Annotated in this window: 375 protein-coding genes, 9 pseudogenes, 1 riboswitch and 1 other annotated feature (2 of these 386 cut by a window edge); of the genes and pseudogenes, 75 read left to right on the top strand and 309 right to left on the bottom strand. The window is 42.1% G+C overall.

All coding sequences use genetic code 11. The features are described from left to right. The 3 genes from MKX41_RS08805 to MKX41_RS08795 all read right to left on the bottom strand — a co-directional run. Positions 1-263, bottom strand: partial view of a cytochrome ubiquinol oxidase subunit I gene (locus tag MKX41_RS08805; RefSeq protein WP_076283693.1) — the start only. Its footprint begins 1,102 nt before the window's first position; only the first 263 of its 1,365 coding nucleotides appear in the window; it begins with the start codon at positions 261-263; its stop codon lies beyond the left edge, outside the window. Between the two features lie 540 nt (positions 264-803). Next, on the bottom strand, positions 804-1,655 hold the full coding sequence (locus tag MKX41_RS08800; protein ID WP_076283694.1) for a GNAT family N-acetyltransferase: 852 nt from the start codon (positions 1,653-1,655) through the stop codon (positions 804-806). Positions 1,656-1,717: 62 nt separating this feature from the next. Then, positions 1,718-3,565 carry a hypothetical protein gene (locus tag MKX41_RS08795; protein WP_340969680.1) on the bottom strand — a complete coding sequence of 616 codons (1,848 nt, stop codon included), beginning with the start codon at positions 3,563-3,565 and terminating at the stop codon, positions 1,718-1,720. 196 nt (positions 3,566-3,761) lie between these two features. Here MKX41_RS08795 and MKX41_RS08790 point away from each other — a divergent pair, with 196 nt between their 5' ends. Further along, positions 3,762-4,280: a TetR/AcrR family transcriptional regulator gene (locus MKX41_RS08790; protein ID WP_179086711.1), complete on the top strand. Its 519-nt coding sequence runs from the start codon at positions 3,762-3,764 to the stop codon at positions 4,278-4,280. Between the two features lie 165 nt (positions 4,281-4,445). Here MKX41_RS08790 and MKX41_RS32295 read toward each other — a convergent pair. The 13 genes and pseudogenes from MKX41_RS32295 to MKX41_RS08730 form a co-directional block, all read right to left on the bottom strand. Continuing rightward, positions 4,446-5,006 (bottom strand): annotated as a pseudogene (locus MKX41_RS32295) (chitinase N-terminal domain-containing protein); the annotation flags it as partial. 255 nt (positions 5,007-5,261) lie between these two features. Continuing rightward, positions 5,262-8,990, bottom strand: a pseudogene (locus MKX41_RS08785) (CBM96 family carbohydrate-binding protein); the annotation flags it as partial. Positions 8,991-9,168: 178 nt separating this feature from the next. Then, positions 9,169-10,902 (bottom strand): hypothetical protein, encoded by a 1,734-nt coding sequence (locus MKX41_RS08780; protein ID WP_340969676.1) that lies wholly within the window; start codon positions 10,900-10,902, stop codon positions 9,169-9,171. 89 nt (positions 10,903-10,991) lie between these two features. Continuing rightward, positions 10,992-12,578, bottom strand: a complete 1,587-nt coding sequence (locus tag MKX41_RS08775) for an extracellular solute-binding protein (protein WP_340969675.1) — start codon at positions 12,576-12,578, stop codon at positions 10,992-10,994. A 62-nt stretch (positions 12,579-12,640) separates the two neighbouring features. Then, entirely contained in the window at positions 12,641-13,531 is an 891-nt protein-coding gene (locus tag MKX41_RS08770; protein ID WP_076283707.1) for a carbohydrate ABC transporter permease, read from the bottom strand. 4 nt (positions 13,532-13,535) lie between these two features. Then, complete coding sequence (locus MKX41_RS08765; protein WP_340969671.1) at positions 13,536-14,510, bottom strand: ABC transporter permease; 975 nt, start codon at positions 14,508-14,510, stop codon at positions 13,536-13,538. A 201-nt stretch (positions 14,511-14,711) separates the two neighbouring features. Then, complete coding sequence (locus tag MKX41_RS08760) at positions 14,712-17,024, bottom strand: helix-turn-helix domain-containing protein (protein ID WP_340969667.1); 2,313 nt, start codon at positions 17,022-17,024, stop codon at positions 14,712-14,714. A 183-nt stretch (positions 17,025-17,207) separates the two neighbouring features. Continuing rightward, entirely contained in the window at positions 17,208-18,011 is an 804-nt protein-coding gene (locus MKX41_RS08755; RefSeq protein ID WP_076283710.1) for a polysaccharide deacetylase family protein, read from the bottom strand. Continuing rightward, entirely contained in the window at positions 18,004-19,062 is a 1,059-nt protein-coding gene (locus MKX41_RS08750) for a glycoside hydrolase family 88/105 protein (protein ID WP_339241129.1), read from the bottom strand. Before MKX41_RS08750 ends, MKX41_RS08755 begins: the two co-directional genes overlap by 8 nt. A gap of 338 nt (positions 19,063-19,400) precedes the next feature. After that, positions 19,401-20,315, bottom strand: a complete 915-nt coding sequence (locus MKX41_RS08745; RefSeq protein ID WP_076283712.1) for an N-acetylneuraminate lyase — start codon at positions 20,313-20,315, stop codon at positions 19,401-19,403. Between the two features lie 29 nt (positions 20,316-20,344). Beyond that, the gene (locus MKX41_RS08740; RefSeq protein WP_340974848.1) at positions 20,345-21,130 is read right to left on the bottom strand and encodes a carbohydrate ABC transporter permease; all 786 of its coding nucleotides are present in this window, start codon (positions 21,128-21,130) and stop codon (positions 20,345-20,347) included. Positions 21,131-21,299: 169 nt separating this feature from the next. Then, positions 21,300-22,244 (bottom strand): carbohydrate ABC transporter permease, encoded by a 945-nt coding sequence (locus MKX41_RS08735; protein ID WP_076283714.1) that lies wholly within the window; start codon positions 22,242-22,244, stop codon positions 21,300-21,302. An 84-nt stretch (positions 22,245-22,328) separates the two neighbouring features. Continuing rightward, positions 22,329-23,702 carry an ABC transporter substrate-binding protein gene (locus MKX41_RS08730; RefSeq protein ID WP_076283715.1) on the bottom strand — a complete coding sequence of 458 codons (1,374 nt, stop codon included), beginning with the start codon at positions 23,700-23,702 and terminating at the stop codon, positions 22,329-22,331. Between the two features lie 239 nt (positions 23,703-23,941). Between MKX41_RS08730 and MKX41_RS08725 the strand changes: the two genes are divergently transcribed. The 3 genes from MKX41_RS08725 to MKX41_RS08715 all read left to right on the top strand — a co-directional run bounded on the left by MKX41_RS08725 (position 23,942) and on the right by MKX41_RS08715 (position 29,859). Further along, positions 23,942-25,741 (top strand): sensor histidine kinase, encoded by a 1,800-nt coding sequence (locus MKX41_RS08725; RefSeq protein ID WP_340969659.1) that lies wholly within the window; start codon positions 23,942-23,944, stop codon positions 25,739-25,741. Beyond that, on the top strand, positions 25,722-27,317 hold the full coding sequence (locus tag MKX41_RS08720) for a response regulator (protein WP_340969657.1): 1,596 nt from the start codon (positions 25,722-25,724) through the stop codon (positions 27,315-27,317). The genes MKX41_RS08725 and MKX41_RS08720 overlap by 20 nt, the downstream gene beginning before the upstream one ends. A 79-nt stretch (positions 27,318-27,396) precedes the next feature. Then, positions 27,397-29,859, top strand: coding sequence for a LamG domain-containing protein (locus tag MKX41_RS08715; protein WP_340969654.1), 2,463 nt, complete (start codon positions 27,397-27,399; stop codon positions 29,857-29,859). 216 nt (positions 29,860-30,075) lie between these two features. Here MKX41_RS08715 and MKX41_RS08710 read toward each other — a convergent pair whose 3' ends face one another. From MKX41_RS08710 to MKX41_RS08685, 6 genes are all read right to left on the bottom strand, one after another. Beyond that, entirely contained in the window at positions 30,076-31,062 is a 987-nt protein-coding gene (locus tag MKX41_RS08710; RefSeq protein ID WP_076283719.1) for an alpha/beta fold hydrolase, read from the bottom strand. 232 nt (positions 31,063-31,294) lie between these two features. Next, positions 31,295-34,591 (bottom strand): chitinase N-terminal domain-containing protein, encoded by a 3,297-nt coding sequence (locus MKX41_RS08705; RefSeq protein ID WP_445671308.1) that lies wholly within the window; start codon positions 34,589-34,591, stop codon positions 31,295-31,297. A 420-nt stretch (positions 34,592-35,011) separates the two neighbouring features. Then, on the bottom strand, positions 35,012-35,500 hold the full coding sequence (locus MKX41_RS08700; RefSeq protein WP_076299813.1) for a YfbM family protein: 489 nt from the start codon (positions 35,498-35,500) through the stop codon (positions 35,012-35,014). Positions 35,501-35,833: 333 nt separating this feature from the next. Beyond that, positions 35,834-37,102, bottom strand: a complete 1,269-nt coding sequence (locus tag MKX41_RS08695; protein ID WP_340969650.1) for a cytosine deaminase — start codon at positions 37,100-37,102, stop codon at positions 35,834-35,836. Beyond that, on the bottom strand, positions 37,071-38,348 hold the full coding sequence (gene codB, locus MKX41_RS08690; protein ID WP_042188419.1) for a cytosine permease: 1,278 nt from the start codon (positions 38,346-38,348) through the stop codon (positions 37,071-37,073). The genes MKX41_RS08695 and codB overlap by 32 nt, the downstream gene beginning before the upstream one ends. 498 nt (positions 38,349-38,846) lie before the next feature. Next, complete coding sequence (locus MKX41_RS08685; RefSeq protein WP_340969646.1) at positions 38,847-40,769, bottom strand: AraC family transcriptional regulator; 1,923 nt, start codon at positions 40,767-40,769, stop codon at positions 38,847-38,849. Between the two features lie 159 nt (positions 40,770-40,928). On the opposite strand from MKX41_RS08685, the gene MKX41_RS08680 reads away from it, so the two are divergent. After that, positions 40,929-41,504 carry a dihydrofolate reductase family protein gene (locus MKX41_RS08680; RefSeq protein WP_076283724.1) on the top strand — a complete coding sequence of 192 codons (576 nt, stop codon included), beginning with the start codon at positions 40,929-40,931 and terminating at the stop codon, positions 41,502-41,504. Between the two features lie 160 nt (positions 41,505-41,664). Here MKX41_RS08680 and MKX41_RS08675 read toward each other — a convergent pair whose 3' ends face one another. The 6 genes from MKX41_RS08675 to MKX41_RS08650 all read right to left on the bottom strand — a co-directional run bounded on the left by MKX41_RS08675 (position 41,665) and on the right by MKX41_RS08650 (position 46,836). Further along, entirely contained in the window at positions 41,665-42,612 is a 948-nt protein-coding gene (locus tag MKX41_RS08675; RefSeq protein WP_340969644.1) for an ABC transporter substrate-binding protein, read from the bottom strand. A 28-nt stretch (positions 42,613-42,640) separates the two neighbouring features. Continuing rightward, on the bottom strand, positions 42,641-43,687 hold the full coding sequence (locus tag MKX41_RS08670; RefSeq protein ID WP_076299807.1) for an NAD(P)/FAD-dependent oxidoreductase: 1,047 nt from the start codon (positions 43,685-43,687) through the stop codon (positions 42,641-42,643). Positions 43,688-43,712: 25 nt separating this feature from the next. After that, on the bottom strand, positions 43,713-45,017 hold the full coding sequence (locus tag MKX41_RS08665; RefSeq protein ID WP_340969641.1) for an NtaA/DmoA family FMN-dependent monooxygenase: 1,305 nt from the start codon (positions 45,015-45,017) through the stop codon (positions 43,713-43,715). A gap of 215 nt (positions 45,018-45,232) precedes the next feature. Then, positions 45,233-46,039 carry a helix-turn-helix domain-containing protein gene (locus MKX41_RS08660; RefSeq protein ID WP_340969639.1) on the bottom strand — a complete coding sequence of 269 codons (807 nt, stop codon included), beginning with the start codon at positions 46,037-46,039 and terminating at the stop codon, positions 45,233-45,235. Positions 46,040-46,168: 129 nt separating this feature from the next. Then, a complete protein-coding gene (locus tag MKX41_RS08655; protein ID WP_340969637.1) occupies positions 46,169-46,453 on the bottom strand; it encodes a HesB/YadR/YfhF family protein in 285 nt (94 codons plus the stop codon). A 23-nt stretch (positions 46,454-46,476) separates the two neighbouring features. Further along, positions 46,477-46,836 (bottom strand): HesB/IscA family protein, encoded by a 360-nt coding sequence (locus MKX41_RS08650; RefSeq protein ID WP_370510539.1) that lies wholly within the window; start codon positions 46,834-46,836, stop codon positions 46,477-46,479. Between the two features lie 294 nt (positions 46,837-47,130). On the opposite strand from MKX41_RS08650, the gene MKX41_RS08645 reads away from it, so the two are divergent. Beyond that, on the top strand, positions 47,131-47,796 hold the full coding sequence (locus MKX41_RS08645) for a helix-turn-helix transcriptional regulator (RefSeq protein WP_340969635.1): 666 nt from the start codon (positions 47,131-47,133) through the stop codon (positions 47,794-47,796). 233 nt (positions 47,797-48,029) lie between these two features. Here MKX41_RS08645 and MKX41_RS08640 read toward each other — a convergent pair whose 3' ends face one another. From MKX41_RS08640 to MKX41_RS08625, 4 genes and pseudogenes are all read right to left on the bottom strand, one after another. After that, a complete protein-coding gene (locus MKX41_RS08640) occupies positions 48,030-48,221 on the bottom strand; it encodes a hypothetical protein (RefSeq protein ID WP_076299803.1) in 192 nt (63 codons plus the stop codon). A gap of 72 nt (positions 48,222-48,293) precedes the next feature. Next, the gene (locus tag MKX41_RS08635) at positions 48,294-48,602 is read right to left on the bottom strand and encodes a YncE family protein (RefSeq protein ID WP_340974846.1); all 309 of its coding nucleotides are present in this window, start codon (positions 48,600-48,602) and stop codon (positions 48,294-48,296) included. Between the two features lie 3 nt (positions 48,603-48,605). Beyond that, positions 48,606-48,734, bottom strand: a pseudogene (locus MKX41_RS08630) (hypothetical protein); the annotation flags it as partial. Next, a complete protein-coding gene (locus MKX41_RS08625) occupies positions 48,679-49,545 on the bottom strand; it encodes a YncE family protein (RefSeq protein ID WP_340969630.1) in 867 nt (288 codons plus the stop codon). The pseudogene MKX41_RS08630 and the gene MKX41_RS08625, both read right to left, overlap by 56 nt. Before the next feature lie 248 nt (positions 49,546-49,793). Between MKX41_RS08625 and MKX41_RS08620 the strand changes: the two genes are divergently transcribed. Beyond that, positions 49,794-49,961 (top strand): hypothetical protein, encoded by a 168-nt coding sequence (locus MKX41_RS08620; protein ID WP_340969627.1) that lies wholly within the window; start codon positions 49,794-49,796, stop codon positions 49,959-49,961. A 378-nt stretch (positions 49,962-50,339) separates the two neighbouring features. Here MKX41_RS08620 and MKX41_RS08615 read toward each other — a convergent pair whose 3' ends face one another. Both MKX41_RS08615 and MKX41_RS08610 read right to left on the bottom strand, forming a co-directional pair. Beyond that, entirely contained in the window at positions 50,340-50,528 is a 189-nt protein-coding gene (locus MKX41_RS08615; protein ID WP_339264768.1) for a hypothetical protein, read from the bottom strand. A 71-nt stretch (positions 50,529-50,599) separates the two neighbouring features. After that, entirely contained in the window at positions 50,600-50,869 is a 270-nt protein-coding gene (locus tag MKX41_RS08610; protein ID WP_149645694.1) for a hypothetical protein, read from the bottom strand. A gap of 238 nt (positions 50,870-51,107) precedes the next feature. Here MKX41_RS08610 and MKX41_RS08605 point away from each other — a divergent pair, with 238 nt between their 5' ends. The 3 genes from MKX41_RS08605 (at position 51,108) to MKX41_RS08595 (ending at position 53,784) form a co-directional block, all read left to right on the top strand. Beyond that, positions 51,108-52,301, top strand: coding sequence for an MFS transporter (locus MKX41_RS08605; RefSeq protein ID WP_340969624.1), 1,194 nt, complete (start codon positions 51,108-51,110; stop codon positions 52,299-52,301). Next, positions 52,302-52,760 (top strand): heme-binding protein, encoded by a 459-nt coding sequence (locus MKX41_RS08600; RefSeq protein WP_339795820.1) that lies wholly within the window; start codon positions 52,302-52,304, stop codon positions 52,758-52,760. A gap of 289 nt (positions 52,761-53,049) precedes the next feature. Continuing rightward, positions 53,050-53,784: an IclR family transcriptional regulator gene (locus MKX41_RS08595; protein ID WP_340969620.1), complete on the top strand. Its 735-nt coding sequence runs from the start codon at positions 53,050-53,052 to the stop codon at positions 53,782-53,784. A 100-nt stretch (positions 53,785-53,884) separates the two neighbouring features. Here MKX41_RS08595 and treR read toward each other — a convergent pair whose 3' ends face one another. From treR to MKX41_RS08555, 8 genes are all read right to left on the bottom strand, one after another. Beyond that, entirely contained in the window at positions 53,885-54,604 is a 720-nt protein-coding gene (gene treR, locus MKX41_RS08590; protein ID WP_042188406.1) for a trehalose operon repressor, read from the bottom strand. A gap of 161 nt (positions 54,605-54,765) precedes the next feature. After that, the gene (treP, locus tag MKX41_RS08585) at positions 54,766-56,736 is read right to left on the bottom strand and encodes a PTS system trehalose-specific EIIBC component (RefSeq protein ID WP_340969617.1); all 1,971 of its coding nucleotides are present in this window, start codon (positions 56,734-56,736) and stop codon (positions 54,766-54,768) included. 50 nt (positions 56,737-56,786) lie between these two features. Further along, positions 56,787-58,490, bottom strand: coding sequence for an alpha,alpha-phosphotrehalase (treC, locus tag MKX41_RS08580; protein ID WP_340969614.1), 1,704 nt, complete (start codon positions 58,488-58,490; stop codon positions 56,787-56,789). Positions 58,491-58,800: 310 nt separating this feature from the next. Then, positions 58,801-59,982, bottom strand: a complete 1,182-nt coding sequence (locus MKX41_RS08575) for a NupC/NupG family nucleoside CNT transporter (protein WP_042188403.1) — start codon at positions 59,980-59,982, stop codon at positions 58,801-58,803. Between the two features lie 15 nt (positions 59,983-59,997). After that, positions 59,998-61,344, bottom strand: a complete 1,347-nt coding sequence (locus MKX41_RS08570; RefSeq protein WP_262495603.1) for a purine/pyrimidine permease — start codon at positions 61,342-61,344, stop codon at positions 59,998-60,000. A 3-nt stretch (positions 61,345-61,347) separates the two neighbouring features. Then, the gene (gene deoD / locus MKX41_RS08565; RefSeq protein ID WP_042188402.1) at positions 61,348-62,055 is read right to left on the bottom strand and encodes a purine-nucleoside phosphorylase; all 708 of its coding nucleotides are present in this window, start codon (positions 62,053-62,055) and stop codon (positions 61,348-61,350) included. 161 nt (positions 62,056-62,216) lie between these two features. Further along, positions 62,217-63,650 carry a helix-turn-helix domain-containing protein gene (locus MKX41_RS08560; RefSeq protein ID WP_340969607.1) on the bottom strand — a complete coding sequence of 478 codons (1,434 nt, stop codon included), beginning with the start codon at positions 63,648-63,650 and terminating at the stop codon, positions 62,217-62,219. A 120-nt stretch (positions 63,651-63,770) separates the two neighbouring features. After that, on the bottom strand, positions 63,771-64,322 hold the full coding sequence (locus tag MKX41_RS08555) for a biotin transporter BioY (RefSeq protein ID WP_076283743.1): 552 nt from the start codon (positions 64,320-64,322) through the stop codon (positions 63,771-63,773). Between the two features lie 247 nt (positions 64,323-64,569). On the opposite strand from MKX41_RS08555, the gene MKX41_RS08550 reads away from it, so the two are divergent. After that, complete coding sequence (locus MKX41_RS08550) at positions 64,570-65,547, top strand: biotin--[acetyl-CoA-carboxylase] ligase (RefSeq protein WP_076283744.1); 978 nt, start codon at positions 64,570-64,572, stop codon at positions 65,545-65,547. Positions 65,548-65,685: 138 nt separating this feature from the next. Here the strand turns inward: MKX41_RS08550 and MKX41_RS08545 are convergent, their stop codons facing one another. The 4 genes from MKX41_RS08545 to MKX41_RS08530 form a co-directional block, all read right to left on the bottom strand. Next, the gene (locus MKX41_RS08545) at positions 65,686-66,585 is read right to left on the bottom strand and encodes an NAD-dependent epimerase/dehydratase family protein (protein WP_076283745.1); all 900 of its coding nucleotides are present in this window, start codon (positions 66,583-66,585) and stop codon (positions 65,686-65,688) included. A 172-nt stretch (positions 66,586-66,757) separates the two neighbouring features. Next, positions 66,758-67,636, bottom strand: a complete 879-nt coding sequence (locus tag MKX41_RS08540; protein WP_340969601.1) for a LysR family transcriptional regulator — start codon at positions 67,634-67,636, stop codon at positions 66,758-66,760. 76 nt (positions 67,637-67,712) lie between these two features. Beyond that, positions 67,713-69,065, bottom strand: coding sequence for an MATE family efflux transporter (locus MKX41_RS08535; protein ID WP_340969599.1), 1,353 nt, complete (start codon positions 69,063-69,065; stop codon positions 67,713-67,715). Positions 69,066-69,308: 243 nt separating this feature from the next. Further along, the gene (locus tag MKX41_RS08530; protein WP_340969597.1) at positions 69,309-69,992 is read right to left on the bottom strand and encodes a MarR family winged helix-turn-helix transcriptional regulator; all 684 of its coding nucleotides are present in this window, start codon (positions 69,990-69,992) and stop codon (positions 69,309-69,311) included. A gap of 285 nt (positions 69,993-70,277) precedes the next feature. Between MKX41_RS08530 and MKX41_RS08525 the strand changes: the two genes are divergently transcribed. Continuing rightward, positions 70,278-71,120 (top strand): copper amine oxidase N-terminal domain-containing protein, encoded by an 843-nt coding sequence (locus MKX41_RS08525; protein WP_340969595.1) that lies wholly within the window; start codon positions 70,278-70,280, stop codon positions 71,118-71,120. A gap of 89 nt (positions 71,121-71,209) precedes the next feature. Further along, positions 71,210-71,530: a YfjL-like protein gene (locus MKX41_RS32290; RefSeq protein ID WP_445671307.1), complete on the top strand. Its 321-nt coding sequence runs from the start codon at positions 71,210-71,212 to the stop codon at positions 71,528-71,530. Between the two features lie 27 nt (positions 71,531-71,557). Here the strand turns inward: MKX41_RS32290 and MKX41_RS08520 are convergent, their stop codons facing one another. The 3 genes from MKX41_RS08520 to MKX41_RS08510 all read right to left on the bottom strand — a co-directional run bounded on the left by MKX41_RS08520 (position 71,558) and on the right by MKX41_RS08510 (position 74,650). Continuing rightward, complete coding sequence (locus MKX41_RS08520) at positions 71,558-72,079, bottom strand: PadR family transcriptional regulator (RefSeq protein ID WP_339795797.1); 522 nt, start codon at positions 72,077-72,079, stop codon at positions 71,558-71,560. A gap of 30 nt (positions 72,080-72,109) precedes the next feature. Further along, positions 72,110-72,958 (bottom strand): sialate O-acetylesterase, encoded by an 849-nt coding sequence (locus tag MKX41_RS08515; RefSeq protein ID WP_340969593.1) that lies wholly within the window; start codon positions 72,956-72,958, stop codon positions 72,110-72,112. A gap of 177 nt (positions 72,959-73,135) precedes the next feature. Further along, entirely contained in the window at positions 73,136-74,650 is a 1,515-nt protein-coding gene (locus MKX41_RS08510) for an NAD-dependent epimerase/dehydratase family protein (RefSeq protein ID WP_340969591.1), read from the bottom strand. Positions 74,651-74,820: 170 nt separating this feature from the next. Here MKX41_RS08510 and MKX41_RS08505 point away from each other — a divergent pair, with 170 nt between their 5' ends. After that, positions 74,821-75,378, top strand: a complete 558-nt coding sequence (locus MKX41_RS08505) for a TetR/AcrR family transcriptional regulator (RefSeq protein WP_076283751.1) — start codon at positions 74,821-74,823, stop codon at positions 75,376-75,378. Here the strand turns inward: MKX41_RS08505 and MKX41_RS08500 are convergent. Beyond that, positions 75,359-78,019: a family 78 glycoside hydrolase catalytic domain gene (locus MKX41_RS08500; RefSeq protein WP_340969588.1), complete on the bottom strand. Its 2,661-nt coding sequence runs from the start codon at positions 78,017-78,019 to the stop codon at positions 75,359-75,361. The genes MKX41_RS08505 and MKX41_RS08500 overlap by 20 nt on opposite strands. 210 nt (positions 78,020-78,229) lie before the next feature. On the opposite strand from MKX41_RS08500, the gene MKX41_RS08495 reads away from it, so the two are divergent. Beyond that, on the top strand, positions 78,230-79,108 hold the full coding sequence (locus MKX41_RS08495) for an AraC family transcriptional regulator (RefSeq protein WP_340969586.1): 879 nt from the start codon (positions 78,230-78,232) through the stop codon (positions 79,106-79,108). 53 nt (positions 79,109-79,161) lie between these two features. Here MKX41_RS08495 and MKX41_RS08490 read toward each other — a convergent pair whose 3' ends face one another. The 8 genes from MKX41_RS08490 to MKX41_RS08455 form a co-directional block, all read right to left on the bottom strand. Continuing rightward, positions 79,162-79,944 (bottom strand): ABC transporter ATP-binding protein, encoded by a 783-nt coding sequence (locus tag MKX41_RS08490; RefSeq protein WP_149645671.1) that lies wholly within the window; start codon positions 79,942-79,944, stop codon positions 79,162-79,164. Between the two features lie 38 nt (positions 79,945-79,982). Further along, complete coding sequence (locus MKX41_RS08485) at positions 79,983-80,669, bottom strand: FadR/GntR family transcriptional regulator (protein ID WP_340969583.1); 687 nt, start codon at positions 80,667-80,669, stop codon at positions 79,983-79,985. A 164-nt stretch (positions 80,670-80,833) separates the two neighbouring features. Continuing rightward, positions 80,834-81,211 carry a VOC family protein gene (locus MKX41_RS08480; RefSeq protein ID WP_042188380.1) on the bottom strand — a complete coding sequence of 126 codons (378 nt, stop codon included), beginning with the start codon at positions 81,209-81,211 and terminating at the stop codon, positions 80,834-80,836. A gap of 231 nt (positions 81,212-81,442) precedes the next feature. Further along, positions 81,443-84,055, bottom strand: a complete 2,613-nt coding sequence (gene ppsA, locus MKX41_RS08475) for a phosphoenolpyruvate synthase (RefSeq protein WP_340969579.1) — start codon at positions 84,053-84,055, stop codon at positions 81,443-81,445. Between the two features lie 231 nt (positions 84,056-84,286). Continuing rightward, positions 84,287-86,938: an endo-beta-N-acetylglucosaminidase gene (locus MKX41_RS08470; RefSeq protein WP_340969576.1), complete on the bottom strand. Its 2,652-nt coding sequence runs from the start codon at positions 86,936-86,938 to the stop codon at positions 84,287-84,289. Positions 86,939-87,185: 247 nt separating this feature from the next. Further along, the gene (locus MKX41_RS08465) at positions 87,186-88,112 is read right to left on the bottom strand and encodes an aminoglycoside phosphotransferase family protein (RefSeq protein ID WP_340969574.1); all 927 of its coding nucleotides are present in this window, start codon (positions 88,110-88,112) and stop codon (positions 87,186-87,188) included. A 243-nt stretch (positions 88,113-88,355) separates the two neighbouring features. Continuing rightward, positions 88,356-88,688, bottom strand: coding sequence for a chaperone CsaA (gene csaA / locus MKX41_RS08460; RefSeq protein WP_340969572.1), 333 nt, complete (start codon positions 88,686-88,688; stop codon positions 88,356-88,358). A 42-nt stretch (positions 88,689-88,730) separates the two neighbouring features. Further along, positions 88,731-89,639 carry a DMT family transporter gene (locus MKX41_RS08455; protein ID WP_340969569.1) on the bottom strand — a complete coding sequence of 303 codons (909 nt, stop codon included), beginning with the start codon at positions 89,637-89,639 and terminating at the stop codon, positions 88,731-88,733. 151 nt (positions 89,640-89,790) lie between these two features. Between MKX41_RS08455 and MKX41_RS08450 the strand changes: the two genes are divergently transcribed. Continuing rightward, the gene (locus tag MKX41_RS08450) at positions 89,791-90,732 is read left to right on the top strand and encodes an AraC family transcriptional regulator (RefSeq protein ID WP_042188375.1); all 942 of its coding nucleotides are present in this window, start codon (positions 89,791-89,793) and stop codon (positions 90,730-90,732) included. A 64-nt stretch (positions 90,733-90,796) separates the two neighbouring features. On the opposite strand, the gene MKX41_RS08445 is transcribed toward MKX41_RS08450, so the two are convergent. The 5 genes from MKX41_RS08445 to MKX41_RS08425 all read right to left on the bottom strand — a co-directional run bounded on the left by MKX41_RS08445 (position 90,797) and on the right by MKX41_RS08425 (position 94,476). Next, positions 90,797-91,276 (bottom strand): DUF6530 family protein, encoded by a 480-nt coding sequence (locus MKX41_RS08445; protein ID WP_042188373.1) that lies wholly within the window; start codon positions 91,274-91,276, stop codon positions 90,797-90,799. A gap of 75 nt (positions 91,277-91,351) precedes the next feature. Further along, positions 91,352-91,711 carry a GIY-YIG nuclease family protein gene (locus MKX41_RS08440; protein WP_042188371.1) on the bottom strand — a complete coding sequence of 120 codons (360 nt, stop codon included), beginning with the start codon at positions 91,709-91,711 and terminating at the stop codon, positions 91,352-91,354. Positions 91,712-91,764: 53 nt separating this feature from the next. Then, entirely contained in the window at positions 91,765-92,976 is a 1,212-nt protein-coding gene (locus MKX41_RS08435) for an MFS transporter (RefSeq protein WP_340969565.1), read from the bottom strand. Between the two features lie 307 nt (positions 92,977-93,283). Then, a complete protein-coding gene (locus MKX41_RS08430) occupies positions 93,284-93,808 on the bottom strand; it encodes a GNAT family N-acetyltransferase (RefSeq protein ID WP_340969562.1) in 525 nt (174 codons plus the stop codon). Beyond that, on the bottom strand, positions 93,808-94,476 hold the full coding sequence (locus tag MKX41_RS08425; RefSeq protein WP_340969560.1) for an epimerase: 669 nt from the start codon (positions 94,474-94,476) through the stop codon (positions 93,808-93,810). Before MKX41_RS08425 ends, MKX41_RS08430 begins: the two co-directional genes overlap by 1 nt. Positions 94,477-94,845: 369 nt before the next feature. On the opposite strand from MKX41_RS08425, the gene MKX41_RS08420 reads away from it, so the two are divergent. Next, entirely contained in the window at positions 94,846-95,703 is an 858-nt protein-coding gene (locus MKX41_RS08420) for a class I SAM-dependent methyltransferase (protein ID WP_340969557.1), read from the top strand. Positions 95,704-95,768: 65 nt separating this feature from the next. On the opposite strand, the gene MKX41_RS08415 is transcribed toward MKX41_RS08420, so the two are convergent. The 4 genes from MKX41_RS08415 to MKX41_RS08400 form a co-directional block, all read right to left on the bottom strand. After that, entirely contained in the window at positions 95,769-100,691 is a 4,923-nt protein-coding gene (locus MKX41_RS08415) for an S-layer homology domain-containing protein (RefSeq protein WP_340969554.1), read from the bottom strand. Between the two features lie 25 nt (positions 100,692-100,716). Then, positions 100,717-101,808, bottom strand: a complete 1,092-nt coding sequence (locus tag MKX41_RS08410) for a peptidyl-prolyl cis-trans isomerase (RefSeq protein ID WP_340969551.1) — start codon at positions 101,806-101,808, stop codon at positions 100,717-100,719. Between the two features lie 193 nt (positions 101,809-102,001). After that, a complete protein-coding gene (locus tag MKX41_RS08405) occupies positions 102,002-104,176 on the bottom strand; it encodes a GH92 family glycosyl hydrolase (RefSeq protein WP_340974844.1) in 2,175 nt (724 codons plus the stop codon). Between the two features lie 57 nt (positions 104,177-104,233). Next, the gene (locus MKX41_RS08400) at positions 104,234-106,411 is read right to left on the bottom strand and encodes a beta-galactosidase (protein WP_340969550.1); all 2,178 of its coding nucleotides are present in this window, start codon (positions 106,409-106,411) and stop codon (positions 104,234-104,236) included. A 307-nt stretch (positions 106,412-106,718) separates the two neighbouring features. On the opposite strand from MKX41_RS08400, the gene MKX41_RS08395 reads away from it, so the two are divergent. Together MKX41_RS08395 and MKX41_RS08390 are read left to right on the top strand one after the other, a co-directional pair. Next, the gene (locus MKX41_RS08395) at positions 106,719-107,960 is read left to right on the top strand and encodes a response regulator (protein WP_340969547.1); all 1,242 of its coding nucleotides are present in this window, start codon (positions 106,719-106,721) and stop codon (positions 107,958-107,960) included. Beyond that, positions 107,941-109,719: a cache domain-containing sensor histidine kinase gene (locus MKX41_RS08390; protein ID WP_340969544.1), complete on the top strand. Its 1,779-nt coding sequence runs from the start codon at positions 107,941-107,943 to the stop codon at positions 109,717-109,719. The genes MKX41_RS08395 and MKX41_RS08390 overlap by 20 nt, the downstream gene beginning before the upstream one ends. A 218-nt stretch (positions 109,720-109,937) precedes the next feature. Here MKX41_RS08390 and MKX41_RS08385 read toward each other — a convergent pair whose 3' ends face one another. The 10 genes and pseudogenes from MKX41_RS08385 to MKX41_RS08340 form a co-directional block, all read right to left on the bottom strand. After that, positions 109,938-110,186: a hypothetical protein gene (locus tag MKX41_RS08385; RefSeq protein WP_340969542.1), complete on the bottom strand. Its 249-nt coding sequence runs from the start codon at positions 110,184-110,186 to the stop codon at positions 109,938-109,940. 42 nt (positions 110,187-110,228) lie between these two features. Further along, a pseudogene (locus tag MKX41_RS08380) lies at positions 110,229-110,333 on the bottom strand (DinB family protein); the annotation flags it as partial. A 119-nt stretch (positions 110,334-110,452) separates the two neighbouring features. Next, positions 110,453-112,261 carry a hypothetical protein gene (locus MKX41_RS08375; RefSeq protein ID WP_340969539.1) on the bottom strand — a complete coding sequence of 603 codons (1,809 nt, stop codon included), beginning with the start codon at positions 112,259-112,261 and terminating at the stop codon, positions 110,453-110,455. Between the two features lie 359 nt (positions 112,262-112,620). Beyond that, positions 112,621-113,649: a reverse transcriptase family protein gene (locus MKX41_RS08370; RefSeq protein WP_340969537.1), complete on the bottom strand. Its 1,029-nt coding sequence runs from the start codon at positions 113,647-113,649 to the stop codon at positions 112,621-112,623. Between the two features lie 218 nt (positions 113,650-113,867). Beyond that, entirely contained in the window at positions 113,868-115,844 is a 1,977-nt protein-coding gene (locus MKX41_RS08365; protein ID WP_340969534.1) for a retron Eco8 family effector endonuclease, read from the bottom strand. A 104-nt stretch (positions 115,845-115,948) separates the two neighbouring features. Next, the gene (locus MKX41_RS08360) at positions 115,949-117,931 is read right to left on the bottom strand and encodes a DUF3732 domain-containing protein (RefSeq protein WP_340969531.1); all 1,983 of its coding nucleotides are present in this window, start codon (positions 117,929-117,931) and stop codon (positions 115,949-115,951) included. Continuing rightward, entirely contained in the window at positions 117,931-118,434 is a 504-nt protein-coding gene (locus MKX41_RS08355) for a three component ABC system middle component (RefSeq protein WP_340969529.1), read from the bottom strand. The genes MKX41_RS08360 and MKX41_RS08355 overlap by 1 nt, the downstream gene beginning before the upstream one ends. A gap of 2 nt (positions 118,435-118,436) precedes the next feature. Then, positions 118,437-119,606, bottom strand: coding sequence for an ABC-three component system protein (locus MKX41_RS08350; RefSeq protein ID WP_340969526.1), 1,170 nt, complete (start codon positions 119,604-119,606; stop codon positions 118,437-118,439). A 145-nt stretch (positions 119,607-119,751) separates the two neighbouring features. Further along, on the bottom strand, positions 119,752-120,735 hold the full coding sequence (locus tag MKX41_RS08345; RefSeq protein ID WP_340969523.1) for a recombinase family protein: 984 nt from the start codon (positions 120,733-120,735) through the stop codon (positions 119,752-119,754). Further along, on the bottom strand, positions 120,684-121,208 hold the full coding sequence (locus MKX41_RS08340; RefSeq protein WP_340969521.1) for a recombinase family protein: 525 nt from the start codon (positions 121,206-121,208) through the stop codon (positions 120,684-120,686). The genes MKX41_RS08345 and MKX41_RS08340 overlap by 52 nt, the downstream gene beginning before the upstream one ends. 274 nt (positions 121,209-121,482) lie before the next feature. Here MKX41_RS08340 and MKX41_RS08335 point away from each other — a divergent pair, with 274 nt between their 5' ends. Continuing rightward, positions 121,483-122,157 (top strand): CerR family C-terminal domain-containing protein, encoded by a 675-nt coding sequence (locus MKX41_RS08335; protein WP_340969519.1) that lies wholly within the window; start codon positions 121,483-121,485, stop codon positions 122,155-122,157. Between the two features lie 56 nt (positions 122,158-122,213). On the opposite strand, the gene MKX41_RS08330 is transcribed toward MKX41_RS08335, so the two are convergent. The 15 genes and pseudogenes from MKX41_RS08330 to MKX41_RS08260 form a co-directional block, all read right to left on the bottom strand. Beyond that, positions 122,214-123,473 carry a M24 family metallopeptidase gene (locus tag MKX41_RS08330; RefSeq protein ID WP_340969517.1) on the bottom strand — a complete coding sequence of 420 codons (1,260 nt, stop codon included), beginning with the start codon at positions 123,471-123,473 and terminating at the stop codon, positions 122,214-122,216. Between the two features lie 197 nt (positions 123,474-123,670). Continuing rightward, positions 123,671-124,036: pseudogene (locus tag MKX41_RS08325) on the bottom strand (DinB family protein); the annotation flags it as partial. Positions 124,037-124,568: 532 nt separating this feature from the next. Next, positions 124,569-125,597 carry a cache domain-containing protein gene (locus tag MKX41_RS08320; protein ID WP_340969515.1) on the bottom strand — a complete coding sequence of 343 codons (1,029 nt, stop codon included), beginning with the start codon at positions 125,595-125,597 and terminating at the stop codon, positions 124,569-124,571. Positions 125,598-125,662: 65 nt separating this feature from the next. Then, entirely contained in the window at positions 125,663-128,110 is a 2,448-nt protein-coding gene (locus MKX41_RS08315) for an alpha-L-rhamnosidase-related protein (RefSeq protein WP_340969512.1), read from the bottom strand. 99 nt (positions 128,111-128,209) lie between these two features. Further along, the gene (locus tag MKX41_RS08310) at positions 128,210-129,637 is read right to left on the bottom strand and encodes an ABC transporter substrate-binding protein (protein ID WP_156113113.1); all 1,428 of its coding nucleotides are present in this window, start codon (positions 129,635-129,637) and stop codon (positions 128,210-128,212) included. Positions 129,638-129,778: 141 nt separating this feature from the next. After that, positions 129,779-130,663 (bottom strand): carbohydrate ABC transporter permease, encoded by an 885-nt coding sequence (locus MKX41_RS08305; RefSeq protein ID WP_340969510.1) that lies wholly within the window; start codon positions 130,661-130,663, stop codon positions 129,779-129,781. A 5-nt stretch (positions 130,664-130,668) separates the two neighbouring features. Beyond that, entirely contained in the window at positions 130,669-131,601 is a 933-nt protein-coding gene (locus MKX41_RS08300; RefSeq protein WP_218640913.1) for a carbohydrate ABC transporter permease, read from the bottom strand. A gap of 239 nt (positions 131,602-131,840) precedes the next feature. Then, positions 131,841-133,946 carry a hypothetical protein gene (locus MKX41_RS08295; protein ID WP_340969508.1) on the bottom strand — a complete coding sequence of 702 codons (2,106 nt, stop codon included), beginning with the start codon at positions 133,944-133,946 and terminating at the stop codon, positions 131,841-131,843. Continuing rightward, complete coding sequence (locus tag MKX41_RS08290) at positions 133,939-136,581, bottom strand: glycoside hydrolase family 2 protein (protein ID WP_340969506.1); 2,643 nt, start codon at positions 136,579-136,581, stop codon at positions 133,939-133,941. The genes MKX41_RS08295 and MKX41_RS08290 overlap by 8 nt, the downstream gene beginning before the upstream one ends. Before the next feature lie 654 nt (positions 136,582-137,235). Continuing rightward, on the bottom strand, positions 137,236-140,040 hold the full coding sequence (locus MKX41_RS08285) for a glycoside hydrolase family 2 TIM barrel-domain containing protein (RefSeq protein ID WP_340969504.1): 2,805 nt from the start codon (positions 140,038-140,040) through the stop codon (positions 137,236-137,238). Between the two features lie 230 nt (positions 140,041-140,270). Next, positions 140,271-141,383 (bottom strand): alpha/beta hydrolase, encoded by a 1,113-nt coding sequence (locus tag MKX41_RS08280; RefSeq protein ID WP_340969503.1) that lies wholly within the window; start codon positions 141,381-141,383, stop codon positions 140,271-140,273. A gap of 239 nt (positions 141,384-141,622) precedes the next feature. Continuing rightward, positions 141,623-144,082, bottom strand: coding sequence for a GH39 family glycosyl hydrolase (locus MKX41_RS08275; protein WP_042188335.1), 2,460 nt, complete (start codon positions 144,080-144,082; stop codon positions 141,623-141,625). Positions 144,083-144,184: 102 nt separating this feature from the next. Further along, entirely contained in the window at positions 144,185-145,321 is a 1,137-nt protein-coding gene (locus MKX41_RS08270) for an MFS transporter (protein ID WP_340969502.1), read from the bottom strand. Positions 145,322-145,452: 131 nt separating this feature from the next. Further along, entirely contained in the window at positions 145,453-146,079 is a 627-nt protein-coding gene (locus MKX41_RS08265) for an FMN-dependent NADH-azoreductase (RefSeq protein WP_340969500.1), read from the bottom strand. 34 nt (positions 146,080-146,113) lie between these two features. Further along, a complete protein-coding gene (locus MKX41_RS08260; protein ID WP_042188329.1) occupies positions 146,114-146,698 on the bottom strand; it encodes a DUF3238 domain-containing protein in 585 nt (194 codons plus the stop codon). 152 nt (positions 146,699-146,850) lie between these two features. On the opposite strand from MKX41_RS08260, the gene MKX41_RS08255 reads away from it, so the two are divergent. Beyond that, positions 146,851-147,324 (top strand): MarR family winged helix-turn-helix transcriptional regulator, encoded by a 474-nt coding sequence (locus tag MKX41_RS08255; RefSeq protein WP_340969498.1) that lies wholly within the window; start codon positions 146,851-146,853, stop codon positions 147,322-147,324. Between the two features lie 133 nt (positions 147,325-147,457). On the opposite strand, the gene MKX41_RS08250 is transcribed toward MKX41_RS08255, so the two are convergent. Next, positions 147,458-148,561 carry a Gfo/Idh/MocA family protein gene (locus MKX41_RS08250; protein ID WP_340969497.1) on the bottom strand — a complete coding sequence of 368 codons (1,104 nt, stop codon included), beginning with the start codon at positions 148,559-148,561 and terminating at the stop codon, positions 147,458-147,460. 24 nt (positions 148,562-148,585) lie between these two features. After that, entirely contained in the window at positions 148,586-149,245 is a 660-nt protein-coding gene (locus MKX41_RS08245) for a ThuA domain-containing protein (RefSeq protein ID WP_340969496.1), read from the bottom strand. A gap of 167 nt (positions 149,246-149,412) precedes the next feature. Here MKX41_RS08245 and MKX41_RS08240 point away from each other — a divergent pair, with 167 nt between their 5' ends. Next, positions 149,413-150,246, top strand: a complete 834-nt coding sequence (locus tag MKX41_RS08240; RefSeq protein WP_340969494.1) for an AraC family transcriptional regulator — start codon at positions 149,413-149,415, stop codon at positions 150,244-150,246. A 141-nt stretch (positions 150,247-150,387) separates the two neighbouring features. On the opposite strand, the gene MKX41_RS08235 is transcribed toward MKX41_RS08240, so the two are convergent. The 3 genes from MKX41_RS08235 to MKX41_RS08225 are packed head-to-tail and all read right to left on the bottom strand — an operon-like array spanning position 150,388 to position 152,703. Next, positions 150,388-151,368, bottom strand: coding sequence for an aldo/keto reductase (locus MKX41_RS08235; RefSeq protein ID WP_339271403.1), 981 nt, complete (start codon positions 151,366-151,368; stop codon positions 150,388-150,390). A 41-nt stretch (positions 151,369-151,409) separates the two neighbouring features. After that, the gene (locus MKX41_RS08230) at positions 151,410-151,805 is read right to left on the bottom strand and encodes a cupin domain-containing protein (RefSeq protein WP_340969493.1); all 396 of its coding nucleotides are present in this window, start codon (positions 151,803-151,805) and stop codon (positions 151,410-151,412) included. Positions 151,806-151,860: 55 nt separating this feature from the next. Then, entirely contained in the window at positions 151,861-152,703 is an 843-nt protein-coding gene (locus tag MKX41_RS08225; protein WP_340969492.1) for an SDR family oxidoreductase, read from the bottom strand. Between the two features lie 327 nt (positions 152,704-153,030). On the opposite strand from MKX41_RS08225, the gene MKX41_RS08220 reads away from it, so the two are divergent. Continuing rightward, a complete protein-coding gene (locus tag MKX41_RS08220; RefSeq protein WP_340969491.1) occupies positions 153,031-153,594 on the top strand; it encodes a TetR/AcrR family transcriptional regulator in 564 nt (187 codons plus the stop codon). Positions 153,595-153,658: 64 nt separating this feature from the next. Here MKX41_RS08220 and MKX41_RS08215 read toward each other — a convergent pair whose 3' ends face one another. Next, positions 153,659-154,225, bottom strand: a complete 567-nt coding sequence (locus tag MKX41_RS08215; protein WP_340969490.1) for an NADPH-dependent FMN reductase — start codon at positions 154,223-154,225, stop codon at positions 153,659-153,661. A gap of 19 nt (positions 154,226-154,244) precedes the next feature. Next, on the bottom strand, positions 154,245-155,300 hold the full coding sequence (locus MKX41_RS08210; RefSeq protein WP_076299756.1) for an LLM class flavin-dependent oxidoreductase: 1,056 nt from the start codon (positions 155,298-155,300) through the stop codon (positions 154,245-154,247). Between the two features lie 271 nt (positions 155,301-155,571). Here MKX41_RS08210 and MKX41_RS08205 point away from each other — a divergent pair, with 271 nt between their 5' ends. Next, a complete protein-coding gene (locus tag MKX41_RS08205) occupies positions 155,572-156,618 on the top strand; it encodes a stalk domain-containing protein (protein ID WP_340969489.1) in 1,047 nt (348 codons plus the stop codon). A 47-nt stretch (positions 156,619-156,665) separates the two neighbouring features. Here the strand turns inward: MKX41_RS08205 and MKX41_RS08200 are convergent, their stop codons facing one another. The 13 genes from MKX41_RS08200 to MKX41_RS08140 all read right to left on the bottom strand — a co-directional run bounded on the left by MKX41_RS08200 (position 156,666) and on the right by MKX41_RS08140 (position 167,925). Next, a complete protein-coding gene (locus MKX41_RS08200; RefSeq protein WP_340969488.1) occupies positions 156,666-157,946 on the bottom strand; it encodes a M20 metallopeptidase family protein in 1,281 nt (426 codons plus the stop codon). Next, positions 157,943-159,280: an LLM class flavin-dependent oxidoreductase gene (locus MKX41_RS08195; RefSeq protein ID WP_340969486.1), complete on the bottom strand. Its 1,338-nt coding sequence runs from the start codon at positions 159,278-159,280 to the stop codon at positions 157,943-157,945. Before MKX41_RS08195 ends, MKX41_RS08200 begins: the two co-directional genes overlap by 4 nt. Positions 159,281-159,355: 75 nt before the next feature. Next, positions 159,356-159,835: a DinB family protein gene (locus MKX41_RS08190; RefSeq protein ID WP_042188306.1), complete on the bottom strand. Its 480-nt coding sequence runs from the start codon at positions 159,833-159,835 to the stop codon at positions 159,356-159,358. Continuing rightward, a complete protein-coding gene (solA, locus tag MKX41_RS08185; RefSeq protein WP_340974842.1) occupies positions 159,835-160,860 on the bottom strand; it encodes an N-methyl-L-tryptophan oxidase in 1,026 nt (341 codons plus the stop codon). The genes MKX41_RS08190 and solA overlap by 1 nt, the downstream gene beginning before the upstream one ends. Then, complete coding sequence (locus tag MKX41_RS08180) at positions 160,809-160,961, bottom strand: hypothetical protein (RefSeq protein ID WP_340969483.1); 153 nt, start codon at positions 160,959-160,961, stop codon at positions 160,809-160,811. The genes solA and MKX41_RS08180 overlap by 52 nt, the downstream gene beginning before the upstream one ends. A 44-nt stretch (positions 160,962-161,005) precedes the next feature. Further along, complete coding sequence (locus MKX41_RS08175; RefSeq protein ID WP_340969481.1) at positions 161,006-162,187, bottom strand: amidohydrolase; 1,182 nt, start codon at positions 162,185-162,187, stop codon at positions 161,006-161,008. 51 nt (positions 162,188-162,238) lie between these two features. Next, the gene (locus MKX41_RS08170) at positions 162,239-163,255 is read right to left on the bottom strand and encodes an LLM class flavin-dependent oxidoreductase (RefSeq protein WP_340969479.1); all 1,017 of its coding nucleotides are present in this window, start codon (positions 163,253-163,255) and stop codon (positions 162,239-162,241) included. An 11-nt stretch (positions 163,256-163,266) separates the two neighbouring features. Next, positions 163,267-164,019, bottom strand: coding sequence for an amino acid ABC transporter ATP-binding protein (locus MKX41_RS08165; protein WP_076286779.1), 753 nt, complete (start codon positions 164,017-164,019; stop codon positions 163,267-163,269). Beyond that, positions 164,016-164,726: an amino acid ABC transporter permease gene (locus MKX41_RS08160; RefSeq protein WP_340969477.1), complete on the bottom strand. Its 711-nt coding sequence runs from the start codon at positions 164,724-164,726 to the stop codon at positions 164,016-164,018. Before MKX41_RS08160 ends, MKX41_RS08165 begins: the two co-directional genes overlap by 4 nt. Next, positions 164,723-165,508: an amino acid ABC transporter permease gene (locus MKX41_RS08155; protein ID WP_042188294.1), complete on the bottom strand. Its 786-nt coding sequence runs from the start codon at positions 165,506-165,508 to the stop codon at positions 164,723-164,725. The genes MKX41_RS08160 and MKX41_RS08155 overlap by 4 nt, the downstream gene beginning before the upstream one ends. 33 nt (positions 165,509-165,541) lie before the next feature. Continuing rightward, the gene (locus tag MKX41_RS08150; protein ID WP_340969476.1) at positions 165,542-166,393 is read right to left on the bottom strand and encodes a transporter substrate-binding domain-containing protein; all 852 of its coding nucleotides are present in this window, start codon (positions 166,391-166,393) and stop codon (positions 165,542-165,544) included. Positions 166,394-166,397: 4 nt separating this feature from the next. Beyond that, positions 166,398-166,913, bottom strand: a complete 516-nt coding sequence (locus MKX41_RS08145) for a GNAT family N-acetyltransferase (protein ID WP_339271382.1) — start codon at positions 166,911-166,913, stop codon at positions 166,398-166,400. A gap of 118 nt (positions 166,914-167,031) precedes the next feature. Then, the gene (locus MKX41_RS08140) at positions 167,032-167,925 is read right to left on the bottom strand and encodes a LysR family transcriptional regulator (protein ID WP_340969475.1); all 894 of its coding nucleotides are present in this window, start codon (positions 167,923-167,925) and stop codon (positions 167,032-167,034) included. Between the two features lie 363 nt (positions 167,926-168,288). Here MKX41_RS08140 and MKX41_RS08135 point away from each other — a divergent pair, with 363 nt between their 5' ends. Next, positions 168,289-168,822, top strand: a complete 534-nt coding sequence (locus tag MKX41_RS08135; protein WP_340969474.1) for a GNAT family N-acetyltransferase — start codon at positions 168,289-168,291, stop codon at positions 168,820-168,822. 133 nt (positions 168,823-168,955) lie between these two features. Here the strand turns inward: MKX41_RS08135 and MKX41_RS08130 are convergent, their stop codons facing one another. The 4 genes from MKX41_RS08130 to MKX41_RS08115 all read right to left on the bottom strand — a co-directional run bounded on the left by MKX41_RS08130 (position 168,956) and on the right by MKX41_RS08115 (position 173,941). Further along, a complete protein-coding gene (locus MKX41_RS08130) occupies positions 168,956-170,893 on the bottom strand; it encodes a hypothetical protein (RefSeq protein WP_340969472.1) in 1,938 nt (645 codons plus the stop codon). Between the two features lie 216 nt (positions 170,894-171,109). Then, positions 171,110-172,003: a sugar phosphate isomerase/epimerase family protein gene (locus MKX41_RS08125; RefSeq protein WP_076299742.1), complete on the bottom strand. Its 894-nt coding sequence runs from the start codon at positions 172,001-172,003 to the stop codon at positions 171,110-171,112. Between the two features lie 25 nt (positions 172,004-172,028). After that, positions 172,029-172,886 (bottom strand): sugar phosphate isomerase/epimerase family protein, encoded by an 858-nt coding sequence (locus MKX41_RS08120; RefSeq protein WP_339271373.1) that lies wholly within the window; start codon positions 172,884-172,886, stop codon positions 172,029-172,031. Then, complete coding sequence (locus tag MKX41_RS08115) at positions 172,883-173,941, bottom strand: Gfo/Idh/MocA family protein (protein ID WP_339271371.1); 1,059 nt, start codon at positions 173,939-173,941, stop codon at positions 172,883-172,885. The genes MKX41_RS08120 and MKX41_RS08115 overlap by 4 nt, the downstream gene beginning before the upstream one ends. A 123-nt stretch (positions 173,942-174,064) precedes the next feature. Between MKX41_RS08115 and MKX41_RS08110 the strand changes: the two genes are divergently transcribed. Both MKX41_RS08110 and MKX41_RS08105 read left to right on the top strand, forming a co-directional pair. Then, positions 174,065-174,934, top strand: coding sequence for a helix-turn-helix domain-containing protein (locus tag MKX41_RS08110; protein WP_042188277.1), 870 nt, complete (start codon positions 174,065-174,067; stop codon positions 174,932-174,934). Positions 174,935-175,068: 134 nt separating this feature from the next. Continuing rightward, the gene (locus tag MKX41_RS08105) at positions 175,069-175,638 is read left to right on the top strand and encodes a hypothetical protein (protein WP_076299739.1); all 570 of its coding nucleotides are present in this window, start codon (positions 175,069-175,071) and stop codon (positions 175,636-175,638) included. A gap of 35 nt (positions 175,639-175,673) precedes the next feature. Here the strand turns inward: MKX41_RS08105 and MKX41_RS08100 are convergent, their stop codons facing one another. From MKX41_RS08100 to MKX41_RS08075, 6 genes are all read right to left on the bottom strand, one after another. Further along, entirely contained in the window at positions 175,674-176,573 is a 900-nt protein-coding gene (locus MKX41_RS08100; protein ID WP_081382910.1) for a glycerophosphodiester phosphodiesterase, read from the bottom strand. A 141-nt stretch (positions 176,574-176,714) separates the two neighbouring features. Further along, on the bottom strand, positions 176,715-176,918 hold the full coding sequence (locus tag MKX41_RS08095) for a biotin transporter BioY (RefSeq protein ID WP_340969468.1): 204 nt from the start codon (positions 176,916-176,918) through the stop codon (positions 176,715-176,717). A gap of 152 nt (positions 176,919-177,070) precedes the next feature. After that, positions 177,071-178,060, bottom strand: a complete 990-nt coding sequence (locus MKX41_RS08090; RefSeq protein ID WP_340969466.1) for an ABC transporter substrate-binding protein — start codon at positions 178,058-178,060, stop codon at positions 177,071-177,073. A 130-nt stretch (positions 178,061-178,190) separates the two neighbouring features. Then, positions 178,191-179,165 (bottom strand): helix-turn-helix domain-containing protein, encoded by a 975-nt coding sequence (locus MKX41_RS08085; protein WP_340969464.1) that lies wholly within the window; start codon positions 179,163-179,165, stop codon positions 178,191-178,193. Between the two features lie 284 nt (positions 179,166-179,449). Further along, positions 179,450-181,210 carry a dihydroxyacetone kinase subunit DhaK gene (dhaK, locus tag MKX41_RS08080; RefSeq protein WP_340969462.1) on the bottom strand — a complete coding sequence of 587 codons (1,761 nt, stop codon included), beginning with the start codon at positions 181,208-181,210 and terminating at the stop codon, positions 179,450-179,452. 1 nt (position 181,211) lies between these two features. Continuing rightward, entirely contained in the window at positions 181,212-182,348 is a 1,137-nt protein-coding gene (locus MKX41_RS08075; RefSeq protein WP_340969460.1) for a glycerol dehydrogenase, read from the bottom strand. Positions 182,349-182,550: 202 nt separating this feature from the next. Between MKX41_RS08075 and MKX41_RS08070 the strand changes: the two genes are divergently transcribed. Continuing rightward, the gene (locus MKX41_RS08070) at positions 182,551-183,585 is read left to right on the top strand and encodes a PocR ligand-binding domain-containing protein (protein WP_340969459.1); all 1,035 of its coding nucleotides are present in this window, start codon (positions 182,551-182,553) and stop codon (positions 183,583-183,585) included. On the opposite strand, the gene MKX41_RS08065 is transcribed toward MKX41_RS08070, so the two are convergent. From MKX41_RS08065 to MKX41_RS07995, 15 genes are all read right to left on the bottom strand, one after another. Next, positions 183,548-184,084, bottom strand: a complete 537-nt coding sequence (locus tag MKX41_RS08065) for a redoxin domain-containing protein (RefSeq protein WP_340969458.1) — start codon at positions 184,082-184,084, stop codon at positions 183,548-183,550. The genes MKX41_RS08070 and MKX41_RS08065 overlap by 38 nt on opposite strands. Then, positions 184,081-184,800 carry an ABC transporter ATP-binding protein gene (locus tag MKX41_RS08060; RefSeq protein WP_340969456.1) on the bottom strand — a complete coding sequence of 240 codons (720 nt, stop codon included), beginning with the start codon at positions 184,798-184,800 and terminating at the stop codon, positions 184,081-184,083. Before MKX41_RS08060 ends, MKX41_RS08065 begins: the two co-directional genes overlap by 4 nt. Continuing rightward, positions 184,793-185,614, bottom strand: a complete 822-nt coding sequence (locus MKX41_RS08055; protein WP_076299730.1) for an ABC transporter permease — start codon at positions 185,612-185,614, stop codon at positions 184,793-184,795. The genes MKX41_RS08060 and MKX41_RS08055 overlap by 8 nt, the downstream gene beginning before the upstream one ends. Further along, positions 185,614-186,171, bottom strand: a complete 558-nt coding sequence (locus tag MKX41_RS08050; protein WP_340969454.1) for a nitrous oxide reductase accessory protein NosL — start codon at positions 186,169-186,171, stop codon at positions 185,614-185,616. Before MKX41_RS08050 ends, MKX41_RS08055 begins: the two co-directional genes overlap by 1 nt. Beyond that, the gene (locus MKX41_RS08045) at positions 186,168-187,526 is read right to left on the bottom strand and encodes a right-handed parallel beta-helix repeat-containing protein (RefSeq protein WP_340969453.1); all 1,359 of its coding nucleotides are present in this window, start codon (positions 187,524-187,526) and stop codon (positions 186,168-186,170) included. Before MKX41_RS08045 ends, MKX41_RS08050 begins: the two co-directional genes overlap by 4 nt. A gap of 202 nt (positions 187,527-187,728) precedes the next feature. Further along, positions 187,729-190,896: an ATP-binding cassette domain-containing protein gene (locus MKX41_RS08040; protein WP_340969452.1), complete on the bottom strand. Its 3,168-nt coding sequence runs from the start codon at positions 190,894-190,896 to the stop codon at positions 187,729-187,731. Between the two features lie 102 nt (positions 190,897-190,998). Next, entirely contained in the window at positions 190,999-191,415 is a 417-nt protein-coding gene (locus MKX41_RS08035) for an SRPBCC family protein (RefSeq protein ID WP_340969450.1), read from the bottom strand. Further along, positions 191,415-191,744, bottom strand: coding sequence for an ArsR/SmtB family transcription factor (locus MKX41_RS08030; protein WP_081951121.1), 330 nt, complete (start codon positions 191,742-191,744; stop codon positions 191,415-191,417). Before MKX41_RS08030 ends, MKX41_RS08035 begins: the two co-directional genes overlap by 1 nt. A 175-nt stretch (positions 191,745-191,919) precedes the next feature. Beyond that, on the bottom strand, positions 191,920-193,011 hold the full coding sequence (locus MKX41_RS08025) for a Ger(x)C family spore germination protein (protein ID WP_339248262.1): 1,092 nt from the start codon (positions 193,009-193,011) through the stop codon (positions 191,920-191,922). After that, positions 193,008-194,105, bottom strand: a complete 1,098-nt coding sequence (locus MKX41_RS08020; RefSeq protein ID WP_339271344.1) for a hypothetical protein — start codon at positions 194,103-194,105, stop codon at positions 193,008-193,010. Before MKX41_RS08020 ends, MKX41_RS08025 begins: the two co-directional genes overlap by 4 nt. Positions 194,106-194,126: 21 nt before the next feature. Next, positions 194,127-195,455, bottom strand: a complete 1,329-nt coding sequence (locus tag MKX41_RS08015) for a spore germination protein (protein ID WP_339248256.1) — start codon at positions 195,453-195,455, stop codon at positions 194,127-194,129. A gap of 192 nt (positions 195,456-195,647) precedes the next feature. Next, complete coding sequence (locus MKX41_RS08010) at positions 195,648-196,556, bottom strand: hypothetical protein (RefSeq protein WP_340969447.1); 909 nt, start codon at positions 196,554-196,556, stop codon at positions 195,648-195,650. Then, positions 196,553-197,110: an RNA polymerase sigma factor gene (locus MKX41_RS08005; protein WP_340969446.1), complete on the bottom strand. Its 558-nt coding sequence runs from the start codon at positions 197,108-197,110 to the stop codon at positions 196,553-196,555. The genes MKX41_RS08010 and MKX41_RS08005 overlap by 4 nt, the downstream gene beginning before the upstream one ends. Before the next feature lie 320 nt (positions 197,111-197,430). Beyond that, on the bottom strand, positions 197,431-198,120 hold the full coding sequence (locus MKX41_RS08000; RefSeq protein ID WP_340969445.1) for a hypothetical protein: 690 nt from the start codon (positions 198,118-198,120) through the stop codon (positions 197,431-197,433). A gap of 81 nt (positions 198,121-198,201) precedes the next feature. After that, positions 198,202-199,068 (bottom strand): alpha/beta fold hydrolase, encoded by an 867-nt coding sequence (locus MKX41_RS07995; protein ID WP_340969443.1) that lies wholly within the window; start codon positions 199,066-199,068, stop codon positions 198,202-198,204. 157 nt (positions 199,069-199,225) lie between these two features. On the opposite strand from MKX41_RS07995, the gene MKX41_RS07990 reads away from it, so the two are divergent. Further along, positions 199,226-199,924: a MerR family DNA-binding transcriptional regulator gene (locus MKX41_RS07990; protein WP_340969441.1), complete on the top strand. Its 699-nt coding sequence runs from the start codon at positions 199,226-199,228 to the stop codon at positions 199,922-199,924. Positions 199,925-200,309: 385 nt separating this feature from the next. Here MKX41_RS07990 and MKX41_RS07985 read toward each other — a convergent pair whose 3' ends face one another. The 3 genes from MKX41_RS07985 to MKX41_RS07975 all read right to left on the bottom strand — a co-directional run bounded on the left by MKX41_RS07985 (position 200,310) and on the right by MKX41_RS07975 (position 202,411). Continuing rightward, the gene (locus MKX41_RS07985) at positions 200,310-200,768 is read right to left on the bottom strand and encodes an NUDIX domain-containing protein (RefSeq protein ID WP_076286185.1); all 459 of its coding nucleotides are present in this window, start codon (positions 200,766-200,768) and stop codon (positions 200,310-200,312) included. A gap of 146 nt (positions 200,769-200,914) precedes the next feature. Next, positions 200,915-201,367, bottom strand: a complete 453-nt coding sequence (locus MKX41_RS07980) for a DUF6678 family protein (RefSeq protein WP_340969440.1) — start codon at positions 201,365-201,367, stop codon at positions 200,915-200,917. Positions 201,368-201,496: 129 nt separating this feature from the next. Then, positions 201,497-202,411: a phosphotransferase gene (locus tag MKX41_RS07975; protein ID WP_340969438.1), complete on the bottom strand. Its 915-nt coding sequence runs from the start codon at positions 202,409-202,411 to the stop codon at positions 201,497-201,499. Positions 202,412-202,706: 295 nt separating this feature from the next. Here MKX41_RS07975 and MKX41_RS07970 point away from each other — a divergent pair, with 295 nt between their 5' ends. Both MKX41_RS07970 and MKX41_RS07965 read left to right on the top strand, forming a co-directional pair. Further along, positions 202,707-203,462, top strand: coding sequence for a VCBS repeat-containing protein (locus MKX41_RS07970; RefSeq protein ID WP_340969437.1), 756 nt, complete (start codon positions 202,707-202,709; stop codon positions 203,460-203,462). A 424-nt stretch (positions 203,463-203,886) separates the two neighbouring features. After that, a complete protein-coding gene (locus tag MKX41_RS07965) occupies positions 203,887-204,258 on the top strand; it encodes a DUF3888 domain-containing protein (protein WP_340974840.1) in 372 nt (123 codons plus the stop codon). Positions 204,259-204,387: 129 nt separating this feature from the next. Here MKX41_RS07965 and MKX41_RS07960 read toward each other — a convergent pair. The 6 genes and pseudogenes from MKX41_RS07960 to MKX41_RS07935 all read right to left on the bottom strand — a co-directional run bounded on the left by MKX41_RS07960 (position 204,388) and on the right by MKX41_RS07935 (position 208,793). After that, a pseudogene (locus MKX41_RS07960) lies at positions 204,388-204,915 on the bottom strand (tyrosine-type recombinase/integrase). A gap of 239 nt (positions 204,916-205,154) precedes the next feature. Beyond that, complete coding sequence (locus MKX41_RS07955) at positions 205,155-205,727, bottom strand: NUDIX domain-containing protein (protein WP_340969436.1); 573 nt, start codon at positions 205,725-205,727, stop codon at positions 205,155-205,157. Between the two features lie 349 nt (positions 205,728-206,076). Further along, positions 206,077-206,700 (bottom strand): HXXEE domain-containing protein, encoded by a 624-nt coding sequence (locus MKX41_RS07950; RefSeq protein WP_340969435.1) that lies wholly within the window; start codon positions 206,698-206,700, stop codon positions 206,077-206,079. Between the two features lie 23 nt (positions 206,701-206,723). Continuing rightward, positions 206,724-207,305 carry a TetR/AcrR family transcriptional regulator gene (locus tag MKX41_RS07945; protein WP_076286965.1) on the bottom strand — a complete coding sequence of 194 codons (582 nt, stop codon included), beginning with the start codon at positions 207,303-207,305 and terminating at the stop codon, positions 206,724-206,726. Between the two features lie 257 nt (positions 207,306-207,562). After that, positions 207,563-207,916 carry a VOC family protein gene (locus tag MKX41_RS07940; protein ID WP_340969434.1) on the bottom strand — a complete coding sequence of 118 codons (354 nt, stop codon included), beginning with the start codon at positions 207,914-207,916 and terminating at the stop codon, positions 207,563-207,565. A gap of 76 nt (positions 207,917-207,992) precedes the next feature. After that, entirely contained in the window at positions 207,993-208,793 is an 801-nt protein-coding gene (locus MKX41_RS07935) for a phosphotransferase (protein ID WP_340969433.1), read from the bottom strand. 334 nt (positions 208,794-209,127) lie between these two features. On the opposite strand from MKX41_RS07935, the gene MKX41_RS07930 reads away from it, so the two are divergent. Then, positions 209,128-212,124, top strand: a complete 2,997-nt coding sequence (locus tag MKX41_RS07930; protein WP_340969431.1) for an ATP-binding protein — start codon at positions 209,128-209,130, stop codon at positions 212,122-212,124. Positions 212,125-212,179: 55 nt separating this feature from the next. On the opposite strand, the gene MKX41_RS07925 is transcribed toward MKX41_RS07930, so the two are convergent. The 5 genes from MKX41_RS07925 to MKX41_RS07905 form a co-directional block, all read right to left on the bottom strand. After that, positions 212,180-212,974 (bottom strand): SDR family NAD(P)-dependent oxidoreductase, encoded by a 795-nt coding sequence (locus tag MKX41_RS07925; protein ID WP_340969430.1) that lies wholly within the window; start codon positions 212,972-212,974, stop codon positions 212,180-212,182. Between the two features lie 92 nt (positions 212,975-213,066). Further along, entirely contained in the window at positions 213,067-214,095 is a 1,029-nt protein-coding gene (locus MKX41_RS07920) for an AraC family transcriptional regulator (RefSeq protein WP_340969428.1), read from the bottom strand. Positions 214,096-214,135: 40 nt separating this feature from the next. Then, positions 214,136-215,086 carry an LLM class flavin-dependent oxidoreductase gene (locus tag MKX41_RS07915; RefSeq protein ID WP_340969427.1) on the bottom strand — a complete coding sequence of 317 codons (951 nt, stop codon included), beginning with the start codon at positions 215,084-215,086 and terminating at the stop codon, positions 214,136-214,138. After that, the gene (locus MKX41_RS07910; RefSeq protein WP_340969425.1) at positions 215,067-215,429 is read right to left on the bottom strand and encodes a hypothetical protein; all 363 of its coding nucleotides are present in this window, start codon (positions 215,427-215,429) and stop codon (positions 215,067-215,069) included. The genes MKX41_RS07915 and MKX41_RS07910 overlap by 20 nt, the downstream gene beginning before the upstream one ends. Positions 215,430-215,481: 52 nt before the next feature. Then, positions 215,482-215,931 carry an OsmC family protein gene (locus MKX41_RS07905; RefSeq protein WP_340969424.1) on the bottom strand — a complete coding sequence of 150 codons (450 nt, stop codon included), beginning with the start codon at positions 215,929-215,931 and terminating at the stop codon, positions 215,482-215,484. Between the two features lie 151 nt (positions 215,932-216,082). Here MKX41_RS07905 and MKX41_RS07900 point away from each other — a divergent pair, with 151 nt between their 5' ends. The 3 genes from MKX41_RS07900 to MKX41_RS07890 all read left to right on the top strand — a co-directional run bounded on the left by MKX41_RS07900 (position 216,083) and on the right by MKX41_RS07890 (position 218,874). After that, entirely contained in the window at positions 216,083-216,565 is a 483-nt protein-coding gene (locus MKX41_RS07900; protein WP_042188217.1) for a nucleoside deaminase, read from the top strand. 142 nt (positions 216,566-216,707) lie between these two features. Then, entirely contained in the window at positions 216,708-217,682 is a 975-nt protein-coding gene (locus MKX41_RS07895; RefSeq protein WP_340969423.1) for a glycoside hydrolase family 43 protein, read from the top strand. 49 nt (positions 217,683-217,731) lie between these two features. Next, entirely contained in the window at positions 217,732-218,874 is a 1,143-nt protein-coding gene (locus MKX41_RS07890) for a glycosyl hydrolase family 8 (RefSeq protein WP_340969421.1), read from the top strand. A gap of 83 nt (positions 218,875-218,957) precedes the next feature. On the opposite strand, the gene araA is transcribed toward MKX41_RS07890, so the two are convergent. From araA to MKX41_RS07875, 3 genes are read right to left on the bottom strand one after another with little or no spacing between them, the layout of a single operon-like run. Further along, on the bottom strand, positions 218,958-220,382 hold the full coding sequence (gene araA, locus MKX41_RS07885) for an L-arabinose isomerase (protein ID WP_340969420.1): 1,425 nt from the start codon (positions 220,380-220,382) through the stop codon (positions 218,958-218,960). Positions 220,383-220,414: 32 nt separating this feature from the next. Next, positions 220,415-221,110 carry an L-ribulose-5-phosphate 4-epimerase gene (locus MKX41_RS07880; protein WP_042188210.1) on the bottom strand — a complete coding sequence of 232 codons (696 nt, stop codon included), beginning with the start codon at positions 221,108-221,110 and terminating at the stop codon, positions 220,415-220,417. 16 nt (positions 221,111-221,126) lie between these two features. Continuing rightward, complete coding sequence (locus tag MKX41_RS07875; RefSeq protein ID WP_340969419.1) at positions 221,127-222,734, bottom strand: xylulokinase; 1,608 nt, start codon at positions 222,732-222,734, stop codon at positions 221,127-221,129. Positions 222,735-222,996: 262 nt separating this feature from the next. On the opposite strand from MKX41_RS07875, the gene MKX41_RS07870 reads away from it, so the two are divergent. Further along, complete coding sequence (locus tag MKX41_RS07870; RefSeq protein WP_340969418.1) at positions 222,997-224,079, top strand: GntR family transcriptional regulator; 1,083 nt, start codon at positions 222,997-222,999, stop codon at positions 224,077-224,079. A gap of 134 nt (positions 224,080-224,213) precedes the next feature. Here MKX41_RS07870 and MKX41_RS07865 read toward each other — a convergent pair whose 3' ends face one another. From MKX41_RS07865 to MKX41_RS07850, 4 genes are all read right to left on the bottom strand, one after another. Further along, entirely contained in the window at positions 224,214-225,341 is a 1,128-nt protein-coding gene (locus MKX41_RS07865) for a glycoside hydrolase family 11 protein (protein WP_340969416.1), read from the bottom strand. Positions 225,342-225,653: 312 nt separating this feature from the next. After that, on the bottom strand, positions 225,654-226,487 hold the full coding sequence (locus MKX41_RS07860; protein WP_340969415.1) for a formylglycine-generating enzyme family protein: 834 nt from the start codon (positions 226,485-226,487) through the stop codon (positions 225,654-225,656). 151 nt (positions 226,488-226,638) lie between these two features. Then, the gene (locus MKX41_RS07855; protein ID WP_042188200.1) at positions 226,639-227,274 is read right to left on the bottom strand and encodes a glycoside hydrolase family 11 protein; all 636 of its coding nucleotides are present in this window, start codon (positions 227,272-227,274) and stop codon (positions 226,639-226,641) included. Between the two features lie 357 nt (positions 227,275-227,631). After that, positions 227,632-228,555 (bottom strand): ketopantoate reductase family protein, encoded by a 924-nt coding sequence (locus tag MKX41_RS07850; RefSeq protein WP_340969413.1) that lies wholly within the window; start codon positions 228,553-228,555, stop codon positions 227,632-227,634. A 148-nt stretch (positions 228,556-228,703) separates the two neighbouring features. Between MKX41_RS07850 and MKX41_RS07845 the strand changes: the two genes are divergently transcribed. The 10 genes from MKX41_RS07845 (at position 228,704) to MKX41_RS07800 (ending at position 242,010) form a co-directional block, all read left to right on the top strand. Next, positions 228,704-229,255 (top strand): TetR/AcrR family transcriptional regulator, encoded by a 552-nt coding sequence (locus MKX41_RS07845; RefSeq protein WP_076301174.1) that lies wholly within the window; start codon positions 228,704-228,706, stop codon positions 229,253-229,255. Between the two features lie 287 nt (positions 229,256-229,542). Further along, complete coding sequence (locus MKX41_RS07840; RefSeq protein ID WP_340969411.1) at positions 229,543-231,330, top strand: cache domain-containing sensor histidine kinase; 1,788 nt, start codon at positions 229,543-229,545, stop codon at positions 231,328-231,330. Beyond that, positions 231,323-232,876 carry a response regulator transcription factor gene (locus MKX41_RS07835; protein WP_340969410.1) on the top strand — a complete coding sequence of 518 codons (1,554 nt, stop codon included), beginning with the start codon at positions 231,323-231,325 and terminating at the stop codon, positions 232,874-232,876. The genes MKX41_RS07840 and MKX41_RS07835 overlap by 8 nt, the downstream gene beginning before the upstream one ends. 131 nt (positions 232,877-233,007) lie before the next feature. Continuing rightward, positions 233,008-233,964 (top strand): ABC transporter permease, encoded by a 957-nt coding sequence (locus MKX41_RS07830; RefSeq protein ID WP_340969408.1) that lies wholly within the window; start codon positions 233,008-233,010, stop codon positions 233,962-233,964. A gap of 9 nt (positions 233,965-233,973) precedes the next feature. Then, positions 233,974-234,876 (top strand): carbohydrate ABC transporter permease, encoded by a 903-nt coding sequence (locus MKX41_RS07825; protein ID WP_149644533.1) that lies wholly within the window; start codon positions 233,974-233,976, stop codon positions 234,874-234,876. Between the two features lie 76 nt (positions 234,877-234,952). Next, on the top strand, positions 234,953-236,704 hold the full coding sequence (locus MKX41_RS07820; RefSeq protein WP_340969406.1) for an ABC transporter substrate-binding protein: 1,752 nt from the start codon (positions 234,953-234,955) through the stop codon (positions 236,702-236,704). 124 nt (positions 236,705-236,828) lie between these two features. Further along, positions 236,829-237,923 (top strand): GerAB/ArcD/ProY family transporter, encoded by a 1,095-nt coding sequence (locus MKX41_RS07815; RefSeq protein ID WP_340969405.1) that lies wholly within the window; start codon positions 236,829-236,831, stop codon positions 237,921-237,923. Continuing rightward, positions 237,920-239,371 carry a spore germination protein gene (locus MKX41_RS07810; RefSeq protein WP_340969403.1) on the top strand — a complete coding sequence of 484 codons (1,452 nt, stop codon included), beginning with the start codon at positions 237,920-237,922 and terminating at the stop codon, positions 239,369-239,371. Before MKX41_RS07815 ends, MKX41_RS07810 begins: the two co-directional genes overlap by 4 nt. After that, a complete protein-coding gene (locus tag MKX41_RS07805) occupies positions 239,368-240,507 on the top strand; it encodes a Ger(x)C family spore germination protein (protein ID WP_340969401.1) in 1,140 nt (379 codons plus the stop codon). Before MKX41_RS07810 ends, MKX41_RS07805 begins: the two co-directional genes overlap by 4 nt. A 249-nt stretch (positions 240,508-240,756) precedes the next feature. Next, entirely contained in the window at positions 240,757-242,010 is a 1,254-nt protein-coding gene (locus MKX41_RS07800) for a HAMP domain-containing sensor histidine kinase (RefSeq protein WP_340969399.1), read from the top strand. 74 nt (positions 242,011-242,084) lie between these two features. Here the strand turns inward: MKX41_RS07800 and MKX41_RS07795 are convergent, their stop codons facing one another. From MKX41_RS07795 to MKX41_RS07760, 8 genes are all read right to left on the bottom strand, one after another. Further along, positions 242,085-255,068 (bottom strand): glycosyl hydrolase family 95 catalytic domain-containing protein, encoded by a 12,984-nt coding sequence (locus MKX41_RS07795; RefSeq protein ID WP_340969398.1) that lies wholly within the window; start codon positions 255,066-255,068, stop codon positions 242,085-242,087. 83 nt (positions 255,069-255,151) lie between these two features. Continuing rightward, the gene (locus tag MKX41_RS07790) at positions 255,152-262,165 is read right to left on the bottom strand and encodes a discoidin domain-containing protein (RefSeq protein WP_340969397.1); all 7,014 of its coding nucleotides are present in this window, start codon (positions 262,163-262,165) and stop codon (positions 255,152-255,154) included. A gap of 209 nt (positions 262,166-262,374) precedes the next feature. Continuing rightward, positions 262,375-265,443 carry a glycoside hydrolase family 2 TIM barrel-domain containing protein gene (locus tag MKX41_RS07785; RefSeq protein ID WP_340969396.1) on the bottom strand — a complete coding sequence of 1,023 codons (3,069 nt, stop codon included), beginning with the start codon at positions 265,441-265,443 and terminating at the stop codon, positions 262,375-262,377. Positions 265,444-265,481: 38 nt separating this feature from the next. Continuing rightward, the gene (locus tag MKX41_RS07780; RefSeq protein WP_042188171.1) at positions 265,482-266,303 is read right to left on the bottom strand and encodes a carbohydrate ABC transporter permease; all 822 of its coding nucleotides are present in this window, start codon (positions 266,301-266,303) and stop codon (positions 265,482-265,484) included. Further along, positions 266,303-267,115 (bottom strand): carbohydrate ABC transporter permease, encoded by an 813-nt coding sequence (locus MKX41_RS07775; protein WP_379423446.1) that lies wholly within the window; start codon positions 267,113-267,115, stop codon positions 266,303-266,305. Before MKX41_RS07775 ends, MKX41_RS07780 begins: the two co-directional genes overlap by 1 nt. A gap of 228 nt (positions 267,116-267,343) precedes the next feature. Then, on the bottom strand, positions 267,344-268,654 hold the full coding sequence (locus MKX41_RS07770; RefSeq protein WP_340969394.1) for an ABC transporter substrate-binding protein: 1,311 nt from the start codon (positions 268,652-268,654) through the stop codon (positions 267,344-267,346). 185 nt (positions 268,655-268,839) lie between these two features. Further along, a complete protein-coding gene (locus MKX41_RS07765) occupies positions 268,840-270,618 on the bottom strand; it encodes a sensor histidine kinase (RefSeq protein ID WP_149644523.1) in 1,779 nt (592 codons plus the stop codon). Continuing rightward, positions 270,615-272,174 (bottom strand): response regulator transcription factor, encoded by a 1,560-nt coding sequence (locus MKX41_RS07760; protein WP_076299054.1) that lies wholly within the window; start codon positions 272,172-272,174, stop codon positions 270,615-270,617. The genes MKX41_RS07765 and MKX41_RS07760 overlap by 4 nt, the downstream gene beginning before the upstream one ends. A 389-nt stretch (positions 272,175-272,563) precedes the next feature. On the opposite strand from MKX41_RS07760, the gene MKX41_RS07755 reads away from it, so the two are divergent. Continuing rightward, the gene (locus MKX41_RS07755; protein ID WP_076299053.1) at positions 272,564-272,785 is read left to right on the top strand and encodes a DUF3955 domain-containing protein; all 222 of its coding nucleotides are present in this window, start codon (positions 272,564-272,566) and stop codon (positions 272,783-272,785) included. Between the two features lie 103 nt (positions 272,786-272,888). Here MKX41_RS07755 and MKX41_RS07750 read toward each other — a convergent pair whose 3' ends face one another. Beyond that, positions 272,889-273,782 (bottom strand): hypothetical protein, encoded by an 894-nt coding sequence (locus tag MKX41_RS07750; RefSeq protein WP_340969392.1) that lies wholly within the window; start codon positions 273,780-273,782, stop codon positions 272,889-272,891. A gap of 472 nt (positions 273,783-274,254) precedes the next feature. Between MKX41_RS07750 and MKX41_RS07745 the strand changes: the two genes are divergently transcribed. Further along, entirely contained in the window at positions 274,255-274,797 is a 543-nt protein-coding gene (locus tag MKX41_RS07745; protein ID WP_076285732.1) for an RICIN domain-containing protein, read from the top strand. An 82-nt stretch (positions 274,798-274,879) separates the two neighbouring features. Here MKX41_RS07745 and MKX41_RS07740 read toward each other — a convergent pair whose 3' ends face one another. Next, positions 274,880-276,376: a glycoside hydrolase family 43 protein gene (locus tag MKX41_RS07740; protein ID WP_340969389.1), complete on the bottom strand. Its 1,497-nt coding sequence runs from the start codon at positions 276,374-276,376 to the stop codon at positions 274,880-274,882. A gap of 139 nt (positions 276,377-276,515) precedes the next feature. On the opposite strand from MKX41_RS07740, the gene MKX41_RS07735 reads away from it, so the two are divergent. The 3 genes from MKX41_RS07735 to MKX41_RS07725 all read left to right on the top strand — a co-directional run bounded on the left by MKX41_RS07735 (position 276,516) and on the right by MKX41_RS07725 (position 279,314). Continuing rightward, on the top strand, positions 276,516-277,379 hold the full coding sequence (locus tag MKX41_RS07735; protein ID WP_340969387.1) for a helix-turn-helix domain-containing protein: 864 nt from the start codon (positions 276,516-276,518) through the stop codon (positions 277,377-277,379). Between the two features lie 111 nt (positions 277,380-277,490). Further along, complete coding sequence (locus MKX41_RS07730) at positions 277,491-278,627, top strand: glycosyltransferase family 61 protein (protein WP_340969385.1); 1,137 nt, start codon at positions 277,491-277,493, stop codon at positions 278,625-278,627. A 141-nt stretch (positions 278,628-278,768) separates the two neighbouring features. Then, positions 278,769-279,314 (top strand): TetR/AcrR family transcriptional regulator, encoded by a 546-nt coding sequence (locus MKX41_RS07725; RefSeq protein ID WP_339271263.1) that lies wholly within the window; start codon positions 278,769-278,771, stop codon positions 279,312-279,314. A 92-nt stretch (positions 279,315-279,406) separates the two neighbouring features. Here the strand turns inward: MKX41_RS07725 and MKX41_RS07720 are convergent, their stop codons facing one another. The 9 genes from MKX41_RS07720 to MKX41_RS07685 form a co-directional block, all read right to left on the bottom strand. Then, positions 279,407-281,680 (bottom strand): glycoside hydrolase family 3 protein, encoded by a 2,274-nt coding sequence (locus MKX41_RS07720; protein ID WP_340969384.1) that lies wholly within the window; start codon positions 281,678-281,680, stop codon positions 279,407-279,409. Between the two features lie 36 nt (positions 281,681-281,716). Next, complete coding sequence (locus MKX41_RS07715) at positions 281,717-283,030, bottom strand: MFS transporter (protein WP_340969382.1); 1,314 nt, start codon at positions 283,028-283,030, stop codon at positions 281,717-281,719. A gap of 167 nt (positions 283,031-283,197) precedes the next feature. After that, positions 283,198-285,729: a GH39 family glycosyl hydrolase gene (locus MKX41_RS07710; RefSeq protein ID WP_340969381.1), complete on the bottom strand. Its 2,532-nt coding sequence runs from the start codon at positions 285,727-285,729 to the stop codon at positions 283,198-283,200. A 143-nt stretch (positions 285,730-285,872) separates the two neighbouring features. Continuing rightward, entirely contained in the window at positions 285,873-287,726 is a 1,854-nt protein-coding gene (locus MKX41_RS07705; protein WP_340969380.1) for an ABC transporter ATP-binding protein, read from the bottom strand. Further along, positions 287,713-289,452 (bottom strand): ABC transporter ATP-binding protein, encoded by a 1,740-nt coding sequence (locus MKX41_RS07700; RefSeq protein ID WP_340969379.1) that lies wholly within the window; start codon positions 289,450-289,452, stop codon positions 287,713-287,715. Before MKX41_RS07700 ends, MKX41_RS07705 begins: the two co-directional genes overlap by 14 nt. A gap of 11 nt (positions 289,453-289,463) precedes the next feature. Next, positions 289,464-289,949, bottom strand: coding sequence for a nitroreductase family protein (locus tag MKX41_RS07695; protein ID WP_076285740.1), 486 nt, complete (start codon positions 289,947-289,949; stop codon positions 289,464-289,466). Then, a complete protein-coding gene (locus MKX41_RS07690) occupies positions 289,936-290,319 on the bottom strand; it encodes a hypothetical protein (RefSeq protein ID WP_339248126.1) in 384 nt (127 codons plus the stop codon). Before MKX41_RS07690 ends, MKX41_RS07695 begins: the two co-directional genes overlap by 14 nt. Before the next feature lie 191 nt (positions 290,320-290,510). Beyond that, a complete protein-coding gene (locus MKX41_RS32285; protein ID WP_405176747.1) occupies positions 290,511-290,801 on the bottom strand; it encodes a hypothetical protein in 291 nt (96 codons plus the stop codon). A 106-nt stretch (positions 290,802-290,907) separates the two neighbouring features. Beyond that, positions 290,908-291,603 carry a formylglycine-generating enzyme family protein gene (locus MKX41_RS07685; RefSeq protein ID WP_340969377.1) on the bottom strand — a complete coding sequence of 232 codons (696 nt, stop codon included), beginning with the start codon at positions 291,601-291,603 and terminating at the stop codon, positions 290,908-290,910. 178 nt (positions 291,604-291,781) lie between these two features. Here MKX41_RS07685 and MKX41_RS07680 point away from each other — a divergent pair, with 178 nt between their 5' ends. After that, on the top strand, positions 291,782-292,228 hold the full coding sequence (locus tag MKX41_RS07680; protein WP_042188137.1) for an OsmC family protein: 447 nt from the start codon (positions 291,782-291,784) through the stop codon (positions 292,226-292,228). Between the two features lie 128 nt (positions 292,229-292,356). Further along, entirely contained in the window at positions 292,357-294,249 is a 1,893-nt protein-coding gene (gene shc, locus MKX41_RS07675) for a squalene--hopene cyclase (protein ID WP_340969376.1), read from the top strand. A 388-nt stretch (positions 294,250-294,637) separates the two neighbouring features. On the opposite strand, the gene spoVB is transcribed toward shc, so the two are convergent. Both spoVB and MKX41_RS07665 read right to left on the bottom strand, forming a co-directional pair. After that, positions 294,638-296,194: a stage V sporulation protein B gene (spoVB, locus tag MKX41_RS07670; RefSeq protein WP_340969374.1), complete on the bottom strand. Its 1,557-nt coding sequence runs from the start codon at positions 296,192-296,194 to the stop codon at positions 294,638-294,640. Positions 296,195-296,514: 320 nt separating this feature from the next. Then, positions 296,515-299,304 (bottom strand): glycoside hydrolase family 3 C-terminal domain-containing protein, encoded by a 2,790-nt coding sequence (locus MKX41_RS07665; RefSeq protein ID WP_340969373.1) that lies wholly within the window; start codon positions 299,302-299,304, stop codon positions 296,515-296,517. Positions 299,305-299,484: 180 nt separating this feature from the next. On the opposite strand from MKX41_RS07665, the pseudogene MKX41_RS07660 reads away from it, so the two are divergent. Beyond that, a pseudogene (locus tag MKX41_RS07660) lies at positions 299,485-299,661 on the top strand (rhodanese-like domain-containing protein); the annotation flags it as partial. 92 nt (positions 299,662-299,753) lie between these two features. After that, a pseudogene (locus MKX41_RS07655) lies at positions 299,754-300,956 on the top strand (MFS transporter); the annotation flags it as partial. 68 nt (positions 300,957-301,024) lie between these two features. Here the strand turns inward: MKX41_RS07655 and MKX41_RS07650 are convergent. From MKX41_RS07650 to MKX41_RS07620, 7 genes are all read right to left on the bottom strand, one after another. Then, positions 301,025-302,353 (bottom strand): family 43 glycosylhydrolase, encoded by a 1,329-nt coding sequence (locus MKX41_RS07650; RefSeq protein WP_340969372.1) that lies wholly within the window; start codon positions 302,351-302,353, stop codon positions 301,025-301,027. 42 nt (positions 302,354-302,395) lie between these two features. Continuing rightward, the gene (locus MKX41_RS07645; protein ID WP_339271240.1) at positions 302,396-303,232 is read right to left on the bottom strand and encodes an NAD-dependent epimerase/dehydratase family protein; all 837 of its coding nucleotides are present in this window, start codon (positions 303,230-303,232) and stop codon (positions 302,396-302,398) included. A 43-nt stretch (positions 303,233-303,275) separates the two neighbouring features. Further along, the gene (locus MKX41_RS07640; protein ID WP_340969370.1) at positions 303,276-304,499 is read right to left on the bottom strand and encodes an enolase C-terminal domain-like protein; all 1,224 of its coding nucleotides are present in this window, start codon (positions 304,497-304,499) and stop codon (positions 303,276-303,278) included. Positions 304,500-304,798: 299 nt separating this feature from the next. Beyond that, positions 304,799-306,358: an extracellular solute-binding protein gene (locus MKX41_RS07635; RefSeq protein WP_340969369.1), complete on the bottom strand. Its 1,560-nt coding sequence runs from the start codon at positions 306,356-306,358 to the stop codon at positions 304,799-304,801. Between the two features lie 53 nt (positions 306,359-306,411). Further along, positions 306,412-307,296, bottom strand: a complete 885-nt coding sequence (locus tag MKX41_RS07630) for a carbohydrate ABC transporter permease (protein ID WP_340969367.1) — start codon at positions 307,294-307,296, stop codon at positions 306,412-306,414. 39 nt (positions 307,297-307,335) lie between these two features. Beyond that, the gene (locus MKX41_RS07625; RefSeq protein WP_042188121.1) at positions 307,336-308,262 is read right to left on the bottom strand and encodes an ABC transporter permease; all 927 of its coding nucleotides are present in this window, start codon (positions 308,260-308,262) and stop codon (positions 307,336-307,338) included. Between the two features lie 206 nt (positions 308,263-308,468). Then, entirely contained in the window at positions 308,469-310,274 is a 1,806-nt protein-coding gene (locus MKX41_RS07620; RefSeq protein ID WP_340969365.1) for a cache domain-containing sensor histidine kinase, read from the bottom strand. 131 nt (positions 310,275-310,405) lie between these two features. Between MKX41_RS07620 and MKX41_RS07615 the strand changes: the two genes are divergently transcribed. Continuing rightward, a complete protein-coding gene (locus MKX41_RS07615; protein ID WP_340969364.1) occupies positions 310,406-313,135 on the top strand; it encodes an alpha-mannosidase in 2,730 nt (909 codons plus the stop codon). A 56-nt stretch (positions 313,136-313,191) separates the two neighbouring features. On the opposite strand, the gene MKX41_RS07610 is transcribed toward MKX41_RS07615, so the two are convergent. The 7 genes from MKX41_RS07610 to MKX41_RS07580 all read right to left on the bottom strand — a co-directional run bounded on the left by MKX41_RS07610 (position 313,192) and on the right by MKX41_RS07580 (position 321,901). Further along, on the bottom strand, positions 313,192-314,820 hold the full coding sequence (locus MKX41_RS07610; RefSeq protein WP_340969363.1) for a response regulator transcription factor: 1,629 nt from the start codon (positions 314,818-314,820) through the stop codon (positions 313,192-313,194). 219 nt (positions 314,821-315,039) lie between these two features. Next, positions 315,040-316,518 (bottom strand): Lsa family ABC-F type ribosomal protection protein, encoded by a 1,479-nt coding sequence (locus MKX41_RS07605; protein WP_340969361.1) that lies wholly within the window; start codon positions 316,516-316,518, stop codon positions 315,040-315,042. Between the two features lie 317 nt (positions 316,519-316,835). Continuing rightward, entirely contained in the window at positions 316,836-317,336 is a 501-nt protein-coding gene (locus MKX41_RS07600; RefSeq protein ID WP_076285748.1) for a DinB family protein, read from the bottom strand. Between the two features lie 283 nt (positions 317,337-317,619). Beyond that, complete coding sequence (locus tag MKX41_RS07595) at positions 317,620-318,168, bottom strand: CueP family metal-binding protein (protein WP_340969360.1); 549 nt, start codon at positions 318,166-318,168, stop codon at positions 317,620-317,622. Between the two features lie 179 nt (positions 318,169-318,347). After that, complete coding sequence (locus MKX41_RS07590) at positions 318,348-319,214, bottom strand: SDR family oxidoreductase (protein WP_340969359.1); 867 nt, start codon at positions 319,212-319,214, stop codon at positions 318,348-318,350. A gap of 183 nt (positions 319,215-319,397) precedes the next feature. Continuing rightward, positions 319,398-321,149, bottom strand: a complete 1,752-nt coding sequence (locus MKX41_RS07585) for a sensor histidine kinase (protein WP_340969358.1) — start codon at positions 321,147-321,149, stop codon at positions 319,398-319,400. After that, complete coding sequence (locus tag MKX41_RS07580) at positions 321,146-321,901, bottom strand: response regulator transcription factor (RefSeq protein WP_042188104.1); 756 nt, start codon at positions 321,899-321,901, stop codon at positions 321,146-321,148. The genes MKX41_RS07585 and MKX41_RS07580 overlap by 4 nt, the downstream gene beginning before the upstream one ends. 308 nt (positions 321,902-322,209) lie before the next feature. On the opposite strand from MKX41_RS07580, the gene MKX41_RS07575 reads away from it, so the two are divergent. Both MKX41_RS07575 and MKX41_RS07570 read left to right on the top strand, forming a co-directional pair. Beyond that, positions 322,210-323,127 (top strand): M23 family metallopeptidase, encoded by a 918-nt coding sequence (locus MKX41_RS07575; protein ID WP_340969357.1) that lies wholly within the window; start codon positions 322,210-322,212, stop codon positions 323,125-323,127. Between the two features lie 163 nt (positions 323,128-323,290). Next, positions 323,291-324,169, top strand: a complete 879-nt coding sequence (locus MKX41_RS07570) for a deoxyribonuclease IV (RefSeq protein ID WP_076285752.1) — start codon at positions 323,291-323,293, stop codon at positions 324,167-324,169. 57 nt (positions 324,170-324,226) lie between these two features. On the opposite strand, the gene MKX41_RS07565 is transcribed toward MKX41_RS07570, so the two are convergent. The 10 genes from MKX41_RS07565 to MKX41_RS07520 form a co-directional block, all read right to left on the bottom strand. Further along, on the bottom strand, positions 324,227-324,550 hold the full coding sequence (locus MKX41_RS07565; RefSeq protein WP_042188099.1) for a hypothetical protein: 324 nt from the start codon (positions 324,548-324,550) through the stop codon (positions 324,227-324,229). Positions 324,551-324,650: 100 nt separating this feature from the next. After that, positions 324,651-325,871, bottom strand: a complete 1,221-nt coding sequence (locus MKX41_RS07560) for a GNAT family N-acetyltransferase (RefSeq protein ID WP_340969356.1) — start codon at positions 325,869-325,871, stop codon at positions 324,651-324,653. A gap of 128 nt (positions 325,872-325,999) precedes the next feature. Next, a complete protein-coding gene (gene nhaC, locus MKX41_RS07555) occupies positions 326,000-327,373 on the bottom strand; it encodes a Na+/H+ antiporter NhaC (protein ID WP_340969355.1) in 1,374 nt (457 codons plus the stop codon). Between the two features lie 252 nt (positions 327,374-327,625). Next, positions 327,626-330,133, bottom strand: coding sequence for a hypothetical protein (locus MKX41_RS07550; RefSeq protein ID WP_340969354.1), 2,508 nt, complete (start codon positions 330,131-330,133; stop codon positions 327,626-327,628). A 37-nt stretch (positions 330,134-330,170) separates the two neighbouring features. Beyond that, a complete protein-coding gene (locus MKX41_RS07545; RefSeq protein WP_340969352.1) occupies positions 330,171-331,511 on the bottom strand; it encodes an ABC transporter substrate-binding protein in 1,341 nt (446 codons plus the stop codon). Between the two features lie 38 nt (positions 331,512-331,549). Then, on the bottom strand, positions 331,550-332,710 hold the full coding sequence (locus MKX41_RS07540) for an efflux RND transporter periplasmic adaptor subunit (protein ID WP_340969350.1): 1,161 nt from the start codon (positions 332,708-332,710) through the stop codon (positions 331,550-331,552). 20 nt (positions 332,711-332,730) lie between these two features. Then, complete coding sequence (locus tag MKX41_RS07535) at positions 332,731-333,564, bottom strand: carbohydrate ABC transporter permease (RefSeq protein ID WP_179086678.1); 834 nt, start codon at positions 333,562-333,564, stop codon at positions 332,731-332,733. Between the two features lie 58 nt (positions 333,565-333,622). Beyond that, the gene (locus MKX41_RS07530) at positions 333,623-334,489 is read right to left on the bottom strand and encodes a carbohydrate ABC transporter permease (protein WP_076299069.1); all 867 of its coding nucleotides are present in this window, start codon (positions 334,487-334,489) and stop codon (positions 333,623-333,625) included. A gap of 204 nt (positions 334,490-334,693) precedes the next feature. Then, positions 334,694-336,160, bottom strand: a complete 1,467-nt coding sequence (locus tag MKX41_RS07525) for a DUF4179 domain-containing protein (protein ID WP_340969347.1) — start codon at positions 336,158-336,160, stop codon at positions 334,694-334,696. A 20-nt stretch (positions 336,161-336,180) separates the two neighbouring features. Beyond that, a complete protein-coding gene (locus MKX41_RS07520; protein WP_445671341.1) occupies positions 336,181-336,642 on the bottom strand; it encodes an RNA polymerase sigma factor in 462 nt (153 codons plus the stop codon). A gap of 217 nt (positions 336,643-336,859) precedes the next feature. On the opposite strand from MKX41_RS07520, the gene MKX41_RS07515 reads away from it, so the two are divergent. Next, complete coding sequence (locus tag MKX41_RS07515) at positions 336,860-337,615, top strand: DeoR/GlpR family DNA-binding transcription regulator (RefSeq protein ID WP_076299016.1); 756 nt, start codon at positions 336,860-336,862, stop codon at positions 337,613-337,615. Between the two features lie 50 nt (positions 337,616-337,665). Here the strand turns inward: MKX41_RS07515 and MKX41_RS07510 are convergent, their stop codons facing one another. The 5 genes from MKX41_RS07510 to MKX41_RS07490 all read right to left on the bottom strand — a co-directional run bounded on the left by MKX41_RS07510 (position 337,666) and on the right by MKX41_RS07490 (position 344,193). Continuing rightward, entirely contained in the window at positions 337,666-338,472 is an 807-nt protein-coding gene (locus tag MKX41_RS07510) for an alpha/beta fold hydrolase (protein ID WP_340969346.1), read from the bottom strand. A 13-nt stretch (positions 338,473-338,485) separates the two neighbouring features. Further along, positions 338,486-339,559, bottom strand: a complete 1,074-nt coding sequence (locus MKX41_RS07505; RefSeq protein WP_340969345.1) for a Gfo/Idh/MocA family protein — start codon at positions 339,557-339,559, stop codon at positions 338,486-338,488. A 17-nt stretch (positions 339,560-339,576) separates the two neighbouring features. Beyond that, positions 339,577-340,392: a sugar phosphate isomerase/epimerase family protein gene (locus MKX41_RS07500; protein WP_340969343.1), complete on the bottom strand. Its 816-nt coding sequence runs from the start codon at positions 340,390-340,392 to the stop codon at positions 339,577-339,579. A gap of 145 nt (positions 340,393-340,537) precedes the next feature. Next, on the bottom strand, positions 340,538-342,922 hold the full coding sequence (locus MKX41_RS07495) for a polyprenyl synthetase family protein (protein ID WP_340969342.1): 2,385 nt from the start codon (positions 342,920-342,922) through the stop codon (positions 340,538-340,540). Between the two features lie 176 nt (positions 342,923-343,098). Then, entirely contained in the window at positions 343,099-344,193 is a 1,095-nt protein-coding gene (locus MKX41_RS07490) for a saccharopine dehydrogenase family protein (RefSeq protein WP_340969340.1), read from the bottom strand. A gap of 129 nt (positions 344,194-344,322) precedes the next feature. On the opposite strand from MKX41_RS07490, the gene MKX41_RS07485 reads away from it, so the two are divergent. Continuing rightward, complete coding sequence (locus MKX41_RS07485; RefSeq protein WP_340969339.1) at positions 344,323-345,408, top strand: helix-turn-helix transcriptional regulator; 1,086 nt, start codon at positions 344,323-344,325, stop codon at positions 345,406-345,408. Here the strand turns inward: MKX41_RS07485 and MKX41_RS07480 are convergent. Both MKX41_RS07480 and MKX41_RS07475 read right to left on the bottom strand, forming a co-directional pair. After that, positions 345,399-346,052, bottom strand: a complete 654-nt coding sequence (locus MKX41_RS07480) for a hypothetical protein (protein ID WP_339248053.1) — start codon at positions 346,050-346,052, stop codon at positions 345,399-345,401. The genes MKX41_RS07485 and MKX41_RS07480 overlap by 10 nt on opposite strands. A 196-nt stretch (positions 346,053-346,248) precedes the next feature. Then, positions 346,249-347,784 (bottom strand): MDR family MFS transporter, encoded by a 1,536-nt coding sequence (locus tag MKX41_RS07475; protein WP_340969337.1) that lies wholly within the window; start codon positions 347,782-347,784, stop codon positions 346,249-346,251. Positions 347,785-348,059: 275 nt separating this feature from the next. On the opposite strand from MKX41_RS07475, the gene MKX41_RS07470 reads away from it, so the two are divergent. Next, entirely contained in the window at positions 348,060-348,494 is a 435-nt protein-coding gene (locus MKX41_RS07470) for a MarR family winged helix-turn-helix transcriptional regulator (RefSeq protein WP_340974838.1), read from the top strand. 84 nt (positions 348,495-348,578) lie between these two features. Here the strand turns inward: MKX41_RS07470 and MKX41_RS07465 are convergent, their stop codons facing one another. From MKX41_RS07465 to MKX41_RS07420, 10 genes are all read right to left on the bottom strand, one after another. After that, positions 348,579-349,115: a hypothetical protein gene (locus MKX41_RS07465; RefSeq protein ID WP_339248051.1), complete on the bottom strand. Its 537-nt coding sequence runs from the start codon at positions 349,113-349,115 to the stop codon at positions 348,579-348,581. Between the two features lie 151 nt (positions 349,116-349,266). Further along, a complete protein-coding gene (locus tag MKX41_RS07460; protein ID WP_076285765.1) occupies positions 349,267-349,608 on the bottom strand; it encodes a DUF1801 domain-containing protein in 342 nt (113 codons plus the stop codon). 50 nt (positions 349,609-349,658) lie between these two features. Further along, positions 349,659-350,921: an RNA polymerase sigma factor gene (locus MKX41_RS07455; RefSeq protein WP_340969336.1), complete on the bottom strand. Its 1,263-nt coding sequence runs from the start codon at positions 350,919-350,921 to the stop codon at positions 349,659-349,661. After that, entirely contained in the window at positions 350,918-351,352 is a 435-nt protein-coding gene (locus MKX41_RS07450) for a YciI family protein (protein WP_076285767.1), read from the bottom strand. The genes MKX41_RS07455 and MKX41_RS07450 overlap by 4 nt, the downstream gene beginning before the upstream one ends. 19 nt (positions 351,353-351,371) lie before the next feature. Beyond that, entirely contained in the window at positions 351,372-352,181 is an 810-nt protein-coding gene (locus tag MKX41_RS07445) for an alpha/beta fold hydrolase (RefSeq protein ID WP_340969334.1), read from the bottom strand. A gap of 233 nt (positions 352,182-352,414) precedes the next feature. Next, positions 352,415-356,278, bottom strand: coding sequence for a discoidin domain-containing protein (locus tag MKX41_RS07440; protein WP_340969332.1), 3,864 nt, complete (start codon positions 356,276-356,278; stop codon positions 352,415-352,417). A gap of 275 nt (positions 356,279-356,553) precedes the next feature. Next, complete coding sequence (locus tag MKX41_RS07435) at positions 356,554-356,904, bottom strand: DMT family transporter (protein ID WP_340969331.1); 351 nt, start codon at positions 356,902-356,904, stop codon at positions 356,554-356,556. 17 nt (positions 356,905-356,921) lie between these two features. Then, positions 356,922-357,248 carry a DMT family transporter gene (locus MKX41_RS07430; RefSeq protein WP_042188043.1) on the bottom strand — a complete coding sequence of 109 codons (327 nt, stop codon included), beginning with the start codon at positions 357,246-357,248 and terminating at the stop codon, positions 356,922-356,924. A gap of 13 nt (positions 357,249-357,261) precedes the next feature. Continuing rightward, positions 357,262-357,795: a TetR/AcrR family transcriptional regulator gene (locus tag MKX41_RS07425; protein WP_052404282.1), complete on the bottom strand. Its 534-nt coding sequence runs from the start codon at positions 357,793-357,795 to the stop codon at positions 357,262-357,264. Positions 357,796-357,886: 91 nt separating this feature from the next. Continuing rightward, positions 357,887-358,363, bottom strand: coding sequence for a GNAT family N-acetyltransferase (locus tag MKX41_RS07420; protein ID WP_339248038.1), 477 nt, complete (start codon positions 358,361-358,363; stop codon positions 357,887-357,889). 125 nt (positions 358,364-358,488) lie between these two features. Here MKX41_RS07420 and MKX41_RS07415 point away from each other — a divergent pair, with 125 nt between their 5' ends. Next, positions 358,489-360,156 (top strand): ribonuclease J, encoded by a 1,668-nt coding sequence (locus tag MKX41_RS07415; RefSeq protein WP_339803751.1) that lies wholly within the window; start codon positions 358,489-358,491, stop codon positions 360,154-360,156. Positions 360,157-360,212: 56 nt separating this feature from the next. Here MKX41_RS07415 and MKX41_RS07410 read toward each other — a convergent pair whose 3' ends face one another. Next, positions 360,213-361,310 (bottom strand): phosphotransferase, encoded by a 1,098-nt coding sequence (locus MKX41_RS07410; protein WP_340969330.1) that lies wholly within the window; start codon positions 361,308-361,310, stop codon positions 360,213-360,215. 89 nt (positions 361,311-361,399) lie between these two features. Further along, complete coding sequence (locus MKX41_RS07405) at positions 361,400-362,956, bottom strand: ABC-F family ATP-binding cassette domain-containing protein (protein WP_042188035.1); 1,557 nt, start codon at positions 362,954-362,956, stop codon at positions 361,400-361,402. Between the two features lie 232 nt (positions 362,957-363,188). On the opposite strand from MKX41_RS07405, the gene MKX41_RS07400 reads away from it, so the two are divergent. Further along, on the top strand, positions 363,189-363,773 hold the full coding sequence (locus MKX41_RS07400) for an AAA family ATPase (RefSeq protein WP_339804305.1): 585 nt from the start codon (positions 363,189-363,191) through the stop codon (positions 363,771-363,773). A gap of 117 nt (positions 363,774-363,890) precedes the next feature. Here the strand turns inward: MKX41_RS07400 and MKX41_RS07395 are convergent, their stop codons facing one another. The 6 genes from MKX41_RS07395 to MKX41_RS07370 all read right to left on the bottom strand — a co-directional run bounded on the left by MKX41_RS07395 (position 363,891) and on the right by MKX41_RS07370 (position 371,265). Further along, positions 363,891-365,924 (bottom strand): acyltransferase family protein, encoded by a 2,034-nt coding sequence (locus tag MKX41_RS07395; RefSeq protein WP_340969328.1) that lies wholly within the window; start codon positions 365,922-365,924, stop codon positions 363,891-363,893. A 184-nt stretch (positions 365,925-366,108) separates the two neighbouring features. Next, positions 366,109-366,570, bottom strand: a complete 462-nt coding sequence (locus MKX41_RS07390) for an NUDIX hydrolase (RefSeq protein WP_340974837.1) — start codon at positions 366,568-366,570, stop codon at positions 366,109-366,111. A gap of 36 nt (positions 366,571-366,606) precedes the next feature. After that, entirely contained in the window at positions 366,607-368,406 is a 1,800-nt protein-coding gene (locus MKX41_RS07385; RefSeq protein WP_340969327.1) for a vWA domain-containing protein, read from the bottom strand. Positions 368,407-368,408: 2 nt separating this feature from the next. Continuing rightward, positions 368,409-369,470 (bottom strand): MoxR family ATPase, encoded by a 1,062-nt coding sequence (locus MKX41_RS07380; protein ID WP_340969325.1) that lies wholly within the window; start codon positions 369,468-369,470, stop codon positions 368,409-368,411. A gap of 75 nt (positions 369,471-369,545) precedes the next feature. Further along, on the bottom strand, positions 369,546-370,529 hold the full coding sequence (locus MKX41_RS07375; RefSeq protein WP_340969323.1) for a phosphotransferase enzyme family protein: 984 nt from the start codon (positions 370,527-370,529) through the stop codon (positions 369,546-369,548). Between the two features lie 202 nt (positions 370,530-370,731). Further along, positions 370,732-371,265, bottom strand: coding sequence for a YdhK family protein (locus MKX41_RS07370; protein WP_076285773.1), 534 nt, complete (start codon positions 371,263-371,265; stop codon positions 370,732-370,734). A gap of 176 nt (positions 371,266-371,441) precedes the next feature. Here MKX41_RS07370 and sleB point away from each other — a divergent pair, with 176 nt between their 5' ends. After that, the gene (gene sleB / locus MKX41_RS07365; protein ID WP_076298994.1) at positions 371,442-372,083 is read left to right on the top strand and encodes a spore cortex-lytic enzyme; all 642 of its coding nucleotides are present in this window, start codon (positions 371,442-371,444) and stop codon (positions 372,081-372,083) included. A 105-nt stretch (positions 372,084-372,188) separates the two neighbouring features. Further along, positions 372,189-372,429: a binding site (T-box leader), on the bottom strand. 86 nt (positions 372,430-372,515) lie between these two features. Here the strand turns inward: sleB and MKX41_RS07360 are convergent. The 4 genes from MKX41_RS07360 to MKX41_RS07345 form a co-directional block, all read right to left on the bottom strand. Next, positions 372,516-373,049 carry a GNAT family N-acetyltransferase gene (locus MKX41_RS07360; protein WP_339803739.1) on the bottom strand — a complete coding sequence of 178 codons (534 nt, stop codon included), beginning with the start codon at positions 373,047-373,049 and terminating at the stop codon, positions 372,516-372,518. Then, entirely contained in the window at positions 373,046-373,579 is a 534-nt protein-coding gene (locus MKX41_RS07355) for a GNAT family N-acetyltransferase (protein WP_340969322.1), read from the bottom strand. Before MKX41_RS07355 ends, MKX41_RS07360 begins: the two co-directional genes overlap by 4 nt. A 149-nt stretch (positions 373,580-373,728) precedes the next feature. Further along, positions 373,729-374,745, bottom strand: a complete 1,017-nt coding sequence (locus tag MKX41_RS07350) for a zinc-dependent alcohol dehydrogenase (RefSeq protein WP_340969320.1) — start codon at positions 374,743-374,745, stop codon at positions 373,729-373,731. Between the two features lie 144 nt (positions 374,746-374,889). Continuing rightward, positions 374,890-375,495 carry a TetR/AcrR family transcriptional regulator gene (locus tag MKX41_RS07345; RefSeq protein ID WP_340969319.1) on the bottom strand — a complete coding sequence of 202 codons (606 nt, stop codon included), beginning with the start codon at positions 375,493-375,495 and terminating at the stop codon, positions 374,890-374,892. A gap of 165 nt (positions 375,496-375,660) precedes the next feature. Here MKX41_RS07345 and MKX41_RS07340 point away from each other — a divergent pair, with 165 nt between their 5' ends. After that, the gene (locus MKX41_RS07340; protein WP_149644458.1) at positions 375,661-376,464 is read left to right on the top strand and encodes a DUF2935 domain-containing protein; all 804 of its coding nucleotides are present in this window, start codon (positions 375,661-375,663) and stop codon (positions 376,462-376,464) included. Positions 376,465-376,700: 236 nt separating this feature from the next. Further along, positions 376,701-377,492, top strand: coding sequence for a hypothetical protein (locus MKX41_RS07335; protein WP_340969318.1), 792 nt, complete (start codon positions 376,701-376,703; stop codon positions 377,490-377,492). 70 nt (positions 377,493-377,562) lie between these two features. On the opposite strand, the gene MKX41_RS07330 is transcribed toward MKX41_RS07335, so the two are convergent. The 15 genes from MKX41_RS07330 to MKX41_RS07260 all read right to left on the bottom strand — a co-directional run bounded on the left by MKX41_RS07330 (position 377,563) and on the right by MKX41_RS07260 (position 391,416). Continuing rightward, positions 377,563-377,829 carry a CD3324 family protein gene (locus MKX41_RS07330; protein ID WP_042127555.1) on the bottom strand — a complete coding sequence of 89 codons (267 nt, stop codon included), beginning with the start codon at positions 377,827-377,829 and terminating at the stop codon, positions 377,563-377,565. Between the two features lie 189 nt (positions 377,830-378,018). Next, entirely contained in the window at positions 378,019-379,413 is a 1,395-nt protein-coding gene (locus MKX41_RS07325) for a protoporphyrinogen oxidase (protein WP_340969316.1), read from the bottom strand. A gap of 171 nt (positions 379,414-379,584) precedes the next feature. Then, a complete protein-coding gene (locus tag MKX41_RS07320) occupies positions 379,585-382,188 on the bottom strand; it encodes an ABC transporter permease (protein ID WP_340969315.1) in 2,604 nt (867 codons plus the stop codon). Further along, on the bottom strand, positions 382,185-382,868 hold the full coding sequence (locus tag MKX41_RS07315) for an ABC transporter ATP-binding protein (protein WP_042127549.1): 684 nt from the start codon (positions 382,866-382,868) through the stop codon (positions 382,185-382,187). Before MKX41_RS07315 ends, MKX41_RS07320 begins: the two co-directional genes overlap by 4 nt. A 95-nt stretch (positions 382,869-382,963) precedes the next feature. Further along, on the bottom strand, positions 382,964-383,965 hold the full coding sequence (locus tag MKX41_RS07310) for a sensor histidine kinase (protein ID WP_340969312.1): 1,002 nt from the start codon (positions 383,963-383,965) through the stop codon (positions 382,964-382,966). Position 383,966: 1 nt separating this feature from the next. Then, on the bottom strand, positions 383,967-384,650 hold the full coding sequence (locus tag MKX41_RS07305; protein WP_340969311.1) for a response regulator transcription factor: 684 nt from the start codon (positions 384,648-384,650) through the stop codon (positions 383,967-383,969). A gap of 169 nt (positions 384,651-384,819) precedes the next feature. Next, complete coding sequence (locus tag MKX41_RS07300) at positions 384,820-385,620, bottom strand: GNAT family N-acetyltransferase (RefSeq protein ID WP_340969309.1); 801 nt, start codon at positions 385,618-385,620, stop codon at positions 384,820-384,822. Positions 385,621-385,716: 96 nt separating this feature from the next. Beyond that, positions 385,717-386,463: a class I SAM-dependent methyltransferase gene (locus MKX41_RS07295; RefSeq protein ID WP_340969308.1), complete on the bottom strand. Its 747-nt coding sequence runs from the start codon at positions 386,461-386,463 to the stop codon at positions 385,717-385,719. A gap of 14 nt (positions 386,464-386,477) precedes the next feature. Beyond that, positions 386,478-387,689, bottom strand: a complete 1,212-nt coding sequence (locus MKX41_RS07290) for a DUF2812 domain-containing protein (RefSeq protein WP_340969307.1) — start codon at positions 387,687-387,689, stop codon at positions 386,478-386,480. After that, positions 387,670-388,017, bottom strand: a complete 348-nt coding sequence (locus MKX41_RS07285) for a PadR family transcriptional regulator (protein ID WP_371916540.1) — start codon at positions 388,015-388,017, stop codon at positions 387,670-387,672. The genes MKX41_RS07290 and MKX41_RS07285 overlap by 20 nt, the downstream gene beginning before the upstream one ends. Positions 388,018-388,181: 164 nt before the next feature. Next, positions 388,182-388,499 carry an iron-sulfur cluster biosynthesis family protein gene (locus MKX41_RS07280; protein ID WP_339803708.1) on the bottom strand — a complete coding sequence of 106 codons (318 nt, stop codon included), beginning with the start codon at positions 388,497-388,499 and terminating at the stop codon, positions 388,182-388,184. Positions 388,500-388,620: 121 nt separating this feature from the next. After that, positions 388,621-389,079, bottom strand: a complete 459-nt coding sequence (locus MKX41_RS07275; RefSeq protein WP_042187996.1) for a DMT family transporter — start codon at positions 389,077-389,079, stop codon at positions 388,621-388,623. 38 nt (positions 389,080-389,117) lie between these two features. After that, positions 389,118-389,543: a DMT family transporter gene (locus tag MKX41_RS07270; protein ID WP_076285787.1), complete on the bottom strand. Its 426-nt coding sequence runs from the start codon at positions 389,541-389,543 to the stop codon at positions 389,118-389,120. A gap of 190 nt (positions 389,544-389,733) precedes the next feature. Continuing rightward, positions 389,734-390,135, bottom strand: a complete 402-nt coding sequence (locus MKX41_RS07265) for an NUDIX hydrolase (RefSeq protein WP_340969306.1) — start codon at positions 390,133-390,135, stop codon at positions 389,734-389,736. A 57-nt stretch (positions 390,136-390,192) separates the two neighbouring features. Beyond that, entirely contained in the window at positions 390,193-391,416 is a 1,224-nt protein-coding gene (locus MKX41_RS07260) for an MFS transporter (RefSeq protein WP_339271134.1), read from the bottom strand. Between the two features lie 133 nt (positions 391,417-391,549). On the opposite strand from MKX41_RS07260, the gene MKX41_RS07255 reads away from it, so the two are divergent. Next, complete coding sequence (locus tag MKX41_RS07255; RefSeq protein ID WP_340969305.1) at positions 391,550-392,446, top strand: LysR family transcriptional regulator; 897 nt, start codon at positions 391,550-391,552, stop codon at positions 392,444-392,446. Positions 392,447-392,490: 44 nt separating this feature from the next. Here the strand turns inward: MKX41_RS07255 and MKX41_RS07250 are convergent, their stop codons facing one another. Beyond that, a complete protein-coding gene (locus MKX41_RS07250) occupies positions 392,491-394,233 on the bottom strand; it encodes an ABC transporter ATP-binding protein (protein ID WP_340969304.1) in 1,743 nt (580 codons plus the stop codon). A 14-nt stretch (positions 394,234-394,247) separates the two neighbouring features. Further along, positions 394,248-395,690: an ABC transporter ATP-binding protein gene (locus MKX41_RS07245; RefSeq protein ID WP_340969302.1), complete on the bottom strand. Its 1,443-nt coding sequence runs from the start codon at positions 395,688-395,690 to the stop codon at positions 394,248-394,250. A gap of 431 nt (positions 395,691-396,121) precedes the next feature. On the opposite strand from MKX41_RS07245, the gene MKX41_RS07240 reads away from it, so the two are divergent. Further along, on the top strand, positions 396,122-396,922 hold the full coding sequence (locus MKX41_RS07240; protein ID WP_340969301.1) for a polysaccharide deacetylase family protein: 801 nt from the start codon (positions 396,122-396,124) through the stop codon (positions 396,920-396,922). 69 nt (positions 396,923-396,991) lie between these two features. Here MKX41_RS07240 and MKX41_RS07235 read toward each other — a convergent pair whose 3' ends face one another. From MKX41_RS07235 to MKX41_RS07125, 23 genes and pseudogenes are all read right to left on the bottom strand, one after another. Next, entirely contained in the window at positions 396,992-398,134 is a 1,143-nt protein-coding gene (locus MKX41_RS07235; RefSeq protein ID WP_340969300.1) for a copper amine oxidase N-terminal domain-containing protein, read from the bottom strand. 146 nt (positions 398,135-398,280) lie between these two features. Beyond that, on the bottom strand, positions 398,281-399,441 hold the full coding sequence (locus MKX41_RS07230) for an alanyl-tRNA editing protein (protein WP_340969299.1): 1,161 nt from the start codon (positions 399,439-399,441) through the stop codon (positions 398,281-398,283). A 234-nt stretch (positions 399,442-399,675) separates the two neighbouring features. Next, positions 399,676-399,774: pseudogene (locus MKX41_RS07225) on the bottom strand (SDR family NAD(P)-dependent oxidoreductase); the annotation flags it as partial. 48 nt (positions 399,775-399,822) lie between these two features. After that, positions 399,823-400,434 carry a suppressor of fused domain protein gene (locus MKX41_RS07220; protein ID WP_076298977.1) on the bottom strand — a complete coding sequence of 204 codons (612 nt, stop codon included), beginning with the start codon at positions 400,432-400,434 and terminating at the stop codon, positions 399,823-399,825. A gap of 127 nt (positions 400,435-400,561) precedes the next feature. Further along, a complete protein-coding gene (locus MKX41_RS07215; RefSeq protein WP_042187979.1) occupies positions 400,562-401,143 on the bottom strand; it encodes a hypothetical protein in 582 nt (193 codons plus the stop codon). A gap of 137 nt (positions 401,144-401,280) precedes the next feature. Next, a complete protein-coding gene (locus tag MKX41_RS07210) occupies positions 401,281-401,760 on the bottom strand; it encodes a DUF4265 domain-containing protein (protein ID WP_339803671.1) in 480 nt (159 codons plus the stop codon). Between the two features lie 575 nt (positions 401,761-402,335). Further along, entirely contained in the window at positions 402,336-403,787 is a 1,452-nt protein-coding gene (locus tag MKX41_RS07205; protein ID WP_340969298.1) for a serine hydrolase domain-containing protein, read from the bottom strand. Between the two features lie 114 nt (positions 403,788-403,901). Then, complete coding sequence (locus MKX41_RS07200; RefSeq protein WP_340969297.1) at positions 403,902-405,395, bottom strand: SMI1/KNR4 family protein; 1,494 nt, start codon at positions 405,393-405,395, stop codon at positions 403,902-403,904. Between the two features lie 447 nt (positions 405,396-405,842). Beyond that, positions 405,843-406,070, bottom strand: a complete 228-nt coding sequence (locus MKX41_RS07195) for a hypothetical protein (protein ID WP_042187971.1) — start codon at positions 406,068-406,070, stop codon at positions 405,843-405,845. A gap of 89 nt (positions 406,071-406,159) precedes the next feature. Beyond that, the gene (locus tag MKX41_RS07190) at positions 406,160-407,785 is read right to left on the bottom strand and encodes a DUF4179 domain-containing protein (RefSeq protein WP_340969296.1); all 1,626 of its coding nucleotides are present in this window, start codon (positions 407,783-407,785) and stop codon (positions 406,160-406,162) included. Further along, positions 407,763-408,353, bottom strand: a complete 591-nt coding sequence (locus tag MKX41_RS07185) for an RNA polymerase sigma factor (RefSeq protein ID WP_340969295.1) — start codon at positions 408,351-408,353, stop codon at positions 407,763-407,765. Before MKX41_RS07185 ends, MKX41_RS07190 begins: the two co-directional genes overlap by 23 nt. Positions 408,354-408,501: 148 nt before the next feature. Further along, the gene (locus MKX41_RS07180; RefSeq protein ID WP_340969294.1) at positions 408,502-409,788 is read right to left on the bottom strand and encodes an amidase; all 1,287 of its coding nucleotides are present in this window, start codon (positions 409,786-409,788) and stop codon (positions 408,502-408,504) included. A 1,023-nt stretch (positions 409,789-410,811) separates the two neighbouring features. Continuing rightward, on the bottom strand, positions 410,812-411,201 hold the full coding sequence (locus tag MKX41_RS07175) for a hypothetical protein (protein WP_340969292.1): 390 nt from the start codon (positions 411,199-411,201) through the stop codon (positions 410,812-410,814). A 355-nt stretch (positions 411,202-411,556) separates the two neighbouring features. After that, the gene (locus tag MKX41_RS07170; RefSeq protein WP_340969291.1) at positions 411,557-413,113 is read right to left on the bottom strand and encodes an ABC-F family ATP-binding cassette domain-containing protein; all 1,557 of its coding nucleotides are present in this window, start codon (positions 413,111-413,113) and stop codon (positions 411,557-411,559) included. A gap of 444 nt (positions 413,114-413,557) precedes the next feature. Next, entirely contained in the window at positions 413,558-414,868 is a 1,311-nt protein-coding gene (locus tag MKX41_RS07165) for a voltage-gated chloride channel family protein (RefSeq protein WP_042187964.1), read from the bottom strand. 68 nt (positions 414,869-414,936) lie between these two features. Next, a riboswitch (Fluoride riboswitch) is annotated at positions 414,937-414,998 on the bottom strand. A 7-nt stretch (positions 414,999-415,005) separates the two neighbouring features. Then, positions 415,006-415,725, bottom strand: a complete 720-nt coding sequence (locus MKX41_RS07160; RefSeq protein WP_042187963.1) for a YebC/PmpR family DNA-binding transcriptional regulator — start codon at positions 415,723-415,725, stop codon at positions 415,006-415,008. Between the two features lie 168 nt (positions 415,726-415,893). After that, the gene (locus MKX41_RS07155; protein WP_340969289.1) at positions 415,894-417,003 is read right to left on the bottom strand and encodes a 5-methyltetrahydropteroyltriglutamate--homocysteine S-methyltransferase; all 1,110 of its coding nucleotides are present in this window, start codon (positions 417,001-417,003) and stop codon (positions 415,894-415,896) included. A gap of 16 nt (positions 417,004-417,019) precedes the next feature. After that, positions 417,020-417,952: a LysR family transcriptional regulator gene (locus MKX41_RS07150; RefSeq protein ID WP_042187960.1), complete on the bottom strand. Its 933-nt coding sequence runs from the start codon at positions 417,950-417,952 to the stop codon at positions 417,020-417,022. A 122-nt stretch (positions 417,953-418,074) separates the two neighbouring features. Beyond that, the gene (locus MKX41_RS07145; RefSeq protein WP_340969287.1) at positions 418,075-419,190 is read right to left on the bottom strand and encodes a phosphodiester glycosidase family protein; all 1,116 of its coding nucleotides are present in this window, start codon (positions 419,188-419,190) and stop codon (positions 418,075-418,077) included. Between the two features lie 175 nt (positions 419,191-419,365). After that, complete coding sequence (locus tag MKX41_RS07140) at positions 419,366-420,898, bottom strand: TPM domain-containing protein (RefSeq protein WP_340969285.1); 1,533 nt, start codon at positions 420,896-420,898, stop codon at positions 419,366-419,368. Between the two features lie 208 nt (positions 420,899-421,106). After that, positions 421,107-421,469 carry an acylphosphatase gene (locus MKX41_RS07135; protein ID WP_340969284.1) on the bottom strand — a complete coding sequence of 121 codons (363 nt, stop codon included), beginning with the start codon at positions 421,467-421,469 and terminating at the stop codon, positions 421,107-421,109. A gap of 164 nt (positions 421,470-421,633) precedes the next feature. Then, positions 421,634-422,572, bottom strand: a complete 939-nt coding sequence (gene cysK, locus MKX41_RS07130) for a cysteine synthase A (RefSeq protein ID WP_340969282.1) — start codon at positions 422,570-422,572, stop codon at positions 421,634-421,636. 70 nt (positions 422,573-422,642) lie between these two features. Continuing rightward, positions 422,643-423,668, bottom strand: a complete 1,026-nt coding sequence (locus MKX41_RS07125) for a LacI family DNA-binding transcriptional regulator (protein ID WP_340969281.1) — start codon at positions 423,666-423,668, stop codon at positions 422,643-422,645. A gap of 326 nt (positions 423,669-423,994) precedes the next feature. Between MKX41_RS07125 and MKX41_RS07120 the strand changes: the two genes are divergently transcribed. After that, positions 423,995-425,047 (top strand): 2,3-butanediol dehydrogenase, encoded by a 1,053-nt coding sequence (locus tag MKX41_RS07120; RefSeq protein ID WP_042187954.1) that lies wholly within the window; start codon positions 423,995-423,997, stop codon positions 425,045-425,047. Positions 425,048-425,126: 79 nt separating this feature from the next. Here the strand turns inward: MKX41_RS07120 and MKX41_RS07115 are convergent, their stop codons facing one another. From MKX41_RS07115 to MKX41_RS07105, 3 genes are all read right to left on the bottom strand, one after another. Continuing rightward, positions 425,127-425,723 (bottom strand): GNAT family N-acetyltransferase, encoded by a 597-nt coding sequence (locus tag MKX41_RS07115; RefSeq protein ID WP_339271085.1) that lies wholly within the window; start codon positions 425,721-425,723, stop codon positions 425,127-425,129. Then, complete coding sequence (locus MKX41_RS07110) at positions 425,720-426,400, bottom strand: HAD family hydrolase (protein WP_340969279.1); 681 nt, start codon at positions 426,398-426,400, stop codon at positions 425,720-425,722. Before MKX41_RS07110 ends, MKX41_RS07115 begins: the two co-directional genes overlap by 4 nt. Before the next feature lie 150 nt (positions 426,401-426,550). Then, positions 426,551-427,999 carry an MDR family MFS transporter gene (locus tag MKX41_RS07105; protein ID WP_339803623.1) on the bottom strand — a complete coding sequence of 483 codons (1,449 nt, stop codon included), beginning with the start codon at positions 427,997-427,999 and terminating at the stop codon, positions 426,551-426,553. A 152-nt stretch (positions 428,000-428,151) separates the two neighbouring features. Between MKX41_RS07105 and MKX41_RS07100 the strand changes: the two genes are divergently transcribed. Beyond that, on the top strand, positions 428,152-428,700 hold the full coding sequence (locus tag MKX41_RS07100) for a PadR family transcriptional regulator (RefSeq protein ID WP_076285812.1): 549 nt from the start codon (positions 428,152-428,154) through the stop codon (positions 428,698-428,700). A 60-nt stretch (positions 428,701-428,760) separates the two neighbouring features. Here the strand turns inward: MKX41_RS07100 and MKX41_RS07095 are convergent, their stop codons facing one another. The 4 genes from MKX41_RS07095 to msrA form a co-directional block, all read right to left on the bottom strand. Further along, positions 428,761-430,167 carry a sensor histidine kinase gene (locus tag MKX41_RS07095; protein WP_340969277.1) on the bottom strand — a complete coding sequence of 469 codons (1,407 nt, stop codon included), beginning with the start codon at positions 430,165-430,167 and terminating at the stop codon, positions 428,761-428,763. Then, positions 430,164-430,871 (bottom strand): response regulator transcription factor, encoded by a 708-nt coding sequence (locus tag MKX41_RS07090; RefSeq protein ID WP_340969275.1) that lies wholly within the window; start codon positions 430,869-430,871, stop codon positions 430,164-430,166. Before MKX41_RS07090 ends, MKX41_RS07095 begins: the two co-directional genes overlap by 4 nt. A 21-nt stretch (positions 430,872-430,892) precedes the next feature. Further along, complete coding sequence (locus MKX41_RS07085) at positions 430,893-432,083, bottom strand: cell wall-binding repeat-containing protein (protein ID WP_340969274.1); 1,191 nt, start codon at positions 432,081-432,083, stop codon at positions 430,893-430,895. Positions 432,084-432,255: 172 nt separating this feature from the next. Next, positions 432,256-432,768, bottom strand: coding sequence for a peptide-methionine (S)-S-oxide reductase MsrA (gene msrA, locus MKX41_RS07080; RefSeq protein WP_340969273.1), 513 nt, complete (start codon positions 432,766-432,768; stop codon positions 432,256-432,258). Positions 432,769-432,931: 163 nt separating this feature from the next. Between msrA and MKX41_RS07075 the strand changes: the two genes are divergently transcribed. Continuing rightward, positions 432,932-433,840 carry an aldo/keto reductase gene (locus MKX41_RS07075; RefSeq protein ID WP_340969272.1) on the top strand — a complete coding sequence of 303 codons (909 nt, stop codon included), beginning with the start codon at positions 432,932-432,934 and terminating at the stop codon, positions 433,838-433,840. A gap of 54 nt (positions 433,841-433,894) precedes the next feature. Here the strand turns inward: MKX41_RS07075 and MKX41_RS07070 are convergent, their stop codons facing one another. The 24 genes from MKX41_RS07070 to MKX41_RS06955 form a co-directional block, all read right to left on the bottom strand. Next, positions 433,895-434,701, bottom strand: coding sequence for a class I SAM-dependent methyltransferase (locus MKX41_RS07070; RefSeq protein ID WP_340974835.1), 807 nt, complete (start codon positions 434,699-434,701; stop codon positions 433,895-433,897). 56 nt (positions 434,702-434,757) lie between these two features. Then, positions 434,758-435,387 (bottom strand): class I SAM-dependent methyltransferase, encoded by a 630-nt coding sequence (locus tag MKX41_RS07065; protein ID WP_042187938.1) that lies wholly within the window; start codon positions 435,385-435,387, stop codon positions 434,758-434,760. A 74-nt stretch (positions 435,388-435,461) separates the two neighbouring features. Then, entirely contained in the window at positions 435,462-435,860 is a 399-nt protein-coding gene (locus MKX41_RS07060) for an RrF2 family transcriptional regulator (RefSeq protein ID WP_042127470.1), read from the bottom strand. 109 nt (positions 435,861-435,969) lie between these two features. After that, positions 435,970-436,374 carry a hypothetical protein gene (locus MKX41_RS07055; protein ID WP_340969271.1) on the bottom strand — a complete coding sequence of 135 codons (405 nt, stop codon included), beginning with the start codon at positions 436,372-436,374 and terminating at the stop codon, positions 435,970-435,972. Positions 436,375-436,441: 67 nt separating this feature from the next. After that, entirely contained in the window at positions 436,442-437,215 is a 774-nt protein-coding gene (locus MKX41_RS07050) for a DUF817 domain-containing protein (RefSeq protein WP_340969269.1), read from the bottom strand. 26 nt (positions 437,216-437,241) lie between these two features. Next, entirely contained in the window at positions 437,242-437,448 is a 207-nt protein-coding gene (locus tag MKX41_RS07045) for a helix-turn-helix domain-containing protein (protein ID WP_042127462.1), read from the bottom strand. Positions 437,449-437,458: 10 nt separating this feature from the next. Beyond that, positions 437,459-437,932: a DUF2975 domain-containing protein gene (locus tag MKX41_RS07040; RefSeq protein WP_339271072.1), complete on the bottom strand. Its 474-nt coding sequence runs from the start codon at positions 437,930-437,932 to the stop codon at positions 437,459-437,461. Between the two features lie 204 nt (positions 437,933-438,136). Beyond that, positions 438,137-438,352 (bottom strand): helix-turn-helix domain-containing protein, encoded by a 216-nt coding sequence (locus MKX41_RS07035; RefSeq protein WP_340969267.1) that lies wholly within the window; start codon positions 438,350-438,352, stop codon positions 438,137-438,139. 10 nt (positions 438,353-438,362) lie between these two features. Then, complete coding sequence (locus tag MKX41_RS07030) at positions 438,363-438,845, bottom strand: DUF2975 domain-containing protein (RefSeq protein ID WP_076298949.1); 483 nt, start codon at positions 438,843-438,845, stop codon at positions 438,363-438,365. 229 nt (positions 438,846-439,074) lie between these two features. Next, complete coding sequence (locus tag MKX41_RS07025; protein WP_340969266.1) at positions 439,075-440,274, bottom strand: hypothetical protein; 1,200 nt, start codon at positions 440,272-440,274, stop codon at positions 439,075-439,077. 24 nt (positions 440,275-440,298) lie between these two features. Next, positions 440,299-441,144, bottom strand: coding sequence for a hypothetical protein (locus MKX41_RS07020; RefSeq protein WP_076285824.1), 846 nt, complete (start codon positions 441,142-441,144; stop codon positions 440,299-440,301). Continuing rightward, positions 441,141-441,827, bottom strand: a complete 687-nt coding sequence (locus MKX41_RS07015; protein ID WP_339803592.1) for an ABC transporter ATP-binding protein — start codon at positions 441,825-441,827, stop codon at positions 441,141-441,143. The genes MKX41_RS07020 and MKX41_RS07015 overlap by 4 nt, the downstream gene beginning before the upstream one ends. Next, a complete protein-coding gene (locus MKX41_RS07010; protein WP_042187923.1) occupies positions 441,824-442,234 on the bottom strand; it encodes a GntR family transcriptional regulator in 411 nt (136 codons plus the stop codon). The genes MKX41_RS07015 and MKX41_RS07010 overlap by 4 nt, the downstream gene beginning before the upstream one ends. A 282-nt stretch (positions 442,235-442,516) precedes the next feature. Then, positions 442,517-443,068 carry a CDP-diacylglycerol--glycerol-3-phosphate 3-phosphatidyltransferase gene (gene pgsA, locus MKX41_RS07005; RefSeq protein WP_339803589.1) on the bottom strand — a complete coding sequence of 184 codons (552 nt, stop codon included), beginning with the start codon at positions 443,066-443,068 and terminating at the stop codon, positions 442,517-442,519. Beyond that, complete coding sequence (locus tag MKX41_RS07000; RefSeq protein WP_340969264.1) at positions 443,065-443,715, bottom strand: uridine kinase family protein; 651 nt, start codon at positions 443,713-443,715, stop codon at positions 443,065-443,067. Before MKX41_RS07000 ends, pgsA begins: the two co-directional genes overlap by 4 nt. 40 nt (positions 443,716-443,755) lie before the next feature. Continuing rightward, on the bottom strand, positions 443,756-443,992 hold the full coding sequence (locus MKX41_RS06995; RefSeq protein WP_076285828.1) for a DUF3977 family protein: 237 nt from the start codon (positions 443,990-443,992) through the stop codon (positions 443,756-443,758). A gap of 154 nt (positions 443,993-444,146) precedes the next feature. Next, on the bottom strand, positions 444,147-444,803 hold the full coding sequence (locus MKX41_RS06990; protein ID WP_340969261.1) for a CatB-related O-acetyltransferase: 657 nt from the start codon (positions 444,801-444,803) through the stop codon (positions 444,147-444,149). 174 nt (positions 444,804-444,977) lie between these two features. Continuing rightward, positions 444,978-445,445, bottom strand: a complete 468-nt coding sequence (locus tag MKX41_RS06985) for a DUF2691 family protein (RefSeq protein ID WP_340969259.1) — start codon at positions 445,443-445,445, stop codon at positions 444,978-444,980. A gap of 116 nt (positions 445,446-445,561) precedes the next feature. After that, positions 445,562-447,058, bottom strand: a complete 1,497-nt coding sequence (locus tag MKX41_RS06980) for a malate:quinone oxidoreductase (protein ID WP_340969258.1) — start codon at positions 447,056-447,058, stop codon at positions 445,562-445,564. A gap of 246 nt (positions 447,059-447,304) precedes the next feature. Next, positions 447,305-447,565 carry a hypothetical protein gene (locus MKX41_RS06975; protein WP_339271060.1) on the bottom strand — a complete coding sequence of 87 codons (261 nt, stop codon included), beginning with the start codon at positions 447,563-447,565 and terminating at the stop codon, positions 447,305-447,307. A gap of 207 nt (positions 447,566-447,772) precedes the next feature. After that, entirely contained in the window at positions 447,773-448,774 is a 1,002-nt protein-coding gene (locus tag MKX41_RS06970; RefSeq protein WP_340969256.1) for a Gfo/Idh/MocA family protein, read from the bottom strand. A gap of 30 nt (positions 448,775-448,804) precedes the next feature. Further along, positions 448,805-449,893, bottom strand: coding sequence for a Gfo/Idh/MocA family protein (locus MKX41_RS06965; RefSeq protein ID WP_340969255.1), 1,089 nt, complete (start codon positions 449,891-449,893; stop codon positions 448,805-448,807). Positions 449,894-449,923: 30 nt separating this feature from the next. Continuing rightward, the gene (locus MKX41_RS06960; RefSeq protein ID WP_340969253.1) at positions 449,924-450,685 is read right to left on the bottom strand and encodes a sugar phosphate isomerase/epimerase family protein; all 762 of its coding nucleotides are present in this window, start codon (positions 450,683-450,685) and stop codon (positions 449,924-449,926) included. Positions 450,686-450,709: 24 nt separating this feature from the next. Further along, positions 450,710-451,873 (bottom strand): Gfo/Idh/MocA family protein, encoded by a 1,164-nt coding sequence (locus MKX41_RS06955; RefSeq protein ID WP_339271052.1) that lies wholly within the window; start codon positions 451,871-451,873, stop codon positions 450,710-450,712. Positions 451,874-452,028: 155 nt separating this feature from the next. Here MKX41_RS06955 and MKX41_RS06950 point away from each other — a divergent pair, with 155 nt between their 5' ends. The 3 genes from MKX41_RS06950 (at position 452,029) to MKX41_RS06940 (ending at position 455,460) form a co-directional block, all read left to right on the top strand. Next, on the top strand, positions 452,029-452,865 hold the full coding sequence (locus MKX41_RS06950) for a helix-turn-helix domain-containing protein (protein ID WP_339247883.1): 837 nt from the start codon (positions 452,029-452,031) through the stop codon (positions 452,863-452,865). Between the two features lie 225 nt (positions 452,866-453,090). Beyond that, a complete protein-coding gene (locus MKX41_RS06945; protein WP_340969252.1) occupies positions 453,091-453,981 on the top strand; it encodes a LysR family transcriptional regulator in 891 nt (296 codons plus the stop codon). A gap of 318 nt (positions 453,982-454,299) precedes the next feature. Then, the gene (locus tag MKX41_RS06940) at positions 454,300-455,460 is read left to right on the top strand and encodes an asparaginase (protein ID WP_076286350.1); all 1,161 of its coding nucleotides are present in this window, start codon (positions 454,300-454,302) and stop codon (positions 455,458-455,460) included. A 66-nt stretch (positions 455,461-455,526) separates the two neighbouring features. Here MKX41_RS06940 and MKX41_RS06935 read toward each other — a convergent pair whose 3' ends face one another. The 4 genes from MKX41_RS06935 to MKX41_RS06920 form a co-directional block, all read right to left on the bottom strand. After that, positions 455,527-456,219 (bottom strand): ABC transporter ATP-binding protein, encoded by a 693-nt coding sequence (locus tag MKX41_RS06935; protein ID WP_042187892.1) that lies wholly within the window; start codon positions 456,217-456,219, stop codon positions 455,527-455,529. Further along, a complete protein-coding gene (locus MKX41_RS06930) occupies positions 456,216-457,334 on the bottom strand; it encodes an ABC transporter permease (protein ID WP_076286351.1) in 1,119 nt (372 codons plus the stop codon). The genes MKX41_RS06935 and MKX41_RS06930 overlap by 4 nt, the downstream gene beginning before the upstream one ends. A 69-nt stretch (positions 457,335-457,403) precedes the next feature. Further along, positions 457,404-458,780: a sensor histidine kinase gene (locus tag MKX41_RS06925; protein ID WP_340969250.1), complete on the bottom strand. Its 1,377-nt coding sequence runs from the start codon at positions 458,778-458,780 to the stop codon at positions 457,404-457,406. After that, complete coding sequence (locus tag MKX41_RS06920) at positions 458,777-459,454, bottom strand: response regulator transcription factor (RefSeq protein ID WP_042187886.1); 678 nt, start codon at positions 459,452-459,454, stop codon at positions 458,777-458,779. Before MKX41_RS06920 ends, MKX41_RS06925 begins: the two co-directional genes overlap by 4 nt. 144 nt (positions 459,455-459,598) lie before the next feature. On the opposite strand from MKX41_RS06920, the gene MKX41_RS06915 reads away from it, so the two are divergent. Next, a complete protein-coding gene (locus MKX41_RS06915; protein WP_042187885.1) occupies positions 459,599-460,072 on the top strand; it encodes a ferritin family protein in 474 nt (157 codons plus the stop codon). Between the two features lie 22 nt (positions 460,073-460,094). Here MKX41_RS06915 and MKX41_RS06910 read toward each other — a convergent pair whose 3' ends face one another. Further along, positions 460,095-460,907 carry an SDR family oxidoreductase gene (locus MKX41_RS06910; protein ID WP_340969249.1) on the bottom strand — a complete coding sequence of 271 codons (813 nt, stop codon included), beginning with the start codon at positions 460,905-460,907 and terminating at the stop codon, positions 460,095-460,097. Positions 460,908-460,959: 52 nt separating this feature from the next. Continuing rightward, positions 460,960-461,373, bottom strand: partial view of a MarR family winged helix-turn-helix transcriptional regulator gene (locus tag MKX41_RS06905; protein WP_340969248.1) — the 3' portion only. Its footprint extends 33 nt past the window's final position; only the last 414 of its 447 coding nucleotides appear in the window; its start codon lies off the right edge, out of view; the stop codon is at positions 460,960-460,962.

Here is a 461,373-nt window from a genome sequence, read left to right as displayed (position 1 = left end):
AGTTTCATAAAATTCGGCCATACCAGGGCTAATTGTAGTGATATGGCTGTACCGGTCACGACACCAACCGCTACAGAAATGACAAATCCCCGAGACCATCTCTTTGCCATAAGTGTATAATGGGGATCCTTTTTGCGGATCCCGATGAACTCTGCAATAGCGATCATTAGCGGTATACCGACGCCAATCGTCGCAAAAATAACGTGGAACCCGAGAGTCAAGCCTGTCACCAGCCTGCTCCATAGCACCGTATCAATTGCCATTCTTTACTGCTCCCTTCAAACGCTGTTCATTTTTCGTCATAACTTGATGCTTATGATTAGGCCGGCTAATTCTGGGGCTGCATTCAATATCAGGTTTAGCAGGGCTCAGCGACATCGTTGCCTGTTCGTTTTAGTATGACGTTCCTCGTTCTTTGCTATGTAAAAAGAGAAAAATTTCACAAAGCAAGAGTTGGCGAGCCTGATTTACCTGATACTGAGCAGTCAAATTAATAACGTGACCTAATGATTAAAATCATCTTATCTTAAATTGCAAGTAATTCAATCACAGATATCTCTTAATCCCTAAATGTTCAAGAAAGGGTCAAATCTTTCTGACAACTCAGTGAATAACATAAAAAGAACCCAAAAGAGCTATTGATTCAATAGCGTATATATGATTTCACAAGTCTCCTCCTACTTCGATGTTAGAAAAAAACAATATTTCCTCATTTTAACCTCTAATATATACCCCCTTCTGCAACAAAAAAAACACTGACTCAAATCATCAGTGTTTTTGAATTAAAGCTAATGTCATCTTCGTCATGACAAATCTTTCTCCATTTCATATTGCTCGATGTATACGTCAAGACCAACACTTTGAAGGAAACGTATAGAATTTGTATCTCTTTTGTCTACATTATTGACGGTGATGATAGAATGTCTCTCTCCCATCCAATGAAATAAGGAACGCCCAAATCCCTGGTTTCTTTCTTCTCGCAAAATACCGAACTGTACAACTGCTCCGTTGGCCGATTTTATTACCGCGTATCCACAAATCTTATTCTCTTCCCTTATCGTGACCACATCGTATAAATGCGGATTTCGTAAAATTGCATGAACAGATTGTTCCCAAGAAGGTTCAAAATTCCAATAAGAATGTACCGATGTCCAATCGAATTCTTCCAGTCGAACCATAGTAATGAATGTATGTCTATGATCGTCCGGAAGGGTGACATCAATACGCCCCTTGAAACAAGCCAATTCTCTATGAATTTGAAATCCTATGGCGGTATACGCTTTTATAGCTTTATCATTCGTTTGAATCACTTCAAGCAAACACTTTTGAATATGAGCTTCTTTAAGGATGGGAAGAGCATGACGATAAATTTGTTCGACTAGCCGTCTCCCTCTATATAAAGGAACGACTCCTGTACCAGTATTAAATGCAGTACTTTCGCCGTTACGATCCCCGATGCCATGCATAACAAATGCAACCAGCTTCTCTTGATCAAAAGCACCAAACGACATCTGATAATTTACTCCCGCACCTGCAAATTTATCAGCTAAATACTCCGAAGAAACATGAAATGGAATTACATAATCGGAGAAGGCTTCGTTAAAGCAAGTTGTAAACTCTTGTAATTCAAGATCCTTAACACTTTTGATCAACATGTAGTTTTTTTCTCCTTTTCTTTTGGTACTAAGTTCTTAATCATCAGCCAATCTCCAATTCATCATTTAGTACGGCCATAGAAAAAAGAATACCCATCTGACTTTCCAAGCTTAGTCGTCTCCGTTCCGTCCACTATCTTGACCGCCTTCAGTAACGATATAATTTGTGTATTCATGAGCTTTGCATCAAATTTGCCCATCTCTCTATCTTCACTATCCACGAGCAGATAGTCGGGCATTGGAATGAAGCCAATCACCGGTATCCCTGCTTCAAATAAAGGCTGACTCTCTCCAAACTCAAACTTGTTATGTCCACGTAATAATACAGTACGTGTGCCGTCGGTGTTTTCAATAGCCTTCAGCCAAATGGCCGCCATCATTTCATTGCCCGCATAGGTATATTCTGTACTTATTTTTCCAGTTGGTCTATAGTGACCCGTATCATCGTCCTTCCACTCCATACTGCCTAAATGCTCAACCGTAATTCCAGCTACAGCTTTTATATGGCCTTTCTTGCCATCCCAGAGCTCTCGATGCCCCTCCATCCAAGTGGAAGTCGCCTGAGAAGATCCTTTGAAATCAGGTAATCTAAAATGGCCTGTCACAAAAGCGAAAATCATCGTACGTTCCGGCTGCTCCTGCTGTAAGTAACGAATCATGGACAGCATGCCCACAGCACCATTTTCCTCCACCACATTTATCCCATCCGTATGGGTATTTATGATAATCGCTTCATCTTTATTTTTCCCGTCAATTTTCACATAAAAGGATTCTGTTGGAGCATTTTTTTGTATTTCCGCTTCTAAAATAACCGTACCTTCTTTGTGCTCCTGGGCTGCACTGATCACCTTTTTCCCTTCCGTTTCATTGACCCAGATCGCAGGAATTCCAGCATAAGCTGTAGTAAAAGGCACATACTGCTTTTCAACCTTATCGTCGGATACCCCTTTCCAGACAACAACAACAGCTTTCACACCCATTTCCTTCGCTTGCTCCAATTTAGCTTCTTTTAAAGCTGTAGTGAGGACTAGATCGCCTTCATTTGGGGCAATTTGGCTTTCCATTGGAGAGGAATCCCGCATGTTCATAACGATCCCACTTGGGAAATTTCTGAAATTCTCAATTTCAATGACAGCAATTTTTCCGCTGGCCTGGTCATACTCACCACGCTTCGTATATACCAGCTCCCCTGTTACCCCATTTTCGTCAGTTTCCCCGGAATAAGGAAAAGCTGAAGAGATATGAATTGACTGCTGATCAATCATTAAAGAGCTGCTCTTTTCTTCCCATCGGTCAAAAGTATAGTGATCACGATAAACTTTCAGCCCCATATCTGTTACCTGTTGCTCCAGCCATGAAATAAATTGATTATGACCCTCAGATCCGGTTGTACGGCTTCCAAAAGAATTCATTACTTCAATATCCTTCAGCATCACTGCTGCAGAATCCAATTTACGTTCATCGATCGTCACAGCCGCATCAGCTGCTAATGCCACAGGTGTTGTAATAGGTTTTGAATAGATTCCAATACCCCAAAGTGCAGTAACGATAAGAGCAGCAATGCTGAATAACACTTTACGAACCACTATCAATGGAGTGACTCTTCTGCGCACCTTTTGTCCAAAGAGTCCTCTCCATATGCCCGCTACGATCAGCAGCAAGATAGAAAGCGCAAGCAGCCAAAATTCTCTTGTCAGTAAGTACAACCCTTCTGCCACCATCGCACTAATTAACACCACATGTAACTTTTCACGCTTCTTTAAAAGTAAAAAAGAGATGCCTAATTCCGCTAACAAAAGGGTAATGGTCACTATCGAGATTACCGTTTCTTTGCCAATGAATACCGTAGCACAAAGTGCTAGGATCAAAAGCAGCCCCGCTGACAATCGTCTATATAAGTTTTCTAACATGACGCCCTCCCATTTTATCTACTACTATTTTGACATTACATTTGTAATGCCTTATGGTTTTAGCATATTGAAAAGACTCATGTAAAACAATAAAACGAACACCAGAATGTACAAACGGAGGGGATATGTCATCTCAAATCATGAATTATACAGTCCGAATACCTCTCAGCATCGTTCCAATAAAGAAACCAACCGTTTGACAAGAGAAGCCATCTGCACGGCATTAGTATACTTGATCCAGGAACAGCCTTTTAACAAAATCACCATCACCGATATTGTGAAGCGTGCAGGGGTCTCTCGAACGGCCTATTACAACAACTATTCCTCCAAGCAAGAGATCCTGGTGGATTTGGTCGATTCGCTTATTTTCGAAATTAATCAAAAACTCTTACCTTACACCAATGAATTAACAGGCAAAGCTAAAGAACCTCAAAAATTTATCAGAGTGCTTTTTGAAGTTGTTTTTCAGCAGCGGAACATCTACAAAGCACTTCAAAGCGCAAAATTTGATGATGTGATTCTGCATTGCTTGAATGAAATGATGCTCTCTACTGCTCACGACAAAAGCGATGAAAATGTGTACCGAATATACTTTAAAGCGGGGGCCCTCTATAATGTTCTCCTCAAATGGATACAATCCGACTTTGCAAAATCCATTGATGAGATGACCAAGATTTGTCTCGATGTATACCAAACACCAATGTCCCAGGAATAAGGGGTATTATCAGCAAAAAAACGTTCACTCATCAATCGATGGGTGAACGTTTCAAGCCTAATCATCTAGCAATATGCAGCTGCGGCAGAAGCCCGAATGCTCAACATGTTGAAGACGCCAATACCACGTGATGTATTGGCGTCTTTGTGATTTAGCGGCTAAGGATTATTGCACGTGTACGGTGATCGTATTACTCGATGTCACGCCAGCTTCGTTCACAAGCTCGCATCGATATTCATACATGCCCGCCGGTAGATCACGGATCTCCGTTACTGCCGATTGCGCTTGAGGTGTCTTATTGGTGAGCGTCTGGGTATCGATGAGCACGCCGTTCTCATAAAGCCGGTACGACGACCCATTTGTTCCCCACCACATGTTCATGCTCACTTTGAAGGTTCCATCCCCATTCCAGTTATCATGTGAGAGAACTGGTTGGCCTGGATCAGCATCGGTCACGCGCACAGTTAGTATGTTGCTTCGCGTGGTACCGAATGCATTTGTCAGTTCAGCGATATAGCGGTACGTACCGTTTGCCTTGTACGTCACGGAGGTGACTGTGGATTGGGCTTGAGGTGATACGTCTTTGAGTGTTTGTGTATCGATGAGTGCATCATTCTCATATAATTTGTAAGTTGTACCGTTGTTTCCCCACCACATGTTCATCTTTACGTCATAAGTTCCGTCCATTAAGCCTGTATCATGGCCGTTATTGCTTGATAGTTCGGGTTTACCGGGACCCCCAGAAGCATTCGCCACGATGTTGCTTACCTCCGCTTTCGCCGTACCCGTGTTCCCTGCTGCATCAACGAATTCGAATGTGAAGATGCCATTCTCCTTAAACGTATAGCTATCTGCTCCCTCATTGTTCGTTATCGTAACCGGCTCACTTGCCGTCATTGTAGCGATGACCTCTTGTTTGGTCGGTTCCGTAGTGCTGTATACAATTGATGCCGTTGGTGTAGTCTTGTCTATGCGGAAGGTGATTTTCTGGTTTGCCTCCACATTTCCTGCTCGATCCATCGATCGATACAGTAGGGTATACATACCGTCTTGTTCAAAAGTCAGAGGAATCGTGTACGGTAGCCATATTTTCCCGCCATCTAAACTGTATACCACGGATGCTACACCGGACTTGTCATCGGTTGCGCTCAGTGTCGCTTGTACGCTGCTCATATACCAACCGTTACGTTCCGTCCCTTCGAGTGAAGCGATCGTCGTCGGAGGGGTCATGTCAGTAACAATCCACTGCATGGAACGAAACTTGGAAGATAACTTCCCGTCGCCGATTCCTCCTCCCCATTCAATGAACCCTTTTCTGCCGGATCCGTCATTGTCATTAACAAGCAACGAGAAGCTGAAGTTCCCGTTCTTCTCCGGCTTAATCGGTGCGACTTCCGACCAAGGGAGAGATAGTTCGTAGATCGTATTCTGCTCTTGATCTCTTGTAATAGCTAGCTGACCATTGGTGATGGGTCCTTTAATCACGCCCGGAGGGGCATTCCAACTGTATATTTGCGGACCATCAGGTGTTTGAGAAATTCCGATTTCGTACCAATACGGTTCTTCACCCGGAAGGCCATTCGCAATGGCAAACTGAATGCTGTCGTTGTTCCAAATATCGGCACCCAGGAAAGAAGAATAATGCACATTGTCCTTTACTTTCGCAGATAGATAGAGTTGGTTTGTATCGTAACTGATCCAGACATTTCCGCTTAAATCTCCTGCACCTTGATAGCCTGTCATTTTGACCGTACCCTTCGACAGATCGATCGGAGATGCGCTGGCTGCCGTGTCCGGATCTAGCACTCCATCTACTGCAACAGACCTAAGGGGCACAGGATTAAATTCGGCAGATCCCGTGTAGGTATACGGATCAAAACCATCGACATTAACTGTCACTTTAATTGTACTACTAACACCAAGGCTAATGGCAGATAGGGGGAATTTCACGGAGGTAGATGCATCAGCTGGAATCGAAACATTCAGAACCTCCGATCCGGATTGGGTTCCGAATCTCCATTCCACTTTATTAATCTGAATCGGCTTGGTTGTGGATTCGTTCTTAATTGTAACCATAAGTGCTTTGCTGCTATCCGATTCATTAAGAGTAGGTCGTACCTGAACGTTATACGATGGAAGTGTCGATGCCGAACTTCTCAACAGGCCGACTCTCTCGCTCCCATTCATCAATACGCCTGTAATAAGACGAGTACCCGGTTCGTTACCACTCGGCACGCTGATTGTTTCCGTCGTTTTCTGACCGCTAGGTGTAGACACCGAATAGTGCTGTCCTTCTACAACTAGATTGAAATCAAAGTCATCGGACATCTTGTTATCCGTCTCAAGGGCGAGTGACATCGAATCACCTACGTGTGATGACTTACTTGTTAACGTAAATGTGGAATCCTTCTCAATACCTCTAACTTCTCCTGCCACATAAAAGGGTTCATTGCTTAATGTCACAAATACGTTGCCATTATACGGCGTGTATGTGTGCGTATTTCCCATCATATCCGTGATCTGAATCGGACTCGGCGTACGTATGACGACTGGCGTCGATGTGCTTGTTGTCCATAAGACACGAACCGGTTCACCATTTTTATCGAACGTATAGCTTCGAATATCTTCTTCCGTGACATCCCGCGCAACGAACTGTACGTTGTTCAGTATCCTTGTCATAGTCGCAAAACTCGTATAGGCGGGCTTTGGTGTAAGGCTCCCTAACGGATCGTTCGGATTTCGCAAAAGGCCGAAGTTATCTTCATTAATATTTTGGATCCCGTCATTGATCAGGTCGTACCATACAACCTGATCCACACCATTCGCGATTGCAACGACATAAGCGCGAAGCAAATAATTGGCTTGGGTCTTCTCATCCACGCCGCGGGCATCAAGCTGGGTTGGCCATCCGGTCTCATTAATCCAGATCGGCTTCAGATTTCCGTTGTTGTACTTCAGAATCAAATTTTTCAAATCAGCAATCTGGGTTTCATACCCTTCCGGCGCACCGGGATATAGATAGGGATGAATCGAGAACCCATCCATATATGACATGCCGCCCAGCTTAAGCACATCTTCAATCCATTTGAGATTACCCACTGTCGATGTTCCAAGAACAGGCAGTTCAGGGTACATAGGTTTGATCGTCTCATACGTTTTCTTCAAGAGTGGATAATAGAATTCTGGTTTGGAATCGGCTGGCCCATTGCCGCGATCTCCGAAGCTGCCATAAAATTCGTTGTATACTTCAACGGCATCCATCTGGCCTTGGTAATGATCGACGTAAGCCTTCATATAATTGGCGAATCCTGTCCGCCCGGCATCTGTATAAGGGGTACTGTTATTGTCGTAATTGGGGTTAGTGTATCCGGATACATAAAGGAAATCAAAATCGTCTGAATCTAGCATATTCATGTAATAGTCCGGCTGAGGGGTAAAGGTGTAGTTCCCCTGCTGTCGCTCGATGCCAGGCCACTCATAGCCGCCCCGCACCATGCGGATGCCGGCATCCTTCATCAGCTTCACGATATCAGGAGTCATGGCCTGTGGAAAACGATGCAAATGAGTCGATACTCCGAACGGAGCATGTTCATTTCCCGTTGCATCACGAGTGGCAAGTACAGTGAATGGTGTTTTAATTAATACAGGATCGCTCCCTGCAAGATCGGCTCTGACATGCAGTGTGAAATATCCATACGTGGAATGTGGAACAGTCCATATGGCTTCGTTATGAACCGTTGGTGCCACGCCTTCCGATACAAATGCTCCTTGATAATCGTAAACAGACCATGCGACAGATGGCCTCGCCGTTCGGACTTTGAACTGAATCGGCTCACTGTTCGTATAGACATTCCCTGGACGGGTCTGGATCAGCTTCGTCGTTGGTGTCGCTGCTGTAACATACGGACCATCATTGCTCCATTTATTCTGGGCGTTTCCGGCTTCCACTTTGAACGTATAATTCTGACCTAGCTGCAATCCCGATACGGTGTAAGAAGTCGTTGTTCCATTCACCGTCCCTAAGATGCTGCCATTTCGATACACCGTATAACCGGTCACGCCAACTGGGTCGGTTGCTGTGGACCATTCGAGCTGTAGACCAGACTCCGTTATATTGGTGACGCTCAGTGCTCCACCACCTTGCCAACTCGGTGCATTTGCATTCGTCCTATTGGAAGAAATGTCCAGGTAGGGCTGGTTGACGATGTTCTCCCTGCTGTTGATAGAGACCGAATGGCCTTGCGCCGCCTGCTGTATCAATGCTAGGCTTGCTATACCGTCTGCAGCCTTTTGCTGTTTGACAAAGGCCGTTACATCCCATTCTTGCCAGCTTGCCGTCTTACCGACATTAGCGGAGGACAAATAATGATTGATGTCAGGTTTATTATTCCAGGTCACTGACTGCTCTTCCCAGGTGTCGTCCTCCATGCCATACGCTTGAACGCCGATCGTCGAATTCTCTGTATCAATGGCATATACCTTTATTTTGGCCGTGCCAATCTCTCCGGTAATGGAGCTAAGATCGAATTTTAAATACGTTTGCCGATTTAAATTAATATCCGCGTTATAATTTTTGACAATGAGCTGATTAGAGGTCCCATAATTTTTACTCGCATTCCCTCCAGCATTGACATAGGTATCTTCGAGCGGATTCAACTGGACAACCGTGGGAGCAGTATTAGCAGAGGCGATAGATGACGTTACGAACATCGGTGCAGGCCATGGCAGTACAAGACTATGAAGCAAGGCTAACGACAATGTTAATCCCAAGATACGATTGGAGGCTTTCGTTGAGCTCTTATTGAACACCCTTCTCACCTCAATTATTTATTGTTAATCTACTTGATTTCACGTTCTTAAACTTAAGAACTTACGTCCTCCTTATTTGTTAATTATGAAATAATACGACCCGTTCGGATGGCTTCTTCGCTAGCTTCAATGTTAGCGATTGGTCAGGCGACTCCAACGATGTTTGAACTTCATGTTCCGAGATAGAGAGCGACGACCTTCTGTCGGAATCCTCGTCCGGTCCGCAAAGCGTCAATGCAAACATGAACAACGCTTCCTTCATCGCATGGAAGTCAATCATCGAAGGTTCTCCTTTGTAGAGGACGTAATCCAAGCTAACAATCGGACCCTCTTCGACCAATTCCCAATGAAACACACTGAATTCATCCATCGCGCCATATAAAGCCTTGACCGATAACGTCATCTCTCCAAGATACGTTTGGAATGCATCTTTGCCGATCTGTTTCCATGCAGGTACATCACCAGTACTGCCAATTTCAAGCCGGATTCGCAGATCTGACGCCGTCATTCGACCGTGGATAGGATCCAAATTCACATGTGTATCTCCGCCGTCCAGAGCGAATTGGATGCCATATAGTACGGAAGCTTGCTCCTGTACACTTGTATACACCGCCGAACAGAAGTCGTAACCGTCATGCAGCACCCGAAGCTGGATATAACTTCGCCCCTGATTTCCGGTGTGAACGTAACCCAGCAGATTTCGGCACTGCTTCCACATCACATTATGATTGAACGTGCCAAGCGTGAACTCAGAAGTCATGTACGTATAAGCCTTCCGCGTCCGGAACTCGTGATAAGGAGGCAAATCCTGCCTCAGTTCCCGCTCAACAATACTGGTGAACAGTCCATACAGCCGCTCCGGACAGACGATGCCTTGCGCATACCATTCCAGTCCATATACGAATTCGTCATTGCTTACAAATGACACGTCACCTTTACAGGCCATCTGAAGGAATGAGAGATGCGAATTACTTAGGAATGTCTGGTATGAACGGGCGTGGGGTCCGGACCATTGCTTCAGCATCGGGTGGAAATGCTCGGCAACCATCAGCCAGGTCGCCTCTAACATCTCGTTCGCCAACCGCTTGGCCTCTGCTGTATTCGAATACATCACAAGTGCGGATAGTTCCAGAATGGCTACCGTACTGTACGCCGGGCTATTATATTCGAGGAATGCGCCGGTCTGCATAGAATAATCGTATAGGCGCGTGAGTCGTTCCAAGCCATACTCGAAATAGGTGCGGTTCTTTAAGCGTTCGCCTGCAATCAATGTAACGAATGCCCCCATAATCGCAATATTCGTGTAATCAGGTCCGACATTTCTTTTGATGATGGCTTCGCAGCTATGGGAGATCGCCTGGCTTGTTAATTGCTCAAGATCGCCCGGAAGTCGGTTGCTATGACGTATCAACACTTGCAGTAGTCGCCTCCCGATGAAATCAGCCCAGTTCCAATCCGGCGGTGACATCATGGACAGAGGCTCCTCAAAGTACCATGACCATATTCCGAAGGTAGGCGAATCCGGCTGCTGATCCTGAAGGGATAGAATCGTTCGCAGTATTTCGAACGCCCGATCTTTATAAGCATCTTCATGGCAATCCAGAATGGCCAGGGCATAATCCAGAGACTCCCGGATGGGGTGAACATTTTCTACATTTCTAAGCTTCGTATGATACCCTGGACTCGTAAACGGTGTGCGAAGCAACTTGATCTCATCATTGTAATTCACATGTTTGGGTTCCAATGCTTTCTTGAGGAAGGGAAGCCACTGGGTTTCCTCTTCGTGTATTCTGCTGAATTTCGTGCTCGACATGTTTTTCCTCCTTAGCTTTACCTGGTTACGGTATACTTCTGATCCTTTAGGCAATCAGAAGTATACCTACCGAGTGTTTCAACAGCGTTCTAATTCAGATTATCTTTGTTTGCGTCATACCACGCTTGCGCGAGCCTCTCCACATTGTCGCCGCCAAGACGCTTCCATTCTTTCTGTAACTCGTTCAGACCTTGTGCAGGCGTCATCGAGTTTCCGCCGGTCACAACCTTCGCTTCAATCTGTTGTGCGATCGGATTAAATGTCGCGATTAATTGGGTCAATTCCGGGAAATCAGGATTAAAAGGGATATCTCTGCGGTATTTATTTTTCATGACCAGTTCAAGCGACTTACCCTTCTCTTTGGCATAATTTTGTGACTGCTCATCCTTGGCCGCCATAGCGAGGAACGTCTCTGGACGTAACACATTATCGAGCATGATCGCATATTCAGAAGCATAGGCAACTTCATTCTTGAATTTATCCGGGTCGGTTTTCTGCCGGACGCCGTCGACTATGTTAAAGTGGACGCCTTCTTCGCCATACCTGAGCGGTTCCCAACCATCCTGCAGCATCCAATCGATAAATTGAATTGCTGATTTAATCTGATCTTCATTCATTTTGCTATTGAACGCGGTGAATACGCTCGGCGGTGCCTCTTGATACAATCCGTTTTTGCCATATTTGCTGCTGATCGACTCCAATGGAACTAGCTTTGCTGTGGGATCATTTTTTATTAAGTTATTATTCAACTCTTCGATATCCCAGTTGGCAAGGTAGATGCCAGCTTTGCCTGTCGTCAGCAGTTGACCTGAGCGCTGGAAATTCGTATCCGTGATATATTCCTTGTCGATTAATCCTTCGTCGAAGAGCTGCTTCTGGAAGGTTAACGTATCCACATACCGATCTAGCGTTCTGCCGAATTGCAGTTTGTCATCCTCGACGTACCATTGGTTCTCGCTAGTAAAAAAGAAAGCTTGATCAATCGAGTTGGAACTCACGCTTAATGCGATCGGTACGGTGTCTGCTTGACCATTACCATCCGGATCCCCCTCCTTGAATTTTCGGGCAACATCGATGAACTCTTCCACGTTTGTCGGCGCTTTCAGTCCAAGCTTATCCAACCAGTCTTGACGGATCCACATCCCGTGGTTGGCAAGCGTTTCCCGTGCGAACGACACCGCATAAATTTTTCCGTTAAAATTCAAGTAGGGCTGTAGCTCAGGATGCTTCTCTAGATACGCCTTGTACGTCGTACTGTATTTGTCGATATATTCGCCAATCGGTTGGATTGCGCCTTGATTTGCCAACTGACTGATGTAATTCCGATCGTATTCCCAGATTAGATCAGGTGCTTCCCCAGCGGCGATGAGTGCGTTCAACTTCGGCTGTGCTTGATTCCGCGCAATAGGAACCCATTTCACATGGACGGGTGATTTCTCATTGATCCACTTCGTCCAGCGATTATTCTCATACGTCCCTTCCTCTGTCGGCACTTTCCCACGATCAAACATCGAAATGCTGATTTCTTTCTTGTTTTCCTCATTTACTGTGGTAGCTGTGCCCGATGAATTAACCGGTTTCTCTGATACAGTTTTGTTCGAGCTGCATGCGGACAGCATCGTCACGGACATCGTGATCACCATCATAGTCATCATGGCTTGTTTCAGCTTCTTCATCGTTTCATCCCCTTTTTCCTATTGAACTATATCAAGAGCCTTCAGCCCTGTGATATCAGTCGTCAACCCTTGACCGACCCAATAAGTACACCTTTAACGAAATGCTTTTGTAGGAATGGATACATACATAAGATCGGCGTGACAACGATGACGACGGCAGCCGCCTTCAGCGCCTCTGGTGTCAGGAGTACCTGCTCCAACGCCTCATTTCCCCCCATGTTGTTCAATAAGTTACTGTCCACCAGACTAATCATCTGATATAGCTTGACCATAACGGTCAGCTTCGTTGATTCTGTGATATACAGCATCACGTTGAAATAACTGTTCCACCAGCTGACAGCGTAGAACAGAGACAACGCCGCCAAGATCGGCTTGCACAGCGGCAAATAGATTTGTAAAAGGATCCGCCAGTCGCCCGCGCCATCGATGGATGCCGACTCCTCAATTTCCTCCGGCAAGCCTTCCATAAACGTCTTCATCACGAACATGTTATACGTACTGATCAAGCCTGGAAGCCATACCGACCAATATGAATTCATAAGCCCAAGCGACTTAATCAAAATAAAGTTTGGAATCAACCCAGCCACAAAGAGCATGGAAATTGTAATGAACATCAGCAATACGCTTCTTCCCACCAATCTCTTCCTTGAGAGCGGGTATGCTGCCATAATCGTCATTACTACGTTTAATAGTGTTCCGATGATCGTAACGACGACGGTATTTCCCAGCGCTTTGATGAGCTGTCCATCATCGAATAGCCGACCATAAGCAACGGTATTGAATTCAATTGGCCACAAGAACACTTCACCGGACGTAATTGCCCTGCTGCTGCTGAAAGAAGCCACGATTTCGTACCAGAAGGGGAATAAGGTTAACAACGAAATAACACCTAGGATTGCGTAAGCGCTTACCATTGCGAGTTTATTTAAGAGTCTTTTTTCGGTTCGTATCATTGGATCACCACAACCCCCGTTCCCCGAAAAGTCGGATCAGTCGATTGACGCTGAGAATAAGAATGACACCAATGATGGATTGAAACAAACCGATGGCCGTCGTGTAGCTGTAGTTCATGTTCTGAAGCCCTACCCTATACACATACGTACTAATGACATCGGCCACATCCAGTACGGAATTATTCTGGAGAACAAGGGTCTGCTCCAATCCGACATCCATCATTTGTCCCATTCGAAGAACGAGCAAAATGGCTATAGTACCGCGAATACCAGGCAATGTGATATGCCAGATTTGCCGCAGTTTGGCGGCGCCGTCGATTTTAGCTGCTTCATAGAGCTGAGGATCAATCGAAGCCATGGCCGCCAGATAAAGAATGGTTCCCCAACCAGCTTCTCGCCAAATCCCTGCAAGGGTATAGGCAATAGGCCACCAGAACGAATCTGCCATAAAATAGATGCTTTCCCCGCCGGTTATTTTCTTCAATAGAAGGTTCACGATTCCCGTACTCGGCGATAACGCAGCAATAACAATGCTCCCTAGCACTGCCCACGACATAAAGTGGGGAATGTACAGCATATTTTGCACGATCCGCTTATACCAGTTACGACGTACTTCATTTAATAAGAGAGCTAGTAGTATCGGAACAGGAAAGCCGAACACCAGACTATACAAGTTAAGAACAAGCGTGTTTCTTAGAATCCTCCAAAAATCTGAGCTTGCGAAAATCATTTGAAAATGTTTGAATCCAACCCAAGCGCTGCCGAATACACCGTCCGAGAATCTGTAATTTTTAAAAGCAATGACCTCTCCGACAATGGGCACGTATTTAAACAGAAAATAAAATCCGATGACAGGCACAAGCATAAGATATAAATGTTTGTCCTGCAGCATTCTACTCCAGATCGACCGCCTGTGTGTTCCGCTTCGTACTACATGCGATCCGGCCTGCGATTTCGCTGTCGCTAACCTCCCCTTCATATGTTCTCATCCTTTCACATCATCTCGCCTCACCCTTTCGCATGAAGACATGCGACTGATGAGTGCTACGATTCAAATTGTAGGATAAGAAGCCTTAACCCGGAAAGAGACGCCTTATGCTATGAGTGACTTTTCTTACAAGATGTCGGGTCGCATTTTTTATGCTTCGTTCATTTTTTTGTGATGAGTTTCGTAAAAATCTTATTCCACGGTGATTTCGGCATTCGTATCTAGCATCCAATCCCGATGCTCCGAAGGCGTCATGCCTGTATATTTCTTAAATGCCCGTAAAAAGCTTCGAGTATTGTTATACCCAACCTCTTCGGCAATATCGTTGATTTTGCGATTCTTATCTATGAGCAAGCCAACAGCAGCTTTAATCCGTGTCTCAATCAAGTAATCAATGAAGTTCTTCTCGGTATGCTCTTTGAACAATTTGCTGATGTACGTAGGAGTGAGCTCAAACTGATCAGCCAACTGTGCAAGTGAAAATTCGCTTTCTCTAAAATGCTCCTCGATATAGATCAACATGGCTTCGATCAATTTATTACTGCCCCGCTGCTCCCGCTTCTCTTTTACTTTGCTTGCTATCTGCGTAAGCACGTCCAGTACGATCTGCTCCAGTACCTTCCAATCATGACAACGGTTCATTCGTTCATGAAGATTGCCCATGCTATCTAGTACTTCGTCTGTTTCAATGCCTGTCGCAGCAATGGCCTGCAACGATTTTATCACCAGCTCATAGGATAAATGCCGGATGAGCTCCGGGGACAGACCGTTCCCTATCGCCTCCTGGTATAAGAGTGCAACATTTTTCTTGATTTTCTCGATCTCCGTGTGCCTAAGCGCTTCAATAATTCGCTCTGTCATTTTAATGAGCCGGTAATAATATTGATTATCCGAGCCGATCAAATCTTCAAATGAGATAACGGCATGGCTGCCGAACACCATGCGATATTGCAGTGCTTTTTGTGATTGCTCATACGATGTCGGAATATCCTTCATATCGGAATAACATCTACCTACCCCGGCCGTTACGCGTAGTCCGAACTGATGCTTCATAATGTCCAGGATGAGTTCAAGAATCGTTAGGGCTTGCAAATGGTTCTGTTCCACATCTCCTTCTGCGAAGCTAAAAATAATAGCAGATCTACCTGAACCTAAGTCGATTGCAATGCCGGCAGTCTCCATATTGATCAACTCTTCGGCGACATTACAGAACACATAGGTATATAGCGTCTCATCCTTGGAGCTCATACTGCCTTCTTTCTCAATCTCAGCTGTACAGACGACAAACATGCTCGGATGCAATGGAAACCCAGTAAATTCTAACTGGATGCTTACGGACGAATACTCAGTTCGATAACCCGCTAACATATCCATCACGATTCTCCATTTCAGGATCGGCTTGGAGTCCCGAACTCGCTGCTCCAACTGCTCGCGATCCATGAACATTTGATCAAATACCGTCTCTAAATAATCAAGTCTGGCGGCGTGCTCCGGCTTCATTGGTTTGAATGCGCCAGTCATTTTATTTGCCAAGCGATCCAGCGGTCTAAAGGTTCGACGGTTCACGTAGAACAGCACGGATAATGCGAGTACGACCATCAAGACAACAATCCCGATCATAAGATTTCGAATCGATGCTAATGGATGGTACAACTGAGTCTCAGGAATAACGCTTACAATTCTCCAACCCGTATAATTGGACTTCGTATAGAAGATGGACTGCTTGCCTCCATTCCATTCGACTGCGAATTGCCCACTCCCCTTCTCACCTAGTATCCGGTTGATGTAAGGAATGTCTGTCATATTCTTATATAATTGTGATTTGTCATCATGCGTCACGATGTTCCCTTTGTCATCGATGATGAACGTATGTATTCCTTCTTGATTGCCATCGAACACATCGCTAATCATGCGGTAGAGTACCTCTTCATTAATATTGACAGCTACAAGACCTTTCCGGTAAGCCGGACTACTAATTAGCGGATAGGGTCGGATTAATGTGACGACATCCTGCATTTTCTCCCCATCCCATATCTTGTGCGTCGCGATCCACTTCGTATAACCATCCATATATAGATAACTTCCTAACCAATGATCTTCTGACTCGTTTTTGTTGATATAAGCTTTATCCGTTAATACATCACCGCTCGTATTCGAGTAAATAAAGACGGAGGAAAATTGATTGTTGGCATGAACCATCGTTTTCAATTTGTTCGATAAACCGAAGAAATTCGCATACTTCTGTGAGACATCATCGTAACTGTCATACATGAAATACACGTATTCAAGTTGTTCAGATAAATTCAGCAAATCTTTCTCTGTTGAGCGAAACACGAGTTCGATCTTATCGTCGATCTGCTTGAGTAGCGCAATATGTGTATCTTTCAAATCGCTACGCAGACGTCCTACCATCCCGAAATAAGACAAGCTAAAGGTAAGGATAATAACGATGATAAAGATCGATCCATAAATCATCATAACTTTCCCCGAAATACTTAAGCGCATAACATATCCCTCCCTCAGCAGATGATTGGATGTCATTCATTTCGTCGTGAATTCCTATATCACTCTTTAAAATTCTAGAAATAGAAAAACTCCCTCCTGTTCCATCGTTTCTCTCTAGTTAAGAGCCTTGATGTACAAAAGGGAATCTATCTTGATTACGAATTCGTTGTTTGCGTGGTCAGATTACCGTACCAGTATTATTTGACTTCCGCCTTTCACTTCAATGACTTCACCATTCACTTCCAGCCATATCGAATGATAAGAGGGATTGTATACAAGATCCATCGCAGCAGAAAATCGTAGGCTCTGATAGATTCGCATGTAATCTACGATTTCGATGTTCGTCGCGTACCATATATCCTCACGACCACTAACCGATTCACAAAAGCTCTCGATTAGTTCCCAATTACTGTCTTGATCGAACTCGTAGCTGTGTCCCCAGATATACATCAAATAAAGATGCTGTCTTCGACCAAGCTGCTTGAATGTCTCGGTCAACGCAAGAAGGTTTTGGTTGTGGTGACAGGTCGGGTTCCACGCGAAGTAATCATCTGGCAGGTGAAAATTCCCATGACTTAGGACGTTTCTGGCATATTCGATCCCGAGGTGTGGGAGCATCTCTTGGATCTGGCGGTTGAATGAACCGTTGGGATAGGAAAACCCTCTGATCGGGTAGCCTGTGACTCGTTCTATAGACTTCCTGTCTTCAATTATCTCACCAACGATTTGCTCCCTTGAACATCGTGTTAGTGTCGGATGCGTAACCGTATGCACCGCGATTTCATGGCCTTTGTACAGATCCTTGACTTCTTCCAAAGGAATTCGTTCGTGATGTCCGGCCAGGCCTGAATTTAAATGGAAAGTTCCTTTAATGCCATATTGATTGAATAAGTGCAACAATCGTCTATCGGCTGATCTTCCGTCATCATAACTCATCGTGAGTACCTTATGTTTCCCCTCAGGGAACGTCAGTTGTACATTAGGCATAGAATTTTCCACAGTCTGCGTGTGCGAGTGATAACAGAATAAGAGTTAGCCCTTGGCCATACAGGGTCGGAATGCACGGAATTTCATCATAGGCCGCAATGCTCGGCATAACTGGCGTTCCTCCAGATACCCCTTGTACTGTACCGTCAGGGTCAATCCGATCTATAACGCCATGCAATGCCAGATTAATGGCTTTCTTGTATGAATCATCCAGCCAACCTAATCGCATACCAGCTAACCAACCCGCCGCGATGCCTGCGCTCCCGGATGTCTCCTTATAAAATTCGGATTGATCCATGACGGTACTCCACATGCCAGATACCCCTTGGAAATGCCGTAGTCCTGCTGCAAGCCGCTGGTATCGTTCTACAATCTCATCTGAAAATGGCGTCGTGGTACCAATCTCCTCCGCAATCCAAGGAATTGCGAGGATGACCCATGCATTCGCACGCGTCCAACGAGCGGAGGACATATGATTCTTCTCCTCACAATTCCAGCCATGGAACAATACACCCGTTGACGGATCCTGAAGCACACGTAAATGGCTAAGTAGTTGGAATTCCGCTTCTATCGCGTATTTGCGATCACCAGTTAGCTTTGCAAGTCGAGCCAGAAAGAGTACGGTCATAAATAAGCTGTCCGCCCACACTTGTTCGGAAAACTGAACATTCTCCGTGACTGTATGCTCAAAAGTACCTTCCCGCGTGCGTGGTGCTTCCGTTAGCATCCAATCCCCGACATTGAGCGCGGTATCCAAGTACCAATGTTCGCCCCCCAGCCGATACAAATCAGGGAAGATCGCATACGGCGCCATGGAATTGATGACATTTACTTGCTCACTCAATTGTTTATTTCGAGCCGTCCATTGAAGCAAATATTCGATGGCTTCATGATTGTTCATTAATTTGCCGTAAGCCAGAATTGAAATGACGCCGACGCCCGGAACCCAATCCCAGCTATCGATACCCATTCCCCAATCATTCGTCGTCTTATCGATCATCCGATGATAGACGCGATCCGCTAGTTCAGCTAGTTCATCTTTTCCCAACATCTAGATCCTCTCCCCTGAACAAGAATCATACTTTTGTTGTTCCCTTTCAAAAGGCTCTATTGTAAATGTAAAGGATATCCCCCTCAAAACTTGAGTAAATGTTCAGGTTTTATGGGGAATTTCCAAATTAGCAAGAAAGCATTGGAATAACACATGGTAATATTCACTTACTGCTCATCATTCCTTTTGGAACAGAAGCGCATATCATGGGTTTGTTTTTCCGTGACGGGTTTATTGGACAAAACAAGATATTTTTGCCTGGAAGGTGAGGGCAAGCTGCTAGTTGCGCCGATCGCATGTATTCTTTACATCCTGGCTCCATTGTCATCATCAATTTATTACACTTGATAAGCCGATACCTTCAAAACAGCACTTTTTTCATAAAACGTTCGGATTGCCGCTGTCTCTACCTCCGTCAGTTGCTTTAACGGCTGCCTTGCTCTGTACGAGCGGATAATGCCCTGTGCATAGCAAATATACTTCTCATAAGGGATCACATCGAAAGACACCATATTCGCAATGACCTCATTCGCCTCGCCCTGCAGTTTTGAAAGACTTGACCAGTTCCCATGTTCCGCTTCTTGATACATCTGAACGAATAACGGAGCCATCATATTATAGGTGCTGCCTATAGCGCCGTCGGCTCCAGTGAGCGCGCCAGCCGCATACACCTCATCATGTCCGTTAAAGATTAGAAAGCGGTCTCCGCAGCGGGCACGAATTTGCTGCATCTCGAACAGGTTGAGGGATGTGAATTTGACGCCGATGCATTGGGGATACTGGGCCATCTCTTCGTAGAAATCCATCGATAATTGGACGCCTGTCGCTCCCGGGTAATGATAGATAAGCATCGGCAGCGGGACAGCGGCCATAATTGCAATATAGTGTTCCTTGATCTGTTCAACTGTCGTCTTGTAATAAAACGGCACCACTGCCGACATCGCATCGACGCCCTGCCGTTCGGCATGACGCGCCAACTCGATTGAAGCTTCCGTACCTATGGCTCCGACGTGGGCAATGATCGTTGACTTCCCCTCCGCCGCGCGGACGACTGTCTCCAGCACCTCTTGCCTCTCCACCGTATTCAGGATGAAGCCCTCACCAGTACTTCCTCCTACATAAAACCCTTTAACGCGCTGGCTTTGCAAATGTCGAACTAGACGGGCAAGTGACTCATGATCAATACTACCGTCATCGTGCATCGGCGTAATAAGCGCGGTATACACGCCTTTGAAATCATAAGAATTAGTCATCTCTATCGGCTCCTTTTTTAAAAAAACTATCAACCCTTTACGCTCCCTGCGGTCATTCCCTCGATCAAATATTTCTGAATAAATGCGAAAATGACGATAATCGGTAAAATAACGATAACCCCGCTTGCGAGCAATCCGCCCCAGTTGGTCGAACCCATGCTTTCCATCAATTCGGCGATGCCGACCTGAACGGTCTTTGCGTCGATAGAGCTGGTTAAAATGAGCGAGTACTGGTAGTCGTTCCATCCGAGAATAAATGCATATAGTGTGATTGACACCAACCCCGGCAAACTAAGCGGAATAATGACTGTGAACAGCGTCCGCCACTTGCCTGATCCGTCAATCGCCGCTGCTTCCTCCAGCTCGGGCGGTATGGTACGGAAAAACCCGCTCATAATCCACACACCAACAGGTATCGTCAGTGTCCCGTAAATTAAGACCAAAATCGCTTTCGTATTCAGCAGTGAAAACGCTGCCGCTATTTTGTACCAGGGAATCATGATCAACGGACCCTGAATCATCTGGGCCAGCACGATTAGCACGACGACCAGGCTAACGCCGGGTACCTTATAACGGGCCAGACCATAGCCGCTAATGCAGGCGATGGCTCCTGTAACCAGTGCGGTGATACCGCATACGATAATTGAATTGAGCAGCAGTCGGGGCAGCTGAAATCCTACATCGCCAAGCGCCCATCTGTAATGATCCCAAGTCAAATTGTCCACGATCCAGGTCGGAATCGTTGAGAACATTTCCGTGTCCGACTTCAGCGTCGTGACGATCAACCAAGCGAACGGCAGCAGCGTGAATACCATCAACAGCGCCAGCCAGACATAATTTGCCGTTCTTTGAGCAAAAGACTCTTTCATAAGTCGCACCTCGAATCATGCATCGTTGTTAGTGGTACTATCCTGCATAGTACAAGCAGGACCAAGACTCGTTAGAACATCGTTTTAATCGGGTATAATATCGTTCCTCTGATGCCTATTCTAGGTTTCGGCCGAACAGACGCGAGTAGATACCGACGAGAATCAATACTATCGCCATCGACAGCGTAGCGATGGCCGAACCTTTGCCGAGATCGAAGTAAACGAATGAATTCGTATATAAATACGTCGGCAAAATACTGGTCGAATAGCCCGGTCCACCGTTCGTCAGCGCCCATATCATTTCGAATTTGGTCCAGGAGGAGACAATACTGACAAGCCCGGTCACGTACATGATCGGCTTGAGCATTGGCAGCGTAATCCGGGTAAACCTCTGCCACGCGGAAGCCCCATCCATATGCGCCGCCTCAATCATTTCTTGGGAGATGCCCGTGAGTCCAGATAGCATCATCAGCGTAATATAGGGGAATCCCTTCCACGCCGACGTTAGCAGCAGTGCGGGCCAGACCAGTTGTTCATCTCCAAGCCAGACGATATTTTCCGAAATCAAGTGAAACATTTTTAAATAATGATTGAATAGTCCGTAATGACCGTCGTAAATCCACTTCCAGACAATGCCGATAATGACGACCGGCGATACCCATGGAACCATCATCAATCCACGCCACAACCCTCTGAACCGTATCTTGCTGAACAGAATAATTGCGGCGGGTATTGCAATCGCGAATTGAAGGGCAGTGGAACCCAGAACCCAGATGAAGCTGTTCCAGAAAATTTGCCAGAAAGCTCCGTCATTCACGAGCAGCTCCTTGTAATTGCCGAAGCCGTTGAATGACATGCCACGTCCGGAGATGAGCGAATAGTCGTACAAGCTCAGCCGGATCGTTTCCACAAGCGGATAAAATTGAAATACCACAATATAAAGGACGACGGGCGCCAGCAAAAAATACCCGAAGCCGAATTCCCGAAAAAACGCCGAAACGCGTCCCCGCTGTCGGTTGAGCGGCGGATCCTGCCTATCTAGCCTCAGTATGTCGGACATTTCTTACGCTTCCTTTCCTTCACCGGTCCCATAACATCCTGTGAAGCTGCAATGGCTCGGCATGCAGCTCCAACGGAGTCTGGCCTATTCCAGTTTTGCCTTGATTTTGTCAATGCCGTCTTTGATGGAGGCATATGCCTCTTCTACCGTCACTTTGTTGTTAAGCAGCTTGGCCATCTGTTCCTGAACGATGACTTCCATCTCGCTTTGTCCCGGAATTTTGTCCATCGGAACGCCGGATTCATCCAGCAGCTTGCTGAAGTCGTTCAGCATCGTCTTGTGTCCCTCTATCGCTTTTGGATAAATTTTTTCTGACTTCTTGATAATTTCATCGAGGCTTGTACTCTTGATCGCCGTCACGTTGACGACGGACGCTGCCGTGCTGTTGAATTCCTGGGATGACCATTCCTGAATGAGTCTCCAGGCGACTTCCTTGTTTTTACTGTCCTTGAACATCGCGATACCGACGTTCGATACCGGCGCTTTGGCTGATGTGCCTGAAGGCCCCTTCGGATACGCAATCGTACGGGAGACATTGACGATGTCTGGGTTAATGCTGTATACATTGGCTGTAAAGAACGTTCCCGCCGCAATCATGCCAACCTCGCCATTGCTATATGCGCGAAACATTTCCGGGTACCCCCAGGTCAGATGCGCTTTCGGCTGATAAGGCTCCAGATTTTTGAAATGCTGAAGCGTTTCCAGGTATTTGTTTTTGCTCTCAGCTGACGTATCGCTCAGCAGCAGATTATTGCTATATGCGGCCGTGAACGGCACACGGAATGCGAACCGGGCTGTTCCAAGCGGATAGCCGAAACCGTACTTGCCGTCTTTCGTCATCGCCTTGGCTGCTTTCTCAACATCCTCCCACGTTTGCAAGTCCTCCAGCTTCATGCCTGCTTCGTTCAGCATTTTCTCATTGACGATCATCGTGAAGGAGTTCGCTAGATTCGGTACAGCGTACAGTTTGCCATCCTCTTGGGCATATTCCATCGTACCCGGCAGAAAATCGTCCTTCTTCAAATGCTCGCCTTCTTGCTCAAAATAGGGGGTCAAGTCTTCCAAGCCGTTCAATCGAACCAAATTGGTGATGTCTTGCGTTTGTGTGAGATCCGGGACGTCCCCCGAATTTAACATGACGGATAGTTTTTTCTCCATATCGGCCCACGACAGATACATGTACTCGATATTGACGTTCGGATATTTTTCCTTCATTCTCGCCTTGAACTGTTCAGCCAGCTCTTTCTCCGCCTCTGAAGTTCCCGGATAGACGAACCGGATGTCAGCCTTGACTGTGTTCCAGTCGATGGCCTCTCCGCTTGCCGCCGTCGATGGCGGCTGGCTGTTCTTTCCATTCTCTGCCGCGTTATTCCCGCCAGATGTTCCGCATCCGCTCGCTAACAGCGACAGTGCAACAACCACCGCGCCGAACCCAAATCTCTTTTTCCCCCTGCGCATATCTGATCATCCTCCCGTTTGGACTTGTCTTGCTTGTGCACAATCCCATCTTACCCGCAGATTCGATACGCAACAATGCGGCAATTTCAAGGTTTAGTGGACTTCGTCAAGTAACTGGTTTCGATCTTCTACCTCCATATTGAATGTAGAGAAAGGATTTGCTAATGTAACAGTATCAATTGCTTATAACATTATTTTCCTATGCGGATGATCAAGCGCCGCCTGTTGGGAGGCTTTCCATGTTCGTATTCAGACATCTGCAAACGAAACTGTTCGTATCCTTTGTATTACTCGTCCTCATTCCGCTGCTGACGCTCGGCTTCTTTTCGTTTCGGACCGCCACCTCCTCTCTAGAGAAGGAAACGGAGCAAAATCAAGCCCAGACGGTACGTTTGATCGGCAATAACATCAAGCTGATGCTAGACGACGCCGGAGACATTACTTCCTACATTATGAATAACGTTAGCTTACAAAGCTTGCTCAGCCGGGATTATAACGGACCGGTCAACACTGAACAGGCTGCCGCACTTGCTTATCTCGACAACATCAAAGCCGCCAAAAAATACGTTAGCTTCCTTGTTATCTACGGCCAAAACGGCTTTTTGTACCGCGATTTCAGCGAGTTTTTCCGGCAGGTCATCCCTTATTCAGACTTCGCTGAGATGCCGCTATACACCGCTGTTGCTTCCCGGGACGGCGAGGCATTCTGGACGTATTACAGCACCCCCCTATTTACATTCGGGCACAGCTACAATGAAATTATGATTGGACGGCGGATCGTCGATTTATATGACCCGGACAACAAGCTCGGCTTGCTTTTTATGGGTGTTAATCGTGACGCTATCGGCAATATCATTCAGGATATTGAGATTGTGCGCTCCTCTAACATCTTTATTTTTGATGACAACTACAATCTTGTATCGAGCAAAAGTCAGGACAATGGATTAAAAAAAACACTGATGGACGATCTGAAACTCAAGCAGCAGCTTTCACTTAAGTCGCATTCGGAGATCTATGATATTAACGGAAAGCGTTATTCCGTCGCCAGTACGGTCGTGGAACCATATCTTTGGAACATTGTGAGCCTCACACCGCTGGAAATTATCCGTAGCCAACACCGAATCATGCTAAATGTAACTCTCGCCCTATCGGTATCGCTGCTCGCTCTTGTCGGGTTCTGCTCGGTATTCCTATCGCGCAGTATTACAAAACCGATTAAGAAGTTACTCCGTTCCATGAACAACTTCAAACGGGGCGACTTCAACCAGAATGTCGAGGTCACCTCACGAGATGAGATTGGATTGCTTACCCAAAAGTACAATGATATGGTCATGGAAACGAACAGTCTCATTCAGAAAGTGTACATTAGTCAAACAAAACAAAAGATGATTGAACTTAAGACGCTTCAGACTCAGATCGAACCGCACTTTCTGTACAATACGCTGGACTATATTTTCCTTAAATCGAAAATGAACGGTGATGATAATACAGCCCAGGTAACGCAATCCCTGACTGAGCTCTTCCGTCTTTCTCTTAACAAGGGTAAAGATTATTATACGATTCGTCAGGAGCTGAGCCAGGTCAAGGCCTATATTCATATCCAATATGCCCGCTTTCCGAACCGATTCATTCCTTGTTATGAGATCGATCCTGACATCATTCACTTCTATATGATGAAGCTACTGCTGCAGCCATTGGTGGAAAACGTGATTCTACACGCCTTTAGTACAAAGCGGGCACAGCCCGGCACGCTCTCGATCAGAGGAAGAAAACTGGACGAGCAGCGGGTTGAATTCGTCGTCGAAGATGATGGATGCGGCATGAGCCCGGAGATGGCGAGTTCTCTGCTTGAAAGTTATACCAGCGGCACCGGTTATGGCATCCGTAACGTCAATGAAAGACTGACGATGATGTTCGGGCCGGAATACGCACTACGTATTGAGAGTGAACTGGGGCATGGCACGCGTGTTATGCTGGTTATCCCGCTCATATCAGACGAAAACCAATGGAGGCTGCTTTATGAAAATCATGGTCATTGACGACGAACCCATCGTACCCCAAGCCCTTCGTGCCCTTATTCCATGGGAGGAGCATGGTTTTACTTGGCTTCCGCCTGCCGATAACGGAGATGAAGCGCTGGAGCTTATCGAGCGAGATAAGCCCGATCTGCTGTTACTGGATTGCCGGATGCCGGGCAAAACTGGCCTGGAGCTGTTGCAGGAAATCCATGCGCGGGAGCTGCCGGTTAAATCGATCATCTTGAGCGGACACGACGAGTTCACGTACGCACAGCAGGCGCTCAAGCTAGGCGCACTGGATTATTTACTAAAGCCACCGGATCTCGACCAGCTGCTGAATGTTGTCCTATCCATCCAACAGCAATGGAAAGATGAGCAAAAGCTCAAAAGTCAACTTAAGGACCATCTGCCACTGATCCGTTTCCGTTTTCTTACTTCTTTGCTGGAGGGCGCCTGCTTCAACGACGATCTGTTCGTGGAAAAAACGGAGTTCCTACACATCCCTCTACGGATCGGTCCCGTATATCTAGCAATCATCGAGTTGGACGAAGATCCAGACTTTCCGAAAAACTACTCTTACGAAGATCAGCAGTTGATGAACTTTGCTGTTATGAATATAGCTGAGGAGACGCTTGCGGCATGGCCTGACAAATTCTTAATTTGTCCTGAGCACAACCGATTCATTCTGCAGGCCAATGTCACACCGTCGCAGAAGGCTCAGTTTCGGGAGGATTTGTGCAGACTGGTAAGTAATCTGCGCGAGGCGCTTCACTATATGGTGATGATCGGGGTATCGATGCAAGGGATGAGCCTCAATACGGAGGGCAAACATCTCTATCAATCGGCTCGGACGGCGTTGGAGTACAAATACTATACCGGTCAAAACCAGGTCGTGTTCGTTGAGGATCTGGAATGGGAAAATACCGTCTCACCGAATCAGAAGTTTCCAGCTTCCACTCCAGTTGACGAAGCGCTTCAACTTGCGCTCAAAGTCGGTAATCCCGATCAGCTCACCCGATGGCTAGAGGACTTTATCCAACATTTGAAGAGCCGCGACTATCCTGTACAAGTGACCAAATCCATTGCACTCCAGCACATGGTGGCAGCTGCGGACTCGCTGATGGGCATGCACCCGAAGCTGGCACTCGACGAACTGCTTCCCGCAGGTCAAATTACGATGTTCTTCGAGACGTCTACGTTGGAGCAGTTAGTGGAAGAAATGCGACGCTATCTGGACGTACTTCTGCGGCGGACCCTCGATTTTCGCAAAGTCGGTAAAAACGCTATCGTGGAAAAGACAAAGCGATTTATTGAGGATAATTTCAGGGAGTATGTGACGCTGGAGACAGCAGCACAGGCAGTCTACTTGTCGCCCGTCTATCTAAGCTTTTTGTTCAAGCAGGTCCAAGGCATCAACCTGTCGGATTACTTGACCGAAATACGGCTTGCCGAAGCGAGACGATTACTTGCGGAAACCTCTCTGAAAACCTATGAGGTGGCACTCCGCTCCGGCTACCAAGACGAGAAATATTTCTGCCGTCTGTTCAAAAAAAGGACTGGCCTGACACCGACCGAATACCGCAATCGCCAAAATTGATCAGCCATACCGCTCAAAAGATTAATATAATCTACCAAATCTAGACTCTATCCAATAGGTTAGAAAGAGTTGATTTGGTATGATTCTTAATGTAAGCGCTTTATATTTTATGTCCAAGGAGCTGATGATTCTTTTGAAACAAGCTGTTTCCTGTTTGCTGCTCGTTTGTCTTATGGCGGCTTTGGCTGTGCCAGCAGCCGCTACTGGTTACCGTGTCGATCCGAAACGGATCTATGCAAATGATGGCACCAATGATTTCTGGTGGTCTCATACGCGTTGTGCCACCCTGCCGGGACAAGGTCAAAATGGCACTCCGGCGATATTGTGCACGGCATCCAAAGATTTGAACGACAACCACTCTGACGTGTTTTATGACATCGCCTACACGGTCAGCACTAATCTTGGTGACAACTGGACGCCTTACAACGTTATCCCGCAATACGATTGGAAGACACTTCCGAATGGCTACAGGGGCATGCTCATCGATCCCGTTCCTGTCTATCATGCTGCAACCGGCAAGATCATACTGCTTGGCATGGCGCAGTCGTACGAAGCCAATTTCGGAAAAAAGCAAACCTATCCGGCATACGCCGTATTCGACCCAACTATCGAAGCCTGGAGTGCAGATTGGCAACTCTTTGATTGGCCACAAGTATTCGGTCATGCGGGAAGCTCTTATCCACACATAGACGAGCAGACGGGCAAGGTGTTATGGCCGATCCATTCGACCTCCGGCTCTGGCGCGCTGCAAGTTGTGACCGCCTCCTTCGACGGGACCTCGTTGATATACGAAAGCATGAGCGGTACGGTCCCGAACACCGGCGTACACGGCAATCGTTCAGGTATCGAGGCTTCGCTGACCATGTTCGGCGGCGAATACTTCCTGACGAGCCGTGATGACACGAATAATCGTTTGACCAAGAGCGTCAACGGTATCGACTGGCAGCCCGCCGTTGATCTACAGTGGGAAGACGGCACTCCCATCGTCGGTAGCATGAATACGCAGATGCATTGGATTACGCGACCGGACGGCTTGTATCTCGTTTATACTCGGCAAGATTCCGTCAATTCGGATGTGTTCCGATATCGGGCGCCTCTATGGATGGCCAAGATGAATCCGGAAACGCTTAGGCTTAAGAAGGAAACAGAGCACAACGTGATGCCGAACACGACCGACCGTGCGCAGCTCGGGAACTTTGGCACGCTGGATGTTACGCCAGAGCTGAGTATTGTGACCAGCAATGAGTGGAATTCGCTCCAGCCTAACAGTACCATCGTGTCGCGTATCTGGTGGAACCGTTCATTGCTCGGGAGCTGGCCGCTGAACGAAACAGCCGGGATGACGGCCGTCGATACATCAAGTGCAGGAAACGACGGCTCGATCTCAGGTGCAGTACCGGGCGCGGAAGGGCACTTTGGTCCAGCACTGAGCTTCTCCCAAGCTGGCGATCACGTCAACCTTGGCCATTCTGCGGACGGCTCGTTTGACTTCGGCTCGACGCAAGACTTTACTGTCTCGGCATGGGTCAAGACAAGCCATACCGGATCGATCCAATATATCGTGAACAAAGGCGATACCAACGGCTCCTTCTGGCTTCGCTTCGAAGCGGACGGCTCACTCCGATTCTTGCTCGATTACGGGAATACGTTCGATGCAGTACAGTCCGCCGTTTCCTTAGCGGACGGTAAGTGGCATCATGTCGCTGGCGCGGCAGACCGCGATGCCGGACTACGGCTGTACGTCGACGGATTGATTGTCGCGCAATCGTCTGCGTTCCTGGGAGGCGACATAGCTAGCAACCTCCCCCTGACGATTGGTTCTAATTCAGCTTTGACGTTAAAGGGGCTGATTTCTGAGGTTAAATTATTCAATTATGTCTTAGAAGAACATGAGATGCTTGCTCTTGGTGGTGTCGCTGGCAGCTGGAGCTTTGACGAACCGACGGTGGGAAGCGGCATTATCACAGCCAACGATATAAGCGATTACGAATACGGGATGCTTTTGAACGGCGTGGCTCGCAGCTCATCAGGTAAATCAGGTGGAGCTGTCCAATTCTCGGGAAGTGGACAATTCGTCAAGCTTGGTGATCCGGATTCCGGCTTGTACGACTTCGGCACAGATCAAGACTTTAGCCTGACCGCTTGGTTTAGAACCAATGTTGTCGGCACGCCGAAATACATCGTAAATAAAGGGGATACTAACGCTTCCTACGCCCTGCGAATCGAGAGCAACAATACAATTCGATTCTGGCTCGATTACGGTAGCACCGCCGATGTCGTACAATCGACGCAGACGTATACAGACGGCAACTGGCATCATGTCGCGGCTGTAGCGGATCGGGACACGGGACTGAGACTGTATGTAGACGGTATATTAGTTGGAGAAAATAATTCGCTGCTCGGAGGTAACATCTCGAACAAACTGTCGTTGACCGCCGGACATAACTCGTCCTCCACAATGAACGGCCTAATCGACGAGGTTCGGCTGTACCGCTATGCGTTAACGGAAGAACTTTTACTGAACGAAATTGTAGGTGATTAAATCGGTGTACAGTTCCTTGTAGGACAAGTACTTGGACCTTAGCGCTGATTCTCTCTTGATCGGCAGATGTGACACAAGAATTGGAATCAAACAAAAACACCCTAATGCATTATGAAGTGCACCCCTTAGAATAGACATCGGATAACCCCCCTGGTTTATCCGATGAAATTCTAGAGGGTGCACTTCAATTTCGGCTCCGCAGTTCAATTATCAACCCTACAATTGGATTTGTTTCATGTAAGCTTTGAATTCCTCAGCGATTTCTTTGTATTTTGTATGATGCAGGTAATGAGAACCTTCCATCGGAATCATTTTTCCCTGTGCGGATTGTTTGACTTGCTCTTCATGAAGCGGAATCCACTGTTTATTGTGCTCATTATTCGATTGAACGAAGAGAAGCAACGGCAAGTCTTTTGGCATTGTGAGTTTTTCTCCATTTTTAAAATTGGAACCGAGGTGGCTCAGTTCATTCATCAACGTTGGATTGGTCGCGACTTGATTCGAAATCAAACGCATCTGTTCTTTGGTATGCTCATCGAATGCAAGCGATTTATACGCATCTCCGCTCACTTTTTGGAACAATCTCATCAGACCTGATTTTTGAAGAAATTGCATGGATTTCAAAGGTAATTTGACATCCATCCCGGGTTGATTGGGAACGCTGCTATCGATGCCGACAAAAGCAAGAACTTCATCCGGATAAGTGTTCACATAGGTCGCTCCGTAAAGTCCCGCGATGGAATGTCCCATTAGAATGTAACTGTCAACACCCAGTTGCTGCAGAGCTTCGTGAACCTCACTTACTATATTCTCCGTCGTTCTTTCCTTCTCGGTTTCATCGCTCAAACCATAACCGAAAGGCTCGACCAACACGACTTTATAATTAGGGGTAATTTCATCGATCAGCAATTTGAAATCAAGTGCAGGTGACGGGGTTCCTTGTCCCGGTAGGAGTACAACGGTTTGTTCTCCGCTGCCTTGTATGAGCACATTCATCTTTTTCCCATCCACATTGACATACTGGCCATAGGATTCGATTTTCTTTTTCTCTACCCCATCGCTGATTGCATCAACGATAAAAACGATGCCCATGAACAGCACGAGCGCCCCTACAATACCTCCGATTATTTTTAACCATAGGTTCCGTTTCTTGTGGCTCTTAGTCCCAGTTGTTTTTATTTCTACCTTATTTGCCACGTTCATCTCTTCCCTTCCTTGTCTCTGTATCTGAAGTGCCGCCTTGACGACATATTCAAAGTGTAATCAACTAAAATGTACTCATCGTGACGACAATATGAACGGAATATGAACAAGTCAAAAAGGAGGCGTTATATCTGAAAGATATAAGCACCTCCTGGAGACATATTTAGATCAACAGCAAATCGGAATGCAACACCTTGGAATACTTCTTACAAGATTTAAAACGCTCATCGTATTATTTGTTGACGGTTACCTTGATGATATCACTTAGGGTCTCTCCCGCTGCATTAACCAGCTCCGCCCGGTATTCATAATTGCCGGAAGCGCGACCAGTGACGTCAGTTGTAGCGCTCTGCGCCGAAGGCGTGTTGGCGTTTAGCGCTTGCGTGTCGATCAGTTGCCCGTTCTCATAAAGGCGGTACTCTGTGGCATTAGTGCCCCACCACAGATTCATCGTTACTTTATAAGAGCCATCTCCGTCCCAGTTGTCATGGGCCAGGACCGGCTTGCCCGGTGCGGCATCGCGGATCGTCACCGTGAGCGGCTGGCTCTTGCTTGTGCCGTATTTGTTGGTAAGCTCCACTGTGTATATATAGGTGCCATTCGGCTTACCGTGAAGCGCTGTGCTTGCCGTCTGCGCGGACGGAGATACATCCTTCAGAGACTTGGAATCGATCAGTGTGCCATTCTCATAAAGCTTGTAGCTGGTAGCGTTATTGCCCCACCAGAGGTTCATGGTGACGGTAAAGTTGCCGTCACTGAGTCCATAACCGTAGCCGCTGTTCGAAGACAACACTGGCTGTCCAGGTTTGTCAGTTGCAAGCGCCGCTCCGCCAGTAATTTGGAACGTGTAGCTCTTTTCGGCAGTGTTGCCTGCGGCGTCGGTCACGACGTAGTTTACAGTATGGGACCCGGCACCCAGCTCCGCAGCATTCAGGGTCTGTCCGTCAGCTACGGGCTGTCCATCCAGCAGAAGCTGCTTGGAGGTGACGCCAGACAGATTATCTTCGGCAGCCAATACAAACTTAAGCTGGGCCTCCTCCTCCACATCTCCGACCGCATGACCGGACTCCGTCAGCTCGGCTGTCGGTGAAACCGTGTCGATATTAAGGCTCAGTGTCTTAGTTTCTTCCGCCTTTCCCTTGCCCGAAACCGCATGATAAGACAGCGTATGCCGTCCATCTTTGCTTACGACCAACGGAGTGCTGTATACGGCTTCCGCACCGCCGTTCAGCGAGTAATAAACCTTAGCTGTATCAGAGTCGGCCTTCAGGGTTACTTCGGTGGGCTGGTTCAACCAGCCGGCAGCGTTCGGATTTGCCGACAGGGTTGCCGTCGTTACCGGAGCCCCCACTTCTTCCACAATGCTGAAGTCTCCGAGACTTCTAGGTTTTAGTTGGTATACGTCTTTGAAGATCGCGGCTACGCCCGTAATATCGAGCTTCTGTCCTTCCGCATAAGGGAAGCTGTCTTTCGTGATGCCCGTCCGGGCATCCACGCGAATGTGATTGCTTGTCCCGCCATCGGCGATGACGTCAAATTCAAAGGAACCGCTTGGAGTGGCTGTGATAATATTCGTCACTTTCACGTCTTTAAGCTTGAGCAGCTGACCTTGATTGGTATCGTTCACAGCCGGTACGTTAACGGACTCGGGCAGCTTCGCAGTGCCGGTCTTCTCGATCTGCACAACTTCGGTCAACTCTAGCTCCGTATTGTACAGCGCCGTGGACGCTGTTACCTTGACCGTGTCGCCGGCATGGAAGCCACTTTGGCTCTGGTAGACATAAAGTCCGCCGGTCTCATCCTGCAGATAAAAGGTTTGCCCCCCGAAAATACCCGGCTCAGTCGTTACGATCCCCTCAACCGTCACCAAGGATCCAACAATCTTGGTCCGGGCTTCGCCGATGGAAACGGTCGCCGGAATCGGATCTTCCTCGTCCGGCAGCGGCTCTGCTGGGACGTTACCGAGCGTTACTGATTCGGTCTTCAGGTTCGTTCCGTTCTGGCGCAGACGCAGGTTGGATGCAGCCGTGGTGCCCGGTTTGATCTGCACGGTCAGATCTTTGTAGGCATGGCCGTTCAAGTCTGATGTCAGGCTAAAGTTGGCGCTGTAAGCATAGCTACTCGGCCAAGTGCCGTCACTGTTCTGGATCTTGGCGATCTGGGCACCGCTACTCACCTGGTAGATACCCAATTGGAAGCCTGATACGCTCGTATTGGCAGGGAGATTATCTGCGCTGACACGAATCTGGAAATCCTGCGCGTTCGGCAGCACCGTTTGGTGCGTGAAATTGTACACCGCACTTGCAGTAGCCGCCGGTCCGCCGTAAGAGCCCGCCTTGTAGCTGGTGCGGTCAAACCATTTGTAGCCGGCATTCGGAGCGGCCCATGGCTCTGGCTGCGGCTCGGTGGAAAGCGTCGGCTCTTCGAACGGCAGCAGTTGCGTCGGCTGATCCAGCGTCAGGCCACTTACCTTGGTGAAATCCGTATAGCTCTCTTGTTCGGCGAGCCAGTTAACGGTGTTCACCAGGAGCTCAGCATCGTCAGCCTCCTTGAAGCCATCGTAAGTCGTTTTTTTGGCACCGGTATCCTCGCGCAAATACTTCGGTGTGGCATCCTCGACTGGGGAGGAGTCGCCGAGAAAGGCGGCTTTGCCGGCACCTTTTTTCGCCACGGCCACATAAGGACCTTCCGCTACGCCGCCGCCATTGTAGACACCTTGGTCCACCGCGTTGCCCCAAGCATTGTTGGTTTTCGGCAGATAGACGATGCCCTTCGCCCGGGTCGGGTCGAGGATTGCCAGCGTGGAGCCGGCATGCATGGCTACACTTGATACTCCTGATGTAATACCGAAGGCCTGATCGGGAGCCACGATGTTGGTGGCGTTAATGTCACCGAGCGCATTGAAGCGGAACCGGACACCGAACTCTTCCGCCAGCCAGTCGGAGCTGACCACGCCTTGCATTGCCGCGGAACCGGCCTCTTCAGTGCTCATGCCTTTGGCCGGGTTGTCCCAAGCTCCGCGGCGGTAACCGTTGAATGCCTCATTGCCGTCCCAGCGGTTCTTATTGCGGTCCGCATTGTAATGATCTCCGATGAAGAAGATGCTGCCGCCGTTCTCCACGTATTCTGCCATAGCTGCCTGCTCGCTGGATTTATATGGAATGTTAGATTCGGCCACGACGAAGACGTCATAGCTGGAAAGATCGCCTAGCGTAATCGGAGTGGTCTTACGAAGCTCTTTTACGTAATAGCCTTCTTGCGCAAGCGCATTGCCAAAATCGGAAAAAGCGCCATCAATAACCCAGTCGGCCGCTCCGGCCGTCTGCGCGTGGGTATTGTCAAACAGAATTTTCTGGCCTGCATGCTCGTTGACCACTTTGGCTTCAATGAATGGGGCGGGGTCGCTTGGTCCCTCAGCGTATATCGCCGAGCCGGCTCCGAATGCGAATAAATGCAGGGGTACGGCAACAGATGCAACCAGCATGCTTTTTAGCAGCTTCTTATTCCAACCTGAACGCTTCTCCTTCATATTCTTCCTCCTTAAGATATAGATCGGTGGATTTTTCCATAATTGTCCACCGCTTTCGTCTAATATGCTATCTCATAAGGATTAGGAAAAACATAGATTTTTGTAAAGTGTTGTAAATTTATACTTTCGGCCTATACAGTGGGTGAAAACAAGGTCGAATCTTGGAAATAAGCTATGAAAAAAGTCTTAGTGATACTGGAGTTTGGGTCCGGAATGTCCTAAGTGATTCTACAAAAATATAACAACTTTCAGCGGCAAGTAAAGTAATAGACTGACCCTAGAATTAAAACAGCGACAAAACAGCGACAGCAAAGGACGAAAAATATAGTCCTAGACTGTCGCTGTTTAATTGAACTAACGTTTCATGTTAGTTTAGCACTATTTGATATATTAGCCCCTGAATGATTCAAATTATTGGAATCAGAAAATATAGAAGATGAGACCTTTGCCCTTCGCTACAGTTTGACTGTAGAAACGCCGGATTTCGTTAAAATGCTGAAGCATGTAAGCAAAGAACTCGTCCTTATCCTCGTCTGAAACAGTATCAGGATCTAGAGGATATACCTCGTTCTTGACCATGGCCGGGAAATTATACCGCAAACGGAGCTGTGCTTCAACCAGCGTAGACATAGCCTGAAGCGCTTCTGCAACTTGCTCGGCACGTAAGGAAAAAGCCCCGTATGAGCCAAAATCGATGGCTCTTTCTGACGTCAGTGGAACAACATAGCCAAGAGGCGCATCTCCATCGGAGATATCTCCACAAAGCAAGTAGTGAATCGCCTCCCAGGATCTATCAATGTCCAGTCCGGGATAATCGTCTATTTTCAAACTCTTCAATGCAATGTCTCCTACTGCGATTTTCTGCACCAGATTGTCATCCATTGCAAAGTAATAACCACGCATTCCCATGTTCTCAACCTTCTTTCCATTTTTAACCCCATAAATTTCCATGCACTGTTATTGTAAACTGCCTGTTAGCTGAGTGAAACATCGTCTATTGAAAAACGGTTATCACAACCAATATATAAAATCCCACTTTTTTCTCTTTTGAATGTACTTATAACAAATTTTACTGTGCTGAAGTACTGATTCATGAACTGTGTCCTACACTAGACACTAAAAAATCCCCCCATGTATACAGGAAGAGTTCACAATCACGTGATCTCATATATTCCTGACTATCATGAAGGGATTTTTGGCTAAAAAGTAGGCTCTGCTTGATGGAGCACATACTTCATTCGATTATTTATTGAAAGTAATCTTCTCCGAACCGTTCTCAAGAATGATCGAAGTGTCCCGCGGCTTTGTTTCCGCGATTTTGCGGCCGGCTTTGAACGAATAAAGTACTCCGGCCTGTTTACGAATGGTCTCATACTCGTTCTCTGCTTCAAGAACGATGAAGTTGGCAGGTTTACCTACTTCAATGCCGTACATATCCTCGATATTCAACGTTCTTGCACTATTTTTCGTAATAAGATCGATTGAATTTACGATTTGATCGTATCCGAGCAACTGAGAAGCATGAATACCCATGTGCAGCACCTGAAGCATATTGCCTGTGCCAAGCGGATACCATGGATCAAAAATGTCATCGTGACCGAAGCATACATTAAGTCCCGCTTCCAGCAGTTCTTTGACGCGAGTTAATCCTCTTCTTTTCGGATAAGTGTCAAAGCGTCCTTGCAGATGGATGTTAACCAGAGGATTGGAGACGAAATTTAGGTCAGCCATCTTCAGTAATCTAAACAATTTGTACGTATATGCATCATTGTATGACCCCATCGCCGTCGTGTGGCTTGCTGTCGTACGGGAGCCAAGCCCGCGTTCGTAAGCTTCTTTGGCTACAACTTCCAAGAAACGGGATTGCTCGTCATCGATTTCGTCGCAATGTATATCGATCAGACGGTCGTATTTTTCAGCGAGGTCAAACGCAACCTTCATCGAATCAACGCCATATTCTCTTGTGAATTCGAAGTGTGGAATACCACCCACCACGTCAACACCCATTTTCAGCGACTCTTCTAGTAATTCCACGCCGTTCGGGAAGGAGTGAATACCTTCCTGTGGAAAAGCGACAAGCTGGATGTCAATGAACGGTGCCATTTCTTCTTTTACTTCAAGCATCGCTTTTACGGCGGTCAAGCTTGGATCAGTAACGTCTACATGTGTTCGTACATGCTGGATACCCTGCGCGATCTGCCACTTCAATGCAGTTTTGGAACGCGTTTTGACGTCTTCATGCGTCAGGAAGGCCTTGCGTTCTGACCAACGCTGGATGCCTTCAAACAGTGTTCCGCTCAAATTCCATTCCGGCTCACCTGCTGTTAACGTTGTATCCAAGTGAATATGAGGTTCAATGAACGGCGGCAGCACAAGTGAGCCGTTAACATCAATTACTTCCTCATTCGCAGTTAGTTCCATTGATTGCGTGATAAGCTCAAACTTCCCATCTTTCACAACAATATTCCATAAACCTTCTTTACCCCGCAATTTTGCGTTCTGTATAATCATTTTTATTCCCCATTTCTTTGGATTCTTTCTTAGCAACGATCAGCATTATCACGGTGTATACAACCGCTGTTCCAATCAGTGCATTAAGTGGTGTTATTCCTGGAGCCAGCTGGGCGAAGGCCACGCCGATAACCCAAGCTACCATCGCGATCCAGTTTACATTTTTGAAGGTCATGTCGGCAAATGGTTTATAGTTTCTGCGCTTCACAATAAAATAGTCTGCGATGATGATGGCGCCGATGGACGGGATCGCCGCGCCCAGCACATTCAGGAAACCAACGAAATTGTTGTACATCCACATGGCAAATACGGTACCCACGATGCCGTTAACGATAACGAAAAACTTTTTCGAAATTTTAGTGATATTGGCAAAGCCCAGCCCGGAAGCGTAAAGTGCGTTATCGTTAGTTGTCCAGATGTTCAGCCCCAGTACGATGATCGCAGGAATGAGCAATCCTTGCAAGAACATGACCTCCGAGATATCTGCCAAATTATAAGCCATTGCGCCGACTGCACCGAAGAGAAACATAAGTGAGTTCCCTAGAAAGAACGAAATGACCGTTGCAGTAACCGCCTGCCGGGAGGTTCTGGCAAACCGGGCAAAATCGGGCGTCAACGTTCCGCCGCTAATGAATGACCCGATACAAATGGTCAATGCTGCTGCTGCGGTGAGCGACTCTGTTGGTGTGTAATCGAGCAACCCTTGCAGACCACCCAGCGTGTTTACTCCTTCGAACACTGAGTAACCACCGAGAATAGCAATGGCCGGAACTGCTATATAACCCAGAATGACGAGCGACTTCATGCCGAAGATGGCTGATGCCGTCATTGCGAGACCAAACACGAAGATCAAAAGGTACACATTCCAGTCCATCGCTCTGGCGACCGGTACCGCGAACATGGCTACACCGACACCGAACCATCCGACCTGTGTGAAGCCAAGCAGGAAAGAAGGAAGGTACGAGCCTTTTTCACCGAACGCATATTTTGCAAGCAAATGCGTGGAAAGACCTGTTTTGGCAGCGATATGTGCCAGTGCTCCGGTATAGATGCCGAGTGCCAGATTACCGGCAAGCACGATTCCAATGAACTCCATGAATGTCAAACTGACCCCTAACGTTCCCCCTGCCAACATGCTTGCGGAAAAGAAAGTGAATGCTAACATGACGGAGAACGTCTTTCCAAAATGATTTCTCTGCGTTTTCGGCACCGCTTGCCACGAAAACTCTTGATCCTGTTTACTCATCAGAATACCCCCAGTATAAAGTGTCCTGATACCAAAAAAGCAGAAACAAAAGAGGCTACTCGTCAGATCAAACTGACAAGTAGCCTCTTTTGTTCATCATAATCCGCGCTAAGACACAGAGCATCCCTTGACGGAATATGCCCTGCTTCTCACGTGATTATAAAAATCCGCTGTCCTTGTCAGCCTCTCTGGACTGAATTAAAGGTACCAGTATTCAATTACATTCTATTATTTTAGAAAAACCTATAGATGTCAATGTCATTAATATCCATTGATATAAATCCTCTTTTGAATGCTGCGCTTGGAATTATTATGTGGATGAGGTCGACCAAGGCACTTGCTCATAGTACAAAGCCTTATGTGGTACCGGACAACCTCACTCTCGGAGTTCCTCCACTTCCTATCAGGAACGGCCTGATCCACAGTCCAAACGGAGCGGTTATTTAATTTATTCAGGAGGTGGATTCCGTTTCGCTCAGATGTGCCATATCTATTAAATTATTTAGTAGTGCCAAGTAATAGATTAACAATCGTATCCAGCTGAAGCTCTAATGAAAAAGGGTCCTCCATAACGAATTCATCATGATAGTTATCACCATACAAATAAACTTTGCCATTTTTCACTGCAGGGATGCCTTTCCATATGTTACTTTCCATTGCTTTATTTGTTGCATCAGCATCGCCATTATAAACAAAAACATAATCCCCTAAGTATTCTGGGAGCACTTCAAGTGAAATCGATTCAAACCCCTCAGCCATATTTTTTGCACTTTCTGTTGGAGGCAGCTGCAGCATATTGTATATAGTGGAAGAACCATAGTTTCCTCCCTTTGCCGCTAAGACGTATACCGCTTTTTCTGAAAATGAAACAACCGAAACGGTTTCCCCTTCCTTAATAACACCGGCGAGTTTCGACTTTGCTTCAGCTACTTTCTGTTCGTATTCCGTAATCCATTCTTCTGCTTCTTTTTCTTTTCCGAATATCTTGCTTACACCCCTGAATTTATCAAGCGGCCCTGCGGTTGATAACCCCTCCCAATAAGGCAGAAAAACAGTCGTTCCAATCTTCTCATATTGTTCTATGTTCTCATCGATTGAACCGATAATTAAGTCCGGATCTAGCATCGTTAATTTTTCCAGGTTTAAAGGAAAATCTCCTAGATCTTCAATTTTCTCGATCGTTTCTTTCGGAATGTCCGCCTTCTCCATCCAGCCTTCATCCAGCATAAACGTTCTTGCTCCGATGGGTACAATTCCTAATTTCAATAAATGCCCCATATATTGGTCAGCCGCTACTCTTTTCGGCTCTGTTGGTACTTCCACATCTCCCTTAGGCGTTGATACTATTCGAGTGTTCGTACTTTCTTCTGATGTTGCTTGATTTACGGTTCCATTCCCATTACTTTGTTCCTTCGTAGCAGTACCCGTCCCACTTGAGCAAGCACCTAATAATAGAGAACTGCAAAGCAGTAAAGCTGCCGTCGTCTGAGATTTTGTCATTTTAAACATATGTAATTCCCCTTTTTCCGTATTATGATAATGATTATCATTATTAATATACTGTTGAACGATGTGTTCAAAAATAAAGGATGTGGGGAAGTTTGATGGACTTTCAGCAACTTTATGTGCCTGTATCTCTCTTGTTCTAAAATGTGCAGGGGATACACCTTTTCTTTTCTTAAAAATTCGGCTGAAATAATAAACGTCTCTATAACCAACGCTTGCTGCAATTTCCCCGACAGAAGCCTCTGTTGTCATTAAAAGCTCTGTTGCACGTTCAAGCCGAAAACGAATTAAGTAATCAATCGGACTCATACCTGTGTACTCTTTAAACAATGATGACAAATGATAAGCACTGAAATTAAATACTTCCACAAGAGAATCTAATGTAATTGGCTCCGCATAGTATTCCTGGATATAGGTAATTACTTGGACTGCAACACTTGTTTGTTTCACCTCAGTCTCTTTTCTATGTATTTCTTTTAAAACCTGATCAATGAATTGATAAAACAGTGATTTAACATGGAGCCTCTCTTCTTGCTTGTTCCATTTTTGGTGCATCATTTGAATTTTGTTATAAAGTAAAATGGGTGCATCAGGGGAAAAACAATATTGTATTTGGAAGGGATCCTCTTCATGAATCCATGCACGGTAGTAAATGATATAGTAAACAAATTTTTTGCTTGTCGGAACAATATTGAGGGTCGCCCCTTTCCCGCTATGGAGAATTTGAAATCCTGTAAAAGAAAATTCGGCCTGATCTAACTGAACTTGAGCGCTCCCATGTACCGAAAGTAAAAATATACTGGCAGGAATCTTATATTTTTGACGAATTTCGCCTTGAACCATTTCAATTTGGCGTACATCCAATAACTTGACGGTCGCTTGATCCCATAGAAATATTTGATTGTTGATGTGCATAATGACTACCCCTCCGTTATCTGTCTAATGATCATCATAAATGATAACCATTATCAATAACAGTTGTCTAAAGATAATAAAGGTCTAGACTGAAGAAAACTGCTAAAATGTAGTTAATGTATAATGTAAATATCCCTCATAAACAAAGGAGAACTGAAAATGAGAAAACTCGTTCTATTTCTTCACGCATCGCTTGACGGTTTTGTAGAAGGGCCGAATGGTGAAATGGACATTGGCTGGGTTTCCTACGATGCTGATTTGGAGAAACATGCGAAAGAAATTCTGAGTACTGCCGACACTGTCCTTTGGGGACGTGGGACTTATCAGATGATGCATAATTACTGGCCATCTGTGCCTTCGAACCCATCAGCTTCGCAGCATGAACGGAATCATGCCGAGTGGATCGAAAAGACAGCCAAAATCGTTTTTTCCACGAAGCTGGAGGAAGTCGAATGGAATAATTCCAGACTCGTGAAAGAAGATGTCGAGAAAGAGATCAATAACCTCAAACAGCAGCCAGGCAAGGATATGGTCATCCTCGGCAGTCCTAGGTTCGCACACCACCTCATGCAGCTTGATTTAATTGATGAGTATAAAATTACGGTTTCTCCCGTTCTGATCGGTAAGGGATTGCCGTTATTCCAAGGTCTCAAGGAGAAGATCAATCTTAAGCTAATCGAAAACAAAACCTTTGATTCTGGAGCCATAGGCCTCGTTTACCAGACGGTAAGATGATCTTGTCACTTAAGGTGATTATGCTAACGGGGAACGTTATTGGAACGACAACAGCTGCAGTCTAATACTTTATTTTCACCAAACAACAGGTCAAGATATTTAGCTAAATAACAAAAATCCGATCACCCTACAGGGAGCGATCGGATTTTTGTATAATAAATTATTGTTCAGCCGCCAATTGCAGAAAATGATCTGCAGCCAAACGGACAGCCAGGATACTTGCACTGTTTAGTGAATTATCAAAGATAAGAACATGATTGTTTTTTACTGCTTCAAGTGAGTTCCACGCTTTTGAAGTTTCCTTCTCCTTGATGGCCGCCTTTGCGATATCCATATCATGCTGGATAATAATATAATCGGGATTCATGCTGTATAGACCCTCCAGAGAAAGAGCCCCGCCCTCCTCGGGATATCCCTTTGGTGGCAACAACCCAAAGCCCACTGTTTGATTGTAGTACATCGTGTTTTTAGAGCCTTGAGCATTAAAATTGGCTTTTCCATCGACCCGTAGCAAGGCAAAGGTCTTATTTTCAAGACTATTTAACTGTTTTTTCGTATTGGCTATCATTTCTTGTGTTTCCTTAATGGCTTGTTCCGCTAACGTCTCTTTTCCAACAATCTGAGCACACAGCATCGTCGTTTTTTCCCAGGTATCGGTGTAGTCAATTAAGATGACAGGTGCAATCTTATTCAACTCATCATAATTGCTATCAACAGAACCCTTGAAGGTTACAATCACATCAGGCTTTGCATCCATGATCATTTCCAGATTCGCATTGCTATTGCCCAAATCAATAATCTCAGCAGTTCCGGCATAAGGCTGTAAAGTAGCGAAATCTTTCATTGCTTCAGCTGCGTTAGTTGATGCGCTTGGAGGCGTATCTAGAGCAAAAAAGTAGTCCAAATACAAAGGATGAAGAACCGCTATCCGCTCAGGTCGTGTCTTGAGCACCACTCCATTGTCGCTGGCATCTGCAATTGTTCTTGGCCATCCCGCTTCCTCGATCTTGCCGACTTCAGGTGCAGATGTGACTGAAGTTTCGGAACATCCAGCCAGTAATCCTGCTATTATAATTAAGGATGCAATCCATCCAAATAGTCTATTCATTTGGCTCCCCCTTGAGTTGTTATCATTACTATCTGTATAAATGCTTCATTAAATCACGATTTTTCTGTATGAACAGGTCATTGTGCGAAGACACCATCCCGGTCGAATTTGCCTCCGGCGTGATGTATTGTTTGGCCTGGTTTACTGCATTGGCAGAATCCTGGAACGCTCCCGCTATCAGGTGCAGCTTTCCTTCATGATGCAGAACATCACCTGCCGCATAAATGCCCGGCACGGATGTCCCGCTCATTGCTGATCCTGAAATCCGATGTTCCCACAGATCAATTTTAATTTCACTGTTCACCAGCAGTTCTTTGTCGCGTTCATAACCGTGATTAATGATGACCTCATCAACGGACAGCTCAAATGCTTCTCCGTTGTCATTGCTTTTTAGCAGTACTGTCCCTATTTTTTCGTGATCCGGTGTGGCAATCAATTTTTCGATTGAAGTATTTAACAAGCACACTACGCCATTGTTCGCCAAGCGTGAAATATCGGCTTCATGCCCCTTTAAGTTCTCTTTCCGGTACGTTAAATACACCTTCTTGGCAATCAGGGCCAGTTCGTTCGCCCAGTCAACAGCAGAATGTCCGCCACCCGATATTAGAATAGTCTTCTCTTTGAAGCGGGCAAGTGACTTCACCGTATAATGCAAATTTGTAATTTCAAATCTTTCGGCACCCTCGATTTCAAGCTTGATCGGCTTCAGAATGCCTCCTCCAATGGCCAATATTACAGTTCTAGTGAAATGCTTCCGGTTTGCGGCCGTGTGCAATATAAAGTAACCTGCTTCATCTTCCGAGATGGATGTGACCTTTTCATTAAAAGCAACCTCCGGCTGGAACGTCATCCCTTGCGCAACCATTTGTTCAATAAGCTGCGAGCCAAGAATAGGTTGTAAGCCTCCCACATCCCAGATCATCTTTTCCGGATAGACATGCACCTTGCCGCCAAGTACAGGCTGAAATTCAATGATTTTGGTCTTCATTTCGCGGAGTCCACTATAAAATGCAGCAAATAATCCGGCCGGACCGCCGCCAATAATCGTAACATCAAACATTTCCTCTTCATGCATCGTTCAATCGCCTCAACTCTCTTTTTTATATCCCTAGATGCTCACGAAAAGTGCACCCCGTATATTCACTTCGGAACAAGCCTCTCTCAACCAGCTTCGGAACCAGCTTCTCAAAAAACAGTTCCATAGATTGTTCTGAACCGCCCGGCAAGGCGATGAAGCCATCCATAGCCCCCGCTTCAAACCGCTCAATAATATCGTTCAGTACATCCTCGACTGTCCCGACAGATACCCAATGAGCAGATCCGACAACCTCCGGCCTGTCCAGGATCTCTTTCACTGTAGGCTGGTTTTTGATAATATACCGCCGCAATAGTTCGGCATGTGTCCGGCTGCGGACGGCCTGATTTGGATCGGGTAACATATCAGCAGTTACACGCCTATCTATGGAATAACCGGTTAAATCAAGACCTAACACCGATTTAAGCGAAGCATGTCTGCGCTCAAGACTTAAATTTGCATGTGCGGTCTTATGTAATTCAAGCGCTTCTTCGCGTGTATCAGCCAGGAAAAAATATAAGCCCGGCAAAACTCTGATGGCATCCGGATCACGTCCCTGCTCTGCCGCTCTTTTTCTCAGATCATTTCTTAGCTCCACTCCTGATTCGATATCCGGCATTGCTGCAAAAATAGCATCTGCAACGGAAGAAGCGAAATTCCGTCCAATATCCGAAGCGCCGGCTTGAAATAGCGGAGGCGTTCCTGACCTGTGAGCAGGCAAAGTAAGTGGTCCTTTTACACTGAAAAATTCACCGGAATGATTAATAGCAGTTACTTTATCCTTATCCGAGAACATACCCGACTGACGATCGATAACAATCGCTTCATTCGGAAAACTCTCCCACAGCTTGCATACAACATCCGTGAACTCTTTTGCCTTGGCATATCTCTCTTCCGGTGAAGGCATAGGTGAATCGCTGAAATTATCGGCGCCTTCAATAGAAGTGACAATATTCCAGCCAGCACGTCCATTGCTCAGCCAGTGTAAAGACTGAAGCTGTCTTGCTACAACATAAGGCGGATTAAAAGTGGTAGAAATCGTCGTCACTAGTCCGATCCGCTCGGTTTCACGGGCTATCGCTGCAAAAAACAATGCAGGGTCCGGACTGCCGAAATTAGAGGAATCCCCTAACATCTGCGGGCTAACATACAGATAATCAGCCCTGAATAGAAAATCGAGCTTAGAATTCTCCGCCATTTTTGCCAAATCAATATAATATTCGATAGACCCCATCTTTTCGACTCCGCTATCCGGGTGCCGCCAGCCGTCTCCTTTCATCCAGGTTGCATTTAAGGACAACCCAATACATAATTTTCTGTTTCCTGTCATATCTACCAGCCTTTCATTTATAAATCAATTTACTGATAATGATTCTCAGTTACAAGGGTGAGTTTATCAAAAATTTAAATAAATTCAAATGTACAAATCTCAAATTCTACATGCATCATTATTTAATCTAAATAAAAAAGTCTGCACTTCTGGTTCATCACCAGTAGCTGCAGACTTAATTCAAGTATAAGAAACTCGATATGTATATTATCTAATTATCTATAGGCAGATGGAGCAACACCGAATTTCTTTTTAAATAATCGGCTGAAATAGAGCGGATTGTCATAACCGACACGGTCCGCAATCTCGTGAATAGGAAAATTGCCTGCTTTGAGTAAGTCACAGGCTCGTTCCATACGATAATTAACGACATAGTCGATTGGACGCAGCCCCGTGTATTTGTGAAAGAAGTAAGAAAAGCGGTTCGTACTCATTGCATGCCGTTCCGCTAACTCACCGAGTGTAAGTGAATTCATATAATGGAGTTTAATGTATGCAAGGGCTTCATCAACCATCTTTTGATTCGGTGAACTGTCGTTCTCTCTGTAACTGCAAGCAATCAGAACCTGATGCATTAGGCTTAAGAACAGCTCTTTGATACGCAGCTTTCCAATTTCTCCGGATGGATGGGTATTCTGATGAAGCATGATTAGTAATTCAATAATTTTTAGATTGGCTCCTGGCTCCAGCTTGAAATGAGAGTCAAATTCGGTAGTACAATTCATTTCTTCTGGCATATCCAATTTATAAAAAAGGGAGTAATACTCAAGTTCTGATTGTCCTATAACCTGCGAATCCATTTGCATACCTGGAGCCGCATGAAAAACTGACCCTGGCCGTAATTCATATACGGTTCCATTCACACGTATTCTGGCTCCTCCGCGAATGATAAACAGAAATCCATGCTTAACGGTGGTAAATTCACTTAATAAACTTTTGGGCTGGATGACTAATCTGCTTCTATCTTCTATATCATAGACACCTTTAGTAAATGCCTTTGCTAATTTGTCCAAATTTATCAATGTTCTGCACCTGCTTCTGTTAAAATCAGATCCCATTCTGATATTTATTTAAAATAGTATAGACAAAAGCGTGCGAAATTGCTAGAAGTGTAGTAGATATTCTACTGTACATTGCACTCAAGAAGATGCTCAGGAGATTTTGGTTGAAAATATGCCGTCTTCATTACAATCAATTTGAAGAAGTTCATCCTGTAAAATCCAAACATCAGTGTTTTCAACAAAGAAATGAAATCCGCCAATGGATTGAACCCATGCGGGATCGATCGGTGTAGCACTTGCATTAATTCCAACAGTGAAGGCATCTAAGCCTCCACCGGAATATTTTGCATAAATTCTTACATATTGGCCCTCTTCCAAATCCCATTCATTCTTAAATGAATCCAATGCTTTTTCGGATACTGCAAATGATATCATTCCTCTTCTCTCCTTTCTGCTGTTTAATCACATTTTTTTATTTCGCCACGATAATTGGCCATTCTGAAACTGGCTCCGCATCCACATGAAGCTTTTGCATTAGGGTTATTCATAGTGAATCCGCCTACCATTCCACTCTCTTCATAGTCAATTTCAAGCCCGTCAATATATGGGATACTATTCGGGTGAACCAATATACTAAAATCCTTTTTATTTAATACAATGTCCTCTTCTGCCTGCTGTTCATCTACGACTAGGGTGTAGGATAATCCACTGCATCCCCCTTCATCAACACCCACTCTAAGGAATGGATTTCGGATATTCGCACTTAATAAGATTTCGGCGATTTTTTCTGATGCCTTATCACTGACCTCGATGATCATTGTAAACTCCTCCTTCGGTTATTTGTTTTTCAAACCTAAAGATTGGATACCCTTTCCTATCTTGATATACGTCCTATGGATAGTACAAAATAACGTGGGCTGAAAATGCTTTGATGATTAGACGGCATGAAATGTGACTTCCAAGAAAATTGGTATGTATACATCGTATCCGGACACTTAGTAAACATTTTTGTTTATAATGTCTAAGCTACAGTTCAGCTTTGACTTTGTCAACATTTTTGTTTAAAATGTAGTCTGTGATGTAGATTTAGTAGCTTCAAAAGGAGGTGCACCTTGAGCCGAAATCATACCAAAAAGGATGTCTCAACCAAGACCCGAAGAGCGATCATTGATTTGTTAAAGCAGCAAGGGGGCATGGATGTTGTGACACTCTCCTCCCAATTTTTGCTATCTGGAATGGCTATTCGTCAACATTTGAATGCGCTGAAAGAAGAAGGGTTGGTAACTAACAAAGAAGAGTCCCGTCCCATGGGTCGCCCCACCAAGCTATGGATCTTAACACCCGCGGCCGATCGGTTTTTTCCAAGCGGATATTCGGATTTATCCGTCAGTTTGATCAATTCCATGAAAGAAGCTTTCGGAAATGAGGGGCTGGACAAGCTGCTGGCTGTTCGAAATAAGAATATGCAAGAACAATATCTTCAGCATCTTGGTGATACAACAGACGTTAGAGAGAAACTGGAGAAACTGGCTGAGATTCGAACAAATGAAGGTTATATGGCCGAGGTTAAGGAGCAGGATGATGGCAGTCTTTTATTCATTGAGAAACATTGCCCGATCTGTGAAGCTGCTGCTGTATGTACCGGGTTATGCAAGAATGAGTTACATCTATTTAAAACTGTTCTAGGAAATAATGTTCATATTGAACGGGGGGAGTACATTTTAGCGGGAGGAAGAAACTGTGTATATACGGTTAGGCAAAATAAGCTGCTGTTTTAGCGACTTTTAAAGGGACTATGTTCTTGTCCCTCGATCTTAAAACCAGCGGTACGACGGATGAAAGAACCAGCCGCCTATGAGATTTATGGGAAGTATCTCATTTTTTCAGATTATCGAATACACTACCCCAATGTCCCAGGAATAAGGTGTATAATCAGCAATCACGACCCTCAGATACAAACCCCAAAATCAGCTTCTTCATTACCGGAAGAAAGCTGATTTACTGGCAATCTCTAAAGATAAGGGTTCCTTGTTAACCCTGCTACCGGTATGCGTTCTTCTGCTGCTGCCCCGCTGTTGCCTTCTTTCTTCTGCAGTACAATCGTGAATTCACCTATGCCCGGAACGTAGATACGTGCTACAGAATGCTCTTTGTCCATGCTCGACAACAGAATCATGATTTCTTCTGCCGATGTTATTTCCATCGTATAATTCACCCCCCTGCGGTAAGATGAAGAACAGAATTTAGAGTGTACTAAATTCTTTGTCCTTGCCTCCTACGGATTGACACCGATTGAGAACGGACGTGCACCTACAGGAATAACACTAATCACAGCCTGGGTAACCCCATCAATGACCGATACCGTGTTATCATCCTGATTGGTGATATAGATGCGGTTGGTCAATGGATTAACTCCTGCACCATTTGGGTTATTCCCGACCGGAATGGTAGTAATCACCGTATTCGTTAATCCGCCAATCACCGACACATTGTCGTCATCCCGGTTTGGCACATAGATGGCATTGGTTGATATGTTCACTCCCAATTCAGCCGGAGTCGTTCCTACAGGCAAGTTAGTTATCACTGTATTGGTGGCTCCATCAATGACTGAAACGGTGTTACTGGTGAAGTTCGAGACATAAATTCGGTTCGTTAAGGGATCAACACCGACCCGGAACGGGAATCTGTGTAATAACCATATTCGTAGCCCCGTCAATGACGGTAACAATATCCGAGTTGAAATCAGCTACATAAATAGTATTGGTTAAGGAATTCACGCCGATCCCCGTTGGAAAAGGAGAACCGCCGGCGGGAATAATGGTAGTCACGACAGTGTTGGTTAATCCGTCAATGACAGTAACAGTATTATCATTAAAATTGGCAACATAGATAGCATTGGTAGAGGTATTGACCGCGACTGCACCTGCTCCATCCCCGGCAGGAACGGTGGCCAGCACCTTATTGGTCTCTCCGTCGATAACGGATACGTTGTCGCTGTTCAAATTAGCAACATAAATACGATTGGTTAACGGGTTTATGGCTACTCCCGCAGGATTCACGCCTACAGGGATGACTACTATCACCGCACCTGTTACTCCGTTGATCACAGAAACATCATTGCTATTGAAATTGGAAACATAAATGCGGTTAACGGAGCCTGTGGCTCCCCTATTTTCAGCTCCTAGCAGCTCGGATGAGACAAGACGGTGGGCGGTAACCAGCTCCCCGGCTGAGTTTTTGCCCCACACGGAGATTTCCGTTTGCAATTCAGCGAGACCTTCCGTTGTAAAGACAAACTCAAAGGCATCCAGATTGGCAAAGTAATTTCTTGTGATCACCTCGTCTGGAGAAGCCGTAATAAGCTCGCTTACATACAAAGTCCTTGTGAGGGTTAAATTGTACCCTTGGATCAGAATAGCGGACTGATTCAGCGCATCCCGGTTATCGATCTTGACCGTCACCTGCTCAGTAGGCCTGACACCGCTCACAGCACTATTATCAATAGGTCCTGATGATAAAATTGCCATTCTAACGAATCCTCCCTTAATTCCCATAATTAAAGATTTAAAAAAACTAGCAGTCTCTCTTTAACGTATGTAAGAACTGTAGTTGGGACTGGACTATACTATAGCTAGAATTTGCTTATGCCTCCTATAGGACCAAATCCGAATATTAAGCAAGTCAGATTCATCAAAAATGCGCTCACCCGCCCATATTACTCGAGTCTGATTGTCCTATAATCTGCGAATCCATCTGCATACCTGGAGCATCATGAATGTTCGAACGGGTTTATCAGAAAACCAAATCGAATGAACAAGGCAACTTTTCACAGCGCACGGTTATCAGCAAAATTGATCTGTTCACCCATGGAAGAAAACTACCAGAGGATTATTTTGACTCTGTTTATTCGATTTATGCTATAAGCTGGACAACCGACCTTTAGCTGGAGTGCTTCTTACCTTAAAAAAAGATGGTCTCACCCTATACACAAATGTGTTTATAAAGAAAATGATATGCTAGTTTTTAAAAATTGTTATTTCGATGAACCTTGGTGTTCAGTATCTCTTGACGAAAGTACGTTAACATTATCGGATCCATTTGTCATTGAGCAAATGATTGAGCAATCTGATGATAACTTATGCAGTCGCGGGACGATAAAAGCGATTTTTCAAAAAAAGCAAAGATGCTTCCTGTAACTTCTGTAATTAAAGCAAGAAAACTCTAGCATCCGATACCTATTGAAACAACACCTTACAACGTATTAATTATATAAAATAAGCCGATCCAGAAAAGATCGGCTTATTTTATAATTTTTTCATGGTCAATCTTGTCTGTTCTCAACAGATTTCATGCGGTTTTGATCGTCAGGCACTCGATCATTACTGAATTCCTGGCCTGCTTCTACTTCACCATGACCGGAAACACTTCGGGCAAAATTTGTGAACTGCCTTTTTTGCTCATCTAGCTTGTGTTTACTCTTAAGAAGCTCCTGCGGATCCTGATTTGTCATAATGCTATCCTCCCAAAATGGAATCATGCAGTTTATTCGCACTACAGAAGTTTTCCATAATAGAGCGGAGCTTATGCAAGAATTTCAAATACTTTATTCAAAACAAGGTATTCTAAAACAATGATCCCAACGCAAAGAATAATAAAAAACTGAAGTCTTGCCGTATTCATTCTATCCTTCCAATACTCTCCTCGGAATAATGAAACGATGTTAGGTGTAAAAGTATGTCTAATCGTTTCGTTATAATCATCATTATCCACAAAGAACACGCGAAACAATACTTTATATACTGGAATATTTAAGAACAGTAGAAAAATGATCATCACAAGATCGAGACTCAATTTACTCGCCTCCCAAGATTCACTTATCCTAATTTTACCACATAAATAACTCTAGACATTGTAGGTCGATGACATTTTTATAATTGCTCTATTCAATAAAAAGACCACCATTCGATACTCTAATTGGTAATATCATTGTATCCACCGAGAGAAAGTTTCTTTTATAGAAACTTTCTCTCTTTATTTGAGCTTATTCAAGTTCTCTCTTAATATTGACCTACATAAAGGAGGTGAAAGTATGAATTCAAAAATCCTAATAGCACTAATGTCACTTGCACTAAGTGCTTTTGCCATTGGAACAACAGAATTTGTTATTGTTGGTATTCTGCAAGAGGTAGCTTCTGATCTTGGCATATCGGTTACGCAAGCTGGGACTCTGGTGTCTGGGTATGCAATTGCCCTTGCTATTGGAACCCCGATTATCGTTGTTATTACAGGTAAATTCCCTAAAAAAGGATATCTACTGTTCCTCATGATCGTATTCACTGCAGGGAACGCTCTGGCAGCATTAGCTTCTACCTATTCCATTTTGCTCTTAGCAAGGATAATAACAGCTGTTGCACATGGTGTGTTTTTCGCTGTTGCAGCTACAGTGGCCGCAGATATGGTCCCTACTAACAAAAAAGGCACCGCCATCTCCATCATGTTCACCGGGTTAACCGTCGCTACCATTCTAGGTGTTCCCCTTGGGACATATATCGGTCAGGAATTTGGATGGCGGATGTCATTTGCGGTGGTTGCAGTATTAGGACTAATAGCTTTGTTTGTCACTATTATTGCCGTGGAAAAAATTCCGCGTTCAATTCACTCACCGAGCCTTAGAGATGTTGGTAGTCTGATTGCCAACCCACGTATCATCGCTGCACTGCTAATGACAGTACTGGGTTTCGGCGGAACCTTCGCCTTATTTACGTATATCTCTCCTATCCTTAAAGAGATAAGTGGATATTCAGCCTCGTCTATTTCATGGCTGCTGTTGGTTTACGGAGTTGCTGTGGCAATTGGGAATATTATTGGGGGGAAATTAGCAAATGGACATCCTGTAAAGTCGCTCCGATTTGTATTCCTGTTTCAGGGCATTGCTCTGCTGTTGCAAATATGGCTGCTACCCATCAAGACGCTCACCATTTTATCCCTTATATTAATGGGGTTCTTCGCTTTTATGATGTCTTCCGGCGTACAGGCTTACATTCTAATGCTTGCAGAAAAGCTGGTACCTTCTGCTAAGGATGTCGCTTCTGCATTAAACATCTCTGCATTTAATATTGGGATAGCTGCTGGTTCTACATTAGGTGGGCTTGCAGTAGACCATTTGTATATTATGGATACTGCCTGGATCGGTTCAATTATGGCTGGATTGGCTTTTTTACTCGCAGCTATAAACTACAAAATGGATAAGAAACAGAATCTTTATGTTGAGGAGAGAGGATAAATGGATTTAAAAGCATTAGACCTATTAGAGAAGGAATTGGAATTCACAAGTTTTAGCCATCAAGATGCACTCGCTATTGGCAACCGGATTGTGCAGTGTGCCCAAGATAACAAAGTAGCGGTGGCCGTGCATATTGAACGTAACCGAGTTCCCGTGTTTACGCATCTAATGGATGGTACTTCGGAAGAAAACTACGAATGGTTATTTCGCAAAAAACGGATCGTTGATCATTATAACCGAAGTTCTGCCTACATTGAGCAACGCTTTATCCAAAGTGGTGCTTCTCACACAGAACACTCCCTGCTTTCCACGTCAGAGTATCAAGCTGTGGGTGGTTCTATTCCCATCCGTGTCAAAGGTGTTGGCGTTGTCGGGTCCGTAACAGTCGGAGGTTTGACCGGCGAGTTAGATCATGCTTATGCAGTTGAGGGCCTTCACCTGTTTTTAAAAGGCGAATAAGTGTCATAGTTATGGTCATGACCATAACTACTTTAATATAAATGAGAGGGTTAGGCGTAAAGCTCAAGCCCTCTCATTTTCATTCAAAATAGTTCATCAAGAGCCATTTTCGATGTAATCTTTATGTTTCCCAAATAACCCCTTTGTAGAACAGACTAATTCATTGAAATGCGTTGAGGTTCTCTGGCGAAAGAACTAACCAGTATAATGTTACTTTATATAAGCTAAAATGGAATTAAATGTTTTTATTTGTATGCCAATAATTCAACTATAGTTTTGAGGTGAATCAATGGATCAATATGAGGTTGCAACCCTAAAAAAAGGTCTACTCATTCTAGACGCTCTGCAGCAAGGTGAACCCATGAGATTGACTGAGATTATGCACCGATTTAACCTTAATAAGTCAACAACTTTTCGTCTGCTTTATACGCTGGAATTGACAGGTTTTATTCAAAAAGAAGGTCACACGTACAAAGCTTCTGAATTAAAGGGGCACCATTCATCATCTGCTAACACTCGACTTAATTGGTTAGTTGTTCCATCCCTGCATCAATTAGCGAATGAACTTGGCGAAACCGCATATATTGGGATTTTAGATGGTATGAAAGTCATGACAGTACAAGTGGTGGAGAGCAATCATGCCATCCGTAGCCATACACACGTAGGTGATTCTGCTTATGCCCATCTTAGTGCCTTTGGAAAAGTAATCCTGGCGCATCTAAGTAATGAACAACTAAAAGAAATGCTTACACATCTTACCCAGTACAAAGCAACAAAGCATACTTTTGACGACAACCATTTATTAAAAGAGCATCTTAATGTAATCCGTCAACAAGGATACGCCATTGATGATGAAGAAACAGAAGTGGGTTTACGCTGCGTTGCTGCACCTATATTTTATAATAGTAAAGTGATCGCTGCATTGGCTATATCCGGCCCTGCTGCACGATTGAACCGAAAGAGAGACCGTGCGGTAAGTAAAATATTGAAGGAATGCAGTGCACAGATTTCCAGTCAACTTTGACACGCTCAACTATTCAAATTTCAATAATTCACACCAATAACACCATCTGACGCGAAAAAAAGGCGTATCCCAAACTGGGACACCCCTCTTTAAGCTTAGCTTAACGTTTCACTCTTCGAGCAAAATCCACGAACTGAAATTTATCCAGTCGATGCCTGGACTCGGTATATTGGAAAAGCACCGTGTTCTCCAAATAAACATAGTTTCGTACTACTACAATATGCGTGTAACTCTTCAAATCAAGCAGTCTATGATCCTCCTCAGTAGAAGGCTCAACGGATATCAGCTTCTTCGCATAACTAATTTTAAGACCCAACTCCTGCTCCAGATAATCATAGAGTGAGCCTTCCGCGATTTCCTCGCTTAGGAATGGAACAATATCCGCCCGGAAATAATCCTTATCCAAAATGATCCGATCGCCTTCAATCTCTCTGGCACGAATAACTTTCCAAACCAGGGTTTCAGGCGGAATCTGTAGGTGTCTGGCGAGCGCGGAGCCTGCCGGCTCACTTATCGTCCGCTCTACCAGTGTCCGCGAGGCAGTACCCAATGTATCGGCCATCTCTTTAAATGAAATCAGACCGGTAACGGGGAAATCCATTCTCGTCATATCAAGCACAAAGGAGCCTCTGCCCTTAATTTTGTGAATGTATCCTTCACGGAACAGCAGGTTCAGCGCTTTGCGAACGGTCTCTCGTGAAGTGCTGTAAGCTTCAGCAAGTTCACTTTCAGAGGGCAGTTTGGTTCCCGGCAGCAGTTGTCCAGAAAGAATTTGGTTGCTGTACTCATTATAAATTTGCAAATATTTATTTTCTCTCAATTTTGATCACCGCCCTTTATTGTATCACGTCATGCCTATGGAAGCATCGATTCAATTGGAGGGAAATTTATAGCGTGGAACATATGAATTCTTATATTACAGAAAACAGCCCCCAGGGGCTGTCTTTCTGTAATATAAAGTCTTTGCCAATCTAGCCTGTATCAACCCTTGAGATGAATAGTCAAGATGCTAGATTGTCTAGCTGCAGCTGGTCCAGTCTTCTCCTCAATCTTCTCCACCATATCCTGACCTGCAGGAATGATGATAGGAGTAATCAAAGGGTAACCTGCTGCGCGGATAGCTTCCATATCAAATTCTAGCAGAAGCTCGCCTGCCTGCACCTTGTCGCCAATATTCTTATGGGTGGTAAAACCACTGCCTTTAAGCGACACCGTATTAATCCCAACGTGGATGAGTACTTGTACACCACTGGCATGCTCCAATATAAGCGCATGTTTGCTCTTGATCACATGAGCTACTGTAGCATCAAAGGGTGCATATACTTTACCCTCAGAAGGTTCGATTGCAATGCCTTCACCCATCTGCTTCTCGGCAAAGGCAGGATCAGGCACCTGTTCTAGAGATACTGCAGTTCCACTGAGCGGAGAGATAAGCTCCAGAATATTCACGGAGTCCTGTGACTCTTGAACTATAGGGCGGCTGTTCAAATTGTCTGTCTCGCTCACAGTAGTAGTAGCCTTTGTAGCTGTGTTCTTTTCGGAACGCCCCACCACAGATCGGCCGTAGAGTACAGTAGCGACAAATGGCACTATGAGAACAATAAGCATGCCAATGAAGAACACGCCCCACTGGTTCGGGAATATCGAAAGGAAGCCGGGAATCCCGCCTACGCCAATGGAAGAAGCGCGAACCTGATTAACGGTAAGAAGCATACCGGCAATCCCTGAGCCGATCATCCCGAAGATGAAAGGATAACGATAGCGGATATTCACTCCGAAGATCGCCGGCTCCGTCACGCCGAGGAATGCAGAGACGGAAGATGTAGCTGCTAAGCCTTTTGCCTTCTGTTCTCTGACTACGAACATCATTGCAAGTGCCGCGGCACCTTGTGCAATATTGGATAATGCTAACATCGGCCAGAGGAAAGTGCCGCCCTCGCTGCCGATGAGCTGCACATCAACCGCCAAGAAGGTATGATGCATACCAGTGATGACTAGAAGCGCATAGAATCCGCCGTAAATCAAGCCACCAAGAAGCGCAAAATGATCAAATACAAAGATCAGGCCGGAGGTGATGGCATTGGCAATGCCAAACGTAACCGGACCGATAACGGTGAAGGCCAGAAAACCGGTAATCAGTAGAGTCACTGGCGCAACAACCAGCAGTTTAATGGAGTCATGCACCCGGCGGTTGAGGAACTTCTCCAGCCTTGCCAGAATATAGGCCGAAACCAGCACTGGCAATACTTGTCCCTGATAACCGATCTTCTCCAAATGCCAGCCGAACAAATTCCAGGTTGGAACAGTACCCTCAGTGGAAGCACTTGCATAGTTATAGGCACTTAATAGATCTGGGTGCACGAGAATGAGACCCAAAACGATCCCGAGCAGAGGACTGCCGCCGAAACGTGTAACAGCTGCCCAACCGATAAGTGCTGGTAAAAAGGTAAAAGCTGTGCTGGCAATCGTATTAATAATCGCAGCAATGTCTTTCCATGCGGGATAGACATCCACCAGCGACTGATTATCAAAGAAGATACCAGGCCCGGTCAAAATATTATTGATCCCAAGCAGCAAACCTGCGGTTACGATAGCTGGAAGAATAGGAATAAATATATCAGCCAGCGTCTTGATCGCACGCTGCAGCGGATTCTGTTTTCGGGCAGCAGCGGATTTCACTTCATCTTTGGAAGAACGAGAACCGCCAGTGATCTGAATCATTTCATCGTATACTTTATCTACAGTTCCCGGTCCGATAACGATCTGAAACTGCCCTTGGCTAGAAAATTGTCCCTTTACTAGTTCGTTGCGGTCCAAGGCTTCCGAATCCACCTTGCTCTCATCATACAGCGAGAATCTCAGCCGGGTTACACAATGTGTCGCAACCTCTATATTCTCCTTGCCCCCAACTGCCCGTACAATATCCTCAACATTTTTGCGGTCTATAGCCATATTTTCACTCCTTACATAATTGATTTGTTCTCCTTCTCAAGTACACCTCGTTAGCGGATTAACCACATGTAGGAAGCATAAGGACTAAGCTGAAGCTCTTGTGTTAATGCAGGTGTTTCTGTTGTATTTCCAATCAGAAGCTCGTCTTTACCACTTGATGATAACTCTGCCCAGTGACTATCTTCAAAGCGGAAGGTAATCTCTTTACTGCTGAAGTTCGAGACCACTACAAGCGCCTCTCCATCACCTGTTCTGGCGTAAGCGAACACTTCAGGATGACCATCATCGAGTCTCTTGAATACACCTTCAATGAATATCCCATAATCCTTGCGTAGCGCAATCAGCTTGCGGTAATGATGGAAGATGGAATAGGGATTGGCTAGCTCCTTCTGCACATTGATGTCCGAATACCGCTCATCAACTTTCAGCCATGGAGTACCTGTGGTGAATCCGGCATTTCGGCTGTCATCCCACTGCATCGGCGTACGGGAATTGTCCCGTGAACGTTCCTGAAGAATACTCAGGGCAGTCTTAGGGCTTTTCCCCTGTTCACACAAAATACGGTACATATTCAGTGACTCAATGTCACGGAACTCATCGATGCTCTTCCATACCGGATTTGGCATCCCGATTTCTTCCCCCTGATACACATAAGGTGTTCCCTGAAGGCCATGCAGAGTTGTTGCAAGCAGCTTGGCACTCTCTACACGGTAGACCTTATCATCAGTGAATCTGGAGAGGGCACGCGGTTGATCGTGATTGTTAAAAAATAATGCGTTCCAGCCCTGACCTTTCTGCATTCCGGTCTGCCACTCTGTGAACAAGCTTTTCATCGCCTCAAAATCATAGGGCATTAGCTCCCACTTCTGTCCATTCGGATAATCGACTTTTAAATGATGAAAATTGAAAGTCATGGAAAATTCCCGCTCTTTAGGACTCGAGTATCGGATGCAATGCTCCAATGTAGTTGAGGACATCTCTCCGATCGTCACCATCTCATACGGACCAAATACCTCTTCGTACATCGCTTTGATGTATTCATGAACCCGTGGACCGTCAGTATAGAACTTGCGTCCATCCCCCGGTGGAACACTCCCGTCATCGTTAGGGAAGCGTTGATCCTTGGAGATTAAATTAATTACATCCATGCGGAAGCCGTCGACACCCTTTTTAGCCCAGAATAGCATCATATCATTCACTGCTCTACGTACCTTCTCGTTCTCCCAATTCAGATCCGCCTGGGTTTTATCGAAGAGAGTAAGATAATATTGTCCCGAAGCTTCATCAAACTGCCAGGCAGGACCTCCGAACTTCGACTGCCAATTGTTGGGTAAGCCACCGTCCGGAGCGGGGTCCTTCCAGATGTAGTAATCACGATAGGGATTGTTCCTGCTTGAAATGGACTGTTTGAACCACTCATGTTCTGTTGAAGTATGGTTAACCACGATATCGATCATTAGCTTCATTTCACGTCTGTGCAGTTCCTGTACTAACTCGTCGAAATCCTCCATCGTACCAAAATCCGGATTGATATTTTCATAATCTGCAACATCGTAACCGTTATCATGTTGTGGCGAGACATAGACCGGCTGTAACCAGACAATATCAATTCCAAGCTTCTGCAAATAATCTAATTTTTCAATAAGTCCTTTAATATCTCCTGTTCCGTTGCCTGTAGTGTCCTTAAAGCTCTTCGGGTACACCTGATACACCGTGGACCGGCGCCACCACTCCGAATACTGGGACTGACTCAAGTTGAACACCTCCAAAAGAATTACTTTATGTCAAACATTAAACCTGTATATACAAGTTCAAACACTTCACACAGTTTAAACCTGTATATACAGGTTGTCAATACTTTTGCTATCTGACTCGGAAAAAGAGTAAAAACTGGCGGTTCTTCTTTAATTAACCCATTTGATAATCAATTATTCTTATTCCTATTTCCTATCTTAATAATTGTTCTATAATCACAACAAAAAAAGCCGCTAAGAAAGCGGCTTTTTATATACAAAGATGTCTTGTGCAGAATTCATAACGATGACGAAAATCCGCTAAGTTTAACTAAAAAATGATACCGATGATCAGAGCGGATAAAACGCTTACAAGTGTGGCGCCAAATAACAGTTTTAATCCAAATCGAGCCACAATATTCCCTTGTTTTTCATTTAAGCCTTTCACTGCACCCACAATGGTACCAATGGACCCAAAGTTAGCAAATGAGATTAGAAAAACCGAGACAATGGCTGTAGTACGCCCACTTAAACCATCTTGGATTTTAACAAAGTCAAGCATAGCAACGAATTCATTCGCAACAAGCTTTGTCGCCATGATACTGCCTGCATCAACAGCTTCATGCCATGGGACACCGATAAGAAAGGCAATGGGTGCAAAGACATACCCTAAAATTCCTTGAAACGAGATACCGAATACTCCGCTGAAGACCCCGTTAATTAATGCAATGATCCCAACGAAACCAACCAACATTACACCAACTACTATGGCTACTTTAAAGCCATCCATAATATATTCGCCCAGCATTTCAAAAAACGTTTGTTTTTCTTCTACCTGAACTTCAACAATATCTTCTTCAGGTGTAACTTCATACGGATTAATGATGGATGAAATGATAAATCCGCCAAATAGGTTCAATATCAATGCAGCTACTACATACCGAGGTTCTAGCATCGTCATATATGAACCAACAATTGACATGGATACCGTCGACATTGCAGACGCACATAATGTATACAAGCGATGTTTTGGTAATAATCCAAGCTGGTTTTTCACCGAAATAAACACTTCATTTTGTCCTACAATTGCGGCTGCAACTGCATTATAAGACTCCAATTTGCCCATGCCATTTATTTTACTTAGTACCAAACCAATATACTTGATAATGAACGGGAGAATTTTGTAATGCTGCAATATCCCAATTAATGCCGACATAAAAACAATTGGCATCAAAACATAAAGGAAAAATGTATGGGCCCCTTCATTTGCAATCCCACCAAAAACAAAGTCAGTCCCTTCATTGGCGTATCCAAGTAATTTTGCAAAACTATCGGCAAACCCTTTAATTAAGAATTCACCTATACTTGTTTTTAGTATAATTAATCCCAAACCGATCTGAATAGCAATCATTACAATGATTGGTCGATATTTAATCTTTTTCTTATTGTTACTTCCTAGCCATGCCAGTAAAAGAACAATAACCAAACCAGCAATAGAAATTAGATAATGCATTTTTAGCCCTCCAAATTATCGGTTAATTTTCTTGGAATCCTCATATCGAAATGCATCTTTCCACATTAACCCTTGTTCCAAAATAATCGCCAACAGACTTCCGCATATTAATCCATTATTTAAAATGGCTATCACGATCGGAGATAAATGGGCCGTAGCTGATGAAGGGATAAACATTAAACCCACACCCACTAAAAGGGAAATTCCACTAACGATAAATGTTCGTTCTTCATGAATGACCTTCTTCAATTCCTTTAGCGCTAATCCGACCATCTTCACAAAAATGACGAAGGTAACGGAATAGCCTATGGGAGCTGGAATCGCTGATATAACATTCATCATTGGCGGAAATAAGGATATTGAGATCACAAAGCAACATCCAATTAAAAATGATCTGCGCTCCTTCATCCCTGTTTGTTCAACATATCCCGCCGCTCCCGAGATAGGGACAGAACCGACCGCTCCTAAACCGCCACTAATAAGATGCGTAATTCCAGAAGTAAACCCGGCGCGCAAATAACGACGGTGATCCACTTGCTTTTGTTTCATAACGGTCTCCATCAAACGGATCGATGCAACTGCATTGGTTATTAATAACAGCGTTAATAAAAATGCAGTAGTGATTGTCCCTGCATCGAATTGAGGTCTGCCAAATGGGAATATTTTCGGTAGCTTAAATAGAGTATCCGCATGAGAAAACACTGGTATATTACCGCAGATAATAAATAATAGGCAGCCTATCAATATACTGAAAATTATTGAAAACTGGCTGAGTACTACAAAGCGACTTTTTCCTAACCAAAAGGTAATGCAAACCACAATCACACTAAGGATGAATACTTTAACATCTAACGTGGTGTGGGCTATGGTAATCCCCATCATCCCTTTCATAAAAGATCCACTTAATTGAAAGATCAATAAAAGTAAATAAATAAAAGTGATGGTGGGAGTAAATAGACGAGCGATTTTATCCATTAGCTTAAATGCTGAAATTAGGATAAATAACACACCGCTAATGATCATTGCCCCACTTAAAGCTTGTAAAGCACCATTGTTAGAAGAATAAAGCCCCCCCACTAAACTTGCGTAAATCGTAAAAATGCTCCACCATAACCCTGCCGGACCTTCATGGATAGGGAATTTATGACCCATCAGGCCTTGTAAAAATCCAGCTATCCCTAAAGTAATCATTGTGCTCTGGATAAGCCCGGAAGTCTCTATGGGTGTTAAGTTATATAAATCTGCGATAGCAATGGGTGCAGCAATTGCACCAGCGATCATAAAAATCATCCACTGCAATCCTGACAGTATTACCTTCATTTCTTTCTCACTCTCTTTTCTAACAACACTGCTCTTATCCATAAATCAGCCATCAATGACTGTGTTAAGGGCTATTTCGACCATTTCATAAAAAGATTGTTCACTTTCTTTATGAGTCAGGTGTTCCTGTCTTAGCAATTGACTGCCGACTGTTAAAATCGATAACGCTTTTACACCATATTTAGCGGCTAAAGTGTATAGGGCTGTACTTTCCATTTCTACTGCTAATACACCAAAATCCATAAACTTGTGAAGTCGATCTAAATTTTCACGATAAAATTCATCAGAATTATAAATGTTACCAACAAAAACATTTGCATTTTTAGCTTGTGCTTGTTGATACGCTTTCATTAACAATGAAAAATCTGCTGTAGGTGCAAAATTACAACCATGAAAGATCTTCTCCGTCATATTACTGTCTGAAGACACCGCTTGGGCTATTATAATATCGCGGATATTAATTTCACTTTGCATCGCACCACATGTACCAATGCGAATCAATTTCTTAACTTCATAATCGACGATCAATTCTGTAGCATAGATACTCATCGATGGATTTCCCATCCCTGTCCCCTGAACCGACACCGGTACACCCTTGTATAATCCAGTGTATCCATACATCCCTCTTACTTCGTTATAACAATTAGCCCCCTCTAAAAAGTGTTCTGCTACAAATTTTGCACGTAAAGGATCTCCTGGGAGCAAAACGCGCTCTGCTATTTCTCCCTTATTTGCACCTAAATGCCTACTCATAGTTCTTCCTCCAACTTTTAATAGTAAACTGAGGTTTACCGAAATCGCTTTCCACTTGGCCTCAAGTAAAATCAGTTTCGAAACTAGATTGAGCATAAGGTTTTTTAACATTACAAACTAGACCAAAAACTTACGTAGGTAACGGAAAATAATTGGTCAAATTATAAAAGCAATTCTTTACGGATATTGTCCAAATCTCTTTTAGAAGGGATCGTAGAAATAATAACAACAGGCACGGTCTTTAGTGCAACCGGGATATTACTAATGACAAGATCAATATTATTTTGCTGCATGATCTCGTCGGTTAGCCCTTTCATAATGGAGGTATTAAGGATCAACTGATCCCCTATTTCCTTCTTTATCAAATCTGCTATGTAATGACGAATTGAAAATTCCTCCCCGATCACTAAGAAAGCCCTCTTACTCTTATAACGTAAACTCGAGCGGACAATTAAGGTTAGTTTTGTTAAATGAAAATTATTGAAGAGAACGGAAGGGTAAGTTTTATTCCACGTTTGCATACAGGTTTGCATTTCTTGATAAATCTGCTGGCACTCCTGCTCTACATATGTTGTTAAATGACTTTTCGAAATCATCATCCATTCCGGAATGGCATTTTCGATTAATAACTTGTCAAAGAACCCGTAAATCTCCAAGATAAATCGTTCATGCATATCCAAGTTCGGGTATACCTTTGCCAACAACATTAGAAGCAGATTCCCCATTTGATATTCTTCTTTATTCTTGTGTAATTCGACTTCTTTAATCGGAGTGATCTCTGACCCTTCATAATAATGATATTGGCTGAGACTAACCATGGATTGCATAAAGAATATTTCACTCTTTGGAAATTCGATGGACAGCTTTTCTTCAAGACGCTCTGCTATGGCTCTCACTGGTATATAAAACATTCCCTTTTCCCAGGGGTATGCATTTTCGTCGATGGTTACACAATTTCCTTTCCCAGCTCTTTCTATTACAATTGCCAACAAAAAGGACAATTTCCTTTTGGAATTGATAAAATATACAATGTTATTCTCAATCTCTATATTTGTGATCAACTGATTTATATAAGCAAAATCGATATTCGCAAAGGGCCATCCTGTAAACTCATACGCATCACAATATAAATTCCAATAAAAATATCGAATATTCATTTCATTCCCTTTGATCACAGGTGTAGAGTAACTAATGCGTAACTTATACGCTTTTAGATCATTATTATTTAATTCTACAATCAGCTTCTTCAAAGACGAGGTACTCATAAACATGGCTTCAGAAAGCTCCTCCACAGACATTTGACCAGCATTCGTAAACAATAAATGCATCAGCCGATAAAAAATGGTTTGTCTGAACATAGAAGAAATCACTTCACTTATCGTACTTTGCCCATCACGTAGAAGAACGATTCCCTTACCTCTAAAAACTTCAATGGTTACAGTAGAGGGTAGTTGCTTGCTGATTTCCTCCACCATCTTCCGTATTGTCTTATCTGAGATCCCTAAACTTTTTTCCACTTCGGCTAAGGTAAACCATCTTTGTTCCGTATCAAGCAGCGTTAATAGTTGGCTAGCTAAATTAAATCCCTTATCCATTGTTATCCACCCTATTTCAATTTCATTTTAATTTTTATAGTATAAACAAATTCACATCTATAACCATATTATTTTTCAATAAAAAAACCCGGGTTTCATTTACCCGAGTTTCACATCACTTTATATTTGTGTTTTTTCTTCAATAGGGCTAATTGCTTTCAGCTGCATCGTTATGACGGCTGCTATAACGGCTTTGATGATGTCCCCCGGAAGAAAGGCTAACGCTCCGACAAGTCCAGCCCAGATCGACGTATTGGTTATTAATGCCATGACTGGTGCACCAATCAGACTCACTAGTAATACACCAAAGATTATGTTGATCGCTATCAGCTTCCAAGTTCGGACCTTCGGCCAGATTTTTTCAGAATACCAGCCGATAAGGCCGGCCGCGATAGGGAAGCTAAATATGTATCCTGCAGAAGGACCAATGAGCACTGCGATTCCGCCGCGGCCACCAGTCAGTACAGGCAGTCCAATGGCTACTAGAATGATGAAAATGACTAGACTGAGGGCGCCCATCCGTTTCCCCAGAAAACATCCAGCTAACATGACGCCAAGCGTCTGGGCAGTGATCGGAACGGGGATGAAGCCGAGGGGGATGGGTGGAATCATGCCCAGCACCGCGATAAGTGCTGCGAATAATGCAGCATAAATAAGTTCTTTTGTCTTCAAAAAATTGACCTCCATTGGATATAAATAATTGTATTCTGGTTAGTAAATACGTCCAGTAAGCTGAATTATAATGGAGATATTCATGATTGTAAACCAAAAATTAATTTATAGTTCACAATAGAATGAAATACCAAGCTTGAGTTTTTCCAATTGTTATATAGAATTAGAGTATTCAGTCGCAATCGTTGGATGTTATTATATTCAATGGGTTTTGGTCGGAGAGTTATACTTTTGGAGGTTTAAGTTCATGACAGTAAAAGAACATATTCTTGCCTTGCTCGACAGTAATAAGGGTGAATACTTTTCCGGCGAAGAAATAGCCGTTCAGTTATCCGTGACGCGCAGCGCTGTCTGGAAAGCCATAAAATCGTTACAGACAGACGGATATTCCATACAAGCTGTAACTAATAAAGGATATTCCATGTCACCTCAAACAGATATCCTATCTGCAAGTGCAATTTCAAAATATCTGGATACCCAGGAGCAAAAGTTACGTTTAGAAGTCTTTAAGACACTATCTTCAACGAATGAAGCCGTAAAAAGCCTTGCCTCAAATGGAGAAGCTGAGGGTAAGGTGATCCTTTCCGAAGAACAGACCGCTGGACGCGGGAGAATGGGCCGAAAATTCTTTTCTCCACCGGGAACGGGTATCTATATGAGTATCCTGCTGCGTCCCAAGCTATCAGCAACAGATTCCGCTCTGCTGACCACTTGCGCCGCTGTTGCAGTCGCCCTTTCCATCGAGAGCGTATCCGGTAAAGAAACGCAGATTAAATGGGTGAATGATGTCTTCATGGAAGGTAAAAAGGTGTGTGGGATTCTTACTGAAGCATCCGTGTCACTGGAAAACGGCTGGCTTGATTATGCCGTTCTTGGTATTGGTATCAATGTAGCGCTACCGTTCGACGGCTTTCCTAACGACCTTACCGAGATTGCAACAACTGTAATTTCTGAAAACAATTCTTATGGTGATCTCCGCAACCGACTGGTAGCAGAAGTACTGAACAATTTCATGAGATATTATGAGCAATTAACGGACAGATTGTTTCTTACCGAATATAGAAAACGGTTAATTTCACTTGGAAAACCCGTAACAGTGATAAAGAATAATGAACAGCTTAAGGCAACAGCCATTGATATCGATAACGATTGCCATCTGAAAGTCAGATATGAAAATGGTGACGAGGAATATCTTTCAAATGGAGAAGTCAGTGTTAAAATTTAGCTATTGTTCTTTTTAAGATAGGCTAGCTTATGACGTTTTTCGCAAAAGAAGCCACCTTGTAGGCGGCTTCTTTTGCGTATATGTTATTCGTGGTAATCGTCAAATTTAAACATGGAGGAATCATTTTTCAGTGGTTTATTATTGCAAATTATTTTTTATCCAGCTAAGCAGCGACTCTTCCTTCGGAGCCCAAGCAAGTAGATTTCTTGCATGGGTGGCACGCACACGGCTGTTCGAGGCGATAGCAAAACGCGCCCAGTCTCCAAGTTCTGCTATCGCTTCGTCTGCGGGCCAGCTTATGGTCTTGCCCCCAAAGCCTAACGCCTCGCTGACAGATTTGGCGATGTCCCCATAAGATTCCTCCCCATTTTCGGCAAAGAAATACGATGCAGACGGTGCTTTTTCAAGTGCCAATACATACAGTTGTACCAAATCTTTGATGTGGACATTAGACCAGCGATTTACGCCTTTACCTACGTGAACGCCTGCCTGCAGCTCTCTCGACTTGCGAATAATCTGCGGCAATTGATCGCTTTCCACAGGCAACGCTAGTGCATCACCATAAATCATAGATGGGACTATCACGATGCTTCTCACCCAATCCTCAATTCCAGCCTTGCGTACGAGGTTGTTTATCGCTACGCGGTTTTCCCTAATATCCATAGGTACAAATGGTGTTTCCTCGTCAAAAATTTGTTCGCTCGCCGTTTCGCCACGGGCATCATCTCCAACCACACTTGAACCCGATGTATGCAAAAATGGCTTTCCACTTCCACGTAGAGCAGCTATAAAAGTTTCAACTGCCAGCAAATGATCAGAATCGGCTGTGTGAATTACTGCGTCGCTGAGCTTAGCATATTTCGTTAGCGTATCCGTATCTTCCAACGTGCCGAGTATAGGCTCTATACCAATATCCCTTAATGCTTCCACCTTATCGGGATTGCGAACCAGACCGAAGACAGTATGCCCGGCATCAAGTAAACCTTTAGCCACCGACCCGCCGATATAGCCTGAAGCTCCTGTGATAAACACTTTCATAATAATATTTCCTCCTCATCTATGCTGTTGATGCTTGTCCATTCGACAAAGTGTAGTGCCAGTCTCAATTATTTATTAATTTTGCTGCTTCTTTATTGTAAGCTCCAAAACATAAATAAAACAAATTATGAAATAGCCACTTATTAATAAATAATTTTATAAATAATACTAGCTAATCCATCTTCTTTTCTCTTAGGATAGATATGATCTCATGAATCAGAGGCAAATGCTTATTCTTTAACTGATAAGCGATATATAACTCGTTTTTTACTTTTAAATGCTTAAAAACAACTTTTGATTTGCCTTCTTTTAACGAGTTTCGCAAGAGGTATGTAGGTATGACACTCAAGCCCACCCCGAGCTCAACTGCCTTCAGGATCATGTGTAAATTAGGAATGATATGAATAGGTCTAATTTCAGGACGTTTCTTAAAATGTTCTCTCCAAATTCTTCTTATTATCGGCAATTCCAAGCCATAGCTGATCCATTTCTGTTCAGAGAGCCATTGCTCTTCAAGCTTCAGATTATCAAATTCAAGGATTTCATAATTGCTTGGAGCTACTATAACAAACTCTTCATCCATTAATTTCAAATACTCGATACCGGGAGTTTGGAACCTTTTTGACATAATGAGAATGTCTAGCTTGTCTTCCTTCAGGAGCTCTAGCAATTGCTCGGAGGTTCCAAAATGCGAAATGGTGCAAGTATTAAAATCAGTAAGTTGTGGCAGTATTTTTTCACTAAAAAACTCATGCGCCGCTCCCAGCTTGATTACACTCAGCGTAGGCAAAGAAGCGGATTTAAAGCTCATTGTCGTATTCTCTAATGACTCTATAAGTGGAGCGAGCTGGGAATATAACTCCTTTCCCCGCTCTGTTGGAGTGATTTTTCTAGTCGACCGAATAAATAAAGTTTCTCCCACCTCCGCCTCCAAGGCGGCTAAGTGCTGACTCATGGCTGGCTGCGTCATCATGCGGGTTTTTGCGGCTTCAGAAATCGATTGATACTTATATATTGTGCAAAAGCTTCTATACCATTCAAAATCAACCATACTCTAGGCTCCACCTTTATACTGTAAAATTTATATTAGAAGATGAACTTAATATATCAACTTAAGACGCTGTATTCTACTGCGGTAAAGCATCTAAATCCGGCTGCATCTTGTTCCGCAGAACATACAGCATGATGGCACCAACAAGGAACGCAACGGCATCCGAAATGACGAGCGACCAGACCACACCATGAAAACCATTCATTCGATTGGCTATATACAACACAGGAATCAGAGTAACTCCTTGAATAATTGACATTATAAATGCAGCAGTTCCTTGCGCTGTAGCTTGGAAGATCCCGGTAAACAACGAAGTCATTCCTGTAATGAACAAGGATAAGAATGTCACATGCAGAATGTAGCTGCCCATTTCAATTAATTGCGGGTCATTCGTAAATAAGCCAATTAAGTGGTCGGAAATCAGATAGACGATAACGCCGAACACGACAGCTAAAGCTATTATCGCTTTGATCGTGAATCCGATGGTATGCTTCATGCGTAATTTATTCGCTGAAAAAGAGAAGGCAATGAGCGGCACGACTCCCTCGCATAAACCCATCAGAATACACTCAGGTAATTGCAATAAACGGGATGAAATTCCGAACCCCGCTATGGCTTGATCTCCATATTCGACTAGAAAATGGTTCAATATGAGTGACATTACACCCAAGAAGATGCTCATTATAAAGACGGGAACTCCGATTTTGAATACATTGCTCAGTATATCCTTGGTAGCTTTGAACCATTTAAAAGAGACAGTTAAGAATTGGCTTTTATAACCCAAATGGTAGGCGTAGAATGCGCTCGCAACCAAGTTAGAGATGACCGTAGCAGTCGCAACGCCAATCACGTCCCAATGGAAGACGAAGATAACTAGCGCATCGAGAATAATATTCACGACAACACTTAGAATCATCCCAATCATCGATGTGATTGCTGAACCTTCCGAGCGCACGATATTCTCCAATGTGAAGCATAATACAACGAATGGTGAGCCAATAAGCATAATCGTTACATAGTCCTTTGTAAATCCGAAGGAGTCGGGCGTCGCTCCCAGACCATGAACAATTGGATCAATCAACGGGAGGCCAACAGCCATCACGATAAGACCGATAACTAAACTGCTGTAAAAAGCGAATGAAGATACATGCTTAACATCATCATATTTTTTCTCCCCTAGCAAGCGGGAGATGAATGTACCACTGCCCATGCCAATCAAGTTTCCTAGCGCCATAATGATCGCGAATAACGGCAAGGTTAGTGCAAGTGCGGTTAACATAGCCGTATTGCCCAGTGTGCCAAGGAAATAGGCATTCAAGATGGAATATATGACACTCATTGACATGCCTAACATCATCGGTATACCGAAGTGAGCTACGGCTTTTGAGATGGGTGCTTTTTCAAAGTAATGAAGGTTTTCTGCATCCATGTGGGTCACCACTTTCTTCATCTATTTGGTATTCAAATTACTTAGAGTTCTAACTATTTATAGAATATGAACCATGACGCAGCAACAAACAACCCCGTACCGTAACATCGACTTTACGGGGTTGGTGTGCGAAATTTAACTGTTCTTCAGTTTCCAAGAAAGTACGTCATTGCGCCGCCTTTGCCGTTCATCTTTCTTTTGTAAAAGGCTCGCCACTGCTACTGTTTGACGAAAAGACTCTGCTTACTTATCGTCCGGATCATGTGACTGGTCTGGTGACGAATTCCTTCCATCTCTGGAAGGCCAGCCGAATCCGCGCATGTCACGATGCCCTTCCCCGCCAAAGCCAGGGAACCTTCCGCTAAAGCGTTCGTCCCTAGAATTCCCCCACATTTTTTGCATTTGTCCACGCATGGCCATTAGTTTTTCGAATTCCTCTGTTCCCATACGCTCCTTTGCAGCCTCCATCCACATAGCCATTACATCACGTTCTCCGTCCGTTCCAAGCTCTTCTTCTAAAGCCATAATTACGCGGGTTAAGTAATCCCCGAAAGCAACCTGCTCTTCTGAAGATAGGCTAGAAAATATGTTGACGTTGTCTATCTCTTGCCCCTCTTCCTCTTGTCCTTTTTGGGTTAAGTAAATCAACATGATGCGTTTGTCTGTTTCTGATGGCTTACGGGTGATATATTCGGCTTTTTCCAATTTTGCAAGCAATTCATTGAGGGATGATACACGGATGTCCAGCATATAGGATAAATCTTTGGTGCTGATACCATCTTTCATCCGGAGAAATGCCAGTATCCTGCCTTGCCCGCGGGATGTGTCGGCCATAGGGCCAACAGCAGCATGTGTTTTTAAGTGTTGTCGTTGCAGCAGCCATTGCAGTTTCGCGAGTTTTTCATATAATTCAGTATTCATGTCCATATTGGATCCTCCATAAAGTTTGTATGGTACCTGTTAATCTTTGTGACGGTACCTGTTGGTTTTTATTATAACGGTACCTGTTAGATATGTCAAAATATTTTTTACAGGTACCGTTAGTATGTTGTTGATTGTTACCGCAACAATGTAGCGGGCAAAATTACTTACATCCTTATTACATTTTTTATCATATACTTACTGTAAGTTCGCTTGCACGATATTATAATTGGTGTTTATGACAGTAACACTTATTCGGGTTTATTTAAAAAATATCTGGAGGTGACTTGATTGAAATTACTAAAGCTCAGTTTAGCTGTTACTTTAGCGAGTACCCTATTATTTGGTCCTTCGTATCCATCTTTTGCAGCGTCTACTACAATAAACTCCCCTGTTCTATTGCAAATCAATGAGTACAATATTCTCTACACTTATCCAAAGCAACCTTATATTGATAGCAAACAAAGATTAATAGTTCCCCTTCGTGCAGTAAGTGAACTACTAGGAGCTTCAGTGTCGTATAATGCCGAATTAAAACAAGCAATAATTGAAAAGAATGGTAAGAAAATTATTTTAACAGAGAATTCGAATAAGATAATAGTAGATGGTGTAGTGAAAACAATGGATACTGTTCCAGTAGTATACAAACAATCTTTTATGTTACCTATTCGTGTACTGTTGGATAATATGAATTTAAGGGGAACTCACGATAGCCAAACGGGTATTTTGCACTTGGAAGATGAAGCGATCAACGGATTTAATATGGTAAAGTCTATTAAGGAATCGGACATTCCTCCTGATAGAATTGCTAATCAGAACGGAATTTTACCAACCACTTTTGATTTGACGCTGAGTGAACTAAGTGAAAATAAGCTTCAACAGGGAAATATCAATTTAAGCGCAAAAAATATTAGTGGAATTTCTATGCCTAAAGGTAAAGAAGATCTACATGTTTTGGTTATATTTAATAATACCTTTCAAATGGAAGCTGATCTTAACCCAACAACAGAACAACTACGTCCTCGTCCAGCCCTCACAAAAGATCAAGTATTTCAGCAGAAAACGGAGTTTACAGCAGGCAATTATGGCGACTATTTAAAATATATTCTAGTAGTGGGCAGGATTCTAAAATAAGTAAATACAATTCACGAAACGCAAAACGAGCCTAAAAGTGATTTTAGAGGCTCGCTTTTGTCTTATTTTACAAGGAGGGTTATTAATATATGAAACACCCTATTCTAAGTAAAAAATCGCTCATTCTAATAATTTTTTTGATATTCCTTATAGGAATATACTTTTTATTCTTCGGATTACCATGGAAGTCCATAGCCCATAAAAAACAATTCGAAGTCTATTTAGAAGATAAGTATCAAATTGACTTCAAGTTAAAAAAGATGGACTATGATTTTATGCACCGAACATACCTTACTTATGCATATCCCGCGAGTGACCCAACTTTAGTTTTTTTTGTAGGTCAAGATATTGAAAACAAAGAAATTCATGATCTTTATCTATATGAACTAGAAAAACGTATGTTCAAATAGGTTACTAGAATAACCGTTGAGCTGTGATCAGTTTTCTTTTTTTATATCTTCAAGCAAACCTTCAAACCATTGAACATTTACTATATGGTGGGAAAGTGAATTTTCTAACATTTTTTTAAAATAAGCAGTGATATTTTCATCGTTCTCAAGAGATAGCTGTATTAAAGAAATCTTATGTTTAGTTTGTTCGATTTGTATTTCTATTAATTTAGTTAGCTCTTCTTTTTTATATTCATCTGAAAATAACATTGCTACATAAAAAGATAGGTTTATATAGTCTGTCTTAGACCCATATTTGAACATCAACTTTTCAAACTCTTTTTCCCCTAATTCCGTGATGTTATAATTATGTGTCTCTCTGGTGCTGTCTCTTTGGTCAACTTTTACAATATACTTTTTCTCTACTAATTGCCCAAGATTATAATAAAAGGACCCTTTGGTGAAATTCACTATATATTTATAGTGTTTTTCTTCCATTAAGGATAACAATTCATAACCGTGAGCCCCTGGATTTTGTTTTAATAATCCTAAAATTAGTAATATTATCAACTCAACGCCTCCGTCAAAATGCAACTAGGTTTAATCATTGTTGATTTGTATGAACTTGGCTTGAAATTCGTTAAATGATATTTTTCCCAAAGCAAAATCCATACTCAATATATACATTTTTTCCGCTTTAGTGTGAGTTCTTGCATTATGGAGACTTAACAACTCCTGTTCATTAATTAGCGGCTCAAGTACATGCTGCTTATTAATAAAAGCTTCAAAATATCGTAACCCAAATTTTCTTTGAGATATTGCATCGATATGAATACCATCCGGATTAGAAGTTAAACCTGAAGCTGTAACAAAGTAACAATCATCTTGTTCAAAAGCAAATTTTTGTAACTCTTGATTCATCAACTCGTATTCAGTGCAATGTTTCCCAAATCCTTCTTTGCCTAAAAAATCCCCTAAGCCACCAATTATAAATGGAATATTTGGAGCATCTAACTCTTTTCTAAGCGCCGTAACCATTAAAAGTAATTTCTGATAATAGACTTTGTAGCTGCCATTACTACTATCACTTTCTCCTTGATGCCATAAAATCCCCGATAATTCACTATTTTGCATAGCAAATTTAGTTTCTTGCAATGCATGTTTAAAAAGTGCCCCATCTACAGCCCATTCATCAATGGTGCTCCCACCCTCAGCACAAGGAATTAAGCCAATGATGTCTTCTTCATTTTCACGACACCATGCATCCGTAAATGATCCTGCCAGACTTATTCCAGAAACAGGACGGTCATAATTAATAGGTTCAGCCATCATTTGCCATCTGCCATTACGTAGCATTTGGATTCTCTCGTTATTAATTGGGGGTACTTCATGTATAAATCCTCGTCCAGCCATATTTGACTGTCCAATCATTAGAAATGATTTGATCATTATTCTCATCCTCTCTTCAATAGTCTAATTAGACTGTTTATATTATTAGTCTAATTAGACTATTTGTCAACAAATACGCTTTTATTCTCTCCCTCTTTATGAAATCAAAAAAGCTGATCTTCAAAAAGATCAACCTTTGTATGAAGTATTAACATATCAGAAGTGAGGTAATACCATCTAATTCTGATACGATTTCATATACTCGCGTCCGTCTGCCTTACTTTGAATAGGGTTCCAAACCTGAGCAAAGAACGGTTCACGCTTCGCACGTTCTTTGTAATTCCAGCTTTCGAGCTCACACTGCGGGCAGAAATGTCCACCTTCTAGCATAAGCTTGGGGCTAGCCGTAAAGGTATGGTCGAACGCACATTTGAAATCAAGTTTGCCTGTCCAATTCCCCGTTTCCATATCTGTTGAAAGACATTCACCACCACGAAATTTCGCAGCACCCTTGATATCTTCAAGATTTAATTGCGATGTTGGCTTATTCTCATCATACCCGTGGTCAAGTTTGATGACTTTATCCCAATCCGCGAATTTCTTCATTTCAGATACCTTTGTAGGAATCGCCTCCCAGTTGTTCTTGCTGCCCCAATAAGCGTCTATTTTCTCAATGTCATTTTCCTCGATAAAACGTATCGTTCCTCGCTCTTTTACTGCTTGCTTTTTCATCGTCCGCTTAATCATCGCACCCATCAATTTTTGACCTCCGGGCAATTTAGTGATGACTTTCACAACAGGCACAAGTGCGCCTAGATTATCGAGGTAGCTTTGATAGAAATAATCTATTGAATCTCGGCGAAAGTGAAAATAGTCCTCCAGCTTATCAGAGTCCAGATAATATTGTCCGTGAAAATTCCGTGTTGCATACCATTTAGGATCTATCACATAATCAAGATTTGTTAAACCTAACTTACCATAAAGCACCTGATACATCTCAAGCGTGCTGACTCGACAGCTCTCGCCCCCGCCAATGTTGTAAATATGTTGCCAAAATCCTTCATTTAGTTCTCCGTCTATATCCGAGATGCAAAGGTTTCGCATTAAACGTCCTGAATCCCGATCTGATACGTATTCAAGCACATTTTCTAGACAGTTATGGAACATAATAGGGTCTTCTATCTTGCTCATCGCTGGCCCCATAATACCTGTTTGGCGGAGGCTCACCCAATAGCTTAGTCCTGATTCAATTACCATACGCTCGGCGGCAATTTTCGAAACGGCATAGTAGTCATAAACACTTGGTTTGAGAGGGTCGCCCACACGTCCCCAATGGATTGGCGGCATACGGTCACCCGTTTCCGCAATTGTACCGATATTTACGAAACGCGTTACATGGGCACGATCGCTTTTCTTGATGGAATCGACGATGTTCTTCGCTGAACCATAATTAATCTGCATCGTTCGTTCGGGAAACTCATCTGCAGCAGGAGATACAAAGGCTGCTATATGGAGCACAATGTCGGCATCTTTCACACATTCATAGACAAGGTCGCAGTCTAGTAGATCGCCATAGACTACTTTAACGCCACTTAGTCTCTCATATTCTTTCAGCTTTTGGCGGCTGGTTGAATTGTCTAAATCAAAGAGTAACAGCTCGCATTTCGCTAAATCGTTTCTAAGAAATTTCAATGTTTCGCCACCCATATTGCCCGCTGCACCTGTTATCATGACTCGTTTTTTCTTTACCATATTCTTCACCTGCATTATAAGATTATTGACAAGTCATTCGTCTCCCTTCAGAATACAGACACAGTGTCTATTTCACAACCACCAGTTGATTATCAAACTGATGTAATATAGACAGTCGAAGATATTCTGTCCATTAGTTTTTTAAAATTTTTATAGGGGGTGAATCAACAATGAATCAACGTGAACGGTTAACCAAATTGCTGCTGAAGCAAAGCTTGATTCGTCTGCTCAAAGAAAAAAACATAAGCCAAATCAGCGTAAAAGAATTATGCGCTTCAGCAGGCATCAATCGCTCTACCTTTTATTTGCATTATGCAAATGCATACGATCTGCTTGAACATGTTGAGCAGGAGATTATTGATAACACAAATGCATATCTAGAAAAAATCGAAGCTAATGACAATGGCATCACTTATATATTGACCTTCTTAGACTACATCAAAAAGAATGATGATTTATTTGCCATCATGCTACTCAAATCAAATGAAAACGAGTTGTTTTCAAAACGTTTGCTTAATGAAGTACTGATGAATATTGACACTTTCCTTCAGCTTGACGTTCCCGAAAATATGAAGCGTTTTACTTACGCTTATTTGGTTAATGGAAGCTTAGCAATTATACAGGAATGGATATTAGAAAATTTCATTATATCAAGCGATGAATTGGCTCAACTTATTTTCTCTTTGGCGGATCATTCCTTATTAACGTTTAAGTCATCGGAAACTTGAAGTAATAGTCACCAGATCCAACTAGTAGTTTAAGGCCTTCTGACATTTGTTCCACACTGGATAGACCTATGACTTGTTCTATTGGTGTCCCAGACTCCAAGATACTGTCCTGATTCATCGTTGGAATAATAATCTCAGCAGTTGTATTGGATGGAATCAGCACTTGCATTTCTACTGAATCTTCGTTCTGTTTTTTCCAAGTTACCTTGATCGTTCCATGGACAGATTCAAGCGAAGCATCAACCCACGTCAAATGTTCCCTGATCTGCGGCTGGATCCGTATTTTTTTATAGCCTGCTTCTAATAGTTCGATGCCACCGGCAGTGCGATAGAGCCAATCTCCAATAGCACCGTAAGCATAATGGTTATAGGAGTTCATATCATCGCTCCAGAACGAACCGTCCTGTTTTATTCCATCCCAATGTTCCCAAATGGTTGTAGCCCCTCGGATTACAGAATATAACCAGGAAGGATACTCTTTCTGCAGTACCAATTGGTAGGCTACATCCGTATAACCAAATCTAGAGAGAACTAGACACAGATAGGGAGTTCCTACAAAGCCGGTCGTTAGGTGCACTCCATTTTCTTCGATATGGTCGGCTAGCATCTTGGCCGTCCGATGACGATCCTTTTCCTCTAATAAGTCAAACATAAGGGCAAGTGTATACGCAGTTTGTGTCGGTGAGGCCACCCGACCATTTGGCGTTACGAACTCTTGACGGAATGCCAGAACAATCTTCTCATGCAATGCTTCATATTTTAAGGCATCTTCGGGTTTTCCAATGACAGCCGCTGTCTTAGCTAGCAATTCCGTTGAATAAGCATAGAACGCGGTAGCGATCAACTCTTTTGGTGTTGCTCCGACGTAGCTGTTTTCTTTGGCATCCAGACCTAACCAATCTCCGAAGTGAAAACCTGTATTCCATAGATATTCGTCTTCACCTTGCGCCCGAATATACTCGACCCATGCTTTCATACTTGGATATTGCGTTTTCAGCACACGAATGTCCCCATAACATTGATAAAGCGTCCAAGGACAAATCACCGCGGCGTCTCCCCAAGCAGCAGAGCCGTATCCTGCCGCTGGAACATCGGGAATAACATGCGGAACTCTTCCGTCTCCTTCTTGATCTGCGGCCAAATCCTTTAGCCACTTTTCAAAGAACGGAACTACATTCATGTTGTAGGCAGATGTGCGAATAAAAACTTGAGCATCCCCCGTCCATCCCAATCTTTCGTCTCGTTGAGGGCAATCTGTCGGGATATCTAGAAAATTCCCCTTTTGTCCCCATAAGATGTTGTGCTGAAGCTGATTCAAGAGTACATCTGAACAGTTGAAGTTTCCCGTTTGCTCCAAGTCCGTATGGATGACGCAGCCGATGAATTGTTCCAATAATTGATCTAGCGGTATGCCAGTCACTTTTACATAACGGAATCCTTGGAAGGATAAATACGGTTCAAACGTTTCTGCCTCCCCGCCATGGCATATATAAGTAACAGTCTGCTTTGCAGATCGTAAATTTCCGATGTAGAAATTCCCCTCGCGGTCCAACACCTCAGCATGTTCTAAAGTAATTATCGTTCCAGCTTCAGCATGAACCGTAAATCTTACCCATCCAACCATATTTTGTCCCATATCCAGCACGTGTTCGCCTTTGGGTGTAGTAATGACTGCGATAGGCTTGATGGTTTCTATAACCCTGGTCGGTTCGTTTTCCTGAGCAACCAATGAAGTCTCTGGACGGTCCTTGAGAATAGTCTTTTGCCACTTTACATCCTCAAAACCGGGAGAAGACCAACCTTCTACCTCGAGCCTCGCATCATACGTTTCGCCATGATACAATTCTGACATCAAGAGTGGACCTGTAGAAGCACGCCAGTTGTCATCCGATACAATGATTTGTTCAGAACCATCAGATAATGTGACGTGTAGCTGGATAAGCACAGCACGATCCTCACCAAAGATGTCTTTCTTTCCTTCCCAAGCTAAATATCCTTTATACCACCCGTTTCCCACCATGCAACCAAGAGCGTTATTGCCAGCAGCAATCAAAGAAGTCACGTCAGAGGTCTGATATTGAAGCCGTTTATTATAACTGGTCCAGCCAGGGTTAAATAACGTGTTATCTGCTGGTTTACCGTTTATATATAAGCGGTACATCCCAAGAGACGTTGCATACACACGAGCTGATACAACATTATCAGGGATTGAAAATTCCGTACGAATATAGTCGCAAGGATCAGCCCCATTCTCTTGGTGATTCGGAGGTGCTGCTATCCATTTTGCCTGCCACTCATCTACCGATAACAATGCCGTTTCCCAGAACACAGGTTCACTCCATTCTGAAACTATCCCATGATCGTCCCAAGCTCGAACCCTAAAGTAATACCGAGTGCGGGATTGTAAGGCGGGACCTTCGTATTCAATATGCACATTGCTATCCGACTCTACCTTTTCAGAATCCCATATGATTTTTGAAAAGAATTTGTGATCATTTGCGACTTGAACTTGATAGGCTGATTGGATAAATCCCCGTATTTCTGTGCTGATCCACCAACTAAGCCGCGGATGTAAATCATCAATCCCCAACGGATTCTTTCTATAGTTCACTTTAAGATTTGTAACTTCAAAATTAGACATTTGTATCAACCTCCTATATTCATCCAGTAACCTGCCGGAACACTTTGAACTGTATTCATAGATCTTTGATCCGGCAGCTATTTCTATTGTATGAGTTGAGAGAATTTAGAATTGGGGGTATTTCAGACATTTTTATAGGTGGATCTAGACATTCATTCATTAGTTTCGTACGATATGTCTAGCCTTAGCAATTTGAAAGGGGGCACGATTATGAGTATCAGACGCAGCACTTTTGTCATGTCTGGAGATAGCTTTTTCGAGCCTGGTGTGCAAATTTATGTGAACAGGGCTTACGAAACGTTCGAATTGAATGCGCATTCCCATGAGTTTATCGAAATTACTTATATCAGTGAAGGAGCAGGCGTTCACTACATTGACGATGAGGCTGTTCCTGTCGAGCACGGTACGTTATTTTTTATCCCCATTGGACGCAGTCATGTATTTCGACCTAAGACCCCGATGAAAGACCGCCCGCTCATCGTTTATAACTGTTTATTTCCAGTAGAGTATTTATCAGAACTTCAGGCTACCTTTCCTCACGCTACAGATATTTGTGAATTTTTCACAGACATGAATTTGCTATGGTTCTCTATGAAAGATGTCAATGGCGCATACCATATAATGTTTCGTGAACTGTTTCGTGAATTCTCGGCAAAACCGCCAGGATATTTAGCTGTCCTCGATGCTCTTGTCGTACAAATATTAACAGGCTTGTTTAGACATCGATTGCAGATTGTTGCGCCATCAGGGGATAAGCCGCAATGGATGGCAGTGGATGATGCGATTGCATTTATAAATTACAACTATGCCAATGGGCTTAAACTTAGCGATCTCGCCAGTAAAGCGAACCTTAGCGAACGGCAATTCAGTCGCCTTTTTCGGCATCAGACTGGAATGAGCTTTACAGATTATACGCAAAGTATTCGAATGGATGCTGCATGTCGTATGCTATCAGGAGGTCATAGGAGTGTAAGCGAAATTGCCGCTGCAGTTGGATATGCTGACCTCAAATTTTTTCATCAAATATTTAAAAAAAAGATAGGAATGAGTCCCCGACAATATAGTAATTCTATTCGAAGTGAGCACTAGCTTCTAACATTCAAGATTACAAAAGCTGCCTAGCAATTGCTAGGCAGCTTATCCTACTTATCACCGGCAAGTGTAAGCCACTTACGATTGTGATGCTCCTGAACTTCAACGGGGGTATCAAAGAAATCGCTCAACACATCCGACTGCAAGCAGTTTTCTGTCTCATCCCCTTTGTAGATTTCTCCGTTCTTCACCAGCAAAGTATGTGTAAAGCATGGTGTTATCTCCTCGATATGATGCGTTACATACAGCAAAGTTGGTCCGTTCGGTTGCTTCGTAATCTTCTCAATCATTTGTAACAGCTGTTCTCGGGCAAAAATATCGAGTCCTGTGCAAGGCTCATCAAGGATCAATAGATCTGGATTGGCCATAAGTGCGCGTGCAATGAGGACTTTCTGACGCTGACCTTGCGACAAGGTATCGTATGTACGAGCGGCTAAGGAAGAGCAGTCTAGAAATTCCATCAGCTCCTCGGCTTGCTTTTGATCCTCTTCATTCGTCTTGTCATATAAACCGATAGTTGCGAATTTTCCGCTGAGGACGATGGTCAGCGCAGTCTGATGGCCGTATAGCTTCTGTTGCAGCGAGGTGCTGACCCAACCGATTCGCTTCCGTAACTCTCTAAGATCCACATCGCCAAAGCGGTGGTCTAGCACTTCGACTTGCCCAGTCGTCGGCCATATATAGCCGTTTACTACGTTCAGCATCGTCGTCTTGCCTGAACCGTTTAGTCCGACGATACACCAGTGTTGCCCTTGTTTCACTTCCCAATTCATATCGCGTAGGATCATTGTTGTATCACGTTGCCATGATACATTTTTGAGTGATATAATCATGCCCAAATTCCTCCTCTACATGAATGTCTATATTGAACTTAAAGCTCAGAAAGTGTTCCATTTAAAATTTTGAGCGTCGATTGTACTGCTTGATCTGAATCCCCATTTTTAATAGATTCATATACTTGTTCATGGTAATCGGATTGAGGATCATGGGAACTATAATTACGGTTTAATTTACTCATTGCATCTGACAAAATATGAGTAAACGTTCTATATAAGTCAATGATTACAGCGTTTTTACTTGCCATTGCTACAGCCATGTGGAATTCTATATCCGATTTGGCATACAGTTCACGATCATTCTGCTTTAGAGCCATATCTCTTGTATCCAAATGTTTTCGCATGTTGAATAAGTCAGTGTCATCATGCCGTAGAGCTGCTAATCTTGCGATTTCTAATTCAATCATTTTTCGAGCTTCAAAGACCTCAATCAATTCTGCACGAAGTAAACGATGGGTAAGTGGTTCTTGAATAATAGGACTGGATTTTAAGTAAGTTCCAAAACCCTGCTTTTTCTCCAATAGACCAGCATGAACTAACACACGGACTGCTTCTCTTATCGTTGATCGCCCTACATTAAATAATTTCATTAATTCAGGTTCTGGAGGTAATTTGTCTCCTGGCAGGATTGTTCCTGTTGAAATTTTTTGTTGTATTTGATTAACAACATCGTCCACTATCTTAGTGGCTTGAACGGGTTGGAACGACCCCTTTTCAAACATCTGATCATCTCCTCTTTTTGCAGAATAACATGATATTCTTTACTTAACAAGTAAGATTTTGAAGTTTATAACGGTCATAATGGGAATAAAAAAGCAGCTAATCATTTTGATTAGCTGCTGACGTAATTTATTTAACTATCCCCTTATTGCATGTTCACTCAATTTTATTGCCCTTTTTCCATTACCGCAAAGTAGTTATTTTCACCGTCTGCGAAATTGAATACTCTTCCACCGGGAATTTCTACAATATCTCCAACCGTAACATTTTTGTCCTTCAACTCTCGATTCAATTGATCAAAATTATCCGAAAAGAACATTAAAGAAGGTGTTCCGAGATTCATTTCAGGATTCATTTGGGCAACCAACTCTTTATTATGAAGAACAATACTAGTCGCTGCACCTTTCGGAGCAAGCTCGATAAATCTCATAGGGCCATTTGTTTCGTCTAAAATCACCTCAAATCCTAGCTTTTCTGTCCAGAATTTTTTGGATTCCTCTTGGTTATTTACATATAACATAATTTGTCCAATTTTATTAATCATAAGTTATACTCTCCTTCTTAGTCGGGATAATTTATTGCTTTTACAATATACCTCATGAAGAATATTCACGTCAAGGAATATTAATTCGAACTCCCCTTTTGCAAATATAAGTTGGCTTTGTTTCCGGAGGTTGTCCATATCCCCATATTATTTACTTTCTTTTCCTACATTAAACCGAATTTCAGACCAGCGAAAGAGAACATCGATAATTATTTTTATTTTTAAATACCTCTACAATATTTCAATATAACCTTCTGTTCCATTCACACGAATTCGTTGCCCGTCTTTTATCAGCTTGGTGGCATTTTCCACTCCGACAACTGCTGGCAAGCCATATTCACGAGCGATAACGGCTCCATGGGTCATCAGTCCGCCAACTTCGGTGACCAGGCCTTTAATAGATACAAACAATGATGTCCAGCCAGGGTCAGTAAAGGCGGTGACTAATATATCGCCATCTTCCAGATCTGCCTCTTCCATGTTTAAGATGACACGAGCTCGTCCCTCTATTACTCCGGTAGAAACAGGGAGACCTATAATCGCGTTGTCTGGCAGATTTTCTCGTTTGTATTCACCTGTAATAATTTCACCATCAGATGTGATTACACGTGGCGGAGTAAGTTTTTCAAAAAAATTGTAATCGTCTTTTCTTTTACTGATGATCTGATCATCCAGTTTATTTGTGCGTACGACTTCGTGAAGTTCTTCAAAAGTGAGATAGAATATATCTTCTTTTTCATGAATAACGCTAGCTTGTACAAGTTGTTCGGCTTCTTTCAGTAAAGCCTGCTTATAAATGAAGTAGCGGTTAATCATTCCGTATTTTGGATATTCACGGTAACCGATATAATTCCGGATAAAACTGATTACTCGTTTTGTCTCTTCAACTTTTAGTTCTCCATCCGGTAATTGCTTCAATCGATCTAATAACTCTTGTTCTTTTTCTAAAGCCTCCTGTCGGCCTTGCTCAAATTTTCGATTGCCAGCATTAGGCTCAAAGTTTTTGATATTACTGAGAATCATGCGGACAAGTGTAATCGGCTTTTCACTCCAACGAGTTCTCGAAATATCGATTTCACCGGCACATCGCATTCCGAATTTGTTGAGATAAGCATAGATTGCATCTTGAGTTGCCTGTCCACCATCAAACTTAACCAGTTTATCCAAAAAACCATCATCTTTTACATGTTGTAAATAATCAACTATTTCCGGGTAAGGACGAATCACATCTGCAACATCCAAAAGCGCCAGACCCATTTCTGAGGTAATGTTGTTTGGTACAGATTGAGAAAGCATATCTGCTGCGTTTTTTTCACCTAACCACTCGTACATTTTTTCATTAATCCATGACGAAGCGTTCATAGCAGTCATAAAAACCTTTGTACTTTGTGGGTCAGATAAGAACTTCTTTAATTCCTGGAGATCTTCAAGAATAAAATCAAATAGATCTGCTCCTGATTTCGTTCGGATGTTTTGTCTTAATTCTTCTATCGACGTTTGACTGTTCTTAATCAAATCAGAAACGATTGCCGGATCATTTTCGATTAATGCTTGAAAACCTTCTGACGAACTATCTTTACTGCTATTAACGGGACTCTGTTCTTTTCTATCGTCTGGTAACGATTTTATATATTCTCGTTCTATTAGGGTCATAAATGCGTCTTTTATGAGCGGATCGGATTTCCCAAGGGTATTTATGAAATTTTCTCTGCTGACAGGTGAAGCCAGCATATGTGTAACATCAACAAACAACCTTCCACCGGCCTTACGCATGGGTGCAGGAGTGATTAACAGGTAAAAAGACAATCCTAGTGGTTTCATGGGATCGGTCATCATTTGTTGATGACCGACAGATACGTAAACGTGATTTTCTTGATCATTTACTTCAGGGATCGGGTATAAAGTAGTGATTGGCCGACTCTGAACAATATAAAAAGTATCATGATCCAAACACCATTCGATATCTTGTGGACAACCAAAATAAGCTTCAATCTCTCTACCTAAACGTGCCAGTTGTAAAATTTGTTGTTCGGAAAGGGTTTGAGTCTTTTGCTGATCGAGATCGATTTTCAGGGTCTCTGTTCCACCTTCATTTAATCCATAGATAGCCAATTTTTTGGTTGCTATCATCATATCGACGATTTCCTCTTCCTGTACTTTATAACAATCGGCAGATACCAAGCCAGAGACCAGAGCTTCGCCAAGCCCAAAACTGGCATTAATAGATAGCAGCTTTCGATTAGAAGTCATCGGATCCGCTGTGAATAAAATCCCTGAAGCCTGAGGGAAAACCATCTTTTGCACGATAACAGATAAATATATCTGTCTGTGGTTAAATCCATTTTGCATGCGGTAGATTACCGCGCGATCCGTAAATAGAGATGCCCAACATTTGCTGATATGCTGCATGATTGCTTCTCTTCCGATGATATTTAAATAGGTGTCCTGTTGACCGGCAAATGAGGCATGTGGTAAATCTTCAGCAGTTGCACTAGAGCGTACTGCATAAGCCTGTTCTTCACCAAGTTGGGAGAGATAGTGAGTAACTGCTGTCACAACATCGGAAGGAATTTCTACTTCCATGAGGAGTTGTCGAAGCTTCTTACTGATTTCACCAATTTGCTCTCGATCGTCTACGTTTAATATGGATAGTTGATCCAATAAAATATGATACTTTTCGTTCTTTTCGATGGCTTTTTGGTAGCCCACTGTTGTAACACAAAATCCTTCTGGTACTTTTATTCCTTCGATAGTTGATAATCGCCCTAAATTCAACCCTTTTCCGCCCACGAGCAAAAGCTGTGTGGTTTCTATTTCCTGAAAACCAAGAACCAATGAATGCATACAAAATCTCTCCTAACCATTAAAATGAGAAGAAATTTGACAAGAGTTTAGCTGCATGATATATTATAAATATAAGATGCATTATCTATGCCTTTATATTTTTTAAAGTCGTGATCCGATTATATCATCGTGTCTTTTTATATGCAATATAAAAGAACCTGAAAGCTATTCAGGTTCTTTTTTGTGTTTCCCGCTATTATTTGTTATTCAAAAACCATGGTTCGAACCGAACTACAACCCATAGACTTCAAACTCATAAATTCGTGCTGCTGTATCGGCTCCTTGGGTTGGCTTAAGAGTTATTAATTTTACATAGCGAGCTTTCACCAAAGCAATCGCGTCTGTCGACTCAGCTGCCGAGTTTCCTTGCACGTTTACAACATCCGTCCAGTTCGTTCCGTCGTTACTCACCTGAATGGTATAATTGCTTGTATTAAACCCGGACCATTCTCCTCCACTCTGAGCATGCTTGATGATAAAAGTGCTGATTTGATGCTCGGCTCCTAGATCGACTTGTAGCCAATGAGGCAGATTTCCAAGTGCACACCATTTGCTATTATCCGTCACTTTACCGTCAACTGCGTTTGGTGCGCCTTCTTTGTCTCCACATGCATGATCGGCTGTTGCAGGTTTTCCAAGTGCTAAATTCTTCACCGCACCAGCTTCCTTACTCACTGTAATTAGCGCCTTTTTCATAATTGTGTCTTGGCCCGAACTGTTGGTTGCAGTTAGTGATACGTTATATATGCCCTCCTGATTGAACGTTACAACCGGGTTTTTCGATGTGCTGACAGCTGGGCTACCGCTTTCGAAGCTCCATGACCATTCTTCTGTCACTTCGGTCGACAGGTCGGTGAAGTTTACGCTCTCACCTGGAGCTACCAAGGTCCGATCTGCCTTGAACTCTGCAATCGGCTTCGGATAAGCTGGCCAGCTGATCTTCGCGCTGGAGGCCTGACCTTGCTCGTATCTTCCATTGATTGCAACGACCTTTAATGCTGTTAGTGTTTCTTTGTCTATTCTTCTCATCTCAGGAACGTAAAACACATGATTTGGCGTTGCGCCCAATAAAACCTCACTACCATCTGGAAGTACTCGATAGATTTCGTATTGCTTCACCTGCTGATCAAGTGCTTTCCACTCCAATCTAGCATCTCCATAAATTCCATCGCGGAAATCGGATTGAGTAACCTTCAGATCGCGAACCGCCGGCAGCGTTTTGATCGGGTCGTTGGCATTTTGGATGGAGAGCTGGCCAATTTGAATACTATAATTACTAATCGTATCCTTGGAATCAAAATAAAGTGATACTGCTACGATTCGTTTCCCTTTGTATGGGGTCAAATTCAAAGTTTCGGTAGTCCAGCCTGGTGCTGTCTTATCCTTCACATTAAGAAAGATAAATTGGTCTGGTTGGTCTGCAAAAGCAAGACCTACCTTCAAGCTAGGCTTGTTCAGCGTTTTATAAGTAACCGATAGCTTTGTGCTTGCTTCGATTTTAAGGTCTGTCTTGTAGAGCTTCAGATGCGTTGCATTGTTATGGCTCAGATCACCTGAAACCTTCAGCGAACTGCCACCGTAATACGCATCGGACCAATCGAGCTCTGGAGTAAGTGAAGTTCCTTTGCTGTCTGCGATCCAGCGCCATGTTGGCAGGATATCCTGCAGGCTCCGGTTATTCCATCCCTTATCTCGTACCTGCTGCCCTCGGACATAATATTTCTGCCCGCTTCCTGTATTGAAATTGGTGATGAAAGGTAGCTTGTTTACAGGGGATGATTCTGCCACATTGTTCGCGATTCCTTTCCAGGCCTGATCGCTCACGGTGTTACCCGGATTCCCGTTTGGCCCCACCCAGAATTTGTTCTCGCGTGCGAAGAAATCCTCCATGCTTTCTGCGCTGTTGAAAGACCAGTCTGGACGGTAGATACCAAGGGAAGTGACGGCAGGTTGACCATCCGGAAACAGCAGATTCCAGTTCACATTCGTATCGTAGCCCTTGGCTTCAACATCTATCCCTGCATACAGGTCATACGGACTTCTATCTAAACTTTTGGCCTTCTCTGCCGAGCTTTTAAGATCTTTCCACCAGAAGTTCAGGAACATATTGTCTGTTATTTTCTTATTATTGTCTTGCAGGAACATTGCATTCTTGTCATTTAGCGCATTTTGCCAACTGATACTGCCCTCCTTGGTCATGGAGTCGTACCATACGATTTGCATAGATGCAGATTTGTGCGATTCTAGATAACTTAAGAAAGCTTTCATTTTCTGGGCATCAGCTGGTGTTCCACCTTCAGTCTCCTGGTTAATAAACCAGCCGTCAAATCCGTAATACTTCGCAACCTGGATCAGCTTATCTGCGGCAGGAAAGGAACCGTCGCTGTTCTGCTGAAGCATTTGCTTCACCCATTCAAATTTCCCTCCATAAACAGTTGGCGGGAAGAACACCGTTCCGACGATCGGTACCCCATTTTTATGTGCTGCGTCGATCGTATCAGCGCTTGGTGGTACGATAATTCCTTCACCGGCAGATCCGCCCCAATAGACCAGCTTGTCAACATATTGCCAATAAGTAAACGTATTAGCTCCAAATTTGTCTGATCCCTGTGATGGCACACCACTTGTTCCCGAGTTCAGTGCTGATAAAGCCATAACTTTTGGCGCTTTTGTCGCATGAGCATTGACTCCATCTGTCACAAAGCGGTCTTGCAGCGGAATTGTACTTCGGTTGAATACCGCATCCGGGTCGGATGCAGGACTCCACTGAAGCAATTGCTCTGGAAACCAGTAGGATGAATAAGGCTGTTTAGCGAACGCAGTAGTGGATAATGCTACGCACATCACAAATAAGAATATAAAACCTGTACCAATCTTTTTCATGCCGTACTCCTCCAATCGATTATTTTATGATTGCGCTTACATTTTATCAAGTTGGACAAAGCTCTAGATAGTGGATTAATGACAAGTCCAGGTGCAAATATTACAGATTGTAAGTCTGAAGCTAGTATCAGACAGCACTCCATAAATAAAAGAGCCCTCATTTAAACAAATGAGGGCTCTCAATCTTTTTATGTCATTTAGAATCAATACTGGACTTGTTTGGGATTTCAAGTTATGTATCCTGACGTTAAGCATTCAGATTTAAAAGAAATTGCCGTGTGTTCTGATAAGCATCGTTCCATCCCATTTTAGCATAGAAGCGTAGTCCGTCGAGCCCCTTGAAATAATAAGCTCCCATTAGCCGCTCTTTAAAATAAGGTATCTTTATGCTGGCTTTCTCTTGATTGATTTGATATGTCTTAATGACATCACTCCACGGCATATGCCGATCGAGAATCGCAAGGTCTATGAGAGAATCACCGTACATGCAATTCCCATCGATGATGCCGGTAATTCGTGTTCCATCGGACAAAATATTCCACTGTTGAAAATCTCCGTGTATAAAGCTTCTGTACGATTCATTATAGGGTACGTAGTCCATCAACCGACCGTATATTTCTTCATATACATCTCTCTCCAAGCAAGAAGTACGGAAGAGATCATGCCAGTTCTCCCAGAACGTTCCGCTTTGATCCTCTGCATTTACGGCAACGACGAAGTCTTTCCATGATACATAGGATCCGTTGCCGTCAGCAGCGATCCACCCATAGCCGTTAGTTGACCCAATATCTGCTTCAGCCATTTTTTTCAAAATACTAATAATCTCAGGCAACTGATGAGTTTGTTCCTCTGCTGTGAAATCGGATAGATTCCGTCCTTCCATTCGTTCCATGATTATATAGGTTAACTGGTTAATTCTCCCTATCGCCAAACATTTGGGGAAAGGGATGTTTTGACCTGAGAGCAAATGGGATACATAGTGTTCCGTTTCATATGCTCCTTCCAGATCACTGAATTTCACAACATACCCCTTCCCTTCGTGGTTGAATGAAAACACATTACTTATGTTGCCGCCAGAAAGCGGTTTAATCTCAGTTGAACCAGGCCCAAGATGATTCTCTAATACTTTTTCAATTTCACTTATGGCCAATTTGGGTTTCTCATACATCACCATTGCTTCAACTCCTATAAATCGAATAGTCTCAGATCTGTATCCTTTGAGGACTACTTCAAAATTTTCTTAGCCTTTCGTTTCCTAATACGATCAATTTACGTACAGCTTACCAGATAGTATTGATAAACTGGATAGTAAAAACAATTATAATTGAATTATCCGCAACTGAGCATTATTGAACAGAGGGGACATTTTTAGGGGACCAACTAGTTAAGTATTGGACTTAATTATATTTCTGAAAAATCATCCTATGGGTGTTCCATTAGGCAGTTTCATATCTGGCTTCAATAGAATTACATCACCCTTTTCAGGTACACCTCCAAGGACTAATACCTCTGACTTAAAGCCTGCAATTCGTCGAGGAGGAAAATTGACTACCGCAATTACTTGTTCTCCGGTAATATCTTCAGCCACATATCTTCTAGTAATTTGTGCACTAGATTTCTTTATTCCGATCTCATCTCCAAAATCAATCTCAAGCTTGATCGCAGGAACTTTTGCTTCGGCGAAGAATTCAGATTTAATTATTGTTCCAACTCGAATATCCAGTTTCAAAAAATCATCAATAGTAGCCATATAGCATTCTCCCTTTAAATGATATTTTCTTAATTTATTTGCTTATCTACTTTGATTCTGATATTTAACAGTAGTGTAATTGACGGCTTTTACCCAGAAATACATCCCCATGCCGAGTAGAGTCATCATCCCTCCTATAAATTGAAAGCTAGTGATTGTTTCTCCCAAGAATAGATAAGCAAGTATTATGGCGAGAACAGGCTCACCAATAATCCCTACAGAAATAGTAGTTGCACCTAAAGATTTCAATAACATATTAATAATAGATTGTCCCAAAATAGTTGGGATTAATGCGAGTAAAAAGAAATAGATCCAGTCCGAAGAGTTATAATCTATCAAAGAGAAATGGTTTGACAAATTGTAGATTAACAAGACGCTTCCGCCAAGGAAAAAAACAATAACACTGTATAAACTTGCTCCTATTTTATGACTTACTTTTTGTCCTGCCAGCATATACGCTGATACAAAAACGGTTCCTAATAATGATAAGCCATCCCCTATTAACGCCACTTTAGAAACTCCAAAGTCTCCCCAAGCGATAACTATTGAACCCAGAAGTGCAATCACTAAACAAAGAATGTTTACCACATTTACCCGTTCTCTGAAGATGAAGTATGAACCAATCATTACAAATAAAGGCTGCAATGATAATATCACCATAGAGCTTGCAACTGAAGTATAAACTAAAGACTCCATCCAAAATAAGAAGTGTAACCCGAGAAAGAGACCCGCTAAGAAAACAATACTCCAGTCTTTTTTACTCATCTCCAGACAGCGAAGCTTTTTCCATGATACAAAAGGAAGCAATAAAATTACAGAAGCAAACAATCTATACATGCCGGCTACAGAGGTGGGAGTATTTGAAAATTTTATCATGATAGAAGAGATCGAAATAGATAAAATACTAATAAAAAGCAAAATGTACGGATATGACGGTTTATTTGATTTCACATATAATCCTCCAAAATGTTCTATCTACTTCCTGTGCACAGAGTGATAAAATCAAGATTGGATATAATAATATCATCATCATTGTTTAAATTGTGTCATTATATCGTTGTATTATATATAAATATCATCATTTTAGAAGGGACGTCATTAGATGTCAAAACTGCTGCACGAGAACATTCTTTTTCCTGATGCTTCATTTCCATACATTATGTACACAGCTAACTCTCGGAAAATTATCCCTGAAGGACGAGGATTTAATGACTTACATTGGCACGAAGAACTTCAGATCACTTTGGTTACTCAAGGTAAACTAGTTATACAAGTGAATGGTATTGATTATGAATTGAAAAATGGCCAAGCCATTTTCATCAATAAAGGTGCCCTTCATGTTACGACGCACCTGACTCCTGACGGTCAGTATGTGAGTTTCAATTTTCCTGAAAAGCTGTTGGTCTTTTATGCAGATAGTGCTATGGAAAAAAATTATGTATCACCTTATACGAACTCTTCCTTACTGTCTCTAGTAATTAAAGGAGATGCTGAATGGCAAAGAGATGTACTAAACATGCTTTTGGAGCTGAAGAATAGATTTGATATGCCAAAGAAATGGGGATGGGAATATGAGGTTTCTATCAGAACCGTACAACTCTGGTTAACCTTGATATCTAATATTTCTCTCTCCTTTGAGGACACAGCTAAATACGTAAAAAGGCAGCAAGAACGACTTCAACTCATGCTTTCTTTCATCCATCAGCACTACGCAACTAATATAACTTTGCAAGATATTTCTGATGCTGCTCATTTAAGTGTTTCAGAATGTACCCGTAGTTTCAAAAAGACCCTTCATATCACACCGTATGAATATTTAATAAAGTACCGGATTAAGAAAAGTATGGAGCTATTAATTTCAACTGATTATACAGTAACTGAAATTGCCCATAGAGTTGGTTTTAATCATGTTAACAACTTCATTCAGTCCTTTAAAAAACATCAAACAAGAACACCTAAAGATTTCCGGAAATTAAGAAATGAAATCAAAATCCAAGATACTTTGCCAATAGATACTCCTGGACGGGGGCCGGAATTGTTTTAAACTATATAAAAAAAAGTGGCAGTCACGAAGGCTTCTTTTGCCCTGTTTGACTACCACTCACTGTTTAATATCCCATATCCTTTAATATTTTGGATAACGTGCTCAGACGCTCACCGATCATTTCATCGTCATCGCTAAGAGCTTGATTAAATAGCTTAATATCTTCATTAATTCGCTCATTATCTGTACATACCGCTACAGTCATCGCATCCCCTTGCAAGCCAACTCTGTCGATGACGGGCTGCTCCGGGTCATATAAATTCTCATATCGATACGCTTCGCGGAAATGTTCTAACGACCGGCAAATTAGAATGGACAAATCAAGCACGCGATGAAGAGGCAGTTCCTCTGATTGTCTGGACCATTTTTCCCCGGTATATCTCCATACCTTAGCAGAAATATCGACCTTTCCTCGATCATTCCACTGCGCCAATCCTAAGGAAAGACCTTTCGCATCTGTGTTTCCAGCCATTCGGCCGTCAACCTTCTCATAATTCTCCGATACGACAACAGGCTTATGTTTTAAAGTTGTAGGTATTTTCATGTTTTTTTTCTTCCTTCCAGTTACTATTTTACTAATTTACTAAACGACGGTTTCATCTTATCTTGGATTTCATCGTTAGTCAATTCGTGGTTTGTTATAACCTTTATCTCCGTAGGGCTGTAACTTCTCTAACCATGGCTTTAAGATTTTCTTCCGTTCCCAGCGCATATCAGTTACCTTATCTATCTCCTTCTGTTCTAGTACCTCATAGGTAAACGCATCCGCACCGAATTCTTTCCAATCCTTCTGGAGCTGGGCATTTGCAAATCTCCCTGAATCCAACTGCATTTGCAGAGTAAGCCATTTGTTTTTCAAATTAGGATAGCTGTCGATAAATATTTTGCCGTTGATTTGGTTTTTGATTTGAGCAACACCCATATAAATCTTAATTTGTTTGTACTCCTCGATCAGCTCTTTGCGTTTATTCATATCCATATCTTTCTCTCCTTATCGTAGATAATAAATTCATGGAAATTGTAGTTGGATTTTCATTTTCCCAGCGATTTCAGCTCCACTTTACTTCTTTTCTTAACCACAATAGGAAGCAGAAAAAGCGCACCAATAATCACAAATACACCACTCGCCATAAATACGCCCATCAAGGAGAACGTATCCTTTAGGTAGCCGGAAATGAACATGCCAACCACCATCATTCCCATAAAAATAGGCATGATTGCTCCTGAAACTCGGCCAATAAAGGCCCCTTCGGTATTTCGCACAAGAAGTGTCTGAATCCCTCCTTGAATGCAAGGGTAAAACAAACCACTGATCACCAAGAAAATAATCGTCAGCCAAATTTGCTTAGAAGCTCCCATTCCAACCGTACAGACGGCATTGACGAGTAAGCCTATCAAAAGCAATACCTGTGGCCTTACTTTTTTGGCTATCCCGATTATTGCAGCTCCGCCTACTAACATGGCTGCCCCACTAGCCATCACAAGCCACTGAAGAAATTGTTTGTCCTTACCTAAATTTTCGATGACAAGAAAAATCTGAAGCGGCTGAGTTAGTCCTGATGCCAATCCCACCGCCGAGAAAGTTAAACTAAGTGTTCGTAAGGGTTTACTCGATCCGATGTAACGCAAGCCAGCCGTTAACTCTTTGATGAAGCCGCTGGCTTTACCTGACTTCGGTTCTTCTTCATCCCGAGGAAGGGAAGACAATATAAGCGAAGAGCCCAGAAACATAACGGCTGTCAGGATCAGAGATACGTGAATTCCAAACTTAATAAAAATAAACGTACCGATAACAGGTCCCAAAACCATAAAGACAGCGACAAGGGTTTGGGACATCGCCATAACGCCTTGCAGCTGTTCAGCTTGCACATGTCTCTTGTACAGTTTCATCGCCGAAGGCTGAGAAAATTGAGATAAGCTGGCAGATACAAAAGATCCGATAAGAAGCGCAATCCATCCGCCATTCATGACCGCAATCAGCACCACCCCAACGGACAAGCCAGATAACAAATCGCTCCATACCATGGTTCTCTTCGGCCGCCATCGGTCGGCAAAGGTCCCACCAATAAGACCAAAAAGAAAGATCGGTGCAAATTCGGCAACCGATATCAGAGATACATCTACCGGATTATTATTCGTCAATTCAGATACATAAAGAAGGACGGCATAATTCCGGATCCATATTCCGAGCTGCAATAACACACGGGAGAGGATAATTGTTCGAACATAACGATTAGAAAACATTTTAATTCCCCATATCCTTTACTATTTTTTGCACCTTCTCAAAACTCTCCAACATGACAACAGGATTATGTTTAAACGTTGTTGATATTTTCATTGCACCACTCCTATTTACTAATTTACTCATTTACTAATTTACTAAATCACTAAATCACTAAATCACTGCTTCATTTTATACAGGATAGTGTCGTTCGTCAAGCCGTTTTCAGTCTCGATATTCCACAATCCTTTTTTTAAAGGTGTTAATTGATTCTGTAAACAAATAAAAAAGTGGAGCAACTGCCGTAGCATTTGCTCCACTTTTTTACGTTTATCTAATATCAAAAAATTCTTTAGCGTATTCGACAACGCCATGGACATCTGAGAGACCGTCATCTATAAGCTCAACGGCCATAAAATTATCGTCTGAAACTTCGAAAGGTGCATCTATACCAAATTGACTAGCTTTTTTATAACCAAACTTCGGATAATACTTATCATGACCCAAAACGACAGAGCCTTTATATCCAAGCTGTGTTGCGATTTTGTGGCCTTCAGTAATCAGTAGCGTCCCTATACCCTTGCTTTGCATTTCTGGTAGTACTGCAACAGGTGCAAGCGCAACCAGAGTTTGATCACCCACTAGAATTTCTGTAAAAAGGATATGACCGACGATCTTATTCTCATATTCAGCTACAAGAGATAACTCCGGAATAAACTTTGTCGAGCTCCTTAGTCTATTTACCAAATTGTGCTCATCATGATCTGAATGTTCCGCATTTTCAAATGATTTTTGGACTACATGGTAGACTTCGTTAATATCTTGAGCTTTTTCTTGTCTAATGATAATGTTCATTAAATTAACCTCCTGATCATGGATTTGAGCTCATTGCTTTCTATTCTGGGTCTTGGATAACCGTTAATCGTTACCTGAATCATAGCTCGTCCCAATTGTTCCGATGTAATGACACTGTTTAACTTCTTTAGCATGGGATAAAGTGGCTTCATCACATCATAAAAAATCTGATACACTTTTGTTTTGGATTGTATGCCATATAGGGGTAGAATTACACCTGGTCTGAACATATAAGCGTCCTTAAAAGGTAGCTTCAACAGATCGTTTTCTGTCTTCCCTTTCACTCTTGCCCACATAGAGCGTCCTTTTTCCGAACTATCTGTCCCACTTCCAGAAACATATACAAAGGTCATTTGAGGGTTCAATCTTGCTAATGTTGTTCCGGCGGATAGTGCGATATCATATGTTACTCTTTTATATTCATCTTCCTTCATACCAGCAGAGGAAACCCCAAGGCAGAAAAAGCATGCATCATAACCTGTGATTTCATGTTCTATACTTGATAATTCAGCTACATTGGATAGTTGAATTTGTCTTAGTTTTGTATGTTGATGCTCTGTCTTTTTACGCCCAATCGTAAGTATTTCTTGAACTCTATCATCCATCAAACATTCACGTAACGCGCTTTGACCAACCATACCTGTAGCTCCAAAAATAATGACCTTCATATCATTGACTCTCCAATCTAAAAGATGATTCTATTTCCAATATTAACAGGCATTTTCGAAGCCAACAATCTTTTGGCGTAATCATGGCTTGTAACAATGTGCTTGCTTCTTCATCCTTTATAATCATGCAACAACAGAAGGATTCCCAATTTCCGCTTCACCTAATATAAAGTCCTAGAAAGCTATACTATAAATCTATTAAAGTTTGACCTTGTTTAGGATCAGTGAGACGAGCATATTCTATCGAGATTGATAATAGAATGAATGAAATGAAACCCACTCCAAGCCCTTCAACTTAACTATGATGCCCTAACCCCAGCTAGTAGCCTGGGAGGAATAAGTGAAACGATTAACGGAGGTGTTTTTTATATGCAATGTATTTTGTGTGGTCCTTCTCCAGCCATCAACGTATTCCATGAGTATAGTTCGTTTACACTGATGCGGTGTAGCAACTGTGGTCTTATCTTTAGAGCGAATATTGCGGAGGTTGATACAACCGGCTTAATCGCAGATATTTATAATACAGAATGGATTGCAATGCGTGAAAAATATGCTCAAGCTACCTATTCTGATCATGCTCTGTTTAATTTAATGCTGCTGGAAATGTTCAGTCCAGAAAAAGGAGCATTGCTAGAGTTTGGTTCTGGAACAGGTGAATTTTTACATGCAGCTGAAAATGGCGGCTGGAGAGCGGTTGGCATTGAACCCTCACAAATGTCACGAGCCTATGCCAAATATAAATACGGTGTGGATCTGGTTAAAGATGAATGGAAAAGCACCCAAGACGATGACTCGGCTGAAAATCCTGATCTTCCTCGTTATGATGCGGTAGTGTTCTGGCATGTGCTTGAGCATATTTCCGATCCATTTGCATTTTTGAAGGATATTCGTAATCTTTTGACAACGCAAGGGAAAATTTATTTCAGTATACCCAATAGCCATTCATTAACCAACGAAGTCTACGGACCTGAATCACCGTTATTTATTGAACCCGATCACCTGTATCATTACACGGACGCTAATGTGCGTGAATTACTCAATCAGGCTGGATTTGAGATCATTTCGATATTCACGCGGCAACTGGTCTCTGTTTCGGATGGATTGATCGATGCACATCCTCACTATGGGCCGAATACTCCATTTGTTGAACGAATGGCTCTTTTGGCCAGATGGCAAGGTGAACGTCGCGGACATGAGATATGTTGTGTGGCCAGTCTGAAGGAATAATTTATTATACTTGCAAGAAAAAAAGCTGGAGCCAAATACACTTGGCTCCAGCTCTTTTGTGATGATTACAATCCCATAATTCTATAAATCAAAGCAGCAGCCTCCGCACGGGTGGTCAGATTCAGTGGTCTGAAGGTTCCGTCGGAATAACCATTGATTATTCCTGACTGCTGCAGGTGTTTAACTGCTTCCCTGGCATAAGCTCCGATTTGCTTCTGATCAGCAAATACTAAGGTTTTGCTGGAATAATCCAGCTGAAGAGAAACTAAGCTCAGAGCGCGGAATAAGATAACAGCTATTTCTTGGCGAGTAATCGGTTCTTTTGCGCTAAATAAGCCTTCGCTGCGTCCGTTAACAATCTTAAGCGCCTGAGCTGTTGAGACAGCTTCGTAATACCAAGCGTCTGGACTCACATCTTCGAAAATATTGCTGTTCTCAGCCTGAAGGTCCAGTGCCGATACCAGCAGTTGAACAAACTCTGCTCTGGTGATTTGGCGGGCAGGCTCATATTTGCCATCGCCTGTGCCGTGAACCAAATCACGAGATGCCAATGCTTCTAGGATAGCAGCGAAGTCCGAATTGACATCAGAGAAGTGTATATCTCCATTCGCTGCAGCGTATAATCCGAAGTTCCGTGTTGTGAAGGTGATGCTCTCTGTACCTGAAACGTATTTGGAGTTCTTGACCACTTCCGCCAGCCCCTCGCGGGTAATAGAATAGACGATGGCTTGATTCGGCGCTTCACTTGGATTCAATTTATATCCAAACGATATCTTCATTGCCGCAGATTGACTTAATGTTTCTATTTGCTTTCCATCTACCATCAAGGAGATCCGGTACACGGCATGCGTTTTCCATTTCTCTTTTAATGCAACAGAAAGGGTTGAAGGATCAACAAAATGAATGGACAGCTCCAACTGCTTGGAACCCTCCGGAATATTGCTACCCCTCTTGTCAATTGGGAACGTTACGGTGGTTTCACCTGCTTTTATTGTAAGAGAGGTAACATTATCTTTCAGTTCGGTAACGGGCAATTGAAAGGTTACTCCCTTAGCTGTGGCATCTAATTTAGTAAGCTCAAGTGCCAATGCACCATCTTGCACACCCTTCATGGCTTTTTGAATTTCTCCAGTAGGAAGCTGTGCAAGGCGCATTCCTTCAGCATCAGGTGAAGCCTGAATCTGAATACGGCCGGCTGAGATTATATTCACTGGATTAACTATTTTCCCTCCACTGTTACTAGTGTTACTGCCATTATTGCTGCCGGACGAACTGCCAAGCGTTTCTGTTCCCCCGCGGTCTTCACTCCGTACCACTTTCAAAGTGTAGGTCTTTGTTGTTGTTCCATTTGCGGCGGTAACTTTGATGCTGACGCTATTTTCTCCTACTTTTAGTTCACTTCCGCCAGTTACTGTTAATTTGGCTTTCGGATCTAAAGGTATCCCTGTAACAGTCACGGCTGTTTTAGAAAAGGGTACATTTATTGTATAGGTCAATGTATTACGGTCAAACCCGGGAATTTCTGAACCCTCTATACTCAAGAAGCTCAAATCAGCATTATCACTCGGTTGTGTCTCCTCCTCATCTTCGACATTCATAAACTGGAAGGTGCGGAAAAGTGTCGCATCTTTCGCAGCGCCTATGCCTGATCCCCACTCAATATACCCTTTTCGGCCCGCACCATCATTATCGTTAACCAACATCGAGAAGCTCAAGACATTGCCTCCCGCTCCTCGAATTGGACTTACTTCACTCCAAGGTAGTGCCAGTGCATATGAGGTAATCTTAGTCGCTTCATCTCGGGTTACACTTAGAGTTCCTTTGGTCAACACTCCAGTAGCAGCACCTTTCATGGACAGCCAGCGGTATATTTGCGGCCCCTCCGGCGTCTGTGAAATTCCGTATTCATACCAGGATTGGCTATCGCCCGGTACACCGGGAGCAAGGCTGAATTGAATACTGTCATTTTGCCAAATATTAATCCCGAAAGCGTTATGGCTGAATACATCATCACGGATATCGGCGGTCAAATAAATGTTATCCGCGTCCCAGCGTAATTGCGCTGTTCCGCTAAGATCATCCGCACCGTTATACCCGCTCAACAAAGGGGTTCCGTCTGCAAGATCAATCAGCGCGGGAGTTCCTGTGTCTGATTGATGCTTCATCCGGTTAATATCTATGTTTTGCTTGAGGTGAACTGTCTCATAGCCTTCAAGGTCAACGGTCAAGTCAAGAGGATATTTGACACCTTCAGAGAATCCCGGCAAGGGTATTGGATAAGTAAATTTGTTATTCGGAGCGATTTCGGCTAGTTGCGACTCGCTACCGCTGAGTTGGCCACTTCCTTCCCCTATTTTCCAGGAAATTTTGTTAATTTTCAGAGGGTCTACTCCAGAACTGTTTGTAAACTGAAGTTGAAGGGATATGCCTCCGTTTCTACCATCTGTAATATGAGGAGCAATTTTTAAGCCTTGAAAATATAATCGCAGATCATCTACAGGTGCTTCAGGCAGTGTGGCAGGATCAAGTCCGGGTCCATTATAGGCTCCGATATTCGGTGGATTTTCTGCTGAAACAGCATTTCCCCAATAGTCCCGACCGCCATTATCTGCAATAATAGCACCAGCACCAAGTGCAGGGGAGCCTTCTCTTAACTTGTAACCGCCCACTGTATTCCAGCCAATTCCACCGCTGCCCTGAGCAACCAAGAGCGGATTCGCTGTGACGGGATTCATATTTTCCGGCTCGCTTACCGGATGATTTCCATACAACAGGTTGTGGTCGAAGCTGCCATTTACCCCAGGCAGATTATAGCCTCCCTGTCCAAGGTTGTAGACCAGATTGTTCCTGAACGTATAGGGAGCGTTAATATTTCCTGCGTCGTCCCATTCATGGTCGATTATTTTGGTGTTTTGCCCAGTGCCGATATAGATCGTATTGTTATAGATTTGCGTATCCGGCGTAACCCCGCCTGCAAAATTAAACGTATGCGTCAGATCATTCTGGCTGATGTTGTATCTGACTACATTGTTAGATGAGCCGGTCAGCACTCCTGGAGTTAAACGGGCATCGACAAAAAGCATGAATCCGCCCTTATTGCCATGGCTGTAATTATATTGAACTACACTGTCCATAGTATCGATATCCAGATTGAAGCCCTGTCCATCTCCCTCTGGTTTATTTGTGTTAAAGGACTCATTAAACTGCACGATATTATTCTTGCCCCGGGTCGGCCAGATTGCGGCTGAGCCGTTAAACTCGCCTTCTTCGGAGTAGTTCCCAACTTCTTCTGCTATGTTATGCTCAATTAACGCTCCGTCCGCACCGAAGGTGAGGATGCCGTCGCTGTCTGCTTGTTTGACATAATTTCCGCGGATCGTAACATTGACCGTAGCATAGTCGGCTCCGTTGAAACGCTGATCCCATACCACAATTCCTGTCCGTCCAATTCGTTCGACCGTGTTGCCTTCGATCCATACCCCATCAAATTTGTCCGTGCCCGTCGTTCCACCCACATATACGGAGATTCCACCGAACGCATGCGGACCCCCTTCTGCACCGGAAACTGTCGGATAACGGAAGCTGCTTGATACATCATGAACATAGTTATCCTGGATGAGAATATTTCTTAATATCCCTCCGTTTGCGTTCTCCACCATTATGCCTTCCCGGTAAACCGTTCCTCTCTCGGAAGCATAATTAGTAACCTCAAGATCCCGAATTACCCAGTTTGAGGCATTACGCAGGTATACAGCTGCTCCGGCCATGCCTCCACCATTGATAGTCGGTTTACTTCCGCTGCCATAGGCAGTGATTGTTATCGGTTTATCGTCTGTTCCGCTACCCTTAGGATATAATTGTTCATTCCAGATTCCGCCCTTCTTTAACAAAATTCGGTCTCCAGCCTCAAAGGTGGTCTCGTTCACTACAGAGAAGGTCTTCCAGGCTGTCTCAGGTGTTTTTCCATCATTGCTGTCGCTGCCTGCAAATGAATCGACGTAATAATCTCCGTCTCCACCGCTGTTCCCTCCATCTCCAGGCAAGCGGTTGGACAAGGAGACCGATCCTAGCTGCATCAGCCAAGGGGCGGAATCGCCGCTGAGCTCGATTTTTAAATAATGAATGCCTGAAGGAATCCCTTGTGCTGGGGTATAATTCGTCCCGGTCCAAGCTGCATCTCCTGTAGATTGTGGAGCTTCATGTATTGCTGAAATCTCTGTCCAGGTGGATGCATCCGCCGATCCATAGAACTTTATGCTTCCGCTAGACCCGGCAAAAGAATGCAGACGGACGATGAAATGCTGCAAATTATGCAAATGGTACACAAGTGATTCTGCCGAATCTGCTGTTCTCACAGCACGAGAATGATCTCCACCAAAAAAAGTGGGATTTCTTGTATCTAAAGACCAATTTGTACTAAATGCATACAGCTGTGAAACATCATCAAGCTCATCATTAATCGTTTGGGGTGCAAGTGATACATTGGAGAGCGTAAGGTGTCCAAGCTGCATCAACCAGCTGTCGAGGTCGCCGCTGATCTCGATTTTGAGATAATTGATATCATTCGGAAGTGCACCTGCGGGCGTGTATATTGTTCCATACCAACCAGAACCGGTTGCTGTAGGACTGTCATTAATGGACGGAAGCTCCGTCCACGCTGTCGCATCGCCCGATCCGTAGAACTTGATTACGGCTGTTGAGCCAGAGAAATAATAGGCCTGAAGCGTAAACGACTGAATTCCTGTTAATGAATAAACGGCATAACCGGTATCCGTGGATGTCCTGACCAACCGCGTAGCATCTCCGCCGAAGAATTGAGGATTGCTGCTGTCAATCAACCAATTCTCCGAACGCAGCTCCGCTGCTGGCAGAGCAGAGAAATCATCGGCATACGTCTCTTCAGCATGGGCAGAAGCACCCATTACAGGGAACACTGTCGTGAAGATCAGCATTATCATTAGCAGTGATTTTGCGAGTTTTTTTAACATTGTTGTAGGATTCCCCCTTGAATATTTATTGATTGGCTTGGTTTGCGAGTCTTTCGGCCATCGGGTAATTCCATTCTGCGATAGCTTTGCCTAACTTATCGTCCACCATGGATCTAAACTTCTGTTGCGCCAAATGAAGTGTGATAGCATCCTTCACTTGATCGAAAGGTTCAACTCCTGCATCCTCTATCGATAGACAGTAAAGTAGATGAATGGCCGCATTTTCAGCAAACAAGCCACTAATCTGTCCAGGTGCAAGCTGATCTGCAGCAAGCAATACCTTAGGATTTTCCAGCGCTGCTGTTCGTCGGGAAGCACTTGTTATTTTGACTTCGCCCACGTTTATACCCAGCTCTTTTGCCTGCTGATGGATGCCTGTGTCTGATCTTATTTCTGCTGCTATTACTGCTGCCCGGAGCAATTCCATTTTCTCCAAGGCCTTCTGCTGATCCTTGTATTCTGTTTCCGGACCAAAGGGCAGTGATGCCCATTCAAGATGTATAGCTCCCGGCCGAGAATATTTAGCAGCTTGCTTTGCTTCATATTCCAGCCTTACCTGTTCATCTGAAATCACGATGCCTCCGTTGCTGCGCATTGCTTCAATCGTGGCATCCTCAAGGTTGCTCATGTAATAACTGTAATAGGCCTGCGCTTCCAGATGAAGAGGACCATACACCACTTCCTTATTCGCTGCCGCCTGACTCCGCCGTTGATTCTCACGCCCCATTCCTTTTAGAAAACCTTCATAGCTGATATCCGATACCACACCTGCTTCTTGAGCAAGCTGCAACTCCATCCGCTTCGTCAGTAGCTGCGTCTGGGATTCTTTTATCCACCTGTGGATTGGTTTTTCGCCGGAATAGTCGGTAGACCAGAATTTCTCTGAGTAGTCGGCATCGTAGGTCTGTTTGAAGTAATCAGCAGTCAGTGCCCGATTCATTTGAAGATGCCAGTTGAACTCCGCTGCAGTGACCTCCTGTCCGTTAAGGGTCAGAAGTGGTGCTTCTGCTTGTGGAGCCTGCATATTCATCGCGCCAATCAGCAGCAGGCTTCCCGCAATGAGAGCGAATAGAATAGTGATAAGTCGATTTCTTTTGGAATGAAGCCTAAAAGTCATAAGTTGATTCCTCCTCTCCGCATTCTTATTAAGCGCTTTCATTCTCTTCGATATTAGACATGTTACCCTTGAAAAAACAGGCGGGAATGCTGCGAAATGGTTTGCCATTTCACGATTTGACCAAAAAGAGCAATTTCGTTCCATCTAAAAAACAAAAACAGCCCGAAATATTCCGGACTGCCTTGCATTGCTTTTAGGACGGGACTACCCCCGGACACATACTGAAGTTCAGGACGCCGCCTTTAATAATCTCTTCATGAGGCAAAGAGTGGTGCTCCCAAAGCGTATGGTTCCAGTGGATTGATTTACTGTACACATTGGCGGGGCTGTTGTTTTGCGCTTCAATGACCCATTGCCGCCCATTTTCAAGCCGAATCGTTACTTTATCAAATAGTGGGCTGCCCAGTACATATTCAGAAATCCCGGGACTTAACGGATACAGTCCGATGGCGCTCCAAATATACCAGGCACCCATGCTGCCATTATCCTCGTCACCGGGCAACCCATCCATTCCACTGTTGAACAGTTTAGCCATGGTTTTGCGAACCCAGTACTGTGTTTTGGACAATGCCCCGAGTCTGGCGAAAATATAAGGAATATGGAAGCTGGGCTGATTGCTGATGGCAAACTGCCCTAGATCGGCCGCAGCCATTTCCGACATTTCATGAATTTCCAAGCCATAAGACCCCACTTTGAATATCGGTTCCTCGGCCATTAACTGGTCCAGACGCCGAACAAAAGCTTCCTCGCCACCCATCAGACTGGCTAATCCCGGGAAGTCATGGGGAACCGCCCAGCTCCCTTGCCAAGCTCCACCTTCACAGAACGGATCACCCCACGCTAAAGGATCAAATCCTTCCTGCCAAGTACCGTCCTCGTTACGGCCTCTCATAAAACCAACCTCGGCATCAAACAGCAGTTTGTAATTCTGCGCCCGGACCATAAAACGCTCATAATCATCCATTTTGCCGAGTGCTTTGGCTATCTGGGCTATACAGAAGTCCCCGTATATATAATCCAGCGTGTTACTTACACTTTCATGAAAACGATCATGCGGCAGATAGCCGTGCTGCAAATACAATTCTAGCCCCCGTCTACCCAGCTTCTCGTCTGTAGCCGGACGATCTGCATGTTTCAGCAAACCTTCATATATTAGCTCTACGTCGAAGCCGCCGATGCCCTTAACCACGGCATCCGCAGCTGCCGCATCGATCAGTGTGCCGGGCATGGCACTGCGTTCGCCTGGTGACAGCCATTTTGGCAGCCAACCACTTTCACCGTAAGCTAATGTCCAAGCCTGCATGATCTCACCGAGCAAGGATGGAAACAGGATACTGTATAACGGGAAGCTAGTCCGGTATACATCCCACAGTCCGATATCTGAATACATTGGACCCTGGCAAATGCTGCCGTTAAAAGGACTGTAATGAATTTGCTCGTCCTGCTCGTTATATTCATGCCATGTTCTAGGAAACAGGCAGATCCGGTACATACAGCTGTAAAAGGTACGGAGGTTCTCTTCATCCGCGCTTTCGACAACGATGCGGCTCAGCCGTTCCTCCCAGCCTGCCTCTGCTTTGCTCAAGATCTCTCCGAAGCTGTTCCCACCAACTTCCCGATCGAGATTCAATTGCGCTTGCCCCCCACTAATAAAGGAAGTGCCGCATTTCACTTCTATTACACCGGATTCCGGTAGGTTTAATTCTACGTATGCGCCCAGCTTATCGCCGGTTCCTTCATACGTTCCTAAAGGTTGGTACTCCCCGTCAAAGATTCCCGAATCCTCCATGAGAATGTCTGTGTCGAATTGGAAGACGAAATACATCGCGAAATTATCGGGTACCCCGGCGGTATGGCCTCTTGTAAAGCCAATGATCCTGCGTTTCTCCGGTTGAAAGGTGAGTTGAGACTCGCCTTTTAGCGGTGCTATTATGAGCCTGTTCTGCTGTCCTTTAGCGTATGATGTTATTCTAATCACTGCACAGCGCTCTGTAGGGGTCAGCTCCAGTCGGGTACGATATCGCCGAAGAGACACATCGAAGTAGTGTGGGGACACTTGCATCTCTTCCGGTTTAAAGGAAGATGAGCGCGAATCAGGACTGAGCAATAACGGTCCAGTCTGCGGCAACAGTGTTAGATGTCCATAATCTCCGATCCAAGGACTGGGCTGGTGAGTTAGTCGTATGCCCTCCAGGTGGCGATGGTGCGGATGGAAGAACCAGGTCCCCCCTGCTTCGTGGGTTTGCGGGCTCCAAGCCGCCATGCCAAATGGCATCGCTGTAAGCGGCAGCGTATTGCCGTGTGAGTAGCGGAAATCCGACTTAGTCCCCTGTAATGGATTAACATAATCTAACAAACCCAAATGGATACACTCCTTTGGCTGGCTTACACCAGCTCTATAATCTCCGACCTTAACTGCTGCCGGCTAAGATAATCGAAATACTTGAACATCTCCAGCTTCTACCCGTATAGACAGGTGAGTTGTTGAAGGTTCAAACGGATTTATTGGCTGAATTTTGGCATTCCCATCGTCAAACCATGGCTCTGCTGAAGTATAATTGGCAGGCAGCGTAACTTTGGCTTCTGCCAACGTCTTCCCTTCATTATGCACATAGAGGAACGCACCTCTGTCTTCTTCAACTTCCCACTCGGAAAGATCAGCGCGGACACCTCCGCTTACTTGCACATTCGGCTGTAGCTTCAATTCCTGCTGTAAAAGATCGCGCACCAACTGGAGCGTTCCGGTATGTCCATCCTGCCAGTAGGCAGCCGCAAGTAAGGTACCGAACCACACAGCACGCCCATTGCCATAAGCGGCGGCCGTCAACACAGGCATGTTGTCCTCGGCAAATTCGGCTAGGACCTTCACATGACTTTGCAGCGAAATATCTGATTTGTAATAGGAGCCGTGTGCCTTATCATCTGCGGCTGCTTCCCCTTCCTTGCTGTGCTCCATTACATTAAGGAGTGGGATCGCCGTCCGTGATTCGAATGCTACCTGATGATAGCTATGATCCAGATTCTCGGCAGAATGAATCCAAGTCTCCCGAACCCCAAAGACTTCATCAAATCCGTAACCAGGAACTGTATAGCTGTGACAGCCATTCTCTGCCTGAAGGGCGCCGAAGGAGCATTCCGAAATCAATATGCCTCCCTTTTCTACCCACTCACGCAGGAGGTCACACAGTTTACGGTTCAGATACAGTGGATAAGGCATCCACAGGCAGCGGTATTGGTCCAATGTCTTTTCCGTAACATCCGACTCATGCAGAAATTCCACTTTATAATTAAGATCATGTAGCAGTTTATGGACGCCTTGAAGGGAATCGTTATAGGTGTCCAAATGATCATGGGCAGCAAAGTTTGCGATTTGGTTCTGTGGGCTGAATAGAATAGCAATCCCGTCCCCACGCCGTTTTGCCTGTAAAAGCTCATGCTTATTGTATTGCACAAGCTTATTTAGTTGGGCCATATCCTTGTACCATGGGGTTGGACTGCCGTCCAAATACACACTACCCCAAGCCGGAGCCTCCTGTCCTAATACCTCTGGTCTATACTGCCAGAACAGATATCCCGTGATGCCACGGGCGAGCGGGGTCAGAATATGCCGCTTCATTTCTCGCAGCTCCGGCTGGCGCGGTTTCATCGCCGTATTGCCAGGCAGCGCATGAATCTCTGAGTTGATGATCGGTTTGCCTTTGGCGGCAGAGATCAGTAGATCAGCCGACCAAGCTGAGGACCCTAGGCTATTGCCTGTCAGGTCACAGGGCTCAGCCAGCTTAAAGTCGTCTGAACCTGCTGTAATCATATTAAAAATAGGAGCTGGCACAGTATGTGCCATAACAGGATGAAGCAGATCCAGTGACTTCACAGTATCTACCCGGCTCCGCAGCTCATCTGTTAAAGTACCGGACATGAACAGCCGCCAGTCCACCAAATCATTGAATACGCCTTGCCCACGCGGTGCCTCTACTTCCTCCCAGTTTCCGTAAGTCCGCTGCCATGATTCGTTCATAGCTTTCAGAGTAATATATTTATTTTTCAGCCATTCTTGGAATGCCAGCACTGAGTGCTCGCAATAGCATACCTGGTTGTCAAATGACAGCTTGCGCTTAATCCCTGTCGTCAGCTCAGGCTCATTCCATAAATCCCACACCCAGAGTGCAGGATGATCTTTGAAAGTCTTCACTGTTTCCGCCAGAAATTTCGCCTTCTCCGTGGCTGCAGCTGCATGGTGATAACAAGGTCCAGGAGCTCCGCCAATCTGGCGGCAGTTAATTGCCCTTGGTTCCAGAACGGAACCGTCTGCTGTGATCATTTTGGAATCAGGATGTTTTTTATAAAACCAGGCTGGCGCCACATCGAAAATCACGTTCAAAATGACCTTTAAGCCATTCTGTTCAGCAATATCCATCAGCTCCTGAATATCATCGAACTGGTAGATCCCTTCTTTGGACACGCTGGCGCGCCACTGCACCCAATACTTCACACAATTGAAGCCCTGCCCGGCAATATTGCTTAGATCTTTCTCCCATTGATCCCGGAATGGGGTTGGGGAACGGTAATATTGAAACCCGAATGGAATAAATGAATTTTGTATCAAGGGTACTCCTCCTACAGCGTTCAATTTCGATGTCATGTATTTATAAAAGCGCTTACCGCTCTTTTACGGTTAAAGTCTATCACAGTACATTTTGCAAAAGTTAGGATGGAATCCTATGAAACGGTTTGTTAAGCTGTTGAAATGTTTAGAACTTCGGCTATGCGGACATTTTTGTACTTAGCCACCGGTGAACATACTGCGAAATCGTTTGTGATCCTGACAACTGAGAAATTACCGCTCCTCTAAAAGAGGTTTCATGTTTATAATGACTGTAAGACATATTAGAAACTACTTCGAGGTGAGGCCAATGTTGAAAGCGCTTATAGTAGATGATGAATATCTCGTCCGTATGGGCATCACCCAAACCATAGACTGGGCAGAATACAACGTCGAGATCATAGGAGAAGCCAGCAATGGTGAAGAGGGTTTGGAGCTTGCACTACAGCACCGCCCGGATGTGATTATTACCGATATCCGTATGCCGTATATGAACGGTCTTGAACTTATCGAGAAAATACGGGAGCAGGACATGCTCGTAGGCATTGTCGTACTTAGCGGTTATGACGAATTTCAATATGCGCAGGCTGCATTACGTTATGGTGCCTCCACCTATTTGCTGAAGCCCATTAATATAGAAGAACTCGCAGATACAGTACGAAGCGTTGGCGATGAAATCCTGGGGAAAAAGCAACTCTCCAAGCGATATTCACAGCTTAATGAGGAAATTGCCGCGATATCCAAACAATTCTGGCAGGATTTACTGCATGGCCAGCTGCATAGTGAGGAATTCATTACCAGCAAAATAAAGCTGCTGGAGCTGCAATTGGAACCAGGAAAAGCTATGCTGCCGCTGTCCATAGCCTTCCCTGCTGATAATGGTCTTCAAGGAACTGATGTAGGCAAAGCGTTGGAGGATGAAGCAGCGGTTATTCTGGAAGCGTATTCTTTTGAACAGCTCTGTCTATTCCGCGATAGTCATCTGGAGTGGGTTATGATTCTCCGAACCGATGAACCTGAGCTTGCTGGTGATTCTGCCCGCAGATTAGGTAAGCAGCTATCGGAATGGAGCCAGCAGCACTTCGGCCAGGCTCTTAGCGTTGGCATCGGCAAACCAACTGAAGAATGGAACGGAATCGTAGATTCATACAAACAGGCTGTGCTTGCTGCGCAGCGTGCCTTGTCTGGTATTGAACGCGTGTTGTACGCTGAGGAAGAGGCCGGAGCTCGATGCCGGCGTGAAATCAGAGACGCCCTCGCTTTTATCCGGGAGCATTATGCTGGGAACATTACCGTGGAGATGGTTGCTGCTGCGGTGTTCGTCAGTCCAACCCATTTAATGCATCTATTCCGCAAAGATTTGAACAAGACTTTCTATGAATGTCTGACGGAATATCGGATTGAAGAAGCCAAACGTATGCTACGCAATCCGATGTACCGGGTCTATGAGGTAGGCAATCAGGTTGGTTTCACCGACTCCAAATACTTTAGCCAGATTTTCAAAAAGATGACGGGCATCCCGCCGAGCGAATATGCAAAAACCTATGGTTAAGCTAACGATGGCCAACCGGATGGATTCTTGGATGCGGAGGTTCAAGATCAAAAGTCGGATTGTTGTTGTCCTGTTAGTGGGATTGTCTCTGCATCTGGTGCTGATGCTTGTTATTTTTAACTTCTATTCCTATACCTATCTGCAGAAGGATCTGTATCGCCATGTGGTCCAGACTCAGCGCCAAATTGGGCTCAGTGTGGAGTTGATGGTCGATGACATTCAGATGTTGTTTCTGCGATTTCTGGTGAACAGCGACATTTACCAGATCATTAATAACGATTCCCTGCCGGCAGCTGACAAGGAATCACGGATCGGAGCTATCATCGACGGTATGCTGGCACAGAATGATCTGGTCGGCAATGTAATTATCAACACCAATGATAATATGCTTTATTCTTATCAGTCCAAGGAGCAAATGCTCGAGGTTCCCGAAGCTTTATTCATCAAACGCATTCAAGAGAGCAGCATGCCTGTTGTCGGAGAAATCAAACGGGATGGTGACGGCAATGCCTATATTCCCTTCGGACAGCAATTCCGTAACTTCAATACGGGGCAAAATATCGGGGTCGTTATCATCTATGTCAGAGAAGCCGCCTTGGCAGATCTTTATTCCTCCAGTTTCACTGGCATTGGCTACTCCTTCCTGACTTCCAGCGACCGGATTATATCTCACCCCGACAAGCGGCTCTTGGGCAATTTTTTGGAGGAGAATGCCCCTCTTCGTCCGGGTCAGAAAGAAGGCTACCGCACCTGGTCAGATAACGGGAATTCCTATATCATTGCTACTTATCCTTTGAATCCTAGGTTGGAAACGCTTGGTGTTAGCTGGGAGTTCACCAGTGTGATTTCTAGCCACAAGTTGCTGGAGGGAATTGCCAAGGGTAACCGAAATGCCCTTCTTTTCGCCAGTGTTACCTTCATTGTCCTACTGATTCTTTCCTTTTATCTGGCGGCCAAAATCACCCGACCACTACTGAACTTGAAGAAGAAGCTGAGTCTGTTTGGCAAAAAAGACTTAGCAGCTGTCTATGAGCAGCGGGCACAGGTCGATGAGATTTTCCAGCTAGAGAACAGCTACTATCAGATGGTAGAACGGATCAGCCAATTAATGCTTGAAAAAGATGAGGAAAAAGAGAAGCAGCGCAAGGCGGAGCTGACTGCGCTGCAATCGCAGATCAATCCTCATTTCCTCTACAACACGTTAGATGCGATTGCCTGGATTGCCCGGCTGAAGAAGCAGCCCGACATTGAGCGGCTGATTTCTTCTCTGGCGACCTTTTTTCGGATTAGCCTGCATAAAGGCGATAAATACGTTACTGTCGAAGAAGAAATCCGTTTGGTGGAGAGTTTTGTGACGGTCGAGCAAATGCGTTTCCCGAATAAATTCGAGATTGAATACGATATTGAGGAATCGCTGCGCAAAGTCCGCATTCTAAAGCTGATTCTTCAGCCTATCGCAGAGAATGCGATCAAACACGGCATCAGCGAGAAACGTGGCATGGGCCGGATCTGGATTAAAGGCGAGCTGCTGGAGGATGAGATTCGCTTTACAGTGACGGATGATGGAGTCGGCTTTGCCAACGGCGCGACACTTAGCCAAGCTAAGGAAGATGTGCTGTTCCAGAGCGGATATGGGTTGCGAAATGTGGACGAACGGATCAAGCTGGAATACGGTCCTCAATATGGGCTAAGCATCTCCAGCACTCCGGGGCAAGGCACCACGGTTACGATTAGCTTGAAGAAGGAGCTGCCCAATTAACTAAGATTGTTAATGAATGCGGACATTACAAAGAAATCGTTCCTTTTTTGAGAGGTAGGTGGTACTTCCACTTTTCTCACAAAGAACGATTTCTTTTTTTGACGTGTGAGCAGTGTGGGTAGATATTCTGCTCAATGTCGCGGGGAAAATGAAGCCCTAGACTGTCGCTATTACGTTTCAGTAACGTTTCCTGTTTGCTCAATGCTGTTAATACTGGTTTAATAAATAATATCGTGTTGTTCCCCGTCTTTGGGATCGTTAATAATAACCCACTGTTCCTCAACTATGTTTAGTTCCTCATTGCAGAATTCCATTGCTTCTTCTAATGTTTCATAACAATAGTCAGCATTTGCACCCTTATTTTCATGAGTTTCAAATAGAAATAAATAAACACGATACTTTGATTCATAAATCATTACCTTACTGATGTCCCCTATTGGTTCTGTAAGAAGAGCATACATTCTCATTTTTTCACCCCATATGTTCTATTGCATTATCTTACCATAACGTTATCCAGCCCAATAGTTGAACAAAACCCTACGAAGTAGATTCGCTGTGATCGGTTCCCGCCCAATTTCTCTCGCCCATACAGACAACTGACCAATGACATGTACGTGTGGGTCAATAAATAGCTATGCACAATAGAAAGGAAGACAGGCTTGTTCTCGCGCTTAGCAATTTCAAAAGCCTCTTCCTACCAAGAGAACCAGTTTACCGGATTATGGGCGTGTAGTTATTCTGACATCCATCTATCGAATAGCATTTGAATATTTATTTTTTCTTTTACCGGTTCTATATCTTTCACTATTTTTTGCAGATCAAGTCGAGTAAGGTACTTTCCAAAATCCTGTTCTAGACCCTCTACAATGCATCCAAACAATAATTGGAGCGAACGATTAGTCATTTTTTTATCTATATGTTCACATTGATCGATGAACATAATTATGTCTTCACGTTCTTTTAAATGACGGCATCCAAGTTCACTTGCAATGTATTCATAACTATAATCTTTCAAAGGAATTCTTTTTAAACAAATACTTATCGAATTATATATTTGCCCTATCTCTGAGTTAACTAAAAAGAAGGAATTTGAATTAGAAAGATAGGATTGCATACTTTTGAGGACTTGAATAAGATCACTAACCCCAGATATGTGATCATTATTTAACTCCAAGCTACTTGGGTAAAACAAGTGCTCCTTTTTTAGCGAATTCTTGTAGTCATCAAACGAAGGCTTCTTTAAGCTCCACTTGTTCCTTTTTACAAATCTATAATTATAATGTGTAATGACATATGGAATAAATTCATCTGCAAGCCATTCAAAAGCAGTTACCGCATCCCAATGTCCATTCCGCTGGATAAGATCCGGGTCATTTTCAAAATGTCCAATATCCCATACAATCCATACTTTACTGTTGCCTTGATTAAAATGGAGAAGGTTATCATCACATCGCTCCGCAACGAGACGCAAATGTAAGCCTATGTATTTTTCAAGTCGCTGCTCTTGAACTTGAACTTGTATAAACATATTATTCCTATTAAAGACATGCCATTCCGTTTCACCATTCTGATAATCAAATTCGTTACTAAAGCGTAATAAAGTATTCCATAAAGTACGATCGACTTTCATCAAACGGTACCCTTTTGTCCAGTATTTTGCTTTTTCAAAAGTTTTTATTCCAAGCATACCCTCAAGTCTTTGTAAGGCATTAATATAATCCAAAACAAAATCATCAATTATTTCGCATAATTGTTGAACCTCATTAATTGAAAGAAAGAAACGATTATTGGGAAATTGAAGACATACCATCTCATTTTGAATTCCAACTATAAACCTTCTCATTCCTAAAGAAATATTCGTATGCAATCCTTGAAATAGTATATTGATAATCTGATTGTGACTAAATGTGATCATGCAATCTCTAATTTTCAAACTTTTGAATGTGATTAAACAAGTGCCATCAATTTGCTTTAGTGTTGGCATAAAAGAATAAATATGGGCATTTGGAGTAGCGTTCTTGTATATAAATGCATCTTCTCCATACCTTATTACCTGTTTTCCCACTTCAAAATACGAATCTTCTTCAGTTATTAAATCAAACACCTGTTTTGCATATTGTTCACGGTTGCTATTCTCATTTGCATGTGCAAGCAATTCCAATAAGGCCTTTTCTTCATCTTTTTTCTTTTTGAATTTATCTATTTCTTTTAGAATATAGGGGATTTTACTTTCTGCTCTCTTTAGATATGACCAAGCAACACCAGCTGGTAATAAATCATCTCTTTTAACTCTAGTATTGAATAAACGATCAGCTGGTACCAAGTTTTCTAAACTATTAACATGAAAAGGTTTTGTGTATCCTAGTTCTCCTAGGTATTGGGCCAACACTTCCGGTTGTTTTTTGTATTTTTCTGGAATGATATGATCCAGTGTATAAAAATTTTTATCTAATGATCGATGATCCAGATAAAAACATTTTTCTCCGTATGCCTTAAAAATAGCATATCTTACTGCTGGATCATCTGGATTAGCTTCGTGCATATAATTTACCACCTTATAAACTTAGTTGACCTGTAAATAAGAGATTTATTTAATTATTTAGTTGTAATATGTTCCCACAAAAAAATCTTAGTTTCGTCAAATGTTTCTTCCGACGAAGAGAACCTTTCACCTGGCTAATGTGTGCAGCAAACACGGCAATCTTTCCTTGGCTAATCTATTTGGTAATTTCTGAGTTGTCATGGGGCATTACCTCTTTTCGATGGGATTTAGGTAAAATATCAATCTGGGTTAGTTTATCCAAAAAGCTGGGGGAGAGCGCAAGAATAGAAAAAAGGTAACTCCATAGTATTGGGGTCACCTTTCATGTTTACCATCAGGCCTACCTTAAATGGTTTTAATTAATTCAGCTTATCCACACTTAGAATTAAATTCTCTATTCTACCTATCATATTGCAGATGACTTCATAATATTCTTCATCATTTTCTGGAATCCAATCTATTAAAAATGATCTGTAACCAGTAAGATAGTTAATTACACTCGATTTATTATCAAATTTACTCACTCTATAATTTAAATTAGCCAAGTTCAATCTATCTATGTATTGTTTAATGTTTTTTGGTTGTCCCCCAGATTGAAATAGAAATAGCGCATTAGAAATGTCACTTTTTTTCTTCCTTGAAATCCTTATATTTTCACCTACTACAAAACCATTTAAAGAAATTTCATTAATACTTTTTCTAATCTTGCTATAATTAATCTTAAAATTTTTTGATTTTAAAATCCAGTAGATTTTTTTCATAAAATAATCTTCATTCAAAAACTTACTTTCAGAAGAAAAGAGCATGTCGTCTGCATATCTTGTATATGTGATATTTAGTTTATCGCAATATCTTTTAATCCTCAAATCCAGTTGCCTAAACACTATATTGGATACTACCGGAGATGTCACTGCACCCTGTGGTAAAGCATCATTAAGAGTTAATAGGTCAACTGTATTTTTTAATAAAGTGCTATTTGAAACTTCATCCGTTGTTTTAAAATAATAAGACAATGTTTCATTAAGTAATTTTGTTGTTATTGAATCAAAAAAAGAATCAATATCTATCCTCAAATAATATCTATCTGATTTCCCAGTATTTCTATGAGGCAATAAAAAATCCCTATATGAGGCTCCTTTTACAAATCCATAAATCCCATCAGGTATTGGAATGTTTTGAAAAAAATATTTTGATAGTCTTGATTGAAGTCTGTATAATTCACTTTCTTTGGCAAGGCAATTTAAAATTCTTATTCCACTCTTCTTAGGAATAGAGCGTTGAGTATAAAATTTTGATTTTTCTTCTATGATTTCAGCTAATAGATCTTTTTCTGCATGAAGAATTACATCATAAAAAAAAGATTCTTTATAAATGTTAATAACAGTCACCTCGTAAAATGATGTGGAGTGAGTACTATCCCAAAACTTCGCCTTGGCGTTATAACAGAGCGAGGGAGACAACTATATGCCGAGACAACAGCGCGCAAATTGTAGCACTATTTCCTTGGTTTTTGAGATTTCTATGTAACTTTTTCAAGGCTACTTAGCTCAATATCAACAAGGAGGCAGTTTTGTATACAAAACTGACCATTTCTACTCACTCCACATTATTTTCGAAACATTTTCTGTACAAATTTTATTATATCGTATAATTCAGGAAAATGGGACTTGAATTTGTTAATTTTTTCATCTTCCGACATGTCATTGATATTAATATAATTATTGAAATAATATTCTAGAAATTCTGATACCCAACCATCGGTTTTTTTGGTTTTATTTTCGGCAATTGTATTATATATTTTTCGAACTGAAACATCTTTAATTTCATTCACTTTACTTTCTTCCGGGACATTTAGTGTGTCATATTTGCCACTATGAAGAAGTCTCAAAGTTGTGGTTCTATAATTATCGTCCACCTTAAATTTATATATCTCTTTGATTTTCTTATTTCCTTTGACATCAACTAACCATTTATATACTAAAGAATAATTTTTAGAATTAATTAATGTACCTTCAATGGTTGTTTGGACAGGATATACATTATTGTAGCAGCAATAGGATTTAATTAAGCTCTTTAACAATGAGAAATAGTCATCTGAAATGAAACTCCAATGCGCATCTGGATTGAAAGTAGTGTTTTTTGTAAGGCCCTTAATTCTCGATCGCAAATTCTTCGTTGCCATTCTTTTATGTCCGTAATAAAATTGTTCTTTTCTTTCTAATTCCTCATTTTTCAAAGGATTATAACTATCACCTTTGAGTGAGAACTTTTGAGTTTTTTCATCATATCTTATTATCTTATCGAGATCTAATAAGAGCAAATAAGGAATACTTGTGTTTTTTTCAATAGGATTAGTCAATTTTAACTTTACATTATCAGAATCATATGAATAAGTATCAATTTCAGTTAGAACTGGGAATAGGCTTCTAAGGTGTTTATTAGTAAAAAGTTCAAGTTCTGTTGGCCCTTCGACAAATAATATACCTCTTGAAAAATAAAAACTCGCCTCCTTCTCAGACATAATATTATTTTCTCTTAGATTAGTGAATCCTTTCATTTTTTTCACAAGTGTATACTTTTGTTTTAATGAAAAATGATATAAAGAGGCATCCGAAGAACTCATTACCCCTTTTATCATTCTTGGCGAGTGTGTTGCAATAAGCACCTTAACCGCTTTCGAATGTCTAATAAAACTATGTACTAATTCGTCTGTATACTTAGGATGCAATCCAATTTCTGGCTCATCTACTATTATCAATGGCTCCTTAAGTTTAGCTTGCGTCATCTTTCCTACTATGTTAACCAAAAGCTTCAGATAATTGTATGCATTCATTCCATCTGAAAAATAGTCAAGATGCTCTTCTCTATGTTTAAACTGTTTACCTCCCAACTGCATTTGATAAATTTGAGCAAATTTTTGATTAGGGTTAAACGGAATTAATTCCACCTCGGATTTTATAAATTCAGTCTGAATATACCCTAAATCTTTTAAAAATTTGTCTCCATACGTTTTCTTAAGTAAACTTTTTATTTCTTCTTCAAAATGAACATCATCAATAGCCTTAAACTTACTCATATCTCCTATTATATCCCACAAATTTTCCCAGTCATTCAACTTGATTTGGCGTGCATCTATTAAATAAATCGGAAAGTTGTTCTTCAAGAAGTTTCTCACTTCGTATGGAACATTCCACTTCACTATATTATTTCTGTATTGTCTTAGTTCAACTCTTAAATGATTATCATTAGAAACATAATGAAAAATCAGATCTAATACCCTTTTAAAAAATGGATGAATTTCCTCAAGTAATTGTCTGTCTACATTATTTTGAGTTATCTTTATAAGCCTATTTAAATTATAAGTAACTTTAATTTCTATAAAATTGTTAAAAGGATTGTTTTTATCAAATAAACTGAAATTGAGATTGTTTTCTGTTAAGTTATTATAAAAATAAGCCAATGCCTTTAGAACATTAGATTTTCCAGAACCATTTTCACCTATTAAACAATTAAAATCAGTAAGTGATAAATCTATATTTTTTAAAGATTTTAAATTTCTAAATTGGATTTTAGAAATAGACATCGTATTACCTCTATTCGAATTAATAACTACTTTAACTGTTTTTAAAACTTAGTTCAAAGAGATTTACCAAACTTTCAACCTGCGTTATTGAACTATGCTCTAAATTAAGAATACCATTCCTCCGGTATCAATTTTTTTCCATTTCTCCACTCAACCACTTCATGGACTCCATCAATATCACCATATATATCACTATCAGCATGATCAAGAACAATACATTGCCAAGCTCCCTTTTTAGCTACGACTGATTTAGCAATTGTCTTGAACATACTTTTCACAGCACTAATATCTTCATTATCATATTCCGGGTCTTCTTCAACATAAGAGTCAGTTCTCTTTATCTTTGGAAAATAGACTTGACTTGGTTGATCAAATATCACAAAACTAGGTACACAAGAAGACTCAAGTTCTAAGAAATATTCTTGCAATGAACACATCAGGGCAATATGAAATGAAACCCAGTTCGATGCGCTTCCCACTTCAGCAAGAAAATGCCAATTATTATCATTACTTAAAACTGAGATATTGAGATCCCTAACACTGAACTTTGGAGCAATCTTTCTGTATTTATCTTCTACATCCAAGGTTTTTAAGTGTTCTAAAATACCTTGAGATATAACAGCTGCAGCATTTTCCAGTCTCTTTTTAACTTTCCCCTGATCTGCCTTATCTAGCAAGTCATTGTACTCTAGTTCAAGTAGAGCAATTTCTTTTTGAAATTCACCACCATCAACAAGTTTTTCAAAAGTTTCAATTGATGCTTTTAGATGACCAAGAAATAAAAACATTTCCTTTTTTCGTTGAAAATCGGCTTGTGCATCCTTATCTCGGGCTATTAATAGATCAAATCGTTTTTGAAGTTTTTCTTTTTCATCTAAAAGCTCTTGTAATTCCACTTTAATCAGTTCTTCTTCTCTCGAAAAGGAGGTGGGAATTTCCGCAACGCTTCTAGATTGGTCTTCGTATTTCTTAAATGCGGAAATTACTTTTGACATCTCCGATTTAGATTTAGGATGTTCAGAACTCCCACATGCTGGACATTCACTAGATTCCAAAGTGATATTTTCCAACCATTGAGAAATATGTAATCTATCCGCTCTTTTTCTTTGAGAGACTCCATAATCAATAAACCCCGATTTTAAACGTTTTACATCACTTAGCCTTTTTTTGGTTAATCCAATTTGAATGCTGATTCGTTCTTCATCCATTTCAAGTTCAGTTATTTCTTTATTAGCATACACGATATTATCAAGGCTGGTCTTTGAATATTCAGGGATATTCACAAATATTTGCTTTGCAGCTGCTAACAGATTTTCAGGTCTCGTCTCATCCGAAACATCATCATTAAAAATCCCATACTCATGCGCTATTTTTAAATGACCGATCATATTGCCCATCCACGCTGCTGATACACTATTGACTCTTCCATATTCTTTTCTCAATTGATTAAGTCTTTTTTCTACAAACTGAAGTCTTTGTCTTGCGGTCAAAACTTCAATGTTTTCTGCTCCTAATATATAAGGAAACCAGTTTCTGAGCCTTTCTCTGTGTTCATGAGCATGAGTTTTATAAAACAATATGTTTTGATTCGCTACAATGTCCTGGTTTTGAAAAACTAATGCCATCAGATCTCGAAACCCTAATCTTGCTTTGTATTTCTCCTCGTCCTCGCTACCATTCAAACTGAAATACGGAACAGTCGCTATTACGTTTAAGATATGTTTTATCCCATCAGTTTTTTCGTTAGGTTCTTCAATAAAAGGTGGAATACTTACAATTAAACCACGAGAAAAACAAAACTCATTTGAGACTTTGTTCCCCACTGGTACTTTTCTTGCTATTAGAATCTGTTCATTATCCGTTTTAATAACAACCCCGTACCAAGATACATAATCGCGTATGGTATCTATAGGAATAAAACAATCACTAGAAGCCAGGCAATAATCAATAATCGGAATTATTGCCGATTTCCCTGTACGCGATGCTCCTGTGATAACATTCACCTTTCCTAATGCGAAAGGTATTATTTGGGGAGCGAATCCTTCGGATTTAGGCCAAATAATTAACTTTAGTATTTGAAATTTCATTAGAATACCACCTTAAGATAAGCTTCAATAGCAGGTAGATCGTGTTGTGACAGCCATCTACCCAAGATCTCAGCTTTATCCCCTTCCCTCTTTATTGTACTTTTTAAAGCTTTACCGCGGCCAACAGTACTTGTCAGATTGCGAGGGTATATCTTACCACTCTCCAAATCCCATACTAGTAAACCTTCTGAAATAGCAATGTCAATTGCATTTAACGTATATTCACATTTATCTTTTACACGTTGTTGAATAGATAATAGTATGTCGGAAGTTTTTGACATTTCAAAACTTCTAATATACGACTGTAGATCATCTCTTTGATTATTAATAGGTTTCAATAACTCTTTATTAGTCAAAATAGCTGTTGCAATGAAATGTAAGAGAGCAACTGGCGCATCTCCGTGCGGATGTCCTTTACAATAACCATGGGTGAATTTCCATAGCAAATAAGCTCCTATAATTGGAGTATTCCAAAGCCTAACTTCTTCAACCAATTTACCCAAAATTAAACACCTTCTTCTTTAGGAAATAACATTTCCCAATTCGGGTGCCATCCGATAGTTGAATCATCAGCTAAAGCATGATATGTACCTGGAATTGTTGAGGGAGGAGGAGTCATATCTCTGATTGTTTCCAATCTTGATTTACAGTCAATTAAGAGTAGTTGACCTAATTCTAATTCCCCTAAGTTTTTTTCTGTGATTTTCAATCTTTTTCTTTGATTCCCCCAAAATTCAGTCAATCTTTTTTCAAATTCAAAAGCAATTTCATCGTTAATAATTTCATTCTCCATCCATTTTTCAAGATTAATATCCGCTCTTAAATAATTTGAGACTTCCTCTAATATCTCGTTTTCATTTAGTTCTATTACTTCTAGTTGCTTTAAATATAACGGACGTTTCATAGCATGTTTTTTAACACTTTTTTGAATTTTATCGTTTTCTTTCGAGTACTGCATTGTAAAATCAATAAGTTCTCTACAACGAGAGCGATCATATACCACCTTAAACTGATGATCAAAATCTTCCCAGCTAATACTAGCTCCCTTACGAGAAGCAATACTTTCATTAATCACTTTTTGTAACCATCCAGTAAGATACTCTATTAAAAATTCTATTTGACCTTCAGGGACATGTTTGCGTTGGATTTCTATTTTCAATTCCTCATAACCAGCTCCATTTCCGATCTGCAGTTCAAATTTTTGAATTATTTTAATTAATAATGCCTCATTTCTGTTAACAACGAAATCATAATAAGGCCATATTTCATGATCTTGTTTTGTTGCACTAAGTTTTTTCTTTGCATATTCTATTGCACTAACAGTGTCTGCTTGTGATTGAGCTGAATTAAATCTGTTTACAATTCCCTCTCTACCTGATTGATTAGAGTAGAGAAGAAATTTAGTTTTATCTACATCAATAAATCCAGAATTTATTGCTTCTATCCAGTTTGAAAATGTCTTCCATAAATCAGTTGACTTATCTGTTAATGGGTTTCCTACAATTGAAGATTTATCCTCCTCTGCAAGTAGTTCGCCATTCGACTTCAAGGTTGCTACATCTCCTAATACTTCAACACAAACAACATCTTTTGGACCGCTCCTTAGCAGATGGTAGAGTGCACGTGGAAACTGCATAGAGAAGCCTAGTAACTGACCCGGTGCATTCGACTTCATATTATATCTCCCCCTCATCTGACAACTATTAGATTAACCTAATTTTTCCCACATATTACATTCTACAAAATAAGACTATTTCCTCTATATTTTTTTCGTTCTCGTATTAAAGGCCTTTAGTCCTACTCTCAAAAGTTTTTTCTCATTATTTATAACAAACCGACAACTCCACCCGATTCCCTTCTCTATCATAAACAATCCTCTCCACTATCTTCTTCAACGCTCGATTCTTCTCTTCACTTGTCACCACAGCGCTCCACAACTCCCTAAACTCACCTATCCGCTCATATATCTGCTCCACAGTCGGATAATTCCCTTCATCTACTACAACCTTCCGCAAATCCTTCAACTCTTCCTCCAGCTTCTGTATCTGCCTTGACCGGATAGCTTTACGCTCCAAAAATACTTGCTTCGTTATCATGTCCTCTTCATACGATTCATGCAGCTTGTCCAATGCCCGCTTCTGCTTCTTCAACTCCTGCTCTTTGACCTCGATAATGACCTGTGTATCATTGTACCTACTTCCATGCAATTCAATCTCCCGTAAAATGTTTGGGTCTACATGAATAATCCGGTCATATAGCGCATTGAAAAAGTCAACATCCATTACCTTGCCACGCTGCTCACATTTGCTTCCGTCTTTGTTCTGGTGATAGCACAATGCACTCCAGTGCTGCCCTTGCTTTTTATTCTCACCTACTCGGAATCTCATCCGTGAACCGCACTTTTCACAATACAGCAAGCCGGACAATGGAAAAATGGTACGTCTTGAATTGGGGTTCAACATACGATTTTTAAGCAGCCGCTCCATAATCGCTTCATGTTCTTCCGGCGTTTTCAGATTTTCATGTGTTCCCATGACTTTAATCCGCTCTTCTTCGGGAACCAATTCAACCTGCCCACGCTTGGAACGGGTTTTGCCGTATGTGATGAAACCCAAATGGATTTCGCTTGCCAGTAAACGTTGCACCGTAATGTTCGACCAGCCCTTGTTCTTTCCATCCGGCTTAATATTGTATGGCGTGGGTATCTTGTTTTCCGTCAACCAAATGGCGATATGACTAAGGTTTATTCCATTCAAATACTTTTCAACAATCGCTCGATAAATCGGACGCTTTGTTTCATCCACCAAACCGACCTTGTGTTCTTATCATAATAGTATGGAAACGGTGGCTTTCCATTTGTCCACATGCCTTTCTTGGCTCCTGCCTCTTTCCCCTGCTTCATTCTTCGCTTAATCGTTTTGTACTCTATTCGGGCAAAAATAGACATGAAATCAAATGATACATCGTCATTGTCTATTTCTAGATCGTATATCTTGTTTGGTGTGATAATGACCGTTTCTGAGTTTAAGAATGTATCTTTAATGAGTGCCCAATCCTTGTTTTCTCCACGCCCTAAACGGTCAATATCCATGACCACTACTCCATCATAGAGCTGGTCTTCAACATGCCGAAGTAACTTCTGCATTTCTTTCCGAGACTCGATCTTTTCCCCAGAGGCCACTTCTTCATATAGCCTATAGGTCCAATTTCGATTCTCTACCAAGGTCAGAAGGGTATCCCTATGCTTCGAGAGAACGTCTTCAAACTCACTCACCATCGCCCCGTGATTTTCTTAAATAGACAGCTACGTGCTTAATACTGTGCATAGATATACGTAGAATCACCATTTAACACATTCTTCCAATCATTGAGGATATTGACTGGCCACCACACCAAAAGCAACTTCCAGGAATGGGCGGTTCTGCCTGGCATTTTCACAGCCATGTACACCAGCATGGGCCTTTTTGTTTTACGTGTCGCACTTCATAACGGAAGTTAGTTTGATTAATTCATTTGAATTAATTATACTCAACAGTATGGAGGAATGGACATTGAATACAAACCTAAGCAGCGATATGAATAAAGGAAATGAAGACTCCACCCAAACTCGTTTATTAGAAGCAGGGCTACGGATCTTTGGATTAAATGGCTATGAAGGCGTACGTACGCGGACTCTTGCACATGAAGCTGGTGTGAACCAATCGGCGATTCCGTATTATTTCGGTGGAAAAAAAGGATTGTACTTAGCGGTTGCCCGTCGCTTGACAGAAGCCGTTCAAGATGATTTTTTGAAGCAAGCTCTAATTGAGACAGAAGAGATTGAGAAACGGTCAAAAGAAGAAGCCACAGAAGCTCTTAAAAAAGTCATGACGCAATTTTCCAAGACGATGATTGGCAATCATGAAGCCAATGCAAGAAGTGTATTTATCGCAAGAGAGCAGTTGCAGCCTACAGAGGCTTATGACATTTTGTATGAACAATTCTTCCAGCCACTACATCAGATGATTGCCGTCTTGGTGAGTAAATTAATGGATCTAGACGCAAAAGATCCAAAAACGATATTAATCGCACATGCAATTATTGGACAATCGGTTGCGTTCTCTGTGGCGAAGGAAACCTATTTCAGACGCCAAGGGATTCAAGACTTGGATGAAGCACACGTTGCTTTGATCGCCAAGGAGCTTGGCGAAATGTCGATTCGTACATGCAGCGGCTATTCTCATTAAAAAGAGGGTACGTAACAAAGACATAAACACTCTTCTATACGTACCCTTTTGCTATTTTACCAAGTTGCCCTCATCAGATGAGTAGAATTTTTATTTAGTTCAATCCCCCCAGCTTCACCCACGATCACCGTTCCGCCAAGATTAATGACCTTCTTACCAATCGCACAATTCGGCTCAAATGCAAACACCATTCCTGTCTTGAGTTCGGTCTCTAACCCTATGGATGGGATCGGCAGCACTTTCCCGTACTCTCTCGCCTCAGGCAACCGTGCAATCTCATCGCCAACCCCAATAAGACCAAATGGACTAATGGAATGAATAAGCGGATGAACGTGCCAGCCTCCTGCTTCACGCATTGGCTCATTCATCGCTTTGACCACGTCTCCGAAAGTAGCCCCATGCCGCAGTTCTTTTACTCCGTTCTCATACGATTGTCTCGCTGCCGCTGCCGCCCGCTCAAAATCCGGATGCACAGCTCCTACAGCGATTGAAGGCTGATGCTGCGTCTCCAGCATTCCGAATGATGAAAATACCTCGGCCAAAATAATATCTCCTTCTTGGATCACCCGCGGCCGCTCTGGTCGATATGTCCATGCGGGCAATCCCCATCCTACGAACTCTGGTCCTGATCCCATTAATATCGTTGTCGTGAACCCGACATGGGTCGCACAAGCATTCATCGCTGCCGCATAGATCTCATTTTCTCTCACGCCTGGCTTCGTTGCCTCAAGCATCGCCTGACACATTTTTTCCCCAACGTTCGCTGACCATTTTAATACCACGATCTCCTCCTGACTTTTCACAGAAGACAGTGCGAAAAATTTGTGTCCCACAGACTTAAAGGTCCCATTCGGTAATCCCTTTAGGATCGTTTGCCAAGTATTATAGGGCATGGCTCCATCAAAGTAATAGGGAGGATAAGGCTCTAAGCCAATCACACCAAATGCTTTATTTGTAAGTCCTCTCTCTTCCATAATCTTGACAATGTGCGCACCCATTTTTCCGACATACATATTTTCCGGGCGTATCCAGCCTTGCGTATTCGTATATCCAGCTTGAATATGATCTTCCACAGCAGTGGCTAAAAAGACAACTGAGATCGGCTCTTCATTCTTAGGGAAAATGACAATAGAACCTGGACGCTCATTCGTAAAGTAGGTGTCCGGATTAAATACAGCAGGGAACGCACCTTCTCGATCTCCATACACAATCAATACATCCACATGCTCTTCTTCCATTAGCTGATTTGCAATATTCCATCTACGATCTCTTTCCTCAAGTGAGTAGGTAGGGATTCTAGTATCTTGATTGTTCATACCTCTTTCTCCTCCTAACATTTATTTCTTTCCAGAGTTCATTGCTGATCGTTGCCTTTTGTCATCATCCAACCGTATACATGCGAATGGCTCCCTTCCAATAGATGTCATGAATGAACCTGTTACATTGCAAGTATAATTCATTCATTTGATTAATTCAATTGAATTAAATTTACGGAAGCTTCTTAACAATGTTTTCATACGAACATCTCATCAATGTGATGTATTTCGTGAGCGATGACGTGACGCATGATTTCTCCATGCTTATATGTTATCCATTCACCATTATCACGTAGAAGTGTCAGCTCTTTACATTCCATCTCCGGTGTCCATGACGTAACAAATGGCTCCACTTCTGCGTGAAACTGTATTGATAAATCTCGTATCTGCTTCAGACTTCTGTAAGCCTCGAAGGACTCTTGCTCAAATTTTGCCTTTCCTTGCAATACGCTGTGAATCCAACTATATTCCCAATAAACGATGTGAAACAGCGTTTTTAAGATTCCTCCAACACCGCCAATACGAACTTTAAGCAATTCATCTTCAGATAGATCTTCACAACAATAGAACCAGTCATTTTCCTAATTTATATCATCGAAATATTAAAATTCTAACTATTCAGACAAACTAATTCGATATCAACCTGCTATTTCTTCTTGTGACATTAACTGCTCGTAAGTGTAATGCCTCGTCAGTCTATTGATTTATTTTCCCGGTCTGATACTTTATTTTTCAGTCCCCGTAAGTTAAACGTTCTAGAGTGAATCAGATGAGTCAGACGAATTAGAGACTTTCAAAACACCCTATTTTACTAAGAGCAGACGATTAAGTGTATTTGGACACTAGTTTAATCTGCCAGAGCGAGATATGTTGAAGCATAGGTTAGTTTGTGCATCGCATTCTCTACTCTATTAAAAACACCAAAAGGCGTCCCAAGCACAAGCAATCAATTCATTGCTTTTGGGGACACCTCTTTGTCTGAGTACATATAAGCACTGCTGGCCAGTGACCTTTTGCAGATTTTAGCGGGTAGCCTGAAATTCCAATACTTCATAGATTCTGACTGCCATTCTGCTGCCATTCCGACTGCCAATCTTAGTCTTTCATCGTGGAGTTAATTTTTAAATACAACTGTTTCAGCGGATTAACAATACTGCCACTAAGCATTGAAATTAGCAACCAGAACACTATGAACACGACGATGTTTAAAACGATCATTAAATACTTAAATGTCCGCAGCTCTGCATTCATGCCGTCTGCAGAGATATAGGTGACAATTCGCTCGTCCGATTCGGGCAGTGGATAGAGCAAAATCAAGCCGTCGGCCGTTTCACGCTCGAGCAGATCTGCATCACCGCTGGCGGTATCCTCTTGACCTTCCGGCTTAGCCGGACGATTCTTTTCTGGTGTGGCCAGCGCAGTTCTAATTTTTTGCAATCGCTTCATAGGAACATCCGCCGCACTCAGTAGCTTTCCGTTACTTGTCAGCAGATAAACTTCATTCTCTCCGTAGATCGTATTTTTGCCTGACAGGTAGAAGCTGTACAGCTTGTCAATCTCAACTTCGAGTGAGAGCAGACCTAAAATTTGCCCCTCCCCATTCTGAATTTTCACCTCAAGCAGCAGACGGTCGCGCAGATCAGAAGGTGCGTTCATTAGATGTTCCCGGTTCAGCACCGTCCAGCGCAAAGTCTGTTCCCGGTTATCCAGAAATTGTTCCATCCCCGGAACCTTCTTGATCTCTGCAAAGGGGAGAAGCCCCGACACATTGCTCGAGGAGTAAGTCCCTCCTGCTTCACCCCAAATATAAATGCCGAGAATGTCACTGCTAGAGGAGCGAATGCCCTCAAGTATCGGAGAAATCGCTCCGTCGTACGCTGGTTTTTTCAGAGCGTTTTGTACCACCTGATTGTTGGAGATAAGCTTGGAGGTCTCCTCCAGCCAGTTCATGAACAAAAGAGTATTCTTATGCTGCTGGCCAGTGTATTGAACAGATAACTGCCGCAACATATCCAAGCTTCTATGCTCCATAGTACGGTACAAAATGAAACTTGAAGCAGCAATGTAAACGGTAATAAACAGCACCAGGACAAGGCGGATGTTGCGGCCGAATGATCTGAACATATAACTCCCCCATCCCCCTCCGGTGTATGAATCAACAAAAACGAAAATCAATTGAAATCAGACTATCAGCTAAAGTGACTAATGTCGATCTCCTTATAAAAAGAACCTGCATCTGTCAAAAGCACTTCAGTATTCGGCAGGATAATTGTAATCTCCGAACCGGCTGGCCAGTTAGCTTCAAAATGGAAGTTTTTATGCTCCGCTTCTGAATGGATTTTCCATTTTACATGTATTGGACCCAGACTTGTGCTTACGGTTCCACTGGCCTGTTGCAGTTCTCCGCAATGTGGCTTTATGGTTATTCCCTCTATCCCTTGCCGGACACCCAATATCCCTCTGGTGAACTCAGTGATCGGCAGCGCACTCCAGGCGTGACAGTCACTTCTGGTTCCAACAGAGTCCATTTCTGGGAGAGTAGTGAGGTTCAAATCCAGCTGCTTCATCCAGCGTACCCATAGTCCGAAGGAGCGGTCATACAATCCGCAATGCTCCAGCGCGCGGAATAAATAGTAGCTCATCGGCAGTGAAAGCTTAGCCAGCGATGTATCTGTCAACGTTGCTTTTAGCAATACCGCCCCCTCTACAGGATCTACCGTACCAGCTAAAACCGCCCAGACCTGCGTATGCTGGCTAAGCTGTGTTTCTGTAGTCGCCTCCGGGCTGTCGCGGAACATCATACTGTTCGTTTGGCGGCAGCAATCCAGTACCGCAGCATTGACCACGGCTTTGCGCTGACGTAATTCTATTGCAATCTGCGTCCACCCGCTGGCGGCAAGCAATTCAGCCGCTTGCTCCAACGCGGCCGCATACATCAAGCTAAGCACGGTTGCAGGTGCACCTTCCGTACAGTCTGGTGCACCGAGTGGCCATTCTTCTACCCAGTCGAAATAATTCCAATATTGGCGAGGCGTTCTGTCCACCAGACCCTGTGGTGTCAGTCGCTGATCGAACCAGTCCAATACGGATAACAGTGGCAGTCGATACCGTTTTACGATATCCAAATCCCCAAAGGATCTGTAGTGGTCATGAATCATCCCGATCCAATACAAGGAGAAGGAGGGGATGACCTGTGGCAGTACGGAGGGGAAGCGGCTTTGCAACATGCCGTTTGGCAGCTGCGAAGCCCTATAATCTTCCATTGCCCTCCGTGCCAATCGGTCGTCTCCTGATAACAGGTACGTAAACTCCATCATCAGTTTGGTATCCATGGTATATTGCAGCTGTTCATAATACGGCGTATCTTCGTAGGTCTCATGCATGCAGCGCTGTAATGTCCGCACACTTAGATCCCAGAGCTGGTTATATCGTTCATCGTTGGAGTGAAAACTTCCTTCCGGCAGCAAAGGATATCCGGTCTCCCGATAACTGAAGCCGGATATCGTCAAAGGTTCGGCTCCAGTATGCACCTCCAGCCGGACATACCGGAAGGTACGAAACCAGAACGGCTCATAGCTTTCCATCTGCACCGAGGTGCCATAACCGGCTGGATGGTAGCTGTCATATCCGCCTCTTAGTACATGCTCCCGCATATCATCGCGGACAGCTTTGCGGCGGATCTCGTCATCCCCAGTCTCTTCTTCGTAGCACTCGGCGTAAAGCAGGGTGATCCGGCTACCTTTACCCCCAAGGAGCTTAAGCTGCGGATAACCTGTGATTAGCTCACCTGCATCCAGCTCCAGCCAAAGCTGCTGCCCCGCTTCCACATGTATTCCTGCTAATGGCAGGGCAACCTCACTAGCTTCATTCCGCAGCTCCAGACAATGCCCGTTTTCAAATAGGGCATCTCCTTCACCACTGCTGCTCCGCATCAGCTTTAGGAAGAGCTGCTCCCGCTCATACAGCAGCGGAATCGGACGTTTGTCCAGTTGCCATGGGGTCAATTGGCCATAATCATCCCGCACCGGCTGTACAATCCTTGCGGCTAACCAGGCGCTGTCGTCATATTCCGGCAGTGTCCAATCCAGCAGCGCTACGTCCCCCTCCACCTCTTCCAATCCGCCCATCCAGCGCATAATCGGAAACGGCTGGAGTCTGTAGCTGTGGTCCCTAATGCTTTTCCATGAGGTATCTGTATTCAGTTCCTGCACAAGCTGCCCATTGTTCATAACTTCCGCTTCTACAAGCAAGCCGCCTTTTTGCGAACGCCAGATGGATAGAGGTCCGTCTTCCCCCAGCTCAAAGGGAGATGTCCCTGCATAATGAACTACCATAACAGCAATCACATTTATACCTGGTTGCAAAACGTCGTCTAAACTGAATTCCTCATAATATTGTACATGTCCATGACCCTTACAAGGACCGGCCCATAAACGCTGCCCGTTAACAAAGAGTCTGTAGCGGCTGTCAGCAGTAATGGCCAAATTTAGACTATAAGCCTTCCCGGCTCCAGCTGGCAGCTCAAACACTTTGCGAAAATATACTCGCTCGTGTTGCTGTTCCCAACTAGCTGTTCCTTTCTCAACCAAAGGCCAGATCCAGCGTGCGTTCCAGTCTCCCCATTCTTTTGCTGCCATGTAATGCACATCTCCTTTATCAATTAGAGTAGATTTCGCAATCTACGCAGAAACGGCATCGCCGCCCTTCAGAAGGACGACGCCGCCGTTTGACTGTGCTTATTTCACCTTGTCGAGATAATCACGTTGGAATTCTTCAGCAGCCTTAGTCAAAATCTCCAGTGGGTCTGCGTTTTTGTCCGTAAGGACAGTTTGCAGTACAATATCCAGCTTCTGGTACAATTCCTGAGCGTTGACCGGCTCTTCTGCCCGCATGCCTTTGCTGCCGTTGTCCATATAATCACGGAACAAATCCAGGTTCACATTGTTGTATTTGTCGAGAATCTTCTGTTCTTCACCAATCCGTTTCTCATCTGTCCAAATCCGCAGGCCGTAAGGGCCTACGATCAGCCCCTGATCACTCAGTGTCTTTTTCTCGATATCCCAACCAGTTAATGCCTCTTCTGAGGACTCCGGTGTGAAGCCGTAGGTTTTTAGCCATTTGAATCCAGCATCAATCTGCTCAGGGGTTACATTAGGCGAGAACATATATAGACCACCGCCGAGCAGAGTTACAGGTTTCCCGATCGGTCCAACTGGAAGAGCGGACATTGCTACATTATCTTTAGACATTTTGGTCTGCTGCTGGATGACTGGAGGCCAGTCATTCATGCCGAAGCTCATAGCGACTTGATCGGTTCCGAACATGCGGAACATGTCATTCGTAACATCCACCAGATTATTGTCCGGCAGGACATCATATTTCCATTTCAAGTCCTTCACATATTGCAGGGCCGCCGCTGCCTCTGGAGAATTGAACACCGCTTGCCATTTTCCATCTACCTGTTTCTCGAATTCCGCGCCGTAAGCCCAAGCAATGTTCATGAACATCCAGCCGCCCTGGCCGCTTTTGGTTGGCAGGAATATTCCCGCCTTACCGGTCTTTTGCTTGATGATCTGCGCAGTTTGTGCCAGCTCTTCATATGTTTTAGGGAACTTTGGTATGCCCTTATCGTCCAGCAGTCCAGCTTCCTTGAAGAGATTCATATTGTACAACATCCCCATCACGTAGCCGTCCTTCGGAATCCCGTAATATTTGCCGTCCTTGGTCACCATCTTCAGCAGATCTGGATTGATCGCTTTGTCATAGCCATATTTTTTCATCGTATCCGTGATATCTGCCGCGTAATTTGCCTTAATGATTTTGCTAGTTTCTGTAAAAAAGGTTTCGTACACCGTAGGAAGCTGACCGCTAGCCGCTTTAGGCAAGAAAGAGCTGACATCATAACCCCATTCATCCTTGTCCACAATGATATCTGGATAATTAGCTTTCATCTTCGCCATGAGCTGCTCATACTGGGCAATTTTGGCTTCCTCATTCGGCTTCGGCCAGTTGCTGACCTTGATCGTCACCTGTTTGTTGCTCGCTTCCTCCGTATTCCCTCCGGCGTTCTCTTCTTTGGAGCCTCCGCAGCCAGCCAGACCGGCCGTAAGAAGCAGCGTTAGCGCCAGTGTAGCTGTAATTTTTTTGGTGTGTTCGATTCTCAATGTAATTCCCCCTAGTCTTATTGTTAAAGCATTCTTCACAACATGTAAAGCGCTTTCTTTTAAATCTGAAATCATCTTACCACGCACCTTCTACAGCACCCTACGGGGCAAAACTGTGAAATGGTTTGTGATCGGGTGATGTTACCCTTTAATGCTGCCGCCCATGGATTGTCCGTTCATAATGTACTTTTGGAAAAAAACAAACAGAATAATCGGCGGCAGAATCGCAAACGTCAGCGCAATAAACTGAATGTCCTGCGGCAAAGTCGCTTTCAGATTATAGATGGCCACAATGACCGACCAGGTCGATTTATCCTTCAGCACCATAAAAGGCCAGAAGAAGTCCTGCCAGACACTGTTCATCGTTAGTATTGTAATTGTGGCCATAACTGGTCCGCTAAGCGGGAGGATTATCCTGATAAAAATGCCGATGGTGCTCGCTCCGTCAATTTTGGCCGCTTCCAGCAGCGCCAGTGGGATGGTATCAAAAAAGTTCTTGAAGATCAGAATTACCACTGGATTCACGGCAGCCATAAACCACATCGGCCAGTAGGTATTGGTCAGATTCAAGTGCAGCAGTGGAAAATCAATCAGGTTTTTGAAAAGCGGCACCATACCGACTGTATTCGGAACCATCATGGTCCACACGATCAGAGCAAACAGCAGTGCACTCCCTCGAGGCTTCAGCTTGGAAAAAAAATATCCTGCCAGCCCGTTAAACGTAAGACAGAACAGTACAGAACCGACGGCTAAGTAAGCCGTATTCAGATAATAACTGAAAAAGTTAAATTCCTGCCAGGTCTCCCATAGCTTGCCAACATTGAATGAGCGAGGGATCAGGGTGGGCGGGGTCGCATAGAACTCTTTGATGTCTTTAAGACTCGAAACCATAATCCAGACCGGAGGCAGAATACAGACGGCGGCAAGCACAATCATCAGAATGAACATGCACCAATACAGCACGCGTACCCAAGGTGACCTGTATTCTATATTGCCGATAATGCCAAATGCTTCTTTTGTTTTCATAGCTTCTACTCCCTGTTCAATTTCTTATCCAGCCGGAAATATATAATAGTTAGCACCATCAGGACAAGGAAAGTAATAACCCCCAGCGCCATGGAATGGCCTGCTTCAAAACTCCGGAACGCATAGTAATAGCTTTGGAGCATTAACGTCATAGAGGCGTTGTTCGGCCCACCTTCGGTCATAACCAGAGGCTCGTTGAAAATCTGGAATACACCGCTGATCTGCAAAATCATCATCAATCCGATCATGCTGGAAATTTGCGGAATGGTGATGCTTTTAAATCTCCGCCATACATTCGCACCGTCGATGGAAGCCGCTTCGTACAGATCATGATTAATGCTTTGCAGACTGGCTAGATAGAGCAGCACCGTTCCCCCGAAATTCCGCCAGGTAATCGTGAAAATAATCAGCATAATCGTCATGTCCGGGTCCTGAAGCCACTGCTGCACCGGGAACCCCAGAGCACTCAGCATAATATTCAGCACGCCGCCCTTCCCAGGCTCAAATAGAAACATCCATAACATCGAGGCAGCAATGCCGGGAACCATGCTCGGAAAAAAGACTGAAAAGCGGAAAAACGATTTCCCATGCCTGAGCTCATTGATCACAACTGCGACTATAATGGGTACAGCAAAACCGATCAGCAGCGACCAGAACACATACACGAAAGAGTTGGTCAGTGTCTGCTGAAACGCTGAGTTCTGTATCACATCCTTGTAATTCTGCAGTCCGGCAAAGCTTACGGCATTATAACCCTCTGTATTGAAAAAAGAGAGTACAATGCCCTTGACCAGCGGCTGCCAGGAAAAAAAGAAAAAGGCAAACAGCGTAGGGACAATTAATATCCAAGATGACCAATCTCTAAATAGACGCCGCACAGGATAACCTTTCTTTTTCTTAGTCATTAAAGGATTTAGTTCAGTGGTTTTTCCAATCATGCTCCTGTCCTTCCTTCCTCCCGAAGCCAAAAATTCACTCCGGTCAGGCGTTGTATAGTTGTTATATTTAAATGATAGCGCTTCCTACAAAACCTCGAAATCCGGTAACCCTGCGAAAGCGTTTGTAAAGCTACTTATTTTGCTGGTAAGCAATCATGCGAGAAATATAAGAGATTAAAAAAGCGATGTACGCACCGGAATGGTCGTACACCGCTCATGTTCATGGTATGACGTTTTGTTTAGGCCTCACTTAGCCCTGAGCTAATGCATAGGACTGCTGCTTCCGCTCGAAATGCTTCGCTCGCCGGATTGGGCTGATCCTCCAAAATGCGGAGTACCGCCTGCGGCTCCACGCCGGGCTGCGGCACACGGGATGGAGATACTATGTTCCAGTCCTGTTCACCCTTGAGCCTGTAAGATAACTCATAGAGATAATAACCCGTATGCTGCCCGTCAGCGAGTTGACTTACCCCATCCTGCCACGAGCAGAGTTCAAGAGGATGCTGTTTGTCAGCTAAAACACCGGACGCGAGGGTAATGCACTCATTACGGACTACCAGCTGCTTCTGTTCCCAAGCCTGCTGATCTAGGATTCCCAGCTCTAGGCGGTATTCCATTCCCGGCTCTCCATAAAGAGTCCAAGCCACTGGACTACCCACCGCTACGAACTTCGGTGCCTCCAGAAAAACTGGCTGATGAACCGGAACAAAACGTTCCGTCTGCTCCCACTCGCCCGCTTCTGGACTGCGTCTGCGATAATGCACCGTCCCCGTGAATTCAAGCTCCTGATCCTGTAGTATAGCTTTTAGACACAGAGCAGCCTGCTCGTAAAGGTCCGTGCAGTTGTTATGCCCGAAGCGGTAGCCGATCTCATGGCGAAGTGGAATACCGCGACTCCGGACCAAGGCCGCGAAGGTAAAGCTGAATCGACTGAGGGTAAAGGCATCATGCGTGCCGTGGTTTATCAGTAGCTTAGTGCCGCTCGCTTTAAGGCCGTCTAAGAAGAAATCGGATTCCAGTCCGGTCGTTTCCCGCAGACTTGCAGAGTCACCAGCTCCCGTTAGTGTCTGTAGCAGAGTCTCGATACCTGATCTTCCGGTCTGAGGATGCCGCCAGTCCTTCTTCCAGATATCCCGGTAACCGGTGTCCACCTCTGCCACATGCCAGATCAACGGGCATGCCCCTTCCGCAAACTCACGGGTAAGCCCATTCAGAATTAGCGGAGGTGCATAACACAATGTGTACCGCACCCGGTACGGCAGCCTTAGAGGATTGCCTCCCGCCAGCAACGCGGTCAGCCCACCGCGTGAGCCACCCACGGCCACAATCTGCTCCGCATCACCACCATAGCTATCTTGGCCTCTGGCAATTGCCGCCCCAATGCCGGCGTAAATGGAGCTTTGCAGGGAGCGGCTGCCGATGTAACCTCCACCGTTCCAGAGAACACCAACAATACCTTTGCCTGTGCTGGCCAGAGTCTTTCCGATGATTTCCAGAAATGAGGGACCTACAGTGCTGAAGGTATTTTCATTGGCATCATAATAACCGTTGAATAACAGCGGATAGCCCTTAACACTTTTCGCACTCCAATTGGGCGGCAAAATATAGGACGCAAGGCTATGCTGACCGTTCTTCGTAACTAACAGACTGCCGCTGATGAGCTGAAACACAGGCGCATTGCTTAAAAGAGCCCCTTCGTCAGCGGATTCATTACGGTAGACCACCGGATACCCGAAGGTCTTAAGGATACGGTCGCTTAAGGAGATGGCAACTAAATCATCTACTGCATAGAGACTGTAGCGGTCACCAATATAGCGTTCAAATTGCGGGGTTTTAAGTGCTTTATACCCTTCTTTACTGCCGAACAACTGATAATCTTCGGTATTGTATACATAAGGGCTATCTGGATCGTTATTATAGAGCCGTACATGCTCAGCTACAACCTTCTCTCCAGCTTCGTCCATCCGCAGGGTCCCGATGCCGTCGGTCCCACCATAATGGAAGCCGCCTTTCCCCTCAGCAGCACTGTTATCCCAGTGTGACACTACTGGAAGCGTATTGATCAGTAACGGACTGACCAATACGAACACTCCTTCCTCTGAATTCTGGGTTCCTTCCGCGTTTTCAGCCTCGACTGTATCCTCTCGCAGGGTTGACCAACCGGCTTTGTGATAAGTTACTTCACCGCTCCGCAAGCAGGCCAGTAGTAGTTCTGCATCGTGCATTTTTAAGTAATCGGCTACAGCCCTAGTAATGGGTAGAGCAATGGGTTCAGATCCACCACTCAGAATAAAACGACTTAGCGGAACGTAGTTCCCCGGTACAAAACACAATGATTTACTCATAAATTCCTTCTCCTTCATCTGGTATCGTATCGCCATGTGCTGTCAGAAACGAGCAAAATTTAATTTCTGGCAGACCGTCGGTACTACAGTAATTCTCCCCAGCCAGAAATCCTCCCGACAGTTTTGGTGTGCAAGTAACCGTCACCGTCCTTTTTTCTCCTGGAAAAAGGGTGAGGAACTGTTCTTCTGCTTCCATCCAGTAGCGGTCCCCCTTCTCCTCTGCATGTACATGTAACAGTACTTCACTACCAGTATTATGGAGAGTGAAGTGAGCTTGGTGACTTATCTTTCCTACACCAGTAGGTTGCCATAAGCTTTCCTGCCGCACCTGAAGGTTGCCACCTGTAAGATCAAGTGCTGGGGCATAAAGATGTTGGTTAGCGGTAGAGAACACATATAAATTTTGCTGCGATTCTTCTTCAATGTTCCGGAATGACAATCTGACAAAATATAATAGATCCTCAGGCTCAGGCACGCTGAAATTCAACTCCCCAACACAGACAGCACGATCTTTGTCTCCTTCTGCCTCGAAGGTTTGCCGATATAGGCTTCTGCCCGTTGCATCTAGCACTTCTGCATCAACCTTTACCTTGCCTCCATCCACACCATGCACGAATACATTTCCATGAAATCTAGTACCAGGCGTTAAAAGTAGGCTGCGATAATCTAGCGAAGCATGCTGCGGACGGAAGGCTTGTTTCACCCAGTGGTAGGCCATTTTAGTTTCACCATAATAATCTACAAGATTGGTGCAAGACACATTCGGCCATGGCTCGTTGAACTGCCAGACAATGCTGCCGCTGTTCCGGAATTTGCGGCGACGGTTAGCCTCAAGCACGAAGCGGATTCCTTCTGCCTGCATCCATTGGCTGCAAGCAGAGAACTGCTTCAAATCATTCATGCTACCGAACATTTCTTCTTCACGGCTTAGCGTATCCCACCACTCCCCGTGATGTCTCCATACGGCGCTGTTCTCCATCGAGACAGGCTGCTGGTTGGCTTCATTCAGAAATTTCTCTAGGCTTTTGAGAGAACTCAGACCGTCCACTCCAAATTCGCTATGCAGCAGATTATCGTTACTGCCATATAATTCGTAGTGATAGGGGTTGCCCATATACTTCCAGTAGCCATGAACATCATGCCCCTGGCCCTTGGCTTCTGTAATATATTCCACTGGACCGGACGCCGAGGTCGGCAGAAAGAGCCGCTGCGGATCATACTGCTCTACCAGCCCCTTTAGCATCGCCAGATTGGAATCACTGAGGTCTGAAGGCTTGTTCGGTTCACTCATTAATTCATTACCACCGCTCCATACCGTCAGCGATACATGATTGCGTTTGTCACGGAGTGCGGTGCAAGCCGTTGTGTGTAGCAGTTCCAGGAACTCAGGCTGCTTTGACGGAATATTATCTATGCCGGAGCTCGATTGAATGAACTCCTGCCAGATCATAATGCCGTTCAAATCACATAAATCGTAAAAGGCTTTTTTCTCAATGATTCCGCCGCCCCAAACCCGAACAAGATTGATATGTGCCGCTTTCATTAAATAGATCATCTGCTGATACTGTTCGATCGTCACATTTCCGTAGAGATGATCCAAGGGTGTCATATTTACCCCTTTTATATAAATCTTGCACCCGTTGATCACAACCGTATAAGGTAGCGCGTTGTCAGGGCTTCCTTCATTAAGGATATAATTAAGTTTGCGGATGCCTGTCTGTAAGCTTCGTGTATCGAGCTCTATATCGTCTTCGTCCATTAGCTTCAACTCAAGGCTGTAGAGCGGTTGTTCTCCGTAACCGTTTGGATACCATAGCTGAGGTTCAGGTATTTCGAGCTCCGCGTTCACAACTCCTCCCGCAAGAACAGAGTACGTCTGAACCAGCAGCGGATTCCCCTTCGGATCAGAACAAGTAATGCTCGCTGTCAGCCTCCCTGTACGTTCAGGACCAGCCATCTGTTTGATGCTTGCCTGAATAGAAATTCGACCAGACACCTGCCCGTCATTTTCACCAAACTCCGCATCTGTAGTGATCGACACGTCTTGCCAAGAACAATCCCGGTGAACCCTCAGTACCACATCATCCCAGATTCCGACGTTAACTAACCTGGTGGAGAAATCCCATTTATAATTAAAACGGCTCTTCTGCGTGAAGGTGGCCGAGGTTTTGCCGATTTGCCCCATTTCATCCGGTGCCTGCTTCAGTAGCACTGAGATTTCCAGACTCTCCCGCTCCGAGAGGAGATCTGTAACATCAAATACAGCCGGCTCGAACATTCCCTTATGTTCACCCAACAGGATATTGTCGGCGTAAACAGCTGCTTCATAGTCTAGCCCCTGAAAGACCAGTTCAACTCGGGATGCCTTCAGCTCAGGATGTTTCAAAGTCGTGCGGTAAACCCACCAACGGTTCTCTACCCATTCACAGCTTAAGCTGTTCAACTCTTCATAAGGATTGCTAATCCAGCCCTGTCTGTAGAGATCATAATGAACTCCACCCGGCACAGTAGCTGGCATCCAGTCTGTAACTCCCATCAATTCCTGCCCCAGCTCCATGCTGGTGCCCTTTAACGGCACCCAAGGCCAGTACCCTTTGACTTCCCACTTTAGATCGTTCAATAAAATTTGTTTCATGTCTGCTCCCGTTCCCCCAAATCCTGCTTAATTTGGCGCTGTTCATGACTAAGAACGGCGCTGGCGCCATCGGTTAATGCGCTTACAATTCTATTCATCCAGCTTCATTACCAATGATAGCATCGGGTTATCATTTTCGAAGGCCCCTAACCCTGTGAAATCGTTTGTTAATCTGCGCAGTTGCAGATAAATACAAACAACTATTCTAGAACCAAGCCGTTTGTAGAACGCGAAAAAGGAGTTCCCTCAAGCCGTGAAAGGCCACTGGGGATCTCCTTTGCTTTTTGTTTGGTTTGAGATTCAAGAACTCTTGCAACGACGTAGCACCTATCGGACTGAGATGACCCTAAGCGCAGTATTATTACACTTTTGGAATGCTAACGGACCCTATAGTCGCTATTCGCATAAAAAACTCTGTAAATGAGCCTCTCTCTGAGCAATAGGTTCACTGGAGTCTGAAACTCTCACAAGCTAGAGGATGATTACACTGTTGAAGTTGAAGTCTGCCTCCTGACTAGCACAAAAAGAGCAGCGGTTCTCTCGTGACTTAGAGAATCGCTGCTCTGCTGTTAAACGGTCCATCGTATATAAAGAAGCACTGTCCCTGTGTTCTGTTCATCCATATGAAATACAATGAAGAGCCTTAGCAAACCCCTACTTGATTAACTCAAGAAGCTCGTTAACAGTTGCTTTGTATTGTGGTTTGAACGCTGCGGATTTCATGTAACCTGCAAGGCTTGATAAGAACTGTCTTCCTTCAGGCGTATCGCTTACCTTGTCTGCATCTAAAGCGCACACTAGTAAGTTGCCTGCTCCTACGCTGCATTCCACGAGGAAACTAAGCTTATGATTTCTTTCAAAATTGTCGATGGTCTGCACAACGGGATTCCAACTGCGATCAGCTTCATCCATGATAATGGATTTTGAGTGCTGAACGATATTCCACCATGGATATGTTGAATACTCCTCGCTAGGGAACTCGTGGAATACAGGATGGCTGTTATCAATTAACAGCCCCATGGTACCCACAGGAACTGGCCGGTTCATGCTCTCTGAGATAGAGCGGAACATTGGGTAACACCAGAAATCTGTGCAGTAATAACCCTCGACAGCATTTTGGAGAGTTTCCGGTTTCGGCATCAGCAGCACGTTCTCACCTTGCTCCAGCAGTGCAAGCGCATCACTAGACAGCTTGTCGAATACATGGATGCCTTCCAGCATATTGCCGCTCTTGTTTGGGTAAATCCATAGATCGTAGCTCTTACGAATATCTGTCCCCTGTATCGAGAGAGACAATACGATTGTACTCATCCGGTCAACTACAGGCAGCGTTATTTCCAAATCGCAGATATTGATGTAATTCGTTCCTGCAGGAACGTTCACCTCGCTTGTCCCTTCTGCCAAAATACCATTATCCACAGTCAGTTCCCAACGTAATTCAAGTGTATCTGGCAAACCGCTGCGGAAGCAGCTTAGCTCTACATGAGCATCGAACGGTTCACCGGAGACATAGTTATACTTAGGAAATCTCGCCAGCAGAACGGCATCATTACAGAAGGTTCGCCATTCCTCAGGGCTAATCATTCCTTTGGAATCCATAAAGGCGTCGAGGACACCTACTAATGCTGTTCCCTGACCGCTGAAATCCTGGAGATCCAGGAGCTGGAAGCCGGCAAGCCGCCGGGAGCGGAATGCCGCCTCGAGTTCCTCTTTGTAACAGGCTACGGCCAGCTGCCCTGAACATTCGAAGTATTTAGCGGCTAAATGCCCCAGTCCCTTACTTTCCAAGCGTTCACGGAAAATTTTGAAATTCTCGGCCTTGAGTGGTCCGTTATATTTTTCGATCTCTTCAAAATTTGGATAGGTTGCGTATTGTCCAATCTCATGCGAAACAACAGGAATATGCGGTATCCATTCTCCGGATGCCTCATCTGCCTTCACGGTCTTGGCTTCGGTACCATACTGAATCTGGATCTCACCGCCAGCTGTATCTTCCATCTTCTCTCCATTCAAGAGATCCAAAGGTACGATCTGATCATCATAATCCTTTAATGTACTCGGCAAGGCAGTCTGTACATGTCCTAGTGGTGCATCACACATGGCATAAGAGCCTCTAAATAGTCGTTCTCTGGAAAAGCGTACCCCACTGAAGAAATCGTCATGTTCCAGAATTTCCGGTACCCATTGGTGGTTATTGGAGCCCTGTGTATAGAGAATCCGTTTATCGAACGCTTTATAGTCCTTCAGGAAAGAATCAATTTTAGCTTTACTGCCCCATAACTCATTACCAAGGGACATCATCACGAAGGAGGGATGATTGCCGAAGGCCTGGAGAATGGCATAACCCTCACTGATCAGATAATCCTGCTCTGCTTGATTATGGCCATCATCGGTTTTTTCCGTGATTGTACCCCAGAATGGAAGTTCTGGTTGCATATAGATCCCAAGCATATCCGCAGCGGTAAATGCAGCCTCCGGTGGACAGCAGGTATGGAAGCGATAATGATTGATACCGTAGGACTTGGAAATGCCAAGGATTCTTACCCATTCCTCGACATCAGTTGGGGCATAGCCGGTGAGCGGGAAGATCAGGCCGTCATGTTTGCCGCGGAGAAAGGTTTTCTCTCCGTTGATTGTAAACTTGTCGCCCTCCGCTCGGAATTCCTTCAAACCAAAGATGAGCTCCTGTTGGTCAGTAATATGTCCATCCCTGTCTTTCAAAACAAGGGTTATATTATAAAGATTGGGAGCTCCTTCACTCCAGAGCAACGCGTTTTGGCCCAGCACATAATCGACGGAAAAAAGCCCCGGTGAAACAGGAAACTCACGCTCGTCCACCGCGTGTGTCTCTTCACTATTGAAGCTTTGAGCAGACACCGCAAGCGTAGTTTCACTGTTGCTGTCCAAGGTTGCTATAATACGAACCGTACGTGCAGCCAGATTCGACTCCAGTCGGATATTAGTAAGCTGCGATTCCCCATAGAACTGAAGCTCCATACGACCGGTAATTCCATTCCAGTTGGTCTGGGTATCCTGTGAAGTCAAATGTCCGCCTTTGGTTGGGTAATCGGTATTGTCCACACGGACGGTGATTGTATGAATTCCAGCTTGTAGCTTCGGCAATTCATATATATGCGGGGTGTTCAGACTGTTACGGCTACCGATCTCCGTATTGTCCAGCCAAAGCGTCGTAAGTCTCGTCCGTTCCAAAAATAGATAACAGAACTTTCCTGCCAGCTCATCCGGAATGAATACCTCTCTTGCGAACCAGACTTGCCCTTCAAACAAATATTCATCGGTTAGAGCGCTTACTAAAACTTCCTCGTTCTTTGGTCCTTTACGTGAGTATGACGTTGTTCCCGGCAGTGTGATAACATCTGTAAAAGGCAAGGTTAGTCCCTGTTTTGTCTCATCCAATTGCAACTTCCATTCGCCTTCAAGGTTGATCTTTGTCTGCAAAATATCACTCCTATTATGGTAATCACTGATCTCTAGCAGTATAATGCTCTACTATATAAAGCTTAGCATATTAAGCCAGATAATTCAGTAGAGTGGTTAACACTCATTTGAATGACGACAGGTCTAATCTTACAATATAGCCGGAGCATGAATGTGCCTGATGACAAGATTTAATAGTGATTTCAGAACAATAAAAAAAGCCGCAATGAGCGGCTTTTAAATATTATTTATTACACATTCTCCAGCATGAAATTCCCAATTTCAATCAAACTATCTTCCGCTTGCGGTGTGACCCCCACCTGATCGGCAAAGCCGTGAGAAAGTCCTTTGTACCGTACCGTTTTCACTTTGACGCCCGACTCCTTCAGCTTTAAGGCATATGCATCATCCTCAATCCGCAGAAAGTCATATTCGCCAAACAAAATAATGACAGGCGGCATCCCTTTCAGATCTCCTCGCAGCGGGCTCACATAAGGGATTGTATCATCGGGCACGCCCAGATATTCACCTAAGCCGACAGTTCCTAAACCACCGCTCAACAGATCCAATATAGATCTAATTTCTTTTTCCTGAGAAGGGGATATTTCATAAACATCTCTGCGCTGCATATGTTCCTGCATACCTGCTGCGTCCACGCTTGGATATAGTAGTGCCTGTGCCTTTACCATCTGCGTTCCTTCATCCCGATCTTTCATTGCGCATACCGTGGCTAGATTCCCACCTGCAGAATCACCGGAAATACAGATGCGATTCGGATCACCATTAAATTCTTCGGCGTGAGCATATATCCATTTCAACACGGTATAACAGTCGTCGAGCCCAGCGGGGTATGGGTTCTCCGGAGCTAAGCGGTAATCAACCTGAATCGATACACAGCCCGTATTTGCAACCACAAGCTTGCACATCTCCTCTACTACTTCGGGTCCTCCTGCTACGAAACCGCCTCCGTGGATGTAATAGAACACTGGCTGCAACTCTCCACTCTTCTTCTGCGAAGTGTAAATTCGCACCGGGACAGCAACATCACCGTTTTGAACGGTAGCATGCCTCACATCAACACCTTCAGTAATCGGAATGCTGTTCACGCCATTCATCATCTTGCGCATTTGAGCTGCACTTTTTTGGATATTTTTCTTTCGGCTACCTTTCAACATCATCTTAACCAGCATTCCCTTGAAGCCTTTTAAGATTGACTCCATACTTTGATAAAAGCGAGGATCCAGCACGCCAGGCTCATCGGTTTCAGGAATAGGCTTAATCAGGATATCCAGTCCATTTTCATTAATTACATGTTGCCTTTCTAGCATCGATGTAAGAAGCTGTTGCGAATATTTCCGTTCCATGATGATTACTCCTTTTCAAATGTTGTATGGTAAAATGATTTGCGGCGATTTGTATTGGTTGCCATAACTCAATTATAGGTTTGGGTTTGCAGAAAAAATATCGCATTATTTCTTTTGTTATATCCTTCTTTTATCATTATTATTGAAAGCGATTTCAAAAATGATGTCGAGAGCAAAAATACAATATAAAAAACAAAAAAGGACAACACTAAAGTCATCCTTGTTATACTATTCTCTATTTAACGTGTTAATCTAATCACTTGTACCTCATGTGGTTGTACAACAGCATTTACCACAAAATTTGCTGTCACTTGCAGCGAACGTATTTGAAATAACGGCAGGGACCGACCTTCAAGATAAGACCATTCTTCTGGACGCATGTCCTTAGGTGCCCCCATATTCAACCATTCATCAAAGGCGCTTCCCCCAGCCGGACCTACTGAATACCTTCGCTCTGTATAAACACCCGGCGTTAAGCCGTCTAGACGAATGTGATACTGACGGGTATTGCGTATATTGAACACGTTGTAACGTTCGGTTTGAGTCAAGTGAGTGGTATGACGGTAGCGATATAGAGTATCATAATGACAATAATTATATAGAAATATCTGTATTTCACCTTTCGAGGAAGTTATAAAATACCCATCACCTTCAGCTATCAGACCGCTTCCTGCATAACGCAACAATTGCAGCGCCCGATAACAGCTTTTGGGCAAACCTCCGCGAGTGAATAAACCAAACCCGCCATGAAAAAGATCCGACGAAGGAACAATCTCCTCCATATGGTCACTAAGCGACCAGTATCCCATAGCCTCAAAGTGGTCGTAATTCTCCAGAATATTTTTGAAAAGAAAAGCAGATTTGTAGGAGGTATCATTACACAAATCACGCTGCCATATGTTATTACTCCACTCTTCAAGAATCACAGGCAGACTAGCGAAACCACGTTGACGCAACAGCTTTTTGACCTTATGTAACGCGTGTTTCATAAACTGTTCATCGCCGCTTACCGCAAGTGGAAAAGCTTCATCCTCTGCCATGAGCTGAAGACCAGTGTCTTCCTGACCCGGTAAGATGCTGTGATAAGCACGTAGAGCCAGAGAGTCGGGCAAACAATTCCCCTTACTGCAAGACACTAGGAATTCGCTGATAAAATTACTAGAATCAATGTTGCTTCCTGGACCAACAATATGTAGCTGCGGATCGATAGCACGGATGGCGTGGCTGGTTTCACGGTAAAGCACCCAGTATTCTTCCATGGTAAACACACCATATCCTGAGAACTCTGGACTCACGAAAGGAGCAAACCTCCATTCCCGCACGGACTCAATCCCATACCGATCAATGAAATGCCTAACAAGGGAAGTCACAAGGTCGAGCCATTTGTCAAGATGCTCAGGCATAGAAAGGATGCTTGGCCTCTTAAATGGAAACACGGCTTCCCTCGCTAATGCAGAAGGCATATAACTAAATTCAACATAAGGCTTTAACTCCACTGAAAGCATGAAGTCCAGTACCTCATCTACATAAACAAAGTTATAATCTGCGCTACCAGACATTTTCCTGACATACAGCATCATGTCATCGTCTAACAGACCTTTGCAGCGCATATAGCGAAAGCCAATCTCCTTTTGCAGCTTTCGTATTTGCGCCTGTACCGCGCCATTCAACAGATCCTTGGCGTAACCTGCATTAATCAACGTCCGCCAGTTATGACTCAGCGTCCGAATCTTACGGCCAGTGTCCACATGAAGATCATATCCCTCATTGACCTGAGGTTGGACAATGGAGTGCTCGTTGTGATGCAAATGCCGCATTAGTGAAGTGAAATCGGTCGAAAATCCCGCTGTGACCATTCTGTTCTCCTGTGGATCTGTCGCATCATGCTCATTTACTAGACGGTATTGCCCTGGTGTAACACCAAAGCGCCGTTTGAAGGCGTCGATCAAAGCGTTGGTACTTGGAAATCCAACTTCTGAGGCGATGTCCGTGATCGTTCTTTCACTACGAAGAAGTGCCACTGCCTGACTCAGTCTGACATTTGTAAGGTAGGCAGTAAAAGTAAGGCCAAGCTGTTTCTGAAATAAATGGGACAGGTAGGAGCTACTTAAATAGATAGTGGAGGCTAGTCCACTCAGAGTAATATTTTCCCGATAATGTCGGTGGAGATAGTCGGTTGCTTTGCGCAATCTTTCCTTACTTGAGGATTTGGAGGGATCCTTCTGCTTGTTCTGCTCAAGAAAAGTATGCACTAGACTGTTCAGCAGTACACCTACACGACTACGCATTAGTATAGGTAAACGAGATTCGTTTTTGTAATAGGCCTGGAATACACTGGCGAACTCACTTCGGATTACATTAAAGCGAGCTTGTTCGTCCTTAGGGTATAGAAAAGACTTACACTCTATAATTATACTTTCAATCTCAGGACAAAAAGCTGCCAAAAATGCCGGCGAGATAAACAGCGATAGCGCCTTGCCCGAACCTTTCATATTTAAAGCGTGCAGTTGGTAGCTATTCAATACAATAATGTCATCCTGCTGAACTTCATAGGTAAACTGATTGTCATCCAACTGTAGTACCCCAGTTCCCTGCAAGATGTACATTACCTCAAGTTCTTGATGCCAGGAAGCGATAGCGTCTTCAGGGAGATTAATTGAAAACCTGAAATCCGAGGCTATCAATGTATTTTCTTGCATACCTAACCTCCTATTCTTTATCTTAATAGAGCCTTGCCTCATCCAAAATCCTATCATATAAACCCATGAAATCAAGTTTACTGTCTTATTGATAACGAAGGTTCAGGTTGTTTTTAGTGTCTTTTTTACAATCAATATAAAAAGCACCAGACTAATAAACCCAGATATAGCACAAGTAATAAATACCATCTGATATCCCATAAGCTGTGAAACAAATCCAAGTAGTATAGCTCCTAAACCAATTCCTAAATCAAAAGCAGTAAAGAATGTAGCGTTCGCTACACCTCTTTTCGCTGGTGGGGCTAATCGAATCATCGCTACTTGAAGCGCTGGTTGAGCTGATCCGAATCCAATTCCGTACAAAATAGCTGTAATAACCACTCCAGCAATTCCTTTAGTCATTGTTAGGACGAATAGTGCGACTATCAATATGAAAAGAGCAGGTACAATAATGACCCCTTCCCCATACTTATCGGATATCTTCCCTGTAAGTGGTCTAATTACTGTAAGTGTGACTGCATACACTAAGAAAAAAGTACCCGTGTTAACTTCAATATTTGCCGCAAACAGTGGTAAAAAAGTTGTAATACCACCAAAAGTAAATGATAAGAAAAATGTAACGATAGCGATAGGTAAAACTGTTTTTTCATAAAATGATATTGTTTTTTTTGATGTGTTTTGTACTGTTGGAATTTTTGCACCAAATCCAAGTATGAATGCAATCAAAGCTAATGCTGTACATAGAAGAAATAGGTAATGAAATGAATAAGATTTTGTTACCCAAAGACCAATGATTGGTCCTAACGCCATACCTAATGTCATTGCTAGTCCATACCATCCCATTCCTTCTCCACGACGAGATTGTGGAATAACATCAGTCACAGCCGTTCCTATCGAAGTTGTAGCAACTGCCCAGCTGACTCCATGAAGGATACGTAATATTACTAAAAATATAATGCCTGTTACCCAATCATAAAAATACATGGTTATAGCAAAAAAAAGTAATCCGCTTATTATAAATGCACGTCGACCAAACCGATCCATTAATCCTCCAATAATAGGACGAAAAATTACTGCCGATATTGTAAACACTCCAATTATTAATCCAACTTGAGATTCACTTCCACCTAGTTGTTTGATAAACATAGGCAATGTTGGCATTAGTAAATAAAATCCACTAAATAGTAATAAAGCTGTAAGGGTCAGCATGATATAGTTTTTTGTCCATAAACATTCCATTGTAATGTAATCCTTCTTTCTATCGACTTTACGTACTCCCCAAAAATAGTGAAATAGGCGAATAAAAAAGCAGCACCACCGCTATAAAAGTGTTGGTACTGCCCTATATAGACTGATACACGCTTGGTTAGTTAGAACGTCCTTGATACTTTAACAGCTTTTTCAAGCCCTGCGACAATAATCTCTTCTGCCTTGTCAGGGAATTGGCTGTGCCCTTCAATGATAATAGTCTCTATATTTTTCACACCAAAGAAGTTCATCATACTTGTTACATATTTAACAGCCATCTCTAAATCAACTTTTGGTCCCTCAGAATACACACCACCACTTGCGTTTAATAACACTATTTTTTTATTTCCAATAAGCCCTACTGGACCTTCTGGCGTATATTTAAATGTTTTGCCTGCGCGGTTTAAGTAATCAATATATGTGTGTAGTACAGCTGGGATGGTTAAATTCCATAAAGGGAACCCAAATACGACTTTATCCGCTGCAAGGAATAGATCTAAATACTTATCAGCAACAGCTACTGCTTTTGCTTCTTCTACTGTTAAATCTAATCCTCTACTAGACTTAAATGTTCCGTTAATCATATCTGCACCTACGTAAGGCAATTCCTCATTGTATAAATCCAGTTCTACTACAGTGTCATTTGGATGTGATTCTTTATAGCTCGCTAAAAAAGCCTCAAATAATCTAACACTTACCGACTGATCTGCTGGTCGATTGTTTGCTTTTACAAATAAAACGGTTGTCATTCCTTGTTCCTCCTGATGTGCACTCTTATGTTGTTTATAATATTTTTTTGAAGCTATACTCCATTTCTCCAGCCATAGCTTCTGGTGTATCACCAGTTACTCTGTAATCATGTGTATAAATTTGTTCGAACGTTCCAAAGTTCACTTGTTTATAAAATTCAAAACAAGGAAATCCATCATGTGCTCCTTGCATATTGACAGTACCATCCTTTTGAATATGAACTATTAAAAGATAGTCAACTGGAGGTGCAAATGCATTTAATGGATTGCTAGCACTTGCACTCATTTGAAACCTAACGTCTTCAGAGCCCCACACAATATCAGTGCACAAAATACCTTCTGTAGTAGCTTTTCCTGTTTTTTTATTAACAGAACCATCTGGAGTAGTGACTCTTTCTGTTGTAATACCAGTATTTGCATATGTGAAAATATCTTTTTTGTAAAAATCTACAACTACTTCTTGTTCCACTCTGGAGCGCATAGCGTTGACAGCATAGGGTGTGAATTCACGTGAGTCACCTTCAAAATGGATTACGTTTCCTGTTTCTTCATCCTTCCTAGGATCAGTCCACGGTGTTGGAATAAATACACTTGCTCTAACTTTAACAATATTAGTCATGAGAACCCTCCATAATTTATTAATTCTGTTTCAGTAATTCCTGTTTCTTTCACAACAGAAAATATAGTCAACTTGATTGACTACTTTTCGCATAGTACAATGTATTTCGTACAAAGTCAACTAAGTTGACTTTATTTAAGGAGGTTTTATGTATGACTCAGGAAATCTTTAGTGAATTGGATCTGACAACACTTTTATCATTATCCTTTAGTACATCAATTAATGAACTACATGATAGATTGCGTGAATTAGGATTTGCAGATATTAGACCTGTACATGGTTTTATGTTTAAGTGTATTGCTCCAAACGGAGCAACAGGTATAGAATTAGCCGAATATTTAGGAATTACGAAGCAAGCTGTAAGTAAAATGGTAGACTATCTTGAGAAAAGTGGTTATGTAATTCGCGAAAATCATCCCACTGACAAGAGAGGAAAAATCATTGTTTTGACTGAGCGAGGTTGGTTAGCAGTGAAAGCAAAAGAAGAAATACTAACTGAGATTGAGCAACGTTGGATTGAAATCATAGGTACTGAACGACTGCAGATGCTCAAAGATGATTTAACAACACTTGTATATAAAGCAAATGAAGATAAATCTACTATGAGATCAAGACCTGTCTGGTAAGTGTATGGTGAAGATTTGGTGTATGCTGCGATTCATCAAACCAAAAAGGGTAGAAGACTTAAAGATCTGTCTTCTACCCTTTTTGAAAGCTGATTATCTGCAGCATACATTTAGTATTTGTTCTGGGAAATTACTACTCTAAATACCCTTTGACTAAGCCCAGCGGCAATGGCTTGGGCTGCTCGCAGCTGGTTACCAGTTGAGCATATTGCTTAGAATCGGAACTTGTATGGAATGCATGCATGATCTCAAGTACGTGATTGGCGAGTTCTCCGTTTGCACGAGGAGTCTCCCCCGTGTCGATGCAGTGTGCCATATCTGCTACTCCTATGCCTCTACTATTATCTGCATAATTGTAGATAAGCGGGATCTCTTGGAATTCCGAGCTGTGTGCCGGGCGTAAAAGGATCGGCCCTCCAAAGTTGTTAGGGTCCGGTACGATCAAGGTTCCTTGCGATCCGTAGATTTCGATCCTCGGTAAAGTACTGTGCCAAACATCAAAGCTTGTAATCATGGTTGCCACAGCGCCACTGTCAAACTCAATCGTTCCAGCAACATGTGTGGGCACCTCTACATCAATGACTTTGCCAAACTTTTTGTCGCTCGTGATCGTTCTATGAGCAAAGGAGGTTTTAGTGATGCCGCATACTGTTTTAGCTGGGCCTAGCAAAGATACTAACGCAGTTAGATAGTAGGGTCCCATGTCAAACATGGGTCCTCCACCGGCTTTATAATAAAATTCTGGATCAGGATGCCAGCTTTCATGTCCATGACAAAGCATAAAGGCAGTTGCTGCCACCGGCTCCCCGATATAACCATCCGCAATCAGCTTACTGCAGGTTTGCAGACCGCCTCCAAGGAAAGTATCTGGTGCGCAGCCAAGGTACAGGTTCTTTTCCTTCGCCAGACGAACTAGCTCAGTGCCATTTTCAAGGGAAAGGGATAAGGGCTTCTCTACATACACATGCTTGCCAGCTAGCAAGGCTTGCTTGCACACATCAAAATGAAAATTAGGCGTTGTTAGATTAACGACTATTTCAATCTCTTCCGAAGCAAGTAATTGTTCTGTCGTCCATACATGAGGAACGCCATATTTCTCCGCCGCTTGCTCTGCACGACCTTTATCCAGGTCGGAACAAGCATAAACCTCAGTATTAACGAAAGTCCCGTTCAAATTTTCAAAATAAATGCTGCTGATGTTACCGCAGCCGACTATACCTACCTTCACTTTGCGCAAGATCATTCCCACCTTATCTCAGTTTTAGTTAGCCGCCCACAAAAAGCCTTTTCGCATCAGTTCCTTGGCTTCCGGTATATCGAAAACGTCTGCATGATGGCCAAGTGAATTATAGAAAACCTTCCCTTTTCCCCATTTCTTCGTATATACAACGGGCATCGTGATGACACCATTTGCTGAATGCTCACCCTCACTCATTACAAACGTAGTTGTTGCCAAGACATCCACTGCAGGATCTACATGTAAATAATATTGTTCCGATTTCACCTTGAAGTCTTGGATGCCCTCCACAATGGGACTGGAGCCAGAATGCATGATATTAACTTCGTACTCTACCCCATCGTTAAATGGATGTGCTACCCATTGTGACCCGGTCAAAAATTGCCACTCTGTATTGTTACGGAAAGAGTCGCACATCCCTCCATGACAACCGGCAATTCCTACTCCAGAAGCTACTGCCTTCAGAACTGAGGATACCTGATCATTACTGATTTCTCCCATGGTCCATACTGGTACAATAAGGCTTAAATCCGTAAGCTTATCTACACTGTTGAAGCTATCCAGCGTATCAGACACTTCAACTTCAAAGCCTTCAGCCTCTAGAATGCCAGCAAAAATTGCGGCTACTTCATTTGGTTCATGCCCATCCCATCCACCTTTTACAATCAATGCTTTCTTCGTCATCCTGCAATCTCCTTTTCCTTTATATATGTAATCAACCTTTCGTCCATCTGATGAAATTGTAATCCAGATCAAAGAGGTGTGCTCGCCATTTCACTTGTAGGAATGGTCATTTTTTGCTAAGTTTTAGAGGTGAACCTAAAATTCAAACCACATGAACAGGAGATCTCATGAAAGCCTTTCACGAAAATAGAACTTACCATTCGACTTTCCCCTTCACTGTAATAATGTCTAATGATATTGATTTTCTAGCCCACTGGCATAACGATCTTGAGATAGTCTATGTATTTGAAGGTTCAATTCGGATGGGAATTAACTCCGAAACGAGGATCTTGAAAGCGGGAGATATGGCTATATGCAGCAGCGGAGACATCCACTACTATGACAGTAAAGACAGCAGCTCCAAGATAATGATGGTAATATTCAATCCTTCATTAATCGGCTTTCCTGGTGGATGGCCTTTGAATGTGAGGCTGACTTCCCCATTTATGGAGAAACGAGCTATACGAGAAGAAGAAGTGCGTTTCAACAACCGTCTTTCTCAGATCCTGCAGGAACTTATGGACGAATATAATCAGAAGCTGGAATATCATGAACAGGTAATCATTGGCCTTTTGCACGAGTGGAGCGGACTCATTTTACGGCATGTTCCCTTGGATAAGATTAATCCACAGAAAGATAAAAGGCGCATCACTAACATGAAGATTATGCAAGGGGTTCTTGAATACCTCGACGTCAACTACATGCATCCCATCACACTTGCTGACGCCGCAAGGCAAGCCAATATGAGCCTCTTTTATTTCTCCCGCTTCTTCAAGAGTCTTTCGGGTATGAGCTATATTGCATACCTTAGCAACATCCGAGTCAACCAAGCAGAACAGCTGCTGCTGACCACAGACAAATCCATTTTAGATATCGCACTGGAATGCGGTTTCACTAATATCCGTACCTTTAACAGAGTATTTAAACAGATTAAACAACGGACTCCAAGTGAATTACGTTAAGAGATACATGGTCCGTTATCTTATTAAGCAAACAAAAAACCGATGATCTTTTGGTTTAGATCATCGGCTTTATTTTAATATTCGAATGCACAAAGACGGCGAAAAGGTCTACGTTTAAGTGACAAGCTTAACCAGTCTTCATTACTGAGCTCCAACTATTGGATGTGGAACATACAACTCTTCAAGGAATGAAATTTCTTCAGGTGATAATTTCACCGCCAGAGCATCTACTGAATCTTCGAGCTGAGCAATTTTCGTCGCGCCCACAATTGGAGCAGCTACAGAAGCTTTTTGCAACAGCCATGCAAGTGCGATATGAGTACGTGGTACGCCTCGTTTCTCTGCTAACGACGCTACTCGCTCAACAATTAATCGATCTACATCAGCGGTTGAATCATACTTTGATTTTTGAATGAGATCGGTTTCGGATCTGCGTGTTGTTTCCGACCAATCGCGAATCAATCTTCCTGATGCCAGAGGACTATAAGGAGTTACCGCAATTTTTTGATCCTGACAAAGCGGCATCATTTCCCTTTCCTCTTCTCGGTAGATGAGATTAAGGTGATTTTGCATGGATACAAAGCGAGTCCAGCTATTTTTCTCGGCCACATGTAATGCTTTTTGGAATTGCCAAGCATACATAGCAGACGCACCGATATATCTAGCCTTTCCAGACTTCACTACATCATGCAAGGCCTCCATGGTTTCTTCAATGGGTGTGTTATAATCCCAGCGGTGAATGATGTAGAGATCCACATAATCGGTCCCAAGTCTCTTCAAACTGTTATCTATTTCGCTCATAATAGCTTTTCGAGAAAGCCCACCACCATTAGGACCTGGACGCATCTGGCCCCAGACCTTCGTGGCAAGTACAATTTCATCCCGATTCGCATACTCCTTAAGCGCACGTCCGATAATCTCTTCACTGGAACCACTTGCGTAAATATTAGCTGTATCAAAAAAATTGATGCCGAGCTCAAGCGCTCTTTTAATGATAGGACGACTGTTCTCCTCATCGAGCACCCATTGGTGCCCTCCAGGCAGCACTTTTCCAAAGCTCATACAACCAAGGCAAATCCGAGAGACGTCCATTCCCGTATTTCCAAATTTGATATATTCCATAAAGCAAGCCTCCATTTCTATGTTTAAATGAGTTTTAATTCTTACAGTGCTTCAAACCATTCATCCGCTACAGCTTCAAACCATTCTGTTTCGCCTGGAGTCATAGCCAAATGAACGAACCAACTATCCTTTGTCGCGCCATGCCAATGTCTCACATTAGCTGGAATGTTGACCACATCACCTATTTCGAGCAATTGAGCAGGTTTTCCTTCTTCCTGATACCAGCCATTTCCACCAGTGACTAACAGAACTTGTCCAACCTGATGAGCATGCCAGTTATTGCGTGCGCCTGGAGCAAAGGTTACATTACCAATTGCGGTATTAAGCGGCTTCGGATCTGTAAACACCATTTGCAAATAAGCGTCACCCGTAAAGTTTGCTTTAACCTTTTCCCCTAAAGGAAAAATAGTGCTGCTACTAAGTTGTTCATTTTTCATCGTTGATTCCTACTTTCTGCCTATAGTTAATGATTATTAGTGCACTGCGATCCTCTTACTCTCCCGCTGGAAAATCAGTAGAAGCTGCCAGTTCAGTCTGCTTCTCATAGTCGGCAACACGAGCTTTGAGGGTCGAAATCGTGCTAGCCAGTGCATGAGATCCAAGTATTATTCGTATCGGTGCCGGTTCTAATTCAACACTTTCTATGATTCGGGCAGCCATCCGCACTGGATCTCCAGGAGCTAAACTCTTAGAAGCGTCCAGCATGTTCAAAAAGTTATGTGCTGGGTTGCCATCGTATTCTGTCATGAGTTTCGTTACCTGTGCGTTCCCATAACGGAACTCGGTACGGGCTCCTCCCGGCTCCACCAATGTAATACCGATGTTAAAAGCTTCAACCTCCTGAGCAACGGACTCACAAAAGCCCTCTATCCCAAACTTGGTCGCATGGTACATCGAATTTCCTGGGAAGGCGACCTGCCCGCCATAGGAGGAGATCTGAATAATACGTCCACCACCCTGAGTGCGTAAATGCGGGAGAGCTGAACGAATAAGCTGGATGGACCCCGTTAAATTCGTGGCAATGATATGATTAACCTCGTCGTCAGAGAGTTCTTCTGCAGCCCCAAAAAGGCCATAACCAGCATTGCTTATGATAACGTCGATACGTCCAAACTTTTCAAAAGATCTATCGACAAGATTTCGAATGGCTGGAAAATCGGTCACATCTAGAATCTCGCAACTGAAGGTTTCGGGATACTTCTCAATGAGGTCAGCGACCTTGCTTTTGTTACGAACAGTACCGATAACCTTATTGCCCTTCTGAAGAAGCTGTTTCGTCATCTCATAACCAAAACCACTGCTCACACCGGTGATAAGCCATGTGCGATTGTTCATAATCATTTCCTCCTAAACTTCTTATTCCGATTTTGCTGCTGGAATACTTAGCACATGAGTAGTTGTAACCAATATTTAATACGCATAATTACAATAATGATCACATGTCTATTATTATAATCGGATTAAATTTGGTGCCAATTGTTAATTTGATGCGATTTGTACATTAATAAACAAAACCATCGAAATTGTTTATTTCCTACTGCGTATTCGCGATTCTTTTATATAAATTTATAAACAGATGTCCCATTGATGAGCTCGTTATAGTATGTTATATAATGAATTCTTACTCTTTTGTTGATGAATAAAGAAAGTTCGGTGAGTAAATTGTCTAAAGTCGATAGAAGAATCTTAAAAACACAAGAAGCCTTGAAGACAGCAGTCATTGAACTAATGACTGTGAAAAATTTTGATGATATAACCCTTCAGGAACTCTCTGATAAAGCAAACGTGAGCCGTGGTACTATTTACCTTCACTATATGGATAAGTATGATCTTCTTGATAAGCTTATCGAGAAGCATATCAATGAACTTCGTGAAAGATGTGAAGCAGCCTCTGATTTGGATTTTGTAACGGGGTCTGTGATTTGGACGGAATACTTTGAGAGTAACTATGCCTTTTTCTCCATGATGTTAGCTAGCAAAGGAGCCCCTTTCTTCCGGAGTCGTTTTCTGGAATTTCTTATAGAAGAGTTCAAAGACGAAGTGGATATCACAAAGAGTAAAAACGAAGGATTAAATAAGGATTTAGTCGTACAATTTGTAGCTTCTTCGTATGTAGGTGTAGTTGAATGGTGGTTTACGAACGAAAGACCAGTAACCTATCAAGTATTAGCAGAACAGCTGGGAGCCTTATTGGAACGAAATTGTACAAATAACCCCTCATCCTAAAGGATGAAGGGTGACTTGGAAAATAGTAACTAGTTTGCGAAATGTTAGCCTATTTCGATCTTTCTTAGAAACCATATTTAGCTTCTTCAGCCTCTCGAATTTTGGCATAGGTCTCAGAGAGTACATAGGTATCTTCCACTAAGCGGTCTATACGGAATAGCACATCATCATTTACTATTTCTTTTCGATAAAAATCCTTCTCTTCTATAAATACATACGTTTGAACAATTTGCGCTTTCATATAGGCTAATATCGGTTTCAATTGCTGCTCAGCTACCAGATAGTGACGTGAAGATCCTGCCGTGACGAGCATACTTACAACCTTGTGTTGAAATGCTTTTTCGGGCGCTAAATCGAATATATTCTTTAGTGTTGCTGGGATGGAAGCTTGAAATATAGGCGTTCCGATTACGATAACATCTGCTTCCATGATCGTTTGAATTACGTACTTGGTGTCCCCTTCGTATTCCAGATAATTGCGACCATCACTGAATTGAACATCATACTCCGCCAGATCTAGAAGCGTAACTTCTGCATCTTTGTATTTTTCATGAAACGAATTTATTGTGTAATTCATAGCGATTCTGGTTTTCGATCCTATCTTTGACCCTGATAATGCTACAATTTTCATAATTCTGACCTCCTGGAGTTTATTTTTTTGCCGTATATTTTTTAATAGCTGGTAGAATTTCAGAACCAATTAAATCTATGTTTTTCATTAAATTTTCAAAAGGTACGCCACCAAAATCCATTTGTGCGATATATCGTTGATGGCCGAAGAGTTCATGTTGATATAGAATTTTTTCAATGATTTCCTGTGGGCTGCCAATATTCATAACATCGCGGGGATCGGCTCCTTGAGCAAACGCCTGTTTAGGAAAACCACGTCCATTGGTTAATTTCATTCCTTCGTTTATATATGGATAATAGGCTCTTTGTGCCTTCTGTGTCGTTTCATCCGCGTAAAAGAATCCAGCAGTCGCTACAGGCAGCTTCGACGGATCGAATCCGTTCTGACTTGCAGCTTCACGATAAGCATCAATGGATCTTTTGAACAAGACAGCGGGACCCCCTAAATGGGCCAAAAACATAGGAACACCTGCAATGCCTGCTTTGATCGCACTGGCAGAAGTCCCACCTACAGCTCTCCATATCGGTAAGTTTCCCTCAGGACGGGGGAGGATTCTTGCATTTTTGAGAGGGTTACGAAATTCTCCCTTCCAATTCATAACTTCGTTTTCATTTATCTTTAATAACAAGTCGAATTTTTCTTCAAATAATTCCTCATAATCATTAAGATCATAGCCCAATAGTTCATATAACCCCACTCTAGAGGCACGGCCAGCTATTATTTCAGCTCGACCATTTGAGATCAAATCAATTGTAGCGAAATCTTCGTACACCCTAACCGGATCAGAGGTGCTTATAATCGTAGATGAGCTACCTATTTTCATTTTCTTAGTAGCCTGTGCAATAGCTGACAGCACAACGGTATGCGCCTGAGTAGCAAAATATTCTTGATGACTCTCTCCTACACTAAAAAAATCAATTCCTGCTTGCTCCGCTAATTGAGCCAAGTCAATAATTTCACGTATGCGTTGTTTGGCAGATATTCGGCTCCCAGTTTCAGGGTTCGCTAGATGATCACCTAATGTATAAAGTCCAAACTCTAAGCCGTTGTCTGCATTGATCCGATATTGTTCCATGATTATCCTCTTTTCTTTAAGAAGTAAGAATTCATTTATGATTTGTCGATTAAATATAATTAAGTAAGTCACTATAATAAGTATAGTTAAGTGCTTGCATAATGTCAAACTAATGATCCTGTTAAGAAAAAACTACTCGATTTAAGCCTTGTGCTAAGAATCCCCTTTTCTAGAATGGCTGTTTGCAAGCCCTATAATAATCTCTATATGGTATATTTAGCATATTGATTTCGTAATTAACGTGATGAACAATTAAAGGAGAGTTACAATCATGCACAACCGCCGCTTCATGAACGTATTACTTATTCTTTTCTTATCGGCTTCCAATTCGACTCCGATCTTTGCATCGGCTTCGGTTGTACCGAAGTTATCCGATTCTATCAAACGTTCTGTAATCCAACCCTCCGTCACAATTAATGGCATAAACTTTTCCTTTCAAGATGAGTTGCCTACGTTAATAGAGGGAAAAACGTTCGTTCCAACCCAACTTTTTGAGCATCCCGACATACAAGCCGATATTACGAAGTTTATAGATAACCCTTATCCACATGTGTTTATTTCACATTTTAATGGAGCACTTTCTATTTATCCGGATAAAAGTGATTATATGTATAGCGATTACAACGAAGAGATAGAGGATTCTGATGTCTGGATCGATTGGAAGAGTCCTACACCTTATCTCTCCGGCAGTGATATTATGGTTCCATTGCGTGCTATTGCCGAACGAATCGGGATCTCCGTTGATTGGAATGTAGCAACTAGAACAGCGATCATTACCACGGATGATGACTTTCGTGCTGAACTCGAATCTCCTGAGGAGTGGGAAGATTGGCTAGGAATGAAGCCTATCGAGCTGGATGATCCCTCAGGAGAGGCAATAACAGAGCAGGAGTTAACTGAATTTGCTATTTTGAGCGGACTTTCAGTTCTGGACTCTCGGATTATTGATAAATATACAGCTGTACTCTTACATATCGAAGAGGAAGATGGCGTAGAATCGCTTACGTTGAAATACGTCGATCGTTTAAAAAACGGGAGTTTGGACTGGAGTATGGATTTAGGCATGGGGGATGATGGAGACGACGTCCAAGTCAAGAGAAGCGGACAACTCGTTAGTGTCGGTATGTTCGATCAAGGTCTTAAGAAGCAATTCAGTCATTTCGAGGTAAGTTACAAAGTTCATGATAAGAGATTAACTCACACCTTTGATATCGCGGGTAAACAAGGCATGTTTTTTGACATTCCTGAGGAAGTGACAAGCGGTGAGATAACTTTCTTTGGGAAAAACGGGTACACATTCGAAACGTATTTCTGGTGAGTTGACTAGCTTAAAGAAACGTAAAAGGTACCCTAGTTGGGTACCTTTTACGTTTCTTTACCGCTGGCCGATCCATTATGCTGTATTGCGAGTCTAACCAGTATCCTCGCACCATGACCTAGCATCGCTTCATCGATATTAAACTGTGGCTGATGGATAGCATGGACTATTCCCTTCTCCTTATTACCGCAACCAATAAAGGCGAAGGCACCAGGAACTTTATCAAGATACCAACCAAAATCCTCACCAGCCAGACTTGGCTGCTCCAGCAGTATTACCTGGTCCTCTCCTAGAACTGCACGGGCTGCGTGAAGCACCTGCTGAACCGCTTCCGCGTTGTTCACTACTGCAATTCCTTCACGCAGCTCCAGCTTGTATTTCCCTCCGTAAGACTCAGCTATAGCTGCAGCATGGCGCTGTAAACCATTTGTAATTGCAACTACCGTCGTCTTGGTAAACGCTCTGAATGTTCCTGTCAGTTCACTGTGTTCAGCGATCACATTAACAGCAGTACCAGCCTGCAACGTTCCGAAGGCCAACACCGCCGCCTCCTGCGGATCGATTCGATTAGCCATCATTCCGTTAATCTCTCCTATATATCGTGCCGCCATCTGGATCGCATCTACAGCTCTGTGCGGAGCACTATGATGACCGGATGTCCCCTGAAATTCCACCTTAAAATGGCTTGACGCTGCCATGGCATCATGAGGGTGAATACCAAGCGTTCCGACCGGAAGCTCTGGCATGACATGTAGCGCGTAGGCATAGTCGACACCTTCCAGCACGTTATCCTCAATGAGATCGCGGCCGCCTGAGAGTAATCTTCCATCAAGCGGACTCTTGTCCGCGCCTTCCTCAGCTGGCTGGAAGACGAAAATGATCGTACCCATCAATCGTTCCCGGAAGGCTGCCAAGGTTCGGGCAGCCCCCAACAGCATAGCGGTATGGGCATCATGGCCACAGGCGTGCATGATGCCGTCATTGACTGACTTGTAAGGTAACTCATTGCACTCTTGTATCGGCAGGGCATCCATATCTGCCCTAAGAAGAAGAGTGGGCCCACTATTGCCATTGTCTGCTAAGCCTTGCAGGAGGCCGACCACCCCCATTCCGAAATGTTTACCGACATTTCTACGTACTTTGATCCCCCACTCCTCTAACAAATCTGCTACTTTATTAGAAGTGCGGACGACATCATACAGTAGCTCCGGATGGGCATGCAAATCACGACGGTATTCAATCATTTCATCCTGCAGCTGACCGGCGTAATGCATCATCTCCGCAATATTCGAGTTTTGGTGGATTGCGAATACTGGATCAACCGTCAAATTTGCCCTGCTGGCTGAGAAGCTTTGGAATAACGGTTCTCCGGCAACGGTATGCCGAGGTTTCCACGCAGCGTGTCACTTTCGTATTCAGTGCGGAACAAACCCCGCTCCTGCAGAATCGGTACCACCCGATCGATGAATTCCTCCAGTCCGTTAGGGACGGCAGCCGCGATCATAAATCCATCTGCCCCACCACTCTCAAACCAAGTTTGAATCTGATCAGCTACTTGCTCCGGTGTGCCAATGAAGCTGCTGCGTGGGGTAGCCGATTGCAAGGCGACCTGTCGAAGCGTCAAGCCTCTCTCCTTCGCATCCTTTTTGATTTTATCCGTGCCGCTCTGAAAGCTATTGCGCCCCAACTCGCCAAGCTCAGGGAACGGCTCATCCAGTGGATATTGCGAGAAATCATGATGCTCGAAGAATCTGCCTAAGTAGTTCAGTGCATTCTCAATCGTTACAAGGCCAGCAACCTCCTGGTATTTGCGCTCTGCCTCCTCCGGCGTGTCACCGATGATTGGAGCAATTCCAGGGAAGATCAGCACTTCATCCGGATTCCGGTCAAACGAAGCTACCCGTGTCTTAACATCGTTATAGAATGCTTGGGCATCTTCTAGCGTTTCGTGTCCAGTGAAGATAGCATCTGCTTCCTTGGAGGCGTAATTCTTACCGACTTCCGAGGATCCTGCCTGAAATACGACAGGCTGCCCCTGTTTCGAACGAGCAATATTCAGCGGCCCCTTCACAGAGAAGAACTCTCCTTGATGGTCCAGGGTATGCATTTTTTGTGGATTAAAGAATACACCTGATTCCTTGTCTCGTACAAACGCATCATCCTCCCAAGAATCCCATAGTCCGCGTGTCACCTGCAAATATTCGGTGGCAATGCGGTAGCGCTTGCCATGGTCAGGATGCTCTTTTTTGCTGTAATTTGACGCAGAACCTTCCAGAGGTGAAGTCACCACGTTCCAGCCGGCCCGGCCGCCGCTGATTACATCCAGTGAGCCGAATTGACGCGCTACGGTAAATGGTTCACTGTACGAGGTAGACAAGGTACCAACTAAACCGATGTTAGTGCTGACGGCTGCGAGTGCGCTAAGAATAGTCAGCGGCTCAAACCGGTTAAGGAAATGAGGAATGGACTTTTCATTAATGTACAGACCGTCTGCGATGAAGATCAGATCCAACTTGCCTCCTTCTGCCTTCTGTACCCACTCTTTGTATAATTCAAAGTTTACACTGGCATCTGGTTTGGCATCTGGATGGCGCCACATCGACGTACTGCCCCCTACCCCATGCAGCAGTGCACCCAGCTTCAGTTGTCTTGGTTTGGTCATGTTCATTCCTCCTAAAAGTTTTGTGAGCATAAGCTTCCTTGATTTCACTTCATGCAAAACTGACTTCGGAAGCAATCATTGCACAAACGATGCATTAGCTGCGCCCTGTTTGATTCGCTCGATCTGACCAAGATGTCTCTCCACATGTCCAGTGAAGCCGTGTACGATATCGGAAATTTTCACGGTCTCCCCTTTGAAATTAATTCCGCTTTTCTCCCAATCTTCTTCGCTAAGCCTTTCAAACAAAAGGCTGTTATAGTAAAGCAGGCTGCGGAACAGCTCCAGATTGTCGGAAGCATTGCCGCTGTTGGCGTACTGACCGCTGACCCAAGCATCCTGATTGAAGACTGGAAGCTGTGCAGTCGTAGCAGCGAGAATATCACGAATGCGGAACGAAACTACGATGCTGTGATCAGCCAGATGAGTCAGTACCTCAGTCACACTCCAACTGGCGGGTTCTGCCTTCCATTTCAGTTGTTCCTCCGTTAACCCGGCGGTCGACTTTACTAATTGATGATACGTCCTTAGATAATCACTGATTTGAACTCTGCTCATTAAATCCCCTCCAATATATGACTTGTTCGCGAATGATCCGGTGGTGCGAAACGAGATAACGAAAAAGGCTGGATGTTATGAGTTGTAACTCCACCGATCGCTATGTCAGCCAGTATTTCACCCACAACACTAGAAAATTTAAAACCATACCCCGAAAACCCTCCAGCTATCAGCACATTGGAATGGAGCGGATGGCAGTCTATAATGAAATCTTCATCAGGCGTATGCTCATATTTACATGCAGAACCTTTTAGCAATCGACCAGCTGCACCGGGCATGTAAGACTCCAGTACCTTGCGGAGGTCACCCTCATCGCTGGCTTCACTTCCGAACGGGGCAAGCTGTGTACCCGGCTTCCATTCCAGCCCTGTATCATGCCGGCCGATCTTTAGGCCAGCTCCATCAATGCTGGGAAATCCGTAATAGCCACCTTCCTCTGCTCCTAACGTAAAGCCAGGGAAATTACCAGCAGCAAAAGCAGGGGAGCTCTCAAACCAGCCCACAACTTTGCGGATTGCTTTAATTGGCAAATGTACAAAAGGTGCCAATTTGCCAAACCAAGCTCCGGCACTAAGAATAGCTGCCGCTCCGTGATAATCGCCATTTGTCGTATGAACCGTAACGCTGCCTTCGCGAGCGGTGACATTCACTACTGGAGTGTTCGTCAACAGTTCCGCACCATGTCCAAGGGCAAGCTGACGGTAGGCGGAAATACAGCGTTCGCTGTACAAATATCCGGCATCTGGTTCATACATTGCCGCGAATGATTCTGGTATGTTCAATGCCGGCCAGCGCCGCCGAATCTCTTCGGCATCCAGATGATGGACCTGCACCTTCCGTTTCTTCGCTTCTTCGAGACGACCGTTGAAGGAATACACTGCGCTATCCGCGAGATTCAAGACACCTGAGCGGACAAGGAGTTCTGTTCCGCTCAACTGTTCCGCTTCTTTCCATAGTGTATCTGCCCGTAAAGCTAAATCAGTGTAGGCGGGGTCACGCTGTAAGCATGCCGGATCAGCCGGGATTCCCCGTGATGGCTGCCCTGTGTATGTGGAGGATCGAAGGTATCCACTAGTAGCGTCTTCACTCCGCGCCTCGCAAGATTGTAACCAGCGCTCATGCCCATCGAGCCTGCGCCTATGATAATTACATCGTAACTTTTATGTTCAGCTATAATTCTGCACCTCCACCGGAATTGTAGTACTCAAGGGAACGTACAGCCGCATCCGCAAGGAAACGTGCTGCCACAGGGAGTGCCTGTTCATCCAGATTGAAAGCTGGATGATGCCATTCTTGGCTTCCATCAGTACCTATAAAGACGAACAATCCGGGTACCACGTGCTGATAGAAGGCAAAATCCTCTCCGGCCAGTGAAAGCTCAGGTTTGACCGCTCGGTAGCCAAGAGCTTCAGCCGACTCTACCCCTAACGCCGCTAAGGCGGCGTCGTTGATAACCGGAGGCGGCCCTTCGATCCAGCGGACAGTGGCTTTTGCTCCAAGAGCAGCTGCCACACCAGTCGCCACTTCCCGAAAGCGGTCAAGTACTTTGCTGCGCACCGTTTCATCAAAGGTACGGATTGTACCCTCAAGCACGGCTTTTTCGGGGATGATATTCCATGAATTTCCGCTGTGAATCTGCGTCACACTGACCACCGCACTTTGTAGGGGACTGACATTGCGACTTACAATGGATTGAAATGCAGTCACGATATGCGAAGCAGCTACAATCGGGTCTATCCCAGCTTCTGGAACGGCAGCATGAGAACTGCCACCCTGCACTTCAATCACAAACCCGTCAGCCGCTGCCATTAAAGGGCCCGCCGTAATACCGATCGTTCCGACTGGCAGTTCCGGCTTGTTATGCAGCCCGATTACTGCCCGGACTTCTTCTAGCGCCCCGCTAGCAATGATCCGCTGTGCCCCTTGCGCCTTCTCTTCAGCCGGTTGAAACAACAGGCGTACCGTTCCTAGTAACTGACCCTCTCGCTGCTTCAAATGATAGGCGGCACCGATCAAGGCAGCCGTATGGAAATCATGTCCGCAGGCATGCATTTTGCCGGGATACAGCGACGCATAAGCTGCTCCAGTTTCCTCCTGGATTGGCAAGGCATCGATATCTGCGCGCAGCGCGATGACCGGACCGGGCTGCTTGCCCCCAATTTCTGCGATCACTCCGGTAGACAGACCGTAATCTACGACCCTGACTCCTGCCTGCTCCAGCAGGGAAATAATATATTTTGTTGTCTCATATTCTTCGTTCGACAGTTCCGGGTGCCGATGCAGATGACGGCGTATCCCGATTAATTCTTCTCCAAGCGCTTCCGCACTCAGCTCTTTAGCTTTACTAGTCATATACAGTCACCCTCCTTTAAACGATTTCCCGTGTGATCCTGATCCGCCCGCTTATGCCTCTGCAGGCACTTCAGCGATTGCTTCGCTCAGTAGCTCAAAGGAGCGGAACCGTTTGTCAAAAGGCTGCACATTCGTAGTTATGATGAACTCCTCAACACCGGATGCCTCTGAAAGTGCCAACAGCTGTTCACGTACAGAGTTCTTTGTTCCTTTGGTAATCTCTGGTTCCAACTCTTCAATCGTATAGGTTTCATTGCTCTGGCGGGCAAACTCCTCCGCCTGTTCCCGGGTTCCAACGGTTAGCTTCTTCCCGCTTGCCAGCTGAATCCGAATCAACTTATGTGCGCCCGCCAGTTCTTTCGCTTCCTCTTCGGTCTCAGCCACCACTAGTGCTAAAGCGATAATTGCTTGCGGTTGTCTGCCCTGTGAAGAAACAAAACCGCTGCGGTAAGCACGAATAGCATCTAGCGCTACTGTCTTATCGCTATTAATAAATAGGGAGAACACATAAGGTAATCCAAGTTCAGCAGCAATCTCTGCACTGCCTACACTCGCGCCAAGCACATACAGCTCAGGCGGAATACCAGGAAGGGGACCTGCCTTCAACCCAGCCAGCGGGTGGTTTTCTTCGAGCCGGTTATGCACATATTTCTCCAGCTCGATGATTTTGTCCGTTAAGCCAGGGGATTCGGTTCTTTCCTGCTGAAGCGCTTGTGTGCTGCGCGGGAGTCCACCGGGAGCGCGTCCCACTCCGAGATCCACTCGGCCAGGAGCCAGTGTAGACAGCACATTGAAGTTCTCCGCCACCTTGTACGGACTGTAATGCTGGAGCATGATGCCACCGGAGCCAATGCGGATGCGCTCTGTTTTGGCCAGCAGATGTGAGATGAGTACTTCTGGAGAAGAACCGGCTACCTGCTCAGAGTCATGATGCTCGGAAACCCAGAATCGATGAAATCCAAGCTCCTCAGACAGTTGTGCCAGCTTAATGGTATGCTGGAATGCTTCCTCTGGCGTTTCTCCCGGATAGATCGGACTTTGATCAAGTACGCTGATTGTAATAGCCATTGTTTTTCCTCCTATATGGAATAGTTAAATTCAGGTGTGATTCGCTTCAGGAACTGCTTCGTTCTTTCTTCGCGCGGATGATTAAACAGCTCTGTCGGAGTTCCTTCTTCAACAATGACGCCTCCGTCCATAAAAACCACATGATTCGCCACATCACGAGCAAACCCCATTTCATGGGTGACTACAATCATTGTGATGCCTTCCTTGGCAATTTTTCGGATAACAGCCAGCACCTCACCCACTAGCTCAGGGTCCAGCGCCGATGTTGGTTCGTCGAACAATATAACCTCTGGCTCAAGCGCCAAGGCGCGGGCAATCCCTACACGCTGCTGCTGACCTCCGGACAGCTGACTCGGGTAAGCATCCAGCTTGCTGGCAAGACCAACCTTTTCAAGCAGTGCAATACTCCGCTTTCTCGCTTCGTCCTTCGGAAGCTTTTTGACAATTAACAGCCCTTCCATCACGTTCTCCAGCGCGGTTTTATGACGGAACAAATTGTACTGCTGAAATACCATTGCCGTTTTTTGCCTAAGCTGATGAATCTCCTTTTTGCGGGCATGTTTGCAGTTCACTTTGAAATCGCCAATGGCGATCTCTCCGCTGCTTGGCCTCTCCAGATAATTCACGCAGCGTAAGAGAGTCGTTTTGCCTGAGCCACTGGGGCCGAGAATGACGACAACCTCTCCCTTCGTCACCGTTAAATCTATATTGTTTAATACCTGATTCCGACCGAATGACTTCGAAATTTGCGCAAGTTTGATCATGCTACTCCACCTCGATTGTACAGATTAATCCTTTTCTCAATGACCGACGTCACGCGTTCGATCAGAAATGTTAGTGCCCAGAAGATCAGTGCTGCCGCCAGATATGCCTCAAAAAACTTCCAGTTCGTTGAAGCCACAATCTGTGCCTTAGCATTGATATCCACCACCGAAACCGTAAAAGCAAGGGTAGATCCGTGCAGCATACCGATTACTGAATTCGAAAGATTAGGCAGACTTGCCGCCAGCGCTTGAGGAAAAACAATCCGCTTTAGTGCTTGGGGCGTAGTCATACCGATAGAGTGGGCCGCTTCTAGCTGACCACGATCCACAGCGAGCAGACCGGAACGGACGACCTCGGACATATAAGCTCCAGCAGTAATCGAGAATGAAATATAAGCAAAACCGATCATCGGAATCGAAACCGACCTAAAGCTCCAGCCGAAATGCGCCGCCAGACCATCAATCAGCACAGGAAGCCCAAAATATATAAGCAGCAGATGCGTCAGCATCGGTGTCCCGCGGATGAACGTAACATAACCGACGGCCAGCGGATGCAAGAGTGGAACTTTGTATAGCCGGATCAAGGCTACAGCCACTCCAATCACAAAACCAATCAATACAGAGACAACGGTAATATATAAGGTCGTAGGAATTGCACTTAGAATTTGTACCAGAGCAGTCCATATAAACGATGGGTCCAGTTTCATAATCCGGTGCCTCCTTTGCCAGGTCCCAGTTCTGCAATGATGCGTCGGTAGGACCAGCTTTTGTTGATTTTAAACAATTTTTTCTCAGGCGTATTTCGTCTTTCATGCCGTAGCAGATGGTGTTCTGCTACAAGCAGCAGCTTCTCAATCGTAAAGCTGATGACCAGATAGATAAGCGCAAGCGCGATATAGGTTTCAATAAAATGCTGTGTTAAGCTGCCAAGCGTCTGAGCCTTACCTGACATTTCCATCACCCCGAGGGTAAAAGCTAATGACGTATCTTTCAGTAGTGCAATTACTAGATTGGAGAATACCGGAACAGCTATACCTAGCGCTTGGGGCAGCACGATTCGTGTAAAAGCTTGAAACCCCGTCATCCCCGCAGCATATGCAGCCTCCACCTGCCCCTTATCCACCGCCATCACAGAAGCCCTAATCATTTCAGACATGTATGCTCCCGTATGCAGACCGTAGGTTAGAATAACAAAGACAAGTACTGGAGTTCGGGTCATATCCACATGGACCAGCTTCATGATTTCAGGCAGACCATAATAAAACAAGAAGAGCTGGATAAGAATCGGAGTTCCCCGAAAAAAAGAAATATAGATTTCCGAGAGGGTCTTTAACACAGGCACTTTATAAAGTCTTGGCAGAGCTACGAGAAAGCCGACAATAATTCCTGTCAGTAGAGAACAGGCGACAATCAGAAGCGTGGTGCTTAAAGTCCCTAGTAACTTAGGCAAAAACGAAAATACAAAACTGATATCAAACTGTGCGCCCATATATTCCCTCCCTTCCCGTGCTCACCGGCTCAATCATTTAACCGAATCCGCTGTAACATCCGCACCCAGCCATTCCGTGCTCAGCTTACCCAGTGTTCCGTCCGTCTTCAGCTCTTTAATCGCACTGTCAATCGCATCTGACAGCTTTTGTGAATCGGCATCATCCTTACGGAAAACATAGAGAATGTCCGCGGAGGACAGCTCGTCGCCCGTAGCTTTTAGCTGACTCTGCGGATCAATGATCGGCAGGACAAAATCTGCAGCCAGCGTAGCGTCCACACGCCCAGTACTAATCTGTGCGACGGTATCATTCGCTGCACCGTTCTGATACACGATATTAATCGCATTGTCGTGCTCTTTATTGTAGTTCTCCAGAATTTGCGCTTGTGCGCTTGTCGCACCGACTAATACCTTTTTTCCTTTAAGATCATCCAGTGATTGGATCGAGTCATTATCCTTCGCCACTACGATGCGGTTTCTCCAGTGGGCATAGGCTTCTTTGTTAAAAGAATATTTCAACTCCCGCTCCGGATTTTTCTCCATGACATGGGCAACCAGGTCGATTTTTTTAGTTTCCAGACTCAGCAGTAAATTGCTGAAATCCATGGTTTGAAACTCGAATTCATATTCAGGCAGCTGCTTATCGATTTCTTTGAGCAGTTCCACATCAAAGCCTGTAAGCTTGCCGTTCTCATCTATGAAGCAGACCTTCGGAAAAGCAGTACCCGTGCCTACGATGATCTTAGTTACCTTTGTCGAACTATTTGCCGTTGCCGAAGCTTCGGCTGCATTTCCATTTTGACTACTGTTCGAACTGTTATTTCCGCAACCTGCTATCGCCAGTGTCAATAACGATGCAATTACTAATGAAATGGACTTTTTCATTGTTCTATCCCCTTTGAATGATTTGTGGTTTATCTATGAGTGTTTTTTTCATCAGATACATAATGCCGTCACCATTCTGCTGATCCAGTTCCAGAAACCGTTCATATCCCCGGCGTTCATACATTTGAACTAACCATGGGTGCTTCTTCGCCGTTGCCAGCGTGACCGCAGCCGAACCCAATTGTCCAGCAATAATGTGCTCTTCCACCCAATCCAGAAGCTTTCCACCATAACCTCTGTTACTGTAATCCGGATGAGCAGCAAACCATTTAATAAAAGGCAGTGGGCTAATCTTCTTAATCTCTTCTTCTTTTGAGAGTGTTATCGTCGCAACTATCGTTCCATCAACTTCAAGCACATAACACTCATTCGTAGCAATATTGTCTTCAATAAGTGCCAAGTCAGCTGTAGCCGCCGGCCAATGCAGCCCGAGCTCACGAATCAGCTCATACGCTCGATATGTAACCTCAAGCAAAATCTCCGCATCTTGCAGTTCTGCCAGTCTGTATGTCTCACTCATCGCAAGCCCTCCATCCTTCCGAAATTAAATTTATAATTCCTATCGAAATAGTCGTCATTATATGCAATTAACTTTATCACTGCATGTGTCCATGCGCTAATAGAGTTTTTTAATACATCTATACAATTAGTCGATCTCCCGTTTTACCAATCCCGAGTTCAAGTAGAGTTTCTATGAATTCAGCGTTCTCCCCATTTAGTGAAATCAGGCTGGTACGTAAGGAGATGCCTTCCGTCTCCGCAATATCCACCCGTACTAACGTCCCAGCTGCTACTTCCTCTTGCACACTAAGTGCCGGAAGGAAACAGATACCTGCTTTTTTCAACACCAGCTTCTTGGCTGTCTCCAGGTTATCCACCTGATATTCAATTTTCGGTGGCTGTTCCATGCTCTCAAATACACGATGCAGTCGCATCCAATCCAAAGACCCGCATTCAAAAAAGACTAACTTCTCCTGGCGAATATCTTCCAGCGATGTACGTTGTGCCTTAGCTAAGCGATGCCCCTTCTCTACATATAGCGAAATGGGGTCTTCGCAGAAAGGAAAGGCTTGAATGGCTGGATTTACGACCTTACGGATAAAAGCCAGATCTAGCTCTTTCGATTTCAGCTTATCAATCAATACTTCCGTAGAAGCTGTCGTCAGCTTGATCGTGATATGCGGATACCTGCGCTTCAAATGAAGCATCAGATGCGGCATTAAATAATTGGATACCGAGACAGTACTGCCGATCCTCAGTTCATTTGGAATATGCCCCTTGGCCTGAACCTGATATTTACCGTTCTGATAGATCTGGAGAATCTGCTGGGCATAGGGAAGAAATTGCTTACCTTTATCCGTTAGGCTAATCTGCTTACCTAACCGATCAAACACTCTGCAATCCAATTCCCTTTCGAGCGATTGAATCCGTGCCGTAACTGTCGGCTGAGAGATATATAGGACTTCGGCCGCTTTATTGAAGCTTCCATAATGGTTAATGTAGACAAAAGCCTCAATATTTTCAATGTTCATCCCTAATCCCCCTAAACTAATATTAATTTTACTATTCCGATGAAAAAACAATGAAATAGAACGATGCTTTCCTATAGATTTTGTTTATATCTTATGCACCCCCCTATTTTTTGTCAACTTAAATTCCGTGTAAAATAATCGGATTTTCACAAAATTTCATTCATAAATGATTAATAATTTAAAATTCGAAACTACAGAAGCTATAGTGAATCCCTTTATAATCGACTGTTATGTTTATTTCATATAGAGCTTTTCTATTCATTTATCAAAATAATAAAATACCCCTTATATAACTCGGAATTATCGTTTATAATGACTTCATTCGTATGAACTATACATTAACTGAAAGGGGATCGCGAGATTATGTCACAAAAGATTATTATCCGTGAAGCTGAGAATAATGACCGTGATGCCATCGCTGAAGTGATACTGGACGCTTACCACCAATACTCGGAAATTATGCCCGAGCCGTTGTGGCTAGCGTACCGGAAATCACTTCTTGAATCTGTCCATGGCGATGCCCCGATTATGCGGATCATCGCTGAAATCGACAAGAAAATCATTGGTAGCACACTCTTGTTTAGCTCCTCGGAAACGGCTTACGGTAAACCAGAGTTAGGCATTCACTCCCCTATCCTACGCCTGCTTGCCGTATCCCCATCCGCTCGCGGCCTCGGTGTTGCAACCCATCTAATTCACGAAGCTGCTAGGAGATCTCGTGAGTTAGGAGCCACCACTTTAAATCTGCATACCTCAGAAATGATGGCTTCAGCAATCAAGCTCTACTATCGCTTAGGCTTCAAACGGGCGTATGAGACCGATCTTATGAACGGGGAAACCCTGGTACAGGGTTTCCAACTAGACCTACTAACATCAGTCCGTAATACAGCAGGATAATTATAAAATTCGAGACAGACTAACTCGATGAATATAACGCATTCTTAAGCATTGTCTTGAAATTATAAAAAAGAAGCCTCGGGAAGCTTCCAATGTTCTTATGTGATTATTGCGGCGAACTTCCGAGGCTCATTTAATTTCCTTTTTTATAAGTAATTTCTTTAAAACTCACAGTGATATCGCCTTCAGTATCTGCATCATTCATGCGATGATCTAAAATTACAGTTGCGCTGGAGGGGATGGACGAAAAGCTAGCCCCCTTCTGCTTCTTCTTTACATCATAGAGATAATAAGAAACATTCTTAATCTTCAGCCCTATAGTATCCTTGTACAAAAGTTCTACGGAATAGGATTTTATCACAGCTACATTAGCGTCCGTCCATCCTACAACTTCAACGGCTGCATCTTCATGGTCGCTTTCAGTCTTAATAGAGCTGATGGGAAGCCCATCCTGATTATAAAAATTAATTTTTTGTGGAGCGATTTTCAAATAATCGATGTCGATGTCATGGATTCGGTTTTGGTTCATCTCTGCTGTATCCATCCAGGCAATCGTGCCCGCCGGGTTCCACTTTATTTTCTCAGAAGGTACATACTGCTCTTGTGGTAACGGCACAGTACGTAGCGAAGCTCCATTATTATCATAAAAGGTTAATTGGCCGCTCTCATCATCATGTACAAATCTCTTAAAGGTTGGTGAAAGAAACAGGGATGGCGCACCGGTCGTCGAGTGAGGGATTACCGGATATTTTAGAAGATGCACATCGTCCTTTCCTTTCCTCAGATCAAACAACCATACATTGCCGAGGTAACTTTGCATAAATAATATTTGTTCATCCGCATTCCACTGGAATTTATAGATGTAGTCAGAATCATCAGAAAGCGGCCAAAAGTCTTCCCGAAGTCGCTCAATATCTCCTGTAACAACATTATAAGAGGACAAATGATATTTCCCAGCTTCTTTCGTCAGATCCGATTCCAGAAATAATAGATGATCCTCGTCCAACTTGATTAGCATATTATAGTTGTTCATAAATGCATTGTTCCAACGGTTATCGGTATCGATCAGCTCATCGCTCCATTTCACCATCACCTCATCCGTAGCAGGATCATGGGCTAGTAAAGCGTTAACTGCATTATGGTCGCCATAGAAAAAATGAATGGTGTGATATAAGATTCCTTGTAATTCAACCACTGCCCCACCGTTTAATAGATAGTTATTTTCGGTTATGCCAATTGGTTTAGCCACCAGTTCTCCATTTGAGCTCCGTACTGCATTAAACTCCAGACCCTTAAAGTTTGCTTCCAAGAATATAAGCTTTTTTAACTCGACAGTTGATTCCTTAGTAAGTGTATAGCCTGTGCTTGTTTCGTTCACATTCATTAACATGCCTTGCTCGCTTGTTTCGTTAATCCATAGATGAAAGGCATATTTAGTATTATTTGAAATTAGAACAATATCGTAGTTAGGCGTTGCGGTATTTAAATTTCCTGGTATTTGTACAGCGGTACGGATGGCTCGGACGAAAGTTTCTATGCTTTCATGATCTATGTATTCAGCCTTTATGTTAGCATTCACTGAACCATGTGCTAGAGATTTCGCTACTGTGATTCGCTTGATTTCTTCGTCAATTTTTAGATTATCGGCTTCTACTTGTTGCTCATTGGGTTGAAATAAGTCAAGTAAAACTACTTTTTTTGTTTCCGGCAGCTTGTAATGTCCATTTTGTCCTAATTTGGTGAAAAGACCATGATTCTCGTCCATAATCCAGAATGAGAACTTTTCGTTATCTTTATTCTTCAATTCAACAGTAGCTTCATAATCAGGTGCTGCAATATCAAGCTTGGCGCTGTCATACTCAGCAGTATGTATGGCTTCATTGAATTGTTCTATTAAATTATTGTCCGTTATGGTGATGGATTCACCGCTATCGTTCTGGATTGTTATGGAATTAACAGAGCTCAGATCGATCAGGGTTTGATTCACTTTATCCTTATTCCCTGTATTGAAACATCCAACAATGATTACTGAAATGACTGCTAAAAGGGCTAGTAGATTTATCTTTTTCATATAGGCTCCCCCTTCGTATTCTCTCTTCTTTAACGCCAAATAGAGGATAAAGTTGCAATAAATGAGATTAGCAATTGGATCAGATTCTTATCCTGAACTAAGTAACATTGTTTGTAGCAATAAAAAAAGCCACCGTACAGGCCTGTTCTCCTGTAAGGCAGCTTCTCTTTTATCCCAAAGGTTGGATGAACTATTTAATCATTATCACTACCATGTTCAGACCCGAAAAGCCTTTAAAAAATTCACAGCCTGGCGGATATCTTCCTCTGGATTAGTGCCAACTTCCCGTTCTATGGTCAGGAAACCTGTATAACCGATGTCATTCAGCGCTTGCAGATAATTGTTCCAGTCGACAGAACCTGCTCCAAGTGGAACTTCACGAAACGCCGAGCCGGTCTCGGCCATTTCAGCCATCTTCTCATGGTCTAATGCGGGTGCTTCATAACCATATTGACCGTAAACATCGCGCGGATCGATATCGGCAAGTTTGAGACCATCTTTAGCATGGGTGTGTACAATGTAGTCTTTTAGTGTATGAACACCTTGCACGGGATCATCACCAGTCACCATCACCATGTTGGCCGGGTCAAAATTAACAGAAACCCCTTTGGAACCCAAACCGTCGAGGAACGTCTTCAGACGCGCAGCGGGTTCTGGCCCAGTCTCAATCGCAAAGTAAGAATTCATCTCATGCGCGTATCTGCTTAGTTCCTCACAGGCGATGTGCATGGTTTCATAAATTTTACTGGTGTGGTCAGAGGGAACAATACCGATATGTGTAGTTACGATATCTGTACCTAGCTCCTTGGCCAGCTCCATAATGCGTTTGGACTTTTCGATTTTGGCACGGTTCTGTGCAGGGTCCTGAAATCCATGTCCGCCTAAATCTCCAACGAGGGCAGAGATTTCGAGACCCAGTGAAGCGATGTATTCCTTCCATTCACGGCGGGCTGAAGGAGAAAGGTTAGCGGGATCAAATTCACCTTGCACCGCATAAATCTGAACTCCATCAGCCCCTGCTTCTTTTGCCTTGCGCAACCCCTCTTTTACTCCGACCTGAAAACTGTCTACGATAACGCCGATTTTGTTAGTGATAATTGGTTTAACCATGGTAATAATCCTCCTTTAAAATGAATTAGATTTGGTTCCAAACCCGCTTGATATATTCTAACCCAAGTCTTGTCCCCTTACGGCACTCTTCCATTCCCTCAAATTCTACAGAGATATATCCATCGTAGCCACTTTCCTTAACGGTTCGAATGACACTCGGCATATCGATGTCTCCTTGACCAACGATGGCACCCCTCAACCAGTTCCCACCAGTAGACTGGAACCAGCCTTCGCCAGGCTGGCGATCCTGCGGACGAATATAGAAATCTTTGAAATGTACCATCGAAGCAAGCTTAATATTGTTAGTCACAGCAATAAGCGGATTCTCATCTGCGCACAGGAAGTTACCAATGTCGAGTGTTGTACGGAAGTTATCTCTTCCTACTGCGTGAACCAACGCCTGTACACGATCGCTGTGCTGAATAAAGTATCCATGATTCTCCACACTGGTCGTGATGCCCAAACCTGCGGCATAATCGGCAATTTCTCGACAGGCTTCAGCCAAATGTGGAAGCTCTTCCAGAAAGTGCGCAATAGATAGATCATTTGACGAGGCTACATCATGCCGCATCCGCTGAATGCCTAACGCCGCACAGACGTCTACTTCCCGCTTTACCCGTTCGACTTCACGCTGTCTTTCCGCTGTCTCCAGACCGGCAAAATTCGCCCCGATAGCATAATTAGACAACTCTAGTCCACGACCTGCTGCTGTTCGTACAATCTGATCAATTAGCTCAGGATTCTCAACCAAATTGATGCCCAAGGGTACAATCTCCGCATGCTCCGCGCCCAGATCGGCGATCGTCTCAATGACTCCTTCAAGCGTAAGCTCACCCGTTGAAAAAGCTGAATGCAAACTGTAGGTACTGATTCCTAGCTTCATAGTTTCACCTCTTCGCCTTTGGCAGCGGATTCATAGATCGCGCCGAGAATCTTCATGATTGTAACGCCGTCCTGCACAGGACTAATCGGTGTAGAGCCGTTGCTGATGTTGTTCGCAAAGTGATTAATCTCATTCTGGAATGCACTGTTGAACTCAAACCCCTTATGATCGGTCTGCGGATAGATATTGACGATCGTATCCGACTGTTCTTTGACGAGGACTATCTCAGGATCAATTTCAAACCCACCCTTGTCACCGTACAGGCGGACTGAGCGCTCGTCTTCTTTGGCATGCAGTGTAAAGCTAACATCAACCATCAGCGAAGCTCCATTCTCAAAACGAATTAGTGCATTTGCTAAATCTTCCACCGTATTGTTCGCTGCGTCGTAATCAGCGGCTTTATAGAAAGAAAGATTCTTGATATTGGAACGATTGCCGAGCTTCCGGTAAGTATTGGCACTTACTGATACTGGATTCGGACGGCCCATCAAATACCAGCATAGATCGATCACATGGACGCCGATATCAATCAATGGTCCGCCGCCGGAGCGTTCAATATCACTGAACCAGCCGCCGGGATTACCAAGTCTCCGGAACGTCGTTGCCTTCGCATAGTAGATTTCGCCGAATTCTCCTTGTTCCACCAATGTCTGAAGTAGCTGGGCATTAGAGTCATAACGTCGTACAAAGCCTACTTGCAAAATTTTACCGCTCTTTTCCACTGCCTGCTGAACCTGAAGCGCTTCTTCCACCGTGCGGCAAAGCGGCTTTTCCACAAGTACATGCTTGCCTGCCTCAAGTGCCGCGATGCTGATCTCAGCATGAGAGTTGTTCCATGTGCAGATGCTGACTGCATCTATTTCGGAATTAGCCAGCAATTCACGATAATCCGTGTATACGTTCTCCACGTTATACTCAGCAGCAACATCTCGTGCACGCTCTTCATTCAGGTCACAAACCGCATATATGATTGTCTGCGGATTAGTCCGATAAGCACTTAAGTGCATGCTGGAGATAGAGCCGGTTCCTATTACTCCAATTTTAATCATATCCATAAATATTCTCTCCTTTATTTTGCATAGGTTATGATTCGTATTATAATGATTTCAACCCTAAACACCATGCAGAACCTTGCGGTTTCATTTGTACAATTGTGCTATAGGAGGTGCAGTCAATAAATGTTGGACTATGATAAACATCTACAGGAACCCATGGACATGCCGGATCCCGAGTTTCCGATTAAAGTACATACCCAGCGCTTCAACCAAGAGGGAGTTTTGTTGTTCCCACATCATTGGCATGAGCATCTTGAGTTTCTGTTTATTGAAAGCGGTGAGGCTGTTTTTGAATGCGGACGAACACCGATCAACGTACGGGCTGGTGATTTAGTTGCTGTGAACAGCAACGAGCTGCATTATGGGGTGAGCGCTTCTTCTGATTTATTGTATTATGCGATCATTGCAGATACTTCTTTGCTGCATAGTGCGGTAAGCGACGCTGCCGAGACCAAGTTCATCGCCCCGATTCAGCAGAACCAGCTGCTGTTACGTAATCATATCCGGGGGGATCAGCACATTACAGACTGTGCGCTGGCGATTATTCGGGAACTGGAACTTCGCGAATTTGGATATGAGCTGGCCGTGAAGTCCGAGCTATACCGCCTGCTAACGTTGCTATTGCGCAGACATATCGTCACCGTACTCTCACAGGCTGAGCAAGAAAGACGTATTCAAACCGTTGAACGCTTCGCACCTGTTTTGCGTTATATCGATACACATTACCAGGAGCCCATTCAAGTTGACGAACTTGCGGCACTAACAGGGCTAAGCCGCTTCCATTTCAGTCGTCTCTTCAAGGAATTAACTGGTCATACGATTTCGGAATATATAAATGCTGTCCGTTTAGACCGTGCAGATTATTTGCTAAGGCATACCCAGTTAACGATTTCTGAAATCGCTACCACAACTGGCTTCAGTGATATCTACTATTTCAGCCGGACTTTCAAAAAACATAGAAAAGTACCCCCAAGCAGTGTGAGAGGGTTCTAGTTAGGGTGAACAAAAAGGTCAGGAAAGGGTAATCCCCTCTACTGCCCTTTTTTTATTTTATTAATTGCATAAAAGAAACTATCTTCCATCTTATGGGTATAATTAACATAACAAAAATATAGGAGGAGATTTCATTGAGAAAAATAATTAAACTGACTATATTAGCACTTTGTATAATGATTCTACCGGGAACAATGATTTATGCCGCATCGAACCAATCAGAAGTTTCATTATATTTCAATAATGTGGTACAAAAACAGGCAGCAGTAATATCCGAGGGGGACATCCTCTTACCTGTTGAACAGCTCTCTAAAAATTTGTTTGCATTAATCGCTTTAGATGAAACAAGTAAAACGGTTCGAATCTACAAGCCAAATGTGAACATGGTATTGCTTGATAACAATGGAGAGATTTTCGGTAAGGTAAAAAGCCCTGCGCGGTTTGCCTTTTCAACCTTATTACAAGTAGATCATTTAAAAACAGAAATTTCAGATATAAAACTTACGATCACTGATCCTGCAGATAAAACAGAAACTATCGATAATCAACAAATTAAGAAAAGTGAAGAAAACTTTTGGTTCAAAACTAACGAATTTACTTATTCGTTTAATACAAAAGGTACCTATACTATTCAAGTTTTTTTTAAAGACGTAAATTCAAAAACATGGTATCCTGTCTCTGAAATCGATGTATTCGGCATATGAATTTCCGATAGTTGAATTCCCGTTTCCGTACTTCCTCACTTCTTATTATTCTTAATCACTTCATTAAAACGGTCAGGAAAGTTGGTATGTACCCCGTCTACGCCCCAAACCACGGCTTTGTCCATATTCACTTGATAATTCACTGTGTACGGAAATACCTTTAGACCCGAATTTTTCACCTGTGCCACATAGGAGGAATTTATTCTTTGAAAGTTAGGGCTAATACCAACTGCATAAGTTTTCACCCGATTGATAAAAGACTCTGGTACTTTGTAAACCGGAATATTATACCAAACAATTTGATAAAGCGGGATCTCTGGGTTAATCGAATGAAGCTTACGTAAACTCGCCTCACTAAATGAATGTACGGAAACATGATCAGACAGATTATATTTTTCAATTTGTTCGTTTAATATGGTTTCGATATTCGGATTCAAAGCAGGATCTTTAATCTCAATCATATAGTCCACTTCTTTTCCAAACCTTTCAAATACCTCTTCTAAAGTCGGAATACGTAATCCAGCATATTGATCCCTAGCAAACATGGGATATTGTTCGTTAAACCAAGAGCCAGCGTCTAATTTCGAAAGCTGCTCTAAAGTATAATTCTTAACATACCCCGTTCCATTTGTCGTACGATTAATAGTTTCATCGTGAATAACAACAGGAACACGATCCTTAGTTAACTGAATGTCTAACTCGATATAATCGGTATCCATATCAATGGCTAGTTCGAATGCAGGTATAGTATTCTCAGGAGCATATCCCGAAGCGCCACGATGAGCAATGGTATAGACTTTGTCCGCAGGCTCGAGAATTTCCTTCACTTTAGTACGAATCCATGGAGAATAGGCATACATTGAGGTACATAATAAGATTAACAAAAATATGTGAATAAATATAAAGTACATTTTAGAATTTTGAATCCTTTGCATAAAACTTCCCTCTTCTTTTCAAAAATTTATTGTTGTTTACTTGGTGCTGTTTTCTACATCATATCCAGTTAATTACCATTCATAATCCTATCAAATCTCCTCTTGATTTATAATTATGTAAAACCTGCGGATTATTCTAAGCTATATCGCAATGATGGCTGCAATAACCGCTTTAATGATATCATCTGGAAGAAAGATCACCACACTTGTTAATCTAGCCCAAATGGAAGTATTCGTAATCAATGCCATGATAGGCGCACCTATCAGATTAATCAACATTACACCAAAAATCAAATTTACGACAATCAGATTCCAAGTTCTGACATACAGCGAATAATGCAGCATATACAAATTCTTTGATTTTCATGAAAAAACCTACATAGGAAAATTGAATGTATTGATTAGATTCATAAAGTTGGAAGAATCTCGAACTAAAAAAACACTGATCCAGATTAGGATCAGTGTTTTTTAGCTACACATTTTTAAACAGAACAGCTTTACTTGTTGATATGTTCCTTGATTTGTTCAGCGATTTGTTCCAGCAATGCCTCTTTCCCCAATGCAAAGAATGCTTCATTGTAATTTTGTCTGCTTGTCATGCGATATATATTTTTCGATTTTACAGCTTTTAGGCTGCTCCAGACCTTACTTTGGTCTAGAACATTCCGGTCATTATCAGATAATAAAATGATGTGTTCTGGATTAAAGGTAGACAGTGCTTCTAGACTTGTTACTTTTCCTCCCCATAGGTCTGGTTCCGGTGTACCTGGCGCGATGAGTAATCCAAGATCATTAAAAATCATATCTGCAATACCTGTGCGGGAATAGATCCGGATTTCTTTCTCTGTAGCTTCGATTACCGCAAACGTTTCTTCATTAGTTATCTTTGTGATTTGATCATGCAGTTGTTGAGCACGTTGATCATAGGCCTTCAGCCACTCATCCATTTCTGTTTTCTTATCAAGTACCTCTGCAACAAAGGCAAACCGCTCTCTAAAAGCATTAAAGCCATAAGGAACCCTCACTGTTGGAGCAATCATATTTAGTTGATCATAGATTTTCTCTTGCGTAGGCCCTGCCAGTATCAAGTCAGGACTTGCTGCACTGATCGCTTCCAAGTTAACTTCCGTTTGAAACCATCCAACGGGCGTTACATTAGGCAGTTCTTTTTTTAGAATAGGTGTGATTTCCAGTGAATTAGCCATGTCTGTATTCCCGGTAATCACAGGTTTATATCCAAGCACTAAAAGTTCTTCAGTTGAGCCAGATACATCAGCAATTCTAACCGGGTTTACCGGTATTTCAACATCTCCCTTGACGTCCTTAATGGTACGTGTTTCGGAGGAATTCGTAGCGACGGGATCAGATTTTACCGCAGGTGGGGAGTTCTCTCCTTGAGCCTCCTGCCTTGAATTCCCACATCCGTACAACATCACCATCATGAATAAAGCGATTCCGACAAAAGAGATACGTTTTAAACTGAACATTTTTTCCAACCCTCTCCAATCTGTTGATAATCATTCTCACTACTAGCAAGTCCGATCATACACTCTGCTGATAGGGCTGAACTACCGACAGAGGGATTGAATAACGGTTTGGCGGATATTTATTTGTTGTCTAACGTTTTTTTGTTATTTCAGAAGGATTTATTCCATACTGCTTCCGAAATGCCTCCGCAAAATGGCTGAAGTTGTTGTAACCTACCATCGTCGCTGTTTGACTAACACTACTCTCCCCGGAACGCATGATTTCCCATGCTTTTTCTAAACGTTTGTTCCGTAAATAGGCAAATACAGTCGTACCGTACTCTTCCTTAAAACCAACTTTTAATTTGTATTCGTTAATACCCGCCAGCTTGGACAGCTCTATAAGTGATGGAGGGTTTGCCATTTGCTCGAGTATGATTTCCCTGGCTCTCCGAATGCTTTCCCGGTCAGTGCGAGATAAATGCAAGCTACGTTTTGTATGCTTCTGCTCATAAAGAAAAGCGCCGAAATATGCGGAAAGGAGTTCTAATGCCTTACCCTCTGCGTATAACCTGCGCATTGAGATATGATATGGGCAATCTCTCAATTGAATCAATAATCGGGAGGTTTCTGGAAGAATAGGCATACGGAACATACGAAAAGATTGTGCATCTAACAGCCCGGATAAACTGCAAGTATGTGGAGATCCTTGCTCTACCATCCATGAATCGAACAGTGTTACCGGTACACCAATGGACAGTAAACGGATGGGTTCAGCACTGCGATAGTGAAATTCGGCTTGGAAATCTCGCATGAGCTGCAATGAACAACTGTCGGGCACCAACTCGTGACTATTGCCTGTTACATGAACTTCTCCGCTGCCCTGTAGACAAAAGCTTAGCTCTATCATAGCTGCTTCGGATTGAACTCGGACTAAACGATCCTCAGTGAAACGGTAATCACTATCTACAATTTCGATCCCGGAAGATGTGATAACCCTATCGACGTATCCATGGTCACTAGGTTGTGAAAAATGCATTCGCTCTGTGGTGTCCTTTATAGACGGAGTCTCAAACAATGCATTGAAATACCCGTTATAGATGTTATGAATTGATTTTCTTGTCATTAATTCATACCCTCAGTAGATCTGTAGTACGCTGTAACCCCAATGTAGTGTTTTATCATGAGGAGATCACCTTTATTCATGTATTAAATGATAACGATTATCATTTAGATTATTATATCCGAGACATTAGCTAAACTGCAACGAACAGTTTATGAGGAGTGTTAGCGTATGATTCCAAATACAAACACCCCCTCATCCTAATGGATAAGGGGGTGTCGATTTCTGTTAATCAGCTTTTAACTTTCGTAGCATTATTCAGATCCGGATTCAGTTTATATTATCTCTTATCTCATCGCTTTAGCTAGCTCTGTGAAAATAACTCCAAGCGCGTAAGCTCCTGCATCCGGATAACCAATGCTGCGTTCACCTACTGTGCCTGCTCTTCCCATACGGGCGACGATATCGGAAGTCTTCCGGGCACCGAGAACTGCCGCTTCAGCAGCTTTGATAGCTGCCAGCTTTATATCTTCTCCTTGTTCTGCGCTTTGTGTCCAGGCATCCGCAAAAGGTACAAGCGCATCAATTAAAGTCTTGTCACCAACGACAGCACCTCTCCCGAAAGACCTTTCGCCCGTATCTTGAATTCCTTTAACGACCGCTTGCATCATATTAGCAAATTCCTGAATGGATAACTCCTGCTTCTGCAGCGCAGTCTTGCTCGCAGCGCGGAAGCCCGATCCCCAGATCGGCCCGGAAGCTCCTCCACAATGCTCCATAATGATCAATGAACAAGCATCAAGGAAGTCACCGATATCGCTGTGATGATTAGCTAGAATATCTTCCCATTCTACTTTCAACTGCTTAAAGCCCTTGGCTACGCTCATCCCAAAATCACCATCTCCGGCGTGGGCGTCTAGCTCGCAGAACGGTACCTCATTCTCGATAATGACCTCACTCATTTGATCGATCAAAAATACGATATTTTGTAAGGAAAACTGGTTGTTCTTAATTATCGCTGCTTCAGCATCCGTATTATTCTTGAAGGATACCGTGCTGTCTGCTTTCTCTTCCTTGATGACTTCCGTATATTTTACAGGCTCAAATGGACCTTTAACCGACAATGCCGGTGTATCACACGGAGCAGACAACCATTTCTTCAGCGTCTCATCCAGCTTCATAATCGACACTGATGCGCCAGCCATATCGATGCTGGTCATATAGTTGCCGACAAATACTTTAAACACTTGCTTATTCTTCGCCGTCAATTCACGGATCACAGAATTATTCAACAAATAAAGCTCTTGCAGTGGTGTTCCACCAAATCCATTGATCAGAACTGCAACTTCTTGCTGCGACTCATCGTTCATTTGCAAGTTGCTCAGCAAGGACGTAACCATTCGCTGCGCGAGTTCATCCGCTGACACGGCTTTTTCTCTGCGAATTCCAGGTTCACCGTGAATTCCAACACCGTATTCCATCTCATCCTCTTCGATATGGAACGTCGGGGTTCCTTTGGCAGGAACGGTGCAAGATGTAAAGGCGAAGCCGATGGTGCGAACATGGTCAATCGCATGTTGCGCCGCTTCTTTTACTTCCGACAGGGACAGTCCTGCTTCTGCCGCAGCCCCGGCTACTTTATGAACGAGAACAGTTCCGGCCACCCCTCGTTTCCCTACGGTATAGAGACTGTCTTCAACGGCAATGTCATCGTCTACTTTGACATATTCCACTTGTATGCCATCTTCACTTGCGAGATGAGCCGCATTTTTAAAGTTCATGATGTCACCGCTGTAGTTCTTAATAATAAGCAGCGTTCCCTTTTTACTAGCAGAGCTACGGATCGCTTGGTAGACCTGAATCTGGGATGGAGAAGCAAACACATCGCCACACACGGCTGCATCCAGCATACCGCTGCCTACGAACCCGGCATGGGCCGGTTCATGCCCACTTCCTCCACCGCTTATAAGTGTAACTTTATCGGTGTTGATCTCTTTTTTAGAAATCACTTTGAATTTATCGTTGAAATCCAGCTCAGGATGCGCTAAGACAAGTCCATTACACATTTCCCGGACTAGCGTTTCCGGCTTATTCATAATTTTCTTCATCTTAAAGCTCCTTACTTAATTTGTATTGACGGCCTAATTGGTCGGCAGCCATAATCGCCGATGCTACGGCTTCTTCTGTAATTGGGAACGGCATCGAATGAATCGATTCCTCTGCAATACAAGCTTTTTTAGCAACCTCAAGAAGTTCTTCGTAAGTGACTTGCTCCACTCCGATATCTGCTAAGCACACTGGAAGCCCAATAGACAGGCAGAAATCCAATACTTCTCTTAATTCGGAACGGTCTGCATTTTCAAGCACCAATTGAGCAATTGTACTGAAGGCTACCTTCTCACCATGATAATAATGATGTGTTCCTTCTAAAGCTGTTAAACCATTATGGATCGCATGAATCGCAGCCAAACCTCCACTTTCAAAGCCTAGTCCCGATAACAAAATATTCGTTTCAATGATATTCTCCAAGGCTGGAGTTACGATATTCAGATCGCAGGCCTGCTTCGCCTTGAACCCATTTTCAAGCAAAGTGTCATAACACAGTTTGGCAAGACCTAGTGCGGTTATTGTTCCTTTAGCTTCCCCACAAACACCTTCACGAACCCCGCAAGGCAATCCCGCATTCACATTGGAATAAGAATTTGCTGTAGCTCTTGCTTCGAAATAAGTGGAGAGTGCATCACCCATCCCTGCAACAAGAAATCTTGTTGGCGCTTTGGCAATGACTGTTGTATCGATCATGACTACACTTGGGCTTTGCTTGAAATAAGCATAATCATCAAACTCACCTTCTGGGGTATAGAGTACCGCGGAGTGGCTTGTTGGTGCATCAGTGGCTGCTATCGTTGGAACGATAATCAATGCTTCACCTTCTGCTACGCATTTTGCCGTATCAATCGCCTTACCTCCACCCAACCCAATCGTACATGCACATTGATGTTCCTTAGCCAGAGCCTGTAATCTTGCGACTTCTTGTCTTGAGCATTCCCCATGGAAGCCACTTTCAACAAGCGTTATATTAAATTTCTGTTTAGTTGACACCAATTTATCTTTCACACGTGTAACATCATCTGGATGTGCAATGAGCAGTGCGGAATCACCGAATGTTTTTACAAAATAGCCTAAATTCAAAAGTTCATTCTCACCTTGCACATATTTCGTCGGACTGATAAACGCTCTTCTCATTTTCATTCCTCCTAGGTTGTATATAGTTATTATTATAGATTGCTCTATTTCGGTATGCATGAAACAATAAGATCAGAATAAAGCGTTTTCTTATCGAGTTTTTTTGTCTTCTTATTAAGGAATAGTATTATCTTGTCCTTTTGAGCAAAAATTCGCTATAATGTTCAATATGTTTCTATAACTTACCTAGGAGAATATCGTGATGTCCAAATCTCGATTTAATTTAGAAGAAATAATTGATTTGAAAAAATGGGAGAAACTGCAGGATTCTTTATCACTCGTGACTAAAATGGCGATTCTTACCGTAGATTATAAAGGCGTTCCCGTAACTAAGCACAGCTTCTGTCAGCCTTTCTGCCAAGGCGTTCGCCAAGATTCTAATCTCTCTCCTTATTGTCAAAAATGTGATGCTCGTGCCGGCATTGAGGCTGTACGCCAGAACAAGCCTTATATTTATTTATGCCATTTCAACATTATCGATATCGCGATTCCAATTATTATTGACGATCAATATTTGGGTGCAATTATGGCTGGACAGCTTAAGCTTCGTGAACCTGATGTGTCACAGCTGGAGCAGATAGTATCTAGGCCACCTAATGTTGAGTCGAACATGAAGTTTCAAACGCTTAAAGAGGATTACGAAGCACTTCCTGTCCTATCCTACGATGAAGTAACCAAGTGCGTGGACCTACTTCTACAGTTAAGTACTTACATCGTGGAAGAAGCCATTCAAAAGCGTACTACCGTTGATTTGTACAAAAGAGTACTGACCACAGATATCGATATATCTGCTTCAGCAGAATCTTTCGAGGAGACAGACCTTACTTATCGCAAAATTCAGTCTCTGCAGCAAGAGTTGTCAGGAGCGCTTATTGAGACCAAATTGAAAAATGGAGCACAAAAGTTCGTCTCTTCAAATGCAGTGCTTCAGCCTGCGTTCGATTACATCTATGCGCACAAAAATGAAAATTTCAGCCTAAAAGAAATGGCCAAGCTTTGTCATATCAGCCCCAGTTATTTCAGTCGCATATTTACAAAAGAAACAGGCGAGAACTTCTCCCTCTTCGTAGCCAGGCTCAAAATTGAATGGGCCAAGCAGTTGCTGGAAACCACAGACGCACCTATTAATCAAGTGAGCGATGATTTAGGATTTTGTGATACTGGTTATTTTATTAAAACATTCAAACGGTTCGAGAATCTCACTCCAGCTGTATACCGGAATATGTATATGAGTTGATTAGTTGCATTAAGGGGAAATCTGTGATTTCGCCTAATATAGCCTCTTTGATCTTTCCCTCTCCGTTTATAATAAACGTAGCAGGAAGCGCACTAACTCCGAATGAAGTAGATATTTTTCCGGTAACATCGATGACAACTGGAAAAGAAAAACTGTGATTCTTAAGATATTCTGATACAGTCCCTTTAGACTCACCAACATTAATAAACAAGGTTTCAATTTGAGAACTAGTGGATTTGTGAATGGCATTCAGAAGGGGCATTTCTCGCACACATGACGTGCACCAGGAGGCCCAAAAGTTAAGCACCACAATCTGTCCCTGAAAATCGCTTAGTCGAACCTTTTTACCTTCTATAGAAGTAGCTTCAAATTCGGGAGCGATAGAGCCCACTGCAATCCTCTCAGATGAATCTCTTGTTTCATTATGGCTAAATACCCATACAACAGTCGTGACAGCTGCGATGATCACCAGCAAAGCAATGATTCGACGCATGCTCATTTCAGACCCAGACTATGATTAAAGGCTGTATACAGAGAACCAAATTTCGCATGAAATTCTTTGGTCGGACCTGAACCAACATTTCTTCCATGACTTAAAAAGACAATCTGATCTGCGATCTTATCAGCGATTTCTAACTGGTGTGTGGAGAAAATAACAGTATGCCCTTCTTCCTTGATTCTTTGGAGTAGGTCTACGAATTCATTCATCCAGAAAGGGTCAAGACCGTTTGTGGGTTCGTCCATAATTAGCAACGAAGGTTTGGCCAGCAATGCCTGAGCAAATAAGATACGCTGACGCATTCCCTTTGAAAAGGTGTTGACCAGACGATTTCGTTTATCCTGTAGACCTACTAAGCCAAGGACTTCGTTTACTCTCGCTTTGCGATTGGGTACCCTACGGAGAGCGGCCCAAAAAGTCAGAGCTTCCTCTGCCGACAGCCCCTGATTGAATTGATAATCATCCGGCATATAACCGATTTGTTTCGAGAATTGTTTGCGTGATTTGTGCCAGTATAAACCACCCACTGAGATTTCGCCCACCGAAGGCTGAAGAATACCCGCAACCATTCGCAAAACGGTGCTTTTGCCAGCCCCGTTACCGCCACATAGTGCAAGTATGCTCCCAGTGGGGATTTGAAAGCTAATCTCTTCAACTATTGTTTGCTTTTTAATAACCTTAGAGATTCCTCTTACATTCACTAAGGAGTTATCCACGAGAGCGCCCCCTTTCCCATATCCAATATACAAACAGGATCGAGCTCAACATCCAGACTAGACAGACTCCCATAAACAACAAACTACCCTTCGAACCATTTATCCATTCTACCCATTGGTAATATTCAGGTCCCAGTACTGAACCTCCGCCCAGCTTAATTACAACGAATAACCGAACAAGCTCTGCTGGGTTGAGTATTGTGAATACGACCAGCAAGGGCTTAATCCAGAGATAAGGCATTAAACCTAAAAAGGCGATCAAAAAGGTCGGCCACCCTATTACTGTGAAAAACCACACAGCAACAGAAACAGTCAGCGCCTGCCAGCGGTTTCTTGATAATGAACCGATAAACAAGGCGATGGTCAAGAATAGTAAAACAAGTCCTGCGGAAAACAACAAAAATAGAAAGTAAGTAGTAGAATCATAGGCCATGCCCAAGAATCCACTAATCATTCCCATTAAACCATAGCCGAAAGCCACAACCGTAAGTAATACGACAGCCAGCCCCACATACTTGCCAAGAATAAATGACAATGTTCCTATTGGATAAGTAGATAAAAGCTGCCAACTACCTTCTTCCTTTTCTGAGGTCAGTGAAAAAGAGCCTAGGAATAAGGTCATAAGCGGCAGCAGATACAAAATCAGACTTAGCATGGAACCTGTAACTGCGGTGTAGCCTTGAATCTCATTTTGTTTATTAATCAGCAGTAAGCCAAGACTAAACGCACAAAATAATGCCAAAAAAGAATAAGCCCATGGATTTCGAAACCCCATTTTAATCTCTCTGCGTGCGACTTGCAGGATATCAACCATTACATATCCATCTCTTTATCCGATGTCATACCTTCCATTTCCTCTGACTTATGCTCGTCCATATGACCTTCTCCGCCATTCATATCCATTTGCATCATATCCGTATTTTGTTTCCATTCATGCTTGGACAGATCACTTGCTGACAGAACGCTGCCAACACCTTGTTCCTTCACAAAAGCTTCGGCTGAAGCAGTGTCCTTGAAGCTGATAACTCCATAAGCCATAGGTGTGCGTAGTGTCTCATCATAGACAAAGCTTGCCTTACTGAATTCTACCCATTCTTTGTCGTTATAGTCACGGACATAATCCTTTCCGATGTTTTTGGTTCCATTCTTGTTCTTCCATTCATTCATACAACCAATATCATCAAACTTATAATTCTTCCCGTCTTTCGTTGTTAGCTGAGTAGCAAAGGCATCGTCCTTAACCTGCATATTGCAAATCGCGCAAATATCAACTTCTTCATTAATCGCCAAAGGTTCAAACTTTTTGGAACCACAAGCCGCTAGAATTAACAAACCCACCATCAACATCAGCATTAAACCCCATTTTTTCATAACCGTAATACCCCCATATATAGTATTGTGATCACAGAGAAAAACAAAAGCAGCCAACCGGCTACCATCACCGACCCTTGCCCCTCACTAACTTGTCCAACATCTGCATGAACTGAATCCAATTGCATAAGCGGCTCTGGATCGGTGGACCATTGTTCTTTATCATTTGTATACAGATCGCTTAAAAATGTCATGCCCGGTGATTGAAAAAAGAGCTGATAAGCAGCATTTTCTGTAACTAATTGCTGATAAAATGGATTAATAGCATATGGCAGATCACTTACGCCATCACCCGATACATCCAGCCCTTCGAATGAATCCCAAAAATTTCTCGTCATCTTATTATTCTTAGAATCCGTTGCCTGTGCTTCAATCACATTTGCAATAAAAGCATTCTTCTGAAAGCGGTTGCCTTCAGAACCCTCAAATTGAATCCCAATATAATTTCGGAGCACCATATTATTCTGGAGAGTGTTGTCGGAGGATTGTTGCATATAGATTCCTACCCGATTTCCTTCCACGAGGTTATTTACAATAAGAGAGGTACGAACGTCAAAGAGCAGGATTCCTTGAGAATGAACATTCTGATTTTGTTTACGGAAAGAGTTTCCTGATACCATAACGTCGCTCACTCCCATCACCATCGCGCCAGTAATGTTGTATTCTCCAATATTGTTCGTAACAGATGATCCATTGATATACATACAGTGAACACCGTATCGTAAATGATAGAGCCGATTGTGATCAACCTTTGTATTGCGACTCTTCTCTAAATAAATGCCATCTCGGAGATAAGAGATTTCATTCTCTCTGATATCTGAACCATGAGAGTTATAGAGATCGATGCCATTACCTCTTTTTCCCGAAGCAGCACCTTTAGGTATAAACCAACGGATTTTATTGTTTACTATAACTCCACTATCAGCCTCACGTAGCATAATGCCAAAGCCAAATGTATGTATGACTAAATCTTTCAAAGTTACCTGATCGGCTTCCACCCGAATCGCTGCTGCTTCTCCCCCGTTATGCTGCTGTATATTAAGTCCTTGAAGCTTTACCCCATCAGCCTGAATCATAACTGCAACCTCAGCATCGGGAGATGAATTTAATACTGTTGCCCTTCCTTCCCCGCTAATCGTCAGCCTTTTATCAATTTGAACGGGACCCAGGTAAGTACCTGGAGCTAAAGTAATCGAATCTCCGATTTGGGCCGCATTAATAATCGGCTGGAGTGGAATCGCTTTCGAAGTAGTATTAGCACTGGCACTCCTACTGTAGGTCGTGATTATTAAGAAAAGGCTGAATAACATCATTAGCATTACTCTGAGGTGACAGAAACTTTTGCGTATAACCATTGTTCACCCCCTATCAGCAATTCATTCTCTAATCTATCATTTGCCTAATTGTAAAGAAAAGGAAGTTGCATGCCTATAGCTCAATATAGCTATCCCTATTAATAAGATGTGTCTAAATTGTGAGTTATATCACATCGTATGCTATCCCAAAAGTGTGTCCACATAATAAAAAACCGCGCATAGCGCGGTTTCATTAGGTTAACTAATTATTTTCAAGGTATTGATAAACGGCCATCATTTCTTGTTTATTTAACTCCCGAATACGATTGAAAATTGGAATATCTGCTACAGCATCAATATTTGAGCTTTCAGTCACGACATCACTAACGTTACCTGTAAGCCAAGTCTGGACGTCAATGCCTTCGACAATTTCTTTACGCCCTTCATCATTAATGCCACTTGCGTAACAACTAACACATGGAATCGTTAACTTATAAACGCCATCGTGAAGTCCATCTTCGGATATGACTTTCTTTCCTTTACAGAATGGACATGGCTGACTAGCTTTTATCTTATTAATTAGAGTGACCAGTTTTTTGTAACCAAACGCTTCATAAACATAGGTCAGCTTTTTGTATTTTCCATTCGTGAAAAACTTATCAATGATGTATTCTCTGGTTTCGGTGATATTCTCAAAATCACAAATCGTAATCTGATTATTCAAGCTAATAGATTCAATACTGCCGCTAATATCGCCCCAGAATGGCAGTGCATTTTGTAATACCATTTCATAGTGCGCAAAGCTCGCTACTTCAAGTTCAAGCATTTTTAGAGCAACTTGTATTTTCCTAGGCAATAGAGAGACATCCTCTGTTAGAACCATATCACCGCCGACAATAGCTTTCATTTTTTCAAGCACCGGTAATTTGCCAACGGTACTGATCGCTTGATCAAGAGGTAGTCCAATTATCTCACGTATATCTGTGTCGCCAAACTTTAGCTTCTTATGATGATTTAGTACGGTCCCTTCACAGATTGGACAGGTAATTAGTATTTTGGATTGTTTAATATGCTCTTTAATAATCGCTTTTGATATCACCATGTAGTTCCCAATGATGTAATTAAAGCCTTCCCAAGTTCTTGTTGCCTTGCTTGCTTTATCATAAAATGACTTTTCCCAATATCCGTACCAAAAAGTATGCTTTTCTGCATCCGTCATCTCATTATAGCTCTTACTGATATCTTGTCCGAGTTCATTCTTAATCTCATCAAAGATGAATTTTATTTTGGGGAATTGATAGAATTTCAGAATATCCATTGCATCTGGATGTAATAAGCCATCCCAAAATGGCACATTTTTATCCTGAAGAACAACTTCAAAATCAAATTTTTCAATGACTCGACGTCCCTTGCAGCATGGACAATGATTGTCTTGATTATAGAAATCGAAGCTATTTGTATCTTTATTAGTTGGATGTGCAGTTACAATTTGGTTGATCAAGCCACCAATTTCATATAGAAAAGTATATTGACTATATAAGTGTCTTTCCAGATCAATGGCGATGACAGGTGCAATGGTATCTGATTCATATTCACCATATATCAAACGCGCCATAGAGGATAAGCTTTTTAAGATGCCACCTTTATAAACGTTTTCCGCATTTTTAAAGTAGGCAATTTGATTTTCTTTTAGATAGTTAATGCCATTTTGTTGACGCAGTGTTGAAGAAATCTGCAATGGGGCGACATGATCTTCACTGTTTTGCTCGAGATAATATTTTTGATGACCGACAACTTCTAGATGCTCAACAGGTTCAAGCTGTCTTTTACCAAAATCAACGATAAAATCAGAGTTTTCCAGCATATACGAGTTATGTTCAATCATCATTATGGAGACCGATTCGTCCTGAAGAATGACTCTGATGCTATCAATGAATTGATTTAGAATATTTTGTGATAACCCTTTGGAAGGCTCGTCAAAAATGAAAAGTGTTTTGGGGTTTCTTGAACCTGAAAATAGCTCGGAGACTAAATGAACACATTGAAATTCACCTGTGGATAAAGACTGTGTTTTTCTTTCCAACGTTAAATAACCCAGCCCAAGCTTGATTAATAAACTTAAACGTTTATGAGCGATGTCTTCATTTGGCAGTTCATCAATAATATCTTCAATTGAGCGCTGAAAAATATCATCAATCTCTTCGCTATATTTTGTGAGCTTTCTCTTAATATCAAGAAAAGTCGCAACCGTAGACCGGCTGGTAATCGATTGATTTCGATCCTGCCCCACAATCACCAGCTTATCCTTGGGATATCGCTTCACAAAATCCTTGGACATACACTCATTGACCAATGTAGATTTACCGCAGCCAGATTCCCCAGTGAACGTTACAAGTCTATTACGGGGAATCTGAATTTCGGCGATTTGAATATTACGACAGTAAAGATCATGAAAATGATAATATTCAGTTGGAGCTGTCTGATTTATTTCTCCATTGATGGGCGCCGGACGTGGCGATTCTTCAACGATTTTCCCGCCATATTTACCACTTCCTGGTCCAAAGAACAATTGCTCGTCCGTTATGTCTAATACGGTATCCGAATGATCAATAAGCCAAATTTGATTCTTAAATCCTAGTTGTTTTATCTGCTCTAATATTTTTAAAAGGGTTTGGTGATCCAGACCCACAGAGATTTCGTCAATGATAATTACTGTATTTTCACTGGTTGCCATGAATTCTGCCAAGTAAAGTCGTGTTAACTCTCCACCTGACAAGGTACCCATTATACGATTTAAGGTTAGATAACCAATATTCATATGGATTATGTTCTTTAGAATGTTTTGTTTACCTTCACTAATGTTTAGAACTTCTGCTAGAGAAAAAATGGTTTCAATGCTTAAGTCATTAATATCGGAAATACTCTTGTCTTGGTCTAATAACTCCATTTTGTATTGTTCAGCTTCGTGATTATATCGCTTACCCTTACACTTTTTACATTCGACATTTTTAGTAGTGCCGCGACCTTTACAATCTGGGCACCAGCCTAATTCATTATTAAATGAAAAAACCTCTGGCGATAGGTTATATTGTTCAGCAATCGCAACTCGAATCTCTGTGAACACACCCGTATGTGTGCCAATGGTTGAACGAGGATTGGAAGAAATAGATGATCTCCCTAGAAAAAGTACAAGTGGCATTTCTTCCATCTGAATCGCACTGAAATTAGTCTCCATAATGTTAGGGAATAAATACTGATATTCTGCCTTTGGCAATAAAGAAACGAGACGTTTCTTGGATTCTTCGCCGATGGTTTGACAAAAGGTGGTTTTACCAGATCCGGATAAACCTGCAATCCCTAGGGATTGCTCAACTGGAAGTACTGCATCTAACTTATTAATATTGTTCGCAATCAATCGGTTGATTTTCATAGTGGTATCATCTCATCTCCATTCTCTTCATTTAGTATTGCCATCATTTATTCCATTAAAAAGGGCACTTTCCATTTTCAGAAAAGCGCCCTATTCTTGAAATTACAGTTCTGCTAATACTTTTTCAAGCTGACTGCCCATATTCGTCCAAGCATATTTAGCGCCCTCGATAGCACCTTGGCGAGCTTTGGTCTCTTCACTAAATCCAGATTGAGCAAGATGCAGATGAACCTTACCATCTTCCTCTTTGCTCAAAGTCCAAGTAACTGTAGTACCTTCCCCGGCACTATGCCAAGTATAGGATAATGTATGTGGCTCATCTACTACGAGAACCTCGCAATCTACAATACCATCCCACCATTCATTTGGCTCTGCACGAAATTGAAATTTATGCCCTACGACTGGTTTAAAGTCATTGCTCCAAATCCATTTCGCAAGTGTATCTGAATCCGTCAAAGCGTTCCATACCTTCTCGATGGAGCTTGTAAATTGATAATCTAAGGATACATCTGGTTTCATTATTCTTCCTCCAATAAAAGTTTTAGTTTATCGATTCTTTCTTTCCAGAAGCCTTCGTAAAAAGATACCCAATCCCGAATTTCTTTCAATGGATTGGCATTCAAACGATACCTCGTTTCTCTACCAACCTTTCGAGCAACTACAAGATCAGCCTCTTTAAGAATAGACAAGTGCTTAGATACTGCAGTACGGCCCATATCAAAATGAACCGTGATTTCATGTAGGGGTAATTCATCAACATCAGCCAGGATTTGAAGTAATTTTCGCCTTGTTGGATCTGCAACAGCGTCATATACATCCCTCACTTGACTATTATCGTTCAAAACCACCCCCACCTTTTCCGTAATATTACCTGTAGTGTGACCAATTATACTTCATCAGCACCCAATTGGACACCATTTAGTGTCATATTGATTATAGGACACCAAATGGTGTCGTGTCAAGGTCCTTAAAATTTTAATATTTGATCTTTCAATGGAATAAGGCGTAAATATCGGTGCCTTGTTATTTTATTGCTCCCGTTCCCTGTATAGAAACTTTAACATTTACATCAAAAACTGCTTCGGGATAAATAGACTGCCATTGCTCCCATTCCTTATCCCCTTCATGCCGGGTAGCTCTATAGAGTAATCCAAAACCGAACGGATCTATCCCGTTTTTTTGCAGCTTTTTCAGCAAGCTTGATATCTTCGTCTTTTCTTCCTGTTCAACATGCTTTTCAAATTTAGTCCAATTTTCCTCATACACCTGATTTACGAATTCTTCTACAACTCCACGCATTTGAATAGATACACGAATAACTGGTTTATTCTTATTGTTTGTATCAATCGTATAACGTCTCTTCAACTGTTCAATTGCCAAGACAAAAGGTTGACTTACCATTTTTGTGGTGATTTCGAAATGAGGATAGCTATGAAGAAGTTCTTTAAAGACGCGCGTTTCATCTGTTGTCAAAATCGTTTTTATTTTATGTTTGTCTAAAAGAGCAACCATATCAATTTTGTATACCTCTTTTTCGGTCTCGATAATAGGCAAGTAGGGGTCCATGCCCTTTTCCGTCGTTCGACGATAGAAATCATAAAGGTGTTCGGGAACCGTGAACGATGAGATTGATCCCGATTCGGACAGACTTAATAACAATGCATTACCTGAAAAATTTTCTGATTTTGGTTTCATTTTAAGAACAGTCTCCGCGTTGGGCTTCCCTAATGCCACCATCCCCTCCATCGGAATATCGAATCTTCTTGACAGCCAATTAAGTGGCTCGTTGATACTCTCATGGGCTAATGATTCACCCAAAATACATATTTCTAAAAGACCAAAATTAAGATCTTTCGATGATTTTGACCTTATTCGTCCGATCGCGCCTGATATCGTTTCGGAATTTTCGCTTATAATTTGAATATTATTCACAGAAGGATCAAATTTTTGAGCAGGTAAAGCTAATTTCAATGTCACGCGATATGGATTTTTTACATCATCTGATTGATCTACTCCGATGGCGATTACGAATATTCGTTTGTCGATATCCTTGAATGCACAACCCGATTGTATAACCACTGTAAAGCAGAGAACCAATAGGATAATGTTTCTCATACTTTACGCTTCCATTTCATTACAGCAAACAACGCAACAAGCGCGACCATCAGAAATTCGGTATAAAATCGCAACTCTAGCCAATTGACTGTATGGTTTATGATTTGTTTTAAAGTGAATGTACTGAAGTAGATTACTGTAACAATGGTAAGTAGGCAACAAATTGCCCAAGATAATAGTTGTTCCTTTCGAAGATTATTTTGAAATTTCATAGAGAAGCATCCTTTCAACAGCTCAAGTCCAACATGAATGGTTACAGACGCATACACTAAGAGCAAAAAAAGGACGATGAGAAAATAAGGCATAATCGTACGTGAGAATAACCCTGACATCATACCAATTGAATCTAATGCAGAATACGTGGGGGCTATATAATTCCCCACCCCGTAAGTGCCATGAATTCCAATGGAAATAATCAAACCAGTGACTAATATATGCAAATTAACAATAAGGACAATGGGAGTGTATTTCCATTTGATTTTGCTGGGAACAACTCGATTAAATACGATTAAGCCAACAAATCCGGAGAAAACACTATTTGCAGCCGTAATCGTTCCCCATTTCGGCCAAATGAATGCATAATCTGCCATTGCTTTAATGGAATTCCACTCTATTCCTTGACTAAAGATGGCTTTTGTAAATGCATAGTACATTAAAGGAATGCAAATAAAAAGAACGATCTCAAGCGTACTTAAAATTGTTTTGCTTGACCTTGTAGCTCCCCAAGATACTGCAAGAAAAATAAATACCATAATAGTAATTGTGTTTACATCTGTTAGATATAAATTAAAAAAGGTTGATGCGTACCCTATCATGATGCATCCTTTTGTTATAGTCATAATTGAAAAGAATATTAATAATGATATTCTTGCTCCTGCCGGCAAAAACATCCGAAAGATTTCAGGCAAACCCTTCCTTGGAAAATAACCAAGTGACTTGGTCATTGTTACAAGAAATATCATGCCGCTAACCGCACTTATCACAATAGCCAGCATGCTTCCATTAAACCGTTCATTCAATAAAAGGGTATATAATAAAAGACCTGTGATGGTGATCCCATCACACCATAAAACATAAAAAACATATCGATTCAAGGAAAAATATCCTCCTTTCCTTTATAATTTCCCGAATTTTTCTTGTTCTCCGATAAACACTTTTAAATAAGGTTTCCCAAAGCTTTTTAAATCGTTCAAGTAAAGGATCAAACAAAATAGTCCTGCGATTAGACCTACATATCCAAATAAACTAGCTAACAAGATGAAAGGATATTTGACAATCCGTAATGCGAAACTCATAGCATTGATCGGCACGACAAAATTGGCAATGCCAATGGCGGAAGTTACGATAATCATGATATTGCTAACCAGATTTGCCTGCTGCGCAGCTTGTCCTAGAATTAGTCCACCAACTGTCGTTGCCGCTGCGCTGATCGACTTGGGAAGCCGTATACTAGCTTCGATTAAGGTATCGATTAAGAACATCATAATGAGCACTTCAATGTACGACGGATAAGGGATACCCGCACGACTACCGGCAATAGAGAAAGCGAGCTGGGCTTGAAACAACTCAGGGTTGAAAGAGACCAGAGAAATATAAATGCCAGGAAGTAACACAGTAATGAAAATGCCGATATAACGAAGTACCACAAGACTAAAACCGACCCATAACTGCTCAAAAGTATCATCCATTGAGGAAATGAAATCATAAAAAGTAGCCGGAGCGATTAGAACGAATGGGCTACCTTCCACAAGTATAACGATTTTGCCTTGTTTCAGATTTAACGCGACGCGATCTGGTCTTTCCGTAATCATCAATATAGGAAAAAGCGAGTATTTTCGACTAGTAAGTAATCTTTGAAGGTGTGCCGCCGAAAGAATGACATCCGGTTTGACCGAAGCTAGCTGCGTTTGAAGTTCGCTCAATACTCCCTTATCAACTAGTAGACTGTCATAAATTAAACCGACTTCTGTCTGTAGTAATCCACTAACCTCTCTTTTCTCATAAACAAGATTTGGGGAGGGATAACGATTCCGAATCAAATTGAGATTTGTATCAATCACATCGCTGAATGAACGTTGCGAGCCATATATCGCTGTTTCCGAGCTTGCATCCCCAAGCTGATTATTGATCACTTTTTTCGCACTGAACAAGAAAAGCTCATTTTCCATTTGAATACAGGCATGACCAATCATCAACTTCTGTAAAATGTCTTCGTCCTTCTCCGGTTTGCTGATGTCAAGAAGAGAAGTAAGATAATCGTTGAATTCCTCTTTTCCTGGGCATTTTAGTATGGAGATGATCAGATCATCCTTAATTTTCTTTTCATCGCAAACGCTGTCCAAGTAGAGGATCTCCAACTCGATATCCTGAATTCGGACGATTTCCTCCTTCATATCACTTGAGGAAGAAAGCTGCTTCTTAATTAGTTGAAAAGCTTCGATCATGATGTAGCAATCCTCCAGTTCGTTTTTGATATCATTTCCTTTTATTCTCAGTTTTATCCTATGTAAATATACTAGTAATTGAAGGAACCATGTTCATACTCCTAGTTCTAAAACAAAAAGGCAGGAACAAGGTTTATCACCTTAGTCCTTGCCTTTCAATTACCACGTCAATTCAACTCATTACATTTTTACTCAATAAAGCGGCAACACTTCTTGTTTAAGCCCTGAAAAAAGTTCTCCCGATTGTTCAAAAAAGGTGTCAGGCAAATGATAGTAAGCATCTCCCATAGATACGACTTTTAGTTCAGGAATGATATACATGCCCATATAGGTTCCATCCTTGAGGTTGAACTTTAACTGATACGATTTTCCTTGGGATTGCGCCTCTGCAATAGCCTCGTATTCTTTATTACTTAAATCAGCTGTTTTTGCGCTGTACAGCCCATCAATGATAGACTCCACAGAAGCATGATCTGTCATTTTCTTTAACACGTCATTTCCCACATGATTAAGAACTTGGATATCTTTTTCATGCTCTTTTAGATTAGACATATCCAGATATTCCTTAGCGGTCATCGTAGAATCGTTAGTCTTCGCCACGATTTCTGCCAAATAATAATGCTCCTCAACTTTAACAGCGATGCGGAATTGGGATGGGTACGTCGGAATCTCATATAACTTACCTCCAACAGCGAACGTAGACGAAAAATCCTTTTCTACAACTTCTCCTCCATTGTTCTTCCCAATCTCTTGGTTAATATCAAAATCTATGGTACCAAGTGATTTTTCAGGCTTCATTCCTGTGAACTTAAACTGAGCACCATCATTTACGAATGCATAACGAAATCCATTGTAATTTAAAATTTTCCGAACTCCGGTAGGCGCTGAGACTGGCGTTTGCTGCGAGATTTGTGGTGAATTCGTTAATGATGACTTTAGAGGAGATGTATAAATGGCCACTCCTAACACAAGTGCAGCACAAGCAGCCATGGTTCCCCACTTCGCGTATGTTCTCTTATTAGTACGCCTCGCAGTGTCGGCCTTTTCCACCAGATTGCCGTCTACATAACCAATAGTCTTAAATAGATCTTTATTATTCATAGATTATAGCCCTCTTTCATAAGGTATAATTGGAGTTTTTTTCGTGTTCTAAAAAGAATCGATTTCGTTTTACTTTCACTTATTGAGAATCGAGTTGCGATATCAGCCAAAGAATCGGAATACCAGTAACGTCTCAGAAAAATATTCCGATGATCTTCGTTAATCTTCAGCAGGAAATTGCTTATGGATTCAGCGATTTGTTCTTCCTCATATTGACTTTCGACATTGTCTGGAGAGGATAAACAATCATTTAATTCATCAAGAATCGTATCGAATGTTTTATTCCGCTTTTTGGCCATGTAATAATCGTGTTTATTTAACGCGATATTTCGTGTGATTCTCCCCAAAAAAGCTGAGAGCTTAGCAGGCGTCTTCGGCGGTATCGTTTCCCACGCTCCTAGAAAGGTATCGTTCACGCATTCTTCCGAATCTTCAAAATTAGACAGAATGTTATGAGCAATCTTGGTACAATAATTTCTATATTTTTTGGATGTTTCTTCTATTGCTGTTTCCTTGCGGGCAAAGTACAGCTGTATGATTTCACTATCGTCCACTCCATCACTTCCGTTCAGTTTGATTAAGGCCTCACTTATAAAGTAAGAAAAGAAGGGTTTTGGTTGCAAAAAAGTTTTTTTTCTTATGTACTAGTGTGGGAAATCATTTTATGTCTTCATAAGCTTCGACATTCAATGCCAATAATATGACGTGTGATCTTATCCTTTTGATTCATATGAAAAAAGCCGGTGTACCCTATAATGGGCAACACCGGCCAATATATTAAAAGTAGAAACTATAGAGGAATTGCTGCAGCTTCACGATAGAAGCATAGACGCTCCGCGATTTCGTGAACTGACCTTTTTTTGTTCAAATCATGCTATTCAGCCACAAACCGTTTATTGTTTAAATCCAATTTGTAAAAGATATCTTTTGCCTCTGCTTCTTGTGTACCTGCTCCAACTGGTGGATGGACTACTAAGATATTATTTTCGACACTTGGTAAAGGCTCAGCTTCTGAATAAAGAAGTGTTTTCGAGACTTGATCCTTCTTTACGATTTCTAATGGGAATACATCTTCATTTTGCTTATCAATCGCGAAAATATATCCTTCCACGCCATGACCTGTTTGATATTGAGGAGTAAGGATGTAAACCTCAGCTTCTTTAAAACTCAGCTTCTCAAAAGATATTTTTTTGCTGGATGGTCGGAAAAACAAGTAATTGGGTAGTTCCATTAAGACTTTGTCCTGATCTCCCTGTCTGTAGATAATAGAGTAATTACTCTGAAACGTCTGATCACCCTCTTGTCCCATCGTGCTCGATACGACCAAATGCCCAAGTTCTTCTCTACCTTTGGCTATCATCAATAATGTTCCCTTTTCCGTTTGCTGTTCCGCCCGAATTGATTTATCCTCATTTACTGCGTCAATTACAATAGAATCCATGAGATCGTTTTTTGGAAATAAGCTAACCTCTGATAGTTTTTGTTCCTGAGTAGATGAGTTGATTTGTTGATGGTTACAGGCAACGAGTAAACTAAATGCTAAAACCGATGATGCTACTTGCAAAATAAGCTTGTTAATTGTAACCCTCTCACTTTCATTTACAGCTGGGGTACAACTGCTCCCGAATTACAGTCCAGTCTGTATTCATAATTGTTTTATAAACCACGGCTTAATTAATGGTATTACCATGGCTGGTTGCATAGCTTTTGTATGATCCATTTGGCTTCCCGTTAGCACTTCAACATCCCAGCCTAAATCACACAGCTTCGTCGTATTCTTCTTTAATATCCCAGCAATATCAACGGTAACATTTCCAAAATTCTCACCATATACGATAGTATCATTTTCTCCTGCAAAAGCTAATTTTGGAAGACTAAGCAATTGGTGAATACTACGATCATCAAAAGCAGTGAGGCTCTCGTATAAGGCAACAAATTGAGCTGTTACACGGGTATCCATTGATACTTTGATGTTGTCCCAGTCTATCTCATCAGGATTCTCTGTTTCCATAGAGCTTTTTTCAGCTGCCTCATTTTGATTATTCAAAGCTTGGGTATGTGTTTTTTGAGTTACAATCAGCATCTCTTGATAGGGACCATTATAAGGCGGAAAACCTCCCATGACCAAGCTTTCCAGACGATTTGTTCTGATAGCCAATTGTAGTCCAATTAAAGCTAGCCAGGAATAACCGTAGTAGCTAAAGCTCTTAACGTTCATTTCATCAGCAATGAGGAGCAGATCCTTCACAATATGGTCTACGGTTAAGTTGTCCACTGGATGTTGAAAGAGATGACCTTCATAATCAAAATAAAGCACTTGAAACGTATCCGCTAGACCTTCAACAAAATGTTTACCTAATTCAGGATCTACGCCCCATAGCTTTAGATTTTCTGCCTCCTGATTGTACACGGATTTTTTAGCGATAGGTAACATAATGGTTGGACGATCTGATCCTCCTGTCAATCCTACTTCTATTGCTGAATGGTTGGTTAATCGTATGATTTTTTTCAAACAATCCTCTCCTTACTGTTTCATAAAAATATCATATAACATTCATGCAATCTTTCGGTTTATCTCATACTAAGCCTTGATATATCTAATTAAATTAGATTTAATGTTGTTGTAGCACTTGAAGGTTTAACTTTAATGTTCTGGAGTGATGACGATTATGGGAGATAATTATACACCAACAATAATAGCTAAGAAATTAAATGTAAGTACCACTACATTAAGAAGATATGAAGATCAAGGCTTAGTTCCAGAAGTCCCGAGGACTCCTAGCAATCGCCGGTGTTATACAGACATTCATGTCCAAGCTTTTATTACGATTCGGGAACTTTTACAAGGATATGAGATTCCAGTTGTGTACGATGTGATGAGAAAGATTAAAGCTCGGCAAATTGAGGATGCACTTTGGTCAATCAATCAGGAACAGTTTAATACACAAACGGAAAAGCATAGGTTAGAGGATGTGTTACGCATGTTCCGAAATGCAGATTTATCAAAATACAACGATTTAGAGGTCACAAATGCAATGACTATTGGTGAAGTTGCACAAATGGCAGGCGTTAAGCCTTCAGCCATTCGACATTGGGAACAAGAAGGCCTTATTACTTCTAACAGAAACAAAGACAACGGCTATAGGGTCTATACTATAACGGAATTAAGAAAGATTATACTGATCAGCAGTTTAAGGAAAACCGTGTATTATATCGAGAACATGAAACAACTCCTGAATGAAATAGAGACACAAAACTATAAAAAAGTAGAATTGTCATTCGAGCTTGCGTTACAAAAATTAAACAGTCAATTAATGAAGCAGTTTTTAGGGATCGCTGAGCTTATGAAATATGTGAAATACTATTAAACTTGATAACTTGATAACTTGATATCAACAAGCAATCTTCCCAAAAAGAAGAAAACTTAACTCAAATACCAGTGCACCTGCATACCCCTTCTTTCGGCAAGAAGTCCTTACAGCAATAAACATATTCTGGCTCAGAATCGAATGCATAGATTTTTTGGAACATAATTAATCCTTCTTAAAATCATTTATAAGAACACAAAAAACTCCTCCCTTAAGGGACGGAGTTGATTTCGCGTTACCACCCTGATGGGTGTATTCATGAATACACCCTCTCTGTTATCGTCCAATAACGATGCCCCCTTGTAAACGGCAGAATCTCGGAACTATTTAGACAGCCGCTAGTTTATTGAACTAACGTGTCCCGTTAGTTCAGCGAACTGGTGTATTAAGATCTAAGTATATTTGTATTCCCGTTTAGCATATCTTCAAAAACTGGTCGTTGAACTTTGTTTATTTGATCCAGTGAGATATCGTTAATATCCCAAAACTGTAATTTCAACGATTCGCATAGATCGTCCTGATATCTTATCGCATCCCCATCCTCAGATAAATACTGATTATAATCAGTCCAGGCATTGAAAAGAAACATAACAAAAACAACCTTGTTGCCATCAGGATAGGAGTATTCCATCCTTGGACCGCTATATACAGCGTAAAATTCACAATCCGTAACAGTTAATCCTGTTTCCTCAATAACTTCCCGGATCATTGTCTCTTGGATAGTCTCACCTGGATTCATGCCTCCGCCTGGTAATCCCCAGTCTCCGTAATCGGATCTTTGCTGCAATAAAATTCTTCCTTTACTATCTCTTATAATTGCTCCGCCAGTTACAACAATCCGCATTTATAGTAGCTCCTTACTTGGTAGAAATACATAAGTTGATTATTCTAGGCTTTTAAGGTAAAGTCCTTTCAAGAATTGAATTGTTGAATTATTCTGCCCGTTACTTTAATAGGCTTCAGATAAAGCCGGCAGCAGTTGTTATTGTGCTATAGTGTCCCGTTAGCTAATTGATTACCTTTGAAAAGTGAGTCAGTATTTGAAATGTATCCATAAATGAAAAATGTATTGTTTTCTTCTCTATACGGAATTCTTAATTCATGTAAAATCGAAAGAAATTCTTTACTTATGTCAATTAATTCAGGAGGAAGCAGATTCCCCTTGTGCTTCTGATACCTTGGTCTAACCCGTATCCATTCTACAGAAAAAAAAGGTGAAAGTCCTTCTATCCAATCCCCTAAATACCAGACGTCGGTTTCAAAGTTCTCTGGATAAAGTACATCATCTAATACATACTTAGCTTGATATGGCGGGGTAAAAGGGAGTTTATTTATTACATCACTTTGTAAGTTTCCCCACTTAGTGTCATTCATAACTGAACATAATTGTTTCTGTGTAATAACTTCATGTACCCTTTTTTTAAAATCCAGTTCATAACCCACAATAAAAAAACCTCCTGAATAAACAACATAAAGCGGCATCAGAGAAGGCGAATCGTACCTTATCGCGGCCTTTAAACGACAAAATGGTGCCGATAGCCATCGCCCCATAGCTGCAAAGAAATAATGAGCCTAATCCGACAGTGCTCGCATGATGTTGGATTTCGCCTCTGCCGCAATCGCTTCATTCCCATCATCGACCGCTTGCATCAAGATCAGTACGGGGATGTATACCGCGATCAGCCGCGCCAGCAGCTTCGTTTCCTCGTCCGCTCCTCCGTAAGTTTCGAAAAACACGCCGCGAGCGTAAGGTGGTAAAAAGCTGTAAGCAACGCTCAAATCGCAAGCCGGATGGCCTACGCTCAGATCGCCCCAATCAATGATGCCGGAAACGATCCCGTTCTCATTCACAAGCATATTTTTGAAATGAAGATCGCCATGTAGCAGTACATTCACCGCCTCGACACGGTCCGTTTGCAGCCTGCTAATATACGCTTCGATCACACCGGATTCCTCCGGCGACAAGTGTTCAACCACCTTCGATAGAAAGCCCTCCAATTTCACTTTGCGCGATGCTATGTCCGTCAAGCTTCGATGATCTTGCTGAACTCCGCACTTCAGCGCCGCCTGCACCGGAAACTCATGCAATCTCCGCAAAAATTTCGCCAGCGTCTCTGCCGATAAAGCCCGGCGTTCTTCCGTCAAACCGATGGGGAAATCTCCTGGCACGTAGGCATAGCCAAGAAATGGTGCCGGGTATTCGTCACTTGCTTCACCATAAAACAACGGTTTCGGATAGGGGATGGTCATATATGCCTCCAGCTTCGGCAGCAGCTTCCCTTCCATACGAATCGAGCCAACTGCAATCGTTCTTCTTGGAAACCGGAACACGTACTCATCACCGATGAGAAAAACCGTATTGTCCCAGCCCCAGCCCAATCGCTTCACTTGCTTCGATGACAGCTGAGAAAATTGTCTGCCGATCAGCGTCCGCGCCTGCTCTTCGTTAACCTCCCACTCCGCATCCCATACATTCGTTCCTCCCATGAAATATCTGCCTCCTCGTTCCTTACTTTATTTAGACGTTTACATTCCCTGAAAGTTACGCATAACTGCCCGTTAGCACAACGAAGCTGCCAATTCATGTCGGCAGCTTCGTCCTGGTGTTATTGAGCTATAGTGTCCCGTTAGCCATCCATGCAGCGCAAGCCCAGCGTTAATAAACTACGCTGCTCAATAATGAATTTTCATTTCCTACATGGGCATCTACACAATCATATAGTCATTAACCTACATATTTGTAGGCATAGGGTATTCGACTTATGATAAGGGGATGTTTAATTTGTACAAACAAATTCAAAAGCATTCGTATGGTAACTATACTCATTTAAGAAAAATTTCTTTGCTTGATATGAAACAAGGCGATGTAAATGGGGACGGAATAATTGATAACGTGTATTTATATGGAGATAAATCCAATGGAATCTTTGCAGATAATATTACGCTTATTATTCAAGATGGACTTTCTAATCAAAGTACAACGGTAAATCTTCAAAACAATGCGGGATATAGTGCTAGGCTATTCCTTGGGGATTTTTCTAAGGATAATGTACAGGACATTTTAGTAAGTATTGATTCTGGAGGAAGCGGCGGATATGGTACTTTTTATATTTATTCCTTCAAGAATAACATTCTACATGAAATGTTTGATGTTGAAAAATATAATAAAGAGTATAAGTTCAATGTAATTTATGAAGATTTTTACAAAGTGAGCGTAGGAAGTCCTCATCTTGACGTGTTGTTTACAATAGACATTAGTAATAAAGACTATGACTACTTATCACAATATTACAAAGAAAATGGTAAACTTAAGCAACCAATCAAAGGTGAGGTTCTTGCTTTAGGTGCATTATATCCCATAGTTACAAACGAAAAAAGTATGGGTTATGATTTACTTGCTATTCAACGTATTATTGGTACTTCTAACTCCGATACAATAGGGTATGTCGAAAACCTAATGACTTGGAATGGCACTCAATTTACATCCTTACGATTGTCTGTAGCTATACTTGGTACGAGGTTAATCAGCCTTTACTGATCATTTCTGTAATGGTATTCAGAGAGGCATTAGCCGCTCACATTCGTCCAATCCATCAAATTCATTCCTATGTATCAATAGACTTTTTCCTTAAACTAAACTGCCCGTTAGCACAACGAAGCTGCCAATTCATGTCGGCAACTTCGTCCTGGTGTTATTGAGCTATAGTGTCCCGTTAGTTGAACAAGCATGCTTTCTTTTATTACATAATATCTTCGTACTGCGTAACAATCGTTAAGACTCTCGATGAAAAAGCTTCTTTAAGATAACGGCAGAATACATAAATGAATACACATTTCTTTACTGGATATATTAAGTTTGTTTGTATAGTGAATTAAGATGAAAGAAGGATAATGGCTCATGAAGGTATTAATTTGCTTTGTAATCCTAATATCAATGGTTGGAACACAAAGTCCATTTTGCAATGCAGTTGAGAAGCCGCTTGAGGACTCAAGGGAATTACAACTTCAAGATATGCTTGTTTTGCAATTACTACCGCATATGCGGAAATAAACTTGAAGAGGTATACTCACATGTATTTACTGTACCGGTTCAACCCGATATTTATCCTTATTTTGTTGATGTGAAGCAAATCGAAAGGGTTAATGGCTTCCGTGGCTTTGATTTTTTGATCACACTTGATGCGCATCCAACAATTGGCCCTCATATCCCTATCGGCGAAGATGTTTTTACATATCGGATCTCACCATTTGGAATTGAACTCAAAAAATTTGAACATCTTAAAGGACCAAATAAGAATGACTTTCCCTCCAATTATCAAGATCTATTGAAGTAACGGGAAACTTCAGTCCATCAACATGGCGGCAGTATGACTTTGTTTTTCGTTCAGAGATACCGCGAAAGACTGAGTTTTCTCACTGCACTCCCTTACTGCACAGTTTGCGTCAAATGCGACATAAAACCTCTACTTATCTTGTTTAACATAACTGCCCTTTAGTTTGTAATGGCGACAAAGCTCTCTCCGACTTTCGCCTCGGAGTTGCGCGTATATTTGAGTGGTCGATGCCTTGTCATGACCGAGCATTCCTTGAATGAAGTCTAAGGGAGCACCATTATCAAGGAGTTGGCATGCATATGTATGTCAAAAGCGATGCGGGTACACATTCACTTCAAGTTCTCCCCGATCTGCAAGCCGTTTTATTGCCCACCTAATTGTAGGTATAGCCATTCGTTTTGTTGGATGCGTATCGGTAACAAATAAGGCTTTGCAGGAATCCTCACGGCTAGCCAGGTACTTTTTTAACCATACTTTGCACTCTGTCGTAACGTAAACTTCTCTTTGCTTCGATCCCTTGCCATTTACGATTGCTGAGCAGTTCTCCCAGTTTAGATCTTCGATGTTGATCTTTTCTACCTCCCCAACCCGGCAGCCGGTACTATAGTGAAACTCAAGCAGTGCTCTTTCCCTGACGGACTGACATGAGATTTTCAAGTGTATGACATCTTCTTCAATCAAAAACTTAGGAATGCGCTTATCTAATTTGGGTTCTCTCAATTTCAAAGAAGGATTTGAAGTCAGATACGTCTCTTCATAAGCATAGCGGAAAAGAGAACGAACAAAACGAATTCGATGACCAAGGCTGTTTGGCTTCTAGTAACTATCAAATCTAGTTTGCTTCTAGAGAGAGGTTTTAATCTGCCTGCAGTATTAAACTAGCATTTCCCGTTAGCTCAACGAATTAGTGTTTTGTATCTTAGTATATTTTTATTTCCATTTAGCAAATCTTCAAAGACAGGCCGTTGGACGCTGTTTATTTGATCCAGTGAGATGTCGCTAATATTCCAGAACTGTAATTTCAATGATTCAAATTGATCATCCTGAAAATTTATCATATCTCCATCTTCTGATAAAAGTTCATTATGATTAGTCCAGGCATTAAAAAGAAACATAACGAATACTACCTTGTTCCCGTCAGGATAGGTATATTCCATTCTAGGGCCGCTATATACTGCATAAAATTCACAATCCTTAACAGATAATCCGGTCTCCTCAATAACCTCTCGTATCATTGTCTCTTGAATAGTCTCACCTGGATTCATTCCTCCGCCCGGCAATCCCCAATCGCCGTAATCCGATCTCTGCTGCAATAAAATTCTACCTCTGCTATCTCTTATTATCGCTCCGCCGGTTACAACAATCCTCATATTCTGATGACCTCTCTGCTCACTAATATTTAATTTTATATTAGCGCATATTGGAAATACTCTGCCCAATAGCTTAACGTTAACAAGAGCAGCTGCCATGGTAGCAAACTGCTCCTGGATTTTTAAACTAAAGTTCTCCGTTTGCGCAATGAACGGCATAACTATTGTCGAAGATCTAAATCATACATCTTCTCATCCTTTCGAACGGAATATAAGAATATTATTCACCAATTTCATGTTATTTCCTGTTTTTGTTATTTAACTAATCTGCCCGTTAGTTTAATAAAAAAGAGCAGGATACGAAGCACCTACTCATCATTGTGTGTTGTTGAACTAACGTTTCCCGTTAGTTGAGAAAATAATCATCCTTCAATTTTAGTTACATTAACCCTGTCTAATTTTACATCAAGAGTTATAACAACTGGACCTTCTGGTGGGTTATGAGGACCTACTTATGAAAAGACCATAATTGTTTTTGCGAAAATTTGTGAATGGAGTTTTTGTTTTTCATCCATGTATTTCCTTTCACTATTAAAATATAAACAGCTATGGCAAAATAAATTGCACTCCAAATCCAGTCTGAGAGGGTTATTAAATGATGCTCATATAAGTAGTTGATGTACCAGATCCCCACCGGTAAATGTACAATAATTGCGGAGACTAATCCTGGATTATACATGCTTTTTGCTCTTATATTAATGACGACTCCATGGAAAATGATTTGGAAAAAGCCCATTAAAATAGGTGCCATCCCCAGCCATACTACTGACGGGAAGAATACAGGGAGCAAGTAGAACACATAGGCGATAGCCACATTAATAATCATTGCCGACTGTTTATTTAATGGATAGTTGTTAGGGGATTCACTTTTAAAAAGGGCTATATTGAATATGCCTGGAAAGTACCCTGGCCAGCGGTATTCCTCAAACTGATGAAGAAGGATCGCCACAAAGCTTAACCATAATATGCTGTTTATCCGCGGTATTGTTTCCCAATTCATTAGAAGATACATGCATATAACAATGCCAATGAATAGTCCTATATCCTGCCAATATTTTCTCAAAAAATTCATTTAATCACCTCAATCTGAGTTTATTAATGAAAGTATCTTGCAAAGAGCAAGTCAATCTGTTCCTCTATAGGTGCAATCTTCACGGAAGCTCCTGTTTCTAGAATAGGACTCATAAGTGCTGGTAGAAAAAGCGCTCCAAAAATCTGCATCGTCATGGTCATCAGGTGCTCTGGCTGCTGTTCATCGGTTAACTCTCTTAAAGTATTTTGTATCTTAGGAAACCCCAATAGATTCAAAAATGATCCATATTCATGCTGGGAGGAGAAAACGGTATTGCCCATCAGGATGATTCTGGAGAGCAATTCGGGATATTGACGGATCACTTGCAAATAATCTAGTAAAAATTGCTTCAATCTATCCCGTGAGGGTATAGAGAAATCGTCAAGTATGGCAAAGGTATGCTGAAAGCTGTTCAATATCAATTTGATGGACTCGCTAAACAAGTTTTCTTTGGACCCAAAGTAATAGTTAACTAGAGCGACATTCGTGCTTGAGGCTTCTGCAATTTTTTTTATAGTGATCCTTTCAAAGCCTTCTTGTTTGGTCAACTCCAGTGTGGCACGCATAATCTTCTCTTTTGTTTCCAACTTTTTGTCTGTCTCCATAGGCAACCTCCAAGTATATTTACCCTGATTTAAACAACATTTTAAATAACGTTTTAAATGACGTTTAAACTTATTATAGCAATATTTTTCCTTTTTGCAACTTTTATTTATCCGGAATCAAACCAAGTCTCAAAGTCTCATTGTGACTATCCTACCCGTTAGTTTAATAATAAAAGGAGCTACCCTATAGGAAGCTCCTCCACTATCGTTTCAAGTTTGTTTAACAATCTAGATTTCTGCACGCCGTGACCGTTTATCTAATGTCCATGAGCAAGGATGTTGATAAGTTTGCCAAATGGGTCGCGGACATAGAATCGCCGAACACCCCAAGGCTCATCGACAGGTCCATATTCTATCGTATATCCAGCACTCTTCATACGTTCAAACACTGCATCGACATCATCAACTTCAATCGATAGATCAGGAGTAGGCGTATTGGAGCCGCCCTGTGATGCGAAGCTTATTTGAATGCTCTCCTTCCCCAGTAAGCCGTATGTTTCAATCCAACCATGATCCATCAATAAATCAAGCTCGAGTACGTCCTGGTAAAAGCTTTTTGCTGCCGAAACATTCTGCGTTTTAATATTTGTGACAATTCGTTTCACACTCATTCTCAGACCTCAATTCTAATGGTATACTTTTTTAATTTTATTCAATGATCCTGTCCGTGAGCGGAATATCCGATTTTTATATCCAATCCTCGAAATGATCTGTTACAAACCTAATCTCACTCTCATAGTGGGCCAAGTGACCCTCATCAACCATTTTCTGAAAGGCAGGATTCCCATCAGCAGCACCATTTCTCAACGTATCACACAGTACTATCAAACGTTGTATAATCCACTGTCGCAGATTATTTGGAACGGGAATTCCATAAGCTTCAAAAAACAAATGAATTCGCCGACGTCGCTCTACGTCATGCATTTCACATTGGTATGCTACTATGGTTCCAGAAGTATGGTCAGGTGCAAAACTCGCTAGTGGAACAGATGTGTAAAGGGTGTACGCAATGTCCCACATACGCGGACCTGGACCTGCCATGTCAAAATCAATGAGCGCCACAGGAGCCTCCTTTTGAAAGACAACATTATACAACGCTGCGTCGTTATGACAGATCACTTCATGTTCGGCATCCTCGGCATAGCTGAGCTGCCATCTGTCCTCCATATTGGGCCTGAACACTGTAGTCACATCATGGAAACGACGTATAAGGTGTGCCAGACCCACAAGGGTTTCGTCCGTCCACATATACGGTTCAAGGTTTGGATAATTATTCCCTGGAACTTCTCCAGGAATAAATGTCAATATTTCACGACCAGAATCATCGATTCCGAGGAATTTTGGTGCTCCCTCATAGCCCTGTTGTTCCAAATGTTTGAGTAGTTCATGAACATTCGGACTCCAATAACCTAAAGGGCGGCGAACAGTGTTCGCCATACGGACTATATGATTTACATTACCGCCTTTTAACACTTCTTCCTTAGGCATTAGGTTCATTCCTTTTCTTTTCAGTGCATTACCTGTTGCAGATTTTGACCTGTTAGCGATGAAAACTCCCTCTCTAATAATAACAATATTTACAAGTTATTGTTTAGAAAGAACAATTATAACTATACTGTCCTTTAAGATCATTGCTGGCATTTGCTCATCTTATATAAATAAAATCCATTTTAGAATCTAGATTAGAATTATTTGCTATAATGTTCTCATGAAAAATAATACGATTCTAAACAAATTAGCAATCATTCTACTTTTTATCAGCATTCTCTTTGGCCTACGCTGCATTTGGTTCAGCATATTTAAGGTTTCCAACAATGTACCTATGATTAGCAACGGTGTCCTGGATTTACGTGGCCAGGATCTGGAGAAGGCTAACTTATTCAGGCTAGATGGTGAATGGAGCTTCTATCCTTCGCAATTTGTTTCATCCAAGACTTCTACTATCCCAAAGCAATCCCAAGCGCTTCAAGTACCTGGGAAATGGAGCCACGCTATCGGAACTGATCAGACAACTTCATATGGATACGGGACTTACCGTCTGCGTATTTTGGTAGAACCGCTTCAGGAGCCTATCTCGTTCTGGATCAAACAAATTTATTCCGCGTCCAGTGTGGAAATTAACGGTACCCCTATTCTCAATAATGGGACAGTTTCTCTCGATGCCAATACATATGCACCAAAAACCACCTCATTTACAGCATCATATTTTTCGAAAAATATGACAGAAATAGATGTACTTATTCAGGTAGCAAACTTTGATCACCCCTATAAAGGCGGTATTAGTGGCCCTATTTTCTTTGGCTCTCAGGAAGTGGTTAACCGGACAAATTTTTATACCGTTGGATTTCAAATACTTACTGCAATCATCCTGCTACTACATGGGCTGTATGCCTGTATTCTGTATTTATTTAATCCTAAAGAACGTGCCCTGTTTCTTGTAGGGCTAATGACATTATCTGTAGCCGTAATCCTTTTAGCCCGAAATGACAATTTAGTTTTAGCGTTACTGCCGATTAATTACACTTGGTCATTAAAAATCCGTTTAATCGCCTTCTTATGGCAGAACCTTTTTATTCTGCTTGTTTTCAGGAAATTCACCTCAGGTGCCGAAGTCAACAAGTGGTTACGTGCTTACACGTGGTGTCTTTTCCTTTTTACCTTATTTATATTTATCGTTTCTGCTTATTTGGTCAGTACATCGATTCACTGGGGAATCATTCAAGTGTTTCAGTATATCCCCTTCATCTGGTTAATATATAGCTTGGGGCGCTTATTGTTCAAAAGGCAAGATGAAAAAGATGTTGTTTTTCTACTGATATCAGGTGCGGCCATCATCTCTAATTTGTTATGGAATTTGTGGGATAATAACGGCCATTATTCAATTGTCTACTATCCTGTGGATATTATTGCCGCCATCGTTGGCTTCTCAGCTTATTGGTTTAAAAAGTATTTTCAGAATGCCAAAGAGAACATGGAGCTAAATGAACAGCTGAAAAAAGCGGACAAACTCAAGGATCAGTTTCTCGCCAATACTTCTCACGAGCTGCGAACACCAGTTCATGGAATTATGAATATCGCGCAAAATATAATAACGAAGGAAAAGGATAGACTCTTTGAGAGTAGCCGGCAAGATATGGAGTTACTGATTACTATTAGCCGCCGTATGTCCCATATGCTTGGTGATCTACTGGATGTAGTACGTCTTCAAGAGCATCGCGTTATTTTGCATCAGGAGCCTATTTTGGTTCAATCGGTGGTTCCCGGAGTCATCAATATGCTTCAATATATGATTGAAGGCAAACCGGTACGGCTATCCATGAACATACCAGAATCTATGCCTCCTATTCTTGCGGATGAGAAACGACTAGTACAAGTATTATTAAATCTAGTGCACAACGCGCTCAAATACACCGAGCAAGGACTTGTTTCTGTTTCAGCTGAGGAAAAAGACGCTCATGTCTTTATATATGTAACAGATACCGGAGTAGGCATGACCGAAGAGACCATGGCGCGGGTATTCCTCCCCTATGAGCAAGGCCCTCACGGAATAAATGACGGGCGTGGAATTGGACTGGGACTAAGCATTAGTAGGCAGTTGGTAGAACTACATGGTGGCAGCTTGAGCATACATTCTGAACTCGGCAAAGGTTCAACTTTCAGTTTTGCACTACCCCTTGCTGATTCCTATAGCGAACAGATAGTAAGAGAGGTTTCACCTATAACAACGTATACACCAGATGAGATTTATAAGCAGATGGCTGAATGGGGGATTTCCGAACAAACTAATCAACACACTGACAAAATCCCGCCACTCTTTACAGATGCGAAGGTGAATCTCTTGGTGGTAGATGATGACCCTGTTAATCTGAATGTGCTAAAGGGCATTCTCGAAAACGAACCTTATCTCATTACGACAGTGAACTCAGCACAAGAGGCACTGGATTGGCTAGATAAAAAGAGTTGGGATTTACTGATTAGTGATGTAATGATGCCGCATATGTCAGGATATGAATTAACGCAAAAGGTTCGCGCTCGTTATTCCCTATATGAGCTCCCAGTGCTATTGCTGACTGCCCGCAGTCAACCTGAGGATATTTACACTGGATTCTACTCCGGCGCAAATGATTATGTTACCAAACCGGTGGATGCAGTTGAACTCAAATATCGCATTCGAGCCTTAACAGCGATGAAAATTTCTTTTAATGAACGGGTGCGTATTGAAGCGGCTTATCTACAGGCACAGATACAACCCCATTTCTTGTTCAATACATTGAACTCTATTGCGGCACTCAGTGATATGGATACTAAAAAGATGCAAGAGCTCATCACTGCATTTACTTCCTTTTTGCGAATCAGCTTTGACTTTTTAAATATCGGAGAACTCGTGAACCTTTCTCATGAACTAGAGCTGGTAGAATCTTATTTGTATATTGAACAAACACGATTTGCAGAACGAATTTCCGTTGTTTGGGAGGTAGATCCAGACATTAATATCCTGTTACCCCCACTATCCATCCAACCCTTGGTAGAAAATGCTATCAAGCATGGTCTGCTCAAGCGTCAACAGGGGGGTACCGTTTATATTCGGATCTCACGTATGAACAATGCTGTAAAGATCGAAGTGGAGGATAATGGGCAAGGTATGGATCATAGAACGCTCGTGTTGTTGCTGGAACCGACCATAAAAGCTAAAAGTGGCATCGGACTGGCTAACACCCATCGAAGACTGATGCAATTGTATGGTCAGGGTCTTTTTATTCAAAGTAAACAAGATGAAGGTACTTTGGTATCCTTTGTTATACCGGAGGACAGTGAATAATATATCAAATAAAAAAGCCATTCCATAAGGAGTGGCTTTTTGTGTATCGATACATTTAGAAAATAGTAGGTACCATGCCCCCATCCATACGGATCGGAGAACCTTTAAATGCAGAGGCATAGGGACTGCTCATAAATGCTGCTAGTCTACCTATTTCATTAGGTTTAATAAATCGCTGTATTTCAGATTGCGGTAAGTTTTTAGCCATGAATTTTTTCTCTTTTTCTGAAAAAGTCAACGTTTCATTTGGGTACATTCCATCAATGATTTGGTGCACGTTTTCAGAGAGTGTTGGTCCTGGCATGATAGTATTGACGGTAACTTCTGTTCCGATTGTTAATTTAGATAAGCTTTTTGCCAAAGATAATAGCATTGATTTTGTCATTGTATACTGTGGCATTTGAGCTGACGGCATTATTGCTTCTTCACTAGCGATAAAGATCACGCGACCAAAATTGTTTTCTAACATTTTTGGTAAATAAAATTTTGTTAATCCATTTGCAGCAAGAACATTCGTACGGATGTATTTTTCAAATATTTCATCATCAACGTCGTCATAGCTCATCAGTTCATAAATCCCCATATTATTAACTAAAATATCGATATGAGAGTGTTTTTTTAATAAAGCTTCTCTTTGCTCCATATCTACAATATCGGCTGTAGCATTCAGTGGAGAAGTTTCCGGAAATTTTGCTTTAATTTCATTTACTGTTTGTTCTACCTTTTCATAATTACGTCCATTTATTAGTACATTAACGCCTTCGTTGGCAAGTTCAAAGGCGATAGCTTTACCAATACCTTTTGTAGATCCTGTAATTAAAGCTGTCTTATTGTTTAATCCCATATCCATATTTCATTTCTCCTTTAATCATGGCGAGTTAATTAGCAGTTTCTCAAGAACTGTACTGAGCATCGGCTAGTATTTATACTATCTTACCGGGATTATTCAGTAACTAGTGTCTTGCGCCAAACTTCTTGTTTAACACGCCAATTTGAAGGAGTATCTCCTTCCCAAAGTCGGAAGGCACGGTAGAACGAGTTCTGATCTTCATACCCGATCAAGAAAGCTACCTCTTTAACATCGAGAGATGGATCTGCTAAATACGCTCGCGCCTGCTCATGTCTGGCTTGTGTCAGCAAATGCTTGAAGCTCGTATTTTCTTCAGTAAGCCTCCGCTGTAAGGTACGAGCACTCATCCTTAGCTCTTTAGCAACAGTTTGAATCTCGGGTTGCCCTCCGCTAAGGCTGCGTTTCATGATCCAATTGACCCTTTCAGTAATTGAGCGACTGCCCTGCTGTTCAGCAAGTGTCCGATCCAAAACGGGAGTCAGAATTTCTAGCAACTCTTCGTTATACGAGATAAAGGGCAGATCCAAATCACTTCGTCGTAGTGTTAAGCGGTTAGTCTCAGCACCGATCTGAATTCGACAGCCGAAATAAGCCTCAAGAACCTGTAAATTCCCTATGGGTTGTGAAAATTCTACAAACTGCGCTGTCAGAGGTATACCAGTTCCCCGCCGCCCAAGCTCCAATAAAAACGCCAGTGTAAGACCAAGCAGCAGCGGTGGACCGGAATACTCGGGAGGCTGCCAATTCAATTCGATTGCACACAACTCTCCCTCCTCGACGATATGCAAGCTTTCTGGAGGGCACATTCGTTTATAGCGCACCATTCGGTTTAGAGCGTCGCGATAATCTTTAGCATGATAAGTGGCTAAGACGGTCGGCGGATATTGTGTGGTTTCAAAAACGGTTGCTAGCTTGATGATTCCCTCAGCAGTGTCTCCAACGAGATCCGAATATGCCTGCCAGATAGCGAAATATTGGGCTGTGGTGACTGCTGACTCTGTGATAAGGCTCAGGGGTAGACTTGCTTTACTGGCTATATCTTGAGCGGTTATCCCTAATTGAATTAATCCAGCCCAAAATCCGGGAGGGATTTTAATGGAGTCAGAGGTATGAGTCTGCATCTATGTGGACCTCCTTTAGCATCATTGCATGAAGAAAGGGCTAGTTAGAATTCAAGCAAGCGCGGGCAAGCAACTCAAACGAATGCAACCGTTTCTCATAGTCTGGAATCATAGTAACGATAATGAATTCATCAACTCCATACAAGTGAGATAACTGTTCCAGCTTTTCTTTGATATTTTTGGGTGTGCCTATCAGCAGTTTACGTTCCAAAAGCTTGGATTTCTCTTCGGCTGAGCCTTCTTGTTGAAATAATGTCATACCGGAAGAGGCTAGCCGCTCTGCTTCTTCCTCAGTCTCGGCGCAAATAACGCCAACAGCTACGATGGCCCGAGGGCTAGCATTAACTGAAGAAGGGATAAAAGCTTCACGGTAAGCTTGCAAAATTTCTTCCCCAGCTACATCGCTCATGAATTGACCAAACACATAGCCTGCTCCAAACTCGGCAGCATATGCCGCACTTTTCTTGTTTGTGCCTAGCATCCACAGCTCTGGCGATTCGGGTGGAGTCGGACGGGCGGTTATCTGGCGTCCTTCGTATGAATAGTTCCCCTGCAACAATTCGGTGACTCCCTTAAGCAGTTCCGGCATTTTCCAAACATTTTCGAGAAAATTCCCGCTTAGCGCTAAGCTTACTTCAGCAGCACCGCCAGGAGCTCTGCCTAACCCAAGGTCGATGCGTCCCGGATATAAACTTGCCAGCAAATGAAAAGATTCCACTACTTTTAACGGCTTATAGTGCGGCAGCAATAAAGCTCCCGATCCGATACGGATATGCTGTGTTCTTGCTCCGACATGCGATAAAAACACCTCTGTGGAGGTACACGCTAAGCCCGGCATATCATGATGTTCGGCAACCCAATATCGAGTATATCCCAGGCTTTCAGCTGTTTGAGCCAGTTCCACCGCTTGTCCTAAAGCAAAGCTTGCATCCACATTATCAAATACAGGTACAAGGTCCAAAACACTAAGCTTAATGGATATCGTTGTCATGGCTACGTCCTACTCGAGGGTTTCGGTAAAATTCAATCATATCAATAAAAGTAACCTTGTAATCGCCGGCAATCGCTGCCAGATTATACATTCGTCCATGGCCGTCTTCTTTGGACGCAAACACAACATCGTGCCGCAGTCTATCCATAATCACTTTGCCGATGAACTGGTGCTCGTATTCCGCATATTTCTTTTTAAACTCTTCATTAAATTCCAGCAGGTCCTGATAAGAACGCTCAAGCATTGCATTTACCAAGGTCAGTTCATTGCCCTCTTTTTGCACCGCTACGTAATAATTCCCACGTTCATCCTTGATCAAATCCTTATACAACTCGACGTTCAAAGTTAATTTCTCCTCTCTGATTCCTAAGGGATAACTCCTTTAGAACTTAACCTTATATACTTGATGTAAGCACTGTTGGCTCTGTGGTAATTTGTACGTTTCCTGCTACAGCTCTGGAAATCATACAAGAGCCTTCTGCTTTATGGGCAATACGAATTGCTTTATCAATATCTTCCTGTGACGCATCTTCGGTAAGTGTGATGATGGGTGAATGTTTGATCGCTTCATATGTAAAAATGTTATTTGTTACATCCACTGTCGCCTCTGATGTTAACGTCAGGCTGGAAGTCGTAAGCCCTGATCGCTCCAGCATAGCTGCTAGTGTAATGAGATAGCAGGTTGCCGCGGCACCCAGTAGCATCTCATCCGGATTCGTTCCAACTCCTGGCCCGCCCATTTCTTTCGGAATGGAGATTTGAGTCTTGAGTTGTCCAGCTTCAATCGTTCCCTGACTATTACGACCACCGTTCCATACGGCATTTAATATAAATGGGTGTTTCATTTCTAGATGTCCTCCCTATCTTGAAATTGCATGACATATTTTTAATCGAATACTTTACATGCTAACATAGAAGAATGCGGTGAACAAACAGGCTCAGGCCTACTGTTCGTGAGATTTATCTATAAATTAAATTTCAGGAGGCTCTATTATCATGATAAACGATACAGATATCAAACATCTTCAGCGTTGTATTGAACTTGCCCGAATTGCACTCGAGGTTGGGGACGAACCTTTCGGCTCCATCCTGGTCTCAGCAAATGGAGAGGTCTTGGCCGAAGACAGTAACCATGTAGGCGGTGGTGACCATACTCAACACCCCGAATTCGCTTTAGCTCGCTGGGCAGCTCAGAATATGTCACTGGAAGAACGTAAGCAGGCAACTGTGTATACTTCCGGGGAACATTGCCCTATGTGTGCGGCAGCTCACGGTTGGGTTCAATTAGGAAGGATTGTATATGCCAGTTCTTCGCAGCAATTATCACAGTGGTTAAGCGAAATGGGCATTGCAGCATCACCTGTCCGTAATTTGAGTATTCAGGAAGTCATCCATAATGCGGTCGTAGATGGCCCTGTAACGGAGCTTGCAGAACAAGTGCGGGAACTTCATCGACAATTCCACGGACAAAGACAGTAGTAAAAAAAGAACCTTTGAATAAAGGTTCTTTTTTTATGTCCTAAACTTTGTGGGGTATAAACTATAGTTGCTATATATACAGCGTCCTAAAGTTCTTATACCATTAGCTTTGTAAGCGATTAACTTTATAGGAGGAAATGACTTGACAAAGCCTGTGCAACCCAATGAACCTCTCGTAACTCATATTTATACTGCGGATCCCTCCGCTCATGTATTTGAAGGTAAAATTTATATTTATCCCTCACATGACCTGGATCACGAAATGATCTCTAATGACAACGGTGACCAATATAATATGGAGGATTACCATGTTCTTTCTATTGATGGAGATGGCTCCCCTTGTGTTGACCACGGTGAAGTGCTTCATGTGAAGGATGTTCCATGGGCTAAGCAGCAAATGTGGGCTCCGGATGCAGCATACAAAAACAATACCTACTATTTGTTTTTCCCAGCTAGAGACCATGACGATATTTTCCGAATCGGGGTCGCCACCTCAGCTTCACCTTCCGGACCATTTACACCTGAACCAAGCTACATTCCCGGCAGTTATAGCATTGATCCCGCCGTTTTCGTTGATGATGATGGTAAATCGTATATATACTTTGGTGGTCTTTGGGGCGGTCAACTTGAAAAATGGCAAACCGGCTCATTTGTTCCGGATGCCGAGGGGCCGTCTGAAATGGCACCAGCTCTTGGACCTATCGTAGCGGAGTTGAGCGAGGATATGCTGACCTTTGAAGGTGAACCTAGAGAAATATCCATCATCGATACAAACGGAAATCCGATTCTTGCTGGAGATGAAGAGAGAAGATATTTTGAAGGTCCATGGGTACATAAATACAACGGATTTTATTATCTTTCTTATTCCACTGGTACTACCCACAATATTGTATACGCTATCAGTAAAGATCCGCTTGGACCTTATGAATATCAAGGAAAAATCCTTTCTCCAGTGATAGGCTGGACAACGCACCATTCTATTGTTCAGTTTAAAGAGAAATGGTATTTATTTTATCATGACAGTTCTTTGTCTGGTGGAGCTGACAACAAGCGTTCTGTAAAATATACAGAGTTGGGATACAACGATGATGGCACCATTCAAACCATCCATCCTTAGTTTTTATTAAAATGGACTGCATGCTGTAGTTCACAGGAGGGCGTTTTTGATGACAATGACACAACAAGGTGCTTTTTATACGGGAGAATATCGCAATATATTTAAGGAGCTCGGTTTTTCTGAAGATGATATCAACGCTAAACTCAATGAAACTTGGAATGATTTGTTTTACGGAGATCCGAACGTACGAATCTACTATCCGCAGGACGAGGATAACAGCTATATCCTGGATACAGGTAATCTAGACGTTCGGTCGGAAGGAATGTCCTACGGGATGATGATGGCCGTTCAAATGAATAAAAAAGAAGAGTTTGATCGTCTATGGAACTTCTCAAAGACGTTTATGCAGCACAAAGAAGGTCGCTATGCCAATTACTTTGCTTGGCACTGCAAGCCTGACGGTACAAGGATTTCTCAGGGACCTGCACCGGACGGCGAAGAGTTTTTCGCCATGGCTCTGTTTTTTGCCTCAAAACGTTGGGGGAACGGTCCGGAACCTTATAATTATTCCGAGCAGGCTCGAATAATATTGCGTGCTTGTGTACATAAAACTGAAACAGGCGCTGGTGACTCAATGTGGGACGCGGAAACGAAACTGATTAAATTCGTACCGGAATCCACCTTCAGTGATCCATCTTACCATCTCCCCCATTTCTATGATTTGTTCGCCTTGTGGGCTGACGAACGTGACCACATGTTTTGGCGAGAAGCCGCGGAAGCCAGCCGCACATATCTGCATACTGCATGCCATCCGATAACTGGCCTTGCTCCCGAATATGCTAATTTTAACGGGTCCCCGGCAGAACCCCAGCCTCATGGTGATTTCAGCCATTTTTTCAGTGATGCTTACCGGGTAGCGGCTAATATCGGTCTGGACTGGGCTTGGTTCCAAAAGGACATCTGGCAGGTCGATCAATGTAACCGGATTCAGGCTTTTTTTAGGAATATCGAAGTTTCCGATTACCGGCGGTATACCATTGAGGGACAGCCCTTCGACGAACCGGCACTGCACCCGACAGGTCTGTTGGCGACCAATGCCATGGTTTCCCTTGCTTCTAATGGCCCGGAGGCAGAGCATTTTGTCCGTTTGTTTTGGGATACACCATTGCGCACTGGACAACGTCGTTATTATGATAACTGTCTGTACTTCTTTAGTTTACTGGCCCTGAGTGGAAATTATCGCATTTTTTGAAGGAAATCGAACAAACAAATAGGACTCCATTCCTCAAAAAGCTCGAGGAATGGAGTCCTATTAATCGTAACAAAGCTTTGCTATTATTTAATAACTACATATTCCAAGTTTACAAGTTTTGCATAAGCAATAATTTGGTCTGTTGTAAGCGTTAATGAAACTACGGTGTGGTGACCGCCACCATTTTCGATCCAAGCTTTAACCCCATCTTGGAAGTTAGGCTTAACATTCCAAAGTACACGAGCTACTGGAAGGTTGGGAGCTGGAACCGTTGGTTCGAAAGCAGTAACTTCATTGATCAACAGTTTGTAATGAGTCCCAAAGTCAGCCATGGAAACAACCACACCGTCTCCTGCTTTACCGTCAAATACTAAACGTGCTGGATCGTCTTTACCTCCAATACCCAGTGGAGATACGATAATTTTTGGTTTGTTGCTTGCCAAAGTAGGATCTACTTCAAGCATATGGGATTGAAGAATGGATTCTTGACCAACCGTCAATTCATAAGTGTAATCTTCCATAAAGCCAGTGGATTGGTTATGGCTCATCACTTTAAGCAATCGATCGAGAGCTGCAGTCTTCCAATCTCCTTCTCCAGCAAAACCATAGCCTTGTGCCATCAGTCGTTGAACAGCAAGTCCTGGAAGTTGTTTCATTCCGTGTAAATCTTCGAAGTTCGATGTGAAGGCGTTGTAGCCACCTTGATCAAGGAAACGTTTAATAGCAATTTCATAGCTTGCTTGAACTCTCACGCTAGCTTCCCAAGTTTCTTTGCTGTTAGTCCCATAATCAAATTCATACAGCTCTGAATACTCAGCGAATAAGGCGTCGATCTCTTCTTCTTTAACTTCATTAATGATTTGTACTAGATCGCCAATACCAAAGTAGTCAACAGTCCATCCAAATTGAATTTGGGCTTCAACCTTATCTCCTTCGGTTACGCCAACGTTACGCATATTGTCACCAAAGCGAGCGACCTTGATATTAAAGCTTTCGTTATAAGCAACGGCTACGTCCATCCATTCTGCAATTTGCTTTTGGACTTCAGGACGTTCCCAGTAGCCTACTACCACTTTGTTTTGTTTGTTCAAACGGGCGTTAATAAAACCATATTCACGGTCACCATGAGCGGCTTGATTTAGATTCATGAAATCCATATCGATCGTTGCCCATGGGATACTTTCATTATATTGCGTAGCTAGATGAAGCAAAGGCTTTTGCAGCATTTTAGTTCCGCGGATCCACATTTTTGCAGGTGAGAAGGTATGCATCCAAGTGATAACACCGGCAACTTCGTCGCGGTAATTGACTTCTTTCATGATGTTTGTGATTTTATCTGCGCTGACAGCCAAATCCTGCAATACTAGTGGGTAAGGCAAAACTCCACTTTTATTCAAAGCATCTGTCATCGTTTGGGCATGCGCCTTAACTTCAGCCAATGCTTCTTCGCCATAAAGATGTTGTGAACCTACGACAAACCAAAATTCTTTTGCTACTGCTGTTGACATATTCATCCTCTTTTCGTAATTTTGTGGTTTAATTATTTTTGTCCGTAATAAGCGTCTTTTCCATGTTTTCGCAAGTAATGTTTATCTAAAATACGTTGTGGCAACTCCTCAGCAAAATGATTCAGCTCTCTTGCAAACAAATTCATTTTGGATACTTCATCCAAAACTACGCTGTTTATTACCGCCGATTTCGCATTTTTCCCCCAAGTAAAGGGTCCGTGTCCTTTAAGTAAAACACCAGGAACCGCCATAATATCGATCCCACGTTGCTCAAAGGTCTCGATGATTACATTACCCGTTTCCGCTTCGTAACCACGATCGACTTCTTCTTGCGTCAAGAAACGCGCACAAGGAATGGAACCATAGAAGGTATCAGCATGGGTCGTTCCCATGACAGGAACATCTAGTCCTGCTTGAGCCCAAATGGTTGCCCAAGTGGAATGCGTGTGAACGATTCCCCCGATCTCGGAATAATGCTTATAAAGCACTGCGTGAGTAGGTGTATCGGAGGAAGGTCTCATATCTCCTTCAACCACATTGCCATCCAGATCAACAACTACCATATCGCTGGCTTTCATTGTTTCATAATCTACACCACTAGGTTTGATTACGAATAATCCACTTTCACGATCAATTGCACTCACATTTCCCCATGTATATTTAATAAGTCCTTGTTTCGGCAATTCCAGATTGGCTTGAAAAACCTCTTCTTTAAGTTGTTCTAACATCTTGCCACCTCCATTTTCACACTAAATTGTCAACAGCGGACTGCTCAATCGCCAGACCCTTTTTATAACGTTCGATAAAGGATTCAAATCCTTTAATGTCGGTTGCATCTGGATGAATTTCTTCACCCTTAACATCTTTGAACACTTTTTGATCGAGGAAGTCTTCTAAACTTTCTTCCTGATTTTTATTCATCATGTAAGCGGCAAGAATAGCCATTCCCCATGCACCGCCTTCACCGGCAGTCGACATTACGGAAACAGGAACATTCATTGAAGCTGCCATCATTTTTTGACCCACTACAGGAGTCTTAAATAAGCCGCCGTGGCCTAAAATACTATCAATGGCTACATTCTCTTCCTTCGTCAAAATGTCCATTCCAATTTTCAAAGCACCAAAGGCGCTGAATAGATGTGTACGCATAAAGTTGGACAGATTGAATTTGCTCTCCGGCGAGCGGACAAATAGCGGACGACCTTGTTCTAACCCAGTAATATTCTCTCCTGAGAGATAACCATAGCTTAGTAATCCACCGGCATCAGGATCTGCTTCCAAAGCTTTATTTAATAGCACGCTGTACAATTTATTGGCATCCACTTTGTGTCCCATGGCTTCATAGAATTCGCGGAATAACCCTAGCCAGGCGTTGAGGTCACTTGAACAGTTATTCGCATGAACCATGCCCACTGGACTTCCGTTCGGAGTAGTAACCATATCAATTTCCGGATAAACCTTGGAAAGTTCTTTTTCTAATACAATCATGGCAAAAACAGAGGTTCCTACAGATACATTCCCGGTTCGTTTTCTTACGCTATTCGTTGCAACCATCCCGGTTCCAGCATCCCCCTCTGGAGGACTAAGCGGAATACCTGATTGTAAATGCAGCGATGGATCCAGAATTTTAGCTCCCGCTTCGCTTAAAATACCTGCTTGCTCTCCTGCAACATACACCTTAGGAAGTAAATCACTGGTCTTCCACGGATAAGCTTTGCTTGCAACCAGTTCATCAAACTGCTGTATCATGGAAGCGTTAAAATTTCCTGTAGTTTCATCAATTGGGAACATACCGGATGCATCACCAACACCAAGTGTTTTATTTCCAGTCAATAGCCAATGAATGTATCCTGCTAGTGTCGTAACAAAACGTATCTGTGGCACATGTTCTTCTTCATTCAAAATCGCCTGATAAAGATGAGCTATGCTCCAGCGTTCTGGGATATTAAACCCAAACAGCTCGGTCAATGCTTTGGCAGCCGCACCCGTAGTTGCATTACGCCAAGTCCGGAATGGAACAAGTAGTTCATTGTGCTCGTCGAAAGCCATGTATCCATGCATCATTGCAGAAAAACCGATTGAACCAACCGTTTGAAGGGTGATTCCGTATTTTTGTGCAACTTCTTCCTTCATCTCGCGATAGGCGTCTTGCAGACCTTTGATAATATCTTCCAAGTTGTACGTCCAAAAACCGTCCTTCAACTGATTTTCCCATTCGTAACTTCCAGAAGCGATCGTTTGAAAGCTATGATCGATAAGTACAACTTTAATGCGCGTGGACCCAAATTCAATACCAAGCGAAGTTTCTCCCTTATTAATCGCTTGTTCGATGCTTAATCGATTCGATATCACGTTTGTCACCTCTCTGAGAGCGCTTTTTTAAAAGGTCATGATAAGAATTTGCTTTCTTAATTGACAGCTATAGTATAATTTTTTGTACGTACATTTGTCAATTGAATAGTTATATATACATACAAATATGGAGATAATAATGATTTAACTGTATAAAAAAAGAGCCCCTTTCTATTTTTTTCGTTGTCATGCTATAATTTGTACATACAAATTTACCGAATATACGAATAACTTAGCGAACAAGAATGGAAAGAGGAATTACATGAAACCAAAGTATCAAGTGATATTAGATGACATAAAAAGCAAAATCCTTTCGGGAGATTACAATGTTGGTGAACAAATCCCTACTGAATCTGCCTTGCAGTCCATGTACGAAGTTAGCCGGCAGACTGTTCGAAAAGCAATTTTAGAACTTTCCAACGAAGGCTTCCTGCGAAGCGAAAAAGGGTCTGGTACTTATGTCAGCAACCAATATCGTTCGAAGACCGGCGGGAGTTCCCATAAGAAGACGATCGGTGTAATCACGACCTATATTTCCGACTATATCTTTCCTTCCATTATCCGTGGGATCGAGAGCCGGCTAAATGAGGATAATTATTCTCTACTATTAGCTAGTACAAATAACGATGTTGCTCAAGAAAAAAAGGCCCTTGAAATGATGCTGTCCTACGGTGTAGATGGTTTAATTATTGAACCTACGAAAAGCAATCTATATAACCCCAATATTGCTTACTATCTTTCTTTTAAGGAACAGGATATTCCGATTATAATGATTAATGCCTTTTATGAAGAAATAGAACTGCCGTACCTTTGTCTTGATGACGTGCAGTCAAGCTATTTGGCAACAAAAGAGTTGATAACTAAAGGGCACACCCAAATAGGGCTCATTGCAAAAATGGATGATTTACAAGGAAAGTATCGGATGAAAGGGTATATTAAAGCACTCGGAGAATCCAAATTACGATTTTATCCTGAGCAGATTTTTTCATTCAATACGGAGACAAAACAGACGTTATCTACAGACTTGAAGGATTTTCTGAATAAAAATAGAGATACGCTCACTGCTATTGTTTGTTATAACGACGAGGTTGGGTTGGAAGTGGTTCATGCCTGCAGACAGCTGGACATCACTATTCCGGAGGAATTATCGATTATCGGACAAGACAATTCCTATATCGCCAAAAACGCGAACATCAAACTAACCACCTTGACACACCCACAAGAAGCCATGGGACGCGATGCAGCGGATTGGGTCATTAAGAAACTACAAGGAAAAAAAGACCTTCCAAACAACACTTATTATCAGCCTGTGTTAATTGAAGGTGAGACTGTTGTTAAAAGATAAGTTGTAATTTAAACAGATAAATAAATTTTCCGTTTATACAAGGCAAGCAACCCACCAGTCATGGCTGGTAAGTTGCTTTTTTTCATTTTGTCACTACATTAAGCAGTCCGTCTCCATTTTCCGTGTTTGGAATATTACTGGATTTCCAGATAATCAAGATAAGCATCCCATGTCCCGTTATCAGCTGTTACGACGAGCTGGATCTCTTGATTTCCGGTTCCATGACTGACATTGTTAAGAGTATAAACGGCGGGACTGCTCCCCCCGAAGTAAAAGGTGCCCTTGGTCACTCCCCCGATTTTCAAATCGACTCTCGCCATATTAGAGTTATTCGAAGCCCCGCGGAGTGAAAAATTATGGGTACCGGTCGTAAAATTCTGTGTGTATTTCACTAAATCATTGTTGGCGTATAAAGCCACTCCAGAGAATGGTGAGCTTATATTGGAGGTATACTGACCACTTTTAGTCATATTTTCTTCTTCTATCTTTGTGCTTGTGCCCGGATTTGGTGTGGAGGTTGGGTTTGGCGTTGAAGTCGGATTAGGCGTTGGCGTCGGATTCGTACCTCCGCTACCTCCGATCGTAATTGTATTGCTAGTCACGGTAGCTGTTCCACTACTTTGATAACCCTCTACCGTAAGCGAAGTTTCATACATCTTCCCCATCGACATTCCTCTGCTCTCCCACGCTTTAAAGTGTTCACTAACAGATATGGTTCCGCTTGTACGTTTGGTCGTCCGGACACTCCAATATTGTTTAAAGGTTGCTGTGCCTTTAATTGAAGGTTGGTTGACTCTGGTAGTCTCATATATGTCATATGTTCCCCCATCAACGGTAATGGTACCTTTAGACGTTCCACCAGGCGGACGCCAGCTCCCCCAGCTATCAACGATGTAATATTCGATTAGTGGATCAACGGTCCATCCGTAGACACATAAATACGAATTACCGTTTGGTTGGTAGTTGGCACTGTAGTTAACAGTTATGTTTCCAATTTGCTGGTGTGTCTGGGTCTCATCGAACTTCTTACCTTTACGGAACAGTGCATTTCCGATGTTGCTCCACTGAGCACTGAATGTACCTCCACTATCAAGAGTCATACTCGTGGTACCGGAATCCTTCCATAGCTCATAGTAGTAGCCGTCTTGGGTGCCACTTTGATTAGATGTGATCGTTGTTGCGGCATTTACACTTACTGAAGGCAATGCAAGCATAAAACAAATAATGATTACTAAAAATAAACGCATTCTCTTTTGTTTCATTTGCTTTCCTCCTCTTGGTTATACTGCAACTAGTCTTACTAAGATGCTGTGCAACCCGTTTGATCAACCTCCTTTTTATTCCAAATTTATTAATGTAAGCGGAAACAATTAGATTCTAACATTGTCCTAATTTTTTCATATGCATAAACTAAAGCTTATACCGTGAAAAGTTTAGATCTTTTGTAGCTGGAAATAAACGAAATTAAATAAGCTGCTTCCGGTAGAGTACCGGAAACAGCTTATTGGCTAGATCATTTTATCATTGCCTACGAAATGGAGTCTTAACTTAAAAGTGAATAACCTTCCCGCCGTTTACTCACCACGACTCACACGAAAGCCTTGATCAGGTCCCATGCCATTTGCGTCGAACTTGCCTTGAAAAGATATTTCGTTGTTGGTGATGTTGCCGATCCAACCGCCGCCCTTCACAACCCGGAAAGAACCGACATCGCTTCCCCTATCCCCGTACCAGTTCCAACACCATTCCCTTACATTCCCTGACATATCATAAAGTCCTAACTCGTTGGGCTGTTTGACACCAACTGATTTTGTTTTATTATTGTTGTTTTCAATGATAGGCCAGTTCCATTCTCCCGATAAGTATTTGTCTCCAGCGTTTTTCCAATACCATGCTACCTCATCTGTATTATTGCTTCCACTGTAGGTGTAACTCTTGCTTAATTGACCTCCACCTGCAGCATATTCCCACTCTGCTTCTGTCGGTAATCGATAACCATTAGCACCTTCATTGATCGTTACGGTCCATTTTATATTATCGTTTTCGCTCTTATTATTTGTATCTATTTTATTCTTATCTATATTGTAATAGGGTGTTAAACCCTCTTTTATACTCCGCTTATTACAGTACTCAACAACGTCATACCAGCTAACCATTTCAACCGGCAAATTGTCGCCCTTGAATTCTGAGGGATTACTTTCCATTACCTCAATCCATTCTTTTTGAGTTACCTCATATTTACCGATATAAAAGTTCGATAGGGTTGCACCATTGTAGTTGGACTTTGTGTTTATAAAAGTCCCTCCCTTTACAAATACATTGTCATTACTCGTTTCAGGCTTTTCTTGTGAACAAGCGCTGATAACAACTATTGTTGCTATAAATAGGAAACTCAATAGTTTTCTCATTGATTTATCTCCTTTGAACGGATAGGAAAATAAAAAGTCGTGACGATGATCTTAGTAGTATGTAAGTATTCTTTTGGAATAAATAAGGAAGCCGGTTGTGAGACCGGCAGTCCTTAGAATTATCATCGATTAAGAGGCTACAGTTTACCTGTTACCACACCGTTACGTTAGAGCTCCCACTACTTTGATATCCCTCAGTAGCTAACACTTGGTAAGCCCAACTACTTCCCAAATTCATTCCATATTTCTTCCATGCGTTAACGTGGTTGCTAAAAGTGATAGCAACATTACTCCCAGTTGCTCTCTTCGACTGTCTTACACTCCAGAACTGAGTGAAAGTTGCAGTGCCGTCAATAGAAGGTGCGTTGGTTCGGGTAGTCGTATAGATGTCATATGTGCCACCATCACTGGTTACGGTACCTTTAAATGTTCCAGTTGGTCTATAAGTGCCCCAGCTATCAACGACGTAATATTCTATGAGTGAGTTTCTCGTCCACCCATAGAGTGTCAAATATCCATTACCGGAAGGCGCCCAGACTCCGGCATTGTAGTTTATTGTCCTTGTTGGTGATCCGGTATTCCAGCCTTTACCGACAACAAAGTTCCCAGTGTTTGACCATGTAACACTGTAATTCCCACCTGATCCATTCGTAGCATTTACTGTTCCTCCACCATCAGTCCAATTTTGCCAATAATCTGTCGCCGCATTTGTAGTTGCTGCAAACAAGCTAAAGCTCATTGTAGCTGCGAATAATACAGTCAAGATTTTCTTATTCATCTTAAACATAATCTACCTCCTAAGATTTTTTTGATTACATACTACTTGACTGACCTCTAGTATTCCAAGCAATCGTCTGTGGTTTTCTTTGTTGTTTGGTAAAACTCCCGAGATCACCACATCCTTCCATTTATATAATTGTAAGCGATTTCAAATAGAAGTTTATCATAGCTTACGTACAATTTAATCTGTTCAAATTAAAGGTTTTACCCCAAAAAGTATTGTTCTTTTGTGGTTATAAATGGAAATATAAAGAAATTACAGACAAAAAAAGAGGACTTAGCGTCCCCCTTTTACTTGTCATATATCAGATTAATTATGTTCATTACAAGCCCCTCCACAATACTATAATATTTTAACAAAAAATTACTGAACATGTATTTCCGATTTGATATCATGTTGACTTAAAAATTTCATTAAATCATTACTCAGCTGCACAATCTCATTGTTAGCATTATTCGCATAATCCGGCAACATCATATCCCTAACCATTTTAGTCCGTAGCCATGTCATAAAGAAAAGATCCAAAAATAAGTTTGGAAATTTAAGCACCTTTTTAAGCATTGGTGGATCAATTGAAACGCCAGCTTTTTGTATTGCCCTTAAATACGCTTTTAAAGTGAATGTTATTTCACGTGCCGTCTTTCTAGTTCTGGCTGTTTTTTTGTCAATGATCTTATTCTCAGAATGCAAAAAGCTCAACATGGCAATGTCTGATACGGAATGTGTGATTAGATACGCTTGCATATCTTTTTTAATAACGTAGGGAAGCTTTGCAGTTTTAAATAATTTTGCAAGGTTTTCTATGCGCTCTGTCACTACACCATTAATTTCTCCAAATGCAGTTGCCGCTATAAACTTTGGTAGAAATCGAGCATGCAATACTCCATCTTTAATCTGTCCGCCGAAGCCGGGAAAAGCTGGTAAAAGTCTATCCCCTACGATATCCAGCCACGAAGAAAATCCAATTGAATTACTAGTCATCGTAACTATATTTTTGCTTTGATTATCTTTTAGCGCTAACAACGCTGCTTCGGACCGATCATAACGAACGGTAACGAAAATAAAATCGTATACATCGTCATTTTCGAGCGTATCAATGACATTCACTTGTATCGATCTAACTGTACCTTTTTCTATATACTGCAGGCCATTTTCTCTTAATGATTTATATCTATTCGAATGTGCAAACAGGCTAACGTCAAACCCTGCTTCAATAAGCTTAATTGCGTACATGCTCCCGATGACACCTGCACCAAAAATTAAAATTCTATCTTGTTTTGCTGACATATAAACCACCCCTACTTATTAATATTCCCTTTTGATTATCCGACAACATGTTGTATGATGTGATTATAAATCTTCATTATTCCTTGATCAACCATCAGTTTTTTATGATTTGTCGGATGATATTCTTATTCACTAATAGGAGGGAAACATGAAAAAGCAACCCCAAATAACGGAGAAAACAAAACAAAAGTTTGTAGAAGTTTTTTGTGAGTTATATAGCCAAAAGCCGATTGAGAAAATTTCGATTCAGGAAATTTCGAATAAGTCAGGATATAACCGCAGCACCTTTTATCAATACTTTACTGACATTTACGAATTGTTAGACTCTGTTGAAAATGACCTATTGAATGAAATGAAAAAAGAATTGGCAAATAAAGAGCTATCGATGGATAAGGTTCAAGATACGCTCTATTGTCTGGATAAAAAAGAACATCTCCTGGTTCTTAATGCCCTTTTGGGTGATTATGGAAGTGCCCGTTTTTTAAAACGCTTAAAAAAAGAAATCACTTTGGATCAATTAGAATTAAACGTTCCGCAAAACCAATCCTTAACACCATACTTCATTGAGTTTTACCTGACAACTGCCCTTTCTTTATTTCGTCTTTGGCTCCAGCGTCAAAAGGATTTATCGTCAGAAGAATTTTTCAAGTTAGTAGAGAACCTATATTCAAAAGGGATTACACCCTATTTTAAAGAATAAGTCTGTCATTCAAACCAAATCCTCATAAGGGTCCGCATTCTGGTTTAAGAATTATTCTTCGGTAAAGAAAATCGAGACCATTCAATTGGATAAAAAAAACCACTGATCTAGTTGACTAGATCAGTGGTTTTCTATTTTTTTGTAGATTTTTATATAATATATCCTCTTTCCAAAACTCCATAACAGAAGACAATAAATCCCTATATGATCACATATAATGGAAGTTCGTTTAACGATATACTTTTATGTAAGCGTTAACATTCCGTTGCAGGAGGTGGCCCTTAGTCGTGTATGCTCGTATCATCACTCTTATGAATAATCTAAGACTCAGAACGAAGTTATTTCTATCATTTGGCTGTGTCGTTCTAATCCCGGTCTTAATTGTAGGGCTGTTCCTTACAAATGAACTACGGAATATGGCAATGGCTAATGCGCTTGAGCAGATTACAGCCAACGTGGATCGAGTGAAAAAACGGACTGGCGAAATGCTCAACATCCCGCTTGATATTGCTTATCGCCTATCGAATGATAGCCGCCTTGAAGAAGTTGCCAATCATCGTTATGAGTCTGTCTATGATGTTGTTGAAGCTTACTGGAACTATCCTGATTTCCGTGATTTTGTTCGACTATACAACGAAGTTTCCAGTATCCGCTTATATATCGATAACCCAACGGTTCTCAACAACTGGGAGTTTCTACAGACGAATGAGAGTGTTACGGAGGAACAATGGTACCAAACCGCACTAGCCCAAAGGGGACTGGTATGCTGGAATTATATTCGAGACAACCGTAATGGACAATATTATTTAAGTCTAATCCGAAAGGTCAATTTTTTTAAGGCGAGAACCACCGGTGTGCTAGTCGTGAATGTGAATACAAAAAAGCTCAATGCGATCCTCAACCAAGAATCCTTTGAAACTCTTATTATGGATGAGAACGACAATATTGTCGCCTCCAATCGTGTGGATACACAAGATAAATCACTGTCGAATATTGACCTAGCAACCTTATCCGCTACAGGGCAAGGTCCCCACGATGTAACCATTGATGGCAAACCCTTCAAAATGGTGATCGATCACTGGCAACCTGGAGGGAGCTTGAATAGCCTGCGTATCATTTCCATTTTTTCTGTAGCAAGCATCGTCGATGAGCCCAACCGAATTATCTTTCTAGCTTCAATTGTAATTCTTTCGGCAATGATTATGGCTATTCTCTTGATTTACTATGTCTCACGGCTACTCACCGGAAGGATGCTACATTTGAGCAAACATATTTCTAAGGTCGCTGCGGGAAATTTAGGAGCCACGCTTGTTATTGACGGTAAAGATGAAATCGGTCAGCTTGCCAGACAATTCAATCATATGGTTCGGAACATTAATGAACTAATGAGTGAGGTACAAGAATCTAATCGACAGAAAAATGCGACTCAGCTTAAGCAAAATGAAATTAAATTCAAGATGATGGCCAGCCAGATCAATCCTCACTTCCTCTTCAATGCCCTAGAATCAATCCGCATGAAAGCTCTTGTCAGAGGACAAGCGGATATTTCTCAAGTCGTTCGACTGCTGGGAAAAATGATGCGTAAAAACCTTGAGGTCGGCAATGGGAGGATCAGTCTGCAAAGTGAGCTAGAAACCGTAAACAGTTACCTAGTCATCCAAAAATTCCGCTATGATGACAGACTCACTTATGAGCTACTTGTGGACCCAAAGGCGAATCCTTTTCAAATTCCCCCTTTAATTATTCAGCCACTGGTAGAGAATTGTGTCATCCACGGATTGGAGAATCGAATTGAAGGCGGCATGGTTCGGGTGGAAATCCGCTTAGAAGACAGTTATCTAAAGGTTCAGGTATCTGACAATGGAGTGGGTATTTCAAAAACACGGATACAAGAAATTAGGAAGATGTTGAATAACAATGATGACTATGAAACTAATAATATTGGGATGCGCAATATTCATTTGCGGCTGCAGCTGACCTACGGTCCACAATTTGGGCTGACCTTAGCAAGTCAAATCGGATTCGGAACGCAAATCAGCTTTGCGATTCCATTAAGGAGTGATTCTTATGTATAGCGTGTTGATAGTGGATGATGAGCTGGCGATCCGTGAAGGACTAGTTGCTCTGCTAGACTGGGAGAGTCTTGGATATCAAGTCATCGATTCCGCCGCAAATGCCATTGAGGCTAAACATAAATATGAACTTTACTCCCCTGATTTAATGATCGTAGATATCCGTATGCCCGGTAGAGATGGTCTAGAACTTGTTGAAGAACTGAGAGCACTTGATCCGGAAATGCACATCATCATCCTCAGTGGCTATGCGGATTTTAACTATGCTAAGCGAGCGTTATCCTTTGGCATTGATACCTATTTGCTCAAGCCTGTAGACGAAGATGAACTACAGCTATACTTGGAGAATCTGTCCATTGAGCTGGATGTACGTAATACTGATCGTAAGAAACAGGCCGCAGTCAAAGTATGGAACCGGGAGATGCTAGTTCAATCCTTGTTAATGGATCGAAGTGCGCAGACTCCGTCAATAATGGAGGCAACCGTTCTTGAAGCAGAATTACTATGGGATTCCTATCAAGTGGTTCTGATTAGGCTGATACTTCAGGACAATGCGGATCATGGACCTTCAACAGTCGTAAAGGCGAGACTTGCAAAAAGCTTTGAAGAAAATGACTGGGGCATAGTATTCTTGCTAGATTCTTATTTGGGGGTTCTGCTTCAGCCCTCATTTCAGAAAGAACTTGTACATAAGTTAATGGTCCAGAATATACAGCAAGTAGTATTTGACCATGAACTTGAATGTATCATCACCGCAGGTGATATGGTGAACTCTCTGGAGGATATCTCCGTCTCCCACCTATCGGCGCTGGCAAGGATGAAAGAGCATTTCTTCTATGACGAGACGGGGATGATTGGACCGGATTCCATGAAAATAAAGAATGGGCTGACAGTTAGTCCAGAGGAAATAGAGAACAGGCTGGAGTCCGTTTTAGAACGGATGTTTTTTTGTATGGATATCGGCAGTTGCGCGTTACTCTTCACCCTGATTCAAGAAGCTGGAGAACTTATGATTACCGCCGATTATTCCGAGATGGCCGTGAAATCGCGTTATGTGCGTATCGTCTCTTATCTACTCAACAAACTCTCGTTTCAATATAAGGAGCTGAGTCCTCTGCACAGCAACATGGATGAGCAAATTGAACAAATCTATAAACATACCTCTCTGCCTCAATTGCAGCGCTATGCCTCCACTCTTCTTGAGTATTATGCAAAAGGCATTACCCGCGACGATATGGAGGTCTTCCTAAAGCGGATGCTGGACCTCATCCATCGACATTATAATAAGAATCTTAAGCTCGACACGCTAGCGGATGTATTTAGTTATAGTAGCGCTTATCTAGGGAAGCTTTTTAAGAACAGCACGGGGTATTCCTTTAACAGCTATCTAGATAATGTCCGCATGGAGAAGGCCAAGGAACTGCTTACTCAAGGCTACAAAATCCATCAGGTCGCAAACGAAGTGGGCATCAGTGATGTAGATTATTTTCGTGAAAAATTCAAGAAGCATGAAGGTGTCTCTCCCTCCGACTACCGCAGAAAGAATTGAAAAAGACTCAACATGTTTCAGAAAACGCTTACGAAAATAACAGATATACCCCTGTTTTTTATATAAAATATTCGGGTGTTTCTTTCACTTTCTGTAGATTATGATTATGGCATATCGAAGGAGGGACATAAATGAAAGCGATTACCTCAAAAGCTCAACCGGAGCTGAAGAAGCCTGCTTCACGCTTTTGGCCAACTTTTATACAGCAGAAATACCTCTATATGATGGCCTTCCCATTTGTGCTCTGGGCATTTGTATTTAATTATTTGCCTTTATGGGGCTGGACGATGGCTTTTCAGAAATACAAACCCGGGAAATCCTTTTTCGATCAAAAATGGGTCGGCTTACAGTACTTCAGAGAGCTTTTTCAAGATGATCAATTCTTTAATGCACTTCGCAACACACTCGCTATGAGCATCATGGGCTTGTTGGCTGGATTCATTATTCCCATCATTTTTGCTATCCTTCTGAACGAGCTACGGCTTCAGTTTCTGAAACGGTTTGTACAGACAGTCTCCTATCTCCCCCACTTCGTATCTTGGGTGGTTGCTGCCGGAATTATTACCAAGATGCTCTCTACCGATAACGGTGCGGTAAACGACCTGCTGCTAAGTCTTCATCTAATTAGTGAACCTATACAATTCATGGCTAAAGGTCATTTATTCTGGGGGATCGTCACAGCTTCTGATGTTTGGAAGGAAACCGGGTGGAACACAATCATTTACCTTGCAGCTATCTCAGGTATAGGTCCAGAGCTTTATGAAGCAGCAAGAGTAGACGGTGCAAGTCGCCTGCAGCAAGTACGAAACATTACACTTCCAGGTATTCAGACAACCATCATTATTCTGCTCATTATTTCCATCGGGCATTTAATTAGCATTGGGTTCGAGAAGCAGTTCCTGCTAGGCAATAACCTGGTGCGCGACTACTCACAGACGCTGGATCTCTACGCATTGAACTACGGGCTCGGCATGGGCCGCTTCTCCTTCGGTACAGCCATTAATATCTTCAATTCTGTGGTAAGTGTGATTCTGCTGTTTGTCGCCAACGGGATATTCAAAAAAATAACAAAAGAAAGCATCATATAGGAGGCCCTTATGCTAAGTAAAAAACTGGCCGCCGTGTCATGGTCGGACCGCATCTTCGATCTGGTAGTCTATATTGCGATCACTGTAGTGACCATAGTTACGCTATATCCTTTTCTGAATGTGTTGGCAATTTCCTTTAACGACTCCACAGACAGCATTAAGGGTGGAATTACGATATATCCACGCGTCTTCACTATTAAGAACTATGAGACGATCTTCGCCTATTCCGGGCTGATGACCGGACTCAAAATCTCTATATTACGTACGGTGATTGGCACGATTCTTGGGTTGGTTAGTGCCTCCATGTTAGCTTTCACTCTGAGTCGGGTAGACTTCCAAGCCCGAAAGTTCGTCTCTACATTTCTTGCGCTTACGATGTATGTCTCAGGTGGTCTCATCCCTGGCTACATCCTGATTAAAGATCTTCATATGATAGGAACCTTTGGCGTGTATGTCCTCCCCGGTCTAGTCAGCGCATTTAATGTATTTGTCATCCGTTCCTTTATCGATGGCTTGCCCTATGCGCTGCAGGAATCCGCTAAGTTGGACGGGGCTAATGACTTCACGATTTATTGGCGGGTTATTCTTCCGCTGACCAAACCTGCGCTGGCAACCATCGCTCTCTTCCTCGCCGTTGGCCAATGGAATTCATGGCTTGATACTTATCTTTACAATGGTTCCAAGGATGCGTTGACTACCCTCCAGTTCGAGCTAATGAAGGTCATACAGAGTACGACAACTAATGCAGACAATTTCCGAGGTCGCAATATGACAGAGGTTATGGCACAAATTTCTCCGGAATCAGTCAAAATGGCTATCACGATCGTAGTCACAGTGCCTATTCTAATCGTCTATCCGTTTTTGCAGCGCTACTTTGTTAAAGGTATGACTTTGGGTTCAGTAAAGAGTTAGTATGCTAATGGTATAAGCAGGCTCAGCCTGTATACACAATACATTTTTTGACCAGAAAAAGGGAGGGTTTCTATTCATGACAAGAAATACAGTAAAATCGCATGTGATGTTGATGGTCTTGACTTTACTAATTAGTGTGCTGGCAGGTTGTAGCGGATCAAGCAACAAAACGGCTGATAACAACGTAGGAACTAAACAATCGAATGAAGTTAGTGCCACTACTGAGGCTACCGCGGAAGCAACTGCACAAGCCGAAGATTTAAGCCCGCTTACACTCTCCTTCTTCGCTGAAGATCCAAATCCGAACTGGAACAATATGAAAGACGACATCAGTAAAGTGATTACAGAGAAAACAGGCGTCACACTCGATGCGGAATTTGCGGTAGGTGATCCACAACAAAAAATCGCCTTAATCGCTGCTGGTGGTGATTATCCGGATATCATCTCTGCCAAAGCTGATATCGGTAAACTTGTAGATGCTGGAGCAGTCATCGATTTAACGGAGTTAATCGACAAGTATGCACCAAATATTAAACGTGTGCTTGGTGACAACCTTGCCCGGGCAAAATACACGAATGAAGACCAATCGATTTATGCCATTCCTACCTGGGCAGCGGTTGATGAGAAGAAATTCGTGGCTGGCGGTGGATTTGAGCTTCAACATCGCGTCTTGAAGGAAGCCGGATACCCTGAAATCAGAACAGTCACCGATTATGAGAATGTAATTAAAGCCTATCTTGAGAAACATCCAACTGATGAGAACAGCAACAAGAACATCGGAGTCTCCCTTAACGCGGATGATTGGCATATGTACATTTCCGTCACTAACCCTGCTGTTGCAACGACAGGCGGTTCGGATGACGGGGAATATTACGTAGATCAACAGACACATGAGGCGATCTACCACTTTCGCCGTCCGGAGGAGAAAGAGTATTTCCGCTGGCTGAATCATATGAATGATATCGGATTGCTAGACAAAGAGAGCTTCGTACAAAAGTATGACCAGTACAAAGCTAAAGTAGCCACAGGACGTGTGCTTGGCTTGATTGATCAAGATTGGGATTATAATGATGCTCAACAAGCGTTGAAAACGGCAGGAAAGTTCGATCAAACTTATGGTCATTATCCGGTAACATTAACGAAAGAATACAAGGAAACTAGCTTCTGGCCTACCGGCTTCATGGGTGGTTATGGCATCTCGATCTCCAGCACAAATCCGGATCCGATTCGTACAATTAAGTTCCTGGATTTTCTCGCTTCTGACGAAGGACAAATCTTGAATAACTGGGGAATTGAAGGTAAGCATTATGTGGTAGAGAACGGCAAACGGATCGTTCCGACAGATGTACAAGATCGCATCAACAATGACAACACAGCCTTCACCAAGGAGACAGGAATCGGCTTCTACTGGAATATGATGGTTCATTACGGAGACGGCGCTAAGGATGCGAGTGGAAATTATTACACTAAAAACTTCCCGGAACAACTTGTCCTTGGATATAGCGATGTTGAGAAAGAAACTTTAGCTGCCTACAAGGCAACAACTTGGAAGGATCTATTCCCGAAAGAAGAAGAATTCACTGAAAAGGCCTATGGTGCAGCATGGAATATCGCGATTCCAGGTGAAGATGAGGTCACTATTTTAGGTAACAAAATGAGAGATATTACATGGAAACGTATTCCGGAAGCCATTCTTGCCAAGCCAGCAGATTTCGATAAAATCTGGGCTGACTACATGGCAGCTTTGGAGAAAGCCGGAGTAGAAAAAATGGAAAAAGGCTACACCAAATATGTGCAGGATCGTGTTGCCTTATGGAGCGCTAAATAATAACACTTTGAGCCGAGCGGATATCCGCTCGGCTCTTTACGTTTTGCACTGCTCAATTCTCAGAATAAATCACCTCCAAGAATGGCATTATAAGGTAGACGGTGGGTCCGGTTTATTTAGGAGGATGAGGAAAATCAAAACAAATATTACGTTTATTCAATCCATCATGATTATTATGCTGAGTACAGGCCTTCTAAATCATGTCATTATCATCCCCATCCTATTGGACGCGGCAAAACGTGACGCCTGGATCTCAGTGCTGCTTGCTGGGGCATGTGCGCTAGTTTGGATCTTTATCCTGCACATTAGTACTACCAAAATCAAAAAACAGCATCTTTTCGCTTGGCTGGCTAAAGCTTACCCTCCTATCGTGAGCCGTATTCTTGCGGTAGTCGCTAGTGTATATTTGTTTGTCTTATGCATGATTACAACTAGAGACACTGTATACTGGGTGCATCTGACCTTCTCACCAGAGACACCTATACTGGTCCTTACGTTCGTATTACTTTTGATTTCTGTGATAAATGCTTATTTAGGTATTCACTCCCTCGCGAATACCGCTGCTATTTTGCTGCCTTTTGTTATTATATTGGGTTTTTTTATAATGTTCTCTAATACAACTCATAAAGATTATTCCTTATTAAGACCGATGCTTGAGCACGGTATGCAGCCCGTTTGGAAAGGGAGCGTGTACGTAGGAGCAGGTTTTGTTGAGGTCATCATGCTTTTCTTTATGCAACATCACATCAAATCGCGATTGTCATATCTATCGTTTATGATCATGATCCTGCTTATCTTAGGTTTAACCATGGGTCCGATAATTGGTGCAATTGTTGAATTTGGTCCGGATGAGGCTGATAAACTCAGATTTCCCGCGTATGAAGAATGGAGATTGCTGACGATTGGACAATACATTGAGCATCTAGATTTTTTTAGCGTTTATCAATGGTTCAGTGGTGCTTTTCTGAGAATTTCTCTAACTATGTTTCTAATTCTCGATATACTCCAAATTCAAAGCAAAAAAGTGAAAATGTTGGTTCTTGGAAGCATATCTTTTGCTATTGTAGTGTTCACAGCCATTCCATTTAGTGACCAATTTTTTCTGAGTATGTTAGCTCACTATGTACTTCCCTTTTCTTTATGGGGGGTACTCGCTTTTTCTGTAATTATTGCAGGGCTGATTAGCTTGGCTCAACGAAAGGGGAAAGCAACATCATGAAAGAGCCTGAGCAAAAGGAATCCAATACGTTCGAGGATGTGTTCACACGAGTATTTGGTTCAAGTTCAGACATTAAGAGAATAACTATCTCTTTGTCTGACTCGGACAATGCCGTTCAACTGGTGTATTGCCAGGGGTTGTGCGATGAAATCAAAGTGGAAGAATATATCATCCCGGAATTAAAAAAGATCCCGGAATCTATTCTCACATCGAATGAACTCGATCTTATGCAAAAGGTTCCGTTTCACATGACCCCCCTTCCATCAAAAGAGATTAATGCTTCAATGATTGATACTGTGCTTAATGGTGATCTTTTCCTTCTTTTTACGCCATCGAATCAATACTATGTTGTGAAATTGGCTGATCCACCTAAACGACAACCTGAAGAACCCAATACAGAAGTGTCCACAAGAGGGCCTAAGGATGGTTTTACGGAAGAATCATTTACCAATATTGCCCTTATTCGAAAAAGACTTAAGACAGAATTATTGGCTGTTGAACAATTCAGTATTGGAATACAAACCGCGACTGAAGTTCATCTTTTATATCTCAAGGAGACGATTAAACCTCATGTACTAGATGAGATCAAGTCAAAACTAACCGGCATTCAAATCCAGGGATTGGTGAGTAGCACCCAGCTTGAAGAAAGTCTGACTGGATTTTCGTTTTTTCCATTATTCGCATATACGGGCAGACCTGACTATGCTGCGAATTCACTGCTTCATGGCAAATTTGTGCTCTTGACGAATGGTTCGCCTACTGTGATTATAGCGCCAGTGAGCTTTAGCTTCTTGTTGAATACTTCGGAAGATGCACATATGGTAAATATCTTTGTTGCTTTTACTAGGTTATTAAGAGTCCTAGGGGTTATGCTTTCCCTGTTTTTGCCGGGCTTTTGGATCGCGCTTACTACGTTTCATCAAGATCAAATCCCCTTTACGCTGCTTGCAACATTAGTAAATTCGAGACAAGGCGTGCCTCTTCCGGCTCCCTTGGAGGCGATTGTGATGCTCATTTTATTTGAGATTTTTCGGGAAGCAGGGATGAGATTACCTACTGCTTATGGCCAGACCTTATCGGTAGTTGGAGGTTTAATTATCGGTCAGGCAGCCATAAGCGCCGGCATTGCAGGTCCAGGTACGATTGTGGTAATAGCCATTTCAGTATTGGCTACCTTTACATTGGTCAACCAGTCTTTAGTTAGCGTTGTTAGTTTGCTTCGGATTGCTATTCTCATCATTAGCGGGTTTCTGGGGTTGTTTGGTACGATGACATGTCTGCTTGCACTGGTCCTCTTTATGGTCAATTTACGTTCTTTCGGCACCTACTATCTTTCCCCTCTATCCCCGCCTCACTGGAAGGATTTTTATAAAGTTATTTTCAGAATGCCGTGGGGAAAGGGAAAGTTCACGGACAATACGGGAAATAAAGGACGAGATCGATCATGAAATTGATCCGGTGCATGCTTGTTACTGCTCTGCTCTCCATGCTGCTTACAGGTTGTTGGGGATCAAAAGAAATTGAGCATATGATCTATGTGAATACATTAGGCGTCGATTATGTAGATAACAAAGTCGTTGTTTATATTCAAATGGTTAACTTTAGTGGCATTGCGAAAAAAGAGGCCGGGCAGAGCCAAGAACAAAAAACTTTCATAGGGAAAGCAGAAGGAGATTCGTTTGATGCGGCAATATTTAATTTATATGCCACTAGTCCACAAAGAATTATCTGGAGTAATGTGAAAACAATCGTATTTAGTGAAGCAGCGCTAAAGAAGGGTAGCGTCATCAATCAAGTATTGGACGTTTGGGATCGATATTATGAATTTCGATATACCGTTTGGACCATGGCAACCAAGGAACCCATGGAAGAAGTGCTGACTACCCCGTCGATCGCCGATCTGTCAGTGATCTACTCGCAGCTTAACAGTCCCATGCGAACCTATGAACAGAGCTCGGTTATCGCTCCATTGTATCTGTACAAGTTTATATGGAAATGGAGAGAGAAAGCCGAAACGGTTCGATTACCTTTTCTTGAAGTTGCGCCAGACTGGACCAGTAATAAGGAACCTTCCCCTAACATTAGCATGTCGGGGATCTGCTTTCTGCAAAATGAGCAATTTCGTGGTTGCCTGAAGTCTAAAGAGATATTAGGGGTTCGATGGCTGGAAAAAAAGACGCAACGAACGCCTCTGATAATCAAAGATGACAAAGAAGTACTTGCTGTGATCGTCATGAACAAAGTTAAATTCTCTATTCAACCCAAGATGAAGCATGGCAAACCTATCTTCGATATTAAAGTGTCTATGCAGGGCACTCTTCCGGAATTGAGCGCAAACCTTAATCGAAAAGATATTGAACTGAAAGCAATAAAAGTAATTGATGATCAGATTAGGGAAACTTACTTGAAAGGTTTAGAAATAAATGCCGATGTATATGGACTCTCAGGAATATTCTATCGTAATCTTCCAAAAGAGTGGAACAAACTGAATGATAAAGGAATCTTACCGCTCGATTCAAGCAGCATCGAAAAGATTGATATCAAGGTGAATCTGATCAGTGGTGGGATATCTAAGATTGAGTAAACTCAGATGAAATGATCAACTAAAGGCTGATGAACAACTTTTAATTAATAAAAGTTGTTCATCAGCCTTTTTATTTGAAATGATTAAACGACAGGTTTCGCACGCACAGTATAATTCTTCCTGTATATGTAACTTTCTTCTCAATAGTTATTTTTAGTGCCTTTACACCGCTCCCTCAGAAGGAGGAATTCATAGTCACAACGAATAAACAGTATATCAAATTATTTCCAAACTATCGGGAGGGCTAATATGCTGGATGTAAAGGATATTTTACTGCAATTATTGTTTGCCCTAACCCCTTTTGTCCTTTATACCATTTACTATCGTGACAAAGCCGTTAACTATTCAAAACAATTTATCACGATCACCTGCATGATATGTCTTTTTATGTCGATGACCTTTCCTGCTAGTATACAAGATGGAATCATATTCGACATTCGTTACGTGATCATGTTTTTCGGAATGGTGTATGGAGGCATAACTACTGGAGTTTTTCTTATCGTTGAGTTTCTAGTATACCGCCTCCTTATAGGTGGACAGGGACTATTTTCAGCGATAATTATTCTCTCCATCACTTTCTCCTTATCCGCATTGTTATCCAATCTATACCGTCGCCGTTCCGAGTACCGAAAGCTTATTACACTCATTGCAGGGATATGCTTTTCCATTATTCCAATAGGTACTATGTTTGCAACGGAATACCAATACACGATACAGCATTTAAAGTTCAATATCCTCGTTATGCCAGTACAAAATTTCCTTGGAATTTGGATATTGATTTCCCTTTTTAATAAAGCAGTTTCTGATAAGGAATTATATCTCAGGTATCTTCAAAGTGAAAAATCGGAAACGATTGCTCATGTCGCGGCCTCTCTAGCCCATGAAGTCCGTAATCCACTTACAGCGGTTATGGGATTTTTAAAATTATTGAAGGATGATTCGATCACAAGAGAAAAGAGTCAGAAATATATTGAAATTTGCCTTGAAGAGATTAAGCGGACAGAAGTTATTCTTTCTGAATATTTATCGATAGCCAAACCCAATCATTCAATAGTAGAGAAAATTGAACTTGTGCAGCAAATCTGCTCAATTGTAGATATCATAACGCCGTACGCCAATATGAATAACGTTACTTTGGAGATGCACCCCTTGGAGGATAAACTATATGTATCTGCAAATCCTACTGAAATCAAACAACTATTCATAAATTTCATCAAAAACGCGATAGAAGCTTGCACTGTTCATTCAACAGGTATTGTGAGCATCCGTATCGAGCGTCAATCCCAATTCGCAAAAATAATAATAATTGATAATGGGGTTGGTATGAGCAGCGAGCAGATGGATCGACTGGGAAGCATTTATTTTTCAACTAAAAGCAAAGGTACCGGATTGGGACTTACGCTTTCTTATCAACTGATCCGTTCGATGAACGGTGATGTAAATGTACGAAGTAAATCAGGAGAAGGAACTGAATTTATTCTCTCGATTCCATTAACTGACTGAGTACTTAGATGCTCCAACGCAACAAAAAAACTCGGCTCAAACTTATCGTTTGAACCGAGCCTATTTAATATTACTTAATTCATAAACTTCAAATATTGCAAAAGCTGTTTAATCATCAACGCTGCCTCAGCACGTGTTGCTGCGTCTTGCGGAGCAAATGTTGTTTCTGTTTTCCCTTTGATTAATCCTTTCTCTACCGCTTCTGTTACCGCTTGGGTAGCATAATCAGAGGTCTGGTTCTGATCAGCAAATGGAGTACGTTGTTGCGCTTCAGTTCCGTTATCACTTTGCACGAGATGAATAGCTTTCATGATCATCACGACCATTTGCTCTCGTGTAATCTGTGTATCCGGACTAAACTTCCCTTCGCCAACGCCTTGAACCAAACCGAGTTTCGCTGCTGTATTCACGTCCGGCGCATACCACGCTGTGGCACTAACATCTGTAAACACATTTGTTAACGAATCCGTTGATAATCCCAGCCCTCTAACTAATAGTGCTGCAAATTGAGCTCGTGTGACCTGGCTTGCTGGAGCAAAGGTCCGCTCCGTCATTCCGTTAATGATCAGTTTAGATGCCAACGTCTCAACATCCTTTTGCGCCCAATGTCCCATCATGTCATCGAATGTTTTCTTGTTCTGAACGATTGCGTATATGCCATTTAGTTGACCGAATATTGAGACTTCAGTCTTGCCGTTCTTCATAGTGAACACCGATGGCACGAATCGCAATTGTCCTGTAAGCGGATCGATCATAACTGCGGTTGCAGTCGAAGGATCTTGAATGACACCATTCATATACATAACGCGCGTCACAAAAGAATTCCCCAGATGTTGGATCTCCTCTTCTTTATCATTCGATTTAAGAATGACTTTGAATGCGATGATGTCACTTATCCGCTTCAAGCCTTTTTCTAATTTAGAGTGTTCGAACTTTTGATCCTGCTGTGAAGTCAAATTATCGATTCGAATGACTAAGGTAGCACCCTCATCTTTAGCAGCCTTCTCCACATCCTCACGATTCAGAATGGAAAGCGGAAGGTCATAAGAACCCAAATGACTTCGTAAGGTGAAAATAGTTTCGCTACTTCCTTTCATACTGTTGTACAAAATTGGAAGAGGGAACTCTACAGCGTTCAAGTCATGCTCTCCTGGAATTTCAAAATGAAGAACCGAACGATCCTTAGCTGCCATGAGATCAGCTAATTTCTGTGCCAATCGCTTGCTATCAATGACCGCCGTCACCGACGTGTGCCCGTCTTGCGTTGAGATCCGTAGTTCCGTTTCTTTCAGTTCATAGCGATTCGGATCTTCTTTGACTTGTGGCGTAGTTGTGTTTCCACTGCTGTTGTTAGTATTACTATTATCGTTACCGTTGCCATTTCCGTTTTCATTACCAGATTGATTGCTTTGTCCTGTAATGGTTATGGATTTTTCTCCAATTACTCCGGAGCCGTCATTTGCAGTTACAACCACTTTTACGATGCCATCCTTAGCAGCTGTCAGCAAACCATGAACATCAATGGTCGCTTTATCTGTAGCTGTTCGGCTATCAGCTTCGAATACAGCCCATGTTACCGACTTATTCGTAGCATTATCAGGCAGCACGATAGCGCCTAATTGCAGGCTTCCGTTCTTAGCAGTAATCGTAGACACATTACCCACACTAGTGATGTCAATCGTTCCAACATACACTGTTTCAGTACCCGGATCGATAATGTCCGTTTGACCACTTATGGTTATAACCATGTCTCCTTGGACACCAGAACCATCAACTGCTGTAGCTACCACCTTCACAGTCCCGTCTTTCACAGCTGTGAGCAAACCGGATACATCAATGGTTGCGATATCCGTTTCTGTTATACCATCTACTCCGTATACAGCCCATGTTACTGACTTATTCGTAGCATTTGCAGGCAGTACGGTAGCGCCTAATTGCAGGGTTCCGTTCTTAGAAGTAATCGTGGACACATTTCCTGAGCTTGTGATGTTTATCTTTTCAACATTCACTGGATCAGTGCCTGGATCGATAATGTCCGTTTGACCACTTATGGTAATATCCATTTTATCATGAACACCAGAGCCATCCGTTGCTGTGGCGACCACCTTCACGGTTCCATCTTTCACAGCCGTCAGCAAACCGGAGAGATCAATGTTCGCTTTGTCCGTTGCTGTTGTGCCATCTTCTTCATACACAGCCCATGTTACCGACTTATTAGCATGGGTAGGAAGTACGGTAGCGCCTAATTGGAGCGTTCCGTTCTTAGTCGTAATCACTGATGATTCACTTGTAATCGTGATCGATTGCACCATCTCATGATTGTTGATACTCTCCTCCATCGCTTGCAACGCAGCAGTTAAATCATTCGCCGCTTGCTGCAATTGCTGTTGCGTAACAGATAAGCTGTCACGTACTTTCTTCGCTTGATCAATGGCTTTTTGCAATGTTTGTTTTGAACCTTCTGGATACTGGCCATCTTCAGTCCCTTCAATAGCAATGTCGTGCATGCTTTGTGCACTCATGATAAGTACTTCAAGGTCTTGATAGTCTATATCCATTTCATTCTTCACGATGTTAAGCTCTGCCGCGGAAGCCAATCCACCATGACCTTCGATAGCAGTAAGTCTTAGGTATCTACTAGCGACCGGAGTGAATTCTGCGTTTTTCTCAGTGCTGTCATCATCCCAGCGTCCGCTAGTAACCGGTGTGAAGTTGACTCCATCCAAGCTTGTTAATAACTCATAAGAAGTAATATTTCCGTTTTGTGCCCCATTTTGCCTTGGCAAATACTTTAATTTCGAAATGACGTGTGTATTCCCAAGATTAAGGGTGATCGACTGTGGAAGCGGATTAGACAAATCCCACTTCGTATGCCAGATTGTCGCCGGATTCCCATCGATGGCTTGCGAAGCATCATTATTATCACCACTTGTCTCTTCACTCGTTGCCGTAGCTGTCATTTGCGATTGCGGGATCAACGACGTATCCATCGGAACTGCGCCGTACACGTCAAATTCCCAAAAACTTGCCCAACCATCGGACATATCCGTCACATGAATTCGTACATACCTTGCGTGCGTATTGAAATAGTCGAACTGCACTTGCTGTGAGCTTGACTTTTCTACTACGGATGCCCAGTTTACATCGTCTTCTGAAACCTCAATTTGATATCCATACTTTTTATTATCCATTTCCCACTTCACTCGAGTACCCGATAAATCGTAAATCCCCCCTAAATCTACCTTGTACCAATGTCCGACATCTCCGTCGGCCGCGCTCCAACGAGTCGTTTCATTCCCATCGTTACCAGCCGCTTCTGGGTTGTTGCTTTGATAGCTGTCTGCGGTAGCGGGCTTATTAAGCGCAACGTTCTGAGGATCACTAAAGACTTGAATTTCCTTGATCGCTGGTTTCTCTTTTCCACTGCCCCCTGCTAGTGATTCTACGGATACCCGTACATATCTAACCCCAGTTGCCGTATAGTTGTCCGGTCTCATATCTTGACCTGAGGCCGAGCGGCCCGCCATTTGTAACCATTCTTTACCGTTGGAGGAAACCTCTATTCTATAGGTGTAATAGATGTTATCCCTTCCCCAAAGGATTTTGCTGCCTGTTAAATTGTAGGAGGCACCTAGGTCCACTTGCCACCATCCAGGGGCATTGCTACTAGCCTCCCACCATGTGGCATTGATTCCGTCGTTTGCATGGATAGGCTCATTTCCAGTTACCGAACTGCTTGCGCTGACGGATTTATTCAATGCGACATTTACCAACTCTGGGCGCTGAGTCGCCTGATTTTGAAACGGAGCTACGCCAAACACTTTTAACTCGTTGAAACTAGCCTGACCGGTTTGCACACCCGTTAACGTTACGCGTACATACCGAGCATTAGCAACAAGCTTATCCCTCTGCTGTGCTGTTGCTATCGTATTTTTGGTTTTATCCAAAATGGTCGTCCAGTTCCCCTGATCTTCGGATACATCAATTTTGTACTGATTATAGGAGCTACTATTCGCCCAAACGATTTCAGATCCCGTAATGTTATAGGCTTCTCCTAAATCTACTTCCCACCATTGATCTGAATTGCTGTTTGTAGCTGTCCATCCAGTAGTGTCATCTCCATCATTTCCGTTCGTTCCTGGATTTTCGCTTTGCTCGCTGCTTGTTCTAACGGTTTTGTTTAAGGCAACATTCTCACCTTCAAACCAGTTGTCTCCTCCATCACTTCCACCGGGAACAAACATACTTTGATTTGGAACACTGGTAATTTCAGCACTTCCCGACAGCAATCCGCTCGCTGAGGCCGTTAATTTCAAAGTGCCATCCACAAGAGAAGATTTCACAAGCGCAGCGGCAACGCCACCTTCCACGGCAACCGGATTGGCAAAGGTTCGTGTCTCACCATTTCCGATGAGCCCTCCTGGGCCACTCAAGTTTAAAGAAACTGAAACATCATTTGTCGGAACTATATTGTTGTTAGCGTCCCGCACCGTAATATAAGCCATTACCAGATCGGAGCCGTCTGCAACAAGTTCCTTCCCCTTCTTATCGTACTCAACCGCCAAATGATCCGCCTGTCCCGGCGTATTCACGGTATGAGAAGCGACGACCTCACCGTCAATCAATCCATCAGCCCGCAACGTTCCTGCTGACCAAGGAACATTGTTGAAAGTAAATGTCGGATGGGCGACATACTTTAATCCGCTGTCAGGACTACGGGTATCAATCAGTTTATTATTCAAATAAAGTTTAATTTGCTGCGTATTGCTAGTTACTGTAACATTCCTAGATGAAGATGGTGTCCAATAATTAGCGATATAAACCATCGGTCCAGAGTCGATACCACTTAGCTTCACATCAGGATTACGCTGACTTTGGAAGAAATAATAATTAAATTTCGGATAACGATCCAGATCCACTAGGCCTGAATATGCCGGGTCAGAATCCATACCCCGGTTGTTGTCGCTAAAGCTCCAAACTGAATGTCCGGCTATACGTGGATTGGCATTGAGGCCCGCCCAGTCGAAGTAGCCTTCACCATTTAGCGCCTTTTGACGCATGATGATGGAGTTGAGCATGTCGGTTTCGCCCACTTTGCGGACTGATCGATATCCCGTAGGACTTGTTGCGCTTTCCGACCAATCATCTCCCCATTCCCTCGTAAAGAGTGGTTTGAATGCTGTATCTAATTCTTTGTAGTTCACATCATAAACTTCTTTTCCGAAGAATCCGTATTCTGCAGATGTGTATGTCTGATCTCCTGGATATTCTTCATGGGTAGCATTATGAGCGTTTTGTGCATACTCCAGCGAGTAGAACGTTTCATTCAAGCTGGATTCCCACATAATAATACTCGGATGGTTTCGATCACGGCGTACCATATCCCGTATGGCTTGATAAGAACGCTCTTGGAAGACAGAATCTCCGAAGAACTGCCAGCCTGGCGTTGGGGCGATGACAGTCAATCCAAGCTCGTCTGCCGCATCCAGGAACGCAGGATCCTGTGGATAATGACCCGTACGCACATTATTGAAACCGCCTTCTCGAAGCTGCATAGCGTCTCTGTACTGTCCAGAGTTAGGCATTGCATTACCGACATACAAATACTCTTGGTGGCGATTTGCGCCATTTAACATTAATTTTTCACCATTGATAAGAAAACCTTGATCAGGTGTAAATTGAATGTGACGAATCCCGATACGGGTCTTATAGCTATCAACATAAGCAGCTCCATCATTCACAGCGGTATACACCGTATACAGATTAGGATGGTCAGGATGCCAAAGCTGTGGTTTGGATATCGTCGTCGATTGGACAAATGTATGATCGCTTCCCGCTCCTATTTTCTGTGGATCACTCACCATTGTGGCAACCACTTGATTATTGCTGTCTACAATCGTGGTTTTTACACTGGTGTTCTTAGCGCTCGTGTATTCATTGATGATATTTGTCTTCACCTGCACCGTCGCTTCCTCTTTGCTCACCTCTGGGTAAGTAACAAAGATGCCACCGTCCGCCACCTTATTTGCGTATATAGCATCGGAAACGTGTAAATTGTCCATGACATGCAGTTTAACATCTCGATAAAGTCCGCCGAAATATTGAAAGTCCAAACCGCTTTGCGGCTTGCCAGGTGGCGTTTGTGGGTCATCTCTGTTATCAAGCTTGACTGTAATGACGTTCGTTGCCCCCTCTAATTGAACATATTTCGTGATGTCGAATGTAAACGGGGTGTAGCCTCCGTGATGGACACCTAGATAAGTGCCGTTTATCCACACTTCAGCGTTGATCATCGCACCTTCGAATTCTATAAATAGCTTCTTGCCGCTGTAAGAATTGTCGAGTGTGAAATGTCTTCGATACGTTGCAAAGCCTTGGTAACTTTGATTAGAGCCGCCGCTAATCTTTGGCTCCAGACGCACGCTATGAGGCAGATTGACTCCCTCCCAGGTGCTATCGTCAAAACTTGCCACTTGGGCTCCGCTTACATCTTCACGTTTGAATAACCAACCCGTGTTGAAATTTAATTCCTCTCGGTTCGTTGGATCAGTTGACGGGTTCTCATCATTTTGACCAGTGATGATAATAATTTTTTCACCGAAGAGAGAAGAATCATTCGTCGCCGTTGCAACGACTTTTACATTTCCATCCTTCGCAGCCGTCAACACACCAGCTGGATTGATTACCGCTTTATTTGTTGCAGTGCCATCCACTTCAAAGACACTCCAAGTCACTGGCTGATCAACCGGGAGTACGACTGCCCCTAAAGAAAGACTTCCGCCTTTAACGTTAATCCGGTTAGTTGTGCTTGTGATGGTGATAGATTTAGCATTCGAATCATTAATTTTGAGCGATTCAAAGGTTTGTAGCGCAGTATTCAAGGTATCGTAAACCTTTTGTAACTGCTGTGATGTGATTGAAGTGCTATTAATGACTTGTTGTGCTGTTTTAATGGCCGCCTGTAGCGTTTGTTTCGAACCAGCCGGATATTGACCTATGCTACTTCCTTCAACGGCGCCATCATGCTTGCTTTGTACATTCGCTATAAGCTTAACTAATTCCTGATACCCTACGTCACTAGCATCTTTGCTAACATGGAGCTCTGCCACAGATGCATAGCCTCCATGACCTGCAGTAGCGGTAAGCTTCAGGTATCTGCTTGTAATCGGAGCGAATGTTGCAATTTTCTCATTGCTGTCATCACTCCAGCTTCCGCTTGTAAACCGTGTAAATGATATTCCATCCAAGCTTGTTGATAGCTCATAAGATGTAATATTTCCGTTTTGTGCCCCATTTTGTCTTGGCAAATACTTTAGTTTAGATACCATTCTTGGTTTCCCAAGATCTAAAGTTATCGATTGTGGCAACTCCGCAATAGGTTCCCATTCTGTATGCCAGATGGTTGAGGGATCTCCGTCTATGGCATTACCCGCTTCTTCTCCGCTGTGATGACTGGTAGCTTTCGCTGTCATTTCACTTTGCGGAATCTCAATAGCTTCTGAATCGTCAGGTGTATAATCATTCGTTCGCGTAACAACAAACCCTTGAGCCCCATCCACGGAGTCCTTGCCAGGAATCATGCGATTGAAGTTGATTTTTTTATCAACATCGCTTTCTTTGAAGCTGTTTCCCGCTATGGTAACATCCTTGGATGCATCCAAAGCAAGGTCAAAACCACCCTGATTCGCGGTATTGTTCGTAAACGTAAAGCCGTCTACACTCTTTGCATAAATCTCAGAGTTGCCGTCCGGTTTATTAAACTGGTTACCGTCAATCACGATATGACTATGTACAGTCTTATCGGGATTCGTCAGAGAGGTGCTCGGCTCAACGCTAATCACCGCATTCCCGTTATTATTAAACGTATTGTTGCGGATCAAGACATCCTTCACCATGCCAGATTCGTACCAGCTACTCGCATCATCAGCGATCAGAATCGCACTCATCTGCATACCATTAAAGGTGTTATTCTCGATTCGGACAGGACCACGCGTTGTCACGAGAATGCCTCTAGTCGGAATCGTTTCAAACGTAGAATTCGTAATGCTAACCTTCGGTGTCCATGTAGCATTTTCCACCACATAGTCATTCTCAGTTATCAATGAAGGTACCGTCTTATCTAGCGTAAGGAGAATTTGAGTATCATTAATACGTGTTACGTTGGTGACCACAGCACTTTCCTTAGAAAGCAAAGTAGATTTATTGATGTACTCCATCGTATCCCCTACGGCAAATGCATCAAAGCCCCAGCTCTCAGGATGCATAAATTGGACCTTCACCTGATTGGATGCCGGAATCTGTACAATCTGCAGATGTGTACCATGAATATTAATGGCATCATCTTGCGCTCCAGCAAAATAGGAGTTCGACACCTGAATATCGCCTTTGCTTCCCGAAACTTGCAGGAAGTCAGCCATCGAAGCGTTTGTTCGTCCACTTCCTGCCTTAGGTGCAAAGCTCATCTTATCGATCGCTACATTTTCACTATATTGACTGACAATTCCCAGCCCCGGAACAGCGTAGAAATTGACATCAGACCACGCAATATCTTTGCTTCGATAAATCAATGCGCCTTGTTCTCTTCTAGCTGTATCCCGTAGCTGAAAAGTGTTTCCTACCGTCACATTCGGGCTTTTAGAGAAATTGAATTGCACCTCACGTTTACCGAGATCCTTCGCGCTTGTTGAGCTGTCGAGAGGATTAGCCACTCTCCAAGTTTGTTTAGTGACGGGATTATACTCTTGCACAACTCGTACATTTTGAGTTCCATTCTCTGTCCAGTTCTCTTCTCCGAACCATACTAATTGATTATTCTGAATAGAGTACCATGAGTCCTGATGTATGCTTGCTTTCATGTAGTTATCGCCTACTTCAGTAACGGTCATCTCCGAAACTACTGGACGGTTAAAATCAATGTTAATTCCATTCACCTTGATATTTGTCGCATGGTCAAATGCAATAGGCGTCATCACACCATGGAACAACAAGGTTGAGCTATTCCCACGAATGGTAAGATCATCGATATCTTTGAATAGAAGACCTACCTTTCGAGTGCTGCTTGGCGTCTGTTGGATAGTTGATGTATTTGAAATGAAATATTGCACTTTATTCGCGGTTGATGCTTTAAAGTGATAAGTATCCGTCGGAAAGTCTAGAATAACAGGCTTTTGCGCCTTCTTAACAGCCTCAATTGCTGCTCTAACCGCATCCCCTGCGTCTTCCCCTTTATAATTCAGAGTTATCACACTATAGTTAACCCCATTAATTGTTTCTTTAGTTTGTTTATAATAATCTTCGGATTTATTCACGCCCTTAACTACACGAGACTGAATATCCGCACGGTCGACTGAAATAAATGTGTTATTTGCATTGGCATTCTTCTGATCTGTCACCCGGATTTTGAGCACATGCTCCTGATTCAACATCTCCGAGCTTTCAAAAAGCAGTTGTTGATCTAAACGCGAAGAGGCGTAAGTATCAACCAGTTGTTCAGGACCATCGTCGATGGAAAACGCAACCATCCCCTGATTATCGTTCTTAGCTCCATACAATCGCACCTTTGAGCCAGTAAAACGCAAAAGTGCGTATGAACCCGCCTTGTTAGAGTAGTGGTTGTCACGACTGAATGCCCCACCTTCGGAAGTAGTATAGTCCCAACCTGAACTGTATACAAACTGATCACTTCCTGATCCAGTTGCATTGTCGTTCACGGTTCTATATAACGAAAATACAAACTTCTGATTATTTCCTGTTCCGGCTTTATTTTGCACGAATTGTTCACCGTTTGATAAACGGTTATCAGGCATTTCAATGACTTTGCCACTAGCCCGGTTTTTCAATTGAAAGTAACCATCACCTACATCTACGACAGACCATTCATCTTTGTAGTTCGTATCACCGATGAAAGTGGCTTGAATAATTCCCGCACCATCTGCTGTTGAAGCATTCTCTACAGCCAATGCTTTTGAACTGCTCATTGAAATTATTTTGTAATAGCCTGGATCTGTCTTCATAAACATCCATTGCTGATTCCAGCCTGAACCTGCAGTCCATTGTATGATTGCGGCCCCGTCTGCTTTTGAATCTTCATTTACGTCCATACGAAGATTGCTGTGTTGAACCGTTAGATTGAACTTCTGCTGATCATATAAATCTCTTACAGGATCTATTTTCAATAATTGTTCATCTGAATCTGTTATTGAAGTTTGGATCAGCTGTGCCCCATTCTCTGTGTTGCCTGATGCCGAAAGTGCTTTATCGCTATTGCGATTAACCAACAGATAATAACCGTTCCCTTTATCTACGAGTAGCCATTCATCATTATATGATTTGTCTGATGTATAGGTTTGCTGTACAAGCTTCGCACCATCATCCTTTGATGAATCTAATACGGCAATCGCTTTTTTACTCGTGTTATTAGTAATTTTGTAGTAGCCATCACTTACACTTTCTAAATACCACTGCTGACTGCTAGATAACGATTCTGGCATTTGAATAACTGCTGCTTGCTCTTGCTCCGATGCCCCTTCAATGTCCAGTAAATGACCGCTGTTCTTCATTGTCATCTTATACATTTGTCCGTCTTGAAGAGGAATTGAAACAATCGAGTAAACGTCTCCAACTTGTGTGTCGAAGGAAATTTGATTGTTATTGTCTACAGTATAATTTACCTTCTCCCCAACCTGATTTATGATACTTGCACCTGCTATGTTTGGATAGGCAATCACTGCACGATTACCTTTGTTTGATTTGACGCTGATATTTGTAGCTCTTGAATGGTACCATTTCACACTAACCTCAAATCCCCCGCGGGCAACTAAGCCTGAATAGCTTCCTTCTGGCCATGATGCAGGAAGCGCCGGCAAAACATCAATATTATCCAAATGGCTTTGCAGCAGCATTTCAGACATACCGGACGTAGCACCAAAGTTGCCATCGATTTGGAAAGGTGGATGCGTATCGAACAAGTTATTTAATGTACTTCCGGTAAGCTGACCTTCCAGAATGGTATGTGCATGTGTACCATCTTGCGCACGAGCCCACATGTTAATTTTGTTAGCTTTGCTCCACCCTGTACCTTCGTCTCCACGATGCTGTAACGACACTTTAGCTGCTTCCATGAGCTCGGGTGTATTTTTGTTAATTTGCTTGCCAGGATACAAGGCAACTAATTGAGACAAGTGACGATGCTTGTTATTAGGATCGTCGATGTCTTCTTTCCATTCTTGAATTTGACCATACTTTCCAATCTTAATTGGAGATACTTGTTTTAATTTACTTTGGACTTCCGCACGAAAATCAGAATCAACAGCTAAGGTTGTACTAGCCTCCAAATAATTAGTAAATAAGTCTTGTACAAGCTGCTGATCGTAAGCACATCCTGTGCTGATCGTACCTTGTTCTGGAGAAAAACAAGGTGTGGATACCAATGTTCCATCTGAGTCTTCTACTAAAAACTTAGTCCAAAATTGTGCCGTTTCCTTCAAAATTGGATAAACTCGTGACTTCAGTAGATCAATATCTCCAGAAAATTTATAACTCTCCCAAATATTATTTGCTATAAAAGCATTGGATGCCGGCGACCAGCCCCAATCAAAATCCCATCCAGGCGCAGTATATCCGAACGGATTGTTTGCCACTCCAATCGACCACGCATTAGTAATGCCATAATATTTTTCGGAAGAAATACGCCCAGGAGTACGTAGCGAATCTATGTAATCGATCAGTGGTGTCATTGTCTCCGAGAGATTCGTTACCATCGCTGGCCAATAGTTCATTTGAATATTGATATTAAAATGATGGTCGCTGCTCCAAGGCGCTCTATTTGAATCATTCCATACGCCCTGTAAGTTGGCCGGTAGTGAACCCGGACGAGAAGATGAAATTAACAAATATCGCCCATATTGATAAAATAAAACCTCGAGCGCTTTACTTTTCGTTCCCGCATAGGTGGCTAAGAGCTCGTCTGTCGGAATCGTAGGTTTAGACTCCCCCAAATCTAGTTTCACACGATCAAACAAAGACTTATAATCTTTCTTGTGATTCTCAAGTAGTGTTTCGTAAGATTTACTCTCTGCGGCATCTAATATCGCCACTTCCTCATTATGCGGATCAGTTCCTCTATAAGTTGGATAGCTGTTGGCATAGTTGGTGCCTAATGACGTAAGGATGGTTAATGAATCTACATTCGCTGCATGGATCTTTCCGTTACCTGATGTTATATTTCCACCTTGATTTAGGACGCGGAAGTTACCTTCATATAGCATATTGTTGTCTAGTACATTACCCCTAATATTAATGTTGTTGCCATTCGCCGTGACGGTCCCTCCCTGAGCACTTGTCGGGCGTACATCCAAGGACAGCTTACCCGGCTGATTGGCTGTCAGGCGAGTAACCATTACTTTATCTGGATAACTGACAAAGTATTCTCGTGTATACTCTACTCCATCCAGCGTGTATTTAACTCGAGATATCGCGTCTTCAAGATCAAGCTCCCGGCGATAATTCTCTACATTGGTTGTTGAAGACTTCTCAAAGTCCAGGTACAAGTCACCAAAGGTTAGATAACTTCCTAAACCTTCATTCAAACCTGTAAGATTCTCATCCGCTTCTTTGTGAGCACCATCGATATCCCCCTCGCGGAGTTTAGCTCGGACACTCTCTAAATGATCTTCACCACCCTCGCGATTACCGAATGTATACGGGTTAGAAGTTGTTGGTTCATCCGTGGAAGGCCAAGTATATACAAAAGAAGAACCTGGACCACCAGACCACAACGTTTTTTCATTTAACTGAATGCGTTCTTGCTCGATGCCACCGAAGATCATCCCTCCCATAAGGCCATTGCCAATTGGAAGCGCATCAGTTTCCCAATTTATCGCCGGTTGTCGGTACCATAGGGACAATTTATTCTCCGGAGCATCAGACATTCTATTGATTGCGCTTACAGGTTCTGCTTTAGCTATGGGAACTGATATAGGATTCTGAATAATTAAGCTCAATGATAAAGCGCTCACAGTCAAACGTTTAGCTAAAGGTTTGATTTTAATCAAGATCATTCACTCCTCCTTATAACTAGTTGATAATCATTGTGCTCGGTTCACAGTTCAGTGTGAGCCGAGCACAGTTTTCAAACATTTATCTAGTTCATAAACTTCAAGTATTGCAAAACTTGTTTGATCATCACCGCTGCCTCAGCACGTGTGGCTGCATCTTGCGGAGCAAAAGCTGTTTCTGTTTTGCCTTTGATTAATCCTTTGCTTGCTGCTTCTGTTACGGCTTGGGTAGCGTAACCAGAGATACTAGCTTGATCGGCAAATGGAGTGCGCAATTGAGCTTCTGCTCTATCATCTCCTTGAACGAGCTGAATAGCGTTCATGATCATCACGACCATTTGCTCTCTCGTAATCCGTGAATCCGGACTAAATTTACCTTCACCAACGCCTTGAACCAAACCAAGTTTCGCTGCTGTGTTCACATCCTGTGCATACCACGCAGTTGTATTAACATCTGCAAACACATTCGTTAACGACTCCGTCGATAACCCCAGTCCTCTTACCAGTAGTGCCGCAAATTGAGCACGCGAGACTTGACTAGCTGGCGCAAACGTCCGTTCCGTCATTCCGTTAATGATCAGCTTGGATGCCAGCGTCTCAACATCCTTTTGCGCCCAATGTCCAATCATATCATCGAATGCCTTCTTGTTCTGAACGATGGTGTATAGACCATTTGCATGTCCGAAGATCGAGACTTCAGTCTTGCCGTTCTTCACGGTGAACACCGATGGCACGAATCGTAGTTGTCCCGTAACCGGATCGAACATAACAGCGGTCGCAGTCGCTGGATCTTGAATAACGCCATCCATATTTATGAAACGTGTCATAAACGGATTTCCGAAACGTTGAAGCTCTTCTTCTTTATCATTCGATTTAAGAATGACTTTGTACGCGATGATGTCGCTTACTCGTTTCATTCCTTTTTCTACTATGGATTTTTCAAACTTCTGCTCATGCTGTGAAGTCACATTATCCATTCGAATGATTAAGGTTGCACCCGCAACTTTAGCTGCTTTCTCAAGTTCTTCACGATTAAGATTGGCAAGTGGAAGTTCATAACTGCCTAAATGGCTTCTTAGTGTTATGATTGTTTCCTTATTTGCTTTCAAGCTGTTGTACAAGACATCCAATGGCAAATTGACTGCATTCCATGAATTCATTCCCGGAATCTCGATGTCAAGATTAGGGGTTCCTGTAGTTTTGTTAAGAGCTTCTAACTTCTTCGCTAAAGCTTCCTTATCGATATTAATGGTCAGGCTCGTTGTTCCGTTCTGTGCAGTTTCACTTTGTAGTTCTTTTCCTGCTGGAACATAACGATGTGGATCTTCTTTTGTAGGAGGGGTCGTTGGTGTAGGTGTAGGACTCGTTGATGTCGTTGGGTTGCCTGGATTTGTTCCTGGGCTTGGAGTAGGCTCTGGGCTGTCATTTTGACCGCTTATCATAATCTCTTTTATTCCGTAAACAGTGGTGTTATCAACGGATGTTGCAACGACTTTCACAACGCCGTTCTTCGCAGCCGTTAACAACCCATTTGTATTGATGATTGCTTTATCCGTTACAGTTTTTCCATCTGCTTCATAGACCGCCCACGTAACGGACTTATTCGTAGCATCAGCTGGTAGAACTTCCGCTTGTAACTGCAGAGTTCCTTTCTTCACTTCAATGGACGACGAAACGCTCGTGATTGAGATAGACTGTACTTTAACATGTTGATTCTTTGAAGCCTCTAATACTTGAATTGCTGAATTCAAATCATTTGTTGCTTGTTCTAACTCAGACTGTGTAGCTGAATCATTGTCATGCACTTGCTGTGCCTCCATGATCGAATCCATCAGTTTCTGTTTCGAACCTATTGGATACTGACCAACAGCCGTTCCTTCCACGACTAAATCATGAATGGCTCGTGCATCAGCGATTCGTGCGGCAAGTTGTGCTCTATTAACATCATCGCTTACGATCACATTCGCAACAGCTGGGATCACTGTGCCGTCTACCGCTCCACTTACGCTAAAGACACCCGCTTCGGCATACTGTGAAGGATCAATTACGTCCCATACAACTGATTTATTTTGGGTTGTTCCATCGCTGTATACAGCCGTTACAACTGTTGGCAGTACAGGTGGAGTTCCAATCACCGTAGCTACATTGACTGGCATGATATTTGTAATCACTGGTGCAGCTACAGGCTCCCATTTCGCATAGAGAGTAATATCATTTGCCGGAACCGTATCAACAGTAAAATCCCATACTGTATTCAAGGCTGCGTCTTGATACCAATTCACAAATTTAAATCCATCACGAGTCGGTTCTGTAGGCGCAGTAATTTTCGTACCGACTTCAACCCCATACAAGGAAGAAATCGAACTTCCTCCATTACTATTGAAGTTAATAGTCGTACCGGTCTTGAATAGAGAAGTATCCCACTCATCATGCCAACTTACCGCAATTCTGCGATTCTCGTTATCGAGTTCAATCGGAAGCCAAACATATCTGGAATCACTCAAATTACTCGGGTACCAGCGATCGGCCATAAAGATAAATTTATTCGGTACCAGAACACCATTACCATCCCGATAAGGCAGTACAAACGTGCTTTGGCTCCTGAAGGTATTTCTATTGTCATTAACCATAGGATTTCCTTTATTTTCCCACGGTCCAAACATTCCCTCAGTGGAGACGCGGTATTGGGCTTCGTTAGGATCCCAACCGGACAAACCGGACGTAATCATATAATAGACTCCGTCTTGCTTAAAGATCGTTGGTGCTTCTCTCCAATCTTTAAATGCTCTCACATAGTGAGTTCCTTCTAAGGATTCACCCTTCTCATTCTGGGCTGGACCAGTATAATCATCGTTCAACATCATGATTATGGTCGTAGCATTTTCTTCGGAAGAAAAAATCAAGTAGGCTTTGTCATCCGTCGCTTCATTACCATCGTCATCGACATACAAGGTCATATCCCGAAGCATTCCTTCATTGCCACCTTTATCACCTACATTTGGCAATCGGGATGTGCCGAGATATGTGAATGGTCCAGTCGGCGAATCGCTTACAGCAACACCACCTTCTGCTGTCCAATATTCGCCAGCAATCGGTCCGTCTTGATGCCACCACATCACATAATTGTTGTTCTTCTTGTTGTAGACGACTTTAGGACGCTCGACAACTTTATCCCAGTTGAAATCTTTATACATCTTTTGCTTCTCTTCATTCGAATAATTCGAATACAGCGCATTTAGCTCAGCGATTCGAGCTGGTGAATTATGTTTACTGAGCGTATTGTTTGGCGCTTTCATGTTACCTGTGTAATCTTCATCTTTACTTTTAATTTCTACTTTCCTATCCGGATCGTATGGAACCCCGCTATTCTTGTACGTTTCAGAATTTTCATCCAGATATAATGGCAGGTCATTTCCAGCCGGCACTACAGCTTCGCCAAGTTGAGGGTTATTGAAGACAGGCAATACGATGCCTTCATTTTGCCATTTGTACAAATCTTTGGACGAATATGCGTGAACTCCAGTAGGAAGATAACCTTCCGTCTTGTCTTCACCGTACCAGTAATATGTCTTATTCTTCTCGTTGTACAGAATGCCTCCGCCATGTGCTTGAATCGGTACGCCTTCCGTATCTAACCATACTTCACCACTCTTAATGGAGTTTCTGTTATTTACAGTCAAATAGAGATTGTATAAGTCTTTTATCTGTCTGGTGTATTGCGAAATGCTTTCTTCGGTTAAATCACTAAGATCACCGATCGTTGTAATTTGCTTTTCTATCGCAGCTTTCACTTTTGGACTAATGTCTGACAACGTACGCAATTGATCGATTGCTGCTTGTAGTTTACTAGTATCAAAAGTCGCTGTTTGTTTCTGACTAACTGCAATTTCTGCAGCGCTGAGTGTGTTACCGTCACCGCCAGTAGTTATAGCCTGAATGGCGATATACCGAGCTTCAACGGATTTGAACGTTGCGGATTGAACACTCGTGCTATAGTCATCAAAAGAGCCATTTGCTGCAAATTTGAAATTCTCGTCCAAATAAGCTTGCGTACCGACAGCGTCAGCAGGTAAATCCTTCAGGTTCGCATCGCTGTAATAGATTTTGAACTGTTTGATGCGACCATTCGCTTTGTCTAGTCTTGGTGTAACAAGCACCTTCCCAACGTCAGGAACGCTCTCTCCCAGATCTATAACGATATAATCGCCAGATTTGTATTTCCGTCCGTTCTTGTCCCAGTTAGATTCGTAGAAGGTAGAAATATCGTTATCCACCATTAGATTAGCAGGATTCGCGTGATAGGCTTCTGGTGTATAGAAAAGGCTCATTCCCTTAATATTTGGATTACTGTTTTGAATATTGGATATTTCAGTAAAGATACGGCTGGCAAATTTCGCGATCTCTTCTTGTGTCGCTGTTGCGCTATTTAGCAGAGTACTAGCTCGACTAAGGATCGCGTCGAGATTCTTGAAGTAAGACTCATCTTTCCCAGAATCTGTTTTGAACTTCTCTGCAGCTTGAATTGCGCTGTCTAAGCTGGAGAAATCCACTTTATATCCCTGCTTGTTAAAAATATTGATCTCTGCAGCCGATGCATATTGCTTACCTGCATCGCTTCTCGATTCAAGTGCAGTAAATCTAACATATTTAGCATCCTGCGCATTAAAGGTTGCTGATTTCTCTGTCTTATCGGCATTCCAAGTTCCTTCTGCAACTACTTTGGTGAATTTATCACCATCGTCACTTACAGAAACTTCGAACTTAGTGACTACACCATTCCAGTCCACATCCTGTCGTGGCAAATATTGAAGTTTGTAAATACCGTTATATGCTTTACCGAGATTATAAGTAATGGAATGCGGAAGTGTTGAATATTCGTTGTTATATGCAGTATGCCATTTAGTCCAAATATCGCCATCAATAGTTTTCTCCGGCCCATCCTCAGATGCGGAATTGTCAGACGTTGCCGTCATCTGGCTTTGTGGGATAAGTCCTTGGCCTAAAACGCTATATTCTACGTTCAGTTTGTAAACGATTTGCGTGATCTCTTCCTGTGTTGCTAAAGTGTTCTTTTGAACAACTTTGGCTTCATCCACCAAATCTTGCAATTCCGATACATTTACATTTGCGTTATTAGCTGAGATATAGTCTTCTGCTCTAGAAATTGCATTAGCGAGTAAAGTCGTATCCACTGTGAAATTGGACTTTCTCATAATATTTATCTCTGCAGCCGATGCGTACTGCGCTCCAGACCCATTACTTTCATCTACCTTTAACCTTACAAACTTCGCTTTTCGCGAAGAAAACGTTGCAGTTTTTTCAGATTTATCGTTCTTCCAGGTTCCTATCGCAACCGGTGTGAAGTTATCGCCATCCGAACTCACTTCGATGGTAAACTTCGTTACGATACCGTTCTCATCTTTATCTTGCCGAGGCAAATAGCTCAGCTTGTTGACATCATCATATTGCGCTCCAAGATCATAAGTAATCGAATGCGGTCCTGCATTATAAGGGTCCCATGACGTATGCCAATTCGTCCAATTATTCCCATCCAGTGTTCTTTCAGCTTCTTCACCAGACTGAGCACTACTTGCGGTTACCGTCATATCGCTCTGAGGAATAAGTAAGTTGCTTGTAAAGGAAGCTCCATCAATTACGAAAGTTGTAATAGATTTCGCGCCAACCTTAGCTTGCAGCATTTTATCCAAAACAGGAATTTTGCCCTTTTGTACGACATTCTCTGTCGCGGAAGAAACATAAGGCGTTGCATCCCCAGTGACCGTATCAAACTGTGACAAATCTAAAGAAATATTTTGACTGGTTACGTTAGGATTTCTATATACAACATGAATTTTTTTAGTTGAAGGATCATAAGCGGCCAACGTGTTATCGTCGGTATCCTCTATGAAACGTGCACCCTGCGGAATAAATTTACTAAATTGCTGCATGGCGTAATACTTCTTCGTATACCACCATTCTTGCGTGTCGAAATCTGCATGAAGGAGACCCCAGTTCATGTTCTCCTTATCCTTTTGCATATTCTTCTCGCTTTCAAATGCTTGCCAAGTGATCCACGCCGTAGGTTCTAGCCAAGTAATGTCCGTCATAATTCTTTCTGCCAATGCTAGTGCTGGTTCGAAATCATCATGGTCGTGGGCAACCCCAGAAGGACCTAAATCCACTTCAGACATCCACAACGTCTTGTCTGCAGCTTTCGCGGCATCTCTGATCTCAGCTCGCTTTGAACCACCGTAGGAGTGGGTATTCATTTTACCAACATTAGCTTTAGTTGTCTCATCATAAGAGTTCCAGTTACTTACAAAGGTGTCCAGAATAGATTCATCCATGGCAGCTATTTGTACAGATTGTAGATTTGCTGCATCCAATTTAGCACGTGTCGTATTTATGATCTTCATTTGAGAACCAACATCCCAGTGGGAACCCTCTTGACCCCCACCGAATCCCCAGTAACTCGTACTAGGTTCATTCACTGGTGATAGATAATTGAAGTCAATATTCCAGTCATCTTTGAAATGCTTAACCACTTCTGTCAAATAATTAGCAAAGTTCTCGTACTCATCCGGCTTCAAGTTGTCTTTTCCCGAATCCCAGTGACCAGTCGTACTTCCGCTTTCCGTCATATAATACGGAGCAGAGTTCGAGAACGCTTCCAGAATGTTGGCACCTCGTTCTTTAGCCGCCTGCAGCCACCAACGCTGATTAGCATCTTGCGCCCAATCAAATACTCCAGGTGATGGCGAGAATCCGGGTACTTCCCCTCCTTGGCGCATCGTATTGTAAGCAGGATTCTCTCCGCCGCCTATATTATATCTAGCAATATTAAAATTCAATCCGTCTGGAGAATATAGTGCATCAGCCATTGCATTTTTGACTTTATCGTTCCAACCACCAGTGACATTACCAAACCAGGCAAGTGAGGTTCCCCACCCCTCCCAAGATTGCTTCATATGGTTTGGATCTAATTTAATCGTAGTATTCGCTGCATCTACCTTCTGACCTGTTAAACCCATAAACATAGGTACGACTAAAGAAATAGAAAGAAAAGACATGGTCAACCTTCGTTTAACTGTAGTAATCATCCAGATTACCCCCTTCTCATAAAAATGATCATAGAAACCACTTCTTTACTATCTTCCGATCAACATTGCAAACTATTTTTTAGATTACAAACACCTCCTCCATAAAATGTAAACGATTACATATATGTATAAACCAACTATTCAATCATTCACAATAGGATTTGGTTGCCCCAACCTTATCCATTGAGGCAACTGCTATCCGTCTCTAATTATGCTCTGCGAATTGTAAATTCAAAATCCAAATCTATTGATGGATCAATTAAATATTCATCAAGAACTGGTGCTCCCCAGCTGTCATCACCGCCAACGCCCATTTGACGACCGGCGATCGTAACAACGGTATGATGAATGTTCGGCAGCTCATAATGATGCGTCGCATTCTCCAGCTCCATTGCCGAATATGGCGATATGTTGGCTTCAACAGGAGCTGAGACTGGTGATGATATTATAATCCCTTGACCAAGATCGTTGGTTACGGATACTTCGCGCACACCTGTACGGTTGCCCGATTCCTGCGGTACCAAATAGGACGATACATTGTCCACCGCATGATTCTGAAAGCGACACAATCTCGCGCCAAACGAACGGTCAATATAATTTTCTTCTGGCCCATTCGCATACCAATTCAGCTGGTAATAATCCGCTGGCACCTTGAAGGTTAAAGCGAAAAGGGGAAACTTCGGTAAACCCGGCTCTCCATGGTAGCTTGATTTTACCTTTATGCTCCCATCGGAGAACACCGTGTAAGTTACACTTACTCGTACTCCCTCTGACACACTCAGTTTATACACGTAAGTCACAGTCGCTCGGTCTTCTTCTTCCATAAGCTCAAAACTTAAGGTTCTTCGGCTCAAGCTTGCAGCATACCAAGTGGAAGAGTCGAAATGCATTCCCGCCCCCTTGTCGTTGTCTGTCATCGCTCTCCAGAAGAGCGGTGCCGGCGGCGAAGAGATCATTTCCCGTCCTGAATATTTGACCGATATTAGTGTACCAGCCTGCTTCGAGAACATTACAGAGAAGTCACGACCGTGAACGCCAATATTTACATCCCCTTCAACTACGCGAAAATCATTTACACTAGTGCTTACCTTAGGCTGTGTTGTAACCTCATCTTCTGACTTGTTCTCCACTTGAAATACATACTGTCCAAAAGCGATTTCATAACCAGCGCTTGCCCATAACGTATCTTCTTTGAGCACAAGAGAAACATCTAAACTATACTCACCAGACAGGTTAGTCTCTGGTAAATCAAGTTCTACATATCTTTCTTCTCCGGGTTTAACCTGGGCGAATACAATGCCTCGATGGAATTCCTTGCCCTCATAATTCAGACAATAGTTCAATTTATAAGCATCCAAGCCAACAAATAAGTTCTCATTTCTGATGATAACCCCATAGCAATCAGGGGAAAGCTTGACGTTCTGATATAGAAATTTCACTTCCTGCATTTTCGGAGACCATCTGCGATCCGCATACACAATTCCGTTTCCGGAGAAGTTGTAATCGGTTGAACGGTCATCGAAATCTCCACCATAAGCCATATAAGGTTTGCCATATCGATCATTTTTTACGATGACCTGATCCATGAAATCCCAGATAAATCCACCTTGATACATTGGATACTTCTGCTCTAGCTCTGTGTATTTATGCAATCCTCCAACGGAATTCCCCATCGCATGCATGTATTCGCAGCTAATATATGGCTTTAATGGATTCTTTTTTAGATACATTTCGATATCTGCTGCTTTCGCATACATCCGGCTTTCCATATCACTCGCATCATCATAATCCCGGTTATGGAACACCCCTTCGTAATGAACCAGACGCGTAGAATCCTTCTCACGAAAATAATTCGCTACGTTCCGAATGACTTCTCCGGCAAATGACTCGTTGCCACAGGACCAAATCAGAATCGATGGATGGTTCTTGTCTCTCTCCACCATGGAAATCGCACGATCCATTACGATATCCTGCCATTCAGGCTTACTGCCCGGTATGTTCCAAGACGGTTCAACAACACCCATTTTTTGCCATGATCCATGCGACTCTAAATTCATCTCGTCAATAACATACACACCGTATTCATCACACAGCTCATACCAGAGTGTTTCATTCGGATAGTGCGACGTCCGTACAGCGTTGATATTCGCCTGTTTCAAAGTCTTTATATCCCACAGCATATCTTCTTTCGTAATACTGCGTCCGAAGCGCGAATTAAACTCGTGCCGGTTGACACCTTTGAATACAATACGTTTACCATTTAAGTGCATAATCTTATCGATCATCTCGAATTTTCGAAATCCAACCTTTTGCGGCACGACTTCCACAAGATCCCCGGATGCGTTGAAGACAGATACATAAAGGGTATACAAATTAGGATCTTCTGCGCTCCACAGATGAACCTTTGATGCCTCAACCGTAAGCGAAACGGAATCTCCTGAAACTCCAGTCTCACTACGAACTACAAGATTACCTGCCTTATCCTTAAGTTCAAGGACCACTTTCGAAGCAGACTCACCCATCAACTGCAATACAGCCGTTAGCGTTCCCTGCTCAAACTTCTCATCCAGATCGGTCTGAACGTGGAGATCCCTCACGTGAACATCAGGCACAGTATATAGATACACATCGCGAAAGATTCCGGAGAAGCGCCAGAAATCCTGATCCTCCAACCAACTTCCGGTACTGCGCTGATAGACCTCAACCGCCAGCTTATTCTCACCTGCCGTCAAGTACGGTGTCAGATCAAATTCACTCGGCGTAAAGCTATCCTCGCTATACCCAACAAACTCCCCATTTAGCCAGATATAAAAAGCAGATTCAACTCCCTGAAAAGAGATATACAGTGGACGTTGCTCCCAGCCCGCAGGCACTTCAAAATATTTAACATAGCTGCCTACGGGATTGTGATCCTCAGATATCATTGGAGGTCTAAGATGCTCATGACCATCCCATGGATACATCGTATTCACGTACTGAGGCTGCCCAAAACCCTGAAGCTGGATATGTCCAGGAACCTCAATATTATCCCATCCTCTACAGGACACGTTCTCCTTATAAAAATGCCCCTGTCGTTCCATAGCATTGTGAGCGTAGCTAAATTTCCAGCTTCCGTTCAGGCTATGGCGCCAACGCATATCTCCAAGCCCTTCGGCTTCAAATTTCGTCTCGTAATACCGATGATCGGAGTGCGCGTGTATTCTGCCTACTGCATAAATGGAAGGGTCTGACAACCATTCCAGGCTTGGAGTGACGCCCCGTTCAACCTGCTGCTTCATCTAATTTTCCTCCTTCTGCTATTAAAATGATCGCTTTCTTATTTAACTGAACCCGTCATACCAGCCACAAATTGCTTTTGCATCATGAAGAATACAAGTGCAGTCGGCAGAGTCGTAATGACAATCGCGGACATAATCAGACCATAGTCAGGCGCATAACCCGATCCAAGATTCGATATTAGCAATGGCACGGTCATATTTTCTGGTGATTGCAATACGATCAAAGGCCATAAATAGTTGTTCCAGCTGTTAAGGAAGGTGATAATCGCCGCGGCAGCATAAGTTGATTTCATCGTTGGCATATATATGCGGAAGAATAAACCAAATTCCGAAAGACCATCGATGCGACCGGCTTCCATCATTTCTTTAGGAAACATTTTTGTGTTTTGACGGAAGAAGAAAATTAAGAATGCTGTTGTAAATGTCGGCATAATAACTGCTGCTGCCGTATCGATACCAAGGAACGGCACAACACTCGATACTTTGGCAAACATTTGAAATAGAGGTACCATGATTGCCGCAAACGGAATCATCATAGAGGCTAGTAAGATATTAAATACGATATCTTTACCACGGCTGCGGTACATTTCAAAACCATATCCAGCCGCCGATGCTACTAATAGGGAAAGTAAAGTAGTAACAACAGAGATTTTTGCAGAATTCCAAAGAGCCTGCCACATATCCACTGAACTAAAGAGATTGTCTATATTTTTAAAGAGATGCGTACCCGGAAGTAATGTCCCTTTAGTTACATCAACCGACTGATTTGTGGCACTAATAACCATCCAGATAAATGGAAAGATAGAGATCAGCGCAGCGATGACTAGAAACAGGTAAGTAAACATGCGTTTAGTTTTCATTATCTCTTGTCTCCTCCTACTTTGTTCTGAATCAGCGTCAGAATGAGTACCATTACAACAATCGAGTAGGAGACGGTTGCAGCGTATCCAAAGTCAGGTGTGTATTCAAAGGAAAGGTTGTAAATATATTGGGAAATCGACATGGTTGCGTTGCCGGGTCCACCTTTCGTGATGTTAACCACCTCATCAAACAACTGAAGTGTTCCAATGGTCGATGTTATCGTCGTAAACAAGATAATCGGTTTCAGTAGAGGAATTGTGATTTTGAAAAATTGAGTAAATGCACTAGCGCCATCTATGTGAGCAGCTTCATAAATAGATTTGTCTACATTTTGCAGGGATGATAAATAGAAAATCATATTATAGCCAGTAAAGCGCCAGGTGATAGCAATGATGATCGTAACTTTGGCCCAGAAGGGGTCAGTAATCCATTGAATCGGTTCGCTGATTAGATGAAAATTCACCAGAAATTTGTTAATGATCCCTTCGGCTCCAAACATGTACTTGAAAACAACGGAATACGCTACAAGTGAGGTTACCGTCGGCAGAAATATAGCCGTTCTGAAAAAGCCCTTAAATTTCAGTCTATCGTCATTTAGCAGGACGGCGATAAAGAGCGCCAGTACCAGCATGACTGGAACCTGAATAATCAAATAAATAAATGTATTTTTGACGGCAGTAAGAAAAGTAGTATCGCTAAACAATCGAATATAGTTATCTAGTCCGGTAAAATGAAGATTGCTTCCTCTACCCGACTTAAAAGATAGAATTAAAGCTTGAATCATAGGATAAAAATAGAAAACGCTGATCATAATGACCGGCACAAGGACGAATAACCAACCCGTCAGACGGATCTGCCGTGACCCTTTAGAGCTCTTATGTTTTTGCGGGCTTAGCCCTGTCTTTATAGTTTCCACTCCACTCCGCACCCTTCTGTCTTATATATTAGAGATGAAAGCCCCTGCTACCTATCCTTCTGTATAAATCCAATTTACAGGAGAAGAAGGAGCAAGGGCATCGGTTGTACAGCCTAAGTGCGATTAGCGAATTTGAGTATCCGCTTGCTTCTGCGCTTCTTTCAGAACAGTGTCTACATCTTTGCCACCTAGATAAGATTGTACTGCTACAACCATAATGTCTTCGATTGCGTAAGTGTTCATGCCATAGTTGACGTTAGGAATTTGCTCGGTCCATGCTGCAAAGTCTGATACGACCTTTTGGCCTTTGAAAAATTCATCCGCAGCTGAGTAAGCTTCACCGCTCGCCGCAGCTTTCAAGGTGCCGATAACACCAACTTTTGTATTCAACGTCTGATACAGTTCAGCATCAGAGGCAAAAGTCTTAGATAGGAACTCAGCTGCTGCTTCTTTTCCATCTACATTCATTACGTACCAGGAACTACCTCCAAGGTTGGAAGCGTGAACAGAGCCTTCTGTTGCTCCTAACTTAGGTAGTGGAGCTACTGCCCATTTACCAGATTGAGAAGCTTCTGCTTTAATCGAAGGTGTAATCCAGTTACCTGTAGGTACACTAGCCACTTCACCACCATTGAATGCACCTACAAACTGACTCCAGTCTGAAATTACTTTTACGATCCCGGAATCCATCATTTCTTTGTACATCACAAGTGCCTCTTTCAAAGCCGGGTTGCTTTCTATGGTCGGAGTCTGACCATCATCTCCGGTATACCATGCGCCCGCCGATTGGATCATCACTCGGATAAGACCAAGATCGTTCGGATCAAGTGTTAGCATGCTTTTGCCGGTTTTCTCTTTTACAGCTTTACCGATCTCGATATATTGCTTCCAGTCGATATCCTGTAATGCATCCAGGCTGTAGCCTGCTTGCTCGAGATAGTCTGTCCGTACATACATTCCAGTTACGCCAGAGTCAAACGGAACACCGTATTGTTTACCGTCAACACTGGTAGGGCCAATCTTATAATCCGCAAAGTCAGCAGCCTTTACAACATCCGTCAATTCATAAAAAGAATCTGGATAAGCTTGTAAGAAGCTCTGTGCACGATAATCTTCAATCAACACAATGTTAGGCAGACCCTTCGTTGAACCAGAGTTTAGCCCCGTATTCAGCTTTTGAACAATATCAGCTTGCGCGTTCTCAACGACGTTAACCGTTACGTCCGGATTAACTTTCGCATAAGCATCTTTGGCAACATTCATAGCGGCAATGTTAAACGCCGGGTCCCAAGCCCAAACTGTAATCTCTTTTGGCTTGCTGCTACCTTCGGCACCGGAGTTACCAGAGTTGCTCGTTTCATTTTTCGTTCCACCTGTGGAACATGCCGACAATAGAACCACACTAGCTAGCATTACGGATAATAATTTTTTCACTACGTAAACCCCCTTGATAGTCTGAAAAATAATAAAGATGGAAGCGTTTTCTCTGCTACGCCTCCATCTTATCATTTTGTATTCGTTTTCTTTGGCAGTATCTTTGTTAGCTTTGGTGATATTATTGGGTCCTATTTTGATTCTCATATCGACTCTGGTACTATTTTTAGATTCATGTAAAATTTTTAGTTTTTTAACAATGGAAGCGTAACAACGATTTGTGTACCTTCATTCCGTTTGCTTGTAATATTAATCCCGTATCTCTCACCGTATAACAATTTGATTCTGTCATCCACATTCCGTATACCTATCCCGGAGAACAGTTGGCGTTTGTGCTTCGAAGCTGGTAGCTGCTCCTCTTCCAGCAAATTCGGGTCAAGATCCATTCCATCACCGTTATCTACCACTTCACATACTAGTTGCTCTTCCTGCACGGAAATCATGATGAGAATTCTTCCCTCATCTTTAAGGTTGAATGCATGAAAGAATGCATTTTCGATAAAAGGTTGAAGAATTAGCTTCGGCATATGATAATCCAAGCTCTCTGGCTCCACAAAGTAATTCACACGGATCTTCTCACCATATCTCACGTGATTGATATACACATAATGCTTCAACGACTCCAATTCTTGACTAACAGGAATGGTAGAATGAACATCGCTTACTGTATTTTGCAGGAGTGAGATTAGTGAATTTATCGTTCCAGCTGCTTTTTCCTTATTGCCCTGCTGCACCAGAAATTTGATAGAAGCCAGCGTATTATATAAAAAATGTGGGTTAATCTGCATTTGGAGTGCCGCCAGCTCCGCATTACGTTGTTGCTTCTGAGTCTCCATCAGCTTATCAACATAATCATGAAGTGAATCAAGCATAAAATTGAAGGCGTTACCTAACTCCTTAACTTCATAACTACTATTAGTGACATCTACATGATTATCGAAATCACCTGTAGGAATACTCGACATCTGTTTAACGAGTACACGCAAGGACTTCGTCATTTTTCGGGTAATCAAAAAAACAATAATGAGCGATATTGCCACGATAGCCATGATTGTCAGTGTCACCGCTTTGGCATTCACCATCTGTCCGGTCACGGCGTTCTTATCTATCAGGTTCACCATATAAAAATCAAATTCAGGTAAGTATTCCGAGAAAACAATTCGTTCATTCCCCATTACATAGGTAGAATCGCCATTTTTACCTCCATCCTCTACTTCTTGCAGCAGCTTTTTATCGCGGAGCCCAATCATTTCTGTCTTGCTGCTGGATACAATTAATCCCTTCTTATTCAGCAACACGACGTCATTACCCTCACTCGTAAAGTTAGCGTAAAAGGGCTTGAAATCTCGGTCACGAATGGCTACGTACATGGTGCCATAAATTCTTCCGGTCGAATGATCAAATAAAGCTTTGGAAGCTACCAGCATAGGCTCTTTCACGTTCTCTTTATTTTCCCTTAGATCGAGCTGATACAGGATTTGATCAGGATGGGATATGGTTTCCTTCGTTATTGGGTGAGCCATTAGTTCATCTGCGGAAATGTCCCAATACCATGGATCTGTTGAATAACTCCTGCCATTTACACCCACGATCATGATACCAACATCAACGGCGCTGAGGTTAGAGCGGATTGCCCGCATGCCCTCTGTCATGTGATATGTTTTGATCGCAAGATTCACTGCATCCGTCTCTCCGCTAGATAAATAATTCCGGATAGCTTCATTTTGAGCCATCATAGTAGCACCGGTAGCAATAATGTTGTTATACGATTCCAGGTTTGACTTCATCTGATTCAGCAGTTTGCCGTTTGTAATACTAAAGGTCTGTAAAAATAATTTCTCCGACATACTAATTGTAATAGCCAGCGTCAAGAGTGATACAGTTACGATGCTAATTAGGGTCACGAGAAACAGCTTGAGGAATAAGCCCTGCTTTCTAATATTGTTAATGAAATTTCCAATCATGGCTGCTCTACGTCCCGTCTCCGGTACCGGCTTGGAGAAATGCCAGTCTGCTTTTTAAATACCTTGGTGAAATAACTCTGATCTGAATATCCCACGCTTGCGCTAATATCAGAAATTGATTTTTCTGTTGTCTCGAGCAATTCCATAGCTTTTTCCAAACGGACTTTATTCAGGTACTCACTAAAGCCTTCTCCATTATGGGCAGTAAAATAACTCGATAAATAAGAAGCATTGAAGTGGAACTGTCTAGCTACCCCTGTCAGTGTGATCGGATCTGCATAATGATTCTGAATATATTCGAGTAGCTTTGTCATATTGGGGTTAACCGATGAATTCGTCTCACCAATCGTGCGCTCAACTTCTCGAATGAATGCTTCGGTAACAGCAATAGCATCACTTGCATACATCGCTTCATCTATTTTTCGGAAGTAGTCGTATTTGGTCTCCTCGAGACCTCCGATCTCACACTTCATTTTTCCAAGCGTGGTCGCTACGTTAAATATAAAGTTGCCCAATAGCGATTTAAATTCGAAAATATCAATGCGATAATCCATTGAACGCAGATGGACATATTCAAGAAACTCTGTAAATGCCTTCTGGAATTGCTTACGTCTCAACTGGTCCATTAATTCTCCCATATCAATTTCCTGATATGCTCCCGGAAGACCCGGCAAATGATCATTCTCAATCAGACTTCGTTCTGGCAAGTAGAAACTGTATCGTGTAAGCTTCAAGTAATTGTCTCGATAAATCTCACCAAGTCTCTCAAAGTGCGCGAAGCTCTGACTGATAATAAAATGTGTTTCTCTCACACGATGTTCTATTTCTGAGATCAGATAACGGAGTTCAATCACAAGCTCGTCCCAATGTTCTGGATTAACGTTAAGCAAATAAATGACCGAGTCGTTAACAAACTTTAACCGAATAAACACAACATCGTCCAAAGCTAACTTTTGAATTCCTCTTTCGATTTCATTTGCGAACGTTAACTTATCACCAGAATCTTTAATATGCTTCATATCTGCTCCGAAAATTGCGAATTGTGCGTGTGGAAACTTGGAATGAAGCAAAGCAGGTTCTAGCACTGACTCATAACCCGTCATGAGCTTCTCGATCGCGAACAAAAGCTGCTTTTCCTCTGGATCTGCCCCTGGGTCGCTTATCTTCATCCCTGCCATCTTAGCTGTAGTTTTATTTAGGATGGACAACAGATAATCGGCTTCCAGCTTCGGCTTAAGGATGTAATCTGCTACCCCACTCTGAAATGTGGAACGGACATAATCGTATTCACTGAAGCTGCTTAAGACGATTACTTCAATGTGTGGGTACTTCTCCTTAACGATCTTGACTAGCTTCTCCCCGCCCATTATTGGCATTACGATATCCGTAATAATAATATGAGGATTCAGCTCATCCATCATACTCAGTGCTTCAACGCCGTTAGAGGCCTCTCCGACGATTCGATACCCTTCTTGTTCCCAATCCAAAAGATGTTTAATTCCCTGTCTAACCAGCATCTCGTCATCCACAATCATAATCTTAAATATTGGTTTCATATCTGCCCCCTTGCAGCTGTTCAACCTGTTATTATGTTCATTCACTGATTGAACAAATTTAAAAAGTCATACAAATGACCAGAACGCCATTCCTTCATACTATCGAAGCATTGGATGTAACCGTTTTCTATTTATCTGTTACAGTTCAATCCATCCGACTCGGAGCGACCTTCTATACAAATAAAGCCTTGAGACTTACTTAAATTTGTTTAAACCAAATAATAGTCCTCACCAGTAATTATGGTCAAGTCCCCATTTTCAAATCCAATTCCAAGCACAAGTTAATTCATTTTATTCACAATAATTATATATCGAATTACAATAAATTAATGTTGATTCGCGATTGTTTTTTGTGTATTATATGATTATCAAGCAAAGGAGAATGTCATATGAAAAAGAAATATCTATTAGCCGCTTCACCATTATTATTAAGCATCATCAGTTTAATGATCTCACGTATGGTGGGTTCAAGCGTGGGACCGGATGGAATCTTGCATGAGCCGGCTTTCTTCTTAATTCCGCTTAGTTACCTATTTTTTTTCTGCAGTATTGTAGCGTTCCTATTCGTAGGTCTCGGGTCAGTCCTCAATAATAGAAAAAAGATTTCGTAATAGCGTTGTGTCGGGACATTAACTTTCATAGCAAAAAGAAAGAAGCCGCAATCTATCGCGGCTTCTTCTGTGTTGGATGTTCATTTTAAATTTGACATGAACTCTATAAACTCAATTTCTGCTGGAGTAAGACTACCAGCTCTTCAGCTGTATCCCAAACGATTGGACGGATATTCTTCACTTGTACGAAAAGATCATTAGCATCGCTGCTGTTCACAGTCCAAATCACTGGAATGTTCAACCCGAGCGCATATCCTGCAGTAAAATACACTTCAGGAGATTGGCCGGTTAAATCAGCGATAATCAGTTTACTCTCCTCTATAAGCTCCAAAGAATACGGTTCAAGGTTTTGCATTGACGTATGCCTTAGTAACCGTGGTATATAACCAAACTGCTCGATTTTAGGAAGCAGCTTATCCACCCACTCCGTGTGCAAATCCTCCGCATCTGACAATAGAACGATACAGGGTTTTAATTTTTTGCCTCCTGCGATTGCGGCAGCTTCATTCCATCCCTTGTCCGTCAGTTTAAAGGTCATGCCTTCCCTGATCATAAACTGCTCGTTAATCAGCTTATCTATGATATATACCAGTTCTTGCAGATTAGGCGAATACGTTAGGTTATAGCTACTGGAGAGTGGCTGAATAACAACGGATTCCCCAGGGGCTTCAGAATGTCTGTATAAGTATTGTAGTAAACGGTTTCCTTTATCTTCAATCGTCACTGGAATTTTCGAGGAATTTACAATGGATTCTAAATCGTCGGCCGATAGACTGACCTTTTCTCCACGATCTGTCAGCTCCCGTATATAAGCCGATATCACATGAAACATATCGCGTTTCTTTGGATGCGCGAGAGAATTTATAGGCTCATAGCTGTCTCTCAATAAGTTATAGAACCCGTCAGGAGAACAATTACAGCCTAAAAATCTATCGTAATCACCTTCCGATGTAATGGATACCATCTCATCACAGAACAAGCAGTATTTCTTAATCATTACAACTCATCACCTCTTATTCATTGATATCCCCTTACCTTACCAAGAATATCTTAAAAAGTAGACAAGAAGATATTTCCTTTAGCACTGAACAAAGAAGTGAAACATCATAAATGTCCACAAAAAGACACTGACTTGTATCCGTGTCTTTTTATGGTCCGATGAGTATTTTTTTGGTTTTTGATATGCTCATTTAAAGCTGTTGATAGTATTATTTTTATATAAATAGCGAAAAAAATCATATTGACTCATTATTTGAAATTAAAGTATATTCTTAGCAAATGAACCATTATTTATTTATATTTTATGTATTTACTTTTGAGGATAGAGTCCTTTTTCAGATTCTATCGAATGACATGCAATACATTTACTGATTTAGGAGGTGATTAAGTTGAATACATAAAACTTGTTTTTAAAATGGACAGGCGGCAGGTTAAGAAATTAATTAAAATTGAAGAAGGAGTGTATTTTCATGAAACGAGTTCAAATTAGGTACGGAGTGAAAATGTTTTTGGCACTTGTGTTAGTTGTATCTGCATCGTCACTCGCACTAACTTCAACGACGCACGCTGGAGTGCCAATTCCTCTCAAAATTATCAATGAACACAGCAATAACGTGCTGTCAGTCAGCGGAGCGGATTCACAAGCAGACGGTGCGCTTATCGTACAATACATCGATCAAGGAGCAGAATATCAAAAATGGTATCTCGAAATTGCAGAAAACGGATATTATAATTTCAGAAACATAGCTAGCGGAGATTTATTGGATGTCAACGGAGCATCTTCATCCGATGGGGCCAGTGTTATTCAATGGCCGAGCAATAACGGGTGGAACCAACAGTGGGAGCTTATTCCAACTGGTGAAAAAAACATGTATAAAATTAAAAACCGAGCCAGTGGCAAGTTATTGGATATATCGGGACAAGATAAAACCAGCGGTGCGCAGGCCATTCAATGGAGTGATAACGGCGGTCACAATCAGCACTGGTATATAGAATATATACGAAAAAATTAAGCTATTTCCAAATACAAGAAATGGCGGTGCAGGGAAACATCCCGAGCATCGCCATTTCTTAATTTAACATATTTTAGGATTGTTATTCCTTTTGATAGCGGAACCAATCATAATATGCGATTGTTCGGTTGATAGAGTAGTTATACATCCCAAAGAACACTCCGGTAAATCCGCCTGCCACTTCAGTAGAGATCAAGTGTGTCTCCGCTTCACCTAGTGGATGCCATAACTGATCTGCACCTCGATAAGAGAACAAATATTTCTCAGGTAATGCTTGAATCTTCAATTCTACGACTGTGTCTTCCAATGGAGAAGAATATTTCACATCACTTATGCTACCCACTTGTCTTCGCAGCGTAATCACATTTTCACCTTCTACCTGGGTTAGTCCGATTGCGTAGTGATACATCTGATCCATAAACACAACAAGACCCGCTTCATCACCATCTAGTGGGTTGAATTCCATTTTAGTGGAAATTTCACAATCCAAGTGACGCTGTCTACAGCCAATAAATGCAGGCGTTCCCTGTTCGCTTAATCTCACATCAGCTCCATGTAATGCTAGCCACCCTGGTCGCTCCTGCAAAGACCAATCGACTTTTTTAGCATTGCGAATAAAATTCCAGCTCATTCCTAAATCAGATCGATTAAAATCATCGGTCTCAGGCTCGTCTTTCCATAGCACTGGTGGTGGAGTGTCAGCTTCCATTTCTAATCCAACAACACCGTGATCTCCAATCATCGGCCATCCATCTTCACTCCAATGGACCGGAGCAAGAAATGTCTCTCTGCCAAGATGATGTCGATATGGATATCCTACTGGTCGAATCCCTAGAAATACCGCCCACCAGCTGCCATCCTGTGCTTCTACCAGATCGCCATGTCCCGTAGCTTGTATAGGGTAATCCGAGCTCCGGTGAGTCAAAATGGGATTCCGGGGTGAGGATTCATAGGGTCCATAGGGTGATTTACTTCTTGCTATGGTTTCCATGTGTCCATATTCTGTCCCGCCTTCAGCACACATTAAATAATAGTAGCCATTTATTTTATAAAGATGTGGTCCTTCAGGAAATTTACCGCCACTGCCTGTCCATATCAAACGAGAATCGCACAGCTTATGGCCCGTTTCAATATCAATCTCACATTGGTAGATTCCCATACCATCCTTGGTGCCAGTGCTTGTAAAATATACTTTTCCATCGTCAAAAAATAAGGATGGATCAATCCCTTCCTGATCCACATAAATAGGATCCGACCACTCACCTGCTGGATCCACCGTCCAAACATAGAAATGTCCACCGCTATCCTGATTTGTCGTCACCATATAGAATCGACCATTATGATGACGAATGGTTGGTGCCCACACCCCTCCAGACACGACCGATTTATCAAATTGAAGCTGGGAATCACGTGTTAAGCAATACCCGAGCTGCTTCCAATGGACTAAATCTTTACTATGCCAAATGGGTATTCCCGGAGAGTAAGCAAATGAACTGTTTACCAAAAAGTAATCCTCGCCTACTCTGCAAATGCTTGGATCTGGATAAAAACCTGGTAATATAGGATTGTTATATTTCATGAAGCATTCTCCTTTTGTTGAACATTTGAATCTATGTCAAGGATTATACTCCACTAGCTAAACGATAAACCTTGATTATCCAGTCGTAAAATAGCATGATATAGACATTCATCTAGACATGCTTTTGGAGGGTTACGAATTGAGCGAATTTTATTTGAATTGGTTTACATCAGATCAGAAATTCCCATTCTTTATTCAATACGGCTTTCACGACAATGATACTGACCTTCATAGACATGTGGACTTTTCAGAGCTCGTAATCGTCTTGAGTGGTACTGCTACGCATATTGTGAATACCGAAGAATCATTCATCAAGAAGGGGAATGTTTTTGTAATTAACGGTTCAACCCCGCATGCTTTTAAAGATCCTCAGGATTTTAAGATCTGTAATATTATGTACAAGCCTGAAATGCTGTCGACGGCTGGACCGGATCTGCGAACTTCGAATGGCTTTCAGGCGCTGTTTGTATTGGAACCGTTGTATCGTCATAAACATGCCTACACAAGTAAACTAAGCTTGCCAATTCCCATGCTGGAGTTTGTCACTGCACTCATTGCCGGTATGATTGAAGAATATAGCCACAAGCTTCAAGGATATCAGACGTTGCTCGTCTCACGGTTTATGGAACTGGTTGTCTATTTATCAAGGCATTATGAAAAACAGGATAAAGGCAGCCAGGATAATCATCTAATACATTTGGCGAAGTCGCTCTCTTTTATGGAAGACCATTATCTTGAAACGTTGTCGCTGGATCAAATCGCCGCACACGCAGGGATATCTGTTAGACACTTAAACCGGATCTTTCGCTCTTACTATCAGACGACTCCTATCTCCTATCTCCATCGATTGCGTCTGGAACGGGCTTGCAGCTTGTTGAAGCATTCTAACTTCAGTATTACTCAGATCTCACATGAAAGCGGGTTTAGCGATAGCAATTACTTTACACGACAATTCACCAAAACCTACGGTATGTCTCCTAAGGCTTATCGGAAGAAGCTATAAAGGAACTGTTCACTCGCCCTTTTCAGAAGGAATTGTGTCGTTAAGTTCCTTGTTCCATAGAATAGCTTAATGATGTTCCTGGAGTTCTACTTGGCCAAAAGAGGTGAAACGATGAGTTTTTCTGTGAACGGGGGAGCGCCCTCTGGATATTACCGGAGTGTCTTGGAACTTGAAACAGAATGGGGACAAAAAAGAACTATCCATGAAGCTGGACAGGTTATTCCGTTTGATTTCGGTCAAGTGGCCGAGTTCACCGCTCCTAAAAGCATTGAATCGAGTATTCATCCTGCACTGACGCCTTATTGTTTACAGCCGTTTGGCGGATACGTAGCCACCATCTCGAGTGGAAGGGTATGGGGAGAATCTGGTGCTGTTCTATCTCCGGAGGGAAAGCTGATCTTTGATCTGTCACAGGAATATGACGCCGTTCAAAATAGAATGCTAGAAGCTGAGGAACACCCTTTGTTCCACCGGTGGAATGATCCAAAACTTCAATATTTAGAAGGAACCGTGGCTGTGTTGACGTTTTGCGGAAGCCATAACTATTTCCACTGGTTGTATGATGTGCTCCCTAGGCTGGCGATGCTCAAAACGAGTGGAATTCCTTATACCTCTATCATCATGAATCCAAATCCATATGGACCATTTGTGGAACAAACCTGGGCTATGCTCGGTATATCAGAGTCTTCAGTAATCCGGACAAATCCTGAAGCTTACTTTGAAGCTGATCAGCTACTTGTCCCTTCTTTGATGATGAATTCCCACTATCCCCCGTGGACCACGGATACGCTACGTAAATTATTATTGCCTCACAGGGAATCAACACTCGCTACACCTGAGCGTATTTATATTTCTCGAAACAAAGCAAGCACCAGGCGCTTGGTTAATGAAGAGGAAGTTATACGCTGCCTTGAAAAATATAGCATTCAACCTATTTATCTTGAGGATTGGACGGTTGCCCAGCAAATCCAGTTATTCGCTTCGGCAAAGGTAATCATGGGAGCACATGGCGCTGGACTGGCCAATCTGGCTTTTTGTCAATCTGGAACACAAGTTATTGAAATTGTTCATGAACAGCATGTCGTTCCAACGTATTGGATGATCAGCAACCATAACGCTCTTGATTATTACTTGATGTATGGTCAAGGCTGGCCAGATCCTGCTATTCGTTTTCCGGGATTCGAAGATATCTATGTGGATATAGATCGTCTGAAGCAGATTTTGCATTTGGCAGGTTTGAATACTTAGCCCATCGTCATTAAGCTTGTCTACGCTTCTTAAAGAGAAATTTGCGGGTTTCTGGTTTTTTAAAGCGATGTGTGTGTTTTGTTCAATACTGAACAGGTCCTATAAAAGTGTTCATTTTTTTGAAAGTAAGGAGAAAATCAAATGTCTAAAGTGGATAGAAGGATTCTTAAATCACAAGAAGCACTTAAAAAAGCTGTTATTGAACTGATGTCCGAGAAGAATTTTGACGACATTACCATACAGGATCTCTCCGACAAGGCAAATGTAAGCCGAGGAACCATTTATCTTCATTATCAGGATAAATATGATTTGTTAGACAAGCTTATCGAGGAACATATAGAAGTTCTTAGAGTACTTTGCGAATCAGCAGCAGATTTAGATTTTATTGAGGCCACGTTGAAGTGGACGGAATACTTCGATAATCATTATTCTTTTTTCTCTATGATGCTGGCGAGCAAAGGCGCCCCTTATTTCCGTAATCGGTTCTTAACCTTTCTTCAAAAAGAGTTTAGACATGAAGTAAATGTAACGGAAGGGATAAACCACGGATTAAATGAAGAGGTTATCATTAGTTTTGTGGCATCAGCTTATGCAGGGGTTGTGGAATGGTGGTTCAAGAATGAGAAGCCTGTAACACATCAAATATTGGCTGAACAACTCGGGACTTTGTTGGAAAGGAACTTATAGCTCCACCATCGGAAAAACCGATTGATATACAAAGCACCGCCTGATAAATTCTTCAGGCGGTGCTTTGCTTTTATTTTTCCGCAGAACGGTTCTTATTTCTGGTAATTCTTCGTTCTTTCATCCTCTATAACACCATTCCAATTCATTCCAAAGGCAAAATCATATACATTTCCTTCTGAATCCGCATGACATTCCATGTCATGTGCCACATCTTCCAGCTGCTCTTCTACCGTTTGCATACCTGATGGCATTTGTACTGGGAGCAATCCCGAAGGCTCCTCGGCACCCGTTAACACCTCCATAAGTGCTTGATCCTGTAACCCAAAATTAACAAGTATAGCATCAGCCTCTCCCTCAAATTCGGCAACAACCGAAGGATTGGACAATAACATCGACACAATTACCGGTTTGTCTTTCATCAGCTTGCGAGCTTCCAGGACACGATCCAGATCGCTCTCATTATGCGTAACAACGGTTTTTCCTTTATAAGAACGGTTAAGTACATCGTTATCTCGCGCATCTCCAGCTAAGCTCTGCTCCCGAGCATGTTCCGCAGTGTACGGTCTAAATTGCAAGCTAATGGGCACATAGCCGTTACCACCTTGCTCAGAATCTTCCTGACTAAAGCCTACTCCTGATTTAGGACTGCTTATGAAGACAAGAGCAAAGTCTGCTTTTTCCGGCTGATCTGTCACATAATAATATTTAGACACAACATCCAGGTTCACTGGATATTCTGTCTTTTCCAGCGTTGGGTTGCCGAACCAATCCTTTCCTGCTGGAGTATAACGCTTCGGAACATATACGGTTTGTTTCGCTGCCAACGGCAATACCCGATTTTTGTTTTTCAGCAGCACGATCGACTTCAGCTGTGCTTCATAGCCTGATTGCATAAACTCAGGATTCCCAACAATCCGAGCGCTCTCCTCAGGCTTCAAATACGGGTTCTCGAAGAGACCCAGACGGAAAATATTAAGTAGAAGCCGAACAGCTGACCGCTCAAAGCGATTCCGCATCCATACCTCTCCATGCTCAGCTACTCCCATTCGGTATGCTTCAAGGACGGGCTCCATCTCATTATTGCCGCCGAATTGGTCAACGCCTGCCATCAAGAGCTTGTAATGCCGTTCTGCGACGGACATACCCTCTACGCCCCAAGGTTTACCACTGAGAAAGGAATCCTTACTATCTGATTCGTCTGCTGTAATGAGCCAATCCGTGCACACTACGCCATCGTAACCGTATTTCCCCCGAAGCAGGTCGTTAATAAGATAGGAATTATAAGAGTTTCCGACATTCTCCCCGTTCACTTGATCTTGATCTGTAGAAATTGTGTAATAAGGCATGACTGCTGAAGCCTGTTTGGTTGGGCCTTCCAGCTTGAAAGCCCCTTCTGTAAATGGAATAAGATGTTCATCAAAGTTAGCACCCGGATAGACAGCATATTTGCCACAAGCATAATGCGCATCCCTTCCGCCTTCCCCGGAACCACCGCCAGGCCAGTGTTTTACCATAGCGTTCACGCTGTCATATCCCCAGCCTTCGTTAATCTCCCTGTCATCTTTCGAGCTCTGGAAGCCGTCGACATAAGCCTTTGCCATGTCAGCAGATAACTTCGAATCCTCGCCAAAAGTGCCGTTAAAACGAAACCATCGTGGATCTGTAGCAATATCGATTTGAGGCGATAGCGCCGTCCCTAGACCAAGTGCACGATACTCACGTGAGGCAACTTGCCCAAAACGATAGGTGATCTTCGGATCGAAGGTTGCCGCAAGGCCCAGCGTCTCCGGCCACATGGAGATTTGTCCACCAGCTCCAGCATTAAACTCTGAGCTAGAATCTGAGCCATGGCGTGGGTCGGAGCTGTTGTTGGCTGGAATCCCAAGGCCGGTTCCTTCTGCAAATGCCTGCACCTGATTGTTCCACAGAGCAGCTATTTCTGGACTCTCCACGGTGGTCACCAGAATATGTCTCAGATGGTCCTGTGCCAGAAATGCTAATTGTTCATCGGTAAGCTCCCATGGCTTAGCTCCGCTCTCCTCATAGGATTTACCGTTATATGTTCCTGAGAACCAGCTGCTACTAAGTGCTGGTATGGATTGATGACGACTATACAGCATGAGTCCAGCAATTTGTTCAATACTCATTTGTGAAGCTAGATCTTCAGCCCGCTCTCGCGGCGTCAATCGCCAGTCCTCATATTTATCCAGCTTGCCATTACGATTCAGATCTTTGAAGAACAGTCCATCCTGCTCGAGAATCTGCACTCCAGAATCCGGGGAATAACCCAAGGTTGGACCGCCCTTATTGCTTACGTAAGAAATGGTATGAAGGCTTTTAGTGTTAATAGTCTCTCTCTGATTCATATGGTTTCCCTCCACTGTTTTCTTGTTTGTTTTTTCTTAGACCAGATTGGCTTTTTGTGATTGCGTTTCGACAGCTGTTAGTTCAGCAGTTTGAGCTCTTTTCTCTGTTCCCACTTCTGGAAGTGGCTTCACTGCCAGCATACCGAGTATAGTGCAGACGGCAAGGAAGATGTAAAAGAAGGTCCAGCTGCCAATGCCTAACAGCACAGGAGCGATTGCTGGAACAATGGACTGAGGCAACGCATTAGCTACGTTCATAATCCCGAAGTCTTTGGCGGAATCCTCTTTACTTGGAAGAATCCGTGCAACGAGTGCCATATCGACGGCTGAGAAGCAGCCAAAGCCCAATCCGATCACTGCAGCTCCGGCAATGTAGGCCGGATAACTTGGCACAAAGGCAAACAACAGAACCCCAATAGCAATGATGAACCCTGAAACAATCAGGAATGGTTTTTGCTTACCAAATTTATCTGACAACACCCCACCGAAGATACTTGTAATTGCAACACCCACTAACATAACGATATTAATCGTAGCAACCTTTGCGGTGGCCAGCTCTTCCGTAAGTCCCATCCGGTTTACCAGCATGACTGTGAGGTATAAAGTGCTACAATATCCCATCATGATCAGGAACTTGGATACGAAAGCCCAAGAGAATTCCGGGAATTTACGTGGACTAGGAAAAATCGTACTCAGCTTCTTACCCAGCGATATTTGATTATGTGTCTTGGGAACAAGTTCTACTTTACCTTCTTTAATAATCAACGTACTGAGAAGTGGACCTATGATGCCGATTACACCTAGCAAAAGCCACTTAATTTCTGAAGAAACTGAAGTCATCACTGTCATCATGATCATCCCTACCGTCATAGCGATTGGAATAGTGAGACCGATTAATCCGGAGATTGTCCCTTGTTTCTCCTGAGGTACTTGGTCTGGAATAAGCGCTGTATAGGCTGCCATCCCTACATTGAAGAAAAATTGTGCGACTGCCCAGCTAATCATGATCTGCCAAGGCTCGTTGGCGAAACCAGTACATACCAGCGCAGCACAGCCAACTAGTGGACCTAGGATAATCCACGTGCGCCGCCGTCCGAACGAAAGATGGGTTCGGTCACTGAGTGCACCGCCAATCGGATTTCCGATAAGAGCAAAGAATGCACCTATTCCTGCAACCAGTCCATAGGAAGAGGTATATCCATTCGGATCCACTTCAATCATTTTAAAGGTCAGCAGCAAGGTGGCAGGTGTCATCAGTGCCAGCATCATCATGCCGTAACCAAGCAGAATACCAAAGGTCAATCTACGAAAAGGGGTGTGAACCTGCCCTTTAATCGATGCTCCAGTCATTGTAATTCCTCCTCGTCCTTTTAGAAAACGTTTACAATTTGATTATAAAATAAACCACCTCTTGGAGGAGAGGTGGTCAATTACACACTTTTAGGTTCATTTTTAATCTAAATGAAAGCGTTTCAATGTCATTCATCAAGATGAAGCTTAAAAATTGACTCATTTTCTCATAACAATGGAGTCAGCTCAATGAGCTCTACGCTATGAGGTTCCATTCTAATGACAACAGAAAGCCCTTCACCTACTTCAAGAATCTGAATCTGTCTACCTGGAAGAGAGGCAGCTTTTAGATAAGCAGTGTCCTCTACAGTCAGAACGGGTGGAGCCCCCATTTCTACCCACTTGTCAAAGCTGCTGCCATGTGCCCTGCTGATCGAATGGTTCACTTGCTTATATCTGCCAGATGGTAATCCAGTTAATGTGAGTTCAATTTTAAGATGCCTCTCGTTTTTGAAGCCATTATAACGACTAGTAGGTGTAATGAATGAAGTATCACCAAGCGCGTACAAATCATCAAAATGACAGTAATTATAAGCCAAAATCTGATAACCACCTCTTCCAGCCGCCACAATATAACCCTCTTCATGTGCGACTAGCCGATCCCCCAGTTTAGCGAGCATTTCATAGGCATGCATAGCGGCTTTCGGAATTCCATACTGAGCCATAAGTCCAAGACCACCATGAAATATCCGGGATGAAGCCGCCGTTTCTTCAATATTGTCACTCAGTACCCAATATCCGAACCCATTGATACTGTCGAGATTTTCGATGATATTTTTTACGATATATGCAGCTTTATATAATGTGTCATTGGTCAGTTCACGATGAAATGCCGTTGAATTCCATTCGGTTAAATATAGCTCTTGACCATTAAGTCCCAAATCAGCGAGCAGCCCTATTTCACGCTCCAGCGATTCCTTCAAATAATCGGGGTTTGGGGACACTTTGTTGAACCCCTCTACTGTAAGTGGAGATATTTCTTTTTCACTTAATCGTTCTTTAGGCTCCCAATTTTTACTAAGCAGATCATCCATGTCCTCATGCGGATAAAAATGTAACGGGATAAAGTCTGGAAGACAACCCCGTTCTTTGCAGAAAGCGAAAAACTGTTCACAAAACGCATTGGAGTTCAGAGTAATAATTCTACCAGGAGCGCCAATCTGAAGGTTCAGAGAGATGGATTTAAGGGTCTCGAACGTTTGGGCATACAATTCGTTGTACGCTTCTTCCGTCGCAGGCCAGAACAAACCATATTCCGGTTCGTTCCAGAATTCAAACTTCCAGCTTTCCACCTCTTCAAGACCATACCGATTGAGACAATGGCGAATAAACCGATCTACCAATTCACACCAGCGGTCCATGGATTTAGGCGGACTCACGTAACTCTTTTCATAAAACACATGTTTACTGCTGTCTGCTGCGAGATCAAAAGGCATAAACCCCAGTTCTATAAAAGGCTTCAAGCCGATCGATAACAAAAAATCAAACAACTGATCTACAAAGCGAAAATTAAAATGTGCCTGCCCTTCGTGATCCTCCTGGTACACCATCATTGAATCATCAAAAATTCCATGAAAACGCAAATAGCGAAACGGACACCGCTCTTGTACATATTTCAAATGAGCTTGTACATCACTTTGAAGTCCTTCATTTGCTTTACTAATCGTAATGATATTTTTCCAGCTATGCTGGATTTGCCGCTGAATCCTGTCTAATGGAATACTCGCAGATAGCTGAACAACCGCATGTACGGGTTCAAGCTGGTGCGACTGACTACGCCGGAGGAATTGCCGAACAATGCCCAGTGCGCTGGATTGATTAAATGCTAAGTAGCCGGAAGCAGAACCTTCCTGTTTCGCATGAGTTTGAGGCCGATATTTTTTGCGATATTCATGTGGTGTAATATGATATCGGCTTTTGAATGCAGCGTAAAAAGATTTTGCGTTTGGAAAGCCCTGCTCAAGTGCCAGCTCAGTAAGCGAATGCTCTTGATCTCTTAAAAGGGCTTCTACGGTATTTTTTAAACGAATGCTGGTTAAGTAAGTCTGGAAGTTGACCCCAATGTTCTCGCTAAAAAATTTGGACAAATACGGCACCGACAAATACTCTCGTTCTGCGATTGTCTGCAGCGACACCGGGTCTTTATAATGTTCATCTATATAAGTGATGATGCTCATCATTCGTTCCATATATTTTATATTCATCGCTTCGCCGGAATTTGGCAGTTTGAACTGTTTGACCAAAATAGAGAATAACCCAAGCATACGTGCTTCCATCTCCAGCTCATAGGCTTCTCCGCCTTTATACTTAAGTTGTACCATTTCAGCCATGAGCTGACGCATGTTATCTAAGCCATTTTGCTTCTCAGGACCGACTTCAGCAGAATAACATTCAAAGCTGATCTTCTCCACATTGTGGATATGCTGCTTAAGATAGGTTGTTGGGATTTGAAAGGTAGCGATGATATTCTGATCTAATCCGATAACTTCATGCACGTAACACTGGTTAATGAGTAGCATATCCCCTTTTTTAAGCCTATATTGACGGTTTCCGGTCGAAACCTCTAGATTGCCGGACAGCACAAAAATCAGCTCCACACTCATATGCCAGTGATTCGGCACAAAGTTGACGCTATGTAAAGAAACATCAAACGGTAATTTGCCTTCGGTCTCAAGCTGCTCATAGCTGGAATGGCTCAAATAATCACTTCCTTGTTTACATTATCTTGTAGTAGCATACAATGTAGCGTTTCGGCGGTCAATTCGATGGTCTGTGGTCACCTCGCTAATAAAAAAACACTGATCCAAGTCAGTGTTTTTTTATTAGCTATACAAATGTTTCTTTAAATCGCTCGTTTGAACTGGGTATTGTATAACTCGTAATAGGCGCCCTGCATCGCAAGCAGCTCCTCATGACTTCCTTGCTCAGCAATTCCTCCACCCTGGATCACGAGTATGCGATTGGCGTCCTGGATCGTACTTAGCCTGTGGGCGATTACAAAGCTTGTTCGACCCTTCATCAAATTCTTCATTGCTTGTTGAATGTGCATTTCCGTACGTGTGTCCACGCTACTGGTTGCTTCGTCAAGAATTAATATGGCAGGATCAGCTAAAATTGCGCGAGCAATCGTTAACAGCTGGCGCTGGCCATGACTCAGATTACTGCCTTCTGCATTGAGGAGGGTCTCGTAACCATGCGGCAATCTTTTGATAAAAGCATCCGCATTGGCTAGCTGCGCCGCTTGCTCAATCTCTTGATCGGTCGCATCGAGTCGGCCAAACCGAATATTCTCACGAATCGTTCCCGAGAATACATGCGCATCTTGCAGCACCATCCCTAGTTGACTACGAAGTGCGTTTTTATTCAGCTCTCGGATGTCGCGACCATCAATTCGTATGGAACCGCCATTCAAATCATAAAATCGGATCAGCAGGTTAACGATGGTTGTTTTACCTGCTCCTGTTGGGCCAACGAGTGCAATTTTCTCCCCAGGTGTTGCTTCAAACGTAACGCCCGACAGAATCGGGGAATCCGCTTTGTAAGCAAAAGAAACGTCCTGAAAAACAACCTCCCCTGTTAATCTTGGGAGATCCTCACTTTCTTCATCCCCGTATTCGGACGGCATCTCCAAAACCTCAAACACACGCTCTGCACCGGCGATTGCAGATTGAATTAAATTGTACTGGTTAGCAAGATCAGAAATGGGTCTACCGAACTGTTTGGAATAGGTAAGGAAGCTAACGATTATACCAACCGTAGCCATGTTATGGAAAGCCATCCAACCCCCAACCCCGGCAATGATCGCAAAACCAAGGTTATTAATCATGTTCATCACGGGTCCTACTAATCCTGATACGATTTGTGCCTTAATGCTGACCTTATTCAGTTCTCCACTTATTTTTCGGAATCGTTTAACTTCTGACTCTTCCCTACTGTATTGTTTGACCACCTTTTGTCCGCTGATGGTTTCTTCGATGAACCCGCCAAGTTCACCTAAATGTCGCTGCTGATTTCTAAAATAAGTGCGGCTTAAACCAATGATTTTTCGACTAGCCAATAATACGAGCGGGATCGTGATTAATGAGACTACAGTCAACGGAACGTTCAGCATTAACATAATAACGAGGGAGCCGCTTAGTGTAATCAAACTATTTAACAATTGGGTTACACTCTGATTGAGTGTGCTGGATACACTCTCTATATCGTTAGTTGCCCGGCTCATCAATTCTCCGTTAGCCCGAGTGTCAAAAAATTTAATGGGCAGCTGCTGATACTTGCTGAACAGATCACGGCGCAGCTCAAAAACAGTATTCTGCGAAACAGATGTCATGACGTATGCTTGCACCCAGGCAACTACACTGCCTAGCCCATAAATGCCAATAAGGAGTATGCAAAACCGAATAAGACCCTGATAATCGTGTGGAATAACCGCAGTATCAATCGCTTTACCGATGAGATACGGTCCGATCAATGAAAGAAGTGCATTCAACACAGTAAATACATATACAATGATTAACCCGAACCGCTGACGATTCAAATAAGTCCAGATGCGTTTAAGCGTGCTCGCTTGATTTTTGGCGCGCACGATTGGCACAGCGCCGCCGCGTCCGGGGCCAGATCCCGGTCCTATTCCTGGTCCGAATCCGCCTGGTCTATGGATAGGGGGAGTGTTCATGCCGTTGTCATGCTTTGACATAAGGAACCTCCTCCCCTTTCATCTGTGATTTCCAGATGTCTCGATAAATTTCACTGCTACTCATTAGACCATCATGTGTACCTTGTACAGCAATTCGGCCGTTTTCTAGAATTAAGATGCGGTCCGCGTCAATCACTGATGTGACACGCTGAGCAATCATTATATTAGTGCTGCTACTCAGCCGTTTTTTTAACATTTGCCGAATTCGTGACTCAGTCGCCGCATCGAGCGCACTCGTACTGTCATCCATGATGAGAATTGTTGGCTGTATTAACAACGCCCTTGCAATCGAAAGCCGTTGCTTCTGCCCACCGGACAAGTTGATGCCTCGTTGGCCAAGCACTGTATCATAACCGTGTGGTAGCTCTAAAATAAAATGGTGCGCTTCAGCAGCTTTTGCTGCTTGTTCCACTTCTTCATCCGTAGCCTCCGGTCTGCCATATCGGATATTATCACGGATTGTTCCGCTGAACAGAATGGCTTGCTGCATAACGTAACCGATCTTGCGACGTAAATGTTCCAAAGAAATTTGCCGAGTGTCGGAACCATCAATTGTGATTGATCCAGAAGAAACATCGTAAAGGCGTGGAATGAGGCTTACCAAGGTTGATTTACCAGCGCCTGTGGCTCCAAGGATGGCTACAGTTTCACCTGGATCAGCAGTGAAATTGATGCCATCTAACACGAGGTTCTCATCCGCAAGATCATAGGCAAAGGAAACGTTGTCAAATACAATTCGACCGTTTAGTATCGTATCTTTTTTAGATTCGGTTACGTTTGTAATCTCGCTTATCGTAGAAAACACTTCATTCTCCCGATCTGCGGAGACCTTTGCACGCGAGAAGAATGTGAGCATATTGCTCAACATCAGCATAGACATCAACAATTGGGTGATATAGTTAATGAAGGCAATTAACTGACCGACCGGCAGGGAGCCGTTCCAGCTCTGCAGCCCACCAAACCAAAGCACAGCTACGATACTGACATTGAGCACAAGCATCATGAGCGGCATATTTAACGACATTAATCGCACCGCTTTTATCGCAGTCTCAGTGTAATCCTTGTTCGCTGTATTAAACCGTTTCTGTTCATGCTTAGCACGGACGAAGGCTTTGACTACACGAATACCCGATAAATTTTCCTGCAATACTGTGTTGACGCCGTCTAATTTGACCTGCATTTTCTCGAACAAAGGGAAAGAAAGTCGAATTAACCCATATAATATTGCAACCAGCAATGGCACGGCAACGACAAGGATAAGGGTCAGCGAAGGACTAATCCGTATAGCCATTATCAAGCTGCCGATTAATAGCAATGGAGAGCGAATATTCCGCAAAATCATCTGAACAAAGGTTTGTAGCTGCACCACATCATTTGTTAGACGAGTAATCAATGAACCCGTCTTCAATTGATCCAGATTCTTGTTTGAGAATTTCTGAATATGTTCAAACAGGTTAATCCGTAAATCATTCCCGAAATTTTGTGAGGCGATACTCGAAAAAACGGTGCAGCCCACCCCACCAATTAGACCGACAAATGCTACTCCAAGCATGGTCAATCCCGTCGAATAAATATGTGATAAATCTTTCGTCATAATCCCATGATCCACAATGCTTGCCATTAGTGTAGGTTGAAGCAAATCCATAAACACTTCGAGCATCATCATAAGTGGTGCTAACACAGACCACAACCAATATGGCCTTAAGTAACTCTTAAGTTTCCACATTCCATCACCTTTTAAGATAAATATGTGATTTTTGATTTCATCGGTGTTCTTGGCTTAGCATTTGGAACTTCCTCCGGATATCCAATGCCAAATAGTCCAATCACATCGTAATCTTGCGGGACACCTAGAATTTCACGATTATGAGGTAAAGCACCTAAAGAAGCCCAATAGGCTCCAACTCCCACTTCATGTGCAGCTAATAAGAAGTTCTGTGCGAAACATGCGGCAGCCATAACATTCTCATCACGTTCAAACGCTGTTGCACCAGGTTTAGATAAGATAGCAAGAACGACAGGAGCGCTTCCAAAATTCGTCTTATGCTTTAATTTAGCTCTAGTCTCAGGCCCGATAAATAGGAGTTCCCAAGGTTCGTTCATACGATGGTTTGGAGCATAACTAGCTGCTTCCAGCCAATTCAATAAATCATCCTCATGAATCGAATCCGCCTTAAATTGCTTAATACTTCTACGGGTTTTTATAAGATCAATGGTTTTCATTTTTTTGATCATTCTCCTCTTTTTTAATTTCGCCAACAGTCTTATCTTCCGGCGTTACTTCATGAATCTGAAAAATATGGATAAACTCTTCAATGATCGCTTCCGTTGCCTTCAATTCACCGCTAATCACTTGCTTAATCGAATCCAGCTCCGGTGTTTGCAGCTGCCGCTGTAAAGTGGCTCGATTCACATTCAGCTTTTCCAAAAATGCTAGAGCTCTGCCGCGACGAAAAGTTTGAGCACTTTTTGGGGGACCATCCATAGAATCCATCCCATGTCTGCTCATATGCTCGCGATCTCTATGCTCTCCACGGTCTTTGTGATCCCCATGTTCTCTATGACCGCGTTTTCCGAAATGTCCATCACGCATATTTACTCCTCCTTTACTTTGTATACATATGTATACGTTTCGTTTATGTATACAAATGTATATGTCCGATAGTTTTCTGTCAAGTTATCTTTTTCATTAGCAAGATCCACAAAGAAAAAACCGCACAGAGTGCGGTCAGCTTGGAGAGATGCTATTCATTTTACTGACCAAGATTTTTTGCTATATCTCAACTATTGATTAACCTTCTTTAATCTTTGCGGCTCCTTAGGATCTAGTTGCTTCCAATCTGATGCATCTCTGTCTGTGAAAATATAATCCGTATCTGGTTCATTAGCAAATCTAACATATACAGGGAACTTCGGCATTGAGCTCAGTTTAGCTTTAATACTCAGTAAATCAGATTCAGAGTATCCTTCAACAGTGATCAAATATTCTCTTAAGTTTTTCTCAAGTGAATTATATTTAAACTGAAGTGCTGCGTACATTCCTAGAACGAGCAGAGTAATAATTACAACGGAGATAGCTACAAACTTTCTAATTCTAGAAGCACCTCCTGTAGTAAGTCTATTTTAGGAACAATCATTTTCTGTGTTAATGTGAATTGATTAATGTAGAGACGAATTAATGTTATAAAGATCGAGCAAGACGAAATCCAAGATCATCCACACTAAATGTGGGATGGCTGCGACGACGACAGGTTGCTCCACAGCCCCTAGCGTCTTCAGCCCAGCTGCCTCCTCGAAAAATCCGATAGGAGCCGTACACTTGTTCATCATATAAATCCCAGCACCACTCCCAAACATTCCCTAACATATCATAAAGCCCCCATGCGTTCGGTTCTTTCGTACCTACTACATGGAGCTCACCATCTGAATTTTCATTGTACCAAGCTATCTTATCTAACTCGCCATATTGATAGCCAGTAGTTTCTGCTTTACATGCATATTGCCACTCTGCTTCTGTTGGAAGTCGATACCCATTGGATTCCCTATCCCAAATAATATGTTCTCCATCATCGCTGATAATATAAGCTTTTTTCAATCCGGACTTCTGAGAAAGCAGATTACAGAAAGAAATAGCATCATTCCAAGATACATTCACGACAGGTTTATGATTTTCGACGGATGACTTCGTTGTTTTATTAGTAATAGCATTGTATAGATCCACCGTTACAGGATTCGGTGCAAGAAGAAATGGTTTTATTTCAGTCTTCCATTTAGTTTTTATTCGATCGTCTCTTAATTCTATTGCTCCCCCTAGAATTTTAACCATTGGATTGTTCAAGTAGCGTTCAATTTCGTTTGACACTTTATCTCCTCCCATCTTTTTAACAAAATCCAACTCCTAAAGATGTATGAATTCAAATAATACTAATCAAGTATTGACAGGGTATAAAGATTAGAACTATAATCTAAACAATTCCTAGAAAAATACTATGAATTACATAATGTTCAAAATATCTAATTATATTCAGGTTGTCCAGAAGAAGGAGTGTAGACAAATGCCAAATGTTCAAACTTTCAAAGCAACTGCCCATTTACAAGATGGGGTTAAAGTCATTACTAAAGCAAGACAATTCGAGCTCGTCATCGATGAGCCACAAAATCTTGGGGGTACGGATACAGGAATGAATCCTGTTGAAGCTTTGCTTGCTTCTTTAGGGGCCTGCCAATCTATTGTGGCTCGAGTTTATGCTTCCAAATTTGAGGTAGAGCTTGAAGATTTCAGAGTAGATGTTGAAGGTGATCTGGACCTCGATGGATTTTTCAACCGTTCTGAAGTCCGTCCCGGCTATTCCGATATTCGATATACATTCTACATAAAGACCCCATCCCCTGCCGAGAAGGTCGAAGCATTCGTACAATTTTTAGAAAGCAAATGCCCTGTTGGTGACACGATTGCTGCCCCGGTAAATCTTAAGCTGAACCGTATTGTGATTGAAAATTAACCGATTGATTAGCTAAATAGTATCAAGGGCTGTGAGGTTGCATCAAGCAACTTTACAGTCCTTTTTCATTTCAACCTCTCATCCATCATATAATACTAAAAATGAAGGACCTCGGAGGTACCTAAGGAATGAATCCTATACTGAGCACAGTAGATAATGAGATCGAGCGTTTAACGGCATTCCTGATTGATCAACAGCAGCAAGATGGATCTTGGCATTTTTGTTTTGAGAATGGAATCGTTATCGATGCCTATGTCATCATTCTCTTTCGGATTTTGAACGTACAGAATGAAGCCCTGATTCGACAGCTACATGATCGCATTCTTGCTGAGCAACAGTCCGCTGGATTCTGGCACTTGTATAGAGATGAAGAAGATGGGAACTTATCCACCTCGGTTGAAGCCTACTACGCCCTTCTCTATTCTGGGTACAGTAAGGTGACAGATGAGCCGATATTGCGCGCAAAGCATTATATTCAATCCAAAGGTGGAATTGGAAAAGTAACTAGCATCCTAACCAGAGTCATTCTCGCAGCTACTGGACAGAGCAAATGGCCTTTATCGATCTCTTCGATTCCCCTAGAAGTTCTGTTGTTCCCGTCTTATTTTCCTATTAACTATTTTGAGTTCTCTGGCTACTCAAGAGTGCATCTCACGCCTATGCTTATTATGGCCGATCGACGTTTCTCGATCTCAACAGCGAATGCTCCTGATCTATCTGATCTCATAGACACACGCATTGAAGATGCTGAACCCGCTTCCCGTGGATATCATGAGCTGCAGGACGTTATTCAAACTGGCCTAAGCAGACTTCTTGGAAGCCCTCGCTACATTCACGAAGTTGCCCGAACCAAAGCAGAACAGTTTATTCTCCAGCGGATTGAATCCGACGGGACTCTATACAGTTACGCAACTAGCACAATTCTTATGGTCTATGCCCTTCTGGCTCTGGACTATGACCAGCAGCATCCTCTGATTACGAATGCCATAGATGGGCTTACCTCGATGCAATGCCGTTCTGAAAGTAAAACAACAATTCAAAACTCTCCGTCTACGATATGGGACACGGCTCTAATCGCTTATGCTTTACAGGAGGCACAAATTCCCGATCATCATCTCGCGATTCAACGCGCTACTACGTATCTGCTGACCAGACAGCAGCATAAAACAGCTGATTGGAGTATTCATAATCCGGATACGACTCCGGGAGGATGGGGTTTCTCAGAATCTAATACGATTAATCCGGATGTGGATGATACGACCGCTGCTTTACGAGCCATTCGAAGTTTATCAATAACTCAGCCATCCTATCTAGAATCATGGAATCGTGGACTGAACTGGGTCCTATCGATGCAGAATAAAGACGGTGGCTGGCCAGCTTTTGAAAAAAACACCAATAAAGAAATGCTCACTTGGCTCGCAATCGATGGGGCTAAATCTGCTGCTATTGATCCCTCGGAGGCAGATCTAACCGGGCGCACCTTGGAGTATCTCGGGAACTTTGCCGCCCTTGATACGCGAAACGAATTCATCGGGCGAGGTGTGAAATGGCTGATTCAGCATCAGGAGAAGGATGGCTCATGGTACGGAAGATGGGGCGTTTGTTACATCTATGGGACTTGGGCTGCCTTAACAGGATTGCAGGCCGTTGGCCTGCCACTGGAACATGAAACATTGCAAAAAGGAGCGAATTGGCTCCTAAGCATACAGAACTCGGATGGGGGTTGGGGGGAATCTTGTCATAGTGATCGGCTTTTGAAGTATGTACCATTAGGCGAAAGTACGCCTTCCCAAACCGCATGGGCGCTTGACGCACTCATCACTATTCAGCCGAAATCAACAGCTGCGGTGGAAAAAGGGATTGAAAGATTAATCATGTCTATTCATGAAGAGGATTGGAAAACTTCTTATCCAACTGGCGCTGGTCTCCCCGGTAATTTCTATTCCAATTATCATAGTTATCGCTATATCTGGCCGTTACTCACACTGAGTCATTTTAGAAAAAAATACGGTCAAGGATAATACTCGGTAATAACTAGCGTAGTCCTGTTTCACTTCTAAAGTGTCTCATAAAAGCTAGATCGCGACTTTATGTAGTCCTCTTTTGGATCTAGCTCCCCTTTCCAATAGCCCGTTCCTGTATGTATTCATTAGTTCAAACAAAATTCGTAAAAAACATCAGAGCAGCGATCATCCGCTAATGGAGAATCGTTGCTCTGATGTTATGAACCGGGGGTTGAATACTTTTGTCCGTTACACTTCCTTCTAAATCACCCATCCATTTATAGCTGTACAAAATACAGTTAAACACCTCGCTGCTCCCCGTTACCTTCATCCGCCTTCATACTGTTACACAGAGGGTTGCATTACTCAATTTACTTTTTGGAGCACGATACCGAAATATCCCCATTCAAGAAATAGGCGTAATCGTCGGTGGTTTCGGTGACCGTTCCCAAGCATGAGTTACCTGCAATGTTGCAGCATAGGTGATCAATGAAACGATTAGCGTTCCGGACAGTTCAATGATCTGCCCCAGGTCCATTCGTTGCAGAATACCATGAGCCGTCATCCCGCAAATTGTCATGATAATTCCTCCCGCACCCACCTTGAATACAATGCGAAAGTCAAAATAAAATCCGATCGTTCCTGCCACAGACATAAAATTCAGCAGCGTCAGCAGCAAAAGCCCCAGTCCGAACCCTATAGCAACCCCTTCGATGCCAATATTAGAACCGAGAACAAAGATCGCAATCACTTCAAAGATATTCGTAAGAATATGGTTACACATGACGGTTGATGCTTTCCCCAAACCAAGCAGAATCGCTTGCAGTGGTGCTCCAAAATAATAAAGGAAAAATAAGGGGGCAATCAACCTTAGCAGCTCGCCCGCTTCTGGCGAATGATAGATCAAAGTAGTTAATGGTACAGCCCATAAGTACAGGATGATTGTACATGGAAGACCAACAATAAGCGCGGATCGCATAGCCATATCCATCCGACTATGCATAAGCTTGCTATTATTGCTCACACTTGCTTCGCTGATCGCCGGAATTAATGCAGTGGACAACGATTGTGTGAAGAAGCTGGGGAGAAACAACATGGGGAGAGCATATCCCGCTAAAAGTCCGAATTGCTTAGTCGCCATCTCAACCCCCACACCAAACAGGACTAGACTTTTCGTAATCAGCAATGGGAGAAACGCATGATAGAGAGAATGAATAAAACCGCTGCCTGTCATCGGTAAGCCGATGCGCAGCAGATCTTTCAACGTACTGTCTCCTTTGGGTGAAAAACTTGAACTAGGCGGTGGGGTGGTTTTGATCTTCCCTCGATTTGCCCATTTGAAGACAGCAAACAAATAGAGCAAACCAAAACCTTCGCCGATCACGGAAGCCGCCATAGCGCCCGCAGCTGCATAAGCAATCCCATAAGGCAGCAAAACGTTGACAACACCGATAATGACAATGATTTGCGCCAAATTTTCAATAATATCGGAAAAGGCCAGCGGGTTCATGTTCTGTTTCCCACGAAAATAACCTTTCAGTACAGCTGACATCGCAATAATTGGAATGATCGGCGTAATAGCGACCATAGCATAATACGCCCGCTGATCGGCTAAAAAAACCGACGCGATCCATTTGGAGCCAAATAGAGCCACTAAAGTTAGTATAATACTCAACGTACCCGTAATACTTAAAGATACTTTGAGAATTCGCTTTACTCGCGCTTCATCCTGCTTAACCTCAGCTTCTGAGACAAGCTTTGAAATCGCAACAGGAAGCCCCAGCTCTGTCAACGTAATAAACAAGGGTAGCAGTGGATGAGCAATCATAAGCAGCCCTACCCCCTCGGCTCCTAAGAAACGTGCCAGCAAAACGCCATTCAAAAATCCAAGCCCTTTTGTAAAAAATGACGACACGGTTAAAATGAACGTGCCACGAATAAAGCTTTGTTTACGCATCCCCATTTCTACGCATCTCCACCTATGGTTTGTCCTGGCCCTACTTTCTAACTTATTCGAACAAACACAAGTACATGCAGACAAGTATTTGTAAAGTATATAATCTGCAAAAAGCCCGACACACCATAGTTGGTGTACCGGTCAATTTCCTCATATTTTAGTATCCAATAAAGGAGTCCAAATCACTCCTACATACTCATGTGGAGCAGTGGAAATGAAATATATGAACCCCCGCAACAATAAGTACAACAAAAAAACCGCGAAATATATCGCGGTTTTTAGAAATGAACTATATTTACTATCTATCTAACATTAACGCATGACACCTAGTCGATTTTATTGAATTCAATCCAATCGATCTGCAAACCTGGTTTGATGAACTCCAATTTCATATCATAAAGACCTGCTTCGAGTTCAACTTTCACAAGCTTTTGTCTGATCCACTGACCTTCAGTACCATTTGTTTGAATGGTTGTCATCAATTGATCATTCACTGATACATTGCACGCACTTTGAGCCAGCTCAGGTTCCGTTGACATAATATGCACCAGGATACGGTATTGACCAGCCTGTTCCACTTTAAAGCTAGTCGATCCTTCTACGACAGGTTTAACCTGTGGATTCTGTGATAAGGATTGAGCTTGTTCTTCAGTAAGTGAAGGATTAGCTTTAAAGAACTCTACAGTTTCTACAATTTCCTGTTTTCTCGAGAATACAGGTGCATTCATGATAAACTCACAAATGTTTATGGCAGAACGTTGGAGCTCTCCACGGGTTAACGTGCCATTTTCCAACGACTCAATGGTGTTATCATTCCATCCGTTAATTTCTGAACCATAGTTAGGTACAACCATATAGAGGTCGTTTTGTGCACGAACCATCCAATTTGTAAATTTCCGATCTGCTGGTCCACCATTAACTACATCATTCATGATCGCCCACCAGTCAGTCATTACAATGCCTTTAAAGCCCCACTCTCCACGAAGAATCGTGGTGTTCAAATCATAATTCGAAGCCGCCCAGTGTCCATTAACTGGATTGTAGGAGGTCATTACAGAATTCGAACCGCCCTGCTTCACGGAGATTTCAAAACCTTTCAAATAAATCTCACGAAGTGCACGTTCAGACACCACGGCGTTTACTTTACTACGATGTTTCTCCTGATTGTTACAAGCGAAATGCTTCATCGTAGCGGTTGAGCCGCCTTTCAAAATACCGCGAGTACATGCAGCAGCAAACACCCCAGAGATCAAAGGATCTTCTGAAAAATACTCAAAGTTACGTCCATTAAGCGGACTGCGTCGGATATTGAGGCCAGGTCCAAGCAAGGAATCCACGTTATTTCTTAACAACTCTTGCCCTTCCATAACATAAAGCTCTTCTACCAAATCCGCATTCCAAGTAGCTGCAAGAAGCGTTCCGATAGCAACTTGAGTCGCCTTTGCTCCGCTGTCCATACGAATCCCTGAAGGACCATCAGCTGTACAAGCCACTGGAATTCCGAGATTAAATAAACTGTCACTTACGCCTCCAAATGCAGAAGCCGTGCCCGGTGTAACTAAAGGACTGCTCATCCCTTCACCACGTACAATTGCAGCCAAATCCTCATCACTGAGCTGTGCAATGAAAGCTTCCATGCTAACCTTCTGTTCATATACGTCTCTTAATTTATATCCTTTATTACCTGTTTGTGAGATCGTCTCTGGAAGATTAGTTTCAATTCGCTCAGCCAACGAAATTTTACGTTTAGGAACTTCAACATAAACAATCTCGTACGAACCGTCCGCCTTCTGAGCACCTGGCATCATTCTCGTAAAGCTTTCTGTAGGCGCGAGCGCTTCTTGCAATTGCTCCACAACTTGAAGAGCTTCAACGACATAGCCTTCTTTACCCTCAACACCGACTGCCACCACTTGTTTAACACTAGTTCCCACATACAAGCGGTACGTTCCTTCTTCGAGAACATAGGCAGAAGCATGTCCTGTTACGCCTGCGTCATCATAAGAAGCCATAGAATGAGCTGAGAAACTCACGGTAAGGCGCTGTGCTTCACCCGGTTCAAGAACTTTCGTCTTACCGAATGACACCAGAGCTTTAGCTGGCTTACCAAGCTTACCTTGTGGAGCTTCATAATAGACCTGAACAACCTCTTTACCAGCAAAGGAAGTTCCTGTATTGGTAACGGTTACGCCGATTTCAATGAAAGACTCGCCTTCTTTGGTAATCAACTTGGCTTCTTCTGGCTCGATACTAAAAGTTGTATAAGATAAACCATAACCAAATTCAAATTGAACCTTATCTGGGCAAAATGTCTCGAAATAACGATATCCTACATAGATATCTTCCTGATACAAGTTCGTAAATTCATTGCCGTAATTCTGTGTTGATGGGTAATCATTGATGGAATAAGCGATTGTATCCGTCAGTTTACCACTTGGAGTTACCTCTCCAGACAGCACATCTGCAATCGCATTTCCGCCTTCCATACCACCCTGCCATGAATAAATCACAGTTGAAATTGGATATTTATAGCTTTCATCGTTCATCCAGTTCATATCAATAATGTTGGAGACATTCAGGACAACGATTGTTTGCTCAAAATATGTAGTTACCTGCTTCAGCATTGCCTGTTCATCATTTGTCAATTGGTAGCTGCCCGGTGCATCAGCATTATCCTGATCTTCCCCTGCCGTGCGTCCAATTACAAGAATGGCTTTATTCGATTTGTTTCTAGCTTCGGAAACCAATTCATTGCTCAAAGACATTTCCTTCTGATGCCAAGGTTCTGCAGCCCATGCGCCTCCACCATTATCAAATGGATTCTGTTCAATCCACTTTTCATAGACAGCAGCCAGATCTTCGTTAACTGTAAAGTTCTTCTTAGTGCGAAGACCATCCAATAAATTGGTCGTATAAGTAACATGGACACTACCGCCGGAACCTGTACCACTGCGATAATAATTCACTTGGGATCTGCCAAAAATCGCAACATTATCGCCTTCGCCAAGCGGAAGTACCTGATTATCATTCTTCACCAGCACCGCACCTTCAGCGGCTACTGTCCGGCTAAATTCTGCAAAACCTTCTAATGGAATTCCCACATTCTGTGTGCTCAACTTATTTCCTCCTGTTGTTCAATTCTATAGGTTGTTTCTTGAAATCTTCATTCCTTTAATAACATGCTAACAATGCATCTATATCATTATAGTACATTGGAAAACTGGAATATATATAATAATTAACTTTATTAATATAATAATTTTAGTTTGGACCCTTCACTAATTTAATTACGAATAGTTTTGCTGTTGGATGTAAGACCGAAGGAAGAATATGATGTGGCACATATTCCAGGGGCTATATCTATTCCTATTGAAGAATTAGAAGAGAAGCTTGCTTCCTTACCCTCAAATTATGATGTAGTCGCTTATTGTAGAGGACCTTGCTGTTTAATGTCCGTGGAGGCAGTCGAATTAAAAACAAAAGCAAGAACATTAAGAAGTGTTGCTAGTAAGGCGGAAAATCTAATGTCGACGAAAGTTAGTGATTCTACAAGTATTACAATCATCCTAAATGGTTACAAAGTTACCTCGTTTCTCCAGAAAAGCAACACCAATTATATCGGAAAACACTATTTATTGTCATCATTTCGCAAATTTTTGGAGGAGCAGGTCTTGCTGCTGCACTTTTTACACTAGGATCTGCTGGGGCAGCATTATTTGTTGGACATCTATCTCAAAGATTCGGAAGGCGTAGTGATCTTGCTACTGGATTCTTAATAGGCGGATTAGGAGCAATCGGAGTCGTAATTTCTGCTTTAACTAATAATATTCTACTTTTATTGTTCTCATTGCTTATCTATGGAGCAGGCACTGCAACTAATTTGCAGACATGTTAAGCGGGTACATATTTGGCGGCCCCCACTCAACGAGAAACAGCGATTAGCATCGCAATGGTTTCAACTACATTTGGTGCTGTTGCTGGGCCAAACTTAGTTAATGTAATGGGGAAGTTCGCTGAATCTATTGGTGTCCCGGCTCTTGCAGGACCGTTCATTCTAGCTGCTGCAGCATACATTGTCGCTGGTTTAATCCTTCTAGCTTTGCTTAGACCAGATCCGCTCGTTGTTGCAAAAGCTCTTGCAGAGGCACTAAGCTCCACTCCAAGTCATCCTGATCATTCAACAGGAAATACAGCTTCTTTCAACAAAAAGGGCGTTATTATTGGAGCCACAGTAATGGTCTTAACTCAAGTTATCATGATCGCAATAATGACAATGACTCCAGTACATATGGGACATCATGGACATGGACTGAAATCAGTGGGACTTGTTATCGGATTTCATATAGGTGCGATGTACCTCCCTTCTCTTTTAACAGGGATTCTCGTTGATAAAGTTGGACGAAAAGCAATGGCCATTGCTTCAGCAGTCACGCTTCTTCTTGCAGGCATAACAGCGGCTATAGCTCCTGCTGATTCTTTACTTGTGCTTATCATTGCATTGTCTTTGCTCGGACTAGGTTGGAATTTCGGTTTAATTAGCGGCACTGCACTAATCTTAGATTCCACTACACTATCTACTCGTGCCAAGACGCAAGGTTCAGTAGATGTCTTGATCGCGTTGGCAGGAGCATCTGGTGGAACTTTATCTGGTATGATTTTAGCAAATTCCAGTTACGCCATTTTATCACTTGGTGGAGGCTTCGTTGCATTATTGCTTATTCCAGTCGTTCTTTCGTCTCGAAATTTGAATAACAATAACAAAGGTTGACCTCAAGAAAGATATGAGATCAACCTTTGACTTTTAATAGTAATTTATTTTAAAAAATAGCGTACATTTCAATCCACAAGTGGGCTAATCGTCATTTGTATAATACTAATTTCACCATGACCGCCCGTGATTCTCAGCGTATTAATAGCACCCGGCAATACATTGACGGTAATATTCGTACGGCCACTAAATTGTTGAGCTCCACCAGTGGAGAGGGCATTAAGGAGCGAGTAATCCTTATCATTGACGTATAAATTCACTTTTGCCAGACGTTCACTCGTAGCATAATGAAGTTCAATGGAAGCTCTGCCTCCCTCTCCTCCCTCTATATTATTGAAAATAACGTAGGAACCCTCTGTTTGTAAGTGGCTCACCACCTGTTGACCTGATTCTAGCGTCTGTATTTCTGCTCCTCCAAAAACCATACAATCCGAAGCCGGATATGTCTTAAGATAAGGATTGACTTCCGGTGTAGTTCCAATCGATGAGACGCCCTCTTTTGTCTGAATAACCGGCTTGATCGTACCGTCTTCGTTGAACTCTAGGTAATCGATACACACGCTACGCAGATTACCTTCTCCAGAAATGGACTGATTATGATAGAACAAATACCATTGGTCTTTGAACTCCACCACGGAACCATGAGTTGTTGAACAGCCTGTCGGCTCTAGAAAGATCCCTCTGTACATCCACGGACCAAGCGGATTCTCACTGGTGGCGTATCTCATTCGATTATTGTCTTCTAAGTTATCCGCATAGGTAAGGTAGTAAAGACCGTTTCTTTTGAATACCCAGGCTGCTTCATGAAAATCTTCTAGTCCCTCCATTTCAGTCATCCCGTTCTTCAGAGACAACATATCTTCATTCAGTTCCCCGCCAAGACATGTACTCCCTCCGCCGTAATACATATAAGCGCGATCATCTTCGTCCACTAACACACATGGATCGATCAAAGCGAACCCGCCAAGCCCTGGAATATATCCCTGATCGGTAAAATCACTTGCTGGCTTCTTGCTTGTCGCTACCCCAATTTTCCACGAATCATTCCAATTCGAGTCACTCGGATGAGGATAATAGAAATAGTAGGTTCCATTCTTGTACGCACAGTCTGGAGCCCACATGAAACCGCCTTCAGGTCTGCCCCAAGCGACATCGTCCGAACTAAGAATTTCACCTTCATCCACCCAATTCACCATATCTTGAGAGGAAAATACGTGGTATCTGTCCATAAGATCACAGCCTCTGGCTGGATCCATATCATGGGAAGCGTAAATATAAATCTTACCATCACTCCAGACATGAGCTGATGGGTCAGCCGTATAGATGGATGTAATTACAGGATTCAAAGATGTTCTCTTTTTTGATTCGACAATTATATCTTGATTGTTGTTAGACATGATAAGACCTCCTGAAGTATGCTTTTTTGATAGGTTGCTATTCTACTTCTGTTTTGACCATGAGTATTTAGGTTGCCAAGACAGGAGCTTTTTCGCCAGAGCATTACTGACAATAGCCTCTCTATCTTGGAATGTCTTACGCAAGTCTCCTACTTCAGAGTAAAAGCTCTTCAGCAGTTCTTCTGTTGTTCGGTCACTTAATGTATCATCTCCAGTGATGTTCAGGTGGATGGCTCCATTAAGTTCAGCATGAAGAGCGGCAATACAAGCCGTCACTGCATCCCGAATATCAATATAACTCCATAAAATAGGTTTGAAGGTCTCTGGTTTTGCAATCGCAAGATGTCGATAATCTCCAGGACCAGTAATCATAGAGAAACGTAGGGATGTCACCTGCATACCGTTTCTCCGGTGAAACATTTCAGCAGTCAGCTCGTTGACGACTTTGGAGAGTCCATAACATTCTTGCGGTAGCTGTGGATGGTCTTCGTCTACCGGAAAATAATGCGGTGAAAAGGGTTGTGGAGCCCAAGCAAATCCGTAGGAAGACTCACTTGAGCCCATTATCACTTTACGAATACCCAAGAGAGAAGCCGCTTCTAGTACATGATAACCAGCCACTGTATTGTTCGCATAAATATAAGAATGTGGATAATGAATCGGAGCAGGTATTGCAGCTAAATGTATGATAGCATCTACGCCTTCAAGCGATCCCACCACTTGCCCGAAATCATTCAGATCGACTTTAATCTGCTTGCAATGAATTCGATCAGACAGATGATTATCTAACGACACAACATCATATTTCTGCTCTTGGAGCATCCCGATTACTTGAGAGCCAAGTTTGCCCCCACCACCAGTAACGGCAATAGTGTTCATTTCAATCTACCTCCTTGATCTGCGGTTATTTTAGTACTGTAATCTAAGGGCGTACCAATGTTCCGTCTGCTTTGCGGTCCAGAGGATAAGGCCGGTGATATTGACTAGAACTCCATTGTTCTCTGAGAAGAGTTTTAGCCTGCACTTCATCGATATCAATACCTAATCCCGGTTTGTCAGAGGGGTACAGGTACCCACCTTGTCTGACGATATGTCCTGGAAAAGCTTCTAATTCTTCCTGCTTGAAATGATTAATTTCCTGGATGCCGAAGTTCCAAAGTGCCATATCCAGATGAACTGCAGCTGCCTGGTTCACTGGATCATTTTCTCCTCCTTCTTGCCAAGCCGTGCGGACACCGTAGATTTCACCCAATGCGGCTATTTTACGACAGGCACTGATGCCCCCTGCCTTAGAAACTCGTACCCTAATAAAATCAATCAGTTTCTCCTGCATAAGCCCTGTCCATTCCTGCGGGTTCACAAATAACTCACCCACAGCCTGCGGTGTTGCGCTCTGTTGCCGAAGCTGGCGGTACCAACCAATCTGCTCTGGTGCTATTGCATCCTCTAAGTAGAAAAGACTGTAAGGCTCTAAGCGTTTTGAGAGTTGAATCGCATGTATAGGCGAGAGGTGCTCATGGACATCATGAGTGAACTGAACGCCGGATCCAAATTCCACACGAAGCTTCTCGAACATGTCAGGAATGGCATTCAGATAAGCATGCTCGTCAAATACAGGACCACTGCTCCAAGGATGGACAGGAAGCTTCGCTTCCTTCCCGCTGACAAACCCACCGCCGCCGTATCCTCCCATCTGGACACGAATCACTGTGTAACCTTCCTCAATGAATTTATAGACATCTTCCTTGAGCTCTGTGATATCATTGCCACCAGCATGGCCATAACAAGGGATCGCCGAACGGCAGGCACCTCCCAGAAGCTGATAGACTGGCAGGTTCGCTTCTTTACCTTTGATATCCCACAAGGCCATATCAATACCACCGATAGCCGTATTAAGAATGGCACCGTTTCTCCAATAACCACTCATATGCATAAGATGCCAGAGGTCTTCAATATTTGCCGGATCACGACCCTTTAGAAGTGGTGCAAGCAGTTGCTCAACAACTTGAACTACAGCCTCAGGATTATACAAATCTGATGCGGAACCAATCCCATACAATCCATCCTGATCCGTCGTTACTTTCACAATTGTCCAGCTTCCATCATGTCTGGTGCGGATGCATTCTACTCCTGTTATTTTTGCCATGATTTCACCATCCCCTTTTGTGTCGCTTTTATTTTAATGTAATCATCGACACATCCAAACGGGACGTTATTAAACTTTCCACCGCATTTCTATCCTCTTCCTGTTGATGGGATAGAATGGAACAAAAAACGTCCTAGACTGTCGTAAAACGACAACTTGGGACGCCTTTTTATTAATCAAAAACCCTTATGATAATCACTTCAAATTATAAATCCGATACAGTAGGTCTGTGGTCTCCGCACGTTTCAGCAGCCTTCTGAATTCAGATTGGCGTCACTTCCATGCAGTAACTCCGCAGCTTATTTTTTGGCAGCAAGATAAGCGTCTATTTGTTTCTGAGTTTCAGTAATAATTTTATCAAGTCCGTTTTTCTTTTGAGTCTCCACATAATCCGCTACAGCTTTGTTAACATCCTTCACCATACCGTATTCAATCGGTCTGCTGATCTCATCGGTGGCTTGATCGCGTTTAGCTAATTCATTCTTCATAGCATCTTCAGCAATAAACAGACCGTCAATCGGGGAATTCACATTGTACGGCTGATTAGCAAAATCGGCTTCTTTCACCCAGAAATCTTTAGCATAAGTTGTTGTTGGACGCATGTATTGAGGTTTCCAGAACGCCCATTGTCCACCCCACTCCATGTAATTACTCGTAGAAGACTGCATGCCTTCCGGATAATCCGCAGCTTCACCATTCAGGACATAGGTTTTGCCTTCGATACCGTATTGCAACAAATCATATAGCGTTTGGTCAGTCTCAACCATATCAAGGAAACGAAGTACCCGATCTGGATTCTTGGAGTTTACATTGATGGCTACAACATTAGCAAGTGCTGTACGGTTGACATACTTTTTGTCTGGATACATGAGCGACATCCCTTGTTTATAGGAAGCATCAGAGAAGCCTGGATCAGCATAAGCCCATTCATGTGATGTTACAGTAAAGAGCAATTTACCGTTTCTCCACTGATCTTCTGCTCCTTCTTTATCAATCATGGCATCTCTGTTGATCAGTTTGTCGTCATACCATTTCTTTGCCAAAAGAGAAGCTTCGAGGAAGAAAGGCTGTTGTTCAACAGATTGAATAGTAATTTTTGGATCACTCAGATAGAAGCCTAACCCATGGAAGTTGAGATCTACCCATTCATCGCGGATATAATACAAAGATAGAGGTGTAGTACGGGAAAGCTTCTCGTTCGGATAAGCTTTTTTCAGCTCACGAAGCAGATTGTCGACATCTTCAATCGTTTGAATAGAATCCGGAGCGATGTTAATGCCTGCTTTTTCAGCCAGATCTGAACGCCATCCAGCAAATTTACGTTCATTCATTTTCATTGTCCATGGAAGTCCTACGATTTGTCCGTTAACTGTTGCAGCTCCTAACGTTCCTTGTTCTACATATTTCTTCTCAAGATTAGGCGCATATTTCGGGAGCAGATCATTTAAGGCCATGTAGGAACCTTTTGCAGCCATTTGTTTATAGGAGAGCCAATCTCCATCAAAGTTCATATCCCAGTTATCCCCGGATGCGGCCATCACGAGCATTTTTTCCTTGAAGTCGCCAAAAGGTATGAAATTTACGGAGAACTTAACGTTTAGGCCTTTGGATTTCACGTAATCACTAATTTTGGACCAAACCTCGTCCGTGGCCGCCTTTTTGTCCCCACCGAAATAGAATTTGAGTGTAACTTCATCTTCACCTTTCGCAGGCTCTGTGTTAGAACCGGTGTTGCCCTTGTTTTGATTCGTTTCATTGGATGAAGTATTTCCGCCACTCGAGCTACATGCGGACATAATCAGTCCTAGCAATAGCATTGCTATCAGGACGATCTGAAATCTACCCATGCGTTTGCGCATCCTAATCTCCCCTTTTACCTTTAATTTATACTATACGACTTAAGTCGACATAGTTAACCTTTAACTGCTCCAATCATAAGACCTTTAACGAAATAACGTTGCAGGAATGGATACAAGAAAATAATAGGTCCAATGGTTATAACTGTTAGCGCCATTTTGATAGACTCGGAAGGAATCTGAGCTGAAATCCGCTGCATCGCTGCCGCATTTCCAGAGTTCTTCAAGAAATCGACATTAGAGATCAATGTACGCAGAAGGAGTTGCAGTGGTTGAAGCTCTTGCTTATCGACGAACATTAACCCGAGGAACCAGTCGTTCCAATACCCGAGTGCTACGAACAAGCCAACAGTCGCTAGAACTGGTAGAGCCAGTGGCATGATCAGCCTAGAATAGATTCTGAATTCACCTGCACCGTCCATTTTGGCCGATTCATGCAGATCCTCTGGAATAGAGAGCATAAAGTTTCGAATTAGAAACATATTGAAGGCATTCCCCAGCGATGGAAGAATAAGCGCCCAAATCGTATCTTTCAAATGCAGGTATCTGACGATAACGATATACCAGGGAACCAATCCCCCACTGAAGAGCATGGTGATGATGACAAAGATAGAAAGAATATTCCTATATTTAAAAGAACGTCTTGCCATTACATAAGCGCCCATGCTCGTTAAGAAGAGCGACAAAATAGTTCCGACAACAGTGACGAATGTGCTGACTCCGTACGCTTCAAAGATTCGATTAGAGCCAAGAAGTAAAATACGATAGGAATCAAATGTTATCGTCTTCGGCCATATAGAATAGCCGTACTGCATAATATCTTTTTCCGTACTAAGCGAGCCTGAGATCACCATGAGAAACGGGAACAGGCAGGCCAGACTGAATAGGCCGATGACCAAAGCGATTAGGAACTGGCTGAAAGAGAATTTTCTTGCTGACATCGTGTGGGATGACCTCCTTAAAGTTAGATGAGCTTGGCTTTAGAATATCGCTGAGTCTTTGTCGATTTTGCGTGCCGCATAGTTACTCCCAAGGACTAGGAAGAAGGCAACAAAGGACTGTAGAAAGCCCGCAGCGGAAGCCATCCCAATATCACCAGATTTACGCAGGCTCCGATAGACAAAGGTGTCAATAACATCTGTGGTTGGAAAGAGTAGAGAAGCGTCACCTACCATGGCGTAGAACATCCCAAAATCAGCATTCATAATTCTACCTACTGCTAGTAGCGTCAGGATGATAATCGTTGGCCGCAGCATAGGAATACTGATGTACCTGATCTGCTGCCATCTAGATGCTCCATCAATGGAAGCAGCTTCATAATAGGAACTGTCAATAGAGGTTAACGCGGCCAAATAGATAATTGTGCCATAGCCAGTGATTTTCCAGCGGGCAGCAATGGTTAGGATAGCCGGCCACAGCTCGGCTCTACTATAGAAGTCAATCGGTTGAAGATTTAGGTACTCCAGGAAGCGATTTATCGCTCCATTCTCATAGTTCATCAGATTATAAGCGAATACACCTACAACAATCCATGAGATAAAGAACGGTAAAAAGGTCAAGGATTGCGTAATTCGTTTGAAATACTTATTGCGCATTTCATTCAATAGGAGAGCAAACCCAACTTCAAAAACGAGCCCTATTGCTATAAAGAGAGCATTTAATAGGATCGTGTTGCGGATGGCCCGGAATGCCACCGGAGAAGAGAATACATAGTCAAAGTTGCTGAACAGTGGGTCCATCCAATCACTTCCAAAAATCCCTTTGGAGAAATCAAAATTCTTGAAGGCGATTACAAGACCAGCCAGCGGTAGATAGTTAAAGAGCAAGAACAGTACCCCGACGGGTAAGAACATGAGCAGCAAGGTGCGATTTTTGTACAGTTCCTTGAACACTCCGTTTAGTTTCATATCGATTTCCCTTTCGCTGTTTGGATAAATTAATTGTAAAAGAGTGGATGTGCACTTACTATGAGTCAATCTTGCACTTTGTTGATTCATTTTTATCCTGATCCACGAGATATCCAATTCCCTGTGTAAAAATAAAAGTAGCGATTCTCTTAGATGCGAGAATCGCTACTTTATAAGTCTTTTAACGATTTGATTGAGTCAGGCCATTAATGGGCCTCACCTGTTTTGGACAATTCTTCGTCTACCTTCATAGGGTGTCGCAATAAAATACGGGTCCCTCCTTGTGCTCCGATCTGAATCTGTAGCTTATAGTCAGAGCCAAAATACAGCTTCAGACGGTCGTTCACATTGCGCAAGCCCACACCTCTCCGAGTAGTTATATACATTTCCTCCCCAGGATCTTCATAATCCAGCTCGTCAATGATACTTTGTGGAATGCCTTTTCCATTATCTGCAATCTCGATGATCATATCTTCCTTTTCACGTCTAGCGGACACAATGATTTTCCCCTTCTCGAAGTCAGTCCGCACACTATGTTGGATTGCATTTTCTACTAGAGGTTGTAGCAGCAGGCGAAGGAATGGAAAATCCAGCAAATCTTCATCTATGGAATATAAAATCCGGATTGTTTTGCCCATTCGGGCCTGTTCAATCAGCACATAAGCTTTAACTTGCTCAATCTCACGCCGCAGCGTGGTAATCTCCTTTCCTTGATTCAGGCTGAGCCGAAGTAGATTTCCCAGTGCAGATACCATTTCACTAATGTCGCTGCGGCCATGATTTTCTGCCTTCCACCGAATAGATTCAAGCGTATTATAGAGAAAATGTGGGTTGATCTGGTGGCTGAGCACCTGAAACTCCAAAGCCTTCTTCTTTCGCTCGGAACGCCACGCTTCCTGGATCAATACGTCAATCCGCTGGACAAGACTTCCGACGCCTCGATACAACCAGCCTACTTCATCTGTTCTTGACGAAGTCAACGCTTCTGTCTGAAAATTGCCCTCCTCCATTCTCCGCATAAGCCTTACCAGACGTGCGATAGGCTGGGTGAAATACACCGTAATGTAAAAAACAACGGCAAAGCAGCAGACGAGATAAATAAACAGAAAGATGATTAGCAGACGTGTCATTTCATCACTTGTTCCAGTCAGTTCCTTCAATAACGTCAGACTGACAATCGCCCAAGGCTCACTGTCTAAGCTGACATAAGTAGTAAGATACTTGTGTCCATCAATCTTGATCGTTTGTGAACCCGCCGGATTTTTTTGAAGATGGGTAATGAACGAATTCGAAGGAAATCGTGTGCCGGCCCATTCATTGGATGATGAGTCATAATAAATAGTACCGTCACGATTCATGAGTAGCAGCTTCTGATTCTTCAATTGCTCAGTGGGTGAGAAGTAACGCTTCAAATGATCCTCTGAAACTTCTGTAACGACCATACCTCGGGGCTCACGGTCATAGAGTCCTGAGAAACGCTTGATATATCCTAGCAGAGGGCGGCCATATTTGCCTTGCTGTGGCATAAATAACTCCCACATTGGACCTACAGTCCCTTGTGACCGCGTAAACCATTCCTCTGAAGTTATATTCGCCGCTTCTCCCAATGTATTCATATAAGAAGGATACAGCGAAGGATTTATTGGATATACTCGCACTCGGAAAGCATCGATTTGTGGAGTGGCCTGATAGAGCACGGTAAGTAGATTTACAGTAAAATCCTCTTCTTCAGCAGGATTGGCGGGCGGATCAATCAATAAATCTTGTACACGTTTATTGCCGATAAGAGTGTTGACCTGATCATTAAGTGTATTAAGATAAATCTCAAAATTTTTAGCTGCTTGCTGAAGGTAGCTCAGTGAGATCTTAGTGTTCGTATTCGTGATGCCTTCAATAGACTTAATATGCGCAAAGTAAGCAAAGATGAGAAAAGGCACAATAATAATCATAAAAAATACCAATATGATACGGTTCCTTAACGATGCGCCTAGACGCAGAGTGAAACGATTCATAACAATCCCCCCAATCCTTACATGTCGACAATAATCCCCGCAATAATTTGCGATCCACTCATTGTGGCAAAAAATGCATTTTATATAATTAGGCTGTAGCATTCATCATCTTATGGAAAAGAGGAATCGTATTGACTGGAGCTAGTAAAACCGTTGTACATGTCATCTCTCATACTCACTGGGATAGAGAATGGTATATGCCCTATGAAGCTCATCACGTTAAGCTTATCGAAACTATAAATTCTTTGATTGAGACGTTTGAATCCGATCCGGATTTTAAGAGCTTTTATCTAGATGGACAAACCATAGTAGTGGAAGATTATTTGCAGGTTTATCCTGAGAAGCGTGAAATCATCCAGAGATTATGCGATGCTGGCAAGCTCTCTCTTGGGCCGTGGTATATTCTTCAAGACGAATTTCTGACAAGCGGTGAAGCTAATGTTCGCAATCTGCAAATCGGACATCGTGATGCAAGGACATTCGGTCCCATCTCTAAGATCGGCTATTTCCCGGATTCTTTTGGCAATATGGGCCAAGCTGCACAGATTCTTCAGCAAGCTGGAATCGATACAGCCATCTTCGGCAGGGGTGTGAAAGCTACTGGTTTCAACAATCGAGTGGTAGATGCCTCTGATCAGGAATCTCCTTACTCTGAGCTGATCTGGCAATCTCCTGACGGCTCCAAAGTGCTCGGTATTCTCTTTGCGAATTGGTACAACAATGGCATGGAAATTCCTGTTGATCCTGATACTGCTAAAAGCTACTGGGACCATCGCCTTGCACGTACCAGACAATATGCTTCCACCCGACATTTACTGCTTATGAATGGATGTGATCACCAGCCCATCCAAACCGATCTTTCTGAAGCTTTACGTGTTGCGCGTGAATTATATCCAGACTGTGATTTCATTCATTCTAACTATGATGATTATGTAAAAGCCGTTAAAAATGAGCTTCCCGATGACCTAACCCTTACTACAGGGGAGCTGCGCGGGCAACATACAGACGGCTGGTACTCACTAGTAAATACTGCTTCAGCGAGGGTATACATCAAGCAGCTCAATCAACAGAACCAGACTCTTCTAGAAAAAATAGCTGAACCGCTAGCCGCTATTGCACATGGATTAGGCAAAGCTTATCCGCACGGTCTAATGCAATATGCCTGGAAGACGCTTATGCAGAACCATCCGCATGACAGTATTTGCGGCTGCAGTGTAGATGAAGTCTACCATGAGATGAAGACTCGGTTTGCAAAAAGCATGGAGGTCGGATCAGCCCTCATAACTGACAGTGCCAGATTCATTAGTGCTAAGGTCGACACCTCTATCTTCGCATCATTTGGAGATGACGCCACTGCGTTCGTCGTTTATAATACTAGCGGCTATTCTAGCAGCAGCGTTGTGACCTTGGAAATTGAGTGGTCTCACCGTTTCTTCAATCAAAGTGAAGACCCAAGTGCCGTGTTCAAGCAAGTCTCTAACAGAACGCATGGCGAGGGCTACCTGGTCAATTCCCAAGGTGATCGATTAGACTGCACTGTTGAAGATCTGGGGGTACGCTTCGGTTACGAGCTGCCAAACGATAGATTTAGACAGCCTTATATGGCGCATGCATTACGGCTAACCTTTGAGGCAAAATCGCTTCCTGCCCTAGGACTGGCAACTTTTGCTTGGATTCCCGCAATGGACACAGCGATATCGAAATCTTCAAGTGACACACTGATTACCGATGGCTTCACTATGGAGAATGAATTTCTTCGAGTCATTGTGGCACAAGACGGCAGCTTTTCTATGTTCGACAAAAGCAGCGATGAGCTGTACAGCGATCTTGGTGTATACGAGGATGTCGGCGACATAGGTAATGAATACATTTTCAAACAACCCGAAGGTGATGTAGCCATAACTACACGCGGCATCCCTGCTGAGATTCGCCTAACGGAGAATACCCCTTACAGAGCTGCTTTTGAAATCAGACATACCTTAGAAGTTCCAGCCTCAGCAGATGAACAGTTACAGCAGGAAGTAGAAACCATGGTTGAGTTCCGTAAGCGGAAGTCGGTCCGGTCACAGCAGCTTGTCCCTCTAAATATTGTGACTCGAATCAGTCTGGAGCGTGAAAGCCATGCATTGCAAGTGCATACTCGAATCGACAACACCGCCAAGGATCACCGTCTACGTGTTCTGCTGCCAACTGGCATTAAGACGGCACTTCATTACGCAGATTCCGTCTTTGAAGTCGCTGAGCGCGAAACCATACCTGCACCGGAATGGGAGAACCCAAGCAACTGTCAGCATATGCAGGCGTTCGTGGATGTACATGCCGATGATCGCGGCTTGACCGCAGCCGGTAAAGGTCTTAATGAGTACGAGGTGTTGCAGGATGATGAAGGTACAATCGCCCTAACACTCCTTCGTTCCATAGGAGAACTTGGCGACTGGGGCGTCTTTCATACCCCTGATGCTCAGTGCCTTGGCGTTAATGTAGCAGAGTGGAGCCTTATCCCACATGGCGGAGGTGACAACCGCTTCGCGGCCTACCGTGAAGCCTATCGTTATGCTGTTCCCGTCACCACTGCTCAGACCGGTATTCATGAAGGAACACTTCCTCCTGTGCACAGTTTTCTGGCATGGGATGGTAAAGAAATGGCTTTTTCCAGTTTAAAAATCAATGAAGATAATGGAGATTTAATGGCACGCTGGTACAATCTTGCTTACACGCCTTCGAATTTGAGTATTAATACCCGAGAAAACTCCCTGCTATACCACAGTAATATCATGGAAGAAATGACCTCCGAGGTTCAGACACAGCCGATTCCTGTATGTAAGGCTGGGATTGTAACTATAGGAATCACGCCACTATAAATACTTGCATAGATCCAGGGTGCCAGGTTCTTCCGAACCTGAGCAACCTGGATTCTTTATTCTTCAGCAATTCCAAGCTGTCTTCTGAAATCCTTAGGGGTGCAGCCTACCTGTTTCTTGAAAAGCTTTGAGAAATGCACCGGGTCTTTGTAGCCGACCTGATAGGAGATTTGATAAATTTTAAACTGCACATCGTATAGCATTTCTTTTGCCTTTTTAATGCGAATATCTGTTAAGTATTCAAGAAAGGTCATATGCAGTTCTTTCTTAAATAACTTACTAAGCCAAACAGGAGTTACGTGAACCGCAGAAGCTACAATTTGCAGCGTTAGGCTTTCAGCATAATCACGGTGTAAGATCTTCTCAGCTTCGCTAACAATTTGGCTAGGTGTATGCGAAAGCTTACGAAAGTCTGCAGCAATCTCATGCAGAAAGACCTCTGTTTGTTCACGAAGCGCCTGCAGGGTATCGTATTGCTCCAACAGCTCCCAAACTGCGATCGGATTATTTTTCCAATTCTTAAGAACGGTTCCCTCCGCTCCTCGCCGGAACACTTCGAACAGCCATTCAAAAATTTTCTGCTGGATATCCCTAAGTTGTGTAAGCTGCCACGACTGTATCATCTCGATAAAGGTATCCATCGCTCTTGTTATATCTTCATCCGAACCATATCGAACTAAATCAAGCATTTCATCCGGGTTCTGAAGTGACAAGTTATCACTCTCCCCGTCGTAAAATAGCCCTTGCTCAGTGAATAATCTGTTGCCCCCATAAACCGCCTTTTGCTCCATTACGCTCACAGCCTCAATATACATATGGTGCAAGTTTCTTGTATTGCCCGGTTTAGTCAGCATTCCTGCACTAGCAGTGATTTTGACAAAATCATTGATTCTTTGAATGAAAAGCTGTGCCATGCCCTGTGCGATATCCGTCTGCTCATGAGAAAGACTTCCAAGCACGATAATCCAGCGGTTATAACGGTCCTTATAGAGAGCAGAAGGATGGGCGTATTCCTCTTCAAGCGTCTGATGTAACACATTACTGATCCCGAATAGAATCAGTTCCTTCTCATGCGGATTCTTATTCTCTATCGCTTTTAAATTATCAGCCTCAACGACAATCAACATCGTAGGCTCCTTCAGCATCCATTCAAGCTCCAATGTTTGAAGACGGTGGTATCTACGCATTTCAAGATTAGGATCATAAACCTGCTCAATCATTTCCTTTAATAATTCCTCACGCATTTTGGAGATGGCGAAGACCGCCTGATTCTTAAGCATCTGCCGGTTACGATGATCCATCTTCTTTTTATTGATGTTCTCTATCGATTTATCCACCATTTGACCTAGTTCATCCAAATTAATTGGTTTCAAAATATAATCGCATACCCCTATTTTCATGGCCTGCTTGACCAGTTCAAAATCATCATAACCACTTACAATAATCTTCTCAGGCTTATAGTCCTCTTCGGCAGATAAGGCGCTAAGGAATTCCAGACCAGACATGCGGTTCATCTTGATATCTGTAATAATCAGAGCGGGCCTGATCTCAAGTGCCGTACGTAAGGCCACATCACCATCATCCGCAACAAGAACCTCTGTAATATTGTAATCCTCCCAATGAAAGCGATTCCGCAATCCTTCACGAATCTCATATTCATCATCCACTATAAGTACACTAAGCATCTGATCTCCCTCCTGATCCACTTGGATGTACAACTGTTTCTTTTGGAGATTATAGTCTTTAGTTTCATAGTACTCGACACGAGTTAGGATTGCACGGAGGTAATCCATAACTTTTATAGGGGGATATTAAATTGCTTTTTTAAATGTGCAGCGTTTGTAAAATAATACAAAAAAGCCGACAGATAAACTCTGTCGACTTCCCCCATTTCTTCATTTTAATTAAAGTTCAACGATTTTCGTAGCAACATTGTTGCAAAATTCCCGATCATGCTCCACAAAAACAAGAGTTGGCGTGTATTCAAGCAACAGCTCTTCAATTTGCATACGTGAAATGACATCAATAAAATTAAGCGGTTCATCCCAAATGTACAAATGAGCTTTCTCACTAAGGCTTTTGGCAATCAGCACTTTTTTCTTTTGACCACCACTATAAGTGGATATGTCTTTATCAAATTGGATTCTAGAAAAATCAAGCTTTCGTAGAATAGATTTAAACAGACTTTCATCGATTCCGTTGTCTCTGGCATAATCCGTTAAATTCCCCTGCAGATTAGAAGTGTCTTGGGATACGTAGGAAATGATAAGCTGATTATCCTTTGTGAGAGTGCCTGTGAAATCTATATCCTCATCACACATCAATTTGATGACACTTGATTTACCTGAGCCGTTTTTACCCGACAGAGCAATACGCTCACCCTGCTCGATAGTGAAGCTTACGTCTGAACATACCTTTTTTTCACCGTAAAAAATCGAAATATTGTCTAGCTCAGCAAGTTGACGTTTATGATAGTCAAGCTGTGTAATCTCTAGATTCTCAGAATTTTCGATATTTTTGAGAAGCTTAGACTTTTCGTTGATCGCAGAATTTTGTCTTTGCTCAATGGCTTTAGAGCGTTTCATCATTTTAGCGGCCTTGTGTCCAATGTAGCCTTTATCGACCTTTGAGCCGGAATTTCTCGTTCCGTTTTTTGTTTTTTCCACTTCATGTGACCAGTTGCCTGTCCGTTTAGAAGAAGCAGATAAGCGTTTAATATCTCTTCTGAGTTTCTCGTCCTCTGCCAGCTCAAAGTTATCTTGTCTGACTTTATTCTCCCACCAGCTTGAAAAATTGCCTTTTTGAATTTCTATATTCGTCTTATTTATAGACAAAATATGGTCTACACAATTATCAAGAAAAGATCTGTCATGAGAGACCAGAATATATCCACTTTTCGTATTGAGATAATCACTGACCAGCTTTCTTGCCGTCATGTCTAAATGATTGGTAGGTTCATCGATCAACAGGAAGCTATTTTCCTTAATGAAGAGAGTGGCTAACAGCACTTTCGTCTGCTCTCCGTTAGACAATGAGTCAAAGGGCCGATATAACACATCTTCAGAAACCTTTAATAATGAAAGTTCACGCATTAATTTCCAATGAATATAATCCGGAAAAATTTCGCTGATCACATCAATGGTATTAAGCGCCTTGTTATCCACCTGAAAAGGAAAATATTCAAAAGTGACATGGGCAGAAATATTTCCGCTGTATTCATATTTTCCAAGCAATAAACTCAGAAAGGTGGTCTTTCCTCTACCGTTTCTTCCGGTAAATCCTAATTTCCAATCAGTATCGATTTGAAAGTTTACATTCTCAAAGATGTTATCGTAGCTGCCCTCATAGGCAAAGGTTAGATTTGTAACATTTATTAATGACATATAAGTATCCTCCTGTATGAAAAAAATAAAAGCCACAAGAAAGTTACTTTCTTGTGACTCAAATAAATACAGCAAATCTAGCCCCAAATGGAGTTAGATAAGGATATATTGTTCGAGTGAAAAGAAGTAGTAACTTTCTTGCATACAAAAAATAAAACAAACGAAATAAACCGTTTTTGTTGTTTTATTCATCATGTGTCGCAAGAATAATTACTACACTATACTTTTCAACTCCGATCATTAATTTGTATCCATGTTATCATGCCGATTTGTTTTTTTCAACTTTCCGATCCTTAACTCATTAAGAAATTCATTAATTAGGCGTTCGCTAATTCATCTGCAGAGGGTCCGTAAAGGCCCGGCACTGGTATATTTAGAAGTCGGAAATATACCCCAAGCTGTGCCCGGTGGTGAATCATGTGATTCAAGCCGATGGTACGAAGCGCGACTGCCCGTGTCTGACGGCGGATAACCGCTGTGCCATTACGCAGTGTCCACTCCGCACCAAGCGTCTCCACATTGCTTTCAGAAATTAATTCTTCAATCTTGCGAGCGCTCATATCGAACTCTTGCAGAACCGCGGCGGGGCTCTCCAGCGCTTCTCGTCGATATGGCACAGACGCCAAATCAAACTCCGAGTGAAGAAGAATGGCTGATTGCCAGTTTAGCAGATTGACGAGATGTGTGGATAACCCACCGAGACTCATTGACTTTTCGTGTGGTTTCCATGTCATATGCTCCTGCGTCAGCTTCTCCAGCATACGACGCGTACCAGCTAACTCCTGCAAAACATCCCCGATGATCAGATCTTTATCCATTCCTCTATCTCCTCTCAAAAATGAAGTACCAACTAAAATTTATCATAGAGAATCACCCGTGAGTTTTTCGACGATACCCTTCTTCAAGGAACACTCCCTATAAAAGCTCGATTCTTGATATCCATCAGATTATACCATTTCCAGGAGGTGGAAAATCACTATAATTAAACTTTACCTTAGAACCTTCTTATTCTTACAGATACATAAAAAACCTCCCATAAATTAAATGGCAGGTCCGATATGGAATTTTCAGAGGAAGTAGTGACTTCGCTGTCTCTGATGCTTAGATACTCTCTACTAATTGCATGGTCGTAACACATGTATTATCACTCTTAAAAGTGGAAAGTGCGGCTTTCGCTTTTACACCATCCTGTTCAATCGTTACATTATATTTCTTATCACGAGGTAACCAAAGATCAATGAATCCGTTAGATTGGGACTTCATAGTTTGATCCACAATCACATTGCCCGCAGTGTCCTCGACATATACATCAAACATTTGTTCTGTTAATTCCCCTTGGCATCCAGTCAAGCTATGTGTTGCACACGGGTGTGTATTCTTAACATATGGTGCGATGGAAACAAAAAACTCATCTTTGGGTAAGTCATATTTGGTTGATTGATTGTTGCTGTCGGTCACAATAAGCTGCTCTGAAGTGATGGAAGCAGAGAGGTCTTTCATGCTGCTTGAACTATATTCCTGCACTAATTGTTTAACGTTAGATGTATCGGTTGCTGCGGGTGATTTTTTATCATTTCCCCCCACAAATAAAACAGCCCCTAAAGCAACAACAACTACTGCACCAGAAGCCATCCAAATTTTTGTCCTCATTGATATTCATCCCCTTCTCTTCGATTCAATCATTTTCATTACACCAATAGTTCACATATGTTTCCTATTATATCATTATTATTACTTCACGAAACCTTTATCGTTGATGTTAACGATGCACAAAAAAAGGCCCCTTCTGGTTTTTCACCGAGAAGAAGCCTTGAATCTTGATATATTATTTAAGCTTGCAGACTATTTACAAGATCACTGATAATATCCGCTAACGGAGTGACTGGACGATTCAATACTTTCTCTAGATCGCCACTTTCAATATCCAGCCATCCTTCGCGAATACCACGTTGAATCGCAACAACGAATGGCAGAGCAGCTTCTGGTACACCAACCTCAGCCATGATTTTCGCATAAGCTTCGTCGTCAACTTGCAGCACTTTAATTTTTTTACCAATTACGCCACTTATAATTCCAGTCAATTCTTCTTGTGTTAAAGGCTTGCCAGACAATTCATAGACAGAATTCTCATGTCCTTCCCCAGCTAGAACATTAGCAGCAGCTTCTGCATAATCTCCTCGTGCTGCCCAACCAACTTTACCACTACCAGCAGAAGTTACCCATGGGGCACCTGCTACGGCGCCTTGGATAGATCCAATCTCGTTCTCCATGTACCAGTTGTTGCGAAGGAAACTGTAAGGAATTCCGGTAGCTCGAATGGCTTCCTCGGTTACACGGTGTACTTCAGCAAGGAACAGCTCACTCTTCTCAGCATGTCCTACGCTTGTATAGGCAATGAATCCAACACCAGCTTTAGCGGCTGAATCAATAGCTGCCTTATGTTGGCGAATCCGAGTCTCGTTATCTCCATCTGAAGATACAATTAGCAGTCGATCCACACCGGCAAACGCTACATCCAATGTTTCCGGCTTATCAAAGTCACCATGACGGACTTCCACACCACGCGCTTTAAGATCACTTGCTTTATCTGGATTCCGGACACTTACTACAAGGTCCCCTGCGGGTACAGTTTTAAGTAGAGACTCTATCACCAATGATCCGAATTGACCTGTTGCTCCTGTTATAGCTATTTTCATTTTAAAATCCTCCTCAAATTAGGATGAATTTCATCCTCTTAATAATCGCTCACCTGTAACTATTGTAGTTACATTAAAAAAAGATGTCAACTCCTTTATTTTTATAGCCTTGACTCATCCTAATAAATACAAACAACCCTCGCGGTATCCGGTTGGAATACAGCGAGGGCTTGAATGAAGATATCAGCTCCATATTAACTTAATAACCGTTCCTTTACCTACGTGACTCTCGACAGTAATCCGGCCCCCCATACATTCGATCAGTCCTTTAGAAATCGCCATGCCGAGCCCAGAACCGTTGGAGGTAGACGCTGTATCCGTTCCTCGATAATATCGTTCAAATAGCCGGATCATTGTTTCTTCATCCATTCCATCGCCGTCATCAGCAAATTGAATGATAAATCCGGTGTCCCTATCTTTATGAATAAGCGAAACGGTCAACTTCGTATCCGGTGGGTTGTGGAGCAGCGCATTCGCAGTTAAATTGTTGACAACCCTTTCTAGCCATGGCGTATACAATTGAGCTCTTACTTCGGTTTGTCCAGGCAGAAATACTATTCGCTGCTTCCCGTAGGCAGGATTGGCAGCAGCTTGTTCGAGAGCTTGTTGCAGCCAAGCGTTCAATTCAACTTCCATCGTCTCAGGTGGTTTAATTCCTGACTTTAGACGATAGGTCATTGCAAGATCACTGATCAGCATGTCCATATGGGCCGATTTATCTAGCATAGTCGTTGTAAACTTACGAACTTCCTCTTTCGACCAATCGTATTTTGGTTCGGCCAGTAAATGAGCATATCCTGTGATTGAGGATAATGGGGTTTTCAAATCATGAGTAACACCGGCGATCCATTCCTCGCGTAAGCTCTCCGTCTCTTCCCGCAGTACTTGATCACTCTTCAAGGTTGCCGATAATTTCTCAATTGAAACCATCACATCAGCAAAAACACGGTATCTTCTCCTCCATTTACCCACGGCTGTTCGACTGCGACGAAGTCCTTTACGATCCGTTGGCTCTGTATAGATGGCATTTCCGATGGAATCGAGCCACACGAGCATATGCAGCATAGGTGCACCGAAACGATGAGCTTGCCATAAAGAGAGCAACACAAACGCGATCAATAAAGCGATAAGCATGGCAAATGAACCGATGATCACGACCTTTACTTCCTCTGGTATCCACACTTTTTTACTTGGATCTGTCCCTTTGATATTGGGTTCTCCCACGATCCAAGTACGACCTGAGTCCTTATCAAAAGAAGAAAGAACATGGTACCCATATCGTTCACTGTACAGGGTGCGAAGTGCAAGCTCTTGAACGGAGTACTGAGTGGGTATCATATTAGGTCTATTATAAGAAACCACTTCATTGCCTGATGAATCTATAAGTTGAACAAAAGCTTGGGCCGATTTAATTTCTTTTTCAAGTTCATCAGGAAGTACTGGGTCCCCTTTCGCAGCAGCGAATGTCCCCTCACTCACTTTCTTTAATAGTGGACCTAATACATTAGGCGCACCATACACCAGTGCGAGCTGTTTACCATCCTTTTCTTGAATCCATAGTGCCAGATTATAAGGAAACGGCTGAGTGCCCGTCCAATAAGCAACTACTTCGCCAGGGCCATATTGAATGGGTACATCTTTAGGTGTATTATAGGCACTCTCAACTTGCCCATCTTCATTTAGACTTTGTAGCCAGCCTTTATTTTTCTTCACTTGCTCCAGTAAACTCGGAGAAAAATGTATGCCATCCTCATCAATCTTAGAAGATTCTACCAATTGTTCAAGACCCACATTGGCAAAATCACGCGAGAGACTAATATCAAGAAACCGCAGCAAAATCCAAGTAAATGTTATGGCAGAAATAGCGAGTACTACCATGCCCGTAATTGCGAGCTGAAGAACAAACTTTAACGTTAACCGGCGCTTAATATTCATGGCGCAGACAACTCTTGACGTTCTACTTTAACCAGTTTGTACCCAAGACCTCTAACATTAACAATAAACTTCGGATCGGATGGGTCTGCTTCTATACGCTCTCTTATACGGTGAATATGCACCATGACCGTATTATCATCACTTAAGGCTTCTTCACCCCAAACCTTTTCATATAATTCACTTTTGCTGAATATTTGATTGGGATGTTTACATAAGAACAGCAGCAATTGGAATACAAGTGCCGGACAAGAGACCGACTCACCCTCAACCAGCAGCTCCCCTGCCGTCTCATCCAGTTTAAATCTCCCGTAATCGTAAACGTTCGCAGATTTGCTGTGAACTGTCGCTGTGATCTTATCAGTATCTGATGGAGCAGGTGAACTTAAGTACCGCCGTAACTGCGCTCTTATTCGAGCGACAACTTCAAGTGGATTAAAGGGTTTAGTGATATAATCATCTCCACCTATAGCAAATCCGGTCAGCTTATCAAAATCAGAGGTTCGAGCCGTAAGAAACAGGATAGGGGCGTCCGTCGTCTGCCGGATAAAAGGACAGATTTCAATTCCACTGCGTCCTGGCAACATCACATCCAATACAATCAAATCATATTTTTTGGCTTCGCAGGCGCTTATCGCTTCTTCACCCGTCACCGCAGTATCAATATTTAAATAACCCTCTTTGCGTAATACAGTCTCCATAATCTCCAAAAGCGATTGTTCATCATCTACAAGTAAAATCGATGCTTCATTCATTGTGAAATTCCCTTTCCAAATAGCCCTTGTTTTTATCATCATAGCATGATTCTGGACGCTATCAATCGCACTTACCTTAACAGAAGCTTAATTCGTATTCGTCTACTACACCAAAAGTTAAGATCGTATTAATACTGTGTTTCAGAAGAGCTAAGACTCATTTGCTATAATTTGACTAATGGGAGGCGATATTCTTGAAAAAAAGCTCTAAAAAAATAATCAGCATACCGGGAATGTCAGCAAAAACAGTTTTGGCAATAGGATCACTTGCCTTGCTATTAACAGCTTGTGGAGGAGGAAAAACGGATATGAACAATAATGCGAAAGTGGAGCAAACATCCAGTTCAGCTGTAGAATCAAACGAAACAATGTTCCTGCCTGATGATCTGCCAAATTTTCTGCTTAAAGGGAACTATAAAGAAATGTACGCCCACTTTAGTCAGCCTTTGAAAGATGAGGTTAGTGAAACTGAATTAGCTGAGACCGCTAAGGAATTCACTAAGGATATCCAGACACTGAATAAAGCTTCTGATATGCAGCTTAATGGATTTGATCGACGTACTTGGGTGAGTGATGCAGGTAATAAAGGGCTTATCGGAATGTTTGATCCGGATGGAACCATTTCATTAATCCAGATTCAAGAACTGACATCCTCCCCTGAAACCGACTCGAAACTTAGCAAGCAGGAATACGCGTTGCCTTTCGAAGGTGACTGGTTTGTATTTTGGGGCGGAAAGAATATTCTCGTAAATTATCATTATGAAGTAGAGATCCAGCGATACGCTTATGATTTCATCAAAGCCAAGAATAACTATTCTTATAAAGGGGATCCGCTAAAAAACAAAAGCTATTATGCCTTTGGCGAAAAAATTCTCGCCCCTGCGGATGGTACAATCGTATCGGTTGTGAATGATATTAAAGATAATGAACCTGTCGGTGTCATGAATCCAAACCAGGCAACCGGCAATAACGTGATCATCGACCACGGTGGTGAATACAGCCATCTAGCTCATCTAAAGAAAGGCTCGATTACAGTTAAGGCGGGCGATATAGTTAAAAAAGGCGATGTCATTGGACTGACAGGTAACTCAGGCAACTCTAGTGAGCCCCATTTGCATTTCCAGATTTCTGACGGAGTAGATTTGTTCAACTCTCGTTCAATCCCTGTTAGGTGGGAGAACGGATTGAATCCAATCCAAGGCGAGACGATTACCGCCACTGAATAGCGATCATTTTGGGTTGATAAGGTTGTCTCTCCTAGGAGATATTCGGACGAGACAACCTATACCTAAGCTTGAATACATACAAATAGGTCGATTTACAAATATTAATAGGCCTATAGTGACTAAATACTGATCTCTTCTCTGAAGAAAGGAAGTGTTACACCAGATGACTTTACTCCTTGGGTCACATGTATCCATGACTGGACCAAAAATGCTCCTTCGAGCTAGTGAAGAGGCAGCATCTTATGGAGCGACCACCTTCCTAATATATACCGGAGCTCCTCATAATACTCGCCGTAAGCCCATTGAAGCTTTGAATATTGAAGCTGGACAAGCTCACATGAGAGATAATGGCATTTCAAATATCGTTGTACATGCTCCATTTATTGTTAACTTAGGGAATACGCTATCCGCTCAGGTCTTTGAACATAGTATTGAGTTTCTTCAATCAGAGATTATTAGAACGGAAGCTTTAGGCTCTACACAAATTGTCCTGCATCCCGGTTCCCATGTGGGTGCGGGTCCACAGGCCGGAATTTCTCGAATTGTAGAAGGCTTGAACGAAGTGCTGTCCGATAAACGAAATGTTCAGGTTTCATTAGAGACCATGGCGGGAAAAGGTAGTGAATGCGGAATTACATTTGAGGAATTAGCAGCGATCATTGATGGAGTTACTAATAACGAGCGCCTGTCTATTTGTCTGGACACTTGCCATATCCACGATGCTGGTTATAATGTGAAGGAAGATTTTGATGGCATATTGGATCAATTTGATCGCATAATTGGAATAGAGCGCCTAAAAGTCATTCACGTAAATGATTCAAAGAATATCATCGGCTCGCGAAAAGACAGGCACGAAAATATCGGACATGGATATATCGGCCTTCAGGCGCTTCGATATGTAGTCCACCATCCACAGCTAACAACCATTCCCAAGCTCCTGGAGACCCCCTCCATCGGTGAAAAGAAATATGTCAACCCGCCCTATAAGCATGAGATTTCATTGCTACGAGGAGAAACGGATGAGCCGATAAAACAAGCATAAACGCCTTCGGCGTCCTTATAAGGACGGTAAGCGTTTATGCTATAAACTATAATCAATTTATCCTTTTGCTGGATCATTCGTAACAGGTGCGGTTTCGTTCACTTGGAGTTTCTTTAGTGAGTTTTTCTTTGCGGTTAATTCTTTTGACAGATCAGCTTGCATACGATTTAAGGTTTTTATCTCATCATTCAGCTTTTTGATTCGCGACATTTTACTGCTCAAATCTGTGTGAGACTTGCTAAATTTCATATCCTGTTCTAATTGATTAATTTTAAATTTAGATTTTTCTTTTTTGTTCTGTGTGCTCTTGATTTTGTTTTCGAGCTCGGTAATTTCTTGTTGTAATTTAGTGATCATTGGTTTAGTAAAATTAATTGCCATTCTTACACCTCATATCATATTGTGTTGCTGAGAGACTATTCTACTATAAAAAGAGCAAAAAAGCACACTCATTAGAGTATGCTTCAAAGGTTCACATATTTTAAAAATAATCAGAGAAATAAGGATGCTCTGGTCTAATCAGTCCTTCCAGCAAATGAATCGTGGCTTCATCCGTCTGAATACGTCCGATGCGAGCCAGGTAGGTTGGCCGCTTATAGCCCATTAACATGGTTGTTAAGGTAGGAATATCAATCGTGAGTGAAGGATTTAATCCCCCTTCTCGCAGGGTCCCCTTCCCTTCTTTATCTACAGTTAGTGAAAATGTCCCTCGATTCCATTCCAGCATCGGATCGCTTAAGTTAAAAATGAGCTCACAGTCTTTGTCCTGCCGTTTAAAAGGATACTGTTCGATAAATAAACGGACATCTACAATCCGTGCCATAAAGTATGGAGCGATCGTTTCTTTAATATCCCCATCATCTAATATGAATGACAACGGTTCTCCTTTATAAATATCCCCTTTAACCAGCTTAATCATTGAAAAGTGCGCACTAATAAAATTCCACAAGCCCGTTCGAGCCTCTTCAACAATGTATACCATCTCTTTGATATAAAATATTTCTTCGGCGACCCAATACAACAAGTACCCCATGGGTTCATCGTTGTTATTGTAATAAATACCTACCGTCATATCATCTAAATCCCACCGCAAATATTCTTCCCAAGCTAACTCATTACGAATCATCGCCCCATGATGCTGCACGGCAAACTGATCATAAATCACTTTGATATCTGGATGTTCAATGGATACACGTTCCACATTTCCTGGGACATTTCTCATTTTTGGCAACTGTGTATCCGGCACTTCAAATGAGATTTTATCAGTGATGATTTCCCAGCCTTTTCTTCTATAATAAGGGATTGAATACGGATAAAGATAAGATATCGATTGTTTACGATCCCGCATTTTAGTTAAAGCATGAAGCATCAGTTTATTCATTAAACCTAAATTGGCATATTCGGGATAGGTTCCAACACCCGTTAATCCACCCATCTCATAGATATGCCCAAAAATATTAACCTGAAATGGGTATACGGCTAACTGAGAGATGAGCTTGTCTCCATCAAACCAACCTACAACATCAGCATACTTAAGAACTGGCAACTTAGCCTGAGTGATTTCACGATTCTCCCAGCCAAAGATTTGCAGATCACGATTGGTCACTTGAAATACATAACGTAATAGATTATTAAATTGTTCTGCGTGCTTAGTCTCGACATTAGCTAATTTGATTCTATCCTGTAACTTACTGCGACTCACTGTTATTACCTCCGATAAATTGACCACTTTTTAAGCTTAGATCACTAGCTTGATCACATTGACTCAACGCATAGTATTCTTTATATACGTTGAATCAATGCATTAGGTGTCCATTATCTTGAGATTTCTTAATCTTTACCCAATGAGTTCCTTTGTAATCTAGGGATCAACGCGTAAGCAAACGTGATGAATGGACTTAACCATAAGAAAGTTGCATACGGCGCATATTCTATCACGGGTACACCCAGAGTCACTGCGAAGAAGGCACCACTGACACCCCATGGAATCAATGGATTAACGAGAGTGCCGCAATCTTCTAGCGTACGGGACAGTGTCTTCGCTGGAATGCCACGGCGATTATATTCATCTTTGAACATTTGACCTGGCAAAAGAATCGAAAGATACTGTTCACCCGTCATGCCATTTACCGCAATGGATGACGCTCCGCTCATCAGTACAATGCTGCTCTTACGCTTGAGTGGTTGAATGAGTTTACGGAAAAAGGCCTCAATGACACCGCAATGCTGAATCAAACCACCTAAGGATAAGGCAATTAAGATTAGAGATACAGACCACATCATCGATTGCATTCCTCCGCGGTTCACGATAGAAGCAACCATTTCATTCGCGATATTACTGTTATATCCACTCTGCATTACACTAAACCAGACATCGATTTCAGTCTGCTGCTGAATCAAAGCCGTCACAAGAAGACCACTTACAATACCAACAACTAACGTAGGCAGGATCGGTATCCGCTTGATCGAACAAGCGATGACAGCTAGCGGAGATAGCAGTGTTAACCAATGAATATGGAATCCATCTTGTAACGCAAGCTTAATGTCTTTAATCGAGGATAAGTCGATCGAATTCCCCTTTGGAGCGAACAGAAAAAAGAGAGTGGTGATAACAAGCGCCGGCACCGTAGTGTATGCCATATTACGAATGTGTGTAAATAAGGATATCCCCGCTACTGCAGGTGCAAAATTCGTTGTATCGGAAAGTGGCGACATTTTATCACCAAAACAAGCCCCACTGATAATTGCTCCAGCAGCCAAAGTTGGGGAAATCCCCGTAGTTACTGCAATTCCCATTAAAGCAACGCCGATGGTGCTAACTGTCGTGAAGGAGCTTCCAGTGAACATCGAGACGATGATCGTGACATATAATGCGCTCACCGCAAAATAATTCGGATTAATATAATCCATACCATAGTATAAAAGCGACGGCACTGTACCGCTCATCATCCACACAGCGATCAGAATTCCAATCAGCATGAGGATGAGAATTGGCATTATAGCCGTTTGTATCCCTTGAATAATGGCTGATTCGATCTTCTTCCAAGAGAAACCAAACATTCCTAGTAAGACGGCTGTCCCTATTGTAGTTACGAGAAGCGGTAGATGCGGCTCCGCTTTCAATAGAAAGATAGATACAAATAGAAGTGCAAAAATAAAAACGATGATGATCATGCTTTTTGAGAAACTAAGCTGACGTTCCATGAAGATAATGCTCCTTAACATTGTATTGGGTATAAAAATAATGATCGAACGCTTCCGCACTTTTAAGCTTTTTTGCTTTTTGGCATTGAAGCGCAGAGGTAATCTTAACGAAAAGACTGAGAACAGTCAATGTAAAGAACATACATTGAAGGAATTTCCATAAAAAGTTCATAAGTATATGCGAGAAATAAAAAAAGTGCTGGCAATTATGCCAACACATTAGACTTGTTCTTAACCCAACTCACTACAATTTTAATTGCCAGTGTTTTTAGGTGTTCTCTGTTCTGATGAAACGTAATTTAACGGGTAAGACTGACTCCCTAGCAACATCCTATGACCCTGAAACTCATCATATAGATTTATACGAATGCTTCCTCCCCTTAATATTCTGTGGAAGTTACTATTAAATGAGATTGAGTATGATTTATTATTACCCATTGGCAAATCAGACCCCAGTTGCAAAGTCTTCTCCATGGATTGTCCGTAAGGGTCAATAATTTCTAAGACTAGCTTATGCTCATAGGCACCTGCTTCAAAAGCGTCTTTTTCGAATAAGCTATAATTCATAACAATATCTAATGTACCTTTCTCTTCAGTAATCGTACCCACTGCATTTGCAACCGAAAGGTTGTAAGGGAATAGATCGACACTTGTTAGATTATTCTGTGAGATTGCTGTCATAGGGGTAAGTGCTAATTTAACACTATTGATAAATCCAGTGGATGTTCCCCCTAAATCTGTAAGCTTACCGTCAGCAACCCCTTCCCCAATATAAAGCACAAGCTCAGACGTATTCACCCCTTGCGGAAGTTTACTCCAGATTGTAACCAGGTTTTTACCATTTGGGCTTGTTGGAGTTGTCGATTGGCTAACCACCGCCTTGAAAAATTGGTTGTCAGGTGTTTTGTAATAAGCCACAAGCTGTGCCTGTTTCGACTGACGTGGTTCTTCGTTAATCATTTCCAGTTCCGTATAGATCAAGCTAGAACTGTTTTCATTATAAGTGGTTGTCCGACGCTCGCGAACTTTTGCTTTTCTGCCTAACGAGTTCACTTGGTGAGATTCACCTGCAGCAATCGTATTGATCACATTATTTAGCGAATTTGTATTCATAGAGAGAAACTTCGTGACTTCATCTCCAGAGGTATCTTGCAACTCTATCTTTAGCTGATTGAAACTATAAGTATATGGAACTCTCGCTATCACATAGATCTCTGTCGCTTCATTGGGAGCAAGCATCGATTGCGTATTTGTGGTCACGATCTGGGCTGTACTGCTAAGATCACTCATTCCTGCTTTAACTATAGCTTTTAAAGAAGGTAGCTGTACTGAGGTTAAGCCGGTGTTACGGATGCTGATAGTAGTTACGATTTGATCACCATCATCCCAAGGCAAACGCTGATAGGATCCAAGTTTCACCATGAATTTCCCGTAGCTATTCTCGACCGAATACCCTTGTCCTATCAGATTATTGTTTTCTAGAGCATAAGGTATGTTATACAGCGCAGTTGGGAAAATAACTTTGTCGTCAACAGCAGGTTCCTTCCACTCTAGCTTTAATGTACCTTGATTAAGTATTAATGGCACATCCGCCCTGAGACTGACGATCTTCTCTTCAAGCGGTTTCAATGTTAAATTGGCAAGTGCTTTTGAGTCTACTGGAATACTAAGTCCTTCAGCTGCTTTAACCGTAAGCTCGTATGCAGGTATAGTGATAGGTTTATTCCCAAGATTCTTAAGTCGGAATTGAAGATTCCATTTCGCGGAGTCATTCTCCGAATATACGGAAGCACTCTTCAATTGCGTTTCAACCGTATTATTCTTTACAGAAATCTTCTTAACAGCATAATTAGCCACAGCAAAGTCGACAGTTGTTAATGCAGGAAGCTTAAAGGATTTAACAGGTAGCATTATTTTCAAAGCTTCATCTTCTTGTGCAAATTGCAAGATCATATGTTCAGTCTTCATATAGGAAGGAACTTCAGTTAAATAATAAATCGTCTTCTTTTCTTGGGACTGTACATCGAAACTGCTGCTAGCATCCTCCTGCTTAAGTTCGAACACCGAACCACCAGCTGATCTCAGGTACGCAATATAAGTAGAATTGCTTAGCACTTTTTTACCCAAATTCGTGTAACTAACGCCAACTCTCATATAGACTTTTCCATTCCTTTTAAGCCTTTGCATACTTTCCACTTTGATATCAACTTGCAGATTATCCAGCGTGAGCTTCTTGCTCTGGCCTTGAGGAACGACAACTGAGTAACTTGCCGGAATGGAGAATTCGCCTAGCTTTTTCTGATAATCCTGGCTACTGAAATCCCACTTCAATAGGGTCACTTTGGTGCCGTTTAATTTTGTAGACTCTCCAATATTCACGTAGTAAGTTACAATTTGACTACTCATTGAAGGAATATTTTTTTTAGTAACATCTCTCGTGACAGGTTTACCTTGTATGACTGTCCCCCCAGTTGTAGTAACCCTTGAGAAATAATCTACGTGAACTACACTATTGGTACTACTATTGCTATAACTAAGTGTGTATATAAGTATATTACCGCTCGGTTGCTCTAAAATATCCATATCTATTAGCTTCACGTTGACATTGTTTTTTAAAGCGATCGACCCAAGTTTGTCAAGAGTGAATACCGCTGCAGTTGAAGCACTTGTCGGTGCTGCGTAAATGCTGTTTGCAAGAGGTTGGCTTAACATCATTGCACTGAGCAGAACTACAGCGTATGTCTTTAGTGGTTTGTGCATGAGTCTCCCTCCTTATACAAAATCCTGTTCAATACTTCTATTCGTTTAGAACGGTTGCTACTCGATTCTGGATCAGCTTTGCAACATCTTCCGCAGATTTTTGTCCACTGAAGAATGATGAGGACTCCTCCCCAATAATAGAAAGCACTTTAGTATCCAGTTCCGCATATTGATCTACCGTATGAATGATTTCTTTAAACTTAGTAAATTCTTCATCAGAAACCTTAGCCGCTTTTCCGGTTGGAAGCTTATATGCTCCACTTTCCACCTTTTCCTGAACATCGTTTAAATTCTTATCGTTCACTGATTGGAGCAGAGAGAATCCTTCTCTATCTTGCAAGGACTGTGCTTCTTCAGATAACAAGAAGGTCATAAACTTATAAGCTTCTTCTTTCACCGGAGTATTGGCTTGTATGGCGAGCGATGATGAAGGAATGATTCTCATACCACCAGTCTGACCTGCATGTGGCTTTTGAAGGTACACCGGATTTTCAAAGTAAGAATATGGACCATCGATAAAGTCTGTTGGTGACCATATAACGATGGAGTTAAAAAGCTGATTACCTATCTCCGCTGGCTCCGAAGTCATAACTTGTTCTTTATACATTTTCTTGACTTGTTCCAACAGCTCCACAAAATCAGGCGAGTCGAATTTCGCTTGTTTCGCTTCACTATCAACAAACAAATTATAATTATCAATAGCCATTTCTTGGAGTGTCATTTCCGCTGGGTACTCCGTTAAGGCATAAAGTTTGTTTTTAGCGTCCTTCCCAGCCTGTTGTATAATTTCCTTCGATTGTTCCCCAAACTCTTTCCAAGTCCAATTCTTATCGTCAATCTTCACATTTGAGTTCTTAATCATATTCCCATCACCTATGAACGCTCTAAAAGCGAACCCGGTAGGAATGAAATATAGGCCGTCGTTTACCTTCATTGCGTCCAAAACATTCATTTCTAAATCACTCTTATTTACCGTTTTATCGTGTTCAAATATATCATTCATGTTCACAAGCAACTTTTTACTCACATAATCATTGATTGAAAAGGCGCTTATATCAAAAATATCTGCACCTTTTCCGGAGAGTAGGGCTGTATTCGTTGTTTTTTTATATTCTACATAACCATTCTCCCCCCACTCATTTCCCACTTCTTTATATGCCTTAATTTGTAGGTCGATATCCGGGTATTTCGCTTCAAACTTTTTCTCTAGCGCCTGATAGAATGCACTCGATTCTGCTAGAGATAGAGTCAAGATTGTCTTCCCCTCTTCAGTTGTCGTTTTCCCCTTACTTTCCACTTTCTCATTACCTCCGGAATTACATGCCGTTGTCATTATCAAAGCACCCATTAATAGTACAAAAATAGACCTTTTAAACATTTGATTTCCTCCTACTATTTGCTCGTTTATTTGAATTCTTATTGCAGTCGAACTCGGTTCCCGTCTTCAAGAGGTTCACTACTTTCCAGAATAATTGAATCCTCCTCATAGAGAATATCCGATTGAATCATTGTTTCTTTCTCGTTTTTTTCACTGGAGTGAATACGAACTTTTTGAGCGACAAAGACATTGCCTAATGCCCCCCGCTGCTCGTCAACTTTATAGACAAACAAACCTTCGCGATCCTCATGAATAGCTTCATTGGATAGGAGTAATCCCTCTTGGAGTGAATGTTTTTCGATTTTGATCTGAGCCTGTTCACCTCCTTTAAGTTCTGGATCAACGACTTTTATTCTCAAATTCTTTTGAGGAATGGTTTGAGTCTTCCCGGACTCATTACTAGAGGGGCTATCAGTACGTGACTCTGAATTCGCAACTTCTTCGATGGAGCCGCTTAGGGTCCGTGCTTCTTGTCCATGATTCATATCAACCTCGACCTCTATCTTTTCTCCAGCAGAAATCCCTAAATTGGACAAATGCACGGAATCCACGATAATATCCAATCTGTAACCCCGACTGCTGTTCGATACAATCACATCCGGTTCTCCCATTGAAATTAACCCTTCGACGGCATTTAATTTTGAAATCAGACCATCGAACGGAGACAGTAGTTGTTTTTCGCTTGTTAGACGATTTTTTAGTCCGCTAATCTTATTCTCCTGAGCTAAGATATCTAACTTCCCTTTTTCGATATCACGTCTTGTATTTCTGATTTTGAATTCATCCTCCTCCAGCGCGGATTGGATGTACTGATCTTGCCTATTCTGTTGATCAATTTTCTGCTTTTCTAAATTTGTTATTTCGTCTTTCAATTCTTGCTCAACAGTTTTGCTCTCATAGATAATAAGTTTTTGTCCCTTCTTTACACGTTGTCCTTCTTTCACAAGAATTTGTTCGACCTTCAGTCCGGAAGTATTCGAAAGTCTAACTTCAGCAAGTGGCTGCAATATCCCACTACCTTCAATCGTAAATAAAAGATTTCCCTTTGTTGGTTTTTCGGTTCTAACTTTCGGCAAGGTCAAAGTTTGTATTGTGTTACTGAACAATGTAAAAAACAACAATAATCCCATAAAAACCATGAAGACGACTTGAATATTTCGTTTACGTCTACGATCAGTCGGCTCTATACCTAACTCCATATCCCGTCATTCTCCTCCAATCAACCTTTGATACCAGACAATTGAACACCTTCAATAAAATACGATTCCGCATACAGAAATAGCATCACCATCGGAGCCATATAAAGTATAGATGCAGCAAAAGCAATGCCTCGCTCGCCTTCATTGATCCTCGATAAAAAGACTGACAATGGCTGTTTAAACGGATCATCAAGAAAAATAAGCGGCTGCTCCACCATATTCCAATAATCCACAAACAATAATATGACTAGTGCTGCCAGACCAGGTTTAATCATCGGAATTATAATCTTGTAGAAAATCAGAAAATGTCCAGCACCATCCATTTTGCTTGCTTCGATATACGCATACGGTATATCTAGCATGAACTGTCTGAGCATAAACACACCAAAAGCTGCGAAAATTCCAGGCAATATAATTGCATATGAACTATTTAATATTCCTAGCCTATCCGCCATAATATAGTTCGGTACTAGCGTCACTTGAAAAGGCATAAGCATCGTTAGAACATAAATAAGAAACAAAGGATCTCGTCCCCGGAATTTCAGCTTCGAGAATGCATAGGCAGCGAGTGCTGCTACTAATGTTTGTCCTGCAATGATGGGCACAACCATGAATACTGAGTTCCAGAACATCGTCAGATATTTAGGGTTGTCTAGGAGAACCTTAGTATACTGGTCCAAGGACACTTGATCCGGCAGCAGTTTTAAATTTACAAAAGGATCTTCTCTCCCTTCAATCACCTCATTCATCTGCCCGATAGGTCCATAATTGATCTCAATTTCTTTCTCTGTCATAAGCGAATTTGTGAATGTGATCACAATCGGGAATAATAACAAGACTGCAATAACAGCCATAACGAGTGTTAATGCCCCTTTTCGCAACACTTTGACAACTGTCACAACCTTTTCACCCCTATTCCATGAATTGTCTATGCCTCCGTTCAAATGCAAACAATCCCAACACAATCAATAAAATACAACCAAACATCAAGGTCGCCGCGGCAGTCAGCTTCTGAACATCGAGCGACATGAACATATTGTTCATATAATGCTGCAGCATGTAAATGCTGTCGTGCGGATAATCACCAGCGATTAAATACGTTTCTCGAAACACTTTGAATGAATTAATAATCGACATGATGATTACAAAAAACATCGAAGAGGTTAGATAGACAAGCGTAATACTGCGAAACTGCCGTAATCGTCCAGCACCTTCAATTTGAGCTGTTTCATAATAATCCTTTGGAATTTGCTGCAATCCCGCCAAGAATAAAATCACGTTATAACCAATGTTCTTCCATAAATAAACAACAATGATTACATTTCTAGCTGCATCCGTCTTCATCCAATCCACACGATCGATACCGAAGTTGTTCAGCCAGGCGTTAAGCGAGCCATTCCAATCGAAGAGCATCTGCCAGATCAGAATGATGGAGGCGACAGGTACGACAAGCGGCAACACGTATCCAGTCCTCAGCCAATTCCGAAGATATGTATTTTTATTCAATAGCATTGCTAATCCTAACGAGAGCACAAGCATTAGTGGAACACTTATCACACTAAAATAAAATGTATTAGATGCTGCTTTACGGAAAGAATCGCTATCTAGCAGCTCTCGGTAATTATCAAACCCTACAAAGTGGCCCTCTATCGTGCTATCCATAAAAGAATAGAATACTCCCATAACAAACGGTATAAGGTAAAACATCGCGAATCCGATACCGCTTGGTGCCAGGAACATTATTGCCGCTGAGACATCCTTTCGGAGCCATTTCTTCATAATTGGGTTTATCATTCTTTCAGTAACCTCCTTCATGTACTTAGAATAAGTAAAACTTTTTAAAAAGAAGTATGGTATATATTAAGTATTTCTTAAATTTCAAAAAATGAAGATGTGGGGTCACAGAAAAACCGTTGATAGAATTATCAACGGCTAAAAGAGTTAATATAAAATTCAATCTTTTGTTTAATCATTCATTGCTTTCTAATTCTTCGAGTACAACTCCACAGCCTGCGTATCCATAATTGGATTTGTATATTTCTCTAACGTTATCGTTAATGGCTGAGGATAGTTCTTCGCTTCCGCGCCAAAATTATATCCAAACTCGTTCACGGCTGACCCATCCTTAGAAGTCGTATAGCTGCTGAAGCTGCTTGTGGAAGTTGCTCTATTATGTACCTTCCCTTTTGCGTCAGTAAAAGTCTCAGCAAGTCTAGTAGAGCCATCTAAATATTGAGCATTCTCAAGATTACGTCTTAGGAGGATTTCTCCTTCCTCTACATTATTCTCTTGTTTTGGCGTGACTAACTCAAGTCCAGTTCCGGGCGCTTCAATAAGCTGATATTTGTTAAGATCCACGACAATTTTCATTTGATCCTTTTCGACTGCCGAAATTCCGAATGCTTTCAACGTCACAGAATCCGGCTGATGGCTGCCCTTACTATTCTTGAACACTAACGTGAACTTGGAGTTGTCTGAGTAGACTTCGGAATTGTCAGAATTAATGATATCGGGGTAATACAACTTCTCAACTGTGTCCCCTTTTTTAGTAATCAGTACTGGATTAATTAATTGAAAAATCTGTTTATTATTATTCTGATTATATTCCAGATCCACATAGGTGCTAAGCGGAGTATACTGCACTTGATTCACTCTAATCTTTTGCCCGTCCACTGTCAGTGTTCCGTCTGTATCCAGCATACGTTCCTGTGCTTTAAGCATGTCAGGATCAAGCTCGAAAGCAACATCTAGACTAGTCCGATACTTATTACTACTGGATAGGAGAGCCTTATCTGAAGTTTCTGTAAGAATTATATTATAGTTTACTTTCTTTGGATATTTAACCGTTGGTGAAAGATTAGTGGAGTATATAAAATCCATAGACTGCCCAGGTTGAATTCGGCTCTCGCTAGCGAGCATACTTAATGATGCGCCTTTGTGAAGAGGCGATTCCTTTATTCCTTCAAATTGAAGCTCAAAATCCGCGTGTATAACTACTTCGTCCGTATTGTTCTGAACACTGTATAAAACATAAACTTTCCGTCCATCTGTAACGGCACCTGTCACATCTATCCGGTAACCCTTGTTTTCCGCACTTTGACCGACCGGCACAACGAGATTCTGCTCAAGAGCACTGGCCAGCGCAGGCTCTAACCTTGAGAACGAGCGATAAGCTTTGAAATTATCCGTGTTTTTAGTGCTCGCCGATTGTACTGAAGGTTGTGCCACCTTATTCGGTAATCCGATTGTTGAGTATGTAAACAGTAACGCAACCACTGCAGCTGCAACCACGCCCATACCTGTAGTATAGATGCGTCGGTTTTCTCGCTTCTTCCCTTCCACAATTCCCTTTTTCATAGCGTTGTAGATTTTCATCTCCTGTATTGTTTCGACATTCTGTTGCACTTCATCGACGTTCTTACGTAGAATACGATCTTCTTTTTCTGTCATTCCATTCACCTCCAATATCGCTATAGATAACTTCGAAGCTGTTTGAGTCCTTCGCGCAGCCAAGTCTTAATCGTACCTTCTGGCCTTTTTAACACTTTGGCAATTTCGACAGTGGTCATGTCATGGTAGTATTTAAGCGTTACAACATGCCGGTATTTAGGTTTTATCCGATTCATCGCACGCTCCAGATCAATTCGGTCATTACTCTTCATTTCCTGTGCCTCTTCCTCCACCATCTTCTCCGCTACTATCACACGCTTTTTGCGCCGTAGCTCATCCATGCAGCAATTAATCGTTATTCGGATCAGCCAAGGTGTGAAGGACTGTTCATCCTTTAATTTTTTGCGTTTCATCCATGCCCTGCATGAAGCTTCTTGGATCACTTCCAGCGTGTCTGCCTCTGTTCGCAGATAACTGTAGGCAATAGCGTACATTTTTCGATGTTCCACATACAAACGACTAAAAAAAGCTTCTTCATCCATTTGCGCAAAATCTACCATTCTGACTTCATCCATTGTGTTTTCCACCTTCCACCACCCCCTCTATCTTCTATCAGGAAGATGCATCCACCTCATATATCTATAAGTAAGACGGAGTTGAACGTAAAAACGATTGATTTTTTTCAAATTCATTTCATATGTAGTAAAATAGTAACGTTAAGTACAACCTTTAGAGCATTTTGTGAAAAGAGGTGGATCAGTGCTAAAAGCTGACAGACAGGCGTATATCCTAAAAAAAGTAGAGACCGAAGGCCGCGTCGTTGTCCAAGAATTAACACAGGAATTAAATGTAACAGAAGATACCATACGAAAAGATTTACAAAGCTTGTCGAAGCTGGGACTTCTCAAACGAATTCATGGTGGTGCTCATAGCCTTATTAATGACATGAAAGATTTCAATTCACGTGTAGAATTTAATAGCCAGACCAAAGCTGACTTAGCTAAACGAGCTTGCACACTTATTGAGAATGCAAAGGTTATTTTTATTGATGGAGGGTCCACAAATTTAAAAGTAGCTGAGAACATTCCTGAGCATTTTGATGGAAGAATTATTACCAATTCCCCCTCAATTGCGTTATCGTTGTGCCGGTTGTCCAAAGCTAGTATAACCTTGTTAGGTGGAGACCTCGATAAAAAGAACCAAGTGTTATTCGGAGCCGCAACGCTTAGAGCGATACAGCAAATCCATTTGGATCTAACAATCCTTGGCGTATCCACGCTGGATTCAAAGGTGGGCATAACTGTTCCCTCTTATGAGGAATCCATCATTAAGAATCAACTTTTTGAACAATCTTCCATGGTTATCGCCATAGCTACGAAAGAAAAGCTGGAGAAAATATCCACTTTTTTTGTAGCCAAGGTATCCGCGTTAGACTATTTAATCACTGAAGGTACAGTAGACAATAAAATTGTTGATACATATAACAAACTCGGCGTTAACGTAATTACAGTATAGATACTTTCTAAATTTGTACAAAAAAAGATGAACACTTTTGAAGCTTGTGCTCATCTTTCATTTAAAAAGTTCTCAATAGCCTCATAAGAATCTTGATTATGTTGCTTATTACTGATCGTTTTTGAAGTAATCTCAATAAATTGAGCGTTTGGGATATATTCTGAGAGTAATCGTCCGTAGGCGTATGGATGAATTGGATCAAGTTGACTAGCAAGGATCAATGTGGGCAGCTTTAAGTTCTTCCAAGCCTCACGATCATGATTAGGACAATCCATTGGCAGCTTCACAAACTTCATCGAGGTTTCTTTTACATAAGGATATTTAAACTGCCCTAATAGGGATTCACCCGCATAAGTAGATATTGAATTTATAGATTTATAGACCTCTGAATTTTCGTATCTATTTTGAGCGGTCAGAGGATCTGTATCCTGCAGTACATCATGAACTTTGGCGTAGGCTTCACGAATCAACACCTCTTGCGGCTTATCCTTCCAGGCTGGACGTGACAAAATAAGCTTCTTAACGCTACCCGGGTACCTCAATGCCAAATGAAGCGACACCCCAGCACCTGTGGAAATCCCTCCAATATTAAATGGACGGATATGAAGGTGTTTCGTTAAAGCCATCACATCTTCGGCGAATTGTTTAAAAGAAAAGTCATCCGCATGTCCAAACGCTACAGTCTTTCCATGACCTCTAAAATCTAGTGAGATCCTTCGTATGTGATCTGTTTGCTTCATTAAACCGAAAGTTTGATTAACGTCACCGCCCAGACCATGTAGAAATATAAAAGGCTCTCCATCCCCTCCATCATCTTCATAATAAAATCGAATGTGCTCGTAGATAAAGTAAGGCATATTCTCCCCTCCTTTACAAAGAACCAGAAACGTCACTTAGATAAATCGTATTTCCGGTCTTCACCGATTCTTCCACAGCGAGCATCGCTCTCATCGTAGCAATCCCATCTTCAATCGTTGCACCTACACCTGGCTTGTTATGCAGAACTGAATCTGCGAACCCTTCAATCTGCAATCTATAAAAATGACCATCTGCTCCAAGCGGTCTATGGTAGCTGTTATCACTAGCTTTGAAAATTTCTACATCGCTTGATTTTAATGTCCACGGGTTGTATGTCTTTCCTACTACTGATCCGAATTCACCATAAATTTGGAATCCTTCATGCCAATCCATCCGAACCGCAATGGTCAAATCCAATTGAGCTACAAAGCCGCTTTCAAACTCCGCAGTAATAAACCAACAATAGGCACCGAACTTTTGCGTATTCCATGCTTTCACACTTACAATATTTCCACCAAGATATCTTGCGGTATCGAACAAATGGCTTCCATGACCTAAAATATAATAGCGTTCCTTGTTCGCTTTTGGATCTCCAGCAGGTCTCTTTATTTTTTCACCGGATATAATCACTGGCTGAACATTCTCAGTAACGGTATATCGATAGGTGGAATCACAATACCAAGCTTTTAGGCCAATAATCTCACCCATTTCATGATCTACAAACTCTTTAGCTGCTACTATACCGGGGTCAAATCTCTTCATATTCCCCACTTGCACTTTGAGATCGGTACGATCCACAAGCTCTTTTAATTCTTCCACTTCTTCGATGGATACACCTAGAGGCTTTTCTACCAAGACATGTTTACCTGCACGCACGGCTTGTTTAGCTGCCTCCACATGAAATTGATCGGCAATCCCAATAACTACAGCATGTACGCTCGAGTCCGCCAGCATTTGTTCATAATCCGTATATATCTTGTCAGGTTCATAGATAGCATTCATTCTTTGGAGCAAGTATTCATCTACATCGCATATTGCATAAAGGTGAGCATTACGTGAACGCCTTATAGAGTCAAAATGCGCCGCTTGTGAAATCTGACCGCAACCTAATACGCCGATGTTCAACAATTGGTTTTCCTTTTTCATATTCATGTCCTCCTATTCTAGTTAAAGAAATTCAAAGCATGTTCTACATCGCCCTCAGCTAACCCATGCATAATAACAGGACCGTCATAAACCTTACTTAATTCATTTAGATATTCCTTTAAGGGCAAGTTTCCTTTACCCACCGGTGCAAAAGTGATCTTCTCTTCGGTTACAAAAGCATCTTTGCAATGCGCAATGGCAATGTGCTCCTTCAGCGCTGTTAGCGTTTTTGAAATCTTACCTAAGAGGTCCTTATGATCCTGTGGGGTTACTAGATTTGCTGCATCATACAAAACCTTAAGATAGGGTGTGTCTAGATCTTGTAATAGTCTCAAAGCAACTTCTGCCGTACTCACCACATTGGCTTGTTCAGGTTCAAATATTAACGTTACTTGGTTGTCTTCTGCAATTTTCAGCATCCACGCAAGACTTTCATGCAATAGTGACCATGCCCTCACTGTATGATTGTCAGGATGAGAACTCCAGAAATCTTCTTGGTTCAAACTACCCGTAGAAATCGAAACATACGGAACAGCTAATGCAGCTGCAGCCTCAACTACATTTTTAAAACACTGCTGATTTTTAACTTTCTTCTCCTCATTTAGCTCTAACGTATTAAACGTTCCTGAGATCACAGCAATGCTAACTCCACTGTTAATTACTGCTTCTCTGATTTGATGGATGGTCTCCTGACTAATCTCTTTAGGCAAGCTTTCCAGTCCTACATTAGCAAAATTGAATTGAACGCTACTCATGCCTTGCGCTTTGATTTTGTGTAAGGCGCTCTCCAGTTCATAGTTCAAGTATACTTTTGAGAAAATTCCTAACTTCACAAGTTACACCTCCTTTATCTATTTTCAACTTCATCATACACGTAATTTCGATTATAAACAATAAAATTCAATTACAAAAAAAGAACTAATAATCTGCAAAAAATATAAAAAAGCGCTGGCAATAATGCCAACACTTTAGAATCAATTATCGATTTCGATTAATCATGTAATTCAATAAATGCTTCAGAAAAGCAATATTACGAGGGATCTCCTTTAACGCTTCCATAGCGAGACAGTAGTGTTCCCACATCTCTTTTCTTGCGCCGTCAGCACCAAGGATAGATACAAACGTTGAATTGTTATTCTCCACATCCTGACCTATCGGCTTACCTAGTAAATGATGATCTCCTTCCAAATCGAGCAAATCATCTTTAATCTGAAAGGCAATCCCCGCATGATAGGCAAATTTTTTCAAAGCCAGAACTTCAGTTTTCTTAACCTGAGCCAGAATCGCTGGCATCACTAGTGAAGCTTCAAATGCAATTCCGGTCTTATAAAAGCAAATCATATTTAATTGCTCTAGCGTCAATGCTTTTCCCTTAGAATTCAGATCCATTGCCTGACCCATACATGTATCTTCTGCTTTTTGGGCTGAATATTGCATCAAGGCTAGCACCGCTTTTGCATCAAAAGAATGAAGTGACGCCTGTTCCTCGATCGACTTCTGAATCAGAAATAGTCCGGTTAATTCCGCCGTTGAACTAGTATACATTTCGTGTAGAGTTGCACGACCTCTTCGGGTTGAAGCATTATCCTGGGATGGAAGATCATCGAAGATTAGAGAAGCGGTATGCATATATTCCAAAGATCTCAGAAGCGGCACAATTGCGGATGCATCTAGACCATATTCGTTAACACCCATGACCCAAGTCAATATAGGTCTTATCCGCTTGCCGTCGCCTGCTAGACTATAATTAGCCGCATCAATAAGCAACTCTTTCATTTCTGGCGTCCCGTCTGGCTTGGCTATCAGCAATTGTTTATTGATTTGATCGCGAACATTTTGGATCGTATCCCGAAATTCCACTTTTTCCTTTTTGCTGTTTTTTAGATTCAAAAGCAACTGATCCCGAAGCAGTTTATCGAAAAAATCCACATCGTCCGCTTTCTGCACCATCTGCTGGACAAGCCGATTAAATGCTGGTTGACCAGAGACAAAAATCTCCATGATCTCTTTATACTTCTCAATTCCTACACGTTCTTTACATCGCTTGAGACCATTAATGGCGCGATCTAATATTACTTCACGGGTTTTAGGATCAGAGCGATACACAGTGTGTATTAAATGGGAAATGACCGTCCAGTATAATTCAAAAGGATTGATCAGATCTGTACGTTGACTACGGTATTTTAAATAATAAGTATAGGGGGTTACCGCTCCCGCTTTCATATCGTCAAACATATCCGCAAAATCATCAGCCAGTTGATTATATAACCCATAGAAAAAGGTACGTTGATCAAATTCGTCATCTGCTGGAGCACTAATTACGGATCGGACAATTAAACGGGAAGAAGAGGATTTTAAAATGATGGGTATGAAAAGCTCTTCATTGCTGTATTCAGAGTTAGAAAGATCCTTCATACGATCCAATTCCTGAGAATGGAAAAATACAAAAGACTGCTCGAAAAATGCATCCTGCATTTCTTCCCGCTGATACCCTCTAATATACTCAAAAGCCTCCTTGAGCTCCGAATGTACAAATCGAATGAACGGCATGTTCTCTCCGGACCATTCACCCAATTCCGGTACAACTCTATTAAGGATCGCAGTGCGTATCATATGAGAATACTGTTCTTTCTCTTGGTCGGTTAAGACACTGGAATCAAGGAGATCATCAATGAATGGATAAGTTAGGCCATATGAATAACCAAGTCTAATGGCTTCACCAATCCTCTTAGATCGCTCCACAGGTGGTACGTCATCGTCCATCTCTTCCATCACATGGAGAATCACCCCAATAATGATCTTGATTAATTTACGTTGCGCTTGCTCGGGATTCATTTCCTTCGGAAGATGTGCTGATACCCGCTTAAGTTTGTCTATCACCCAAATCGTGGCCGTTTCAACGCCTTCCTTCTGAGCCCAACGGTAAATCCCGGTGAAATTCATGAAATCTGACTGATCCTCCGAACTTGTGGAGCCTGGAAGAATCATTTGATTTCTAATGTCGGCAACCATACGCTTAATCCGGAGCTGTGTATTCGGTGAATCCAAAGCTTGCCCCAGATCTCTCATATAAAGATAGGAAACACTTCGATCCAAATAATCATCCAATTTACCGGTCTGATTCAGCCATCCTAGATATCTATGATAATCCTGAGAATCTGGTTTCCTCTTGCCTCTTGATAAAAAGGACAACCATGAACGGCGATGAATATGGTTCTTCTTCCACAATTGAAAATCTTCAATCAAGGTAGACACATAAGTTTTTTCTTTGAACTGTTCACGAAGAGATGCAAAATACTGAGCTGCCTTCTGCTCAGCGATCGAATATCCTGTATCGGCGTAATCTGTAAATTTTTCATTCATAGGTGATGACCTCAACTTCTCTTTTTGTTAACATGACCCATTAGGGAAGAACAGAATTTCTTCCTGAATGAAATGTTCATCAGTTAATACGGTCAAAACTCTTTTGGGTTACGAAAAAGAAGCTTGACTAATCAAGCTTCTTTCAAAATAACTATACACAAATTATTCTATTTAGATTAATCTGCATTATGCTCCTTTACTTGGATCTTTAGCGAGAGCGTCGATCCTAATTCCTTTTGTATATATGCTAAATCTGTTATCTGCTCGATATGATAAACGCCGCCTGGAAATGGAGAATCATAGAAGAGCTTTGATACTGCTGCTGTCACTTTTGCAGTGATGATGGATTGATTCTTTCCTTGCAATATTAAATCAGCATGCATTGGCTTCCCCTCTCGATTTTTTCCACGAGCCTCAACCTTGATAGCGAACTGGTTGCTCCCAATATGCAGCCGCTCCATAGCACGAACCATCCACCTGTTCACCCAGCTTGTCTTTAACAAACGAACGGCCCCTGTTTTTTTGGCTATAGCCAGCATTTTAGTAACGAAAACTGAGTCCAGACAAAATCGTGTGGAGATGGACGATGCTTTGAGCGTTCGGGCAAGCGTCTGTTGATCTGAGAATGGGAAACGATAGGCATGGCGATTCCCTAAATCGTCACCAAAGTGATATGACTTTCTATCGGTGAAGCTCTCTACCTCTACCTGACGATTCTTCTGCTTAACTTCAAACTTTTCTCCTAAACTATTCACTGTCCATTCGATCGCCGCCTTACCATGAGAATCACCAAGTCCGAGCATAATCGCGATTTCGATGTCCTCCGTCTGTTCTATCAATCTTTCCGCTTCAAGAGCCATTAGATTGGTTATGCCGGGTGCAAGCCCTACACTAAGAACGGCACTAGATCCATGTCGTGCAGCCTCTTCGTATAACGCCTCAATTTGAGATAAAAACGGACCACTCGCTGATACATCCACATAATACGTACCGCTGCGAAAGCAGGCTTTTACAAAATCCGTATTCGTTTGATCCAAACACATAATGATTAGCTTCACTTGATCTAGTAAATGTGGAGGTATCGGCTTATTAATATCTAACTCTAATGGCTTGATCCTGCCGTGAGTAGATTGACTGAACCTCTCTGCTTTTTCAAGACTTCTCCCTGCAGCAAATACTTTACCTGGATACTTCTTCTCTAATATTTCACATATGGTACGCCCTACATGTCCATAACCACCAACAACAACAATATCTTCTTTTTCCTGCATTATTATCACCGCATCCTATATAATAGAGTTGATTAAGAATCATTCTCAATTATACGGATTTCGCTTCCGTTCACTATCCCACAAATGTGGGAGTTCGATATAATCCATTAAGGACTAGAGGGCTACTCAATGAATACCCATAAACAATTCATTCTAATAAAGAAACAAATCGTTAAGCTAGGTATGGTTACTGATTCTTCTCACAACTACCGTACTTCCTTGCTGTCTCTCTTACGTGAAGCAGTTCCCTTTGATGCTGCCTGCTGTACTCATGTTGATCCACAGACATTGCTTTCGACAGGTGCGGTTACTGAAGACAATGTAGAGTCCATTCATCCCCACTTGTTCCAGATCGAATACGGTGAGGATGATGTTAACACCTATGAGCAAATGGTTCATACCAAGCTCCTCGTCGCTACAATATATGAAGCAACTAAACAGCAACCCGAACGGAGTGCACGCTATCAAAAGGTTTTGTCTCCTGCAGGCTTTGGGGATGAACTACGTGCAGTCCTTATTCTTGGCGAATCTTGTTGGGGATATTTGACGCTGTACAGGAATGCAGATCAATCGGAATTCTTACAAGAGGAGTGTGATTGGATCACCTCACTCATCCCTTTGATTGCAGCCAGAATGCGGGCTTTCAGTCTTGAACTTCCGGAGAGAGATGAGACTTGGCTTGAGGATCATTATGGTTCCGGGATTGCAGTACTATCTGATGACTTGGCTCTTCTTTCCTCCAATCCCGCAGCGGATCGCTGGTTAGGCAAACTCCGCTCATTGGAAATGATCGAGGCTCATGTTCTACCTCGTCCAATCCGTGCTGTAAGCACGCAAGCGTTAAACAGCCCTTCCGAATCTATGGGGATAGCGAAGGCATGCATTCGTATGACTGAGGGGCCCTATTTAGTCGTTCGGGCAAGTCTTCTTAAGGCTTCCAACGGTCAGAACCAAATTGCCATTTCATTCGAACCCGCGCGTCCTGCTGACATGCTCCCCATCATTGCTGAAGCTTATGGTTTGACGGAACGTGAGCAACAGCTATTACACGGTGTAATTCGAGGATTATCCACTAAAGAATTGGCTTCTGCACTCCATATTTCTGCATACACCGTCCAAGATCATTTAAAATCTATTTTTAGCAAATCAGGTGTCAGCAGCCGTAGAGAACTTATTTGGTATTTGCATTCACGCTACAATATTGCTCAAGCTTGAGTAATACGAGATAAAGGATATACAAGTTGTATGTCCTTCTCTGTAATTAATCCTTCATATAACGAATGATTATGGTCTGCACCTACAATACACAAGATTCTTTTCTCTGAGTGGCCTTTTATGGCGTTTTTGATTCGTTGAATCATTATAAGATGTCTACACAACCATCTGAACTGATGTGCTTGCGGATTGATTCGTTCTAACCATTCATACTTCTGTCTTGTAATAGTGTCATATTCTAATGAATTAAAGGGGATTGCACTTGAATCCACTGTTGAAAGCTGTCTTTGAAACCATTGCTCTAACTCATATTCCAATTCTTTTCTCTGATCTTCTTTATAGCTATTAAAAGGATCAAAATCTGTCCAAACATCCAATTCAACCCAATCAATAGGGACAAATTCATAATTCTCTTCTTTACACAAAGGAAAAATGAGATCCCAATATTCACTTGCAGGTTCTCCCCAATATCCACGGTAATTACTGTCCTTCTTATAATGTTCCCAACTACTAGGAAGGACTTCTCCACAAATAATATCTGGATTAAACTCTAAAATTAAATCCTTTATGAACTCTAAAGAAAAATGATATTTTTGCCTAAGTTCATCATCGTGAACCACTCCTAAAATACCTACAATTGACACGAAAAATCCTCCTACCTTCAATTAATTCTAATATCATCTAATTTTACAATCGTCAAATTTGATAATATTACAATAGGAATATAATGTAAATCATTGTTTTAAAAAAATAGACTGAGCACCTATGAATAGAGGGCTCAATCTGTTTAAATGTAACATCTCACTAGTGCATTCGTTAATATTGCAAAGCAGCCAACCTTTAATGCGAAGCCGTATACTCTCCCAATTCAGAAGCCGGATCAAACTTTTCCTTACTCATCACAAATGCAGCCAGTAGAGCTATAACAGACGGAATAATTGCCCATGCAAAAGTGTGAACAAGCGATGAGGATAATCCCTCTGTAATCTTATCAAGTACTTCAGTAGGGATTTTCTCACGAGTATCCGGAGTCAAAATAGTACTTGGATCGCTTAAATTTACCCCTATAGGTGCCGCACCACCGCTACTGAACATGGATGTTAATTTATTCGAAAACAAATGACTTTGGATAATACCGAATACTGTTATGCCTAGTGTCATTCCAAGCTCCCTTGTAAAACTAAGTGTCGAACTTGCGGAACCACGCTGCCTTGCTGTAAATCCATGAATGGCTGCGTTACTTAGAACAGAGAATGAAGAACCTATTCCAAGACCTACTAGAAACATAAATATGGTGACCATGAACCGTGAAGAATCAGGTGTTAATGTGGTTAGCAAGGCGATACCTAAAACAAGCAGTATTAACGTCGATATCATGATGGCGCGATAATTGAACTTCGAGAGCTGGAATCCGCCCCCCGCTGCAGTGATAACGGAGCCGAGCATCATAGGAAGTAGAACAAGACCCGAATTCGTTGCTGAGCCGCCAAGCACCCCTTGAATGTAGATTGGAATGTACACCGAGGCTGTAATAAATGCTGCTCCACTAAATATAGCCATAACATTACTCGTAGAATAAAGACGATTCTTGAACATGCCGAAAGTAATGATGGGTTCTTCTGCACGACGTTCGATAAAAATAAATCCCACGATAAACACTACAAAAGCTAAGAACAATCCTAAAATCATAGCAGAGTCCCAAGCATATTTTTTACCACCCAGCTCAATCGCAAACATGAGACATAGGATGGAAGCTACAAGTGTAAACGCACCTAGGTAATCGATCTTTTCCTTGGAATGCTCAACAGACTCTTTGTAGAAGAAAGCAATCAAAAAGAAGGCAATAACACCTATAGGTAAGTTGATGTAAAAGACCCAAGACCAATGAATGTAATCCGCTATGTAAGCGCCAATAAGGGGTCCGAAAATACTTGATATACCATAAGCTGCTCCGAATAATCCACCGATCTTCCCCCGTTTTTCCGGAGCAACCACATCGAACATGATGGTGAACGCAATTGGAACTAGTGCTCCTCCACCAATACCCTGAATCGCACGATAAATACTCAGCTGAACTATAGAGTTTGCGGTACCACATAAAGCAGATCCGATCATAAATACAATAATTCCGAAAATAAAGAAACGCTTGCGGCCATACATATCCGATAATTTTCCGAAAATCGGCATTCCTGCCATCTCAGCTATCATATAAGCAGAAGTCACCCACATCAGTTTGTCAAAACCGCCAAGATCCCCTACGATTGTTCCCATTGCAGTTGCTAATATAGTGTTATCCATGGATGCCATAAGTGTGGCCAGCAATAGAGCCGCTATAATAATCCCTACATTATTTTTCTTCTCCAAGTTCTTTACCATTCTCTTTTGTTCCCTCCACTTTTCCTTAATTTCGAATTTAATCTTATCGTTATAAGATCGCACACCAACCTCTCTCTAAACTTCTTGATGCATTACCTTTTGCAAAACTTTAATAATTCCGATAAAATGAATTCAATTAATCGTACGTTCATCGAGTATCTTTATTGTCTAATATCTCGTTTATCAAGATATTAATATTTTAAAAGGAGGGCTCTCTTTTGTCAAGAGATCGACACAATCAAGTGAAAAATCAGCAAGAAAACTTCACCTTGCGTATGCGGGGTCTAGGAAGTCGAACGATACTATATCAGCAAAATGTGGCAGCTTCACTTGGGTTATATAATAATGATTATCTATCCATAGATATCCTCCATGAAAGAGGTCCCATCACCGCTGGTGAACTGTCCAAACTAACCGGACTGGCTACAGGCAGTGTTACGGCATTAATTGATCGACTTGAAAATAATGGTTTTGTTCGCAGACAAAATGACCCCAGTGACCGTCGTAAGGTAATTATTGTCCCTTTGTATGAAAATAATGAGGTCGGGAATGCCTACCTTCCCCTGCATGCCGAGATGCTTAAATTAGCTTCCACCTACTCGGATGAAGAGCTTGAACTTATTACACAATTTGTTGGCAAAGCAAGTGTGGTTCTGGAAGAGCAGATTCATCGTCTAAGCTCCGCAACAAACAATAATTCTTCCTCTTAAGCCTTAATTATTCATCAAAAAAGGACAATACCCATTGTCTAATTACAATGGGTATTGTCCTTTTTTTCTCACATTATTCGAATGTTACTTCGTATCTATGGAAATAGATAGCTTTCCATTGGATTCAATTAAAGAAATTTTGGCATTATCCGTCTGCCATACCCTACGAAAGTTTGTACCTTCGCCTTCTTTTTCTATATCTGCTGTGTTACCTTCACTCTTAGTCGTAAGCTCTCCAAGCTGTTGCGTTATCTCTTGCGTTAATTTTTCCTTGGTAGCTTCTTCAAAATGAATCGTCTCTCCAATCACTTTTCCAGTGTGATCATAGGAGACCTGAAGATTTGCTTCGTGATTCACAATCTTCTCGTTATATTCGCGGGATAAAAGAGTAGAATTCGTACCTTCATTACGATTAGGTGCGCCTTTGCCGAGAGCTTGGACAACTTGAGCATCCTCTTTTCCAATCAAAGTGGCAAGTTCCTCAAGGCTAAATCTTTCCTCAGCTCCACTTGGCACAACCGTTGGAGGTGGTAGCTGGGATTTATCTGCTACTGGTCTTGAGCATGCACTAAGTGCAAGGACCGTAAGCAGTAGCAAACAAGTTTGTTTTAATATCTTCATGGGTTTCATTCCCTTCATTGCTAGCTCTTGATGTATTTTTCACAATTTATTGAATGATTATGTATTGCTGGAGCCAAATTCGTCCAAAAAAGACGATATCCCATGAAGTCAAATGACTTTGAGATACCGTCCTACATCATGAATCTTGCAATTAAAGGGAAGCTGAGGATTGGCTAACCCAAGCCACTAATTGAGCCGTATCCACTGTATCCCCTTTTCGTAGTTTCAGTGTTTTTCTCTCCGGAGGGCCCTCGAATATCCCTTCTGGAAACTCAAGTTCATTCGTATTAAAAATAACAAAGCTTACTGCATCTTTCGAAGTTGAAATAGCTGCTGCGTACTTACCATTTTTCAAAAAATGAGGCTTCTTATACTGAATTCGTTCCTGTACATCTGGGATTGCTTGGTGAACAACCTCACGAAGATTAGTAGATAACTCCACCTGCCATGGTTCTTTTAATGCTTCAATAAAATCGATGACTTCTTGATTCATATTTTATCTCTCCTTTATGTACGTACCGGTTTAAAATAATATTGAATTAACTACGATGTTCCTAAGTTACACGCTGCCGCCCGATTCAGCAAAAGAATCCTTTCACGTTCATTCCCAGTCAAGGATGCGGCACGTTCAAACTCTGTACGAGCCTCATCATATCGACCCAGCTTCAGCAGAAGATCACCACGAACGCTGGGCAGCAGATGATATTCCCTCATAGATGGTTCAGTATTTAGCTCATCCACAATTTGCAGTCCAAAGGTTGGGCCGAACGCCATGGATATGGCGACCGCTCGGTTTAATTCGACAATTGGCGAAGGCATGACTCTCGAGAGCGCTTCGTACAGTGCAGAAATACGGATCCAGTCTGTCTCTGCTGCAGTAGTCGCCTGTGCATGACAAGCAGAAATCGCAGCCTGAAGCGAGTAAGGTCCCGGCGGACGACCAAGCTTTCGGCTACGCTCTAAAGCAGCCAGACCACGACGGATCAGTAATTGATCCCACTGTGCCCGGTTTTGATCCATTAGTAGAATAGGTTCCCCTTTGCTATTAACCCTCGTCCTAAAACGCGAGGATTGAATCTCCATAAGGGCGACCAGTCCATGAACCTCAGGTTCATAAGGGTTAATCTCAGCTAGTACCCGTCCTAATCTCAGCGCCTCCTGGCATAACAGCGGACGGATCCAATCCACTCCAGAGGTTGCAGAATATCCTTCATTAAACATTAGGTAAAGGACTTCAAGCACCGTAGACAAACGGTCTTTAAGCTCTTCTTGAACGGGTACCTCAAAAGGAACCTTGTTAGCACTTAGGGTTCTCTTCGCCCGAACAATTCGCTGAGCAATCGTTGATTCGGCGACTAGAAAAGAACGTGCGATTTCATCTGTCGTCAATCCACATAACAGTCGAAGGGTCAGGGCTACTCTGGCATCTTGTGACAACACCGGATGACAGGTCATAAAGATCAGACGAAGGAGATCGTCACTGATCTCCTCATCTAACGCATCATCTATGTCTACCTCAGTGTATAAATCCATGCTATGTGCAACCTCTACGTATTTCTGATCTCGAAGCTTGGTCCTGCGAATAAGATCAATCGCACGCCGTTTCGCGGTGGTCATCAGCCAAGCACCTGGATGATCTGGAATCCCCGTCTCTGGCCATCGATTAAGGGCAATTACTAATGCGTCCTGAGCAAGATCTTCTGCGAGACCTACGTCCCGTACCATGCGCGTTAAACCCGCAATGATTTTTGCCGATTCCATTCGCCATATTGTATCAATCGTTCGATGCGTATGGGAGAAACTCACGTTTGCTTATGCTCCTCAACCTGTTTACGAAGTGCTACTTCTTTCGCCAATGTTTCGGGATCGTCCATTAATTCCCCCGGCTCGAATACCTGCCTTAACTCAATCTCTCCTTGGCCAAATCCATGAGGGTCCGGCATACGTAAAGCCCATTCAATGGCTTCTTCTCTTGATTTGACCTCAATCAGCGTATATCCAGCGATCATTTCTTTAGCTTCTGTAAACGGACCATCCATAACTTTCGGTTTGCCGCCAGCTTCCGGATATGAAATTCGAATACCACTGGAACTCGGTTGCAATCCATCGCCTGCCAGCAACACACCTGCTTTCACCAATTCCTCATTATACTTCTGCATAGCATCAATCAGTTCTTGACTAGGCATAATTCCCGCCTCTGAATCTGTGGTAGCTTTAACAATCATCATAAATCTCATAGGTGTATCCCTCCTATTTTTAATTTCCCATAAAGAATGCAGTAAGCTCAGTTGAAATGATCCTTGTATTGAGTTTCTTCGTATGACCTAGCCCCTTTTTACTTAATAGTTTCGCATTAGGTAGTACTTTAGCTATTGCCTGAGCACCATGCCGTAAGCCAACAGGACTCTCCGTACCTTCGAGGACCAGCGTTGGAATGGTAACTGTGCTCCACAAGGTGGCAGGAAGCGGCTTTCCGTCCATATACCCATCCAATAAAACAGCATCATAGGGAAGAGTGTGCGCTACAGCCATTAGGTTAGACCATACACTTGGCATTAAGCGCATCAATTTAACAACAAACGCAGGTGCTCCCATACCTTTAGTCATAAAATACTTAATTGCCTCAGATCGGCGATTTGTAGCAATAAGCTCAGTAACATTCATTACGAAATCTAGGGGCGGCTTAGGATCCGAAGCATCGACAACAAATGGAGGCTCATGCAGAGCTGATTTTGTAATATTTGCTCCATCCGCTGCTGCTTGTAGAGCAAGAACTGCTCCAGAAGACAATCCCCAGACATATGCCGATCCTCCGGCCGCATTAATTATAGCCTGCAGATCTTCGATCTCACGAGCTATTGCGTATGGCTGAGTGTCTCCGCTATCGCCACGACCTCGTCGATCGTAATTGAAGACTGTGAAATTCTCAGACAACAGATCAGATAACTGTACTTGACCTGGGAATTTTCGGTAACTAAATGCACCTGTCACTAATATAAGTGCTGGCCCTTGACCCATTTTGTCATAGGCAATCTTAGTTCCGTCCATTGAAGTTACTAAATGCATTTCATCTCTCCTTCGCTTTAACGTCTGATATCCGGACTTCTATTTAAACGACGAACGGAAGATGATGAAATCGACACATTCCTAAAAATTTATTTCTTATGAGATAAATACTATATCCTACCATTTATTTCTTGCTCATCAAGTTAATATCCTTCTCCGAAGTTTTAAATTTTCACTATCCACAATATAAAAAAAGGGAAAAGTTCCGAAGAACTCCTCCCTCATACTATCGCTTAATGAATCGTCAGATTAAAACCGCTCTGAATATAATTCAGGTTGGGGTTAGCGATATTCGTAGTCGTCAGGTTGTTAAACGTTGCTGAACCATTGCCTGTATAGGTATAGATTGCCGAACCCTGATGTGGCCCTGAGAAACGTGAAGTAGTAATACCATCAAGCCCAGTACCATTAATATTGATGTTGTTAAACACGATATTCTCAAATCCACCACCATAACCGAACTGGATTGCATCGCGTTGTGTATTGATGATATCGATGTTGGTAAAGGTGACGTTCTTGATGGCATCATTCGATGCCTCTAAATCGATGGCTCCACGTTCTCCACCATACAGATCTTTACTGGTACCACTTGTGATAATCGTAGTATCTGAGAAAACAATGCCCGCATTATTCTGGAAATGGTAACCAGGGAAAACGGTGTTCATACGAATACCAGAACCACCTACAGTGTCGATGATGTAGTTGTGATCAGCCTTATGACCGCCGCCTCCAAAGAATGCTATGGCTGCTGCACGCCAGTTATTCTCAATCGTGTTGTAGGAGAATGTGTTATTTACACCCGCCGGAGCACCATTGGTGTTACTAGTCCATACTGCAAGACCATCGTCACCGTTATTTCTTACGTTGGTGTTTCGAACAATCGAATTGCTAGTGCCTTGGGAGTAGTTGATACCATCGGCAAGATTGTTCCGAATCCGGCTGTTTTCAACCACAAGCCCACTGGCATAAATAGCAGGTGTATGAGCATAGTCGCCTACCCACATGCCACATTCAAAATGTTCTACCCAGACATCATGGATAATTGAATTTGTACCAAAGTTATCCATAAATCCTTTGTAAATTGCATTTTGTCCATAACGGGATCGCAAATTCGAATTCATGTAAACATTACTAAAATCTAGCTTGCCGCTAATACGGAGTGAAATACCGCCTCCCGCCGCATTAGGATTAGTAAACTGGAGGTTCGTATGCCAGATTCCAGCACCTGTCACCGTAAAGTTGTTAATCATATTGCTGGCAGAACCAATTTCCCACATGCTGCTAAGATTAAATGTTCCGGCAGGAATATACATGCTCTTACCGCCTGCAACAGCTGCATTCACCGTTGCTTTAAAAGCTGCAAGGTCATCCTGACCATCATTTGCTACAGCACCATAATCTGTCACTGACACGGAGTTCGCCGGACGAGCGACTGCAGTAGGAACGGGTTCGATTTCGAGGAAATCAACACCATACTCCAAGCTATCTCCATTGTTCTTCTGAATACGGATGATATCTCCAGGCTGAAGGGGAGTATCCAATTTCCAGTGGACTTCGTCAAATCGGAAGAGCGGACGCCCAGCACTAGGAGTATCACCAGGCATATCGCCCGAAAAATACTGCCAGCTGTAGTAGGATGTCAACGATACCGTTTTGACTTTTACTCCATTCACATACACGTCAAGTGAACCATTCAGTCCCATACCATCCGAAGAGTCAGGCATAGTAAATCTCATAGTCACACCCGCGCCGCCTTGTCCTTGTCTGACTGTCCATCCCACGTTCGAGCCGTTTGTAGGAAGCGCTACATAACGCTGACCAGATGCTTCTGAAGCAATTAGTGCTTGATCAAACGTAGGTGCTGATTTCAACGTAGCACCACCACCGAGAGTAGCATCTTCGGTATCGTACCGACTATAAGGCATGCTTGCACCACGTAAAGCATAGACCACCAGATTAGTTGTGCTTATATTGTTTGATTGCTTCGCTGTTACCTCATTAGCATCCACTTCAACAGTAGTGGTTACAGTGTAATTACCGTTTACTGCTGTCCATGTCCCTGGAATCGTGACGTTAACGGAAGCTCCAGCAGCAAGGGTCCCGGAATAGGATCCATTAAATGCTTGAATCGTGGTACCCGCTGAGTTTTTAAGAGCTACAGTAACACCATGAGAACCGCTTGCAGAAGCAATGGTTCCTTGATTCTTGAGATTTACGGTAAAAGCTACTGTACTATTAGCCACTGGATTACTTGGTGTCCATGTAGTCACACCAACTAAGTCAGAGCTGGAGACTGGAGCGATAACAAGAGATGCCCCGTTCGTATAGCTGTTATTCCCTTCGTTCTGCTCGAAAATCACATTGTTCTCATCTACTTTAGCGCTGAGAGCATAGGTCGCAGCGGTTTTGGCTCCAGCGTTTAATGTCATTGAGGCTGTTGTTGATGCGCCTGCAGTTAATAAACCTACTGGAGCAGATCCAACGAGCTCATTGTTTAAGTAAAAGTTGACAGTGGTTGCTGCGGAGCTAGCATTACCGTTGTTCTTAACAACTGCATTTAATGTAATTGCACTTGTCTCGACAGGAGTAGTAGGTGACCAGGACATACCCGTTATCATTAGATCAGGGTTCGCCCCTGGTGTACCGAATACTTGAAACTCCGCGATTTGCCCAGCAGGAGCACCAGAGTTCGAAGTGATATTCAACTGCAGACGTTTAACCGTTGCCGTAACCGGGATGGTTACTGTGTTGCCCGAAGCTGGATTAAACGTATACGATTGAGCTGATACCAAATTACCGAAGGTAGTCGTGTCTTGATTGTGACCGAGCACCTGAATCGTTTGTGTGCGAGTACTCCATGCAGAGGCTGGATTCAGCTTCAAAACGATTGACGTAATATTGTGGTTCGCCCCTAAGTCGAGGGTGAGCGAACTCGGATAGCTGCCACCTTCCCAGTACGTGCTTGTGTCATTATCGTTCGCATTTGTTGCTACGAACGTTTGTGTACTGGAAGAAGCGGTAATCGTCTTGCCGACAGCAATATTGCTACCCGGTGCAGGTGTTGGTGTGACCGTCGGTGTTGGTGTGGTTGTTGGTGTTGGTGTTGGTGTTAGTGTTGGTGTGGCTGTCGGTGTCGGAGTAGGTGTTGCAGGTGGTGTTGTTGTCGTCGACGCTACAGTGATTTGGTCAAGGTTAACATTGCCAGAATCACCAGAATCATATTTATATGCGATGGTGTTGTTACCCGCATTTAGATTAAGAACTTCTACTTTAGTGCTCCATGAATCCCAATTTGGTAAGTTAGATAATGAGGTCTGGCCAATTTTAGCACCATTGACATAGACACTAATTGTCTTTGCACTGCCACTTGCATTAGCGTATTTCAATGTCACCTCACGACTACCTGCTGCTGGCACGTTAACCGTGAATGTCGTTGTTGCACCTTGTGTCAAATATCCATCCACGAAGCCCGCGCCGGAGTAACCGGCATGATCCGTGTTCACTTTAGCTCCTCCAGACAGTGAAGCAGATTCAGCTTCATAAGTGCCGGAAGGCGATGGAGTTGGAGTAGCAATAGGGCCACTAGCGCCGTAAATCTCGAATTCAGAGAGCTGAGCTGCCGGCCAACCTGTGTTGCTCATTACATTCAGACGAACATAACGCGTACTGGTTGAGGCAACGTCGATGGTAACACTGTTCCCTGCCACTGATGGATTGAATTCATAATTCGCAGAACCTACAATATTCGTGAATGTCGAACCGTTTGTGCTACCTTGAACAGCCAATGTTTGCGTCCGCGTCTCCCAGCCAGAAGGGAGCTTTAGAACGATTTGATCAATATTCGTATTTGCACCTAAATCGACTTGAATCCATTGCGGGAATGCATTATTCGTACTTTCCCAATACGTGCTTTGATTACTGTCTTTAACATTGTCAGGACTATAAGTTTGTGATTGACCGCTCGCAGTTACATTTTTGCCGAGTGTCAGGTTTGGTCCTCCGGAGGCTGAAACAAAATTAAGTGGGCCCGCAGCCAAGAATAAACTTGAAATCAGCATGGATACTACCAGCGACCATACAACATACTTGTTACGCATTTTAATTTTAATCCTCCTTAAATATGTTAGATTCTCAAAAATTCACGAACCTATCAGAGTGCTCAAATGGTAGCGTTTTCAATAGAGATCATCCAGAGCACATTAAAAAGAACCACACCCTCCCTTCACTTTCAGACACACTCATTATAGATAAATAGTAGCTCAAACTATAAGATGTAATTCTACGGAAAAGGTAAGTGATACCATTATCGCGAAACTATGCGATTTATGGAATCTATGACATCCGTTTAAAAATAAAAAAAGAGCCTGATTTATCAGGCCCGTACTTTGTCTTCACCTTTGGCAGGAGAGTTTAATAATACCACTCCTCCTACTATTAATACTATTCCGGCAAAAGTAAGAATACCAAATGGATCTCCCCACACGACAATACCCACAATTGCAGTTAGAACAGTACCTACACCCGACCAAATCGCATAAGCTAAGCTTAACGCTAATTCTCTAAGGCTTATGGATAAACTATAAAAAGCAATAATAAAACCAATAATAACCCCTATAGAAGGGAGTAATTGCGTGAATCCTTCTGACATTTTCAACATAGTAGTCCCTACGACTTCGCTAGCAATCGCTATACTTAGAGCAATATATCCTACATTTCTTTTCATGCTGCAGCCTCCAAATTCTAATGAGCCCCACCTGAGAGCTTCATAATGATTACACCACCAATAATAAGTAGTAGACCTAGTAATTTCTTACGATTAAAATTCTCCTTATAAATAACTACGCCAATTATAGCTGTCAAAGCTGTGCCCACCCCTGACCAAATCGCATAAGCTGTACCTAATGGAATTGTTTTTAACGCTAAAGAAAGACTATAAAATGCTAAGCCCATACCAAGGATCACGCCAATGGATGGGAATACCCTTTTAAACCCGTTAGACACTTTTAGCATTGAACTGCCAAATACCTCACAGATGATCGCTGTTGCAAGTAATACATATGAATTCAAAGATAACCTCTCCTTACTTCGTCATATTTATCAATTCTTGAATGACTTTCGTGCGTAATTCATCATCTAACACACCTAATCCGAACATTTCGGAATACCATAACCCATCTGCTGCCAACCTAATGATAGTGGAGCGTACAGGATCAATGCCATCGTTCTCTATGTTTTGTTGCCATGTTGCATATTGACTTTGAAATTTGTTAAGAATATCTGGATTTGTGAAAAGAGCAGCGAGAAGCGCGGTACCAATCTCTTTGCCCTCTTTAATATCATCATCCATGGCTTTAGTAATAGCACGACTCCACTTCCCTTTTTCAACCGTTTCGCTCATTGCTCTATCTTGAACATTGGTAAAAAAATGGTTCGTTAGATCTTCGACCATCCCTATGATCAAAGCTTCTTTATTTGGAAAATGGTGCAGTAGCCCGCCCTTACTGACCCCGGCTTCTTTAGCCACAGCTTCAAGCGTAAGCTTCTCTACTCCATTATTTTTAACAACTGTGGAAGCCGCCAATAAAATAGTTTTACGTTTAGAATTACTGTTCACATTGATCACCCCTGATATTTACTATACCGTCTGGACGGTTTTATTGTCAAATAAAAAATAAGCCTGCTAATCCAGGCTTACTAAACCATAATTAAATTAACTCTTTAATATACCAAGCATCACATGCGAAATGCTCTGAGCCAGCTAATGGGGCATCTAAAAGTTCGAAGCCGTTTTTCATATAAAAACGGTTAGCCGCATGCATGTTCTGTAATGTCTCCAAATAACATTTGTTGTAATATAGCTTGGCAAAATCCAGAGCCGTATTTAAGAGTTCGGAAGATATCCCTCTACCTCTAACAGACTGAGATAAGTACATTTTTTGCAACTCACATATGTCGCCCTCATTGCCGAAAGGCGCAATGCCACACCCGCCCAATATATTTCCATCTTCTTCTACAACCCAATAGGCCTGATTATCACTATGATTGTAATACTCATATAAATGATGCAGGCTGTCATCTTCCCACGCAAGCCCTGCCCTATTCCCGCCAAACTCAATCAGACAGCTCCTAATAATCTGTTCAATCGCACGATTATCGTTCTTATGTATTCTTCTGATGTTCATGATCAATCTGTCCCCTAACTTTTGAATATCAATCTATTGTTATACTATTGTACCACCTCAATGAAAGGATAATTATAAAGGATTTCATACATAATATAGGTGAATTTATAAAAGGAGGGACTTTAATGAAAGTGGCAGCTAAGCAGCTCTGGATTGCAGCATTAGGCGGTGTGAATGAAATTGGTAAGAATATGTATTTCCTGCAATATGCAGATGATATTATTGTCATTGATTGCGGTTCTAAATTTCCGGACGAAAGTCTACTGGGGATTGACCTCATTATTCCTGATGTTACGTATTTATTAAGTAATCTTGATAAGATTCGAGCATTAGTAGTTACACATGGACATGAGGATCATATTGGAGGAATTCCGTATCTACTCAAACAATTAAATCTTCCGATCTACGCATCTCGGTTAACCTTAGGTCTAATTGAAAATAAACTGAGGGAACACGGAATATTACGTCAGACCAAGCTTCATGTCATTGATTCTGAGTCTACTTTACAGCTAGGAGCGATTACTACAACGTTCTTTAATACCAATCATAGTATTCCGGATTGCCTTGGTGTTGTATTCGATACCCCAGAAGGGACCGTTGTTCATACAGGGGATTTCAAATTTGACATGACCCCTGTTAATAAGCAGTATCCCGATATACATAAAATGGCTGACATCGGGAAGAATGGTGTAAAGTTCCTGCTCTCAGAGAGTACCAATGCAGAACGCCCAGGCTTCACCCCCTCTGAAAAACTCGTTGGCGCTCATATAGAAGAAGCATTCATGAAAGCTGACCGTAGAATATTTATCTCTACCTTTGCTTCAAATGTACACCGTCTACAACAGATCATTGAAGCTGCTCGTTTAACCGATCGTAGATTAACCTTACTTGGCAGAAGTATGGTTAATGTTGTCCGAGTAGCCCAGGAACTCGGGTACTTGAGCATTCCAGATAACATGCTGATCGAGCCTACAGAAGCTGCCAAACTCCCTCCAGAGCAAGTAACTGTATTATGTACAGGCAGTCAAGGAGAGCCCATGGCTGCGTTATCGCGACTGGCTAACGCAAGTCATAGGCAGATGGAAATCCAGGCAGGAGACACCGTTCTGATAGCAGCTAATCCCATTCCCGGGAATGAACGCAATGTATCTAGAATCGTCGATAATTTATACGTGCTTGGCGCTAAAGTCATCTATGGATCACGCAGCGAGCTTCATGTATCTGGGCATGCAAGCCAAGAAGAGCTTAAGTTAATGTTAACCTTGATGAAACCTGAATATTTCATACCGATTCATGGTGAATACCGTATGCTACATCATCACAGCTTATTAGCAGAGGCAGTTGGTGTTAACCCCAATAATATCTTTATTCTAAAAAATGGAGATATCGTCGAGTCATCATCGGGTGTCGTCCGTCAATCTGGCCGAGTGGCAGCTGGACAAACCCTAGTGGATGGCCTTGGGATTGGAGATATTGGTAATGTCGTTCTTCGCGATCGTCGCCAGCTGTCAGCAGACGGTATTTTGATTACAGTGATTACATTAAGCCAAGAAGATGGACGTTTATTAAACGATCCGGATACCATATCCAGAGGATTCATCTATGTCCGTAACTCAGAAACTTTAATGGAGGAGATCAACAAGCTGGTAACCTCTACCCTTCAAAAGATGAGTGAGGCTGACCTAGGCGAGTGGAATATCATCAAGCAGACCATCAAGGAGACCCTAAGTAGATTCCTGTACGAAAAAACGAAACGACGTCCAATGATTCTCCCCATCATTATTGAGGTGTAGCAAAAAGGAGCTCCTGTAATAGGGGCTCCTTTTTCATATCTAATGAGAATTAAGAACTATGTTGTCCATAATTTCAATGTCTCTGCTTCTAGCGTCATTTTTTGATGAATAATAATGATTTGCTCTAGCCGATTAACCCGCTCCTGAAGATTAGCGTTTAACAGGTCAGATTGTAGCTGAGCATTTAGAGAAAAGTATTGTGGCACTTCCCAGACACTACGTAAAGCAGTGCTTAAACAATAACCATATCTTGCAAGGGATTCGTCCCCTTGCCATCCGCTAGCCTTTAATCCTTTGATATACGAATGGAATAAAGACTCTTTGAATTCCTCGTAACGATGGATGGGAATCACACCAAGACTCATATTTACACCAAACATTTTACCAAGATCTTCACCTAAACCTGATATGCTCATAAATTGCCAGTCTATCAAGACTAACTCTCCGTTTTGAGTTAACAGCATATTCCTTTGACTGAGGTCCTGATGGGCTAATACTCGCGGCAAGTGATGGAGAGCATTCAAGTTACTGTCTATCCGCTTCGTGAAGTCTTGGAACCAAACCCAAAGGCTTCGGTCATTGTCTCTATGTAATTGATGAATATATTCTTCAGGGTTAGGTGCATACATTTTACTTGCGGTAGTCCAAGATCTAAGCCAGCTTCTACATATCCATTGGTTATTAGGAGTGTTCTTTCCTGAAAGATAAGCTCCATTAAATCGGCCTAACCGTTCAGCGATAATATCAAACTGCTCCTTCGTATGTGCAAATCCCCCTTCAATTCGTTCCATCCATAACCATACGGTACCATCTACTTGTTCTTCAACAAGATAACACTTAGGAGCTTGGATTGAGCTAAGAAGCTCATCCAGAATCTTAGATTCAAAGACTAGGGCTTCTCGTCGCCAGTAATTGTGATGTGCTGGATCCTCTTTTTCTACACTATCAGACTTAATGATTTTTAATATGATTGACCATGGAAGCTGCTCGTTATTAATTAGTGCGATACCCTGAAGATGAAAGATACCCGCTGTTGTAAAGTTAGGTGTTTTATAATCTAAATCCTCGCATGTGAAATTGACTATTTCTATTTCTTGTTTTCCAAAAATTCGTTGAACACTGATGTTAAGCTGATCCATTTTATTCTCTAACACATAGACCCTCCCCACTATCCATAAAAAAGCCTATAAAGCGTAACTGATTCGTTAACACCTCATAGGCTTGTTCAATAAAGATTTGCTTATTAGAATACTTTTGTTGTCCAATCTTCGCAATTCCAGATATCGGTCACAATGTCTTGATAAAAATCTGGTTCGTGAGAGATCATGAGAATGCTTCCCTTATATGCTTTCAGCGCACGTTTCAGTTCATCTTTGGCATCGATATCCAAGTGGTTCGTCGGCTCATCTAATACGAGAATGTTGGTCTCACTGTTAATGAGTTTACATAGACGCACTTTAGCTTTTTCTCCACCACTTAGAACAGCAATCTTACTTTCGATATGTTTCGTGGTCAGTCCACATTTGGCAAGGGCAGCACGTACTTCGAATTGTGACAGGGATGGGAATGTATCCCAGATCTCCTCGATACAAGTCTTGTAATTGCCTTCTTTCATTTCTTGCTCAAAGTATCCAATCTCTTGATGGTATCCACGTTCTACCGAACCGGACAATGCTTGGATTTCGCCTAAGATGCTGCGAAGCAAGGTGGTTTTACCGATCCCGTTCGCACCGACCAACGCGATCTTTTGTCCACGCTCCATTAACAAATTAAGCGGTCTGGACAACGGTGTGTCATATCCGATAACCAATTCTTTTGCTTCGAAAATCATCTTGCCTGCAGTTTTACCTTCTTTAAAGTTAAACTGTGGTTTTGGCTTCTCTTTTGCAATCTCGATAATTTCCATCTTGTCGAGCTTTTTCTGTCTGGACATTGCCATGTTACGGGTAGCTACGCTTGCTTTGTTACGTGCAACGAAGTCTTTCAGCTCTGCAATTTCTTGTTTCTGACGGTTATAAGCAGATTCAAGCTGTTGTTTTCTCATTTCGTAGACCTGTTGGAATTGCTCATAGTCACCCACATAACGAGTCAGCTTTTGATTTTCCATATGGTAGATCAGGTTGATAACGCTGTTCAAGAAAGGCATATCATGTGAGATCAGAATAAATGCATTATCATACTCTTGAAGATAACGTCTCAGCCATTCAATATGCTGCTCATCCAGATAGTTCGTAGGCTCATCTAGGAGCAGAATATCTGGTTTTTCAAGCAACAGCTTCGCAAGCAAGATTTTGGTACGCTGACCACCACTAAGATCAGCTACGTCACGATCCAATCCAATATCTGTGATGCCTAGACCGCGCGCGGTTTCTTGTATCTTCGCATCGATCATGTAGAAATCTTGATTTGTAAGCGTATCTTGGATCGTACCAACTTCTTCAAGCAGCTTTTCCAACTCTTCAGGCGACACGTCACCCATTCTGCCGTACATATCATTCATCTCTTGCTCAAGATCAAAGAGGTATTGAAAAGCGCCTCTAAGTACATCTTGAATGGTCATGCCTTTGGTCAACACTGCATGCTGATCGAGGTAGCCAACACGTACCCGTTTGGACCATTCGACCTTACCTTCATCCGGTTGCAGCTTTCCTGTAACAATATTCATAAAAGTGGATTTACCTTCGCCGTTAGCGCCGAATAATCCGATATGCTCGCCTTTTAGAAGACGGAATGAAACATCCTTGAAGATCGCACGATCTCCAAAACCATGACTTAATCCTTCTACATTTAATATGCTCATTTATGGACACCTTTTTCTTATTTTTCTCGCTATATTATAAGCAGGATTACACAAAAACTCAATGGAGAAGCAAAAAAATATCATATTATGGACCGTAACGCGTAATATCTCAGATAGTCTGTTCCTATCTGTCTGATTGAGATATTGCGCTGGCGATTACTCACTATCTTTTATATGATAGTATGCAGAGATACATTATGGAGTTGAATTGAGGTTCTAAGGAGAGACAATGATGAACAAACTTGTATTTTTTCTAGGGCCAGCTGGGGCAGGCAAAACGACATTAGCTAAAGCGATCGCTTCCCGGCGTAAAGTACCCTTCTTTGATATGGATATTCTATTACGTCCAGCAGCTGACGCCATTATGACCTTTCACGGATTGGACCCGGCAGACAGAGACTCTGCCGATTACAAAAGATTATGCCGTGATTTGGGCTACCGGATTACGATGGATGCAGCGCTAGACAATATAGGCCTGAATGTAGATGCATTTGTGGTTGGGCCATTTACTAAAGAAGCTGCCAACCCTGACTGGATCAGCAGTGAGTTATCTCGAATCGGACGTTCGCTGCAAGATGTTGAGGTTAAAGTTGTCTTGGTCGAACTAGCCAATGAGGAATTGTATCGGACACGAATTCACGATCGACAATCACCATTAGATGAATGGAAGTTCCAGCATTGGGATGAATTTCGCAAATCATTTGGAAACCGCAGTGTGAAGTGGCCGCTTCCACGTTCTAATGTGAAAGTGATCGATAATTCTGATCCAGACATAACTAAGACTGTGGCTGTGGTGGAGCATTTTATCTACGACTAGGAATTAATTAGCTCTTCAATGATCATTCGTTTACGAAAAAAAAGACCGGCAAAGAGAGAACTCTCTTGCCGGTCTATTAAAATATAATATCAAAAAGTTTGGAGATTCAATTAATTCTTACTTACTTTCCAAGGCTTTCGCAAGAAGTGAGGCGTAACACTTGGAGCCCTCTGGTTTAAGATGCACACCATCTTGGTAGAAATAATCGTCTTTTCCTTCACTTGCAGAGTACCAGTCTACTACGGTCGTATTACTATATTCACTGGAAACTTTTGAAATATTGTGATTCACATTATTCTCCCATTTTCTTGGAACCCGTGTATTGACCAAAAAAATCTGCTCAGCATCACTTAATGAATCTAGTAAATTACGTAATTGCTTTGAACTAAAGGATCCGTTAGTCCCAAGCTCGATTATAACCTTCTTACCCAGCCGGCCTTGAGCTTTAAGCTGATCCACTACCTCCTGAGCTTTAGCCATCTGCCGACCGATCTTTCCCTCGATGACAATGCCAGGTAATTCCTCTGAAAGGTATGGTGCTGCATCCAAAATGACAGAATCTCCAATGGCCGTAACATCCGTTCCAGCTTGACTCTTCTCAGCCACAAGTTTCTTTTCTTCAGGAACAGATTTCCCCACTTCCGATTTAGGCTTTGCTATTTCTGTATTTATAGTTCCCGCCTTAGTATCAGCTTTTTTCACTTCAGGTTCAGTTGTAGCTGTTGCCAAGGCTGGTATTGATGGTTTATCAGTTATATTTTCGTCTATCGCTTTATGATCTGCGGGATCATTCTTTCTTCCCATATCTTGTTGTTCTTGCTGCTGCAGTCGTTGTTCTTGCTGTTGCAGTTGTTGTTGTTCATACTGCAAATCTGCCAATTCGATCGCAGACGTATCCGATCCAGCGTTTAACAAATAACCTTTGCATGCGATTGGGATAAGAATCACAGCAATAATAGCCATTAAGAAGCCTGGACGAAGACCACCCCTTCGTTTTACACTGATGTTCTTCCAAGTTTCTTTAAATGAACCTCGACGAATGGGCTCCTCCACATACTTATATGACAATGCAGCTAGAAGAAAACTTACTGCTACCTGAATGATGATCCGAAGCATGCTGCTTTCTTCAGTACTCACATTAGGACTACTAAGGATAATTACTGGAAAATGCCATATGTACAAGCTATATGATCGCAGCCCGATCCAACGCAAAGGTTTACAGCCTACGATCGATCCCAGACGGCTAGCAGGATGAGCTAGAACGGCAATAACTACAGCTGCAATCAAAGAAATCACTAAAAACCCACCACGGTAAAGTAAATCATCGAACTCATTAACCTGATTAAAAAGTACCAACAATAGAATGAGTCCTAATCCCCCTACAATATCAAGCACACGCCGAGCCGGTTCTGAGACGTTATCATTAAGTTTCTGACTTGGCCAAGCAACTGCAAGTGCTGCTCCAATGAGAAGCGCAAATAAGCGGGTATCCGTTCCATAATATACTCTACTTGGGTCAGTCCCCGGTACGTAGATCAATGCCATGGCTAAAGCCGAGACTGCTGCGCAAGCCATAATCCATGCAATAAGCTTACCTCGCCGACGAGCGATTTTCATCACGATGATGAGAACTATTGGCCATAGAATATAAAACTGTCCTTCAATAGAAAGCGACCATAAATGTCCGATTGGAGATGGTGGGCCAAAGCTTTCAAAATAGGAAACATTATGAAATATTAGCCACCAGTTATTGAAATAAAATAAGGAAGACATAAAGTCACCCTTGAGCCCAAACAATCTTGATGGTTCTATAATTAAAAGCCATATGGCAACCACAAAAAGCATAACGGCCATCGCAGGCAACAGCCTCCGCGCCCTACGAACCCAAAAGTCTACAAGGTTCAGCCTTCGGTGCCGCTCCCACTGGCTAATGATTTGGTCAGTAATGAGATATCCGGAGATTACAAAAAATATTCCAACGCCGAGAAGTCCACCCTCAGCCCAATTCAGATTCAAATGATATGCGATTACAGCGAGTACTGATAAAGCCCTTAGACCATCAATTCCTGGCACATAACGCCTGCCGCCTACAGATTGTATAGAAGACTGGCTCCTCATATTATTTCTGAAAAGCTTCGTGTTGTCTTTCATAATGTTTCAGTCCTTACCGTCGATTTATCGTTCATAAGTAAGACGCTGTAAACGTATGAAAAGTTCTGTAATCAAGTGAAAATGTTATAAAATAAAAAAAGAATGAATGGTTGATCGTAACATTTGTCCATTGTGCTCCCTACATTAACTCAGAGGTTTCATTAGTTAGGATGCAGGGGGACCTCTAATAAGTTTGCTGATTTTCTAATTTAAAAATAATTTCTTCAACTTCGGTGCCCCGTAATTCTACAAAAAAAGGCTGAATAGCATCATTTAGACAATACTCCAGCCGCAGTCTGAGGTTTTTCCATGTGACCATTTCCAATGCTTGTTCTATCGAGAAAAACCCAACTTCTAAGCTCTCGGAACTAGTAGCAGGTTCGCCGCCGATGGCTTTCCCTAGAAATAGGTTAGTACAAATAGATCGATCAACATTTTGAAAAACTCCGCAGAACTTATTAATCTCTATATCAATGCCCGATTCTTCTTTGGCTTCCCTGATTGCTGCTTCTATAAGGGACTCCTCCTCTTCAACCTGTCCGCCTGGCATCTCCCATCCTCTACGTGGACCTTTTATTAATAAGATTTCTTCTTGATCATTGAATACAACTGTAGCTGCTGAAAGAATATGTTTGGGGGGATTCATATCCATTGTTACCTCGCTCTAAATTTATTCTAAGCCCTAATTAATTCTGAATACAGGTCCTTTGGGTGAGAAAGGCAAGTCATTTCCCTTGGGCAAAATATAAGCATGGTCTCTTTTAATGGTCAGCTTGTCACAATAACCATCTGTAATAATTAGAAGTGGTCCTTTTTTCGGAAAATCCTCAGCTTGTTGAATCAAATCAATAGCTGGTTGTAAGATCGTTCCCCCTCTTCCCTTCACTTGTACTCGATCTGCGATAGCCTCGGGGGGCATGTAACCTGCATCATAAGGACAAGCATCACAAAAGATAATCCGTGCAAAAGGAACATCACGAGCCTGCGCATAACTTGAAATGGCCCCTAATGCTTTGGCCAGAAGCTTTTTATCCATTGAGCCTGAGGTATCTAAAATAACTCCAAAAGTGCGGCCATCATCTGCAGCACCGCTATGAACCCATTGTGGTCGAGGGATATCAGGCGTAGAAGATTGACGTCTGCTAATTCGTGAATAAGATCTGGTCTTCTCAAGCGGTGAGAAATAATGATCAAACCACCGAGCAAGCTCTACATCCCATTTAATAGGTGGCTGGCCCAGCGCTCTAATCTCTTCAACTAGGCCTGACGGCAAAAGACCGCGACTTTGCTCTTCATGATACATAAGTCCTTGTTGCATAGCATTTTTACAGAAATCATCTAGCGTCTGTCCTTCTCTCGCATCCCAAAAACTTGATGAACCGTTATCTAAAATGTCACCAAGTCCATTCCCTCTCAAGGTTGCCAGTTTCTTATAAGTGCGGATATCTCCGACCATACGATCATAAATCGTTTCAGCAGATAAACCTTTAAGCTCAGGATCTAATAAGAGTCCAATTCGCGGATACTCCCCTACACTCATTTCTACTAGCCATAGATTTATTACGTAGTCACAAGCCACATTCCAAAGATAATGATCCCGGCCAAGACATCGCTCGTGATGCTGAAGCCCCGCATGCAGAAGCTCATGCGCCATCACGAAAATACACTCCTCGTCGTTTAGTCCGGCTGCAGGGTTCATAAATATTTTGCGCTCAATAACGTCAATGGCAGCTATGGAAATATCAAATCGCCGACATATCGCTGGATCTTCTATAATCTCAAAGCCGGCGGCAAGCGCACCTAATAAAGGATATCTGTCCATAAACCATCGTTTTGCACGTTGTGGAGCGGTTAATGAAAGTGCAGGGTCACTAATAGTATTAGCATGGCCTCCAGCAACACTTACTGCATTCGTCACAGCATTAGATAACCCATAAGCAAAATAGGCTTCCCAATCCGGTGCTTTTCCCCAGTATCTTTTGGTGGTTTCTCTAACATTCATATCCAGTTTTGAAACACCCGCAGTCCCAAAATATCTGGAGGTGTCCGGAATTCCTTTTATCATAAATTGCTCGTAAAGCTGTTGTTCATCTTTAATTGTAAGATCAATTCGCGACTCCATATCTGCGGGTACTTTCCCAAGCTTCAAGTCATTTAAAAACTTTGCTATGTACACATCACATGCAACGTTCCACGCCACTTGATTCTCTTTAATCTTTAAATGTCCAAGACCTAAATGAAGAAAACAATGTGCCAAAACGTACATCCATTCAGCAACCTCGCCACGCCTTTTAGGATGAGTGTAAATATAACCGTTTTTAGTGACAATTGCCCAGCCGTCTTCAGGATAGGGACTATTTTCATTATGAATAATCGAAGCTCGAACAGATAACGGTGCAAAAATAGGATGATCCGCGATTAATGAACATGCTTCATTAAAATTTTTCAAAGCGGGATTATCTGGAGTTGTTTTTTTAGCCATATTTACCCCCGCTCTTTTATTGCAAGACGTGGTAAATCACGTACAATTTCAACCATTAACCAATCTGGAATATTATCACTTTGCTCCTGCTTAGCAACTACTAGCTGTGCAATTTCAAAGCTAATGACGGACAGGTCTTTAATCAGCTTTTTAACAGTGTGTGCAAATTGGCGATGTCCATCTCGTACGTTATCTTTAATCGGAGGGAGTTCTTTGATAATCTGGGCACGCAAGGATTGCGCCAGGAAATACAGGAGATCCCGATCTTCTGGAGCTGTTGGAAATGAGGATTTACCATCTATAATTTGATTAAGTTCATATTTTCCAGTTAGATTTTTATAAAAAGCCCTGAATTGTGTGGCGTGAGAAGGTGTCAGTGAACCATTCGCTAAAATCCCCACGGTATCCACATTTATATCATCCCCAAACTCATGTAGTGCATCACTAAGCATATGCCAAGAGCGTGGCGTGGAGAAAGGCTCTTCAGTCTTTGGAGGTGCACTCCACAGATGATCGGGACGCAATTCCAGATATTCAATAACCATAGGATGAATGCTATTCTCATATGCCCAAGAGATCCAATTCTGAAAAGATACATTTAGCTGTATATGGAACATCCGATTGATAAGCGCGGAGGACATAGGTTTAACAATTGCACTATCTTGTGCACGGTTACCAGCTCCTATTACTATAGAGCCCTCAGGTAGGTGATAATCGCCGATGCGGCGTTCGTGGATAAGACTATAAAAAGCTTTTTGCACCTCTTGAGAACAGGCATTAAGCTCGTCTAAGAACAAGCAATACGGTTCGTCCCGAGCAATCATTTTCGGAGGACAAAATTGGCTCTTGCCGTTAACGATTTGAGGTACCCCAATGATGTCTTCCGGTGCTAGTTGAGAACCCAGAAGAGAAACACATGGAAGACCCACCTGATCAGCAAAAGCTTCTACAAGAGAAGACTTTCCAATACCAGGCGCCCCCCAAATAAAAACAGGGCGGATCACAGAAACGTTTAGAAGTACTTGCATAAGTTGAATAGGTGTTACAGGAGTTGCTAGGTTCAAATAAATGCTCCTTTTTTATATGATATATCCTCATTATCTATTCTAAATATATTAAAAACTACTCAAAAGGATTTATTAAAGCTCTAAACAAGCTTTGTCATTTAGGGCATCCTGAATATTACGGGCAAGCCACTCTCTATCCTGCTCACGCTGTGACTCCGAAAACTCTTGAAATAACAAAAGCACTAATTCCAGTCGGCGCTTCTCAATAAAGAGCGGGAGCTCTTCTAGCCACTTATTGTCGAGTGAGTACTCTCGATTATATCCCTTCATAAAAGACCTCAGCATGGCTGCCGCAAGACTAGAAGTTCTACTCTGCTCTACCTCCGGTTTTCGCCAATCCCCAAAGATGGTCGAATAATAAACGGCAATGGCAATATCATGCACCATATAGTCGTATCCGCAATCATCAAAATCAAACACGGTGATCTGCCCCTCATGCACGAAGAAATTACCCGGATGCAAATCACGGTGACATAGTCCATAGCCTTCTCGATTCCGCGGCAACTGGTTAATCCGATCATTTATTTGAAGCAACTTTTCAAAAAGCTGCTGTTCAACAGTACCAAAGTTAGCAAAGTCAAAATCTAGCTTACCCTGATGTGGTCTTGCCAAAACAGTCTCCGGATTGTATTGCAGAGTTAAAGCATGCATTCTTCCTGTTACCTCACCCCATTGCTCAAAAAGCTCCGTTCCCCAATTGGGATCGGAAGCATTAACATGACCACCTGGTGCTTTCTCCATTACACAGATCATAAATCTTTCCTCATCTTTGAATAGCGTTTGTACCAAGCTGCCATCCTGAAAGGGAATGGGGCGAGCCAGTTGCACGCCATGTTTTGCAAGATGGTCCATAAAGTCAAGTTCAGAGATGACCATCTCCTGATCCTGATGAGAATGATGTGTTACACGTAAAATATATTCATGATCATCTTTTGGAAAGCTATAGACAACATTTTCAAAGCCACCAATATACTTTATCGTTGTCCAATCGACTTGAATCTGTTGTGCAGCTTGCTTAAGCATCTCTTCATCGAATTTCACCTGCCAGTTGGGCATTTCAATCACTCTCCTATCTTCTATGAAAATACCATTATAATGGTATATTTTGTATAGTTGTGCTTTATAAAGATATTTTAACACTTCACTACCAATAAAAGAAGCAATCAAAAAGGTAGGAGCAGCCTAGAACTCTAACAAAGTCCATGACTGCCCCTACCTTAATCATCTTTCATTACTTTTGAGCTTATATTTCTATTGGTTACTTTATTGCTGAAAGCTCATCTTCCGTTACCCATTTATGATTTTTTACTTTATCTCCACCCGTAGTAGGTGTGTAATCAATCATATATACCGTGGTTTGTTCCGCTGCGTTAATCTGAGCCGTTGCACCTTTCATATCTTTCATATGGTCAGCTTCCATCACGACTTCCGAGCCGGATTCATAGGGTTTATCGGCTGCTTTTTTGATTTCTTCATGAATAATCCACTTATGATTTGTAACTGGAAATCCGCCTGTTGCGGGCCTATAAGAAACGATATACGCAGTGGTATCAAAAGCTCCAACTATCGTTGCTGTTGCCTCTTTCATACCTTCCATATGGTCCGCTTGGATAATCGCTTTACTTCCTATTTTAAAAGTAGGATTCTCTGCCACTTTCAAATTTTCAGGTACGTCGCTTGAACTGGAATGTGAGGTATCTTCCATTATCTTATTGCCATAGCTATTATCATTACCACATGCGCTTAGAGTGAGTGCAGCTGCGATTATGAATAGATATAATTGCTTTTTCATATATAAAACCTCCGAAGTTGATGTGCCTCTGATTATTCATTTACCCATTTCATAGGATCACAAACCTAATGAAGTTTTTTCGAAAATGTAAAATGGATTATTAGATTACCAATAAATGAGTGTTGTCTCAGTTATTGAAGGTTATTTATAATGTTTTCTGAAAGGAGGCTACTACAATGAAGACTAAAATATTCACTTTGTTGCTTCTTTTGGGTCTGGTAAGTATGGCTACTATGATTGGTTCTGCTAGTGCTGCTCCGGTATTAACCGTAGGGAGTTCTTCTGGAGATGTGTGGGATCTTCAGTATCGATTAAAAACTCTGAATTTCTATACTCAGCCTTTAGATGGTGTATATGGAGCACAAACGAAAGCTGCCGTTGCTAAATTTCAAAAGGCCTACGGATTAAGTGCCGATGGAGTTACTGGTACAAAAACTTGGAATGCTCTAAAAAAATACACGCTTAATATTGAGGAAATGGATATTTTGGCGAAAGTAATCTACAGTGAATCGCGCGGTGAGCCTTATAAAGGACAAGTCGCAGTTGGTGCTGTAGTTATGAATCGCATACAATCTAGTCAATTTCCAAACAATATAAAAAACGTTGTATTTCAAAAAGGCGCATTTACAGCCGTATCTGACGGCCAGTATTGGCTTACTCCAAACCGGACTGCCTATTTAGCTGCTCTTGATGCTGTCCGAGGTTGGGACCCAACAAACAATTCGATCTATTATTTCAATCCAGATACAGCTACTAGTGCATGGATCTGGACTCGTCCTCAGAACTTAAAAATTGGTAAGCATATATTTGCGAGTTAACGCTTCAAATAAATGTAATAGCCGGTCAACCATTACGGTTGACCGGCTATTTTTTGCAATAAAAAATATTTCTTCTAAAATGAAAACAAAAAGCCCCCTAGTCCGAAAAGGGACGAGGAGCCGCGGTACCACCCTAAATTAGAACTATTCTGTACAACAAACAGAAATGTTCTCACTTAAATATTTAACGGTTAAAACCGGTACACCTCTACTTGCCAACAATGGTTTCAAGGGACTGCTCCGGAGTGAACTTCGATCAACCCTTTTCTCTAGAAACGCTCTCAATCTCCGGCGTTTCCTCCCTGTAAAGAGGTATTGAACTACTTTTCTCCATCAAAGCATTTGTTTTGATATATAATTTTTCTAATTGTAAGCCCTAATCCACTATAAGTAAATAGAAGAAATAATTCCCTCATTTCGATTTGATTAGCTTTATCCATTGCAAAAATTAAAAATCATCTTTAATTCATCATCAAAAGACTTCTTACATTCTTCTTGAAAGCTATTACCAGTATATTCTTTTAGTGTTTTTCTCCAAAAATGCTGGGCTCTCCTATTTGTAGCTGTGGGATTGGTTTGTAGCTCCCATTTTCCAATATGAAGATTAAATACCTCCTTAGCCGCACGTTCAGCGATTCCCGTACCTCGGAAGGGCCGCAGGATAAAGAATTCGTTTAAATAAAATTCACAACCTGGTGGTGTATGAGGTGGTGTGGCTACTAATGCAAAACCAGCAGGAATTCCATCCTCTTTTATTAAATAAGGATATAAAATCCCCGGCTTCTCCCACCATATGTCGAACACTTTATTCTGTTCATTCAGCGTCTGTGTTTCATTATCCTCGTATACCCCGTATTGATTAGGAAGGTTCCCCCATATCTCTGATAGATCGTGTAAGTATAGTGGGTAGAGATTGTTAATCTTAAACTTCGTTGTGCTGTCAGTTAATGTTACAGTGATATTCATTTCGTTCTCCCCCTTCTATCGAATGCTTGAATATATTTTTGGAGATCACTCAAATAACGTTCTGTATAGTTGTCTTTGGTATAATCCTTAAGCAATTTTCGCCAGAAAGCTATGGCAGGTTTGTTATTTTCCATTTGAGCTAGTTTCCATTTAGCTTCTTTAAATAGATCAAGTGTTTTTATTGCGGCAGCAGTACCTATTCCATTTCTCCTGTATTTCTGCAAAATCATAAAGTCATAGATCACATGAGTTGGATCTGGGTCTTTATCTAAGTTTTCAAAAAGAACAACCACAAATCCAGCTACGTTTCCTGAAACCTCAATCAAATATGGATTCCATCGATGATCCCCTTCCCAAAAATAATCAATATTCACCTCGAATTCCCCATGCTGGTTTACGTCTTGATCTGTAAATAAACTGAAATCATAATTGTAAAATTGATATAGATTAGACAATACCTCTTTATCTTCAAACGTTACAGGAACAAGATTAATTTCCATCATACCTCCACGTTTTTTCTCTAATTTCACTTCTATACTCAGTATAATTACGACCACACTCTAGTAATATGCCATGTTCAATTAGAATTAAATTTTATATAACGTCATTATTCTTCTAAAATAAAAAGAGTTCACCTGAGTTTTACACTCAAATGAACTCCAATATAATTAACTGATGATTAAGTTAGATCTACAATAACCTTGATCGTTTCTTTTGCTGCAATGGCTCTATCGAAGGCGGCTTGAATATCCTCTAATTTATAAGTCTGTGTCACCATTGTAGAGATATTCGTTTTCTTGTCGTTAATATGTTCAATTACCTTTACAATATCTTCATGTGTGTATCCACTAGCTCCAACAATATTAACTTCTTTACTCATCACTTGAGCAAGGCTTATAGGTACTTCATTTTTATAAACGGCAATGATTGCTATTCTTACTTGTGGCTTTACAATCTGCATCACTTGTTCAAATAATATTGGAGCGCCCGCTGCGTCCACAAAAGCATCTATATTCGGTACACTCACACCGTATACGTTCACTTCGCCGAAGTGTTTGATTAAACCCTCTGCTAATGTTTCAGTCGACGTATTAACTGTTAATGCGCCTAATTCTTTTGCTTTATCCAAACGCCAGTTGTCAATATCCACTACGCAAACATCTTTAATGCCTTCACCAATTAATCCTGCAGCTGCAGATAAGCCAATAGGACCAGCACCAAGAACTACGATTTTGTCTCCATGTTTGGGCAGTACGCTAAAAGCGCCATGGAAGCCTACGCTCATGGGTTCCATTAATACGGCCTCTGTTGCCGAAACGGAATCATCGAATTCATAAAGGTTATAATTAAGTGCTGCATCTTCAATTAAGACATATTGTGAAAAGGCTCCTACCTCCAACGAATAACGACGGCCTGCACGTTTTGCAGTAATTGGATTCACACCTACACGCATGCCAACTTTCAAATCGGTTTCCACATCAGAACCTAATTCGACGATTTCACCAAACATTTCATGTCCAAACTCTGAGCCGAAACGGATACCCATTTCTGAGCCTGCTTTTACTATATTAATATCTGTACCACAAATCCCCCCCGCTAAAATACGAACCAACGCATCTTTTGCTCCTACTTGAGGCATCGGACGCTCTTCTATCCCCACACTATTTTGACCGTGATAAATGCCGACTTTCATCATTCATTAACACTCCTTAATACTATCTATTACTTTCATGGTAGTAGTTATTAAGGAGCTAAGCAATCTACAATAATACTGAAAGCGTTAATAAAGCAACAGTTGATAAATATGTGTTAATTAAAATTTAAATAGTGAAAAAATTCACTATATCTTTTTATTATTTGCAGGTATAAATGGATTTAACTGTATGATTCGTTCTGCTAAATATTTAGGTGTATAAGGCATATCATTGCCTAGCCACATGGAAATTGTACCAATGATAGCAGATGTTCCATACCAAGCCGCAATTTCAGATGGAGTATCAACGGTTAAGAAATCCTCTGTTTTTTGAATCGATTGTTGTTCTGTTGTTGTTAATATCAATTCATATAACAGATCCATCAATTTCGGTGTGAAATAAGGAATGTTTTTGGTTACAAGCAACACCTTATACATATGAGAATTCTCTGCAATATGCTCAAGCAATAAAATCAGCGAGGTAAGTTCATCCCCTGGTTTATAGGATTCTTCAAATTTATCTATGAGTATTTTCTTTAAATCTGCTAATAAATCATCCAAGATACTATCTATCAAATCATTGATATCTTTGTAATGTAAATAAAATGTGGCTCGATTGATTTCAGCCTTTTGCGTAATAGCGTTGATCGAGATCTTATTCAGTTCTTTCTCTGTTAATAAATCTATAAAGGCATTCCGGATTGCTTTTCTTGTCTTTCTTATCCGTAAATCTAAGTATGTTTTGTCTGCCATAAATCTTCCACCTCGTAGTTAATGAACCTACAGTCAATTATATACTACAGTAGTTCCAGATCGTAAGCGTTTGTGTACTTCGGCATATTCGCCTGAATTCTTGCGGATATAGTACAAACTTCACGCATATTATGATTGTATAAAAATGGGAGGTGTGTTTTAAAAATGCCTGATCCTTTTGTTTCGAGATCTCTTGATGAAATTAGATTCTGGTCACGAATCATGAAAGAACACTCTTTTTTTCTTAAATTAGGGTTTCGTTGTGAAGACACGCAATTAATTAATGAAGCGAACCATTTCTACGCCACATTCGAAGCCATAGAGAATAGATCCCTCGGATTTACTGTGGATTCTGATCCGGCAGTTATACGGAAGTTTAATGAGGAAGTTCATAGTGCTGCTTCACATATCTGGGCTTTTAAAAGGAAAATATTGGGATTAATTTTGCAATGCAAGCTTCCAGGAGGTACGAATTTCCCTTTATTAGTGGATCATGTCAGCAGGGAAGCCAATTATTTTCGAAATCGACTGGAAGAATTGAATCTAGGTAGGTTAGATCCTTTGCCTGACGCAATTATCAATGAAAATGTGTTCTTTCTACGTATAATGGCGGATCATGCCAAATTCATTGGACATTTATTGGACCCCTCTGAACGTCAACTCGTTGAACAAGCGAGAAATTTCAGTCATGATTTCGATACATTGTTGTATCAAGCTATTGATCTTAGCTCCATGCGTCCTCAATCCCAAACCAAACCCCTGTTAAGTCAACAACTTGACGAGAATAAAGTCTCGGTTAAATCCCTCCGTGATTTCAAGAAAACCGCTCGAGATCTTATTGAAGAATGTCGTATAAAAAGCATCATTCATCCACTGCTTGCGGATCATGTATTTCGAGAAGCTGAAAGATTCCTCTATATTATTGATGCATTTGAAGCCTCTTTGAATATGAATAAACAAATCGTATAGCTTTACATATTTAATGGATGGATAGGGCGACTACTTGTATCAAAAATACAGGTTGTCGCCCTATCCATCTTTATATTTGAATTCGTTTGTTTCGGTGATCCACCCCAAAGCTTTTAAAAAATAGTTGGTATTTGCGAAGAAACAATTTATAGTAAAACTCAGGAGGAATCAGGAATTTTATGGAATACAAGATTACTTCGAGTGACTACATAATCAAACGTTAAGGATGATTGCTAATGAAAAGGTTTAGTCAATGTTTTATACTTTGTACTATGGTTTTTGCTTTATTAATGCCATCCACTGTGTTTGCTGCTGATAAGAAATTACTCAATGAGGCAAGTATTACTTTGTCTAGCGATGTTATTCCTGTGGGTGGAACTACAAAAATAAAAGTTCGCTTACTAGCTGAAATGACCAGTCTTACATATGCAAAATTGACACCGGAAGTTTCTGATGAATCCATACTTACCGTTGAATTGGATGGATATTCAGATTATATTGTTACAGGCGTTCAAGAAGGTTCTGCAGAAGTAGTCTTCAACATTCCTGGTTGGACTGAAGAAAGATATCCAATTACCGTTCTATCCAAGGCTGCTTACGAAGAAAAGATGAAAACACCTCAAGAAGTGTTAGATTTCACAACCTATTCTAATCAGATAGCAGCTATTATTCAATATGACGAAATTGCCAATGAGGCATATATTAAGAACAGAATAGACACGGGTACCAATAGAAAGCAACGCTACACTGCGTTTAATAATGTGATCCTTCCTAATTACACTAAACTGGTAGTAGAAGCAAAAAAAATTAAAGCACCCAATCCAGAATTGCAGGCTTTGCATCAAATCTATTTAAAAGCTATAAAAACACAACTGGAAGCAATGACAATGATGAAAGAGGCCTTATACAAAACAAAAATTTCTAGCAACGATTTTAAAGCAGCAAATAAAAGGATGGATGAAGGCGTGAAATATGAAGGACAGTTTGTAGATGGGATCGATAAATATCGGAAAAAGTACGGTATTTAAGATTAAATGATAATTAAATCCCAAAAAGCCACATCAGAGCTTCCTCTAACGTGGCTTTTTGGGATTATAGCTATTTTTTTGTGTAAACAATCTTCTTAATACTGTCCCTTGATAGGCAGTATTCATCCGAAAGCTGGTCAACCGTTGCTCCAACGGCAAACCTTAAACAAATCTCAATATTTCTAGATCTTAAGTATTTTCTGCTCCCTGACTTCTCGCCCCATTTTACATGTGCTTCTTCAGGCTTAGGGATATACACCAAACCACCATTAATATATTTCTGAATTTCCTCTAATAATTCTTTTGGAAAAATCGTATCTGCATTTACATATTTCATAGTCGCTCTGCTCCTTAAACTTTTTTTGAGTTTGAAGGTAGCAAAGTCTATTCTAAAAACAACCCTGCAAAGTGCACTGGCGGTAAATCAATTTTCATTCGCTCTATACAAACAACCGCCGTTGTTTATAGTCTAGACTTTGCATAGAGCTTATCGCTAATTTTCTCACTATTGTCCGCCCTCCTTTGTTTAATGTGTAATTACTTGTTCCAAAATGCGTTCCGCTGTCTTCTCTCCATTTGCAATACAATCAGGAATACCCACACCATAATAAGAACATCCAGCAAGGATTACATTCGGATAATGATCTGCAATCTTCTTCTCTAAGGATACTACAATCTCGTGATGGCGTTTGTGGTAATTTGGCATAACATCATGCCATTTGGTCACATCGTGGGTAACTGGATGTCCAGTAATTCCAAGACTGGTCTGTATATCATTCAACGCCACCTTTAATAATTCCTCTTCTGAAAGCTTAATCAAGGACTCATAATGCGGTCCTGAGCTTTTATAAAAGAGTCTGACAAGCAGACGTTGTTGACCAGACGTGTGCTCCCACTTGCGACTTGTCCACGTACAAGCATTACAAAGAACATCGTCACTGTTGGCTGTTATAAACCCTGTACCGTTCGCTGGCAGTTGACTGTCAGGGATATCAAATCCTATATACACACTAATCATAGAGCTGTTAAACAACTGTTTGAAATCTTCATTCAGCGCTTCGTCTTGAAGTAATGCTTGTGCAGTAGAATGCATCGTTCCTAGTACGGCAAAATCGCTCTCCAAGATTCGTCCATCTGCCAGTGTTACCCGGTACCGTTCTCCATCCTTTGCAATGTGCTCTGCCCGAATCCCTTTGATGATCTCAACATCGGACAGCTGTTCTTCCATGGCATCAATCAGAGCAGATACGCCTCCCTTAAAAGACATAAACTTCTTATCGCCGTTCCCCTGGAATTTAGCCTTATTCGCGGACAATCCCTGAATAATACTTCCATATTCATTTTTATAATCAATCAAATAAGGAAGGGTCGAGGCAATGGTAAGTTCGCTCAATTTCCCGGAATATACACCTGATAGGACAGGTGATATTTGCTTCTCGACAAGTTCTTTTCCAAAGAAAGCTTCCAGAAAATCACCTACAGAATCGTTTTTCGTAAAACGATCATTCGGAGTATAGAAATCTTTAAGTGCTTCAACTTTACCTTCAGCAGAGATCAAATCTGTAGTAGCAAGCGATTCAATACTGAGAGGGATGCCAAAGACTGCATCTTTAGGAATTTGCTTCAGCTTACCTTCTGTGTAGATGTATGATATTCCTGTCGCGTTATATACAACCTCATCCTGAATGCCTAATTCTTCAATCAATGGTGCTACATTTGTCTTGCGAGTGACAATTGAATCAGCACCAGACTCCATGATGAAGTCATCATGCTGAAGTGTTCTGATTTTGCCGCCCAGTCTATCGCTGGCTTCAACCAAAATGATTTTTACATCCAACTTATTATGCTGTATAGATTTCTGTAGATAGTAAGCGGTAGACAATCCAGTAATTCCCCCGCCAATCACGACGACCGTTCTCAAGCGTTGACACCTGCCTCTAAAGTTATAATCTGTTAATTTCAATTGAATACATTATATCATAGGGATTTATATGTAATAACATACCGTTCGTGTCATATATAACACAAAACACCCCCAAAAAATATAAACCTTCAGAAAAGTCAAATAAGCCGCGATTATCGCGGCTAATCCTTATATATTCTCCTGTTTTAAAGCATCAATAATATTTTCCTTCTTCACTTTTGAACTGGAGTACAGCATAGCTGAGCTAACGATGATAAATACAGTGACTATGACATACAAGATACTCATCCACGGAAGTGCGAATCCATAGGAGAAACTACTCATCATGGATCTATAAATCAAGTACATCACGACTATGCTAATCGGAAGCCCGTAAAGTAGTGATTTTATCCCATAGAAGATACTTTCATAATTAATCATTTTATTAAAACCGTTTGGCGTCATCCCTACAGACTTCAACATCGCAAACTCTCTTTTACGAAGTGATATGCTAGTTGATATCGTATTGAAAATATTCGCAATCGATATTAATGTAATCAAAGCAATAAAACCATAGGTAAAAATAGACATTAACATGATCATCTGCTCACTATTTTGTCTATTTTGAAACACATTTTGAACATAGACATTCCGCTCTTTCATCTCTTCAATGGCTTGTTGTGTCGCTAATGGATCAGAGCTGTTCAGGTTTAGTCGGCTTTGTATATCGTTACTCATCGTATCATTTGTTAATTGATCGAAGACTTGGTCAGAGACAATGATGTTTAATCCACCAACTTGTGCTGAATGAACACCCATAGGGCGTTTATCAGTTAATGCGACGATTTCTACTGGTGGTAATTTCGTCTCTTTCTCTGTGTTCCAATCCGTATAAATTAAATCAAGCTTCTGACCGATTTCCGAATGAAGAGCTTTGGTCTCAATAATTTTTTTGGCGTTCTCATCCTCAAAGGTGACGGTATCATTCACAATAGCAGACATCTGATTGAGATCTGTTAATTGTTCATAACTTACACCGACCGATTCTGCATAGGTTCTCAAGCTCTGTTCATTTAGTGCATGGATCTGAATGTAGTAAGGATATTTCCCGTTCTTTAAAATACTGCTATCCTTCTCCACGATTTCTTGCAATTCTTTTGCCATATCTTTTTCATCAATCCATGAACTCAAGCTTAGTTCCCTGACCACGTTATATTCAGTTATATTAGGTAAGACAGAGATCGATTTCGTCAGCCGATCTACTTTTTGAGCGTCCTCAGTCCCCATATAAACTTGAATATCATAGTTCAAACCATCCTGTGAGAGTTCTACCGACTTTCTCATATTCGTAGTGAACGAAGATACGGATAAAAACAGAACAATACTAATGACAAGGGAGAACACGGTTGCTTGGTACCTGCGTTTATTTCTCTTTAAATTCTTCAAACCAATTTCTGCTTCAATTCCAAACAAATTGCGAACGAACTTGGAAGTTTTCACCGCTTTACCAGAGAGCTTAACATCGGTTGTTTGTCTGATCGCATCAATTGCCGAAATCTTTGAAGCTTTTCTGGCTGGAAGATAGGTGGATATAAAAATCGTCAGTATCGAAACAACACAAGCGGTGAATAGGGACAGAGGTGTAACAACCAATGTTAATTTTTCAGTTATCCCTAGTACATCTTGAATCATTGTATTGATGAACATAAAAGTGATCCCGATTCCTGCAATTCCGCAAAGGATCCCAATAGGGATGCTAATTAAACCGATGATCATTCCTTCAAAAAACACCGAATTCTGCTTCTGCCTCTTTGTAGCACCTACGCTAGAGAGCATTCCTAAATGACGTGCACGTTCCGAGACAGAAATCGCGAATGCATTATAGATTAAAGAAACAGAGCCAATGATAATCACAGTCATAACGATGACTGACAATGAAAGAAGTGCATTACGTAAGCCATCGTTATTCGTCACACCATAATAGCGCAGCAGACTATTATTATAAGAAATCGACACAATATTGTTTTCTTTTGCCAATTCCTCTGCATGCTTGTATATGGAGCTATCCACCTTGTTTAACACAACTGTCGCTGTAACTTTTTCGGCTGCTCCAATCAAGCTTTCATCCACATAACTTAAGGCAGTATAACCCGGAGACCATGTTGGTTCCCAAGTAGGACGCTTTATCACTCCCACAATCGTATAGTTCATTGGTTTTTTATGAATAATCTTTTCAAGCAGGATATCCTCTTCAGTCCGTAATCGTTCGTTCTGAGATAAGGGCTGCCCACTATTTTTATCATCCCTAGTGACTCGCTCTCCGACATCGAGAGTTAAAGTTTCACCAATCTTATAAGTGACTTTTGCATTCTTTGCAATCTCCTCAGAAATGACTACTTCGTGGTTTGTCTTTGGAAGTCTACCTTCCAGCAGTTCTATCGGAAATTGTTTAAAACCAGCTGCATTATATTCCTTAATATACCAATAGGGTTTATTCTCATTCTTCCCACCCTCTAAAGGGGCGTAGCCACGATCGTTGGAGATCACTAGGGCTTTTGTCGCATCATCTGTTTCTATCGCTTTAAGCTGAGCTTTAGTAACATTTCTATATTGGACATGCCATTCTCCATTTGTTGAGATACTCTGCTTCCTCATTAATTCCATAAATGAAAAACCAAGCGTTGCCACAGCCGTCACCATAGTCACAGAAATGATGACTCCAATGATAGTAACCAATGTTCTTCGTTTATTTTGCTTCAAATGTCTAAGCGTTAATTTATTTACGATATTCACGGACGAATCACCTCATCTTTGGCGATCCTTCCATCTTCAATGGTAATCACTCTATCCGCTTGTAATGCAATCCGTTCATCATGAGTAATGACAATCAGTGTTTGATTATAAGTTTTATTAAACATTTTTAATAAATCTATAATTTCACCACTGTTCTTACTATCCAGATTACCGGTTGGCTCATCTGCCAGCATGATTGCAGGATTACTAATTAACGCTCTGCCAATAGAGACCCGCTGTTGTTGCCCGCCTGAGAGCTGATTCGGGAGATGGTTTAAGCGATTCTCCAAATTTAACGCCTTTACAGTATCTGCAAATTGTTTCTTATCTACCTTGTGCTGATCAAGGAGTAAAGGAAGTGTGATGTTCTCTTCGACCGTTAAGACCGGTATAAGATTATAGAATTGATAAATCAGCCCAATTTGTCTGCGTCTAAAGATCGCCAGTTGTGTTTCATTCAATTCATAAATATCCGTGTTATCTACGAATACTTTGCCGCTTGTCGGTCTATCCACTCCGCCTAATAAGTGCAGAATGGTCGATTTCCCGGAGCCAGATGGCCCGATAATCGCTACGAATTCCCCTTTTTTAATCGAAAAAGATACATCATCCAGTGCCTTTACCGCTGTTTCGCCTTTTCCATATGTTTTAGACAGATGTTCAATCTTTAAAATGTCCATTGTTAGACCTCCATTTGTTGATGAGATCAGTATATCTGTCTACAATGACTATCAAGTGACTCTAAAGTGACATTCTAGTCACTAAGCCATATGTGCTAAATGACTTGCTTATAAAATTTGATCTGAAATTGTGAACCCTTTCCCACTTCACTCTTCACATCGATCGTTCCGTTTTGTCCTGTGATAATGCTTTGTGCCAAGGCAAGTCCAATCCCTACACTATCTTCGCTTGCATTCTTACCTTTATAGAATCGTTTGAAGATATAGGGGAGCTCTGCCTTTGGGATTCCTTTGCCGTTATCTGTAATGAAAATTTCCGTAAACAGTGCATTTTCTGCAAAAGAAATCGAAATTTCTCCCCCAGCAGGTGTGTGCTCTACACAGTTTTTCAGAATATTAATGATCGCCTCAGTTGTCCAATTGAGATCGCCCGTAAATGTGGTGCTATCATCTCCATCAATCAAGATCCGTTGTTCTTTAATATCCATTGGAATTAACATGGGCTCCAAAGATTTTTGAACTAGCTTGTTCACCAGAACAAGATCTTTTTTAAAATGAATGGTTCCTGCATCGATCTTGGAGAACTTTAATAAAGAGGAGACTAGCCAGCCAATTCGTTCGAGTTGGATCGTAATTTTCCGGGTAAACTCCATTCTCTTCTCAGTGTGCAGCTCAGGATCACTTAATAAATCTGCCATCACAGTCATGGAAGTAAGCGGGGTTTTGAGCTGATGAGAGATATCCGAAATCGCATTGGTGAGCTTCATTTTATCTTCTTGTAATTGCGCACTCTGCTCGGATAACATCAGCGTCACTTTATAAATGTCATTCTTCAGGATACTAAGCTCACCTTCCTGATTATCACGAACATCGAGCGAATAATTCCCACTACTGATTTGGCGTAGATACCCTGAGAGCTTTTCAATTTCACCATATCTCCAACGGGTAAACAATACACTGCAAGCTATAAGCAAAGCTGAAGTCCCAGCTGTGAGCCCTACCGCCTCTAACGATATAAATGTCGCCACCGCTGTAGCCACAAGACTGATCAAGCACATCGTAAACAATAACCATCTAAATTCTCTATTACGAAGCATCCTAATCACCAACCTTGTAACCCAACCCTCGAACTGTTTTAATCAGTGTTGGTTCTTGGGGGTTATCTTCTAACTTTTCCCTAAGTCTTTTTATGTAAACCGATAATGTATTGTCGTTCACGAATTCACCTGCCACATCCCAAATCCGTTCTAACAATTGATTTCTTGAGAGAACCTGACCAACATGGTTAGCAAAGATCAGTAATAATCGATATTCTAATGCGGTCAATAGCACTTCATCGCCGTTCTTATAAACCTTTCCTTCAAGCGTGTTAATCCGTATATTCTCTAATTCGATATTGGATTGGGTCTGAGCCTGCTTGTTATATCTCCTTAAGACGGATTTAATCCGCGATAGCAGCTCCCGAATCCGAAAAGGCTTAGTTATGTAATCATCTGCCCCCATATCGAGTCCCATCACCACGTTGACCTCATCATCAATCGCCGTTAAAAAAATTACCGGTATATCACTTTGCGCTTTCACGATCTTGCACAATTCATAACCGCTGCCATCCGGCAGTGAGAGATCAAAGATGCATAAGGTGAGCTCTGATAACCGCTCAGATAACATCGCTTTGGCTGAGGTGGCGTCATAACATAGAAGGGTTTCAAAATGATCCTGCTGTAATGAATATTCTAGTCCTGATGCTATCGTTCTATCGTCCTCGACAAGAAAAATTTTCATGGATGATCATCCTAACCTTATAATATATTCAATCGTTCTATTCGTTCCGATGATCATTCTCTCATAATTATAGAGTTATACCAAATTACAATTCATATTAAAGTATTTACAACTCCACGGTAAATATAATAAAAACGTCTACTCCATGGAATAGACGTCTCTAAAAGGATTATATTGCAAAAGCACCACACTTATATTGATGTATCTGCTGAAACCCTAGCCGTAGTGCCGATTTTTTCGAAGCTTCATTATCTAGTGAACAATCCCAGTAAGGAATAAAGCCATTGGCAAGCACATCTTCAACTACTAGCGTCGCTAAATGTGTCCCCACTCCTTGTTTCTGATATTTAGGAAGGGTTTCAATTCCGATTGCGTGTGTATCCTGTGTAACAAAACTAGAATAACACACCCCCATAATTTCAGATCCCTCAACTGCAGCATATCCGTAGCCTTTTTCAGCAAAGTCTTCTTTCGATGACCAGAATAAATCAATATTTTCATGTACAAATTCTATATTCTTTAGATCTGAGTTCTCCCAATCCAGCATTTTAAGATTTATAGTTCTAATCCCATTAGTCAGCGTCGTAGGCGGCTTGTGAAGTAACTTGAACACCATCTGTTCAAAAGGATATAGCTTCCTAGAAGGAAACATCAATTCCAGATTCCATTCATCATGTTGACCAGAAACTTCGAAATGTTCCATCCCGAGTTCCTTCATTCTAGGTACAATATGATCTGTTACATAACTGTCCAGTGCATGGATAAAGGCTTGATTGGTGTGATCGCCAATAAGATAAAACCCTTCAATCCCCTGACTCCATACTAACGCACTCTTTGGTGCTGTAAGTTGATCGACAAAGATCCAACCAGGATTATTGCCTTCAATCACAGAGAGAATTTCGGGATGGATATGCTCTCCATGAAGTAGTGGCTTCACTTTATAATAATCCTCATGAGGTATTTCATGCATACAAACACTCCCCTTATTATCATTGCAAAATGCTGTATACATAAGTATAAAGTAATCGTCCTTCATCGGTTGGTAAAGTTCATTCATAACTGAAAATTACTGTCCACGTATAACTGTTTTTCTAGCCTTAATTATTAAAAATGAAGGTCTCCTTCTTTCATTTATTAATTTGGGCATCTTCTCAAGACCCTCAAGGTTGGATTCAGGTTCAACAATTTCTTCAACAGTCAGTCCATTTTGGATCAAAGTATTAAGTAATGTTGAAAGTTTTCTGTGGTATTTTATGACACCATCGATTCCCCAAAACTGTGATCTGAAACCTTCTTCTCCATAATTATCAATAGGCCAATGTAGGATATTATGATTGGAATCTTTAACCCACCCACTTTGAATCTTATTTGATAAAACAACAGGATGTTCTGTTGAAAATACTAGGTATCCATTTGGTTTAATCCACTTTGAAATCCTACTAATGAGTGTTTTATAATCCTCGACATAATGAAAAGCTAACGAACTTACTACCAAATCAAATTCATTTCGATTAAATTCGATTTCTTCCATAGAGCCCTGTATATAATGGATCTCTGGTCGTTTCCTTGCCATAGCTAACATCTTCTCTGATATATCTACACCTGTTACCTTTGATGCATGGTTATCAATCATATAGTTCGCCTGTTCTCCAAAACCACAACCCAGATCGAGAACATTTAAATCTTGTAGGACAGGAAGCAAACCTCTTATCGCAGGTTGTTCAATAAAGTCATTGTATGTAATTCTTGACTCCCTTAAGTTCTTATACATTTGAAAAAACTCAGGGTTGTCATAAATGTTCTGTTGCATCATACACCTCCACGATATTATTGATGATGTTTACGAAGCCGGTTGTAATATAGCCAAGTGCGAGTAACATATGAGCCAAACATTAGAATTAATATGGCGTACAAGATCATATTTATGATCTGCAATCGATCCAGGTTAGAATAAGAAGATAATCTTACATTTAAACCAATGATATACATATATAAAATAGTGAGGGGTAAGAACATAGCAGAATACGTTAAAGCTATACGTCTAGCTAGTTTCAACTGATTTAACTTATCGCTGTATATTTGCGGTTTGACTTTACCTGGTACATATTCTTGGCCCCATAAAACCCATTTCTGACTCCATGAACTCGATTTATACAGACATACCCAGCCAGAATCCGTATGAATGTTGAAGTAATTGGTATCAGCAATATTTTGTAAGTCCGCACAATAACACATCTTACGAGGCTTCCCTTTTTTAAAATAAAAGGCAGTTCCTGTTTTGCCAACGCTGTACAGATTATATCCCTTTTCTTCCATTCCCTCTAGCCACTCTTCAAGTCGATCCGGCGAATACATCCATCCAAGCTTCCACTTCATAACAAGTTGACCTGAACTTTTCAAACGCTTCTCTTCATTCTTACTTAGCCTGTCTTTCAGAGGGGATGTCCCCTGACCATTTTGCTTGTTTGGTTGTATGAATTCTTCTGTTAATCTTTGGTTCGTCTTGTTTAATGTGATCAGCGAATATACGGTGAAAATGCATAAGATAATGCTAAGCCCTAATGCAGTAGCGGGAATAAAACCATAAGGTCCGTTGAAGACATTAAAATGACCAGACTTGGAAACACTCAATGCTATCGTGCTTATTAAAATTATATTGAGTAATGCAACCATTAAATAAATCAATATCCCCATAAAAATATACATGATCTTCTTGTTATGCTTTACGATTCCCTCTCGATCAGGGAGAGCTCTAATCTGTTCTAAAGGCAGCCGATTCATCGTCACAACCCATTTGCCGCTCTGTAACACCTTCGTCCATCCGAAATTTAATAGACCCTTAGAGAGGGATTGGTTTGGAACTTTATCGAATACGATTCGATAGTTTGCTGCTTTCGGTTCGCCCTGCTGAAAGTAAAAATATCTATTTAAACGGTTGATTCGGATAAGTACGTAGCCTTTTTGCGCCATAGAAGCTAACCATTCTTCAGTTTTCTGAACATCATAACTCCAAAGGGGTCTAAATATTTTGATAATCATCTATGTCACCTCCATATTTTGTAGCATTCTCATGTAGCTCTTTAAGCCTATTAATCTCCGTAGCAAGAATTAGCATCCCTATGTCTGTTCTTTCATAAACTGTTTTTCTCTCTTCATCAGCAAAAACAGTAATCATCCCATCTTTTTGCATCTTCGTTAACGTGCCATAAACTGTACCTGAACCTAACAAAAGACGTGCTTTCGTGATTTTCTCCACATGCTTCACTATTCCATATCCATGACGTGGTTCATCTAAGGATAAAAGAATATAGAATGCCGTTTCAGTCATGGGTACGTATTTCTTCAATACTTTCTCAGGGTTCAACATGCCCAGCTCCCTTTATTTATACGTCGCATTTAAATATGTCTTAACGTGACTATATCACGTCGTGACATAGTCTACAATATTAATGCTCGAAAAAAATAAAAAAAGTGTGTAGAATCGCTTCATCAGCCATTCTACACACTCTACATTTAACTGCTCCAACCTGCCTAACGAATATCTTTTACACGAATATTACTTCCTAACAGACTCGAATCACTACTTAATCGGAATGACGGGTAATTCTCATCTGCTTCAAGTCGCATTTGTTCATCAAATAAAGACTCCTGTTGCCGGTCAACAAAAAAAGTAAAAGGCTCTTTCTGAACTTCAATATCTGTAGCATGAGGTACACTAATGACCTGAATAACGATCACGCCATTACAACCACAGCCCTCTGTATCGAAGAATAATTTAAAATATCCTGGTCGTTCACCAAGGCTTTTTTCTAACTTTTCAATAGTTTGGGAGTTCAATTGTATGAACATAGGATGATCTACTCCTTATTTATAATCGAGCTATTACTTTCCCAAAGTATAATTTGATTTTCTTCCATCCTGGTGTGAGTGCCATCACTTCTATTTTGACAAACATGAGTCTGAGCATAAATTAAACCGCCTTCTGCGTCTCCCGTTCACCACCTAGCTTAAACACGAGAATACCTCCAACAATAACAATCACTCCGACCAACTGCTTCCAAGTAAAAGGAACCTTTTCAAGCCCTAACCAGCCTAGTGAATCCCAGAGCAGTGCAAACCCAAGCTGAGAGATTAATACGATCGAAATCGCATACGTAGGGCCCAACCGCTTAGTACCTTGCACAAGGCATATTACTACCCCAACCCCGATCAAACCACTGATCCAATACCAAGGCTCCATATTTCTCAAAGTAAATATACGGTTTCCTTCAACGATAAGACTCATGATAAATGAAGCTAGGAATCCCATCCCTAACACTAAAGTTGTCGTGGCCCAAGATCCAACCTTTTCATTAACTTTTGTATTAAATATATTTTGCAGACTCACTAGTGATCCCGCGATAAGCGCTAAAATCAAACCAATAATCATAACTTAACTCCTCCATTTATCGACTTTACGCAAGGCCATTAAAATTTCAGTATCACTACGCCAACGATCATCAACCCGATGCCGATGAACTGCGGCAGTCTCATTTTTCTCTTTTCCATTCCAAACCAGCCTTTAATATCAATTAAGAACGTCAGACATAGCTGAGCAATCAACAATGAGGATATCGTAAACGTAACACCAATTTGCTGAATGGCCGTTACTTCACTAAAAATAATAACAGCCGCAAAAGCGCCACCGATCAAATATAAGGGTTTTACTTGCTTAAAGCCTCCCCTTTTCCCATCTCTAACGAACAAAAGAATTAGGAAGGACATGATGAACCCTGTTAACTGTGTAATTGTCGCTGCCTGCCAAGTCCCGATATCTTGACTAATTCGAGCATTCGACACGCCCTGTAGCGTAATACAAGCCCCCGCTAAAAATGCAAATATAATTCCTCTCATTTCTCTCTCTCCTCAACTTCGATCTCTTCCATATTAAATAGCAATTCAAGGGTTTAAAAAAGGACATCTGTCCTTAATGAGAAGAAACGTTGCTATCGCCCAACAACGACCTTTGGCTCGTAGAAATAAAAAGACCGTCTCAAGCCAACTTGCTGGCTTAAAACGGACTTCAAATGCTGTATATGGTTGATTATGAGAGCAAATTCTTCTCATGCAATTGATCAAAAATAATTCGGGTAACAACAGACACGCGATCCCGATCCTTATAGCTTAACCAAGATAATTCCTCGATTTCGGACGCTGGCATTAATGTCCCTTCATAATCCGCAATATAACAGGTCATTTTGACTGTAACACCCTCTGCTTTCCCATGAGCTTCTGCCTCAAACGTTCCAAAATAAGAAACAGTCTCTGTCTTGATCTGAACAGAAATCTCTTCCTCGATTTCGCGCACGAGCGTCTCTTCGTCTGTTTCTCCGGCTTCTCTTTTTCCTCCCGGTAAATAATACATATCTTTCCCTTTGGAACGCGCACATAAGACTTGCCCATTCTCGATATGAATCCAGGCGATTTTATCAATGATTGTAGTCATATTGTTCTCCCCATGCCTTTTTTTCAACAATTATATCATACAGCTGAACGTATACATTTATGCAACGTCAGCTTTAGATTTTTGAACGCGAAGCTTAGATTGAGGTAGGTGATGAAGCAAATAGTATACAGCAACTGAGATAAGCGTCACGAACCCTGCAACTTCGTACATCATACGGTAATCTGTATAAGAAGCAACTACACCCATAATATAAGAACCCGCTCCATACCCCAAATCAAATAACAAGAAAAAGGTTCCATTGGCGCTTCCTCTACGTTCTTTATCGGCTAATTTAAGTGCAAGCGTCTGAAAGCATGGCATAAGTGCGCCATACCCAACCCCCATAATGATGCCTGAGAACATCAACATGAATCCGGATTTAGCTTGACTTAAGCTAAGCAGACCTACAGCGAAGATCAGAATTCCGGGATAAATGAGAATATGTTCATTATATTTATCGAATACTTTACCGATTAGCGGTCGAAACAGCACAATCATAATCGCAAAGGCCACAAAAAAATAACCGGTAAGCTGTGATTGGTTAATTTCTTTTGTAAAAGAAGCGATAAAACCAGATAAAGAACTATAGGAGAACGCAAGCGTAAATCCGACAAGCGAGATGGGCAGTGCTTTGGGTTCAATGACGTCACTCCAGCGAAGACCCTTTCGCATCTTCACAGGTTCCTTAACGGCTTCTTTAACCGTATCCTTCTCTTCTTTGGGCATACGAACGCCTAATGTGAATAACAGCGAAAGCGCAGCAATCACACATACACCTAACAGCAATACATGAATGTTCTCATCTTTCCATAGAAAAAGACCCAAAGCTGGTCCAATGACCATCGCAATGCTCATAAACATACTGAAATAACCGATACCTTCTCCTTGGCGTGAGAAAGGGATTAACGTGGAAGCTATTGTACTTGTCGCTGTCGAGGCAACCGCATAACTCATACCGTGAATGAAACGAATCACCAGAAACAATACAATTCCATTAGCTCCGAAGTATCCTATACAGGCGAGTAGAAATAAGACCAGCCCAATAACCGCCATTTTCTTTTTACCGAATTTATCAACCCATTGTCCTGAAAAAGGACGGATCAATACACCTCCGAGGACATAGATGGTAATGGCTAACCCCATTTGCTGCTGATTCCCGTGCAAGCTTTCCTTCACGTATAACGGGAATGCAGTCGCCAGAATGTAAAAGGTCAGAAACATAAAAAAACTACTCAAACAAACAACAATAAAATTCCGGGTCCATATCTTCTCTCTAATCACAGCAGACTCTCTCCATCCTACCTAAATCTTTTTATATGTTACAATAGTATAGGACCGAAAATTAATTAAGTAAAATACATATTATATGATGGATATATCACATTAGAGTTATGAATAAAGAGAGGTCAATGTTATGGAATTCCTTCAGCTTCAATATTTCCGTGTAGTTGCTCGTCTTGAGCACATGACTAATGCCGCCAAAGAATTAAATGTATCTCAACCCTCACTTAGCAATTCCATCCAACGTTTAGAGAAAACCTTAGGTGTTCCCTTATTCGAACGCCAAGGCAGAAATTTAAAATTGAACGAATTCGGAAAAACATATCTTCGTCGTGTGGAGCAAGCATTTCTGGAACTGGATGAAGGTCAGCATGAGCTCACGGATATGGCTGGACTTGAACATGGAGTAATATCTATAGCAGTAACACTACCGTATGTATTGCCCACTTTACTAAAAGAGTTTCTTACCCTTCACCCGCACGTTCGGATCATTCAGCGTCAGCTTGGCTCAGCATTAGAAATGAGAAACGATCTGGAGAGTGCGGTGATTGATTTTTGCATATCTTCGACACCTGTCACCGGACCAGACATCGAATGGTTTACCTTAGCAGAAGAGGAATTATGTTTAAGTGTGCCTAAGAATCATCGTTTTGCCAATCGCGAGAGTATTTCTTTGATTGAAGCTGCTGGTGAGAATTTCATTTCTTTGTCTTCTAGATCTAATTTCCGTGAAATTACAGATGCATTTTGCCGTCAAGCTGGATTTGAACCGCTAATTGCTTTCGAACTCGAAGAAGTAAGTGCCGTTCAAACCTTAGTTGAGATGGGGCTGGGTATCACCTTTACTCTCCCTTTAGCCTTAAGCAGGAGAAGTAAAAACACAGAAATCGTTCAATTGAAAATAACCGATCCGCTTTGTCAGCGCACTTTTGGCATCGCTTGGAGCAGAAAACACTTTTTATCACAAGCGGCTATACAATTTCAGAAATTTGTTGTGGATTTTTTTAGTAAACCTCATGAGTATAGTTAAGGAGAATATGCCATCTTATATCAACCGTAATCACATCTAATAAGCTACTTATACCAAGAGGATTGTAAAGCGTACATGTTTGCATAAATGCCATTGTGATGTACTAAGTCTTGATGATCTCCTACTTCAGCAATTTCTCCATGATACATAACATAGATCGTATCAACATTCTTCGCCCAACCCAAGCGATGTGAAATAAAAATAGCTGCTTTATCTTGGCAGATTTCTAATAATTTCGTATAGATCTCCATCTCGGCATTCGGGTCAATTGCAGAAGTAGGTTCATCGAATACTATAAGCTCAGCATCATTGTATAACGCGCGCGCAATCGCCAGCTTTTGCCATTGTCCCCCTGATAGCTGCCTGCTTCCTTCTACTATTTGCCCCAAATTCACATCTAATCCGCCTAATTCATGGAGCAAATCTATCAGCTCACATTGTTCTAGAACCCTTAGTATTTTAGCATCATCCGAAGGTGTATTCGCATCGCCCAATAGGATATTTTCTCTTAGTGTCAGTTCAAACTTCACAGCATTCTGAAATACAACGGACACCTTACCGTGAGGTTCTAAATGATCCTTCCAGCAAATCGTTCCGGAGCTTGGTCTATATTGACCTAATAACATTTTAATCAACGTAGATTTCCCTGCTCCATTTTCCCCGACGATCGCTATTTTCTCACCCGGCTCTATGGTCATATTGATGTTAGATAAGACATTCTTGTTCGATTTGGCGTATTTAAAATAGACATTTGAAACGGTAATTGGGAGCATAGAATCAGTCGAATTATTTATGTTATTTTTGCGAAAATCACTGTTCTTATATGTAAGTACTTCATTTAAGTCATATAATTTGCTGCTGCTGATGTAAAGCTTGCTTAATGGCCAGGTCAAACTCATAATTTTACCACCACTCGATAACAGCGCCAGAAATAACACCGAAATTGTTCCAATTGTAACTGTATTAGACTCCCCCATTTTGTTTAACAGGTACACTAGAACTACAAAGATAGCACTCGTCTGGACCATAGCCACGACCATCCCTGTTTTGATCTCGAATTTTCTGGCGCTAAATCTTTTATTATGCTGCTTCTTCATAAGCATTGCCCAGAGATTTGTAAAATAAGAGATGGAATTATAAATTCGCATTTCTCGAATCGCATTAGGGTCTTCCAAAGTGTTAGCAAGATAGTCTCCCATTCTTCCATCGAAGGTGAGTTCTCTTCCTGTTCTTCTCACTTTAATTTCCGTAAATAATCGAATGGATAAGGTAGTCACGATCATAAGTGCTACCACGAATGTGACCAAGAAATAACCACTTGTCGCCGACAACCAGATGATGCTTATTAGTCCTGAGATAATTCCTACACTCGATACCAAAAAACCTGTAATCCCCTCTAAATCTTCTCCAACTACCTTTTTAGCTCTTTGCAGTTTATTTCCAAACTCTTCATCATCAAAATCCTCAAAATCAACCCGGTTTGCAATATCTATCAATTCGGATTGAAAAGCGAGGGTTAGTTCCGCATTCATTCGATTCTTCATCATGTTGGTTATGCTTAATGAACAAGCTTGTACGCCATGAATCACAACAAACCATAGAATAGGGAGCAGCGTCATAACACCGCGAGCCACACCGTTAATGATATTCACTTGGACAGCGTAAGAATAAAAAGTTAATAAACCACTGATTATAGGGACTATGATAGTGATTGTTGAGATCATCGGACTTTTTCTAAACATTCTCACGAGTATCATTACAAGATTAGTGATGTCAGACTTCAGCATGAATTTCTCCTTTCTTATACATATAAAGAGGACTGGCGATTAAACATCTTTTTGTATTTACCATCAACCCTCATTAATTCTTCATGCGTTCCACTTTCCACGATTTCTCCATGCTCAAACAGAAAAATTCTATCGACGAATTTGGATATATACAGCCGGTGAGTCACAATAATGGAGGTCCGCTGCTCTCCTAATTTCATAAAGGTATCGAACGCCTGTTGTTCCGCATAAGGATCCAGGGCAGCAGTCGGCTCATCAAAAATCATAAGAGCGCCGTCATTGAGATAGGCTCGAGCAATCGCTAGTCTTTGCCATTGTCCCCCAGACAAATCTATCCCTCCAAACTGAGGACCTACTAAAGTATCCAATCGAACACCATAATTATCGGCTTCTGCTTTTTTCATCGCGGCTAATAATCTTGAATCGTCATGAATAGTAGCCATATTACCTAATGCAATGTTTTCTCTAATTGGTCTTTGTAACTTAATGAAATCCTGAAAAACAACTCTGGTATCCTGTGTCACGTTATGCGCTAAGACTTCATTCTCACCTTTAAACCACTGGATGTTTCCAGCTGTTGCAGGATACAACCCTAAGATCAACTTAACAAGCGTAGATTTACCCGAACCATTCTCACCTACAAAAGCAATTCGTTCACCTGGATGAATGGTCATGTTTATATTACTCAGGGTGTTCTTAGCGTTGGTCGGATATCTAAAAAACAGCTGATGAATTTGGACCTTCATCGGATCGGTGTTCCTGTTGGAATTCACCTCCTGATCTCTAAGCACCTGCTCTTCCAAATCTAAATAAGACGTATAATCCTCGTACCGTAAACGACTCTTCGCTAAGTCCGCGTAAACTGTTAATGCAGGAATAACGATAAATAATTGACTGGATATCTGAAGTAATAACACAAAAAGCCCAGCACTCTGTCCGCTACTTCCGATCGTAATCGCTAGAATGGCAATCGTAGTCCCATTTAATAAGATCATGATTAAGCTTTGGGAGAAGTTGAGGGTTTCAGAATAAATAACCTTACGGTGCATTTGTTTGAAGTTATTCGTAAAGCTCTCTTTCATTGAGGAAAACAAAAAGGAGGACATTCTGTACATTCTTACTTCCGGAATGGAATTTCTGTTTATCAACAAATCGACTAAATAGTTGATCATTCGCACAGAGGAGGTTTGATTCGCTGAAATGGATTCTACTTTCTGTGACATTCGCTTCATAAGATAAAGCTGTAGAATCTGCACCCCTAAAATAATCAAAGCCAGAATATAGAAGCCATAAACAGATAAGACAACCATTAACACAACTAGTGTTATTAGGTGAACTGTCACACCTGTCCATTGGTCTAACAGATCAATCAAGGAAAGTCGTTTTGCTTTTTCTCTTTTAGTTTTTGTAGCGGGGGCCTCCATAAGTGCCGTAGATAATTTGGAAGTCTTTTCCAAAATGCTATGTTCCAGTTCATATATACTGGTGGATGTTAAATTGGTGATAGCAATGGCTCGAAGAGAACTATTAAGGCCAGCGAGATATAACATTACCATAAGCAAACTTACTAATAACAAGATATGTTGGTAGGTGTTAGGATTGAAGTTCTGAATGAGGTCAACCACATATTTCGTTGTGAATAATTCTGCAAAAAGGATTGGGGCACTCAGTAAGTTAGTGATAAAATATAAAAGTGAGTTTCTTCTGTCTTTCACATATAATAGTTTTACAACATAGAGAAAGTCAGGCAGGCAGCATCTCTCCTTATAAGTGTATTCCATTCTGTAAACACTTTCATTGTTTAGACGTGGAAACCGATTATAACGTTTAATGTTTATAATTGGAAGAGATATTTTCGAAATGACCAAACGAACAGGAGTGTACATTCATGAAACTTCAATTTAACTTATTCCCGGGCGGATTGCCCAAGGCGCTCACCATGAGCTATGATGACGGACAGAAACACGATATTCGCTTGGCGGAGATTTTTGATCAACATGGGATTAAAGGTACTTTCCATTTAAATAGCGCAATGATAAACGCACCGGGATTCTTATCATCTGCTGATGTTAAACATTCGCTCAGAAACCATGAGGTATCTGCCCATTCCGTTACCCATCCACATCTAGAGCGTCTACCTTTACCTATGGTGATTGATGAGCTGTTCGAAGACCGTAAGCGACTGGAGAAACTAGTGGATTATCCGGTACGAGGCATGTCCTATCCATACGGTACATACTCTCAGGAAATCATTGCTCCTCTACAGTCTGTTGGGATTGAATACAGCCGAACTGTCCATTCAACCAAACAGTTTGATATGCCTTTGAATTTCATGGAGTGGCATCCAACTTGTCATCATATAGAAGATCTGCATCACGTATGGGAGCGATTTACAACGGAAGGGCCATCCCAAAAGCTGAGACTCTGTTATGTTTGGGGTCATAGTTATGAATTTGCACAGCAGAACAATTGGGAGCTTATCGAATCCTTTTGCCAACAAGCAGGTGGACATTCGGATATTTGGTACGCTACCAATATAGAGATTTATGATTATGTTGATGCGCTATATTCACTGAAGATGAGTGCTGACAAAACGGTCATTCGTAACAACTCAGCTATTGATGTTTGGGTATCCGTAAATGATCAACCTGTTCAGATTAAAGGTGGAAGTACGATGATGATGAAATAATCCAAAATGCAAAAAAGAGCGATTTTAAGCATCGCTCTCTTTTTGCTTATTACATAAAAGTGATTGAAATTATTTGGATTGAAGTGTAAATGTCACTGTTTTTGCTTTTTCCTCAAGGATTGGAGTATAGGTGAATGTCATTACATTCCCTTTGCGACTCTTCAACACTAACATTCTGGTCAATACATATGGATCTCTGCCATCATTTACTCTATCCCATTCCTTACGATCCTCACTAGTAATTAGTTTTTCATAGAGATTGATGATTTTACCGGTGTTGCTATAAACTAAATATAAGTGTGTCGTATCTAATAAACGAACGAGCACAACGTCTTCCGCAGCATACTCCACTATGAAATCTCCGGTTGCTCCTGTTAACTTTTCCATCTCAAATAACTTGCCCAAACCGCCATCCTTAGTAATATATTGAACGTTCTTCCCATCGGTCATATACACCTGAGTGGAAGGCACTTGTGGTGCATGGATATAAGCCGAGTTATTGTAATGATAGTCCATTTGCTTGAGAATAGTGCCCGCTTTGACCAATACTTGATAGCTGCTATTGAAATCGGTGAACATGGCATAATGATTGTCCGTTAACTGGAGTAAGTCCGTACCATTGCCCACTTTTTCAATCTCAAAAGCGTAGTTGTACGCAGATTCCTTAAAAGGTAGTCGACCAATAATTACTGGTTTCCCAGTTTCCGTTGCACGGTAATACAAATCGCCGTTTTTTTGAGATATCCAATAGGATCTTCCATCTACAGAAGCAGAAACCAATCTAGCTTCATCTATAATTTGGATAACCCCATCCGTTTTATTAAGCCCCGCTTTACCTCCAAGTAGACTGACCGCTGAGATCAATGGCACGTACACCGAGCCTTTTATAATACGTGGGGATTTTGTTAAGGTCACCACTGCCTCATTCACTTTTGACTTTACAGTACCAGCCGTGAAGTTAACCTCACGCTCAGGACGAACCAGTTTGGCCGTTTTGGACGGTTGATCCCAAGATAATGTATACCCCATAGCATCTGCGAGTGATTTCAGGGGTACAAAAGTTGTATTCTCCGTGATCACCTGTTTACTGCTGATTCCGATTTCTTTATAGTTGAATTGAATTTGGTTTTCTGCTTGGGCTGATACCGATCCATACCCCGTACTTAAAATCAAAACAGTCAAGATTCCTAGCGTTACCTTCCATTTGTTCATTTCTTTTCGTCTCCCTTGACTCTATAGTCATATGTAATTAGACGACAGAATTTGGAAAAAGTTTCTTGTTTCCGTTTTACGTATAAAAAAGTCCTGATCCACGGTAGACTACCGAAGTCAGGTCTTCTGTCTTTTATAAAGTAATCTTAACTTCTAGCAAACTCATAAAACGCCAAGGCATCTCCCCATGTCTGGAATCCTGCTTGCGCTAGTTTATCACTGCCTCCGCCTTTTCCATTGTAAGTACTAAGATGCTCTTTGAAAAAAGCTCCACAGGAGATCTCCGCGCTGCCATTCTGTGCAAATACAACCTTATTTTCAGCAGAACTAGCCAATAAAACCGGAACATCGCATTTCGCGGTAAGCTTGTTAGCTAAACTTTGTAAATCTTTCAGCGATTTATCCTCGAACACTTTTGAGATCAGCTTTCCTTCTTGTTGTGCTAAAAGCTCCTGTACGACATAATCATCATTCTTCTCTTTAAGTAGTGTAATTTCAGCTTGCAGCTGCTTTTGTTCATTCTCCCATTTTTCAATGCGATCGATAATTTCATCTTTTCCCGTATTGAATTTGGAAGATAGTGCTCCAACAATTTGCAGACTGCTATTAAACTCCTCCAAAGCACGGTATCCACATTTAAAATAGATCCGCGTATTGCCTTTTTGTTTCTCCGCTTTCAGAAGCTTAATTATACCAATCTCACCTGTTGAAGATACATGCGTACCACCGCAAGCGTTATATTCAACATCTTTAATTTCTACAATCCGGATGTTTTCCGTCACTTTAGGTTGTTTGACCAATTTAAGCTGTGAAGCCTCTTCCCCTGTTACAAAATAGCTCAGGATACTATGGTTCTGGTAAATCTGCCGATTAACCTCCCACTCTATGGAATGAAGTTGTTTAGGCGACAGTTCTGACGCTTCTATATCAATGGTGCAATAATCCTCACCCAAATGAAAGCTTAGAGTCATAAACTGGTACAAATTGAGACAGATGGCTGAGAGCAAGTGTTGTCCACTATGCTGCTGCATATGATCAAATCTTCTCTTCCAATCGATCTGACAAGTGACGGATAAATCATCAGGCAGACGTTCCAGCTTATGCAGGACAAGATCTTCCTCACTGATTACATCAAGTACCGGGATATCCCCAATAGTCCCTAAATCACAAGGTTGCCCACCGCCATGCGGATAAAAAGCGGTCTCCTCCAAAATAACATAGCGTCCATCTTCTCGTTCTATGGTTTCACTAATACAGGTCTCCCAATCAGTAATGTATGTAGAATTGTAGTATAGTTTGTTGGTCATGTATTTATCCCTCTCTTTTATACGTTTATGGCACATTAAGCTTATAGTATCATAACGGATTTCAAAGACAAACTGCACAATGAAAAACGCCTTGCGGCGCTTTTGGAAGGAATTCACTCTGTTGTTCTACTTTCAGTTGTCTTCTACCTTGTACATCAGTAATCCTGTACTCTCATCCAAGAATTCCGCTGTCATACTCTTGAACCATTACCCCTGTTCAAGGAAAATAATGCCCTAGCCGAGCAAGCGCTTCACAGTGTCATTTGGACTTTCTGGCACCACCGTAGACATGGTTTGAATTTCCACAACGTGGTTCGCGAGCCAAGGTCCCATCTGTGGGGATATGGTTGGTTTAGTGCGAATGATATTGAACTGCTCTTATTAATCAGGACGAGTGGGATCAATTATGGAATAGTAATGATTATCTATGTAAGCATCAAAAGCATCTATGCCTTCTTGTAAAATTATACGCGATTCTTTGGGGGTAATTGGTACTACCCACAAGACATTAATTATTTCTTCACCTATTTTTATTTGTTCTAAATCCTCACTTTCTCCTCTAAGTTCATCAATCAAGAGGGCTTTTGTAGTCCAATTTTCAGGTGCGAGTGCGCTCTCAGTCATTACTCGTGGTACTTCCGAAGATTGGATATGTTCAATATTATGGGCAATTATGTCACAGAAATATGAGAATATGCGATCAATGTTTTCTTGTCCCAAATCGGGTTTTAAAGCTATCATCCATTCATTCTCAATAGGTTTTCCAGTTTTCCGAATGGAATTAGATAGGCCGACTGTTGCGAATCTTGCAGGAATATTAACGTCAATTGAGGGAAAATAATATAACTCAATATATACGCCAATCTCCGGTTTTGTCATTATGACTCTATATTCTGGCATAGACCATTCTTTAATATATAAATTGAGAATAATTGTTCTCCTAATGTCGAATTCCAGAATGATCCCTCGGCATGACTCTTTATTGATTTGCACATCCATCACCTTTTTTCAATATTGGTTTTTTGGTTTAGAATTTGGGCTGGTATCATTGTCCTCCTTCATCGTTCGCGGCCTGCCATTTCAGTAATTGAAAGGGCAAATCTCTCCAATTAAGAAGTTATTAATCTCTTTTCGATGAATGGTGCTTCATTACTGCTTCCTGAGCTTTAAGGACAATATCATCTACTTCGGAAAGCTGACGCTCAATAGAGGCTAGAGCCTTTAGTAAAAATAAGCCAAGACTTTCATCCCCTAAGGATAATTCCAATTCGGCGAAACATTCGATGTCTTGGAGTTTTTCTATATTTTTTTTGCTATTGATTTTTTTAGGGTATTCGATGTATTTATAGAGGGTTAAGACTGCTTCTTCCCCCTTGGTTTTAAAGTTGTGAACAGTTCCTTTGAATAGGGTGTCTTTGAATCCTTCCTTAAGCCTACCTTGTTCATTCAAGGCATCCAGATGAAAGGTTGCTAAATATTTTTCGTTTCTTACGGCATGATCATTAATGCTGTAGGATACATTCTCTTCGTCAAGAATCTTTATTATTTCATCAATTGACTTGAACTTCAGTCTTGCAAATCTCGCCGGAGAAAATTGCTTGCGCAAAGAATCTTCATTATTTGAAAGGTATGCCTTAAAAGAAATTTCAGCATTTCCTTCCAGGAGTTCTTTGAAATAAACAAGATGCCTTTCATCTACCATATCTGCCTCCTGCAACTCTTGAGCTTTTGGGTATATTATGATTACGCGTTATTTTTTTGACTCAGGATTGGAGATCATATTGAAAAATGTGGCCCAGAGATAGTGTATGATGCCGGAGAACTGATATTTTGAAGCGATTAATCCAGATCTCTAGCCCAGCTAACTAACTCTTCATCGTCGAAGTTATATGGATATTCGTAAATATTAGAGTAATAGTACTCCGATTCTAATAAATCTCTAATTATATTGAAAACCTTATTGGTGGCATGAAATCCATTCCTGATGGGCGCGGTGAAGGCAAGCGAGCCATTATGAAATCCATCTAAAGAACCGGAAAGCTCTCGTTTGACTATAGATTCAGCTGTCTCTATCTTTTCTTTAACAAGCTCCTCTTTGTAAATTTGAATGCAGAAATTTCCACCATGTTTTATTAATTCAAACTCTCCATTGGGATGGAGTTTTATTGTATCTCCTTTCGCAAGCCCTAGAGCCAGCCCAGGAGATGCACATAATTTGAATATTTTATCGCTTATGCATTCTGCAGGAAGCTCTTCAAAGACTGCTTCCTCTGAATTTATGCCGGCAAAAACATTAATTAAAGTTAATTTATGTTCCATACGAATACTCCTCAATACTGTTTCTTTTAATGTATGAGATTTGAGATTACATCCTACATGTATCCGCTATCGCTTGTAATTCAACGGGTCGATAATAAAGGAGGGTCCTCTTTTTTTTGAAAAGGGTTACTTCAAGATGCTTTCAAGGCGGCAATGTCATGTACCTTGTTAATAATTGGGGCGTTGCTGGCCCTGCTTTCTCAAATCTAGGAAAGATATTCAAGAAATCATAGCAGGTACTAAAACGCCTCGTCAAGTGCTGGAAGCGGTAGACAAGTCTTCGACGCCGGATATACTCGGATAACGAGATTCCGGTAATGAACGGAAACCCAACAAATCCGATGTATAGTAACATTGAGCTTTACTGCCAGTATGTAGATTGAGAATCACCAAGGATTGTGCAAGTAATTCAACAAAAGAAAAGTTCATGTGGTATCTCTTCTTGAACTTTAAATGGTTATATTGAGGTGAATCTGGCGTTAAATCAATTCTTTCTCACTATTTCGTAACTCTACTTTCCGCTGTACCAAACAAAATACGCTATACGCATTTTACCAATAAGCGAAACAAAATGCTTATTTTCGGAGCGAGGCATTATATCGGTGAGTGTATACAAACCATGTAATGCTTGCTGTTAATAATGCCGACGAAATCAAAGCTGTAAGAACACTATATGTTTGCCAAATAAGTATCGTTGACCAATCTAATACACAGCACATTATACACAGGGCAATCGTAGCAATCAGCAAAATAGCTGTTACGATTATTCGCTTTTTTGTAATTGGCTGCCGCTCATTCGTTTTCCTTCTGCGTAATCCTAAGATAAAGAACAGAACAGCCAATAGGCAAAGAATAATTGTGATAGACGATAAAATGATGTCCAAAAGCTGTGTGCCGCTTATTTCATATGACTGCGTTAGATTGCCGTCTAATATATCTTTAACTTTTAGTACCATGCTTCTATTGATATTTGCGCCGTTGGTCAGCAAGCAGACGGCTGTTCGTTCATTTGGCAGTATGGCCACTTCGGTTCCGAAATTGGGATTGCCCCCTGGGTGTTCTATAATCGTTTGGTTGGCGTTTACCGACCAGCCCGCTGCATAATACATTTCGTTGACTGCCGGAACAGACATATCGCCCTGATGTGACTTTTCGATAACCGCATGGAATATTTCGGGTATGTCCTGCACAATACCCATCTGTATGCCCATCCAACGCGCCATATCTTTTGTACAAGAAATGATGTAGCCTGCGGGTTTATTCCCGGAATAATCCGGCGCGTTATATGGAGTTGTCATAAAAAAGGAAGAACGGTAGCCCTGTGCCAACTGTCCGGTGGCTTGAGCATCTTCTTTATAAACATACGTCTGGTGAAGACCTAACGGCTGAAATACCTGTTCGCTCATAAAGTCTTCATAGCTTTGTCCCGACACAATCTCAATAACCAAACCCAATACGTCATAATTAACGGTTCCATAGCTATACTGTTCACCGGGAGGGAACGCCAACTCAGCATCTACCAGCATTTCCACAGTCTTTTGCAGCAAATCTGGTGTATTGCCTTGTGGAATATTTTGAGAATGCCTACTATTTGTTAGGCCGCTAGTATGGTGAAGAAAGTTATTGAGTGTAAGGCTTTGCATATCAACAGGTTTGCCTTGATATTTTAACGTAAACCAAGGTAAATATTTTTGGACAGTGTCAGTCATTGACAGCAGCCCTTGCTCCTCCAACAGCAGAATACCCATGCCGGTAAAAGCTTTACTGACCGAGGCCAACTCATATAGTGTATTTTCACTTGCAGACAACCCACTTTCACGGTCTGCATACCCGGAAGAAAAGTAGAACACTTCATCATCAGCAAGTATTGAGATCGACATTCCTGGCACACCTGATATACGACGGGCATCATCCAGCAACGCCTGTATTGCCGCAGATTGCGTATCTGAAAACGACGCATAACTTTGTGTTGCGAATCCTGAGAATAATATAAGTATTGATAATACAAAAACAATAGTCTTTTTCATAAACTCTCCATTTCGAAAAAATATAAACAACGGAGACTAACCAATATGGCTAGTCTCTTTTCTTTTTTAAAAATTTCGCCCTATTATGATAAAGCTCAATGTAGGCAAGTTTCATTAATCATTCCATGTTACCTGCCATCCATATGACTGAAGTTTAAAGTATTTATTAAACTCCGCGACTACGGACTTTGCGTTCTCTTTCGATATTGCATGAAATATAGTTATATCGACTATATTACAGTCTGAAATTTCCTCCAACCCTTTAAGTCTTGATGCATCTACTCCAATCTGCTTTAGACTCATACAATTTTTGAGTATTGTTAAATCTCCGACCGGATAAGTGAATTGCTTTAATTTCTTCAATTCTCCTATAACCTCTATATGTGATTCATCTATTGCACAGCTATCCGTCTCAAAAAACGTTAGATTCTTTAAACCTTTTAAGAATGATAAATGTGGTATAGTCACTTGTTTGAGCTCTAGTTTTATTAACTTACTAAGGTTTGAAATATAAAGCAGGTCGCCAACCTCCATTTCTTCTAAACTTAGTTCCTTCAAATTTTTTATAGTTCCTATTAATCCCCTATCAATTGAGTTCATTCTACATAATCTCAAACTCTTTAATTTCTTTATATCTTTCAGTTTATGTATATCTTTTAATGGAAGTCCTATTAATGTTAGTTGCCTTAGCCCATCTAAAGAAACTAAGTACTCCAAATCAGACTCTTTAAAGGCTTCTGATCCTATCACAAGTTCTGCTAAAGAAGGCAACCGTTTAAGTACATCGAAATTAGTAATTTCATCCGCATGTATAATAAGTTCTTTAAGATTAACCATATGGGTTAAAATATCCAAAGATATTGCTCCGTATTTTTGAGCTTGATCAGCTCTAATAAATACCATTCTCTTTTTTTTCAATGTTTTTGAAGATACAAAACCACTCTCAACATCGTCTTTAAAATACTCTTCCCAAAATCCGCTTACAGGGATAAGGCGGTTCTCTTCGATATCCATTTTAGTCAAAGCCAAAATATCATCCAACAAACTTCCACTTTCACGGGATAATATGATTACATCATCTTCTTCACGAATACCAATACTACTATTTCTGAGGCTCGAATCAATAAATTCAAAGAAATGTCCCAAACTTTCCGCAATAACATATGAAAAACTAGAATTGTGATCTATCGTTATAATTTGCCCATAAACGCCCTTTTCTCCGGGGTCTAAATCAATTGCCAAATATGAGCCTCCACCATCTTCGGCAAAAGGAATCCAGCCTTCTCTGTAGTTCCCATCTTTTATTATATCTGGTTTGCTGGATATAATATCGTATGCTGATTCCAAAAGGGACTTCCAGTTGCTTACTATCGATTCAATGTTCATCCAACCAAGACCAGCCATAACGCCAAAAATCTGCTCTCCTTCTCCATTAGAATTCATGTATAACTTTCTAAAATCTTCTGGAAATTTGCAGTTCATCATGCTCTCAAAAAGGTTTATTTCTGATTCCTCAACTGCTGGATTCAGTAATTCCTCTACATTTGGTATATGTGATTTTAATGTCTCGATCAGTAAACACTCTTCTTTTTCATTAACTAATGACATATAGTGGCCCCCATTCTACAGAATCATAATAGTTTCAGTAAACGTCCTTGGTTGATCATCAATCATTTTGTTATGAACCATCTTCAACAGTTCCATCAATAATTAATTCTATCTTACATATGGAGCATCTATTTCCTGATTTAGCAATACCTTATCATGAATTTGTAAATATTGTTGTATTAAGTCATATAAAAAAACTAAGAGTCATCTTAGGGGTTAAACCCTATTTATTATACGTTTTCCCGCGTTTGAACTTCAACTATCCTGCCCGTTTGCTGAATAAAGGCAGCCGATCACATTGACTGACCGGCTGCCTTATCGTGTTTATTGAGCTATCGTTACCCATCAGATCAATAAGAAAGAAAAACAGTATCCTCCTAATGTGACAGGAAAAAGCTTTACTTTGATCGTTGATACAAGGATCAGAAGGTTCAGAAGTTCAACGAATTAACAAGCACAAGTAACGTCTTTTAAATTTCGTATAGCAATAGCATTGAGTCGGAGCGCTTCTACGATTGAATCTCTTACTGCTAACAATTCAAATCTTTCGCGACTGCCAATAGGCAATCTGCAAAGCAATGCTTCAATTCTTTTAAGGCTTTCCTTCAGAACCACTCTTTGCTTACGCAAAGCATTCAAAGCTCTTTGAATTCTTCTCTTCTCTGCAGCAGTCATAAACTACCACCTCTTTTCGATTGTGATAGTATATGAGATGCGACAGAGCTCCTATCTGCTTGTACATTCCGGAAGGTAAATGAATGATTTTACTGCTTTTTGCTAGCTTCCATGATAGGAACGGACCAATCTACATTGGTGTACAATCGGTTGACTATCGTGCGTATTAATTGAAGCTGATCAGGGATCGTAGTAAGGCCAATTGCACGGAACTCAAAAAAATTCTTTTTGTTATTTGACTGCGATTCAACGATTACGATATAACCATCTTTCCATCCGGACCCATCAGTAGAATAAGCTCCTCGTCCTGAGAGAGGATACTCTTTACCCTCAAGATCCTTAAATATCCACTCACTGTTCATAAATTCATTTCTCAATCTTCCGCTAAAATGTAATGAACCTTCCTTCGTTGATCCATTGGTATCAGGCGGTGATTCCACAGTAAAATCATTTAACATCAGCTCATCTCCATCAAATGCAAAGGGGATCGGATGCTCCTTCAACTTGGATGGCTCAAACTGTACCATCGAACCATCCTTTTCTAGAATGAAATACCCATCGAACACAAAAGTATACGGCGTATCCTGAGGCAAATATTTAAACGTATAGCTCCAATGCATAAGTCCAGGTTTATCACCGGGGGTCGAAGATCGTGACATTACACTATCCTTACTCGGCAATTTCCTCGCATTAACACTGTGAATCTCTTCACCCGCGCTATCCTCAAAATGGAACTTCACCCCTTGCTGCTTCCATAATTCACCTGGAGAACGGTTTAGCGCCTCATCACTCAACTCCGTATCAAATTCAAAACGAACACCTTGTACCATATGAGTTAATTTTTTCAAGGTGACTGTTATACCATCCGGAGAAGTGTAGCTACCCGTTAGGGGAGTTGAGGTTGTTTGTTCATTCGCTTTTGTCATATCCATCGAAAAACTAAAGTTCCAATCGCCTTGAAGTGCAGGAATATTTCTGTCCTTGCTTCCCAACTCAGTAATATGACCTTCGACTGTAATTTGATCGGTTTGCAGTGGCTCCGAGAAATTAGCGATCATATAGTAAAAATCGTTGGTAAATCCAATATCGTATAATTCTCCTACGATCTTTCCTTGATCATCTTTAACTTCAATCTTATTTCCTTCACCAAAACCCAAGCGATGTCTGTCATGCTTTCCATCCGGTCCGAACAACTGTAGAGCGACAATCACACGAGTAGGATCCGCTACAGCTTCATCTATTTTTATCGTATAGCCTTTATCCTTCACCTTAATATTAGGATGTTCTACTAACCCAAATTCTTGTGCACGTAGAAGGCCAATGTCCACATTATCTTTTACAAAAAGAGAACGTAAAGTCTCTGCCAATGTGGGCACAGAATATAAAATCACGGCACTCAGAACAACAAGTAACAAAGCCGCTCCCATGGCTATTCTTAGTGACTTAAGTATCTTCGGATTCTTTCGCTTCCTGTCAGGTACCGTTACTTTCTCTAGTTCTACGAATTCTATTGAAGCCATAACTTGAGCAGTAAAAGAATCTGGCAGCTTCTCTTCAAACAACGCTTGCGACCACTCCTCTTGTTCTTCTAATAGTGTATGATAGATTAAATTGCAATGGGCACAAGCAGCGATATGATCAACATTTTCAAATGGTCGGGAGGTGGGTGTACTTAGGATGTATTGCTCGATCTCAAATGGACTTAAGCACTTCATCGCTCTTCACCTCCTGGTGTGTCATGATATGTTTCAATCGTTGTTTTGCACGATAAAGGTCATTTTGGATTTTACTTAAAGGGACCTCTAAGAGCGTACACATTTCTTCATAGCTTAAATCATTGGTATAACGAAGCAGCAAAGTCGTACGATAATTAGGTGGTAGCTTCTGCATTAACTGATGCAGCTCTGTGCGATGCTCCGATCGAATGAATTCTTCTTCTGGATTATCTGAAAGAGATAGTTCAGCAAGATCATCTGGTAAGCACGCTATAGGACGAGTTTTTTTCCACAAATCCTTCAGTAAATTAGTCGCGATCGTATACAGCCAAGCCGCAAAGTTTTTATCCAAATCATGTGAGGCTAGCTTACGATAAGCTTTAATAAAAGTCTCCTGAGTGATGTCTTGTGCGTCTTGATGATCGGCCCCCATTCCTCTCAAAAGGCCATAGGTTTTATTTTTATATCGATTCACAAGATACGAATAGTCTTCCTTATGACCATCCAGAACGTTTAGGATCCATTGCCTTTCTTCCTCTTTTTCAACTTTCGGTACATGTCCCTTCACCTTTAAGCCTCCTTGAAGCACGATACTCTATAGACGATCCCTAACAGAAAAACTCTCACTTCATACAAAAAAAGTAGATCTTCAATTGTATTGAAGACCCACTCTGTTATCTAACCTCGAACACGCCCCATCTGTAGCCCAAATAGGCTCACCCCAGTGCTAGTGATACAAGTCTACTCCAATATATAAGCTCTTCATCCTGCCCGTAAGCCCCAATACATTGAAATCCTAAAGGCATGTTATGAATAGTGGCTGAAGGAATGCTCACAGTTGGCGCTCCTGCGTATGACCAAATGGCCGTCATTCCAGCCCATCCTGTCCGTGTTCCCCACAATGGAGCAGTTCCTGCTTGAGCGGGCGAGACCCAAATATCAATCCCCTCTGTCTTTTGAACATAAAGTAGATCATATCTCAATTTGATTTGTCCTCTACGATATCGCTCCAGTTCTTCCTCTTTGATGGTTTGACCTGATTCAATACCAGCACGCATCGCCGAACCATAGTAATCTTTATATTTTTCAAATCGTACAGCATGCACTTGAGCCATTTCCCCTTGTACTAATCTCAACATTGCATCCCCATAGATGAAACTATCTTCCCATGGCATCTTAACCGTTTTTATGATGAAGCCCGCCTCTTCCAACTTCTTAATCTGGCTCCAAAAAGTATGTTTAGCGTCCTCTTCCAATAAAGTCATGAATACCCCTTCTGGAATACCAAGCACTGGTTTACGGTTAGATTCGAAAGGCCTCCATTCCGAGATGAGTTCTGAAGAGATCCGCTCCATGCTAACCATATCCTGTGTGAAAAATCCCATCGAATCAAATGAAGGGGACATCAACTGAACACCATCCAAAGGGATACGTCCATAGCTTGGCTTAAATCCAACAACACCACAGAAAGAAGCAGGTGCCATAACAGAACGCAAACTTTGTGTGCCTATCGCAAATGGACACATACCCGTGGCAACTGCCGCTGCAGACCCTGCACTAGAGCCGCCTGGTGTATGATCCAAATGATGAGGATTACGAGTTGGGAGATGCCCGGCATATGCGAACTCTTCGGTCACCGTTTTGCCTGTAAACCATACTCCTTTTTGCCGCAGCTTTTTAATAAAACTACCTTCTGAACGCGTTAATTCCTGTGGAGGAAGATTTGAACCGGCACGAGTGGGCAAGCCGTCTATATGAATTAGATCCTTAACTCCTACTGGAACTCCGTATAATGATGGTTTTGGGAGCTCATGATAGGTTTGTCTTAGCAGCGCTACTTCACTCATGATTCTATTTGTTCTTTTCTCTTCCGATACAAAAGCATGGATGTGAGGCTCCAACTTATCATAACGATCTAAATGCTGATTAAGGAATAGCTCGAGGGATGAGTCAATTGGCTCTAATCCTTGGAACTGTGTTAAAGAAGATATATGGATATACATACCTAACCCCCTCCACAATTTACCGATCTAAGATCACCTGGGCTATGATTGTATTTTTTTGGAATAACTTCATGTTAATCGTAGTCCTTTGCTAAGGCAAGAAGTTTAATCACTGCATACAAGGCGCACATAATCACTGTAATACCAGCGAGTAAAAGAATTGTCTCCACTTGGATACTATCAGCTAGCGGACCGGTGCGATTCTTTTTGTTCGTCGCATGTGCCGAATGAAGCATGAAAACAGGTTTCTTAGATCGTTCCTTAGATTCTTAAGATCGTTCACCGGTCAATAATAGGATCTTGCAATTATCGAATTGACGAACCCAATACGCATAAACGTCTCTTTTCATATACGAAGTGCAGAAACAGCAGCTAGAGTCTGGAAACATTTTACGGTTCCGAATTCTCTCTTCTAAACTTAATTAACCCCATATAACAATTAAGGGAAGATCAAGTTTTTCGCTTAAGTACTGAAGATATACATCAGTCTGCGGCCAAAAAAATTGTCTATTAGTCGTACCTTCTAAATCTCTATCGACACGCATATGGACAAGCTTGATTTTTCCTTTGGGAGTATGATAATCGTGAAGGCTACAAGCACCGTCGCGTCAATATCTACCCTACCCGATACATTGATATGAACTTCATCATATTCATGTAACGGGAGCATTTCTGAATGCAACACAGCAAGTACTTACTCAGCTGCTCGACTAATATCAACCATATCCACTTTATCTCCTCCAATAGGTACAAAAAAGCCATGGAGACGATAGACAGCAAACAGGTGTCTATCGTCTCCATGACAAAATAAGCCCTATGTTTATGAACTGGGTGTGTCCCAGTACAAATCCAACTCTGTCGTATCACTAACGACAATAGAAAATTTGATTAATCATAACATAATATATTTACCACATTTACAGTTTTTCATCAATAAACTGCAATTTACAACATAAAAATTAATTTTTTAGATTGAGTTTCTAAAACTATAATCTTTAAGATCTTTTTAGAATGTCTCAAATATTATTCTAACTTTTCTTTACTTAAAAGATCAGCTAGCTCTACCGCATTCTTATCTTTTAAATTCAGCATCTTTTCGCTATTGCTATTTTTAATCAGAAAGCCATTTTTAGCTTTAAGATCTATATAAAGGCTAAAATCAACAACCTCAGAATCAGCGTAAGTAACAGTCATTCGATAGGATGGTGGCCCCACATCGACAGCCCCGCGTACTTTTTTAACAGTTCTTATAGCATCTTCGAAGATTCGAATGCTTTCACTGTCAGTGTAAGTGATTTCCGTTGTTTCCGATACAAGGCTAACGCTAAGGATCTCTTGCGTTGGTCTGATTAATACAAATATTAAAATCAATAAAATTATCAGTGAAATTGAAATGATGCTAATTTTTTTCATAACTACCTCCTTACTGAAGAAAGATGGAGACTGATCATTCAGTCTCCATAATAAATTTATAACTCATTTGAGTATGCGTTGGCAATTTCATTAAGTAAATTATCCCTAACATTATTATCTCGTGTTATAAAAGTTCCCAGTTTATTTGTAGTTGCAGAATTTACCTCATCCAGAGTAAAGGGTCCTTGTTATAACCCATCAAAAACATCACGGCGAGGATAAGTGTAGCGATCCCAATCACGTCATCCGCTAGCATTATCATTTTTTCACGACTATAACGGTCCAAATAAAGATATGGTTTGAGCCGTTAGAAATAGGGTTATTTTTCTTTTCCAATGATCATTCATGGTTTGCATTAGTACTTAACTCCTTTATTGCTGGTTTCATCTCCTATGTTGAGCACACGATCAACCCATCCCTTATAAAATTGTTCTTCATGAGAAACAAGTATCACAGTTCCACTAAATTGGATTAGAGCTTTCTGTAAAGCATCTTTTGTTTCAACATCTAAGTGATTGGTCGGCTCATCCATGATTAGGAAGTTGTATTCTGAAAGCAGTAATAGGCACAGCTTAACTTTAGATTGCTCCCCGCCGCTGAGTGTACGTATTGACTGTGTTACAAGGTTATCTTTAACAACACACTGCGCTAGATAGCGACGTATTTCCTTTACAGTCAGTTTGGGATCATAAGCTGAAATCACCTGAATAGGTGTCATTGTATCGTCTTCCCAAGTTAAATCTTGCTCGAAATAACCCACTTTAACTTGTTCTGCGAACTGAAACCTACCGGTAATCCCTTGGATCTCTCCAACCAACGTCTTTAGTAAAGTTGATTTCCCGATTCCGTTGAAGCCCGTAATCACGAGCTTTTGTCCACCGCGAATGGAGAACTTCAATTTAGGCAACAAAGGCTTATCGTAACCTACGACTAAGTGATCCACTTTAAGGACTACTTGTGACATGCACGGAAGCTCCTTAAAGCGAATAGACGCTTTGGAGACAAATGTCGGAGCAGCGATTCGTTCCATTCTATCCAGCTGTTTCTGGCGACCACGGGCAATTTTGGAATTAACACCTGCACCGTTTTTTCGAATGAATTGCTCAGTGGTTTCGATTTTTTTCTGCTGTGCATGATATTGCCGGATATGACTCTCTCGTAAATGTTCCTTCTGCTTCACAAAATCCGAGTATTTCCCGTGGTATTTTTTAATCGTTTCGCCCTCAATATCGCAAATACTAGTGGATATTTTATCGAGAAAGGCATAGTTGTGAGACACTACAATGAACGCTTGATTGAATGCAATCAGATACTCAGCGAGCCAGTTAACATGTTCCTTATCCAAATAATTGGTTGGTTCATCGAGTAATAACACATCTGGTTGTTCAAGTAAAAGCTTGGCCAGAATGACTTTCGTCCGTTGCCCCCCGCTTAACTGCTCGATGGGACGGTCGATTCCAATCGCGTTGATCCCTAGACCGGTAACCATCTTACTGATGTTGCTCTCCATCGAATAATAGTCTAGCGCTTCTAATCGTTCCTGGTAGTCTGCTGCCTTTTGTAATAACGTTTCGTTGCCAGTAACAGCGCACTCTTCATAGAGCTCATTTATTTTTCGTTCTAGTTCATATAATTCTGAGAAAGCCTGTCTTAAATAATTATGAACCGTACGGTTTCCATCCATGACAGCATATTGATCGAGATGACCGATTGTAATATTGGGCTGCCACTTTATCATTCCATCATCCGGGATCACTTCGCCTGTCAAAATGCTAATAAACGTACTTTTCCCCGTTCCATTCTGGCCAACCACACCGACATGCTCACCCTTGTACAATTCCATAGAAACATTCTTGTATAGAACCTTATCGCCAAAAGCATGTGATAAATTAGAAACCTCAAGTAAACTCATTTCCTATTCCTCTTTTCTAAAATTAATTAAGAACGCAAAAAAAGCAGAAGACACTGCACCCTTAGGTGCTAGCCTTCTGCTTGTCAGTACACGAATGAACGGCACAAACATATAAATGTCAGTGTAGAAACTGAGCAATATAACACAAAAGGCTGTAGACGAAAATTGTCTACAGCCTCTTAATCATTAACATCGGAAGATGGCGCAATCAAATAAGCATGAATAATCACACTAAAATGACCTAGCTATCTTTCGATGATATAAAAAGCGATTCGCTTTTCGATTAAGCTCCGGACAACGTTTCATCGTTTGTATCCGATTGTTCGGAGCAGCCTCTGGTATATAACTTTACAGTTTCTACATGAATCATGTTAAACCATCCCTTCGTTTGGTAACAGTTTAAAACGCATGCCGTTACTTGTCAACTTAGAACGGGAAATGTTGTTATTTTTTGCGAGGTCGTTTAACATTACTTATTCTAGTCCCTTGAGGAATTGAAATGAACTGGCTCTTCGATACACCAATAAGCTGTGAAGTATAAATACTACTATGTCCGGAGAATAAATAACTCACTACACAAGCGATGAACATGTATACAGCCCCCTCTGACCCGAACAGCTCAATCCCCATTAAAAAGCAAGCGATAGGCGTACTGGTAGCTCCACAGAAGACAGCAATGAATCCGAGAGCTGCCAGAAACGGTCCATATACATGTAAAATTCCAGCCAAAGCATTACCTAATGTGGCTCCAATCGCAAATAGCGGAGTAACCTCACCACCCTGAAATCCTGTTCCTAAGGTAAAGGCGGTAAAGATCAGCTTCCATAAAAAAGCGAAAGGAGAGACATCTCCCTCAAAAGAATCCTTGATTAATGGAATTCCGAGGCCTAAGTAATCACGGGACCCTACAAGGAATACTAACGCTATGATAATCAAACCACCCACTGCACCTTTTATCATAGGATTGCTTATCATGGCGGTGAAGATTCTTTTTAGTAAATGAGTCAGTTCACTGAAAAGCATACTCACGAGACCAAAAATTACAGAGGCCAATACCACTTTTAGAATAATCATTAAACTTAAGGTTGGAAATTCATTCACGACATAGTGAGTATGATGAACGCCCCACAATCGAGTGGTGACCAGATCACCAACAAAGCTAGCCACAAAACATGGAAGTAATGCCTGTTGGCTAATAAGTCCAATGGTTACTACCTCTAGACCAAATAAGGTTCCAGCCAGCGGTGTTCCGAAAATAGAACCGAAGCCCCCGCTAATCCCGCACATTAACAGTATTTTGCGATCTAACGGGCTGATTTTGATTAATTTCCCAAACCACTCCGCGAGGCTTCCTCCCATTTGTACAGCTGTTCCCTCCCGTCCGGCAGATCCACCAAACAAGTGAGTGACCAGTGTTCCTAACAATACTAAGGGTGCCATGCGTAATGGAATGGTCTCTGTACCATCCTGAATTTGTTCTATAATAAGGTTATTTCCTTTAGCGCTGTTTTTTCCGTAACGCATATATAAGAAACTAACAAATACTCCCCCAAGAGGCAGCAAATAAAGTAGCCATGGATGCTCTAAACGTACATCTGTTACATAGTCTAAGCTTTTCAGAAAGAAAGCCGAGGCAGTTCCCGATAAGAGTCCAACCACACTTCCGAGTACAATCCATTTGATAAATGTACTCCAAAGTGCAAAATGACTTCTTTTCTTCACGAATTCATGCCATCGTGCAGACCATTGATTCATAACAGCAACTCCCAAAGTCAGTATAAATTAGTCTCTAGCAACAAAACAGACTCCTACCAGTGAAGCTCACTCTGGTAGGAGTCATTAGTCTGAAGAGACGGTTGTGGCGAACTCCATCGCCTTGTTATATGTTATTCTTAGTCCTCAGAATCTACGTTATGATACACTTGTTGAACATCTTCTAAATCTTCTAAGGCATCAATCAATTTCTCGAACTGGGCTTGTGCATCTTCAGGAAGTGTTACATAGTTCTGTGGAAGCATGTTCAGCTCAGCAACCGTAAACTCAGTGATTCCTGCATTCCTGAACACTTCTTGTACAGCATGGAACTGATCAGGTTCAGCGTACACGATAACCGCTTCATCCTCTTCTAGAACATCACGTACATCAAGTTCTGCATCGAACATCATCTCAATCACTTCATCGGCAGTTTTACCTTCTACACCGATAACAGCAGTTGAGTCAAACATGTAGGCTACAGATCCGCTGACACCCATATTCCCGCCATTCTTACTGAATGTAGAACGGATCAAAGGCGCTGTACGGTTAACGTTATTCGTAAGTGCATCGACGATGATCATCGAACCGTTAGGTCCAAATCCTTCGTAACGAAGCTCTTCATAATTCTCATCACCGCTGCCTTTGGCTTTATCCATTGCGCGGTCAATAATGGCTTTTGGTACATTGTAAGTTTTTGCACGTTCTAATACAACCTTCAAGGCCCGGTTTGCTTCTGGATCGGGTTCACCTTTCTTGGCTGCTACATAAATCTCAACACCAAACTTTGCATAGACGCGACTTGTGTTGGCGTCTTTGGAGGCTTTCTTTTCCTTAATATTATTCCACTTACGACCCATATTGTTCCCGCTCTCTTTCAACATGAATTAAAAACAATTGTTACTTATTATACCCTTGATTAATAGCTCTAGTAAAGTGCGCTGGTAGGTTAATCCTCTAAGCTGTTACAATACACGCATAAAAAAGGCCCCTAAATCAAACAGGAGCCTTCTAAAAACTTATTTTATTTATACCCAAACCTCTTGGGCTGTTTCAATTACGAGACGTAATTTATCCCACTGCTCTTCTTCGGTTAGGATATTTCCTTCCTCGGTGGAAGCAAACCCACATTGAGGACTTAAGCAAAGCTTCTCAATATCTACATATTGTGCCGCTTCTTCAATACGCGCTTTGAGCTGCTCTTTGCTCTCAAGACCACCATGTTTCGTAGTTACTAGTCCCAATACCACAAATTGATCTTTAATAAATCGTAAGGGCTCAAAATCGCCCGCCCGCTCATTATCATACTCCAAGAAAAAAGCATCCACTTTAGTATTCGAAAAAAGTTCTTCGGCCACAGGCTCATAACCACCAGCTGCGAACCATGTGGAACGGAAATTACCTCGGCATACGTGAAGCGCGATCGTCATATCACCTGGACGATTGGCAATGCTCTCGTTAATCAGCCTAACATAATCCTTAGCCAACTGATCTGGATCTGTACCTCTGCTTCGTAAATGCGCCCGATGTCTACCACTACACAGCGTTCCCCAAGTTGTATCGTCTAACTGGAGGTAACGGCAGCCTGCATCATAGAACGCTTGGATTGCAGTTCGGTAAACAGCAATAATATCTTGGAATAGGGTTTCTTGATCCGGGTAAACTTCATTCCCGTTAAAGTCCTCCACAAAGTGAAATAAAGCAGGTGAAGGGATCGTCATTTTCGGAATTCGGTCTCCGGCCATTTGTTTCAAAGCGATAAATTGGTCGATCATTGGATGATCTTCAAAAGCAATCCGGTCCACGATTCGAAAAGATTCCGCGCGCTGAACCGCTTCCGCTCTTCCTTGATTTAAGTTAATCTTCTCAGTTCCTTTAATCCCTACAAAGAAATCGAGATGCCACCAGGAACGGCGAAATTCCCCGTCTGTGACCGCCAATAAACCCACTTCTTTTTGCAGTTCCAGTAGTTTGGCGATTTCAATATTCTCAATTTCATGAAGCTGACTGCCCGTGATTTCACCATTGTCATATTGGAGGCGGGCTGTTTTTATCTCATCCGTTCGTAAGAAGCTGCCAACGATATCGTAGCGAAAGGGTGGAGCATTTCTCTGGGTGCCAATTACGGGTCTAATCATACCGATCCTCCTACTGCTATAGTAAAAAATGATTTAGATCAAAATAACTTCCTGAAACCAGGTCATTCAAAATCTCGATATACTTAGATGCCATTACACTCGGTCTGCGATCTTTATGCGCTATCCAGCCAACCGTAAATACTTCATTGCTCTCAAAAGGAATCGTCTTCAGTCCATCACCATTTAGATCAGACGCCAGAATTCCTGTGCCTACCGTATAGCAATCCGTACCCATTAATAAATTGGTCAGTGTCGCTCGGTCATTCACCTTAATATTCTTCTCAATTTGTGAAAAGCTTAACATTTCCTCTGAGAAGTGCAGTGAATTGTTCTCACCCTGTTCAAAAGTGATATAAGGGAACGGCACAATATCATCCTGTGTAATGACGTCCTTATGAGCCAGCGGGTGTCCGGTTCGAACATAAAGATGCGGATCGGTATTAAAAAGTGGTGTGAATTTCAGATTGCCATCACTAAACAGTTTATTCATATGCTTATAGTTACTCTCGTTAATATAAAGAATTCCTAAATCACTACGCAAGGTACGTACATCTTCGATAATCTCGTAGGTTTGCGTCTCTCTCAAGCTAAAGTTGTATTCTGAGACGTCATTGTGCTTCATGAGATTTACAAAGGCGTCAACCACAAAGGCGTAGTGCTGCGTAGAGATGGAAAAATAGATCGGACTACGCTTTTTCCCCGTATAACGATTCTCCATAAGCTCTGTCTGTTCAATAATTTGGCGGGCATAACCCAGGAATTCCATTCCCTCAACGGAAATACTGATTCCACGGTTGGTCCGCTCAAAAATCGTAATCCCCAGTTCACTTTCTAACTCTTTAATGGCATTGGACAGGCTCGGTTGAGAAACAAAGAGCTTCTTTGCCGCCTCATTCATGGAGCCACTATTTGCAATTTCGATAGCGTAGCGGAGTTGTTGCAACGTCACTCCTATTCCCCCTGTTCCAGACCTGTTAGTTCTGTATTCTGTTTCATGCTAGGTGATATCGTAGCATATTTTCATATGGCAATCCAAGATAATCCTTATCTTATTTACGTATTAAGAGTGCTTTAGCGTGTACGCTTCTTAGCAGCATCAATTTTGGAGGGGTCAAGTCCCTTCCAAATATTCGGCATATCGACTTGCTCAGGGTGCTCAAACACAAGAAAAGCCGTAGGTAAATATCGTTCCCCATATTGAGAAGATGGCTTGTTCATAATCTCGTTGTCTTTTACCAGTACGGTAGAAGAACCCCCATCCAAATTGGCAGCAATCACTGCTCCATGCTTAAGAAGGATTTGCTGCACATCGTATAGATTTGCACCAATACTATAAGTAGGTTGTCTTCCATCAATAACAACAAATATAATCGCTCCGTCAGCTCGCTGGCCCATCGCTGTTCTTGGTGCAATTCCCCAACCTTCAGCCGCGTTCTTAATCAATCCTTTTCCATTGACGATTAAACGAGGGCTAAAAGTCACTGCCTCCTGAACACCCATTTTACTAATCTCGTCTAAAGAATAATTTCCAGCAACCATCTTCCCTTGTTTATCAAGACCTACGATTTGCGTGGATTTCTTGCCACCGAGACCGTTGTAATATAACTTACCTTGTGAGATCACAATACCGATAGGTTTAAATCCGTTACCTTTCCAGTTGGGGTCAGCGAATCCACCACCGTTAACTCCAGCGATAGCACCTGTGCGCTTCACCATACTAGTTACTTTCTCACCTGACCCTACTTTATCCGGAATTCCCAAACGAACTTTAGTAGGATCATTAACGATCATGACATATCCGGAATATCCAGTACCTGATACATTTTCTATCTCGACCAGTGGTTTCTCTTTTACTTCTGGTTCAGGAGTGATGGTATGTGTATCCTTTTCGACCCCCATCTCTTCAAATTGGGCGCTATATTCAGTCACTCTGTTCTTTAATCCGTCCTCACCAATAATATATTTAGCCATGTAGCGGTGCTGTGTTGTAATCAGTGTATCAGCGATTGAATAGCGCAGATTTTTAGCCGAAGGTGCAAAGTAAAACCAACCGCCTCCAGCAATCAACAAAATTAAGCAGAATAAAAACACTTTGGATAGTGTTCGGAAAAAGCTCCGTTTCTTACGTTTTTTTGTTGGCTTCTTTTTGCGTACGGTGGAACGTTGAGGTAATGATGAAGTGCTCACTTCTTTTTTCCTCCCTGACTATTACGGAATTTGAAAATAAATGTCTAACTTTATCATAGACGATAAATTTTATGAAAAGTTACTATTAAGTAACAACCTAAAACAAATAAGTAACCTCCTAAAACAAAACAAGCAGGTTTCGGATAACCCGGAAACCTGCTCATCTTCAACCTTTTTAGTGTCTACCCGCTCCGCCACCACTGCTGGCGCTACCCCCACCACCTGATGATCCACCACCGCCGGAATAACCTCCTCCACCGGAAGAGCCACTATCATTGTTAGAGTAGCTGCTGCTGGAAGAGCTAGAAGAATGTCTACCTGCACCTCCGCCACTACTCGAGCCTCCGCCCCCACGATTCTCGTTGCTTGAGGAATATCGTCCTGCTCCGCCACCTCTAGTAGATCCGCCTCCACCACTGTTTCCCCAGAAGCTTGACTGTGAGTTATTGGATGGTGTGTTTCTATGATGATGATGGTGATTATTATAGTGATTATTATAACGTCTGTGCCAACGTCTACCATAACCGTAATCCGCTTGACCGTACCAATTCCCATACCGCCGAATATTTCTTGGGCTATACGGATTAAATGGCAAACCGTACATTTCAATATATTTATTGCGTCGTGAAAGACCATATCCGAATAGTATGAGCGGAGCAAATATCAACAAGTAAATTAGAAGGCCTTTTCCTACACTAACACTAGTCTCCTTTGCTGAAGTGGTTGTTGAGGAAGAATTGGCGGCTGTAGTGCCTCCACTATTTCCCGTCGCTCCAACGGATTGATCCGCTCTAGCCAATAAGAAGCTGTACAACGCATTAGAAGTTTCCGTAGCTCCCGTTCCGTAATCTTTTTTCACAAATTGGGGCTCAAGTACAGTATCCAAAATATTGCTGATTGCATCATTAGTTAGAACCTTGTCGATGTCCTTCCCTTGCAGAACATGATAGTTGTCTCCACCTATGTCTAGCACGAGCATAACATCCTTAGGGCCAGCAGCAACGGAGGCAAACTTCATGTAGGTATAATCCTGAAGTGTTTTATCTCCTGCGTTCTTTACAGTAACCACATAAATTCCGCTGCCAGTTGTAGTTTTATATCTGTTGCTAGATTCGTTCAAATAATCCTTTGTTACTTTTTTGAGTACACCGGCATTATCGGATACATAGTTTTTGGTGCCGACATTCTCCACCCAGGTCCCACCCATGGCTTGAATAAAAGCGCCATAAGTTTTACGTGCACCGTTACTATAAGTTTTAGCTGCAAAATCCGGCTCAAGATATTGAGAGAGAATATCTTTAATCTTACTGTTAGGCAACGTGTCCTCAATACCCTTACCTTGTACCGCCCAGTAGTCATCATCTTTTATAGAAAGCAGTAGCAAAAGCCCGTTATTCTTATCCGCAGAGCCTACGCCCCAGCTATTGAATAGCGAAGTTGCATACTCTTCCATCGAAACTCCATTTGTAGAATCGACTGTCACCACTACGACTTGAGCACCCGTATCCTGATGTAATCGAATTCCATAGTTCACCATGTAATTCTCAGCTTTCTCGTCGATCACATTCGCAAAATCATTCACATAAAATGACCCAGTATGCTTAGGTACAGCTGTCTTGGCTGAAGTTAAAACCGGAAGAAGCAAAACACTTAACATCAGGGTGGCAAGTGTGGTAAGAAGCATCTTTCTAAAAATTCTGTAGTTCATATGTACCTCCTGCTCTATCATAATCTCTTTTATTTATCGGTTACGCATGGCTTAAGCAATAGTTCCATTTTATTCTATTCTGTGTATTACACAGCGAAGAATGAACTGAGAAACTTTAGTCCCAATTAATCTATTCATATTCTTTCTCCTTTATCTTCCTAATCCAAAAAAGACAATCCACTTCTTAATTCTACTAATCCATATGTACTTATTTCACTATCGTAAAATCTTTCTCACTCTCATTAAGAGGCAGATCACTCATAGTTACTTTCTTTACAGATGCCCGTTTCAATGATTTCATGCAATGGACTAGAAAAGAGATTCGCTGCTCTTCTCCTTGTACTTCTACCTCTACACTTCCGTCGTTTAAATTTTGTACCCTACCCGTTAATTTCATTCTTTCAGCAATCGTATATAATTCCAAGCGGAATCCTACGTTTTGAACTCTACCCGAAAAAACCACTTTCTTTCTAATGACAGGACTTGAAGGAAAATCCAGTAACTGAATACGATTTGCATGCCAAATCACATAATTATTTCTAACTTTTTTGAACACATTCACACGTTTCATACTCCTTTTTTAGAACTACTACGATTTATGCTATATTGTACCATAGCCATTGGTAAAATAAGGGGCTGAATTGATCACTCTTTAGTTACTAAATGCACAAAAAGACTCAGCATTCCGCTGAGCCTCCAAATTTGTATCAACTTCAAGTCATAGGTTGGTTCAAGCTATTCATTAAAATCAAACAGAGTAGTTGTTAAATAACGTTCACCAGTATCAGGCAAAATCACCACAATCTTCTTCCCTTTATTTTCTGGACGTTTAGCAATTTCTGTAGCTGTATATACCGCGGCGCCAGACGAGATCCCTACAAGTAATCCCTCGGTCTTGGCAATTTCACGCGCTACATTAAATGCGTCTTTATTCTTCACCTGAAAAATCTCATCAACAACCTCTTTATTGTAAATCTCCGGAATGAAGTTAGCCCCAATCCCTTGAATTCCATGCGCACTAGGCCGGCCACCAGATAATACCGGTGAATCAAACGGTTCGATAGCGACGATCTGCACAGAAGGGTTCTTAGCCTTCAAAGCTTCCCCAACCCCTGATATGGTGCCTCCAGAACCAACACCCGCAATAAAAATATCTACATTTCCATCAGTATCCCGCCAAATTTCCTCTGCAGTTGTCGTTCTGTGAATTTCAGGGTTAGCTGGGTTGCTGAATTGTTGTGGAATGAATGCATGTGGAATTTCCGCTGCCAATTCCTCCGCCTTTTTCAGAGCACCGCTCATCCCTTCAGCTCCAGGTGTTAATACAAGCTTAGCACCAAGTGCAGCCATCACCTTACGGCGTTCAATACTGAACGTATCCGGAAGTACGATAATCAACGGGTACCCAAGGCTGGTCGCAGCCATTGCAAGGCCAATGCCGGTATTGCCACTTGTTGGCTCAATAATTACAGAATCTTTGTGAATTAAGCCTTTATCCTCAGCATCTTTGATCATCGCATAACCTATACGATCCTTGACGCTACCTCCAGGATTAAAAGACTCTAACTTGGCAAGGATTTTTGCTTCAACGTTCTGAGATTTACTATATTTCGAAATTTCCAATAACGGTGTATTACCAATCAAATCTGTTACGCTTTTATATATATTAGCCATAATAATCTCCTCATTTCATATTCCCCCATCAACTTACTTAGTATTAAGTCTAACAGGATTTAGAGGATTTTCAACCTGTCGTACTACGCTTAACCGAAACACTAGACTCTCGCACAATTAAACGCGGATCAAGCTGCACCCTTTGGTAGTCGCCCGTAATATTATCCTGAATGCGTTGCAACAGAAGCTGAGTAGCCAATCGGGCGACTTCATTGCCCATGATCGAGACCGAACTAATCTGCGGACTTGTAATGGTTGTCCATGCGTTATTATCCACCCCTACCACTGCCACATCCTCAGGAACACGAACGCCTAACTCTTTAAATCGGTTTACAATCCCTATAGCAACCATGTCATTTACAGCATATATTGCATCTGGCATATGGGTCAGGCTATAGAAATAATCTGCAGCTTGTACCCCCGTTTGCAAGGAGAAATCCTCGCCAAAATAAACCAAAGAAATATCCACTTGATTTAACGCCTGCTGATAGGCAAGATAACGATCTTCAATGAGATCCTTCTGAGCTCCTGCGTAAGCAATTCTAATTCGGCCAATATTGCTTAGATGTTCCATGATTAGCTGGCCCTCAAAACGTGACAGGCTTACGATATCCGCTTTCACATTCTCTGTAATGCGTTTCCCGTAGTTAATGATCGAGACAGGAACACTCGATTTATTAATTAGCTCTACCATAGTCTTGGGATAAGCAAGAGGCATGATAATGAGTCCATCAACATGTAATTTCTTGATCTCACGAATCGTTTCGAGCTCTGTCCGCGGATTTCCGGAAGTATTAATCTGAATGACTCGATATCCGTCCTGTTTAGCTGCTTGCTCCACGGACCAGGCGATATCTGGAATAATGGCATTTCGAATGTCGGGAACGGCCAGAGCGATTTGCTTCGTTTGGCGAATCTTCAGACTTTGTGCAGAGGTATTAGGTGTAAAACCCATCTCCTCAATCACTTGCAGTACTAATGCCTTAGTCTTGGAACTAATTCCCTCCGAATTATTAATCGCTCTTGAAACAGTAGCAATACCTACTCCCGCTCGTTTCGCTACATCCTCTATGGTTACTTTGTTTTTATTAGCCAAGTTGATAGTCCCCTCATTTTCGGAATCGTTTCCGTAATCATAGCTATTATTAAATCTATCCGTCTCATTCAAGCCGTTTTTGCAATGTATTTATTATAACATATATGGACTTATAAAAGCACTTATAGCAAGTACCACACAGTCTATATATGCCTGCTACCTCTAAGTTTAGGTGAAATTTTTCACTAATTTTCGATATTAATATTTTAGTATTTAAATTTGACAATATGAAAATTATGTGACATATTTGTTCTCGGAAACGTTTCCTCTTTTCCAGGAGAAAAACACTATTTATTATCAATTAATTAATCTAGGAGATGAATGATATGCAAGCATTAAGATGGCATAACGTCAAAGATCTACGGTTAGAAACGATTGAAGAACCAGCAGCACTTGAAGGAAAAGTGAAAATCAAAATAGAATGGTGCGGGATTTGTGGCAGCGATCTTCACGAATATGTAGCCGGTCCTATTTTCATTCCCCAAGGTACAGATCATCCCCTTACTGGTGAAAAAGCGCCAGTCGTAATGGGACATGAATTCTCTGGACAAATCGTTGAAGTAGGTCAAGGCGTTAGCAAGTTTAATGTTGGTGATCGAGTTGTCGTTGAACCAGTTTTTGCATGTGGTGAATGTGTAGCTTGTCGACAAGGCAAATACAATCTTTGTGAAAAAATGGGCTTCCTAGGTTTGGCTGGAGGCGGCGGTGGATTCTCAGAATACGTTGCAGCAGACCAACATATGGTGCACAAAATTCCTGACAGCTTGTCCTATGAGCAAGGCGCTCTAGTAGAACCTTCTGCAGTTGCTCTGCATGCTGTTCGTTCCAGTCAATTGAAGGTCGGAGATAAAGCTGTAGTATTTGGCGCTGGCCCTATCGGTTTGCTTGTGATTGAAGCTTTGAAAGCTTCCGGTGCAGCTGAAATTTATGTTGTTGAACTCTCAGAAGAACGTAAGAGCAAAGCTGAGGAACTTGGTGGTATTGTAATCGATCCTAAACAATATGATGTGGTTGAAGAAATTCAAAAACGTACCGATGGCGGCGTGGATGTTGCTTTTGAAGTCACAGGTGTCCCTCCCGTTCTAACACAAGCTATCAATTCCACTAAATTAAGTGGTCAAATCATGATCGTTAGTATTTTTGAAAAAGATGCTACGATTACTCCAAACAACATCGTACTTAAAGAACGTAATTTAACTGGTATCATCGGATACCGTGATGTATTCCCAGCAGTAATTAGTCTCATGGAACAAGGTTACTTCCCTGCGGACAAATTGGTGACTAAAAGAATCAAATTGAACGAAGTAATTGAACATGGGTTCGAGGCGCTTTTGAAGGAAAAAAATCAAGTGAAAATTCTTGTAAGTCCTAAACAATAACCATAAACAGCCAAGTGGCTGATCTATAGAGCAAGAGTCCTTCTCCATAAGAGAGGGACTCTTGGCTTCTTTTATATAATTATGAGTACTTCTCATTTAATAAATAGTGCAGATTCTCTTTTACCGATGGCCATTCGTTATCCAAAATACTAAAGACAACATTATCATGAATCGAACCATCAGATCTAATTCTATGCTGGCGTAGAACCCCTTCTTTTACAGCCCCTAATCGTTCTACCGCTCTTTGTGACCTCAAGTTAGTCTTCACCACTGTAAACTCTACACGAATCAGCTTAAGCTCTTCAAAACAATAGTGAAGCAGTAATGACTTAGCCTCGGTGTTCACACTCGTTCTCCAATATTCAGGTGAGATCCACGTACATCCGATTTCAGCATTGCGATGAACCAAATCCGGATGCATGATTCGAGTGGTACCGACGATTTGTCCAGTAGCTTTTTCAAGGATGACGAAGGGAATTTGCGATTCATTGTTTTGATTTGCGAATGCGGTTGTGATTAAATCCTGTACCTGCTCGTCCGACGTTATTTTTCGCCAAGTAAATTCCCAGATGTTTGGATTTCTTAATACTCTCGCTAGCCCTTCTACATGGCTGTCATCCATTGGAATCAGCTTGACTGTATTGCCCTCCAAGATTGAATTACGAGGTTGGATCATTTCGCACACCGCTCTCTTAATGATATATGTTGGATGATATCCGCAATTTCTTCTACACGATAAGCGATATGATCTGCCCCAGCATTCTCCAGTTCTTCTTTAGGTCCGTAACCAAACGTCACACCAATAGATTCTACTCCACAACCTATAGCACCGATAATATCATGCTCTCGGTCCCCAATCATCACAGCTTCCTCCGGAAGAATAGCATTCTGATCGAGTACGTACTGTATCACATCTTTCTTTTTAGAACGGGTGCCATCTAGATTACTACCACCGATATGCTCAAAATAATGATCTAGTTTATAATGCTCAAGAATTTGTTTTGCAAAAACAGTAGGCTTGGAGGTAGCTACATACAATGAAAATCCTTTATTCTTGAGGTCTTCCAGCAATTGCGGTATACCATCAATCACCATATTCTCAAGCATTCCAACGGTGCTGTAACGCTCACGGTAGAATACAACTGCTTGTTGCGCTTGTTCCTCTGAGAACTGATGCAGCTCGATAAATGAATCATAAAGAGGTGGGCCTATGTAAGGAAGAAGTTTATCCAAATGCTCGATCTGAATATCAAATTTGTTCAATGCGTATTCTACGCTTTTTGTTATGCCTTCTTTAGGGTCCGTTAATGTACCATCCAAATCAAATAAAATACTTTGTAGTCCTCTTCCCACTGCTGTCTTGCTCCCCTCAATTGATATTAATGGATGTATTTATAATACCTTCGTTTCAAGATACTTTCCACATACTTCTCACATATAAAAACATAAAAAAAGCAGATCAAGGCTAAGCCCTTGGTCTGCTTTTCTAATGTGATGCGAAGGTTATCCCGCACTTTGAACAGAAATTACACTACGCTTCTTGCGCAATAAAAACATAAGTGGTAATCCAAACAACACGATGATAGAGCCGACTACGAATACATCATTCACACCCATAGTGAACGATAATAATCTTATCGAATCTGCATTACCTGCACCTGAACTGATCAATTCTTTAGAGTGCAGTAAGGATCTTGTGGACAAAATAGAAGTGAACACCGCAATCCCAAGTGAGCTTAACACATTCCGAACCCAGTTGTTGATCGATGTGGCATGACCTGACCATTCGACTGGAATTTCCTCCATAGACGCCGTGCTACTCGGAACGTTAGCTAATCCAATACCTAAATTCCGAACAACCATTGCCCACATAATGAAGCTGTAAGAAACATTTGTATGCAGCCGGCTCATCATGAATAAACCGATGAAAATAAATAAAATACCAGCAGAAATTAACTTCACAGGCCCAAACTTTGGATACATCTTACCCACGATTGGACTAAGTAAAGCCAGCAGAATCGAAGATGGCAATAAGATAAGCCCCGTTTTAAGTGTTGTTGCTCCTTCTACCGTTTGTAAGAACAATGGAGTTAAGTAAGTTCCAGCATACATTGCTATCGTCACCAAACTATAGATACTAAGCATGGCAGTAAAGCGCCGATTTCGAAAGACACGCAGATTCAGCAATGGTACTTCCGCCTTCAGCTCGTGCAAGACGAAGAAAACTAAAAGTACGATCCCCATAAGTATTAAGGATAGGGTCTTCCATGAGCTCCATCCCCAGCTATTGCCTTGGCTAAATGCGGTTAATAAAGATAAGCTGCCCAGTACAACAGTTAGGAAGCCAGGAATATCAAATGATTTCGGAACATTCATTCGATAGTATGGAATTAACGTTACGGTTAGAATAACAGCAATGATCCCAATGGGAATGTTAATTAAAAATAACCAGTGCCAGCTAGCATACTGAAGTAACCATCCGCTAAATGTCGGACCTATGGCTGGGGCTACCATCGCGGATAGCGACCATAGGCTCACGGCGAAAGGTCTGCGTTCAGCTGGAATCACTTGGAATATAATCGTCATCGTACAGGCCATAATCAGCCCGCTGCAAGACCCCTGAAGCATTCGAAATACAATCAAAGAGGTTGGATTCCAAGCTATTGCACAGAGTAAGGAGAACATGGTGAATCCCATCAAAGCGAATAGATACAGTCGCTTATAGCTAAATCTGCCTCCCAGATATCCGGCAAGTGGTGCAGTTACTCCCGTTGCTAGCATAAAACCTGTAACCATCCATTGCATAGTGTTCAGGTTCGAATGGAAATGATTCATTAAAAGAGGAACAGCTATGTTGATGGTCGTTGTACTTAAGACAGAGACGAAGTTTCCGAAGAATATGGCAATCATTATAGGCCAAAAATGAATTTTACTTTCTTGTTTAACGTCCATGCTACCCCTCCTCATCTTTTTTATATGTCTACTTTTACATATATAATTCAACTTAAATAATGTTATAATCGTATGGATAATATGTCAATGATGACATATCGCCAAAAATCACAATGAAAACGGATTTATAATAACTGGAGGGCTTCATAGTAATGAATACACTGTCTTATGGACTTCTTGCTTTACTAAGTGCTAACTCGTTGTCTGGATATGAATTAACACAGAATATCAAACCGTTATGGCGAGCAGGACATAGTCAAATCTACCCTCTTCTTATGAGCATGGAGCAGCAAGGTTACATTTCATATCAGCTCATTGAGCAATCGGATAAGCCGGATAAAAAGGAATACTCCATTACGGAAGCAGGACTTGAGCAATTGCGGAATTGGGTGGAAACTCCAGCTGAGCCTCCAGTCCTACGGGACGAGCTACATTTTAAGCTGTATAGTCTATGGCTCTCCAAACCCGAGGAGGCAAAAGAACTTCTACAAAAACGAGCGGAGTTTTGTAAAAGTGAGCTAGAACGATACAAGGTCTTGCTGAAAGCTAACGAAGTCTTACGTGATGAACGAAGTGAGAGTCGTGAATTAAAAGCAACGACTTTTGGACGCTATTTACTCATTCGGAAACGTGTGCTCGATATGGAGAGCTCTATACAATTTTGCGAGTGGGCACTTGAAGAGCTTGAGCCAGCAAAATAGCGTTAGCTGACAACAATTAAAAAGAGACTTCGCGTACATACGCAAAGTCTCTTTTGGCTCTTACTTTTCGGATTTTGTTAATCTAGGCAGCCGTACCTCGCATCGGGTTCCAACTCCAGGCTGACTTGTAATTCGAATCTTACCGCCGTGTAATTCTACAAGCTTTTTAACAATGGATAGTCCAAGACCTGTACCACCATATTGCCTGGATCGTGATTTCTCAACTCTGTAGAAGCGTTCAAAGACATAGGGCAGTTCTTCCTCAGGAATACCTATTCCGGTATCCTCTACAATAAATAAAACGGTATCTCCGTCGACATCCTCATCTACATGGACGGTAATCTCACCTTCATCCGTATAACGGATCGCATTCTCCAGAAGATTCATCATAATCTGTTCCATACGCTTTTCATCTCCACGAACCCTATACGAAACTCCATGATACATAATCTTCAGCTGAAGTCCCTTTTCTTTGGCTTTCAATTCCACTCTGCGTACCGCTTGTTCTGCCATGTGCTTAAGATCTATCCAGTCCAGCGTAAGTGAGATTTTACCTTCTTCCATCTTTGCCAGTTCAAATAAATCTTCTACCAGATGCTCAAGCCGATGCGCTTCCTCGTGAATAATATCCAAATACAGATCTCGTTCCCCTTCGGTCTCATAAAGCCCATCCTTTACGACCTTAGTATACCCCTTCAAATAAGTGATGGGTGTTCGTAGTTCATGAGAAATGTTGGCTAAAAATTCCTGACGCGTGTCCCTATATCTTTGCAGATCTATAGCAAGGTCGTTAATAGCTCCTGCCAAAAATCCGATTTCATCGTTACTCCGTATGGAAAGTCTCGTTTCCAATTCACCGGCAGCAATTTTTCTAGTCGCCTTCTGCATCTTGATCAGCGGCCTGGATAACAACAAACTAATTATTCCCGTGATCCCTAGTGCCAATATAAAGGCCCCAATTCCTGCGAGCAACAATAGATTACGGATAGAAGCCAAGGATTGCTTCATATTCTCTGTAGAGGACATTACATATAGTGCAGACTGGATGGTTTGACCATTTGAAATTGGTTTCCCAGTGATGAAATATCTGTGTCCAGTAGGATCTGTATACTCAAAATTCACACTTTTTCCGGCAAATATCCGACTAATATCCGAAGCATTTATGAATGAACGATCTGCGCGGTCATGAACACCCGAATGGAGAATGACACTACCGTCTTTTGAAATATTAAATATACTCACGTCCGAAAACTCTGCAAAAGTACTCATCATCTGCTCGTTTGAACTATCCGGTGATTCAGCCATTCCGATAAAATGCGAGGTTAGCTCCTCAGTTTCTTTTTGCATCTCGTTGTAATAAAAGCTGGTAAACATTCGGTCTATCGTTATCCCAAGAATAAACAAAACAACTAAAAAAACAGACATAATAACTGACCCGAGCTTCAGTCCGATCATATTATTCTTCATAGATGATTACCTGGGATCTCAAATTTATAGCCTAATCCCCATACCGTTTGAACAGGATTATAAGACAGACCCGCCTTATGTAATTTCTCGCGAATATTCTTAATATGTGTGTCGATGACACGGTTCTCACCCTCATAATCATTGCCCCATAAACGCTCCACTAGTTCTTCTCTCGTAAAGACACGGTGCGCATTTTGCGCCAAGGCCGTTAGCAGATCAAATTCCTTGAGTGTAAACTCAACTGCTGTATCCAGAATATGTACCTCACGAGCATCCGGGTAAATCGCTAGCTCAGGGTAGCTCAGAACCTTTTTCAGAGGTTGTTGGGTCGATGTAAGCATTGAACGCCGTACCAAAGAATAAATTCTTGCCACTAATTCCTCTGGCTCGAACGGTTTGGTGAGATAATCATCCGCTCCTATGCCGAGACCACGAACCTTGTCCTTAGTTTCCGAGCGAGCTGTTAGCATTAGAACGGGGACAGAGCTTAACTCTCTAACGGCTTTACAGACCTGCCAGCCATCCATATCTGGCATCATCACATCCAACAGGATTAGATCAAAGTTCTGTTGTTTCAGCAAAGTGAGTGCCTCATGCCCCGTTGACGCTTCTCTAGTGGTTATTCCTTCTCTTGTTAAATAAATCCGAATTAAATTCCGCATGTTCCATTCATCGTCAACGATCAGTACCTGAAGCTTATTCAAGTTGTTCACCCTCTTCGTGGCCTAGTGACCGGAATGTGGATTGCCTCCTGCCGCCGGTGAGATTTCCAGCATATCATCGATTTCGCTTTGGGCACTTTCTTTTATTACGTTGATGTCCCCAGTTAACCAAGCATGATTATAGGGGCCTTCTGCTGGTGAATCTTGAAATTTAGGTTGAAGGGTCATCATATATTCCATCACGGAATCTGGCAACCCGTCTTTTTCCGTAAAGATAAGCGGTGCATGTTTCCCTAAATGCGAAAAAGGTGCAGCGGCGATCGCCAGCATCGTTGAATCGGTAGTCAACAAAGACAAGTTATGTCCAGGTGTCGTTATGCCCCAGCCGAAACCGTTGCTGGCGTCCTTAAAAGTAGCAAAAGCAATGGCATTCTCATAAATGTCTTTTCCAGCTATACGGGTTACTGTGCCGAATTCCTGTAATTGCTTTTCTACTGCTGTAGATACAACTTTTTCAGGTCCTAAGATATAAATCGTAGCCGAACCTCCACGCTCTTTCAAAGCATTAACGGTAGGGTCTGGAATTTCATCTTTTGTTACATAGAGAAGCGGCTCTGGCATATGGGCGATCCAATTCACTGCAGGCAGTGTGTACTCAGGACTATCCATAGAACCTACAATGACTGCCTTTGGAAGTTCACCAGAAGCTTTTGCATAATAAGTATCAATGGCTTGTGCTATAGCTGCCGGCTCGTCCCCTTCAATTCGGTCTACTTTCAGATCCAGTGTCTTTAATTGTTCTTCGACATTGGAAGCCATGGGTCCGACGAGCACTACTTTTACACCATTATTACCTTCTGCACCTAAAGGATTCAATCGCTTAAGCTCTGCTAACGTTGCCTCAGGGACACCCTCTTTAGTTGTAAAAAGAATAGGGCCATTATTCGGATGATGGATCAAATCCGCACTAACCGCGGCAATCTGCCAATTGCTTACATCCGTTAATACTACACTTGAAGGTCTGTTGTTCTTCGTCTGTGCAGTCCATAGGGTTTGTGAAACGATAACTGCTGCCTCAGTCGGGTCAGAAGTGTTTATACGAGTTGTGTTTTTTGATGCGATCCATGGTTGATCCACTGACGATATAGAAGCTTGCTTATCTGATCCAGATGGGGCATTATTGCCCGATTGACAGCCAGCTAACACTGCACTTAGAAGCAATGTTACAGCAACTATGGGTATGATTTTTTTCATCTTAAACCCTCCATTTTAATTTCTCGCTTAATTTAGAGTAGTTTAGTCTATAAATGTGTAGAAAGTATGTAGAATTTAAAATATATAAAATTTGTATATGATGCAAAAAGAGCACCTGTAAGCCATGAACGACTTAGGATGCTCTTTTACTTTAGAAATTCCGTTTCTACAATTACCAGTGTTTAGCGATAAAGGTATCCCGTCCGGATTGCTCACGATCCTCTTTATAATGCTTGGGATTCTTGTGATGATAGTCCTGATGATATTCTTCCGCTCGATAAAAGGTTGGCGCTGGAAGGATTTCCGTCACAACGGGTCCTGAGAATCTGCCACTCACAGCAACCTGCTCCTTCGATCCAAGGGCTGCTAAACGTTGTTCTTCGTTATAGTAAAAGATGGCTGTCCGGTATTGTGTTCCTCTATCCTGAAATTGTCCACCATCATCCGTGGGATCAATCTGAGGCCAATATAATTCAAGCAGCTTCTCGTATGAAAAAAGCGCTGGATCAAACGTAATTTGTACCACCTCGTAATGTCCTGTTGTTCCTGTTTTGACTTCTTCGTAAGTTGGGGTCTCGGTTAATCCTCCAGCATATCCTGATACAATCCCTTGGATACCTGGTAACTCCTCGAACGGTGTAACCATGCACCAAAAGCAACCACCTGCAAACATTGCTTGTTCCATTTGTTCAAGTCTCTCCCTATCCATCATCATCTAGTAAATAACATATGCTATGACGATAATGCTTCTAGGTTATAATGTCAAAGGAAATCATTCATTTACATTCGAATTCGATGCTTTAAGGCGTTATAATATAACAAACAACGGAATTAGAAAGGAACAACCTATGAATAAAAATCGTTTGGGTCAGTCCGACTTATATGTAAGTGAAGTAGGACTCGGATGCATGTCCTTAGGTACGGATGAGGCACAAGCCATTTCCATCGTCCATGAAGCGCTCGATCAAGGCATTAACTTTTTAGATACAGCCGATCTGTATGATGAGGGTCGTAATGAAGAGATCATTGGTAAGGCGATTCGCCACCGCCGCGGTGAGGTGATATTGAGTACAAAAGTGGGTAACCGCAGAATTCCAGGTCAAGAAGGCTGGAGCTGGGATCCATCAAAATCCTATATTAAATCCGCAGTCAAAGACAGCCTAAGACGCCTCCAAACGGATTATATCGATCTGTATCAGCTGCATGGCGGAACGATTGATGATCCGATAGATGAAACTATTGAAGCCTTTGAAGAACTTAAGCAAGAGGGGCTAATCCGATATTATGGGATCTCTTCTATTCGACCTAATGTCATTAGAGAATATGTAAAAAAATCAAATATTGTCAGTGTAATGAGCCAATACAGCATTTTAGATCGACGTCCTGAGGAGGAAATCCTCCCTCTGCTGGCCGAGCATGGGATCAGTCTTATTGCCCGGGGTCCTTTGGCGGGTGGCATCCTTTCGGAGAACGGTCGCAGTAAGGCAGAGAAGAAGTACTTAGATTACAGCAGTGAGGAGCTTCTGAAGTTGCATGATCAGCTTATCCAGGAAACGAGCCACTCTCGCCCCTTAGCACAAACTGCACTTCATTATCCTCTAGCTAATCCGTCTGTAGCGGTTATTATCCCTGGAGCGAGTAGTATGGAGCAGTTGAAGAATAATGTAACGGCTGCTAAGTCAGCCCCACTGTCTTCGGAGGAAATCGAAATGATCCGCGGGTTGAGTAAAGCGAACCGCTACACACTACATTTGTAAAGTAGTCTGTCATTTATAAAATTAAGACGCCAGTTAAGAAACTGGCGCTCTTTTTTATTTTCTTTTACCGATGTATAACAAATGGGATGAGATGCCCAAGATTGAGGGATCATTTGCTTTGGATATGAGAAAGTTAATCAAGCTCTCTTCCCCCTCTTGGTGAGTCCAATACTGTTGCTGCTCTGCAGATAACATGGCTGCAATACTTGATGAACCAATTAAATCTATCGACTCAAATCCATTCCTTTCCATGAAAGGCTGAATCTCATCAATGTTAAAATAATAAGCACCTGTAAATCGGCCCTTGTCACTATGATTAAAGATTCCGCTCTCATAGAATTCATTGATGGTGTTCATATTATCGTTCGGTTTCCACTGCTGCGGGGATTGTAACGAATTAATGGTCATTCTCATTCGACTTTGAAAAGCCACGAATACTAAGCCATCTTGCTTGGTCACGCGATGCAACTCTTTTACTGCTAAAATTCGTTCCTCTTCCTTCTGCAAATGATACAAAGGACCGAGCATCAATGAAACATCATAATTCTCATTAGGTATTCCTTCTAAATCAATAGCATTTAAGTTATGAAACCCGTCAAATTGCTTAGTTAATTCTAGTTCAGCTGCCTTTTCCGTTGCTACTTCAACTAATTTAGGTGTGATATCTGAAAGGGTTACTGTATATCCGAGCTTAGCCAGTTCCATCGCGTATTTACCGGGTCCTGCGCCATTATCCAGCACCTTCCCAGCTGATGGCATATATTTCTTGATATAATGGAGATTAATAATGAACTCTAAAGGTTCTCTATCCAGCCTGCCCCACTCGTCAAAGCTTGAGTAATAATCAATAATATTGCTCATCAACATAACACCTGCCTTCTTTTGAAATATATTATCTTCGATATGTCGAAATTTTTCTATAGTTCTTTCTTACATTTTACCATTAAAAAGTTTATCGACGGTTTATTGATCATGTCCTTGTGCGGCTCGTCAATTTCAGAGAACTCAACTAGTCCATAGGTTTCAAACTCTTGTGTAATGGATTCAGCATCATAAAAAAATATTTTCACGCCATAATCTGTCTCATAGTAATTTTTATCCAATAGAGTACCTTTTCCAAACATTGGAGCATTTTTCGAAACTGTTGTAAAAATCATATAACCACCTGGCTTTAACTGGTTGTAGCAATCCTTAATGAACTTTTCTCTTTCACTTTTATTCAACAGATGAATAAGACCATGGCAAAATATTCCTTCATAGAGGTTATTATCATACGGCATGTCATTCACTGAACCATGAAAAATGCTAATATCAATTCCATTTTGCCTCGCCAAATCAATTGCTGTTTGAGAAATCTCAATACCCGTTACATTTATCCCACTCTCTATAAAAACCTTTGCATTCCTGCCATATCCAATCCCTGGTACCAATATGTCTTTAACATTCCTCTCAAGGAAAAAGTCCTTAGTGGCGATCGCAGAGTCTGTAGGTTCAAATCCCCACATCGTTTGTTTTTCTATAAAGCTTGATTCCCAGAATTCCGTCATATTTCATTCTCCTTTATATTAAAGTCATTACGGACTTATATTATCTTTAATTATATTCAAAAAAGAACGGATCTTTACTCCGTCTTCATTGTTTTCGCCAAATCTGCAATTTTCTTGTTCTCCAAGTACTGCTCCATCTGTCTTTCAGCGTCAATAACAACCTGTTGAATCAGGCACTCGCTACCGTGATCCAAGCTACATTCGAACAAAGATGCAGTCCCTTCGATCGCATGGATAATATCCAGAAAAGAGATCTCTTCGGACTTCCGTCTGAGACGATACCCACCGTTTGCTCCGGGTGCAGATTGAATCAATCCAGCCTTGACTAGCTTGGTCATCATTTTGGACAGATAGGTTTGCGAAACACCCAGCTTCTCAGCAAGTAATTGAACACCTACAGGCTTATCGGACGCCGCCGTCACCAGATAAAGCATTGCATGAAGCGCATAGTCTGTCGCTTGGGAATATTTCATTCAGCACCTCCATTAACGACTTTGAAAATCCATAATAACTCTAATCGTTAAAAAAGACAAGCATGTGCAATCAGCTACTTTCTTCTATACTCTGGAAAGAAATTCAGATCTATATAATTTCCCTTACAACTGGTTCCGATGTTGAAATAATATCAACGACATGGTCAATACAACAGATCCCATAGTGCTTATATGGTTTTGGAAAATCCTTTGATGCGAATATTCCATTAGAAATAAAATCAAGATACCTTGATTTCTTATAAATCCTAAATGTTTTTCCGTCAAATTCCTCGTAATCATCCCAAGAAGTAAAGAATTCATTTCTAATCGAATATGCAATATAGGAGTGAAAATCAACTTGTATTATGGGAGAGCTTTTCTCACCATCTATAAATGGTTCAGCTATATCACTAGCTTTGCTTTTACAAAAAGATAACCTTAGTTGATTTACCTCCGGCTCTATTAGACCAAAGAAAAACACATCCTGCAATTCTTTTAAATCTGTATATTCCATCTCATCTCCCCCTCATCACTAATTTGTTCTTACTCCATGTACTACTATTTCCTTTGAAGACAATACTCTACTCTTTCGCGTTACGGTTAGCTTTAACATGTTTAAGCTGAGCAACTATAATGACACTAATAATGACCAGAAGGAACCATGAACTGATCTTACTGACACTAACCACATGCCATACCTGATTCTGATCTGGGTATTTCCAAGCATTAAAGAATGTAGCGATATTCTCAGCTAACCAGATAAAAAAACCTACTAAGAAAAAAGCCAGTGTCAAGGGCATCCGATAAGTAGTGTTTCGTACCCGATAAATGATCCAAGTCTTCCAAAAAACAATGAGTACAAGCCCCTTTAGCCACCAGCGAAAATCAGGAATGAAGTGATGCGTGAAAAAGTTCAGATAGATAGCTGCTCCGAGCGATCCAGCAGCAGCAAGTCCCGGCCAGCCCGTCAAATCCATTTTCAGTCTACGCCAAATTTGACACATATAGCTCGCGACGCTCGCGTACATAAACCCGCTATACAGTGGCACTCCAAACACCTTGGTTAGCCCGGGTTCAGGGTATGACCATGACCCCATTCTTATCTTATAAATTTCCAGCAGCAAACCAATAATGTGAAATACACAGATGACTTTAATTTCATCTAGCGTCTCTAATCCAGTACGGTACATAAGGTATTGAACGGTAAGCAATATAATAAGAATGGCATCATATCGGTAAATGTAAGGCAGATCTATTACGTTAGAGAGAGCTAAAGTCCCAAAGATCGCAATAGGAAATATGCAACTCATCGCCTGATGATAGCCAAAATGCAGAAACTGCGTTGTTGATTTCAATGATGCTCTCTCCTTTCCAGCTCATGCTACTCTTTTCGGTATTCTAAAATATCTCCAGGCTGACATTCTAAAGCTTTACAAATCGCATCAAATGTTGATAGTCGAATCGCTTTTGCTTTTCCATTTTTCAATATAGAAAGATTGGCCATTGTTATTCCGACCCTTTCTGTAAGCTCTGTAACGCTCATTTTTCTTTTAGCTAACATCACGTCAATATTCACTATAATCGCCATTATTTTCACCTCAGACTGTTAAGTCATTTTCTGATTTTATTTCTATGGCATTTTTCAAGAGCTTTTGAAGAACAGCAGCAAAGACCGCAATCACAATTGGAGCACAAGTCATGACAAGTCCAAGTACGATTAGACCTGGTGCATCGGCTTCCTGTGCCATTTCGTAAATAAGTGGCATACCTGCCGCATATAAGATACTGATGATGATTGCACAGTAAATTATATTTTTTAAAGCCTTAATGGATAGTTCTGAGAACGCTTTGTTCTTGTCAATATAGCTTAGAAGTCTTAACGCCTGATATAAAGCTACGAAATAGGCTATCACTGTTACATACACCCCTATAAGAACGGGATAAACCAAATACACCGGATAATCTCCAGCTGCCTTGTTAGGTATCGTAGGTAACCAAAAAATACACAAAGCAAGAACCGGAAGTCCAATAAGAATTACAACTATCTTTAAAAAGAGTGTTTCTCGTTTCATAAACTGCACCTCACAAAGTTAATAATCTGGATTCAATTTATCACATAATTTATCGTTATTCAATATATTTTGATTGTATTACAATTATTTTTTATCATTAATATATCCCCTTATTATTTTTCACCTCCAATTATTGCACATCAAAAAGGCCCCCTTCTCATAAAGATTGAGAAAAGAGCCCTGCCTCTACTATTCATTTATTTCTTAAGTCTCATCGTCACTTTTGTATTCTAAAATATCGCCAGGCTGACAATCTAAAGCTTTGCAGATCGCCTCTAATGTTGATAATCGAACCGCTTTCGCCTTTCCATTTTTCAATATAGACAGATTAGCCATTGTTATTCCAACCCGCTCCGAAAGCTCGGTCACGCTCATTTTTCTTTTAGCCAGCATCACGTCAATATTAATAATAATCGCCATTGTTTTCTCCTCAGACCGTTAAGTCATTTTCTGATTTTATATCAATAGCTTCCTTCAAAAGCTTTTGGAGCACCGCAGCAAACACTGCAATCACCATGGAAGCAAAAATCACAACCACCCCAATGACAATGAACCCTGGGGCATCATCTCTCTCCGCGACGAGATAGAAAAGTGGCAATCCCACTACATAAATTCCACTGATAGCAATTGCACAGTTCCTGATATTTTTTAATACCTTTACAGATAATTCTGAGAAAGCGTTGTTGTTGTCAATATACCCTAACAATTTGATCGCTTGATACAATGCAAAGTAAAAAGGTATCGCCGATGCATACAAATCAATGTACAAGAGATATTTAATATAGGTTTGATCAGGGTATAATTCTGCTGCATAATTCGAAATCGCAGGCACAAAAATTATACACAAGGCAAGAACTGGAAGTCCAATAAGAACAACAGCTATCCTTAAAAAAAGCGTTGATCCAAGTTTCATAAAACACACCTCACAAAGTTATTTTCAAAATTGAATCTAACATATAGTTTATCGTTTTACAATATATTTTAATCGAAAAATAGTGTTTAATGACTGTTTTATATTTTACGACTAAAAGGCCGAGCTAATTGACTATTAAAAGTCATTAGCCCGGCCTTTGTCACCTTTTTATATCTCTTTATATCTCTTTATGTCTCTTTATATCTCATTTTCTATTCTAAAAATTATGCTAGAACTGACCGAGATCGATAAAATTCAAATCCATGTTAGCTTCATCTTCAGCCTGATTTGCGGCCTCTGTTGATATTACTTTTCCTTCGTACTCAAGGTTACCGCTTGTCAAATTGAATACATATAGACGATTACCTTTGAAATTCTTATAACCCATAATATAGAGATGGTCTTGTTTAAAAGCATAGGTAATGTTTTCACTTAAATCTATATTTGTATTCTTCAGAGTAGTCTCATATTCTTTACTCACGAGATCGTAAGAAATAACAGTGAATCCTATATTTTCCTTACTCGATACAGCTTTTTGCAGGAAATAAATTTTCTGTCCATAGGCGTACATAATATTATTCAATAACATTTCATGCCCTTGGAACGTGAGCGGCGAGATTTGCCCTGTCTTGACATCCACTTGATATGCCTTTCTATGATTATCTCTACTAATCCTTAAAATCCATTGCTCAGTGTGCTCCCGATTTTGATTGGCTAGCCATGCATATTGAGTATCCCCGTCTGCCGCTACAGATTTACCGCCTGGTAACGCGAGCGGCTCATTCTTAATCTCTTTTGTGGTTAGATTGACACGGAGGATCTGCGGTTCAGATACATAACCTTTGGCACTGTGATTCATAAACACCATAGCAACAAGCTGCTGATCAATAAGCTGTACATTTTGTACATACATATCTGAAATATCATGATCTACATTGATATCGGATGTGATTTCAAGCGTATTGTTCTTCTGCTTGTTGAGTACAGAAATACTAAGCTTTGCATTTCTCTTCGCTGATGAATCATTTGATCGCTTCGTATCTACTGTCGCCTTAACATAAGCAAGCATTTCCTCATTCTCATAGAAACCAGATGTGTTTGTCTTACCGCGCATGAACTGACGATGCTCTTCAATCCACTGATCCAATTGCGTTTTCATTGGTCTTCGATTTAAACTTTGGCTAATCGCAGACTTTTCATCTGGATAATCTGTACCATTTGTCGTGATATAAGCTCGTTTGATGCCAAAAGTACTATCCTTAATCATGTAGTTTCCGTATACAGCTATACCTTCAACGAGGGAAGCATCCCCTTGAACCGTCGTCAGCTTATAATTAGGTGGTGTCTCTTGTGAAGCTTGTACATAATACGTCCCGATTGTAACAACCGCGAACACTATAAGAACGGCGGTAACCATATATTTTCTCATTCCTTAACCTCCATACCCCTTCAATTATACCGATATTTTCTTACGCAATAGATACAAGCTGTACCAAAGCGAACCTCCAACAATGATCACTATTAATCCGAGACAAGCGCCTATGATTTCACCTGGATAGAAGTAGCTATCGTAACTGCTATAACCCATAAGAAATGGTATTGAGGCTAGTCCAGCCAGAACCGCTAAATATAGTACGATAAAGCCAATCCCTTTCAGTCTGTAGCTCCGCTCGATTAGAATCACTGTGAACAAGACGATCAAGCCAATAATGCCCAGTCCATAGTATAGTACAAACTCAGAAAAGTAGGGCGGAACCAGAACTTTAAGCACAGTAGGATACTTCAAAAAATCAAATACCGAGATGTTCCGATATAATTCAGCAGGAAGAATCGACTGTGCTATCAAACGCTCCAGTGGAACAAGGATAATTTGCAGGGCGACAAGTCCAAATGCGAATAGCAAGATCGTAACCAGCTTGGCAAAATACAAATTCGCCCGATTGGATGGCAACGTGAGCAGGCGATATACTACCGTATTTTTACCTCTCCAGTCACGGTACCAGATGAAGCAGCTATATATTAGCAACACTGTGATGCTCAAAAATATGGGTCCGAAATATAGAAGTCCATTATAGCGAGCATACATCATACTGTTTAGCTGAATATATCCAGTCACATTGTGATATTGCTCAAGGGTCCATTGATTCACTCTCATTGCCTCATTCGCAGAATCCAGCCAATGATTAGCACCGAGGGTGACTGCTACAAGTTGCAAGGCGACTGTCAGCACCAGGAGTCCAAAATATATTTTGGCAAATCGGTTCATTTCAAAATTCAATAGCTTCACAAAAGCTCTCATTTCATGTACACCTCTCTCATTACGTCCGTAATGGACTTACCTTCCTGCTCGCGAACTTCTTCACAGTAGAATTCACGTTCTACCTTCCCATGCTGTAGCAAGACCACTTTATCAATTAAATGCTCAATATCGTTAATTTCATGAGTTGTAATAATCACACCACGATCCTCGATCAATTCACTCGTGAACACATCAGTAATTTGCTCGCGGCTGAACATATCAATCCCCGAGAACGGTTCGTCCATTAGGATGTAATCACAATCCAAGGCAAGTCCGAGCAACAAATTTAACTTTGCAGCCATCCCCTTCGACAATGAAGACACGCGATCTTTCGAGCTCAACTGGAAGAACTTAAGCAATTCCTCTGCACGTTCAGCGTTCCAATTCCGATAAAAGTCAGCCATAAAGCTGAAGCAATCAGCTATTCGCATATTGGAGGGCATCGTTAACGAATCTGGAATAAAAGTCATTTTCTCATACATCGCAGGTGTTAGTGATGCATTATCGATTAAGACTTCACCTTTGTATGGTGTCAGTCCCATGATGGACTTCAGCACCGTTGACTTTCCGGCACCATTGATTCCGATCAGGCAGGTGATCTCTCCCTTGGCAGCAGTGAAGCTAACGCCATTTAGTACCTTCTTGAATCCGTAATTCTTCACCATCTGATTCACTTGGATCATCTTGTGTCACCACCCTCTGGAGATCGCTCCGATGTATATTTTGTCTTTATGATGTCTACCAGTTCTTCAACTGGAATTTGAATATTCCGAATGGAACCGATGAATATATCCACTGCACTTTCGATTAATTCAGCACGAATCGAGCTTAGTATTTGCTGATCCTGTGTAATTCGACTTGGGGAATTTCCTTCTGTTACGATCAAACCCTGTTCCTCCATTTCCTTATATGCCTTCTGTGCCGTGTTCGCATTAATCTTCATTACTGATGCCAGCTCACGCCGTGAAGGAATCTTGTCTCCTGCTCCGATTTGCCCTGTAGCAATCTGTTCTTTAAAGTAACGGACAACTTGAATATATACCGGTTCTCGAATATTAAAGCTGACACCTGATTTTTGTTCTTCTGTCATACAACCAACTCCATATACTAAGTGTGTGTACTAAGTGGTTCATACATCTTATTTATGTACTATACGTGTAATACACTTTTGTGTCAATAGTTCAGATTTGAGCTTAGACTTGGCATACACATGCAAGGGTTATGGGTTTATTTGCAGTAAATCTCATAAATATATTGACGTTATTAAAGTAAAAAACACAAGGATATACATAAAATAAAGGCGAATTCTTACTCGAAATGGAGTGAGAATTCGCCTTTATCTATTTGTTATTCAGCAACCTTTTTATCGAGCTCATGCTTCTAATTTTAAAAAACGATAGTTATTTCTTATGTAGTTAAATCCTGAATAGATAGTTATGACTAGTGAAATATAGATTAGGATTTGATCGATAGGTATTTTCGTAAAAAGGGTGAATGGATGGTTTGTAAACATAACTGCAGTAATTGCTACAACTTGCGATACCATTTTAATTTTTCCGTATCGATCAGCTTGCAACACTATTTTCTGAGTGACAGCAACAAGTCTAATCCCTGTAATGATCACTTCCCTCGCTACAATAACTAAAGCAACCCATGCGTATAACATCTGCTGACTTACCAGTAGAATCAACGCAGCAGAAATGAGCAACTTATCCGCTAATGGATCAAGTAACTTTCCAAGGTTCGTAACTTGATTATACTTCCTAGCAATATATCCATCTAGTTTATCTGTTGCTGAAGCGAGTAAAAAAACAATAGCTGCATAATAAATCCCCTCTGGCCAATCAGGATATTTTGAGAAAAGCACTATAAAGATGGGGATTAATAATATTCTGGCGATTGTTACTTTATTTGCAAGATTCATAATTCCCTCCTGAATTCATTTTCAAGAATATAACCTTCATTGGAATTTTTTATAATGATATCAAAGTTTCGATGAAAAGGATGCATAAATAACTCATATTGAATTCTACGGTCTTCATGAGATTTTCTTAAATATTTGATGTCTGTTCCTCTTTCAGAGACATCACGTATACTCCTTCTCATCAATTCAGTGTCTCCATCCGTATATAAGTACACCTTCAGATCAAACAAATTCGGGTCTGCAAAAGCAACGCTCATGCCCTCTACAATATTCACTCTGTTTTGTGAAGCTATCATTGCACTCTTTAAATAATTGGTGTCTATTGTATAAAAATCTAAACCATCTCGCATCATTCGGATGTCTCTCTCTAGAGCAGATATATTATGAGCAGAAGGATGACAAGCTGTCATTTTATTACGATGACGTTCATTGTTATAATCATAATCGATTACAGTGTACTTTCTAAGATGAGAGCCGATAATATAGGGATCAGTATTCATATAATTCACTTTCTCATGACCCAGAAGCTTTAAAAGATTATGGGCAAATGTTGTCTTTCCAGATGCACCATGTCCCGAAATCCCAATAGTAACTCTTTTTTCATTACTGCTTATCAAATTGGCTATTTCATTTAATATTTTATCCATAGTTTCCTCCATCTTGTCGTTATATGTATGCCCCTCCATTCTAGAGACTTGTTATACCAAAAATAATCTTAAACGCGTTATAACTTTTCTTACTTTTTTTAAAACCTTGCTTTAAGTCTAGGATTACTACAGTTTTACCAATCCAAATCCTGATATATAGAGAATGGAACCTTACCGGTTTCACAATTCCTTTTTCTTCAAATTCACTTCCATCCTCTAACTCCGTTTCGGTTCTAATAAACCATGTATTGCCTAGACCAAATTCAATATATTTCATATATCTAGCACACTTTCCTCCCAAGAGATTAGATGAGCCCATTCATATTATCATACTAATTAGGATTAATCTGGTAAACAACAATTATGTTAAACTACCTTAACTGATAAAAGAACAGGCTACCGAATATTTGCGGCAGCCTGTTGTGATTATGTTATGAAATTATTTCCCTTAGATAAAACTCATATAATTGATCAATCGATGAACTTGAAAAGATAGGCGTAGCTTGTTCAATTTTCTCACGTTTCCAATCAAACCAACGCATTTCCTTTAACTTTTCGATTTCACGATCTGTAAATCTTTTTCTAATCTCTTTAGCAGGATTGCCACCTACTATTGTATATGGTGGAACGTCTTTTACAACAACCGAGCCTGCCGCAACAATAGCACCTTCACCTATTTTCACACCTGGCATAATCATTGCATTCATCCCAATCCAAGCATCACTTTCTATGATCGTATCCCCTTTGGGTTCGTAAGAGGTTTCAATCTGGTCCGCAAAAGGATACACGGTAATCCATTCCGGATGATGATTGTGATTACCACCCATTAAAATAATTACACCACTTGCAATACAAACATAATTTCCTATAATCAATTTATCTAAATGCCACCCAAAATCTTCGATCGGGTTAAATAACTTTCTTGACGTTTCGTCTCCCCAAAGATATCTGACGCACCCGTCTTCAAAATGATGATTATCGTAATACCCAGAGTAGTACGAGTAATCCCCTACCTCAATCATTGGGTTGGTGACAATATCCTTCAAATACTTCGTTTCTGACCAGTGGTTAAACAACTGTTGTTTCATTCTTTTCCCTCGCTTCTAAGTAATTTATAGCATTTATACTTAGAAGCTTGATACAGTAGCGACATTCTTAAACCGTTTCAAACGACGAACCATCGTCCTCATCCTTTTCCTAATTGATGGGGTCATTGTAACAAATGAATGATTTGTTCGTCAAATCAACCTTACGGTTTCCTTCTACCATACTGATAATCTTGTTCTGAAGTCATTCTCATTCGTAATGTACTGAACATCTTCATATCCATTTGAAATTGCGTTATGACACAGTGCTTCAAGCATCCCCTGGTCTTTGCAATAAACTGTAGCATATTCACTGTCGACGACTAAAAGTACAAGCTGGCAATCACTATTTAAGAACTCCTCATAGGTCTGAACATCAATTACATCCTTCTCTCGTAGAAAAGCCTTGAAGTTCGCAAAGATGATATAGTATTCGTTATTCTCCAAAAGTTCTTTCAGAACGCTGCCGTCCATTCCATAAATTTCTTCATGGAACATGACCTCTCCTAATGTATCGTTTTGAATAAAATAAGACTCCTCGCCACCTATATACCAATTGAATGTTTCGGTATTAAATGGCTTTAAAAGATCTCCAAGTACTTTCCCGTAATCATTTGGAATCTTAAAAGTGATTCCTCGTTTCATATATACCCCACTTTTCTGTTCAATTTCCCTAAACAAAAAACCTATGAATGAAATCCATAGGCTTTCTTGAAGAAAATCTCTGTCAATTATCATACTTTCGAGCGATTGATCATTGCTTAACTATGCACTCGCTCTTTTCCACCTAGACCCAATGTAGTTGCCGTTAATGTGTGCACTTCATGCAAAAGCTCTGGATTTTCCAGTAGTGACAGGCCATAAGAAGGAATCATTTCTTTAATTTTCGGTTCCCACTCTTTTATATGCTGAGGGAAACATTTATTAAGTACTTCAAGCATCACATGAACAGCCGTAGAAGCACCTGGGGAAGCCCCAAGCAATGCTGCAATCGAACCATCTGCGGCGCTAATTACCTCTGTACCGAATTGAAGGATTCCTTTGCCATCCTCTGTATCTTTGATTACCTGTACGCGTTGGCCTGCTACAACTAGATCCCAATCCTCTATTTTGGCATTCGGGATAAACTCTCGTAATTCCTCCATGCGTTTTTCTTTCGATAACAACACTTGCTCGATCAGGTATTTGGTCAAAGACATGTTCTTTGCACCTGCCGACAGCATCGTTAGGAGATTATCCGGTTTTACGGAAGTGATCAAATCAAACATTGAACCGGTTTTTAAAAATTTTGGTGAGAAGCCAGCAAACGGTCCAAATAACAACGATTTTTTGTTGTTAATAAATCTAGTATCCAGATGCGGAACAGACATTGGAGGCGCTCCAACCTTAGCTTTACCGTATACTTTTGCATGATGCTGGGCTATAACTTCTGGTTTATTACACACCATAAATATTCCACTTACCGGGAATCCTCCAATATGTTTCCCTTCAGGAATACCGGATTTTTGCAGGATATGCAAGCTTCCTCCCCCGCCACCAACAAAGACAAATTTTGCAGTATGGTGTTCAATAGTACCGCTGTCGTTCTTCACTCTCAAGTCCCACGACCCATCGCCAGTACGTTTGATTCCATCTACACTATGTTTATAATGGAGATCTACATTCTTACTCTTTAAGTGATCAAATAACATACGCGTTAAAGCGCCAAAGTTAACATCTGTGCCTGAGTCGATTTTTGTTGCTGCTATAGGTTCATTCGATGGACGATTTTGTATAATAAGCGGTATCCATTCCATTAATTTGCTAGAGTCATCGGAAAATTCCATTCCTTGGAACAAAGGATTTTTTGACAGCGCTTCAAATCTTCTCTTCAAAAAAGCTACATTCTTCTCCCCTAGTACCAAACTCATATGGGGCAAGGGCATGATAAAATCCTGAGGATTATGTATCAACTTACGATTTACCAAATAAGACCAAAATTGCATTGAAAGTTGAAACTGTTCATTAATTTGGATGGCTTTACTTATATCTACAGTTCCGTCGGATTTTTCGACAGTGTAGTTAAGCTCACAGAGCGCCGCATGTCCAGTTCCTGCATTATTCCATTCATTAGAGCTTTCCTCACCTGCATTTTCGAGCTTTTCAAACACTTTAATCTTCCAATCCGGCACTAATTCTTTTAAAAGTGTTCCTAAAGTCGCACTCATGATTCCAGCACCAATTAAAATGACGTCTGTTTCAGTTGCACTTTTGCCCATTATTACCATCCTTATCCCCTGAATTTTGCAGAAAGGATGTGGGCGCTCCTTCTTAGGCGTCACACCTTTTCTGTCTCAATTATACCCTTATCCGAGTGTATTACAATTATTTATAAATTTAATATCTACTATTATATGAAAAAAATAAATTATTTAAAAGCTTGCAAAAAAGAGAGAAATAAGTCCTCCAGGTTAAGGAGCTTATGCTACAGCCATAAACCCGCTTCTTGCAAGGATTAATAACAGTTAAGCATTATAAATAAAATAAATGAACATACTGCCCGCAGCAGCAAGATCAACAATTGCCCATAAGAAGCTTTTTCGAATTAGCATGAGTAAAGCAGCAATTACACCAACAAAACAAGCAATAAGCATAATAAAAAAGGTGGTGAATAATCCACCAGAAAGAAACATCAGTACGTATAATATGACAAAGATAAAAACAATGGTCTGCACAATGGAAATTAGCTTGGTGTTCGTTCTAATGTTCTGTAGTATTTTCTCCATATTGTATGCACCCTCCAGATATCTTGCTGTTAATAACCTATACTTACTTTAGATTATTCCACTAAGGAGAATTAATCAAATCCATCTTCCTCTGCAAGTCGTAGTCTTCTTAGTGTTTAACCAAATGCGGGAAGTCCCTAAACACGAAAAAGCTGCCTCATTCGTAGATAAATCTACATATGGAACAGCCTTCGCTATATTTATGACTTATTTGTTCCTCTGCGATGAGCTATAAATACGCTTCACCAGTTCCAGCGCCTTTATCCCCTCAGGACCATCCAGCCAAAACTTTGATCCACTGAAAATATGGTCATAGAAGTCCTCAATTAGTCTCTTATGCCCAGTCCCCCAATACGATTTGCCTTCCGCAGGACTGAACATAGGCTCACAAACCAAGGTTTCCTTCCCATCTTTCCAAAGATATAAGTGCTCTCGACGGAGGTTAAGCGTCCCCTCTTCAAAAACTAGCTCCAACTCCACCGGAGAGTTCTCAAGATAGGTATTCGTGCCATAAAACAGCCCGCGAACACTATTGGCAAAGTCGATACAAGCATGGGCAGTATCTTCTACTTCAATGACGCCATCAAGCACATCCGTGGTAATACTGCCTTTCACGGATTTAATCTCACCCCCATACCACTGTAGTAAATCCAAGGTATGAATGGTCTGATTAATTAGAACACCTCCGCCTTCCGTGGACCACCTTCCTCTCCAATTGCTATCTTTGTAGTAACTTTCGTTTCGATGCCAGGTTACGACACCTTTCATACAAAGCAGTTTCCCTAAACCACCAGAATCTATAGTCTTCTTAATATAAACGGAAGCATCATTATAACGATTCTGGAACACCACACCAAGCTGGCCGGAGCTCACTTGCGCTGCTTTCAGCATGCGCATGGCTGAAGAAAGGTCCACGGCGATTGGCTTTTCAGTTAACACGTGCTTCCCCGCACGTAATAGCTCTTCAGCCATTTCTGCATGAAGATGATGAGGTGTACAGAGATGAACAACATCAATACGATTATCATTTAATATTTCTCTATAATCATCAGTGGCATCGCAGGCATATTCTATTCCCGCTCGTGTAGCTTTATCAGCATCAATATCTACAACAATAAGTAGATTTACATCTTTTATTGCTGATATTGCTTTAGCATGGAGAGGAAATATCGCCCCGCAGCCAATAATCGCTACTCCAAGTTTGTTCATCTTTACCACCTCCATTCATTATTCCATTCGCTATTTTAGTTGATTAGGAGTTAGATTCGTCGCTTGGGCTTGAGCCTTCAAACATAGTTCAGCAGCTTTGAAGACATGTGCTTGAGTCATGGACAGCTCCGTCCGGTTCAAACAATCGAGGATAAGTTCACCAAAGAACGGAAATCCAACCTTTCCAGCTACATGTTCGTAATGCTCCCCTTCCCCGTTCACCCAGTACACATGATCCGGTGTATTTGAACGCCCGATATCGCTGTATTTGCGCAGTTCAATGTACCCTTCAGTTCCCATGATCATTGTACGTCCATCTCCCCAGGTTCCGAGTCCGTCTGGCGTAAACCAATCTACACGGAAGTATTGGGTTGCCCCATTGTCCCCAACAAGCGTCGCATCACCGAAGTCCTCTAATTCAGGGTAAGACGAATGATTATAATTAGCTACCTTACTGTGAACAACTGAAGCATCCTGACAATCTGTATAATACAAAAATTGTTCAATTTGGTGGCTGCCAATATCGCATAGAATTCCGCCATATTTCTCCCGCTCAAAAAACCATTCTGGACGGCTAGATGCATTTAAACGATGCGGCCCTAATCCAATGACTTGAAGAACACGACCAATAGCCCCCTGACGGATCAACTGTCCCGCATAGATTGCGCTTTCAACATGAAGACGCTCACTATAGTAAACCATATACTTCTGATTGGTTGCTGCGACCATAGCTCTAGCATGATCCAGTTGTTCAAGTGTTGTAAAAGGGGTTTTATCTGTAAAATAATCCTTCCCGTGAGCCATAACCTTATTTCCTAAGGGGCCTCGTTCTGAAGGAATAGCTGCCGCTGCAACTAAGCGAACCTCTGGATCTTCCAATATTTCATCCATAGACTCAGCAGCCCTAACTCCAGGATATTTGGCTATGAATGCTCTAACTTTCTCTTCATCCGGATCATATACCCATTTCAGCTCTGCACCAGCCTCAACCAGCCCATTACACATCCCGTAAATATGACCGTGATCGAGTGCAATAGCTGCGATGATGAATTCACCTGGCTTCACTACAGGTTTAGCTTCATATGTGGGTGCATAGGTCATCCCATCTATTCTATTCATCAGAATCCTCCTAATGGTTTCTTATCGATTCTATAATAAGCTAATGAGATAGCGCAGACTCATCTCTAAGCTCTCAAAAGGATCACGTCTACAAACATCCTGCTCCACTACGTACCATTCAACACCCGTCTCACGACAAGTAGTAATGATCTCCGCATAGTTCATGTTTCCTTCGCCTATTTCAGCAAAAACCTGTTTTCTATCAACTATCGCCATATCCTTTAAATGCACAACCTGCATTCTACCTTCAACTTTACGTATCCATTCTTCCGGACTCGCGCCACCTGCCTGCACCCAATATAAATCAAGTATGAAACCAACTGATGGATCAGTCTCATTGAGCAGTACTTCCATTCCAGTAGTACCTTCAAAGCGTTCAAATTCAAAATCATGATTATGATAAACAAATTGCAGACCGTGTTGTTCTTTTAATGTTATTGCAATTTCAGATATCAATTTCGCAAAGTTCCGGTAGCTTTCAAGTCCCGTACGAAATTCTTCTGGTAAACTTCCAAGTCCAATATATTTGCAATTCCACAGCTTATGCTCTGCGGCAAGCGCATCCAGATCATTCACTAACCGATCCCAGGACACATGGGTCGCACATATAGCCAGCCCCGCTTCATCCGCATATTCTTTAACGAGCATCGGATTAATCGGTCCAATGGATGAAATCTGAATGCTCTCATAACCCATTGCCGATACCTTTTGAAAAGTTGATCTTAAATCCTCCGCAGTTTGAGTATAATCACGTAACGTGTACATTTGAGCCGCTATCGTCGAACGTTTCATAGGATTTAACCTCTCTCTTTCGATTTAATGAGTTCCTTTAACATTCAATGTTTTAGTTTCTGAGGTTTCCTTTTGGAAAGTCGAGTTTTTTACTTTTTCCATCAGCTTATCGTAGAATAAATCCGAATCCATCGGAAGCTCCACCCAATTGTCCGTCCAAGCCGATAAATACATGGCATTTGAAAGGGTTAGCCCCTTAATCCCTTCCTCCCCGGGAGCAAGTAATGCCTCATCATGTAAAATGGCATTCGTAAAGTTCCGTAGAATTCCTTTATGCTGCTCCCCTCCGCCATCTTGTACAGGTATCTCACATTTCCAACATTCCGGACTACCGAAACCTCCCGTAAACTCTGCGTTGAACTGCGGCTCCGGTGTACGCAAACGCCAAAAGGTTAGCTTCCCGTCTTCCACTACGATTTTTCCATTATCGCCATTGATTTCAAAACGATTAGTTCCCGGTGCCTCTCCAGTTGTAGTAATAAACAGACCTGTAGCGCCATTCTCGTATTCCACATAAGCGGTTACATCATCTTCAACCTCAATGTTGCGATATTTTCCAAAGTGGCAAAATGCTCTTATCCGCTTCGGCATCATGCCTGTCGTCCATTGCCATAAATCTAGCTGATGAGGATCTTGATTAAGCAATACCCCGCCACCTTCACCCGCCCATGTCGCCCGCCAGCCACCAGAATTATAGTAGTTCTGCGATCTATACCAGTCGGTAATAATCCAATTCGTCCGGCGGATCTCACCTAACTCACCAGACTGAATAAGATCTCTCAGCTTCTGATACAAAGGATTTGTACGCTGATTGTACATGATTCCAAATTTGCGGTCAGACTGTGCTGCAGCATCATTCATCTGTTGAACAGCTTTCGTATAAACACCTGCCGGCTTCTCCACTAGTACATGATAACCATGCTGAAAAGCTTCGATTGCAAGTGTAGGGTGATCATAATGCGGAGTACAGATTAATACCGCATCCATGATACGTGACTCGAATAATTCCTTCGGCGTAGAATATTTCCTAACATTCTCAGGTAACTGCTCTTCAGCCCATTTCAAACGCTCTTCTCTTATATCACATACGGCTGTAAGCTCAGCCCCCTTAATCTCACTCAGCAGACTTTGCGCATGTGCGGTTCCCATATTTCCAATACCAATAATCCCATAACGAACTGTACCCATCTCTGATCACTTCCTTATTAATGGTTATGGTTAGAGGATATACTTTATTTAAGGACATGAACATGATCGAAATTAAGAACTATTTGTATTTGAGTAAGATGTTTTAGTTAAATGAAACCGTTATAATGAGGATACAAAAGATTTAAAGGAGTTAAATGATGAACAATTCAGGGAACTTATCAGGACGTCTCCTGCAGAATCTCAAGGTTACTGTGACCCATGCCCAACTTAGTAATAGATATCCCGGATGGAACCGCACGCTGGAAACCCCCGCTTTTAATCGGCTTTATTTTATTGATGGGGGTGAGGGGAAAGTAATTATAAACGGGATTACCTACTACCCGAAGCCAGGTCAGATAATGATCATGCCTGCGGGGAGCACACAAACTACCGAAACTTCTATCGATGATCCATATATCCGTTATTACTGCCACTTTGATGCTGACATTGGAGAATGGCCCTTATTCCATGCGGAGAAAAAATTATACATCTGTGATTCGCCTAATCCAGATTCAATAAGGGCAATTTTCGTAGAGATGATCGAACAATTTCAAAAGGACGATGTCTTATCTATCCTTCGCACACAGGCTTGTTTGCTTAATCTCATTGCCACTTGTCTTGAATCGAGCGACAGTAGTCATACAGACTTTATGACGCAATTCATACACACCGGAGACCATGGTAAGCTGGCTCATGTGCTCCATTACATCGATAATTGTCTAAATAAGCCCATAGAGATTGATGAACTAGCAGAGCTTGTCCACCTGCACCCGAACTATTTTATACCTTATTTCAAAAGATTCATGGGGGTGACTCCAATGGCCTATGTTCAATTGAAACGTATGGAGCACGCTAAAAGACAGCTTTCTTACACAGATTACAGCATTTCAGATATTGCGGAACAAGTCGGCATGGAATTGGCTCATTTCTCTAAATATTTCAAAAAGACGATGGGTCTATCCCCATCCACTTATCGAAATAGTACGAAGTAATTCACATAGAGATGTTCCTCTGAATGAGATGAACTATAAAAAAAACAGCATGAAACAACATTTTTTTAAGGTGGCGGATGATCATAAATATTAGGACAGCTTCATTTAGCGACACACAAGAAATTGCAAGACTATCCACACGTATTGGATTTTCGCAGAAGAAAGCTCAGTTCGTGCTTGATAAGGAACTTTAAATACATTCGGGACTTTTAGAGAGGGAATTCTATGATTGTGGATACATTACGGGTTTTCGTTACAGTTGCTGAGCAAAGTCATTTCTCTAAAGCAGGAGAATTACTGAATCTATCTCAACCCGGTGTCAGTCTACATATCCGGAATCTTGAGAATGAACTAGGCGCAAAGCTTCTACACCGATCTCCGAAACAAGTAAAATTAACCGAAGCAGGTACAATACTTTATAATCACGCCAAACAAATATTAGCCCACTTCGAAGAAGCTCATCAGGAAATACAAATGCTACAGGATGAGGTTACTGGCAGTATACATATTGGTGCGAGCTTTACGATTGGAGAGTATATATTACCCTCAAGACTTGCGGAATTTGCAAATCAATACCCACAAGTCAAGCTTCAGGTGACGATCGGTAATACTGAAGAAATTATTGGTGGGGTAAGAGCCAATGAATTGGATATTGGGTTTATCGAAGGAGAAGCCCATGAGAATGATCTGATCGTTACACCTTACATGAAGGACGAGATGATTATCGTTTCCCCGGCCAACCACCCTTTGTCAAAAATAGTCTCTGTGGAGCAAGGGATGCTACAAAATCAGGTTTGGGTTCTGCGAGAGCTTGGCTCTGGAACGCGTGCTTTCAGTGATCATTTCATTCAAGAAGAAGAGATTTCTGTCAAAAGATCCTATGTCTTCAACAGTAGTCAAGGAGTTAAGGAAGCTGTTGCCTCCGGTTTGGGAATCGCGATGCTCTCCAGATGGATTGTGCGCAAAGAATTAGCAAGTGGTGAAATCTGTGAGCTTCCCATCAGACAACATCATCTTGAAAGACAATTCTCCATCATTCGCCATAAAGAAAGCTCCTCCTCCATGGCTACCCATGTCTTTATTCAAAAACTACTTGTCTCTAGAAAAGATAAGTAGTCAGGTATTTCTAATAACTATGCCGGACAATCTCATAAAGATTGTCCGGCATTATGTTATTTATTCATCTCTATTATTATGTAATAAAATATAACATTAATATTATATTTCACTTTAAAAATAATATAATAAAATTCATAGCATACACAAGAAATCAATAGATATCCTTTATTAATAGTGTATTTAAGCGTTTTATTAATATGTTAGTAAACTTGTCATTATAATATATTCATAGATATAATCCAATCATGAATCACGTTTATGTAATATAAAATAACATGAATGTGAGAATACATAATCAAATGGGAGGTTACATCTATGAATGGATTACAATCAATGCTCGCCAAAACTACTGTTGCCGCAGGACTCTCTTTCACTCTACTCTTCTCTGCTACAACAATGCTTCCCGTTTCTACCACTTACGCCGCTGAGGTTACCCAAACGATTGAAGGAACGGTTAAGCTTCCAAAGGTCCAAGTCATAGCAACCGGTGGAACTATTGCCGGTAAATCTGTGGATGAGACCAGCTTCCAGAACTATAAAGCCGGGACTTTGTTAATGGAAGATATGGTTAAAGCACTGCCTAACCTTAAAAAGTTCGCCGATGTAACTAGCTATCAATTTGGGAATGCAGGCTCTGGCTCGTATACCATGCAACAACTATACGATCTCTCCTTAAAAGTAGATAAAGCACTAGAAACCCAAGATGGCATCGTTGTTACTACAGGTACGGATACGATGGAGGAAATTGCATATTTCCTTGATCTTACAGTGCGTAGCTCCAAACCTGTCGTAGTAACTGGCTCTATGCGTCCATGGACAGTTATCGGAAGTGACGCTCAGGCCAATCTATTTAACGCTATTAAACTAGCAGCTAGCGGAAAGACGAAATATTACGGTACTGTGCTCATGCTAAATGACGAGATTCATACGGCTAGAGAGGTTACCAAGACGAATGCCTATCGTACAGACACTTTTGAATCTCCACAACTAGGAATCCTCGGATATATCGATGAGAATAATATAAGAATTTATCGAGCGAATTCCAGAGCACTATTGACCGCTGACAAATGGGCAACGCCATTCGATCTAACGAAGATTAAGAGCAGTGATATGCCTAAGGTAGAAATTGCTTATGCTTATCAAGATGCCGGTTCTGGGGCAATTACAGGTTTTGTTCAAGATGGAGCAAAAGGTATTGTAACTTCAGGCACAGGGGCTGGCGGCGTATCTAAAGCTATGGGAGAAGCTCGTACGAAAGCTATTAAGGAAAACGGAGTTATCTTCGTGTCTACCACGCGTACGGGTTCCGGTTCCAACTATGCTTCAAGTGATGGCATAATTGCCGGAGATAATCTGAACGCAGCTCATGCCCGAATTCTATTAGAGCTGGCACTGTCATTCAGCAGTGATTTCAACACGATTAAAGGCTGGTTTGACACATATGGCTCAGGCCAAGTCACCATAGCTGACAAATAAGAACAAACTATTGTTCACACACCAAAAAAACGATTCATGCCATAAATAGCATGAATCGTTTTTTTACTAAATTTTGCTTAACTCATGTTCAACCAAATGACCATCTTCCAGATGTAGCACTCGATCACACCATTCGAGCATCCGTTCATCATGAGTGACCATTACAGCAGCTTTACCCTCATTCTTTACTTCGTCAGCAATCATTTGCACAACTTCTCTGCCTCGTTTGAAATCTAAGCTTGCTGTTGGTTCATCTGCAAACAAGATTGCAGGTTTATTCATCCAAGCTCTTGCGATAGCTACACGTTGCTTCTCCCCGCCTGATAGTTGCTCAGGATAATGGTTTCGACGTTTCCAGATATCCAGACGCTTCATCAAATCAGCTGCCCGTTCCTTAGCTTCTTTAGAACTCATCTTTCCCTGTTTAGCTACAAAGAGAAGCTGCTCTTCTACCTTCAAGTAAGGCAATAGCTGTGCGCTTTGGAACATAAAGCCTATCTTCTCTAATCGCAGCTCAGTCAGCTCACTTTTACTTTTATCTGTAAGAGATTCTCCGTCTATGAATATTTCACCACTGGTTGGCGTAAGAAGCGCACCCGCTGCTGATAGGAATGTACTCTTCCCTGTTCCAGAAGGTCCAAGGACAGCAACGAATTCCCCTTCATTGACTATAAGATTCAAATTATTCAGAACAGATACCGTTGTATCGCCGTCTCCGTAGGTCTTGGTTACTTGCTTCATCAATAATTTCGCACTCATGCTCCAGCCCTCCCAATTGCTTCTAATGCATCTACTTTTGCCACTTTAGCGACAGAAATAAGTGATCCTAAAAGAGACATCCCCACGAACAAGCCGCTGGTTAAAAGAATCGTAGAAGGTTCCAGTTGGAACGGCATAGTGTCTGGTAGTACCTGATTCATTCCAAAGGTTAGCAGCAAGCTAATACTTAGACTTGCAATAGCCAATATCATGACCTGCCCTACAACGCTCCAAGCCAAGTAAGACATTTTTGTACCCATGGCTTTCAGAATGCCAAACTGGCTTGTTTTCTGAATTGTAATGACATAGAAGAATACAGCCAGAACAAAACCAGCGATTACGAACAGGAAGGCAATCATCATAAGCAGTGAACCTTGTTCTGATGAATAACCCGGAATATTAGAGATCGCTTCTTTTTGCGTAATAACTTCCACATTTTTCGTACTAGCAGAGATCTTATCCACTTGCCCTGCGTTTGCATTAAGCGCAATTACATTAAAAGGCGCTCCGGATGTAGCCTCACTACCTTGATTAACGCCTTGTCTCATTTCCTGCCAATCTTTATTGTTAATATAGACTACTGGGGTATGGCTGTATGAGCTATTCTCAACATATCCTGTAACTTTAAATTCCTTCCCAGTTGCCTGATCTTGGATCGTGCTACCAATCTTAATGCCCGACTGTTCCAAGTCACGATCAACGATGACACTTCCCTGCGTATCATTCGTAATCTTGTCACCTTCAATCACTTTTGGAGCCAGTAAACCGTTCATATCAACTGCGAAAAAAGTTACGTCTGCTTTAGTATCCACATCGTTCGTAGTCACTGTACTCATCTGTAGAGCGAGTGAAGAGGCATTATTATCTCCTACTACTGCTCGAACACTATTAAGCTCCGTATCCGTTAACTGAGAACGTCTAAACGTCTGATCCGCATCCTTCTGCACCACGTAATAGTTTGCCGGCATATTCTCTATTGCTGAGATATTAGCATACGCTAATCCTCTGGCCAGTCCCGTTACGAAAAGTACAAGAAAGGAAACCAATAACATGATTACCATTATTAACAGGTATCTGGCTTTAGAATGTCGCATTTCTCTTAAGGCTAGAAACATATTACCACTCCTTCTAATCTGTATAGTCACAGTTTAGAAGATGAAAATGAACGGAGTATGAATAACGAGTTACAAAAGCGGAAGAGTTACAGTAAAGGTCGTGCCTTTGCCAACTGTACTGGATACATCTATAGTTCCGTTATGTGTCTCTACAATTTTTTGCGTAATCGCCAGCCCAAGACCGCTACTATGCGTTTCTCGTGTACGTGCCCGGTCGACTTTATAAAAACGGTCAAAGATGAGTGGTAATTCCTCAGCAGGAATACCATCCCCAGTATCCGAAAAGGTTACTACACAGTTCCCTTCGTCAAGCTTTGCGGAAATCATAATAGATCCCTCAGAGGGTGTATATTTGATAGCATTAGTAATGAGGTTCATCCACACCTGATACAATAGATTGGAATCGCCATGTACGCTAATGTCCGCAAGACTTAAACGAACCGCTAATTGCTTCTCTGTTAATCTCCACTCCATGATTTGTACAACCTGCCGAAGCTGTGCACGCAAATCTATAGGTTTCTTCTGCAAGGAATTCGGATCATAATCGAGGGAAGATAACGTTAGCAGCTGTTTACTAAGCATCGATAGACGATGGCTTTCTTGATCAATAATATTGAGGTACTCTATCCGTTCATCCTCTGGTAATGTAGGATCTTTAAGGGTTTGGGCAAATCCTTGAATAGAAGTTAATGGCGATTCGATTTCATGAGACACATTCGCAACAAACTCTTGACGCGCACGATTGGTCCGTTCCAGCTCACGACTCATAATCATAAAGTGTGAGGCTAACTGGCCAATCTCATCCCGGCGCCAAGTATTTAATTTAATATCATATCTACCTTTTGAAATCCGTTTAGTTGCCGTTGTCAAACGTGTAATGGGTCTGACCACATGCAGTACGCTGATCATGACGAATCCTAGACTGAATAACACGGTAAAACCGATGATGACAGCAAAAAACACGCGCAGTTCACCGAACTGAACCTCTGCATCCGGCCGCATGAATAACGCAAAAGTCTCATTATTGACTTCAATAGGTACGCCTATCGTATTGCGTAATTGATTGTCAAAAAAACCTGTAATAAATGCGCTGTCAGGAAACTCAGCAACACCGTGATACACTTGTCCATTCAGGACCTTCTCTAATTGTTGCGGATCTAAGTCCTCTTTCCGAAATGGCTTGCCGTAAAATCGGGATTGGCCCTCTACATTGGTTAAATAGATCTTATATCCCAGTACAGCTACACTTCGCAGGTAATCCTCCATAGATTCCGGGTGAGATTCTGCAAACTGCTGGATATCAATGGCCATCCCCGTAAGCTTCGCATCGTTCTGCGATTTAATCTGAGCTTGATAATAAATATTAGATACCAAGAAGCCGAGAAGGCTGCTCACCACAATGGCCGAGCAAAAGAGAATGCACATTCTCACATACAAAGACTTCACGAGCTCACCATCTCCAATTTATATCCAATTCCCCGTACCGTCCGAATCACAAAGTCATTCTGATAATCCAAAAATCGTTGACGCAATCGCTTGATATGTACATCCACCGTACGTTCATCACCTTCATAATCCATTCCCCATACTAGTTCAATCAGCTCACTGCGTGAATACAGTCTTCCTGGATATTGTGCCAGTTGCGCGAGCAGTTCAAATTCCTTTACCGGTAACAGTAGTACTTCATCACCATCAGTGATCTCATAATTTTTACGATCAATAACTAGTGAATTTAAACGAATCCGATCATCCGAAGCGATGGAATAACGCCGAAATAAAGCTTTGATCCGAAACAACAATTCTTCCGGCTCAAAAGGTTTCGTTACATAATCATCTGTCCCCCGCAGATAGCCTTGTTCTTTATCACTTAGCTGTTGCCGGGCTGTTAACAAAATGATCGGTATATCATACGTTTCTCTTATATGCTGGCATAGCTCCAACCCATCCACATGCGGCATCATCACATCCACAACGGCTAAGTCCGCAATGCTTTCTTTCAGTTTATGTATCGCGTCCCGGCCATCGCTGGCCTCCATTACTTGATAACCTTCTCTGGTCAATACATGCTTTAATAATGTACGAATATTACTATCATCATCTGCTACTAAAATCTTTTTCATCGTTTACACTCCCTGAATAACGGATGAACCCATAGTATCAACTTTAAAGGGTTAGAACAACTAAAGAACCGAAAGAGACCATTTTGGGCATTCGTACATATACTACTCTAATAATAACGAACGAATCAGGAGGTAGTAAGAACTATGTATTGGACACCTTTATCTCAGAATAGATCTGATTTCAAACCTATCTGGGCAACCTCTCTTCCTCAAGCATTAAATTTAATCAAAGAAGCTGTGCAAGGTGAACGAAATGATGAGCTTTTCTATGATGAACTTATCAAACTGGCCCCAAATTCCGAGCAAGCCTCCATCATCACCTCAATACGAGATGACGAAAGGGGTCACAACTCCATGTTCCGCGGGATGTTCAAAGAAATTACGGGTCAAGATATCACTGGAATTAGTAGTGAGCAATATCAACGGATCAGTTCCTATGAAGAAGGTTTAGAAAAAGCACTCCAAGGTGAACTGGCTGCAGTCGAAAAGTATCGCAAAATATGGTTTGGTCTGCCTGTTGGAGTATACCGCGATACTGTTTATGGGATTATATTAGATGAATTAAAACATGCCAGTAAATATAATTATTTACTTACTTTAGATCGAACCACTATATAGTTGAATTAGTTAGAGTCATTATTTAAACCTGAAGGAAAGTGATTATACTTTCCTTCAAAGAGGTAACAGGCCGTCCCATTAGTCTCTCCATATCTTCTGAAGTAGAAGCTGTATCTATCTTCCCGAGGAATGAATAAATCCAGTGCTGAATGCTTGAATCCTGCCGATGAACGATTCTTTTTCCTGTCAGCTCGGATAATACCTCCGCAAGTTCGCTGAAGTCCCAAGAGCGCGGTGCGGTTAATTCATAAATTTGATTAAGATGACCTGAAGTTGTAAGCACGACCGCCGTAGCTAAAGCGAGATCCTTTCGTGTCACCGAATTAAATAACCAGTTTCCCGGATAGGTGATTAACTCACCGCTTTGGATCGCCTCTTTCAGACCTAGTACATCCACGAAATCCATATACAAAGCGTTGCGTAGAAACGTATAGTCAATATCTGATTTAAGAATCATCTGCTCTGTAAGTAAGTGAACATGATTAGCTGGAATTTGTCCTTTAGGTGAAAATGCGAAGCTTGTATACAGCAAATGCTTCACCCCTGCCTTTGATGCTGCATGAATAACCTCAGAATGTTGAGTTAATCTGACGTTATCATCGGGATGTGAACTAGAGATGAATAATAGCTCTGCTACACCTGTAAAAGCTTGAATTAGAGTATCAGGCTGATCATAATCGCCAAAGCGAATCTCAACCCCTTTTTCCAAAAGATTATTTGCTTTCTCCCGATCACGAACACATGCGATAATCTCACCTGCCGGCACAAACTGAAGAAGATTGTCTATAATCAAACTTCCTAATTGACCAGTAGCCCCAGTAACCATAATTGACATAACACCCCAGCCTTTCTGTTCCATGTTTTCGAGACCACAACATTATTTATATTTAGCCATTGCTAAGCTTTTCTAATAAAACGATGAGTTGCCGAAGCTCTCGTTCATCTAGACCCTGCATACGTTCAGCGACCGCTTGACGATTTCCGGGAAGATGCTCCAAAAGTAATCGTTGTCCTTCACCCGTAATTGTAATAACGCTTTTTCTACCATCCTGAGTATGGTTCGAGCGGGTAATCCAACCATCTTTCTCCAGGGGTATCAGCAATAGACTAATATTCGCTTTGGTAACCCCAATATTTTGAGCCAATGTAGAAGGTAAAATCGTTCCGCCCTGTTTAGATATTTCTACTAGGATACGAATTCTTGCGCCATTTAATCCTTTCGACTGCCAATATTTATCAGAGACAGAAACTAAGCTTGCAGTAGTGTTAACTAAAGTGAAAAATGCCTGAGTATGTAGGGG

The sequence above is a fragment of the Paenibacillus sp. FSL R5-0475 genome, from assembly GCF_038004585.1.
Classification (GTDB): domain Bacteria; phylum Bacillota; class Bacilli; order Paenibacillales; family Paenibacillaceae; genus Paenibacillus_AQ.
This window is presented reverse-complemented; position numbering and strand designations above follow the sequence as displayed.

Coding starts and splice junctions, on each gene's coding strand:
- MKX41_RS08800 (WP_076283694.1), bottom strand. CDS start 1,655: ATGTTGATCAAAAGTGTTAAGGATCTTGAATTACAAGAGTTTACAACT.
- MKX41_RS08795 (WP_340969680.1), bottom strand. CDS start 3,565: ATGTTAGAAAACTTATATAGACGATTGTCAGCGGGGCTGCTTTTGATC.
- MKX41_RS08780 (WP_340969676.1), bottom strand. CDS start 10,902: ATGTCGAGCACGAAATTCAGCAGAATACACGAAGAGGAAACCCAGTGG.
- MKX41_RS08775 (WP_340969675.1), bottom strand. CDS start 12,578: ATGAAGAAGCTGAAACAAGCCATGATGACTATGATGGTGATCACGATG.
- MKX41_RS08770 (WP_076283707.1), bottom strand. CDS start 13,531: ATGATACGAACCGAAAAAAGACTCTTAAATAAACTCGCAATGGTAAGC.
- MKX41_RS08765 (WP_340969671.1), bottom strand. CDS start 14,510: ATGAAGGGGAGGTTAGCGACAGCGAAATCGCAGGCCGGATCGCATGTA.
- MKX41_RS08760 (WP_340969667.1), bottom strand. CDS start 17,024: ATGCGCTTAAGTATTTCGGGGAAAGTTATGATGATTTATGGATCGATC.
- MKX41_RS08755 (WP_076283710.1), bottom strand. CDS start 18,011: ATGCCTAATGTACAACTGACGTTCCCTGAGGGGAAACATAAGGTACTC.
- MKX41_RS08750 (WP_339241129.1), bottom strand. CDS start 19,062: ATGTTGGGAAAAGATGAACTAGCTGAACTAGCGGATCGCGTCTATCAT.
- MKX41_RS08745 (WP_076283712.1), bottom strand. CDS start 20,315: ATGACTAATTCTTATGATTTCAAAGGCGTGTATACCGCGCTTATTACG.
- MKX41_RS08740 (WP_340974848.1), bottom strand. CDS start 21,130: ATGGTATTCACGCTGCTGCCGTTCGCTTGGTTGATCGTCACGACGCTG.
- MKX41_RS08735 (WP_076283714.1), bottom strand. CDS start 22,244: ATGTCCGACATACTGAGGCTAGATAGGCAGGATCCGCCGCTCAACCGA.
- MKX41_RS08730 (WP_076283715.1), bottom strand. CDS start 23,702: ATGCGCAGGGGGAAAAAGAGATTTGGGTTCGGCGCGGTGGTTGTTGCA.
- MKX41_RS08725 (WP_340969659.1), top strand. CDS start 23,942: ATGTTCGTATTCAGACATCTGCAAACGAAACTGTTCGTATCCTTTGTA.
- MKX41_RS08720 (WP_340969657.1), top strand. CDS start 25,722: ATGAAAATCATGGTCATTGACGACGAACCCATCGTACCCCAAGCCCTT.
- MKX41_RS08715 (WP_340969654.1), top strand. CDS start 27,397: ATGATTCTTAATGTAAGCGCTTTATATTTTATGTCCAAGGAGCTGATG.
- MKX41_RS08710 (WP_076283719.1), bottom strand. CDS start 31,062: ATGAACGTGGCAAATAAGGTAGAAATAAAAACAACTGGGACTAAGAGC.
- MKX41_RS08705 (WP_445671308.1), bottom strand. CDS start 34,591: ATGAAGGAGAAGCGTTCAGGTTGGAATAAGAAGCTGCTAAAAAGCATG.
- MKX41_RS08700 (WP_076299813.1), bottom strand. CDS start 35,500: ATGGGAATGCGTGGTTATTACTTTGCAATGGATGACAATCTGGTGCAG.
- MKX41_RS08695 (WP_340969650.1), bottom strand. CDS start 37,102: ATGATTATACAGAACGCAAAATTGCGGGGTAAAGAAGGTTTATGGAAT.
- codB (WP_042188419.1), bottom strand. CDS start 38,348: ATGAGTAAACAGGATCAAGAGTTTTCGTGGCAAGCGGTGCCGAAAACG.
- MKX41_RS08685 (WP_340969646.1), bottom strand. CDS start 40,769: ATGCACATCAACAATCAAATATTTCTATGGGATCAAGCGACCGTCAAG.
- MKX41_RS08680 (WP_076283724.1), top strand. CDS start 40,929: ATGAGAAAACTCGTTCTATTTCTTCACGCATCGCTTGACGGTTTTGTA.
- MKX41_RS08675 (WP_340969644.1), bottom strand. CDS start 42,612: ATGAATAGACTATTTGGATGGATTGCATCCTTAATTATAATAGCAGGA.
- MKX41_RS08670 (WP_076299807.1), bottom strand. CDS start 43,687: ATGCATGAAGAGGAAATGTTTGATGTTACGATTATTGGCGGCGGTCCG.
- MKX41_RS08665 (WP_340969641.1), bottom strand. CDS start 45,017: ATGACAGGAAACAGAAAATTATGTATTGGGTTGTCCTTAAATGCAACC.
- MKX41_RS08655 (WP_340969637.1), bottom strand. CDS start 46,453: ATGATATCATTTGCAGTATCCGAAAAAGCATTGGATTCATTTAAGAAT.
- MKX41_RS08650 (WP_370510539.1), bottom strand. CDS start 46,836: ATGATCATCGAGGTCAGTGATAAGGCATCAGAAAAAATCGCCGAAATC.
- MKX41_RS08640 (WP_076299803.1), bottom strand. CDS start 48,221: ATGGAAATAACATCGGCAGAAGAAATCATGATTCTGTTGTCGAGCATG.
- MKX41_RS08625 (WP_340969630.1), bottom strand. CDS start 49,545: ATGGCAATTTTATCATCAGGACCTATTGATAATAGTGCTGTGAGCGGT.
- MKX41_RS08620 (WP_340969627.1), top strand. CDS start 49,794: ATGTTCGAACGGGTTTATCAGAAAACCAAATCGAATGAACAAGGCAAC.
- MKX41_RS08615 (WP_339264768.1), bottom strand. CDS start 50,528: ATGACAAATCAGGATCCGCAGGAGCTTCTTAAGAGTAAACACAAGCTA.
- MKX41_RS08605 (WP_340969624.1), top strand. CDS start 51,108: ATGAATTCAAAAATCCTAATAGCACTAATGTCACTTGCACTAAGTGCT.
- MKX41_RS08600 (WP_339795820.1), top strand. CDS start 52,302: ATGGATTTAAAAGCATTAGACCTATTAGAGAAGGAATTGGAATTCACA.
- MKX41_RS08595 (WP_340969620.1), top strand. CDS start 53,050: ATGGATCAATATGAGGTTGCAACCCTAAAAAAAGGTCTACTCATTCTA.
- treP (WP_340969617.1), bottom strand. CDS start 56,736: ATGGCTATAGACCGCAAAAATGTTGAGGATATTGTACGGGCAGTTGGG.
- MKX41_RS08575 (WP_042188403.1), bottom strand. CDS start 59,982: ATGCATTATCTAATTTCTATTGCTGGTTTGGTTATTGTTCTTTTACTG.
- MKX41_RS08570 (WP_262495603.1), bottom strand. CDS start 61,344: ATGGATAAGAGCAGTGTTGTTAGAAAAGAGAGTGAGAAAGAAATGAAG.
- deoD (WP_042188402.1), bottom strand. CDS start 62,055: ATGAGTAGGCATTTAGGTGCAAATAAGGGAGAAATAGCAGAGCGCGTT.
- MKX41_RS08560 (WP_340969607.1), bottom strand. CDS start 63,650: ATGGATAAGGGATTTAATTTAGCTAGCCAACTATTAACGCTGCTTGAT.
- MKX41_RS08550 (WP_076283744.1), top strand. CDS start 64,570: ATGACAGTAAAAGAACATATTCTTGCCTTGCTCGACAGTAATAAGGGT.
- MKX41_RS08545 (WP_076283745.1), bottom strand. CDS start 66,585: ATGAAAGTGTTTATCACAGGAGCTTCAGGCTATATCGGCGGGTCGGTG.
- MKX41_RS08540 (WP_340969601.1), bottom strand. CDS start 67,636: ATGGTTGATTTTGAATGGTATAGAAGCTTTTGCACAATATATAAGTAT.
- MKX41_RS08535 (WP_340969599.1), bottom strand. CDS start 69,065: ATGGATGCAGAAAACCTTCATTACTTTGAAAAAGCACCCATCTCAAAA.
- MKX41_RS08530 (WP_340969597.1), bottom strand. CDS start 69,992: ATGGACATGAATACTGAATTATATGAAAAACTCGCGAAACTGCAATGG.
- MKX41_RS32290 (WP_445671307.1), top strand. CDS start 71,210: ATGAAACACCCTATTCTAAGTAAAAAATCGCTCATTCTAATAATTTTT.
- MKX41_RS08515 (WP_340969593.1), bottom strand. CDS start 72,958: ATGATCAAATCATTTCTAATGATTGGACAGTCAAATATGGCTGGACGA.
- MKX41_RS08510 (WP_340969591.1), bottom strand. CDS start 74,650: ATGGTAAAGAAAAAACGAGTCATGATAACAGGTGCAGCGGGCAATATG.
- MKX41_RS08505 (WP_076283751.1), top strand. CDS start 74,821: ATGAATCAACGTGAACGGTTAACCAAATTGCTGCTGAAGCAAAGCTTG.
- MKX41_RS08500 (WP_340969588.1), bottom strand. CDS start 78,019: ATGTCTAATTTTGAAGTTACAAATCTTAAAGTGAACTATAGAAAGAAT.
- MKX41_RS08495 (WP_340969586.1), top strand. CDS start 78,230: ATGAGTATCAGACGCAGCACTTTTGTCATGTCTGGAGATAGCTTTTTC.
- MKX41_RS08490 (WP_149645671.1), bottom strand. CDS start 79,944: ATGATTATATCACTCAAAAATGTATCATGGCAACGTGATACAACAATG.
- MKX41_RS08485 (WP_340969583.1), bottom strand. CDS start 80,669: ATGTTTGAAAAGGGGTCGTTCCAACCCGTTCAAGCCACTAAGATAGTG.
- MKX41_RS08480 (WP_042188380.1), bottom strand. CDS start 81,211: ATGATTAATAAAATTGGACAAATTATGTTATATGTAAATAACCAAGAG.
- ppsA (WP_340969579.1), bottom strand. CDS start 84,055: ATGCATTCATTGGTTCTTGGTTTTCAGGAAATAGAAACCACACAGCTT.
- MKX41_RS08470 (WP_340969576.1), bottom strand. CDS start 86,938: ATGAAAAAGATTGGTACAGGTTTTATATTCTTATTTGTGATGTGCGTA.
- MKX41_RS08465 (WP_340969574.1), bottom strand. CDS start 88,112: ATGGTGATGTATGAGAAACCCAAATTGGCCATAAGTGAAATTGAAAAA.
- csaA (WP_340969572.1), bottom strand. CDS start 88,688: ATGGCTACTATTGATGATTTTTTGAAACTGGATATTCGAGTTGGAACA.
- MKX41_RS08450 (WP_042188375.1), top strand. CDS start 89,791: ATGTCAAAACTGCTGCACGAGAACATTCTTTTTCCTGATGCTTCATTT.
- MKX41_RS08445 (WP_042188373.1), bottom strand. CDS start 91,276: ATGAAAATACCTACAACTTTAAAACATAAGCCTGTTGTCGTATCGGAG.
- MKX41_RS08440 (WP_042188371.1), bottom strand. CDS start 91,711: ATGGATATGAATAAACGCAAAGAGCTGATCGAGGAGTACAAACAAATT.
- MKX41_RS08435 (WP_340969565.1), bottom strand. CDS start 92,976: ATGTTTTCTAATCGTTATGTTCGAACAATTATCCTCTCCCGTGTGTTA.
- MKX41_RS08430 (WP_340969562.1), bottom strand. CDS start 93,808: ATGAACATTATCATTAGACAAGAAAAAGCTCAAGATATTAACGAAGTC.
- MKX41_RS08425 (WP_340969560.1), bottom strand. CDS start 94,476: ATGAAGGTCATTATTTTTGGAGCTACAGGTATGGTTGGTCAAAGCGCG.
- MKX41_RS08420 (WP_340969557.1), top strand. CDS start 94,846: ATGCAATGTATTTTGTGTGGTCCTTCTCCAGCCATCAACGTATTCCAT.
- MKX41_RS08415 (WP_340969554.1), bottom strand. CDS start 100,691: ATGTTAAAAAAACTCGCAAAATCACTGCTAATGATAATGCTGATCTTC.
- MKX41_RS08410 (WP_340969551.1), bottom strand. CDS start 101,808: ATGACTTTTAGGCTTCATTCCAAAAGAAATCGACTTATCACTATTCTA.
- MKX41_RS08395 (WP_340969547.1), top strand. CDS start 106,719: ATGTTGAAAGCGCTTATAGTAGATGATGAATATCTCGTCCGTATGGGC.
- MKX41_RS08390 (WP_340969544.1), top strand. CDS start 107,941: ATGCAAAAACCTATGGTTAAGCTAACGATGGCCAACCGGATGGATTCT.
- MKX41_RS08385 (WP_340969542.1), bottom strand. CDS start 110,186: ATGAGAATGTATGCTCTTCTTACAGAACCAATAGGGGACATCAGTAAG.
- MKX41_RS08375 (WP_340969539.1), bottom strand. CDS start 112,261: ATGCACGAAGCTAATCCAGATGATCCAGCAGTAAGATATGCTATTTTT.
- MKX41_RS08365 (WP_340969534.1), bottom strand. CDS start 115,844: ATGTCTATTTCTAAAATCCAATTTAGAAATTTAAAATCTTTAAAAAAT.
- MKX41_RS08360 (WP_340969531.1), bottom strand. CDS start 117,931: ATGAAATTTCAAATACTAAAGTTAATTATTTGGCCTAAATCCGAAGGA.
- MKX41_RS08350 (WP_340969526.1), bottom strand. CDS start 119,606: ATGAAGTCGAATGCACCGGGTCAGTTACTAGGCTTCTCTATGCAGTTT.
- MKX41_RS08340 (WP_340969521.1), bottom strand. CDS start 121,208: ATGGTGAGTGAGTTTGAAGACGTTCTCTCGAAGCATAGGGATACCCTT.
- MKX41_RS08330 (WP_340969517.1), bottom strand. CDS start 123,473: ATGAACAATCAAGATACTAGAATCCCTACCTACTCACTTGAGGAAAGA.
- MKX41_RS08320 (WP_340969515.1), bottom strand. CDS start 125,597: ATGTTCAGATCATTCGGCCGCAACATCCGCCTTGTCCTGGTGCTGTTT.
- MKX41_RS08315 (WP_340969512.1), bottom strand. CDS start 128,110: ATGGCAGCAAAAGAATGGGGAGACTGGAACGCACGCTGGATCTGGCCT.
- MKX41_RS08305 (WP_340969510.1), bottom strand. CDS start 130,663: ATGAAAACAAAAGAAGCATTTGGCATTATCGGCAATATAGAATACAGG.
- MKX41_RS08300 (WP_218640913.1), bottom strand. CDS start 131,601: ATGATTGGAAAAACCACTGAACTAAATCCTTTAATGACTAAGAAAAAG.
- MKX41_RS08295 (WP_340969508.1), bottom strand. CDS start 133,946: ATGAGTAAATCATTGTGTTTTGTACCGGGGAACTACGTTCCGCTAAGT.
- MKX41_RS08290 (WP_340969506.1), bottom strand. CDS start 136,581: ATGAAACAAATTTTATTGAACGATCTAAAGTGGGAAGTCAAAGGGTAC.
- MKX41_RS08280 (WP_340969503.1), bottom strand. CDS start 141,383: ATGGAACGGAAATATTCGCAACAGCTTCTTACATCGATGCTAGAAAGG.
- MKX41_RS08275 (WP_042188335.1), bottom strand. CDS start 144,082: ATGCAAGAAAATACATTGATAGCCTCGGATTTCAGGTTTTCAATTAAT.
- MKX41_RS08270 (WP_340969502.1), bottom strand. CDS start 145,321: ATGGAATGTTTATGGACAAAAAACTATATCATGCTGACCCTTACAGCT.
- MKX41_RS08265 (WP_340969500.1), bottom strand. CDS start 146,079: ATGACAACCGTTTTATTTGTAAAAGCAAACAATCGACCAGCAGATCAG.
- MKX41_RS08260 (WP_042188329.1), bottom strand. CDS start 146,698: ATGACTAATATTGTTAAAGTTAGAGCAAGTGTATTTATTCCAACACCG.
- MKX41_RS08255 (WP_340969498.1), top strand. CDS start 146,851: ATGACTCAGGAAATCTTTAGTGAATTGGATCTGACAACACTTTTATCA.
- MKX41_RS08245 (WP_340969496.1), bottom strand. CDS start 149,245: ATGACGAAGAAAGCATTGATTGTAAAAGGTGGATGGGATGGGCATGAA.
- MKX41_RS08240 (WP_340969494.1), top strand. CDS start 149,413: ATGAAAGCCTTTCACGAAAATAGAACTTACCATTCGACTTTCCCCTTC.
- MKX41_RS08235 (WP_339271403.1), bottom strand. CDS start 151,368: ATGGAATATATCAAATTTGGAAATACGGGAATGGACGTCTCTCGGATT.
- MKX41_RS08230 (WP_340969493.1), bottom strand. CDS start 151,805: ATGAAAAATGAACAACTTAGTAGCAGCACTATTTTTCCTTTAGGGGAA.
- MKX41_RS08225 (WP_340969492.1), bottom strand. CDS start 152,703: ATGAACAATCGCACATGGCTTATCACCGGTGTGAGCAGTGGTTTTGGT.
- MKX41_RS08215 (WP_340969490.1), bottom strand. CDS start 154,225: ATGAAAATTGTAGCATTATCAGGGTCAAAGATAGGATCGAAAACCAGA.
- MKX41_RS08210 (WP_076299756.1), bottom strand. CDS start 155,300: ATGGAACAATATCGGATCAATGCAGACAACGGCTTAGAGTTTGGACTT.
- MKX41_RS08205 (WP_340969489.1), top strand. CDS start 155,572: ATGCACAACCGCCGCTTCATGAACGTATTACTTATTCTTTTCTTATCG.
- MKX41_RS08195 (WP_340969486.1), bottom strand. CDS start 159,280: ATGACCAAACCAAGACAACTGAAGCTGGGTGCACTGCTGCATGGGGTA.
- MKX41_RS08190 (WP_042188306.1), bottom strand. CDS start 159,835: ATGAGCAGAGTTCAAATCAGTGATTATCTAAGGACGTATCATCAATTA.
- MKX41_RS08180 (WP_340969483.1), bottom strand. CDS start 160,961: ATGGGCATGAGCGCTGGTTACAATCTTGCGAGGCGCGGAGTGAAGACG.
- MKX41_RS08175 (WP_340969481.1), bottom strand. CDS start 162,187: ATGACTAGTAAAGCTAAAGAGCTGAGTGCGGAAGCGCTTGGAGAAGAA.
- MKX41_RS08170 (WP_340969479.1), bottom strand. CDS start 163,255: ATGGCTATTACAATCAGCGTACTTGATCAAAGTCCGATCTATCCGGGA.
- MKX41_RS08165 (WP_076286779.1), bottom strand. CDS start 164,019: ATGATCAAACTTGCGCAAATTTCGAAGTCATTCGGTCGGAATCAGGTA.
- MKX41_RS08160 (WP_340969477.1), bottom strand. CDS start 164,726: ATGAAACTGGACCCATCGTTTATATGGACTGCTCTGGTACAAATTCTA.
- MKX41_RS08155 (WP_042188294.1), bottom strand. CDS start 165,508: ATGGGCGCACAGTTTGATATCAGTTTTGTATTTTCGTTTTTGCCTAAG.
- MKX41_RS08150 (WP_340969476.1), bottom strand. CDS start 166,393: ATGAAAAAGTCCATTTCATTAGTAATTGCATCGTTATTGACACTGGCG.
- MKX41_RS08145 (WP_339271382.1), bottom strand. CDS start 166,913: ATGAGTGAGACATACAGACTGGCAGAACTGCAAGATGCGGAGATTTTG.
- MKX41_RS08140 (WP_340969475.1), bottom strand. CDS start 167,925: ATGAACATTGAAAATATTGAGGCTTTTGTCTACATTAACCATTATGGA.
- MKX41_RS08135 (WP_340969474.1), top strand. CDS start 168,289: ATGTCACAAAAGATTATTATCCGTGAAGCTGAGAATAATGACCGTGAT.
- MKX41_RS08130 (WP_340969472.1), bottom strand. CDS start 170,893: ATGAAAAAGATAAATCTACTAGCCCTTTTAGCAGTCATTTCAGTAATC.
- MKX41_RS08125 (WP_076299742.1), bottom strand. CDS start 172,003: ATGGTTAAACCAATTATCACTAACAAAATCGGCGTTATCGTAGACAGT.
- MKX41_RS08120 (WP_339271373.1), bottom strand. CDS start 172,886: ATGAAGCTAGGAATCAGTACCTACAGTTTGCATTCAGCTTTTTCAACG.
- MKX41_RS08115 (WP_339271371.1), bottom strand. CDS start 173,941: ATGGATATGATTAAAATTGGAGTAATAGGAACCGGCTCTATCTCCAGC.
- MKX41_RS08110 (WP_042188277.1), top strand. CDS start 174,065: ATGTTGGACTATGATAAACATCTACAGGAACCCATGGACATGCCGGAT.
- MKX41_RS08100 (WP_081382910.1), bottom strand. CDS start 176,573: ATGCAAAGGATTCAAAATTCTAAAATGTACTTTATATTTATTCACATA.
- MKX41_RS08095 (WP_340969468.1), bottom strand. CDS start 176,918: ATGCTGCATTATTCGCTGTATGTCAGAACTTGGAATCTGATTGTCGTA.
- MKX41_RS08090 (WP_340969466.1), bottom strand. CDS start 178,060: ATGTTCAGTTTAAAACGTATCTCTTTTGTCGGAATCGCTTTATTCATG.
- MKX41_RS08085 (WP_340969464.1), bottom strand. CDS start 179,165: ATGACAAGAAAATCAATTCATAACATCTATAACGGGTATTTCAATGCA.
- dhaK (WP_340969462.1), bottom strand. CDS start 181,210: ATGAAGAAAATTATGAATAAGCCGGAAACGCTAGTCCGGGAAATGTGT.
- MKX41_RS08075 (WP_340969460.1), bottom strand. CDS start 182,348: ATGAGAAGAGCGTTTATCAGTCCGACGAAATATGTGCAAGGTGAGAAT.
- MKX41_RS08070 (WP_340969459.1), top strand. CDS start 182,551: ATGTCCAAATCTCGATTTAATTTAGAAGAAATAATTGATTTGAAAAAA.
- MKX41_RS08065 (WP_340969458.1), bottom strand. CDS start 184,084: ATGAGCATGCGTCGAATCATTGCTTTGCTGGTGATCATCGCAGCTGTC.
- MKX41_RS08055 (WP_076299730.1), bottom strand. CDS start 185,614: ATGGTTGATATCCTGCAAGTCGCACGCAGAGAGATTAAAATGGGGTTT.
- MKX41_RS08050 (WP_340969454.1), bottom strand. CDS start 186,171: ATGAAAAAATGGGGTTTAATGCTGATGTTGATGGTGGGTTTGTTAATT.
- MKX41_RS08045 (WP_340969453.1), bottom strand. CDS start 187,526: ATGGTTATACGCAAAAGTTTCTGTCACCTCAGAGTAATGCTAATGATG.
- MKX41_RS08040 (WP_340969452.1), bottom strand. CDS start 190,896: ATGAAAATCAACCGATTGATTGCGAACAATATTAATAAGTTAGATGCA.
- MKX41_RS08035 (WP_340969450.1), bottom strand. CDS start 191,415: ATGAAACCAGATGTATCCTTAGATTATCAATTTACAAGCTCCATCGAG.
- MKX41_RS08025 (WP_339248262.1), bottom strand. CDS start 193,011: ATGAGAAACATTATCCTATTGGTTCTCTGCTTTACAGTGGTTATACAA.
- MKX41_RS08015 (WP_339248256.1), bottom strand. CDS start 195,455: ATGATCGAAGCTTTTCAACTAATTAAGAAGCAGCTTTCTTCCTCAAGT.
- MKX41_RS08010 (WP_340969447.1), bottom strand. CDS start 196,556: ATGAATAATAAAGATCTATTTAAGACTATTGGTTATGTAGACGGCAAT.
- MKX41_RS07990 (WP_340969441.1), top strand. CDS start 199,226: ATGGGAGATAATTATACACCAACAATAATAGCTAAGAAATTAAATGTA.
- MKX41_RS07985 (WP_076286185.1), bottom strand. CDS start 200,768: ATGCGGATTGTTGTAACTGGCGGAGCAATTATAAGAGATAGTAAAGGA.
- MKX41_RS07975 (WP_340969438.1), bottom strand. CDS start 202,411: ATGGGAGGAACGAATGTATGGGATGCGGAGTGGGAGGTTAACGAAGAG.
- MKX41_RS07965 (WP_340974840.1), top strand. CDS start 203,887: ATGCAGTTGAGAAGCCGCTTGAGGACTCAAGGGAATTACAACTTCAAG.
- MKX41_RS07955 (WP_340969436.1), bottom strand. CDS start 205,727: ATGGCAGCTGCTCTTGTTAACGTTAAGCTATTGGGCAGAGTATTTCCA.
- MKX41_RS07950 (WP_340969435.1), bottom strand. CDS start 206,700: ATGAATTTTTTGAGAAAATATTGGCAGGATATAGGACTATTCATTGGC.
- MKX41_RS07945 (WP_076286965.1), bottom strand. CDS start 207,305: ATGGAGACAGACAAAAAGTTGGAAACAAAAGAGAAGATTATGCGTGCC.
- MKX41_RS07940 (WP_340969434.1), bottom strand. CDS start 207,916: ATGAGTGTGAAACGAATTGTCACAAATATTAAAACGCAGAATGTTTCG.
- MKX41_RS07935 (WP_340969433.1), bottom strand. CDS start 208,793: ATGCCTAAGGAAGAAGTGTTAAAAGGCGGTAATGTAAATCATATAGTC.
- MKX41_RS07930 (WP_340969431.1), top strand. CDS start 209,128: ATGATTAGCAACGGTGTCCTGGATTTACGTGGCCAGGATCTGGAGAAG.
- MKX41_RS07925 (WP_340969430.1), bottom strand. CDS start 212,974: ATGGATATGGGATTAAACAATAAGACAGCTTTAATTACAGGATCTACA.
- MKX41_RS07920 (WP_340969428.1), bottom strand. CDS start 214,095: ATGCAGACTCATACCTCTGACTCCATTAAAATCCCTCCCGGATTTTGG.
- MKX41_RS07915 (WP_340969427.1), bottom strand. CDS start 215,086: ATGACAACGATATCCATTAAGCTTAGTGTTTTGGACCTTGTACCTGTA.
- MKX41_RS07905 (WP_340969424.1), bottom strand. CDS start 215,931: ATGAAACACCCATTTATATTAAATGCCGTATGGAACGGTGGTCGTAAT.
- MKX41_RS07900 (WP_042188217.1), top strand. CDS start 216,083: ATGATAAACGATACAGATATCAAACATCTTCAGCGTTGTATTGAACTT.
- MKX41_RS07890 (WP_340969421.1), top strand. CDS start 217,732: ATGACAATGACACAACAAGGTGCTTTTTATACGGGAGAATATCGCAAT.
- araA (WP_340969420.1), bottom strand. CDS start 220,382: ATGTCAACAGCAGTAGCAAAAGAATTTTGGTTTGTCGTAGGTTCACAA.
- MKX41_RS07880 (WP_042188210.1), bottom strand. CDS start 221,110: ATGTTAGAACAACTTAAAGAAGAGGTTTTTCAAGCCAATCTGGAATTG.
- MKX41_RS07870 (WP_340969418.1), top strand. CDS start 222,997: ATGAAACCAAAGTATCAAGTGATATTAGATGACATAAAAAGCAAAATC.
- MKX41_RS07865 (WP_340969416.1), bottom strand. CDS start 225,341: ATGAAACAAAAGAGAATGCGTTTATTTTTAGTAATCATTATTTGTTTT.
- MKX41_RS07860 (WP_340969415.1), bottom strand. CDS start 226,487: ATGAGAAAACTATTGAGTTTCCTATTTATAGCAACAATAGTTGTTATC.
- MKX41_RS07855 (WP_042188200.1), bottom strand. CDS start 227,274: ATGTTTAAGATGAATAAGAAAATCTTGACTGTATTATTCGCAGCTACA.
- MKX41_RS07850 (WP_340969413.1), bottom strand. CDS start 228,555: ATGTCAGCAAAACAAGATAGAATTTTAATTTTTGGTGCAGGTGTCATC.
- MKX41_RS07845 (WP_076301174.1), top strand. CDS start 228,704: ATGAAAAAGCAACCCCAAATAACGGAGAAAACAAAACAAAAGTTTGTA.
- MKX41_RS07835 (WP_340969410.1), top strand. CDS start 231,323: ATGTATAGCGTGTTGATAGTGGATGATGAGCTGGCGATCCGTGAAGGA.
- MKX41_RS07830 (WP_340969408.1), top strand. CDS start 233,008: ATGAAAGCGATTACCTCAAAAGCTCAACCGGAGCTGAAGAAGCCTGCT.
- MKX41_RS07825 (WP_149644533.1), top strand. CDS start 233,974: ATGCTAAGTAAAAAACTGGCCGCCGTGTCATGGTCGGACCGCATCTTC.
- MKX41_RS07820 (WP_340969406.1), top strand. CDS start 234,953: ATGACAAGAAATACAGTAAAATCGCATGTGATGTTGATGGTCTTGACT.
- MKX41_RS07815 (WP_340969405.1), top strand. CDS start 236,829: ATGAGGAAAATCAAAACAAATATTACGTTTATTCAATCCATCATGATT.
- MKX41_RS07810 (WP_340969403.1), top strand. CDS start 237,920: ATGAAAGAGCCTGAGCAAAAGGAATCCAATACGTTCGAGGATGTGTTC.
- MKX41_RS07805 (WP_340969401.1), top strand. CDS start 239,368: ATGAAATTGATCCGGTGCATGCTTGTTACTGCTCTGCTCTCCATGCTG.
- MKX41_RS07800 (WP_340969399.1), top strand. CDS start 240,757: ATGCTGGATGTAAAGGATATTTTACTGCAATTATTGTTTGCCCTAACC.
- MKX41_RS07795 (WP_340969398.1), bottom strand. CDS start 255,068: ATGATCTTGATTAAAATCAAACCTTTAGCTAAACGTTTGACTGTGAGC.
- MKX41_RS07790 (WP_340969397.1), bottom strand. CDS start 262,165: ATGATTACTACAGTTAAACGAAGGTTGACCATGTCTTTTCTTTCTATT.
- MKX41_RS07785 (WP_340969396.1), bottom strand. CDS start 265,443: ATGAAGCAGCAGGTTGAACGGGGCGTCACTCCAAGCCTGGAATGGTTG.
- MKX41_RS07780 (WP_042188171.1), bottom strand. CDS start 266,303: ATGAAAACTAAACGCATGTTTACTTACCTGTTTCTAGTCATCGCTGCG.
- MKX41_RS07775 (WP_379423446.1), bottom strand. CDS start 267,115: ATGATCAGCGTTTTCTATTTTTATCCTATGATTCAAGCTTTAATTCTA.
- MKX41_RS07765 (WP_149644523.1), bottom strand. CDS start 270,618: ATGATTGGAAATTTCATTAACAATATTAGAAAGCAGGGCTTATTCCTC.
- MKX41_RS07760 (WP_076299054.1), bottom strand. CDS start 272,174: ATGAAACCAATATTTAAGATTATGATTGTGGATGACGAGATGCTGGTT.
- MKX41_RS07755 (WP_076299053.1), top strand. CDS start 272,564: ATGAAAAAGAAATATCTATTAGCCGCTTCACCATTATTATTAAGCATC.
- MKX41_RS07750 (WP_340969392.1), bottom strand. CDS start 273,782: ATGATTAAGAAATACTGCTTGTTCTGTGATGAGATGGTATCCATTACA.
- MKX41_RS07745 (WP_076285732.1), top strand. CDS start 274,255: ATGAAACGAGTTCAAATTAGGTACGGAGTGAAAATGTTTTTGGCACTT.
- MKX41_RS07740 (WP_340969389.1), bottom strand. CDS start 276,376: ATGAAATATAACAATCCTATATTACCAGGTTTTTATCCAGATCCAAGC.
- MKX41_RS07730 (WP_340969385.1), top strand. CDS start 277,491: ATGAGTTTTTCTGTGAACGGGGGAGCGCCCTCTGGATATTACCGGAGT.
- MKX41_RS07725 (WP_339271263.1), top strand. CDS start 278,769: ATGTCTAAAGTGGATAGAAGGATTCTTAAATCACAAGAAGCACTTAAA.
- MKX41_RS07720 (WP_340969384.1), bottom strand. CDS start 281,680: ATGAATCAGAGAGAGACTATTAACACTAAAAGCCTTCATACCATTTCT.
- MKX41_RS07715 (WP_340969382.1), bottom strand. CDS start 283,030: ATGACTGGAGCATCGATTAAAGGGCAGGTTCACACCCCTTTTCGTAGA.
- MKX41_RS07705 (WP_340969380.1), bottom strand. CDS start 287,726: ATGTCAAAGCATGACAACGGCATGAACACTCCCCCTATCCATAGACCA.
- MKX41_RS07700 (WP_340969379.1), bottom strand. CDS start 289,452: ATGTGGAAACTTAAGAGTTACTTAAGGCCATATTGGTTGTGGTCTGTG.
- MKX41_RS07695 (WP_076285740.1), bottom strand. CDS start 289,949: ATGAAAACCATTGATCTTATAAAAACCCGTAGAAGTATTAAGCAATTT.
- MKX41_RS07690 (WP_339248126.1), bottom strand. CDS start 290,319: ATGCGTGATGGACATTTCGGAAAACGCGGTCATAGAGAACATGGGGAT.
- MKX41_RS07685 (WP_340969377.1), bottom strand. CDS start 291,603: ATGGGAGGAGATAAAGTGTCAAACGAAATTGAACGCTACTTGAACAAT.
- MKX41_RS07680 (WP_042188137.1), top strand. CDS start 291,782: ATGCCAAATGTTCAAACTTTCAAAGCAACTGCCCATTTACAAGATGGG.
- shc (WP_340969376.1), top strand. CDS start 292,357: ATGAATCCTATACTGAGCACAGTAGATAATGAGATCGAGCGTTTAACG.
- spoVB (WP_340969374.1), bottom strand. CDS start 296,194: ATGGGGATGCGTAAACAAAGCTTTATTCGTGGCACGTTCATTTTAACC.
- MKX41_RS07650 (WP_340969372.1), bottom strand. CDS start 302,353: ATGTCTAACAACAATCAAGATATAATTGTCGAATCAAAAAAGAGAACA.
- MKX41_RS07645 (WP_339271240.1), bottom strand. CDS start 303,232: ATGAACACTATTGCCGTTACTGGTGGTGGGGGCAAACTTGGCTCTCAA.
- MKX41_RS07640 (WP_340969370.1), bottom strand. CDS start 304,499: ATGGCAAAAATAACAGGAGTAGAATGCATCCGCACCAGACATGATGGA.
- MKX41_RS07635 (WP_340969369.1), bottom strand. CDS start 306,358: ATGCGCAAACGCATGGGTAGATTTCAGATCGTCCTGATAGCAATGCTA.
- MKX41_RS07630 (WP_340969367.1), bottom strand. CDS start 307,296: ATGTCAGCAAGAAAATTCTCTTTCAGCCAGTTCCTAATCGCTTTGGTC.
- MKX41_RS07625 (WP_042188121.1), bottom strand. CDS start 308,262: ATGAAACTAAACGGAGTGTTCAAGGAACTGTACAAAAATCGCACCTTG.
- MKX41_RS07620 (WP_340969365.1), bottom strand. CDS start 310,274: ATGAATCGTTTCACTCTGCGTCTAGGCGCATCGTTAAGGAACCGTATC.
- MKX41_RS07610 (WP_340969363.1), bottom strand. CDS start 314,820: ATGCTTAGTGTACTTATAGTGGATGATGAATATGAGATTCGTGAAGGA.
- MKX41_RS07605 (WP_340969361.1), bottom strand. CDS start 316,518: ATGTCATTAATAAATGTTACAAATCTAACCTTTGCCTATGAGGGCAGC.
- MKX41_RS07600 (WP_076285748.1), bottom strand. CDS start 317,336: ATGGATAAAGATCTGATCATCGGGGATGTTTTGCAGGAGTTAGCTGGT.
- MKX41_RS07595 (WP_340969360.1), bottom strand. CDS start 318,168: ATGAGGACAAAAATTTGGATGGCTTCTGGTGCAGTAGTTGTTGTTGCT.
- MKX41_RS07590 (WP_340969359.1), bottom strand. CDS start 319,214: ATGAAAATAGCTATAACAGGAGCAACAGGTCAATTCGGATCATTGGTG.
- MKX41_RS07585 (WP_340969358.1), bottom strand. CDS start 321,149: ATGAATATTAAGCGCCGGTTAACGTTAAAGTTTGTTCTTCAGCTCGCA.
- MKX41_RS07580 (WP_042188104.1), bottom strand. CDS start 321,901: ATGAATGAAGCATCGATTTTACTTGTAGATGATGAACAATCGCTTTTG.
- MKX41_RS07575 (WP_340969357.1), top strand. CDS start 322,210: ATGAACAATAATGCGAAAGTGGAGCAAACATCCAGTTCAGCTGTAGAA.
- MKX41_RS07570 (WP_076285752.1), top strand. CDS start 323,291: ATGACTTTACTCCTTGGGTCACATGTATCCATGACTGGACCAAAAATG.
- MKX41_RS07565 (WP_042188099.1), bottom strand. CDS start 324,550: ATGGCAATTAATTTTACTAAACCAATGATCACTAAATTACAACAAGAA.
- nhaC (WP_340969355.1), bottom strand. CDS start 327,373: ATGGAACGTCAGCTTAGTTTCTCAAAAAGCATGATCATCATCGTTTTT.
- MKX41_RS07550 (WP_340969354.1), bottom strand. CDS start 330,133: ATGCACAAACCACTAAAGACATACGCTGTAGTTCTGCTCAGTGCAATG.
- MKX41_RS07545 (WP_340969352.1), bottom strand. CDS start 331,511: ATGTTTAAAAGGTCTATTTTTGTACTATTAATGGGTGCTTTGATAATG.
- MKX41_RS07540 (WP_340969350.1), bottom strand. CDS start 332,710: ATGGAGTTAGGTATAGAGCCGACTGATCGTAGACGTAAACGAAATATT.
- MKX41_RS07535 (WP_179086678.1), bottom strand. CDS start 333,564: ATGGCTGTTATTGCAGTCTTGTTATTATTCCCGATTGTGATCACATTC.
- MKX41_RS07530 (WP_076299069.1), bottom strand. CDS start 334,489: ATGAAGAAATGGCTCCGAAAGGATGTCTCAGCGGCAATAATGTTCCTG.
- MKX41_RS07525 (WP_340969347.1), bottom strand. CDS start 336,160: ATGACAGAAAAAGAAGATCGTATTCTACGTAAGAACGTCGATGAAGTG.
- MKX41_RS07520 (WP_445671341.1), bottom strand. CDS start 336,642: ATGGATGAAGAAGCTTTTTTTAGTCGTTTGTATGTGGAACATCGAAAA.
- MKX41_RS07510 (WP_340969346.1), bottom strand. CDS start 338,472: ATGCCTTACTTTATCTACGAGCACATTCGATTTTATTATGAAGATGAT.
- MKX41_RS07505 (WP_340969345.1), bottom strand. CDS start 339,559: ATGAAAAAGGAAAACCAATTGTTGAACATCGGCGTATTAGGTTGCGGT.
- MKX41_RS07495 (WP_340969342.1), bottom strand. CDS start 342,922: ATGAATGAAAAATTTACAGATTACGCCGATACAGGATATTCGATCGCT.
- MKX41_RS07490 (WP_340969340.1), bottom strand. CDS start 344,193: ATGCAGGAAAAAGAAGATATTGTTGTTGTTGGTGGTTATGGACATGTA.
- MKX41_RS07485 (WP_340969339.1), top strand. CDS start 344,323: ATGAATACCCATAAACAATTCATTCTAATAAAGAAACAAATCGTTAAG.
- MKX41_RS07475 (WP_340969337.1), bottom strand. CDS start 347,784: ATGGTAAAGAACTTGGAGAAGAAAAATAATGTAGGGATTATTATAGCG.
- MKX41_RS07470 (WP_340974838.1), top strand. CDS start 348,060: ATGCGGGGTCTAGGAAGTCGAACGATACTATATCAGCAAAATGTGGCA.
- MKX41_RS07465 (WP_339248051.1), bottom strand. CDS start 349,115: ATGAAGATATTAAAACAAACTTGTTTGCTACTGCTTACGGTCCTTGCA.
- MKX41_RS07460 (WP_076285765.1), bottom strand. CDS start 349,608: ATGAATCAAGAAGTCATCGATTTTATTGAAGCATTAAAAGAACCATGG.
- MKX41_RS07450 (WP_076285767.1), bottom strand. CDS start 351,352: ATGAGATTTATGATGATTGTTAAAGCTACCACAGATTCAGAGGCGGGA.
- MKX41_RS07445 (WP_340969334.1), bottom strand. CDS start 352,181: ATGCATTTAGTAACTTCAATGGACGGAACTAAGATTGCCTATGACAAA.
- MKX41_RS07440 (WP_340969332.1), bottom strand. CDS start 356,278: ATGCGTAACAAGTATGTTGTATGGTCGCTGGTAGTATCCATGCTGATT.
- MKX41_RS07435 (WP_340969331.1), bottom strand. CDS start 356,904: ATGAAAAGAAATGTAGGATATATTGCTCTAAGTATAGCGATTGCTAGC.
- MKX41_RS07420 (WP_339248038.1), bottom strand. CDS start 358,363: ATGAACATCAGAAGAATACATAAGAACGATAATCGTGCGATTGAACAG.
- MKX41_RS07415 (WP_339803751.1), top strand. CDS start 358,489: ATGAAAGTGGCAGCTAAGCAGCTCTGGATTGCAGCATTAGGCGGTGTG.
- MKX41_RS07405 (WP_042188035.1), bottom strand. CDS start 362,956: ATGAGCATATTAAATGTAGAAGGATTAAGTCATGGTTTTGGAGATCGT.
- MKX41_RS07400 (WP_339804305.1), top strand. CDS start 363,189: ATGAACAAACTTGTATTTTTTCTAGGGCCAGCTGGGGCAGGCAAAACG.
- MKX41_RS07395 (WP_340969328.1), bottom strand. CDS start 365,924: ATGAAAGACAACACGAAGCTTTTCAGAAATAATATGAGGAGCCAGTCT.
- MKX41_RS07390 (WP_340974837.1), bottom strand. CDS start 366,570: ATGAATCCCCCCAAACATATTCTTTCAGCAGCTACAGTTGTATTCAAT.
- MKX41_RS07385 (WP_340969327.1), bottom strand. CDS start 368,406: ATGGCTAAAAAAACAACTCCAGATAATCCCGCTTTGAAAAATTTTAAT.
- MKX41_RS07375 (WP_340969323.1), bottom strand. CDS start 370,529: ATGCCCAACTGGCAGGTGAAATTCGATGAAGAGATGCTTAAGCAAGCT.
- MKX41_RS07370 (WP_076285773.1), bottom strand. CDS start 371,265: ATGAAAAAGCAATTATATCTATTCATAATCGCAGCTGCACTCACTCTA.
- sleB (WP_076298994.1), top strand. CDS start 371,442: ATGAAGACTAAAATATTCACTTTGTTGCTTCTTTTGGGTCTGGTAAGT.
- MKX41_RS07360 (WP_339803739.1), bottom strand. CDS start 373,049: ATGAATATCACTGTAACATTAACTGACAGCACAACGAAGTTTAAGATT.
- MKX41_RS07350 (WP_340969320.1), bottom strand. CDS start 374,745: ATGATGAAAGTCGGCATTTATCACGGTCAAAATAGTGTGGGGATAGAA.
- MKX41_RS07345 (WP_340969319.1), bottom strand. CDS start 375,495: ATGGCAGACAAAACATACTTAGATTTACGGATAAGAAAGACAAGAAAA.
- MKX41_RS07340 (WP_149644458.1), top strand. CDS start 375,661: ATGCCTGATCCTTTTGTTTCGAGATCTCTTGATGAAATTAGATTCTGG.
- MKX41_RS07335 (WP_340969318.1), top strand. CDS start 376,701: ATGAAAAGGTTTAGTCAATGTTTTATACTTTGTACTATGGTTTTTGCT.
- MKX41_RS07330 (WP_042127555.1), bottom strand. CDS start 377,829: ATGAAATATGTAAATGCAGATACGATTTTTCCAAAAGAATTATTAGAG.
- MKX41_RS07315 (WP_042127549.1), bottom strand. CDS start 382,868: ATGGACATTTTAAAGATTGAACATCTGTCTAAAACATATGGAAAAGGC.
- MKX41_RS07310 (WP_340969312.1), bottom strand. CDS start 383,965: ATGCTTCGTAATAGAGAATTTAGATGGTTATTGTTTACGATGTGCTTG.
- MKX41_RS07305 (WP_340969311.1), bottom strand. CDS start 384,650: ATGAAAATTTTTCTTGTCGAGGACGATAGAACGATAGCATCAGGACTA.
- MKX41_RS07300 (WP_340969309.1), bottom strand. CDS start 385,620: ATGCATGAAATACCTCATGAGGATTATTATAAAGTGAAGCCACTACTT.
- MKX41_RS07295 (WP_340969308.1), bottom strand. CDS start 386,463: ATGATGCAACAGAACATTTATGACAACCCTGAGTTTTTTCAAATGTAT.
- MKX41_RS07290 (WP_340969307.1), bottom strand. CDS start 387,689: ATGATTATCAAAATATTTAGACCCCTTTGGAGTTATGATGTTCAGAAA.
- MKX41_RS07285 (WP_371916540.1), bottom strand. CDS start 388,017: ATGTTGAACCCTGAGAAAGTATTGAAGAAATACGTACCCATGACTGAA.
- MKX41_RS07280 (WP_339803708.1), bottom strand. CDS start 388,499: ATGTTCATACAATTGAACTCCCAAACTATTGAAAAGTTAGAAAAAAGC.
- MKX41_RS07275 (WP_042187996.1), bottom strand. CDS start 389,079: ATGATTATTGGTTTGATTTTAGCGCTTATCGCGGGATCACTAGTGAGT.
- MKX41_RS07270 (WP_076285787.1), bottom strand. CDS start 389,543: ATGAGAGGAATTATATTTGCATTTTTAGCGGGGGCTTGTATTACGCTA.
- MKX41_RS07265 (WP_340969306.1), bottom strand. CDS start 390,135: ATGACTACAATCATTGATAAAATCGCCTGGATTCATATCGAGAATGGG.
- MKX41_RS07255 (WP_340969305.1), top strand. CDS start 391,550: ATGGAATTCCTTCAGCTTCAATATTTCCGTGTAGTTGCTCGTCTTGAG.
- MKX41_RS07250 (WP_340969304.1), bottom strand. CDS start 394,233: ATGCTGAAGTCTGACATCACTAATCTTGTAATGATACTCGTGAGAATG.
- MKX41_RS07240 (WP_340969301.1), top strand. CDS start 396,122: ATGAAACTTCAATTTAACTTATTCCCGGGCGGATTGCCCAAGGCGCTC.
- MKX41_RS07235 (WP_340969300.1), bottom strand. CDS start 398,134: ATGAACAAATGGAAGGTAACGCTAGGAATCTTGACTGTTTTGATTTTA.
- MKX41_RS07230 (WP_340969299.1), bottom strand. CDS start 399,441: ATGACCAACAAACTATACTACAATTCTACATACATTACTGATTGGGAG.
- MKX41_RS07215 (WP_042187979.1), bottom strand. CDS start 401,143: ATGGTAGATGAAAGGCATCTTGTTTATTTCAAAGAACTCCTGGAAGGA.
- MKX41_RS07210 (WP_339803671.1), bottom strand. CDS start 401,760: ATGGAACATAAATTAACTTTAATTAATGTTTTTGCCGGCATAAATTCA.
- MKX41_RS07205 (WP_340969298.1), bottom strand. CDS start 403,787: ATGAAAAAGACTATTGTTTTTGTATTATCAATACTTATATTATTCTCA.
- MKX41_RS07200 (WP_340969297.1), bottom strand. CDS start 405,395: ATGTCATTAGTTAATGAAAAAGAAGAGTGTTTACTGATCGAGACATTA.
- MKX41_RS07195 (WP_042187971.1), bottom strand. CDS start 406,070: ATGACTGCTGCAGAGAAGAGAAGAATTCAAAGAGCTTTGAATGCTTTG.
- MKX41_RS07190 (WP_340969296.1), bottom strand. CDS start 407,785: ATGAAGTGCTTAAGTCCATTTGAGATCGAGCAATACATCCTAAGTACA.
- MKX41_RS07180 (WP_340969294.1), bottom strand. CDS start 409,788: ATGTATATCCATATATCTTCTTTAACACAGTTCCAAGGATTAGAGCCA.
- MKX41_RS07175 (WP_340969292.1), bottom strand. CDS start 411,201: ATGAAAAAAATTAGCATCATTTCAATTTCACTGATAATTTTATTGATT.
- MKX41_RS07170 (WP_340969291.1), bottom strand. CDS start 413,113: ATGAGTTTACTTGAGGTTTCTAATTTATCACATGCTTTTGGCGATAAG.
- MKX41_RS07165 (WP_042187964.1), bottom strand. CDS start 414,868: ATGAATCAATGGTCTGCACGATGGCATGAATTCGTGAAGAAAAGAAGT.
- MKX41_RS07160 (WP_042187963.1), bottom strand. CDS start 415,725: ATGGGTCGTAAGTGGAATAATATTAAGGAAAAGAAAGCCTCCAAAGAC.
- MKX41_RS07155 (WP_340969289.1), bottom strand. CDS start 417,003: ATGATTAGACCCGTAATTGGCACCCAGAGAAATGCTCCACCCTTTCGC.
- MKX41_RS07140 (WP_340969285.1), bottom strand. CDS start 420,898: ATGAACTACAGAATTTTTAGAAAGATGCTTCTTACCACACTTGCCACC.
- MKX41_RS07135 (WP_340969284.1), bottom strand. CDS start 421,469: ATGAAACGTGTGAATGTGTTCAAAAAAGTTAGAAATAATTATGTGATT.
- cysK (WP_340969282.1), bottom strand. CDS start 422,572: ATGGCTAATATATATAAAAGCGTAACAGATTTGATTGGTAATACACCG.
- MKX41_RS07120 (WP_042187954.1), top strand. CDS start 423,995: ATGCAAGCATTAAGATGGCATAACGTCAAAGATCTACGGTTAGAAACG.
- MKX41_RS07115 (WP_339271085.1), bottom strand. CDS start 425,723: ATGATCCAACCTCGTAATTCAATCTTGGAGGGCAATACAGTCAAGCTG.
- MKX41_RS07105 (WP_339803623.1), bottom strand. CDS start 427,999: ATGGACGTTAAACAAGAAAGTAAAATTCATTTTTGGCCTATAATGATT.
- MKX41_RS07100 (WP_076285812.1), top strand. CDS start 428,152: ATGAATACACTGTCTTATGGACTTCTTGCTTTACTAAGTGCTAACTCG.
- MKX41_RS07095 (WP_340969277.1), bottom strand. CDS start 430,167: ATGAAGAATAATATGATCGGACTGAAGCTCGGGTCAGTTATTATGTCT.
- MKX41_RS07085 (WP_340969274.1), bottom strand. CDS start 432,083: ATGAAAAAAATCATACCCATAGTTGCTGTAACATTGCTTCTAAGTGCA.
- msrA (WP_340969273.1), bottom strand. CDS start 432,768: ATGGAACAAGCAATGTTTGCAGGTGGTTGCTTTTGGTGCATGGTTACA.
- MKX41_RS07075 (WP_340969272.1), top strand. CDS start 432,932: ATGAATAAAAATCGTTTGGGTCAGTCCGACTTATATGTAAGTGAAGTA.
- MKX41_RS07070 (WP_340974835.1), bottom strand. CDS start 434,701: ATGAGCAATATTATTGATTATTACTCAAGCTTTGACGAGTGGGGCAGG.
- MKX41_RS07065 (WP_042187938.1), bottom strand. CDS start 435,387: ATGACGGAATTCTGGGAATCAAGCTTTATAGAAAAACAAACGATGTGG.
- MKX41_RS07060 (WP_042127470.1), bottom strand. CDS start 435,860: ATGAAATATTCCCAAGCGACAGACTATGCGCTTCATGCAATGCTTTAT.
- MKX41_RS07055 (WP_340969271.1), bottom strand. CDS start 436,374: ATGGAATATACAGATTTAAAAGAATTGCAGGATGTGTTTTTCTTTGGT.
- MKX41_RS07045 (WP_042127462.1), bottom strand. CDS start 437,448: ATGGCGATTATAGTGAATATTGACGTGATGTTAGCTAAAAGAAAAATG.
- MKX41_RS07040 (WP_339271072.1), bottom strand. CDS start 437,932: ATGAAACGAGAAACACTCTTTTTAAAGATAGTTGTAATTCTTATTGGA.
- MKX41_RS07035 (WP_340969267.1), bottom strand. CDS start 438,352: ATGGCGATTATTATTAATATTGACGTGATGCTGGCTAAAAGAAAAATG.
- MKX41_RS07030 (WP_076298949.1), bottom strand. CDS start 438,845: ATGAAACTTGGATCAACGCTTTTTTTAAGGATAGCTGTTGTTCTTATT.
- MKX41_RS07025 (WP_340969266.1), bottom strand. CDS start 440,274: ATGAGAAAATATATGGTTACCGCCGTTCTTATAGTGTTCGCGGTTGTT.
- MKX41_RS07020 (WP_076285824.1), bottom strand. CDS start 441,144: ATGAGAGCTTTTGTGAAGCTATTGAATTTTGAAATGAACCGATTTGCC.
- MKX41_RS07015 (WP_339803592.1), bottom strand. CDS start 441,827: ATGATCCAAGTGAATCAGATGGTGAAGAATTACGGATTCAAGAAGGTA.
- MKX41_RS07010 (WP_042187923.1), bottom strand. CDS start 442,234: ATGACAGAAGAACAAAAATCAGGTGTCAGCTTTAATATTCGAGAACCG.
- pgsA (WP_339803589.1), bottom strand. CDS start 443,068: ATGAATCTTGCAAATAAAGTAACAATCGCCAGAATATTATTAATCCCC.
- MKX41_RS07000 (WP_340969264.1), bottom strand. CDS start 443,715: ATGGATAAAATATTAAATGAAATAGCCAATTTGATAAGCAGTAATGAA.
- MKX41_RS06995 (WP_076285828.1), bottom strand. CDS start 443,992: ATGAAATATATTGAATTTGGTCTAGGCAATACATGGTTTATTAGAACC.
- MKX41_RS06990 (WP_340969261.1), bottom strand. CDS start 444,803: ATGAAACAACAGTTGTTTAACCACTGGTCAGAAACGAAGTATTTGAAG.
- MKX41_RS06985 (WP_340969259.1), bottom strand. CDS start 445,445: ATGAAACGAGGAATCACTTTTAAGATTCCAAATGATTACGGGAAAGTA.
- MKX41_RS06980 (WP_340969258.1), bottom strand. CDS start 447,058: ATGGGCAAAAGTGCAACTGAAACAGACGTCATTTTAATTGGTGCTGGA.
- MKX41_RS06975 (WP_339271060.1), bottom strand. CDS start 447,565: ATGGAGAAAATACTACAGAACATTAGAACGAACACCAAGCTAATTTCC.
- MKX41_RS06970 (WP_340969256.1), bottom strand. CDS start 448,774: ATGAACAAACTTGGAGTAGCGATTATTGGCTGCGGGGCGATATTTCCT.
- MKX41_RS06965 (WP_340969255.1), bottom strand. CDS start 449,893: ATGAATAGAATAGATGGGATGACCTATGCACCCACATATGAAGCTAAA.
- MKX41_RS06960 (WP_340969253.1), bottom strand. CDS start 450,685: ATGAAACGTTCGACGATAGCGGCTCAAATGTACACGTTACGTGATTAT.
- MKX41_RS06955 (WP_339271052.1), bottom strand. CDS start 451,873: ATGGGTACAGTTCGTTATGGGATTATTGGTATTGGAAATATGGGAACC.
- MKX41_RS06950 (WP_339247883.1), top strand. CDS start 452,029: ATGATGAACAATTCAGGGAACTTATCAGGACGTCTCCTGCAGAATCTC.
- MKX41_RS06945 (WP_340969252.1), top strand. CDS start 453,091: ATGATTGTGGATACATTACGGGTTTTCGTTACAGTTGCTGAGCAAAGT.
- MKX41_RS06940 (WP_076286350.1), top strand. CDS start 454,300: ATGAATGGATTACAATCAATGCTCGCCAAAACTACTGTTGCCGCAGGA.
- MKX41_RS06935 (WP_042187892.1), bottom strand. CDS start 456,219: ATGAGTGCGAAATTATTGATGAAGCAAGTAACCAAGACCTACGGAGAC.
- MKX41_RS06930 (WP_076286351.1), bottom strand. CDS start 457,334: ATGTTTCTAGCCTTAAGAGAAATGCGACATTCTAAAGCCAGATACCTG.
- MKX41_RS06920 (WP_042187886.1), bottom strand. CDS start 459,454: ATGAAAAAGATTTTAGTAGCAGATGATGATAGTAATATTCGTACATTA.
- MKX41_RS06915 (WP_042187885.1), top strand. CDS start 459,599: ATGTATTGGACACCTTTATCTCAGAATAGATCTGATTTCAAACCTATC.
- MKX41_RS06910 (WP_340969249.1), bottom strand. CDS start 460,907: ATGTCAATTATGGTTACTGGGGCTACTGGTCAATTAGGAAGTTTGATT.